Source organism: Microbacterium forte (assembly GCF_031885415.1).
Lineage (GTDB): Bacteria > Actinomycetota > Actinomycetes > Actinomycetales > Microbacteriaceae > Microbacterium > Microbacterium forte.
On the sequence record NZ_CP116871.1, the window covers coordinates 3410715 to 3753259 of the forward strand.

Sequence of the window (342545 nt, forward strand, 5' to 3'; positions counted from 1 at the left end):
TCGCGCTCGCCGGCGTCGTGCTTCTCAGCAAGGCCCTTCGTCGTGTGCTGCGGTCGGGTGTCGCGCGGCTCCGTTTCTGTTTCGTCGTCACCGCACTGGTCGCGGGCATCGTGATCGCCGGGGCCGTGATTCCCGTCCCGGTGACCGCCACGTTCGGATTCGTCGCACACGGCGACCGTGTGATCCTTCTGCATGCCGGCGACACAGCAGCGGCAGCCGAGACAGACGTGCCTGAGGGTGCGCGTGTGGTCCTGATGAGCAACGGCATCCTCGCGAACGAGCAGGTCGGTAGAGGAACTGTCATGTCGCGGGAGCCGGAGCCGACGCGTGTGCCGCTCGAGGCGCTGTTCCCGATCACGGCGGACGGTGCGACGGTCGCCGCAGTGATCATCGCCGGGGTGGACGTGATCGGAGAGAGCCGCTCCCTGCCTGCGACCGGGCAGGCGCGAGTCGAACTCGGTGTGAGAAGTCTGTGGCAGACGCTCTGGGTGACCGGTGTGGAGATGCCACTGTCATCTCTTCAGAGCGGAGAGGTGGGAAAGGAATGAGCATGAACGATCACGCGATCGAGGTTCGAGGACTCACGAAGAAGTACGGAGATCGGGCCGCAGTCGAAGAGCTGTCGTTCGCCGTGCCGTACGGGTCGATCGTGGGTCTTCTGGGGCCGAACGGCGCAGGCAAATCGACGACGCTGCGAACGATCGTCGGCCTGCTGAGGCCGACGATGGGCGACAGCCTCATCGACGGCAGGCCGTTCTCGGAGCTCGACAACCCCGCGTCTCACGTCGGCGTCCACATGGACGGCTTCGGATTCGAGGGCGGCATCACGGCCAGGCGGCATCTGGAGATCTGCCGGCTCGCGGCCGGGGCGCCTCGTGGCCGAGTCGACGAGGTGCTCGAGGAGGTCGGTCTCGCGGCAGATGCCCGTCGCCGCGTGAAGACCTTCTCGACCGGGATGACCCAGCGACTCGGGCTGGCTGCTGCCCTCATCGGCTCGCCACGGACACTCATCCTGGACGAGCCGGCCAACGGGCTCGATCCCGACGGCATCCGCTGGCTCCGCAGATTCCTGCGCGGCTATTCGGAACGCGGCGGCACCGTCCTGATCGCCAGCCACCAGCTCGCTGAGCTCGAGCAGGTCGTCGACGAGGTCGTCGTCATCAAGCGGCGCGCGCTCTTCGCCGGGAGGCTCGGCGACCTCGTGACGAGCGACGCCGACTCGCTCGAGAGCAAGTACTTCGATCTCGTTGAAGGAGCATCCGCATGAAGGACACCGTCCGAAGCGAAGCCCTGCGCTCGGTGAGCGGGTCGTCCATCCTGGCGGTCTACCTGGTGGCCGTCCTGATGCCCGTCTTCGTGCTGTTCTCGGACGGTTCGCGCTTCGACCTCGCCGGCCTCGATCCCGCGACGGCCACCGCCCGGCTTCTGGAGCCGCTCGCCTGGTCGGCCATCTCCGCGGCGTTCGTCGGCGCCTACGGCGTCACCCGCGAGTGCTACTACGGCTCGATGGACAGAACGCTCACCGGGGTCGGGTTCGCTCGTGCCTTCTCGGGGAAGATCGTCGCCGGTGCCGTCGTCGCGGTCGCGCTGTCGCTCTGCATCTTCGTGGTCTGGACGGTGGGCGTCTCCGTCTTCCTGGCTCGGAACGGATCGACGCTCGCGCTCACCGGCAGCGCGTGGCGCATCTACGCGGGTGCGCTCGTCGGGGTGGTTCTCGGCGCATTCATCGGTGGGGCCATCGGCTGGATCACCAGGAACTACTACGTGACCGCAGCGATCATCCTCGTCCTTCCCATGGTCGTGGAGTTCGCCCTGCTGCGCACTGCGCCGGAGCTGGCGAAGTTCTCGCCCGGGCTGGTTCTGGCCGCGCTGGGCGTTCCCGGATACCAGGACCGACTGCTCGAGTTCGGTCCCGCCCTCTGCCTCGCGCTCGCGTGGGCTGTCGTGCTGGTCGCCGCGGCATGGGGCATGGGGCGAAGGAAGGTCGCGTGATCGGCCGGGCCCTCCGAGCTCACGCCCGCGGCTTCGCGCGCGATGTCGTGCTGTTCTGGGTGACGGTGGCAGGGCTCGTGCTGTCGCTTTCGGTGGCGACGAACATCCCGCCGGAACTCGCGGATGCACCGCCTGACGTCCGAGCCGCTTTCGCGGCGCCGTACGAAGCGGTGCTCGCGACCTATGGAGCAGTTCTCGCGGCCGCCTACGGTTCTTTCCGATACACCGTCGACAGGAGAGACGGTGTCGTCGCTCAGCGTCTGATGCTGCAGCCTCGGTGGGCGACTCTTCTCGTCAGGATGCCTGCCTCCGCCGTCGGCGGAGCGATCGTCGCTCTCGCTGGAGCCGTCGGCGGACACGCAGCGCTGTCGGTGGCCATGGGCGGTCTCCCGCTGGAGTGGTCCTCGCTCGGATCGACCCTGTGTCTCGGCGCACTGGCCGGACTCTGGGGGCTGGGGGTGGGAATCGTCGTGCAGGCCCATCTCGTCGCGCTGTTCGTTGCTCCGATGTCCATGAGCGTCGCGGTTCTCGTGGTGATCTTCTGGAGATCCGGCGCTGTCTACCTCCCTCTCCTCGCGATGCTCGAAGCCTTGCGGTTCGATGTCTCCGCGCTCGGCATCCTGCCGGACGAGGGGATCGACAGCCCAACGGCCGGGCTGGTCACGGCCGCCTGGGTGCTGGGTGCGCTGGTCGCTGCGGGGCTGTCGTTCATGAACCGCGATGTGAAGTAGCAGTCTCGAGCCCCCGCGAGGGCGGGCGGTCAGGTGGCCGACGTAAGATCGCCGGGTGGCAACACCCAAGATCGTTCTCTTCTATGTCTTCACCCCGCTCGCCGATCCGGACGCGATCCGGGTGTGGCAGCGCGACCTCGGCGAAGCGCTCGGGCTGCGTGGCCGGCTCCTGATCTCGAAGGACGGAGTCAACGGCACTCTCGGCGGTGACCTGCCGGCGCTCAAGAAATGGGCGCGTTCGTTCCGGTCCTACGCTCCGTTCTCGGACGCGGACATCAAGTGGAGCGAGGGCACCGGCGTCGACGCCGATGGTCGCAGTCTCGACTTTCCCAAGCTGAGCGTCAAAGTGCGCGACGAGATCGTGTCGTTCGGAGCGCCGGGCGAGCTGCGCGTCGATGAGCAGGGCGTCGTCGGCGGCGGCACCCGACTCACCCCCGAGGAACTGCACGACCTGGTGGGCGAGCGGGGCGACGACGTCGTCTTCTTCGACGGCCGCAACGCGCTCGAAGCGCAGATCGGCCGCTTCCGGGGAGCCGTCGTTCCCGACACGGAGACCACACGCGACTTCGTGCAGCTGCTCGACTCCGGCGCTTTCGACGACCTCAAGGGCAAGCCGGTCGTCACCTACTGCACAGGCGGCATCCGCTGTGAGGTGCTCTCCAGCCTGATGACCGCGCGCGGATTCGGCGAGGTGTACCAGCTCGAAGGCGGCATCGTCCGCTACGGCGAGCAGTACGGCGACGACGGCCTGTGGGAGGGCTCGCTCTACGTGTTCGACAAGCGCGGATCCGTCGACTTCACGGATCACGCGGCCGTCATCGGCGAGTGCGCCGGCTGCGGCACGGCGACCAAGCGCACGGCGAACTGCCCCGATCTCGCGTGCCGCACCCAGTTCGTGGTCTGCGAATCGTGCGACACCGTGCGCTGCGACCTGCACGCGGCCTGATCTCATCGCGTGCGCCCTCGTCGGGCCGCGACGCGCGAGCTCAGGTGAGCAGCGGCACGTCGGTGCGTCGGCTCGCGAAGAGCGATCGCGGAAGCAGGAACGCGTGCAGTCTCGTCCACCTGTCGACACTGCGGCGCAGCTGAGCCGTCACCTCGACGAGAGCCGCGTCGAGATCTCGCATCGCGCTCGCCGAGGGGCGCGCGTAGCTGGCGTGCTCGACCGCTTCGACGAGCACCCGCATGGCGTAGGCATCCACCCGGCTGTCCCTGATGAGATCGTCGCCGCGCATGCGCGGCGTCTCGGCATCCGACAGCGGCAGGCGGAGATCCTGCATGGTCGCCCGGAGTTCGGTCCAGGCCGTCCCTGCGTCACCGCCTCGTGCGCGTCCGCGCCGGGCGATGCGCAGTGCGAGACGAGCGAATGCGGGCAGCAGCAGCACCACCAGCACGCCGAGCGTCGTCAGCACGACAGGGGTCGGGTCCAGTCGCCGGAGCTCTCCGGTCGCGCCGGCGTTGTCGCCCGCGTCTTCACGCTCGAGCTCGGGCCCCGACGTCTGCTCGGTGCTGGGGGCGGCGGTCGGAGCCGGTGTGGCAGCACCGCCCGAACCGCCGCCTGCGGTCGCCGCGGCGGAGAAGGACGTGGGCACCCCGAGAGAGGCGGTCGGCTCGAAGGGCACCCATCCGACGCCGGGGAAGAGAACCTCGGGCCACGAGTGCAGCTGGTCGCTGGAGACCGAGTACACGGCTTCGTCGCCGCGCGTGGTCTCGGTCAGGGCGCCGGGCAGGTAGCCGACGACGATGCGCACCTCCATGTCGAGGCTCTCCGCCATGAGCGCGAACGCGCCGGCGAAGTGGATGCAGTACCCCGACTTCACATCGAGGAACCGCGCGACCGCGTCCGCGCCGGTGCCGTCGAAACCCTCATCGACCGGCGTCTCCAGGGAGTAGGAGAACTGACTGCGGAACCACGACTGCAGCGCGATCAGCCGGTCGTAGTCGTTCGTGGCGTCAGCGGTGACGCCTGCCGCCGTCTCGCCGATGACCTCAGGCAGCTCGACGGGCTCCGTGCCGGGATCGACGATCGGTGCAGCGGCGGGCAGCGCGCGAATCTGCTCGAGGGTCGGCGACACCTCGAGCGACCGCACCGTGTAGTCGTTGCCGACGGCATCCGCGCTGCGAGATGCCAGAGTGCGGTTCTCCGGGCTCACCCTCCAGGTCGAGGGGAGACCCTGCACGCTCGTGGCGGGGTAGGGCACCGGAAGCCAGGAACTCGACATCCGGATCACCCTGATGGAGGTGTTCTGGTCGGTGGTCGCGATGTCGTCCGTCCACTCGGCGGGGCCGAATCCCTCGCTCTGCGCCTGCAGGTCGCCGCGATCCGGCTCCCACACACGTCCGTTGAACGTCGACAGCGTCGTGAGTCGCAGGTAGGGCGCCGTATCGGCCGTCGTCGCCAACGTGAGCACCTCGACCGGGTTCGGCTGGCGCAGGTCATCGCTGAGCCGCAGTGACGCATCGACCGTGACGCCCGTGCCTGTGCCCGCGAGGCTCGCCGACACCGGCAGGACCGGTGCGACGATCACGGTCGCCGCGAGCGCCGCGACGCCGACGCCCGCAGCCACCGCCACCGATGTGCGTCGGGGCGATTCGGGGTTCTGAGCCGCCGTGTACCCCAGCAGGGCGAGGATCAGGATGCCGAGAATCACGAACCAGACGACGTTGACTCCGCCGAGGGTGACGATCATCGGCACGGATCCGACGACGGCCGTGAGAAGGCTGGCGAGGATCGCTCCGCGCTGCGCGACCAGCTGGTCGAGCAGGATGGCGACGATGCCGAAGCCCACGCCCATCACGGCTTCGAGTCCGGGGGAGGCGGCGATCGGCGCAGAGCCGAACGTGATCTCCTCCCACGCCGCGGCCGCGAGCGCCTGGAATGTGAACAAGGTCGCGTCGGTGGGGAAGAGGCCGAACACCGCGGTGTCGCCGGCGACGAGCAGGGTCACGGTGCCCATCACCGCCACGATCTGCACGGCGATGGTGACGAGGTCGCGCGCCCAGGTCGGACGGCCGCGCATCAGAGTGCGCGACGCCATGCCGGTGAGCGCGGTGACGACGACCACCGCCAGGACCGCGAACGACCACGTGCCCGGCTCGATGACCGACGTGAACGGCCACATCGCGACGAGCCCGGCGGCCGCGGCCAGCACCGACGGCACGACCGTGCCGGCTGGCAGCTCGTGTTCGCGGTGCCACGACAGGCGGGATCCGCGCTCGGCTTCTCGCTCAGCTCGCGACATCGGTCGCTCCCCGCTGCTCGGCGGGGCCGCCGATGCGGTCGGGCAGCACGTCTTCCCACGCCTCTGCGACATCGTCGCCCAGTCGCGCGAAACGCCAGCCGTGCTGCTCGGCTGCCGCTGCGGCACCGCGCTGCGGCGCGGTCGCGAACAGCATCGGGGCCGCGGCGCCGGAGGGACGCAGCAGGGCGGCATCCTCTTCGTCGATCTCGCCGGTGATGTAGACGAGCGGGCCGGGAGGGGTGCCGCCGACCAGGGTCATGATGTCGCGTGCGTCCCCGCGCGGGCCGACCAGCGCGAGGGCGACGAGCAGACCGTCGCGGTCGTCTTCGTGACCGCGCAGGGTGCCCAGGAGCGTGCCGCTGCTGTCGATCACGTCGACGCCGTATCCCTCCTGCACGAGGTGCACGGCGACGGAGGCGCACATCGACACGGCGGTCTCGAACGCTCGATCCTCGTCGTCACCCGGGCGCGCCCAGCGCGCCGCGCTTCGGTCGAGGATCACGAGCGCGTCGGGGCTCGACTCCTCCTCTTCCTGGCGCACCATCAGCTGCCCGCGGTGCGCGGTCGCCCTCCAATGGATGCGACGCATCGAGTCGCCGGGAATGTAGCGCCGCGGCGACAGATTGTCGCTGCCCTGCCCGAGTCGGCTCGACGAGGTGTGCGCTGTGCCGCCGGCGGCGCCGACCTTTACGGTCAGCGGCGCGAGTGTGAACACCTCGGGCACGACCGTCACGGAGCGGGTCTCGCCGAACGCCTGCTCGCGCTGGGCGAGGCCGAACGGGTCGACCGTTCGCAGCACCAGTGGACCGATCGGCCATACACCGCGCCGCACACCGGTGATCAGGTAGCTCAGCTGGCCGGTCTCCGACGGGTACTCGCCGGCCGAATCGCCGGTGACCGCGGGCGGGAGCACATCGCGCCAGAGACCTCGCGGCACGCGCAGGGCGCGCAGAGTGAAGCGCAGCGTGACGCGAGAGGTCTCCGAGACCGTCAACAGGTCGGTCGAGATCTGACGAGTGACCGTGCCCGCACGGCGCGGCACCCGCACGACGAGCACCGAGAAGGCGGTGAGCGCGAGCAGGAGGACGCCGATGTAGAGCAGGATCGGCGCGCCGACCATGTTCGCCGCTATCAGGCAGCCGAGACCGGAGAGGAGCGCACCCGTGCCCCGAAGGGTGAGGGTTCGACGGTGTGGCATGGCGAGCTGAGGGTCAGGAGCGCGCCGTCACGGGCACCCGCACGCGCTCGACGATCTGTCGCAGGGCCGCTTCTACGGGCTGGGCGCCCGCACGGTGCGCCCCACGGGCCGGAAGAAGACGGTGCGCGAGAACAGGGACGATCAGCGCCGTCACGTCGTCGGGGATCACGAAGTCGCGTCCATCGAGCGCCGCCCAGACCTTCGCGGCCCGGATCAGCTGCAGGGTCGCCCTCGGACTCGCGCCGAGGTGCAGGTTGGGGTCGGCGCGGGTCGCCTGGGCGAGAGCGACCGTGTACTCCTCGAGCGCCGGGGCGACGTGCACCGAGCGAGCCCAGGCGATCAGCCCCGAGACCGACCCCGCGTTCGCGACGGCTCGCACCGCGGCGAGCGGGTTCACCGTGTCGCGCTGGCGGAGCATGAGGGCTTCGGCCGCCGCGTCGGGGTAGCCCATCGAGATGCGCATCATGAAGCGGTCGCGCTGAGCTTCGGGCAGGGCGTAGGTGCCCTCCATCTCGAGAGGATTCTGGGTCGCCACGACCAGGAAGGGGTTGGGAAGCATGTGCGTCGATCCGTCGACGGTCACCTGCCCCTCTTCCATGGCTTCGAGCAGCGCGGATTGCGTCTTCGGAGAAGAGCGGTTGATCTCGTCGGCGATCACGATGTGCGCGAACACCGCGCCGCGCTTGAACTCGAACTCCCGGTCGACGGGGTTGTAGACGCTCACGCCCGTCACATCACCGGGGAGGAGGTCGGGGGTGAACTGGATGCGGCGCACAGTGGCATCCACGCTCGCGGCCAGCGCGCGCGCCAGCACCGTCTTGCCGACTCCCGGTACGTCTTCGATCAGCAGGTGGCCCTCGGCGAGCAGGCACACGAGAGCGCTCCGCACGGCATCCGGCTTTCCGTCGATGACCCGTCCGACAGACTCGACGATGGCAGACGTCTGCGCGGCGAACTGCTCGGCATCGACGACGGCCGGGGTCAGGGGCGGATTCTCTGGCATGCGTTCCCTCTCGCGTGAGCGCTGCGGTGCGCGTGATCTGATCGTAACCCGGCTGTCTACGGATGGGGTGGGAACCGTGCTCCGGGTCCGGGGCGCGGTGCGGTCGCGACGCGACCGTCAGCCCCAGACACGGGCGCGGGGCTCCGCGGCGTCGAGTCGATCGTCGGCGCTGCGGGCGATCCGCAGCAGCGCGAGCCCCTGCACTCCGGTGAGCTCGTGCAGCGTGCAGGTGCCGATCAGCGCCTGCCAGTGCTCGCGGAAGCGTTCGGCGTCACCGCGACGGCGAGCGATCAGCCGAGGCACCGCCAGCAGAGTGCGTCCGGGCGAGAGGCGATCGGCGAGCCGCTCGAGCAGTCGCAGACGTGTCAGGCCGGCGGCGTCGATGCGCAGCAGGAAACGCGGAGTGCGTACCGGCGCGAACAGCTCCTCCACGGCGTCTGCGATCACGCGCGCGTCGTGGGCTGAGCCTCCCAGTTCGATGCGGATCCGGGTCGGATCCGCATCGTCCGGTCGTGCCACGATCATGGCGTCGTCGACGGGGCCGATCCGGTTCGCGTCGCGCAGGGTGCGGGCGACGGCGATCGCTGCCGCCCGGTAGATCCCGGCGGGCCGCCGACGGTCGCGCAGCAGCCGGGCGAGCATCCGCAGCGATGAGACGGCGGCAGCGGCGGCGCCACCGCCGAGCGCGAGCGCGGTCCACAGCAGCGGGGCGACATCGGCTCCCGACGCGATGAGCACGCCGACGAGCCCGCCGACTCCGGCCGTTCCGGCGACGAAGGCTCCCACAGCGCCGGCACCCGCTGCCTGCCCAGTGCGCAGCAGCGGTGCGCGCGGGGCACGACGCACCGCCACGACCTCACGTTCGCGCGGTTCATATCGCTCGCCGATCCGCCACTCGCTCCTGGTGCTGCTCCGGGTCGGCCACCGTTCGCGCAGCAGCGCGTCGAGATCGCCGATCGAGGTGGACATGTCCTTGTCGAGCACTCGCTCCCATGCCTCGGCGGCCGCGGTGGGGAGCGCGTGGCCGAGTCCGCTCACGATCCGACCGTCGCCGTCGGCGCTCAGACCCCACAGGTGCGAATGACGGCGGCGCAGTCGAGCCGGTTCAGACGAGTCGTCGAGGTCGACATCCGAGGGGATCAGGCAGACGACCGACCAGTTGTGCGCGACCTTCTCCGGCCAGTCCGGATCCAGCCGCAGGGTGCGGCCCCGAAGCTGCTGTGTGCCCGATGAGGTGGCCACGGTCGTGAGGTCGATCAGGGTGTTGACGGCCGGGCAGTCCCAGCCTTCGCCCAGAAGTCCGCGGGTGCCGACGAGCAGCCGCACGTCGCCTCGGCGGATCAGTTCCGACACCGCGCCGACGAGACGTCCGCTTCCGACGCCCCGCACCTCGAGATCGCGCACGGGCCCGATGCCCGCGGCGACCTCGACGGGTTCGCCGATCAGCTCGGCCAGCGCCCGGGCGAGGTCGACCGCATCGTCGGCGCGGACGCGCAGGTGCCCGGAGGTGAGCAGCACGGGCCGGAGCGCCGCGGTGGCGTCGTCGACGGCGAGCAGATCGAACGTGCGCAGTGCCCCGGCCGGAGCGTCGCCGGACAGCCCTCGGTTGTTACCGTGCTCGACGAAGTCGGTGACGACGACGGCGCGGATGCGGTCGCCGTCGTCGCCGTCGAGCTCTCGGCGGATGATCTCGACGGCCGCATGATCCTTCGCCGCCGAGAATGCCAGGGTGCTCTCGACCGGGTTGCGGCCGCGACGGATGCCGCGGTCGGTGAGGGAATAGCCGAAGTCGGCCAGAGAGCGTCGGACGTACTCCCACTGTCGCGCGGCGGCGGGGTCCGACAGCAGTCGCACCTGGGCGAAGCGCGAGAGCACCGTGAGCAGGTCGTCGGTGGTGCAGCGCTCGAGCAGCACCGGCGGGATCGCAGCGACGAGCGGATGCCGCGGCGCGACCTCGCGCAGCACGACAGCGCAGGATCGTGTGAGGGGGAAGTCTGCAGAGAACGCACGGTCGAGGCGTGTGAGCGGCGTTCCCTCGCCGTCGGAGTCCCCTGCCGGTTGCAGCTGATGCTCGAGGTACGTCACCGCGTCGGGCGTCGACAGCACCCGGGTGATCATCTCGTGCAGCAGGGCCTCGTGACGACGGATGAATCCGGCCTCTGCGGGCGTGGGCTCGGTGAACATCACGTGGTCGCGATAGGGGGCCAGATGGCCCTCCTTCACCACGGCGGGGGTCGGCACCTCGTAGTCGACCTCGCCGAGCAGCTGGCTGTAGTTCTCGAACTCGGTCTCGTCGTCGGGAGAGGGAAGGGTCGCGGTCAGGCCGATCAGCAGCGGTTCGACGCCGCTCTCGCGGATGCGACCGGCGAGGTACGCGACCACGATGGCCCAGTGATCGAGAAGGTGATGGCATTCGTCGAGCACGACCGTGCGCACACCCGCGGCCACGAGACGATCGATCAGGGCGACGGCGTTCGGATGCAGCACGCGGGCGAGGTCGGCGGGCCGTCGCCTCGCGAAGTGCGAGCGCAGGCGCCGGGAGCGGGTGCGGATGCCGGAGCGGTACCTCCCCGGATTGTCGATCGCCAGTTCGGCGAGCCACGTCGCCGCGTCCGCCTCCACGCGCCCGCTCGCCGTGAGCTCCTCCACCCACACCGAGCGCGCGAGGTCGTCGAACGGCGAGCCGTCTCCGGTCACGCTGAGCAGCTGATAGGTCAGTGCCGTCAGATCGCCGATCCGCGCGGGGTCGTCCGAGACGGCCGCGGCGTGCGGTGCCAGCGCCCCAGCGGTGCGCACCCACTGCTGGCGGATCGTCACCGTCGGCGAGAGCACGAGGGTGCGATGGCCTTCGCGTGCGGCGAGCAGCAGGCCGAGCAGGGTCTTCCCGGAGCCGGGCGGGGCGACGATGTGCAGCGGACCCGCTCCTCCCGGTGCGAGACGCTCGAGGACCTCGGCCTGGTAGGTGCGAAGTGTGCCCGGAAAGCGCCACGTCGACAGGGGAGTGGCGGTGACGGGATCCATGACCTGCCCAGTCTGTCAAAGAGCGGGTGCCGACATCGGCTAGACTTGTCGACGGCTCTCCGCGTGGCGGCATCCAGGCCAATTCCCCCAGGGCGGAAACGCAGCAAGGGTAACCGGGCTCTGCTGGGTGCGCGGAGGGTCACTTTCTTTTTGTCAGCGTCCTCCGGGCCAGTCCTGACAGGATCGTGACGTGACAAGGCCAGATGTGATCAGCACCGCCGATTCCCCGCGCTCCAGTGCTCTCGGTCGTTTCGCAGCGCCTCTTCTGCTCGTCGCCCTGATGTGGGCTGTGCAGCTCGTCGACGCGGTCCTCCCCGGCTCTTTCACGGGCTTCGGGCTCCGGTCGTGGGATCTCTCGGGCCTCGGCGGCATCGTCGTCGGTCCTCTTCTGCATGCGGATTGGGCGCACCTGATCGGCAACACCGTGCCGCTTCTCGTGCTCGGCTGCCTCGTCGCCGTCGAGGGCGTACGCCGGTTCTGGACCGTCACCGCGTTCGCCGCCGTGATCGGCGGCCTCGGCACGTGGCTCGTGAACTCCCCGGGGGCGTTGACGGTCGGGGCGTCGGGCCTCGTCTTCGGATACTTCGGATACACCGTGATGCGGGTCTTCGCGCCGGGAAGAGTGGCACACCGCGTTCTCTACGCGATCGTCGCGCTCATCGTCATCGGCCTCTACGGCGGATCCATGCTCGCGGGCGTCGTCGGCGTGCGCGAGGGCATCTCGTGGCAGGCGCATCTGTTCGGCGCGATCGGCGGCGGCCTCGCCGCGTTCGTCGGCAGAGGCAGCACCATGACCCGAGGCTCATGAGCACGACCCGGAGCACCCGAGGAGCCGCGACTCGCAAGAAACCGGCCGGAAAGAAGCCGACCGGAAAGAAGCCGGCCGGCAGAAAGCCGACAGCCAGGAAGTCGGCGAGAGGGAAGGCGCCGACCCGTCTGAGCTCGCGCACGCGTCGTGCGTCGCCGCGTCGTCGAGCGCAGCAGCGGATGCGCCGAGGGAAGCTGCTGCGTCGCATCGCGGTGTCCGTCGCGGCCGTGATCGTCGTCGCGCTCGCCGCGGTGCTGATCCCGCTGGGGCTCGCTCACGAGAAACCGCTGGCGATCTGCATCACCGATCCGACCACGTTCCCCGAGTCGGGCGTGGCGGGGTGGCAGGGCGAGCAGCTCGAGAATGCCGCGACCATCATGCAGACGGCGACCGCGCTCGGCTTCGGTCGCGACGGTCAGATCCTCGGGGTGATGACGGCGATGGGGGAGAGCAGCCTGAACAACATCGACTACGGAGACTGGGAGACGATCGGGTTCACCAACCCCGACGGCAGCCGAACGACGAGCATCGGACTCTTCCAGCAGCAGCACTGGTGGGGGTCGGCAGAGCAGCGCATGGACCCGGCGACCGCCGCAACGCTGTTCTACGAACGTCTCGCGAGGGTGCCCGACTGGCAGTCGATGGATCCGTCCCTCGCGATCCACCGGGTGCAGATCAACGTCGACCCCACCTACTACACGCGCTACGCGTCGGATGCCACGGCTGTGGTCGACGCTCTCTCCACGCCCTGCTGAGCGTTTTCGCACGGCTGTCAACCCAGCGAGATCATGAGGTCGTGCACCTAGGGTGGAGCTGTGGCGCAGAGCATATACATCACCTCGGCCGAAGGCCATACAGGCAAGTCGACCATCGCCCTCGGTGTGCTCGATGCGCTCATGCGCGTCACGCCGCGGGTCGGCGTCTTCCGTCCGATAGCGCGGTCGGTCGCCGACCGCGACGACGTGCTCGAGCTGCTGCTCGCGCACGACGGAGTGCACCTCGACTACGAGGACTGCATCGGCGTGACCTACGACGATGTGCGTGACGATCCCGACCGGGCGCTCTCGACGATCGTCGCTCGGTTCAAGGCCGTCGAGGCGCAGTGCGACGCCGTGGTCATCATCGGCAGCGACTACACCGATGTCGCCAGCCCCGCAGAGCTCGGGTACAACGCCCGGATCGCCGCGAACCTGGCTGCGCCCGTGCTGCTCGTGCTGAGCGGTCGCGATCAGCAGCGTCAGGCCGAGCAGCTGGGAACCACCACCGCCCGCACTCCCGCCGCGGTCGGGCAGATCGGGGCGCTCGCGCTCTCCGAACTCGAGGTCGAGCGCGCCGAGCTGTTCGCGGTGATCGTGAATCGAGCCGACCCCGAGCAGCTCGACGGGATCGAGGAGGCGGTCGCAGCGGTGCGTCCGCAGAAGACCACGCCCGTCTGGGCGATCCCCGAGGACCGCACGCTGGTGGCGCCGTCGATCGACGGCATCCTCGCGGCCGTCGACGGCCGGCTCATCAAGGGCGACCCTGATCGTCTCGGCCGCGAGGCCCTGACGATCGTGGTCGCGGGCATGTCGATGGTCAACGTGCTTCCCCGGCTCACGGAGGAGTCGGTGGTGGTGATCCCCGCCGACCGCACCGAGGTGCTGCTGGCGACGCTGCTCGCCGATGCCTCCGGCACGTTCCCGCGGGTCGCGGGCATCATCCTCAACGGCCCTTTCCCTCTTCCCGAGCCGATCGTGCAGCTGCTCGACGGCTTCACCTCGACCGTGCCGATCATCGCGACGGACCTGGGCACCTACGACACCGCGGTGCGCGTGATGGGAGCGCGGGGTCGCATCTCTCCCGAGTCCCGCGGCCGCTACGATCGCGCGCTGGGGCTCTTCCAGACCCATGTCGACATCGCCGAGCTCACCACCCAGCTGGGGCTCGCCGAGTCGCGCGTCGTGACTCCGCTGATGTTCGAGTACGGACTCATCGAGCGCGCACGCTCCGACCGTCGGCGCATCGTGCTGCCGGAGGGCGATGACGATCGCATCCTCCGCGCGGCCGCCACTCTGCTGGCGCGCGAGGTCGCGGACCTCACGATCCTCGGCGACGAGTCGGCGATCCGGGCGCGCGCCGTCGAGCTCGGCGTCGACATCTCGGCGGCACAGGTGATCAGCCCGACCGATCCCGAGATGGTCGAGCGCTTCGCGACGGAGTATGCGCGGCTGCGCGCGCACAAGGGCATCACACTGGCACAGGCGGCCGACACCGTCACCGACGTCTCGTACTTCGGAACGATGATGGTGCACCTCGGGCTCGCCGACGGCATGGTCTCGGGCGCCGCCCACACGACAGCACACACCATCCGTCCGTCGTTCGAGATCATCAAGACGAAGCCGGGAGTCACCGTCGTGTCGAGCGTCTTCCTCATGGCGCTCGCCGACCGCGTGCTCGTGTACGGCGACTGCGCGGTGATCCCGGATCCGACCAGCGAGCAGCTGGCCGACATCGCGATCTCGTCTGCGGCGACCGCGCAGCAGTTCGGCATCGAGCCCCGCATCGCGATGCTGTCGTACTCGACCGGCGAATCGGGATCGGGGGCCGACGTCGACAAGGTCCGCGCGGCCACCGCCCTCGTGCACGAGCGCGCCCCGGAGCTGCTCGTCGAGGGACCGATCCAGTACGACGCCGCCGCAGACGCCGCGGTGGCGAAGGCGAAGCTCCCCGACTCCGCGGTGGCCGGCCGCGCGACCGTCTTCGTCTTCCCCGACCTCAACACCGGCAACAACACCTACAAGGCCGTGCAGCGCTCGGCGGGCGCCGTCGCGATCGGCCCGGTGCTGCAGGGGCTCAACAAGCCGATCAACGACCTTTCGCGCGGTGCGCTGGTCGACGACATCGTCAACACCGTGGCGATCACCGCCATCCAGGCGCAGTCCGAAGGAGCGACGGCGTGAGCGCGATCCTCGTCATCAACAGCGGGTCCTCGTCGCTCAAGTACAGCCTGATCGACATCGAGAACGAGAACGAGCTCGCCGCAGGGCTCATCGAGCGGATAGGTCAGGACCTCAGCGCGGTCCGGCACACGGTCCGTCCGGACACCACTGCGGATGCGGTCGTGGCGATGCTCGACGCCTCGTACGACTCCGAGCGCCCCGTCGCCGATCACGGCGCGGCCTTCACGGTGATGCTCGAGCAGTTCGCCGAGCATGGTCCGCTGCTCGACGAGCATCCTCCGGTCGCGGTCGGTCACCGTGTGGTGCACGGAGGGGCGCGGTTCTATGCGCCGACGCTCGTGACTCAGAACGTCGAGGAGCAGATCGAGGAGCTCTCGGTGCTCGCCCCGCTGCACAACCCGGCGAACCTGGCCGGGATCGTCGCGGCGAAGGCGGTGTTCTCCGGCGTGCCGCACGTCGCCGTGTTCGACACGGCCTTCCACCAGACCCTCCCTCCGGCCGCCTACACGTACGCGATCGACGCCGAGCTCGCCGCCGAGCACCGGGTGCGTCGATACGGATTCCACGGCACGAGCCACCAGTTCGTGAGCGAATCGGCCGCCGCGTTCCTCGAACGCGACCTCGGCACACTGCGGCAGATCGTCTTCCACCTCGGCAACGGCGCATCGGTGACCGCGATCGACGGTGGACGATCGGTCGAGACGTCGATGGGGCTGACGCCGCTCGAAGGGCTCGTGATGGGAACCCGCTCGGGAGACCTCGACCCCGCGGCGCTGGTGCATCTGTCGCGGAGAGCCGGATATTCGATCGACGATCTCGACGTGCTCCTGAACTCGCGCAGCGGCCTGAAGGGACTCGCGGGGCACAGCGACATGCGCGACATCCTCGCGGGCAGGGATGCCGGAGACGCGGCGTCGACGCTCGCGTTCGACGTCTACATCCACCGCCTGCGCGCCTACGCGGGGTCGTACATCGCCCAGCTCGGCGGGGTCGACGTGATCTCCTTCACCGCGGGGGTCGGCGAGAACGCGGCCGTCGTGCGCGCAGAGGCGATGGCCACGCTCGGATTCGCCGGGGTCGAGATCGATCAGGGGCGCAACACCGCGCGGCAGCGCGGCATCCGACGGATCTCCACCGACGACTCGCGGGTCACCGTGCTCGTCGTGCCCACCGACGAGGAGCTCGAGATCGCGAGACAGACCTCTCGCATGCTCTGATCGACACGCCTCGGGGGTTACCGCCCGGCGCCGGGCCGCACTACGCTTGCACAGTGGCACGGAGAGGTGCCGGAACAACCCCTCGTCCTTCTCCTGGAGGCTCCTGTGCCCGAAGCTCTGCCCGATCCGCTCCGCGCCGAAGGCGTCCTGTTCGACCTCGACGGGGTGCTGACGCCGACCGCCGAGGTGCACATGCGCGCGTGGAAGGTCGTGTTCGACGACGCGTTCGAACGCTGGGGGATCACGCCGGCGTACTCGGACGCTGACTACTTCGACTACGTCGACGGCAAGAAGCGCTATGACGGCGTGGCGAGCCTGCTGCGCAGCCGCAACGTCGAGATCCCCTGGGGAGCGGTCGACGACCCGCCCGAGGCCGAGACGATCTGCGGCATAGGCAATCGCAAGAACGCCGCATTCGCCGAGTCCCTGCGGGGCGAGGGCATCGCACCGTTCCCCGGCTCGCTGGCGCTCGTCGAGAAGCTGCACGCGGCCGGCATCCCGATCGGCGTCGTCTCCAGCTCCAAGAACGCCGAAGAGGTGCTCGCCGCCGCCGGCCTCCGCTCGTTCTTCCGGGTCGTGGTCGACGGCGTCGTCGCAGAACGCGACAACCTCGCCTCGAAGCCCGCCGCCGACATGTTCAGCGCCGGTGCCGCCGCGCTGGGCGTCGATCCCGCCCGCAGCATCGCCGTCGAGGATGCCACCTCGGGAGCGGCCTCCGCGGCCGCCGCCGGGTTCGGGGTCGTCGTCGGCGTCGACCGCGGCACCGGAGCCGACGCGCTGCGCGCCGCCGGTGCCACCGTCGTGGTCAGCGATCTCGACGTGTTCGTCGACGCCGCCGCCGACGAGGGTGCGCGCTCCGATTCAGACTCCGCCGACCAGGACACCCGCTCCGACAACGAGGACCCCGCATGATCGACCGCGACCGCTTCCCCGTCGACCCCTGGCGACTCATCGAGACGCGATACTCCGAAGACGGAGTGGCCGAGACCCTGTTCGCCGTCGGCAACGGCTACCTCGGGCTCAGGGGCAACCACATCGAGGGTCGTGCTGCCCACGAGCACGGCACCTTCATCAACGGTCTGCACGAGACCTGGCCGATCCGGCACGCCGAGCAGGCATACGGCTTCGCCGAGGTCGGGCAGACGATCGTCAACGCACCGGATGCCAAGGTCATGCGCGTGTACGTCGACGACGAGCCGATCTCGTTCGACGAGGCCGACGTGCGCGAATACCGCCGCACGCTCGACATGCGCACCGGCGTGCTCGAGCGCGTCGTGGTGTGGGAGACGCCGTCGGGCAAGCGCGTGCGCATGCGCGACGAGCGCATCGTCAGCTTCGAGGAGCGACACCTCGCCGTGCTCCGTCTCGAGGTCGTCGTCGAGAACGCCGACGCCCCCGTCACCGTCAGCTGCCAGATGATCAACCGCCAGGACGGCGCCGGCGTCTACGCGGGCACCCCCAACCAGGCGAAGGGCGGATTCGATCCGCGCAAGGCCGAGAAGATCGCCGAGCGCGTGCTCGAGCCCGGCGAGTACTGGCAGGACGGATTGCGCTCGGCGCTGTCGTACAGCGTCGCCGACTCCGGAATGACGGTCGCCGTCGTCGCCGATCACATCATCGAGACCGAGAACGACTACACGTCGCGCACGCTGATCGAGGCCGACATCTCGAAGAACGTGTTCCGCGTGCAGGCGAAGGCCGGAGTGCCCATCACGGTCACCAAGCTCGTCAGCTACCACACCTCCCGGGGCGTGCCGGCTCGCGAGCTCGTCGATCGCTGCCGTCGGTCGCTCGACCGCGTCGCCTTCGAGGGCGTCCAGGCGCAGTTCGACCGGCAGGCCGAGTGGCTCGCCGCCTTCTGGGGTCGCAGCGACGTGCAGATCGGCGGGCACGACGACATCCAGCAGGCGACCCGCTGGTGCCTCCTGCAGCTCGCTCAGGCGTCGGCGCGCGCCGACGGAACGGGTGTGCCGGCGAAGGGCGTCTCGGGATCCGGATACAGCGGCCACTACTTCTGGGACACCGAGATCTATGTGCTCCCGTTCCTCACCTACACGTCGCCGCAGTGGGCGCGCAACGCGCTTCGGGCGCGAGTGCTCATGCTGCCTGCAGCCCGCCGAAGGGCCGCGCAGCTCAATGAAGCGGGCGCGCTGTTCCCCTGGCGCACGATCAACGGCGAAGAGGCGTCGGCCTACTACGCGGCCGGCACCGCTCAGTACCACATCAACGCCGACGTCAGCTTCGCGCTCGGCAAGTACGTGCGTGCGACCGGCGACGAGGACTTCCTGCGCCGTGAGGGCATCGACATCGCCATCGAGACGGCTCGCCTGTGGGCCACGCTCGGCTTCTGGCGCACCTCGCGGCTCGTCGCCGACACGAAGGACGACGACGGCATCGAGACCTTCCACATCCACGGTGTGACGGGGCCCGACGAGTACACGACGGTGGTCAACGACAACCTCTACACGAACGTCATGGCGCGCTATAACCTGCGCTACGCGGCGAGGGTCGTGCGAGAGGCGCAGGAGGCCGACGGCGAGGAGTTCGCCAGGGTCATCGAGCGCACCGGGCTCGCCGAGGGCGAGGCGGAGGGATGGGAGCGCGCCGCCGACGCGATGTTCATCCCGTTCAGCGAGCGCCTCGGCATCCACCCGCAGGACTCGCTGTTCCTCGAGCGCGAGGTATGGGATCTGGCCCACACGCCGAAGGAGCAGCGCCCGCTGCTGCTGCACTTCCACCCGCTCGTCATCTACCGGTTCCAGGTGCTCAAGCAGGCGGATGTCGTGCTCGCACTGTTCCTGCAGGGCAATCACTTCACGCCGGAGGAGAAGAAGGCGGACTTCGACTACTACGACCCGCTGACCACCGGTGACTCGACGCTGTCGGCGGTCGTGCAGTCGATCCTCGCCGCCGAGGTCGGCTACCAGGATCTCGCTCTGCAGTACTTCCGCCAGTCGCTGTTCGTCGACCTGCACGACCTGCACCACAACGCGGCAGACGGCGTGCACGTCGCCTCCGCCGGTGGCGTGTGGACGGCTCTCGTGTGCGGCTTCGGCGGCATGCGCGACTACGCCGGCGAGCTCAGCTTCGACCCGCGGCTGCCCGCCGACTGGCCGTCGCTGTCGTACCCGCTGCAGTGGCAGGGGTCCGCATTGCAGATCACGCTCACGACGGACGAGCTGCGCGTCCGCGTGGACAGCGGAGACCCGGTGCCGTTCACGGTGCGCGACGTCGCGTACATCGCCACGACCGATCGCGAGGTCGTTGTGCCGCTCGCGGACCAGGGACCGCTGATCCCCGGCCGCCCGTCGCTGCGGCAGTTCGCGGACGCTCTTCGTGAAGACGGCACGCGCCTGTCGGCATCCGTCCCGGTGATCACGACCGCGATCCCCATCATCGAATCGATCGACTGAGGGTGCTGATCACTGCAGTGCTGTTCGGGCTGGCGCCCGCGCTGCTCCTGCTGGTGCTCGCCGTGGTCGAGCGTGCGCGCTCCGCGCAGCGCGTGGCGTCGCCCGGGGCGCGGTTCACGCCCGCAGAGGGCGCGACCGTGCTGTACGACGCACTGCTGCTGAATGCGGATCGGAAGGCGGTCGCCGCCGCTCTGATCGACCTGGCCGTGCGCCGCAAGGTGCGGCTGCTGGTCGATGCAGATGCGGCGGAGTCGGGCGGGTCGCGAAAGCGTGCGCCTGTCGGCATGGAGATCGTCGACGGCGCGACGTTCACGCCCGAGGAGCTCAGCGTCCTCGAGGCGCTGTTCGGTCCGGATCACACTCCGGGGCGAGTGCGACGGTTCAGCTCGGATGCTCGGGCGCTGCACCGCCGAGTGCGCGGAGTCCTCGACGAGACGGAGAAGCGACTCGCGTCCGCGGGGCTCATCGCCCGGGGACGACGCGGGTGGGCCACGTTCCTGATCCGCGTCGCTGCCGTGCTGGTGATCGGGGTCTGCCTGCTCCTGCTCGCCGCCGCCTGGGCGGTGAGCGAACCGGGCGCCGCGCTCTACGTGATGCTGATCGCCGGTCTGGTCGTCGCGATCGCCGCCATCGCGGTCGCACCGCGGCCGTGGCGCCGATTCCGCCCGGCCGCGCAGCCGATGCGCGCGCATCTCGCCGGGATGCGCGAGTACATCGCCCTCGCCGAGGCGGAGCCGCTGCGGTTCTCGCAATCCACCGGGGGAGCAGAGCTGAGGGCGGATGTCTCTGCTGAGGCCTCGAGCGCACGACTCCAGAGGTTCCTGCTCAACGAGCGACTGCTGCCCTATGCGGTGCTCTTCGGCCTCGAACGCTCGTGGACGGCTGTGCTGCAGACCGAGTCGCGGGAGCTGCGCGTCGCCGAGGGGATCGATGGCGCCATGGAGGTGGCGGGGGCCGTGATCGACGTGATCGAGCTGGTGGGCGGCGTCGTGCATCTCGTGAGCGCGGTCGGCGAGCTCGTCGACGCGACAGGTGGGGTCGTCGAAGTCGTCGGCGGCGTCTTCGAGGCCGTGTCTTCCTGATTCCTCGCCGCTCGTCGACGGCCTGAGCGGCGCGTCGGGGATCACCCGCACGATCGTCGGCGCCCGGCTGCCGGAACGTCCGTGGCACGCCGTAGGCTGTTCTGGTGACCACAGCCCTCTACCGCCGCTACCGCCCCGAGTCGTTCGGCGAGATGATCGGGCAGTCCCAGGTGACCGAACCTCTGATGACCGCCCTCCGCGGCGACCGTGTCGGCCACGCCTACCTGTTCTCCGGACCCCGTGGATGCGGAAAGACGACGTCTGCGCGCATCCTCGCCCGCTGCCTCAACTGCGCGGAGGGGCCGACCGATGTGCCCTGCGGCACCTGCCCGAGCTGCGTCGAGCTGTCGCGCGCCGGCGGCGGATCACTCGACGTCGTCGAGATCGATGCGGCCAGCCACAACGGCGTCGACGATGCCCGCGACCTGCGCGAGCGGGCGACGTTCGCTCCCAGCCGCGACCGTTACAAGATCTTCATCCTCGACGAGGCGCACATGGTGACGCCGCAGGGGTTCAACGCTCTCCTGAAGCTCGTCGAAGAGCCGCCGGAGCACGTCAAGTTCATCTTCGCGACGACCGAGCCCGAGAAGGTTCTCGGCACCATCCGCTCGCGCACGCACCACTACCCGTTCCGTCTGGTGCCGCCGGCCGCGATGCTCGAGTACGTCGAGAAGCTGTGCGGTGAAGAGGGCGTGGTCGCTGAGCGCGGCGTGCTGCCCCTGGTGGTTCGGGCAGGCGGCGGCTCGCCGCGAGACACGCTCTCGCTGCTCGACCAGCTGATCGCCGGGTCCGATTCGCCCGCGGGCTCCGAGACGGTGACCGTCGCCTACGAGCGCGCGGTCGCTCTCCTGGGCTACACGCACGCGGCGCTGCTCGACGAGATCGTCGACGCGCTCGCCGCCGCCGACGCGGCCGCGGCGTTCCCCGCCATCGACCGTGTGGTGCAGACCGGCCAGGACCCCCGTCGTTTCGTCGACGACCTGCTCGAACGCCTGCGTGACCTCATCGTGATCGCCGCGGTCGGTGCCGGGGCATCCTCCGTGCTTCGCGGCATCGCCGACGACGAGCTCGCTCGCATGCGCACCCAGGCGGACTCCTTCGGATCGGCGCGGCTGTCGCGCACGGCCGACATCGTCAGCGCCGCGCTCGACGACATGTCGGGCGCCACGTCGCCCCGACTGCACCTCGAGCTGATGGTCGCTCGTGTCCTCGCCTCAGGAGGGGGAGCGGAGACGGCCGCCGCCGTCCCGTCCGCGCAGAGTGCCTCCGCGGCACCGGCACGCGCGACGGTTCCTCCTGCTGCGGGGACTCAGCCCGCTGCCGCTCCCCGTGCTGCGGCTGTCCAGCCCGCTGCGGCCGGTGCGCCCGCTGCCGGGACCCAGCGCGTCGCCGAGTCGGCCGACGTCGGGTCTGCTGACGTCGGGTCGGACGCCGTGGCTGAGACCGCGGTGGTCGAGAACGCGGTGGTCGAGAACGCGGACGCCGAGCCCGCGGCATCGGGTGACGCGACATCGACGCCGCCGGCCGCACCGACCGCCGAGACCGCCCCGCCGTCGGGGCCTGTCGCGTTCGAGCAGATCACCGCCGCCTGGCCGGCCGTGCTCAAGCGACTCGAGAGCGTCAGCCGCACGTCGTGGCTGCTGGCCACCGCCGTGCAGCCACTCGCGTTCGTCACAGAGACCGAGGTGCTCACCCTCGGCTTCGCCAGCCAGCACGACGTGGCGAAGTTCAAGGGGACGACGCCGGGTTCCGGTCCGTCCGACCATCTGCGCGGAGCCATCGAGCAGGAACTCGGTGTGCGCGTCAAGTACCTGCCTGCGCCGATGCCCGCGGGTGGTGCGCCTCGCCAGCCCTCGTCGCCCTCGGCGGCGCGCCCGACAGATGACGCGCCCGCATCGGAGCCTGCGTCAGCGGGTTCACAGCGCGCTCAGCCCTCGCCTCCGCAGACTTCTTCTGCTGACGTACAGCGCGCTGAGACGCCCGCTGCTCGGACGTCGCCACCTCAGGCACACGGTGCGTCCGCCGCTCCGGTGACCGAATGGGCGGTCGCGTCGATCCCGGCATCCGAGGTCGCAGTGCCCGCGCCGGTGGCAGTTCCGGCACCCGCCGCGGCGACGACCGTGCAGGCCGCTCCTGCCTCGGCGCCGATGGCGACGCCCACGACCCCCGGCGACGATCGGCCCTCCGGAGGAGACGAGCCGCCGCCTCCCCTCGACGACGAGCCGCCCTATTTCGACGACGAGCCGCCCTACGATCCGTCTTACGAGCCTGCGCCCACATCGCAGGCCGCACCGGTGGCCGCCCGCGCGCAGTCGGCGTCTCCCTCCGCATCCGCGGGGCAGACGCCCGTGCAGGCAGCCCCGGCGCGCAGAGTGGCTTCGGCCGCAGCAGCCCCGGTGATCACCGAGCGCACCCCCGCCGGGGGAGTCCAGCGCTACGGCGAGGCCGTGATCCGCCAGGTGCTCGGCGCGACGTTCGTTCGCGAAGAGCCCTACGAGCCCCCGACGAGGTTCTCCTGATGTATGACGGAATCGTCCAGGAGCTGATCGACGAGTTCGGCCGGCTCCCCGGAATCGGCCCCAAGTCCGCGCAGCGCATCGCATTCCACATCCTGCAGACGCCGACGTTCGACGTCGCGCGGCTCGCCGAGCTTCTCGTCGAGGTGCGGGTGCGGGTGCGTTTCTGCGAGATCTGCGGCAACGTCTCAGAGCAGGATCGCTGTGCGATCTGCCGCGATCCCCGACGCAATACCGCCCTCATCTGCGTGGTCGAAGACGCGAAGGACGTCGCCGCGATCGAACGCACCCGTGAGTTCCGTGGCCTCTACCACGTGCTCGGTGGTGCGATCAGCCCGATCGCCGGCATCGGGCCGGACGACCTGCGCATCGCGCAGCTGATGACTCGTCTCGCCGATGCCACGGTGCAAGAGGTCATCCTCGCGACCAACCCCAACCTCGAGGGTGAGGCGACGGCCAGCTATCTCAGCCGCCTGCTCACCACCATGCAGATCACGGTGTCCCGCCTCGCCTCCGGCCTTCCGGTCGGCGGCGACCTCGAGTACGCCGACGAGGTCACCCTCGGCCGCGCATTCGAGGGCCGGCGCGTGCTGTGAGCACCCAGGGCGGCTTCACACGGCGCGGCTGGCTGCTCTTCGGTGCCATGGCGCTGCTGTGGGGTGTGCCCTACCTGTTCATCAGCATCGCGGTCGAGTCGCTCTCGCCTCCCGCCATCGTCGCTGGGCGCACTCTCATCGCGGCCCTGCTGCTGCTGCCGTTCGCTCTCCGAGGCGGTGCGCTGAGAGCGGCATGGAAGCACTGGCCCTGGGTCCTCGCCTTCGGGCTCGTCGAGATGGCCGGCCCGTTCGTGCTGCTCGGTCACGCCGAGATGACCCTGCCCTCCGGCATGACCGGTCTGCTCGTCGCCACCGTGCCGCTGTTCGCCGCCCTCATCGCCCTGGGCGGAGGAGACCGGGGCGTGCTGCGCCCGGCACGCGGGATCGGTCTTCTCGTGGGCTTCATCGGCGTCGCGATCGTCGTCGCCGGCCCAGGACTCTTCGGCGGCGAGGTCAGTCTGCTCGCGGCCGGCGAGGTGCTGCTGGTCGCCATCCTCTATGCGATCGCGCCCTTCATCGTCGCGCGCAAGCTGAACGACGTCCCCTCGCTCGGCACCATCACGCTGTCCCTGCTCATGATCGGCGTGATCTATCTGCCCATCGGTCTGCTCACGCAGCACGAGGTGCCCACGGTTCCCTCGATCTTCGCGCTCCTGGCGCTGGCCGTCATCTGCACCGCTGTCGCCTTCCTGGCGTTCTTCGCGCTCATTCGTGAGGTCGGCCCTGTTCGTGCGCCGCTGTTCACCTACGTCAACCCGGTCGTGGCGATCGTCCTCGGTGCGATCGTCCTCGCCGAGCCCCTGACCCCGGGACTGCTCCTCGGATTCCCGCTCATCATCGTGGGCTGCTGGTTCGCCGCCACGGGCGGACGCCTCCGCCCGCAGGCATCCGCCGGCCCCGCTCTGGCCGTCACACCACTTCCGCCGGCTCCCTGACCTCTTCGCCGCCGAGCACGCCTTCGGATGCCGTGGCCGACGCGCCGCGGCGTGACTCCGGAGACCGACCTCTACGTCACGAGGTCCGAAGCTGTGCCGGCCCACCCCTGACTTCGCCCGCAGCGTCACATGCGACGAAGCGCATATGCGCCGATCGTAGAATGAGGGTGGGCGGATCCGCCCGACATCCCAGGGAGTGAACGTGGCCCTCATCGTGCAGAAGTACGGCGGCTCCTCAGTCGCCGACGCAGAGAGCATCAAGCGCGTCGCCAAGCGCATCGTGGACACGCGACGAGCGGGGCACGACGTCGTCGTCGCCGTGAGCGCGATGGGCGACACGACCGACGAGCTGCTCGATCTCGCCAACGAGGTCGCGCCGATCCCCGCCCCGCGTGAGCTCGACATGCTGCTCTCAAGCGGTGAGCGCATCTCGATGGCGCTGCTCGCCATGGCCATCCACTCGATGGGCTTCGAGGCGCGTTCGTTCACCGGCAGCCAGGCCGGAATGATCACCGACTCGCAGCATGGCGCGGCGCGCATCGTCGACGTCACGCCCGTCCGCCTGCGCGAAGCCCTCGACGAGGGGGCGATCGTCATCGTCGCCGGGTTCCAGGGCTTCAACCGCGACACCCGCGACATCACCACGCTCGGTCGTGGCGGCTCCGACACGACGGCCGTCGCTCTGGCCGCGGCCCTCGATGCGGATGTCTGCGAGATCTACAGCGACGTCGACGGAATCTTCACGGCTGACCCCCGCGTCATCCCGAAGGCGCAGAAGCTCGACCACATCGGCAGCGAGGAGATGCTCGAACTCGCCGCCAACGGCGCCAAGGTGCTCTACATCCGCGCCGTCGAGTACGCACGCCGTCACGGCGTCCTGATTCACGCCCGTTCGACGTTCTCGTCGTCCGAGGGCACATACGTTCTGGGCGAGGGCATGAAGAACCCTCGCGAAGCCGAGGGAGCAGCAGCCATGGAAGAACCGATCGTCGCCGGTGTCGCCACCGATTTCGGCCAGGCCAAGATCACTGTCGCGGGCGTCCCCGACGTTCCGGGCAAGGCCGCGGAGATCTTCAAGATCGTCGCCAGATCGGGCGCGAACGTCGACATGATCGTGCAGAACGTGTCGGCCACCGGCCGCACCGACATCTCGTTCACGGTTCCCAAGGCTGACTCGGCCGCGGCGCTCAAGGCGCTCGCGGGAGAGCAGACCGAGGTCGGCTTCCAGAACCTCGTGCACGACGACCAGATCGGCAAGCTGTCGGTCGTGGGCGCCGGCATGCGCACGCACTCCGGTGTCTCGGCGGTGCTGTTCGAAGCGCTGTCGGCCGGTGGCATCAACATCGAGATGATCTCGACCTCCGAGATCCGCATCTCGGTCGTGCTCCGAGACACAGACCTGGCCGAGGCCGCCCGCACCGTGCACACCGCGTACGGACTCGACGGCGACGCCGAGGCGACCGTCCACGCCGGCACCGGCCGCTGATCGAGCACGGACGGCGCGGATATCCCCGCTGGGCGGACGCTCCGCCCGGGTACTGACCGCCGGGCGGGAATCGTCCAGCCGGTCGTGCCGCGCCAGCCAGCCGGTCGTACGGCCGCCGGCCAGCGGGTCGGCGGCCTCGACGGTCCTCGACCGGCGCACGGCACGATAGACTCACCGAAACCCTGACATCGGCGCCAGGCGCGGCATCCGCACCCCGACGTCGCGCCCGAAGCCTCGCATGCAGCACTGCACGACGCCAAGGAACATCATGACCCGCATCTCCGACTCAGGACTCTCCGTCGCCATCGTGGGCGCCACCGGCCAGGTGGGCACCGTGATGCGCGAGATTCTCATCGAGCGATCCTTCCCGATTCGCGAGCTGCGCCTGTTCTCGTCGTCGCGCTCCGCGGGCACGGCCATCGAGTTCGGCGGAGCGACGGTCATCGTCGAAGACGTCGAGACCGCGGATGCCGGGGGCATCGACATCGCCCTCTTCTCGGCCGGCGCGACCGCCAGCCGTGCGTACGCTCCGCGATTCGCCGAGGCCGGAGCCGTCGTCGTCGACAACTCCAGCGCCTGGCGCAACGACCCCGAGGTTCCGCTCGTCGTCAGCGAGGTCAACCCGCATGCGATCGACGACCGCCCTCGCGGCATCATCGCGAACCCGAACTGCACCACGATGGCCGCGATGCCGGCGCTGAAGGCCTTGGATGCCGAAGCCGGCCTCGAGCGGCTCATCGTCTCGACCTACCAGGCCGTCTCCGGCTCCGGTCTCGCCGGTGCGCAGGAACTCCTCGGCCAGGTCGAGGGCGTGCTCGCCCAGGGCGACACACTGCGTCTCGTGCATGACGGCTCGTCCATCGACTTCCCCGAGCCCGAGAAGTACATCGCCCCGATCGCCTTCGACGTCATCCCGTTCGCGGGCAACCTCGTCGACGACGGCCAGAACGAGACCGACGAAGAGAAGAAGCTGCGCAACGAGAGCCGCAAGATCCTCGAGCTTCCCGATCTGCGCGTCGCCGGCACCTGCGTGCGTGTGCCGGTCTTCACGGGCCACTCCCTCTCGATCAACGTCGAGTTCGCGAGAGACATCACCCCCGAGCGCGCCACCGAGGTGCTGTCCGCAGCGCCCGGCGTCGTCCTCGAAGAGGTGCCCACCCCGCTGCAGGCCGCGGGCAAGGACCCGAGCTTCGTGGGCCGCATCCGCGCCGACCAGTCCGCACCCGAGAACAAGGGTCTCGTGCTGTTCATCAGCAACGACAACCTGCGCAAGGGCGCGGCGCTGAACGCCGTGCAGATCGCCGAGATCCTCGCCGAGCGCCTGGCCGTCATAGCCTGACCGCATCTCCGTCATGCGGAACCGGTCTGGTCAGGTCGGCCCGCGTGGTCAGCAGTGCCGTGACCTCGAACTAGACTGTTCCGGTGACCGAAACCGTCGATGTCGTCTTGATCGGTGGTGGCATCATGAGCGCCACCCTGGGTACCCTGCTGCACGAATTGCAGCCGGATTGGAAGATCGTCGCCTTCGAGCGACTCTCCGATGTGGCTCAGGAGTCGTCCAACCCCTGGAACAACGCGGGCACGGGCCACGCGGCCCTCTGCGAGCTGAACTACATGCCGCAGCAGAAGGGTGCTCCGCTCGACCCGGCCAAGGCCGTCTCGATCAACGAGCAGTTCCAGCAGAGCCGCCAGTTCTGGTCGTCGCTGGTCGACAGGGGAGTGCTCGACGCGCCGTCGACCTTCATCAACGCGACCCCGCACATGACGTTCGTCCGCGGTGAGAAGGACGTCAAGTACCTCAGGGACCGCTACGAGGTCCTCAAGAAGCAGCCGCTGTTCGACGGCATCGAGTACAGCGAGGATTCGCGCGTCATCAACAAGTGGGCACCGCTGCTGATGCAGCAGCGCCGCAAGGGCGAGCCGTTCGCCGCCACGCGGGTGCCCGCGGGAACCGACGTCGACTTCGGTGCACTGACGCACCAGCTGTTCGATCACCTCACCGAATCGGGTGTGACGCTGCGCACCAACCACGAGGTCAAGAGCCTGAAGAAGCAGAAGGACGGCACCTGGCTCATCAACTACCGCACGACCATCGGGCGCACGCCGAACCAGATCAAGGCGCGCTTCGTGTTCGTCGGCGCGGGCGGCTGGGCTCTCAAGCTGCTGCAGCGGTCGGGCATCCCCGAGATCAAGGGGTACGGCGTGTTCCCGATCGGCGGGCAGTTCCTCAAGACCTCGAACCCGAAGATCGTCGCCCAGCACAAGGCCAAGGTCTACTCGCAGGCGTCCGTCGGAGCACCGCCCATGTCGGTGCCGCACCTCGACACGCGCGTGGTCGACGGCGAGGCCTCGCTGATGTTCGGGCCGTTCGCGACGTTCAGCCCCAAGTTCCTCAAGAACGGCTCGATGCTCGACATCGTGTCGCAGGTGCGCACGCACAACCTGTGGCCGATGCTGCGGGTCGCCTTCGCGAACCCCGACCTCATCACCTACCTGGTCGGCGAGCTGCTCAAGAACCATGCGAAGAAGGTCGACAGCCTGCGCACGTTCATGCCGACCGCGAAGGACGAGGACTGGACCCTCATCGACGCAGGTCAGCGCGCCCAGGTCATGAAGAAGGATCCCAAGAAGGGCGGCATCCTGCAGTTCGGCACCGAGGTCGTCTCGGCTGCCGACGGCTCGATCGCCGGTCTGCTCGGTGCGTCGCCCGGTGCCTCCACTGCCGTGCCGATCATGCTCGATCTGCTCAAGAAGTGCTTCCCCAACGAGTACCCCGGGTGGGAGTCCGAGCTGCGTGAGCTCATCCCCACGTTCGGCGAGCAGCTGAACAAGGATCCAGAGCTGGCGGCGAAGTCCACCGCGGCGACAGCGGCCACTCTCGGCATCAACGAGTAGCTCCCCGGTGGCGAAGCTCTACTTCCGCTACGGGGCGATGAACTCGGGCAAGTCCACCTCGCTGCTCCAGGCCGCGTACAACTACGAGGAACGCGGTCAGCACGTGCTGCTCGCCAAGCCCGCGATCGACACCAAGGGCGCATCCGAGATCGCGAGCCGTCTGGGCGTCACCCGAGAGGTCGACTTCCTCATCGCCCCCGATGTCGACGCCCGTGCGCTGTTCGCCGAGCATCGGACGGCGGTGCGCAGCGCGGCTGAAGGTGAGCACCTCACAGGTGGAGCGCTCGACGTCGCGTGCCTTCTGATCGATGAGGCGCAGTTCCTCACCTCTGAGCAGGTCGATGATCTCTTCCGCATCGCGATCGAAGACGGCATCCCGGTGATCGCCTACGGGATCCGCAACGACTTCCTCACCCACGCGTTCCCCGGCTCCGCGCGGCTGCTCGCCATCGCGCACTCTCTCGAAGAGCTGAAGACCATCTGCCGCTGCGGGCGCAAGGCCGTCTTCAACGGCCGGGTGGTCGGCGGGCGCTTCGTCTTCGACGGCGATCAGGTCGCCATCGACGAGGGCGCCGACGGGTCGGCGGCGCCGGAGATCACCACGTACGAGTCGCTGTGCGGTGCGTGCTACCTCGAGGAGTCCGGCGGGCGCCTGGGCTGAGAGCCCGCTCGACAACCCGGCGCAGCGCGTCCGGTGGATGCTGTGCGCTGGTTCTGTGTGCCGTGACGACGGGCTGCCGTCCACAGTTCAGCATGAGCTCTCGCGGAATCACGCGCCGCGGCCCGATGCGGCCCCGATCGCGGTGTTCCTGCTGAATTGTGGACGGCGATTGCGTGGTCTGACCACACGCGCTACTGTGGTCAGACCACACAGGGCGCCTTGCTGACGCCACCGAACGCGAACGACGAGGAGAGTGGATGCCGGAGCAGCCTGCTCGCGCCTGGCGCCTCGTGCTCGAGCACGTCGAGCGAGATCTCCTCGACGGGCGAATCGGCCCCGGCGATCGACTCGCCTCCGAACGCGACCTCGCCGCCGACCTCGGGGTCGGCCGCTCCAGCGTTCGCGAGGCTCTGCGCGTGCTCGAGGTGATGGGCCTGATCCGCACGTCCACCGGCTCAGGGCCGCAGTCCGGTGCGATCGTGATCGCCACGCCGACCGGCGGCATGTCGACGCTGCTGCGTCTCCAGGTCGCCGCACAGGGATTCCCGCTCGCGGATGTGGTGCAGACCCGTCTGCTGCTCGAAGACGCCGTGGCCGCCGCGCTGGCAGGTCAGGATGCCCCCGATCTCGTCGGCGCGCACCGAGTGCTCGAGGCGATGGACGCCCACGCGCTCACGCCCGCCGAGTTCCTCGCGCTCGACGCACAGCTGCACCTCGCACTCGCCGAGTCCAGCGGCAACACCGTGGTCGCGGCGATCATGGCGGGGCTGCGCACGGCGATCGAGTCGTATGTGCAGCAGGGCGCCGCCGCGATCGACGACTGGGGCGCCATGGCTGACGTCCTCCGCGCCGAGCACCGGGCCATCATCGACGCCATCGAAGCGGGCGACGCCACGACGGCCCGGTCCCTCGTGCGCGCACACATCACCGGCTACTACACCGCGGCGGGGCTGACCCGCAGCACCCGACCCACTGACTGAGAGGAAAGCCATGGTCCAGCGCCAGGTTCCCAACCCCGCAGAGCTTCTCGACCTGATGAAGTTCAAGAAGCCCGAGTTCAACGGCAAGAAGCGCCGTCTCGACTCGGCGCTCACGATCGAAGACCTGCGCACGATCGCGAAGCGTCGCACCCCGAAGGCGGCGTTCGACTACACCGACGGCGCGGCCGAGGGCGAGCTGTCGCTCACGCGTGCTCGGCAGGCGTTCCAGGACGTGGAGTTCCACCCCGGCATCCTTCGTCCGGCTCCGTCGGTGGATACCTCGGTCGACATCCTCGGCGGCCCGTCGGCTCTGCCGTTCGGCATCGCCCCGACCGGGTTCACGCGTCTCATGCAGACCGAGGGCGAGGTCGCCGGTGCGGGGGCCGCAGCGGCGGCCGGCATCCCGTTCACGCTGTCGACGCTCGGCACGACGTCGATCGAGGGCGTGAAGGCCGCCAACCCGCACGGCCGCAACTGGTTCCAGCTCTACGTCATGCGCGATCGTGAGATCTCTTACGAGCTCACCCGTCGTGCAGCGGCAGCGGGCTTCGACACCCTGCAGTTCACGGTAGACACGCCTGTCGCCGGCGCGCGGCTGCGTGACAAGCGCAACGGCTTCAGCATCCCGCCGCAGCTGACTCTCGGCACGATCATCAACGCGATCCCTCGGCCATGGTGGTGGTACGACTTCCTCACGACGCCCAAGCTCGAGTTCGCCTCGCTAAGCACCACCGGCGGCACGGTCGGTGAGCTGCTCGACGCCGCCATGGACCCGACCATCAGCTACGACGACCTCGCCGTGATCCGCGACATCTGGCCCGGCAAGATCGTGATCAAGGGAGTGCAGAACGTCGAGGACTCGATGCGGCTGCGTGACGCCGGCGTCGACGGCATCGTGCTCTCCAACCACGGCGGGCGCCAGCTCGACCGCGCGCCCATCCCGTTCCACCTCCTTCCCGAGGTCCGCAGGGCGGTGGGCGACGACTTCACCGTCATGGTCGACACCGGGATCATGAACGGCGCGGACATCGTGGCGGCGGTGGCGCTCGGCGCGGACTTCACCCTGATCGGTCGCGCCTATCTCTACGGCCTCATGGCGGGTGGGCGTGCGGGTGTCGATCGGACGATCGAGATCCTGCGCACCGAGATCGAGCGCACCATGCGGCTTCTGGGCGTCGCCTCGCTCGCCGAGCTCGAGCCCTCGCACGTCACGCAGCTCACCCGCCTCGTGCCGGTGACGCGCACGGCCTCCGACGCGGTGGTGCGCTGACGTCCTTCGGAGTCAGGCCGCGGGCTCGGTGACCGGCCGCGCCCGCGGCGGCCAGGGGATGAGCATCGACGTGCTGCGGCGATAGTCGGCGTACGCCGGGTACTTTCCTGCAGTGATGGACTCGGTGAAGATCGTCGACCCGACGAACAGGACGCTGAGCAGGATCGGGCCGATGATCGTCCAGTTGATCGCGCCGCCGAGAAAGCCTGCACCCGATGCCACGGCGGCGCTCGCCCCGATCGCGTAGAGCACCCACCACTGGCTCTGCTCGAAGAAGAAGTTGGGGTGGCGGCTGTAGCGGAACAGTCCCTCCGTGGCGAAGCCAGGGGCCAGTGTGCCACCGGCCTGCTTCTTTCGCCGGTGGAACTCCCACTGCTCGCGGTCGGCGAGCGTCTCGCCGACCAGCAGCGCGAGGAAGAGGGCGCCGAAGACGAGGTCCCACGCGTTCAGCGGGGCGGGGTTCCGCAGCGCGATCTCGGCGGGAAGAGTGATCAGCACGAGCAGCGTCATCTGGTAGACGACGATGAACAGCAGATTGAAGATCTGGAACTGCCAGGGCTTCATCCGGCGCCGCAGGATCGCCCATCGGTAGTCCTCCATGCCGGTGTACCCGCCCTTGCGGGCGAAGTTGAACGTCAGCCGCACACCCCACGCGGTCACGAGGGATGCCATCAGCACCAGGCGACCGGCATCCTCGCCGCTCGCGATGGCCGATCCCGCGAAGATCCAGAGGTAGACCACGGGCACGATCGACCACGCGCGGTCCACCCAGGAGGTGTCACGGGTGACGAGCGAGAGCAGCCAGCACGCCGCGCTCGCGACGGCTGCGGTCCAGACGACGATCAGCAGCGGTTCCATACCGACATGCTAGAACTCCTCCGCGCGGGGTGCGCGGATGCTGACGTCGAGGGTCAGAGAGTCCGCAGAAGCTCGTCGAGCTTGTCGGCGGTGTCCTCCCAGCCCTCCACGGCCACGGAGGGCACTCCGATCGCCAGCACGGGGTAGTCGTTGCCGCCCTCGTCGAGCCGGTCGCCGTAGAAGAGCATCGAGCCGAGCGGGATGCTCGTGTGCTCGGCGAGCTGCTTCATGCCGAACGCCTTGTCGATGCCGGCGAGGGTGATGTCGATCGAGGTCGAGCCGCCGGATCGCACCTCGAGGTCGGGGAGTCGCGCGGCCACGGCGTCTCGAAGCGCCTCACGTTTCGCACCCGATGGGTCCCAGTCGTGCTTCGCCTCGCGGGGAGCCTTCTGCCCGAGCGCCGAGAAGGTGATCTGCGATCCGCGGTCTTCGACGATCTCGCCCCAGGGCTGCGCCTCCCAGAGTCCGAGGCGCTCCGCCTCTTCGCGCAGAGCGGTGAAGGCGTCGGACTTCTGCTCGGCGGTGAGGTCGTGGGCGTAGAGAGGCGAGAAGTCCGAGCCGTCGTGCCGCAGGTATCGGGTGCCGCAGGTCGGCAGCAGATGCAGACGTGCGGCGGACTCGTCATCGATGGCTCCGAGCCGAGCGACCACCTGTGCGCGGAACTGCGCCTCGTTGCCGCCCGAGATGATCGCGACATCGACCTTCTGCAGCAGCGCGAGCAGCAGCGAGACCATCCTCGCGTCGATGGGCTCTTTCGACGGGGCGAGGGTGTCGTCGAGGTCGAAGGCGACGAGTGCAGGCGAGGTCATGATGCCTCCAGCGTAGACGGGCGATGCTGAGAGAGACGCGGTGCGAAGAGCAGCGTGCCGACGATCGCGATGGCGACCCCGATCAGGGCGCCGCCGGAGTTCGCGACCACATCGGTGAGAGTGGCTGCACGATTAGGCAGAACGAGGCGCTGGAGAACTTCGATCGAGAGCGACAGCGCGGGGCCGAGCACGATCGCCAGAGGCCACAAGCGGCGCGGCACGAGGAGGAAGGCGAGGATGCCGATGGGCACGAACACCAGCACGTTGGCGATGATCTCCAGGCGCGTGAAATCGAGAGACTCCCACCCGAGGCGGTGCGCGGCCGACAGCACGAGATCGAGCAGGTTCGGCATCGACTTCTCGACGCGCTCGGGCGTGAGTGTGAGCAGCGCCAGACCGACGAAGAACGGGATGCCGAGAGCGAGCGCGATACCGCGGGTGAGCCGGCGCGGGGGAGGGAGCAGACGACTCACACGGTGCCTTTCACCTCGGGACGGATACAGAGAAGGCCGCCCGTGAGGACGGCCTTCCGGTGTTACTGGTCGGGGTGACAGGATTTGAACCTGCGACCTCTTCGTCCCGAACGAAGCGCGCTACCAAGCTGCGCCACACCCCGTTTTGCAACCCTCCGAGTCTACAGCGAAAAGCTCTCAGCACCGAATCGAGGCGTCAACCGCGCGCCGTCAGCGTGAGCAGCGTCGCCTCCGGGCGGCATGCGAATCGCACCGGTGCGTAGATCGAGTGCCCGCAGCCGGCGCTGACGTTGAGCGGAACCGTGCGGTCGCCCTGCGTCCACGTGCTGAGGCCCTTCGCCTGCTTCAGAGGGATGTCGCAGTTTGCGACGAGAGCACCGAATCCCGGCAGACAGACCTGGCCGCCGTGCGTGTGACCGCCGAAGACCGCGTCGGCGCCGAGGTCGACGAAGCCGTTCAGTACGCGCTGATACGGCGCGTGGGTGACCCCGAGCACGGTCGTGTCGGAGGGTCGCGGTCCGAGGGAGTCGATCGCCCCCGGCAGATCTTCGAGGCGATCCCAGTCGCAGTGCGCGTCGCTCACGCCGAAGAGGTCGAGCGGGTTGCCGGCGACCGTGAGGCGCGCAGCGGCGTTGTTCAGACTGGTCCATCCGAGCTCGTCGGTGAAGTAGGCGTCCATCGCATCGGTGTCGAGGAAGTTCAGCTCTCGCGGTCGCTCCGACGGGCCCGCGAAGTACCGGATCGGATTGCGCGGCGACGGGCCGATCACGTCGTTCGAGCCGTGCACGAAGACGCCGGGGATGCCGGCGAGGGGCTCGAAGGCTCGGCGAATCCCCGTGAGGCCATCGCGATGCCCCAGGTTGTCGCCCGTGTTGATGATGAGATCGGGCTTCAGCTGCGCGAGCGAGGCGAGCCAGTCCTGCTTGCGATGCTGCCACGGAGCCATGTGTGCATCCGAGATGTGCAGCACGCGCAGCGGGGCTGAGCCGGGCGCGAGAGCGGATGCCGTCGCCTCGCGCACCGTGAACAGGTAGCGCTCGATGCCGATGCCCCAGACGGCGGCCGCAGCACCAGCGGCCCCCACCGCGCCGAGCGCGATGAGGGCCGGGTGTGCCGCATGGCGTGACGTCACTTGCAGCTGACCTTGATGGAGGTGCTCTTGGTGGTCGCGGTGTTCGCTGCCGGGTCGGTCGAGGTCACGGAGGCGTTCTGTCCGTTGCACGATCCGTCGAAATCGATCGACGAGAACCCTGCGCCGAACAGCGCGCTCTGCGCTTCGGACTTCGACTGCCCGGTGATGTCCGGCACGGTCGCACCCTGGCCATTGCTGGGCGAGATCGTGATGGTCGCGCCGCTCGGGGCCTGTCCGGACGGGTCCTGAGCCATGATCACGTCACCTGCGGGGCCGTCGACGGCCGGGCCGACGGCTGCGGTGAAGCCCGCTGCCTCGATGAGCGAGCTCGCCTCGCCGACCGACTTGCCCACGACATCGGGAACGTCCGTCAGCACCTGACGAACGAGCTTGTCGTCGGGCCGGGGGAACTGGTCAGCGGGGTAGACGGCATTCGCGGCTCCCTGGATCGCCCTGGCGAGACCGTAGCGGATGTCGCCGAGTCGGGTGCCATCGCCGTTGCGGAAGTCGTTCAGCGGCACGCGGCCGTCGATGTTTCCCACCCACACCGCAGTGGTGACCTTGGTGCTCGACTCGACGAGCATCGTGTGCTCCTTCTCGGCGGTACCGGTCTTGCCGATCAGCTGGGTGCCGTCGAACGGGTTCGCCCGCGTTCCCGTGCCGTTCCCCTCCATCACGCCGCGCAGCGCGAACGCCGCGGTGGCTGCCACCTCGGGAGTGAGCTGCTGGGAGCAGTTCTGCGCAGGAGGCGTGATCTCCGCTCCGTTCTCACCGATGACCCGGTCGATCACGCGCGGCTCGCAGTAGACGCCGTTGTTGGCGACAGTCGCGTAGGCGCCTGCCATCTGCAGCGGGGCCACGCTCTTCGAGCCGAGGACCGTCGGGAACGGATCGTTCGGGGCGGTGTTGGAGGTGGTTCCACCGACCGTGATGTCATCGCCGTTGCCGTAGTGGACGCCGAGCCTCTTGGCGACCTCGTTGATGTCGCAGAGGTCGAGCTGCTGCGCCATCGCGAGGAAGCCGGTGTTCAGCGACTGCGCAGTGAACTGCCGAACGCTGCCCACCGACCCGCCTGAGTTCCCGAAGTTGTTGATCTTGGCGCTGTTCGTGACCCTGTCGCCGCACTTCGTGAAGGGGCTGAAGGTCTTGAGGCGGCCGTCGAGCACCTGGTTCACCGAGTGTCCTGACTCGAGCCAGCTCAGAAGGGTGAAGAGCTTGTACGTCGATCCGGTCTCGAACCCGTAGGTCGAGCCGCCGTGCGCCTTGTCGGCGGCGAAGACCTGTGAGGTCTCGCCGGCGGCGAGGTTGGCTTCGGTCGTCTCGTTGAAGACGGTGTTCTGGGCCATCGCGAGGATGCGACCGGTGGATGCTTCGACCGACACTCCGGTGCCGCCGACCAGGATCCCGGGCATCGCCTGCGGGACCTGCGACCTCACCGCGTCGATCGCGGTCTGCTGCACGCGCATGTCGAGCGAGGTGTAGATCTCCATGCCTCCGCGACGCAGGTTCGCGCGACGCTCCTCCGCGGTGGCGCCGAAGGCCTCGTCGTTCTCGATGACGGCCTTCACGTACTGGCAGAAGTAGGCGTTGTCGCCTGCGGCCCCGCAACCCTGCTGGGGCTCGCTGAGCACCGGGGTGATCGGCGTGGCCACAGCCTCGTCATGCGCGGCCTGCGTGATCTTGGCGTCGAGCAGCATCCGGTCGAGGACGTAGTCCCTGCGGTCCTTCGTGTCCTTGTAGCCGTCGGCATCTCCGTTGTGCGCCACTCCGGCGTCATCGGTCCAGATCCCGCCCGGGCGGTCGATGCGGAACCTGTTGGGCTCCTGGACCATGCCGGCGATCGTGGCCGCCTGAGCGAGGGTGAGGTTCGCCGCCGTGGTCGAGAAGTAGCGGTTCGCTGCGGCTTCGATGCCGTAGATGGTGCCGCCGAAGTTGGCGATGTTGAGGTAGCCGAGAAGGATCTCGTTCTTCGAGTACTCCTTCTCGATCTTCAACGCGTAGCGCATCTCCTGCAGCTTGCGCTCGACGCCCTCGCCGCCCTTCGCGACTGCCGCATCGAGGAAGCACTGCTCGATCTGCGTCGAGTAGTCCTCGGCTCCGGGGTCGACGTCCTGTTCGCACTCCTGAACCTGGACGTTCTTCACGTACTGCTGCGTGATCGTGGAGGCGCCTCGATCGGTCGTGCCCGCGACGTTCCCGACTGCGGCCTTGATCGTCGCGCCGAGGTTGATCCCGCCGTGCGTGTAGAAGTTCTTGTCCTCGCTCGAGAGGATCGCGTCGTACATCACGGGTGCCACCTGGTCGTAGGCGACCGGGATGCGCTTCTGCTCGTAGAACGACGCCAGAGCGACGGGGTTGCCGTCGAGACCGGTCGCGTAGATGGTGGACTGCTGCATCGGAGCGCCGACCTGGAGGTTCTCGGGGAGGTCCTCGAAGATGGTGAGGGCCTGCGACCCGGCGATACCGGTCATGGCGAGCACAGGGGTGACGCTGGCCGCGACGAGGAGACCGGCGACGGTGCTCAGCCCGACGAGTCCGAGGACTCCGCCGAGCGCACCTTTCACCGTGCGATTCTTTTGAGGCATACGCTAGATCGTAGGGGAGTTCCCTGAATACCGCCTTTGACGCAGCCGCCATCGCGGATGCCGCCAGACAGGAGAGCCATGACCACGTGGGAGTACCTCACCACCCCGCTGCTGATCCACAACACCGCTGCGATCCTCAACAACTGGGGCAAGCAGGGCTGGGAGCTCGTGCAGGTCATCCAGGGGCCCGAGGGCGGGCTCGTGGCCTACTTCAAGCGTCCTGTGTCGGCGGATGCCGCTGGCAACGCCGGTCTCGCAGCCGCCGCCGAGGCGTCGCGCCAGTTCGAAGGGGGCGCCGCGTGAGCCTCTCTCAGCGTCTGACCGAGCTCGGCATCGAGCTTCCGGCGGTGGCGGCACCCGTCGCCGCCTACGTTCCGGCGGTCGTCCACGCCGGGCTCGTCTACACCTCCGGTCAGCTGCCGTTCACCGCAGGTCAGCTTCCTGCGACGGGCAAGGTCGGCGCCGAGGTCAGCGCTGAAGACGCGAACGACTACGCCCGCACCTGCGCGCTGAACGCCCTCGCTGCGGCCGCCGACGCCGCCGGCGGGGTCGACAGGATCGGCGGAGTGCTGCGGCTCGGCGGGTTCGTGGCGTCCACGCCCGACTTCACCGGCCAGCCCGGCGTCGTCAACGGTGCGAGCCTCGTGCTCGGCGAGATCTTCGGCGACGCCGGTCGCCATGCGCGCGCGGCTGTCGGCGTGCCGGTGCTGCCGCTCGACAGCCCGGTCGAGGTCGAGGTCACGTTCATCCTCGCCTGACCCGAACATGAAGAACGCCCCCTCCCGGATCGGGAGGGGGCGTTTCTGCATCCGCCCTATTTGACCTGAGCCGAGATGATGCTCATCACGGCGGTGTCTGCGAGGGTCGTGGTGTCGCCGACCTCGCGGCCCTCAGCGACGTCGCGCAGCAGGCGCCGCATGATCTTGCCCGAGCGGGTCTTCGGCAGCTCGCCGACGATGTACACGTCGCGGGGGCGTGCGATCGCACCGATCTGCTCGCCGACCCAGAGGCGCAGCTGCTGAGCGAGACCGGCAGGGTCATGGGCCGAGAGGTAGCTCTCCTTGATGATCACGAATGCGACGACCGCCTGGCCCGTGGTCTCGTCGGCGGCGCCCACGACGGCGGCCTCTGCCGTCGCCTCGTGAGCGACGAGCGACGACTCGATCTCGGCGGTCGAGAGGCGGTGGCCCGAGACGTTCATCACGTCGTCCACCCGCCCGAGCAGCCACAGGTCGCCGTCATCGTCGAGGCGAGCGCCGTCGCCCGCGAAGTAGTAGCCCTGCTCCTCGAACTTCTCCCAATACGTCTCCTTGTAGCGCTCCGGGTCGCCCCAGATGCCGCGCAGCATGCTCGGCCACGGCTCGGTGACCACCAGGAGGCCGCCGTTGCCGTTGCCCACCTCGGCGCCGGTCTCATCGACGACGTCGATCGAGATGCCGGGCAGCGGAACCTGCGCGGAGCCCGGCTTGGTCGCGGTGACGCCGGGGAGCGCCGAGACCATGATCGCGCCCGTCTCGGTCTGCCACCAGGTGTCGACGATGGGGGTCGTGCCCGCACCGATCACGTCGCGATACCAGATCCAGGCCTCGGGGTTGATGGGCTCGCCGACCGAGCCGAGCAGACGCAGCGACGACAGGTCGAACTTCGCGGGGACGCTGCGGCCGATCTTCATGAACGAGCGGATCGCGGTCGGCGCCGTGTAGAAGATCGAGACCTTGTACTTCTCGATGATCTCCCACCAGCGGCCGGGGTGCGGGGCGTCGGGCGTGCCCTCGTAGATCACCTGGGTCGCGCCGTTCGCGAGCGGGCCGTAGGTGACGTAGCTGTGCCCGGTGATCCATCCGATGTCGGCCGTGCACCAGTAGACGTCGGTCTCGGGGTGCAGGTCGAACACGTATTTGTGCGAGTACGCGGCCTGGGTGAGGTACCCGCCCGAGGTGTGCAGGATGCCCTTGGGCTTTCCCGTCGTACCCGAGGTGTAGAGGATGAACAGCGGGTTCTCGGCGGGGAAGGCCTCGGCGGTGTGCTCGGGCGACACGGCAGGAACAACCTCGTGCCACCAGAGGTCGCGGCCGTCCTGCCAGTCGACCTCGTTCTCGCCGCGCTTGACGACGAGCACGTGCTCGACGGTCTGCTGCTCGCCGTCACCGCGGTCCGCGAGGGCCTGGTCGACGGCCGGCTTCAGCGCCGAGACGCGGCCCTTGCGGTATCCGCCGTCGGCGGTGATGACGAGCTTGGCGCCTGCGTCGTCGATACGCGACCGCAGGCTGTCGGCGCTGAAGCCGCCGAACACGACCGAGTGGATGGCTCCGACGCGAGCGACGGCGAGCATCGACGCGACCGCCTCGGGGATCATCGGCAGGTAGATCGCGACGCGGTCTCCGTGGCCGACGCCGAGGCCCTCGAGCACGTTGGCGACGCGCTTGACCTCGTCCGTGAGCTCCGCGTAGGTGATGGTGCGTGAGTCGCCCGGTTCGCCTTCCCAGTGCAGGGCGACGCGATCGCCGTTGCCCGCTTCGACATGGCGGTCGAGGCAGTTGTAGGCCACGTTCAGCTCGCCGTCGTCGAACCACTTCGCGAACGGAGGGGTCGACCAGTCGAGCACACGGGTGAACGGCTTGTGCCATTCGAGCAGTTCGGCGGACTGCGCGGCCCAGAAGGCCTCGCGGTCTGCAGCAGCGCTCTCGTACAGCGCGGGGGACGAGACCGACTGCGCGACGAACTCCTCGGAGGGCGGGAACTGGCGGGTCTCATCGAGAAGATGATCGATCTGGCTGCTCATCGGCAGGCGCTCCTTTGCGGCGTGGCAGGTCGTGCGGGCATGAACGCGTCTGCACGCGATCAGGTCAGGGCGAATCTAGCCTCGGGCAGGGACATCGCATACTGCCGAAAGTAGGTAGTCCGGCCGGTTTTGTCAGGACGGTCGCCTTGCGTACACTCGACGACAGCCGAATTATCATTCTGGCCTTGGCGTGCCCGATTCCCCCATGAGGGACGCCGTGGGCGGCATCTCATTCCCCCCGTGAGATGCCGCCCTCTCTTTTTCGGGAGCGCTCCCACGTCGGGCTCACTCCTCATGTCCGTCTTCGCGACCTGCTCTGCACGCTGAACGCCCGGGCGGGGTTGCCCACAGACGCCGTCCGAGCCGCTCGACGCGGGGGTCGCGCGCTGAGCGCGGCGCCTAGCTTCGGGGGATGCCCGATCCCTTCGTCATCCAGCCGCGCGGCACGTCGCCTCTCGTCGACGGCGCCGAACGGGGTGGTCGCACGCCGCTGCAGGTCGATCCCGTCTTCGGTCCGCTCGCAGAGCACTGCGCTGACGACGAGGTCACCGACATCTTCGTCAACGGCGCCTCAGGGCTGTTCATCGACCGGGGGCGCGGCGCCGAGGCGGTGCACGGGTGGAGCGCGTCCGAGCGGGAGGTTCGCGATCTCGCGGTCGCGCTCGTCGGTCTCGGCGGTCGCCATCTCGACGATCAGGCACCGTGCGTCGACGTGAGGCTCGAGTCCGGCATCCGGGTGCATGCCATCCTCGCGCCCATCTCGACCTCGGGGACGGCTCTATCGATCCGTGTGCCCAGAGTGCGCGCCGCGGATCTCGATGCGTTGGCGGAGCTCGGCGCCTTCGACGCCAGGCAGCACAGCTGGCTCCTCGGTCTGGTGGCTGAGCGCGCCAACATCCTCATCACCGGCGGCACCGGCACAGGCAAGACGACTCTGCTGTCGGCGCTGCTGTCGGCCGCGCCGACCTCCGAGCGCATCGTCACGATCGAGGACGTCGCCGAGCTGCGCCCGCAGCACCCCCACCATGTCGCTCTCGAGGCGCGACAGTCGAACCTCGAGGGCGCCGGCGGCATCAGCCTCGCACGACTGGTCCGCGAGTCGCTGCGCATGCGCCCCGACCGTCTCGTGGTCGGTGAGTGCCGAGGCGAGGAGGTGAGGGAGCTGCTGACAGCTCTGAACACCGGACACGATGGCGGCGCCGGAACCCTCCACGCGAGCGGTCTGAGCGATGTGCCGGCCCGGCTCGAGGCACTCGGCGCGCTCGCATCCATGGACGCCACGGCGCTCGCGCGCCAGGCGGTGAGCGCGTTCACGATCGTTCTGCACCTCGACAGGGCGCCCGGAGGGCGGCGACGCATCGCGCAGGCGGGGGTGCTCGCGCTCACCGGAGACCGGCTGGGCATCGAGGAGGTGCGACCGTGGTGAGCGCTCGACGGAGAAGCGCCCCCGACGCCGGAACAGACGCGGCGACCTCGGTGCAGACGCTCGCCGTGCTGCTGCAGGCCGGAGCGGTGCCGTTGGTCGCCTGGAGGCACCTCGCCTCGATCGGCGACGCGCACGCCGCATCGGTGGTGGAGCGAGTCGACGGCGGCGTCTCGCTCATCGCCGCGATCGAGGCCGAGGGCGGCCCGTGGCGAGACCTCGCTGCGGCGTGGGAGGTGGCGACCACCGTCGGGGCGCCTCTGGCCGATGTGCTGCGCATGATCGCGGAGACGCTTCGCGACGCCGCGTCCGCCGCCGATGATGTGCGCATCGCTCTCGCTGAACCGGCGGGAACCGCGCGGCTGCTCCTGTGGATGCCGTTCGCCGGTCTGCTGCTCGGTTTCGCCCTCGGCTTCGACACTCTCGGCGTCATCTTCGGGACGCCCGCGGGAGCGGCCTGCGTCGTGGCCGGGCTCCTCCTCGTGCTCGCTGCCCGAGGCTGGACGAACCGACTGCTTCGGAACGCGCGACCCGAGCCGGGCACTCCGGGGATGCAGGCGGAGCTCATCGCCGTCGCTCTCTCCGGCGGCGCCTCCATCGATCGGGCCCTGCGCCTCGTCGCGGAGAGTCCCGCGTCTCATCGCGGAGATGACGCGCGCGTCCGCGCGGTGCTCGAGCTGTCGCACGCCGCGGGGGTGCCGGCCGGCGAACTCCTCCGCGCCTCCGCCGGGCAAGAGCGGCACGCATCCCGCATCGACGGCCGCCTCCGCGCGGCGAAGCTCTCGACGACGCTGCTGATCCCGCTCGGAGTCTGCACGCTGCCGGCATTTCTTCTGCTGGGAGTCGCCCCGCTGCTGCTGAGCGTGCTCCTCTCGACCCCGCTGCCGCTCTGACGGCCGCCGACCACAGGATGCACGCGCATCCGCACACGGAAAGAAGGAACCCATGAACACACTCCCTCCGCTCACTCGGCGCCGTTCCGCGACGCTGTTCGGAGACGACAGCGGCGCCGCCACCGCCGAGTACGCGATCACGACGATGGCCGCTGTGGCCTTCGCCGGGCTGCTCGTCGTCATCATGAGGTCGGATGAGGTGCGCGGCATCCTCACCGACCTGGTGCGTCGGGCTCTCACGGTGTCGTGATGAGCGCCGATCGTGACGGCGAGCGGGGGTCGGTGGTCGCCGAGCTCGCACTCGCGCTGCCCGCGGTGGTCCTCACTCTTCTGCTCGGGGCCGGTGCGCTGGGCGCGGCCGCTCGTCAGGTCGCACTCCAGGACGCGTCGGCCGACGCCGCGCGCCTCCTCGGCCGAGGGGAGGACGCGGGCCGGGCCTCACATGCGGTGTCGACCGCGGTTCCTGGCGCCGGAATGTCGAGCAGCTCATCCGGAGACCTCGTCTGCGTGAAGGCGCACGCCGACGTCGCGATCGGCGGCTTCGTCCGGATCCCGCTGCAGGCGTCCAGCTGTGCACTCTCCGGAGGACTCTGATGTCGACCATCGCAGCGGAGGGCGGCTGATGGCGGGCTCTGCTCTCGCGGCCGGTGTTCTCTCGGTCGCAGCGGTGCTCTCGCTGGGGCTCGCCGCGGTCGGGGGAGCCGCCGTCACGGCGCAGCGGGCTGCGGGGGCCGCCGACGCCGCGGCGCTCGCCGCGGCCGACGCGGCCAGCGGTGCGATCGTCACGGCCGACGACCCGTGCGCCCTCGCCGCGCGGGTCGCGGCTGCCTCAGGCGCGGCCCTCACCGAGTGTGCCGTCGAGGGCTTCGTGGCGACTGTGCAGGTGAACGCGGCGTACGCTGGACTCGCTGCCGTCTCCCGAGCCCGTGCTGGGCCACCCGAGGGATCCTGACGGCGGCACGAGCACTTTCCGGCGAAAATGCAGGCGACCACTGTGACCAACCCATCACGGCGGTGTGTATGGTGTGCTTCGAAGAAAGGACGCTCCCTTGGCTGAAGGCAAGAAGCTCGTCATTGTCGAGTCCCCGACGAAGATGCGGTCGATTCAGGGATACCTCGGCGATGGCTACGAGGTGCTCAGCTCCGTCGGCCACATCCGCGACCTCGCAGACAAGAAGGACATCCCCGCCGCCGACAAGCAGGCGTACGGGAAGTACTCGATCGACGTCGACAACGACTTCGATCCCTACTACGTGGTCTCCGATCGCAAGACGAAGACCGTCGCTGAACTCAAGCGTGCGCTCAAGACCGCCGACGAGCTCCTGCTCGCCACTGATGAGGACCGCGAAGGCGAGGCCATCGCCTGGCACCTGCTCGAGACTCTGAAGCCGAAGGTCCCCGTCAAGCGCATGGTCTTCCACGAGATCACGAAGGACGCGATCCAGGCGGCCATCGGCAACACCCGTGAGCTCGACACCGACCTCGTCGACGCGCAGGAGACCCGCCGCATCCTCGACCGGCTGTACGGCTGGGACGTCTCGCCCGTGCTCTGGTACAAGGTCAAGACGGGGCTGTCTGCCGGACGCGTGCAGTCCGCCGCCACCCGCATGATCGTCGAACGAGAGCGCGAGCGCATGGCGTTCGTCTCCGCCGAGTACTGGGACGTCGAGGCGCTCGCGTCGTCGTCGTCAGCATTCAAGGTTCGTCTTGTGCGTGTCGACGGCGGCCAGCTCGCCCGAGGCACCGACTTCGACGACAACGGAAAGCTCAAGAAGGCCGTCGTCATCCTCGACGAGAAGCAGGCCGCTGAGCTCGCACTCGCCGTCGACGCCGCCGGCACAGGCTCGGTCACGAAGGTCGAGGCGAAGCCGGGAACCCGCAGCCCCTACGCGCCGTTCACCACCTCCACCATGCAGCAGGAGGCGGGCCGCAAGCTCTCGATGAGCGCCAAGCAGGCGATGAGCGTCGCGCAGCGGCTGTACGAAAAGGGTTACATCACCTATATGCGAACCGACTCCGTCGCGCTGAGCACCCAGGCCGTGCAAGCCGCGCGCAGCCAGGCCGTCGCGCTCTACGGCGACACCGCGGTGCCGCTGAAGCCGCGCGCCTACAAGTCGAAGAGCAAGAACGCGCAGGAGGCGCACGAGGCGATCCGTCCCTCGGGCGAGAACTTCCGCACCCCGAAGTCCGTCTCCTCGGAACTGGACCGCGAGGAGCACCGTCTCTACGACCTGATCTGGAAGCGCACCGTCGCCAGTCAGATGGCCGATGCGAAGTACGAGACAACGACCGTCACCATCGCGGTCGACGCCGCGGGGCGCAACGCCGAGTTCACCGCGTCGGGCACCGTGTACACCTTCAAGGGCTTCCTCGAGGCCTATGAAGAAGGACGCGACGAGAAGCGCAACGACAGGGACACCGACGAGAACCAGTCGCTCCCGGTCGTCGCCGTCGGCGACGAACTGCGCATGTCGGAGTCCGAGGCCAAGGGGCACCGCACGACCCCCAAGCCGCGCTACACCGAGGCATCGCTGGTCAAGGCGCTCGAGGAGCACGGCATCGGCCGCCCCTCGACGTTCGCCAGCATCATCGGCACAGTGATCGACCGAGGCTACGCGACCAAACGCGGCCAGGCGCTCGTGCCGACCTGGCTGGCGTTCAGCGTGGTCCGTCTGCTCGAAGAGCATTTCGCCGACCTGATCGACTACGACTTCACCGCGGCGCTCGAAGACGACCTCGACGCGATCGCGCGAGGCGAGCAGAAGCGCGTCGAGTGGCTGCGTTCCTTCTATTACGGCTCCGATTCGCACGTCGGTCTGCGTCAGACCGTCGACAACCTCGGCGAGATCGATGCGCGGGCGCTCAACTCCACGCCCATCACCGACACCGCCACGCTGCGCTTCGGCAAATACGGTCCCTACCTCGAGGTCGCGAACCCCGAGGCGCCCGACGAGAAGCCGCGCATCGTGAACGTGCCCGAGGATCTCGCCCCCGACGAGCTGACCGCTGCGAAGGCGCAGGAGCTCATCGACGCGCCGGTCGCCGGCGACCGGGTGCTGGGCACCAACCCCGACAACGGCAAGATCGTCGTCGTCAAGGACGGACGCTTCGGTCCCTATGTGCAGGAGAACGACCCGGTGTCCGAAGATGCCGCCGTCGACGAGGCGACCGGTGAGGTCGTCGACGCCCCCAAGCCGAAGCGGGGAGCCAAGAAGGCCGCCGCGCCCAAGCAGCGCACCGCCTCACTCTTCCGCTCGATGTCGGTCGACACGATCGACCTCGACACCGCCCTGCAGCTGCTCAGCCTGCCGCGGGTCGTCGGCGCCGACCCCGAGAGCGGCGAGGAGATCACCGCACAGAACGGCCGATTCGGTCCGTACCTGAAGAAGGGCACGGACTCCCGATCGCTCGAGAGCGAGTCGGAGATCTTCGACGTGACGCTCGAGAAGGCGCTCGAGATCTACGCGCAGCCGAAATACGGCGCAGGGTCCCGCCGTGCGTCCAGCGCGCTCGCCGAGTTCGAGGCCGACCCCGTCAGCAACAAGCCGATCCGCATCCGCGACGGTCGCTTCGGTGCCTACGTCACAGACGGAGAGACGAACGTGACGATCCCTCGCGGTCAGAAGGTCGAAGACATCACGTTCGAGATCGCCGTGCAGATGCTCGCCGACAAGCGCGCCAAGGGTCCGGCCCCGAAGCGCGGTGCAGCCGCGAAGAAGGCGCCGGCCAAGAAGCCGGCCGCGAAGAAGCCTGCGGCCAAGAAGCCTGCCGCGAAGAAGCCCGCGGCGAAGAAGGCGCCGGCCAAGTCGACCGGGACGGATGCCGAGAAGGCCGCCGCACGGTCTGCAGCAGCCAAGAAGGCCGCGGCGACGCGTGCCGCGAACGCCGCGAAGAAGGCCGGTTCGTGACATCAGGTCCCGGAATCTGGATCACCCTCGAGGGCGGAGACGGATCGGGGAAGACCACGCAGTCGAACCTCCTCGCCCAGTGGATGACGGATGAAGGGCGAACCGTCGTGCGCACCCGCGAGCCCGGCGGTTCGGAGGTCGGCCAGCTGATCCGAGACATCGTGCTGCACCATCGTGGGGACATCGCGCCGCGTGCCGAGGCTCTTCTCTACGCCGCCGACCGCGCGCATCACGTCGCGACGGTCGTCCGGCCTGCTCTCGCCCGCGGTGAGGTCGTGCTGCAGGATCGCTATCTCGACTCATCCGTCGCCTACCAGGGCGCAGGGCGAGTGCTCGACGGCGACGAGATCCGCGGCCTGTCGCTGTGGGCCGCCGAGGGCGCGCTGCCCGACCTCACCGTGCTGCTCGACCTCGATCCCGAATCGGCGCGTGTGCGACTCGACTCGGCTGACAAGCCCTTCGACAGACTCGAAGCCGAGAAGAACGAGTTCCACGCGCGAGTCCGCGACGCGTACCTCGCTCTAGCGCAGGCCGAGCCGGATCGTTTCCTGGTTCTCGACGCCGCAGCGACGCCCGAGGTCATCGCCGAGCAGATCCGCGAGCGGGTCGCCACGCTGATCGGCTGAGCCTTCCGCACAGCACGCCGTCCGCCTGTCCGCCCCTCGCAGACGGGGACGGTTGCCGCGCACGTCGGTGCTCCCGATTAGGCTGAGGGCATGCCCCAGACTGTCGCCGCACCTTTCCCGTGGGACGATGTGTGGGGACAGGATGCCGCGGTCGACACGCTTCGCAACGCCGCATCCGATCCCTCCGCGCTGTCGCACGCCTGGCTCATCACGGGTCCGCCCGGGTCGGGGCGCTCCACGCTCGCGCACGCCTTCGCCGCAGCGCTCGTGGCGGACCACCCCGATGACGAGGCGTCGATGCGTCAGGTTCTCGCGGGAACGCATCCGGATGTGACGGCATTGCGCACCGACAAGGTCATCATCACGATCGCGGAGGCTCGTGCGCTCGTCGAGCGCTCGTACTTCGCCCCGTCTGCCGGCCGCTATCGCGTGATCGTGGTCGAAGACGCCGACCGCATGGTCGAGCGCACCTCCAACGTGCTGCTGAAGGCTCTCGAAGAGCCGCCAGAGCAGACGGTCTGGATACTCTGCGCCCCGAGCGAAGCCGACCTGCTGCCGACCATCCGTTCGCGCGTGCGCTCACTGCGACTGCGCGAGCCCGATGTCGCAGACGTGGCACGTCTGATCACGCTGCGCACAGGGGTCGATGAGGGCATCGCCGAGCAGGCCGCTCGTCATGCGCAACGGCACATCGGCATGGCCCAGCGACTCGCCACCGATGAGGCTGCCCGCCGCCGCCGTGACGAGACCCTGCGGTCTGTGCTGGGGGTTCGCGGTGTCAGCGACGCCGTCGAGGTCGCCGGCCGCATCATCCAGGCGGCCACTGATGACGCCAAGGCGCTCACCGCCGAGCGCGACGCGGCCGAGCGCGCATCCCTGCTGCGTATGGTCGGGATCGCCGAGGGGCAGGCCGTTCCGCCGGCCCTGCGCACGCAGATCTCCGCGCTGGAGGACGACCAGAAGAAGCGTGCGACCCGAAGTCTGCGTGACGGGATCGACAGAGTCCTCACCGATCTGCAGTCTCTCTTCCGTGATGTCGTAATGCTGCAGTTCGGCCGAGACGACGAGCTGATCAATCGCGAGCTTCGCGAAGACCTGGCCGCGCTGGCTGCGGCCTGGCCGGAGACCCGTACTCTTGTCGTACTCGACCACCTTGCCGACACACGCCAGTCGCTGGAGCGCAACGTCGCACCGCTGCTCGCCCTCGAGAGCTTGCTCGTGACTGTCACGAGCGGGAGGACACCGTGAACAATCGACCGACTTCCCGCATCCGACGTGCCGTCGCCGTGATCGCCGGCCTCGCCGCGGCCTCGGTCGCCCTCTCCGGGTGCCTGTACTCGATGATCCCCGAGCAGGCCGAGCCGAAGCCGTCCACCACGAACGCGCCAGACACCGAAGGCGTGGCAGAAGACCTGCTGCCGTTCTACGGCCAGACGCTCACCTGGAGCGAGTGCGGCACGGGGTTCGACTGCACCGAGGTGACCGCTCCGCTCGACTGGGAGAACCCGGGCGAGGGCGAGATCACCCTCTCCGTCGTGCGCCACCAGGCGACGGGAACGGCTCAGGGCTCACTGCTGACGAACCCCGGTGGTCCTGGCGCCAGCGGCGTCGAGCTCATCCGCGACAGTCTCGACTTCGCGGTCGGTGCCGATCTCATCGAGAACTACGACGTGATCGGATTCGACCCCCGCGGCGTCGGAGAATCGACCGCAGTGACGTGCTTCGACGCTGCAGGCATGGACGACTACCTCTACACGATCCCCGCAGGCAAGCGGGGGAGTGCGGAGTGGGAGGCCGAGCTGCTCGAGGCCCACAAGGAGTTCGCCGACGCGTGCGAGGCGAACAGCGGCGGCATCCTGCCCTACGTCACCACGATCAACGCTGCACGCGACATGGATCTGATCCGCGCGGTGCTCGGCGACAAGCAGCTGAACTACCTCGGCTACTCCTACGGAACTTTCCTCGGTGCGACCTACGCCGACCTGTACCCCGAGAAAGCGGGCCGACTCGTGCTCGACGGTGCGATCGACCCGGCCGTCTCGGGGCTCGATGTCGGTGCCACCCAGGCGCTCGGATTCGAATCGGCCCTCCGCGCGTACATGCAGAACTGCCTCGACTCGGGCGAGTGCCCGTTCAACGGCACGGTCGACGAGGCCATGGCCGATCTCGGTGCACTGCTCGCGAGCGTCGACGCGTCTCCGCTCGAGAACGGCGACGGGCGCATGCTCGGCGCGGACTCGCTGATGACCGCGATCATCGCCGCCCTGTATTCGGCAGACAGCTGGCAGTACCTCACGCAGGCGCTCGACGAGGCTCTGCAGGGCGATCCGACGACGGCGTTCTTCCTCGCCGACTTCTACAACGGACGTGAGAACGGCACCTATCTCGACAACTCGAGCGAAGCCTTCCGCGCCTACAACTGCATGGACTATCCCGTCGAGGACGACCCGGCGGCCGAGGCGGCGACCGAGAAGAGGATCGCCGACGGCGCACCGACCATCGCTCCGTACTGGAACGGCCCCGACTCCTGCTCGGTGTGGCCCTACCCGCCGACCGGGACGCGAGGCGAGATCAACGCCGAGGGTGCCGGCCCGATCCTCGTGGTCGGCACGACCAACGATCCGGCGACCCCGTACGAGTGGTCCGAGTCGCTCGCCGAGCAGCTCGACGAGGGCGTGCTGATCACCCGCGTGGGCGAAGGCCACACCGGATACAACAAGGGCAACACGTGCGTCGACAGCGCCGTCGAGGCGTTCCTCCTCGACAATGTCGTGCCCGAGAGCGACGTCCGCTGCGAGTGATCGCGGCTCGATTCGCGGTGCGGCTCCGGAACGGGTAATATCGATGATCGCGCCGCTTTAGCTCAGTCGGCAGAGCATTTCACTCGTAATGAAAAGGTCGTCAGTTCGATTCTGACAAGCGGCTCCAGCAGGCCCCGTGATGTGAACAACATCTCGGGGCCTTTTGGTTTCCTGCCTTGGGGAGACCCGCGAGGGCGGCGTACGCTCAGACCATGAGCAGAGCGCTTCTGATCGTCGATGTGCAGAACGACTTCACCGAGGGCGGCGCTTTGGCCGTCGACGGCGGGGACGCCGTGGCATCCGCTGTCTCAGCGTTCCTCGCCGCACATGCGACGGAGTACGACGTCATCATCGCCTCGCGCGACTGGCACGACGCCGAAGGCGACAACGCCGGCCACTTCGGAGAGGCGCCGGACTACGTCGACACGTGGCCCGTGCACTGCGTCGCAGGCACGCCCGGCGCCGACTACGACCCGCTGCTGGTGACCGATGCCGTCACGCACCATGTGCACAAGGGGCAGGGTCGCCCCGCCTACTCGATGTTCGAGGGCGCGACCGAAACGGGAGACACCGTCGGCGCGATCCTCACCGCCGCGGGTGTCCTCGAGGCCGACGTCGTCGGCATCGCCACGGACCACTGCGTGCGGGCCTCTGCGCTCGACGCGGTGGCGCACGGAGTCCGAGTGCGCATCCTCACCGACCTGATCGCGGGTGTCGCACCGGGGCCGAGTGCGGCGGCTCTCGCAGAACTCGCCCATGCGGGTGCCGTGCTCGTCGAGAGCGACTCTGCGTGACACGCAGCGTCCTGCTGCTGCGAGCGGTCAACGTCTCGGGCCGCAATCGAGTGCCGATGGCACAGCTGCGCGAGGTGCTCGCTCCGGTGCTGGGTGAGGTCTCGACCTACATCGCGAGTGGGAACATCGTGTGCGAGCATCCGGATGATCCGACGTCGGTGAGCGCTCGGGTCCGGGAGCTGATCGCCGACGAGTTCGACGTCGACACCCCGGTCATCCTGAGGACTCACGACGACCTCGTGCACGCCCTGGATGCGCACCCGTTCGGCGGAGCGTCGGAGAAGCTGCTGCACGCGATGTTCCTCGAGGGGCCGGCCGCGCCCGGGGCCGTCGAGGCACTGCAGGAGCGGCTCGTGCCGGGGGAGCGGATCGCACTGGTCGGCGACGATCTGTGGATCGACTACGCCGAGGGCGGTGTGCACAGCACGAGGCTCACCAAGGCCGTCCTCGATCGTGCGCTCGGCGTCGCAGGCACGGCGCGCAACCTCCGCACGATCCGGAAGCTCGCCGAGCTGACCGCATGAGCGAGAGGGAGCCGTTCACGCTGGCTCTGCCCTTCACGGGGCGGTGGATCGTGCAGAACAGCCCGGCGTCGCGCGTCCCCAGCCACGGCACAGAGCTGTTCGGCAGCTCGCACGCGATCGAGCAGGACGGCCGGGGGATCCCGCTCGCCTTTCTCCGCGAAGGAGAGCAGGACTGGGTGCCGCGGAACGGCGAGATCGTCGCTGTCTGATCAGTGGTTCAGTCCGAGGTCTCGCGGCTGATCGCCGAGGGAGGCATCAGCGGGTGCGCCTGCAGGTCGACGCGATGCGTGCCGCAGTCGGCGCAGCGGACGTACACGACGACGCCTTCGCTGGTCGGATGCCGCGAGCCGGCGACCCAGGCGTGCTCGTGTGCGGTGGCGGTCTGGCGAGGGATCGGCAGAGTGTGCAACGTGGTCATGCATCCAGCGTGATGTAATGGCCTTATGCATCTCAACCCTTACGGCGAATATGCGGTTCTCCTGGCCGCATCCCTCGCCGACGACTTTCCCGTCGATCGAGCGGGAATCGAGGAGCGCACCCTCGAGATGGGGATGACGATGACGTTCCCTCCCGCCGCCGACGACCATGAACGGGTCCGAGAGGTGGTCGACGACTGGCTGCGGATCGTAGACGCGGCGGACCCGGACTCTCGCGCGGAGATCCTCAACGCGCAGATGGCGGAAGCTGCGGCATACCCGCGCCTGACGAACCACGACGGCGAAGGCTGGCACCTGCACTACCGCGACGATGTGCGATCTCTGCCGTATGTGCTCCGGGCCGTCTTCGCGGTCGGCACGTCGCTGCACCTCGTCACCCGCGGCATGGACCGACTGGGTCGCTGCGAGGCCTCACCCTGCACGAACGTGGTCGTCGACGTGACCCGCAACGGGCGGCAGCGATTCTGCTCGGTGCGCTGTGCGAACAGAGCGGCGGTCCGGCGTCACAGGGCGCGCGCTGGCGCCTGACACCGGACCGCCGGGAATTCAGATCACGCGGTCTGGCCTGCGTGCTTCCCCTCGGCGACCTCTTCGATCAGCTTCGCGTTGAAAGCAGGGAGGTCGTCGGGAGTGCGGCTGGACACGAGACCTTCGTCGACCACCACTTCCTCGTCGACCCAGGTGGCTCCGGCGTTGCGGAGGTCGGTCGCGAGGCTCGGGTAGCTGGTCAGCGTGCGTCCGTCGACCACGCCGGCTTCGATCAGGATCCACGCGCCGTGGCAGATGACCGCGACCGGCTTGTGCTGCTCGAAGAACGAGCGGGCGAGGTCGATCGATGCCTTGTCGAGCCGCAGGTGGTCGGCGTTCACGACGCCGCCCGGGAGCACGAGAGCGTCGAACTCGTCGGCCTTCGCCGTCTCGGACGTGAGGTCGACGTGCTGCACGTGACCGTTCTTGCCGGTGATCTGCTGTCCGTCCGGTGCGATGAGCGTGGCGCTCGCGCCTTCGCCCTGCACCGCTTCCCACGGACTGGTCAGCTCGCTGTCCTCGAATCCGTCTGTCGCGAGGAATGCCACTCGGCTGTCGGTGAGAGTCGCCATGATGCGTCCTTTCGTGGGGTGAATGTCCCGGATGGGGACGCCACGACTCTCTCGCAGGGTGCCGACGGAGTGAAGGGGGTGGCCGGATCCGGCCGGTGGTGATAAACGGTGGGCCCCGTGGGGCTCGAACCCACGACCCGCGGATTAAAAGTCCGATGCTCTGCCAACTGAGCTAGAGGCCCGCCCCTCCAGTCTAGGGCGCAAAGAAGGAGCCGCTGACGACGTGTCGTCAGCGGCTCCTTCTCCATCCCACCGACCTCCCCCGAGAGGTGGGACGGCTTACCGAGTGTCCGCCTCGGCGTTCCCGGGCCTTACTCGGCCGGGGGCATCAGGACCGTGTCGATGAGGTACACGGTCGCGTTGGCGGTCTGGACTCCACCGCAGATGACGGTGGCGTCGTTGACCATCAGGTCGTCGCCGCTGCCGGTGACCTCGAGGTCAGCACCCTGGACGGTGGTGTGCATGCCGGCGATCTCGTCAGGTGCGACCTGGCCGGGGACCACGTGGTAGGTCAGGATCGAGCTCAGCGTGGCGCTGTCGGTCTTGAGTGCCTCGATGGTGGCCGGGTCGATCTTCGCGAAAGCGTCATCGACGGGTGCGAAGACGGTGAACTCGTCGCCGTTCAGCGTGTCGACGAGGTTGACGTCGGGGTTCAGCTGTCCGCTGACTGCGGCCACGAGCGTGGTGAGCAGCGGGTTGTTGGATGCTGCGGTGGCGACCGGGTCGAGCGACATGCCCTCGACGGATCCTGCGCCGTCCGGAACAGCCTCTGCGTATGCGGCGCAGCCGGGGCCGACCAGGTTCGCGGCCGGGTCCATCGTCTCGGTCTCGGGAGCCATCGTCTCGGACGACTCGGGGGCCGTCGACTCTGCCGGCTCTTCGGTGGTGCCGCCCATGGAACATGCGGAGAGCAGGAATGCGCTCGCAAGGCCGAGGGTGATGGCTGCGGTGACCTTCTTCTTGGTGCTGAACATCTCAAGCTCCTTCAGAACACTGCCACGGCCTCTCCGTGGCGTTGACAGTCGTTCGGAGCCCCACCGGGATCGGATGGGAGAAACGTCAAAGTTTTTTCCGAGCCGCCGAATCCAATCCGTTTCGAGGGTCTGCCGCGAACAGGTTTCGACGAGGAGCACTTAAGAGGACTCGTTTCCGTCACTTTCAGGTGGCGGCTGCACGGGAAAGCGGGGTGAATGCGGCATGCTGTTAGAGATGGTCATCGATGGAATGGACGTACCCGAAGACGGTACGGCTCGGGATGCTGTCGCTGACCTGCTCCTTCGCATCGGCGACGGTGATCAGCGCGCATTCGCGGAGCTCTACGACACTCTGTCGTCACGCGTCTTCGGCCTCATCCTCAGGGTCCTCGTGAATCGCTCGCAGAGCGAAGAGGTGCTCCAAGAGGTCTTCTTGGAGATCTGGCAATCCGCTACGAAGTTCGCTCCGAACAAGGGTCAGGGAAGAACCTGGGTGATGACGATCGCGCACCGTCGTGCGGTCGACCGGGTTCGGGCGTCCCAGTCCAGCGCGGACCGAGACGTACGAGCCGGGTTCAGGGACATCGGGGTCGCGCACGACAGTGTGGCGGAGACGGTGGAGCTGGGCATCGAGGGCGAGAAGGTGGTTCACGCGCTCTCAGGCCTTCCCGAGGTGCAGCGCGAAGCTCTCGTCCTGGCCTATTACGGCGGTTACAGTCAGAACGAAGTGGCAGCTCTCGTCGGGGCGCCGCTGGGGACGATCAAGACACGGATGCGAGATGGGCTCTCGCGACTGAGGACAGCTATGGGGGTGACGGCATGAACGAGAAGGACTTCGCAGAACTCGCGGCAGGAGCAGCGCTCGACGCGCTGTCGCCCGATGACCAGCAGCGGTATCACGCCGCACTCGCAGCGCACCCGGAATGGCAGAGCATCGTGGATGCCGATGCCGACAGTGCCGGCTTCCTCGCCGACGGAGTGGCGCAGGCCGTTCCTTCGCCCGACATTCGTGCCGCTCTGCTCGCACGTATCGCCGTCACGCCGCAGAGCGGCGATGTCGTTCTCTCGGACTCGGCGCCCGACTCGATGCCCGACCCGGCGCCCGGCGAGACGGCAGATGCCGCGCCCGTGGCGGACTCAGCGACCGCCGCACGCGATGGCGACGACGCCCCGAAGGCTCCGGCACACCGCCTCCGCTTCCTCTTCGCGCTCGCGGCATGCCTCGCGCTGCTCGTCGGTGTGGGGGCAGGCGCCGTCGCGATCAACACCTACATCAACCGACCGGCGAGTGTCGTCGCACTCGAGGACATCCAGGCGGCCGGTGACGCTCAGCAGGCCAGCGTGTCGCTCGAGAGCGGCGGCACTGCGACCGCGCACTGGTCGGCGTCGCTCGGCAAGTCCGTGCTCGTGACCGACGGCATCCCGTCGCTCGCCGAGGGCAAGACCTACGAGCTCTGGTATGTGCGCGGTGACACTCCGGTGTCGGCAGGCGTGTTCGCGGCCGACGACGGCGAAGCGACAGCGGTGCTCGCGGGCGAGATGCACGCGGGTGATGTGATCGCCGTCACGGTGGAGCAGGACGGAGGCTCGCCCTCGGGCCTGCCGACATCCGATCCCGTCGTCGTGATCCCGACGGCCTGATGTCTCGGATCGCGCGTACCCTGGACTGATGCCTGAGCAGTTCTCCCGTCCGGTGCGCCGGCCCACCAGTGCCTTCGACAACATCGTGGGCAGTCACGATCCCGCCGAGGAGACGCGCGTCGCGCATGCGACCGCATCCGCTCTGCTGACCCGCGTGCGCGCCGATGAGAGCGGCGTGAGCGCCGACCGGCTCGTCGCCTTCACCGACGAGCACGGCATCGACGAGATCGCCGAGCTCTGGTCGAAGGCTCCGTCTCGCACTCTGCCGGGCGCGCTGTGGCGGCTGTACCTCCTGCAGCTGGCCATCCACGGCGACCCGCACACCGCGGCCCTGCTGTACGAGCGGGGCAGAGTGGAGCTCGCATCCGTGGATGCCGTGATCGCCGGAGCACCGGTGCCGGCGAACCCCGACGAGCTCGTCGCCCTGATCGACACGATCCTCCGCGGGGCGTTCCGCGGGGACTTCGCGGTCGCCCTCGATCGGGCCGCGGCGTTCTGCCGGGTCCAGGCCTCTGGCGCGACCCACGCGGCGGACGACTACGAGCCGACCGAACCGTCGCGCGCGAGCGAGCTCACCACCCGCGCCCTGCGGCTGAGCAGCTATGCGCAGGACCTGTCTGCCGCTGCCGTGCTGTGGCGCTCGGGCGCATTGGCCTGAATCGACGCGGCGGCCGGGTTCTCATCGGGCGCCGTGCCCGGGCATGAAAAGACCGGGCCGCAAAAACGCCTCTCGGCGGAAGGCCGCTCGCAGCGGCAAAAATTGGAGCCCGGGGTTATGCGGCCCGGCCACTCCAGTGTAACAAGTTCGCGCTGAAGCTATTCCCGGGGCTCTAGGCTCGGATCATGACACGGCGCTTTGCTCTGATGATCGATCCTGCGGCGGCCGACGTCGCCCGCTCCGACTTCGCAGACACGTTCACCCTCGTGGATGCGGCCGCACCGGCGCTGAGCGTGGGGGAGCTGAGCACGCAGCGCGGCGACGGGGTGTTCGAGTCGATCGGCGTGATCGACGGGCATGCGCAGGAGGTCGTGCCGCACCTCGAGAGGCTCGCGCACTCGGCGCAGCTGTGCGACCTGCCGCTCCCCAATCAGGCGCAGTGGCACCAGGCCATCGAGCGAGCGGCCGCCCACTGCGAACAGGGCGAATACGTCATCAAGCTCATCCTCAGCCGTGGGGTCGAGCACGGCCCCACACCGACCGCCTGGGTCACGGCCGCACCGGCATCCGACTTCTCGGCGGTGCGCGAGCAGGGGATCCGCGTGGTCACCCTCGACCGCGGGTACGACCTCGACGTGGCTGAGAAGGCACCGTGGCTGCTGCTCGGGGCCAAGACCCTCTCGTATGCGGTGAACATGGCGGCGCTTCGCGAAGCGCACCGACGTGGAGCTGACGACGCGATCTTCCTCTCGCGTGACGGCTTCGTGCTCGAGGCACCGACCGCGTCGCTGATCCTGCGCTTCGGCGAGCGTTTCGTGACGCCGGCGCCCAACGGCGGCATCCTGCACGGTACGACGCAGCTCAGCGTCTACGAGCACCTCACCGCGCGCGGATTCGTCGCCGAGTATGCGCAGGTGCCGGCATCCGATCTGTCGCGTGCTGACGCCGCCTGGCTCGTCTCCAGCGTCCGCCTCGCCGCCCCGATCACCGCCGTAGACGGAGTCGAGTTGCCCGTCGATCGCGCGCTCACGGCCGAGCTCAACGAGTACCTCCTCTCGCCCCGAGACTGAGGAGCGCCCGGTCGCAGGAACGAGAGAGGGCCCGACGCCGAAGCGCCGGGCCCTCTCTCGGTCTGAGACCGGATGCTTATCCGAAGCGTCCCGAGACGTAGTCCTCGGTCGCCTGCACCGACGGGGTGGTGAACATCGTGCGGGTGTCGTCGTACTCGATGAGCTTTCCGGGCTTGCCGGTGCCGGCGATGTTGAAGAAGGCGGTCCGGTCGGACACGCGGCTCGCCTGCTGCATGTTGTGCGTCACGATGACGACGGTGTACTCCGACTTGATCTCGGCGATGAGCTCCTCGATCGCGAAGGTCGAGATCGGGTCGAGCGCCGAGCAGGGCTCGTCCATCAGGATCACGTCGGGGGAGACGGCGATGGCACGCGCGATGCACAGACGCTGCTGCTGGCCGCCCGAGAGACCCGAACCGGGGCGGTCGAGGCGGTCCTTGACCTCGTTCCAGAGGTTCGCGCCACGCAGGGACTTCTCGACGAGAGCATCCTGATCGCTCTTCGCCATGCGCGTGTTGTTGAGCTTGACGCCCGCGAGCACGTTCTCCTTGATCGACATGGTGGGGAACGGGTTGGGACGCTGGAAGACCATGCCGACCTGACGGCGCACCAGCACGGGGTCGACGCCGGCGCCGTAGAGGTTCTTGCCGTCGATCAGCACTTCTCCCTCGACACGAGCGCCGGGGATGACCTCGTGCATGCGGTTGAGGGTGCGCAGGAACGTGGACTTGCCGCAGCCGGACGGGCCGATGAACGCCGTGACGGTGTTGGGCTTGATCTCGATGCTGACGCCTTCGACGGCGAGGAAGTCGCTGTAGTAGACGTTGAGGTCGTTGACTTCGATGCTCTTGGACACGTGTGATCCTTCTTCTTCAGTCGGGAAAGACGGCTCAGCGGCCGTTGATCTTGGGGGCGAACACCTTGGCGATGATCCTGGCCAGCAGGTTCAGCACCATCACGATGACGATCAGGGTGAGGGCGGCGGCCCAGGCCCTGTCGAGATAGGCATCGACGGGGATGCCGGGGTACTTGGCCTGCATGTACGAGAACACGGGCAGCGTCGCCATCTGCCCGCTGAACATGTTCAGGTTCATGCCCTGCACGATGCCGACCGTGAGCAGCAGCGGCGCGGTCTCACCGATCACGCGTGAGATGGCGAGCATGATGCTGGTCAGGATTCCGGCGATGGCGGTCGGCAGGACGACCTTGATGATCGTCAGCCACTTCGGCACACCGAGCGCGTAGGCGGCCTCCCGGAGCTCGTTCGGGACGATCCGCAGGAGTTCCTCGGAACCGCGCACGACCACGGGGATCATCAGCACCGAGAGGGCGAGCGAGCCCATGATGCCCATGCGGGTGCCGGGACCGACGATCAGCGAGAACACGGAGTAGATGAACAGACCGGCGACGATCGACGGGATGCCTGTCATGACGTCGACGAGGAACGTGATGCCGCGGGCGAGCTTGCGTCCCTCTCCGTACTCGACGAGGTAGATCGAGGTCATCAGACCGATCGGCACCGAGATGATCGTGGCGCCCAGGGTGATGAGGAGCGTGCCCCAGATGGCGTGCACCGCGCCGCCGCCTTCGCCGACGATGTTGCGCATCGAGAAGCTGAAGAACTCGCCGTCGAACCGCATGAGGCCGTTGACGACCACGGTGTACAGCAGCGAGATGAGCGGGAGGAGCGCGACGACGAAGGCGCCGGACACCAGCGCCGTCATGAGGCGGTCGATCGCGTGGCGACGGCTCTCGACCACGGTGGAGATCACGAAGATCAGAACCATGTAGAAGATGAGGCCGACGACGAGGGTGAGTGCGATGTTGAAGTCGGCGGGGTCGTTGCCCGCGTTGACGAAGGCGAAGATCGTGGCCGACACCACGAAGGCGGCCAGCAGCAGCGCCCAGGGCGCCCACCGGGGAAGATGACCTGCCGACGTGCTGTGCACCGGAGCGGCGACGGATGACGGCGAGGGCGTGAGGGTGGCGGTCATGTCAGTTGGCTCCCGAGAACTCAGCACGGCGCGAGACGATCCAGCGGGCCACGAAGTTGACCGCGAAGGTGACGATGAAGAGGATCAGACCCGCCGCGATGAGCGTGTTGACGCCCTCGTCGTGGGCCTCGGGGAACCGCAGCGCGATGATCGCGGGGATCGTCGTGGGGTTCTCCGGGTTGATCAGGTTGAACGTGACGATGCCGAGAGGCGAGAGCACGAGGGTCACGGCCATGGTCTCGCCGAGCGCGCGTCCGAGGCCGAGCATGGCGCCCGACACCATTCCGCTGCGTGCGAAGGGCAGGACGGCCATGCGGACCATCTCCCAGCGGGTGGCCCCGAGCGCGAGCGCCGCCTCCTCGTGGAGCTTCGGCGTCTGCAGGAACACCTCGCGGCAGATCGCGGTCATGATCGGCAGGATCATGACGGCGAGCACGAGGGATGCGGTGAGGATCGTCTTTCCCGTGCCCGAGGGCGTGCCGCTGAAGATCGGGATCCAGCCGAGGTTCTCGTTGAGCCACTTGTAGAAGGGCACGAGCATCGGGGCGAAGGTGAGGGCTCCCCAGAGGCCGAAGACGACCGACGGGACCGCCGCGAGCAGGTCGATGATGTAGCCGAGGAACCCGGCGAGGCGCCGCGGCGCGTAGTGCGAGATGAACAGCGCGATGCCGATCGCGATGGGAGCGGCGATCACGAGGGCGATGAAGCTCGACCACAGCGTTCCGAAGACGAACGGCCAGACCCAGGACAGGAACGACTGACCCTCGAGGATGTGGTTGCCGCTCGTGTCTCCCGAGAGCGCGGGGATCGACTGCACGATGAGGAACAGGGCCACGGCGGCGAGCGTGACGAGGATGATGATTCCCGCGGCCAGCGCGGTGCCCGAGAAGACGAGGTCTCCCCGTCGACGCAGCTTGGGGGGTGTCCCGGCTGAACGGGTGGTATCGGGACCCGTTGTGGTTGTGGACATCGGAGCGACTCCAGGCTCTGAGGGACTTTCGGGGGTTTTCATGCGGGTGCCCCCGGGTGTCGGTCGAGTCCTCTCGACCGACACCCGGGGGCGTCGGACCGGGGCTCAGCGGTGGGCTGAGCCTTCGGTCACTCCGTGACGATCGCGTCGATCGCGGTGCTGATCTGGTCGCGCAGGCTGTCCGAGATCGGCGCGCTGCCCGCGGCCTCGGCTGCGGCATCCTGACCCTCGGCCGATGCGACGTACTGGAAGTACGCCTTCACGAGGCCGGCGGTCTCGGCGTCGTCGTACTCGACGCAGCCGATGAGGTAGGACACGAGTGCGATCGGGTACGAGCCGGCGGGTGCTGCGGCCGGGTCGACGGCGAACGCGAGGTCGTGGTCCGAGCGGCCCTCCTCGAGCGGCGACGCCTCGACGAGCGCGGCTGCGGCGTCTGCCGAGTAGGGGACGTACTCGCCCTCGACCTCGACGGCGACCTGTCCGAGCTCGGAGGTGCGCGACGCGTCGGCGAAGCCGATGTAGCCGGAGCCGTTGGTGATCGCGTCGACGACGCCCGAGGTGCCGTCGCCGGCCTCGCCGGTCTGCAGGGGCCACTCGTCGCTGGGCTCGTAGGTCCACACGTCGGGGGCGACGGCGCTGAGGTACTTGGTGAACGTCTCCTGCGTGCCCGAGGGGTCGGAGCGGTGCACGGTCACGATGGCCTGGTCGGGCAGTTCGACGCCCTCGTTCTGCGAGGCGATCGCGTCGTCGTTCCACTTCGTGATGGTGCCCGCGAAGATCTTGGCGATGGTCTCGCCGTCGAGGTTCAGCTCGTCGACGCCCTCGAGGTTGAACGCGACGGCGACGGGGGAGATGTAGACGGGGATCTCGACGATCTCGTCGGAGGCGCACGAGCCGAAGCCGCCCGCGGCGAGCTCGTCGGCGTTGAACGCGCGGTCGGAGCCGATGAAGTTCGACGAACCGGCGATGAAGTTCTCGCGGCCGGTGCCCGAACCCGTCGCGGTGTAGTTCACCGTGGTGTCGGGGTTGGCGGTCTGGAATGCGGCGACCCAGGACTGCTGGGCTGCTTCCTGCGAGGAGGCTCCGGTGGCCTCGATGGTGCCGGAGAGAGTGGATTCGCTCGGCGCGTCGGTGGTTCCGCCGGTTCCGCCTTCGTTCGCGGCACAGCCGGCGAGGGCGAGAGCGGCCACGGCGCCGACGGCGCCGATACGTGCGATTCGGGAGATCTTCACTGTGGATCCTTCGATCTTTGATGTGGTGGGGCCCGGTGCAGGGCACACAGTGACGCTATGTGCGGCGGTTAACGAGACTCTCCCGCGCAGGTGAACGGCAGGTGAACGGCGCGCGTCTCTCTGGGGCATGCGAAAGGCCGCATCCGTTGACGGATGCGGCCTTTCGTCGTCTTTCGCAGCGCGCTAGACCTTGGGGATGTGCGTCTCGATCGCGATGATCCCCGACCCCGGGTTGGAGGCCGAGAGGTGCGCGACCGAGAAGGCGGCCGGTTCGAGGTCGGCCGCGCTGCTGACATAGGAGCCGCGGACGGTTCCGGTGGCCAGGGCGATCTCGGTCAGGATTCCCGGGAGCACAGGGCCATGGCTGCACAGCACTGCCGGCTTGCCCGACCGCACGCGGCGACCGACGATCGAACGCAGATCGTCTTCGCCGTCCTCCCACGCGTCCTGACTGATCTTCGGCGTGGTGACGGTCTTCCGATCGAGGGCCTTCGCGAGCGGGGTCACGGTCTGCATGCAGCGCACGGCATCACTCGTGATGATCTTGCGCACGCCGAAGGCCCGCAGCGGGCCGACGATCGACTTCGCCTGATGCAGGCCTCGATCGGTCAGAGGACGTTCGGCATCCGGGCCGTCCCAGTCGCCGCGCGAGAGCGCCTTCGCGTGGCGCAGGGCGATGATCGGGAACGTGCGCAGCACGCCGTCATCGACGAGCTGAGCGAAGAAGTCGAGGATCTCGATGTCGACCGGGTAGCTCAGCCGGTCGCGCGCCTTCTTGACGCTGACCCATTCGAGCGCGGCGATCTCGCGATTCGGCACGAACGTCGAGGCGCGGATCGCGTCGGACGTGGCCTCGGCCGCCCAGTAGTGCACGACCTTCTGCTTGCTGGAGGGCAGATGGTAGCGGCTCACGCCGACGGGGACTCCGAGCGAGACGCGGATGCCGGTCTCTTCGTGCACCTCCCGCACAGCCGTCTCGGCGAGCATCTCACCGGGGTCGACCTTGCCCTTGGGAAGCGTGACGTCGCGGTACTTGGTGCGATGGATCAGAAGGATCCGCAGCTTGCCGTCGATGAGTCGCCAGACGACCGCGCCGGCCGCGTACACGGCCTTGTCCGTCCACTTCGACCGTGCTGCCCTGGTGCTCGAATCGTCGTTCATCGAACCGCCCGTGCGCGACGGCGTCGCTGGACCAACCCCATGGTCTTGTCCTGCAGGTCGATGAGGGGCTTGCCTGCGGCATCCGTGGCGTGCCGGGTCCAGACGCCGTCGGCGCCGAGGTGCCACGAGGTGGTTCCTGGGTCCATGGCGAGGTCGAAGAAGTCGAGCAGGTCCTTCATGTGACCGGGGTCGGTGACGCGCACCAGCGCCTCGACGCGGCGGTCGAGGTTGCGGTGCATCATGTCGGCGCTGCCGATGTACACCTGCGCGTCGCCGTCGTTGTGGAACGCGAAGATGCGCGAGTGCTCGAGGTAACGACCGAGGATGCTGCGGACGGTGATGTTGTCGCTGATCCCCTCGAGGTCGGTGCGCAGACTGCAGATGCCTCGCACCCACACGTCGACCTTCACGCCGGCGGCGCTCGCGCGGTACAGGGCGTCGATGACCTCTTCGTCGACCATCGAGTTCACCTTGATGCGGATGCTCGCCGGCTTGCCGTTCTCGGCATTGCGGCGCTCGTGGTCGATCTGGCGCACGAGGCCCTTCCGCAGGTGGAGCGGCGCGACGAGCAAGCGCTTGAACTTCTTCTCGATCGCGTATCCGCTGAGCTCGTTGAACAGGCGCGTGAGATCCTTGCCGACCTGGGCGTCGGTGGTGAACAGCCCGAAGTCCTCATAGATGCGGCTGGTCTTCGGGTTGTAGTTGCCCGTGCCGATGTGCGAGTAGTGACGCAGCACCCCGTCTTCCTCACGGATGACGAGCGCGAGCTTGCAGTGGGTCTTGAGTCCGACCAGGCCGTAGACGACGTGGACGCCCGCCTTCTCGAGCTTGCGCGCCCAGACGATGTTGTTCGCCTCGTCGAAGCGGGCCTTGACCTCGACCAGCGCCAGCACCTGCTTTCCCGCTTCGGCGGCGTCGATCAGCGCCTCGACGATCGGGCTGTCGCCCGAGGTGCGGTAGAGAGTCTGCTTGATCGCGAGCACGTGCGGGTCGCGCGCCGCCTGCTCGAGGAACGAGACGACGCTCGTGGTGAACGACTCGTACGGGTGGTGCACGAGCACGTCCGACTTGCGGATCGCCTTGAAGATGTCGGCTCGGGTGTTGCTCCCGGTCGGCTGGAAGGCGACTGCCGTGGTCGGAAGATGCGGCGGGTAGCGGAGATCCGGGCGATCGATGCGCGACAGGTCGAAGAGACCTCGGAGGTCGAGCGGTCCGGGGAGTCGATAGATCTCCTGGTCGGTGATCTCGAGCTCGCGCACGAGGAGGTCCATCGTGACCTCGTCCATGTCGTCGGTGATCTCGAGGCGGATCGGCGGACCGAAGCGGCGGCGGAGCAGCTCGGCCTCGAGCGCCTGGATGAGGTTCTCGCTCTCGTCCTCCTCGATCTCCACATCCTCGTTGCGGGTGAGGCGGAAGGCGTGGTGGTCGAGGACCTCCATGCCCGGGAAGAGATCGCCGAGGTGGTTCGCGATGAGCTCTTCGAGCGTGAGGAAGCGCTTGATCTCGCCGGAGCCCGGAACCTCGACGAATCGGGGAAGCATGGGCGGCACCTTGAGGCGCGCGAACTCCTGACGCCCGGTGCGGGCGTTGCGGATGCGGATGGCGAGGTTCAGCGACAGCCCGGAGATGTACGGGAACGGGTGCGCCGGGTCGACCGCGAGCGGCATCAGCACGGGGAACACCTGGGCGCCGAAGTACTCGGAGAGCTTGGCTCGCTCCTCGTCGGTGAGCTCGGCCCACTCGGTGATCTCGATGCCGGACTCGGCCAGCGCCGGACGCACGAGCGACTTCCAGGCGTCGGCGTGACGCAGCTGCAGCGCGTGCGCCTCACGGGCGATGTCGGCGAGGGCGTCGGCGGGGGAGCGGCCGATGTTGGTGGGCACCGCCAGACCGGTCAGGATGCGGCGCTTGAGTCCGGCGACGCGCACCATGAAGAACTCGTCGAGGTTGCTCGCGAAGATGGCGAGGAAGTTCGCGCGCTCGAGTTCGGGGAGCGACGGATCCTCCGCGAGTTCGAGCACGCGCTGGTTGAAAGCGAGCCAGCTCAGCTCGCGATCGTGGTAGCGGTGGTCGGGGAGGAGCGAGTCGGGGGACTCGACGGCATCGAAGTCGTCATCTTCAGCGTCACCGAGACCTGCGTCGGCGAGTGCGGGATCGATCATGGGGTACATCTAAGCACCGTGAGGTGACGCGCGTGTGAACTGACGGTGCGTGCGTCACCGCGATGCGGCGACCGTCTCCTCGTCGTACACGTTGAATCGGTAGCCGACATTGCGGACCGTGCCGATGATCTGCTCCTGGTCGCCCAGCTTCGCCCGCAGGCGTCGCACGTGCACATCGACGGTTCTTGTGCCGCCGAAGTAGTCGTAGCCCCACACCTCGCTGAGCAGCTGCTCGCGCGTGAACACCCGCGACGGGTGCGTGGCGAGGAAGTGCAGGAGCTGGAACTCCTTGTAGGTGAGGTCCAGCGGGCGCCCTCTGAGCTTCGCCGAATACGACTGCTCGTCGATCGTGACGCCGGAGGCCTGCACGCGCGTCGGCTCTGCGACCTCGTCCCGGCGGGCGAGGGCGAGTCGCACGCGGGCATCGGTCTCGGCCGGGCCGGCGGTGGCGAGGAGCACGTCGTCGATGCCCCAGTCCCCGGACAGTGCGCTCATCCCGCCCTCCGTCACGACGAGCAGCAGCGGCGCATCCTGACCGGTGGCTCGCAGCAGGCGGCAGAGCGACTTCGCGCCGACGAGGTCGAGACGCCCGTCGACGATCACGATGTCGTATTCGGGGGCGCTCACGAGTTGGGCGGGCTCGGCCGGGATCTGGCGCACTCGATGGCTGAGGAGCTCGAGTGCGGGCAGGACCTGCTCCGAGACCGGAGCATTGGTCAACACCAGGACCTGGGCCACACGCACTCCTTCCGGACGGCGGGGTACGCCGTGCCGCAATGATACCGGGCGCCGATGGGTCACAATGGAGTCATGACGGATCCAGCGCTCGCACCGCGTAATGCTTTCGTCGGCGTGCTCATCGTCTGGGCGGTCGCCTTCGTCGCCTCGATCGGCGTGGGCATCTTCGTCGCCGAGGAGTGGCGAGTGCCGTGGCTGCTCGTGGTCTTCGGCGCGATCGTGCTCCTCTCCTTCGCCGTGCAGCTGCAGTACGGGCGCACGCAGGGCTTCATCTTCCGCGTGGGCGCCAGCACCATCGGCGCACTGCTGCTGATGGGCGTGATCTCGGTCGGCTTCGGCCTCGCCGCTCTCGTCACCTGATCAGCGGACGAGACACCCGGCCTGCTGGAGGGTAAAGTGGAGGCCATGGACCTCATGGCGCTCGAACTCTTCTTCATCGGCCTTCTGGGCCTGGCGAGCCTCGCAATCGCCTTCGTCTCGGTCGTCGTGCTGCGGAACCTCTTCCGCGGCCAGCGCTGAGCATCGTGCTCGAGCTGCCCACCGATCTCCCGGCCGACCTCGCCCCGCTCTCGTGGCTGATCGGCGTCTGGGAGGGCACCGGGGTCATCGACTATCCGGTCGGCGACGACCGTCTGCAGGGCGAGTTCACCCATCGGGTGAGCTTCAGCCATGACGGCGGCCCCTTCCTGAACTACTCCGCGACGGCGATCCTGGCGGGCGAAGACGGCGCCGTCTCGATCCCGCTCGTCGCCGAAAGCGGCTACTGGCGTCTGTCCCGGCCGGCCTCCGACTCCGACGCCGGCCCCGCACTGCTGCCGCCGCGCGCGGAGCAGGTCGTGCGCAGCGTCGACGACGTGGAGGAACTGCGCGCTCCCTCAGGCGGCTTCCCGATCGAGGTCTCGATCGCCCACGCCGACGGGACGCTCGAGCTCTACCTCGGCGAGATCAACGGTCCGCGTATCGACATCGCCTCCGACGCCATCGTGCGCGGAGCCGGGGCCAAGGAGTACGGCGCAGCCACGCGGATGTACGGCCTGGTCGACAACCACCTTCTCTGGGCCTGGGACATCGCGGCTCTCGGCACGCCGATGCGGTCTCACGCCTCCGCTCGACTCGCGAAGGTCTGACATGACCGGATTCACCGACTTCCCGGGCGCTGTGATCGCCGAGCACGGGATCGCGCACTTCGGCGACGCCTTCCGCGAGCAGCGTCGTCTCGCAGACGGCGCGGCCCTGGTTCCGCTCGACGACCGGACGGTCATCGAAGTCGCCGGTCCCGAACGTCTGGGGTGGCTGGACTCGATCACCTCTCAGTCCGTGGGGCGACTCGCTGCCGGCGAGAGCACGGAACTGCTGGTGCTCGACCCTCAGGGGCGCGTCGAGCACGCGGCAGGGGTCGTCGACGACGGCTCGTCGACCTGGCTGATCGCCGACACCGACGACGCGGAGGCGCTCGCGACCTGGCTGACGCGCATGAAGTTCCGCACCCAGGCGACCGTGGCTGTGCGCCCCGATCTGGCGTTGCTCGGCTTCGTCGACGGTGGCGCGGCGGCTGAGCGTGCGACTGCTGCCGCATCCGCTCCGTCCGGCGCTCCGCTGATCTGGGCCGACCCCTGGCAGCGCGTGAGCGCGGGTGGTCATCAGTACGCCGAGGTCACCGATCACCCGGGCGCGGAGCTCGCGTGGAGGGTGGCGATCGCGACGACCGACGCCGCCAACGCGCTCGCCGCGACCCTGTCGTCCGAAGAGGTGGCAGGGCTCCTCGCCGCCGAGGCACTGCGCGTCGCCGCCTGGCGTCCGCGGTGGTCGGCCGAGGTCGACGAGCGCTCGCTGCCCCACGAATCCGACTGGATCCGCACCGCGGTGCACCTGAACAAGGGGTGCTACCGCGGCCAGGAGACGGTGGCCAAGGTGCACAACCTCGGACACCCGCCTCGCAGGCTCGCGGCGCTGCACCTCGACGGCAGCGAGGCGGTGCTGCCGGCAGTCGGCGATGCGGTCTTCGCCGGCGACGACGAGGTGGGGCACATCACCTCCGTCGCCAGACACCATGAAGACGGCCCGATCGCGCTCGCGATCCTGTCTCGTCGCACACCGGTGGGCGATCTCGTCGTCCGAGCCGAGGGCGCAGACATCGCCGCGACCCAGCAGGTCATCGTGCCGGCGGATGCGGGTGCCATGGCCGACATCCCGCGCCTCACCCGGCTGTCCCGTCGCCCCAGCGCTCCGGATCCCCGTCAGGCGGGCTGAGCGAGGCGTGCAGGGCCCACCCGTCAGGGGAGCACCCGTCAGGGGAGCGGAGCCACCGCATCCCAGGGGAGCGTGAGCTCGCCCAGTCGCCACCTGGTCTTGCCGCCCAGCACCGGCCACCCCTGATCCCGGAGCGCCGCGACCGCGGCCAGGAACCGCTGCGTCGCGCCGAAAGTCGACAGCGGTGCTGCACGGTCCCATTCGCGGTCGAGGTCGACGAGCAGGGAGTGGATCCGCTCGCCAGGCACGTTGCGGTGGATGAGAGCCTTCGGCAGCCGCTCTGCGACGATGCTCGGATGTTCGAGGTCGGCGAGTCGGAGCGAGATCGTGAATCGCAGCGGCGCTCCCGTCGGGCCCACGTCGACCCAGCTCGACACGCGCCCGATCTCATCGCAGGTGCCCTCGACGAGAAGCCCGTCACGAGACAGCCGAGTCGACATCGTGCGCCAGGCGCTCGCGACGTCGCCCTCGTCGTACTGCCGCAGCACGTTCATGGCCCGGATCACTGCGGGTCGGCGTCCGGCCGGCAGCGGCACCTCGAACCCTCCACGGGCGAACGAGACTCGGAGGTCGGGGGAGAAGGGCGTGCGCGCAGCCTGCACCTCGACGAGCTGGCGGTTCGCGGTGGCCACTCGCTCCGGATCGATCTCGAGGCCACGCACCTCGGCATCCGCGCGGACGCGCCGCAGACGGGTCGCGAGCTCGAACGCCGTCACGCCGCTGGCGCCGTAGCCGAGGTCGATCACCAGCGGGTCTTCGGCTCGGCGGAACGCGGGGCTCGCCGCGATCCATCGATCGTTGCGGCGCAGCCGGTTCGTCCCGGTTGTGCCGCGGGTCGGCCGACCGAGAGGAGATGACGCCATGCGTCAATCCTCGCAGGGCACGGGCGTGGACGCGTCGAGCTGCGCCGATAAACTGACGTCATGACTTCGAAGCGCACCCTGATCCTGCTCCGTCACGGCCGGAGCGAGTGGAACGAACTGAACCTGTTCACCGGCTGGGTGGACGTCCGCCTCAACGAGCAGGGCAAGAAGGAGGCTCAGCGCGGCGGCGAGCTGCTGGCCGAGGCCGGCATCCTGCCCGACGTGCTGCACACCTCTCTGCTCAGCCGTGCGATCCAGACCGCGAACATCGCGCTCGACGCAGCCGACCGCCTGTGGATTCCCGTGACCCGTTCGTGGCGCCTCAACGAGCGTCACTACGGCGCCCTGCAGGGCAAGGACAAGGCGCAGACCCTCGAGGAGTTCGGCCCCGAGCAGTTCCAGCTGTGGCGTCGCTCGTTCGACGTGCCGCCGCCCCTGCTCGACGATGAGAGCGAGTTCAGCCAGGTCGGCGATGTGCGATACGCCGACATCGACGGCGACGTGCCCCGCACCGAGTCGCTGAAGCTCGTGATCGACCGCCTGCTGCCGTACTGGAACGACGCGATCGTCCCCGACCTCGAGGCCGGCAAGACGGTTCTCGTCACCGCCCACGGCAACTCGCTGCGCGGCCTGGTGAAGCACCTCGAGGGCATCAGCGACGACGACATCGCCGAACTCAACATCCCCACCGGCATTCCGCTGGTCTACGAGCTCGACGAGAACAACGTCCCGACCGGCCCCGGTCGTTACCTCGACCCCGAGGCCGCTGCCGCAGGCGCCGCCGCCGTGGCTGCACAGGGCAAGAAGTAGCACCGGACGACGAAGGGGGCGGATGCTGTCAGCATCCGCCCCCTTCTTCTCTGTCGTGACGCCTCAGGCGTGCCCGAACTCGCGCTGCTGCTCGGCCGCGAGGGGGATGTCCTCCTCTTCGACGCGCCAGTCACCGGTCGCGAGGTACACGACCTTCTTGGCGACGGCGACGGCGTGGTCGGCGAAGCGCTCGTGGTAGCGGCTGGCGAGCGTGGCGTCGACCGTCGCGGTCGCCTCGCCCTTCCAGTTGTCGCTGAGCACCTTCTCGAACACGCTGGCGTGCAGCTCGTCGATGTCATCGTCGGTGTTGCGGATGGTGTCGGCCAGGCGCAGGTCCTGGGTGCGCAGCAGCTCCGAGAGAGTGCGCGAGATCTCGACGTCGAGCTCGCCCATCTTGGTGAAGGTGCCCTTGAGACCCTTCGGGATCGCGCGCTCCGGGAAGCGGAGGCGAGCGAGCTGGGCGATGTGCTCTGACATGTCGCCCATGCGCTCGAGCGAGGCGCTGACACGCAGTGCGATCACCACGATGCGCAGGTCGCGGGCGACGGGTTGCTGACGGGCGAGGATCTCGATGGCCTGCTCGTCGAGCTTGACCGCCAGCTCGTCGATCTTCGCGTCGTCGGCGATGACCTCTTCGGCGAGCTCGACGTCGCTGGTGGCGAACGCACGCGTCGCCTTGTCGATCGAGACCGTGACGAGGTCGGCGATCTCCACGAGACGGGACTGCAGGTCCTCGAGGGACTGGTGGAAGACTTCGCGCATGTGGGCGCAACCTTTCATTCGGGTCTCGACTGTGGTGACAGCGCGAGACGGCTGGGTCGTCCGCGCGGGAGGAGAGGTCCGCGCTCCCGCACAGGCCCGAAAGCGATTGTCTGCTTCGAAGGTTAACGAACGGTGCCCAGCACGTGAATAGTACTTCTCGCGTTGTTGCCAGCACAGGAGAACCCGCCGATCCGGCGGTGAACGCACTCTACGCTGTGGTTATGACCTTGCCGCAGATCGCGCTGCTCGCGTTGGCCGTCGGCCTCGTGATCGGCATCGGCCTTTCGCTTCTCATCGCCTGGGCGTACCGCGCCAGGGCACGGGTCGCCGACGAGACGTCACTCGCCGTTCCGGCGGGCGTCACCGCGGTGCTGGGCAGCATGGACGACGCAGCCTGCGTGGTCGATTCCTCGGGGCTCGTGCTCGCCGTCTCCAAAGCAGCCACGCGATTCGGCATAGAGGTGGGAGCACCGCTGGAGAATCCCGAGCTGCGTCAGCTCGTGCGCGGCGGCCGCAACGACGGCGGCTCGGCGACCGAATCTCTGCGCATCACACGGGGCGGGCTCAGCCTCGATCCCCGACTCGTCTCGGCACGCGCGAGTGTGATCAGCCCCCGCATGACCCTGCTGATCATCCGCGATGTCACCGAGCAGGAGCGCCTGGATCAGATGCGCCGCGATTTCGTCGCCAACACCAGCCACGAGCTCAAGACCCCGGTCGGGGCGGTGACCCTGCTGGCCGAGGCCATCGAGTCCGCGGCGGACGATCCTGCGCAGGTGCGCCATTTCGCCACCCGGATCTCGGCCGAGGCCGCTCGTCTCGGTCAGCTGACCGGCCGCATCATGAGTCTGTCGAGGCTCCAGACCGACGACGCGCTGTCGGACGTGCGCCCCGTCTCGATCGACGAGGTGCTGGCGACCGCCCTCGAGGCGCATGTCGTGCAGGCCGACTCGGCCGGGGTCGAGCTCGCTCGCGGCGGCGACCGGGGAGTCTGGGTGCGCGGTGACTCGCAGATCCTGATCGAGGCGTTCGGCAACCTGATCGCCAACGCGATCGTGTACTCCCCGAGAGGGTCCCGCGTCGGCATCGGAGTGAAGGCCGACGACGGTGTCGTCGAGATCGCGGTGTCCGACCAGGGCATCGGCATCGCGGAGGCGGATCGAGAGCGGATCTTCGAGCGCTTCTACCGTGCAGACGAGGCGAGGTCGCGCCGCACCGGCGGAACCGGACTCGGACTCTCGATCGTCAAGCACGCCACACAGCGCCACGGTGGCGAGGTGCGCCTCTGGTCGCGCCCCGGACGAGGCTCGACCTTCACCATCAGGCTTCCCACGATCGATGCTCCCCCGAGCATCGACAGGGACAAGAAGAACAAGAAGAAGCGCGAGCGCAAGGCGGCGAAGGCCGCAGCTCGCGTCCGAAACGGAGAGAACGCATGACCCGCATCCTTCTCGTCGAAGACGAGCCCGACCTCGCCGACCCGCTCGCCTATCTGCTGCGCCGAGAGGGGTACGAGGTCGAGATCGCCGAGGACGGCCCGGGGGCGCTGACCGCGTTCCGCGAGCGCGGCGCCGATGTGGTGCTCCTCGACCTGATGCTGCCCGGCATGCCGGGCACCGAGGTGTGCCGGCAGATCCGCTCGACCTCTGCCGTGCCGATCATCATGGTCACGGCCAAGGACTCGGAGGTGGACATCGTCGTCGGGCTCGAGCTCGGCGCCGACGACTACGTCACCAAGCCGTACTCGTCGCGTGAGCTGCTGGCTCGGATGCGTGCTGTGCTGCGCCGCGTGATCCAGGCCGACAGCGAGCTCGACGAGCGCGTGCTCGACGGCGGCCGCGTCTCACTCGACATCGACCGCCACACGGTGACGGTCGCCGGTCAGCAGATCAACATGCCGCTGAAGGAGTTCGAACTTCTCGAGGTGCTCATGCGCAATTCGGGTCGCGTGCTCACGCGCGGCCAGCTGATCGACCGGGTGTGGGGCAGCGACTACTTCGGCGACACCAAGACCCTCGACGTGCACATCAAGCGCATCCGCTCGCGGATCGAGGAGAACCCGGGCGAGCCGGTCATGCTCGTCACCGTCCGGGGCCTCGGCTACCGCTTCGAGGGCTGAGCGAGGGCTGAGCCCCAGCGCCGTACAGAAGAGGCCGTCACCCCGGGGGTGACGGCCTCTTCTTCAGCGTGTGCGCCGGATCACTCCGAGGGAGCGGGGGCGGCCGTGTCGGACGGGACCGGCTCGGGCGTGGGGGTCGACTTCGTGGCGCTGGGCACCAGGTCGGCGTAGTACGGCAGCGCGCCGTCGAGAACCGGGACCTCGGTCTTGGTGCCGGCGCCGTCACCCGACTGGAAGTGGATCTCGATCGTCGCACCGGGCATCGTGTCGAGGTCTTCGATGCGCAGCGGCTCCTCGTCGGCGCCGAAACTGACGGTCTTGCCTGCGGGCACCGACACGGTGAACGGGTCGAGCCCGTCGATCGTCATCGTGAGCGTGGCCTTCTCGGTGGTCGGGTTCACGACGGCGGCGACGAAGTTGCCGACGGAGCCGTCTTCGTTCGCGACGATGAACGCGTTGCGCACGTCGATCGGGCCGTCCGAGTCCGAGACGTTGACGCCGTCCGAGGCCGAGTACTGGACCTCCGTCGACTGCGGCGTAATGAACGTGCAGCCGGTCGCGCCGAGAAGAACGAGGGCGCTGATGGCGGCAGACGCAACAAGGCGCGATTTCACGGGTCCTCCTGAGGTCCGACGGGATATCCGCATCCATTCTATGCGCATGCGCGGTGCCCCCTGAGGACGTGGAGGCGCGAACCTTAGCGCATTCCCCCTGTGGTATCCTTGAGGTTGCCGAAAGGACAAGTTTTTATGCTTTTTGAGGTTGGCGAAACTGTCGTCTATCCGCACCATGGCGCTGCGACCATCATCGAGGTCAAGGAGCGCATCATCAAGGGTGAGGCGAAGAAATACCTGAAGCTCAACGTCACCCAGGGGGACCTCATCATCGAGGTGCCCGCTGAGAACGTCGATCTCGTCGGGGTCCGCGATGTCATCGGCCGAGAGGGCCTCGACGCTGTGTTCGAGGTGCTTCGCGCGCCGTTCACCGAGGAGCCGACCAACTGGTCGCGTCGTTACAAGGCGAACCTCGAGAAGCTCGCCTCCGGCGATGTCATCAAGGTGAGCGAGGTCGTGCGCGACCTGTGGCGTCGTGACCAGGACCGCGGGCTGTCTGCGGGTGAGAAGCGGATGCTGGCCAAGGCGCGTCAGATCCTCATCTCCGAGCTCGCGCTCGCTGAGAAGACCGACGAGGACAAGGCGAGCGCACTGCTCGACGAGGTCCTCGCGTCCTGAGTGGACTGAGAGAAGGCGGGTGCTTCGGCATCCGCCTTTTTTCGTGCGCGCCGGTAACGTGAACCTGGTGAGCATGCTTCCCGTTCCTGACACCGCGATCATCGTCGTCGCCGCCGGTTCCGGCACCCGACTGGATGCCGGAGCGCCCAAGGCGTTCGTCGGCATCGACACGCATTCGATCCTCCGCCACGCGCTCGACGGCGTCTTCGCCGCCGCCCCCGCCCAGGTCATCGTCGTCGCGCCTGCCGGGTTCGAGGGCGACGCCGAGACCGAGGTCCGCGCAGCCGCCGGCGACCGCATCGATCTCGGCAGGGTCGTGACGGGCGGGGCTACGCGGCAGGAGTCCGTCTCCGCCGGTCTCGGAGCGCTGTGGGGCGATGTCACGCGAGTGCTCGTCCATGACGCGGCGCGCGCTCTGACGCCCCCCGAGATCATCGATGCGGTGGCGGCGGCCATCGACGGCGAGAGCGGGGTGATCCCGACGCTCCCGGTCGTCGACACGTTGAAGCGGGTCGAGGGGGATGCCGTCATCGCGCCGGTCGATCGCTCCGAGCTCGCCGCGGCGCAGACTCCTCAGGGGTTCCCGCGGGCTCTGCTCGAGGCCGCATACGAAGCGGCGGCCGCGTCGGGCATCGAGTACACCGACGATGCGGCGCTGTTCGCGGCGGCCGGGCATCTCGTGCGACAGATCGCCGGGTCGCCTCGCGGATTCAAGATCACCACGCCGGCCGACCTCGAGCGCGCCCGTCATCTGCTGGCGGACGTGCAGACGCCGACGTCCGTGCCGGACTCCGCACCGGACTCCACATGGACCGGACCCCGGGTCGGGCTCGGCACGGATGTGCACGCGTTCGGCGGAGACGGCAACCTGTGGCTGGCCGGCATCGAATGGCCGGGCGAGCGAGCGCTCTCGGGTCACTCCGACGGCGACGCCGTGGCCCATGCGATGGTCGATGCCCTGCTGGGCGCCGCAGGGCTCGGCGACATCGGCGAGCACTTCGGCACCGCGCACCCCGAGTACGCCGGCGCTCACGCAGAGGTCTTCCTCGCCCGCACCCGCGAGCTCCTCCACGAAGCGGGCTATGCGATCGGCAACGTGTCGGTGCAGTTCCAGGGCAATCGACCGCGCTTCAGCGGCCGCCGTGCCGAGGCTGAGCGGGTGCTCTCGGCGGCACTCGGCGGCGCGCCGGTCTCGGTCACGGCCACCACCACCGACGGCTTGGGGTTCCCCGGGCGCGGTGAGGGCATCGCGGTGACCGCGGTCGCCATGGTCCACCCGACCTGACGCTGCGGACGGCATCGGGGAATGCGTCGGCATCCGCCGTCGTTGTGGGGCATCGTCGTGCGGCAGTCGCATGCGGAGAAGGAGGCGTCATGAGGATTCTCGTCATCGGAGCCGGCGGTCAGGTCGGACGAACCGCCGTCCACGCCTTGGACGGTCATGAGATCATCGCCGCGTCGCGCAGCAGTGAGCCCTCGGTGGACGTCACGGATCCGGCTTCCGTCGAACGCCTGTTCGCGACAGTCGGCCAGGTCGATGCCGTGATCGTCGCGGTGGGGGAGGTGCCGTTCCGGCCCCTCGACGGGCTGACCCGTGGAGACTACGAATCCGCTTTCCGCGGCAAGGTGCTGTCGCAGCTCGACGTCGTGCGCATCGGCACGTCGTTCGTGCGCGACCGCGGGTCGTTCACCCTGACCTCCGGCATCCTCGCGCGTGAGCCCATCGCGGCGGGCGCCGCCGCGTCGTTCGCGAACGGGGCCGTCGAGTCCTTCGTGCTCGCGGCGGCCACCGAACTGCCCCGCGGCATCCGCATCAACGCCGTGAGCCCGTCGGTGCTCGAGGATGCGCCGTCGTATCACTCGTCGTTCCCCGGCTTCGTGCCCGTGTCGTCGCACCGCGTCGGACAGGCGTACGCGAAGAGCGTGCTCGGAGTGCAGACCGGGCAGGTGTTCCCGGTCGACTGAGGGTCGGCGAGGCGGTTCGAGGGCCCGGGGTCACACCCAGTCAACGGGATCGGCGGCCCGGTAAGCTTGTGCGGTGACTCTCCGCCTCTACGACACCCGCGCACAGCAGCTGCGCGACTTCGTGCCTCTCGATCCCGAGAACGTCACGATGTATGTCTGCGGACCCACGGTGCAGTCGGGCCCTCACATCGGGCACGTCCGCGCAGCTCTGAGCTTCGATCTGCTGCGACGCTGGCTGACGCACCGGTACGGCCGGGTCACGTTCGTGCGCAACGTCACGGACATCGACGACAAGGTGCTCGCGAACGCGACCGACACCGAGCCCTGGTGGGCGCTGGCGTACCGGATGGAGCAGGAGTTCACCGCGGCGTATGCCGGAGTCGGCATCCTTCCGCCGACCTACGAGCCCCGCGCGACGGCCTCCGTGCCCCAGATGCAGGAGATCATCGCGACCCTCATCGAGCGCGGTCACGCGTACCCTGCGCCGGACGGCTCGGGAGATGTCTATTTCGACGTGCGCTCGTGGTCGGACTACGGCTCACTGACGAATCAGTCGATCGACGCCATGGAGGCAGCGGAGGACGCCGACCCCCGAGGCAAGCGCACCCCTCAGGACTTCGCGCTCTGGAAGGGCGCGAAGGTCGATGAGCAGGCGGATGCCACGTGGCAGTCTCCCTGGGGCGCGGGCCGCCCTGGCTGGCACATCGAGTGCTCGGCGATGTCGAAGCGCTACCTCGGCCCCGAGTTCGACATCCACGGCGGCGGCCTCGATCTGCGCTTCCCGCACCACGAGAACGAGCTCGCGCAGTCGACCGCTGCCGGAGACCGCTTCGCGAGGTACTGGGTGCACAACGGCCTCGTGACGGTGGGCGGGCAGAAGATGTCGAAGTCCCTCGGCAACTTCACGCTCGCTCGCGATGTGCTCGCCGAACGCGACCCGCAGGTCGTGCGCTACGCGCTCGCCGCCGCGCACTACCGGTCGAGCCTCGACCTCTCGGAGTCGTCGTGGACCGAGGCCGAGGCGGCGCTGGGGCGGATCCGCACGTTCGTCGAACGCGCGGAGCGCATGCTCCCCCGGGCGATCGGCTGGGCGGAGCCCACCCCGATGCCCGACGCCTTCGCGACCGCGATGGATGACGACCTCGGCATTCCGCAGGCGCTCGGGGTGCTGCACGACACGGTGCGCGCAGGCAACGCGGCGCTCGACGCGGGCGACATCGACGGTGCGGCCTCGGCGAGGCACGAGGTCATCGCGATGCTCGACGTGCTCGGATTCGATCGTGTCGGTGAGGCGTCGGGAGGCGGCGACGCGCAGGCGTCCGCTCTCGACACGCTCGTGCAGACGATGATCACGCAGCGTGCGCAGGCGCGCGCTGACAAGGACTGGGCGGCGGCCGATCGCATTCGTGATGCGATCGCCGCCGCAGGAATCACGCTGGAGGACTCTCCGGCCGGAACTCATTGGAGTATCGATGGCTAAGCCAGGCAACCCCTCAGCGGGCAAGGGCAAGAAGAAGGGCCCGAGCAAGGGCACAGGCGGACTCGGGCGCAAGGCGCTCGAGGGCCGCGGACCGACCCCCAAGGCCGAGGACCGCGCATGGCACCCTGCCGGCAAGCGCAAGGCCGCGGCCGAGCGCTATGCGGCGTCCGGTGGAAAGGGCAAGCCGGGGCAGCGTCAGACCGCCGGCGGCAACCCCAACCGCTCGGCACGCGCGAAGGACAACACCACCGAGGTCGAGGTCGTCACCGGCCGCAACTCGGTGCTCGAGGCTCTGCGTGCGAAGATCCCCGCGTCGGCGTTCTACATCGCGCAGCGCGTCGAGATGGACGACCGCGTGAAGGAGATGCTGTCGCTCGCGACCAACCGCGGCATCCCGGTGCTCGAGGTCACGCGCCAGGAGCTCGACCGCATGGCCGGGTACGACGGAGTGCACCAGGGCGTCGCCGTCAAGGTTCCGCCCTACGAGTACGCCCACCCGCAGGATCTGCTCGAGGCAGTGATCGACAAGGGCGAGGTTCCGCTGTTCGTCGCCCTCGACGGCATCACCGACCCGCGCAACCTCGGCGCGATCATCCGCTCGACCGGTGCTTTCGGCGGCCACGGCATCATCCTGCCGCAGCGTCGCTCGGCCGGTGTGAACTCCGCGGCCTGGAAGACCAGCGCCGGCGCGGCAGCGCGTGTGCCGGTCGCTCTCGCGACGAACCTCACGACGCAGCTCAAGGAGTTCAAGAAGCAGGGTGTGTTCGTGCTCGGCCTCGACGGCGACGGCGACGTGATGCTGCCCGAGCTGCAGCTCGCAGACCGTCCTGTCGTGATCGTCACCGGTTCCGAGGGCAAGGGCCTGTCGCGCCTCGTCGCCGAGACCTGCGACCAGATCGTGTCGATCCCGATCTCTGCTGTGACCGAGTCGCTCAACGCCGGTATCGCGACCTCGGTCGCGCTGTACCAGGTGTCGACCATCCGCAACGCGAAGAAGTAGGGGAGAAGCTCATGGCTCGCATCGTCGTGCTCGGGGGGACCGGCTATGCCGGCCGCCACATCGTCTCGGAGGCGGTGAGCCGCGGGCACGAGGTCGTCTCGGTCTCTCGCTCCGCACCGTCGAACCCTGTCGAGGGTGCGCAGAACGTCCAGGGGTCCGTGCTCGACCTCGCGAGCCTGGGCGACGTCTTCGACGGTGCTGACGCCGTCGTGTCGGCATTGTCTCCTCGCGGCGACATGGAGAACTCGGTGCTCGATGCGCTCGGCGGCCTCGTCGAGAAGCTGAGCGGCACCGAGACGCGCGTCGGCGTGGTCGGCGGCGCGGGCGGAAGCCTGATCGCCCCCGGAGGGCCCCGACTCTTCGACCAGGGCTTCCCGGAGGAGTACAAGCACGAGGCGCAGGTCGGCATCGACTCGCTCGCGCTGCTGGAGGCGACCGACGACTCGCTCGACTGGTTCTTCATCCACCCCGCCGAGGTCTTCGGACCCTGGGCGGAGGGCGAGCGCACCGGTCACTACCGCGATGGCGGCGACGTCATCGTGCGCGACGCCGACGGCAAGTCGTTCATCTCCGGTGGCGACTTCGCCGTCGCCGTGGTCGACGAGATCGAGCAGGGCAACCACCACCGCGAGCGCTTCACGGTCGGTTACTGAGGCTGCACGGTCAGACCAGGTCGCGCCAGTCGACCTCGTCGTCGTCATCGGCGACCGGATTCGTGCCGGTGACGACGGGCAGGCTCATCGTCTCGGTGGGCGGGCCCATGATGGTCGCCTCGTCGCGGCGGTGCCGCAGCACCTCGTTGATGTAGCTCGTCAGCACCTCGGCGAGCGGAACGGAGCGTCCCTGGGCCTGTGACAGGTACCACCGATGCTCGAGGACCTGGTGGAACACCTCGGCGGGTTCGAGCTTGGCCCGCAGCTCCCAGGGGATCGCACGGACGACCGGTTCGAACACGCGGGTCAGCCATTCGTGCGCGTACATCTCCTCGTCGGCCCACTGCTTGGTCGAGCGCGCGCGGAACTCATCGAGGTCGTTGAGCAGGCGTCGAGCCTGGTTCTCTTCGACGTCGAGGCCGGTCAGACGGATCAGGCGACGCTGGTGGTGTCCCGCGTCCACGACCTTGGGTTGGATCTCGACGACGGTGCCGTCGGAGGTCGTCGACATCGACATCTCATCGATGTCGAACCCGAGGGCGTTGAGACGCTCGACACGTTCGGTGATGCGCCAGGTCTCGGCAGAGGCGAAAGACTCCTGCGCGGTCAACTCGGCCCACAGCGAGCGATACGACGAGACGATGCCGTCGGCGATCGCGACCGCATCGACGCCGTGCTCCAGGCGCCCGCCGGCGGCGAGATCCATGATCTCGCCGGCGATGTTGGTGCGGGCGAGATCGAGATCGTAGGCGCGCTGGCCGTCGGTCAGTCCCTCCTCGTGCAGCTCGCCGGTCTCGGCATCGACGAGGTAGGCCGCGTACGCACCGGCGTCGCGCCGAAAGAGCGTGTTCGACAGCGACACGTCGCCCCAGTAGAAGCCGACGTTGTGCAGGCGCACGAGCAGCACGGCCAGGGCGTCGACGAGACGCGTGGCGGTGTCGGGGCGCAGCACGCGGGTGAAGAGCGCACGGTAGGGCATGGAGAACCGCAGGTGCGATGTGACGAGGGCGGCGGCGAGCGGCTCGCCGTCGGCATCCGAGCGCCCGGCGATCACTGCGACGCGGTCGACGCAGGGCACGTCGAGCCTGGCGAGGTTGCCGAGCATCTCGTACTCGCGCCTCGCCATCTCATCGGTCGTCTCCTTGACGGCGACGACCTTGCCCGACAGATCGGCGAACCGCACGAGATGCCGCGAGAGCCCCTTCGGGAGCGACACGATCAACTCGGACGGCCACTTGGCGAGCGGTGTCGACCAGGGCAGCGCGAGCAGCCCCGGATCGATCGAGCTCGCGGTGATCCGCAGCGCATCCTGCATGTCTCTCCAGTCGGTGGGGGAAAAGAAGAAGCGGCGCGGGCGACCGAAGTCAGCCCGCGCCGCGTCCGTGGATCCGATCAGGCGGAGACGATCGGCTTGTCGTTCAGGCGCACACCCGACTCGATGTCGAACGCGTGCACGTGGCCTGCGTTCGCCGCGAGGGTGACGGTCTCGCCGGCGTTGGGGTGGCTGCGGCCGTCGACACGAGCGACCAGGTCGGCGCGCTTGCCGTTGATCTCGGTGTGACCGTAGAGGTAGCCGTCGGCGCCGAGCTCCTCGACGAGGTCGACGACGACCGAGAGGCCCTTCCCGTCGGCCGGGCCGACGGTGATGTCCTCGGGGCGCACACCGACCGTGACCTGCGAGCCGTTGGCGCGGCCGACCGTGTCGCGGTCGAGCGGGACGACCTCGGTGCCGAAGCGCACGCCGCCCTCAGCCAGGTCTGCGCTGAACAGGTTCATGGCAGGCGAGCCGATGAAGCCGGCGACGAACACGTTCTCGGGCTTCTCGTACAGGTCGCGCGGCGTTCCGACCTGCTGGAGCAGGCCGTCCTTGAGCACGGCGATGCGGTCGCCCATGGTGAGCGCCTCGGTCTGGTCGTGCGTGACGTAGACCGTGGTGACGCCGAGACGACGCTGCAGCGACGCGATCTGCGTACGGGTCTGGACGCGGAGCTTGGCGTCGAGGTTCGACAGCGGCTCGTCCATGAGGAAGACCTGGGGCTGACGGACGATCGCACGGCCCATGGCGACACGCTGACGCTGACCACCCGAGAGGGCCTTCGGCTTGCGGGTCAGGTACTCCTCGAGGTCGAGCAGCTTCGCGGCCTCCAGAACGCGGGTCGCACGCTCTTCCTTGCCGACGCCGGCGATCTTGAGCGCGAAGCCCATGTTCTCGGCGACGGTCATGTGCGGGTACAGCGCGTAGTTCTGGAACACCATCGCGATGTCGCGGTCCTTCGGCGGCACGTCGGTGACGTCGCGGTCACCGATCAGGATGCGCCCTGCGTTGACCTCTTCGAGGCCGGCGAGCATGCGAAGCGAGGTGGACTTTCCGCAGCCGGACGGGCCGACGAGGACGAGGAACTCGCCGTCGGCGACCTCGAGGTTGAGCTTGTCGACAGCCGGGCGGGTTCCGCCGGGGTAGAGGCGGGTGGCCTCGTCGAAAGTCACAGATGCCATTGTGTTTCTCCTTCACCGGCAGGTACGTGCCGGACGATCCGTAGTGATAGAGCGGCGGAGCGATCCACCGTGACCCCTCATCGGGTCGGAATCAGTATGGCAGAAGCTCGTCCATCTGGGTATTTCTCAGCCTGGCTGGTTAACATCGATCTCGGCCGCCTTTCGCGGCGTTCGCCGCCCGAGTGGCGTCCGGGGCCACCCTGCCCCCCTGAGACTGTCTAGAGGAACGATGTCGAGCGACGAGACGCCGAACGTCCCCAGCCCTCGCAACACGCGTGAGGCCGTGCGGGAGAAGGCCCAGAAGGTGCACGCCCAGCAGTCGAGGGCGCGCGTGATGCGACGGATCATCCTCGGCGCGATCGCCATCGTCGCCGTGGGCGCCATCGGCACCGCCATCACCCTCGCCGTCTCGGCGCAGGTGTCGAAGCCCCAGCTCACGCCGGGCGGCATGGACGACGACGGCATCCTCGTCTCGGACATCAGTGCGTCCGCGATGTCGGATTCGACCGTCGCACCCCCGAGCCCGGGAGAGACGGAAGCGGGTGGCGAGGCCACGCCGACCCCGGAGCCCACCACCTCGAGCACGGTCGACATCCACATCTACGTCGATTACCTGTCGCCGGATGCCGGCGAGTTCGAGCGCGCGAACGCGCGTCAGCTCGTCAACTGGATCTCCGAGGGAGCGGCCACCGTCACCTACCACCCGGTCGCCCTGCTCACCGCGAGCTCGAACGGCACCAAGTACTCGCTGCGTTCCGCGGCAGCCGCGGCCTGCGTCGCCACGCACTCGCCCGCGCAGTTCTACGCGTTCAACCACGACCTGCTCGACGATCAGCCAGAGGTGAACACCGACGGCTTCTCGGATGCGCAGCTGGCCGACATCGCCGGCGCAGTCGGCTCGGACAACGTGAAGAGCGTCCGATCGTGCATCGAGGACCAGGACTACGTCACGTGGGCGAAGGAAGCCACCTCGCGCGCTCTCGAGGGCCCGCTCGTCGGCTCGGACGATCTCGTGCTCACCGCCGCTCCCATGATCGTCGTGAACGGCGAGGCCTATGTGGGCGCGCTCGACGACCCGAGCGAGTTCTCGCAGTTCGTGCTCACCGTCGCCAGCGACGCCTACTACGCCACGGAGACCCCGACGCCGGCCCCGACGCCCACCGAGACCACGGAGCCCGCTCCCTCGGAGACTCCCGCGTCGTAGTTCGTCGGCCCCCGCCGCCCATCGCTAAGCTGGGAGGCGTCCGCCGACTTGGCGCAATTGGTAGCGCACCGTACTTGTAATACGGGGGTTGCAGGTTCGAGTCCTGTAGTCGGCACCAGACGCGAAGGCCCGCGTCCCCTTGACAGCACCGGGGACGCGGGCCTTCTTCGTGTCTGGGCGAGGAGCTTTGCCCATGCCTCCGCCTCGCGGCGAGAGGCTCACCGCAGGCCGTCTTCGCAATCGCTCCCCGGTCGTGCTCTCGACCACAGCTCGTACTCGCCACCGTCGTCCGTGTCGATCAACCATGGAGGGAACTCGACGTACCGGTCCATGGCCAGGCCCCACGACGCGTCCGCTCGCGTCGATTCGGGGTCGTCGGCGGGCAGTTCATCCTCTGTCGTCCAGTGCTCCGCCGGATGGTCCTTCGCCCATTCGTAGATGAGCTGACCTGTGTCGGACCAGTCACGTTCGTTCATGCTCTCGGCGATGTCGGCAGGCATCCGCACGCGTTCCGACGTGCTGTAGTCGTATGTGCAGGAGTAGGTTCGCCCGTCGTCGCCGACATAGCTCAAGGAGATCGTCACGTCGGTGGTGAGCCACGGCCTCTGGCCTATGACGATCACGGCGACGAGGGCCCCGATGACGACCACGGCGGTCGCAGTGAGCGCGATCAGCCATCGCACACCCCGTCGCCTTCGAACGAGTCCGGAAGGCGGCGGAACAGAACGAGTCACCGGCGGTTCCTTTCCCGTCGCAGGCGTCCAGCTGTGCGGCATGCGCAGCATCCGCAGGTTGCAGCGAGCTGACCCCGCGTGAAGTCACCAAGTTACCGCGCCTCACCGGCGAGCGGCGGGTGCACGCCGAGGACGCGCTGCGAGGCGGAGCCGGTGAAGGAGTGCTCCGGGGCGAGTGACACGCGACGTCACACACGAAATAGTGCGCGGGGGTGACGGGTTGTCCCGAGTATGACTCGTATCGGAAACAGTGATCTTGACGTCTTCCCGCTCTCGCTCGGCGGCAACGTATTCGGCTGGACGGCCGATCGCGAGGCATCGTTCGCGGTGCTCGACGCGTTCGTCGACGGGGGTGGCGACTTCATCGACACGGCAGACGGCTACAGCGCCTGGGTGCCCGGCAACTCAGGCGGCGAGAGCGAGACGATCATCGGCGAGTGGCTCGCGTCTCGCCAGCCGAAGGGCGTCGTCGTCGCGACCAAGGTGAGCCAGCACCCGGACTACAAGGGCCTCTCGGCGTCGAACGTCCGCCGGGCCGCCGAAGCATCGCTCGCTCGCCTGGGTGTCGACACGATCGACCTCTACTACGCGCACTTCGACGATGAGACGGTTCCGCTGGAGGAGACGGTCGCGGCCTTCGGCGAGCTCGTCTCCGACGGTCTCGTGCGCCACGTCGCGGTGTCGAACTACACGGCAGAGCGCATCCGCGAGTGGGTCGAGATCGCCCGCCGCACAGGAGTCGCGCTGCCGGTCGCCGTGCAGCCGCACTACAACCTCGTGCACCGGAACGACGTCGAGGAGACGATCATCCCGGTGGCCCAGGAGTTCGGCCTCAGCCTCGTGCCCTACTACTCGCTGGCGAGCGGCTTCCTCACCGGCAAGTACCGCTCGGTCGACGTCGAAGGGCAGACGTCTCCGCGTGCCTCCGGCGCGGCGAAGTACGCGACCGAGGCGGGACTGCGGATCATCGACACCCTCGAGGAGATCGGTGACGCGCACGGAGCCTCGATCGCTGCGACCTCGCTGGCCTGGCTGCGTGCCCAGCCGACGGTCGCCGCCCCCATCGCGAGCGCCCGCACGGTCGAGCAGGTTCCCGATCTCCTCGCCGGCGCGCGTCTCGAGCTGACCCCTGACGAGGTCGACGCTCTGAACCGCGTCTCGGAGTGGACCCCGGCGAAGGCCTGAGACCGCTCGCTCTGCCCTCCACCCCGACCTAGGGGCCGGAGGGCAGAGCGTCGTCGTCGACGAGACCGAGTCGGTGCGCCAGAATCACCAGGTGGATGCGGTCGCGGGATCCGAGTTTCGAGAGGATCCTGCCCACATGGGTCTTGACGGTGGACTCGCTGACGAACAGCGCCTGGGCGATCTCCGCGTTCGTGAGCCCGCGCGCGATCTCGACGAAGACGTCGCGCTCACGGTCGGTGAGCTGCGCCGTGAGATCGTCGGTCGCATGGACCTGTGGTGCGGGCGTCGCACCGAGCGTCGGCGTCACGTGCTCCAACAGCATCCGCGTGATCCGAGGCGAGAGCGCGGCATCGCCCCTGTGAATGGCACGGATCGCCGCGATCATCTCGTGCCGCTGTGCGTCCTTCAGGAGGAATCCACTCGCTCCGGCGCGGATCGCACCGAAGGCGTACTCGTCGAGATCGAACGTCGTCAGCACCAGGACGCGGGTCTGCGGGTGCTCGCGGACGATGGCCGCGGTCGCGGCGATCCCGTCGAGCCCCGGCATCCGGATGTCCATCAGCACCATGTCGGGGCGCAGCTCGGTCGCCTGGGCGATCGCGTCGTGGCCGTCCGCGGCCTCGCCGACCACGACCATGTCGTCCTCGGCGTCGAGCACCATCCGGAATCCGACGCGGATGAGGGCCTGGTCGTCGACGAGCAGCAGCCTGATCGGCTCGGTCATGGTCTGTCCTTCGGGTCGCGGTCTGGCAGATCAGGTGGCGTCGTGGGGAGCTCTGCGCGCAGCATCCACCGCCCGCCGTCGACGGGTTCGGAGACGATGGTTCCGCCCGAGTGCGCTGCGCGCTCGGCGAGACCGCGCAGGCCGAACCCCGATGAGCCGACAGGGCCGGTGACGCCGTCGTTCACGATCTCGATGGTCACCGCATCCGGGGCGTGCACGAGTCGGACCTCGATCGACGTCGCCGCGGGTGCGTGCCTCATGGCGTTCGTCACGCCCTCCTGCGCGATGCGCCCGACGGCGTGTGCCAGAGCGGGGGAGAGCGAGGCGGCCCCGGTGACCGAGAGCGACACCGGAAAGCCGGCTCGCTGTGCCGCAGCGACCGTCTCCTGCGGGGGCGTCGGCTCGAGCGGAGCGAGGGGCAGCGGCGAATCGTCGTCCCGGAGGACGCCGAGCATCGCACGCATCTCGGTGAGTGCGCTGCGAGCCGTCTCTGCGGCCGAGGACGCCGCCGCTCGTGCCTGGCCCGGATCCGGGGTGGCAGCCGCTCCCTCGGACAGTGCGACGATCACGGTGAGCGAGTGGGAGACGATGTCGTGCATCTCGCGGGCGATGCGGGCGCGCTCGCCGGCCGCGGCCAGCTGCGCCTGCTGATCGCGTTCGACGAGCAGCTGACGGGAGCGGTCGATCACGGCAGCGAGGTAGCGCTTGCGTCCACCCACGTTCACGCCGACGAGAGTGCCGATCAGCCCGAGGACGAGCGACATCACGACGGCGTTCGCGGCGACCTGCAGAGTGATGACGCCGGTGAGCGTGAGCAGTCCGCCGAGCGCGGCGAGCGACCCGAGGGCGATGCCGAATCCCGTCCATGCGGCCCGCGAGGATCGGTAGACCGCGAGCGAGTAACAGGTGACCAGCAGCAGCGGCGAGCCGATCGGCTGCAGTGCGAAGAGGAACCCGGCTTCGAGTGCGAAGGACGCGACGAACGGCACGAGCGGCCGTCGACGCCTCCACAGGAGCGTGGCGCAGGCTGCGACGACGGACGCGGGCACCAGGATCGCGACGCCGATGGCGAGGGGCATCGGAAGGTCGCGGGTGATGACACCGGCCGGCACGAGCGAGAGCAACAGGCACACGAGGGTGATCAGGACATCGGCGAACACCGGATGCCGCGCCCAGAAACGGCGCAGAACGCCCGGGGGACGCGGCAGCCGCAGCCCCTCGTCCTCGCGGACTGAGGTGCTGTGGCTGCGCGTGCGGGTCACCGGGCGACTCTACGCGGGTTCATCGATCTCGCGATCTCGCGGTCACGCATCGCGCGTGCGGAGCACGGCCCAGGCGCCGAGCATGCCCGCGGCGACCCAGGCTGCCAGCGTGAGGTAGGCGACCGGAGCCTCGAGCGCAGCGCCCTCGGGGAGGATCGCGCTCTGGGCTGCGGCCACCGGGAGGTAGCCCGCGGCGTCCATGACCCAGGCCCAGGCCTCGCCGGCGACGGCGAAGAAGCTCGCGACGATCGGCAGCACGAACAGCAGGCCGACCGTCGCGGCGATCGCTCCGGCGCCCGAGCGCAGGATGAACCCGAACGCCACCCCGATCAGGGCGAACACCGCCATGGCGAGCGACGAGACCACGATGGGCAGGAACGATGCTGCGGGGTCGCCCCGGTCGATGCCCTGATCCCGCGAGGCGACGACCGCGGAGACCGCCACGGCCGCCGCCAGGAAGATGACCAGCGACGACACGAACATGAACAGGCCGACCACGACCGCCTTGGCGCCCAGCACCGATCCGCGCTTCGGGTTGGCCGCGAGCGTCGAACGGATCATCCCGGTCGAGTACTCGCCCGTCACGGAGATCGCGCCGAGGATGCCGGCGAGCAGCATCGTGAACTGGATCGGCATGACGACGGCCTGGATGGGCTCGAAGCCCGGCATGTCGATCGCCTGCGCGATGAGCACGGCGATGCCGATCGTGAGAATCGCCGCGATGCCGATCGACCACCAGGTCGAACGGAGCGTGGCCAGCTTGATCCACTCGCCGCGCACAGCGCGGATGAACGTGAGCCGGCGATCGGTGTCGACATGCTGACGGCGGAGGGGAGGAGCCTGGACGGTCATGAGATCTCCTTCGTCCGGTACTCGACCGAGTCGCCGGTGAGGGCGAGGTAGGCGTCTTCGAGCGATCCGGTGGTCGGGGTGAGTTCGTGCAGGGGGATGCCGCGCTCTGCGGCGAGGTCGCCGATGCGCGACGCGGGGAGGCCGACGATGTCGATCAGATCGGGGGCGGAGCTCACGATCTCGACGGACGGGCCGCCCACTGCGGCAGCCAGGTCGGCGGCTCGAGGCGTGCGAACACGCACGGTGTTGGTCGTCCAGGCCCGCACGAGCTCCTCGAGCGGGGCGTCGGCGAGCACCTTTCCCCGGCCCATCACGATCACGTGATCGGCGGTCTGCGCCATCTCGCTCATCAGGTGGCTCGAGAGCAGCACGGTGCGTCCCTCGGACGCCGCGTGACGCACGAACTGGCGCACCCACCGCACGCCCTCGGGGTCGAGGCCGTTGACCGGCTCATCGAGGATCAGAGTGTGCGGGTCGCCGAGCAGGGCGGAGGCGATTCCGAGCCGCTGCCCCATGCCGAGCGAGAACTTGCCCGCGCGCTTGCGGGCCACGGGGCCGATGCCCGCGAGGTCGATGACCTCGTCGACGCGGGATGCGGGGATGCCGTGGGTCGCCGCCATCGCACGCAGGTGATTGCGCGCGGTGCGGCCGGTGCGCACGGCCTTGGCATCGAGCAGCACTCCCACCTCGGTGAGCGGGGCGCGGAGCTTGCGGTATTCCCGTCCGCCGACGGTGGCGATGCCCGAGGTCGGCCGGTCGAGGCCGACGATCATGCGCATCGTCGTGGACTTGCCCGCGCCGTTGGGCCCGAGAAACCCCGTGACCGTGCCCGGCTGCACCGTGAACGACACGTCCTGGACGGCTGTCTTGTCTCCGAATCTCTTCGTGAGGCCTTCTGCTGTGATCATGTGTACGACGCTATCGACCACCCCATCGCCCCCGCGTCCTCCCTGAGTACCGTTCCACGGATGTCCGGAGTCATTCTCTCGGCGGATGCCGTGGCCCGGCCGCCTCAGCCGGCAGGGCGCCCGAACAGGTCAGGGTCGATCGGCCGCTGCGCTCGGGGGAGCTTCTCGACCACCAGTCGGTACGACTCGGTGACGAGTTCGGTCACCAGCTCCTCGTCGAGCGATGCCCCTGGCATCAGGGTGATCCAGTGCTTCTTGTTCATGTGGTAGCCGGGCACGATGTCGGCGAACGTCTCTCGCAACGCGACGGAGTCCTCGGGGTGGGACTTGAGCGTCACGCGCCCGGTGCCGTCGAGAGGGATCAGCAGGAAGACACGCCCTCGCACCTTGTAGACGTCCCACTCGGGGCCGAACGGGTTGTCGCGCTCCGCACCGGGAAGCTCTTCGGCGCGCGCAGCGGCGGCGGCGCCCAATTGGGTCGAGTCCATGCTCAGAACAGCCGATCGGCGCCCTTGTCGTCGGCGCGGGGCGCGGCCTGAACGCGCTCGTCGATCGCGGCCGCGGCGAGCAGGGCCTCGTCGATGATCTCCTTCGTGGGCTCGGCGGTCAGCCAGTCGTCGCTCAGCCCCGCGGGGATCAGCAGCGGCATCCGATCGTGGATGCCGGCGAGGTGAGGGGGAGCCGGGCGCATCACGATCGAGTAGCAGGTGAAGGACTCGCCATCGGCGGTGCGCCCCCGCTGGGTGACGGCGGCCATTCCGAAGAGCGCACCGTCGTCGACGACGAACTCGTGCCAGACGCGCTCGGGCTTCTTCATCTCGTACCAGCTCGTCGCCGGCACGAGAGCACGGGTCTTCAATCCGCCGGGGCGCTCCTGCAGGCGCTCGGATCGGGTGTTGATCGACGGGAACTTCGAGGGCTCCCCGCCGATCAGGAACCCCCACCAGGCGGGTTCGAGCACGGGCTCGGCCTCGGGCTGCACCACGATCGGGTTGAGGTTGCGCAGATTCTTGCCTGTGGGGCGCACGGTCTCACGCGCGTTCTGCTCGGCCCAGCCACGCAGACCCTCGAGCACCGCCTCGTCGGCGGCGGCCAGGAGCTCGGTGTCGGTGAACCGGGGGTCAAGTCCGTAACTCGCGCACATGCCGTCAGGGTACGCCCGGCCGCCGACATCGTGCGCACGGCGAGATGGCGATCAGCTCTCGGTTAGGGTCGACAGGTGACCCAGGCCCGTCGACTGTCTCCGCCCCTCGCGCTCGGCGGAGCAGTGGCGATCGGCGTCATGACGGCCATCCAGGCGCGCATCAACGGCGTGCTGGGCGTCGAGGTCGGCAACGGCATCGTGGCCGGCCTCATCTCCTTCTCCGTAGGGCTCGCGGCCCTTGCGGTGGTGATCGTCTGCATTCCCTCCGCGCGTCGAGGCGTCGGACGTCTGCTCGGCGGCATCCGCGATCGGACGATCCCGTTCTGGATGCTGCTCGGCGGTGCCTGCGGTGCACTCACCGTCTCCACTCAGGGCATCACGGCCGGGGTGCTCGGCGTCTCGCTGTTCACGGTCGGAGTCGTCGCAGGACAGACCCTGCACGGGCTCGTGCTCGACCGCATCGGGTTCGGTCCCGCCGGGGTCGTCGCGATCACGCCGGGGCGCGTGCTGGGCGGAGCGCTCGCGCTCGCCGCGGTCGGCATCTCGCTGAGCGGCGATGTCCTGGCCACGGCACCGCTCTGGATGCTCCTCCTGCCGTTCGCGGCAGGCGTCGGCATCGCCTGGCAGGCTGCGACCAACGGCCGTCTGTCGCAGCGCGTGCGCTCGCCCCTCGCGGCGACGTTCATGAGCTTCATCGCCGGCACCATCGCGCTGCTGGTCGCCGCCGGCATCAGCATCGCGGTGCGGGGCGCACCAGACGCGCCGCCGACCGAGCCGTGGCTGTACCTCGGTGGATTCCTCGGCGCCGCGTACATCCTGCTCGGCGCTTTCATCGTCGCGCAGACAGGGGTGCTGCTGATGGGGCTCGGGTCGGTGCTGGGCCAGCTCGCGACCTCGGTGATCATCGACCTGATCTGGCCGGCCGCGGCGGGCCCCGCACCCTGGCAGATCATCGGGATGGTGGTCGTCGCCGTGGCATCCGTCGCCGTCGCGCTGCCCCGCAGCAGACGGAACTGACCTACTGCTTCTTCTGCTTCTTCGCCTTCTTCTTGGCTTTCGGCTCGGGCGTCGGCTGGGGCTTGGGCTTGGGCATCCGCGTCACGAGGCCCCGCGCATCGACGGGCTTGCGGCGACCGGGCCTGCGGCCCGAGGGCTTGCCGCCGACGTACAGCCATCCGAGCAGCTCCTCGTCCTTGCCGAGGCCATGGGCCTTCGCGACGGCCTTCGATCGCGTGTAGTGACCCGTGCGCCACAGCACGCCGAAGCCGGCCTCGTCGAGCAGCAGACTGAGCATGTGGGCCACACCCGAGGCGACGGCCTCCTGCTCCCAGCGGGGGACCTTCTCGCTCTTGTGGTAGCTGGCGACGACCGCGATCAGCAGCGGAGCGCGCAGCGGCTTCGTGGAGGGGGACTTGTCGCCCTCGGCCTTGGCGATCGCGGCCCCCAGCAGCTCTCGGTCGGATCCGCGCAGCTCGATCAGGCGCCACGGGCGCAGCGAAGAGTGGTCGGCGACGCGTCCGGCAGCTGCGACGAGCTTCAGCAGTTCGTCCCGCGACGGCGCTTCGTCGGTGACCTTCGAGGAGGACTGCCGTGCGCGAACGGCCTCGAGGGCGCTCACGACTCTTCAGGTGTGAAGTTCAGGGCGATGGAGTTCATGCAGTAGCGGTCGCCGGTGGGCGTGCCGAAGCCGTCGGGGAAGACGTGCCCGAGGTGCGATCCGCAGTTCGCGCAGCGCACCTCGGTGCGCACCATGCCCAGGGTCGTGTCCTCGATGAGCTGCACCGCGTCGGGGCGGATCGACTCGTAGAAGCTCGGCCACCCGCATCCGGAGTCGAACTTGGTGCCGCTCTTGAACAGCTCGGCGTTGCACGCGCCGCAGGTGTAGAGGCCGGCGCGGCCCTCGTCGAGCAGCTCGCCCGTCCAGGCGCGCTCGGTCGCGGCTTCGCGAAGCACCGCATACTGCTCCTCGCCGAGCTCTTCGCGCCACTCTTCTTCGGTCTTGTCCACGCTGTACGACATAGGTCCTCCTGGGGTCTGCTCCATTCTCTCGCGTTCAGAGGGGCTCGGCGTCACGAGACAATGGATGGATGACGGATGCCGTGCGGCTGCGCTATCGCCGCTTCGCCGATGAGGAGGCGCCGGGGCGCAGCGATCTCTATGTCGACTGGGCTTCCGGCGTGGCCGGTGACCCCGAGGTGCAGCGGGTGCTCGCTCGGATCCCTGAGAACCGCAGGCAGCCCCCGCTCGTGTTCGCCGTGACGCGGATGCTGGGCGTCGGCCTCGTCCGCTACGACGCGTGGCGCGCGTTCGTGCTCTCCCGTGCCGACGAGATCGTGGGCGAATGCAGCGGCCGGCGTCTGCAGACCAACGAGCCGCTCCGACTCGCACCGCTGCTTCCTGTGCTGTCCGAGATCGATGGACCGATCGCCCTGCTCGAGGTCGGCGCCTCCGCGGGCCTGTGCCTGTACCCCGATCGCTACTCGTACCGCTTCGTCGGCTCCGACGGTCAGGTGCGCGCGGCACTCGACCCGCACGACGGGCCGAGCCCGGTCGTGCTGCAGAGCAGAGTCGACGGGCGCCTCCCCGCCATGAGGATGCCGGACATCGTCTGGCGCGCCGGCATCGACCTCGCGCCTCTCGACGCCCGAGACGACCGAGACCGTCGCTGGCTGCAGGGGCTCGTCTGGCCGGGGGAGGAAGGGCGGGAACAGCGGGTGAGAGCGGCGCTCGACATCGCCGCAGCGGATCCGCCCCGCCTCATCGCCGGCGACGCGCTCGAGAGGATCGACGCGCTCGCAGCCGAGGCGCCACCGGGTGCCACTCTCGTGATCACGACGCCGGGCGTGCTCGTGCACATTCCGCGAGAGGCACGCACAGCACTCGTCGAGCGCATCAGGGGTCTCGATGCCCGCTGGGTGACGATCGATCCTCCGGCAGTGCTGGGCGACGTCTGGCAGCCGGCCGTGGTCGCCGAGGAGTGGACCGGGTTCGTCGTGGCGCTCGACGGCGACGTGCGCGCGGCAGCCGATCCGCTCGGCAGATGGTGGGAGTGGCGCACCGGAATCGCCGCTTCCTCGACCTAATCTGGTCACATGCTGGGAGATCTGAGCGAGCGGGATCGCACGATCCTCGCGCTCGAGACCGCCTGGCCGCGGCACGGCGGCGCGAAGGAAGAGGTCATCCGCGCCCAACTGGGCATGAGCGCCGCCCGCTACTACCAGCTCCTCGGCCGTCTGATCGAGTCGGAGGAAGCCCTGGAGTACGACCCGATGCTGGTGCGACGGCTGCGCCGCATCCGTGACGCCAGATCGTTCCAGCGCGCCGCACGCACTCCGGGCTTCGTGGGCTGACGAGGCTCGCGCCACGCAGCGGCGTCGTCGGAAGCGGATTCACGGGCCGGTGCCATTAGCATCGAGGAGTGTCAAAGCTCAGCCGAGATCGATTCGACGACGTCCCCCGATCGTCCGGACGCGTCGGAGCGCACCGCGCCGAAGCCCCGGGGATGAACGGCTGGGTGGTGCTCCTGTGGTCGTTCGTGGCCGCTCTGGTGCTCATCATCGGCGGCATCTTCGGCTCGCTCGTGGTGATGGGACGCATCACCCTCTTCCCGGAGGCCGTCCCCTCGTCGAGCCCGACGCCCGTCGAGACCGGTGTCGTCGACGTCACCTATTCGGTGATGATCCTCAACGCCTCACCCGACGAGGGTCTGGACGAGCAGATGCGCGACCTGCTCATCAACAACGGCTGGGCCGCCGACGTCGTGTTCGCGAGCGACAGCGCGAGCCAGGACTTCTCGACGACGACCGTCTACTACGTCGCCGAAGAGGATGAGCTCGCCGCCCTCGGCCTCGCGAACCTGATCGGCGGTGCCGCGGTCGAGCAGAGCGACTTCTACTCCGACCTGAACGACACGGGTGCGAAGCAGCTCACGGTCGTCATCGGACTCGATCGTGCGACGACCGCGCCGGAGACGCCCGCAGACGCTCCTGCCCCGTAGACCGCCGCGCGGTCCGTCCGCGCAGCTTGCACTCGATGGGGTCGAGTGCCAGAATGGCGTTAGCACTCTCTCACTCTGAGTGCTAAACCCAACGTCTACGTCCAGGAGGGACGAAAAAACTCATGGCAAAGATCATTGCTTTCGATGAGGAGGCCCGACGCGGCCTCGAGCGCGGCCTCAACATCCTCGCCGACGCTGTCAAGGTGACCCTCGGCCCGCGCGGTCGTAACGTCGTGCTGGAGAAGAAGTGGGGCGCCCCCACGATCACGAACGACGGTGTCTCCATCGCCAAGGAGATCGAGCTCGACGACCCGTACGAGAAGATCGGCGCTGAGCTCGTCAAGGAGGTCGCCAAGAAGACCGACGACGTCGCCGGCGACGGAACCACCACCGCCACGGTGCTCGCTCAGGCTCTGGTCCGCGAGGGCCTGCGCAACGTCGCAGCCGGCGCAGACCCGATCTCGCTGAAGCGCGGCATCGAGAAGGCCGTCGCGGCCATCACCGAAGAGCTCCTCGCCAGCGCGAAGGAGATCGACTCCAAGGAGCAGATCGCCGCCACCGCGTCGATCTCCGCTGCTGACCCCGCCATCGGCGAGCTCATCGCCGAGGCGATCGACAAGGTCGGCAAGGAGGGCGTCGTCACCGTCGAGGAGTCGCAGACCTTCGGCACCGAGCTCGAGCTCACCGAGGGCATGCGCTTCGACAAGGGCTACCTGAACCCGTACTTCGTGACGGACCCGGAGCGCCAGGAGGCTGTCTTCGAAGACGCCTACATCCTCATCGCGAACCAGAAGATCTCGAACATCAAGGACCTTCTGCCCATCGTCGACAAGGTGATCCAGGACGGCAAGGAGCTCGTCATCATCGCCGAGGACGTCGAGGGCGAGGCTCTCGCGACTCTCGTGCTCAACAAGCTCAAGGGCATCTTCAAGTCGGTCGCCGTCAAGGCTCCCGGCTTCGGCGACCGTCGCAAGGCGCAGCTGCAGGACATCGCGATCCTCACCGGTGGTCAGGTCATCACCGAAGAGGTCGGCCTGAAGCTCGAGAACGCCACGCTCGACCTGCTGGGTCGTGCTCGCAAGGTCATCGTCACCAAGGACGAGACCACGATCGTCGAGGGTGCCGGTGAGGCAGACCAGATCGAGGGTCGCGTCACGCAGATCCGTCGCGAGATCGAGAACACGGACAGCGACTACGACCGCGAGAAGCTGCAGGAGCGCCTCGCCAAGCTCGCAGGTGGCGTCGCCGTCATCAAGGCGGGCGCGGCAACCGAGGTCGAGCTCAAGGAGCGCAAGCACCGCATCGAGGACGCCGTTCGCAACGCGAAGGCAGCCGTCGAAGAGGGCATCGTCCCCGGTGGTGGCGTCGCGCTGATCCAGTCGGGCACCAAGGCTCTCGACGCTCTCTCGCTCACGGGCGACGAGGCGACCGGTGCGAACATCGTTCGCGTCGCGATCGAGGCTCCGCTGAAGCAGATCGCCCTCAACGCAGGCCTCGAGCCCGGCGTCGTCGCGAACAAGGTCTCCGAGCTCCCCTCGGGCCAGGGCCTCAACGCGGCAACGGGCGAGTACGTCGACATGTTCGCCGCCGGCATCATCGACCCGGCGAAGGTGACCCGCTCGGCTCTGCAGAACGCAGCGTCGATCGCGGCTCTCTTCCTCACCACCGAGGTCGTCGTCGCTGACAAGCCTGAGAAGGCTGCTGCTCCGATGGGTGACCCGTCGGGTGGCATGGACTTCTGATCCATCAGCACTGACAGAAACGCCCCGACCTCGGTCGGGGCGTTTCTGCGTTCGCGGGTGTTCGAACCGTGAATCAGCGGAACAGGCTCGCCGAGTACTGATCGGCGTCTGCATACTGCGTCGCCGCGCTGCCCAGCGAATGCCCGATCGATTCGAGCACCTGCTCGACGTGCAGCTGCGCTCCACGCCACTCCTCAGCACATGACTGGAACGCGGCCGACGCGGTGCCGACCCACGTCGCCTGCAGCTGCGTGAGCTGCGACATGAGCGTCGCGGACTCCGTCTGCAGGCGCGACATCGTGGCCAGCGCCGCGCCTTGGGCGGCACCTACGGCTTCGGTGTCGACGGTGATGACGGACATGGGAACTCCTCTCGATTGGTGCTCCGACGATAGGGGAGAGGAGATCTCCGGATGCGGGTGCGCGCGCACGTCCCGACGCCCGCTGTGGAGAACCCGCATGGGCGCGGCGCCGTGCAGGAGCGCCGATCAGGAGCGCCGTGCAGGAGCGCCGAGCAGGAGCACCCGCGCGAGAAGCGAGGTGCGGTCAGAGATCCAGTCGCTCGAGGGGCTGAGTGTCTTCGAGAAGGTGGGCGGGCGTCGCGCGTGAGGGGGCGAGGGGCAGCGTGACGGTGAAGGTCGCTCCGCCACCCGGCGTCTCCGACACCGCGACGCTTCCGTGCAGCGCTTTCACGATGGATGACACGATCGCGAGCCCGAGCCCGGACCCACCGGTCTCGCGTGCTCGTGAGGTGTCGGCGCGCCAGAAGCGCTCGAAGATCTGCTCGCGGATCTGGGGAGGGATTCCCTCGCCGTGGTCGACGATCGCGATGCTCGCCGTGCCCCGCACGCGGTCCGCGTCGACGACGATCTCGATCGGACTCTCCTCAGGCGAGAAGCGACGCGCGTTGCCGAGCAGATTCGTGACCACCTGACGCACCTTGTTCTCCTCGCCGAGCACGATCGGCGGGGTGCGCACGGGGATGTCCGCGGCTTCGGTGAAGTCGATCGCCGGCACGTTCGCCGCGGAGCTTCGCGAGCGACGCCGCAGACGGGCGAGCGTGCCGCGGGAGAGCCCACGCGGAGCGGGAGTCTCGGGTGCGGCGGGGACGACAGGCGTCGACCGAGTCGTGAGGTCGATCAGCGGGGCCTCGACCGTGCGGTCGACGACGGTCACGGTGCGTGCCGGAGCCGCAGCACGCAGATCGAGGGCGGCGTCGCGGGCGATGGGACGGAGGTCGAGTGCCTCGATCTCGGGTTCGCGCTCTTCGTCGAGACGCGCGAGCGCAAGCAGATCCTCGACGAGCACGCCCATGCGGATCGCCTCCTTCTCGATGCGCTCCATGGCACGGGCGGTGTCCTCCTCGCCCTTGATCGCACCCATCCGGTAGAGCTCCGCATACCCGCGCACGCTCACCAGAGGCGTGCGCAGCTCGTGGCTGGCGTCGCCGATGAAGCGACGCATGTGCTGCACGGTGCGGTCCCGCTGCGCGAGCGAACCGTCGACTCGATCGAGCATCGTGTTGATCGCGCTGTTCAGGCGGCCGACCTCGGTCGTCGGCTCGAGATCGGTGAGGCGCTGTGTGAAGTCGCCCGCGGCGATCGACATGGCCGTGGACTCGACCTGACCGAGCCGTCGGAAGGTCAGCGTCACAAGCCCTCGGGTCAGCAGCGCGGCCAGGAAGATGGTGACGAACGCGACGGTGATGTAGATGCCGAAGTACTGGCTGATGATGCGATCCGCGTACTCGAGCGGCATCGCGACGATCTGGATCCGCAGCGATCCGTCGCCCTCTCCTGGCACCCGTGCCACAGCCGCCCGGAAGCTCGATCCCTTGGTGCCCTCGATCGTGAACCGGGTGTCCTCGTTGGCCTGCACGTCGAGGGGCGAGTACGACGAGGGGAAGAGCGGTGCCCCGTTGTCGGAGTTGCCTGTGGTCGTCTGCAGCACGCCCTCAGCGTCGTAGATCGCGACGAAGAAGTCACGGGGCGAGTCCGTGGGGGTGTAGACGGTCTTGCCGTCTTCGACCGTCACCTCGAAATACCGGTTCGCGAGATCGGCAGACACCAGAGCAGGGAGCTGAGCGTCGATGTTGCTGACCAGCGAGTTGCGCAGGATCGGCACGGTGCCGAGGCCCGCCGCGAGCAGGCCCAACGCGAGCACGGCGACCGTGACGCCTGTCACCTTGGCGCGCAGGCTGATCGACCGCCACCACTTGGTGATCGCGTCAGGCTTGTGCGCCATGCGGACCTCCCTGGAGACGGATGCTGTGCGGCGTCAGCGTGCGGCGGTGAGCCGGACTACTTGCCGACCTTGAGCATGTATCCGAAGCCGCGCTTCGTCTGGATCACCGACTCCTCGGTGTGCGGATCGATCTTGCGACGGAGGTAGGAGATGTAGCTCTCCACGATGCCGGCATCCCCGTTGAAGTCGTACTCCCAGACGTGGTCGAGGATCTGCGCCTTCGACAGGACGCGGTTGGGGTTCAGCATCAGGTAGCGCAGCAGCTTGAACTCGGTCGGGCTCAGCTCGATCGATTCCTTGCCGACATGCACGTCGTGGGTGTCCTGGTCCATCGACAGCTCGCCGGCACGGATGATCGACTCCTCGTCGGCCTGCATGGTGCGGCGCAGGATCGCCTGGGCGCGGGCGACGATCTCGTCGAGGCTGAACGGCTTGGTGACGTAGTCGTCGCCGCCGGCGTTGAGCCCCTCGATCTTGTCGTCGGTGCCGTCCTTCGCGGTGAGGAACAGGATCGGAGCAGTGAAACCGGCGCCGCGAAGGCGCTTGGTCACGCTGAACCCGTTCATGTCCGGGAGCATGACGTCGAGGATGATGAGGTCCGGCTCTTCCTCGAGCACCGCCGAGATGGTGGCGGCGCCGTTGGCCACCGTCTTCACCTGGAACCCGGCGAAGCTGAGACCTGTCGAGAGCAGGTCGCGGATGTTGGGTTCGTCGTCGACGACCAGGATGCGCGCATCAGTCATGTCCCCATTATGGTGACTTCGGCCATGCGGATGCTGATTATCCGTCGGAGCGGCGCTTTCGCCCTCCGCGTAGCGATGCTGCAGGGAGGGCCCGCAGGCGGTCAGGCGGCGAGGGCGTCGGCGTCCATGATGGTGTAGCTGTAGCCCTGTTCGGCGAGGAACCGTTGGCGGTTCTGGGCGTAGTCCTGGTCGATCGTGTCGCGGGCGACCAGCGTGTAGAAGCTCGCCGTGCGGCCGGACTGCTTGGGACGCAGGAGCCTGCCCAGGCGCTGGGCCTCCTCCTGTCGCGAGCCGAACGAACCCGACACCTGGATGGCGACGGATGCCTCGGGGAGGTCGATCGAGAAGTTCGCGACCTTCGACACCACGAGCAGTGAGATCTCACCTTCGCGGAAGGCGCGATAGAGCTCCTCGCGCTCGTCGACGGGCGTGGCGCCGGTGATCTGCGGCGCGTTCAGCGACTGCGAGAGCGAGTCGAGCTGGTCGAGGTACTGACCGATCACGAGGATCCGCTCGTCCTTGTGCTTCTCGATGAGCTCTCGCACGGCCGCGATCTTCGCCGGTGCGGAAGCGGCGAGACGGTAGCGTTCGTCGTCTGTCGCGGCGGCGTACTCGAGCCGGTCGTCCGGCGGCAGGTCGACGCGCACCTCGTAGCAGACGGCGGGGGAGATGAACCCCTGGGCCTCGATCTGCTTCCACGGAGCATCGAAGCGCTTGGGGCCGATCAGGCTGAACACGTCGCCCTCGCGACCGTCCTCGCGGACGAGCGTGGCGGTGAGGCCGATCCGGCGCCGAGCCTGGAGATCGGCGGTCAGCTTGAACACGGGCGCGGGGAGCAGGTGCACCTCGTCGTAGACGATGAGACCCCAGTCGAGGGCATCCAGCAGGGCGAGGTGGGCGTACTCGCCTTTCCGCTTCGCCGTGAGGATCTGGTAGGTCGCGATGGTGACCGGCTTGACCTCCTTGGCCTGGCCGGAGTACTCGCCGATCTCCTCGGGTGTGAGGCTCGTGCGCTTGAGCAGCTCGTCGCGCCACTGCCGTGCCGAGACGGTGTTCGTCACGAGGATCAGGGTCGTCGTCTTGGTCGCCGCCATGGCCGCGGCACCGACGATGGTCTTGCCCGCGCCACAGGGCAGCACCACGACGCCCGAGCCGTCCTTCGCGAACGCGTCGACGGCATCCTGCTGGTAGGGGCGGATCTGCCAGCCGTCCTCGGCGAGCTCGATCTCGTGCGGTGTGCCGGGGGTGTACCCGGCGAGGTCCTCGGCCGGCCAGCCGATCTTCAGCAGCTCCTGTTTGATCTGCCCGCGCGCCCACGCGTCGACCACGAAGGTGTCCGGAGCCGGGTGCCCGATCAGCAGCGGCTGGATGCGCTTGTTGTTCGCGACCTGGGCGAGAACGGCCGGGTCGGTCGAGCGCAGGATCAGGGTGCCTTCGTCGTCTCGCTCGATCACGAGGCGGCCATACCGGTTCACGGTCTCGCGGAGGTCGACGGCGACCGACGGCGGCACGGGGAAGCGGGACCAGCGGTCGAGCGTCTCGAGCATGTCTTCGGCGGTGTGCCCGGCGGCACGCGCGTTCCACAGTCCGAGCCGCGTGATGCGGTAGGTGTGGATGTGCTCTGGCGCGCGCTCGAGCTCGGCGAAGATCGCCAGCTCGTGGCGGGCGCTCTCAGCGTCGGAGTGGGCGACTTCGAGCAGCACTGTGCGATCGCTCTGGACGATCAGGGGTCCATCAGACATAGCTGTCCAGTTTACTGCGCGATCACGACGGCGGCGCGGATGCTCGACACCGGCAGCGTGCGTTCGACATCTGCCGCGCGATCTCGGCCGCGGAGGCGTCCTCCGCCGAGCCCGGTGGCTTCGAGGATCAGTTCTCTCGTCGAGCCGTCGGGCATTCCGACGCTCACTCGCAGCACGGCCTTCGCTCGGACAGCGGCCTCGAGCTCGCGGTCGAGCCAGGCGGCGTCCGCGTCCGGCCCCTGATGCGAGCGCATCGCGGCGATGAGCGCGGAATAGTCGGGCGCGGGGTCGGGCGTCGCCTCGGTGATCGGATTCCGCTCGCGGGCGATCGCGCGTCCGTCGTCGTCGACGAGCGTCGCCGGGTACCGAGCGTCAGTCAATGCCCAATAGACGGTGTCGCGCCCGACGCGCGTCGTCAGAGAGGCGACGTGCTTCGTCAGGGCGAGCGGTCGCAGCCCCTGGTCGACGGCCATCGCCTCGATCAGGTGCTGGTCGCTGCTCTCGATGCGCGTCCGACCGGTCTCGGGGTCGATCGACACGCGAACCAGGCCGTGTCGTTGCGCGGTCTGGGTGACGAGATAGCGGAGCGGCTGAGGGATGCCGGTGAGCGAGAGCGATTCGAGGAACTCGAGGATCGACTGCTCGGTCTCGCCGGCGACGAGCGCGTGCGCGATCGACTCGGGGGTGAAGCGGTAGGTGGAAGCCTGGGCTGCGGACTCTCGCGCGGCGATCGTGCGCAGCCGCACGTCGAGCCCGGGAGCGAGAGGGCCGGGCGAGATCGCGCTCAGGTCGTTCTGGAGGAAGATGCGATCGACCTCGTTCGGAAGCAGCGCGACGAGCGCAGCGGCGTCGACGTTCTCGCCTCGGCGGATCGAAGCCGCCCATGCGGGTTCACTGCCGCCGTCGGTGATGAGCCCGAGCAGACGAGCGCGCTCGAGCAGCGCGTCACTGCGGTCGGCCCACGCGGGGTCCCACGGGTGCGCTTGCGCCCAGGCCGTCGTGGACGACCAGCCGCCGTCCGACGCCCGCACCCCTCGGGGGAGAGCATCGCGGAAGCCCTCCACGAGCGCGCTCCACCGATCGGCCACGGGCGATCGCAGCCATTCCTCGGTCCGCGGCGTGGTGCGCAGCCGGCGAGCATCGGGTGCGACGAGGCCCGAGTCGATCGCGATCTCGATCAGCCCGTCGATCGATTCAGCGGCGACGCCCGCTTCGCTGAGCTGCCGCTTCTCTCCGGCGCTGACGTTGCCGCCGGCGAGAAGTGCGAAGGGCTTCTCTCGCGCGAGCAGCAGCAGATCGGCGAGGGCGGAGACCGTCGTGAACGCCCGCTCGGCCGCATGGGCGCTCTCGGCATCGGTCGCGGGCGTCGGCGCCGAGAGGCTGAGCGGAGTCGGCTCCGGTCGATCGGCGATGGCGGCGACGACCGGCGGGAAGGGTGCGCCGTCGGGGCGCAGCAGTGCGAGACTCTCGAGCGTCGCCCGCTGGGGGGAGTGCTCTGTGACAGGGGTGGCCGCGGCCGCGAGAAGAGAAACGGCCTCGCCGTGCGTGAGGAGGGGCAGGATCCGCGCGATCGACGTGGGATCGAGGAGGGCCTCGGCGGCATCGAAGAAGTCCTGCCAGCCGGCATCCGCGCGCACGCGCCGGACCGAGAACAGAGTGGTGAGCTGCTCATCGCTCGCCTCGGAGAGCCATTCGGCCAGCGGTCGGGCGTGCGTGCTCATGACGGATTCCTCAGGGCCGCGATGCCGCGCGCCCCTTGCGGATGAAGCTCATGATGAGGAGCACCATGATCATGACGAACGCGGCCGGAAGCCCCCAGTAGGGGATCGCGGCGATGAACGGCCAGGCACCGGTGCCGAAGTCCTGCTGCTCCATGCCGACGGCAGTGCCGATGATGATCGCGAAGAAGCAGATGATGGATGCCGCGGCGAGTCCGAGTGCCGTGAACGCCAGGATGCGATCGATGCGGCGAACGGGAACCTCAGGTTCGGGACTCTTGGTGCTCATCCGTCTCAGCCTAGTCGTTGCAGGGGCTCACGGTTCCGCATCGTGACCTACGGATTCCCCGCCCCGCGACCGGTAGGCTGGAGGTGGTCGCACGCGTGCGTCCGATCCAGCTCCACACCGACTCAGCGAGGTTTCTCCCATGCCCACCGGCAAGGTCAGGTTCTACGACGAAGACAAGGGTTTCGGCTTCATCGCCAGCGATGACGGCCAAGACGTCTTCCTGCACGCTTCAGCCATGCCCACGGGCGCGGCGGTCAAGGCGGGCTCACGGGTGGAGTTCGGTGTCGCCGATGGCAAGCGCGGCCTCCAGGCGCTGTCCGTGCGGGTGCTCGAAGCCCCGCCGAGCCTCGCGAAGGCGAAGCGCAAGCCGGCAGACGACATGGCGATCATCGTCGAGGACCTCGTCAAGCTCCTCGACGGGATGGGCGGCGATCTGCGACGCGGCCGGTACCCCTCGTCGGCCCAAGGCCGCAAGATCGCGGCAGTTCTGCGCAAGGTAGCCGATGACCTCGAAGCCTGAGGTGGACCAGCGTCTGATCGACGCTCATGATCTCGCGCTCGCCGCACTGCACGAGATCACTCCGCCGTCGACCGTCGGACCCGCAGCCGATTACATCCCCGAAGAGGGCGGCTCTGTGTCGCTGCGCTTCGAGAACCGACTTCCCGGGTATCCGGGCTGGTTCTGGACGGTCACGGTCGCGCGCGTCGATGATGAGGAGCCCACGGTGCTCGAGCTCGAGCTGCTGCCGGGCGACGGAGCGCTCCTCGCACCCGAATGGGTGCCGTGGGCCGAGCGTCTCGCCGATTACCGCGCCCACCAGGTGGAGCTCGCGGCGCAGGCGGCCGCGGCCGCTGCGGAAGGCGAGGACGCGAGCTCGGTCGACGACGACGAATCCGACGACGATCTCGATGACATCGACGAGGACGACGACATCGACGAGGACGACGACGACGACATCGACGAAGACGAGCTCGCCGCCGAGCCGCGTGTGCTGCATGCGGGAGACCTCGACGGAGTCGACGTCGACGAACTCGACGACTCGGCTGCTGCGGACGAAGACGATGACTCGGACGACGACGATGACTCGGACGACGACGACGACTCGGACGACGAGGACGAGGACTCCGACGACGACGATGACGACGACGAGGACTCCGACGACGACGACTCCGACGACGAGGAATGACCGTCCACTGAGTCGAACGTGAAAAGGGGCCGCGTGTGAACGCGGCCCCTTTTCTCGTCGACTCCCTGGCGTCAGGCGCCCTGCTGCTCGAGCACGTAGTCGAGAGAGCGAGTGAGCTGTCGGACGTCGTCGGGTTCGATCGACACGAAGGTCGCGACCCGCAGCTGGTTGCGGCCGAGCTTGCGGTAGGGCTCGGTGTCGACGATGCCGTTGGCCCTCAGGGTCTTGGCTACGGCTGCGGCGTCGACGGTGTCGGCGAAGTCGATGGTCACGACGACGGGTGAGCGGTGTGCCGCATCCGTGACGAACGGGGTCGCCACGGATGATGCCGAGGCCCAGTCGTAGAGGACCGCCGAGGACTCCGCCGTGCGGGCGCCGGCCCACGACAGGCCGCCGTTCGAGAGGATCCAGCCGAGCTGGCTGTCGAGCAGGTGCAGGGTCGTCAGCGCCGGCGTGTTCAGCGTCTGGTTGAGTCGCGAGTTGTCGAGGGCGTTCTTCAGGCTGAGGAACTCCGGGATGTACCGGTCGGAGGCGGCGATGCGCTCGATCCGGTCGACCGCGGCAGGCGACACCGCGGCGAACCAGAGGCCCCCGTCGGAGCCGAGGTTCTTCTGCGGCGCGAAGTAGTAGACATCCGCCTGGGCGGCGGCGAAGTCGATGCCGCCGGCAGCGCTGGTCGCGTCGATGACGGTCAGAGCGCCGTCGGCGATCACGCGCTCGATGGGGGCCGCGACACCGGTGGACGTCTCGTTGTGCGGCCAGGCGTAGACGTCGATGCCCTCGACGACCTCTGCGGCCGTGCGCGAACCCGGCTCGGACTTGCGGACATCGGGCGCCTCGAGCCACGGAGCGGCGGCGGCCGCGGCGAACTTGCCGCCGAACTCGCCGAACACGAGGTTCTGGCTGCGTCGTTCGATCAGGCCGAAGGCCGCAGCATCCCAGAACGCCGTCGAACCGCCGTTGCCGACGATGATCTCGTATCCCTCGGGGAGCCGGAACAGAGCCGCCAGCTGCTCACGGACGCTGCCGACCAGGTTCTTGACCGGCGCCTGGCGGTGCGAGGTGCCCAGCAGGGTGGGCGCCGCGGCGAGCAGCGCGTCGAGCTGCGCAGTGCGCACCTTCGAGGGACCGCAGCCGAAGCGGCCGTCAGCGGGCAGGAGGTCACGGGGAATCTCGATCGCCATGCGTCGATTCTACGGCGTGAGGTCCGAGTGCCCTCACCGCATGACGCCCTGATGTCCGCGTGGGAATGTAGGCTTGCCTAAGAAGACCCGGAGGGCCACATGACGGACTTGATCGACACCACGGAGATGTATCTCCGCACCATCCTCGAACTCGAGGAGGAGAACATCGTGCCGCTGCGTGCACGAATCTCCGAGCGTCTCGGACACTCGGGTCCGACGGTCTCTCAGACGGTGGGGCGCATGGAGCGCGACGGTCTCGTCGTCGTCTCCGAGGACCGCACCCTCGAACTGACCGACGCTGGCCGTCGCAAGGCCGTCAACGTCATGCGCAAGCACCGCCTGGCCGAGCGTCTGCTCTCGGACGTCATCGGTCTCGACTGGGCGTACGTGCATGAAGAGGCGTGCCGCTGGGAGCACGTCATGAGCGAGCAGGTCGAGCGTCGACTCGTCGAGCTGCTGGGTCACCCGACCGAATCGCCGTACGGCAACCCGATCCCCGGGCTCGACCAGCTGGGCGACACCCCGGCACGCACCTTCGACGAGGGTGTCATCGGACTGGTGCAGAAGCTCAACGCCGCGGGCGCTCCGATCGACGGAACCGTGCGTCGTCTCGCCGAGCCCGCGCAGGTCGATCCTGAGCTGCTCGAGCAGCTCCGCGACGCGGGCGTCGTCCCCGGCGCGAAGGGGGACTATCGCTTCAACGAGGGATACGTCCTCATCCAGATGGAGGGCCAGGAAGACGGTCTGGAGCTCCCCGTCGAGCTCGCCTCCCACATCTTCCTGGTCGGCGAACCTGCCTGATCCACGAGGCCGATCGGCCCTCAGATCCGCGTGATTCCGCCTCTCCGAGGATTGCCAGGTTCGTGGGGTGACAGAATCGTTATCTTCCGGTAACCTCGGACAGGTCGTCGAAGAAGCCCGCTGATGACACCCGAGAGGACTCGCCTTCCAGGCTCGTCGACCTCCCGGTCAGACCGCACAACGTACCCGAGCTACATTCGTGCCACGAGAGCAGAGTGCCGACGAGCCAGCGCTACCCGAGCGCGCAGGCGCTGGAGGATCAAGTTTTGGCCAAAGACATCGAATCGCCCATGAAGACAACTGAAGATCGAGCAGTCGCTCGCAGCTCCCGCAGCCGCGTCGACGCCCGCAAGGTCGTCAAGCCCTTGCGTTCGATCGCCATCTTCGGGGCCGTCGGTGCTCTCGTCGCTGCTGTCGCTCTTCCCGCTTACGCTGCCACGAAGCCCGCGGAGGCGGCGACGACGGTGCAGCAGATGGCTGCCGTCGACGCCCAGTCTCTGGTCGTCGCCTCCGACGCCACGGCCGCACCACTCAGTCGCGGCACCTTCACCGCCACGACTCCGGGTGAGATCGAGAAGAAGAAGGCGGAGGAAGCCGCCGCGGCCCGTGCTGCGGCCGCCGCCAAGGCCGTCACCGCATCGTCCTCGTCGAGCTTCGACATCGGCAACTACGCGCTGGTCTCGCCGGGTTCCGGCGAGGTCCGCTATCCGCTTCCGCAGGGTTCGTACAACGTCAGCCGCACAGTCGGCGGTGCGCACCAGGGTGCCGACATGCTGGCTCCGGCCGGAACGCCGATCTACGCCGCCGCTGCCGGCGTCGTGCGCGCCTCGGCGGAGAGCATCGGCGGATACGGCGTCGCCGTCATGCTCGACAGCGTCGTGGGCGGCCAGCGCGTGCAGACCACGTACGGCCACATGATCTACGGCTCGCGTCAGGTCCAGGCCGGTCAGACCGTCGCCGCCGGTCAGCTGATCGGCTTCGTCGGCAGCACCGGGCGTTCGACGGCCAACCACCTGCACTTCGAGGTCTGGGTCAACGGTGGGCTCATGGAGCCCATCGCCTGGCTCGGCGCCAACGCGGGCTGATCGAGCCAGTCACCTCTCCTGCTCGCGGACACGCCTCCGGGAGTTCACCCGCAGTTTCGCCCTCGTGCTCTCCTGATGGGTTAGCCTGAACCCGTTGTCGCACAGGCGGGAGAAGCTGATGGAGCGAATATCGAGCATCCGAACCATGGATGACCTCGGTCGTCACGTCCTTCTGCATCGTCCGCAGGGACACCACGGCGTTGCCGTGCGAATGAGGCGCTGTCTGTAGACAGCGCCTTTTTTCATCCCTGCGAACGCCTCCGCTCCGTGCGGCTTCGTGTGAGTCGAGAGTGCCGGGAAGCCGTCCCGGCGGATCGAGAGGATGACGATGCGCACACTTGTACTGAACGCAGGATACGAACCGCTCGCGATCGTGTCGTTCAAGAGAGCCCTGGTCCTGGTCATGAATGACAAGGCCACCGTGATCGAACGCGTCGAAGACGACCCCGTCTGGGGCAGCCATGGCGTCTACGACCGCCCCGCCGTCATCGTCCTCTCGCGTTACGTGCGCATTCCCGCCAGCAGACGGGTGCCGGTGACGAGGCGGGGCGTCCTACGCCGCGACAATCACCGCTGCGGCTACTGCGGCAAGGCGGCGTCGACCATCGACCACGTCATGCCGCGCTCGCGGGGCGGAGCCGACTCATGGGAGAACCTCGTCGCCTGCTGCCTGCGCTGCAACAACACCAAGAGCGACCGCACTCCGCAGGAGATGCGCTGGGAGCTGCGCTTCGCGCCGCGTCCTCCTCACGGCACCGCGTGGACGGTGCGTGGCACCGAGCGGAGCGACCCGAGGTGGGAGCCGTACCTCGCCCTGGCGGCGTGAGCGGAAGCCGGGGGCGAGGGTCCCTCTAGAATGGAATCGTCGCCCCCGTAGCTCAGCAGGATAGAGCAGCCCTCTCCTAAAGGGCAGGTCGCTGGTTCGAATCCAGTCGAGGGCACTCCTCAGTCGCGACCGCTCCGCCACAGCTTCGACGGCCACCAGATCACTCGCCCCAGGTCGTAGGCGAGCGCAGGCACGAGCAGCGAGCGCACCACGAACGTGTCGAGCAGCACGCCGAACGCCACGATGAACGCGAGCTGTGCCAGGAACAGGATCGGGATCACCGAGAGTGCGGCGAAGGTCGCAGCGAGCACGAGACCGGCGGAGGTGATCACGCCTCCCGTGATCGAGAGCCCGCGGAGGACTCCCTCGCGAGTGCCGTGCTCGAGAGACTCCTCGCGCACTCTGGTCATCAGGAAGATGTTGTAGTCGATCCCCAGTGCGACCAGGAACACGAACCCGTACAGCGGCACGGCAGGGTCGGCGCCGGGGAAGCCGAAGACGCCGTTGAACATCAGCGCCGAGACGCCCATGGCTGTGCCGAACGACAGCACGGTGGTGATGATCAGCAGCACCGGGGCGAGGATCGAGCGCAGCAGCAGCATGAGGATGAGCATGATGACGACGAGGACCACGGGGATGATCAGGTTGCGGTCATGGATCGACGCGTCGTTCGTGTCGATCGCCGTCGCCGTCACACCGCCCACGAGTGCGTCGAGCTCGTGCAACTCGACGCGCAGCTCGCGCACCGTGGCAGCAGCAGCATCGGAGTCCGCCGCGTCGGTCAAGGTGCCCTGCAGCAGCACCTCGCCATCCACCACCGTCGGCTCGGGCACGGGGGCACCTGGAGGGCCGACCGCGACGAGTCCGTCTTCGGTGACCGTCGCCGCACCGCTCGGCGAATCGGCCGCCGTCACCGAGACGCCGTCGATGCCGTCGTCGGCGAGCAGCACGTCGGCGGCATCCTGCAGCCTGTCCTCTGCGACGACCACGTAGACCGGGCTGCCGGAGCCGCCGGGGAAGTGCTCGCCGAGGGCCACCTGTCCGTCGCGGGCCTCCGAGGCGCCGAGCACGAGGTCGGATGCCGGCACGCCGACGGCGTTGAGCTGCAGCACGCCGGAGGCGCCGGCGAGCAGCACGAGAGTCGTGACGATCCAGATCGCGCGGGGGCTCTTGGTGATCATGCCGGCCAGGCGCGCCCACAGCCCGGTCTTGCGCATGCCGTGCTCTTCGGCGACGACCTCGGGCTCGAACTTCGGACGCCGGGGCCAGAACACCGCGCGGCCGAACAGCAGCAGCAGCGCAGGAAGCAGAGTGAGCGCTGCGAGCATCGCGAACACGATGCCGATCGCGGCCACCGGCCCGAGAGTGCTGTTGGACTTGAGGTCGCTGAGCAGCAGGCACAGAAGGCCGGCGATCACGGTGCCGCCGGAGGCGACGATCGGCTCGAAAGAGCCCTTCCACGCAGCCAGCACGGCTGTTCCCTTGTCCTGAACGACGCGGAGCTCTTCACGGAACCGCGCCACGAAGAGCAGGGCGTAGTCGGTCGCCGCTCCGATCACCAGGATGAACAGGATGCCCTGGGTCTGTCCGCTGAGCAGCAGCACCTCGAACTTGGCCAGCCACCAGACGACGAGCAATGCCACGCAGAGCGCGAACAGGCTGGTCGAGAGCACGACGATCGGCAGCAGGAACGAGCGGTAGACCAGCACCAGGATGACGAGCACCGCGAGAAGGGCGACGCCCAGCAGCAGTCCGTCGATTCCGGCGAACCCGGCGACGAGGTCTGCGCTGAAGCCCGCGGGACCCGTGATGTAGACGGTGACGCCGCCAGGAGCGGCTTCCCGCAGCTGAGCGCCGAGCGCGTCGATCGCATCGGCGAGCTCCGCGTCGCCCTCGATGGGGATGAACGCCTGCACCGCCTTGCCGTCTTCGGACGTCAGAGCGGGGGAGACATCCTCGCTCACACCCTCCACCGAGGGGGCCTCGGCGACGGCATCCGAGATGGTCTGCAGATCCGACTCCGAGAGCTCGTCTTCGGACACGAAGACGGCGATCGCAGGAATGGCGTCGCTGTCGTTGAATTCGCCGAGGAGCTTCTGCACCTGGGTGGCATCAGCGGACTCGGGCAGATAGCTCGTCTGATCGTTCGACGAGACCTCATCGACCTTGCCGAACAGCGGGCCGCCGAGCCCCGCCCCGACCAGCCACACCAGGATCAGGGCGACGGGGATGAGGATGCGCGCCCAGGAGTGTCGCCGCGTGCGCACTCGGGTCGGCGGGTTGGGCGCGTTCTCGGGGCGGGACATCGGGTTCCTCTCGGGAGGTGCAGGGCGGGGATCAGGGATGGGGCGTCAGGAGACCCAGGCCAGGATGAGGATCATCGTCGCGAGGAACCCGGCGAAGTAGTTGAGGAAGATGAAACGCCGCCAGGCGCGGTTGGTGCCCGCGGAGGTCTCGTCGGTGACGTTCCACCAGGGCGCGGCGTTCACGATGTACGGCAGCGCGAGCGCAGCGCCCAGCGGACCCGGCCACGAGGTGAACAGCATCGCGACGCCGGCCAGCGCCCAGAGCGCGATCGACAGCCGCACGGTCGCACGGGCTCCGATCACGGTCGCGATCGATCCGATCCCGCCTTCGCGGTCGGGTGCGATGTCCTGCACCGCGCCGAAGGCGTGTGCCGCCATGCCCCACAGGAAGAAGGCGATGAGCACGATGACCGCCGTCGGCGTGGCGGATGCTCCGGCCAGGGCGAGACCCACGATCGCCGGGGTCACGAAGTGCAGGCTCGAGGTCGTCGAATCGAGGAATGCCCGCTCCTTGAACCGGAGCCCCGGCGCGGAGTAGGCGATCACGGCGAACACGCTGATCGCCAGCCAGAACCAGGACGCGGGGTTTCCGACCACCACGAGGTAGACGAGGAACGGGATGTTCGTCACGACCGCCGCCCACAGTGTGGCCCGGTGGATGCGGGGGGAGAGCAGTGCACCTTCGATCCCGCCCTTGCGCGGGTTGGCGAGGTCGGACGCGTAGTCGAACACGTCGTTGATGCCGTACATCGCCAGGTTGTAGGGCACCAGGAAGTACAGCGTGCCGATGATCAGCGTGAGGTCGATCTCGCGGGTGCTGAGAAGGTATGCGGCCGCGAAGGGGAACGCCGTGTTGATCCAGCTGATCGGACGGGATGACAGAACGATCTGCGCGATGTCGCGACCGACGGATCCGCGGGCCGACGAGGTCATGAGGGATCCTCGTCGGCGGTTCTGACGTCGTCACGAGCGCGTCGACGGGCGCGCAGCGCCGCCCACAGAGTCGGCAGCAGCACCGCCCCGGCGAGCGGATAGGCGAAGTCCTCGAGAGGCGCGAGACCGATGTGCACGCCGAGCAGATGATCGGCGGAGTAGTGGAACAGGCCCGTCGCGATCATCACCGTGTCGAACACGGCGGTGAGGATGAAGAGCACGACGACGGTCACGGCCACGGCGCCGAGGTGGGCGCGATGCCGGCCCGAGACGATCGACAGAACGATGGCCGCCACCACCGCGGCGCCGACGAACCACGCGGAGAGCTCGAGGTAGGTCACTGTGCGACCTCGCTCGGGCGTCGGGTCAGTCTCGTCAGGATGCGCACGGCGCCGGTGTAGACGATCATCGTGCACACGACCAGGAAGAGAAGGAAGACCGGCTCCTCGATCGGGAGCTCGGGGGCGAGGACGATCCCCGTCGCGATGGCCGACTCGCCACGGAAGAAGATCCCTCCGGCGATGCCCGCGACGTCCCAGACGAGGAAGAACGCGAGCCCGACGGCCGTGACGACGGACGCGGAGACGGCGTCGCGCCAGAAGAAGAGCCGGAATCTCCGATCGAGCAGCAGCATGCATCCGAGGGTGGCGAGCAGCACCACCGGATATACGAAGCCCATCACGCGGTTCCGCTCGCAGACTCAGCGGTGGCCGAGACGTCGAGAGGTCCGCTGGAGTGGTCGCCGCGGATCCGCTTGAGAACGATCTCGGCGCTGATCAGGCACATCGGCACGCCGACCCCCGGTGCGGTCGTGGCGCCCGCGTAGTACAGCCCCGTCACCTGGCGCGACTCGTTCTGAGCGCGGAACATCGCGCTCTGGGAGAGGATGTGCGCCGGTCCCAGCATCCCGCCGCGCCACGAGTTGTAGTCCTCGAGGAAGTCTGCGGGACCTTTCGTCTCACGCACCACGATGCGCTCGCGCAGGTCGTCGATGCCTGCCCAGCGCGAGATCTGGTCGATCGCGGCATCCGCTGCCCGCTCTATCGCCGCAGATCCGCCGCCGTCGGAGCCGCCCGCGCCCAAAGCGGTGTCGGCAGGGATCGGCACCAGCACGAAGAGGTTCTCGTGCCCTTCGGGGGCGACGGTGCTGTCAGTGGCGCTCGGACGGCAGACGTACGTCGAGGCGGGGGAGGGGATCTCGGGCGCATCGCCGAAGATGGCGTCGAAGTTGGCATCCCAGTCTTCGGTGAAGAACAGCGAGTGGTGCGGCAGCTCGGGCAGAGAGCCTCGCACGCCGAGCATCACGAGCACGGCACCTGGTCCGCTGGTGCGCCGCTGCCACCACGAATCGGGGTACGTGCGAAGGTGCGGTGGGAGCAGCGCCGTCTCGGTGTGATGCAGATCGGCGCCGGACACGACGATGTCGGCGTCTGCCGTGTGCGCGACTCCGTCGGAGTCGCGCCACTCGACACCCGTCACAGTGGGTGCGCCCGACCGGATGCCTGTGCTGATCGCCGTGACGTCGGCATCCAGCACGATCCTGGCGCCCGCCGCCTCGGCCAGCTCCGCGATGCGCTCGACGACGCGCCAGAACCCGCCCTGCGGATAGCTGACGCCCTCGTCGAGATCGAGAGCGCTCATGAGGTGGTACATCGCCGGGGCGGTGCGGGGATCGGTGCCGAGGAACACCGCGGGGTATCCGAGCAGTTGACGGATCACCGGGTCTCGGAAGCGCCGAGCGGCGAACGACTGCAGGCGCGTGCCGAGCAGCGTGAAGAGACGAGGAAGGGCTCGCAGCACCTCCGGCGTCATCAGCGTGCGCAGTCGCGTGAACGGGTTGTAGAGGAAGTAGCGTTCGGCCATGACGCGCGCGTCGTGCGCCGAGTCGAGGTACGCGTCGAGCGCCTGCGCCGAGCCGGGCTCGCGGGACTCGAACAGACGAGATACCGCCGCGCGCCCGAAGGGCACGGTGACGGAGGGCGATGGGTGCCCGTCCGATTCCGGTGCCTGGAAGACGCGGTACCCGGGATCGAGGAGCGTCAGGTCGAGCTGATCCTGCGTCGAGGTGCCCATCATCTCGAAGAAGTGGTCGAACACCTCGGGCATGAGGTACCACGACGGCCCGGAGTCGAACCGGAAGCCGTCGCGCTCTATGGTGCCCGCGCGACCACCGACGCGGCTGTTCTTCTCATAGACGGTCACCTCGTGACCGTCGCGGGCGAGCAGTCCTGCGACAGCGAGACCGGCGACTCCCGCGCCGATCACCGCGACCCGGCTCATCGGTTCCGCTCCAGCGCCGTCACGAGCACTGACCGCGTGGCCAGCAGCGCCTTGATCGGATCCGGCACGCGCACCCGGCGCTCGTAGAGGCTCGAGGCCGGAGTCTTCGCGACGCGTCTCGTCAGGGCGGCGAACAGCGCGTGGGCGCTGCGCACGGCGGCGCGAGCGTCTTTGGGCAGCAAGGGGATCGAGCGTGCCGCATCGTCGAGCTGCGCCGTGATGGTGCGAACCCAGTCGTCGCGGTCGGCATCGGTGAGGCGGCCGCCGTCGCCGAGATAGCCGCGCTGGAGGCGCTCGGTGTCGTCGGCGAGGTCACGGAGGAAGTTGACGTTCTGGAACGCGGCGCCGAGCTGTCGTGCTCCGTGGGTCAGGGTCTCGAGTTCGCCGGTGGTGCGCGTGTCTTCTCGCAGGAACACCCGCAGGCACATCAGTCCGACCACCTCGGCCGAGCCGTAGACATAGCGCTCGTGCGCCGCCGCGTCGTAGGCGGTGAAGCCGGTGTCGCCCGCGATGTCTGCGGCCATCGAGTCGAAGAACGGCTGCGTGAGATCCTCGCCGATCCCGCACTCCCTCGCCGTGCGCGCGAAGGCGTGCAACACGAGGTCCGTGCTGTATCCGACATCCATCGCCCGGTGGGTCTCGGCCACATAAGACGCGAGCGCGCCGGTCTGCGCGGACTCGTCGAGTCCTGCCTGCGCGGCGACGCCGTCGACGATCTCGTCGGCGATGCGAACCATGGCGTAGATGTTGCGCACATGCTGGCGATGTCTCTCCCCGAGCAGTCGGGTCGCCAGCCCGAACGACGTCGAGTATGTGCGGATGACCTCGGTGGATGCTGTGTCGGCGGCGCGGTTGAACCGTCCCAGACTCGCACCCGACGCGTCGTGAGGGGTCGGGCTCATGCCTGTCGTCCTTCGAGGCGAGACGCGGAGACCAGAATCGACCGCGCGGCATCCGAGCTGATCTCGCCGGCGAGCTCCGCCTCTGACAACAGCGCGTAGACCGCGTCGAGCTGATCGCCGATGAGGCCGACGACGAATCGCTCGGCTCCGCATTCGCGCAGCAGGTCGCGCATCGCGGTGGCATCCTGGAGGCTCAGATCTGCGGAACCGAATCGGGGCGCGATGCGCTCCCAGGTGCCCGTCGATCGGGCGAAGGCGATGAGGGCCGTCTCCTTGCCCTCCCGCAGATCGGAGAACGCATCCTTGCCATGTGTGCGGTGGTCTCCGAAGACACAGAGCAGGTCGTCCTGCAGCTGATATGCGAGACCCAGGTGGCGGCCCACGGACTGCAGCGTCGCTTCGGCCGAATCGGAGGAGTCGGCGAGGAGCGCCGCTGCTCTCAGAGGCAGTGAGAACGAGTAGGTCGCCGTCTTGTAGACGCTCATGGTGAGGACGGTGTCGACGTCCGACGCGATGATCCCGTGGCTCAGCGCCACGTCGGTGTGCTCGCCGGCCACCGTCTCGAGGATGGTCTGCTCGACGAGATCGAGCAGGCGTCGTCGTGCGTGCGCCGAGACCTCTGCCCGGGCGAAACCCATGATCGCGGCCGAGAGCATCAGATCGCCCATCAGGATCGCGCTGGATCTTGCCCAGTGCAGCGAGTCCTCCTCGGAGGTGGCCGGCGTGCTCGCCGCGAGCTCTCCGATCAGGTTCGGTCGCTTGCGGCGGGTCAGATCTCCGTCGATGACGTCGTCGTGCAGCAGGAAGGCGTAGTGCAGCAGCTCGATGTGCGTCGCGATGTCGACGGCGGCCACCGTCGCGCTGTCGTCGGCGGACGGGACGAGTGCGCGATGGATGTCGAGCAGCAGCCTCGGGCGAACGAGCTTGCCGCCGAGCGCATGGTCTGCGGTCGCGCGCCAGAGCGCAGCGAACTCGGTTCCATACGCCTCTGCGTTCTCGCAGTGCAGGGCGAAGCGCTGGCGGAGCATCTCTTCGACTCGAGGGCTCAGGTCCTCTCGCGGCGCGGCCTGCGTCACGGTCACGGTCATGGTCACACCACCCCGAGGTCGCGGAGCTGGGGGAGCTGCTCGACGAGCCAGGGGCTGAAGGCGAAGGGAGCGCCGATCACGGAGTCGGCGAACTCCGCCGGGTCGACCCATGCCCACTCGGCGACCTCGTCGGGGTCAGGGGAGAGGGGGCCGTCTGCGATGGCCACATGGACGGGGCAGATCTCGTTCTCGACGATTCCGCTCGCGTCGACGGCCCGGTAGCGGTAGTCGGGCAGCACCAGGGAGACGTCGGTGAGGCGGAGCCCGAGTTCGTCCTGTGCGCGTCGATGCACGGCGTCGGTCATGTCTTCGCCGGGGCGTGGGTGACCGCAGAAGCTGTTGGTCCAGACGCCGGGCCATGTGCGCTTCGCGAGCGCTCGTCGCGTCACCAGAAGACGCCCCTCACGATCGAAGACGTGGCAGGAGAAGGCCAGGTGAAGAGGGGTATCGGTCGTGTGGACCGTGTCTTTCGCACTGGTGCCGATCGCGACTCCGTCTGCAGAAAGGAGGGTGACCTCATCCAACGGGGGAACCTCCTCGATTTTCGCTAGCTTAGCTAATAATCAACATAACATGAAACATTCGTGTGTAGCATGATGTCATGCACGACGGACCCGACGCCACCCCCCGCGGAAGCGGCGCGTCCGACGTCCTCTCTCGACAGGAGGCGGGCTCGCCGGACGGCGTCGCGCACGCGGCGATCTACGACGTCGAGTCCGCGGATCCGCGGAGCACCCTGATCGACCGGTCGGGAGTCGCACCGGAGGACCTGCGCCAGATCGCGCTGGTGATGGGAGCACTCGGCGAGCTCAGGGACGCCGAGCAGAAGCTGTCGCTCGCCTCGCGCCGCTACATGCGCCTCAACGACACGGACATGCGAGCGCTGCATTATCTGATCGTCTGCGCGAACCGCGGTGCGACGGCCACTCCTGGGGGCATCGCCACCCACCTCGGCATCTCGACGGCGTCGACGACCAAGCTGCTCGACCGCCTCGAGAAGGGCGGCCACATCCGGCGCGCACCGCATCCGACCGACCGGCGTGCTCTGGCGATCACCATCACTCCGGAGACGCGACAGGCGGCGATGGAGACGGTGGGTCGTCAGCAGGCCAAGCGCTTCTACTCAGCGGCGCGGTTGACGGCGGACGAGCGTGACGTCGTCATCCGATTCCTGTCGGACATGGCGAAGGAGATCACGCTCCGGGATGAGCCGTGGGCCCAACCCGGAGTCGCGACCTCCGAGTGAGTCAGTGCGCGGCGTTGTACGCCTCGACGACCGGAGCAGGAATTCGTCCCCGCTCTGAGAGCGTGTAGCCGTTGTCGTTGGCCCACGCCCTGATCGCGGCGACCTCCGGATTGCGGCCGGCACGCTTGCGAGGTGCCGCCGATCGCGCAGACACGGCGGAGCCGGCCCGACGCCCTGCCGAGATATACGGCTCGAGTGCCGCGCGCAATTCTTCTGCGTGAGCGGTATTCAGATCGATTTCGTACGAGGTTCCATTCAGCGAGAAATGCACGGTCTCGCCTTCACCGACATCCAGAACGCTTCCGTCGATGTCGTCTACCAGCTGGTGCACAATTCTTCTTGCCATGGAAATGACAATACTCCGAATTGACGAGCCTGAGGATATTACTCGTGACCGGGGTCGATCAATTTCAATCCGACGATGCATCCGACGAGTCCGAGAAGCAACAGGATGCGCACCCAGGAGACCTCGCTGTCACCCGTGACCATCGCCCAGACGACGGTGAGTGTCACACCGATTCCGACCCAGACGGCATATGCGGTTCCGGTCGCGATATCACGCATCGCGAATGCGAGTCCGATCATCGAGAGGATCAGACCACCCGCGAAGATGATGCTCGGCCAGAGCTTGGTGAGTCCCTCGGATTTGCCCAGGGCAGTCGCCCACACGGCCTCGAGAACACCGGAGACGATCAGCACGATCCACGACATGACGGTCCTTTCGGACCAGTCTTTTCGCTCACCGGGTACTGGTCTGCCTCGTCCGGGGCCGGGGTTCACCGACCGGTGTCCACGATAGCCGTCAGCGCTGGGCAGCGCCTGTGCAGCCCTGATGCCGCGCGTGCCGGCGGCTCAGGGGAGCAGCCCGGCGCGGCGCGCCTTGGCCACAGCAGCGTGGCGGGTCGACGCGTCGAGCTTCGACATGGCCGTGCCGAGGTAGGCCTTGACTGTGCCCTCGCGGAGGCCCAACTGACCGGCGATCTCCGCATTCGTCGCCCCGAGGGCCGCGCACGCGAGCACATCGGTCTCCCGACGGGAGAGATGAACGGTCGAGATCGGTCCGGTCCCCGGCGGGACAGCATCCTCGGCTAGCATCACGAGACGCTGTTCCACCTGCGCGATTCGCGCGCGCAGTTCGGCGTCATCGACGGACGCCGCGATGCTGCGAAGCTCGGCGAAGCTCTCGCGCAGCTCTTCGCGATGACGCGGCGCGACGGAATCGGATGCCGGTGCCACCGAACGAAGTCGTCGCTCCACCTCGTCGCGGACGCGGAGCTCCTCAGCCACGGACTGCGCGACCTGCATCGCCGGAGCGGTCGTCACGCCTCCGACGGGTGTCCTGTCCCAGGCTCCCGCATAGAGGATGCCTCGAGGGCGACCGCTCACGACGATGGGCAGAGCGAGCAGGGTCCGCAGTCCTTCGCCGAGCACGAACACGTCGTAGTCATGGGTGATCTGCTGGGAGGATCCGTAGTCGCTGGTCATGCGGGGGCGCAGTTCCATCATCGCCCGCCCTCCGAGGCCGCGCTCGGGTCTCACTCGCAGCCCGTCGAGACTGCGGGTGCGGTTTCCGACGATGCTGGTCACGCTGACGACACCCTCGTCGATGAGCCCACCGAAGGCGACCGGGAACCGGGTGCGCTGAGCGAGCTCGCGCACTGCTCTGGCGACGAGCTCGGTCTCTGATTCCATCCGGGTCGATGTGGTCACGACTACCTACTTTCGGGGGTGACGGCGCTGTTCCCCGTTTCGTAGCGTCGACCCTATCATTCGCCTGGGAAACCGGGGCGAGCCGCAGCACATGAGGCAAGGAGGCCCCATGACCGACCATCAGACGGCTGATTCGCCGGGAGCGATCGACTACATCGCTGTCGAGCAATCACCACGATTCCGCGAGTTGAAGAAGACGCAGCGATCGTTCATCTTCCCGCTCGCGGCGTTCTTCCTCATCTGGTATTTCGTCTACGTCCTGCTCGCCGCATTCGCGATCGACTTCATGTCGCAGAGGGTGTGGGGCGATATCACCGTCGGACTGCTCATGGGGCTCGGGCAATTCGTCACCACTTTCGCGATCACGATGGGCTACGTCGCGTTCGCCAACCGGCGGCTCGATCCGATCGCCACGGAGATCCGTGAAGAGCTCGAGAAGGCGCAGGGAGAAGCATGAACATCATTCACGCAGCCACCCAGCCGGTCACGGCCGAGAGCAATCCCGTCCTCAACATCTCGATCTTCCTGGCTTTCGTCGCGGTGACGCTTTTCATCGTGATTCGGGCGAGCAAGAACAACAAGACGGCGGCTGACTACTATGCCGCCGGCCGCTCGTTCACGGGGCCGCAGAACGGTTTCGCGATCGCCGGCGATTATCTGTCGGCGGCGTCGTTCCTCGGAATCTGCGGAGCGATCGCGATCAACGGTTATGACGGATTCCTGTATTCGATCGGATTCCTCGTCGCCTGGCTCGTCGCACTGCTTCTCGTCGCAGAGCTCATGCGCAACACCGGCAAGTTCACGATGGCCGACGTGCTGTCCTTCCGTCTGAAGCAGCGCCCGGTGCGCATGGCGGCCGCGATCACGACGCTCGCCGTGTGCTTCTTCTATCTGTTGGCGCAGATGGCGGGTGCTGGCGGCCTGGTCTCGCTGCTGCTCGGAATCGACGGCCGGATCGGGCAGTCGATCGTGATCGCCGTGGTCGGTCTGCTGATGATCGTCTACGTCCTCATCGGCGGCATGAAGGGCACGACCTGGGTGCAGATCGTCAAGGCGCTCCTGCTCATCGGCGGTGCCATCGCGATGACGATCTGGGTGCTGGCGATCAACGGGTTCAGTCTCAACACGCTGCTCGAGGGAGCGGTGGCGAATTCCGACAAGGGCGATGCCATCCTCGGACCGGGGCTGCAGTACGGGGCGAACCCCTGGGACTTCGTGTCTCTCGGCATGGCCCTCGTGCTCGGAACCGCCGGGCTCCCGCATGTGCTGATGCGCTTCTACACGGTGCCCACCGCCAAGGAGGCTCGTCGTTCAGTGGTGTGGGCCATCTGGCTCATCGGCGGCTTCTATCTGCTCACGCTGGTGCTCGGATATGGAGCGGGCGCGCTCGTCGGCGCGGATGTGATCGCGGCGGCACCCGGCGGACCGAACTCGGCCGCCCCGCTGCTCGCGCTCTATCTGGGCGGACCGGTGCTGCTCGGCTTCATCTCGGCGGTCGCCTTCGCGACCATCCTCGCCGTGGTGGCCGGACTCACGATCACGGCAGCCGCCTCGTTCGCGCATGACATCTATGCGAACGTGATCCAGAAGGGCAAGAAGGACTCCGCGGGCAACCCGGTCGAGCCCGACCCCGACGGCGAGGTGCGCGTCGCGCGGCGAACGGTGGTCGTGATCGGCATCCTCGCCATCATCGGCGGCATCGGCGCCCAGGGGCAGAACATCGCCTTCCTCGTGGCGCTCGCCTTCGCGGTCGCCGCCTCGGCGAATCTGCCGACGATCCTGTATTCGCTGTTCTGGAAGCGATTCAACACCCGTGGCGCGGTCTGGAGCATGTACGGCGGTCTTGCGGCGGCGATCATCCTCATCGTCCTGTCGCCGGTGTTCTCCGGTTCGCCGACGTCGATGATCCCCGGAATCGACATCGTCCTCTGGCCGATGAACAATCCGGGCATCGTATCGATCCCGCTCGGCTTCTTCCTCGGCTGGCTCGGAACCGTCACGAGCCGCACCAAGGAGTCGCCGCTCCTGGCCGCCGAGATGGAGGTGCGGTCGCTCACCGGGTTCGGAGCAGAGAAAGCCGTGGATCACTGATCCGGCGATGAAGCGATCGTGGACCCCGACGGCCTACTCGTCGGGGTCCACGTCGTGTGCGGTCAGCGGTGCGACTCGAGATCGAGAAGGAACCTCTTGCGCTCCGGATGCGCGCCGTACTGCCCCGCCGTTCCGTCGGACCGCACCACGCGGTGAACCGGGACGACGATCGAGAAGGGGGAGAGGCGGCACGCGGTGCCGACGGCGCGCGCGGCGCCGGGACGACCGGCCAGCACCGCGATCTCGCCGTAACTCATCGTCTCTCCCCACTCGATCGTGCTGATCGTCTGCAGAGCGGTGCGAGCGAACCCGTTGACGAGGCGCCAATCGAACTCGAGATGATCCTCGAATCGCACCGGCGCGCCGTCGAAGTAGGCGTCGAGGAGTTCGGTCACGTCGTCGGCTGCTCCGGGGTCGGGGTCGGGGACGGCGCCGAGCTGGCCCGAGACGTTCTCGAGAACCCAGGGAACCGAGGGATCGTCCGATTCCGAGAGGTCGAATCGGACGAGCCCCTCGTCGGAGAACACGGCGAGTGCGTCTCCGAAGGGGGTCGGTGCGAAGTCGTAGCGGAAGGTCATGCCTCCATACTGACGGCAGCGATCGAGCGCGGGCATCATCACGGGCGCGACCGGGGGAGACGCCGCTGATTCACGGCTGGCGTGCAGAAGCAGTCCGCATGCACCTGATCCAGCCCCCTGATGGGCGGAAATCCGGTGAAACCCGCCAGGGATACCGGCTGCGGGGCGAGGCGCGCTTAGTGTGTGAGGTGTGTGGCGACGTGAAGGCAAGGCTGCGGATGACGCGGCGACCGATGCCGCAGTGACCCTCGGCGAATTGCACGAGCCGGTCTCCGGTATCGGCATCGCGCATGCCGCTGAAGCGGAGCGCACCCGGCTGCGTGCGGAAGCCGCGGACCTCGGCGGCTCATCGCCGCTCGTCAACTTCCGCGACACGGTCGAGTCCGGCATCGACATCTCGAAGGCCCACCCCGGCAGCCTTCCCCAGTTCATCACCGGCAAGTCCACCCTGCTGTCGAACCTCTACCGCGACGAGGTCGGTCTGCGGACCGCGAGGCTCGCCGCCGAGCGGATCACCGCGAAGAACACCGAGCTGCGCACCGTCCGCGGCATCGAAGCCGTGCACCTCGCGGTCGGGGTCGCCGGATGGCGCATCGGCGGGGCTGAGTTCTCGGCACCCGTGCTCCTTCGCCCGCTGGCGATCCGACGGCACCATTCCGACTTCGAGCTCAAGCTGCAGGGTGCCTTCGAGGTGAACCCGGAGCTCGTGCGGATCGCGCGCGAGCACTTCGGCATCACGATCGACGCCGCAGCGCTCGCCGCCCTCGCCTACGACGGCGGGATCTTCAAGCCGCAGCCCGTGATCGACAGCCTGCGTGCCACGACGCGATCGATCGACACGTTCACCGTGCTGCCGAGGCTCGTGGTCTCGACCTTCGCCGACGTCGGCGGCGCGATGTCCCGCGACGGGGGCAGCCTCGACCACGTCGTGCTGAACGCTCTCGCCGGACACGTCGGCGACCGCGAACAGGTCTCCGCCCGCAGACCCGACCCGCACCACACCGGACCGGATGACCGCGCACCGGCATCCGACAATCTGCTGCTCGACGCGGATGCCGAGCAGGAGGCCCTTCTCGCGAAGATCGCGGCCGGCCATTCGCTGACCGTCGCGACTCTCCCCGGCACCGGCGGCACGCAGACCGTGATCAATGCGCTCGGCGAGCTCGTGCGCGCCGGCAAGCGCGTGCTCGTCGTCTCGGCTCGGCGCTCGACCCTCGACGGGGTGAGGCACCGCCTCGCGGGCATCGGTCTCGACAGCCTGGCGGTCTCACCCGCCAGCGTGCGCCGCGACCTCGTGCGCGCGATCGGCCGGAACGAGAAGGCGACCGCTCCGAAGGTCAGCGACGTCGATGACGCGCTGGTCCGTCTGCGCGCCGTGCTGCGGGACTACCGGCACGCGCTCACCGCTCCGGTCGCGGGAACGAACTCGTCGGTGCTCGACGCCACGCGTCACCTCACGAGACTCGCCTCCCTGCCCACTCCGCCGTCGACCACCGCGCGGCTCAGCGCCGAGACCCTCCGCCGTCTCGCCGACGATCGCTCATCGGCTGCCGCAGCGCTCGCGCACGCGGCGCGCCTGGGCGAGTTCCGCTTCGGCCCGAACGACTCACCCTGGTACGGCGTGACCTTCTCGAGCACGGAGGCTGCGAAGTCCGCGCATCAGCTGGCGGCGCGTCTGCACTCCGAGAGCGTGCCTGCCCTGCTCGAGCGGGGTTATGCGCTGATCGCCCAGACGCACATGCGTCCGTTCTCGACCATCGACGAGCTCGGCGAGTACCTGCGGCTCCTGCAGGGCATCCGTGATTCCCTCGACCGGTTCAGCCCCACCGTGTTCGAGCGCCCGCTGGGGGAGCTCATCCAGGCCCACGGTTCGCGACGCGATGCGCCGGCCATGTCCGGAGCCAACCGGCGCCGTCTGCGTCGACTCGCGAAGGAATACGTCCGCCCCGGAGTGCACGTCACCGAGATGCATGAGTCGCTGCTCCGCATCCAGGCGCAGCGCACCCAGTGGCAGCGATTCGTGGATGCCGGTGTCGCACCCGAGGTGCCGCTCGGCCTCGCCGACGTCTACGCCTCGTGGCAGCGCGTCACGGCCGAGCTCGCAGAGCTGGACGTCGCGCTCGGACGCAGGGAGCCGCTCTCGACGCTTCCCGTGGCCCGTCTCGTGCGCACTCTCGCGGGCCTCGCGGCCAAGTCCGATGTCTTCGACAACCTCGTCGAGCGTGCGCAGCTGCGCGATCGACTGGCCGAACTCGGTCTCGAGCCGCTGCTGGCGGAGTTGTCCGTTCGGCACGTGGCCGAGTCGCGCGTGGGGGACGAGCTGGAGTTCGCCTGGTGGCAGACGCTGCTCGAGCGTGCTCTGCAGGAGGACCGGGCGCTGCTCGGCGCGAACACGGCGGTGGTCGATCGGCTCGAGCGGGACTTCCGTCTCGTCGACGAGGCGCATGCCGCGATGGCAGGTCCGCTTCTCGCATGGCAGCTCGCGAACCAGTGGAAGATCGCGATCGTCGACGAGCCGCAGGAATCCCAGAATCTGAGGCGCGCACTGAAGCAGCCCGCGACGACGACGGCCGAGATCGTGAGCTCCGCGCCGACGCTCGTCGACGTGCTCGCGCCGGTCTGGATCTCGTCGCCCTACCTCGTGCCGCAGATACCCGACTCGGTCGAGTTCGACACGGTCCTCCTCGTCGACGCGGCCGCCATCAACCTGGCAGAAGCCGCCCCGGCGATCCGCCGTGCGCGTCAGGTCGTGGCGTTCGGAGACCCGGTCACGCAGCTGCCGACCGCGTTCCACGTCGCGGTCGACCCGGGTTCCGAGTGGGAGCACGAGGTTCCCTTCGACTCCGTGTCGGTGTTCGAGCGGCTGTCCGAGCTGCTGCCCGTGATGACCCTCACGCGCAGCTACCGCGCCGGCGGCGAAGATCTCGCCGAACTCATCAACGACGCGTTCTACGGCGGCGAGATCGTCTCCCTGCCCTGGGCGGGGTCGTATCTGGGTCGCGGCAGCCTCACCGTCGACTACGTCGAAGGCGGCACGGGAGCGCCCGACCCCGTATCGGGTGCGGTGGAGAGCCCCGAGGCCGAGGTCGCCCGCGTCGTCACTCTGGTCGTCGAGCACGCCGTGCATCGCCCGGACGAGTCGTTGATGGTCGTCACGGCGAGCAGGCGTCACGCCGAGCGCGTGCGCGCGGCGGTCACCTCCGCCTTCGCCGGACGATCGGATGTCGCCGACTTCGTCGGTCGCGACACCGCCGAGCCCTTCGCGGTGCTCACGCTCGAGGAGTCCGTCGCCGAGAGTCGCGACCGCGTGATCTTCTCGCTCGGCTACGGTCTCACCAAGCACGGCCGGGTGCTCAGCGACTTCGGTGACCTCTCGACGCCGGACGGCGAGCGGCTGCTCACCGTGGGAATGACCCGCGCCCGGCGGTCCATGGTCATCGTCTCGTCGATCCGACCCTCCTCGTTCGACGACGGTCGACTCGAGTTCGGCGCGGCCACGCTGATGTCGATCCTGGGCGGCCTCGCCACCCGTGCACGCGATGCGCGCCTCGAAGACCTCGCCGATCCGCTGACGCTCGCACTCGCACGCGAGCTGCGCCGCCTCGGCGCCTCCGTCGACGTCGACTATCGCGGCCTGCTGCCCCTCGTCGCCCAGCACAACGGCAAGGCGGTCGTGATCGAGTCCGACCCAGAGTCGCGTGGCGAGTCGTTGCGCGAGACGCTCCGACTGCGCCCGCATGTGCTGCGTCGCCTCGGTTGGCACTACGTGCGCGTGCATGCGTTCGACCTCTACAGCGACCCGGTCACCGCGGCCTCGCGCATCGCCGGTGTCCTGGGCATCTCGGCATCCGCGGCTCGCGCCGACAACGACACGCAGCCGATCGATCTCACCGATCCGCAGAATGACTGACGAGCGCGACCCTGACGCACCCCGGCAGAAGGTCGTGCGGGTCTCCGGATCGAGACGTGCCCGGCTGACTCCCGTGCCGGGAACCGACACCGACCCGGAACGGGTCGTGAAGGACCCCCAGCGGCCGAAGGGCCCGAAGGGGCCGAACGACGATCAGCTGATGCAGGACGTGCCCCCGCACTACTGAACACCTGCCCCTGCGCCTTCTGCAGGGGATACGACGAAGCGCACGGTCCGATCAGGACCGTGCGCTTCGTGGTAGGACGATGCCGCGTCAGCTGCGCGAGCTGTTCCTGGCCAGCAGGTCGCGGATCTCGACGAGCAGCTCGGCTTCGGTCGCGGCGGCCGGCTCCTCCTCCGGCTGCTCGGCGGGCGTGCCCTTGCGAGCCTCGACGTGCGCCTTGAACGTGTTCATCGGCAGGACGAAGACGAAGTAGACCACCAGGGCGACCGACAGGAAGCTGATGACCGCCGAGATCAGGTCGCCGATGGGGAACGTGACCGTGTCGCCGTAGATGCTCGTCAGCTGCGGCCCGAAGTTTCCGGTCGCGTCTGCCTTGAAGAACAGGGAGACGAGCGGGGTGATGATGCTGTTGACCACGGCGGTGACGATCGCCGTGAACGCGGTGCCGATGACCACGGCGACGGCCAGGTCGATCACGTTGCCGCGGAGGATGAAGTCCTTGAAGCCCTTGAGCATGATGAGTGCCTCCGAAGAGTCGATGTGGTCAGGATGAGGTGCTGGTCGAGGCGGGCGCCGGAGTGGTGCTCTTCGCCGGCTCCGACTTCGATGATGCCGGTGCGGACGTCGATGCGCCAGAACCCGCGCGCGAGTCGTTGCGGTAGAAGCCCGATCCGTTGAACGTCACGCCGATCGATCCGTACTGCTTGCGCAGCTCGCCGCCGCACTCGGGGCAGACGGTGAGAGCGTCGTCCGAGAAGCTCTGCACGGCGTCGAAGGCGTGGCCGCACGAACGGCAGGCGTAGGCATAGGTGGGCATGGCGATCCTCGCGGGTCAGCGTCGCGTCGGCGACAGGTGGAGGGTCTGCGTGGGAGTGACGACGCCGGACACCGGCTGATCGTGCACCTCCCTCGGCAGGAAGTCGAGTACCTCGGAATCATAGATGACTGCGTAGACAGGCGGGCACTTCTCCATCGATCCGATGGTCTTGTCGAAGTATCCGCGCCCCCAGCCCATGCGCATCCCGGTGCGGTCGACCGCGGCGGCAGGGATGATCATCAGGTCGACGTCGTTCACGGCGATCGGGCCGAGGACCTCGCCTGTCGGCTCGGGCAGTCCGAACAGCCCCTCGGCGACGTCGTCGTCATCGGTCGCGACCGCCCAGTCGAGCAGACCGTCTGCGCGGGTCACCGGAAGCAGGACCCGGATGCCGCGGCGCACTGCCCCGGTGACGAACTCCCTCGTGCCCGGCTCGGTCGTGGTCGAGAGGAAGCACGAGATCGACCGGGCGCCAAGCGATGCGACGAGCTCGTCGAGTCGCTGCGTGATGGCGGATGCCGCGATCTCCCGCTGCGCGTCGCTCAGCAGCTGGCGGCGTTCGCGGAGCTCGGCGCGAAGCGCGCGCTTCTCGTGCTCGACGTCATGAGGCATGCCTCCGAGTCTACGGCGGCATCCCCACTAGGCTGTGTGGATGGGTATTAGGAAGATGAAGGCTGTCATTCCCGCCGCAGGACTGGGAACACGGTTCCTGCCTGCGACGAAGGCGATGCCGAAGGAGATGCTGCCGGTCGTCGACAAGCCGGCCATCCAGTACGTCGTCGAAGAGGCCGCCTCAGCCGGGATCGACGACATCCTCGTCATCATCGGCCGCAACAAGAACGCGATCTCCAACCACTTCGACTCGGTTCCCGAGCTCGAGGTGAAGCTGATGGAGAAGGGCGACACGGGTCGTCTGGCTCGGGTCATCCACTCGAGTGATCTCGCTGACATCCACTTCGTCCGTCAGGGCGAGCCGAAGGGCCTCGGTCACGCGGTGCTGCGTGCCCGCACGCACGTCGGCGACAGCTCTTTCGCCGTGCTCCTGGGCGACGACCTCATCGACGAGCGCGACCAGCTGCTGACCGAGATGATCGCCGAGCACGAGCGCTCCGGCGCCGCCGTGATCGCCCTCATGGAGGTCGACCCCGCGAACATCCACATGTACGGCGCCGCAGCCGTGGAGGACATCGAAGGATCGGATGCCGTGCGCGTGACCGACCTCGTCGAGAAGCCGGCCGCCGAAGACGCTCCGTCGAACCTCGCGATCATCGGTCGCTACGTTCTTCCCGCGTCGATCTTCGAGGTGCTCGAGCACACCGAACCCGGCAAGGGCGGAGAGATCCAGCTGACCGACGCGCTGCAGGTGCTGGCGACCAGGCCCGAGGGCCCCGGCGTGGTCGGCGTGATCTTCCGCGGCCGCCGCTATGACACCGGTGACCGCGTCGACTACATCAAGGCGATCGTGCAGCTGGCCTCAGATCGCGACGACCTCGGCCCCGAGCTGCGCCCGTGGCTGAAGGAGTTCGCGGAACGCCTCTAGGCGTCATCGCGGGGCGCACGGATGGATCAGGCGACGGGGATGCGGCACGGTCTCATCGAGCTGCGCCTCGTGCGCTCACGCGACGCGAGGGCTCTGCAGCATGAGCTGTTGAGCAACCGCTCGTGGCTGCAGCCGTGGGAGGCCACCGTCCCCTACGGCTCGGTCTCGTTCGACATGCGGCTCAGCATCCGTCGATTGCTGCAGCAGTACCGGGACGGCGCTGGCTACCCGTTCGTCATGGAGTACGACGGCGAGATCGCCGGGCAGCTCAACGTCTGGGGAGTCGCCAGGGGGTCGCTGTGCTCGGCGACCATCGGCTACTGGGTGAGCGAGCGGTTCGCCGGCAAGGGCATCACGCCGACGGCCGTCGCGCTCGCGACCGACGCGTGCTTCACCGAGTATGCACTGCATCGCATGGAGATCTGCATCCGCCCCGAGAACGTCGCGAGCCTGAGGGTCGTGCAGAAGCTCGGTTTCCGCTATGAGGGGCTGCGTCGCCGGTACATCCACATCGATGGGGACTGGCGCGATCACTACGCATTCGCCCTGACGCGTGAGGATGTCCCGCAGGGCGTGCTGGCCCGCTGGTTGAACGGCGAAGTGCCCCCGGACGCCGCGACGATCCCTCCTTCCGACCGTTTCGCGCTCTGACACGCCGCTGAGTTCAGAACTCGTCGCGACACACGCTGCCACTGAGCGTCGTGACCATCGATGTTCCCGTACCGTTGTCGACATGGACGGGCCAGTGCTGAGCGGGGGAGTGATAGTCCTCGTCGCTGTGCTCCTGTGGATGCTCTATCTGCTGCCGTCATGGCGCGGACGCTTCCAGTACGACGCCGCCGAGCGCAACGCCGTCCGGCTGAACCAGGCCCTGCGGGTGCTCGCCGAGACCAGCGAGACCCCCGGCGAGGTGCGCCTCGAGCTCAATGCGCGGACGGCTCTCGCGCAGCAGAAGCTCGCGAAGCGCCTGCAGTCCGAGAAGGAGGCCGCCGAGCTCATGCTCCTCCGTGAAGAGCTCGCGGCCACGAGGGCTGATCCTGTCATGCGCCAGGCACGCGCTCGTCGCCGCGTGCGCATCGTCGCCACCTCGACTCTGCTTCTCGGTCTCGTCATCGCCGGGCTGGGCGTGTGGCAGCTGATCGCCGGTCAGGCCCAGCTGCTGCTGTGGATCGGCGGAGCGATGATCGTCGTGGCCGGCTACGCCCTGCAGCGCATGTCGTCGGTCGCCGCTCGTGCAGCCCGACGCTCCGTTCGGGAGGCCGAGCAGCCCGTGCAGAGAGTGGCGCCCGAACTGCACGACCAGGGTCGAGCGACATGGACTCCGCGTCCACTGCCCGAGCCGCTGGTGACCGTCGCAGGCTCTCGTGCGCAGGTCGCGCGAGCAGAGCTCGATGCGCAGGAGGAGCGCCGGACCGCGGCTCGCCTCGCCGAGCTGCGCGAGCGCGCCGAGCGCCTGGCGCCCGCGACGCCGGTGCAGATCCCCGCCGCCGCGCCGGCAGCATCTTCTCCCTTCGCGAAGATGGGATACGTCGACGATGCCGAGATCGAGGCGCATGTCCGCGACCTCCTTGCGAAGCGCGCAGCCGGCTGATCTTCGCGGCGCGAGCGGGTCTTCGAGCGTGATAGCGTAGAAGACGTCAGGGCCTATGGCGCAGTTGGTAGCGCGCCTCGTTCGCATCGAGGAGGTCAGGGGTTCGAATCCCCTTAGGTCCACAGACAGACGAGAGCCCCCCGAGCGAAGCACGGGGGGCTCTCGTCTGTCTATACGGCTGAGTGATTCGGGGAGCCACCGCAGCGCAGCGAGGATGGCGGAGTCCCCTTAGGTCCACAGACAGCAAGACCCCCCGAGCACCGCTCGGGGGGTCTTTCGCTGTCCGTCAGGCGTGTGCCCTGCGACGACGGCTGACCGCGACGTCGACGAGGGTCGCGACGCCAGCGCCCACCGCGTATGCAGCGAGGTCGCGCGCATCGAAGCCGATGCCCAAGACCAGTCGCACCGGCCAGAAGCTCTCCGCCCACAGCCCCGGCAGGCCGGTGAGCTGGAAGCACTCGATCAGCGTGCACAGGGTCAGCGCGGTCACGCCGACGACCCAGAAGGCGGCGCGAGGGAACGCGATGGCGATGAACAGGTAGATCATCGCCGCATAGAGCGCATCGCCGGCCAGGTCCGCTATCGGGCCGCTGCCGACGAAGTGCGTGACGAGCCCCGCCGCGACCACCAGTGCGGCGCCGACGAGCAGACCTCGTCGACGTGCACGCACGGGCGAATCGCGACCCGCGGGCGACGGCATCCGCGTCTCGTCCGCCTCCACCTACTTCCGATTCGCGCGGTAGTACGCGAGCAGCGCCTTCGTGGACGCATCCTGCGCCTCGATCGCCGACTCGTCGCCGCCGATCGCCGGTGCGATCTGCATGGCGAGCTGCTTGCCGAGCTCGACGCCCCACTGGTCGAACGAGTTGATGCCCCAGATCGTGCCCTGGGTGAACGTGATGTGCTCGTAGAGGGCGATGAGCTGGCCGAGGACCTGCGGCGTGAGAGCGGGCGCGAAGATCGAGGTGGTCGGGCGGTTGCCGGGGAAGGTGCGCGCGGCCACGAGTGCTCCCGTGGTTCCCTCGGCCTCGACTTCTTCGGCGGTCTTGCCGAAGGCCAGGGCCTTGGTCTGTGCGAGGAAGTTGGCCAGGAACAGCTCGTGCACGTCCTGACCGTCGTCGGTCAGCGGGTACGCCGGGTTGACGAAGGCGATGAAATCCGCCGGGATCAGCCGCGTGCCCTGATGGATGAGCTGGTAGAACGCGTGCTGGCCGTTGGTGCCCGGTTCTCCCCAGAACACCTCGCCGGTGTCGGTGGTGACGGGGGTGCCGTCCCACCGGACGGACTTGCCGTTGGACTCCATCGTCAACTGCTGCAGGTAGGCCGGGAACCGACTCAGCTGCTGCGCGTAGGGCAGCACCGCGTGCGACTGAGCACCGTGGAAGTTGACGTACCAGACGTTGAGCAGGCCCATCAGCACGGGGACGTTGCGCTCGAGCGGGGTCATGCGCACATGCTCGTCGACGGCGTGGAAACCGGCCAGCAGCTCACGGAACGCATCAGGACCGAGCGCGATGGCGAGCGACAGCCCGATTGCGGAGTCGACCGAGTAGCGACCGCCCACCCAGTCCCAGAACCCGAACGCGTTCGTCGGATCGATGCCGAACGCGGCGACCTTGTCGAGCGCGGTGGACACCGCCACGAAGTGGTGTGCGACGGCGTCGGTGCGGGCGTCGTCGTCGTCGGAGATGGCGCCGGAGGCCTGGAGCCCGGCCCACAGCCAATCGCGCGCCAGACGGGCGTTGGTGAGCGTCTCGAGAGTGGTGAAGGTCTTCGACGCGACGATGAAGAGCGTCGTCTCGGGGTCGAGGTCCGATGTCTTCTGCGCGAGGTCTGTCGGATCGATGTTCGACACGAACCGGGCCTCGATGCCGGCATCCGCGTAGGGCTTCAGAGCCTCGTAGACCATGACCGGCCCGAGGTCGGAGCCGCCGATGCCGATGTTGACGACGTGGGTGACGCGCTTGCCGGTGATGCCGAGCCACTCGCCGGCGCGAACCCGGGTGGCGAACGCGCTGAGCGCGTCGAGCACGGCATGCACATCGGCATCCACGTCCTGTCCGTCGACGACGAGCGCGGGGGAGGCCCCGGCCGGTCGGCGCAGTGCGGTGTGCAGCACGGCCCGGTCTTCGGACGTGTTGAGATGGCTCCCCTCGAGCATCGCGGCGTAGCGCTCGGCGACACCCGTCTGCTCGGCGAGGCGCAGCAGCGCGGCCAGAACCTCATCGGTGACGAGGTTCTTCGACAGATCGACATGGAGGTCCGCGAGCGGGAACGAGAGACGTTCAGCGCGGTCCGGATCGGCGGCGAACCAGCCCCGCAGATCGGCGGTGATCGACTCGCGCAGCGCGGCGAGCTCGGACCAGGCGGGAGTGTGTGTCGGATCAACAGGAGCGGTCATGGATCCACGGTACTGCCGCACGCCACCCGATGCGCCCGCGATGACGTCGGGTCTCGTCCTAGGATTGCTGCGATGACCGACACCGCGCCCGAGACGACCTCGGAGAGGCGGCTGAGGCGCGAGATCGGTCGCCGGTTCGTGCGTGCTCCGTTCGCATGGGGACTGCTGTTCCTGATCGCCGCGATGGTCTGGACCATCGCGGGCGACGACCTGAGCTTCTTCGCGTTCCTGCTCATGCTGCTCGGTGGCTGGAGCGTCGCGTTCTCGTTCGTCAACGCGACGATGGAGATGCGCCCGGTGCGCACCGGCGTCGCGGTGCATCTCGGTGTCGCGGCTGGCCTGACTGCCGGGATGATCCTCGTGATCGAGTCCGACGACGCGCTGCTGGCAGGGCTGCCAGACCCGGTGCGCGCGGTCGTCGTCGTGCTGCAGATCGCCGCCGGCCCCGCAGCCGGGTGGATCTGGCTCGGGCTCCTCTCGCGCCTCACCGATCTCATCGGGCGACGCGATGCGAAGCGACGACCTCCTCCCGCTGCGCCCGAGTGGGAGCGGGAGGAGGGCCGCGACGGCTCCGGCGTCGAGTTCACGGCCCTCGACCTGCGGATGCGGACGCTGACGCTCGCCATCGTGGGCGTGGTCCTGGCCGTCGGCCTCGCGGGAACGGCTCTGCTCATCGCCTTCGACGACGCGGTGATGCGCGTGGGGGCCCGTCTCGCGATCATCCTGGTGGGCGTCCTCGTCGGCCTGCCGGTCTATCTGCTGCTCAGAGGAGCGCTCCGCCGTCGTACGCTCTCGTGCGGCGTCGCATTCGGCAATGATGAGCTGCGCATCCGTGCGGGGACAGCGACGCACCGCATCCCGTTCCGTCACCTGCAGCACCTCGTCTGGCGAACCCGCTCGGACTACGCCCGCATCGAGGTGCGGGGTGCGGGCGTCGACCTCTCGCTGATCGCCGGGCTCGCCGCACCGTCGCCGGGCCGCACCGGCGAGCTGCCCGCGCTGCCGCGCCGGGTCTTCCGCCGGCTCGAACTCGCGGGAATGCGCGTCGAACGGTCTCGCCGTGATGAGGTCGTGACGTTCCGTCGCGTCTGATCACGCCTGCGTGTACACGATGACGCGTACCCCGGGGTACGGTTTCCTTCATGGGAAGACTGCGATATGACGGCACATCGGAGCCGATCCTCATCGACGACGAGACACTGGCTCATCTGAAGGTCGTCGTCGGCACGAAACTCCGCCGCCAGGAGAGCTTCATGATGACCTGGCTTCCTTCCGAGGGCGGCGATCCTGGGCGCGTCACGGTATGGATCCACCCGGCGATCCCCCTGCAGTTCCTCTTCACGTCAGCGGAACCCCAGGCCATCCAGAAGCCCCGCGTCGAGGAGATCATGCACGCGCTCAACGCGACCGGGGAACTCGTGATCGACGACTACGTGCAGGCGAAGATCGCCGACGGGAGCAAGGCGAAGTCCTGACCTACTCGGCCGGGTAGCCGTCCGCCTTGAGCAGGCCTGCCAGGCGCGCCGCGTTGCGCGCGGCTGTCGCCGTCGCCTGGGCGACCTTCTCGGGGGTCTCGTCGAGATCCTTGTAGTCGACGGTCTGCATCGCCTCCCCGTTCCAGTAGACCGATGCCTGGGCAGGCACGGAGTATCCGACGTCGTTCAGAGACTGGAACAGGATCGCGGCGATGTGGTGTGCGCCGTCCTCGTTGCCGACGATGCCGGCGAGCGCGACCTTGTCGAAGAGGATCGGTCGTCCTGCGTCGTCCGTCTCGCTCAGCTCCGCGTCGAGGCGTTCGAGCACCCGCTGGGCGACACTCGACTGCTGTCCCATCCAGGTGGGCGTCAGGAGAACCAGGATGTCGGCGGCATGAACCTTCTCGCGCAACGTGGGCCACTGGTCGTCTCCGCCCATGTCGGCCTCGACGCCGGGGCTGATGACGTGGTCGACGGCGCGCACGAGCTCGCCGGTCACTCCGTGCTCGGCGAGCGCTGAGAGGATCTGCGAACCGAGAAGGTCGGTGCTCGATTCCGCGGGGGAGGGCTTGAGAGTGCAGGAGATGGCGAGGGCAGTCAGTTGTGCGGTCATCCCTGCACGAAATCATCGACGACGCCGATAGCCCAGGGGGTTCCGTCGCTGGCAGGTGTGCGCTAGACGGTATCCTGGATGACGGCCGCTACGACAGGAGATCCCGTGATCCTCAGCTTCATCTTCTTCATGATCCTCTTCCTCGGAGGCATCTGGCTCATGGGGCTCGCGCAGTCGCTCGAGGACTTCCAGGCGATCGTCTTCGTCGGTGGACTTCTCATCACCAGCCTGTCGCTCGCATTCATGATGCGTGCAGGTGGTTCGGCCACTCGTCGCAAGGACAACTGGTCGGGCAACGCCACCGAGTGATCAGCGTCGTCTGGCCAGCCTCGCCTCGAGGTTGGCCCGCACTGCGGGCCATTCCGGTTCGATGATCGAGAACTCGACGCTGTCGCGCAGTGCGCCGTTGCGGTACCGGCTCATCGCGCGCATGACGCCGTCCTGCTTCGCTCCCAGGCGTTCGATCGCGGCGCGCGACTGGAAGTTGACCCACTGAGTGGTCAGGCCCACCCGGAAGACGCCGAGCTCTTCGAATGCGTGCCGGAGCAGCAGCAGCTTCGACTCGGCGTTGGTGCCGGTTCCGTGCGCCGACGGGCGGTTCCAGGTGTACCCGATGTGCAGCCGCGGGACGTCACCCTCGAGGTCGTAGTACGAGGTGAGGCCGAGGATGCGCCCCGAGGCGTCGAACGCCGTGAAGGGGATCATGTCGCCGCTCTCGATCAGACCGATGCGACGGTCGATCTCGGCGGCGAGTCCGTCGGGAGAGGGCACGGAGGTGTACCAGGCCTGCTTCCACAGATCGCCTTCGCGCAGCGCGTCGAGGAGTCCGTCGTGATGCGAGGTCTCCAGCGGGCGGAGCTCGACGAGGCGTCCGGTGAGCGTGATCGGGGCCGGAGTGGTGCGGAAGGTCATGCAGCCATTCAATCAGCGCGGCGCCCGGTGGCGGATCCCGCGATCAGGGTGCGGTGCTCCCACTGGCCTCGGCCCATCTTCGCGCCGACGTACGTGGCGTCGCCGACGCGGCGGAGCAGCCGCTGGTAGGCGGTCACGATCTCGATCGTCACCCCCAGCTCGAACGCGAGGCTGGCCGGGTGGGTGCCTCGCGCCTTCTCGGCCTCGGCATAGGCGTCGGCGCTGATCAGCAGGCGCGCAGCCCACTCGTCGGCGCGTCGCTCCTGTCGCGCACGGATCGACGGGTCTGCCGTGGGAGTGTGGCCGAGCACGGCGTGCGCCAGCTCGTGGGCGATCACGCTGCAGGTCGCTCTCCGGCTGAGTCCGGGGGAGACGCGGATGGTCGCCGTCTGCGGTTCGTAGCCGCCGTGGCACCGACCTCGGCGTTCGACGAGGTGCAGCCCGTTCTGTTCGAGCAGGCGGAGGAGGGCCTCCATGGTCCTCCTCGTCGCAGGTCGTCAGTCGTAGAGATCGTCGGTGTCGTCGGCGTGGGCGAGGGGAGACTCGAACGCGACTTCGGATCGATCCTCGCGTCGACCACGGACATCGGTGCGGGGGTGGAGCGGGGTGATGGTGGCGCCGCCGCGCTCGACCTCGGAGCGAAGCCGCTCTTCTGCACGGGTGATCATGATGTGGGGAGCGATGTCGAGCGACGCGCTGACCGCGTACACGATGGGGACCGGGATGGAACGCTTGCCCGTGACGTAATTGTCGAGCGCGCTCCTGGCGATGCCGATCTCGCGTGCCATCGCGGCGATGCTGCTGCCTGCGGCGCCGATCTCGGCACGGAGCTGGCGGCCGACTGCCGCGTTGAACTGCTCACCCGGTGTCTTCACGTGAGTCACGATAGCACCGAGATGAAGCCAGGATGCCGTCATACTGGCGCCATGGATGCTTGATGTGCTACGCCTGCGGCGATACTGTCTATGAATGACGACAGATGTGCGACGTGTGGTGGCTGATGCGGTCGAAGAGGAACTGCTGCGGGCTGGGCGAAGCAGCCAGTGGCTCTCGGCGCGCGTGGGCATCACCGGCACCGAGCTGCGCCGGAAGCTCGCGGGCGAGGTCGACTTCACCGTCACCGATCTGGCCGAGATCGCGCACGCGCTCGGCATCGCAGTCGCGCAGCTCACCCCTCGTCCGCACTAGCGTGGGGGTATGAAGACCATCCCGTTCGGATCCGCCACTGCCCCCGCCGTCGTCGCCGGAATGATGCGCATCGATGACAAGGATGACGCGCAGATCCGCGAACTCTACGACACGGCCCGCGGCGCGGGCATCGACTTCTTCGACCACGCCGACATCTACGGCGGAAGCATGCACTTCTGTGAGGGCCGCTTCGCCGAGGCGCTGGGGCTGAGCGCCGCCGAGCGCGACGAGATCGTGCTGCAGACCAAGTGCGGCATCAACCCCGCTGAGGGCACGTTCGACTTCTCGTACGATCACATCGTCCGCCAGGTCGAGGGGTCGCTCGCGGCGCTGCGCACCGAGCACATCGACGTGCTGCTGCTGCATCGCCCGGATGCGCTGGTCGAACCCGAAGAGGTGGCCAGGGCGTTCGACGAGCTCGAGGCCGCGGGCAAGGTCCGCGCGTTCGGCGTCTCGAACCACACCCCTCGACAGATCGATCTGCTCCGCACCGCCATCACCCAGCCTCTGGTCGCCAACCAGCTGCAGCTCTCGATCACGCACGCGCCGATCCTCGCGCAGCCGGTCGCCGCGAACATGGCCGGCGAAGACCAGAGCATCGTCCGCGACGGTGGTGGCATCGTCGAGTACTGCCGCATCAACGGCATCACGATCCAGGCCTGGTCGCCGTTCCAGGGTGGATTCTTCACGGGCGTCTTCCTCGGAAACCCCGAGTACGCGGAGCTCAACGGGGTGATCGATCGTCTGGCGGCGTCGTACGGAGTCGCACCGATCGCGATCGCGACGGCGTGGATCACGCGTCACCCCGCCAAGATGCAGGTCGTGCTCGGGACCACGACTCCGCAGCGCGTGCAGGACGCCGCAGCGGGTGCCGACATCGAGCTCACCCGGGCCGAGTGGTACGAGCTGTTCCGCGCGGCCGGTCACCTGCTGCCCTAGCAGCGGCAAGACGCGGCCCGGTCGTCTACCCTGAACGCATGCCGTTCCTGTTCTCGCTCCTCGTCATCGCGCTGATGGTCGGCGCGATGGTCGACATCATCCGGAGAGACGACGCGCAGGTGAGGTACCTGCCGAAGATGGCGTGGGTCATCATCGTGATCCTGCTGCCCCTCATCGGCAGTCTGCTGTGGTTCGCGATCGGCAGGGAGTACTCCGAGGCCGGCCTTCGGATCCCGCGGATCCCCCGCATGCGGCCGGCTGCTCGACCTGCGGCTGCTCGACCGGAACCGCGCCCGACACCGCCCGTCGACGCCCGCAGCACCGAGCAGCAGATCGCCGATCTCGATCGCGAGATCGAGGAGTGGCGGCTGCGTCAGGAGATCGAGAAGCGCAGGCGCGAAGGCGGCGGGGACTCGTCGAGCGGGACGACTGACGCGCCTCGCTAGCGGACGCGCTCGAGATCGAACGACTCCCGCAGGGCGTCTTCGAGGTCCGGGTACGCGAACTCGAAGCCGGCGACCGTGAGCTTCTCGGGGATCACCCATCGGCTCTTGAGGATCAGCTCGGTCTCGGTGCGGATGGCGATGGCGCCGAGCTCGAGCATCCACCGGGGCATCGGCGGTCCGATGCGCACTCCGAGCACCCGCCGGACGGTCGCCATGAAGTCGGCGTTGTCCGTCGGATTCGGGGAGGCGGCGTTCACAGGGCCATCGAGCGTCGGCGTGACCTCGAGGAAGTCGATGATGCGGGCGATGTCCTCGACGTGCACCCAGCTGAACCGCTGCCGACCGCGGCGAGCTCCCGGGCGGTGCGCGGTGCCGGCGGCCCGGCGCGCGCGACTGATCGGCCACCGGCCGTCGTGCTGCGCCCCGCCGAGGCCGAGTCGTGCCAGGTTCTTCAGCGGGCCGAGCACGCCTCCGTGGCCCAGTACGATCGCGCTGCGCAGGGCCACCCGACGCGTGTGCGGCAGATCGTCGGCGAACAGGGCGCGCTCCCATGCCTTCGCGACCTCGACGGAGAACCCTGTGCCGATCTCGCCCGACGACTCGGTCATCGGTCGCTCCTCCGCATGGCGGTAGATCGTCGCCGTCGACGAGTTGATCCACAGCGGGGGAGGACTCGCGGCTCTTGCGATCGCGGAGCTCAGCGACGAGGTGGTGTCGAGACGCGAACGGAAGATCGCCGCGCGGTTCTCGGGCGTGTAGCGGCAGTTCACGCTCTTGCCCGCCAGGCCGATCACGAGCGATGCGCCGTCGACGGCTCGATCGATCGCCGCCTGGTCGCCCCAGGAGATGTCGGCGCCCGAGCGCGAGATCGTGATGACCTCCCGCCCGGCTGACTGCAGGTGCGGGATCAGGTACTTCCCCATGAAACCGGTCGAGCCGCCGATCACGACGGGGCCTGAGGCGAGGGGTGTCGGATCTGTCACGGAGTCTCGCTCTCGATCGCGTACTCGAAGAATCCGGTGTACTCGTAGACGCGACCGAGCAGAGGGGCATCGATGGTCATGTTCACGTGGTGCCGTTCACGCTGCTCGTCCCAGCGCTCGACGAGGCCGATGCGCGGACGAAGGAAAGACGGGGCCGCGATGCGCAGCCGCCCGAAACGCATCCCGACGCGGCGGATGGTCAGCACGACCGCGCCGTCGCGCACGTCGATGTCGAAGGTCGTGACGACCGTGCGATGAGGACCGATCTCGTTGCGCAGGATGCGGTTCGCGCCGAGCGAGACGATGTCGGGCATGACCCACGTGCGCCCCGGAAGGTCGAAGTGCCTCACCGCCAGGGCCTCGCCCGCGACCGTGCGGTTCTCGATGCGGAACGGCACGTCGTGCTCCCACCCGGCGAACGCGACTCCGAGAGACTCCGCGATGCGGAACACGGGCCAGAGCCAGCGATGACGGGATCCCGCGGTCGTGAAGACCCCGGTGCCGACACCGACGTGGCCTTCGCGGATCGTGCGGAAGTACCAGGCGGTCTTCGGGTGGAGTTCCGAGATGCGGTCGCCGAGCGCGCGCTCGTAGGGCGAACGTCGATCCGTGCCTGGTGCTGTCACGCCTTCACCCTATCGAGCGGTCGGCCGCAGCAGCCGGTCGAGCAGCGCGAGCGCCTCGTGCTGCGGGGCGGTGTCATCGAGCAGCCACTGCGTCTGCAGGCCGTCGGAGGCGGCGACCACCAGGGCGGCGACGGCCTCGGCATCCACGTCCTCCCGCATGCGTCCGGTGCTCTGCTGCTCCCGCACGACCGCGGCCATGTCCGCTCGCAACCGCGCGAATCGGGTCGTCGCGAACTCGCGGGCGGCCGGGTGCCCTTCTTCGAGAGCGGCGGCGACCAGCATCGAATACAGCTGCACGAGACCGGGCACCTCGCGGTTGGTGCGCGCGGACTCGATCATCCGCTCGACGGGGGTCGCATCCGGCTGAAACGCGTCGGGATGCTGGCGCTCTGGCGCCGTGCTCTCCTGGTAGACCGCGACGAGCAGCTCTTCGAGCGACCCGAAGTAGTGCGTGAGGGCTGAGTGGGTGACGCCGACGGCGCTCGCGATGGAGCGCAGGCTCGTGCGGTCGGCCCCGCGCTCGGCGAAGACCTCGATGGCACGATCGAGGATCTCCTGGCGACGGGCGATGCCCTTCGCATACGCACCGCGTTGCCGTGGGCGATCCTGATCGTCGGTCATGGTGAGAGTGTAACGACATGAAAACTTCCGCGCGGAGGTATTTGGTGATAGCGTGCTCGGACAGACGGGCGAAGACGACCCGCACGTCACCGACGACCGAAGGAGACCCCGTGGCGATTCAGACTTCCATCCAGCTGTTCACGATCAAGGATCAGCTCGAGACCGACCTCGAGGGCTCACTGAAAGAGGTCGCCGCGCGAGGCTTCACGGCCGTCGAGCCCTATGACTTCGTGCGCCGTGCGCAGCCGCTCGCCGATGCGCTGGCCGACGCGGGTCTCACCGCGCCCTCGGGTCACGCGTTCCTCGCCTCCGAGTCGTTCGTGAACCCGGACGGCAGCGGCACCACGCTTCCCGTGCCCTCGCCCGCTGAGGTGTTCGCCGCCGCGAAGGTGCTCGGCATGGACACGGTCATCGACCCGTACACCGAGCCCGCGCGCTGGGAGACGGTCGAGCAGATCGAGGAGACCGCACGTCTGCTCAACGAGGCGGCCGCCGTGGGCGCCACCGTCGACGTGCGCGTCGGCTATCACAACCACGCCCACGAGCTCGAGGCCGTCTTCGACGGGGTCACCGGACTCGAGGTGCTCGCGGGCCTGCTCGACGAGCGCGTCGTGCTCGAGGTCGACCTGTACTGGGTCGCCCGCGGCGGCGTCGACCCGGTCGCACTTCTGCAGCGTCTGGGCGACCGGGTCATCGCCGTGCACGCCAAGGACGGCACGCTCGATCCCTCGCTGCTGAGCGCCTACCCGCCCGCCGACCAGGTCGCGGCAGGAGAGGGCGTGGTCCCGCTGGTCGAGGCCATCGCCGCAGCCCCGGCACTCGAGCTCGCGATCGTGGAGTTCGACCACTTCGACGGCGACCTCTGGGACGCCATCGAGCGCAGCCGCGTCTACCTCGACGAGAAGGTGGCCGGCTGATGGCGATCGGCAACGGGCCCGTCGGCGTCGGCATCATCGGCGCGGGCAACATCAGCGACCAGTACCTGTCGAACCTGACCACGTTCCCCGACGTGCGGGTGCTCGCCATCGGCGACCTGCTCGAGGAGCGCGCGAGGGCGCAGGCCGAGAAGTACGGCGTCCCGCGGGCGGGCGGCGTCGAGCTCGTGCTGAACGACCCCGAGATCGACATCGTGGTGAACCTGACGATCCCCGCGGTGCATGTCGAGGTGTCCGAGGCGATCCTCGCCGCAGGCAAGCACGTGTGGACCGAGAAGCCGATCGGCGTCAGCCGCGACGAGTCGCTGCGCCTGCTGCAGAAGGCGGATGCCGCGGGGCTCCGCGTCGGCGTCGCGCCCGACACGGTCCTCGGGCCGGGTGTGCAGACGGCGAAGCGCGCCATCGCCCGGGGTGACATCGGTCGTCCGCTGTTCGCCCAGACCACGTTCCAATGGCAGGGGCCGGAGATCTTCCACCCGAACCCCGCGTTCCTGTACGCCAAGGGCGCGGGGCCGCTGCTCGACATGGGGCCGTACTACGTCTCGGCTCTCGTGCACGTGTTCGGACCGGTCGCCGCCGTCGCCGCGCTCGGTCTCCAGGGCAGCCCGACCCGCACCGTGCAGGTCGGCGAGCTCGCCGGTCAGGAGTTCCCCGTCGAGATCCCGTCGACGCTGAGCGTGCTGATGGACTTCGAGCAGGGTGGACAGGCGCAGAGCCTGTACAGCACCGACTCGCCGCTGCTGCGCACGGGCATCGTCGAGATCACGGGCACCGAGGGGACGATCGTGATCCCCGACCCGAACACCTTCGGAGGCGAGATCACCATCACCCGGCCGCTGACGCAGGCCTTCGTGCCGCCGGCGCCCATGACGCAGGAGGTCGTCGACGTGGTCCAGGAGGGCGTGCTCTCGGGTCGCGGCGTCGGTCTGCTCGACATGGCGCGTTCGATCGCCGCCGACCGCCCGCATGTCGCGACCGGTGAGTTCGGCTACCACGTGCTCGACACCCTGCTGTCGATCGAAGAGGCCGCCGAATCGCGCAGCTTCGTGCAGGTCGCGAGCACGATCGACGAGGTCGGCTCACTCGACGCCGACTTCGACCCGTTCGAGGCGACGCTCTGATATCGGCCGATGTGGTGACGAGGGCGCGGTCAGCGCGCCTTCGTCACCACATAGCGGTCGACGCTCGCGGGTGAGAGCACCTCGCGGGCGACCATGATCGCGGCCCCGAGCACGGCGGCCCTGTCGCCCGCCTGCGACTGCACGATGGCCAGATGCTGGGTCGCCAGCGGGATGGACCGTCTGTAGACGACCTCGCGCACCCCGGCGAGCAGGTGCTCGCCGGCCCTGGCGATGCTGCCGCCGAGCACGATGATCGACGGATTGAGCAGATTGACCACCGTCGCCAGGACCTCGCCCACATCGCGTCCCGCCTGCCGTGTCGCCTCGATGGCTGCGGCATTGCCGGAGCGCACCAGCTCGATCACATCGCCCGGGCTGTGCGCCTCGTGCCCCGCGTCGCGCAGCGCCGTCGCCAGGGCCGACCCGCTCGCGAGCGCCTCGAGGTCGCGCTCGTCGCCGGGCTCCCTGGTGGACCCGAGCACTCTCGGCACCTGGACATGCCCCATGTCGCCGGCTGAGCCCTGCGCGCCCCGTTGCAGCTGCCCGCCGGCGATGATGCCGGCTCCGATGCCGGTCGAGACCTTCACGAAGATCAGGTCGTCGACGTGCGGCCACATCGTCGCGTGCTCGCCGAGGGCGAGGATGTTCACGTCGTTGTCGACCAGCACCGGCACGTCGAACGTGCGCTGCACGTAGCCGGGGACGTCGAAGCGGTCCCAGCCGGGCATGATCGGAGGGTTGGTCGGCCGACCCGTCGAGTGCTCGACGGGCCCGGGCACGCCGATCCCGATGCCGAGCAGCGGGATGCCCACGGCCGCCGGAGTCTCGAGCAGGGTCGCCCCGTCGGCGAGGATCACGTCGAGCAGATTGTCCGGTCCGTCGGCGATGTCGATCGTGCGTGTGCGCGAATCGAGGATCACGCCGGCGAGATCCGCGACGGCGATCGTGGCATGGGTGGCGCCGAGGTCGACGGCGAGCACGACTCCGGCGCGGGAATTGAAGGCCAGCCGCGCCGGCGGACGCCCGCCGGTCGAGACGGCCTCGCCCGCCGGACGAAGGAGGTCCGCGGCGAGCAGTGCGTCGACGCGCAGCGCGACGGTCGACCGGGCGAGGCCGGTGATGGCTGCGAGCTCGGCCTTGGTGCGAGCGGTGCCGTCGCGAAGGATCTGGAAGATCTCGCCGGCGCCGGGGTTCGCTGCCGCGGCGGTGCGGAGTGCGTCGACCATTGCGTCAGTAAACCACAGACTTGGAACAGGGCTCGATCGACTTCCGATTCGTTACAAAGAACTTTTGACAGAGGTCTAGCAAAAGTCGGAGAGCCTGTGTCAGACTCACCCGCATGACAACGGATGTCACTGACACCGGTCTCGGGACGATCCGAGCCGGCATCCTCGGCGGGGGATTCATGGCACGCGTGCATCGCACCGCGGCCAGGGACGCGGGCGGCGAGCTCCGCGCCGTCGCCACCCGCTCCGCCTCGGGCGGACGACTGGCCGCAGATGAACTGGGTGCCGCGCGCGCCGAGATCGATGCCGCCGCGCTCCTCGACGCCGACGACATCGACGTCGTGCACATCTGCACCCCCAACGCCACACACGCCGCACTGGCACTCCGAGCGCTCGAATCCGGCAAGCACGTCGTCTGCGAGAAGCCCCTGGCCACGAACGCCGCAGACGCCCGCAGGCTCGCCGAGACCGCGGCGTCGCGAGGGCGGGTCGGCGCGGTTCCCTTCGTCTACCGCTACCACCCGATGGTGCGCGAGGCGCGTGCCCGCGTCGCCAGGGGAGACATCGGCGAGCTCCTCACGCTCGACTGCTCGTATCTGCAGGACTGGATGCTGCATCCCACCGACGACGACTGGCGGGTGCGCTCGGCATCCGGTGGGTCGTCCCGGGCGTTCGCCGACATCGGTTCGCATCTGTGCGACCTCATCGAGTTCGTGATCGGCCAGCGCATCAGCGCGCTGAGCGCGCGCACCCGCAGGGTGTTCGACGAGCGAGCGGGCCAGGCGGTCGACACCGAGGACATCGTCGCGATCCTCGTCGAGACGGAGTCCGGTGCCCTCGGCACGCTGCTCATCTCGCAGATGGCGGCCGGACGCAAGAACGCTCTGACGCTCGAGCTGCACGGATCCAGGCAGACACTCCGCTTCGAGCAGGAGCGGCCCGAGGAACTGTGGATCGGCATGCGCGACGAGTCCCGACTGCTGCTGCGCGATCCCGCCACGGCCGCGCCCGACTCGGCCCGCCTGCAGCGGGTGCCCTCGGGGCACGCGATGGGCTACCAGGATGCCTTCAACGGCTTCATCGCCGACGTGTACGCGGCGATCGGCGGTGCGAACCCCGAGGGGCTGCCGACGTTCGAAGACGGGTTCCGCTCGGCCGTGTTGACCGAGGCGGTCCTCGCCTCCGCGGCCGCTGACGGACGATGGACGGAGGTGGCGGCATGACCGCGACGATCACCCAGCCGGTGCTCGAGGTGTCGGGCATCCGCAAGTCGTTCTTCGGCGTCGAGGTGCTGAAGGGCATCGACTTCGACGTGCGTCCGGGCGAGGTGCACGGCCTCGTCGGCGAGAACGGCGCAGGCAAGTCGACTCTCATGAAGATCATCGCCGGGGTGCAACCCGCCGACGACGGCGTCGTGCGGTACCGCGGCGGAGAGGTGCGGTACGCGCACCCTCGACAGGCGATGGACGACGGCATCGTGACCGTCTTCCAGGAGTTCACCCTGCTGCCCGAGCGCACGGTCGCGCAGAACGTCTACCTCGGACGCGAGCCGCGCCGTGCCGGGTTCGTGGATCAGAAGGCGATGGTCCGCCGCACCGGCGAGCTGCTCGCCGATCTCGGTGTCTCGTTCATCGACCCCCAGGCGCGGGTCGGGTCGCTGACGGTCGCGGAGCAGCAGATCGTCGAGATCGTCAAGGCGCTCTCGTTCGAGGCGCAGGTCATCTCGATGGATGAGCCGACCGCCGCACTCAGCGATCGCGAGGTCGAGCTGCTCTACGCCATCATCCGTCGGCTCACCTCGCGCGGCGTGGCGGTGATCTACGTCTCGCACCGGCTGAAGGAGATCTTCGACCTGTGCGACCGCATCACGATCCTCAAGGACGGCGCTCTCGTGTCGACCGACGAGACGGGCGCGCTGACGACCGACGAGCTCGTGCGCCGCATGGTCGGCCGCTCGATCCAGTCGTACTACCCGGATGCCGTGGCGGGCACGGTCGTGGGGGAGCCGCGTCTCGAGCTCGACGGCTGCGGCAACGCCTTCGTCGACGGGGTGTCGCTGACCCTGCGCGCGGGGGAGATCGTCGGACTCGCGGGACTCCAGGGCTCCGGGCGCACCGAACTGGTCGAAGGCGTCTTCGGGATCGACCCGTTCGTGCGGGGCTCGATGCGGGTCGACGGCTCACCCGCGCGCATCACGAGCGCCAGGGCGGCAGTGCGCGCCGGGTTCGCGCTCGTCTCGGAGGACCGCAAGGCCCAGGGGCTCGCGCTGGGGCAGTCGGTGCTCGACAACGCCCTGCTCGTGACCCGCAGCGTCTTCGCTGCTCGCACCGCCTCGTCCAGGCGGGAGGTGCCCGGAGTGCTCAGCTCCCTGGAGATCAGCTCGAGGGGCGTCGACCAGGAGGTGCGGTTCCTCTCCGGCGGCAACCAGCAGAAGGTCGTCCTCGCCAAGTGGCTGCTCACCCAGCCGCAGATCGTGCTCTTCGACGAGCCGACCCGCGGCATCGACGTCGGTGCGAAGTACGCCGTGTATCAGCTCATGCGCGAGCTGGCGGCTCAGGGCAAGGCGGTGCTGATGGTGTCGAGCGAGCTGCCCGAGGTGATCGGCATGAGCGATCGGATCCTCGTGATGCACGACGGCGAGCTCGTCGCCGAGCTGCCCGCAGGGTCGGCCGAGCATGAGATCCTCGGTGCGGCCACGGGCGCCACCATCGACGGAGGTGCACGATGAAGCGGCTTCGGATCGACTCGACGGTCATCGTCCTCGGCATCCTGATCCTGACCCTCATCGTCGGCGCCATCCTCGTCGGCACCGTGGGGCGCAACTTCTTCAGCCCCGGGAACATCCGCGACATCCTCACCGGCATGAGCGTGCTCGGACTCGTCGCGATCGGCCAGACCCTGGTGGTGCTCGGAGCATCGCTCGATCTGTCGGTGACCTACGTCGTGAGTCTCTCGAGCCTGCTGGCTGCGACGATCATGAACGGGAACCCCTCGAACGTGCCGGCGGCCGTCGCCCTCACCCTGATCGTCTGCGCAGGCATCGGCCTGGTCAACGGCCTGATCGTCACCGTGCTCAAGGTCAACGGCTTCATCGCCACCCTCGGCGTGGGGCTCATTCTGCAGGGCATCCTCAACACCAACTTCGAGGGCTCGGCAGGCAGCGTGCCCTGGGAGTTCCAGCTCATCGGCGCCACCGGCGTCGGGCCCGTTCCCGTCTCGACGATCATCATGATCGCGCTCGCCGTGCTCGTCTGGTTCCTGCTCAACCGCACCCGCACCGGCGCCCACCTCTACGCGGTCGGCGGCGACCCGGAGATCGCCCGCCTGTCCGGGGTGCGCACCAAGCCGCCGCTGATCGCCGCGCACGTGCTGTGCTCGGTGTTCGCAGGGCTCGCCGGTCTGCTGCTCGCCAGCCGTCTCGGCGTCGGCAGCCCCACCGTCGGCCAGCAGGGCGGCTACGCGCTGCTGTCGATCGCCGCGGTCGTGCTCGGCGGCACGCTGCTGCTGGGCGGACGCGGCTCGATCTGGGGTGCGATCGGCGGCGTCGCGATCCTCGCGGTCGTCGACAACGTCATGAGCGTCATGCAGGTCAACCCGTTCCTGAAGGACGTCGTCCGCGGCGTCGTGATCGTCGCCGCGGTGGCGGTCTACAGCCGGCGCTCGATCGTCAGCCGCCGCCCGCGCTTCGGAGCAGGCGGCACGAGAACCGGGGGAGACGACGCCGCGAAGGCGGCCGAGTCCGAGATGGCGGCCGCCGCATCGGAGCTCGCCGATACGAACCCCGTGGCGGAAGGAGGACGCGCATGAACGCGCTGCGCACACTCGTGAGCCCTCGGGGCGCGGTGTTCCTGCTGCTCGTGATCCTGCTCGTGGCGGTCATGATCCTCAACCCGAGCTTCGCCGAGCCGGGCCAGGTCATGAGGTTCATCCAGCGCGTCGCCCCGATCGCGATCGTCGCCATCGGTCAGTACTTCGTCATCATCGCGGGCGAGTTCGACCTGTCGCAGGGCTCGCTGATCACGGCCCAGGTGATCATCGCCGGCAACCTCGTCGGGCAGGACGACTCGCGCACGATTCCCGTGCTGCTGCTCATGATCGTCTTCGGAGTGGTCGTCGGACTCGTCAACGGGGTCATCACGACGCTGCTCAAGGTGCCCTCCTTCATCGTCACGCTCGGCATGATGCTCGCCCTTCTCGGCGGCGTCATGTGGTGGACGGGCGGAGCGGCCACGGGAAACCCGGCAGACAGCTTCCGCGAGATCGGCCGCGGCGGCATCCGCGATGTGCCGCTGCTCGAGTTCATCCCGTGGGCGGTGTTCATCCTCATCGGCTGGCTCGCCCTCGGCATCTGGATCACCAAGCGCCCGCTCGGCAAGCTGCTCATCGCGGTGGGCGACAACGCCACGGCGGTCGACTTCGCCGGTGCGCGCAGCGCCTGGGTCACCACCCGCGCCTTCGTGATCTCGTCACTGTCGGCGACGCTCTCGGCCGTGCTGCTCGTGGGATACGCCGGGGTGCACCCCTCGGTCGGCCGCGGCTACGAATTCGTCGCGATCACGGCCGTCGTCCTCGGTGGCGTCGTTCTGGGCGGCGGTCGAGGCTGGATCGTCGCGGCGGCTGCCGGTGCCTTCGCTCTCGAGGCCCTCTTCATGCTGCTGAACATCGCCGGTGTCCCGTCGACGCTGCGAGACGCCGTGCAGGGCATCATCATCATCGCCGCCGTCGCATACTCCGCCGTGGCCTTCCGCGCACGGCGCAAGCGAGGCCCGCAGACCTCTCTCGATCTCCCGACCGCAGAACCCGCACAGACCGCAGAACCCGCAACAACCAGCACCATCCACACAGAAACCAGAGGAGATTAGCAATGCGACGATCAATGAAGATCGCCACCGCAGGGGTGGCTCTCTTCGGCCTCATCGCGCTCGCCGGGTGTACGACAGACCCGTCCGTGGCGCCGGCGGAGTCGGAGAACCCGGAGGAGTCGGCGGAGACCACCGAGTGGTTCGACCAGGAGCTCTTCGACAAGCAGATGGAGGAGCGGGGCGTCGAGCCCCAGGGCCCGGCGGACGAGCCGTACCTCCAGCACATCAACGCCGAGATGGTCGACACCTCGGAGTTCGCGAGCGAAGGGGCCAAGAAGGCGTGCTTCGCGAACGCCTCGATCTCGAACCCGTGGCGGCAGACGGGCTGGATCACGATGAACGAGCAGCTGAAGTCTCTGCAGGAGGCCGGCGCGATCAGCGAGATGGAGACCCGCGACGCGCAGGACTCCGATGACACGCAGATCGCCGACATCGACTACTTCATCTCGGAGGGCGACTGCGACGTCTTCCTCATCTCGCCCAACAGCACCGCGGCGATGACCCCGGCCGTCGAGCGGGCATGCGAGACCGGCAAGCCGGTGATCGTGTTCGACCGCGGCGTCGACACCGACTGCCCCGTCACGTTCATCCACCCGATCGGCGGATTCGCGTGGGGCATCGACACCGCCGAGTTCCTCATCGACAACCTCGAAGAGGGCGACAAGGTCGTGGCGCTCCGCATCCTCCCCGGCGTCGACGTGCTCGAGCACCGGTGGGCCGCGGCGGAGAAGCTCTTCGACGAGGCGGGTATCGAGGCGGTGGACTACTTCACAGGCGCGGACCCGGCAGAGATCAAGAGCATCATCAGCGACGAGCTCGCCAAGGGCGATGTCCAGGGCGTCTGGATGGATGCCGGTGACGGCGCTGTCGCCGCGATCGAGGCCTTCGAGGACGCCGGCGCCGATTACCCGGTGATGACCGGTGAAGACGAGATGAGCTTCCTCCGCAAGTGGAAGGACACGGGTCTCACCGGTCTCGCACCGGTCTACTCGAACTTCCAGTGGCGCACGCCCCTGCTCGCCGCGCAGATGATCTTCGCGGGTGAAGAGGTGCCGAAGGAGTGGGTGCTGCCGCAGAAGCCGATCACCGAGGGAGAGCTCGACGACTACCTCGCAGCCAACGAGGGCATGCCTGACGGGCACTACGCGAAGTTCGGCGGGGAGAACCTCCCCGGCTACCCGACGGTGTGGCAGGAACGTCAGATCCCGTAACCCTCTGTGATGCTCCCGCCCTTCCCTCCGCGTCCCGCGGGTGGGAGGGTGGGAGCACTCGCGTCATCCCCGAAGGAGCAGGATGCCTCGCACGATCGCCGTCAACACGTGGGTGTGGACGTCTCCGCTCACCGACGCGACGCTCGGACCGCTCGCGCGCAAGGCCGCCGACATGGGGTATCAGGCGCTCGAACTGCCGCTCGAGAGCATCGGGGACTGGGATCCGGCGCGATCCCGCGACGTGCTCGACGATCTCGGCCTCGGCGCCATCGTCATCGGAGCCATGGGGCCGGGGCGCTCGCTGCTCGCGCAGGCGGGCGACGTCGGCGCGACCCAGGACTACCTGCGAGCGTGCATCGCCGCAGCGGCGACGCTCGGCTCCGCCGTGGTCGCCGGCCCCTTCTACGCCCCCACGGGCGCGACCTGGCGGATGTCGGCGGATGAACGCGCCCAGATGGTGCGGGAGCTGCGCGAGAACCTCGAACCGCTGGCGTCGGATGCCGCCGATGCCGGGGTCACCCTCGCCATCGAGCCGCTCAACCGCTATGAGACCAGCGTGCTCAACACCGTCGAGCAGAGCCTCGACGCGCTCGCGCCGCTGCTCGGTGCGGGCGTGGGGCTCGCTCTCGACACCTATCACCTGAACATCGAGGAGAAGAAGCCGACGCAGGCCATCCGTGCGGCGGGGTCGGCGATCGCCCACGTGCAGGTGTGCGGCAGCGATCGGGGAGCGGTCGGCGACGATCACACCGATTGGCCGGAGATCCTGCGAGCCCTCGACGACGCGGGGTATCGGGGTCCGCTCGGGCTCGAGAGCTTCACGGGTGAGAACGCGACGATCGCGGTCGCCGCGTCCGTGTGGCGACCACTCGCGGAGAGTCAGGACGAACTCGCCGCACGCAGCATCCAGGCGCTGAGAGTGCTCGGCGCCTGAACCGTCACGCGATACGAAGGAGTGTCCATGACCACGCACCCGGTCACCCTGTTCACCGGCCAATGGGCAGATCTGCCCTTCGAGGAGGTCGCGCGCCTCGCGGCGGAGTGGGGGTACGACGGCCTCGAGGTCGCCGCCTCCGGCGATCACCTCGACCTGCGGCGGGCCGATGAGGATGACGCGTACGTCGCCTCGCGCCTCGAGATCCTCGACCGACACGGACTGCAGATCTTCGCGATCTCGAATCATCTCGCGGGGCAGGCGGTGTGCGATGCGCCCATCGACTTCCGCCACCGGGCGATCCTGCGCGACTACGTGTGGGGAGACGGGGAGGCGGAGGGCGTGCGCGTCCGCGCGGCGGAGGACATGAGACGCGCGGCTCGAGTGGCGCGCAAGCTCGGCGTCGACACCGTCGTGGGGTTCACCGGCTCGTCGATCTGGCCGTATCTGGCGATGTTCCCGCCGGTGCCGGCATCCGTCATCGAGGCCGGTTTCGACGACTTCGCCACCCGCTGGAACCCGATCCTCGATGTGTTCGACGGCGAGGGCGTGCGCTTCGCGCACGAGGTGCATCCGGGCGAGATCGCCTATGACTACTGGTCGTCGGTGCGGGCGTTGGATGCGATCGACCACCGCGAGGCGTTCGGGTTCAACTGGGACCCGTCGCACATGATGTGGCAGAACATCGACCCGGTCGGGTTCATCGTCGACTTCGCCGACCGGATCTATCACGTCGACTGCAAGGACACCCGGATGCGGCCGCACAACGGGCGTGCGGGAGTGCTCGGCTCGCACCTGCCATGGGGGGATCCCCGACGCGGGTGGGACTTCGTCTCGACCGGTCACGGCGACGTGCCATGGGAGGACTCGTTCCGCGCGCTGGACGCGATCGGCTATGCGGGTCCCATCTCGATCGAGTGGGAGGATGCCGGAATGGACCGCCTGCACGGGGCTCCGCAGGCGCTCGCCTACGTGCGGTCGCTGCTGTGGCCCGTGCCCACCGCGTCCTTCGACGCCGCCTTCAGCAACCAGACGACCGGAGACACCGCATGACCATCCAGCACACCGTCGTCTTCCGCCTCGTGCACGAGGCGGGCAGCCCCGAGGAGCGCGAGTTCCTCGCCACCGCCAGAGCCGTGCTCACGTCGATCCCCGGGGTCGAGGACTTCACGATCCGTCGCCAGGTGAGCCCGAAGAGCGACCTGGAGCACCAGTTCTCGATGGTGTTCCACGACCGAGCGGCGTACCGCGCCTACGACGCGCACCCTGCGCACACCGCGTTCGTGTCGGAGCGCTGGGTGCCCGAGGTCGCCGCCTTCCAGGAATACGACTTCGAGGAGTGACTGTCCGGTGGCGTGACAGGCCGGTCGAGTCGTGCGGGGTCAGGCCGAGTCGCGCAGCTTCACGAGACGCTCGTGCCCGGTCTCCTCGAGCTCTGCGATGCTCTCGCGCGACTTGAGGAAGTCCGAGAACGACCGGTAGCCGAGGGCCTTCTCGCTGAAGGAGGGGTCCATGCGGCGCATGTGCGTCTTCACGGCCGAGCTGTGCAGCCATTCGTCGGCGTCGGCCTTGTCATGCCCCAGGCGCAGCGCGCGATGCAGCAGCTCTGTCGCCTCGCCCTGCTCAGTGCCCTCGGCGTGTTCGTCGACCTTGGCCGGAGTCGCGCTCGCAGCCGTGGTGGCGGCTGCCTGGGCCTTGGCCTTGGCGGTCTTGGCAGGCTGCCTCGTCCTCGTCTTCGCGGCAGGCTCTGCGGCCGGTTCGACGGCGGGTTCGACTGTGGCTTCCGGCACCGCGACGACGGTGGCCGGAGCGGTCTTGCTCGGGCGCATTACTCCGGGCAGCGAGTCGTATGCCTCGAACTCATCGCACGCCGCGGCGAGCGACTTGGCCGTGGACCCCGCGACGCCGACACCGATGACGTAGCGGCCGAGGCGCTTGCAGCGCTGCGCGAGGGGGACGTAGTCGCTGTCGCCGGCGACGATCACGACGTGCGTGAGGTCGGGCAGACGGAACATGTCCTCGACGGCGTCGACGGCGAGGCGGATGTCAGCGCCGTTCTTCGCATAGGCGGCGGCCGGGAAGAGCTGCACGAGATCGACGGCGCGGGCCACGAGCTGCGAGCGGTACACGGCGTTCACCGGCGACGACCAGTCGGCGTAGGCACGCGTGAGCACGAGTGTGCCGAAGGACGCCGCGTAGTCGATGATCGCCCCGACCTCGATCATGGCGCGGGAGAGCCGCTCGGTGACCTCGGGATCGGTCGGGTTCTCGGTGATCCGCTGACGGTCTTTGCCATAGGCGTTGCGTCCGTGCACGCGGTCGTACCAGGAGATGACGATGTTGTCGAAGTCGAGATAGACGGCGACACGGGCGTCGTTGGCTTCAGCCATGGTTGACTCCTTCGCGCGGGTAGCGCACCCCGATCTGGGCGCGGATGTCGTCGAGCGTTCCCATGATCGCGACACTCTCGGCGATCGGCAGGATGTCTCCCTCGAGCACGCCGTCGGCGACGAGGCGCTCGGCCGCATGCGCCTGATACTGCATGCCGCGGCCGGCCACCTCGGACACGTACTCCTCGACGACTGTGCCGTCGGGGAGCACGACGCGGAAGGTCGTCGGGGTGTACCAGACGCGATCGATGTCGATGCGGGCCTTGGTGCCGACGATGCTCGCGGCGTTCGGGCCGGCGGCTCGCGACGAGGAGAGAGTGGTCGAGATCGCGCCGCCCTCGTGGGTCATGACGGTGGCGACCTCGGCATCCGCTCCGGTCTCGATGAGCCGGGCCACGGCGTGGACGGCGGTCGGGGCGCCCAGGACGTCCCACACGAACGAGATCGGGTAGATCCCGAGGTCGAGCAGTGCACCGCCGCCGAGCTCGAGAGCGTTCAGGCGGTGGGTGGGGTCGTCCGGCAGGAGCTGGGTGTGGTCGGCGGTGACGGCGCGGATCTCTCCGAGCGTTCCGTCGGCGATGATCTCGCGGATGCGCACCATGTGCGGCAGATACCGCGTCCACATGGCCTCCATCGCCAGCAGCCCGCGTTCGGCGGCGAGGCGCTGCAGGTCTTCGGCCTCGCCCCGGTTGAGGGTGAAGGCCTTCTCGACCAGCACGTGCTTGCCGGCCTCGAGCGCGAGGCGGGCGTTCTCGTGGTGCAGCGGGTGCGGCGTGGAGACGTAGATGATGTCGACGTCCGGGTCGGCGACGAGGGCCTCGTACGTGGGGTGCGCGCGGGGGATGTCGAAGCGGGCCGCGAACGCGTCGGCCGACTCCTGCGAGCGCGAGCCGACAGCGACGAGGTCGAGCCCTGCCGTGCGCAGATCGGATGCGAACGCGCCGGCGATGCCGCCGGTCGCGAGGATTCCCCAACGAAGACCAGTCATGGTCTCAGCGTAGAGGGTCGCACCGACAGCTGGATCGCCGCGAGGATGTGTCGGCGTATTGCGCTGCGTGTCTCCGAGCTTCCCCGGCGATTGGCGGCCGCCCACGGCGCTCGTACTTTCGGGGGCATGACCGAACCCCTCATCATCGGCGCCATGGTGCGCACCCTCGGCGCCTATCCGTCGGGTTGGCGTCAGCCAGGAGCGCACCGGAACCCCTCGTCGGATGCCGACATCCTCCGTCACATCGCGCGCGAGGGCGAGGACGCCGGGCTCGACTACCTGTTCTTCGGCGACTGGCTGGCCACCGGGCCCGACCTCGAGTTCCGCGACCCGTATCTGCTGGCGCGCATAGACCCGGTGAGTGCGGTGCTGTTCCTCGCCGGCGTCACGTCGCGCATCGGCCTCATCGCCACCGTGAACACGACCTACGCCGACCCCTACGCGACCGCTCGCTCGCTCGCCTCCCTCGACGTGCTGACCCGTGGACGCGCCGGCATCAACCTCGTCACCGGCGCCGAGCCTCGCGCCGCGGGCAACCACGGCCGAGACGCGCACGCCGACAACGAGACCCGATACGACCGCGCCGAGGAGTTCGTCGCGGCGCTGCGACGCCTGTGGGACTCGTGGAGTGACGACGCCTGGATCGCGGATGCCGAGCGCGGCGTGCTGATCGACCCGGACGGCCTCCGTGGCGCCGACCTGGACGGGGAGCATCTGCGGGTCTCCGGTCCGCTGAACGTGGCCAGGCCGCCGCAGGGGCAGATCCCGATCGTGCACGCGGGGACGTCTGCTCGGTCGCGCGTGCTCGCGGCCACCGAGGCAGACCTGGCACTGATCGCGGCCCCGAACCTCGCGGATGCGATCGCCACCCGGCGTGACCTGCGCGACATCGCAGCCGCCGCCGGGCGCTCGCCCGAGGCGCTCGCGGTGATCGCTCCCGTGCTTCCCGTCGTCGCCGACTCGGATGCCGAGGCGCACCGCATCGTCGAACGGCTGCTCGCCCTCGTGCCCCTCGCCGAAGGGCATCAGCCGTCGCGCACGGCCTTCCCGACGAACCGATCGGTCGCGGCACTGGCCGACGCGCTCGGGGTGGCACCGGACGACCGGCTGCGCGCGGCCGGTTTCGACGACGAGGTATCAGCGGACGATGCGCGGCGACTGGGTGACGCCGGCGCCGCGCTGATCGACCGGCTCGCCCGCATCGCGGGACTGCACGTCGAGGGGCAGGGCAGCTCGCACGCGCTCACCTGGCGCCATCTGGTGGCGGCGCACGCCGTGCCCGCAGCCTTCGTGGTCGGCGATGCCTCCACGATCGCCGATCACTTCGAGACATGGCGCGACGAGGGTGCGGCGGACGGCTTCAACGTGCTGTCGGCCTTCCAGCCCGCGCAGTTCGAGGCGTTCACGCGCCTTGCGGGGCCAGAGCTGCGTCGCCGTGGCCTGCTCAGGCGCGCGGACGAGGGCAGCACCGGCACCTTGCGCGACCGTCTCGGTGTCGGCCGACGAGACGCAGCCTCGTCCGCGCTCGCCACCCGGTGACCCCCTGGATCATTACGCCGGATTGCGCCCGGTGACCTGTCATGACGCCTCATGACAGGTCACGTCCGCGCGTGACGACTCCATTCGCGGCGGGGCTCGGGGAGTCCCTAGCGTGACCATCACCCGCACACCACGAACCACAGCATCCCTTCCCAGGAGGACCGCATGACCCGCCGTCTCATCCGCGCAGCAGCAGTCGCGCTTCCGCTCGTCCTCGCCGCGAGCCTCGCGGCGTGCGCCTCGTCTCCGGCTCCCTCCGGCGAGTCGGACGCCGGCGGCGACCCCATCACCGGGGGCACGCTCACGTACCTCGAGCACCAGACGTTCACGAACCTGTATCCGCCGCAGGCGGGGTTCTATCCGAATGGCGGCGTGGTCAACAACATCACCGCCCGCCTCACCTGGCAGAACCCGGACTCGCTCGAGATCGAGCCGTGGATCGCGTCGGACTGGACCGTGAACGCCGACGCCACCGAGTACACGTTCAACCTGAAGCCGGATGTGACGTTCTCGGACGGCACCCCGGTGGATGCCGCAGCCGTGGCGAAGAACTTCGACACCTACGGCCTGGGCGATCCGGAGCGCGGACTCACCGTCTCGGAGGCGATCAACAACTACGCATCGAGCGAGGTCGTCGACGACGACACCGTCACGTTCCGCTTCTCGGCCCCGGCCCCGGGGTTCCTGCAGGCGACCTCCACCATCAACTCCGGACTCCTCTCCTCCGACACGCTCGACGGCACGATCGAGGACTTCGGTGCGGGCAACGCCGAGGCCATCGTCGGCGCAGGGCCCTTCACGGTCACCGACGAGAAGCTGGGCACCGAGTTCACTCTGACCGCTCGCGAGGACTACGCGTGGGCACCCGAGAGCGCCGAGAACCAGGGGCGGCCCTACGTCGACGCCGTGCATGTCCTCGTGACGCCCGAGGACTCGGTGCGCATCGGCTCGCTGCTCGCCGGTCAGGCGGACTACGTGCGCTACGTGCAGGCCTTCGACGAGGATCGCGTCGAGAGCGCGGGCTTCACGCTCTACGCGCCGCAGACCCGCGGAGTGAACAACTCCATCGCGCTGCGCCCCGAGAACCCGCTTCTGGCCGACATCAAGGTGCGTCAGGCCCTCGTCGCCGCCGTCGACGCTCAGGAGGTCGTCGACACCCTGTTCACCGAGAACTACCCGGTCGCGACGTCGGTGCTGTCGCAGGAGGCGCTCGGCTACAAGGACGAGTCCGAGCACTACGCCTACGACCCGGAGAAGGCCGAGGAGCTGCTCGACGAGGCCGGATGGACGGAGGGATCCGACGGCATCCGCGAGAAGGACGGAGAGCGTCTGTCGATCACCGTCTACGAGGCCGCTCCGCAGCCGCTCTCGAAGCAGACGCTCGAACTCGTCGCCCAGCAGCTCGCGAAGGTCGGTGTGGAGCTCACGGTGAAGCCGGCGGATGCGGGTTCGTATGCCGAGGACACGCGTGACCCGCTGAAGACGGGGTTCTACCACTCGATGGTCGGACGCGCGGACTTCGACGTGATCAAGAGCCAGTACCACACGAAGAACCGCGACGTGCTGATCTCGAACGACGCCGAGCTCGACGCTCTGCTGGAGGCGGTCGCCTCGGAGCCGGACACCGGGAAGCGCGCCGAGGCCTCGCAGGCCGTGCAGGACTACATCGCCGAGCAGGCATACGTCATCCCGCTGTTCGAGGAGCCGCAGGTCTACGGCACCGCGACCTATGTGCACGGCGTGGACTTCGAGTCGGTCGGTCGCCCCACCTTCTCGGGCGTCTGGCTCTCCGAGCACTGAGCCCGAGCGACACGGTGCATCGATGAACTTCGTCCTCCGACGGGCCGGGCAGGCCGCGATCGTCCTGATCGCGGCCTTCACGGCCACCTTCTTCCTGCTGCAGCTGCTGCCGGGCGACGCGATCCTGATCAAGTTCTCCGACCCCAGCCTCGGGCTGTCGCCGGAGCAGCTCGACGGGATCCGCGCCACGTACGGCACCGACCTGCCGTGGTGGCAGCAGTACCTGCATGCGGGGCTCGGGTTCCTCGGCGGCGATTTCGGCTTCTCGACGCAGTTCGGCACCCCGGTGCTGACGATGCTCGCCGAGGCGCTGCCGTCGACCCTGCTGCTCGCGTCGCTCGGACTCGTGGTGGCGCTGCTGATCGCGGTGCTCGTCGCAGGACTCTCCTCGCTCGCACCGTTCGCCTGGCTGCGCGACGGCATCCGCCAGGTGCCGGGTCTGTTCGTCGCCGTGCCGGTCTTCTGGCTCGGCATCCTGCTCATCCAGGTCTTCTCGTTCGGCCTCGGCTGGGTGCCGGTCGTCGGCGCCGACCCGGTCGCGGGGCTGATCCTGCCCGTGCTCACGCTCGCCGTGCCGATCTCGGCGCCACTCGCACAGGTGCTGGTGCGAGCGATCGACCAGGTGCAGGCGCAGCCCTTCATCACCGTTGTGCGCGCCAAGGGCGCACCGCCGTCGTGGGTCCTCACCCGTTCGGTGGCGCGCAACGCGGCGCTGCCGACGCTCACGATCGCCGGCGTGCTCTTCGGCGAACTGGTCGGGGGAGCGGTCGTCACCGAGACCGTGTTCGGCCGCACCGGCATCGGCAGGCTCACCGAGCAGGCGGTCTCCAACCAGGACATCCCCGTGCTGCAGGGCGTCGTGCTGCTGTCGGCGCTCGGCTTCGTTCTCATCAGCTTCGCCGTCGACCTCGTCACCCCGCTGATCGATCCCCGCCAGCGCGCCCTCTCGAAGACAGGAGTCTCGGCATGACCGTCGCAGCCATCGCCGCATCCGCCGACCCCGCCGTCGAGCCTCCGCAGCAGGGTGCCACGGCATCCGTCCCGAGCAGCCGACCTCGGCGACTCGGGGCACGACAGTGGGATCTGTACCTCGCTGTCGCCGTGATCGCTCTCGCAGTGCTCTGGGCGGTGATCCCCGGGGCGTTCGCCCCGGGTGACCCGCTCACCGGCACCCCTGCAGACAAGCTGCTGCCGCCGAGCGCGGCGCACTGGTTCGGCACCGACACCCTGGGACGCGACCTGTTCGGGCGCGTCGTGCACGGCGCCGTGCACTCGCTCTCCGGCGCCCTCATCGCCGTCACGCTCGGCCTCGCGCTGGGCACCATCCTCGGCGCGATCGCCGGAGCCGTCGGCGGCGTCGTCGACGACATCCTGATGCGCGTGGTCGACGTGCTGCTGGCGATCCCCGGCCTGCTGCTGTCGCTCTCGGTGATCATCCTGCTCGGCTTCGGCACGGTGAACGCGGCCATCGCCGTCGGTCTCGGCAGCGTCGCGGCGTTCGCCCGTCTGATGCGGTCGGAGGTCGCGCGGGTGCGTCGCAGCGAGTACGTCGAGGCGGCGTACGGCAGCGGTGGCACGTTCTTCACGGTGCTCCGCCGGCATGTGCTGCCGAACTCGCTCACCCCGATCGTGGCGCTCGCCGCATTGCAGTTCGGCACCGCGATCCTGGCGATCTCGACACTCGGCTTCCTCGGCTACGGGGCTCCGCCGCCCACGCCCGAATGGGGTCTGCTCATCGCAGAAGGTCGCAACTACACCGCCACCGCCTGGTGGCTGACCGCGCTGCCCGGTCTTGTCGTGGTCGCGGTCGTGCTCAGTGCCAACCGCATCTCGCACCGCATCGGAAGGAGATCACGATGACCGTTCTCGCCGTCGACGACCTCAGGGTCTCGTACGCCACCAGGGAGGGTCGGCGCGAGGTCGTGCACGGCGTCTCGTTCGAGATCGCCGAGGGGGAGGCGCTCGCGCTGGTGGGCGAGTCGGGGTCGGGCAAGTCCACCACCGCGCATGCCCTGCTCGGCCTGCTGCCGGCCGGCGGCAGGGTCGAGGGTGGTGCGGTGCGCCTCGGTGATCTCGACATCTCGGGCTGGTCGGATCGCGCGCTGCGCGGCATCCGCGGTCCTGAGATCGGTCTCGTCCCGCAGGACCCGGTGACCTCGCTCGATCCCGTGCGCACGATCGGCGCACAGGTCGAGGAGGTGCTGCGGCTGCACGGCCACCGCGACCGTCGCTCGCGCCGGGCGCGGGCGATCGAGCTGCTCGAGCGGGTCGGCATCGACGACCCTGATCTGCGCGTGCGCCAGTACCCGCACGAGCTCTCCGGGGGCATGCGCCAGCGCGTGCTCATCGCATCCGCGATCGCCCTGCGCCCCCGCCTGCTGATCGCCGACGAGCCGACCAGCGCACTGGATGCCACCGTGCAGCGCAAGGTGCTCGATCTGCTCGACGAGCTGCGCCGCGAGGAGGGCACGAGCATCCTGCTCGTCACCCACGATCTCGGAGTCGCCGCCGACCGCGCGCAGCGACTGGTGGTGCTCAAGGACGGGCGCATCGTCGAGCAGGGCGCGAGCGCGCAGGTGCTCGCAGCACCCTCAGACGGGTACACGAAGCAGCTGCTCGCCGACGCTCCGGCATTCACCACCGGTTTCCGTCGGCCGGAGGCACCGCCATTCTTGAGGGATGCTGCGGCGGTGGCCGCGGAGAACCCGTTCGCGATCACCGCCACAGGGCTCGTCAAGGAGTTCAGGGTCGCCGGGCGCGAGCGCTTCCGCGCGGTCGACGACGTATCGTTCCGCGTCCGCCGCGGCACCACGCATGCGCTGGTGGGGGAGTCCGGATCGGGCAAGACCACCACCGCTCGTCTGATCACGCGGTTCCACCAGCCGGATGCCGGTGGGATCGAGATCGACGGCGAAGACGTGACCGGGCTGTCGGGTCAGAGGCTGCGGGCGCTGCGTCGCCGCATCCAGCTCGTCTATCAGAACCCGTTCGCGTCGTTGGACCCGCGGCAGCAGATCGTCGACATCGTCGCCGAGCCGCTGCAGAACTTCGGCGGGGGCTCGCGCGCCGAACGCAGGGAGCGCTCGCTGGCGCTGCTCGACAGGGTGTCGCTGCCGAGCGACGTCGCCCGACGCACGCCGGGCGAGCTCTCGGGCGGTCAGCGGCAGCGGGTGGCGATCGCGAGGGCGCTCGCCATCGACCCAGAGATCGTCGTGCTCGACGAGGCGGTCTCGGCCCTCGACGTGACGGTCCAGGCGCGCATCCTCGAACTGCTCACCTCGCTGCAGTCGGAACTCGGCCTGACCTACCTGTTCATCTCGCACGATCTCGCCGTCGTGCGCCGGATCAGCCACACGGTCTCGGTCATGCGCCGCGGGCACATCGTCGAGGAGGGCAACACCGAGGACCTCTTCCACGACCCTCAGCACGAGTACACCAGGGAACTGCTCGCAGCCGTCCCCGGACGAACGGAGCAGCCCGCATGACCGGACCCACGATCGCCTTCTTCACACGTCTGCTCGATGACGCGTCTCCTACCGAGCGATACGCGCTCGCCACCGAGCAGATCCAGCACGCCGAGCGTCACGGCGTCGGACGTGCCTGGGTGGCGCAGCATCACTTCCGTGCGGCGGAGGGCGGGCTCCCTTCACCGCTCGTGTTCCTGGCGAACGTCGCCGCGCAGACGTCGCGCATCCGCCTGGGCACCGGCGTCGTCACGCTTCCGCTCGAAGATGCGGTGCGCGTCGCCGAGGATGCCGTCGTCGCCGATCTGCTCTCGGGCGGACGCATCGATCTGGGGCTGGGAAGCGGAGGGACGCCGGCGTCGTTCATCCCGTTCGGCGAGGACGTGCGCGACAAGGCGCCGACCTACGACCGCAAGCTCCGACTTCTCCTCGACGCGCTCTCGGGGCGCGACATCGGCGCGGACAACACTCTCTATCCGGATGCCGGCAGCCTCGCCGACCGCATCTGGCAGGCCACGTTCTCGTCGCCAGGCGGTCACCGCGCCGGCATCCACGGACACGGCCTGCTGCTGTCGCGCACCCAGCCGCGGTCGACGGACGCGCTGCACGCCCCGCTCTCGGCGCTGCAGGATCCGATCATCGACGCGTATCTCGAGGCTCTGCCCGACGGCACCGCTCCGCGCATCACCGCCTCGCGCACTGTGTTCGTGGCGGACGACCGCGCTGAGGCTCTGCGCTTCGCGGAGGTCGGCCTGCGGCGTGCCGCCGAGGGCTTCCGTCGTCAGGGGCAAACGATCCCCGGCGACGACCTCGACGAGCTGATCGTCGCGCTCGACACCCACCTCGGCACCCCCGAGCAGGTCGCCGAGTCGCTCGCCTCCGACTCGACCCTGGCGAGAGCCACCGAGGTGGTATTCCAGGTCCACTCGGTCGATGCGCCGCACGAGCACGTGCTGCGCTCGATCGAGCTGTTCGCAGAGCAGGTGTCCCCTGCTCTCGGCTACACCCGCACCGACACCATCAAGGAGAAGGCATGACCACTGACATCGTCGATCAGATCGCGGGGGTGACGCCCGAGCTCGATGCGCTGCGGCGCCGTCGCCCCGTCACCAGGGAGCAGCTGCAGGCGAGCTTCGATGCGCTCTTCGCGCCGGTTTCGACGACGGAGGTGTCGCAGGCCGAGCGCGAGCTGATCGCCGCGTTCGCCACGCGCCTCGCTGGAGACGACGACGCCACAGCGACGTTCTACGCAGACCGGGCGCTGACGGCGGACCCGCAGCGCGTGGCGGTCGTGATCGCCGAGGCGACGGATGCCGCGGTCGCCGGGCCGTTCGGCTCCTACACCGAGGCGGGGCTGCAGGCCGAGAACACCGACGGTGAGCGCTACGCCCCGACGGCCGAGGTCGCAGAAGTGCTCGGCGACCGTCTCGCCGCGGCCCTCGCGCACACGCACCTGCTCGTGTTCCGTCCGCGGGAGTCGTCGGCGGACGACATCCAGCGGCTGGTGGATGCGGGGTGGTCGGCCGACGGCATCGTGACGCTGTCGCAGCTGGTGTCGTTCCTCGCTTTCCAGCAGCGCGTGGTCACAGGACTGACCGCACTTCAGAAGGGAATCGCCGCATGACCGCTCTGCTGCATGACATCGCACCGCACCCCGAGGCGTTCACACGGGCCGAGGTCGGCTGGACTCCTCACCTCCCGCCACTCGCCGAGGAGGAGCTGACCGAGCGCCACTACGACGGACTCGTCGACGCCTCGCGCGCGAAGAACGACTACTTCCGTCTGCTCGCGCGCGACCCCGAGGTGCTCAAGGCGCGCACGCTCGTCGACAAGGACATCTTCTACAACGCCGCTGAAGGGCTGCCTCGCGCCGAGCGCGAGCTCTCGGCGACGGCCGCATCCCGACGCAACGGCTGCGTGTTCTGCGCCTCGGTGCACTCGCGCTTCGCGGCGCACCACAGCAAGCGCGTCGACGACGTCGATCGCCTGCTCGACGAGGGCGTGGATGCCGACCTCGGCGAGCGGTGGAACGCCGTGGTGGCGGCGTCCGTCGCGCTGACCGACACCCCGAATGCGTTCGGCGCCGACGAGATCGCCCGTCTGCGCGCGGCGGGCCTCGACGATCTCGAGATCGCCGACGTCATCCACGGGGCAGCGTTCTTCAACTGGGCGAACCGACTGATGCTCTCGCTCGGCCGTCCGGTCGCTGCCGTCTGAACCAGGCGAAAACTCAGAAACAGATCGCCGAAGCGACGCGCCGACTGATCACCGCGAACTCGATCTCGCTGGCCACAGCATCCACTGCGGCCGGCGCCTGGTCCTGAGGCTCTAAGGAATCAACACGATCTTGCCCGAGGCGGCGCCGGACTCCATGAGCTCATGGGCCTGCGCCGCCTCGGCGAGCGGCAGCTCGGGTCCGAGCTCGATGACGAAGTCGCCGGCCGCCAGCAGCTCGACGGTCGCGCCCAGCGCCTCGGCCCGCCACGCGAGCTCCTGCTCGGAGAGCGGGGTGGGGGAGCCGCCGGAGAAGGCGCGGATGCCGAACGACGCGGCATCCGGGCCGCGCACGATCGTCGCGATGCGGTCGCGGTCTGCGACGAGCTCGAGCGAGACGTCGATCGCCTCGTCGGTGCCTGCGCAGTCGAGGACGACGGTCACGCCGTCCGGAGCGGCCTCGCGCACTCGTTCGAGCAGCCCGTCCCCGTAGGCGACGGGTGTGGCGCCGAGTTCGCGCAGCTGATCGTGTCGAGCAGGGCTGGCGGTGGCGATCACGGTGGCGCCCCAGGCGACGGCGAACTGCACGGCCGCCTGGCCGACCGAGCCGGAGCCGCCGTGCACGAGCAGCACGTCGCCGTCCTGCACTCCCAGCGACTTCAGGGCCTGGTAGGCGGTGCCCGCCGGGATGCCGATTCCCGCGCCCTCGGCAGACGTGACCGAATCCGGCAGGAGCGCGAGGTGCTCAGCCGGCACCGCGAGCAGGCTCGCATAGGTCCCACGTGTGTCGCGGATGGCCACGCGGTCGCCCACGGCGAAGCCGTCGACGTCGTCGCCGAGTGACTCGATGACCCCGGCGCCGTCGAAGCCGACGGCGCGCGGCTCGGTGATCGGCGGCGATGGCCGCTTCGCGCTGCGCAGCTTGGCGTCGATCGGGTTGGCCCCTGCCGCTTCGATGCGCACCACGGCCTCGCCGTCGAGCGCGATCGGATCGGGGATCTCGATCAGGTGCAGCACATCAGGGGAACCGAACTCTGTGTAGACGATCGCGCGAGCCATGCCCTCAGGCTACCCCCGGGATGCCAGCACCTTCATGATGCGCTGCGGCGAGACGGGCTGGGCAGTGCCGAGCCGCTGCGCGAACACGCTCACGCGATACTCCTCGAGCAGCCAGCGGGTCTCGACGAGCGCAGCGGGGGCTCCGGGCTCGAGCGGGATCGTCCCACCGGCATCCTCGAACACCTTCGCCATGCGCTCGAACTCGCTCATGCGGGTGCGGTCCTTGCCCGGTTCGTTCGCCAGGGTCTTCAGCCGGTCGAGCATCCCGTCGAGGTACCGGGGGAAGTGCGCGAGGCGATCGACGCCCGCGGCAGAGACGAAGCCCGGGTGCAGGAGGCCGGAGAGCTGCGTGCGGATGTCGTTGAGCGGCCCGAGCAGAGCGAGCGAGTTCTGCGACCTGATGCCGCGCTCGACGTCACGCGCCTTCGTGAGGATGCGGGCGACGAGCGAGACGCAGGCGAACAGCTCGTCGACGAGGGAGGCCGAGACGGCGTCGCGCACGCGCTCGAAATCGACCTGGGTGCGCACGATCCCGCCGGGAGCCTCGCGGTCGATCAGCTTCTGCACCACGGCGGCACGGCAGTCCTCGATGAGGGCCGCCGCGGACTGATACGGCGACGCGGCGAGCGCGAGCTTCTCCTGGCTGGTGAGGTGCTGCTGCACATACGACGAGGGCGAGGGCACGCCGAGCAGCACCAGTCGCTGCACGCCCGCGCGAGTGGCCGTGATCGCAGCGTCGGCTGTCGATTCCACGCGCACCGAGACGGTCTTGCCCTGATCGACGATCGCCGGATAGCCGCGGACGACACCGCCGGCGACGCGGGTGTCGAGCACCTCGGGGAGCTCGCCGAACGTCCAGGCGGTGAGGCCTTCCTGCTCGATGGAAGCGGCGGCCGCCGCTGCCGGCTGCGGACCCTTAGAGGGCCCCGGTCGGCGGGGCGGGGCTGCGATCGACCGGGCAACGCTGCTGCGGGCCCGATCGGCGAGCTCCGCCTGCAGGGTGCTGAGGTCGCGGTTCGATCCTGCGACGCGTCCGCGCTCGTCGACGGCACGGAAGTTCATGCGCAGGTGCGCCGGCACCCGGTCGTCCTCGAAGTCCGCCGCGGACACGAGCTGATTCGCGAGGGGCTGGATGAGGCGTGCGAGCGCCTCTTTCAGCGTGCGGTTCGGGAGGCCGCCGTGCGACTCGGGCCCGTCTCCGGCGAGCTCGACCCCGAACTTGTCGGCCCAGTCGGCCGCGGGCACCACATGGCGGCGGATCGCCTTCGGCAGCGCGCGGAGCAGTCCGGTGACGAGTTCCGCTCGCAGGCCGGGTACCTGCCAGTCGAACCCGCGATCCTCGATCTGCGCGAGAAGGGGGAGCGGGATCACGACGCTGACGCCGTCGTCCGCGGCTCCCGGTTCGAAGCGGTAGGCGAGTCCGAGCACCTGATCGCCCTGGGTCCATCGGGTGGGGAACTCGCTCTGATCCGCTCTGCTCTCGTCGTCGAGCAGGTCCGCCTCGCGCATCACGAGCAGCTTCGGTGTGGCGGCCAGGGTCTCGCGCCACCACTTCTCGAACGAGCGCACGTCGAAGACGTCGGCCGGGATGCGCTCGTCGTAGAAGCGGAAGACCGCCTCGTCGCCGGCGAGGATGTCGCGGCGGCGTTCGCGCTCCTCGAGCTTCTCGAGGCGCTTGCGCAGCTCGGCGTTGCTGCGCCAGAACGCGCTGACCCGCTTGTCGATGCGGGTCGGGTCCCACTCGCCCTCGACGAGCGCATGCCGCACGAACATCTCGCGCGAGGCTGCGCGGTCGATGCGGGCGAACTGCACGCGACGGCGGGGGATGATCTCGACCCCGAACAGCGTCACCTTCTCGTAGGCGACAGCGGCCCCCGCATCCTTCGACCAGTGCGGCTCGGTGATCTGGCGCTTCGCGAGGTCGCCCGCGAGCGCCTCGGCCCAGGCGGGATCGATCGCGGCGACCGTGCGGGCGTAGGTGCGTGAGGTCTCGACGATCTCGGCGGCCATGACCGCCTGCGGGGCCTTCTTGCGCAGCGCGGAGCCGGGGAAGATCCAGAAGCGGATGCCGCGGGCGCCGCGGTACTCCGCCATCCTCTTCTTCTTGGGATCGATGCCCTTGCCGGTGTTGCGCTCGTCGAGGATGCCGATCTGCGACAGCAGACCCGCGAGCAGGGCGCGGTGGATCGCCTCCGGATCCGCGCTGCCCGAGCGCCCTGAGTCCTTGTCCTTCACCAGCGACCGCAACTGGCGATGCACGTCGAACCACTCGCGCACGCGGACGTAGTTGAGGTGCTCCGACCGGCAGAGTCGACGGAAGGCGCTCGAGCCGAGTTCGCGCTGCTGCTCTCTGAGGTGGTTCCAGAGGTTCAGGATCGAGAGGAAGTCGCTCGTCGGGTCGGCGAATCGCGCGTGCATCCGGTCGGCCTCGTCGCGCACGCTCTGGGGAGCCTCCTGCGACGGACGCTCGCGCACGTCCTGGATCGACATGCCGGCGACGATCGCGAGAACGTCGCGCGTGACATCCGCCCCGCCGGGCCGGCCGGCCTCGATGAGCATGCGGGCGAAGCGGGGGTCGATCGGGATGCGCGAGATGTCCCGGCCGATGCGGGTGAGGCGAGGGGTGTCGCCGCTCCCGGTCACGGCGCCGAGTTCGGTGAGCAGATCGACGGCGGCCTTCACGCCGCGGGAGTCCGGCGGAGTGAGGAACGGGAATGCCGTGATGTCGCCGAACCCGAGCGACAGCATCTGCAGGATGACCGAGGCGAGCGACGTGCGCAGGATCTCGGGCTCCGTGAACTCCGCCCGACTCTCGAAGTCCTCTTCGCTGTACAGGCGGATCGCGATGCCGTCGCTCGTGCGCCCGGCACGGCCGGAGCGCTGGTTCGCGGATGCCTGCGAGATCGCCTCGATCGGCAGCCGCTGGACCTTCGACCGGTTGCTGTAGCGCGAGATGCGCGCGGTGCCGGTGTCGATCACATCGCGGATGCCGGGAACCGTGAGGCTGGTCTCGGCGACGTTCGTGGCGAGCACGACGCGGCGCCGCACCCCGGCGACGCGGCTCTTCTCGAACACCCGGTGCTGCTCGGCGGCCGACAACCGGCCGTACAGCGGCAGCACCTCGGTGGGGGAGCGATCCTTCGAATAGGCGCCGCGCACGGCATCCGCCGCGTCCCTGATCTCGGCCTCGCCTGGCAGGAAAACGAGCACGTCGCCCGGTTCCTCGCGGTCGAGCTCGCGCAGCGCGGCGACGATCGCGGTGACCTCGTCGGCCTCCTCGGCGTTCTCCGTCTCGTCCGTCTGGGCCCGATAGCGGATCTCGACGGGGAAGGTGCGTCCCGACACCTCGATGACCGGCGCAGGCACGCCGTCGGGCGAGGCGAAGTGCCGGGCGAAGCTCTCGGGGTCGATCGTCGCCGAGGTGATGATCACCTTGAGATCGGGGCGCTCGGGGAGGATTCGCACGAGGTAGCCGAGCAGGAAGTCGACGTTGAGCGAGCGCTCGTGAGCCTCGTCGATGATGATCGTGTCGTAGCGACGCAGCAGCCTGTCGCGGTGGATCTCGTTGAGCAGGATGCCGTCGGTCATCAGCGCGATGCGCGTCTCGTCCGACACCTTGTCGGTGAAGCGCACCTTGTAACCGACGAGGGTGCCGAGCTCGACCTGCAGCTCCTCTGCGACGCGTTCGGCGATCGTGCGGGCGGCCAGTCGACGGGGCTGCGTGTGCGCGATGCGCTCGCGCCCGAGGTCGAGGCAGATCTTCGGAAGCTGAGTCGTCTTGCCCGACCCGGTGGCTCCGGCGACGATGACCACCTGGTTGTCGCGGATGGCGTCGGCGATCTCGTCCCGCGCAGCGCTGACGGGCAGCTCGGGAGGATAGAAGATCACGGGGGAAGGCATAGAACTCCCATCGTACGATTCATCCGTGAGCACTGTGTCGAAGCCCCTTCCTGCAACGCGGTGGTTTCGTGAGTTCGGGCGGGCCCCGCGCATCCTCGGCCTCGACGTCGCCCGAGGCCTCGCGATCCTCGGCATGGCCGGCGCGCACATCGGCGAGACCGAGGCGTTCGATCCGTTCGACCTGTCGACGTGGACCGACCTGGTGCACGGGCGCTCGTCGATCCTGTTCGCGGTGCTCGCCGGAATCTCGATCGCCTTGATGACCGGGCGCAGCGCTCTTCCGGACCCCGAGCGGATGCCGAGCATCCGCCTGCAGCTCGTCGGTCGCGGAGCGGTGATCTTCCTGATCGGTCTGGCGCTCGAGATGCTGAACACGCCGATCGCGGTGATCCTCACCCTCTACGGCCTTCTCTACGTGGCCGTCATCCCGTTCCTCCGGTGGCAGCCCTGGAAGCTGCTGATCGCCGCCGGCATCCTGGCGCTCGCGGCGCCGGCCGTGCTCGCGCTGCTGGCCGCCCTCACGCTGTACCCCACCGGAGCGGGCATCAGCCTCGTGCTCTACGGCTCCTATCCGATCACGGCGTGGCTCGCGTTCGTCTTCGCCGGCATGGCTCTCGGGCGCCTGCACGTCGAGAAGCTCGAGACCGCGGCGATCACGTTCGGCGTCGGCGTGGGGCTCATGCTCGTCGGCTATGGGCTCGGCCTCGTCGGGGGTGTCACCGGCATCAGATCCTCCTCGTGGATGACAGGCGGAGAGGGCGCCGCAGGGTGGAGCACCTACCCCGATGCGCTGGCCGCGGCGGACCCGGCTGGGGCCGTCGTCCGGGCGATCTTCGCCGTGGATCCGCACTCCGGCGGAACGGCCGAGATCCTGGGGTCCGGCGGGTTCGCCCTGTCGGTCATCGCGCTGTGCGTGCTGCTCAGCGGACCGCTGCGCGCGGTGCTGCTTCCGCTGGGGGCGTTGGGATCGATGCCGCTGTCGGCTTACAGCGTGCACGTCGCGTCGGTCGCGCTGATCGCAGGACCCGGCGGCTTCTTCTCGAGCAACGCGTTCTGGGCCGCCACCGCGATCGTGCTCCTTCTCTCCACGACGCTGTGGTCGATCCTGTTCGGGCGAGGGCCGCTCGAACGACTCGTCGGCTGGGCTGCGACGAGGATGGCCGCGGTTCCCCCTGGGCCACCTGTCATCACAGGTCGTAGGGTGGGACCATGACGATTCCTGCACTCGAACTGAACGACGGCCATTCCATCCCGCAGCTCGGCTACGGGGTGTTCAAGGTTCCGGCCGACGAGACCGAGCGCGCCGTGAGCGAGGCGCTCGAGATCGGCTACCGCCACATCGACACGGCCGCCATCTACGGCAACGAAGAGGGCGTCGGCGCGGCCATCGCCGCATCCGGCATCGCCCGCGACGAGCTGTTCATCACCACCAAGCTCTGGAACGACCGGCACCACGGCGAGGAGCCGCGTGCGGCGATCGGGGAGAGCCTCGAGAAGCTCGGTCTGGATGCGGTCGACCTCTACCTCGTGCACTGGCCCACCCCGGCCAAGGACGACTACGTGCACGCGTTCGCCAAGCTCATCGAGCTGCGCGACGCCGGCCTCACGCGCAGCATCGGCGTCTCGAACTTCCTGGTGCCGCACCTCGAGCGCGTCGTGGCCGAGACCGGCGTCACCCCGGCGGTCAACCAGATCGAACTGCACCCCGCCTACCAGCAGCGCGACGTCGTGGACTGGGCGACCGAGCACGGCATCCGCATCGAATCGTGGGGGCCGCTCGGCCAGGGCAAGTACGACCTGTTCGGCACGCCCGCGATCGCCGAGGCTGCAGCGGCGCACGGCGTCACCCCCGCCCAGGCCGTGCTGCGCTGGCACCTGCAGAAGGGCTTCATCGTCTTCCCGAAGTCGGTGCGGGCAGAGCGTCTGCGCGAGAACCTCGACGTCTTCGGCTTCGAGCTGACCGACGCCGAGATCGCGAAGATCGACGCGCTCGACCCGCTCGACGGCTCGGGCCGTGTCGGCTCGCACCCCGACGACGTCAACTGAGGCGTCCCGTTTCGACAGATGACGCCCCGTGTCGCTTCGCGCGACACGGGGCGTCGTCGTGAGTAGCGTCAACGGCATGACTGCTCCCTACCGCGTCGTCGCCGTCTCCGGTTCTCTGCACGAGCCCAGCAAGACCACGGCCCTCATCCGTGCGATCGCGGGGGCGATCGCCGAGCGCGCCGAGGTCGAGATCGAGGTCATCGAGCTCACCGACATCGGTCCGTCGCTCGCGGGGGCGCTTCGTCGCGACCAGCTGCCGGCGAGCGTCGAGGAGAAGCTCGTGGCCATCGAGGCGTCAGACCTGCTGATCGTGGGCAGCCCCGTCTACCGCGCGTCCTTCACCGGCCTGTTCAAGCATCTGTTCGACTTCGTCGGCCAGTACGAGCTCGTCGGCAAGCCGGTGCTGCTCGCGGCGACCGGAGGAGGAGAGCGCCACGCGCTGATCATCGAGCACCAGCTGCGGCCGCTGTTCGCCTTCTTCCAGGCGCTGACGCTGCCGCTCGGCGTCTACGCCAGCGACACCGACTTCGACGGCTACGTGATCGCATCCGACGTGCTCCGCGCACGGATCGAGCTCGCCGCAGACCGCGCGCTGCCTCTCGTCGGCTACGCCGCTTCCCGGCCCGTGGAGCTGCTCGTCTCCTGACCGTCTCGTCGAGGCCCGACCGGCGTAGCGTGGGCGTATGACGAACCGGCTCGCCGACACGCTCAGCCCCTACCTCCGTGCGCACGCGGACAACCCCGTCGAGTGGTATCCCTGGGGGCCGGAGGCCTTCGCCGAAGCGCAGCGGCGCGACGTGCCGCTGCTGATCTCCATCGGCTATTCGACATGCCATTGGTGCCACGTGATGGCGAGGGAGTCGTTCGCCGACCCGCACACGGCCGCCCTGATCAACCGCGACTTCGTGGCGATCAAGGTCGACCGCGAGGAGCACCCCGACGTCGACGGTGCCTACATGGCCGCAGCGTCGGCGTTCACGCAGAACCTGGGGTGGCCGCTGACGGTGTTCACGACTCCGCGGGGCCGCACGTTCTATGCAGGCACCTACTGGCCGCCCGAGGCGCGACAGCCCCTGCCCGCGTTCCGCGACGTCCTCGCGGCCGTGAACGAGGCCTGGACCCTGCGCCGGGTGCAGGCCGAGGAGTCGGCGGATGCCGTGACCGATGCGCTCGCCAGAGCGGGGGCCGCCGTGCCCTCGGATCTGCCTGACGCCGCGGCGCTCGCCGGGGCGGCCGAGGCCATCGCTGCACGCGAGGATCGGCAGTTCGGCGGGTTCGGCGGCGCCCCGAAGTTCCCCGTCGCGACGACCCTGGGCCTGCTGCAGACGCCGATGGTGCGGCGGGAGGCTCCGGATGCCGCGGCCGCGGCCGATCGGGCGCTCGCCGCGATGTCGGCATCCGATCTGCGCGATGCCGACGGCGGTTTCTTCCGCTACGCGACGCAACGCGACTGGACCGTGCCGCATTACGAGCGGATGCTGACCGACAACGCCCAGCTGCTGCTCGTGGCACTGGATGCGGGGGACGAGTCGACCGCGCGCGGTATCGCGGACTTCCTCGTGGGCACTCTGCGCCGCGAGGGCGGCGGTTTCGGTGCCGCTCAGGATTCGGAGTCGTGGATCGACGGTCAGCGCAGCGAGGGCGGGTACTACCTGCGACCGGTGACCGAACGGGCGGGACTCGAGCCCCCGGCTGTCGACGGCAAGGTCATCACGGGCTGGAACGGGCTCGCCATCGGGGCGCTGGCGCGCGCCGGGTCGAGGCTCGGCGAGCCCACCTGGGTCGCCGAGGCGGAGGATGCCGCGGCATACGTGCTGCAGGTGAACCGCGACACGGCGGGCGCTCTGGTGCGCGCGTCTCTCGACGGCGTCGCGTCGCAGGCCATCGCGACCGCCGCTGATGTCGCGCTGCTCGCCGACGGGCTGTTCTCGCTCGCCGCCGCGACCGGCGATCCTCGGTGGGCCGTCGAGGCTCGCGACCTGCTCGATGCGGTCCTCTCCGGCATCCAGGGCGATCCGCTGCTCGCTGAGCACGGCATCGCGGCCGCGCCCGATCAGACCGACGGAGACCTGCCTTCGGATGCGGCCGCGGTCGCCGCCGCATCGCTCACGGCCTGGCGGCTCGGTGCAGGGGACCGCTATCGCGGAGCCGCGGCAGCGCGAGTGCGCGAGCACGCCGGCTCGGCGATCGGTCAGCCGTTCGCGCACGGCAGTCTGCTGCGGGTCGCCGCGGGGCTCGTCGATGCCCCCAGGCAGGTCGTCGTCGTCACCGAGGCGCCGCAGGGTGCCCTCGCGTCCGCCGCTCGTCGGGCAGACGCCGATGTCGTCGCGATCGTCACCCCGGAGCAGGCGGGGGCATTCGCGGACGCCGGCTTCGAGCTGTTCGAGGGCAAGGGGAGTGCGGGCGAGCAGGCGTTCGACTGCCGATCGTTCGTGTGCCGGCTCCCCGTGAGCGATCCCGCAGAGCTTCCTCTCGCGCGGTGAGGACTCAGCGAGCGTTGCGCGGGTGTTCCCGCGCGGTGCGCTCGCCCCGCGCTTGACTGTGCAGTCTGCTCGCCGGTTCCGCGATTCCACCCCGCCAGTTGCGCGCGTTGCGCACCGGATGCTGCACCGATTGCCCACCTCTCATCATCCGGTCTAGTGTTGCGCGACAGCAGGCGCCGCCCGGACGCCACCGCATCTCAGCAAGGACGCTCAGACGATGACTCTTCCCACCCGTGCCGGACTCGACGCCGTGCCTGCCTACCGCCAGGGGCGTTCCGCCCCGGCCGGTGCCTCGAAGCTCTCCTCCAACGAGTCTCCGCACCCGCCGCTCCCGTCCGTCGTCGAGGCGGTGCAGCAGCGCCTCGCGACCATCCATCGCTATCCCGACATGAGCGCCGCCGCTCTGCGCGAGCGCCTGGCGGAGCGATACGGCGTCGAGCCGGCGGCCGTCACCGTGGGTGCCGGGTCCGTCGAGATCGCCTCTCAGCTCATCCACGCCGTGGCCGGTGAGGGAGACGAGGTCATGTTCGCGTGGCGGTCGTTCGAGGCCTACCCGTCACTCGTGCGCATCGCCGGAGCGACTCCTGTCGCGGTGCCGCTGAACGCCGAGCACGCCCACGATCTCGATGCCATGCTCGCCGCGATCACCCCGCGCACGAGGCTGATCTTCGTGTGCAACCCGAACAACCCGACCGGAACGGTCGTCGGAGCGGCAGAGCTGGAGGCATTCGTCGCGGCGGTGCCCCGCGACGTGCTCGTCGTGATCGACGAGGCCTACGTGCACTTCGACCGCACGGGGTCGCACGGGGCGGGCGTCGAGCTCTTCCACCGTCATCCGCACGTCGCGGTGCTGCACACCTTCTCGAAGGCGTACGGCCTCGCCGGTCTGCGCATCGGCTACGCACTCTCGCCGCTCTCGGTGGCCGACAGTCAGCGCAAGGTCGCCGTGCCGTTCGGGGTGACCGACCTCGCCCAGGCCGCGGCGCTCGCATCCCTCGATGCGGAGGACGAGCTCGCGGTGCGCATCGACGAGGTCGTCGCGCACCGCGATCGCCTGTGCGCGCTGCTCGTCGATGCCGGCTGGCCCGCCGTCACCTCGCAGGCGAACTTCGTCTGGGTCCCCGCGGGCGACCGCACCGACGAACTCGAGTCCCTGCTGAACGAGGGCGGGGTGATCACGCGGGTCTTCGCCGGTGAGGGGATCCGCATCTCATCGGGTTCAATGGAGGACATAGACCGGGTGCAGTCAGCGCTCCAGGCTGAGACCGCACTGCTGGAGGCACGCGCATGACCGAGGTTCCGACCACGACGACCACGACGAAAGGTCTGCACCCCGGACTGACCCGCCGGCAGATCTCGATGATGGGACTCGGCGGCGCGATCGGCGCCGGGCTGTTCGTCGGTTCGGGCCAGGCGATCAGCATCGCCGGCCCCGCTGTGCTGATCTCGTACCTCGTCGCGGGTGGCATCGTGGTGCTGATCATGGCGATGCTCGCCGAGATGGTCGCCGCCCGGCCGAGCTCCGGTGCCTTCAGCTCGTATGCGCAGAAGGCCATGGGACGCAGCGCCGGCAGCGCCGTCGGCTGGCTCTACTGGATCCAGCTCGTCGTGGTGATCGCGGCGGAGGCGACCGGAGCCGGAGGGATCATCTCTGCCTGGATCCCCGGCATCCCGGCGTGGGTGTGGGTGCTCGTCTTCGTGGTGGCACTGACCGCGGTGAACCTCTTCGGGGTGCGCAACTACGGCACGTTCGAGTTCTGGTTCGCCGCGATCAAGGTCGCCGCGATCATCGTGTTCCTCGTCGTCGGCGTGTGCGCCATCGTGGGCCTCATCCCCGGTGTTCCCGCGACGGGCATCGCCAACCTCGTCGACAACGGCGGCTTCGCACCGAACGGACTGACCGGCATCGCAGCCGCGCTGCTGATCGTGGTCTTCGCGTTCGGCGGCACCGAGGTCGTCGCGATCGCGGCTGCCGAGTCCGACGACCCCGCGCGCAACATCCGTCGGATCGTGCGCGAGGTGCTCGTGCGCATCCTGATCTTCTACGTCGGCTCGATCTTCGTCATCGTGTCGGTGCTGCCGTGGAACGACCCGGCCGTCAAGGACGGACCGTTCTCCGCCGTGCTCGATACCCTGCAGCTGCCCGGCGTCGGGCTCGTGATGGACCTCATCGTGGTGATCGCGCTGCTCTCGGCGATGAACGCGAACATCTACGGCGCATCGCGCATGGCCTACTCGCTCGGGGAGCGCGGTCTGGCTCCGCTCGCTGCGACCCGCACGACGTCGAAGGGCGTGCCGGTGGTCGCCGTGCTCGCCTCCGTCGCGTTCGGCTTCGTCACCGTGGGACTGAACTGGGCGTTCCCCGACGTGGTGCTCCCCGCGCTCCTCAACGTCGTCGGATCCACGCTGTTGGTCATCTGGACGGCGACCGCCGTGTCGCAGATCATCCTTCGCCGTCGTGCCGATCGGGCCGGGGCGGACATGCCGATGCGGATGTGGGGCTTCCCCTGGTTGTCGTGGCTGTGCCTGGCGCTCCTCGCCGGTGTCGTCGCGCTCACGATGATCGACGGCGCCGCGCGCGTGCAGCTGCTGCTCACCATCGGCCTGACCGTCGTGCTCCTGATCGTCGCGCGACTCACGCGGAACGCCTCCCGCCCCGGTGTCACCAGCGAGCGCGACAGCGCGGTGGTGGACTGACCGTGCACATCGACCGCCTCGACGCCGAGCTCATCCGCATGCTCACCGAGTCGCCGCAGCTGCCGATCCTCGAGTGCGCGCGACGACTGGGGGTCGCCAGGGGCACCGCGACCAGCCGTCTCGCGCGCCTGCATGAGGGCGGGGTGATCGAGGCGATCGTGCCACGCGTCGACCCCGCGGGCTTCGGCTACGGGGTCGTCGCGTTCTGCCTCGTCGAGATCGACCAGAAGGTGGGTCACGACGATGTCGCCACGGCGCTCGCCGATGCGGTGCCCGAGATCGTCGACATGCACACCGTGACCGGTGCGAGCGACATGCAGCTGCGACTCGTCGCTCGCGATGCGACCCAGCTGCAGGAGGTGCTCGATCGGGTGGCTCTCGTGCCGGGGGTCTCGCGCACGGCGTCATCGATCGCGATGCGCACCCACCTGTCGGGGCGCGTGCTGCCGCTGGTCGAGCACGTCGCCGGTGACGCCGGCTGACAGGTCAGATCCAGCCGGGCAGCCAGTTGTGGAGCAGCCAGAAGTCGTAGGGCACGCTCATGCCGGTCCACACCGGGTAGAAGAACACCGAGACGAGCAGCACCACGGCGAGGAAGATCATCACCGTGCGCTCGCCTGACTGGCGGCGATGCAGCGGATCGTCTCGTCGCCCCGCGATCTGACGCAGCGCGACGGCGAGCGCGATCACGAGGAACGGCGCCATGGCGACCGTATAGAACTGGAAGATCGTGCGCTCGGGGAAGAGCAGCCAGGGCACGTAGGTCGCCGCGAGTCCGACCAGCGGGAACGTGAACGCGGGGCCGACCGGCGTGCGTTCGATCCACCCGCGCACGAGTCGGTAGATCAAGTAGAGGGCGGCGGCGACACCGGCGTACCAGATGATCGGGTTGGGGATCGTCGAGATCACCGCGATGCAGTGGTCGACACCGCAGGGCCCCGGATCGCTGCCCACCCAGACCGCCGTGGGCCGCAGCAGGAGCGGCCACTCCCACGCAGGGCTCGCGTAGGGGTGCCCCTTGCTGAGGCCGACGTGGAAGTTCAGGATCGCCTCGTGGTAGTTCCACAGTGCGATCAGCGGGTTCGGGTCACTCTGACGGGCATAGCCGCCGGCTGTGACGAGCCACCCCGTCCAGCTGACGAGGTAGGTGGCGAGCGCCGGCAGGACCAGCAGCACGAAGGAGACCGGCCCCTGACGGAAAGCCGCCGCGGTCGGCCAGAGGACGACTCCGGCGCGGCGTCTCGCCAGAGCATCCGTCACCACCACGTACAGGCCGAACGCCGCCAGTGCGTAGAGCCCCGACCACTTCACGGCGCAGGCCGCGCCGAGCGCGACACCCGCGGCGATCAGCCAGGGGCGCCGCCAGCGCACGGGACCCCACATCGGCTCGGGGGAGTCGGGGGCGCTGCGTTCGAGCAGAGGTATCGACCGGTCGCGGTCGATCAGGATGAACAGTGCGCCGAGCATCAGGAAGAACGTCAGCGGGCCGTCGAGCAGTGCGGTGCGGCTCATCACGATGCTGAGGCCGTCGATGGCGAGCAGAGAGCCGGCGACGGTGGCCACGACGATCGAGCCGGTCAGTCTGCGGGCGACCAGGTAGGTCAGCAGCACGGTGGCCGCGCCGAGAAGAGCCGTCGCGATGCGCCAGCCCACCGTGTTGTCGGGGCCGCCGACGGCCATCCCCAGGGCGATGAGCCACTTGCCGAGGGGCGGATGCACGATGAACGCCCCTGCATCCGACAGCGGCAGCTGCTGCAGCGTGATGAACGCCTCGTTCGCGTCCTTGCCCCAGGTGCCCTCGTATCCCAGAGTCCAGAGCGACCAGGCGTCCTTGACGTAGTAGGTCTCGTCGAACGCGAGCTGGTGCGGGTGCCCGAGGTTGACCAGGCGCAGCACCGCAGCCAGGGCGGTCACCACGAGAGGTGCGAACCAGCGCATCATGCGCCCCCAGTCGGGGTCCTGCAGCACGCGGTCGCGCAGTCGCTCGTAGCGCGTCGGTCGCTGCTCGGGGGGAGGCAGCAGGGGCAGGGGCGCGGTCACCGCACCAGCCTAGACACTCCGCCGATGGGGCCCGCCTAAGCTGGGCGGGTGATCATCCTCGCCGCAACACCGATCGGAAACCTGGGGGATGTCTCGCGTCGCCTCGTCGAAGTGCTGGAGAACGCGGAGGTCATCGTCGCCGAGGACACCCGCACCACGCAGAAGCTGATGCAGGCTCTGCAGATCGCGAACCGTCCGCGGCTGATCGCGCTGCACGATCACAACGAGAAGCAGAAGGCGGCAGAGCTCGCGACCCTCGCCATCGAGACCGACGTCGTCGTGGTGAGCGACGCGGGGATGCCGGCCATCAGCGATCCCGGCTACGGTCTCGTCGCCGAAGCCGTCGCGCAGGGCGTGACGGTCACGGCCATCCCCGGACCCAGTGCGGTGCTGATGGCCCTCTCGATCTCCGGGTTGCCGACGGATCGCTTCACCTTCGAGGGGTTCCTGCCCCGCAAGCCGGGGGAGCGGCGGTCGACCCTGCGGGCGCTCGCCGCAGAGCCCCGCACCATGGTCTTCTTCGAATCCCCCGCCAGGCTGGCGTCGTCGCTCGCCGACATGGGCGCTGCGTTCGGTGCCGACCGCAGCATCGCCGTGTGTCGTGAGCTGACCAAGTTCTACGAGGAGGTGCGTCGAGGCACCTCGGCCGAGCTCGTCGAGTGGGCCACGGCGGGGGTCAAGGGTGAGATCGTCGTCGTCGTCGAGGGGGCGCCGCATCGTGAGGCGTCTGCCGAAGACGCGCTCGCTCAGGTGCAGAGCCTCGTCGCATCCGGGGTGCGCCTGAAAGAGGCGTGCGCCGAGGTCGCCGCCGCCACCGGTCTGTCGTCGCGCGACCTGTATCAGGCAGCGCTCGCCGCCCGCAGCTGATGGTGCAGGGCACTGACGCCGCGATCGGCTCCGCCTACGACGCGAGGGCCGCGGAGTACGTCGAGCTGGCCGGCGCGATCGAGCAGATGGATGCACGGGACGCGGCGGTCATCGCTGCCTGGCGTGACGCGACCCCTGGACGGCTGCTCGATGCCGGATGCGGACCCGGGCACTGGACCGAGTTCCTCGGCACGGGCGGGCGCGAGGCGCGGGGAGTCGACCTGTCGGCCGAGTTCATCGCGACCGCGCGGACACGGCACCCCGATGTCCCCTTCGATCTCGGGACGTTCCGCGACCTGCCGCTCGACGGCGGTTCCGTCGGCGGCATCCTCGCCTGGTATTCGCTGATCCACACGCCTCCGGCGGACCTGCCCGAGATCCTCGCCGAGTTCGGTCGCGTGCTGGCACCCGGCGGCAGCATCCTCATCGGATTCTTCGACGGCGAGCCGCGCGAGTCGTTCGCGCACGCCGTCGCTCCGGCATTCTTCTGGTCTGCCGACGCGCTCGCGGAGCTTCTCGCCGATGCAGGCTTCGCGGTCGTGTCCCGTGAGACCCGCGGCCGGGAGCAGGGCGAGATCAGCGCCAGGCCCCACGGCTCGCTCGTCGCGCGCCGACGGTGAGTCTCGCCCCGGGTACCCTGGTGCACACGCAACCGGAGGAGGACCGAGCGTGACCAAGAAGGCGACCGTCTACGACGTCGCAGAGCGTGCGGGCGTGTCGATCGCGACGGTCTCCCGTGTGCTGCGGCAGCCTGATGCGGTGCGTCCGGTCACCCGCGAGCGGGTGCTCGACTCGGTGGCTGCCCTCGGCTATGTGCCCAGCGGCAGCGCGCGCGGCTTGGCCGAACGCCGCACCGGCGTGCTGGGGCTGTACTTCCCGGGCTTCGATGCCTCGGAGGACGCTCCCCTGCTCGATGTGCTCGCCGGGGATCAGGCCGAGGTGCCGCCGTTCACGGTCGAGCAGGCCTCTGCCGACGCGGGGGCGCCGCATCCGACCATGCTCTTCCTCGACGAGGTGCTGCGCGGTGCCGAGCTGGAGGCCTGGAAGCAGGGGTTCGTGCTGATGATCGGCGTCGGGCGGGGAGACCCCGCCCGCGAGACGGTGCGCGACATCGCCGGCCGGGTCGACGGGCTGATGGTGCTGGCGCAGAGCGTGCCGGACGACGTGCTCGCTCGGCTCGCCCAGCGGATCCCCGTGGTCGTGCTCTCGGGTCCGGCGCGCGGCGACAGCTACGACCACGTGACCGTCAGCAACGCCGAGGCGATGTCGGAGCTCACGCGTCTGGTGCTCGCGCAGGCCGACCCGGGAGGCCTCGCTTTCCTCGCAGGCCCCGAGGACTCGCCCGACGGCGCGCAGCGCTGGGAGGGCTTCGCTGCCGCCATAGCCGAGGCGGGCATCGCGGCGGACGATGTGACGGTGCTGCGCGGTGACTTCACGCGCGCATCGGGACGCCGCGCCGCCGAGGAGCTGATCGCCCGCGGCGCACCGGCCGCGTTGGTCGCGGCGAACGACCAGATGGCACTCGGGGCGATCGATGCGTTCCGCTCGGCCGGCATCCGGGTTCCCGACGACGTGCGGGTCACCGGATTCGACGGCATCGAGGCTGCCGCGCTCTCGCGGCCGACACTGACCACGGTGCGTCAGCCGATGATCGACCTCGGCCGCGCCGCCGTGCAACTGCTCGCCAGACGACTGGAGCAGCCGGATGCCGAGCCGATGACGGTGCGCCTGCCGCTGCAGATCCTCGTCCGCGAGAGCTCGCAGCGCCCCGCCTGAGCGGTCTGACGACCCGCTCAGGCGCGATCGTGCAGCGTGATGCGGTAGCCGTCGGGGTCGGCGAACGTGAAGGTGCGGCCGAACGGGCCGTCGATCGGATCCGCGACGATCGTGTGCCCTGCGGCGGCGAGAGCGTCGTGGATCGCCTGCACGTCGCTGGCATGCAGCCAGATCGCGGCGCCGATCCCCGGCTGGTCGACGCCGTCGAGGTCTGTGCCGGGGGCGATATCGCGCAGTGCGAACGCGATGGGTGCGGTCTCGAAGACGACGGCATGCGGCGGCCCCGTCGGCGAGCGGACGAGGCCGAGGTACTGCTCGTAGAACGCCTGCGACGCGGCGAGGTCGCGAGTCTGGAGGGAGATGAAGTCGGGTCCGGTGACGGGCATGATGTGCTCTTTCCTGTGATGTCAGTTATCTGACACGGATCAATGTATGTCAGAATACTGACATGAGTCAAGACGGCGGCGGCATCGACCTCGACACATCGCTCGGATACCTCCTGAAGGAGGCCTCCAGTGCGCTGCGTTCGGCGATGGAGGAGGTGCTGCGTCCGCTCGGCATGACCATCACGCACTACTCGTGTCTCGAACTGCTCGCCCAGCGGCCCGGCCTCTCGAACTCCGAGCTGGCCCGCGGAGCGTTCGTGACGCGGCAGTCCATGAACGTGCTGCTGCAGGCGCTCGAGCGGGATGGATTCGTCACGAGACCGCCCGAGGCTCCGGTGGGCAAGGCGCTGCCGACGACGCTCACGCCGCGGGGGAGGAGCAGTCTGGCGCAGGCCACGGCCGCGGTGCGATCCGTCGAGGTGCGGATGCTCGCGGGCATGACCGACGACGAGCAGGCGGCTGCGCTCCGGGCGCTGCGGAGCATGGTGCGCTCGCTGCGCGATTCACCGCGATAAAGACAGGTTTGGCACCGCTCCCATCCTCGTCACGGTGGGGAAGTCGCCCTCGTTGTGCGGTGGTCGAGGGCTTGCGCTCGCAAAATGTATGCGCTTACAATCACTCATGCGGCTTCGGCCGCGGGGCGCCCCGACCCCCGGGACCCCCCTTCATGACACAGACGACATGAGGTGGCAGTGTGGCGAAGACGCACATGCTCCGGCGCTGGCGGAGAGCCGCGATCGTGGGACTGGCGGCAGCAGCCGTCGTGCTCAGCGGTTGCAGCATCCAGATCAGTTCGCAGCCCGATCCATCGATCGGCGACGACACGATGCTCATCAATGCGGACAAGGGGAACCCGTTCTTCACGCGGAACTTCAATCCGTACCTCACCAACACGCGCACGGCGTCGAGGTGGATCTACGAGCCTCTGATCCTGGTGAACCCGCTCGACGGAACCGAGAACCCGTGGCTCGCGAGCGAATGGTCGCAGCCCGACGCCCGCACGGTCGTGATGACGATCCGCGACGACGTCGAATGGAGCGACGGCGAGAAGCTGACGCCCGATGACGTGGCGTTCACCTTCCAGTTGCTGAAGGACAATCCCTCGCTCGACATCAAGGGCGCCTGGCAGCACCTCGAGACCGTCGAGGTCGACGGCGACGACGTCATCATGCACCTTCAGACAGACGACGCCCCGTCGCTGCCGATCCTCGGTCAGACCATGATCGTGCCAGAGCACCTCTGGGCCGACGTGAAGGATCCGGGTACCTACCGCAACGAGAACCCGGTCGGCACCGGACCGTTCGTGCTCGGCAACTACAACGACCAGCAGTACTCGGTCGACAAGAACCCCGACTACTGGCAGGCCGACAAGATCGAGATCGAGCACATCATCCTGCCGTCCACGAACTCGCAGCTCGACACCGTCACCCGCGGCTACGACTGGGCCTACTCGTTCATCTCCGACGTCGAGGGCACCTGGGGTGCGGCCAGCGAGCACAACGCCTGGTGGTTCCCGCCGGGTGGAGTCATCGCGCTCATGCCGAACCTCGAGGTCGCTCCGTTCGACGACGTGAACGTGCGCCGCGGCATCGCCCTCTCGCTCGATCGCGAGGAGATCGCCGAGACCGCATCCGAGGGGTACATGGAACCCGCCGGGCAGACCGGGCTCATCCTCCCCAACCAGGAGGAGTACCTCGATCCGAGCATCCCCGACCAGGGCATGATCACCCAGGACACGGATGCCGCACTCGCCGCGTTCGCCGAGGCGGGGTACACCCTCGACGGTGACCGGCTCGTGGGCGCCGACGGCACGCAGCTCGAGTTCGCGCTGACGACCGCCAACGGCTTCTCGGACTGGACCCGCGCGGCGCAGACCGTGCAGAGCCAGCTCGCAGACGTCGGCGTCAAGGTGACTCTCAAGCTCCCGCAGCCGGCGGGATATCAGAGCGCCATCAGCAACGGCGACTTCGAGATGGCCATCGGCGGCATGGGCAACGGCAACGTCTACCAGGCGTTCAACAACCTGCTCTCGAGCGAGTTCTACGTGCCGTCCGGCGAGGCGACCGCGAACAACTTCGAGCGGTACCGCTCGGACGAGGCCGACGCCCTGCTCAAGGAGTACCGCGAGACCGTCGACCCCGCCCGCCAGACCGAGATCGTCGAGGAGCTGCAGGGCATCGTCTACGACGACCTGCCCGTCATCGGCCTCTACTACGGCGGGATCTGGGGCCTCTTCAACGACTCCAAGTTCACCGGCTGGCCCACAGAGGACGACCCGTACATGATTCCGCAGAACTACGACTCGGCGCCGCTGGGCATCTTCACCCGGCTCGAGCGCGTCAAGGAGGATGACCGATGAAGTACGTCCTCCAGAAGGTCGGCCTGTTCGTGCTCACGCTGTGGGCAGCGATCACGCTGAACTTCTTCCTTCCGCGCCTCATGCCCGGTTCGCCGGCAGACGCCGCGATCGCGAAGCTCTCGCAGAACGGTCCGGTGTCGGATGCGACGCGGGCCGCGATCGAGGCCCAGCTCGGCGTGCCGACCGGATCGATCTGGGATCAGTACGTGGCGTACCTCGGTCAGGTCGCACGACTCGACTTCGGTGTCTCGTACACGTTCTATCCGCAGAGCGTCTCGAGCATGGTCTCGACCGCACTGCCCTACACGATCGGCCTCGTCGGCATCGTCACGATCCTCGCGTTCGTGATCGGCACCCTGATCGGCACCGCCGCGGCCTGGCGCCGCGGCACATGGCTCGACAGCCTGCCGACTCTGACGGGGTCGTTCCTCAGCACCTTCCCGTACTTCTGGACGGCGCTGCTGCTGCTGTTCTTCTTCGGCTACGTGCTGCACTGGTTCCCGACGACGGGAGCGTATGCGGCGACGACCACGCCCGGGTTCACCTGGGACTTCATCGTCGACCTCGCGCAGCATGCGGTTCTCCCCGCGCTGACCATCCTGCTGACCTCGCTCGGCGGGTGGATCATCGGCATGCGCAACGCGATGATCAACACGCTGGGTGAGGACTACGTGACCTTCGCCGAGGCGAACGGTCTGCACGGTCGCACGATCGCCCTCCGCTACGCCGCGCGCAACGCGATCCTGCCGAACCTCACCGGCTTCGGGCTCACGCTCGGCGGTGTGGTCGGCGGATCGATCCTCGTGGAGCAGGTGTTCGGATACCCGGGCATCGGCTATCTGCTCTTCAACGCCGTGATCGGGCAGGACTACCCGCTCATGCAGGCGCTCTTCCTGATGATCACCGTCAGCGTGCTCATCGCCAACTTCCTCGTCGACATCCTGTACGGCGTGCTGGATCCAAGGACCCGCCGATGACCTCCACCATGAATGTCAAGGTTCCCTCCGACCGGATCGCGGCTCCCAGCCCGTGGCGCTCGTTCGCCCGGATGGTGGGCACCCTCTGGTCCAACGGCAAGGCCCGACTGGGCCTCATCATCCTCGGGCTGTTCGTCGTGGTCGCGGTGTTCGCACCGCTGCTCGCCCCGTACGGCCCCAAGGTCAACACGTTCGAGCGCAACGCCGATGCATCGGCCGCGCACTGGCTCGGCACCACCGCTGCAGGCGAGGACGTGCTGAGCCAGCTGATCTACGGTTCGCAGGTCAGTCTGCTGGTCGGCATGGCCGCCGGCATCCTCTCGACGATCGTCGCCGTGCTGATCGGTCTCAGCTGGGGCTACATGCGCGGTTTCCTGGGGGAGGTGGTCGGCTTCATCGTCAACCTCTTCCTCGTGATCCCCGGTCTCCCGCTCATGATCGTGATCGCCGCGTACCTGCAGAACGGCGGCATCCTGATGATCATCGCGGTCATCGTCGTCACCGGGTGGGCGTGGGGCGCGCGCGTGCTGCGCAGCCAGACCCAGTCGCTGCGAGGCAACGACTTCGTCACCTCGGCGCAGTTCTCGGGTGACAGCCGGGCGCGCATCGTGTTCCGCGAGATCCTGCCGAACATGACGTCGATCATCGCCGGCACGCTCTTCGGAGCAGCGACCGCGGCGATCCTCGCCGAGGCCGGACTCGAGTTCCTCGGGCTCGGCGACTCCAGCATCGTCAGCTGGGGAACGATGCTCTACTGGGCGCAGAACTCCAACTCCCTGCTCACCGGGCAGTGGCTGCTGCTGTTCGCCCCCGGTCTCTGCATCGCCCTGCTCGCTCTGAGCCTGACACTGATCAACTTCGGCGTGGACGGCATCTCCAATCCGCGCCTGCGAGAGGGGAAGGGACGATGAGCGCCATGGAAGCGAACACCCCCGCGACCACGAACGACGTCCTGCTCGATGTCCAGGGCCTGTCCGTCGAGTACGCCTCGCCGGGTGCGACGCCGGTCACCGCCGTCGAGAACGTGTCGTTCACGCTGCGTCGGGGCGAGTTCGTCGGCCTCGTCGGCGAGTCGGGCTCGGGCAAGTCCACGCTCGGTTTCGCGCTGACACGGCTGCAGAAGCCGCCGGCTCGCATCAGCGACGGGCGGATCCTGTTCGACGGCCGCGACATCCGCGACCTCGACGCCGAGGAGCTGCGTCGACAGCGTCAGGGCGGGTTCGCGATGGTGCTGCAGTCGGGCATGAACGCGCTGAACCCCGTCCGCACGATCGGCAACCACTTCCGCGACATCTTCGCCGCGCACGGGCATGTGGCCCGAGACGCCCGGGATGCGAGGGCGAAGGAACTGGTCGGCAAGGTGGGTCTCGACCCTCTCGTGCTGTCGCGGTACCCGGGAGAGCTGTCGGGCGGAATGCGCCAGCGCGCGTCGATCGCCCTGGCTCTCTCGCTCGAGCCGCAGCTCATGGTGTTCGACGAGCCGACCACCGCGCTCGACGTGCTCGTGCAGCACGCGGTCATGGACACGATCCGCGACCTGCAGCGCTCCGAGCACTTCACCGCGATCCTCATCAGTCACGACCTCGGCATCGTGCTCGAGGCCACTGACCGCGTGATGGTCATGCACGAGGGGCGGATCGTCGAAGACGCGCCGAGCCTCGACATCCTGCACCGCCCGCAGGACGAGTACACGCGGATGCTGCTGAGCCACTACGCCGACCCGCGGGCCGAGTCGATCTCGATCCCCGGGTTCGTCGACCTCGGCACCCGGCGTCGCGAGGGGCACTCGCGCACCGATCTGACCGAGACCCTGCCCACGGTGTCGCAGCGCGACACCCGACGAGCCGATGCCGCGATCGTGGTCGAGGGCGTCTCCAAGCGCTACCCGGCCCCCCGTCGGGGGGAGAAGCCTGTGACGGCGGTCGACGACGTGTCTTTCCGTCTCGAGCCCGGTGAGGCGCTGGCGCTCGTGGGTGCGTCGGGGTCGGGCAAGTCGACGATCGCGAAGCTCATCACCGGGGTCGAGAAGCAGACCGAGGGCACCGTGCGCTTCGGTGACGTCGACGTCGCGATGCTGGGCCGCAAGGGCCTCCGCGATCTGCGCAAGGACGTGCAGATGGTGTTCCAGGATCCGTATGCCGCGCTGAATCCGCTGCACACGGTCGAGTACGCGCTCAGCCGACCGATCCGCAACTACACGCCGCTGCGAGGGCAGGAGGCGAGAGCCCGCGTGCTCGAGCTGCTCGAGACGGTGGGGCTGACGCCGGTCGAGCAGTTCGCAGCGAAGCTGCCGCACCAGCTCTCGGGCGGCCAGCGTCAGCGTGTCGTCATCGCCCGGGCTCTGGCCAGTGATCCGCAGGTGCTGATCGCCGACGAGCCCGTGTCGATGCTCGACGTGTCGCTCCGAGCCGGCGTGCTCGCGCTGCTCGAGGATCTGCGCGAACGGTGGGGCATCAGCATGCTCTACATCACGCACGACCTGCTCAGCGCGCGTCTCGTCACCGAGAACATCCTCGTGCTCAACAGCGGCCGCGTCGTCGAACGCGGCGAGACATCTCAGGTGCTTCAGCATCCGGAGGACCCGTACACGGTCCAGCTGCTGGATGCGGTGCCGAACCCGGCACGGGCCGAACGCTGACCGAAGACCATCGCAAGACGAAAGGAGCACTCGTGCTCACATTCCCTGACGGCTTTCTCTGGGGCGCTGCGACCGCAGCCCATCAGGTGGAGGGGAACAACACGACCAGCAACTGGTGGGCCATGGAGCATGCTCCCGGCTCGCCCATGGTGGAGCCCTCGGGCGACGCCGCCGATCACTTCCACCGGTACCCGGAGGACATGCGGCTGCTGGCGGACGCCGGTCTGAACTCGTACCGCTTCTCGATGGAGTGGGCCCGCATCGAGCCCGAGCGCGGGTTCGTCTCGCGGGCGATGCTCGATCACTATCGCCGCATGATCGACACGGCTCGCGAGAACGGGCTCGACCCCACGGTGACCCTGATGCACTTCACCGTGCCGCAGTGGTTCCAGAAGGACGGCTTCTGGCGTGCGGACGACGCGGTCGACCTGTTCTCGCGCTACGTCGAGACGGTGCTGCCGATCCTCGAGGGCGTGACCTACGTCTGCACGATCAACGAGCCGAACATCGCGGCGATGCTCGCCGGGGGTGAGGATGCGGCCAACCTCGTCGCGTTCGGACTGCCGAACCCCGACCTCGCTGTCGCCGACACGCTGCTCGACGCGCACCACCGTGCGACCGAGATCCTGCACTCCGTCCCGGGCGTGCAGGCCGGATGGACGATCGCCACGCAGGCCTTCCACTCCACCGGCGAGCCCGGCGCAGACGAGATGCTCGCCGAGTACGGCGACCCGCGCGATCACTGGTACCTCGACCAGTCGGCGGGCGACGACTTCGTCGGCGTGCAGGCCTACACGCGCACCTTCATCGGACCCGAGGGGCCGCGGCCGGTCGCCGACGATGTCGAGACGACGCTCACCGGGTGGGAGTTCTTCCCCGAGGCGCTCGAGATGGGCGTGCGCAGCGCCTGGGAGCGCAGCGGTGGAGTGCCGGTGCTCGTGACCGAGAACGGCATCGCGACCGCCGACGACACTCGTCGCATCGCCTACACGCAGGGCGCGCTCGAGGGTCTGCACCGGGCGATCTCCGACGGCATCGAGGTGAAGGCGTACCAGCACTGGAGTGCACTCGACAACTACGAGTGGGCGAGCGGATTCCGTCCGACCTTCGGCCTGATCGGCTTCGACCACGAGACGTTCGAGCGCTCGCCGAAGCCGTCGCTCGCCTGGCTCGGCGAGGTCGCGCGTCGTAACGGGCTCTGAGCCGGACGACCCCGGGGCTCTGCCCCGGGGTTACCCTCGGATCATGAGCCATGCAACCCGTACGACGCGCGGTGACAGGCTCCGATCGGCGGCCGCCGGGCTGAGTGCGGCGGTCGTCGCGGTCGGCCTGGCGGAGCTGGTGGCCGCCATCGTCGAACCGAGCGCGAGTCCGTTCGCCGTGATCGGCAGCGGGCTCATCGACCTCGCGCCCAGCTGGGCGAAGGACACCGCGATCGCGCTGTTCGGCACCGGCGACAAGGTCGCGCTCCTCACCGGGATCGCCATCGTGCTGGCAGGACTGGCGGCGCTCGCCGGCATCCTGGAATCCCGCCGGGCGGGAGTGGGGTCGACGATCCTCGCTGCTCTCGGCGTGCTCGCTCTGGTGGCCGCGATGATCCGTCCTGGTGCGGGACCGTTCGCCTGGCTCCCCGGCCTCGTCGCGGGAGTGACGGCGGTCGTCGCGCTGCGGCTGCTCATGCGCAAGGTGCACCCGGTGCCGTATCTCCGCGCCGAGCATGAGGAGCGCCGACAGTTCCTCCTGTGGACCGTCGGCGTCGCAGCCACCGGCATCGTGGCGCTCGCCATCGGCAACGCGGCCCGCGGCGTGACCCGGTCCATCGAGGCGGTGCGGTCCACACTGCGCCTGCCGAAGGCCGCCACGCCGGCCCCGGCAGTGCCGGTCGCCGCAGAACTCGACATCCAGGGGCTTGCGCCCGTCGTCACCCCGAATGCGCAGTTCTACCGCATCGACACCGCTCTGATCGTGCCGCGCATCGACCCGGCCGATTGGTCGATCCGCATCCATGGGATGGTCGACCGAGAGATCGTGGTCACGTGGGACGAACTGCTCGCCCTGCCGATGCAGGAGTCGCATGTGACGCTCGCGTGCGTGTCGAACGAGGTGGGCGGAGACCTGATCGGCAGCGCCCTGTGGCTCGGGCATCCGGTGCGCGAGCTCCTCGCGCGGGCGGGCGTCGACCCGGACGCCGACATGGTGCTGTCGACCTCGTCCGACGGATTCACGGCCTCGACACCCCTCGAGGCTCTCACCGACGACCGCGACGCCCTGCTCGCGGTCGGCATGAACGGTGATCCGCTGCCCATCGAGCACGGTTTTCCGGTGCGCATGGTGGTGCCGGGGCTCTACGGCTATGTCTCTGCGACCAAGTGGGTGACCGACCTCGAGGTCACGCGGTTCGACCGGGCGACCGCGTACTGGACCGACCGCGGGTGGTCGGAGCGCGGACCGATCAAGCTGCAGTCGCGCATCGACGTGCCCCGTCGCGGGACTCGGATCGAGGCGGGTGACGCCGTGATCGCCGGCATGGCATGGCAGCAGCATGTGGGAGTCGAGGGCGTCGAGGTGCGGATCGACGAGGGCGCATGGCGTCGGGCCGAGCTCGCCACCGCGATCTCCGACGACACCTGGGTGCAGTGGCGCCTCGACTGGTCGGCCGAGAGCGGAGCGCACACGATCGAGTGCCGGGCGATCAGCGCCGACGGCGAGACGCAGACCTCGGATCCGGCCGACGTCGTGCCCGACGGCGCTCAGGGGTGGCATCGCATCGAGGTCTCGGTCGCCTGAGCGTAACGACCCCCTGCATCCCACCTAGAATTGTCCCCATGCCCGCAGGCGAATCGTTCTACATCACCACGCCCATCTACTACCCCTCCGATGTGCCTCACATCGGTCACGGGTACACCTCGGTGGCGGTCGACGCGCTCGCGCGCTGGCACCGTCAGGGCGGCGATGACACGTGGATGCTCACGGGCACCGACGAGCACGGCCAGAAGATGCTCCGCGCGGCGGCGGCGAACAACGTCACCCCGCAGGAGTGGGTCGACAAACTCGTCACCGAGGCGTGGTTCCCGCTGCTGAAGACCCTCGATGTCGCGAACGACGACTTCATCCGCACCACGCAGGAGCGCCACGAGACCAATGTGCAGACGTTCTTCCAGCGTCTGTACGACCGCGGGTACATCTACGCGGGCGAGTACGAGGCGCTGTACTGCGTCGGCTGCGAGGAGTTCAAGCCCGAGTCCGAGATCGTCGACGGCACAGGTCCGTTCGAGGGTCTGAAGGTGTGCGTGATCCACTCGAAGCCCCTCGAACTCCTGCAGGAGAAGAACTACTTCTTCAAGCTCAGCGAGTTCCAGGACCGCCTGCTCGAGCTCTACAAGACGCAGCCCGACTTCGTGCGCCCCGACTCCGCGCGCAACGAGGTCGTCTCCTTCGTCAGCCAGGGGCTGAAGGACCTCTCGATCTCGCGCTCGACGTTCGACTGGGGCATCCCGCTGCCGTGGGACGAGTCGCACGTCATCTACGTGTGGGTCGACGCGCTGCTCAACTACGCCACCGCCGTCGGGTACGGCTCCGATCCGGAGACGTTCGACCGCCGCTGGCCCGCCTATCACGTGGTCGGAAAGGACATCCTGCGCTTCCACGCGGTGATCTGGCCCGCGCTGCTGATGGCCGCCGGGCTCGACGTGCCCAAGGGCGTGTTCGCGCACGGCTGGCTGCTGGTCGGCGGCGAGAAGATGTCGAAGTCGAAGCTCACCGGCATCGCACCGACCGAGATCACCGATGTCTTCGGCTCCGACGCGTACCGCTATTACTTCCTCTCCGCGATCGCGTTCGGTCAGGACGGGTCGTTCTCGTGGGAGGACCTCTCGGCCCGTTACCAGGCCGAGCTCGCGAACGGCTTCGGCAACCTTGCCTCGCGCACCACGGCGATGATCGAGAAGTACTTCGAGGGCATCGTGCCGCCCCCCGCCGACTACACCGAGAAGGATCTCGAGATCCAGAGGATCGTCGCGGATGCGGCGTCGAACGCGGATGCCGCGATCGAGCAGTTCCGCATCGACGAGGCCATCTCGTCGATCTGGACGATCGTCGATGCGCTGAACGGCTACATCACCGCGAACGAGCCGTGGGCGCTGGCCAAGCAGGCGAACAGCGGAGACGAGGCTCAGCGCGGCCGTCTGGGCACGGTGCTCTACACCTGCGCCGAGGGCCTGCGTGCGCTCGCGGTGCTGCTCTCGCCGGTGATGCCGCAGTCGACGGAGAAGCTCTGGGTCGCCCTCGGCGCTGCCGAGAGCCTCGGACGTCTGCAGGATCAGCCGATCCGTGAGGCCGGAGCCTGGGGAGCGCTGCGCCCCGGAACCAGCGTCAACGGCCTCAGCCCGCTGTTCCCGCGTGTGGAGTCCAACGCCTGAGCATGACGTACGTGCAGCAGCGAGACGGCGAGGGACGCAAGAACCTGCGGTATCCGGCGGCCCCCGAGCCGCTGTCCGTGCCCGTGTACGACAACCACGCGCATCTCGAGATCCTCGACGGCGATGAGCCGCTGTCGCTGACCGAGCAGCTGAATCGGGCCCAGGCCGTGGGCATCGCCGGGGTGGTGCAGGCGTCGGGTGACATCGAGTCTTCTCGGTGGGCGGTCGAGGCGGCGGAATCGGACTCCCGTGTGCTCGCGGCTGTCGCGATCCACCCGAACGACGCGCCTGCCTACGCCGAAGAGGGGCGCCTCGATGAGGCCATCGCGGTGATCGACGAGCTCGCCGCGCACCCCCGCACGCGGGCGATCGGCGAGACGGGGCTCGACTTCTTCCGCACCGAGCCCGAGCGCCGAGCACCGCAGTTCGAGTCCTTCGAGGCGCACATCGCGCTCGCCAAGAAGCATGGCATCGCGATGCAGATCCATGACCGCGACGCGCATGACGCGGTCCTCGAGACGCTGACGCGGGTGGGTGCCCCCGACCGGACCGTGTTCCACTGCTTCTCGGGTGACGACGAGATGGCCCGGATCTGTGCGGATGCCGGATATCACCTGTCGTTCGCGGGCAACGTCACGTTCAAGAACGCGCAGAATCTGCGCGACGCGCTGAAGGTGACACCGCTGGATCGCATCCTGGTCGAGACCGACGCGCCGTTCCTCACCCCGACGCCGCTGCGCGGCCGGCCGAACGCCCCGTATCTCGTGCCGATCACGGTGCGCTTCATGGCAGCCGAGCTCGGCATCGAGGTCGACGAGCTCTCTGCCCAGCTCGCCGCGAACACCCTGCGGGTCTACGGCTCGTTCGACTGAGTCTCGATCGCCTGCGTGTCGGAGACCGGCTTCGCCGACACGATCTGCGAGATCGGCTTCCACACGAACAGCAGTGTGAGCGCAGCGCCGACGAACGCGAACCACCACGGAGCGGTGAGACCCCAGAACTGCGCGATCACGCCGCCCAGTGCCTGTCCGATCACCATGCCGCCGAACACGCCGACCATATTGACCGAGGCGACCCGGCCCTGCAGCTCGGGCGGCACGAGGCGCTGACGGACGGTCGTCGAGATCGTGCCCCAGATGAACGCGTAGGCGCCGAAGACGAACATGATCACGAGCGCGACCCACCCGGTGCTGGTGAGCGCGAAGGCGAGGTGCATCAGCACTTCGAGAGAAAGCACGACGCGCATGAGCGTCGCGAACGACACGTGTCGTTCGAGCCACCCGAAGCACAGCGTGGCGAGGATGCCACCGGCGGCGGACGCCGTGGTCAGCGCTCCATAGCCGACGGCGCCCATGTTCAGGTGCTCGGTGGCGTAGAGCACGAGCACGCCCCAGGGGGCCGCCCAGGTCACGTTGAAGACCAGGATGATGAGCACGAGCATCCGCACCGGCGGGTTCTGCCAGAGCCACCGCAGGCCCTCGGCGATGTCGGTGTGCACGTGCGTCTTCTCGGCGTCGCCCGTCGCCCGGGGCGGCACCGGCGTGCGGGCCATGCGCGAGATCAGCACGACCGCGAGGAGCACGCAGAGGACCTCGAGCAGGAAGGGCCACGCCGTGCCCGCGGCGAAGAGGAAGGCTCCCAGCGGAGGACCCGCGAACTGGTTCGCGACGAGGTACCCGGCCTGCAGACGCGCGTTGCCGATGCCCAGATCGGCGGGCTTCACGAGCATCGGCAGCAGCGTGCTTCCCGCCGTGTCGACGAAGACCTCTGCCGTGCCGTAGAGGAAGGCCACAGCGAGCACGATCCAGATGTTCGCCGTGCCGGTGAGCAGGAACGCGCAGAGACCTGCGAGCACCACGGCCCGCGCCGCGTTGGCGAACATCACGAGGCGTCGGCGGTCGAACCGGTCGGCGATCGCACCGGCGTGCAGCCCGAACAGCAGCCACGGAAGGAACTGCATGATCGCGCCGGCGGCGACGAGGATCGGCGATGACGTCATCGAGGCGATGAGCAGGGGAGCGGCCGCCAGAGCGACGCCGTCTCCGACGTTGCTCGTCCACGACGATGCGAGCAGCCAGCGGAAATCCCTGCCCATCCGACGGGGCGCGATCAGTTCACCGAGGGAGGGCACCACAGAAGACTACTGGCGGGTTCGGACACCGGTGAGGGGTGGGGGACAATGGAGCAATGACAGTCACCCTGCTCGGCGCCACCGAGATCCGCCGCCTCGCCGCTGAGCTCGACGTCACCCCGACCAAGAAGCTCGGACAGAACTTCGTCGTCGACGCGAACACCGTGCGCAAGATCGTGCACGCCGCCCGCGTGCAGCCGGGGGAGCGGGTCGTCGAGGTCGGGCCGGGGCTCGGTTCGCTCACCCTCGCGATCCTCGAGACCGGGGCATCCGTCACCGCCGTCGAGATCGACCACCGGCTCGCAGCCCGACTCGCCCAGACCGCGGTCGAGCACGGCGTTCCCGCCGAGAGGCTCACGGTTGTCGATGCCGACGCGCTGCGCATCACCGAGCTGCCCGGCGAACCCACCGTGCTGGTCGCGAATCTCCCCTACAACGTCTCCGTCCCCGTGCTGCTGCACTTCCTCGAGAACTTCTCGTACCTGAAGCGCGGCGTCGTGATGGTGCAGGCCGAGGTCGCCGAGCGCATCGCGGCCAAGCCAGGGTCGAAGATCTACGGCACCCCGAGCGTCAAGGCGGCCTGGTACGGCGAATGGAGGCTCTCGGGCACCGTGTCCCGTCAGGTCTTCTGGCCGGTGCCCAACGTCGACAGCCTCCTCGTCGGCTTCGACCGGTCGGAGGGCGAGCGCGGCACGGAGGATGAGCGCCGACTCACCTTCACGATCGTGGATGCCGCCTTCAACCAGCGCCGCAAGATGCTGCGTCAGGCGCTGTCCGAGCTCTTCGGCAGCTCGGCCGCGGCATCCGAGATCCTGATCGCGGCAGGAGTCGCGCCGACCGCCCGCGGCGAGGATCTCACGGTCGACGACTATCACCGTATTGCGCGGCACGTCGCCCAGATCGAAGACACCGCCATCACCGGCTAACCTGGCACGGTGACCGAGTCTCCCCGCTTCCGTCCCAACGTCCCTGAGCTCCACCGGCCGTACGCTGCCGACGAGAGCCGCTACCAGCACTTCGAGTACCGCCAGGTCGGCTCCTCGGGGCTCTACCTGCCGCCGATCTCGCTGGGCCTGTGGTGGAACTTCGGCGACAACATCCCGCTCGACAACCAGCGCGCACTGTTGCGCCACGCGTTCGACCGGGGCATCACCCACTTCGACCTCGCGAACAACTACGGACCGCCCTACGGCTCCGCCGAGAAGAACTTCGGTCGCATCTTCGCCGAGGACTTCCGCCCCTATCGCGACGAGCTGATCATCTCGTCGAAGGCGGGCTGGGACATGTGGCCGGGGCCGTACGGCGACCTCGGGAGCCGCAAGTACATCCTCGCGAGTGCCGAGCAGTCGCTCACGCGCATGGGTCTCGACCACGTCGACATCTTCTACTCGCACCGCGCAGACCCGGTGACCCCGGTCGCCGAGACCATCGGAGCCCTGGACACGCTCGTGCGTCAGGGCAAGGCGCTCTACGTGGGCATCTCGTCGTACAGCGCCGAGCGCACGGCCGAGGCCGTCGCCGTCGCCACCGAGCTCGGCACCCCGCTCGTCATCCACCAGCCCGCCTATTCGATCCTCAACCGCTGGGTCGAAGACGGGCTCACCGAGAAGCTCGAGCAGTCCGGCGTCGGCGCGATCGCCTTCACCCCGCTGGCGCAGGGGCTCCTCACCGACAAGTACCTCGGTGACGGCACCGCAGCCCGGGCCCAGAAGCGCGGGTCACTGCCCGATGCTCCGCTGTCGGATGCCGCTGTCGAGACGCTCCGGTCGCTCAACGCCATCGCCGAGGGGCGGGGGCAGTCGCTGGCTCAGATGGCGATCCAGTGGACGCTGCGCAACCCGGTGGTCGCCTCCGCACTGGTCGGGGCATCGCGCCCCGAGCAGCTCGACGAGAACATCGCCGCCGTCAACGGACCGGCATTCACGGCCGACGAGCTCAGCCGCATCGATGAGGCGGCCGGCGCCATCGACGTCGACCTGTGGGCGTCGTCCACGGAGCTGTGACGGGAAGACCGAGATGAGCTTCGCCGCCCCCGTCGATTCCGTGCACGTGCGCGCGCCGGGCAAGATCAACGTCTACCTGGGCGTGGGCGGCCGTCACGACGACGGGTACCACGCGCTGGCTACCGTGTTCCAGGCGGTGTCGCTCTATGAGGACGTGATCGCCAGGCACGCCGACGACTTCTCGATCACGGTGTCGGGCGTGGACGATCCCGACACGGTGCCGCTGGACGATCGCAACCTCGCGATGCGGGCGGCGAAGCTGCTCGCGACCGCAGCCGAGTACGGCGGCGGGGTGGCGCTCGAGATCCGCAAGAGCGTGCCGGTCGCCGGAGGCATGGGAGGCGGGTCAGCGGATGCCGCTGCCGCCCTCGTGGCCTGCGATGCGCTGTGGGGCACCGGGTTCTCGACGGCGCGCCTGCACGAGCTCGCGGCACGCCTCGGTGCCGATGTGCCCTTCGCGCTGCACGGCGGCACCGCCGTCGGCACCGGTCGGGGAGACCAGTTGAACCCGGCATTGGCGAGGGGACGCTTCGACTGGGTGCTCGTCCCGAGTGACGAGGGCCTGTCGACGCCGGTCGTGTACGCGCGGCTCGATGCCCTGCGTGACGCCGAGGGCGCGCTCGCCGACGATCCGCCGCTGTCGCTCGAGGTTCCGGCGCCCGTGCTGCAGGCGCTGCGCTCGGGAGACCCGGACCTGCTGTCCGAGAGCATCTACAACGACCTGCAGGAAGCCGCCCTGCACGAGCGGCCGGAACTCGAGACGACGATCCTGCGTGGCATCCATGCCGGTGCGCTGCAGGGGATCGTGTCCGGTTCAGGGCCCACCGTCGCACTCCTCTGCGCGAGCCCCGAGGGTGCGCAGGAAGTGCAGTCGCTGCTGCGCGAGCACGGGCTCGAGTCGCTGCACGTGCATGGCCCGGTGCCGGGCGCGCGCATCCTCGCCTGACCCGCCCCGCCGCCCCCTCACGTCAGCGACGTGCGTTCGGCGCGCCTGGCGTACATAATGAAGGGACGATGTGACCGTGCACATACAAGGAGGTCTGTGATGTCGACTGCCTCCGAGCGTGCCCGGATGCCGAGCATCCGCGACGTCGCTCGACTCGCGGGGGTGTCGCACCAGACGGTCTCGAGGGTGCTGAACGATCACGCGAGCATCCGCCCCGAGACCAAGGCCAAGGTGCTCGACGCCATCGCGGTGCTCGACTATCGTCCCAATCTCGCAGCGCGGGCACTGGTGACCAGCAAGTCCAACATGCTGGGCATCCTCGCGGCGACCGTGGGGGAGTTCGGACCCACGTCCTCGATCGTCGGCATCGAGGATGCCGCGCGCGAGGAGGGGTACTCGGTCTCGACGCTCAACCTCTCGGCCACGACGCCGGAGGCGATCGGCAACGCCCTGCGCCAGTTGGCGCGCGAGCAGGTCGACGGCATCGTGGTGCTCGCCCCGCAGGTGCGGGCGTTCCACGTGCTCAAGGGCATGGCGGTCGAGATGCCGTTCGTATCGCTGCAGACCGCCTCGGGCTCCGACGGGGTGACGCTGTCGGCAGACCAGGTCGCCGGTGCCCGCGCCGCCACCGAGCATCTGATCGGGCTCGGACACAGCGACATCATCCACATCGCAGGGCCCCAGGACTGGATCGAGGCAGAGTCGCGCATGCGCGGGTACCTGGACGCGCTGCGCGAAGCCGATCTTCCGACCTTCCCGCCCATCCGCGGCGACTGGACGGCCGACTTCGGCTACTTCGCGGGCAAGGAACTGTCGCGCCGCCGCGATTTCACGGCCGTGTTCGTCGCGAACGACCAGATGGCCATCGGTCTGATGCACGGCTTCCGGGATGCCGGCGTCCGCGTGCCCGAGGATGTGAGCGTCGTCGGCTTCGACGACATCCCCGTCGCCGCGCATGTCGCGCCGACTCTGAGCACCGTGCATCAGGACTTCCCCGAGCTCGGGCGTCGGGCGGTGCGGATCCTGCTCGCGCAGATCCGGGGTGAGCAGGTGCCCGAGTTCGGGCCGCTCCAGACCACCCTGCGCACGAGGGAATCGTCCGCACCTCGATAGAGCCACAATTTGGCTCGTGGTCTTGACAGCGTCTCGGCGAGCGTAGACTATGTAATCCAATGTGAACGGTCACATCGAGGGTGACCGCCCGTCGCGAGGAAGATCTTGTGAGCACCACAGCAACGTTGCCGGTCGTGTCAGGCCCCATCCTGGAGATGCGCAGCATCACCAAGGAGTTCCCGGGTGTCAAGGCGCTGTCCGACGTGTCCATCACCGTCCGCGCAGGCGAGATCCATGCGATCTGCGGGGAGAACGGCGCCGGGAAGTCGACCTTGATGAAGGTCCTCTCCGGCGTGTACCCCTACGGCACGTACGAGGGGGACATCCTGCTCTACGGCGAGGAGCAGCGCTACCGCGACATCGCGGCGAGCGAGCAGGCCGGAATCGCGATCATCCACCAGGAGCTCGCGCTGATCCCCGAGCTCTCGATCACCGAGAACATCTTCCTCGGCAACGAGATCCGCAGCTTCGGCAAGATCGACTGGCGCGCACAGCGCCAGCGCACGGTCGAGCTGCTGGCTCGCGTCGGCCTGCGTGAAGACCCCGACGTGGCCATCAAGACGCTCGGTGTCGGCAAGCAGCAGCTGATCGAGATCGCCAAGGCCCTCAACAAGGACGTCAAGCTCCTCATCCTCGATGAGCCCACCGCGGCGCTGAACGAGAACGACTCGCAGCACCTGCTCGATCTGATCCTCGGCCTCAAGGCCAAGGGCATCGCGTCGATCATGATCAGCCACAAGCTCAACGAGATCGAGCAGATCGCCGACGAGATCACGATCATCCGCGACGGTCGCACGGTCGAGACGCTCGACATCTCGCGCGGTGAGATCAACGAGGACAGGATCATCCGCGGGATGGTCGGACGCTCGCTCGAGAGCCGATACCCAGACCGCACCCCCGAGATCGGGGAGGTGTTCTTCGAGGTCAAGGACTGGTGGGTGCAGCACCCGACCGTCTCCGAGCGCATGGTCGTCAAGGGATCGAACCTCAACGTCCGCCGCGGCGAGGTCGTCGGCATCGCCGGGCTGATGGGCGCGGGCCGCACCGAGTTCATGATGAGCATCTTCGGCCGCTCCTACGGCAACTTCCAGGGCGGACAGATCATCAAGGACGGCCGGGAGATCTCGATCCCCGACGTCTCGTCCGCCATCAAGCACGGACTGGCGTACGTGAGCGAGGACCGCAAGGTGCTCGGCCTCAACCTGCTCGACACCATCAAGCGGTCGGTCGTGGCGGCCAAGCTGTCGAAGATCTCGAAGCGCGGCGTCGTCGACGAGCGCGAGGAGTACTCGGTCGCCGAGCGCTACCGCAAGGCGCTGCGCATCAAGACGCCGAGCGTCGAAGAGGGCGTCGGCAAGCTCTCGGGAGGAAACCAGCAGAAGGTCGTGCTGGCGCGGTGGATGTTCACCGACCCCGACCTGCTGATCCTCGACGAGCCCACCCGCGGCATCGACGTGGGTGCGAAGTACGAGATCTACGCGATCATCAACGAGCTCGCCTCGCAGGGCAAGGGAGTCATCGTCATCTCCAGCGAGCTGCCCGAACTGCTCGGCATCTCCGACCGCATCTACACAGTCTTCGAAGGTCGGGTCACCGACTGCATCCCGGCCGACCAGGCGACACCCGAGGCCCTCATGCGCAGCATGACCTCCGCGACTCAGAAAGCATCAGCATGACCACCGACCTCACGACAACGAAGCGCGGCTTCCACTTCGGCGACATCCGCAAGATGTTCGGAAGCAACGGCACCTCGTCGCTGCGCCAGTTCGGCATCCTGGGCAGCCTCATCGTCATCATCGCCCTCTTCGAGATCCTGACGCTGCTCCGCAACGGGCCGAACGGCGCGACGCTGACCTCGGGCAACCTGATCAACGTCATCAACCAGTACTCGTTCATCCTGATCCTCGCGATCGGCATGGTGATGGTCATCATCATGGGGCACATCGACCTGTCGGTCGGCTCGGTGGCGGCATTCACCGGCATCATCGTCGCGAAGTCGATGGCTGACTGGAACCTCCCTTGGCCGGCGGCGATCCTCCTGGGCCTCGGTGTGGGTGCCCTCGTGGGTGCCTGGCAGGGATTCTGGGTGGCATATGTCGGGGTGCCCGCGTTCATCGTGACGCTCGCCGGCATGCTCTTCTTCCGCGGCGCGCAGCAGTGGATCGGTGACGCTCAGACGATTCCGGTGCCCAAGGGCTTCCAGGTGATCGGCACCGGCTATCTGCCCGAGGTCGGGCTTCCGCTCGACTTCAACGTGCCGACGATGCTCCTCGCCCTGGTCGCCGTGGCGTGGCTGGTCTTCTGGGAGATCCGCACCCGTCGCCAGCAGCACAAGATGGGCTCCGACAGTGCGCCTCTGTGGGTCAGCGTGGTCAAGGTCGTGCTGCTCTCGGTCGTCGTCCTCGCCGCGGCGTGGATGTTCGCGACCGGTCGCCCCGGCACGAGCTTCCCGGTTCCGGGTCTGATCCTGCTCGCCCTGGTCATCATCTACTCGTTCATCACTCGCAACACCGTGTTCGGCCGTCACATCTACGCCGTGGGTGGCAACCGTCAGGCCGCACGCCTCTCGGGTGTGAAGGACCGCTGGGTCGACTTCTTCGTCATGATGAACATGTCGATGATGGCCGCCCTCGCCGGCATGATCTTCGTCGCCCGTTCGCAGGCGTCCGGACCGAACGACGGCACCGGCTGGGAGCTCGACGCCATCGCATCCGTGTTCATCGGTGGCGCCGCCGTCGCCGGTGGCATCGGCACCGTGATCGGATCGATCATCGGTGGTCTTGTCATGGCGTTCCTCAACAACGGTCTCGCTCTGCTCGGCCAGGGTGCCGACGTCGTCTCGATGATCAAGGGCCTCGTGCTCCTGCTCGCGGTCGGCATCGACGTCTGGAACAAGCAGCAGGGCCGCCCGTCTCTCATCGGTTTCATGATGCGTCGCTCGAGCCGCCAGCAGGACCCGGCCACCGAGACGTTCGAACCCAACAGGACTTACCAAGCCCCTCCCGTCGACAAGACAAGGGCCGAGTAAGCGGAATCTCCGCGCAGTGCTCGCACGCAGAATCCGTCACATCACACAGAAAGAGATCACATGAAGAAGATCATCGTCACAGCGACAGCGCTCGTCGCGACGGCTGCCTTCGCACTCACGGGCTGCTCCGGTGAGCGCGGCGGCGGAACCGACACGGGATCCGGCGAAGAGGCCGAAGCAGGCTTCGAAGCAGGCTCCCCGATCGGTGTCGCGCTTCCCGACAAGACCAGTGAGAACTGGGTCCTCGCGGGTCAGCTCTTCACGGACGGCCTCGAAGAGGCCGGCTTCAAGGCCGACGTGCAGTACGCTCCGGCGAGCAACACGGTCGCCGAGCAGCAGAACCAGATCCAGGCCATGGTCACCAACGGTGCCAAGGTCATCATCATCGGCGCGAAGGATGGCAAGCAGCTCGCCACCCAGGTGCAGGCCGCCAAGGATGCCGGCGCGTACGTGATCGCGTACGACCGTCTGATCGAGAACACCGAGGCCGTCGACTACTACGTCGCGTTCGACAACTTCAAGGTCGGCCAGTTGCAGGGCCAGGCTCTGCTCGACGGACTCGCCGAGCGTGCGGGCCACGAGGCTCCGTACAACATCGAGCTCTTCTCGGGCTCGCCGGATGACGCCAACTCGAAGGTCTTCTTCGACGGCGCCATGGACGTGCTCCAGCCGGAGATCGACAACGGCAACCTCGTCGTCGTGTCCGGTCAGACCGAGATCGCGCAGACCGCGACCGAGGGCTGGCTTCCGGAGAACGCGCAGAACCGCATGGACACGCTGCTGACCTCGTCGTACAGCGGTGACACGGTGGTCGACGGTGTGCTGTCGCCGAACGACACCCTTGCTCGCGCCATCATCACGTCGGTGCAGCAGGCCGGCAAGCCGGTTCCGGTCGTCACGGGTCAGGACTCCGAGGTCGAGTCGGTGAAGTCGATCATGGAGGGCATCCAGTACTCCACGATCAACAAGGACACCGCGCTGCTCGTCGAGCAGTCGATCAAGATGGTCGGCCAGCTGCAGGCGGGCGAGACCGTCGATGTCAACGACGAAGAGTCGTACGACAACGGCGCGAAGATCGTTCCGGCATACCTGCTCGATCCGATCATCGTCACGAAGGAGAACGCCGCTGAGGCGTACGCCAACGTGCCGAGCCTCCTCGAGATCGTAAAGTCGTACCAGTAAGCGATTCCGCTCGAACAACGACGAGCCGTCCGGACCTTCGGGTCCGGGCGGCTCTTCGCCATGTCGGGTCGACTTTTCACACCTCGCGCGGGCGAGCCGCTGGCGGGAAGCGGACGTCCTGTCGGAGGACGTCCGCACACGGTGCGCTAGCCCCAGAGGGGGTCGTCGGGATCGGGAGAGTCTGTGCCGTCGGCATCTGTCATGATGCGCGCTTCATCGATCCACGACGTCAGAGCGCCATCGCGGAGGAGATGAGGTCGCGGTGTGTCGAGCAAAACGGAGGCGGTCACCTTGTCGAGCGGCTCATCGCTCGCGAAGATGACGACGTTGCCGAGTGGCCCTTCCGCATCTTCCGGCTCTGTGTCGAGCACGACAGCGACGTGATCGAACACGGTGCTCAGGGTCGCGGCCTGTCGTCGTGAGTATTCGAACGGATGCCCGTCGAGCAGGTTCACGGCGACCACGCCCGCTGCTGCGGAGCGCGCGGCGACCCGGCGGTAGAACTCCTGGCTGGCCACACGATGCCGGATGACGGCCGCATCCCAGAGATCGACGACGGTGAAGCACGCCTCCACCCAATCGGTGTCGATTGCGGTGCGATAACTCGCTGTGTCGTCAAGTCCGGGGGACGGAGATGACTGCACCGGCGATGTCTTCTCATTCGGAAAAGCGGCGTCCGCGACCGTCCGAGCGTCACCGAGGATGACTCGTATGTCAGACCCGGGAGGCAAGGGCAGCGCGTCGATGACGGCGGCGTAGAGCGCGGGTTCGAACTCCACCACCAGCTGAGGTGATCCGGCGCGCGTCGCCTGGACGTAGCGTGCCAGCGTGAGTGCTCCGGCCCCCAGATGCACGGTGAACAGCGGCGCATCCGGCTCGGCGGCGGCATCCATTGCGCGGGCGATGTGTTGGGTGTAGCTGTACTCGAGGGAGGTGGGTTCGGTGATCGAGACGACGGACTGCGCAATTCCATCCACGCTGAGCTCGAAGCGACCGGGTCGCCTTCTCGACTGCACCAGCTTTGCCTTGCGGTCGGCTAGTGAGAGCGAGAACACCCGGCGACTCCATGGCACCTGTCTAGTTTAGGCGGAGGGGATCGGTCGGCGGCTGCCTCTCGAGGAGCAGAGCGCCGTAGGCGAATTCGCTCTCGGAAGGCCGAACCTCCTCGAGATCGTCGAGTCGCACGAGAGAGCGATCAGTCATCTGGCAGAACAGGGCCGCTCGGACCTTCGGTGCTAGGGGTCTTTCTTATTGGCGTGCTGCTGTGGTGCGTCCTTCAGCAGCCGACGCCGGCCGGGTTCTCGTCGCAGGTGTGGGCGACGAGCGCGGTGCGGGCTTCGAGGATGCGGATCTCCTGCGTGGCGCCACTGGTGGTGAGCTGCCCGGGAACGTCGATCCATCCGCCGCCGAGGTCCACCTGCGCGGTGTATCGGATGTCCACCCGGGCCGGGTACGCGCCGGGTTCGCGGTAGACGTGGCTGGTCGGGGTCGGTGTGAACTGCGCTTGGGCGAGCGCCTCCCACGTCTGCCCCGGCGTTGTCAGTGTCGCCGAGCTTCCGTCGCCGTAGGTGTAGTCGTATGCAGCCGGGACGAATCGCACGCGCAGTGGCAGGCCGAACAGCTCGCCGCCTTGGATCTGCGGTGTCGCAGCACCGGTGAAGTTGGTCGGCATCCCAGCGATCCCGACGTTTCCGGGTTCGGCGGTGGCGAGGACGGATGCCGGAGCGAACCGCGCGAGGTCGGAGATGGTGATCGCCGGAGTGCCCTGTGCGGACGGGGTCGTCGCCGGGGCAGCGGGCCGGTTCGGGCGGGGTGCGCATCGCGTGGTGCCCGAGTCGTCCATGCACGCCGCGAGGTCGATCGCCTCATCGCTCGGCCCCGACGGCGTGCCGGGGCCGGATGGGCCGCCGTCGGTTCGGCGCGTGTCTGTGCTCGGGGCGGTTCCCTGCTGCTGTTGCGTGGCGGTGATGCTAAGCGACGAGCCGTCGACTAGTCCACACATACCAGCCGCGGCCCACTGGCCGTTGCAGTCGGAGGTTGTGGCTGGCTGACTGAGCGGAAGAAGAACAAGTCCCAAGCTGAGCAGGGTGACAACTAGCATGCGTCGCTTTCGATCAGATTCGAGCTTGAGATCAGCAACGCTCCATCTGAGCCTACAAAGGCAACGTTCAGAGGCAATCGTGTCGGACGACCTTGCGGGGTGACATCCCCGCCGTTCGCATCGACCACCTGAGTGTGGCTGACGTCCAGACACACATTGGCCGTGACCTCGACCTCGCCAGAGTTCAGTGCTGCTGCAGTACCGTCGAAACCCGCGACGGTACCCTCGCCGATAACTTCGAGGCCCTGTGCTTGAAGGTATCGCGTCGCTTCGAGGTCGCTTTCGAGAGCCGGGCCAGTTAGGTAGATTCGTGGATTCGGTGGTGTGTCCGTCGCGATTCTTGACTGGTTCAGCGCATCGTTGTACGCCCGGTACACCTCTTCCGCCGCCGCGAACGCCTCTTCCTCGCTGGAGAAGGCGGGCGTCGGCGTGGGAACCGGCGCCGGCCCCGGTGCGCACCCGAGCAGCTGCCCCAGAGCGGTCGCGATCATCGCGACAGTCACACTTCTTGCGCGGGTCGTCAGCGGTCGAGGAGGGGGCAAGGGTCGCGAGCGAGGAGAGGGCACTGCGCCACCGTAGCCAAAGGGCAATAGGTGCTGTCGCAGTTATCCACAGCGCGAGGCGGCGACCGGGTCTTCCTCAGAACGGCGCGGGCACAGCATCCTCCGTCACGGTGAACGTCACCGTGTTCGGTGCAGGAGGAGTGTCGACATATGTTCGGCCGGTGGGACTCGTCCACTCCACGACTCCGCCTGGCTTCTGCTCGACGTGCCAGGGGGAGTGGTGTTTCAGAACATGATGTCGGCGACAGAAGGACGCGAGGTTCGTCTCGCAGGTCGCGCCACCCGTCGAGGCGGCATGATTGTGGTCGAGATCGCACTTGCGAGCCACAATTCCGCAGGTGGGGAAGCGGCATCGCTGGTCACGCGCACGCAGATGCCTGCGCAGGTGACGGCTCGGTCGATACCGGTCGACCGCGAGGACTCGACCGCTGATCGGATGCGTCAGCACCCGGTCCCACCCCTTCGTCTGGCCCGCCATCTTGCGCGCCGTGTCGACATCGATCGGGGTCCGCCCATCGAGTTCGGCCGGCGGTGCCGCATCGGCATCAGGCTCGGCGTGCGCGTCATCATCCATCAGCGTCGTCACCGGAACGGTGATCTCGATCCGCGCACTGATGGCACCGAGCAGCCCGTCTTCGCTGTCGTGACCGGTCGGCTGTCCGCTGAGCACGAGATCGGCGAGCAGATCGGCACGGATCTCATCGACCGTCCGATCATCCGGCTCGAACTCGCTGCCGTCGCGAGCTGCCTGTCGCTTCGCGCGAAGGTTCTCGTCGCGCAGTGTGTGCGCCATCTGCGAGAGACGGTCGAACATGCCGTGCACGAGCGCGGCGGGCGCGTGCGCGTGCAGAGCCGCCATTCCGTCGTCGCCGTCCGTCACCCAGACGCGCCGCTGCGACCTCGCTCGACGGTGTCTCTCCGACACGGTCGTCGAAGCGAACCGCTCGGCTACTCGCCGGGCCAACGCACGCAGACGGTTGGGCGACTCCGCCTCGGCGATCGGGAGGATGACCGCGGAGTACTTCTCACGATCGCTGGGCGACTCGATGCCCGACCCCGCGTCGACGATCACCCGAGAATGAGCCGGGCTGATCCGCCCAGCCCCCTGCGCCGCCCAGACCGCCGGAAACTGGTCGACCAGCAGCTCTGCGGCCGCCATCCGCCGCTCGATCGTGCGATCGCTGACGCGCTGCACTGCACCGATCTCGGCAGCCACGGTGCGAAGAGAGTGGTCGCCTCTGTCGGGGTGATCGCCCTGCTTGGCGATGTCCACCGCCAGTCGTCCAGCGATGGCCAGCAGCCCGTCGCGTGCGGCGCTCATGCTGCTCAGCGTCGCCTCCGCGACCTGCAGCGCGTCGACGAGATCGGCGAGTGTCGCCATCTGTGCGTCCGTCGCGTCGAGCAGTGCTGTCATGTCACAAGTAGATCAGAGACCACCGACATTCGAAGATAAATACGAAACATTCCGATCTGGATATGATCACGGAAGAGTAACGGAAGCGTGCAACACTGACGGGATGCTCCTCCACGCGATCGACACCGGAACAGGCCCAGGCACGGTGCTCCTGCTGCACGGAATGATGGGGTCGTCCGAGAGCTGGTGGCGCCTGATCCCGCCGCTCACAGCCAACGGCCACCGCGTGATCGCTCTCGATCTGCCCGGTCACGGCCTGTCGGAGCGCGACCCGCAGCTCACGATCGAGCAGGCAGCGGCCTCCGTGGTCGAGACGGCCAGGCATCTCGGCGCGGGGCACCCGCTCGCAGCCATCGGCCACTCCTACGGAGCGACGGTCCTCGCCGCGGCGGCCGAGATGCTGCAGCCCGATCTGTCTGTCTATGTCGACGCGGCGCTCTCCCTGACCGGAGGTCACGACCGCGCGGCTCTCACGGCGCAGTATGCGCGCGACCGCAGAGCGCGCCTGTCTCCGGAGGATCTGCTCGCGTCCCGCCCCTTCTACTCCGCGCAGGATGCCGAGGTGGAGGCCCGCGCCGCCGCACGCTTCGACCCGGCGACGACAGCATCCATCTCCTGCGACTCGGATCATTCCTGGCTTCCCGAAGCCGGCTCGATCGTCGTGCGCGCAGAACCGAGCGCGTGGGTCAGTGACGACGATGCCCGCAGATTCGCGGCGAACGTTGCTGACGTCCGCAGGATCCCCGGGGCCGCGCACACCATCTGGTACAGCCACTTCGACGCATTCACCGCGTCCCTCCCCGAACTCTTCGGCCCACCGCCACCGCACCCGCTGTCATAGCCTCGGATCATGACGACCGCGATGCCACCCTCGAACGCGGTGCTCGCGGACTTCGGGATCCCCGCCGCGGATCACGAGGACCTCCGGAACCTCCCCGGAGGCCGCGGTCTCACCTGGCGCGCGGCCGACACAGTCCTGCGCCCCTCGGCCGGAGACGGCGAGACGCTGTGGAAGGCGAACGTCCTCGCGCATCTGCCGCACACCTCGGCATTCCGCACGCCGCGCCCGATCCCGTCGGCATCCGGAGCGTGGACGATCGCCGGCTGGGAGGCCTGGGAGTGGCTGCCCGGTCACACGGATGAGACCCGCGTGGCCGACGTGCTCGCCACCGCCGCCGCGTTCCATCGAGCCGTCGCAGACCTCGATCGTCCGGACTTCCTCGATGCCGCACGCGACCCCTGGGCGCGGTCGGACAGGATCGCCTGGCAAGAAGAGGACCTGCCGCCCGGCGACGCACTCCGGCGACTCGCTGACGCCTTCAGGCCTGTCGCCGCCCCGGCCCAGATCATCCACGGCGATCTTCTCGGCAACGTGATGTTCGAACGGGGGCAGCCCCCGGTGATCATCGACTGGGCTCCCTACTGGCGTCCGGTCGGCTTCGCCGACGCGATCGTGTTGGCCGATGCCGCGTGCTGGCATCGTCTCGCACCGGCGGACATGCTGAGGCTCGCAGACGAGAGAGCAGACGGGCGCCAGCACATCATCCGCGCCCTTGTGTTCCGCATCGCGACCTTCCAACTCCTGGGAGTGTGGGATGCCGAGATGGAGGCGCGCCATGCTCCCGCTGTCACCGCAGCGCTCAGCTGACCGGCTCACCCAGCGTGCCCGACTACCCTGGGGAGTGATATGGCACATCTTCTCGGGGCAGAAGCCCTTCATCTCGAATATCCGACGAGGGTCGTCTTCGACTCCGTGACCCTCGGCATCGAAGAAGGTGACCGCATCGGCATCGTCGGCCGCAACGGCGACGGCAAGTCGAGCCTCCTGGGGATGCTGGCAGGCCTCAAGGAGCCGAGCTCGGGCCGCGTCACGGTGCGCGGCGGAACGACCATCGGCGTCCTCGACCAGGCCGACACCCTCAGCGACGACCTCACGATCAGCGCCGCGGTCGTCGGAGACACCCCGGAATACGAGTGGGCGGGCGACCCCCGCATCCGTGACGTCATCGAGGGACTGCTGAAGGATCTGCCGTGGGATGCCGAGATCGGCTCTCTCAGCGGTGGTCAGCGTCGTCGCGTCTCGCTCGCCAAGCTGCTGACGGGCGACTGGGACGTGATCGCGCTCGATGAGCCCACCAACCATCTCGACGTCGAAGCCATCACCTGGTTGGCCGGGCACCTCAAGAAGAGGTGGAGCCCGAACTCCGGAGCGCTCATGGTCGTGACTCACGACCGATGGTTCCTCGACGAGATCTCGACCGAGACCTGGGAGGTGCACGACCGCATCGTCGAGCCCTTCGAGGGCGGGTACGCGGCATACATTCTGCAGCGCGTCGAACGCGACCGGATGTCGGCTGCCACCGAGGCCAAGCGACAGAACCTCGCGAAGAAGGAGCTCGCGTGGCTGCGCCGAGGCGCCCCTGCTCGCACCGCGAAGCCGAAGTTCCGCATCGACGCCGCCAACGAGCTCATCGCCGACGTGCCCGAGATCCGCGACAAGATCTCTCTGCAGTCGCTCGCGGTGTCGCGCCTGGGCAAGGACGTCGTCGACCTGCTCGACGTGGGAGTCACCTATCCGACCGTCGACGGCGGCACGCGAGAGGTGCTGCGTGACGTCGAATGGCGCATCGCGCCGGGGGAGCGCACCGGCATCCTCGGCGTCAACGGCGCCGGCAAGTCGACGCTGCTGGGCCTCATCGCCGGCACCGTCGAGCCGACCGTCGGCCGCGTGAAGCGCGGCTCGACCGTGAAGGTCAAGACGCTCACCCAGCGCCTCGACGAACTCGAAGATGTGCGGCGCGAGCCGGTGCGAGTCGTGATCTCGCGGCTGCGCACCTCGTACACGATGGGCTCGGGCTCGAAGGCGCAGGAGCTCACGCCCGGGCAGCTGCTCGAGCGGCTCGGCTTCGACTCCGCCCAGCTTTCTACCCCCGTGAAGGATCTCTCGGGAGGCCAGCAGCGGCGACTGCAGCTGCTGCTCGTGCTCCTCGACCAGCCCAACGTGCTGATCCTCGACGAGCCGACCAACGATCTCGACACCGACATGCTCGCGGCCATCGAGGATCTCCTGGACTCGTGGTCGGGAACCCTGCTGGTCGTCAGCCATGACCGGTATTTCCTCGAGCGCGTGACCGACCAGCAGTTCGCGATCCTCGACGGCCACCTTCGGCATCTGCCCGGCGGCGTCGACGAATACCTGCGGCTGCGTCAGCTGCAGACCTCGGCGCCCGGCAAGTCTCAGACTGCCGTCAACACCGAGAAGAAGGCCTCCAGCCTCGACGGCGCCGCCCTGCGTTCGGCGCAGAAAGAGGTCTCTTCGCTCGAGCGCCGCATCCAGAAGCTCACCCAGCAGGTCGACAAGGCGAAGTCCGCTCTCGCGGAACACGACCAGTCGGACTTCGCGGGCCTCGGCGACAAGATGAAGGCGATCAGCGATCAGCAGGCCGAGATCGAGCAGCTCGAACTCCGCTGGTTCGAGCTGACCGAGGAACTCGACTGATTCGGGGTCTCGCCATTCGGCCGTAGCGGGAATACGGTGGCAGTGCGATGCGCTGTGCTCTGGGCGGGGTTCGATGCCATCTGGGATCGCACAGCTTGATCCTGCGGTACCCGGGAGGTTCAGATGGAAGGACTCGAGGTCACCGTCCTGATCGGACTCACGATCCTCGTTGGCACGATGCTGGCGCCGCGTGTGCGGCTCGCACTGCCGCTCGTGCTCGTCATCCTGGGCCTGCTGCTCGGCTTCGTGCCGCAGCTGCGCGAGATCCAGCTGCCGCCCGAGACCGTGCTGCTGCTGTTCCTCCCGGTGATGCTGTTCTGGGAGAGCCTGACCACCTCGCTGCGGTCGATCCGCCGCGACTTCCGCTACATCCTGCCGATGAGCACGCTGCTCGTCGTGGCATCCGCCTTCGCCGTCGCCGGCATCGGACTGCTGTTCGGGATGCCGTGGGAGACCGCCCTGATTCTCGGCGCTGCCGTCGCCCCACCGGATGCCACGGCCGTCGCCGCCCTCGGACGCCTGCTGCCGACGCGCATGTTCATGAAGCTCAAGGCGGAGAGCCTGACGAACGACGGCACCGCCCTGGTGCTCTACGCGATCGCCATCTCGCTGGCCCTCGGCGGCAACGTGACGCCGCTGTCGGTGACCATGTCGGTGCTCACCTCGTACATCGGAGGCATCGCCGCCGGTGTCGTGGTCGCCGCGCTCGGATACCTGCTGCTGCGTCGCACCTCCTCGACGATCGTCATCAACGTCACACTTCTGCTGATCCCGTTCTCGGCGTTCCTGCTGGCCGAGATCGTGCACGCGTCCGGCGTCCTCGCCGTCGTGGTCGCCGGCCTGATCGTCGCCTATGTGTCGCCTCGGGTGACGACCGCCTCGTCTCGACGTCAGGTCGCGGCGGCCTGGCCCTTCGGGGTCTTCCTGCTCAACGGCGCGCTCTTCGTCCTGATCGGGCTCGAGGTGCAGTTCGTCGCGCACGAGATCTCGGCCGCGGCGATCGGCCGTCTGGTGCTGATCACGCTGGCCGTGTGGATGACGCTGCTCGTCGTGCGCTATCTCTTCCAGGTGATGAACGCCCCGTTCCAGCGACGCAACCCCGCGCGCCCGTCGCGCGGTGCGCGGGCGCGTTCGATGGCGGTGTCGACCGTCGCAGGCATGCGAGGTGCGGTCTCGCTCGCGATCGCGCTGTCCGTGCCTGCCGCCAGTGCGACCGAAGGCGAGATCGCGGGGCGTGACGAGATCGTCTTCGTCACCGCCGGGGTGATCCTGCTCAGCCTGCTCGTGCAGGGGCCGCTCCTTCCGGCCATCGTGCGCTGGGCCCGATTCCCGGTCGACCACGCCGAAGACGAGGAGTACGAGCTGGCCGAGCGCACCATCTCGGGCGCGGCACTCGCAGCCCTCGATGACCTCGCCGTCGAGCACGGCGTCGGACAGGAGATCCGCGACAAGGTGCGGGCCGAGGGCTATCAGATGCTCGAGTTCTCGAACGCGCGCGCCCTGGCCCGCGAACAGGCCATCGTCGACGCCGAGGCGCAGGCGCTCGATGTGATGCTCGACGAGCCGGATCCCCTCGGCCGCGGCTCGATACCCGAGACGGGGGACTCAGGAGCGGATGCTGCGCCGACGACGGTGCGGATGCCCGATGCAACGCGCATCGCCGACGATGACGACGGCACAGAGGGCGAGGTGAGGACCCTGCAGATGCTCGCGACGTCGGTCGACGTCGACGTCATGCAGCGCTCGCCGCTGCTGCGCCATGAGGAGCACACGCGTCTCAAGCTCGCCCTCCTCGACCGCAAGCGGGAGGTGCTGCTCGGACTGCGCAGGGACGGCACCGTGGACGACCTCGTCGTGCGTCGCATCTCGGCGCGACTCGACCTGGAGCAGGTCAGGCTGCAGGGCATCGAGGACTACGACTGAGAGCTGTGACGCTCTGTGACGCTCGATTGTCGCGCACTGCGTCGCCCTGCCTAACGTATTCGAGTCCCCCAAGAGAGGAACCCGAACACTCATGTCCATCACAGCATCCCGTCGGACCACATCCGTCATCGCCGCGCTCGCCGCGGTCCCGCTCTTCGTCGCACTCGCAGGCTGCGCCACCGCATCATCCGACGCCGGCGCAGGCGGCGGTGACTCCGAGAACGAGACCGTCAAGATCGGGGTCGTCGGCAAGGGAGACGCGCAGTGGGCTCCTTTCGTCGAGGCAGCCGCTGACGAGGGCATCACGGTCGAGCTCGTCGACTTCGGCTCGTACGAGCAGCCGAACCCCGCACTGACCGAGGGAGAGATCGACCTCAACCAGTTCCAGCACATCGTGTACCTGGCCGAGTACAACAGCGCCTCGGGCTCCGACCTGACGCCGATCGGCTCGACCGCGATCTACCCGCTGGGCCTGTACTCGAAGAAGTACGACGACGTCGACAGCATCCCCGAGGGCGAGACCGTCGCCGTTCCGGATGATGCCTCGAACCAGGCGCGCGCACTCCTCGTGCTGCAGTCGGCCGGTCTCATCGAGCTCAAGAGCGGCGGAACGATCTTCTCCGACCTCGCCGATGTCGACACCGACAAGTCCAAGGTGAAGGTCACCGCCCTCGAGGCCGCCCTGATCCCGACGTCGCTGCCGGATGTCGCCGCGGCAATCATCAACAACGACTTCGTGGAGGACTCCGGCCTGACCTTCGACGACGCGATCGCGCAGGACGACCCGGAGGACCCGAACGCGCTGCCGTACGTGAACATCTTCGCGTCGCGCGCCGAGGACGCCGACAACGAGACGTACCTCAAGCTCGTCGAGATCTTCCAGACGAACGAAGACGTGCAGGCAGGTCTGATCGAGTCCTCGGGTGACACTGCGGTGCCGCTGCAGACCCCCGCCAAGGATCTCGTCGCCTCGCTGAAGAAGGTCCAGGAGGACACCGAGGCCAAGAAGTAGGACGACCGGGTGCAGAACACCCCCGTCCGATGAGGGAGAATCGGGTGGCGCTTCGTGCGTCACCCGATTCTTCGTTCCCGAAGCAGACCGGAGCACCACATGCCGATCGTCACCCTGACGAACGTCTCGAAGACCTACCCCTCCCGCACCCGTGAAGACGCCGAGGTCGTGGCCGTCGACGACGTCACCCTCTCGATCGAGAAGGGCGATGTCTTCGGCATCATCGGATACTCCGGTGCGGGCAAGTCGACTCTTGTGCGGCTGATCAACGCCCTCGAACCGGCGACCAGCGGCACCATCACGGTCGACGACGTGGACATCACCTCTCTCCGGGAGAGCGAGCTGCGCAAGGTCCGCGGGGGGATCGGCATGATCTTCCAGCAGTTCAACCTGTTCGCCTCGCGCAGCGTCAAGGCGAACATCGCATACCCGCTCAAGCTCGCCGGCTGGTCGAAGGCCGACATCGAGACGCGGGTCTCCGAGCTCCTCACCTTCGTCGGCCTCGCCGACAAGGCCAAGGCGTATCCCGAGCAGCTCTCCGGCGGTCAGAAGCAGCGCGTCGGCATCGCCCGCGCCCTGGCCACGGGCCCCGCCATCCTGCTCGCCGACGAGGCCACCAGCGCCCTCGACCCGCAGACCACGCACGAGGTGCTGGATCTGCTCAAACGGGTCAATCGGGAGCAGGGCGTCACGATCGTCGTGATCACACACGAGATGGACGTCATCCAGACGATCGCCACCAAGGTCGCGGTCATGGAGAACGGTCGCGTGATCGAGCAGGGCGATGTCTTCGACGTCTTCTCCGCTCCGCAGAACCCCGCGTCGCAGCGCTTCGTCGGCACGGTCGTGAAGGGCATCCCCTCGCCGTCCGAGCTCGGTGTGCTGCGCGAGCGCCACCGAGGCCGCCTCGTCACGTTCTCGTTCCGCGACGGCGACTCGTCGCAGGCGCAGGTGTTCCTCGACCTCGCCGGGGCGGGGCTCGACTTCGAGCTCGTGTACGGCGGGATCAACGACATCCGCGGGCGGGCCTTCGGCCACCTCACGCTCGCGATCCGCGGCGAGAGCGCCGTGATCGACCGCACCCTCGGGGAGATCTCGCAGCGCGTCGAAGTCACCGAGATCGCCGGAGAGGAGGCGCGCTGATGGACCGTCTGAACGAACTGTGGCCCGAATTCTGGAAGGCCGCGCTCGAGACCCTCTACATGACGTCGTTCGCGCTCGTGCTCGGCGGCATCCTCGGTCTCGCGATCGGTGTCATCCTCTACGTCACCCGCCCCGGCGGGCTCGCCCAGAACCGACCTGTCTCCGTGGTCGCGAACCTCGCGGTGAACTTCTTCCGCCCGATCCCGTTCGTGATCTTCATGGCGGTCGCGCAGCCGTTCGCCCGCGTCGTCGTCGGCACCGGGATCGGCACCACTGCCGGAGCGTTCATCATCGGTCTCGCCGCGGCCTTCGCGATCGGCCGCATCGTCGAGCAGCACCTCGTCTCGGTCTCGCCCGGGGTCATCGAGGCCGCCCGCGCGATGGGCGCCGGCCCCTGGCGCATCCTGTTCACCGTGGCGATCCCCGAATCCCTCGGACCGCTCATCCTCGGTTACACATTCATCGTCGTCGCGCTCATCGACATGACGGCGATGGCCGGTCTCATCGGCGGCGGCGGTCTCGGAGCGTTCGCGCAGATCTACGGCTTCCGTCAGTTCGAGCCGCTCGTGATGTGGGCGGCGATCGTTCTGATCGTGGTGTTCGTGCACCTCGTGCAGATGCTCGGCACGCGGCTAGCGCGCAAGATCATGCGCCGCTGACCGGAGCCTCCTGCAGCGTGCGCGTCGTGGAGAACACCCTCGGCGCGCCGCTCAGCGGATCGATGAAGTGCAGTTCGCGCGCGAGCAGCTGCATGGGGTGATCGAAGTCATCCGGCCGCTCGCCGCGCAGCTCGGGATAGAACGGGTCATTCAGGATGCCGAGGCCGAGAGCGGCGAGGTGCACCCGCAGCTGATGCATCTTGCCGCTGTGCGGGCGAAGCAGCGTGTGCACGACGCGCTCGTCGGCACCGAGCACCTCGATCAGCGTCTCGGCGTTGGGCTCGCGTTCGTCGTCGACCTGGACCTTCAGCTCGTTGCGCAGCTTCACGATGTGATTGCGGTAGACGAGGGGGAATCGCGCCGCCTCCCAGTCGGCCGGACGGGCGGAGACCGCCTCATAGACCTTCTGCACCTGTCGGGTCTCGAACAGCAGCTGGTACGGGCCTCTCGTGGCCGGACGCGCCGAGAACATCAGCACCCCGGCGGTCGCCCGATCGAGTCGGTGGATCGGTGCGAGCTCGTCGTTGCCGAGCAGGTTGCGGAGGCGGATCAGCGCGGAGTTCTGCAGGAACTTCCCGCCGGGGATCGTCGGGAGGAAGTGCGGCTTGTCGATGACCACCAGGTCGTCGTCCTGATGGATGACCTCGATCTCGACCGGCAGGCGCGTCTCGACGGGAGGATCGCGGTAGTACCAGATGAACTCCTCGACGCCCAGCGGCGTGTCCCGCGCCAGGGGAGTGCCGTCGCGGGCCACGATCTCGCCGCGGTCGAAGCGGCTGAGCAGACCTTCGGGGTCGAGGTGGAAGAAGCGGTCGATCATGTAGGCGCCCACCGTCGGCCAGTCGCCGCTCATCGGAACGTGCAGGCGCGTGGCGCCGACGCCGTCGCGCACGGGAAGAGGGGAGAGCATCGCCATGTCGTCAGTTCCTCACGCGTCGAAACTGAGGCTCAGCTTGCGCAGCAGCGCAGCCAGGCGATCGCGGTCACCGCGCGACAGGGCCCGCAGCAGGTCGTCCTCGACGTCGACCAGACGCGTGATCGCGGCATCCACCCGGATCCGCCCATCATCCGTGAGCGTCACGAGCACGCTGCGGCCGTCAGCAGGGTCGCCCTCGCGCCGCACGAAACGACGCCCGACGAGACGATCGATGCGATTGGTCATGGTGCCGCTCGACACCAGCGTCTGCTGGAGGAGCTGCTTGGGGGAGAGCTGGAAGGGCGCCCCGGCGCGGCGCAGCGCCGACAGCACGTCCCACTCCCAGGCCTCCAGATCGCTCCGGCGGAACACGTCGCGACGAGCGCGGTCGAGCAGCCGGGTCAGGCGATCCATCCGCGACAGCACCTCGAGGGGTGAGAAGTCGAGGTCGGGTCGTTGGGTGTTCCAGGCGCCGACGATCCGATCAACCTCATCCGCCTCAGTCATCCGTCCATTATCGCCGGTAGCACGCAGGCGGACGTGGCAGACTTGACCCGCGGCTCCCTCGGGAGCAGCGGTCCGCCGTGGTGTAATGGCAGCACGACAGCCTTTGGAGCTGTTAGGTCTAGGTTCGAGTCCTGGCGGCGGAGCATGACTGGGAACAATCTCGCGATCATCATCCTCGCCGCAGGCCAGGGAACCCGCATGCGCTCGCGCCTGCCGAAGGTGCTGCACCCGATCGGCGGGCGCCCACTGGTGGGGCACGTCCTGACGACGGCCGGTCGCCTCGAGGCCGACCACGTCGAGGTCGTCGTGCGGCACGAGCGCGACCAGGTGGTCGCCGCCCTCGCCGAGGACTACCCGGATGCCGTCTTCATCGACCAGGACGAGGTTCCCGGCACGGGCCGAGCGGTGCAGGTCGCGGTCGATGCGCTCCCCGCGGACTTCGACGGCGACGTCCTCGTACTCTCTGGAGACTGCCCGCTCGCGGATGCCGACACGCTGCGCTCGTTCCTCGATGCGCACCGCGAGGCGGACGCCGAAGCGACACTCATGACCGCCGTCGTCGACGACCCGACCGGCTACGGCCGCGTCATCCGCGACGCAGACGGCGGTGTCGACCGAGTGGTCGAGCAGAAGGACGCCACGGCAGAAGAGGCCTCCGTCAGCGAGATCAACGCGGGCATGTACGTGTTCCGGGTCGCGACGCTGCGCAAGTACCTGCCGTCCGTCGGCGTGGACAACGCACAGGGCGAGATGTACCTGACCGACGTTCCGGGGCTGCTCCGCCGCGACGGCAGCCGTGTGGCGGCATCCGTCGTCTCCGACGTCACGGTCACCTACGGCGTCAACGATCGCGCTCAGCTCGCCGAGGTCGGTCGTCTGCTCAACCGCCGGATCGTGCGGCGCTGGCAGCTCGAGGGCGTCACCGTGATCGACCCGGCGACGACCTGGATCGACGACGACGCCACCCTGGCGCCCGACGTCACGATCCTCCCGAACACCCATATCCTGCGCGCCACGACGATCGCCGAAGGTGCCATCATCGGCCCCGACACGACCCTCGTCGACTGCGAGGTCGGTGAAGACGCGATCGTCCGCCGCACCGATGCCACGCTCGCGGTCATCGGCGCCGAGGCCACCGTCGGCCCCTTCTCGTTCCTGCGCCCCGGCACCGTCCTCGGGGCCCGCGGCAAGATCGGCGCTTACGTCGAGACGAAGAACGCCGAGATCGGCGAAGGCAGCAAGGTCCCGCACCTGTCGTACGTCGGCGATGCGACCATCGGTCGAGGCGTCAACCTCGGCGCCAGCACGATCACGGCGAACTACGACGACGTGAACAAGCACCGAACGATCGTCGAAGACGAGGTGCACACCGGGTCGCACACGACCCTCGTCGCGCCCGTTAGGCTGGGAGCCGGCGCCAAGACAGGTGCCGGCGCTGTCGTCCGCAAGGATGTCCCTGCCGGCTCCCTTGCCATGAGCGTCGCCCCTCAGCGCAACATCGAGGGTTGGGTCGAGAAGAACAGGGCAGGCACGGGCGCGGCAGACGCCGCAGCCCGATCCCGAGTGGCGGAGTAGGCAGAACGATGGCGCGCAAGAAGAAGACGGTCGATCTGGACAGGGACAACGGCATCGCTCCGGGTCTCGTAGCCAAGACCAAGAAGCGACTCGTGGTCGCCGGTGGTCGATCGCACCCCGCGCTGACCGCAGCGGTGGCCGCATCGCTCGGAACAGAGGTCGTGCCGACCGAGCACCGCACCTTCGCATCCGGTGAGATCTACGCCCGGTTCGAGGTGTCGATCCGAGGCTGCGACCTGTTCCTGATCCAGACCTTCGGCGAGCCGGTCAACGAGTGGCTCATGGAGACGCTCATCATGATCGACGCCGCGAAGCGCGCCTCCGCCAAGCGCATCACGGTCGTCGCCCCCTACTACCCGTACTCGCGTCAGGACAAGAAGGGCCGCGGCCGTGAGCCGATCAGTGCCCGCCTCGTCGCCGATCTGCTGAAGACGGCCGGTGCAGACCGCGTCATGAGCGTCGACCTGCACGCCGCCCAGATCCAGGGATTCTTCGACGGCCCCGTCGACCACCTCTTCGCCAAGCCCGTGCTCATGGAGTACTTCAAGAGCACGCTGAGCGCCGAGGACCGAAAGATCCTCACCGTCGTCTCGCCCGACATGGGGCGCGTCCGCGTCGCAGACACCTGGTCGGACAGCCTCGGGGCACCGCTCGCCATCATCCACAAGCGTCGCGACCCGAAGGTCGCCAACCAGGTCTCCGTGCACGAGATCGTCGGCACCGTCGAGGGGCGCACCTGCCTCCTCGTCGACGACATGATCGACACCGGCGGCACGATCGTGAAGGCGGCGCAGGCGCTGAAGGCGAGCGGTGCGCATCGCGTGATCGTCGCCGCGACGCACGCGATCTTCAGCGACCCGGCATCCGAGCGTCTGCAGGACGCGTCGATCGACGAGGTCGTGATCACCGACACGATCCCCCTGACCGAGTCGCGCCAGTGGGACAAGCTCACGATCCTCCCGATCGCCCCGCTGCTCGCCCGCGCGATCCACGAGGTCTTCGAAGACGGATCCGTCACGAGCATGTTCGGCGGCGACGCTTAGGCGACCCATACTTCGGACACAGCCCGCGCATAGATGCTGTCCCTACGGTCGAATCACACACAGCGATCAAGGCCGGGAGGACCATCATGATCCGCACGACTGTACCGACTTCTGTTCGCAAGGGCGCAGCCCTGGCCGGCGTCGCAGGACTGCTCGTCCTCGCGGGGTGCTCCGGCACGGCTGACGCCGAAGACCAGTCGACCGACACCGGAACCGACACGAGCACCGAATCGACCGATTCCGGAGCAGCGGCCGGCGGCGACTACACCGACGGCACCTACACCGCCGACGGCTCGTACCAGACCCCCGAGACGGTCGAGACGATCAGCGTGACCCTCACGGTCGCCGACGGTCTGGTCACGGATGTCGAGGTGACCGGCGACCCGCAGGCCCGCGAGAGCGAGCAGTACCAGGGCGAGTTCATCGGCGGCATCGCGGATGAGGTCGTGGGCAAGTCCCTCGACGACATCGAGGTCAGCCGTGTGGCGGGCTCGTCGCTCACCAGCGGCGGGTTCAACGAGGCCGTCGAGTCGATCAAGGAGCAGGCCGCCGCCTGAGGCGCCTGACCACGGCATGACGATCTGGCGTTTCGACGCGATCGGGACACTCTGGGAGATCGAGACGTCGCACGGGCTCGGCGCGGACGACCGTGAACGCGTCGGGGCCGAGATCGAGCGATTCGACCGGGAGTGGTCGCGGTTCCGAGAGGACTCATCGGTCACCCGTGTCGGCCGAGACGGCGGCTCGATCTCGTCTCCCGATGCGGGCGCGATGCTCGATGCCTACCGCGACCTGTCGAGGGCGAGCTCCGGGGCGGTGAACCCGCTCGTCGCGGAGAGCTTGGATGCCCTCGGCTACGACGCGTCGTACTCGCTCGTCGCGAGCTCCCCGATCGCCGCCCCGGCAGACTGGACCGATCGGGTGCGCTGGACGGCGGGGGAGGCCACGGCATCCGCGCCGGCTCTTCTCGACGTCGGGGCACTCGGCAAAGGGCGTCTGGTCGATCTCGTGGCCGGGGTGCTCGCCGACGTGCCCGGTGACCTCGTGGTCGATGCCGGAGGTGACATGAGAGTCCGCGGAGACGTGGTGCGGGTCGGACTCGAGCATCCGTACGATCCGACGAAGGCGATCGGCGTGATCGAACTGCAGGATGCCGCGCTCTGTGCCTCGGCGATCAATCGCCGGGCGTGGGGTGATGGACTCCACCACGTGCTCGACGCTCGCACCGGGGTGCCGGTCCGCACCTGGGCGGCCACGTGGGCGATCGCCCCTGAGGCGATGCGAGCGGATGCCGTCGCGACCGCCCTGTTCTTCGACGGCGGCCCCGAGCTCGCCGCATCGTGGGGCGTCGAGTGGGTGCGCATGACGACCGACGGACGCGCCGAGCGTTCGCCGGGCTGCCCCGCACAGCTGTTCACCACCCGCCGATGAGGCATCGAAGTAGGGAAGAGTAGACCTGTGATCACTTCCATCACCGCGCTGCGGCAGCGGGTTCTCGCCTTGCTCGGCGGCATCTCCATGTACCGTCTGGTGCTGTTCGCCCTGCTCGCGCTGGGGCTCATCGCCGTGGTGCTGTCGGCTCTCGGCGTGATCGTCTCGCCGACACCGCTCGAGATCATCGCGTCCTTCGTCGTGCTTGCGCTGGTCATATCGCTGGTGGATGCGGCGGCCCAGCGCATCCTGCGGCTGCCGTGGCGCATCGAGTCTTCGCTGGTGACGGCACTGATCCTGCTCTTCGTGCTCCGCCCCGGCATCGAGCCGAACGCCCTGCTCGGGCTGGCCATCGCCGGAGTCGTGGCGAGCCTGTCGAAGTATCTGATCGTGTGGCGGGGTCGGCACGTCCTCAATCCCGCCGCCTTCGGTGCGGCCGTCGTGTCGATCCTCGGATCCTTCGGTGCCTTCGAGTGGCTCGGGACGTCCTCGTCGTGGTGGGTCGGCACACCGTCGCTCTTCGTCCCCGTCCTGATTCTCGGACTCGTCGTCCTCTGGCGCACCGAGAAGGTGCGCGTCGTCGTCGTCTTCCTCATCGTCGCGATCGCTGTCGCGATGCTGCGGCAGGCCGTGCAAGCTCAGGAGTTCTCGATCGCCTTCGATCCCGGTGCCGCTCTCTCGTTCGCGATCTTGCAGTCCCCGTTCCTGTTCCTCGGAGCGTTCATGCTCTCCGAGCCCCTGACTCTGCCGCCGCGCCGGTGGCAGCAGTTCTCGGTGGCGGTTCTCGTCGGAGCACTCGCCGGGTGGCCGATCGCGATCGGCGGCCTCTTCACCCTCGGGCAGGAGCGGGCGCTGCTCATCGGGAACCTGCTCGCGTTCGCCTTCGCGCTGCGAGGGTCGGTGCGGCTCGTGCTCGAGAAGCGGCAGTTCATCACGCCGACCGCTCAGGAGCTGACGTTCCGCGCACAGGGAAAGCTGAGATTCCTTTCGGGGCAGTACCTCGAACTGGATGTGCCGCACGCCCGACCGGATGCCCGCGGAACCCGCCGTGAGTTCAGCATCGTCTCGGCGCCGGCAGACCTCCCGACGCTCCGCATCGCCTATAAGGACGGCGATCAGAAGCATCCGTCGAGCTACAAGCGCGCACTGGCTGCAGCGGAACCGGGCTCAGCTCTCGCCGTGACAGGCACGTGGGGCGACTTCCTCCTCCCGCGTTCGGAGACGCCCGTCCTGATGGTCGCCGCAGGCATCGGCGTGACGCCGTTCGTGTCGCAGCTGCGGCAACTCCAGCTCACGGAGCAGCAGCGTGACATCGTGCTGGTCTATGTGGCCTCGGACAGCTCGGAGCTGGCCTTCCGAGACGAGCTGGCCGCGACCGGCGCGCGCGTCATCGTCTTCACGCGCGATGAGCCTGCGAACCTTCCGACGCACTGGACCTGGGCGCAGGGCGCGCGCCTCGACGCCGCAGGCCTCGAGCGTCACGTTCCCGACATCGGCGAGCGGCACTCGTACATCTCGGGTCCTCCGCGGCTCATCGCCGACCTCGCTCCCGCGCTGCAGAAGGCCCGCTCCCTCACGACAGACGCCTTCGCCGGGTACTGAGCCGGGGTTCCGCTCGGCGTGCGTCTACTCCGAGGCATGTCCTGCGGGGTCAAAAACGCACCGGGATCGCCTGTTTCCGATGTTCTTTTGACCCCGCAGCCTTGGGGACGGGACGTCAGCCGGTGGATGGGGTGGCCGGGCTCAGGGGGAGTCGCACCGTGAACGTCGTGTCGCCGGGTTGGCTGGCGACGGTGAGGTGGCCGCCGTGGCCCTCGACGATCGCTTTCGCGATGGCCAGCCCGAGGCCGGTGCCGCCGGTCTGACGAGCGCGGGAGCTGTCGCCACGCGCGAACCGGGCGAAGAGCTCATCTCGCACGCCGGGGTCGATACCGGGCCCGTCGTCGTGCACCCGCAACACGGCCTCATCACCTTCGCGACTCACGCTGAGCGTGATCGAGGTGCCCGCGGGGGTGTGCGTCCGCGCGTTGGCGAGAAGGTTCGCGACGACCTGATGCATCCGTCCGGCGTCGCCGACGATGACGATGGGCTCATCAGGAGCCTCGATGTTCCAGTGATGGTCTGCCGCAGTCGGGCGTGCGTCGGAGAGGCCCTCGAGCGCGAGCTGGGTCAGGTCGACGGTGCCGTAGACCAGCTCCCGTCCCTCGTCGAGACGGGCGAGCAGCAGCAGGTCCTCGACGAGGCGCGTCATGCGCAGCGACTGAGCCTGAATGCGCTCGAGCGACGTGGTGGTGCTCTCGACGGCGGCCTCGCCGCCCTGTTGCTTCAACGCGCGCAGCGAGAGCTCGGAGTATCCGCGGATCGACGACAGCGGAGTGCGCAGCTCGTGGCTCGCGTCGGCGACGAAGCGTCGCATCCGCTCCTCGTTCTTCTGACGCGAGGCGAGGGAGTCGTTGACGTGGTCGAGAAGTTTGTTCAGAGACGAGCCGACCAGGCCGGTCTCCGTGCGCGGATCGGCCTCCGATGCGGGAACGCGCTCGGTGATCTGCACTTCACCTCGGTCCAGGGGCTGATTCGCCACCCGGGTTGCCGTCGCCGCGACCGCACGCAATGGTCTCAGCCCCACGCGGATGGTGATCGCCGTGGTGAGCGCCAACAGGATGAGGCCTCCGATCGTCGCCAGGGCGATCACTGTGAGCAGCGTCGTCAGCTGATTCTGGATCTCGGTCCGGGGGAGTCCGGTGACGACGTTGACGCCGTTGGGCGCCTGCTTCGCGAAGACCATGTACGAGCCGAAGTCGTCGATGGTGACTGTCGCACTGGGCTGGCCGCCGAGTGCCGCGTCGATACGATCGAGATCTGCGCTGGTCAGCTTCTGCGGAACGCCGCCCCATTCGTCTTTGGTGTCGGGGAAGAGCACTCCGCTGGTTCCGCCCTCCGTGCTGGACACCGCCAGCAGGAGTCCTGGGACGCGGGCGTCGTTGATCTCGAGGATGTTGTCCATGTTCGCGAACTGCGCGGGCACCCGGCTGACCCACTGTGTCACCGTATTCGAGTAACTGTGCAGGCGATCCTCGAGCTGTCTCTCCAGTGTGCTGCCGAGCAGAGCGCTGGTGATCACGGCGACGATCACGAGGATGAGCGAGACGAACCCGATCACGGCTGTCATCAGCCGTGTCTGCAGACTCATCGGTCGCCGAGCCATCCCCGTCAGGCTCACTGGGGTGCCTTGATCATGTAGCCGACACCTCGCACCGTGTGCAGCAGCGGGGTGCGCCCGGCGTCGATCTTCTTGCGAAGGTACGAGATGTACAGCTCGACGACCGACGACTTGCCGCCGAAGTCGTAGCTCCACACCCGGTCGAGGATCTGGGCCTTCGACAGCACTCGTCGCTCGTTGCGCATCAGATAGCGGAGCAGCTCGAACTCGGTCGCGGTCAGCTCGATCTCGGTGCCGTCGCGGAGGACCTCGTGGCTGTCCTCGTTGAGGGTGAGGTCGGCGACGCGGAGGATCGACTGGCCATCGTCGGCCGTCGCGTGTCCGGTGCGGCGGATGATCGCGCGCAGTCGGGCGATCACCTCTTCCAGGCTGAACGGCTTCGTGACGTAGTCGTCACCACCGGCGGTGAGGCCGGCGACCCGGTCGCCGACGGCATCCTTCGCAGTGAGGAAGAGCACCGGCACGAGGCTGCCGGATTCGCGAAGGCGCCGCAGCACGGCCATGCCGTCGAGGTCGGGCATCATGATGTCGAGCACGAGCGCGTCGGGTTCGAATTCGCGCGCGGCCTGCAGCGCCTCCAGGCCGGATGATGCGGTGCGCACCTCCCAGCCCTCCATCCGCAGGGCCATCGCGAGGAGATCGGTGAGCATCTGCTCGTCGTCGACGGCGAGGATGCGCAGGGGGGAGCCGTCGGGGCGGCGCAGTTCGGGGAGATCGGAGCTCATGAGTACATTCTGCGGAATCACCTATGGGGTTTCTATGGAGAGCGCTATGCGTGGGCTGTGAGATCCGCCGACCATAGTCTTCTCATCACTCCTCCCTCGATCTCGCAAAAGTCCGCTCCCTAGCGTCATCATCGGCCCGCGAACGGCGCGGCGGAAGGAGACACATGTACGGGACATATCTGCGGCGCGAGTTGGCAGGCCGCAAGAGACAGACGATGATCGTCGCGATCGGGCTCGCCATCGCAATCGCCCTGGTCATCGTCGTCAACGCCCTCACCGCGGGAGTGCGCGATGCGCAGGCCCAGGCACTGGAGTCGGTCTACGGCGTCGGAACCGACCTCACGGTCACCGGGGCCGCGGCTGAGCCGGGGGAGGGCGGTGGTCAGCGCTTCGACTTCGGATCGGAGGACGGAGCCACCGAAGGCGACACGACGACGTTGAGTCAGTCGACCCTGATGACGGACTTCATGCGCGGAACTCTCGACGCGACCGTGCTCGACACGGTGACGGCGACGGACGGCGTGACGGCGGCATCCGCTGCGCTCAGCCTCACGAACTCGACCTTCTCGGGTGAGCTGCCCAGCGGCGGCTTCGGAGCGCAGGACGGAACCGCTGAAGGCACCGCTCCCACCGAGGGCGACGCACCGCCCCAGGGCGGCGCCGGTGGCGGCTCCTTCGGCGTCGAGTCGTTCACGGTGCTCGGCATCGATCCGGCCGTGACGTCGGTGGGTCCGCTCGCCTCGGTCGAGATCAGCGACGGCCGCGCTCTCGACAGCGATGATGCGGGTGCGCTCGTCGCACTCGTCGACGCCACCTACGCGAGCACGAACGAGATCGCCGTCGGTGACACGATCGACGTCGCCGGTTCCGATGTCGAGATCGTCGGCATCGTGGCATCCACCTCCGACTCCGCCGACACCGCGGCCAATGTCTACCTGCCCCTCGACACGGCCCAGGAGCTCTCGGGCGCCGGAGACGTCGTCTCGACCGTCTACGTGCAGGCCGAGTCGGCGGCGTCCATCGACGCTGTGCAGACGGCACTCGCCGACGAGCTTCCCGATGCCACCATCACGTCGCAGTCCGAGCTCGCATCGACCGTCTCAGGGTCGCTGTCGAGCGCGACCTCGCTGATCACGAACCTCGGCACCTGGCTGTCGATCATCCTGCTCGCGGTCGCCGTGCTGCTCTCGGTGCTGCTGACGCTGTCGGGCGTCTCACGTCGCACGAGAGAGTTCGGCACCCTCAAAGCGATCGGCTGGTCCAACGGCCGTGTCGTGCGCCAGGTCGCGGGCGAGTCGATGGTGCAGGGACTCATCGGCGGCGCTGTAGGTCTGGTGCTCGGCATCACCGGGATCATCGTCATCAACCTCGTGAAGCCGACGGTCGCCGCTGCTGCCGCGGGCACTGCCGAAGGCGGCCCCGGGGGAACGGGTGGCAGACCCACCGGAGGTGGCGGCATGTTCCAGACGCAACAGGCGGCCGACATCGTGTTGCAGGCCCCCTTCACCCCCTGGGTGCTGGTCGCGGCCGTCGGTCTCGCCGTGCTCGGTGGCCTCGTGGCCGGAGCGTTCGGCGGATGGCGGGCGGCACGACTGAGCCCTGCCGAGGCACTGCGTTCCGTCGCCTGACGGTTCACGAGACATCACAGACAGAGGAGAGACATCATGACCATCGCAGACATCGCCCCCACGGCGAACGGGACGGATGCCGCGGCGCCGATATACCGCGCGCAGGGCGTCACTCGCACCTACCGGCAGAAGGCAAGGACGGTGAAGGCGCTGACCGGTGTCGATCTCACCATCGACCCCGGCGAGTTCGTCACGATCCAGGGGCCCACTGGAGGAGGCAAATCGACGCTGCTGCAGCTGCTGGGAGCGCTCGACAAGCCGTCTTCGGGGTCGCTGAAGCTGGGCGACATCGAGCTCGCCTCCGCATCCGCTCGTGAGCTCACTCGCATCCGGGCCCAGGAGATCGGCTTCGTCTTCCAGGGGTTCAACCTCATCCCGACCCTCACGGCTGCCGAGAACGTGAACATGGCGCTCGAGCCGACCTCGCTCAGTCGCGCCGAGCGATCAGCGCGCGTGGCGCAGGCGCTCGCTCACGTCGGCCTCGACGACCGTGGCGACCACCTGCCGACCGAGCTCTCGGGCGGTCAGCAGCAGCGCGTGGCGATCGCCAGGGCGATCGTGAAGCGGCCTCGGGTGCTGCTGGCCGATGAACCGACCGGCAACCTCGACGAGAGCATGCGAGACGAGATCCTCACGCTGCTCGAGGGGCTGTGCGCCGAGGGGATCACCATGATCGTCGTCACGCACGACTCGGCGGTGGCTCGTCGAGCGACGAGGCGGCTGCGGCTCGCGAAGGGGACGGTGCAGGACATCACCAGGTGAGACAAGACGAAGGCCCCGGCGACACTCGCCGGGGCCTTCGTCATGCGTCAGAGAGCGCTCAGTGCGTGTCTTCGGCTTCGATCTCGGTGCGGTCGCCCGACCACTGCGTGTGGAACGTGCCCGGCTTGTCGATGCGCTTGTAGGTGTGCGCACCGAAGAAGTCGCGCTGTCCCTGCACGAGGGCGGCCGGGAGGCGGTCGGCGCGGATGCCGTCGTAGTACGACAGCGACGACGAGAACGCCGGAGCGGGGATGCCGGCCTGAGCCGCCGCGATCACGACGCGACGCCACGGCGCCTGCGCGCGGGTGATCGCCTCGGTGAAGTAGGGAGCCGTCAGCAGCACGGGCAGGCCGGGCTCTGCGGCGTAGGCGTCGGCGATGCGGTTGAGGAACTGCGCACGGATGATGCAGCCGCCGCGCCAGATCTTGCTGATCGCGCCGAGGTCGATGTTCCAGCCGTACTCTGCCGCGCCCGCGCGGATCTCGTCGAAGCCCTGCGAGTAGGCGACGATCTTCGAGGCGTAGAGCGCGAGACGCACGTCCTCGATGAACGCGGCCTCGTCGGCGACGGTGAACGCGTCGTCAGGGCCGGGAAGAGAGCCTGCGACCTCGCGCTGCTCGGGGTGCGAGGACAGCGATCGGGCGAAGGTGGCCTCGGCGATACCCGACACCGGCACGCCGAGCGAGAGGGCGGTCTGCACGGTCCATGCACCGGTGCCCTTGGCCCCGGCCTGGTCGAGGATCACGTCGACGAGCGGCTTGCCGGTCTCGGCATCCACCTGGCGCAGCACCTCTGCGGTGATCTCGATCAGGTACGACTCGAGCTCGCCCTTGTTCCACTCGGCGAAGATCTCGGCGATCTCGGCGGGGGACTTGCCCGTGCCGCGACGGATGAGGTCGTAGGCCTCGGCGATCAGCTGCATGTCGGCGTACTCGATGCCGTTGTGCACCATCTTGACGAAGTGGCCCGCGCCGTCGTGGCCGACGTGCGTGACGCACGGCTCGCCCTCGGCGATCGCGGCGATCGACTTGAGGATCGGGCCGAGGGTGATCCAGGACTCGTCCGAGCCGCCGGGCATGATCGACGGGCCCGTGAGCGCGCCCTCTTCGCCGCCCGAGATGCCGGCGCCGACGAAGTTGATGCCCGTCTCGCGGACGGCCTTCTCGCGGCGGATCGTGTCGGGGAAGTACGCGTTGCCGCCGTCGACGATGATGTCGCCCGGCTCGAAGACCTCGACGAGCGAGTCGATCACGGCGTCGGTCGGGCCGCCGGCCTTGACCATGATGATCGCCGTGCGCGGCTTCTGCAGCGAGTCGGCGAACTCCTGGTACGTCTTGGCCGGGATGAAGCCGGCCTCAGGGTGCTCGGAGACGAGCGTCTCGGTCTTCTCGTAGCTCCGGTTGAAGATCGCCACCGTGTTGCCCTCGCGGCTGGCGAGGTTGCGGGCGAGGTTCGAACCCATGACGGCGAGTCCGACGACTCCGATGTTCGCTGATGCTTCGGGCACAGATGGCTCCTAGATCGAGAAGAAGGGGATGCTCCCAGATTATCGCGGCGTCCGGGGTGGTGTTCCCGTGTGACGGGTGGTGTCGGACGCGAAGAGGTCAGTCCTTGCGGTACCCCGAGCGCCCGAGCGAGAACAGAGCCGCGAAGGTGAAGCCTGCGGCGCACACGGTCATCGCGCCGATGAGCCAGGCGATCGCGTGGGAGAAGAAGACGCCGTCGAGCATGTGGGAACTCCATGTTCTGCAGAGAGGGGATCGGTGTTCTCAGCCTATCGGCTCATCCGGTACCATGAGAGGAGTACCTCGGCGAGGGATGCTTCTGCGCGTGCGCTGGCATCCGTTATCGACGCGGCGAAGCAAGCCGGTGGCTTTCCTCACGTGTCTGCGTTCGAGAACAATTCCAAGACCACCGCGTAGCTGTCGCTGCGTGCCCCGAAGGAGAACCCCATGTCTGAAGACACCAAGGTCAAGGCCGAGCTCCGCGAGAGCTTCGGCAAGGGCTTCGCCCGTCGTCTGCGCGCCGCAGGCAAGATCCCCGCCGTCATCTACGGTCACGGCACCGACCCCGTGCACGTCGCACTGCCCGGCCACCAGGTCTCGCTGATCATCCGCCGCGCGAACGCGCTGCTCGAGCTCGACATCGACGGCAAGGACCAGCTCGCCCTCGTCAAGGATGTCCAGCGCGACCCGGTGCACCAGATCATCGAGCACATCGACCTGCTGGTCGTTCGCAAGGGCGAGAAGGTCACGATCGACGTTCCCGTCATCGTCACCGGAGAGCCGGCTCCCGGCACGATCGTCAACCAGGACGCGAACACGATCTCGATCGAGGCCGAGGCCACGCACCTGCCGCAGAACGTCGAGGTCTCGGTCGAGGGTCTCGAAGAGGGCGCGCACATCACCGCCGCCGACGTCATGCTCCCCAAGGGCTCGACGCTGCTGACCGACCCCGAGGTGCTCGTCGTCGCGATCGCGATCCCGGCCGAGGAGTCGCTCGGTGAGGACGAGGCCGGAGCCGACGAGGCTTCCGCCGAGGAGGCTCCCGCCGCGGAGTGATCTCCGCAGGCGCAGCGCACAGCTGACTGCATCACAGAGGGGGCGCGAGCAGATCGCGCCCCCTCTGTCGTATCCTGACCCGGGCACCGCGAAGGGCCCGCATGCGAGAGGACGATCACATGGCATCCACCTGGCTCGTGGTGGGGCTCGGCAACCCCGGCCCGCGATACGAGGCCACGCGCCACAACATCGGCCAGATGGTCGTCGACGAGCTCGCCTCGCGCCGTGGCGAGAGCTTTCGCGAGCACAAGGGCGGGGCGCGTGTCGTCGAGACCTGGGTGCGTCCGGGCGGTGACAAGCTCGTGCTCGCCAAGCCCAACACGTTCATGAACGTCTCCGGCACTCCGGTGGCGGCTCTCGCTCGCTTCTACTCGGTGCCGCCGGAGCAGGTCATCGTCGTCCACGACGAACTCGACATCCCCTTCGACACCGTCAAGCTCAAGATCGGCGGAGGCCACGGCGGACACAACGGGGTGCGCGACATCGCCCGCGCCCTCACCACGCCGGAGTTCCCGCGGGTGCGCGTCGGCATCGGTCGCCCGGTGGGCCGACAGGACCCCGCCGATTGGGTGCTCTCGCCGTTCAGCAAAGACGAGCGCGCGAATCTGCCGATTCTCGTGTCAGACGGGGCGGACGCGGTCGAGCTGCTCGTCGAGGAGGGCCTGCTCTCCGCGCAGCAGAAGCACCACGCGCCACGCTGATCCGAACGAGGTGCGGTCGTCGCACCGCTTCGTTACGGCAGGAAGCCGGTCGCGGTGCCGGTCGACAGGGTGACCAGCAGGACGACCCAGAAGATGATCGGGCCGAGCACCGCGACGACGAGTGCAGTGATGCCCGCGCCGCGCGCCTGCTTCTTGCGAATCGCGATGATGCCGATGACGATGGCGGCGATGCCGAGGATCGTCCCGGTCCAGAACGAGATCTCCGCCCACAGCACCTGGTCACGCGCGGGCGAGAGGACCGACAGGAAGTCGGGATCGGTCGTGTCGAGACCGCCCGGGAGACGACGACCGATATCGAAGCCTGCGACTCCGGCGACGATCGGCGTGACGACAGCGGCCACGATCGCCAGGATCAGCGCCAGGATGCCCATCAGCCCGGACTTCTTCTCCCCGGTGATCGGCGCCTGATACGCGCCTGCGGGCGCCGTGTAGCCACCGACCGGAACCTGGTAGGCGCCGGGAGGAGCCGCCGGGTAGGTCGGTGCGCCGGGCTGCTGACCCGCGGGATGCGGGTACACGGGGGCGCCCGTCGGTGCCGGGTATGCGGGTGCGGGCAGACCGGCGGAGAACGGCTGGGTCGGGGCGGCGGGAGCGGGGAAGGCCTGTTCGCTGTGTGCGGCGGGAGCCGCGGGGGGTGCGCCCTGGTAGACGGGAGGCGCGCCCTGGTGCGCGGGCGGAGCCGGAGGCGTCGAGTACGAAGGCGGTGCGGGCGGCGCCGGCGTCGAGATCTGCGGCGCCGGTGACGAGACGGGCGATGCGAACTGCGGCTGCTCCTCGTCCGACCGGGGCACGGGAGGCACAGGGGGGACGGCACCGGACGGGGGCTGCTGCGGATCAGTCACGCCCCCATCCTATGGCTGTCGAGGTCAGACGCGACGAAGCAGTCCGACCCGGTCGTAGACCGCTCCGAGGGTCGCGTCGGCGACGGCATCCGCGCGCGCGGCGTTCTGCGCGAGGATCCGATCGAGCTCGGCCGGGTCATCGAGAAGTTCGAGTGCACGAGCACGCACGGGTTCGAACTCGTTCACGACCACTTCGGCGAGCCCCTTCTTGAAGTCGCCGTAGCCGCGGCCCGCATACTCGTCTTCGATCGAGGGAACCTGTCGTCCTGAGAGCGCCGCGTAGATGGTCAGCAGATTCGATACGCCGGGCTTGCTCTCGCGATCGAAGCGGACCGAGCCTTCGTTGTCGGTCACCGCGCGCATGATCTTCTTCGCCGACTTCGCCGGGTCGTCGAGCATCCACAGCACGCCTGCGTCGCTCTCTGCCGACTTCGACATCTTCGACGTCGGGTTCTGGAGGTCGTAGATGCGCGCCGTGTCCTTCTGGATCACGGGTCGCGGCACGACGAACGTCTCTCCGAACCGCGAATTGAAGCGCTCGGCCAGGTCTCGCGTGAGCTCGACGTGCTGCTTCTGGTCATCGCCGACAGGCACGACGTCGGTCTGGTAGAGCAGGATGTCGGCGGCCATCAGCACCGGGTAGGTGAACAGGCCGACGCTCGTCGCGTCGGCGCCGTAGCGCGCGGACTTGTCTTTGAACTGGGTCATGCGGCCGGCTTCACCGAAACCCGTGATCGTCGAGAGGATCCAGGCGAGCTCCGCGTGCGCGCGGACGTGCGACTGCACATACAGCGTCGACAGCGAGGGCTCGATGCCCGCGGCGATGTACTGGGCGGCGGTCCGGCGGGTCTTCTCACGCAGCTCCGCGGGGTCCTGTGCGACCGTGAGCGCGTGCAGGTCGACCACCGAGAAATACGCGTCGTACGAGCTCTGCAGGTCCCGCCACTGCAGGAGCGCTCCGATGTAGTTGCCGATCTGCAGAGAGTCGGCGGAGGGCTGCATTCCTGAGTAGAGGCGAGGTTTCGTCACGGTATCAATCCTATGGGGGTGGTGGTGGTCCGCGAGCCGGCGGGGGAGACTCGCTCCATGACGACTGCTCCGGATGCCGCCGGCGCCGACGAGGAACGCGGCGATGGCGTCTCTCGCATCATCGGAGTCGTGCTCACGGTGCTGTTCGGCGCACCGTTCGTCCTGCTCGCGTGGGTGGCGCTGAGCAGCCGGTTCGGATGGACGAGAGGCGACCCGCATGGCTATGGGATCATCTTCGGCACGTTCCTCGCGCTCATCGCCGGCATCCTCGTCGCGATCGCGGTGCCGCTCGTGTTCCCTCGCGCACTCCGGGGCACGGCCTACCTGTGGAGCATGCTCGGATACCTCGCGGTCGCGGCCGCACTGGTCGTCGCTCTTGTCACGGCCTGATCGCACCCAGATCCAGACCGAGACCGCGACCCGGACAGCAGGCAGTCGGTGCGCGAGAGGTCAGTAGCTGTAGTCGACCACGACCGGAGCGTGGTCGCTCCAGCGCTGGTCGTACGCGGCTGCGCGGACGACGTGATAGGCCGTGACCCGCTCGGCGAGCGCGGGAGTCGCGAGGTGGTAGTCGATGCGCCACCCCGAATCGTTGTCGAATGCCTGACCGCGCATCGACCACCACGTGTACGGCCCGTCGACCTCACCGTGGAACACGCGCCCGACGTCGACCCAGCCGAGACCGGTGCCGGTCGAGCCGTCTGCGGACTCGACCGTCTCGCCCGCCGCTCCGAGGAACCGGTCGAAGTACGCGCGCTCGCGGGGGAGGAAACCGGCCTTCTTGCGGTTGCCCCGCCAGTTCTTGATGTCGAGTTCGCGATGGCCGACGTTCAGGTCACCGGTCACGAGAGCGAGCGCGCCGTCATCATCGCCGAGGTCCGCGAGACGCACACCGAACGCATCGAGGAACTTCCACTTCTCCTCCTGCTTCGGAGTGTCGGCCTCGCCGCTGTGCACGTAGGCGCTGACCACCGTGAGCGGGCGGTCTCCGATGAGGAAATCAGCTTCGATCCAGCGTCCCTTCGAATCGAAGTCGTCGTCGCCGAACTCGGTGCGGGAGGCGATGGCCGGCACGCGGCTCGCGATCGCCACGCCGGCGCGTCCCTTGGCCGTGGCCTCGTCGTGCACGAACGTCCATCCGGGAAGCGCGGCCTCGAGGTGCTCGTCCTGCCCGCGGACCTCCTGCAGCGTCAGGATGTCGACGTCGGCCGCATCGAGCCAGCTGCTCATACCGTTGCGAGCCGCCGCTCGGATTCCGTTGACATTGACCGAGGCGATACGCAGATGAGGCATGCTCACCAGCCTAACGAGGGCCGCCGACATCCTTGGACGGACGCTGCAGATCGGCCAGCAGACGCTGGGCGAAGGCGGAGCTCGCATCGACGGGCGGGGGAGCGGAGGCCTCCAGGTCGGCGAGCTCCTGCTCCGTCGCATGCACGGCCCTGGCGGCGGCCCAGGCGCGGTACCACGGAGCCGTCTCGCGAGCCTCGTGCGCCTCGCGCACGCGGATGCGGGCTGCTGCCACCAGGGTCTGGTGTTCAGCCGCCCGCCGCTCCGCGTCGGACTGAGCCAGCAGCGGCAGGTCACGATCCTTCGCCGCGACGGCGATCCACGAGGAGGCGACCAGCATCACCACGCCGTTCACCCTGAACCACAGCAGCAGACCGATGAAGATCGCGAACGTGGCGAGCAGCGGATTCGTCGGCGTGTAGCTCAGCAGGAATCCCGCGCCGAACTGGAGGATCGTCATCGCCCCGCCGCCGAGGAGCGCGCCCGGCCAGATCGTGCTCCAGTGCAGGGATGTGCCGGTGAGGAAGCGCACCATCGCCGCGAGTGCGCCCGACAGCAGCGCGAAGGACACGAGCACGGTGCCGATCCGGATGCTGGTGAGGCCGTCGAGGGCGGATCCCCATCCCAGCAGGCTCAGGATCCAGCTCATCGCGACCGCGCTGGCGGAGCTGAGCAGTGAACCGGCGATCAGCGACGCTCCGAAGATCAGCGCGGCGAGCAGATCCCTCGCCTTCAGGATGACGTAGCTGCGACGGTCGGGCGGCAGGCCGAAGATGTCGCGCGTCGCGCGTCGCGAGAACGTCACCCAGCCGATGGCCGTCCAGATCACGGTTCCGAGCGCGATCAGACCGGTGATGCTGAGCAGCCCGGTCGTGCTCGCAGCGATCTCCTGCACCTGCTGCGGGGTGAACACCCCGCCCTCGTCCTGGATCAGGTTGGGGATGTAGCTGTTGATGATGTCGATCATGCCGTCGACCGCTTCGGTGCTGCCTCCGAGCCAGAGACCGGCGATGGCGAAGGCGAGATAGATCGCCGCGAAGATCGCGAACAGCGCCTGGTAGCTCACGCCCGCTGCGAGGAGGAACCCGTTGTGCTGCAGGAAGTGACGCCACACGCGCACGGGGAACAGCCCGAGCGTGCGCTGGGTCAGTGCGGTGGCCCGTTCGACGGCCGCGTCGAGGCGGCGGGGCTCGCTCTCGGCGCCAGCAGGATCAGACACATCCTCACCCTATCCACACAGAGAGAACGGGCGGACTCCGTGAAGGAGCCCGCCCGTCGTCGTCAGCGCGCGAGAGTCAGGGACGACCGCGAAGCACTGCCTGCTTGACCTCGGCGATGGCCTTGGTGACCTCGATGCCGCGGGGGCAGGCCTCGGAGCAGTTGAAGGTCGTGCGGCAGCGCCAGACGCCTTCCTTGTCGTTGAGGATGTCGAGACGGACCGCAGCGTTGTCGTCGCGGGAGTCGAAGATGAAGCGGTGCGCGTTCACGATCGCCGCGGGTCCGAAGTACTGACCGTCGGTCCAGAAGACGGGGCACGACGAGGTGCACGCGGCGCAGAGGATGCACTTGGTCGTGTCGTCGAAGATCTCGCGATCCGCGATCGACTGGACCCGCTCCTTGCCCTTCTCCGGCACGGAGTTCGCGACGAGGAACGGCTGCACCTCGCGGTACGACGCGAAGAACGGCTCCATGTCGACGACGAGGTCCTTCTCGAGCGGCAGGCCCTTGATCGCCTCGACGTAGATCGGCTTCGAGATGTCGAGGTCCTTGATCAGCGTCTTGCACGCCAGGCGGTTGCGACCGTTGATGCGCATCGCGTCAGAGCCGCAGATGCCGTGGGCGCACGAGCGGCGGAACGTGAGCGAGCCGTCGACCTCCCACTTGATCTTGTGCAGGGCGTCGAGGACGCGGTCGGTCGAGTACAGCTCCACGTCGTAGTCGACCCAGTGCGGCTCGGAGTCGATCTCGGGGTCGAATCGACGGATGTTGAACGTGACGATGAACGACTGGATGCCCGTGTCCTGCGTCGTGTCTGCGGGAGCTTCGGCGATGGCGTTCGACATGCTCAGTACTTCCTCTCCATCGGCGGGTAGTTCAACTCGCCCTGCTCGTTCTTCGTGAACACGACCGGCTTCCAGTCGAGCTTGATGTGATCGCTCGGAGTGGAGGAGTGCGGATCGCCCGTGAGATAGGCCATCGTGTGCTGCATGTACTTCTCGTCGTTGCGGGTGGGGAAGTCGTCGCGCATGTGGCCGCCCCGGCTCTCCTCACGGTTCTGCGCGGCATAGACGACGACCTCGGCGATGTCGAGCAGGAAACCCAGCTCGACGGCCTCGAGCAGGTCGGTGTTGAACCGCTTGCCCTTGTCGTCGACGTGCACGTTCATGTAGCGGTCGCGCAGTTCCTTGATGACGCCGAGCACGTGCTCGAGCGACTCGTGCGTGCGGAAGACCTGCGCGCCCTTGTCCATCTCGTCCTGCAGCGCCTTGCGGAGCACGGCGATGCGCTCGGTGCCCTGGTTGTTGCGCAGGCCCTCGAGCATCCCGGAGACGAACCCGGCGGGGTTCTCCGGAAGCGGCACGAATTCGGCGGTCTTGACGTACTCCACCGCATTGCGGCCTGCGCGCTTGCCGAACACGTTGATGTCGAGCAGCGAGTTGGTGCCGAGACGGTTGGCGCCGTGCACCGAGACGCAGGCGCACTCGCCCGCGGCGTAGAGACCCGGGACGACGGTGGTGTTGTCGGCGAGAACCTCTGCGTCGTTGTTCGTGGGGATGCCGCCCATCGCGTAGTGGGCCGTCGGCATCACCGGCACGGGCTCGACGACCGGGTCGACACCCAGGTACGTGCGGGCGAACTCGGTGATGTCGGGCAGCTTGGTCTCGAGAACCTCGGCACCCAGGTGAGTGCAGTCCAGCAGCACGTAGTCCTTGTGAGGACCGGCGCCGCGGCCTTCGGCCACCTCCTGCACCATGCAGCGGGCGACGATGTCGCGAGGTGCGAGGTCCTTGATCGTCGGGGCATAGCGCTCCATGAAGCGCTCGCCCGAGGCGTTGCGCAGAATGGCTCCCTCGCCGCGGGCGCCCTCGGTGAGGAGGATGCCGAGTCCGGCCAGTCCGGTCGGGTGGAACTGGAAGAACTCGAGGTCCTCGAGGGGGAGGCCCTTTCGCCAGACGATGCCGACACCGTCACCCGTGAGGGTGTGCGCGTTCGAGGTCGTCTTGAAGATCTTGCCGAAGCCGCCGGTCGCGAAGATCACGGCCTTGGCCTGGAACACGTGCAGCTCACCGGTCGAGAGGTCGTATGCGACGACGCCCGAGATCTGGGTCTTGCCGTCGGCGTCCTTCACCGTGAGCAGGTCGAGGACGTAGAACTCGTTGAAGAAGTTGATGCCGAGCTTGACGCAGTTCTGGAACAGCGTCTGCAGGATCATGTGACCGGTGCGGTCGGCGGCGTAGCATGCGCGGCGCACCGGGGTCTTGCCGTGCTCGGCGGTGTGGCCGCCGAATCGACGCTGGTCGATCTTGCCCTCGGGCGTGCGGTTGAAGGGGAGACCCATGTTCTCGAGGTCGATGACCGCGTCGATGGCCTCTTTGGCGAGGATCTCCGCAGCATCCTGGTCGACCAGGTAGTCGCCGCCCTTGACGGTGTCGAAGGTGTGCCACTCCCAGCTGTCCTCTTCGACGTTCGCGAGCGCAGCCGCCATGCCGCCCTGCGCCGCACCGGTGTGCGACCGCGTCGGGTAGAGCTTGGAGATGACCGCGGTCTTCGCGCCGGAGCCTGCCTCGATGGCCGCTCGCATGCCGGCGCCGCCGGCGCCCACGATCACGATGTCGAACTGGTGGTAGTGCACGCCGTCGCGCACGACGGAATCCTGGGTCTCGGTAGTCACTTCTCGTATGCCTTCTCTTCTACTTGCCCAGCGTCTGGCACTGTTCCCACAGTGTGCTCGACTCGGTCACGCCGAGGCACGGGTCGAACGTGAAGACGACCAGGGTGCCGAGGATGATGAGCAGGGCTGCGGCCAGGCCGAGGGCCCAGATCAGCGCCTTGCGAGCGGTGTTGTTCGTCACGTAGTCGTTGACGATCGTGCGCATGCCGTTGGCGCCGTGGATCAGCGCGAGCCAGAGCATGAGGACGTCCCACCACTGCCAGAACGGCGTGGCGAACTTTCCGGCGATGAACGCGAAGTCCAGGGCGTGGATGCCCTCGCCGACCATCAGGTTGATGAACAGGTGCCCGAAGATGAGCACGACGAGCACGAGGCCGGAGGCGCGCATGAAGAGCCAGCCCCACTTCTCGAGGTTGAATCCGCGCTGACGGCGGACAGGGGCTGCGACGGTCTGAGCGGTCATCAGTGTCCTCCTCCGAAGCCGGCGAACGCGAGCATCAGGTGACGAGGCACGAAGCCCGCCATGATGATGCCCCACACAAGAAGCACGCCCCAGAACAGCTGGCGCTGGTACTTGGCACCCTTGGACCAGAAGTCGACGGCGATGATGCGGAGGCCGTTCATCGCGTGGAACACGATGCCTGCCACCAGCACGACCTCGCCGAGCGCCATGATCGGGTTCTTGTACGTGCCGATGACGGCGTTGTACGCCTCGGGGGAGACCCTGATGAGTGCAGTGTCGAGCACATGCACCAACAGGAAGAAGAAGATGGCGACTCCGGTGATGCGGTGAAGCACCCACGACCACATGCCTTCGCGACCCCGGTAGAGGGTGCCGCGTGGCGTCTTGGAAGTGGTTTCCGAAATCGACGGTGTCAAGCGAGCGCTTGTGGACACGGTCGTCCTCCCTGGATCGAAGTGACTCGGTCGCGTGCAGTGCGTCTTCCAAGCGTGAGCCTGCTGTCATCAGGCACGGCCGATCGGACACCATCCTATTCCCGTGAGACGACTGCGGGCGACGAAGGGGAGCCTAAGTGTCTCGATGTCGAGACTTTCCGTGGGGATACCCTGGCAAGGTGAGCCAACCCATCGAGAACTTCTACGCCGTGATCCCTGCCGGCGGAATCGGCAGCCGACTCTGGCCTCTCTCCCGAGCGGACGCGCCGAAGTTCCTGCACGATCTCACGGGTTCCGGGCACTCCCTGCTGCGCGATACGTGGGACAGGCTGGAGCCCTTGGCCGGGGCCGACCGGATCGCCGTGGTCACCGGCCGGGCCCACCGCGCGGCGGTGGAGGCGGAGCTGCCCGGAATACCGGATCTGAATGTGTTCCTGGAGTCGGAGCCGCGCGAGTCCGCGGCGGCGATCGGGTTGGCGGCCGCAGTCCTGCATCGGAGAGACCCCGACGTGATCATCGGCTCGTTCAGCGCCGACCACGTCATCCGCAGCACGCGTGTGTTCGAGTTCGCCGTCCGCGACGCCGTCGAGGTCGCGCGCGAGGGATACATCTGCACGATCGGCATCTCTCCGACCGAGCCCGCGATCGGCTTCGGCTACATCAAGAGGGGCGCGGAGCTCCTCGTCGAAGGGGCGCGCGAGGCCGCCCTGGTCGAGAGCTTCGTCGAGAAGCCCGACCTCGAGACCGCCAAGGCCTACTTCGCCGACCGCGGCTACCTCTGGAACGCCGGAATGTTCATCGCCAAGGCGAGCGTGCTGCTCGATGAGCTCGCCGCGAACGAGCCGGCCCTGCACGCCGGGCTGCTCGAGCTCGCCGAGGCATGGGACGACCGTGAGCGCCGCGGCCCCGCCGTGGATCGGATCTGGCCCGGGCTGAAGAAGATCGCGATCGACTACGCGGTGGCTGAGCCGGCTGCGCGACGCGGACGCCTCGCGGTCGTGCCCGGGCACTTCGACTGGGACGACGTGGGGGACTTCGCCTCCCTCACCAAGCTCATCAACAACGGGCGGAAGAACGACCTCGCCGTGCTCGGGCCGAAAGCCCGGGTGCTGTCGGATGCTGCCAGCGGGATCCTGGTCAGTCAGACCTCTCGCGTGATCAGCCTGATCGGCGTGAAGGACATCGTGGTGGTCGACACGCCAGACGCTCTGCTCGTCACGACGATAGAACATGCGCAGCGGGTGAAGGGTGTCGTCGAGTCCCTGAAGCTGACGGGGCGGAGCGACGTGCTCTGATGAGCACGCACCGTCGCTCATCGGCTGTCTTGGTTTCAGGTTTGTAACCATTCGCCAGCGCTTCGCCCTCGTGCATGCACAAAAGTCGAAACACTAGGTAACTTTGAGCGATCCGCGAGGGCCGCGGCACCGTTCAGGAGGCATGAGTTGACCATCTCCACCACCAAGAAGCTGCTCGGCGCGACCATCGCCGCTGGCGTCGTCTTCGCACTTGCCGGCTGCGGCCAGGCTCCCACCGAATCGGGCGGCACCGGCGGCGGCGAGGCTGACTCCGACTTCATCCCCTGCCTCGTCTCGGACGCGGGCGGCTGGAACGACAAGTCGTTCAACCAGTCCGCCAAGGAGGGCATGGACCGCGCAGCGGAGACTCTCGGCGTCAAGCCGATCGAGTTCGAGTCCGCCAACGACAACGACTACGCGCCCAACCTCGAGACCGCTGTCTCGGAGGGCTGCTCGCTCATCGTCGCAGTCGGCTTCAAGCTCTCCGCCGCGACCGTCGAGTCCGCTCTCGCCAACCCCGAGATCGACTACGCGATCATCGACGACTATGCCGACAACGACTTCGACGGCACCACCGATGCTCCCAACATCAAGCCCCTCGTCTTCGACACGGCTCAGGCCGCCTACCTCGGTGGCTACGCCGCCGCCGGCTGGTCTGCTGCATCGGGCGTGAACAAGGTCGGCACCTTCGGCGGAATGCAGATCCCGTCGGTCGCCGTGTTCATGGACGGCTTCCAGCTCGGCGTCGAGAAGTACAACGAGGACAAGTCGGGCGCCGTCGAGGTCTTCGGCTGGGACGCCGCCACGCAGAAGGGCTCCTTCACCGGCGGCTTCGACGCGAACGACACCGCCAAGCAGACCGCTCAGGGCGTGCTCGACCAGGGCGTCGACGTGATCCTCCCGGTCGGTGGACCGATCTACCAGAGCGCTGCGGCGGCCATCGCCGACAGCGGCAAGGACACGCTGCTGGTCGGCGTCGACAGCGACCTCGCGGTGGCCGATGAGAGCGTGGCCGATGTCACCCTCTTCTCGATCATGAAGGCCATCGACGTCGCCGTCGAGGACGCGACCGTCGCCGCATCCGAGGGTGACTTCGACCCGGCTCCCTACATCGGCACGCTCGAGAACGAGGGCGTCAAGCTCTCGGGCTTCGGTGCCTTCGAGGGCGACCTGCCCGACGGGCTGCTCGATGAGATCTCGGCTCTGCAGGAGCAGATCATCTCGGGTGACATCACGGTGGAGTCGGAGAACTCCCCGTAAGCAGTTCACATCCATGGCGGGGCGAGTGGTGCAAGCGGCCACTCGCCCCGCGCCGTGGACGGACGATGACGACTGTTCGCGGCGCATCCGGGCGATCCCCGTGCGATGCGCCGGAGATTCTTCGGACTCTTCTGGATGACACTTCTGGATAAGGTGCAGATATGAAGCTCGAACTTCGCGGTATCACCAAGCGGTTCGGAACCCTGGTGGCCAACGACCACATCGACCTGGTCGTCGAGCCGGGGCAGATCCATGCGCTGCTCGGCGAGAACGGTGCAGGCAAGTCCACTCTGATGAACGTCCTCTACGGGCTGTATCAGGCCGACGAGGGCGAGATCCTCCTGGACGACGTCGTCCAGCGGTTCCGCGGCCCCGGCGACGCGATGAACGCCGGCATCGGAATGGTGCATCAGCACTTCATGCTCGTCCCCGTGTTCACGGTGGCGGAGAACGTCATGCTCGGCCACGAGCAGACCAAGGGCCTGGGCACCCTCGACATCACGAAGGCGCGTGAGCACGTCCGCTCCGTCGCCGCCCGCTTCGGCTTCGACATCGACCCTGACGCCATCGTCGGCGACCTCCCCGTCGGCGTGCAGCAGCGGGTCGAGATCATCAAGGCGCTCTCGCGCGATGCCAAGGTCCTGGTCTTCGACGAGCCCACCGCTGTGCTCACGCCGCAGGAGACCGACGAGCTGATGGGCATCATGCGCCAGCTGCGGGACGAAGGCACCGCGATCGTCTTCATCACCCACAAGCTGCGTGAGGTGCGCGAGGTCGCGGACACGATCACGATCGTCCGCCTCGGCCGCATCGTCGGCGAGGCATCGCCCACGGCGACCAACGCCGAGCTGGCCTCTCTGATGGTCGGACGTGCGGTCGAGCTCACCGTGCACAAGGACCCGCCGCGCCTCGGCGAGGGCGGCCTCGAGGTCAAGGGACTGCGCGTGCTCACCTCCGCGGGGGCGATCGTCGTCGACGGCATCGACTTCTCCGTGCGCCCTGGCGAAGTGCTCGCCGTGGCCGGAGTGCAGGGCAACGGGCAGACCGAGCTGGTCGAGGCCATCGTCGGCCTCGCGGCCAGGGTCGAAGGATCGATCACCCTCGGAGGCACCGAACTGGTCGGCAAGAGCGTGCGAGCGATCCTCGACGCGGGTGTCGGCTTCGTGCCCGAGGACCGCACCGAGGATGGACTCGTCGCAGGCTTCTCTGTCGCGGAGAACTTGATCCTCGACCGCACCGGCGACGAAGAGTTCAGCCGGGGCGGGACCATCCGGCGATCGGCGCTCGAGGACTTCGCCCGCGCACGGATCAGCGAGTACGACATCCGCACGCAGGGCCCGCACACCGCGGCAGGCACCCTCTCAGGAGGAAACCAGCAGAAGGTCGTGATCGCCCGCGAGATGAGCCGCGAGCTCAAACTGCTCGTCGCCGCGCAGCCGACCCGTGGAGTCGACGTCGGCTCCATCGAGTTCATCCACAAGCGGATCATCGAGACCAGAGACGCGGGCATCCCCGTCGTGGTCGTCTCGACCGAGCTCGACGAGGTGGCGGCTCTCGCCGACCGCATCGCCGTCATGTACAGAGGCACGATCGTCGGGATCGTTCCCGGCGACACCCCGCGCGAGACGCTGGGACTGATGATGGCGGGCGCCGCCGAGGGAGAGGTGGCCGCATGAGCGGTACGACGCCACACGGGAGCGACTCGGTGGGACGGGGTTCCGCCGATCAGCTCTCGGTGAACACGACCACGACGCCGCGCGATACGGGCGAGGTTCCGCCGCCCCCGCGCGGCAACGTGATCCTGAAGGAGATGCTCCGCGGCAGCGCCGTCACGACGATCCTCGCGATCTTCCTGGCTCTGGTCGTCGGCGGCATCCTGATCGCCTTCACCAACGAGGACGTGCTGGAGGCATCCGGCTACTTCTTCCAGCGTCCGAGCGACACCTTCGCCGCGATCTGGAACGCGGTCTACAACGGCTACGAGGCGCTCTTCCGCGGAGCGATCTTCAACGCACGCGGTGCGGACTTCGCGGCGCAGATCCGCCCGTTGACCAACACGCTGGGCTTCGCGGCGCCCCTGATCGCCGCCGGTCTCGGCGTCGCCCTCGCCTTCCGCGTCGGCCTGTTCAACATCGGTGCGCGCGGTCAGATGCTCATCGGCGTGGCGGCCGCTGGTCTCCTCACCTTCCAGCTCGACCTGCCGTTCTGGCTGCACATCCCGGTCACCCTGATCGCCGGCATCGCCGGCGGAGCGCTGTGGGGCGCGATCGCCGGTCTGCTCAAGGCGCGCACGGGCGCCCACGAGGTCATCCTCACGATCATGCTCAACTACGTGGCGTACTACCTGCTGCTGTGGATGATCCGCACACCCGGTCTGCTGCAGAAGCCCGGCACGAACCAGGCCCTCGGCTACGCCACCCCTGAGAGCGCGCAGTTCCCCGAGCTCCTCGGGCCGCAGTTCCCGCTGCTCGACCTCGGGTTCGTGATCGTGATCATCGCGACCCTCTTCGTCTGGTGGCTGATCGAGCGCTCGTCGCTCGGAATGCGGATGCGCGCCGTGGGTGAGAACCCGCACGCCGCGCGCGCGGCCGGAATCAGCGTGCAGCGCGTCTACGTCTACGCGATGCTCCTGGCCGGTGCTCTCGCCGGTCTGGCCGGCATGAACCAGGTGCAGGGTGCGGTCACGACCGGTATCACCGAGACGATCGACGCCGGGATCGGCTTCGACGCGATCACCGTCGCCCTGCTCGGCCGCAGCCGTGCATGGGGCACCTTCGCGGCGGGCATCCTGTTCGGTGCCCTGAAGGCGGGCTCGTTCTCGATGCAGGCGCAGGACATCCCGGTCGACATCGTGCTCGTCGTGCAGTCGCTCGTCGTGCTGTTCATCGCCGCGCCGCCTCTGCTGCGCGCAGTGTTCTTCCTGCCGAAGTCCGACCTCGAGAAGGCGGCCAAGGCGAGAGCCAAAGCCACGAAGAAGGCGGTGACCGCATGACCTCCCTCGTCCAGAGCGAAGCCGCCGACGGAACCGTGCAGCTCGCCACCGTGCGCGAGCGGCACCTGAAAGCGCCGATCGTCCTCGCCGCAGCCACCGTGCTGCTGGCGCTCCTCTTCCTGCTCGTGCCACGCAGCGGCACCAGCAGCTTCCGCCTCAACGACCCGTCGTCGCCGTTCGCGCTGCCCGACGTGGCGCTTCCGACCGGGCCGACCAGCTGGGTCGTCATCGTGATCCTCGCGCTGCTGTCGGTGCTCGCGTTCCTGCGGGCGTGGACGTACCGCAAGCCGTCGATCTGGCTGGTGATCGCCTTCAGCGTGATCGCCGTCTTCGGGTTCCTCGTGTGGGCGGGCGCCGGTGGCCTCGTTCCCGTCAGCAGCCTGCTCTTCGGAGCCGTCTCCCTCTCCGTTCCCCTCGTGTTCGGCGCCCTCGGCGGCGTCATCGGCGAGCGGGCGGGCGTGGTCAACGTCGCGATCGAAGGCCAGCTGCTCCTCGGCGCGTTCTCGGCCGCGCTGCTCTCGAGCGTCACCGGCAGTCCGTTCATCGGACTGCTGGGTGCGATGCTCGGCGGCGTGCTCGTCGCCGCCGTGCTGGCCGCGTTCGCGATCAAGTACCTCGTCGAGCAGGTCATCGTCGGCGTGGTGCTCAACGTGCTCGTCAGCGGTCTCACCGGATTCCTCTACGGCGCGCTGCTCGCACCGAACGAGGCCGAGCTCAACACCCCGGTGCGCTTCAGCCGCATCGAGATCCCGCTGCTCAGCGACATCCCCATCATCGGTCCGGTGCTCTTCAACCAGACGTTCATCGTCTATCTCATGTTCATCACCGTCGCCATCGTCGCCTGGGGCCTGTACCGCACGAAGTGGGGGCTCCGGGTCCGCGCCGTCGGCGAGCACCCGCAGGCGGCGGACACGGTCGGCATCAAGGTCAATTCGACGCGGTTCTGGAACGTCCTGCTCGCGGGAGCGATCGCCGGCATCGGCGGCGCGTACTTCACGCTCGTCTCGGTGCCGCAGTTCGGCAAGGACATGACGGCCGGTCTCGGCTTCATCGCCCTCGCCGCCGTGATCTTCGGACGCTGGGATCCGATCCGCGCGACGCTCGCGGCCCTGCTGTTCGGCTTCGCGACGAACCTGCAGAACCTGCTGTCGATCCTCAAGACACCGATCCCCGGCGAGTTCATGCTGATGCTCCCGTATGTCGTGACGCTTCTCGCGGTCGCCGGTTTCGCCGGTCAGATCCGCGGGCCGGCGGCCAGCGGCAAGCCGTACATAAAGTCCTAGGAGAGACATGACCGACATCGACTGGGACGAGCTTCGCCAGGTTGCGACAGACGCTATGACGAAGGCCTATGCGCCGTACTCGCGGTACCGCGTGGGAGCTGCCGCCCTCGTCGGCGACGGTCGCATCGTCGCCGGCTGCAACGTCGAGAACGCGTCGTACGGGGTGACCCTGTGCGCCGAGTGCGCGCTGGTGGGTGACCTGCACATGTCCGGTGGCGGCCAGCTCGTCGCCTTCGTATGCGTGAACAACGACGGACAGACGATCATGCCGTGCGGCCGCTGCCGCCAACTGCTCTACGAGCACGCGATGCCCGGGATGCTGCTGGAGACCGTCTCCGGCATCCGGACCATCGATGAAGTACTGCCGGATGCGTTCGGCCCCCGAGACCTGGAGGACGCCCGATGAGCGTTGAACCCTTCGACGCCGTCGATGTGATCCGTGCCAAGCGTGACGGAGGTGCCGTGCCCGAGAAGGCGCTGCGCTGGATGGTCGACGCCTATACGCGCGGCTACGTGTCGGACGCGCAGATGGCCTCGTTCGCGATGGCCGTCTTCCAGCGCGGCATGGAGCGCGACGAGATCCGCGTGCTCACCGATGCCATGATCGCCTCGGGGGAGCGGATGAGCTTCGCGACCCTCGGCAAGAAGACCGTCGACAAGCACTCGACCGGAGGAGTGGGCGACAAGATCACCCTGCCGCTCGCACCGTTGGTCGCGGTGTTCGGCGTGGCGGTGCCGCAGCTCTCCGGCCGAGGACTCGGCCACACCGGCGGCACGCTCGACAAGCTCGAGTCGATCCCCGGCTGGCGTGCCGCGCTCAGCAATGAAGAGATCTTCGCGCAGATGCAGGGCGATGTGGGCGCGGTGATCTGCGCCGCAGGTTCGGGTCTCGCTCCCGCAGACAAGAAGCTCTATGCGCTGCGCGATGTCACCGGCACGGTCGAGGCGATCCCGCTGATCGCGTCGAGCATCATGTCGAAGAAGATCGCCGAAGGCACGGACGCGCTGGTGCTCGACGTGAAGTTCGGCTCGGGCGCGTTCATGCAGGACATCGATCGGGCACGCGAACTCGCGCGCACGATGGTCGCCCTCGGAACCGACTCCGGCGTCGCCACGACGGCACTGCTCACCGACATGAACGTGCCCCTCGGGCGAGCGATCGGCAACGCCAACGAGGTTCGCGAGTCCGTCGAGGTGCTGGCAGGCGGAGGCCCCTCCGACGTCCGCGAACTGACGATCGCCCTGGCGCGCGAGATGCTCGCGCTCGCAGGACAGCCGGATGCCGATGTCGAGGCCGCTCTCGACGACGGACGTGCGATGGACGGCTGGAAGGCCATGATCCGCGCGCAGGACGGCGACCCCGACGCACCGCTGCCGACGGCACGCGAGACGCACGTGGTCACCGCTCCCGCCGACGGCGTGGTGTCTCAGATGGACGCGCTGCCGTTCGGCATCGCGGCGTGGCGTCTCGGTGCAGGACGCGCGCGGGCCGAGGACCCGGTCATCTTTGAAGCCGGCATCGATCTGCACGCCAAGCCCGGCGACCGCGTCGTGGCCGGCCAGCCGCTGTTCACCCTCTCCGCCGCTGATGAGGCCAGGTTCCCTCGCGCGCTCGAGGCCCTCGAGGGCGCATGGGCGATCGGCGACGAGGCTCCGGCCGCCGGTCCGATCGTGCGCGAGCGCATCACGGCCTGATCCGCGGACCGCTAGCCTGAACACAGCGAATCCGCGACCGAGAGGAATCCCCATGTCGATCGACGCGAACGGCGATGTCACCATCCAGGGAGCGTCTCTGCGCAGCCTGCCCAAGGTGTCGCTGCACGACCACCTCGACGGCGCAGTGCGCCCGTCGACCATCGTCGAACTGGCGGATGCGATCGGCGTCGATGTGCCGGAGTCGAACCCTGCCGCTCTCGGCAAGTGGATCGCGAAGAAGAGCGACTCGGGTTCTCTGGTCGAGTACCTCAAGACGTTCGATCTGACGACCGCGGTCATGCAGACGACGGAGGGGCTGACCCGCGTCGCACGCGAGTTCGTGCAGGACCTCGCGACCGACGGAGTGATCTACGGCGAGGTGCGCTGGGCGCCCGAACAGCACCTCACCCGCGGTCTCTCGCTCGAGCAGGCCGTCGAGGCCGTGCAGCAGGGCATCGAGGAGGGCGAGGACGCCGCTGACCGCGACGGGCACAGCATCCGCGTCGGCCAGCTGATCACAGCGATGCGTCACACCGACCGCTCTCGTGAGATCGCAGAGCTCGCGGTCGGGTTCCGCGGACGCGGGGCCGTCGGATTCGACATCGCCGGCCCGGAGGACGGATTCCCCGCCTCGAACCATCGAGCCGCCTTCGACTACCTGGCCGAAAACTTCTTCCCCGTCACGGTGCACGCGGGAGAAGCCGCCGGTTCGGCCTCGATCCGTTCGGCGCTCATCGACGGGCGAGCTCTGCGCCTCGGCCACGGCGTGCGCATCGCCGAGGACCTGCAGGTGATCACCCAGGAGGGCGACGAGGTGCAGGTGCAGTTCGGCGACCTCGCCCGCTGGGTGCGCGACCGCGAGATCCCGCTCGAGCTCTCGCCGTCATCGAACCTGCAGACCGGGGCGATCGCTGCGTGGGGCGACACCCTCGCCGATCATCCCTTCGACCTGCTCTACCAGCTCGGTTTCGCCGTCACGGTGAACGTCGACAACCGCACGATGAGCGCCACGTCTCTCACGCGCGAGCTCGCCAACCTCGTCGAGACGTTCGAGTACGACCTCGACGATCTCGAGACCTTCCAGTTCAACGCCGCGGCCGCAGCCTTCCTGCCCGTCGAGGAGCGCGAAGAGCTCGTGGAGATGATCGCCGACGGATTCGACATCTAGATCATGGCTTCCGGGGGGAAGCGACGCCGCATCGGGGTCGCACTGATCATCAGCGCCGTCGTCGTGCTCGCGGCAGGCGCGACAGCAGCATACGCCTGGTCGACGCGAGCGCCGGAGGAGAGCGTTCCGCGCGCCGGTGCGGACGTCATCGAGCGTCCGCTGACACCCGCTCAGCAACTGCTCGCCGATGCCGACGATACGCTGGCGTGCGCGGTGAGCTTCTTCGGCGAGGGGGCCCCGGCCGAGCCCATGCTGCAGAGGCAGGACGCCCTCTACGCGGCGCTTCCGATCCCCGTGCAGGATGGGCGGGTGTTCGCGGGGTGGTACACCAACGAGGCGGATGCCGCCGCATACACCGTCGCCGCGCGGGTGAACGGCGCCGATCCCGTCGCCTGCGTCGATCAGCAGACCGAACTGTTCGCCGGGTGGACGACCCCCGAGGCGAACGCCGCTGCCGATGTGCAGGTGCCGATCCTGATGTACCACCAGTTCACGACGAACCCGGACGGCGAGACGGGGTGGCTGCGCGGCAACTACGCGTACATCGGCGACTTCGATGCGCAGATGACTCACATCGCGACGACGGGGTTCTATCTTCCGACCTGGGACGAGCTCAGCGCGTTCATCGACGGGCGCCTCTCGCTGCCCGCCCGCTCGGTGATCATCACCGACGACGACGCCGACCAGACCTGGTTCGATCTGGCGGTTCCGGTGATCGAGCGGAACAAGCTCCTGTCGACGTCGTTCATGATCACGGCCTACCGGCAGGATCCGCCGCCGTCGATCTACGTGCTGCGCCGTTCGCACACCCACGACATGCATCAGGCCGGCGAGAACGGCAAGGGCCGGATGACGAACTGGACGGCCGACGAGATCGCGGCCGACCTGAATCTGTCAGGGGATGTGCTCGGGGTGCGCGAGGTGATCGCGTATCCGTTCGGGCACTATAACGACACCGCGAAGCAGGGTGTCGCACAGGCCGGCTTCGAGATGGCCCGCACCATCGAACCCGGGTACGTCGAGATCGGGACCGACAAGCTCGCGCTGCCGGTCGTTCGCATCGACTACGGAATGGGTCTGGACTCGCTGATCAAGCGGATCGGCTGATCAGGCGGCCGCACGGGGCAGGATGGAGCCATGACCGCATCCGTCTTCATCGCAGGCCCCGTCTCGTGGAACTCGATCGTCGTGCTCGATCGCCTGCCGGAGCCCGTGCCCCACATGCAGTTCGCCGAGGACTCGTGGGAGACGACAGGCGGCACGAGTGCCGGAAAGGCGCTCAGCCTCACCGCGCTCGGACGCCCCACGCTGCTGTACGCGGTGAGTGCGGCGGACGAGCCGGGTCAGCGCGTGCGGGGTGCTCTCGATCGGGCAGGTGTGCGCACCCTGTGGGGTGAGGGAGACGTCACGGAGCGCCATCTCAACCTCATGACCCGTCGCGGCGAGCGCGTGTCGCTCTATCTCGCGTCGCCCTCGGCGACCGGCGGTGCCGATGACGCTGCTCTGGTCTCTGCGATGCGAGAGGCCGATGCGATCGTGCTCGACCTCGCGGCGGAGCCCCTGAGGCTCCTTCCCGCGGCCAGCGCCACCGGGCGCCCGATCTGGGTCGACGTGCACGACTACGACGGCGAGGCCGACTTCCACACACCGTTCCTCGATGCGGCGGACGTCGTGTTCTGCAACGCCGACCGCCTCGCCGATCCGGTGGCGTTTCTCCGTTCGCGCATCTCGGCGGGAGCGTCGCTCGCAGTGTGCACGCTCGGCGCGGAGGGCGCTGTGGCGATCGATGCAGACGGCGTGGAGCACCGCGTCGCGGCCGTGCCCGTCGACGTCGTCGACACGAACGGCGCCGGCGACGCCTTCCTCGCCGGTGTGCTCGACGCCCGGCTCTCCGGCGCCGACGTGCCGTCGGCTCTCCGCGCGGGCGCGCGGACGGCGTCGGGGGTGCTGGGCACCAGGCACCTGCATCCGCTGCTCGATCCCGCGGTCGTCTGACACCGGGGGCCTCGGACGCGGGCGGAGAGCCGATCAGCCCTGGGAGAGCTCAGCCATGAAGGGGTTCAGGCGATCGGCGACCTCGGCATGCATCTCGTCGTCCGCGATGGTCGGCGTCCCGTCGCCGGCCTGAGGGCCGTAGTCGCCGAATGACGCGTGGGATGCGCCCTCGATCTCGACCATCTCGGCGTCGGCGGGGAGCAGGTCGCGGGCCGCGTCGATCTTCTCGGGCGTCGAGAGCCCGTCTTCGCTGCCCGAGATGCTCAGCACTGCGAGGTCGGTGTCGGAGACATCGTTCGAGCAGTACGACCCGAACAGCACGAGCGCATCGGCGTCTGCGGCGAGCTGGCACGCGCGCACGCCGCCCAGCGAGTGACCTCCGACCGCCCACTCGTCGATGTCGGGAGCCGCCGACGTGAAGGAATCCAGGCCGCGCAGGTCGAAGAACGCGAGGTTCAGCCACGGGCGGGTGATCACGACCGTCGCGCCCTCCTCGGCGAGGCTCTGCAGGATCGCGGCGTACGCCCACGGGTCCACCTTCGCCCCGGGGATGAAAACCAGACCCGTCTCGGACTCGCCGTCGGCGGGGGTGAGGACGATTCCCTGCTCGGCGTCTTCGACGTGGATCGCCGGGTTCTCCCGGACGCTAGCCAGCGGTGCCTTCTCGGCGGGCATCACCCCGATCTGGCTCCAGGCGACGATGCCGCCGATTCCGAGCACGAGGACGGCGACGAGTCCCCAGACGATCACTTTCAGGACACGACGGCCACGCTTCTTCTGCACGGATCAAGGCTAGAGCCTGCGCATGTGAACGGCCTCTGCCGGCGAGGGTCAGGGCCGCCGCCCCGTCTGGTCTTCCAGCGCGTGCTTCTCGCGGCGGACGGCACCGCGGTAGGCGTCCTTGTTGACGTAGTAGGCCATGCGGTCGAGTCCGAGGTAGCGATAGCCACCGGTGAGATCGGGCCACGGCTGCGAGGTCACCCGGTCTCGGAACCGGGTCGCGGTGTCCGGGTCGTGCTCGAGGGCGTCGAGATAGGTCGCCAGCAGGTCGGCCTGCTCGTATCGTCCCTGCCAGCCGATGCCGGATGCCTCGATCATTCCCATGACGTACAGGCCGTTGAACGAGGCGGGGAAGATGTTCAGGAACAGCCGAGGGGCCGCGCCGCGCCAGTGCAGGTGCGCGCGGTCGACGAACGGATAGTCGAGCGTGTAGCCGGTCGCGAGGAGCACGAGGTCGTAGTCGTCGGCCGTGCCGTCGCGGAACCGCACGGTCGAGCCGTCGAACCGGTCGATGTCCGGGCGGATGCGCAGGTCGCCCTGGCCGAGGTGGTTGAGGATCATGGTGTTGACGATCGGATGCGATTCGTAGATGCGATAGTCGGGCTTCGGGAAGCCGAAGCGCACCGGGTCGCCGGTGAATGCCCGCAGCACGCGGCTGTCGACGGCCTGCTTGATGCGTGCGGGCAGCGGACGACCCTGGTTGAGGGTGTCGCTCGGGCGACCGAAGAGATACCGCGGGACGAAGTAGTAGCCGCGACGCACACTCATGTCGACGGACGCGGCGTGATGCACGGCATCCACCGCGATGTCGCAGCCCGAGTTGCCCGCGCCGATCAGGAGCACGCGCCTGCCCGCGAGCTGGGCGGGGGACCGGTAGGCGCTGGTGTGCATCAGCTCACCGGTGAAGGTGCCCGGGAAGGCGGGGATGTTCGGTTCGGCCAGAGTGCCGTTCGCGAGCACGACGCCGGCGTACCACCTGGTGTGCTCGCCCTCGGGGCCGTCGCTGGTGAGGTCCCAGCCGCCGCCCTGCGGTTCGAGACGGGTGACCCTCGTCTCGAACCGGAAGCGGTCGGTGAGCCCGAAGTGGTCGGCATAGTCGCGGAAGTACTGCCGCAGCACGCGGTGGCCCGGGTAGTCGACCGTCGATCGCAGGGGGAACTCGGTGAATTCGGTGGTGGTACGTGAGGAGATCAGGTGCGCCGACTCGTACATGGTGCTGCGCGGGTTGTCGATGTCCCAGAGTCCACCGACCCCTGCCGCGGCCTCGTATCCGTCGACGCCGATCCCACGTCTCGTGAGCGCGCGGGCGGCAGCGAGTCCTGACGGCCCCGCGCCGATGACGGCGTATCTGTTCATGCTGCTCCCGCACCTCGCTGTGCGCGCACCTGCGCCCTCCGCCGATCGTATCGGCAGAGGGCGCAGGCGATGCGTGCAGCGGCGCTCAGGAGGCGTTCAGAGCCGTCTGACGCGAGACGACGGCGTCGCGAACCGCAGGGAACAGCGGATGCTCGGGATCCAGTCCCGTCGTGCGCGAGGTGAAGGCGAGAGCGTCTTCGGTGCGGAGGGCCTCCTGCATCTCGACCGCCTGTTCGTCGTCGGGCGATTCGAACTCGAGCGCGGCGGTGACGGCGCCGACCAGTGCGATGGTGGAGAGTCCTCGCTCGGCGGCCATCGCCGCGGGGCCGATGAACCGCTCGTGCCGCGAGATCTTGCGCAGCGGCTGTCGTCCGACGCGCTGCACGGTGTCGACGAGCGCGGGATTGCGGAACCGCTCGAGGATCGTCGCGCGGTACTGGGCGAGCTCGGCGGGGTCGAGGCCGTGCTCGGCGACCAGGACCGCGGAGGTCTCTTCGAGCGCAGCCGACACGCGAGCGGCGATGTCGGGATCCGCCAGCGCGTCCGAGATGCGCTCGATGCCGGCACGAGCGCCGAAGTACGCCGTCGCGGCGTGCCCGGTGTTCACCGTGAAGAGCTTGCGCTCGATGTAGGGCGCGAGGTTCTCGACGAAATGCGCTCCGGGGATCTTCGGCAACGCGCCGCCGAAGGCCTCCGACTCGATCGCCCACTCGAAGTACGGCTCGACCGTGACGTCTACTCCGCCGTCCGCGGGCTGTCCTGGCACGATGCGGTCGACTGCGGTGTTCGCGAACACCGCGCGGGAGAGCAGCTCTTCGGCATCCACTCCCGCCGCCTTCTCGATCTCGGCGCGAAGGGTGTCGGTCGCGCCGATCGCGTTCTCGCACGCCATCACCTGCAGCGGTGCGGCGCCGGCCGAGCGGCGGGCGAGCCCTGCCACGATCGTCGGAGCGACGAAACGGAGGACCGTCGGCCCGACGGCCGTCGTGACGACATCGGCGGTCGCGACCTCGTCGGCGACCGTCTCCGGGCCGGTCTTGCTGTTCACGGCGCGGAAGCCCGTGACCACGTGGTCGGTGCCGCCGGGACCGGCTTCGTGCACGGTGTACGAGTCGACAGCGTTGATCGCATCGACCAGGGCGTCGGCGACGTCCGAGAAGACGACCTCGTAGCCGCCCTCGTGCAGCAGCAGGCCGACGAAACCGCGGCCGATGTTGCCCGCTCCGAAGTGGACGGCCTTCATCAGTCGTTCACCGCCGAGAGGAGTGCGTACAGCTCGTCCGGGGTCTGCGCCGCATTCAGCTTGGCGACGTCGTCCTCGTCGGAGAAGAGGATCGCGATCTGCGAGAGGATCTCGAGGTGCTCGTCGCCGCGTCCGGCGATGCCGATCACGAAGGTCGCGGGCTCACCGGCCCAGTCGACGCCGCCGTCGTAGCGCACGACCGAGAGAGCCGAGGCGAGGATCGCATCCTTGGTGTCGTTCGTGCCGTGCGGAATCGCCAGACCGTTGCCCATGTAGGTCGAGACGGTCTCTTCGCGCTGACGCATCGCGTCGACGTAGGCGGGAGTGACGGCACCGACGGATACGAGGATGTCGGTCGCCTCCTGCAGCGCCTCCTGCTGAGTGCTGGAGCCTGCGTGGATGCGGACCTGGTCGAGGGTGAGAACGCTCATGGTGATTCCTTCTTTCTGAGAATGTGGGGGCGGGGCGGATGCCGTGGCACCCGCCCCGCCCGGTCTGTCACGCGCCGGAGTCGCGCTGCTCGCGCACCATCTCGACGACCTCTTCGTACTTCGGAGAGTTCATGAAGTTGTCGACCGACACGTGGATCGAGTTCGGCGACTGCGCCTGCGCCCGGTCGGTCAGCTGCTGCTGCGTGATGACCAGGTCGGCGGTGCCGTCGAGGTTCGCGATGGCCTGGTTCGTGACGGTGACGCCCTCGACCCCTGCCTTCTTGAACTTGTTGCGCAGCACGCTCGCGCCCATGGCCGACGAGCCCATGCCGGCGTCGCAGGCGAACACGATGTTCTCGATGCGGCGGTCGGTGGCGACACCCGCGCCCGCACCGGCGGCTGCGCCGGCAGCACCCGCGCCGGATGACGCGCGGAGAGCGTCCATCGCGGCGGAGGACTTGCCCTTGTTCGCCTCGGTCTGTGCGATCGCGTCGCCGAAGCTGTCTCCCTCGGCCTCGAGGTCGCGCTTGCGCGATGCGCGCAGGATGACGCCGGTGATGAGGAACGTCACGACGGCGGCGATGACCACCGAGAGGTACACGACCAGCAGGTTGCCGACACCGCCTCCGACGGCCGCCGCCGTGACGGCGATGATGCTGCCGGGTGCTGCCGGGAAGGCCAGTCCGCCACCCAGGACCATGTTCGTCGTGACACCGGCCGCGCCACCTGCGATCAGCGCGAGGATGGTGGTCGGCTTGCTCAGCGCGTACGGGAAGTAGATCTCGTGGATGCCTCCGAAGAACTGGATGATCGCCGCACCCGGGGCAGAGGCCTTCGCCGCACCGACGCCGAAGAACGTGAAGGCGAGCAGCAGGCCGAGGCCGGGACCGGGGTTCGCCTCGATGAGGAACAGGATCGACTTTCCGGTCTCAGCCGCCTGCTCGATGCCGAGCGGCGTGAACACACCGTGGTTGATGGCGTTGTTGAGGAACAGCACCTTGGCGGGCTCCACGATGATCGAGACCAGCGGGAGCAGGTTCAGGGAGACGAGCCAGTCGACGGCGCCGCCGAGCACCGCACTGATGCCGAGCATGACCGGGCCGAAGGCGAAGAAGCCGAGGATCGCCAGGACCATGCCCAGGATGCCGGCGGAGAAGTTGTTCACCAGCATCTCGAAGCCGGGGCGGATCTTGCCGTCCCACAGCCGGTCCATGCGCTTGGTGATCCAGGCCGCGATCGGTCCCATGATCATCGCGCCGAGGAACATCGGGATGTTCGTGCCGACGATGACACCCATGGTGGCGATCGTCGCCACGACACCGCCGCGCTCGCCGTAGACCATGCGGCCTGCGGTGTTGGCGATGAGGAGCGGGAGCAGGTAGGTGACCATGGGGCCTACCAGGCCGACATACGCGAGGACGTTGCCGTCGGCGCCCTCGGCGACCGCGGTCATCGCACCCTGCCAGCCCAAGACGGCGGAATCGCCACCGCCTCCGACGATCTCGGCGACGCCGGCCCAGTGCCAGCCGAAGGGACTCTCCGCTCCGAAGAAGCCCTTCGGGATGAACAGCATGGTGATGAATCCCCACGCGATGAACGCGGCGATGTTGGGCATGATCATTCCGGACAGGAACGTGCCGAAGCGCTGCACGCCCGTTCGGAGGCCGCCTGCCTTCGTGGCGGCCGGTGACGTCGTCGTCATGATGTCGTCTCTTTCTGGTGAGGGGGGAGGGATGCCGCGGCGTCAGCCACGGCGAGGCGAGCACCGGCGGCGTCGTCGGCCGCCAGTGCGAGTTCGGCGAAGTTGCGGGCTTCGTCGAGAGTGTGCTGCGACAGGGTGTGCCGCACGTCTGCGAGGGCTGACGGCGCCATGGAGAGACTCGTGGCGCCGAGCCCCACGAGCACGACGGCCAGCATCGGGTCGGCGGCAGCCTCACCGCAGATCCCGACGGGTTTGCCGAGGCGGGCTCCTGCTGTGCCGACCTCGCGCACGAGCCTGAGCACGGCGGGGTGCCACGGGTCCTGGAATCCGGCGACGGAACCCAGCATGCGGTCGGCGGCCATCGTGTACTGCGTGAGGTCGTTCGTGCCGATCGATGCGAAGTCCGCATGCGCGAGGATCCGGTCGGCGAGCAGGGCGCTGGACGGGATCTCGACCATGACGCCGGCGGTCTTGAGGCCGTACTCGCGGGCGAGCGCGGTGAAGTACTCGGTCTCCTCGACCGTCGCGACCATGGGCGCCATGACCCACAGGTCGGCCTCGGTGGCGGCATCCGCCTCTGCCAGCGCGGTCAGCTGCTCGCGCAGGATGTCCTCGCTCGCTCGGAGCGCGCGCAGTCCGCGCAGACCGAGCGCGGGGTTCTCCTCATGCGCATCGTTGAGGAAGGCCAGCGGCTTGTCGGCACCGGCATCCAGCATCCGCACGACGACCTTCTGGCCGGGGAAGGCCGCGAGCAGTTCGCGGTACGACTCGCGCTGCTGCTCGACGGTCGGCGCCTGGGCCGATGAGAGGAACAGGAACTCGGTGCGGAACAGCCCGACGCCCTCGGCCCCGCGTTCGACGGCATCGGATGCGTCTGCAGGTTTCCCCAGATTCGCCAGCAGCGGGATCAGCGTGCCGTCGGCGAGGGCGCCGGGGGTAAGCGGTGCGGCGTCCGCCGAGCGGCGGGCGGCTGCGCGCTGTTCAGCGCGCGTCTTCTCGTCGTCGGAAGGATCGACGGTCACGATCCCGGCGGCGGCATCGACGATGACATGGCTGCCGGTGACGAGGTCGGATGCGGATGCCGCGCCGACGATCGCGACGATGCCCTTCTCGCGGGCGAGGATCGCCGTGTGCGAGGTGGGTCCGCCGTCGAACGTGACCAGAGCCAGCACCTGATCGAGGTTCAGCAGCGCGGTGTCCGCCGGGGCGAGGTCGCGGGCGACCAGGACGAACGGATGCCCCGGGTCGGGGACCCCTGGCGCATCGACGCCGCGAAGGCGGGCGAGCACGCGCTGGGCGATGTCATCGAGGTCGGCTGCACGCTCTCCGAGGTAGCCCCCGACGGCTTCGAGCGTCGCGCGGAAGCCCGCGAACGCGTCGTGCACGGCCCATTCGGCGGTCGCGCCGTCGTCGATGCGCGTGTCGACCTCGTCCTGCAGCGTCGGGTCCTCGGCGATCATCGCCTGCGCTTCGAGCACCTCCTGCGCCGAGCCGCCGGCCGCCTCACCGCGTGCGGTGAGCTCCTGGGCGACTGCGGCGACGGCCTCGCGCACCCGTGCGCGCTCAGCATCGATGCCCTGGGTGCTGGGGGTGTTCTCGGGAGCGGGCAGCGCCTCGGTCATCCGCACGACGACGCCCTGGGCGACCCCGAGACCGATCCCGACTCCTCTGAGCTCGCTCACGCTCCGGCGTCCTGGTCATGGTCGGTCGTGAGCAGCTCGGTGAGCGTGTCGAGCACGCCTTCGGCGCTGTCGCCCTCGGCGGTCAGCGTGACGTAGTCGCCGTGCTCGATCGCGAGCGCGATCACCCCGAGGATGCTGGCCGCGTTGACCGCCTTGCCCGAGTCCTTCGCGATGGTCACGGGAATCCCCGAGTCCTTGGCGGCCTGCGCGAACAGCTTCGCCGGACGGGCGTGGAGTCCATGGGATGAGCCGATGCGGACGGTGCGGGAGACGGTCATGATGTTCCTTTCGGGGTGTTCCTGGCGTCGGCGACGATCGACCGCGCCAGCGCGAGCGTGCGGGTGCCGTCCCGGTCGGCGAAGACGTCGTCGGGGAGCACTGCCACCCGAGCGGGTGCGGCACGGCGGATCGCTTCGAGGCGATCGGCGAGATGAGGACCGATGAGGATGAGGTCGTGGTCGCTGCCGGCGACGGACTGCTCCATGCCGGCGGCTGCGTCCCAGTCGAGGCCCGCTTCCGAGGCCGCACGGCGGAGTCGTTGCGCGACGAACGTGCTCGACGCACCGGCGCCGCACACCACGAGGATCTTCATCGATGCTCACCTTTCCTGAGAACAGTCTGGGAAGAGTCGGGGTGCGGTCGCCAACAGGTTCCTTTCCGCCCCTGCGGAACATCGGTTTCGGAGCGGGCCCCCCGCCTTCCTGACATCATGGAAGTCACGTCAGGACAGTGCAGTCGGCACGGAGGAGGGAGCATCATGTCGCGACAGCGCCAGGACCAGCTCCTGTCGTCTCTGCTCCGACAGGAGAAGTGGGTGACGGCAGCGAACCTCGCGGATCAGCTCGGCGTCACCCCGCGCAGCATCCGCTCGTACGTCGCCGCCCTGAATGCGAGGACCGGAGCGGCGGATGCCGTCGAATCGGGCCCGGCCGGGTACCGCGCCGGGTCAGGGGCGCGGAACGCGTTGCGCGCCCGTCAGAGCGGTGAGTCCGCTCCGCGCGACCGCCTGCACGGTCTCGTGCGCACGCTGCTGGATGTGCCGGACGGCGTCGACGTCTTCACCACGGCCGAGGCGCTGCACGTGAGTGAGGCCACTCTCGAAGCCGACCTCGCCCGCGTGCGCGCTCTGATCGACGGCACCGATCTCACCCTCGAGAGAGACCGGGAGATCGTGCGCCTGCGCGGCAACGAGGCGGCACAGCGGCGCCTGCTGTCTCGGCTGGCGCACGACGAGATGGACGCCGCGTCGTTCCACCCCGAGACGTTCCGGCGAGCGCTCGCCGGAGGGGTCATCGCCGCCGATGCCGTCGCGCCCTTCAAATCCGAGCTGGTGCGCGAGCTCGGCGAGCAGGGCTACTACGTCAACGAGCTCGCGATCTCCGACGTCCTGCTGCACATCGCCATCGCCGCCGAGAGGGTCGCCGCAGGGCACGCGCTAGAGTCGGGGCCCGCCGGCGCACGCGAGGAGATCCCGCGGGTCGGCGCCGTGATCGCCCGCCTCGCTCAGCAGCACTTCTCTGTCACGCTCGGAGACGGCGACAGCGGCCATCTCGCGTCCCTTGTGCTCACCCGCATCGTGGCACCGGGAGAGGACGCTGCGGGCGATGTCGCCCGCAGCGGCGTCGACCCGCGGGTCGAGGCCGCCGTCCGAGCCGAGATCGCGAGAGCGGCGGAGGACTTCCAGGTCGATCTGGTCGACGAGACGTTCGTGCTGCGCCTCGCCCTGCACGTGCAGAATCTGATGCGGCGAGCCGAGGAGAGCGCGCTGACGCGCAATCCGCTGACCCGTTCGCTCAAGACCTCGTATCCGATGATCTTCGAGGTGGCCGTCTCGATAGCCAGTGGCCTGCACGACCGACTCGGCACGCCGATCCACGACGACGAGATCGCATACATCGCCATGCACGTCGGCGGCCGCCTCGAGCGCAGCCGCAAAGCGGAGTCGATCCTCACGGCGACCATCGTGTGTCCCGGCTATTACGAGCTCCACGAGCTGCTGCGCTCAAGTGTCGACCGCTCCCTGGGCTCGGCGATCGAGGTGACCAGCGTCATCACCAAGGTCGACCCGGACTGGGCATCGTTCGACACCGATCTGGTGCTCAGCACGATCGAACCGGGCGCGTCGGGAGATCGCTTCGTACGCATCCAGCCGTTCCTCACGGATGCCGATGTCGATCGGATCCAGCAGGCCGCAGCGCGCGTCAGGCGTGCGCGGCGCCTGACGAGGCTTCGCGCCGAGCTCGCGCGCTACTTCGTCGCCGATGCTTTCGTCTACCCGCTGCCCGATGAGGGCGAGGAGGCGATCATCCGGCGGCTGGGCGGACTGCTCGTCGATGCCGGTCTCATCGGCGACGACTACGTCGACAACACGATCCTCCGCGAACGCATGTCATCGACGGCGTTCACCGATGCCCTCGCGGTGCCGCACGCGCTGCAGATGACCGCGACGCGCACCGCGATCGCGATCGGCGTCGCCGACGGATCGGCGGCCTGGGGGGAGGGGCGCGTGCAGGTGGTCGCCCTCGCCGCCTTCAGCGAGAGCGACCGCGCCGCATTCCAGACGGTGTTCGAGCAGCTCGTCGAGGTGTTCAGCGAACGAGACAGCGTGCAGCGGATCCTCCGCCGAGGCACGACCTTCGAGGCATTCCTCGACGAGCTCGTCGCCGTCATCGACGGCTGACGACCGCGTCAGGCCCGAGGATCCAGCACGCCGGCCAGGGTGTCGAGGACCGATTCGGCATCCGCCGACTCCGCCGTCTCGAGCACCACCGCGTCGCCGGGCGCGAGTGCGAGGTCCATCAGCGCGAGAACGCTGCTGAGGTCCACGACTGCGCCCGACGACGTGCGCAGAGTCACGACGTGCGGGTGCGCCTGCACGAGCCTGACGAGCTCGGCGACGGGGCGCGCGTGCACCCCGTTGTGCGCGCTGATCACGACATGTCTTCTCGGCATGCGGCCTACGAGCGTTCTTCCAGGAGCACGCGCACTGCGGCCTCGAGCTCCGCGACCGTCGCACTCGCCCGGTCCGCAGAGTCGGCGGTGGCGTCGATGTAGACCTTGAGCTTCGGCTCGGTGCCGCTCGGACGCACGATGATGCGCGAGCCGTCTGCGAGCCTGTACCGCAGCACATCGCCGGACGGCTGTCCCTCGTCGGCGTGCAGCAGATCCTCCGCAGAGGCGATGGCGTGGCCACCGAGCTGCCGCGGCGGGATCGTGCGCAGGGACAGCATCACACTGCCGATGACCGAGAGATCCTGCACGCGCACCGACACCTGTCCGCTGGCGAAATGGCCGTAGGTGTCGCCCAGCTCCGACAGCAGGTCGGCGAGCGACTTCCCGCGCTCGTGAGCCTCGGCCGCGAGACCGAGGACCGCGACGGCGGCCGAGATGCCGTCCTTGTCGCGCACGGTCTCGGGGTTCACGAGGTACCCGAGGGCCTCCTCGAACCCGAACACGATGCCGGGGGCGCGGGAGATCCATTTGAAGCCCGTGAGCGTCTCGTGGAAGTCGAGGCCGTGGTGCGCGGCGACGGCGCCGAGGCCGGGGGAGGAGACGAGCGAGCAGGCCAGGGAGGCCCCGGGAGTGCCCGCAGCCGCCCGAGCTGCGCGCGCACCGAGCAGGAGTCCGACCTCGTTGCCGGTGAGGCGACGCCATCCGCTCTCGGAGGACGCATCGGGGATGGCCACCGCGAGGCGGTCGGCATCCGGATCGTTCGCGATGATGAAGTCCGCCTGCACTCGGCGCGCCCGAGCGAACGACAGGTCCATCGCCCCCGGCTCCTCGGGGTTGGGGAACGACACGGTGCGGAACGTCGCGTCGGGCGTCAGCTGCTCCGCGACGACCATCGGCTGTGGGTATCCGGCGGCCGACACGATCTTCGACAGCGTCTCCCAGCCGACCCCGTGCATCGCGGTGTAGACCCAGCGGAGGTCCGATGCGCCCGCAGGCGCGGGCGAGATCGCGGCTGTCGCTGCCACGTACGCCTCGACGACGTCCTCACCCGCCGTCTCGTAGTCGGTGGAGCGAGGCAGGGCCGAGACGTCATCCGCGTCGGCGACCCGCTGGATGTGCGCGGCGATCTCGGCGTCGGCGGGTGCGACGATCTGCGAACCCTGGTCGGCGCCGCCCAGATAGACCTTGTAGCCGTTGTCGTTCGGCGGGTTGTGCGATGCCGTCACCATGACGCCGGCGTCCGCCCCCAGGTGGCGCACCGCGAAGGCGAGCACGGGTGTCGGCAGCAGCCTCGGGAGGAGGATCGCTCGCAGACCTGCCCCTGCGAACAGCTCGGCGGAGTCGGTCGCGAACACCCGGGAGTTGCGGCGGCCGTCATAGCCGATGACGACCGTCGGCGTGCGGCCGTGCGACTTCTCTCGCAGGTAGGCGGCGAAACCCGCGGCCGCCTGCGCGACGAGCACGCGGTTCATGCGGTTGCTGCCGGCGCCGAGCGCCCCGCGGAGCCCTGCCGTGCCGAACGCGAGTCTGGCGCCGAAGCGGTCGTCGAGGTCGGCGGCCGCCGCCTCGTCGCCGGAGGCCGCGCGGGTGATGACCGCGGCGAGCTCGTCGCGGGTCTCGTGATCCGGGTCCTGTCTCATCCAGGCGCGCGCCTGCGCCAGGCGCTCGTCGTTCACAGCGCCTCGACCACTCGGGCCAGCAGCGCCGAGATCACCGGCTCGGCCTCGCGGCCGGCTTCGATGACCTCCGCGTGGCTGAGAGGCGTCTTCTGGATGCCGGCTGCGAGGTTCGTGATGAGCGAGAACCCGAGGATCTCCATGCCTGCCTCGCGTGCGGCGATCGCTTCGAGGGCGGTCGACATGCCGACGATGTGGCCGCCGATGTGCTTCGCCATCTGCACCTCGGCCGGCGTCTCGTAGTGCGGGCCGCGGAACTGCGTGTAGACGCCCTCATCGAGCGAGGGATCGACACTGCGGGCGATGTCACGCAGGCGCGGGGAGTAGAGGTCGGTGAGGTCGATGAAGGTCGCCCCTTCGAGAGGCGAGTCGGCGGTGAGGTTGATGTGGTCGCTGATCAGCACCGGCTGGCCGGGGGTCCACGTCTCGCGGACGCCGCCTGCACCGTTGGTGAGCACCATGATCTTCGCCCCCGTGGCTGCGGCTGTGCGCACCGAGTGCACGACCCGGCGCACACCGTGGCCCTCGTAGTAGTGGGTGCGGGCGCCGATGACGAGCACGTTCTTGCCGTCGGGGGTGCGGATGCTGCGCAGAGTGCCCACGTGCCCTTCGAGAGCGGGCTTCGAGAATCCGGTGACCTCGGTGGCGGGGATGGTCGCTGTGGTCTCGCCGATGATGTCGGCGGCCTTGCCCCAGCCGCTGCCGAGGGTCAAGGCGATGTCGTGCTTCTCGACTCCGGTCAGGCGCGCGATGTCGGCGGCTGCGTCGGCTGCGACCCCGAACGGGTTCGCATTCGGGTCGTCGAGGGGGTTGCTGTGTGTTTCGGACATGGATCCACTCTAGGAAGGTGCAGACTCGGGGGCCAGGATTGCGGAAGAATGGAGATCATGTCTTCCACCCCTTTTGAGCGCACTCAGCGCGTCGCCGTGCTCGGCGGCGGTCCCGGCGGCTACGAGGCGGCGCTCGCCGCCGCCCAGCTCGGAGCCGAGGTGACCCTGGTCGAGCGCGTGGGCGTCGGCGGCGCGGCGGTCCTCACCGACGTCGTCCCCTCGAAGAGCCTGATCGCCACGGCCGATGCGGCCATCGCGATCTCGGAGGCATCCGACCTGGGTGTGCAGTTCTACGCGAAGGGCGAGCACGGCAAGCCGCTGAAGCCCGAGATCGCGATCAACCTCGCCGCCGTCAACAAGCGACTCATCGCCCTCGCCGGACAGCAGTCCGAGGACATGCGCTCTGCGCTGCTCGAAGCCGGCGTGCGCATCCTGTCCGGACACGGACGCCTCGAGGGGCCGAACGCGATCATCGTCTCGACCGGTCACGGCGGCACGGACTTCGACCGCATCGAGGCCGACACGATCATCGTCGCCGTCGGCGCGTCGCCGCGCGAGCTGGACTCGGCGAAGCCCGACGGCAAACGCATCCTCACCTGGACGCAGCTGTACGACATGAAGGCTCTGCCCGAGCACCTCATCGTCGTCGGATCCGGTGTGACCGGTGCCGAGTTCGCCTCCGCCTACATGAACCTCGGCGCCAAGGTCACCCTGGTGTCCAGCCGCGACCAGGTGCTTCCGGGCGAGGATCAGGATGCCGCGCGCGTGCTCGAGAAGGTCTTCAAGCGCGGTGGCATGACGGTGCTCTCGAAGGCTCGCGCCGAGAAGGTCGAGGTCACGAAGGACGGCGTGACGGCGACGCTGTCGGACGGCCGCACGGTCGACGGCAGCCACTGCCTCATGGCCGTCGGATCGATCCCCAACACCGCGGGCATCGGCCTCGAGGATGCGGGAGTCGAACTCGACGAGAGCGGACACGTCCGCGTCAACCGCGTGGCTCGCACCTCGGTTCCCAACGTCTACGCCGTCGGCGACTGCACGAACTTCTTCCCGTTGGCATCCGTCGCGTCGATGCAGGGCCGCACGGCCGTCTTCCACGCGCTGGGCGACATCGTGATCCCGCTCGAGCTGATCAAGATCACGTCGAACATCTTCACCGCGCCCGAGATCGCGACGGTCGGATACTCCGAGAAGGACGTCGAGGACGGCGTGGCTGACGGGCTCGTCTACAAGCTGCCTCTCGCCGCGAACCCACGGGCCAAGATGATGGGCATCAAGGACGGCTTCGTGAAGCTCATCGCCCGCAAGGGCTCCGGCACCGTGATCGGCGGCGTGATCGTCGGACCGAAGGCATCCGAGCTGATCTACCCGATCGCCGTCGCAGTCGAACGCCGTCTGACGGTCGACCAGGTCTCGCGTGTGTTCGCGGCGTACCCGTCGCTGTCGAGCAGCATCACCGACGCGAGCCGGGCGATGCACCTCGTCAACGCGAAGATCTCGTAGCTCGTCGAGACGGTCGGACCGCGGCCGGTACCGTCGTCTGCGACGACGGTACCGGCGCGAGTCCGACGGCTCGCCTCAGCGTGCCCAGACGGCCGCGTCGCGGCGATCCTGCGCACGGAAGCTGTTGTTGCCCCGATGGGCGATCGCGGACAGCGCATGTGCGATCGCCGTCATCTCGCGCATCGACTGGTGCCATTCGCGCTGCGCCACACGATAGGCGACCTGTGCCTCTCCTGACCACTGCCAGGACAGCGCGTCCGCCGCAGCCTCGAGTCGATCGAGCTCGGCGTCGATCTGCCTCACATGCTCCGAGATCTCGGTGCACGCGGCGTCCAGCTGGTCGTGCTCGATCGAGATGATTCGACTGTCCATCTCACTCCCCTCAGAAGTCCTTCTGCGATGTGCAGGTCAGTGTGCCGTCGAGTGTCGCCGACGTCTCGAGTTCGGCCGGATACCCCTCGGCGGACGTGCCGATTCGGGCTTCGGCGTTGTCGAACGTCACCGCGCCGTCATGCTCGAACGCGTCCGTCGTCAGCAGCCACCGGTCGTCTCCGAGGCTGATCCAGGTGGTAGCGTCCGAGGCACCGGTGATGGACGCGGTGAATGCCGAGAGCTCGCCGACGCGGTCCTGCGCGCTGGATGCGGTGAATCGATCGCCTGAGGTGACGCACTGCAGATCTGAAACCGAGACGGTCTGTCCTTCGCCCTCTTCGAACTGCACGGTCAGCGTGGATTCCGCGGAAGACGAGCAGCTGCTGAGCAGGATCGCGGCGAGTGCCGTGCCGACGACCGCGAGCGCGCGCTCACCGCGCACGGTCGTCACCCGAACCGGTCGTGTCGGAGCGGTCGCCCGGTCCGTACAGGAAGGCCGTTCGCACGGCTTCTCGCTGCTCGTCGTCCATATCGGCGAGGGCGGCCTTGAGCAGGCGGCCCGCCTCTTCCATCCGTGCGGCGAATGCCGGGGTCTGGGCGACGTCGCGGAGCGTCGCGCGTCCGGCGAGCGCCGCCTGAGCGCGATTGCGCACCGATTCGTCCATCTGCGGATCGCGGCTCAGGCGTGCGAGCAGTTCGCGGGCGCGGAGGTCGAGGGGACTTCCGGCCTGAGCGGTGCCGAGCACGCGGGGCTGGCCGGGGACTTCTCCTTCGGGAGAGATCGAGGGGTCGTCCATCATCAGTTCACCTGCGCATTGTCGTATCCGACGGGGAGGGGGAGGTCGGTGCCGCCCGCGAGCAGCGAGCTCAGCACTCCCACCGAGGCGTTCAGCGCGTCGAAGAAGGTCAGGACGGACTGCACGGTGTCGTAGGCGGACTTGGCGAGCCACAGGGCGTATCCGATCTCGATGCCACCGCAGAGGTAGCCGAGGATTCCACCGACGACCGTCTCGATCGTCACTGTGCCCGCCGCGATGCACACGGCGGCCACGAGTGCGGCGTCGAGGATCTTCGAGAAGATGCCGCTCACCAGTGCAGCCGTGCTGATCATGCCCCGCGCCACCATCTCGAACTCCGGTCCGAGCTCGGCGATCTTGGTGCCCGCCTCACGGAGGAGCTCCGCGAGGTCGGTGAAGAACGCGTTCGCGGCTGTCGCCGCTTCCCCGGTCCAGGATCCGGCGGTCACGGCCATCTCGTAGGCCACGTTGTCGCCCTGGGTGCCGGTGTAGGCGCCGAGCTTGCGGAGCGAGTCCGAGACTTCATACAGCTTGTTCCAATCGCCGCTGAAGTTCTTGGAGATGACGTCGAGGTAGTTCCAGTCGAAGATCCAGTCCAGCACCTGGGCCAGCACCGACGACGGGCTCAGCCAGTCGGTCGTGAGGATGGTGGAGACCAGATCCTCCGGAGTCTCGGTGGCCGGAGGGGACAGCTCGTCCACTGCGTTGTGGGGCGAACCGGACGACGCATCGTCCGCCGATGTCGTGGCACCGCTGCCGCTCCCGCCGGGATAGTTCCGGTCGAGGTCGGCTTCGATCGCGTCGTCGAGTTCGAGTGATCGGGTCGCCGTGCCCTGCAGCTCGGTCGCGGATGCCGTCAGCGCGGTGTTCAGTGCGCCGAAGTAGCTGTTGAGCGCCTCCACCGTCTCATTGGCCGCGAACAGAGCCTTCGAATAGACGAAAGAGGTGTCGAGGTACTCGAGCGTGATGTGGTCGGAGGCGTAGGTCGTGGCTGTGGCCGTCGATCCGGAATCGTCGGTCAGTGCGCCGGCGTGCGCCGTGAGTCGCGCGGGGTCGATCCGATACATGCGATCCTTCCTCGGTGGTGGTCCGGCGATCAGCCTACTTCGAATGCGCTGCGATAATGGTGGCCATGCGAACTGCCCTCGTCGAACCGCCGCTCCTCGTCGCGGAGGGGCAGCGGTGACGGATTCGTTCGCATCGCCGCGGTTGCAGGGATGGCCGGCGAAGTGGGGTGAACGTCGCCCTCGACGCAACACCGGCATGCTCTGGCTCGGCGTGGTCCTCTTCGCCGCCGCGGCCGCCATGGTCGGATTCTCCGGCGGCGCCGCGGGGCCGCTGTGGTCGGGGGCGTTCGTCGCGCTGTTCGGTCTCACGGCCCTCGCCGTCGCTGCCCGCAGGCCTTTCGCCGCAGGGAGCGCGCGTCTGGTCGACGCGGCGACGCTGACGCGCGGGCAGATAGGAAGCCCTGATGCACGCGTGCACTTCGTGCCGGAGCGGCGCCCGGGCGTCGTCACCCTGATGCTGTGCGTCGTGTGGGCCATCGTGCTCACGGCCGCGACGATCGTGGCGGTCGGGATCGGGCTGACCGGCCGACCGGAGGCCTTCCTCGGCGTGGCGGTGCTCGCGGCGACCGCCGCGCTGTTCGTCTACACGGCGGTGCGCGCGGCCATCACGCAATACCGCTCCGATTCCTTCGGCCGTCGACCGATGGGGCTGGGCATCGGCCATGACGGGGTGCTCCTGATGCGTGCCACCGAGACCCTCTACGTGCCGTGGAGCGCGATCCGGCGCGTGGAGCCGGACACGACCGAACCCCGTCGAGGAATGGATGAGCTCCCGCTGATCCGACTCCGCGTGGACCCCGGTCGCGTGACCGCGTCCGACGGTATGCGTGTTCCCGCCACGGTCACCGTGGCCCCGGCGATGCTGAAGACGCACCCGCAGGTCGTCTGGTCCGCGCTGCGTGAGTTCCACGATTCGCCGGCGGCACGCGCCGCCCTCGGCACACCGACGGGGCAGGGGCTGTTCGACGAGTGGTGCGCGACTGCCCCTGCGGACTGAGGGAACGACGAAGGCCCCCGCCTCGAGGCGGGGGCCTTCGTCGTGATGCGTGTGGTCAGCTGATCGTGAGCAGCTGGTGCCCGGCCGAGACCGTCGCACCGGCGACCGCGCTGATGTTCGCGATCGTGCCGTCCTTGTGGGCCTGCAGCGGCTGCTCCATCTTCATCGCCTCGAGCACGACGACGAGGTCGCCCTTGACGACCTGCTGCCCCTCCTCGACGGCGATCTTGACGACGGTGGCCTGCATGGGCGACTTCACGGCGTCGCCGGAAGCACCGGCGCTGACGGAGGTGGCGTGGCTGCGACGAGACGGCGGCACGGCGGCCGGTCGTCCGGCGGTGCCTGCGGCTACAGCGACGCGGTCCGGAAGGCTGACCTCGAGGCGCTTGCCTGCGACCTCGACCACCACCGTGTGGCGGTTCTCGGCGGCCGCGGGAGACTCGAGCTCGCCGTCCCACGCCGGGATGTCGTTCTCGAACTCGGTCTCGATCCAGCGTGTGAAGATGCCGAACTCGCCGTTCTCCGCGGTGAAGGCGGGGTCGCGGACGACCTTGCGGTGGAACGGGATCACGGTCGGGAGGCCGGCGACCTCGAATTCGTCGAGCGCCCGGCGCGACCGCTCCAGAGCCTCGGCGCGGTCCTTGCCCGTGACGATGATCTTCGCGAGCAGCGAGTCGAATGCTCCCGAGACCGAGTCGCCCGCGGTGACGCCGGAGTCGAGCCGGATGCCGGGGCCGCCGAAGGTCTTGAAGACGTGGATCGGACCCGGCTGGGGGAGGAACCCGCGACCGGGGTCTTCGCCGTTGATCCGGAACTCGATCGAGTGGCCGGTCGGCTTCGGGTCGTCGTAGTCGATGGTGCCGCCGGCGGCGATGCGGAACTGCTCCCGCACCAGGTCGATGCCGGTGACCTCTTCGGAGACGGGGTGCTCGACCTGCAGGCGGGTGTTGACCTCGAGGAACGACACGGTGCCGTCGGCGCCGATCAGGAACTCGCAGGTTCCTGCGCCGACGTAGCCGACCTCCTTGAGGATGGCTTTGGAGGCCGAGTAGAGCAGGTCGTTCTGCTCGTCCGTGAGGAACGGAGCCGGTGCCTCCTCGACGAGCTTCTGGTGGCGCCGCTGCAGCGAGCAGTCACGCGTCGAGATCACGACGACGTTGCCCTCCGCGTCAGCCAGGCACTGGGTCTCGACGTGGCGGGGCTTGTCGAGGTACTTCTCGACGAAGCACTCTCCACGACCGAACGCCGCGACGGCCTCACGGGTGGCCGACTCGAACAGCTCGGCGACCTCGTCGAGCTCACGGGCGACCTTGAGGCCTCGGCCTCCACCGCCGTACGCGGCCTTGATCGCGATCGGCAGACCGAACTCCTGGGCGAACGCGATGACCTCGTCCGCTCCGGCGACCGGGCCCGGCGTGCCGGGGGCGAGGGGAGCGCCCACCTTCTCGGCGACATGACGGGCGGTGACCTTGTCGCCGAGCGCCTCGATGGCCTCGGGGGAGGGGCCGATCCAGGTCATGCCTGCACCGATGATGGCGCGGGCGAAGTCGGCGTTCTCGGCGAGGAAGCCGTACCCGGGGTGCACGGCGTCTGCGCCGGCACGGCGGGCGATCGAGAGGATCTTCTCGATCTGCAGGTAGGTCTCGGCGCTCGTGGCACCGCCGAGGGCGTAGGCCTCGTCGGCGAGGCGGGTGTGCAGAGCGTCCCGGTCCTGGTCGGCGTACACGGCGACCGAGGCGATCCCCGAGTCGCGAGCGGCACGGATGATGCGGACGGCGATCTCGCCGCGGTTGGCGATGAGCACCTTGGCGATATCAGGCATGCTTGCCAGCCTAGCGAGAAGGGTGGCGTTCGCTTTGACGACTCTCCACAAGAAAGAGGGAGAAACGTCGACGAGACTCTACGACCAGAGGTCGGTCCACGTCACGCCGAGATCCGCAGCGAGGCGGCGGACGGTCGACAGCGACATCCCGACCACCGTCGACGGGTCTCCGTCGACGCGCGTGATGAAGGCTCCGCCCAGGCTGTCGACCGTGAATGCGCCGGCGACGAGCAGAGGCTCGCCGGAGGCGACGTAGGCCGCGATCTCGGCATCCGTGATGTCCTCGGCGAAGGTCACCGAAGCCTCCGCCGTCGCGGTGGCCTCGACCGGAGCGGAGCCGGGGGAGACCCGGAAGACCGAGTGGCCCGAGTGCAGGATCCCGGTGGCGCCGCGCATCTCCTGCCAGCGCCTCGTCGCCTCCTCCGCCGTGTAGGGCTTGCCGTAGACACGACCGCCGATCTCGAACATCGAGTCCCCGCCGATCACGATGCCGTCGAACGACCCGTCCTCCGCGAGCCGCTGGGCGACATCCGCGGCCTTCGCACGGGCGAGCAGCAGCACGAGGTCGGCCGGCGCGAGCTCGGCGCCGCGTTCGGCAGCGGCAGCGGCGGCGACCGCATCCTCATCCACGCCGGGCGACTGGGTCAGCGGTTCGATGCCGGCCTGTCGCAGCAGCATGAGACGGGCGGGAGAGGTGGAGGCGAGGCAGACGCGCATGTTCACCACCGTATCCTCGAAGGATGACTTCCTCCCCAGCCCTGCTCGATCTGGACATCACCGGCATCGCGCACGGCGGCACGTTCATCGCCCGACACGAAGGTCGCGTCGTCTTCGTCTCCGACGCCATCCCCGGTGAGCGGGTCCGCGCGCGCCTGACCGAGGATTCGACCGGAGAGTCGAAGAGCTTCTGGCGCGCCGAGACGGTCGAGGTCCTCGAGGCTTCGCCGCACCGCCGACCGCACGTCTGGGCGGAGGCCGACGTCTCTCGCGCCCCGGAGGATCGGCCGGGTGGTGCCGACCTCGGGCACATCGACCTCGCGCAGCAGCGCGTGCTGAAGCGTCAGGTGCTGACTGAGGCGCTCGATCGCTTCGCCGGTCCCGGACTCGAGGCCCCCGAGATCGAAGCCGTCGACTCCACCGACGGCACCGGGTGGCGCACGAGGGTCACCCTGCACGTCGACGACGAGGGCCGGGTCGGGCCCTATGCCGCGCGCAGCCACCGCGTGATCCCGGTCAGCTCCCACCCGCTCGCCCGCCCGGCGGTCGCGAAGGCGGCCCTGCGCCTCGCCGGCGGCGACGCGGGAAGCGTCGACCTCGTCGAACCCGGCGACGGCGAGGTGCGGGTCATCCGCCGAGACCGCCTCGACGAGCGCCCGGCGCGGGGCCAGCATCGTCGGCCCGCCCCCGAGGTCGTCTACGAGCAGGTGGGCGACCGTCGGTTCCAGGTCGACGCCGGTGGATTCTGGCAGGTGCACCCCCGTGCCGCCTCGGTGCTCGACGGCGCCGTCTACGGAATCCTCGACGGCCATGTCGACCCCGAGAAGAAGCACTTCGATCTCTACGGGGGAGTCGGGCTCTTCGCCGCGTCGCTCGCCGATCTCGGCGGCACCGACATCGTCACGGTCGAGTCGAGCCGACGAGCGACCCTTCACGCGCAGCAGAACCTCGCGCCCCTCGCAGTGGATGCCGTGACGGCGAGAGTCGACCGCTATCTCGCCGGTGTCCCCGCGGGTACGCGCGCAGGAGCCGTCGTCCTCGATCCGCCGCGTGCGGGCGCCGGCCGCGCCGTGGTCGACGCTCTCGACACGCTCGCCCCCGAAGCCATCGCCTACGTCGCGTGCGACCCCGTCGCGCTCGCCCGTGACCTCGGCACCTTCCGTGCGCATGGGTGGAACGTGGGGACTCTGCGAGGGTTCGATCTGTTCCCGCACTCGCACCACTTCGAGGTCGTCGCGCTGCTCACTCGGTGACCGGTGATCTGCGGACGCTGACTACTCAGTAGGCTGGGCGGATGAGCAGGGTCGCACTCATCGACGATCACGAATCCGTCCGTCTCGGTCTCGAGGCGGCGTGCGCTCGTGACGGAGCGCAGACCGTCGTCTTCTCCGGCAGCACGGTCGTGTCGTATCTCGAGTGGAGGTCGGCGACGTCATCGCAGCCGGCCGACGTGGTGGTGCTCGACCTGACGCTCGGCGACGGCACCACGGTGACGGAGAACGTCCGCTCACTCGTCGCAGACGGCGCGAGCGTCGTGATCCACAGCGTCGCCGATCGACCGGCGGCCGTGCGCGAGGCGCTCGCCGCCGGTGCGGCGGGCGTCGTGAGCAAGTCCTCGGCGCTCGACGACGTGCTCGACGCCATCCGCACCGTCGCCCAGGGCGAGGCGCTCAACAACGTCGAGTGGGCGAGCGCCGTCGACGGGGATCGCGACTTCGCCGATGCCCAGCTGTCGACCCGAGAGCGAGAGGTCTTGCGGCTCTATGCGGCCGGCCTGCCGCTGAAGGCTGTGGCCGAGCGACTCGGCGTGGCCTACTCGACCGCGAAGGAGAACATCACTCGCATCCGGGTCAAGTACGTGGAGGTCGGCCGACCGGCACCGACGAAGGTCGACCTTCTGCGCCGCGCGATGGAGGATGGGATCGTCGCCGCAGACGGGGCGCCGAGTGGCCGCTGATCCCCTCAGCATCCGCGAGGCCTGGAGCAAGATCCCTTCTCCCGGCAGTGTGGAGACCGAGTTCGAGCGCTTCACCGGCAAGCGCATGGAGCGCATCCTCGCCACTGTCGTCGCGATCGGATCGGGCGTTCTCGGAGCGCAGGCGCTGATCGCGGGCATCACCACCACATCGGGGTCGGATGCTGCGCGCATCACGATCCTGCTCGTCGTCTTCATTCCGCTGATCGTGATGCTCATCGCGTGCGTCATCGGCCGTGGTGTCAGGACGGCGTCGGGGGCGTTCGCGATCGTCTACACGGTCGCGCTCGGTGCATGGCCGAGTTTCGTCGACCCGGTGGGAGAGGCGGCCGACCAGCCATGGATCTTCTTCCTCGTCAACGTGGGCGTCGTGGCCGCCATGCTCGCATTCCCGCTCTGGCTCCAGTTCGCCTGGGCATTGTGTCTGCCGTTCGTCTACGGCTACGTCCGTCTCGTCGAGGGCGACTTCTCTCGTGACTTCTGGGTGACGACGGCCTTCGACGTGTCGTTCACGCTGATTCTCGGTTTCGTCATCATCGCGCTCGGGTGGATGTTCCGTTCGGTCGCCGCGGGCGTCGACGAGGCTCGCGCGCGGGCGGTCGCGTCGTATGCGGGGGCAGCGGCCGCGGCCGCGGCAGAAGAGGAGCGCGCGGCCATGTCGGCCCTCATGCATGACAGCGTTCTCGCGGCACTGATCGCCGCCGAGCGAGCGGAGGGAGAGCGCGCGCAGGACCTCGCCGTGGGTATGGCGCGCGAGGCTCTCACCCGGCTGGCGAACACGGAGGCCGCAGTCGCTCAGGAGGGGAGCGATGAACCTGTGGGTGCGGCACAGATCGTGGTCGAGCTCCGCAGAGCGCTCTCGGAGCTCGGGGCGGATGCGATCGTCGAGGAACGAGGCGGGATCGGCCTGATCCCCGGACGCGCCGCGAGAGCGCTCGTGCTCGCTGCCAGGCAGGCGCTCGGCAACGCCGTCACCCACGCGGGCGGGCGCGGCCTCCACATCCTCGTGGAGGGCCGAGGTGACGAGGGCATCACCGTGACGATCTCGGACACGGGGCCGGGGTTCGATCTTCGGGCGATCGGTGCCGACCGCCTCGGAATCAGAGCATCGATCTTCGCGCGCATGGCCGGAGTGGCCGGCACCGCAGAGATCGACTCGAGCGAGTGCGGCACCACTGTCACTCTCGGCTGGGAGCGTCCATGAACCGCACGGTGCGCAGCGTCGCGACCTCACTCGCTGTCGGCTTCGCGATGTACTTCGCCGCCAGAGGCGTCTGGTGGATCGAGCAGCCCTCCGCACCGCTGCTGATGGTCGCGGCGATCGCCCTCTACCTCGTCGTCGTCAACGTCGCGATCCTCTGGGACTCCGCGATCTCGGTGCGCATGCCTCTCTGGGCGGCGCTGGCGACCCTGGTCTCGAGCATCCTGATCCCGGTGCTCGTGACGCTGTCTCTCGATCCGCTGACGCGCACGGCGCCGTTCGCGACCTGGTACATCGGTGCCCTCGGTCTGATGGGCGTCGTGTGCATCGTGCGGCGTCGCTTCGTCATCGGCTGGCTGGTGGTGGCCGTCCTCGTCGCCACCTCGTCGGCGTATCTGGGCTTCTTCGTCGCACTGTCGCTCGGTCTCGTCGGCTCGCTCATGTGGGTCGTGATCGCTCACCTGCTCGTGATCTTCTGGGACAGAGCCGTCCGCGACACCGAGCGTCTCGCGGGAATCCAGCAGGCGGTGTCTGCGTGGCACGCGACCCAGCAGGTGCGCCAGAAGGAACGTCGCCTGCGCACGCAGTTCGCGCTCGCGGTCGCCGGGCCCGTGCTCAGCCGCACGGTCGCCTCTCGCGGCTCGCTGAACGACGAGGAACGTCTGCAGGCGCGCCTGGCCGAGGGACGGCTCCGCGACGAGCTGCGCGGCGCGGATCTGCTCAACGACGCGGTACGTGATGCGATCGAGGACGCGCGTCGCCGGGGTGCCGTGGTCACGGTCTTCGATGAGGGCGGCTTGGCAGACGTCGACGAGGAGAGGCGCGCGACGATCCGCGACGAGCTCGCGCGAGTGCTGCGCGATGCCGATGCGGAGCGGTGGATCATCCGGGCGGCTCAGGATCCTCTCACCGCCGTGACGATCGTCGGTCGGGCAGGTGCAGGCGGACAGAGCGACGACGATGCCGTCGACGTGTGGCACGAGATCCCCCGAGACGCGCCGGAGGGCTGACGCCTGGCCCTGCCCTCGGCTCTGGCCGGGGGAGGGAGGTCAGAGTCGAGGTCAGACAGAGTGGGCGAGGGGCGGCGAATCCGCCTGCCCCTCGCCAAGCGGACAAGTTACCCGAAAACCGTCCGCTGGTGGCCGGTCTGCGTCTATCTACCCTGGGACAGAGAGACCAGCCGAACGCTGAGCGTCTAAATCAGTTTCGCGGTTAGTCAAGTCGTTGTCTGTAGGTATTTTGGGGGACACGGATGCGGCCCCGGTGCGAGAAGATGGGGCATGGGAATGCGTCGAGGAACAAACCTCCCCCGTATGGGCGACTTCAATCAGTCGGTCATCCTCGAGGCCATCCGCCGGTCGGGTGAAGGACTCAGCCGGATCGAACTCGTCGAGGCGACCGGTCTCTCCGCGCAGACGATCACCAACATCACCCGGCGTCTTCTCGACGAGGGGCTCATCGCCGAAGCCGGGCGGACCATCAACGGGCCGGGCAAACCGCGCGTCACGCTGCGCCTGGTGGCGGAGAGTCGCTTCTCGGTCGGCGTGCATCTCGATCCGGCCGTGATCACGTTCGTGCTGCTGAACATGACCGGCGAGGCGGTCGGTCGGAGGGTCGTGCGCACTCAGGACCGAGATCCGAGCCGTATCGTCGAGACGATGGCGAAGACGATCGAGATCCTGATCGACGAAGCGGGCATCGATCGGGATCTGGTCGCGGGAGTCGGAGTCGCTGCTCCCGGCCCGCTCGACGCCGCGAAGGGCACCGTGATCGACCCTCCGAAGCTCGACGGGTGGCACCGTGTTCCGCTGCGCTCGGTGCTCGCGGAGGCGACGGGTTTCGAGGTCACGCTCGAGAAGGACACCACCGCTGCCGCGGTGGGGGAGCTGTGGACGGGAGATGCGACGTCCGAGGGGTCTTTTCTCTTCGTGTACCTCGGCACGGGGCTGGGAGCAGCCGCCGCGCGCGACGGCGGCGTGGTTGCCGGCAGCACCCACAACTTCGGTGAGATCGGCCACATCATTGTCGACCCGGAGGGGCCGCCGTGCGCGTGCGGCTCGCGCGGCTGCGTAGAGGTGGTGTGCACTCCGCAGGCGATCGTCGAGCAGGCCGAGGCGGCGGGGGTGTTCGACGATGAGCCTCAGGGCGGAGGCGCGAACGAGGTCGACGAGCGGTTCCTGCGCCTGTGCGAGCGGGCCTCGGCAGGGGAGCTGCCGGCGCTCGGCGTGCTGCGTCGTTCTGCCGGCCATCTCGCGGTGCTGATCTCGGTGCTCACGAACGTGCTCGACGTCGATCGCGTCGTCCTCGGGGGCCCGTTCTGGGGGCCGCTCTCCGATGTCTACCTTCGTGAGATCCCCGAGCCGTTGCACCGGAGGAGCGCGACTCGCGCAGTGCGCACACTGACCGTCGACGGTGCCGTCGTCGGAGACGACGTCGGTGCGGTGGGCGCGGCCTGTGTCGTGCTCGACGCCGTTCTCACACCCCGGGCCTCGGATCTCTACCTGGAGGACTGAACGCCGTCCCGCGATTCACATACCGGTATATCGGTTACGCCCCCAGGGCTATAACTCCATTCGATGTACTATCGAAGAGATGCGCCATCTGGGGTTACAAGGTGCCAGGGGCGACGGCCCCGCATCATCGGAGGGTCGTCTGCGTGGCCCGGTAGCCGGGGGGCTCCGGGCCTCGCAGGCACTCCGTGCCCGTTGCGGTCACCCCGCGAAGCGGCCCCACGGGATGTCGCGTCGCAGCGGACGTCGCAGCGGTCGCTGCGTGCGGGCCCATGCCGACACGCGAGGCTCGTCTGCCACGGCCTCGGAAGCCTCCTGCGCGTAGGCGTCGCTCACCACCGCGATGAGAGCGGCGAGCTCCTCCTCGGTGGCGGCACCCCGAGTGATCTGCATCGTCGGCGGCTGGTGTTCCTCCGACGTCGCGTCCCGCGTTGCCCCGATGGTCACAGCGGAATGTTCCCATGCTTCTTGGGCGGCAGCTCGGCGCGCTTCCCACGGAGGGCGCGCAGCGCCTTGGCGATCGAGACCCGGGTGTTCGCGGGCTCGATGATGCCGTCGATCTCGCCGCGCTCCGCGGCGAGGAAAGGCGAGGTCACACTGTAGGTGTACTCGTTGGCGAGGCGCGTGCGCACGGCGGCGACGTCCTCGCCGGCTTCCTCGGCACGCTTGATCTCGCCGCGGTAGAGGATGTTGACCGCACCCTGACCGCCCATCACGGCGATCTCCGCCGTGGGCCAGGCGAGGTTGACATCCGCACCGAGCTGCTTCGAGCCCATCACGATGTAGGCCCCGCCGTAGGCCTTGCGGAGGATGACCGTGACCAGAGGAACCGTCGCCTCGGCGTACGCGTAGATGAGCTTCGCGCCGCGGCGGATGACGCCGGTCCACTCCTGGTCGGTGCCCGGCAGGTACCCGGGCACGTCGACGAGCGTGACGATCGGGATCGAGAACGCGTCGCAGAATCGCACGAACCGGCTGGCCTTCTCGCCCGCCTCGATGTTCAGTGTTCCGGCCATCTGCGACGGCTGGTTGGCGATGATGCCGACGGAGCGGCCCTCGACACGTCCGAAGCCGATCACGATGTTCGGTGCGAAGAGCGGCTGGACCTCGATGAAGTCGCCCGCGTCGACGACGTGCTCGATCACGGTGTGGATGTCGTACGGCTGGTTGGCGGAGTCGGGGATGATCGTGTTCAGCGAGCGATCGGCATCCGTCGTCTCCCACTCGAAGCCGCTCTCGTAAGCCGGGATCTCCGCCATGTTGTTGTCGGGGAGGAACCCGAGCAGCGTGCGAGCGTAGTCGATCGCGTCGTCCTCGTCTTCGGCGAGGTAGTGGGCGACACCCGAGCGGGTGTTGTGCGTGAGGGCTCCTCCGAGCTCTTCCATGCCGACGTCCTCGCCGGTCACGGTCTTGATGACGTCGGGGCCGGTGACGAACATCTGGCTGGTCTTGTCGACCATGATCACGAAGTCCGTCAGCGCCGGGCCGTACACGGCGCCGCCGGCTGCGGGGCCCATGATGAGTGAGATCTGCGGGATGACGCCCGACGAACGGGTGTTCAGACGGAAGATCTCACCGTACTTGCTGAGCGCGAGCACGCCCTCCTGGATGCGGGCTCCGCCCGAATCGAGGATGCCGATGATCGGCATGCCGCCGGACAGCGCGAACTCCATGATCTTGATGATCTTGTCGCCCGAGACCTCGCCCAGAGAGCCGCCGAACGTGGTGAAGTCCTGCGAGTACACGGCCACGGTGCGTCCGTGGATCGTGCCGACACCCGTGACGACCGAGTCGCCGTACGGGCGATTGCGATCCATGCCGAACGAGGTCGTGCGGTGTCGGACGTACTCGTCGAACTCGACGAAGCTCCCTGGATCGACGAGCAGTTCGATGCGCTCGCGGGCGGTCATCTTGCCCTTGGCGTGCTGCTTCTCCTGCGCGACCTTCTCAGCGTCGACAACGGCTTCGTTGTAGCGAGCGCGGAGGTCTGCGATCCTGCCGGCGGTGGTCGAGAGTTCGGGCTTGTCCGTCACGGATTCCACCCTATCGTCGGGTCGGCCTCGTCCGTTGGATGCTCGCCACAACGGGTCGCCGGATCCTTTGGCTGCTGTCGTGCAGTCGGCGCAGGCTGCGGCGGATGCCGAATCGCGTCAGTCCTGGACGACGTCCGACCTGCCGGATCCGAGCTCGCCCGGAAGATCGTGAGTTCCCGACGGGCCGATCTCGTCGGCGCCGCTCTTGCGGCCACGACCGACGGATGCGATCTTCCGTCCTGCCCAGCCCACACCGCGTGCCGCCGATCCGGCCGCACCCGCGACGGCGCCGCCGACGAACTGCGCGCCGTGCAGCATCCGCAGTTCGAGCTTCTCCGCCCCGTCGACCGGCTCGAGCTCGAGGGGCAGGTCCATCGGGGCGACGCCGAAGGCATGATGCGATGTCGTGAGGACGCGGCGTCCGAGGATGTGGTTGCCCGCGCCACCCACCGCGGCACCGACTCCGAACGGCAGCGCCTTGCCGATGAAGGATGCTCCGCCCTTCGCGGCGAACTGCTTCACGAACCGGGTCTTGAGCTGGTCGACCAGCGGTCCGACGGCGGCCCGAGGAAGCGACTTGGTCACCGTCTCACCCCAGTACGACGATCGCGTGCCGCCGCGACCCGTCGCCTGTCCTGCCAGCTGTCCGACCAGCGCCACGCCCTCTTTGCCGAGCATCAGGGTCATCACCAGGGCCCTGGCCCTGTCGGGGTTGGAGACCGCGATCCCATGGACCTCGGCGACCGACTGCGCGAACAGTGCGGTCGATTCGACGAACCCCACGGTCTCGACCCCTGAGAGGGCGAGGGTGATGCCTGTGCCGATCCCGGGAACGACGGCGGTCGCGCCGACGGCGGCACCGCCGGTCGTGACAGCCGCGAGGTAGCGACGCTCGAGGATGCGGATGATCTGCTCGGGCGACGCGTGCGGGTTCCTCAGGCGGATGCTGCGGATATGCGCGAGCACGAGAGGGCGCTGGATGGCGAGAACGCGATCGAGTCCTCGGACCATCAGCGGGTGCTCCGCGGAGCCCACCGGCGGCACCCCCTTGTCCCACGCGGCGTCGTCGGGGAGGGAGTGGATCTTGTGCACCTTGGGGGCCATGGAACGATCCTAGGAACCCAGACCGCGAAAACGCCGAAAGCCCGGCTCCCCTTGACGGAGCCGGGCTTTCGTGGAAGCGATCAGACGAACAGGTTCGCCCGCTCGAGGTCTTCGGCGAAGTCGACCTCGACCGCGTACAGGTCGGAGACGTCCATCGGCTCGAGAAGGAGTCCGTCCTCCGCGATCGACAGCTCGAGGCCGCGTTCGAAGTAGTCCTGATCCTCGACCCGCTGCAGCTGACGCATGAACGCCTTCTTGTTCGCGGACGAGATGTAGTTGATGCCCACAGCCTCGCCGAGGCCGCCCTTGACGGTCTTGGAGAGTTCGTTGATGAAGCCCTCGGCGGTGACCGTGTACTTCACCTCTTCGTCGCTGACCTTGGAGGTGTTGACGGTGACGAACGACTGGTCGCGCTCGATGTAGGCGGCCGCCCGACCCAGGATCATCGGGTCGAAGACCACGTCGCCGTTCATCCAGAGCACGCCGGACTTGCCCGTGGCGCTGAGGGCGCGCAGCAGGCTCTTCGAGGTGTTGGTCTCGTCGTAGCGCTCGTTGTGCACGTAGTTGACGTTCGGGAATGCTTCGATGATGGTCTCGGCGCGGTATCCGACGACGGCGGTGATGCGGGCGTCCGATCCGAAGGCGGCGCGGATGTTGTCGTGCTGCTGGCCCATGATCGTGCGGCCGTCGCTCAGCTCCGTGAGCGGCTTCGGCAGAGCACGGCCCAGGCGTGAGCCCATGCCTGCTGCGAGGATGACGGTCTGAAGAGTCACGAGTGCTCCTAAAGGAAGTATGTGTTCACGGTCGGTTCACCGACCAGACACTTCGTCGTGCCGAGAGTCATGCTAGCGATCAAGCCTGGGAAGCCCCGGGGGTTGAGGTCGCTGTTGCCAATTCGTGATCCAGTACACACCCAACACTCAGATTCGTCCAGATCAGGGCGACGAGAGGTCGGTCTGACGATCCGAAGGGCGATTTGTTGCGGTGACCCGAAGAAAGTCGGCACCCGTTGATACCGTAGGACGGTGACTGCTTCTTCCTCCGACGACCGCACCGATCAGGTGGCTGACGCCGCGCCCGCCGCCCCGAAGAAGACTCCCGCCCGCAAGGCCCCCGCGAAGAAGACGACCGGCACACGTGCTCCGTCGAAGGCCGCAGCCGACAAGGCCGCGGCGACCGTCGAGGTGGTCGCCGAGCCGGCGTTGAAGATCGACCGGAGCTCCGCAAGCTCCGGTCCGCGATCCGCAGGATCCAAGAAGACGACGACCGCTGCGGCGCGCGCGGCCGCAGCCAAGAACTCGACGCGCGACACGACGGCTCGTGCGGCTGCGGCGAAGTCCGCTTCGGCACGTTCCGCAGCGAGCACGGCGACGGCAGCCAAGACCGTGGCGGCCAAGGGGGCCGCTGCGAAGGCCGCCGCTGCGAAGGCCCCCGCTGCGAAGACGGCTGCCTCGAAGACTGCTGCCTCAGGGGCGTCGAACACGTCGGCCGCGAAGACCGCCGCCACGAAGACCGCCGCGGCCAAGGCGGCCTCAGAGAAGAGCGCTGCGGCGAAGTCGGCGGCGCGCACCTCCGCCGCGAGAACAGCAGCGGCGAAGACTGCGGCAGCGAAGGCGGCCGCAGCGAAGGCGGCCGCTGCCAAGGCGGCTGCGGCGAAGGAGTCGGCAGTCGAGGCTGAGAACACTGTGGCGATCGAGGCCGTCGCTGTGGACACAACGGGAGCTGATGTGACCACGGCCGACGCGGATCCACGCGAGCTCGGCGTCACTGAGTCAGACACGACGGGCGAGGTTCTCGAAGAGAATGCCGCTGTCGAGACGCGCATCGAGACCCCCATCGAGACCCCGTCGCTGCCGCTGACGACCGAGGCGGCGGCATCCTCCGACGCGGTCGCCGTCGAGAGCGAAGACGATGCGACGTCCGCGCCCGTCGAGTCGACTCCGAGCACGCGATCCGCAGACGAAGCGTCGGCCGATCCTGCCCTCGACACGTCACCGGTCGAAGGCGCCACGGCGGAAGCCGAGCCGGTCATCGAGTCCGCTGAGGAGCCGACCGTCGACGAGGACGCGACATCCGAGTTCGTCGACGCCGTGTCCGATACGGATGAGACGGATGAGGCCGTCGGCGGAATCGAGGAGGCATCCGGCTCCGAAGCCATCCGCATCCGCGGCCTCGTGAAGAGCTTCGGCGACCACACCGCGGTCAACGGCATAGATCTCACTGTGCCCGCAGGGTCGTTCTACGGCATCGTCGGTCCCAACGGTGCGGGCAAGACGACGACGCTCTCGATCGTGGCGGGCCTTCTGCGTGCCGACGCGGGCGACATCGCGATCTGCGGCATCGATCAGTCGGCGAAGCCGCTCGCTGCGAAGCGCATGATGGGCGTGCTGCCCGATCGCCTCCGCACGTTCGACCGGCTCACCGGGCGGCAGCTCCTCTATTACTACGGGCTGCTGCGGGGGCTCGCATCGGCGGTGATCGAGAAGCGCGTCGCCGACCTCGCACGAGCCTTCGACCTCGGAGAGGCGCTGAACCGCGTCGTCTCCGACTACTCGGCCGGCATGACGAAGAAGATCATGCTCGCGGGTGCGATGATCCACTCGCCGCGCGTCCTGGTGCTCGACGAGCCCTTCGAGGCCGTCGACCCGGTGTCCTCCGCGGTGATCCTGGACATCCTGCGGGCCTATGTCTCGCACGGTGGAACGGTGGTCCTCTCGAGCCACGGCATGGACCTCGTCGAGCGCGTCTGCTCGCGCGTGGCGATCATCGTCGGGGGAGAGGTGCTCGCCGAAGGCACGATCGATGAGGTCCGCGCAGGGCAGACGCTCGAAGCGCGGTTCGTCGAACTCTCCGGTGGCATCGGAGAGGTGGAGGGGCTCGAGTGGCTGCACACGTTCTCCGACTGAGGGCGGCGCTCCTGATCGGATCGCTTCGCGGCGAACGTCGGGTCCGCACCCTGGTCATGCTCGCTGTCGTGGTGGTTCTGACGGCTGTGGTCTGCGCTGCGGTCCTCAGCCTCGACGACGCCCCTGTCGCTGTCGCGCGCACGGTCATCGTGCTCGGCAGCGCCGCTCTGCTCCTCGGGTTCCTGGTCGGGCCGATCCTCGTGGGTGCCGTCGACCAGCTCGATCCCCGGCGTTTCGCGGTGTTCGGGGTCGATGAGCGGCAGATGCCCTGGATCCTCACCCTCGCCTCGTTCGTCAGCGTCCCGAGCCTTGCCCTGATCGCAGTGAACATCAGCGTGTGCATCGTGGCGATCAGGCTCGGCGCACCCTGGTTCGTCGCGGTGCTGATGAGCGTCGTCAGCCTGTTGTCGACGATCCTCTCGGCGCGCATCGGCATGGCGGTCAACGCGCTGCTGCTGCCGGAGCGTCGGTCGCGCGAGCTCACCGCGCTCTTCGCACTGGCCGTGATCGTGATCGCGTTCCCCGTCGCCGTGTTCCTCGCCTCGCTCAAGTGGGACGGGCAGGTTCCTGCGGCGGTCGCGTCGCTGACGGCGACGATCGGGTTCACCCCGTTGGCGGCGTCGTCGCGGTTCCTCTTCTCCTTCGCGACAAACGATGTCGCCGGAAACTGGATCAGCGGCATCGTGGCCCTCGTCACCATCCTGGTGCTCTGCGTGGCGTGGTCGTGGCTGGTGCGCAGACTGCTCACCACCACAGAGCGGCCCGTGACCCTGCGGGAGCGCTCGGGCCTCGGCTGGTTCGGCCTGCTCCCGTCGAACGCCTTCGGTGCGATCGCCTCGCGCAGCCTGGTCTACTGGCTGCGCGACCGCAGGTACATCATGAACCTCATCGTCGTCCCCGTCGCGGGCGTGCTCACCGTGCTGCCTCTCCTCGTCGCCGGAGTGCCGCTCGAGATCGCTGCGCTCGTTCCGGTCCCGGTGATGGCCCTGTTCTTCGGGTGGCTCCCGCACAACGACGTCGCCTACGATTCCACGGCGTTGTGGACGCACGTGGCCAGCGGCGTCCGCGGCATCCCCGATCGTCTCGGACGACTCGTCCCGGTCATACTCGTGGCTGTTCCCGTGCTCGCCATCGCCGTTCCCCTCACGCTGCTGTGGATCGACGACTGGCGTCTGCTCCTTCCGCTCACCGGCCTCGGGGCCAGCCTCCTGCTGTCGGCACTCGGATTCTCGAGCATCGTCTCGGTGATCGCTCCCTACGCCGTGTCGCGTCCGGGCGACAGCCCGTTCCAGCAGCCGCAGCGGCCGACGTCGCGCGGTGCATACGGCCCCGCCGCGGCGTTCCTCGGCGCGATCGTGGTGAGCGTGCCGACCATCTGGCTGCTCGTGCTCACGATGCTCGAGGGGTCGCAGTTCGCTCCCGCGACGTTCTGGGCGGGACTCGCGACCGGCATCGCGGTCTTCGCGATCGGCGTCGGTGTGGGCGGGCGCATCTTCGAGCATGAGGGCGAGCGGCTGATGGAGTTCGTCGAGACCGCGTGACAGCCGCCCCACGGGGCGCGTGCGCGGCTAGACTCTCGGCATGAGTACTCCGCTGGACAGCCCCGATCAGGGCGGCGTGGCAACGCTTGATCGCGAACTGGAAGAACTCCTCCGCGAGGAGAACCTCGAGCCGGGCGATCACGAGCGCTTCTCGCACTACGTCAAGAAGGACAAGATCCTCGAATCGGCGATCACCGGCAAGCCGGTGCGCGCACTGTGCGGCAAGAAGTGGACGCCGGGTCGCGACCCCGAGAAGTTCCCGATCTGCCCCACGTGCAAGGAGATCTACGAGACGATGGTCGGCTGAGTCTGCGCCGACTCGCCGGCAGTCAGCTCGCGTCGACGAAGACGGTGGGGATCGCCGGGTCGGACTTGCTGAGCGCGAGCGCCCGCACAGGAAGCTCCTCCCGCACCCGAAGGTGATGTGCCCGAGCGGAAGCGGTGCCTTCGGCACCTTCGAACGCCGTGTCGATCTCTCCGCCCTCGACGAAGGTCGTCTGCAGCGCCCGCCCGTCCGCATGCTCCGCCGGGGTGTCGAGCTCTTCGAAGCCGGCTGAGACGACGACCGTCTCAGCCTCGGCGACGCCGTCGACGAGAGTGCGGAATGCGGCCTTGCGCCCGCCGTGGGATGCCTTGTCGGTCGAGGCCTTGGCCACTCCGATCCACGCTCCGCTCGGATCCTGGCGAGCCACGAGCTTGTAGACCATGCTCGCCGTGGGGTATCCGGAGCCCGTGACCACTGAGGTGCCCACACCGTACGCGTCGACCGGTGACGCCGCCAGCGCGGCGATCGCATACTCGTCGAGATCGCTCGTGACCGTGATGCGCGTGCCCGTCGCACCGAGCTCGTCGAGCTGTGCCCGCACCTCTGCGGCGACGATCGGCAGGTCGCCCGAGTCGATCCGCACACCGCCGAGGCCGGTGCCGGCCACGCGGATGGCCGTCTCGACGCCCGTGCGGATGTCGTAGGTGTCGACGAGCAGGGTCGTATCGGTGCCGAGGCTGTCGATCTGCGAGCGGAAGGCCTCTTCCTCGGTCTCGTGCAGCAGGGTCCACGAGTGCGCGGCGGTGCCCATCGTCGGGATTCCCCAGCGACGTCCGGCCTCGAGGTTGCTCGTCGCGCGGAAGCCGGCGATGTATGCGGCGCGGGCCGCCGCGACCGCCGACTGCTCTGCCGCGCGGCGTGATCCCATCTCGGCGAGTGGTCGCTCGCCGGCGGCGATGCTCATGCGTGATGCTGCAGTGGCGACGGCCGAATCGTGGTTGAGGACGCTGAGAGCCAGCGTCTCGAGCACGACGGCGTCGGCGAAGCTGCCCTCGACCGTCAGGATCGGAGACCCGGGGAAGTACAGCTCGCCCTCGCGGTAGCCCCGGATCGAGCCGGTGAAGCGGTAGTTCTCGAGATAGGTGAGCGACTCGGCATCCACGACGTCGTTGTCGCGCAGGAAGCGCAGCTCGTCGTCTCCGAAGCGGAACTCGCGCAGCAGCGTGAGCAGGCGGCCGGTGCCGGCCACGACGCCGAAGCGGCGGCCTCCGGACAATCGCCGGGAGAACAGTTCGAACACACTGGGTCGTGATGCCGTGCCGTCGCGAAGCGCGGCGGCGAGCATGGTGAGTTCGTAACGATCGGTCAGAAGCGCCGTGGACGTCGTCATCCGCTCAGCTTAGTGACGACACCCGCACGGGTTGCTGAGCATGACGCGCTCGCGCGCAGGTAGGCTGGGTAGTCATGAACGACGCCCCGATCGGAATCTTCGACTCCGGTGTCGGCGGACTCACGGTGGCACGTGCCATCCGAGCCCAGCTGCCCCGGGAATCGTTCGTCTACATCGGCGACACGGCACACTCCCCGTACGGTCCGAAGCCCATCGCGGACGTGCGGCGGTACGGCCTCGAAGTCCTCGACACACTGGTCGAGCAGGGCGTCAAGATGCTCGTGATCGCGTGCAACACCGCGTCCTCAGCCATGCTCCGCGATGCCAGGGAGCGGTATGACATCCCTGTCGTCGAGGTGATCGGTCCGGCGGTGCGCCGAGCCGTCTCGACGACGCGCAACGGCCGCGTCGGTGTCATCGGCACTGTCGGCACGATCGGGTCGCGTGCCTACCAGGACATGCTCGAGGTGAACGAGCGCCTCGAGGTGTTCACCGCCGCGTGCCCTCGTTTCGTGGAGTTCGTCGAAGGGGGCATCACCGGAACGCCGGAGGTGCTCGCGACCGCCGAGGAGTACCTCGCACCGCTTCGGGATGCCGACGTCGACACGCTGGTGCTCGGGTGCACGCACTACCCGTTCCTCCGCGGTGCGATCAGCTACGTGATGGGGGAGGGGGTCACGCTCGTGTCCAGTGACGACGAGACCGCCGGTGATGTGTACCGTCAGCTCGTGCGGGGCGACCTTCTCGCCTCTCCCGACGCCACGGCGTCGTACGTCTACGAGGCGACCGGCGACTCGACGACCGAGTTCACCGCCCTCGCCAACCGTCTGATGGGCCGGGAGGTGCGCGACGTCCAGCTCGTGCAGACCGGCGTCATCACCCTCCCCGCGACGGCCTCCGGGTCGTAGCTCTCCCGCAGCACCCGCTTCATCCACCTCCACCCGAAGGAAACCCATGACCAGCATCGTCCGCGCCGACGGCCGTTCCACCGACCAGCTCCGCGAGATCACGATCGAGCGCGGATGGAGCAGCCACGCCGAGGGATCGGCCCTGATCAGCTTCGGCGGAACCAAGGTGCTGTGCACGGCGTCGTTCACGAACGGCGTTCCTCGCTGGCTCACCGGCAAGGGCAAGGGGTGGGTCACGGCCGAGTACTCGATGCTTCCTCGCGCGACGAACAGCCGCAACGACCGTGAGAGCGTCAAGGGCCGCATCGGCGGACGCACGCACGAGATCTCCCGACTGATCGGTCGCGCGCTTCGCGCCGTTGTCGACACCAAGGCTCTCGGCGAGAACACGATCGTCATCGACTGCGACGTGCTGCAGGCTGACGGAGGGACGCGCACGGCCGCGATCACCGGAGCATACGTCGCGCTGGCAGACGCGATCGAGTGGGGCCGGGAGAAGAAGTTCATCGGCAAGAACGCGACGCCGCTGCTCGATTCAGTGGCGGCGATCTCGGTCGGCATCATCGACGGCGAGCCCATGCTCGATCTCGCATACGTCGAGGACGTCCGCGCCGAGACCGACATGAACATCGTCGTCACCGGTCGTGGGCTCTTCGTCGAGGTGCAAGGCACGGCAGAGGGGGCGCCGTTCGACAAGCGCGAGCTCGACGCCCTGCTCGATCTGGGCGTCGCGGGCTGCGCCGACCTGAAGGACCACCAGCTGAAGGCTCTCGCGGGCTGATGAGGGTCGTCCTGGCCACTCACAATCCGCACAAGGTCGCGGAGTTCCAGCAGATCGTGGCGTCTGCGCGCCCTGATCTCGAGATCATCGCGTATGACGGTCCGGAGCCGGTCGAGGACGGCGTCACGTTCGCCGAGAACGCGCTCATCAAGGCGCGCGCCGCTGCGCGGCACACGGGTCTCGCGGCCCTCGCGGACGACTCGGGCATCTGCGTCGATGTGCTCGGTGGATCGCCCGGGGTGTTCTCGGCCTATTGGGCGGGGCAGAAGAAGGACGCCGCGGCCAACCTCGAACTGCTACTCGACCAGCTGCATGACATCGCCGACCCGCATCGCGTCGCTCACTTCAACTCGACGATCGCACTCGTCACGCCGGATGGGCGCGAGCACGTGGTCGTGGGCAACTGGCCTGGTCGTCTCGCGACCGAGGCATCGGGCGGGGGCGGCTTCGGATACGACCCGATCTTCATCCCCGACGGCCAGGCCGCGGGGGCCGAGCGCACGGTCGGGGATCTCAGCGCGGAGGAGAAGCAGGCGCAGTCGCACCGCGCCCGCGCTTTCGTCGAGCTGCTGCCTCTGCTCGCTGATCTCTGAGCCGAACGTAACCACTACGCTTGACGTACTTCACGCGTAGTGGTTATGGTGGTCGGCATGAGAGATCTCACCTACTACATCGGAGTGACCCTCGACGGGTTCATCGCAGGCCCCGACGATGAGGTCGATTTCTACCCGGTGACCCCTGCCTTCGCCGAAGTCCTGGGCACGGAGTTCGCCGACATCCAGCCGGCTCACGTCCGCGCGGCCGGCGGAGGCGAAGACGAACCGCTGACCCGGTTCGACACGGTCGTCATGGGACGACGCACCTACGAGCCCGCGCAGGAGGTCGGCATCACCGATCCCTATGCGCACCTGCGCACGGTCGTGTTCAGCCGCTCGCTCGACGATCCGGGCGAAGCCAATGTCGAGGTCGTGAGCACCGATCCCGTCGCGCGGGTTCGGCAGCTCAAGGCGGAGGACGGGCTCGGCATCTATCTCGCGGGCGGTGCGTCGCTCGCGGGGGTCCTCCTCGATGAGATCGACCGGCTGATCGTCAAGAAGTACCCGGTGATCGCCGGCACCGGCATCCCGATGGCGCGCCACCCGTTCTCCCCGACGCGGTTCGCACTCGATCAGGTGCGCTCGTTCGACAACGGCTGCGTCGTGCTCGAGTACTCCCGGTCCCGCTGACGAATCGACTACTGAGAATCATCACCATTCCCGACTGGGTGGATCCCCGCCGACGCGCGTGAGAGCCGGTCTAGCCTGGAGACATGCACGATCATGCGCCCGCCGCCGGCGGCATCCGCTCGGCCAGCCATCGCCGCCTGCTGGCGATCTCGCTGACCCTGACCGCGACCATCATGGTCGTGCAGGTCGTGGGTGCGATCTTCACCGGTTCGCTCGCGCTGCTGGCCGACGCCGCCCACATGTTCACGGATGCGTCGGCTCTCGTGATCGCGCTCATCGCCGCCGCCGTCGCCGCGCGTCCGGCGGATGACCGACGCACTTTCGGATATCAGCGAGCCGAGGTGTTCGGAGCGCTGATCAACGCGATCATCCTGATCCTGCTTGCAGGCTGGGTCGCATTCGAAGCGGTGGGACGGCTGCTGAACCCGGGCGAGACCGAGGTCGTGGGCGGGCTGATGCTGGTCGTCGCGGTCGTGGGCCTCGTCGCGAACGCGATCTCGATGTGGCTGCTCAGCCGAGCACAGCGCACCAGCATCAATGTCCGCGGAGCCTACCTCGAGGTGATGGGCGACCTGATCGGGTCGGCGATGGTGATCATCGCCGCGATCGTGATCGTGACCACCGGATGGATGCCCGCGGATGCGATCGCCTCACTGATGATCGCGGTGCTGATCATCCCCCGGGCGATCTCGCTTCTTCGCGAGGTGTTCTCGGTGCTCTCCGAATCGGCCCCGAAGGGCACCGCGGTCAGCGAGATCCGCCAGCATCTGCTCGACTACGACGGCGTGATCGGAGTGCACGACGTGCATGTCTGGCAGCTCACGCGCGGGGCGCCCGTGTTCAGCGCACATGTCAGCGTGGACCCCGCGCTGCTGGCCGACGGACGCTCGACGAAGCTGCTCAGTGATCTGCAGTCGTGCCTGGCGCACCACTTCGATGTCGCGCATTCGACCTTCCAGATCGAGCCGGCCGAGCAGTCGGATTGCGAGCCGCATCACGCCTGAGGCGTCAGGCCTCGACGACGACCTCTGCGGGTGTCTTGTCGGGGCGCAGCCCTCGCCAACGCGAATGCCGGAGCACTCCGTCGGGCGTCCAGTTCGCGAACTCGACTTCGCCCACGAGCTCCGGCTCGACCCACAGAGCGTCCGAGGCATCGAGAGCCGGGACGCCGTCGAGCGGCGCCGACTCGACGCGCAGTGTCGCGAGGCGAGCGAGCAGGTCGCGCAGCATCCGGTCGGTGAAGCCCGTGCCCACGCGACCGACGTACCTCAGCCGACCTTCGTCGGGTACCGCGAGCAGCAGTGAGCCGAACGTCCCCTCGCGGTCGCCCTTGCCCGGACGGATGCCGACGATCACGACCTCCTGCATCCGCGTGTGCTTGAGCTTGAGCCACGAAGGCGAGCGCTGACCAGGACGATAGCGGGACGCCGGATCCTTGACGACGACACCTTCGAGGCCGAACTCGTCGCTCGCAGCGAGAGCCGCATCGAGGTCGTCGAACACGGGCGGCACCTGCACGGGCGCGTCGAGGTCGGAGATGACGTCCTCGAGCAGGGTGCGTCGCTGCGAGAGCGGCATCGAGCTGAGGTCGTGGCCGTCGAGGTGCAGCAGATCGAAGACCATGTAGACGATCGGGGTGCGCACGACCTCGCGCTCGATCTCGCGCGGTCGAGTCAGGTGCATGCGGTTCTGCAGCATCGAGAAGCTCGGCCTGCCGTGCGCGTCGAACGCCACGATCTCGCCGTCGATGATCGCGTCGGCCACCGGCAGGAAGGGCGCGCCGTCGGCCGTCAGCTCGGGGTACCGGGCTGTGATGTCTGTGCCGCTGCGGGCGTGCAGCAGCATCCGGCCGTCGGCCCAGGTGCCGATCGCGCGGATGCCGTCCCATTTGACCTCGACCCACGAGGGCGAGCTGAGGCCGCGCGCGATGGCCGGTGTGCCGTTCTCGGCGAGCATGGGGGAGACGGATGCAGGGGACCCTGGTGCGGACGCGCTCGCTGCCCCGGTTATTCGCGGTCGGTGACGCGGGAAAGCCGGTCGTGTGGCTGTCGTATCTGCGGGCACCTGCTCTGACTTCGCCTCGACCCGGCGCGGGCGCTCGGGGGGATGCTCGGTGCGAAGAGGTGCGAGTGGATCCAGCCCCGATTCCGCCCGCTCGAGCACGCTCGCGAAGTCGAGCTGCGCCAGATCGGGATCGTCGAGCTCCTCCCAGGTGCGAGGCGCTGCCACCCACGGCTGCGCTCGTCCTCGCAGGGAGTACGGCGAGATCGTGGTCTTCTTGCCGTTGTTCTGGCTCCAGTCGAGGAAGACCTTGCCCCCGCGTGCGGCCTTGGCCATGGTGCTCGTGGCGAGATCCGGATGCTCGGTCTCGATGAGCCGGGCGATCTCCTTGACGACCGACGAGATCTCGTCGCTGGTCTGCTGACCCGGCAGCGCCGCGTACAGGTGGATGCCCTTGCTGCCGCTCGTGACGGGCACCGGCACGAGACCGATGTCAGTCAGCAGGGCGCGGGCGATGCGGGCGACCTCGGCGCACTGCGCGAGCCCGACTCCGGGGCCAGGGTCGAGGTCGAGCACGAGACGATCGGGTGTGCCGGGCAGGCCATCCGTGTCGAAGCGCCACTGAGGAACATGGAGCTCGATCGCCGCGACCTGAGCGAGCCAGACCAGGGTCGGCACGTCCTCGACGAGGGGGTAGGCCTTGGGGCCGTCGGAGTGCTGGATCTCCTGTCGGGGTATCCAGCTCGGAGCGCCGGGTTCGAGCTGCTTCGTGAAGAACGCGTCGGCGGGAGCATCGGCGGTTCCGACTCCCTCGACCCAGCGCTTGCGGGTGACCGGGCGTCCGTCGAGCAGCGGCAGGATGTGGGGCGCGATCGCCGTGTAGTAGGCGATGATCTCGCCCTTCGTGGTGCCGGTCTCGGGGTAGACGACCTTGTCGAGGTTCGTGATGCGCAGTCGACGACCGTCGATCTGCACGTTCTGCGCCTCCGGAGCCATAGCGCCAGCGTAGTCAAGGTACTGGCCCCCACCGGGGCGGCTGGTGTTCACTGGGGGCATGAGAACGATCTGGAAGGGCGCGCTGACCTTCGGCCTCGTGAACGTGCCGGTCAAGGTGTATTCCGCGACTGAAGACCACGACGTGCCGCTGCATCAGGTGCACGAGAAGGACGGCGGACGCATCCGGTATCAGCGCACGTGCGAGGTGTGCGGCGAGACCGTGGCCTACGCCGACATCGATCGCGCCTACGTCGACGAGGGGCAGACGGTGGTTCTCACCAAGGAAGACCTGGCGGCGCTCCCGGCCGAGAAGAGCCGAGAGATCGACGTCGTCGAGTTCGTGCCCTCCGACCAGGTCGACCTGCTCACCCTCGACAAGCCGTATTACCTCGAGCCCGACTCGAAGTCGCCCAAGGCCTACGTGCTTCTGCGCAGGACGCTCGAGCAGACCGACCGCACCGCGATCGTGCGGTTCACGCTCCGTCAGAAGACCCGCCTCGCTGCGCTCCGCGTGCGGGGCAAGGTGCTGGTGCTGCAGACGCTGCTGTGGGCCGATGAGGTGCGCGAGGCGGCGTTCCCGGCTCTGGATGAGGATGTGCGGATCTCTAAGAAGGAACTCGAGCTCTCGGCTTCACTCGTCGACAGCTACTCGGCCGACTTCGACCCCGAGTCGTTCGTCGACGAGTATCAGAAGGAGCTGCGCGCTCTGATCGACGCGAAGATCGAGGCGGGCGACACGTTCGACGTCTCGGAGACCTTCGGCGAGGCCGAGGACGACTCGAAGAGCGGCGAGGTCATCGACCTGATGGAGGCGCTGCGCGCCAGCGTCGCTCGCACGAAGGCCGCGCGCTCGGAGTCGTCAGATAAGAAGGAAAGCACCAAGAAGAGCCCGACCAAGAAGAAGGCGGGCTGAGTCCTCAGCCCGCCTCTCTCAGTCGTTCGGGATCAGTGCTTGCCGTCGCCGTCGAAGTCGGGAGCGCGGTCGAAGACCTCGGGGTCGAGCGCGAGCTCTTCGGCCTCGGCGGCGTCGGTCTCACCCTCGCCGGCCGCAGCCTCCTTCTTGGCCTTGTGGCGCTCCGAGAAGTAGTGCCAGACGGTGATCAGCGCGGTGCCACCGACGGCAGCGAGGAGGATCAGGTCGATGTAGCTCTCGACGAAGTGCGCGACCGGCGGGATGAACCCGATGGCGTAGCCGAACATCGTCAGACCGAAGCCCCAGAGGATGGCGCCGATCAGGTTGTACAGCGTGTAGCGGCGCCACGGCATGTGGCCCACACCGGCCGCGACCGGGGCGAAGGTGCGCACGATCGGCACGAAACGGGCGAGGATGACCGTGATGCCGCCGAAGCGCTCGAAGAAGGCGTTCGTCCGCTCGACGTTCTTCTTGCTGAAGAGCCCTGATTCCTTGCGTTCGAAGACTGCCGGTCCGCCCTTGTGGCCGATCAGATAGCCGACCTCACCGCCGACGAACGCCGACAGGCCGATGAGCAGTGCGACGATCCACACGTTGATGCCGAAGACTCCGTGCTCCGAACCCGCGAGCGGGTGCGACAGCAGGCCCGAGATCACGAGCAGCGTGTCGCCCGGAAGCAGGAACCCGACCAGCAGGCCCGTCTCGGCGAAGACGATGAAGCACACCACGAGAAGCGCCCACGGCCCGGCCGATCCGATGATGGTGGCGGGGTCGAGCCAAGGGATGAGAGCGGCGTGATGCATGGATTTCCCGTCGTAGTGATGTGTGCGGCGGTACAGACACCTGTCGCGGGGAACACGACAGATCGGTGCGGAAGGTGGGACTTGAACCCACACGCCCTAGGGCACAGGAACCTAAATCCTGCGTGTCTGCCAATTCCACCACTCCCGCGCGGTGAGATAAGTCTACTGATCGGGGGATCCGTCGATGCTGGGGATCCGCCCGCAGCCCGAGCGCTGTCGCTGTGGATAACTCCGACGGGCGGCGCTCGATCCTTGCGAGGATGCTCGGGTGATCCCGCCTCCCGTCCTCGTCGCCGAGCGCGTGCGGCAGCGACTCCGCTCTGAGGGCACGGATCCGACATCCGATCCCGCGGCGGCGCGCGCCATCGCGCTGGCGGAGGTCCGCAGGTTCAACGATCTGGCGCTCGCACGGGGCGCGGCGATGATCGACGACGAAGCCGCGTGCGTGCGCGACGTGCTCGCCTCGGTGAGCGGGTTCGGAGCGCTGCAGCCCTTTCTCGACGACCCGGAGATCGAGGAGATCTGGCTCAACGGTCCCGAGAGCATCCACATCGCCCGCGGCGGAATCGCCGAACGCATCGAGCTGCGTCTCACCGACGCGGCCCTGCGCGAGCTCGTCGAACGGATGCTGCAGTCGACCGGGCGCCGCGTCGACATCAGCCAGCCGTTCGTGGATGCGTCTCTTCCCGACGGATCCCGTCTGCATGTCGCGATCGCAGATGTCGTCCGCGGATCGTGGTCGGTCAACATCCGCAAGTTCCTGCCGCGCTTTCGCACCCTCGACGCGCTGGTCGAGAACGAGGCTCTGACCGCAGAGCTCGGCGACCTGCTGCGCGAGGCGATGCGTGCGGGCAAGAGTGTCATCGTGTCGGGCGCCACCCATGCGGGCAAGACCACGTTCCTCGGTGCGCTGCTCGCCTCGTGCTCCGACCATCAGCGGATCATCACCGTCGAGGAGACATTCGAGCTCGCCGTGCAGGGGCCCGATGTCGTCTCCTTGCAGGGCCGTCAGGCGAGCCTCGAGGGAACGGGCGAGATCACGCTGCGCAGACTTGTGAAAGAGGCGCTGAGGATGCGGCCCGACCGCCTGGTGGTGGGCGAGGTCAGGGACGCGGAGGCGCTCGACCTCGTCCTCGCACTGAACACCGGTGTGCCAGGAGCAGCGACCGTGCACGCGAACTCCGCCGCCGAGGCGCTCGACAAGCTCACACTGCTGCCGCTCCTCGCCGGACGGAACATCGACCGATCGTTCATCGTGCCTGCACTCGCGGGAGCCGTCGATCTGGTCGTGCACTGCGTACGCGGCGACGACGGGGTCCGACGGGTGGAGGAGGTCATCGCGCCCACCGGCGAGGTGATCGACGGTCGGATCGTCGCGAGAGAGGTTTACACCCGTGGCGGGCCCGCCGTCGCTGCCGGGACGGCATGGCGACGCGGCAAGCTGATGAGGGTCGGAGGCACCCCATGACGGTGCTGCTCGGAGCGATGCTCGCCGCCGGCGTGCTGTTGTGCACGTCGCCATGGCTGTGGCCTCCACGTCCGGAGGAAGAGAAGGTCAGACGCCGCGGCCATCTCTCTCGGTTGCTCGAAGAGGGTGGTCTCGCCGCCGTCAGCCCGCGCACACTTCTGTCGGTGATGGCGACGGTCGCGCTCGCCGCAGCGTCCCTCGTCTGGCTTCTCACGGCGATTCCCCTCCTGGCCGGGTTGGCAGGCGCGGCTGCAGCGGTGGCACCGATCGTGTTCGCACGATCGCGGCGGATGCGGCTGCGCAAACAGCGGCGACAACTCTGGCCCGACGTCTGCGATCTCCTGATCGCCTCCATCCGCGTGGGGCTGTCGCTGCCTGATGCCGTCGCGAGCCTGGCCGAGTCGTCGCCGTCGATGATCCGGCCCGCCTTCATCGTGTTCGCCAGGGATCTGCGCGCCACCGGTCGATTCGAGACGAGCCTCGATCGACTGAAGTCCGCGCTGGCCGATCCCATCGCCGACCGGATCATCGAGACGCTGCGCATGGCAAGACAGGTCGGGGGAACCGAGCTCACCGGCGTGCTGCGCGCGCTGTCGTCGTCGGTTCGCGCAGACGCTGTGCTGCGCGGCGAGGTCGAGGCCCGGCAGTCATGGATCCGCGGCGCGGCCGTGCTCGGCGCCGTGGCGCCCTGGGTGATCCTCTGTCTGCTCGTGCTGCGCCCCGAGGGTGCTGCCGCCTACGGCACCGCGGAGGGGATGCTGGTGATCTTCCTCGGTGCTGCCGTGTCGGTGACCGCGTACCGCATCATGATCCACATCGGTCGTCTGCCCGAGCCGGGGAGGTGGTTCGGGTGAAACCGGTCTCCGCGGTCGCGATCGCGATTCTCGGCGGCGTCGCGCTCGGGTCGGGCGTGCTCTGCCTCCTCGCCGCCATGCCGCACTGGTCAGCATCGCCCCTCTCACAGCGGATCGCCTCGTACGTGCGAGACGTGGTCTCTGATGACGACCTGCCTGACGGCGCACTCCCGCGAGTCGGAGTGCTCTCGGCGGGCGACCGGACGGTGTGGCTGCGATCGCGGGCGATCTTCGAGCGCCTTCTCGGCGGTGGAGAAACTCTGCGTCGCAGGATCGAGCAGGCCGGGCTCCCCCTGGAACAGGGCGCCTTCCGCGGGCGTCAGCTCGGCTGGGTGCTGGCAGGCGTCGTGACCGGTGCGATCGCCGTCATCGGCCTCGCCCTCGCGGGCCGCATGAGTCCGCCGATCGCGCTGCTGCCCGGCATTCTGGGAGCCGCCGGGGGATTCGGGTACGACATGCAGCTCACGGCGCGAGTCTCGTCTCGTCGAGCTCGACTGACCGACGAACTGCCGACGACCCTCGAGTTCCTCGCACTGTGTCTGTCGGCAGGGGAGGGGTTCCTCGACTCCCTGCGCCGGGTGGCCGCGGTCGGATCCGGAGAGCTCACCGGCGAGTTCCGCCGTGTGGTTCTCGCCGTGGGCACAGGTTCGCCGCTCGCCGACGCCCTCACCGAGATGGCCGTGCGGCTGCAGCTTCCAGGGCTCTCACGCGCCATCGACCAGGTGATCGCCGCTCTCGAGCACGGTGCCCCGCTCTCGGCCGTCCTGCACGCGCAGGCCGGCGACGCACGCGAGGATGCCAAGCGTGTCCTCATCGAACAGGCCGGACGCAAGGAGATCCTGATGCTCCTCCCGCTCGTGTTCCTGATCCTTCCGCTCTCCGTTCTCTTCGCCATCTATCCGGGCCTCTTCATTCTGCGTCTCGGCATCGGCTGAGCGATCAAGAAAGGACGACATGAACACTCCTCGACCTCACAGGGCGCGCTTCGCGACCTGCCTCTCTCATGCTCCCGCCAAGAATCTCCTCGACGACGAATCCGGAGACGTGCCTGGCTGGGTGCTGGTGACACTGATGACGGCAGGCCTCGTGGTGCTGATCTGGGCGGTGGCCGGACCTGCGCTCAGTGCGCTGTTCGAGCAGGCCATCCAGCGTGTGTCGGGACTCTGAGGGGCTATCTCGATGCCGGTCACATCATCACGGCCCTCTTTCACGGACGACCGCGGATCGAGCCCGGTCGAGTTCGTGCTCGCGGGAACGCTGCTCACCCTGCTCACCCTTGCCGTGATGCAACTCGCGCTCGCCGTCTACGTCCGCAACGTCGTGCACGACGCGGCGGTCGACGGGGCCTATCACGCCGCTCTGGCGGACACGAGCACAGAGCAGGGAGCCGAGCGTGCACGGGAGGTCATCACCCGCGCGGTCGGCGAAACCTACGCCGAGGATGTGACTGTCGTCCGTTCGATGTCACTCGCTCAGCCGACGATCGAGGTTCGCATCCGCACCACACTTCCCGTGATCGGTCTCCTCGGTGTGCCGCTCGCACTGGAGGTGCAGGCGCATGCACCGGAGGAGTCGTTCGATGACGGATGACGACGGCTCGGCCGCCCTCGAGTTCATCGCCGTCGGCGTCATTCTGCTCGTGCCGCTCGTGTATCTGATCATCGCGCTGGGGGCTGTCCAGGAGCAGACGCTGGGTGTCGAGGCCGCCGCACGGCACACGGCACGGGCGATCGCCCTCGCGCCTGATGCCGGGACGGCAGCCATGCGGAGCGAGCAGGTGATCGCGAGCATCTCCGATCAGTACGGCCTCGATGCGGAATCCATCGAGGTGTCGGTGACCTGCGCACCCATCGAGGTGGCATGTCCGTCGGCGGGCGCGACCGTGACCGTGACGGTCGCGACGTCGGTGTCCCTGCCCCTCGTGCCGACGATCTTCGGAGTGGACGAGGCTGCATCGATCGATGTCGAGGGGGCGGCGGTGCAGAAGATGTCCCGTCTGTGGGGGGACGGGTGAAGCAGGCGGGCGACGACGGAAGCGTGCTGCTCCTGACCCTCGGCTATGCGCTGCTCGCAGTCGCCCTCATCTTCGTGAGCGTGTGCGCGACGGACCTGTACATCTCGCAGAAGAGACTCGATGCGATCGCCGACGCGGCAGCGCTCGCCGGAGCGGACGGATTCACCCTGGCGCTCGACGGCGAGGCTGCACACGCGGATCTCACCGATCAGGGCGTCAGAGATCAGGTCGAGGCGCTGCTCGCAGCACTCCCGGCGGCGGTGACTCTGGAATCGGCGTCGAGCCCCGACGGCCGCTCCTCGCGGGTGACCGTCGCCACCATGTGGAGTCCGCCGCTCGCGTCGCTGTTCGTTCCGGACGGAGTGCGACTGGAGGCGACGGCGACGAGCCGCACGGCTCTGCGTTGATCGGGACGGACCGGCCCGTCGCGACATCGGCCCTTCGCGACACCGGCCCATCGCGACACCGTTCCTTCACGACACCGCTCCTTCAGGACACCGGTCCTTCGCGAGGTCGTCAGTTCATCAGACGATCCCGCAGTCGACGCACCCGCCGTGGGAATCCATCCGGTACCTGCACGGGCAGCGCGTCGATCGGCCACCAGCGCACGTCCTCCGACTCGTCGCTCACGATCAGTGCCGTGTCATCTGAGACGACGACGGCGACCCCGATATCGAGGTGCGAGGCGCAGCGTCCGAAGGCCGAGGAGAGCGCGTGGTGGTCGAGGTCGTACACGAGAGGCTCGGCGAGGCCCGAGACGACCACTCCGGTCTCTTCACGCAGCTCACGGAGCGCGGCATCCGCAATCGACAGGTCGCCCGCCTCGAGATGTCCTCCAGGTTGCACCCAGAACTGCCCCTTGGCGTGGAACACGAGCAGGGTTCGAGTGAGTGTCGGATCGAACACGAGCGCGGATGCCGTGGCGTGGCGTGGACCGTCGTCACGGGAGACGGGGCCGTGGTCGTCGGGAAAGAAGCTCGCGAAGTCGACCTGGGCAGCGCGCTCGCGCTCGGAGGACACCGCGGCGCCCAGAACCAGGAGACGCACATCGGCGCCGAGGCCACCGGTCATGAAGGCTCCTCTCTCGTGCGGGGCACGAACCGGGGGATCCAGCGGATGAACCCGCCCGCGCCGACCAGACCGATCACGCCCATGGCCGCCGCCGCGATCGGCAGGGACGCGATCGCGACGATCGCCGAGACCAGCAGGGGAGCGACGGCTCCTCCGGCATCCGTCAGCGTGCGCCACGAGCCGAGGAACGCGGCAGGCTCGCTCTTCGGGGCGACGTCGGCGCCCAGCGTCAGCAGAATGCCGCTCGAGAGCCCGTTGCCGACCCCGAGCACGGCGGCGAACATGCCGAACCACAGCACGGCCGCATCCAGATCATGTGTGAACGAGAGCGCGAGGAATCCCGCTCCCATCAGCACCATCGCCGGCATCGCCGCCCAGAGCCGTCCGAAACGGTCCATCACCTGGCCGCTCGCATAGAACAGCGCGAAGTCGATCGCACCCGAGATTCCGACCACCAGCGCGATCGTCGAGGCGTCGAGGCCGAGCGACAACCCCCACAGCGGCAGCACGACCTGCCGTGCAGACCGCACGGCCGACAGCGACGCGGCGGCGAGTCCCAGTCGGCCGAGTACGCTGCGCTGCTGCCACATGGTGCGGAAGATGCCCGCGCGCGCCGCCGTGGGAATCGAACCCGTGACAGGCTCGCCCGAATCATCCGCAAGCGCAGCGGTGCGCACCGCAGTCGTCGGCGCGATCGTCTTCTCAGGATCGGGGCCGAGAAGCACGAGCAGCACCATCACGACGAGGCAGCCCAGGAAGAACCAGATCGCTGCCGTCTCCGAACCGAACAGCTGCAGCAGACCCGCAGCGACGAACGGTCCGATGAAGATCCCGAGGCGGAAGCTGCCGCCGAGCAGCGAGAGGGCCCGCGCGCGGAAGGCGATCGGCACCCTCGTCGTCATGAAGGCATGACGTGCCAGACCGAAGGCGGCCGCGCAGAAGCCCAGGAGGAAGACGGATGCCGCGAGCACGCCGAGCGTGGGGGCGAAGACCATGCCCACGCCGGCACTGATCGCGATCACGCCCGCGATCACCATCGTGAAGCGTTCGCCGATGCGGCCCACAGCCCAGCCTGCGGGGAGGTTTCCGCAGAGCTGGCCGACCACGAGAGCGGAGGCCACGAGCGCGGCGAACGCGATGTCGGCGCCCATCCGCGCCGCGATCACCGGGATGAGCGGGATCACCGCGCCTTCCCCGAGCGAGAAGAGGACGGTCGGGAGGTACACCATCGGCCCGAACCGCCTCAGGACCGTGGATGCGCTGCTCACCCGTTTCACGCTACTCCCGTTCGAACGCCGTCCCCGCCCGCGCAGGCGGCACGTTAGGCTGGACGCGACATGCTCGAACTCGATCTCTCCGCCGACATCCAGGCCCTGCGACTCACCTACGGTGACATCCGCGAGGTCATCGATGTCGAGACCCTCCGCTCCGACATCGCGCGCCTCAGCGAGGAAGCCGGCGTGCCGGACCTCTGGGACGACCCCGAACGCGCCCAGAAGGTGACCAGCGCGCTGAGCCACCGGCAGTCGGCGCTCGCCAGGGTCGAGGGCATCGGTCGTCGACTCGACGACCTCGAAGTGCTGGTCGGGCTCGCGAACGAGATGGGCGATGAGGAATCCGCCGTCGAGGCTCGCGCCGAGCTCACCGCGCTCACCGAGATCATCAACCAGCTCGAGGTCCAGACGCTGATGGACGGCGAGTACGACGAGCGTTCCGCCATCGTCACGATCCGCTCGGGTGCCGGCGGCGACGATGCCACCGACTTCGCCGAGATGCTGATGCGCATGTACCTGCGCTGGGCCGAGCGTCACAAGTACCCCGTGAAGGTGCTCGACACCTCGTACGCCGAGGGGGCCGGCATCAAGTCGGCGACGTTCGAGATCGACGCGCCCTATGCGTTCGGCACGGTGTCCGTCGAGGCCGGAACGCACCGCCTCGCGCGCATCAGCCCGTTCGGCTCTGCCGACAAGCGTCAGACGTCGTTCGCCGCGGTCGAGGTCATCCCTCTCATGGAGGAGGCGACCGAGGTCGACATCCCCGAGAACGACATCCGTGTCGACGTCTTCCGTTCGTCGGGCCCTGGCGGACAGTCGGTCAACACCACCGACTCCGCGGTGCGCCTGACCCACCTGCCGACCGGCATCGTGGTGTCGATGCAGAACGAGAAGTCGCAGATCCAGAACCGCGCCGCGGCCATGCGAGTGCTGCAGACCCGACTCCTGCTCCTGCAGAAGGAGGAGGAGGCCGCGAAGAAGAAGGAACTCGCCGGCAACATCACGGCGAGCTGGGGCGATCAGATGCGCTCCTACTTCCTCTACGGCCAACAGCTCGTGAAGGACCTCCGCACCGGACACGAGTCGGGCAACCCGGCTGCCGTGTTCGACGGCGATCTCGACGGGTTCATCTCGGCCGGCATCCGCTGGCGCAAGCGCAAAGACGAGGACTGAGCGAAGGCTCACTCTCAGCGGGCGGCCTCTTCGAGGCGGCCCGCTTTTGTCGTCCCCCCTCGCGGTTCGTGTCCATGTCGGAGGCCGAACCCCGACGAGTGCGCGTGGCGACGGGCGGACATGGCCGGAGCTGAAGCGGGCCGGAGCCGAGATGGGCCCGTGCAGAAGTGGGCCGGGACGGAAGTGGGCCCGTGCCGGATGCCGAAGCATCGTGCACGGGCCCACCTGCGACGCGAACCGCCGGCGACCGCCGGACGGGTTCGCCTTGCGCTGTGTTCTAGCCTGCTGACGGGGTGACGGTGATGCGCGTGACCTCCTGCAGGACCTCGTCGGTGAAGATCACGTCGTAGGACTCGCTCTGCGCGACGTCGAAGGTGATCTTGCCGTCGACCGTGTCGCCGGGCTCGAGTTCTTCAGCCACGATCCCGTCGACGTAGTAGTCGTAGGTCCCTTCGACGCCTTCAGCGGTCTCGATGCCGAAGTTGAATGCGCTCAGGTAGCTCGTGCCCGAGACGCCGGTGAAGGTGACGTCGAGGATCACGTACCCGCCGTTGGTCGAGGGAATGCTCGAGCCGTCGCTCGTCGCCCACGTGGCCGAGTGGATCGTGACCTCGCTCGTGGCGGCCATCTGGTTGATCGGCACGGGGGAGCCCATCTCGCCCTCGACGACCTCGGGAGCTCCCGTGCCCTCTTCGTCGGTCCCGGGATCCTGTTCCGTTCCGGTGCCCGTGTCCGAATCGCTCGACGGCGGGGCCGTCGGCAGGTCGCGGACGGCCTCGGACACCGTCGCGAAGACGATGACGAAGAACATGACGACCGCGATGATCGCGCCGATCACCGACAGGATGAGGCCGGAGATGCCCGGCCACTTCTTGCCCTTGAGGAACAGCGAGATCAGCGAGACGATGAATCCGACGCCCAGCAAGAGCCATCCGAGCCAGAAGATCACGGGGATGCACGACAGGATGGTGCCGAGCGCTGCGAGCCCGAGCCCGACGAGGCCGAGGATCGAGGGCCCCGACGGAGCTGCCGGGGCCGTCGCTCCGTACGCGGGCGGGTAGCCCGTGGGAGCACCGTACTGCTGTCCTGCGGACGCATAGGGTGCGGCGCCGGGGTAGCTCGGCGCTGCGGCCCCCGGGTAGCCGGCGGTGACGGGGTACTCCTGGGGCTGCGCAGGAGCAGCGGCACCGGGGTACGAGGGCGCGCCCCCGCCATACGGCTGCACGGTGCCGTCGGCCGGCGCAGCGGCGCCCGGAGCGGTGAAGTCGGGTGCCTGCGCGCTGCCGGGTTCTTCAACGGGAGTCTCGGAGGCGGACCAGGAGGACTCGGACTCGGGAGCTGCGACCTCGTCCGCAGGCGCCTGCGCACCGGCATCGGAGTCGGAGGGTGCAGGGGCATTCCACGACTGGGTCTCGACCGCAGCGACGGATTCGATCGACGCGGCGGTCTCTGCGTCGGCCGCGGTCTCCGGGGAGCCTGCGGAGGAGGCGTCATGCGCGCTCTGGGCGGAACCGGAGTTCGTCGCCTCGTCGTCGGTCGAACCGGCGGTCGACGCATCCGCTGCGGGCTCCGTGGAGTCGACGATCGGAGCGAAGTGCTCGGTCCACTGGGTGCCGTCCCACCAGCGCTGGCGCCCGGATCCGTCGTCATACCAGCCTGCAGGCGTCGTCATGGTTCCCCCTCGGAGTATCGTCCACCCTGATGGCGTGGATCGCACCTCCATGTATAGCAGTGCGGTGTGACACGCAGGGGGCTCCCGCGGGGTGTCGCTCGCGAACAGATGAACGGGCGCGCTTAGGCTCGAACCGCCATGATTCGGTTCGAGAACGTCACGAAACGCTACCGCGGGACCTCACGGCCCGCTCTGTCCGATGTCGACTTCGAAGTGCAGCGAGGCGAGTTCGTCTTCCTCGTGGGCGCTTCAGGGTCGGGCAAGTCGTCCTGTCTGCGGCTGATCCTCCGAGAGGACGTGCCGACCACCGGTCGCGTCGCCGTGCTCGGACGCGACCTGCGTTCGCTGGCGAACCGCAAGGTGCCGTACTTCCGCCGCCACATCGGATCCGTGTTTCAGGACTTCCGACTGCTTCCGTCGAAGACCGTCTATCAGAACGTCGCCTTCACCCTGCAGGTGACGGGCTCGTCGCGCGGTTTCATCCAGCAGGCCGTCCCCGAGGCGCTCGCGCTGGTCGGGCTCGACGGCAAGCAGAAGAGAATGCCGCACGAGCTCTCCGGTGGAGAACAGCAGCGCGTCGCGATCGCTCGAGCGCTCGTCAACCGCCCCCAGGTGCTGCTCGCGGACGAGCCGACCGGAAACCTCGACCCGGCGACGTCGGTCGACATCATGCAGCTTCTCGCGAGGATCAACGCGGGCGGTACGACCGTGCTCATGGCGACGCACGAGGCGGGCTTCGTCGACCAGATGCAGCGCAGAGTGATCGAGCTCCGCGACGGCGAGATGGTGCGAGACGAAGTGCACGGCGGGTATGGCGACACATCCAACATCCCGCGCCTCGTCCCGGAGGAGGTGCGCGGTGCGGCAGCGGCAGCCGCCCTCACCGCGGTGCAGGAGGTGCAGCGCCAGACCGCCGACCTCTCGCTCGTCCGCGCTGCGCTCGCTGAGGAGCTCACCGCTCAGCGCAGGGCCGAGGGAGCATCCGCGGATGCCGTACCGACCGCATCCGAGACGCCGGAGGCGCAGGCCGCACCGATCGAGCCGCCCGTCGTCGAGGAGCAGCCCATGGCCGTCCAGGCCCCTGTCGCGCCTCGGACGCATCCCATCGTGATGCCGCAGGTCGACGTCGCCGAGCTCGGCGTGGCCGATCGCCTCGGCCTGTCTGATGACGGTTCCGAAGAAGTGGGGCCGACGTCATGAGAATCGGACTCATCCTCACCGAGGCCCTCGGCGGCCTCCGACGGAACATCTCGATGGTCATCTCCGTCGTTCTCGTCACCTTCGTGTCGCTGACGTTCGTCGGCGCTGCGATCCTCATGCAGGCGCAGATCGGCACCATGCGCGGGTACTGGACCGAGCGGGCCCAGGTCGCCGTGTACATGTGCTCCGACATCTCCGAGCAGGACACCTGTGTCGACGGTGGTGCCTCGGAGGAGCAGGTGAACGCCGTGCGGGCCCAGCTCGAGGGCGAGGCGCTCGCCCCCCTCATCAGCGAGGTCACCTTCGACTCCAAGGAGGACACCTACGCCAAGCTCGTCGAGCAGCTCGGCGAGGACCAGGCGAGCGTCATCACCCCGGAGCAGGCGTTCGAGGTCTTCTTCGTCACCATGAAGGACCCCGGCCAGTCTCAGGTGATCTCCGAGGCGTTCAACGGCGTCGCCGGCGTCGAGCAGGTGCAGGACCAGTTGCAGTACCTCGAGCCGCTCTTCTCCGCGTTGACGGTCGCGACATACATCGCGGTGGGGATCGCCACGCTGATGCTGATCGCCGCCATCCTGCTGATCGGCACGACGATCAGACTCTCCGCCTACGCCAGGCGCAAGGAGATCGGGATCATGCGTCTGGTGGGTGCATCCAACCGCTTCATCCAGACGCCGTTCGTGCTGGAGGGCGTGTTCGCCGCGTTCCTCGGCTCGGCCCTCGCGAGCGCGGCGGTCGTCGCCGGGGTGCATTTCGGTGTCGACGGCTACCTTCGAGGACGCGTGCCTTTCATCACGACGTGGGTGTCGATGCAGGATGCCGTCGTCGTCGTCCCCGTGCTGATCGGGATCGGTGTCGTGCTGGCCGCACTCTCGGCGGGCTTCGCGATCCGACGCTGGCTTCGCACCTGAGCGGCTCGCCGGTATAGACTGACAGGCTGTCGTGCGCCCGACTCGGGCTCTGGAACACTTCGCGACACGGATCAGGAGAGAATCATGCCCAGGGAACGCGGGGAGAAGGTCATCGCGACCAATCGTCGCGCACGTCACGACTACAACATCGAGAAGTCGTACGAGGCGGGGATGGTGCTCACCGGCACCGAGGTCAAGTCGTTGCGTCAGGGACGCGCGAACCTCAGCGACGGGTATGCGTTCGTCAAGGGGAACGAGGTCTTCCTCGATTCCGTGCACATTCCGGAGTACTCGCAGGGGCACTGGACCAACCACTCCGCCAAGCGCGTCCGCAAGCTGCTGCTGCACCGCGAGGAGATCGCGAAGCTGCAGCATGCGGTGTCCGCCGGCGGCTACACGCTGATCCCGCTGAAGCTGTACTTCTCGGACGGTCGGGCCAAGGTCGAGATCGCCCTCGCCAAGGGCAAGAAGGAATACGACAAGCGTCAGACGCTGCGTGAGCGTCAGGACACCCGCGAGGCCGACCGCGCGATGCGCCTGCGCAACCGCGTCGGGGAGTGATCAGCGCGCGGGCGTGAAGCCGAACACGCGTCCGAGAAAGCCGAGCTCCCTCTCGAGTGCGTCGATGATGGTCTCGCTCGCACGGAAGCCGTGGCCCTCACCCGGGTAGAGCACGTACTCGTGCTCGACGCCTTGCTGCGCCAGAGCGTCGCGGATCGCTTCGGACTGCGACGGCGGCACGACACGGTCCTCCGCTCCCTGCATGAGCAGCACGGGCACGCCGATCCGATCGGCGTGCGTCAGGGGAGAACGATCGACGTAGAGCGCCTCGGCCTCGGGCAGCGGTCCCACCAGGCCCTCGACGTAGTGCGCCTCGAAGTCGTGCGAGTGCTCGGTCAGCATCCGCAGATCGGCCACGCCGTATCGGCTGATGCCCGCGGCGAACGTGCCGCCCCGCACCAGCGACGAGAGCACCGTCCAGCCGCCGGCCGAGCCCCCGCGGATCGCGATGCGATCGGGGTCGGCGAGCCCGGCGTCGGCGAGGCCGCGCGCCGCGGCGATCACATCGTCGACATCGACCACGCCCCATCCGCCGTCGAGTCGTTCTCGGTAGGCGCGCCCGTATCCCGTCGATCCGCCGTAGTTGACGTCGAGCACGCCGATGCCGCGGCTGGTCCAGAACGCGATGGCCGCGGACGAGGCGCCCGTCACATGGGCGGTCGGGCCGCCGTGCACGAGCACGAGGTAGGGCGGGAGCTCGTCGTCCGCGGCTGAAGCCGACGGGTTCACGGGCTCGTAGACGAAAGCATGGACAGGGCCGTGAGCGCCATCGACCAGGATCTCGGATGCTGCGGGCATCCACGTCGGGTCGGCCGGCGTCGCTCCCGCGACCACCTCTATGTCGCCGGAGTCGACGTCGACGCACCAGACACCTGGCGCGGTCGTCGAGCTGTTGCCGGAGAGGAGCACTCGGGTGCCTGCGACATCGTCGATGCTGACATGGCCGTCGGCGGCAACGGGGATGCGGTGGGCACCGCCGTCCCGCTCGATGACGTCCACCTCGTCGCGTCCGTTCGTGCGCACCGCCACGATGCGACCGTCGGCGAGCGGTCGATACCAGCGATTGCCGAGTACCCAGAGTCCGTACCCCGTGTCGGCGTCCGTGTCGGCGATCCGCTCTGCGGGACCGACCGCTTCGCGGCCGTCGACGCGCTGTCGGTGCAGCGCCCAGCGGCCGGTCGGGTCATCCGAGTACAGGATCTCGCCGTCGTCCGTCCACTCCGGCTGGAGGGCGGCTCGCGTGGGCAGCTCCATCCGGCCGGTGCCGTCGGAGAGCACCAGCGACGCGTCCTGCCACGGCATGCGTTCGCCCGACCATTCGACCCACGCGGCGCGAGTCCCGTCGGGAGACAGCGCAGGATGCGCGTAGAACGACTCTCCCTCCACGAGCACCTTCAGCAGCGTCGGATCGTCGGAGGCGGACCCGTCTGTCGGGATCTCGACGATGCCGCGCTGGTGCGGGTCGACCGAGAGGTCCTCCCGCACCGCGAACAGTCGCCCGTTCTGCAGGCGCAGGCCGCCATGTGCCGGCCCCGCGGGAGTCAGGGGCATCGGGGCGCCACCGCGGGGCATCCGATGCACACGCTGATCCTTGGCCTCGACGAAGAACAGTGTCCCCTCGGCATCCGCCGTCCACGCCCCTCCGCCGTACTCGTGCACGCGCGACCGTGCACTCCAGGGCGCGGGGAGGATCTCGGCGCCGCTGGAACTTCGTACCGTCAGGCGACCGCCCTCGGCAGGCACCGACTCGCCCCACCAGATGTCATCGCCGACGAAGGCGGCGCCGTCGATCCTCGGAGACGACGCGGCGATCCGGTCGGGAGTGAACGGAGAGGGCCAGGTACCGAACGGCGACGACATGGTTCGAGCCTATGGCGCACCGGCTCACGGCGTCACACAGGGTGGGTTTCGGGCCAGGCGACGAGGTCTCCGAGAATGCACGATTCCGGAGGCTCGTGTGCGGAGAGGGTCAGACGGAGCGGAGCACCGCGACGATCTTGCCGAGCACGACGGCCTCGTCGCCGAGGATCGGCTCGAAAGCGGAGTTCCGAGGCAGCAGCCACGTGTGGCCGTCTCGTCGCCGGAGTACCTTGACGGTGGCCTCGCCGTCGAGCATGGCGGCCACGATCTCACCGTTCTCTGCGCTGTTCTGCGAACGGACGACGACCCAGTCGCCATCGCAGATCGCGGCGTCGATCATCGACTCGCCCGACACCTTGAGCATGAACAGGTCGCCCTTGCCGACGAGCTGACGGGGGAGCGGGAAGATCTCCTCGACCTGCTGGTCGGCGGTGATCGGAACGCCGGCGGCGATGCGCCCGACGAGGGGAACCAGTGCGGCGTCTCCGACGGGCGTCGCCACATCGGCAGGGTTCTCACCGCTCGCGCCGGGGAGGTCGATGAGCACCTCCATCGCGCGGGTCTTTCCCGGATCGCGGCGCAGATATCCGCTGAGCTCGAGCTGACCCAGCTGATGAGTCACGCTGGACAGCGACTTGAGTCCGACGGCGTCGCCGATTTCGCGCATGCTCGGCGGGTAGCCGTAGTGACTGATCGACGTCTGGATGACCTCGAGGATCGCCATCTGCTTCGGGCTCAGGCTCTTCCGGCGACGAGTGCGCGGGGCGTCGGCCTCGGGGGCGGAGTTGTCGCTCATGGTGCTCCTCAGGTGTGCGATCCGGCGTCTCAGTTCGAATGTCGGAGGCCCGTGATGGGGTGTTCCTATCGAAACCGTATCCGAGAAACGCGACGATGTGGAAGATCTGTTCGAGCGTGTCGGCCGATTCTCGCACTTCTGTTTCGAAGAACGCTTGACAGATGTTCGAATTCGAAGATAACTTCGGTACGTAGCTTCGCATCCCCGGCTCCCGGCCGAGGCGTGGATGCGAACGCTACGCCAACTTCACCGCCCACGCGGTAGATGCAGAGGAGCACGACATGAGCACCATCACCTTCAGCAGTGCAGCAGTCCTTCCGGCTCGTCCGGCGACGCGGCTCCGGCTGACGGCGCGTGGTCGACGCGTCGTGCTCGCCGTCGCAGCGGTGCCCCTCGCCGTCGGAATCGCCTTCGCGGCGATCAGCGGCGGCAGCGCGATGGCCTCGGGTGAGCAGACGGCGACGGCGACGTTCGCGACCGTGACCGTGATGCCGGGCGACACTCTCTGGTCGATCGCAGAGGGCATCGCGCCCGAGGCCGATCCGCGCGACGTGATCGGCGACATCACACGGCTGAACCTGCTGCGCGGCGGGGAGCTGCAGATCGGTCAGGAGCTGGCGATTCCGGCGCAGTATTCGGAGTGAGCCCGACTTCGCCCGATTCGTGGAGCGAGGCGGGGGAGTTCCCGTTCACACTCGGTCTCGACGGGCATTCATGGGGCGAACGCGGCCTACCATGGGAAGGGTGACTGCATCACTCGACGACCTGCCACTTCGCGACGACCTCCGGGGGCTCACGCCGTACGGAGCGCCTCAAGCGCCTCTCCCGATCGCACTGAACGTCAACGAGAACACGCATCCGGTTCCGGACGCCGTGGCCAGCGACATCCTCGATGACATCGCGGTCGCGCTCCGAGACGTCAACCGCTACCCGGATCGCGAGTTCACCACGCTGCGCGAGGGGTTCGCCGAGTACCTCGGCCACGGTCTCGAGGCGGATCAGATCTGGGCGGGCAACGGGTCGAATGAGGTCCTTCAGCACATCCTGCAGGCATTCGGGGGGCCGGGTCGTACGGCGTTCAGCTTCAGCCCGACCTACTCGATGTACCCGCTGATCTCGAAGGGGACCGGGGCGCGGTGGGTCGCCGGCGCCAGGCAGCCCGACTATACGATCACGCCCGAAGAGGCGGCGGCCCAGGTCAGGGATGTCGACCCCGATGTCATCCTCCTGTGCTCCCCGAACAACCCGACGGGCACACCGCTCGGTCTTGACGTGGTCGAAGCGGTCTACGAGGCATCGACGGGGATCGTGGTCGTCGACGAGGCCTACCAGGAGTTCGCGCCGCGCGAGGCGGCCTCCGCCCTGACACTGCTCGACGGACGCCCTCGGCTCGCCGTGTCTCGCACCATGAGCAAGGCCTTCGCGTTCGCGGGTGCTCGCGTGGGCTACCTCGCCGCCGATCCCGCCTTCATCGACGCCCTGAGGCTCGTGCGTCTGCCGTACCACCTCAGCGCTCTCACTCAGGCGGCGGCGGTGGCCGCACTGCGCAACTCCGACGTGATGCTGGGCATGGTCGAGGAGATCGTCGAGCAGCGGGATCGCATCTCGGCGACGCTCGAGGCCCTCGGCTACACGCCGCACGAGTCGTGGTCGAACTTCGTCCTCTTCGGGGGCGTGGCAGAGCCTCAGAAGATCTGGCAGCAGCTGTACGACCGGGGAGTGCTGATACGCGACGTCGGGATCCCCGGACACCTCCGCGTCACCGCCGGCACCGAGGCGGAGACCACCGCGTTCCTCGATGCCCTCGCCTCGATAGGATCGGCTTCATGAGCACCCCCGCCCAGACCTCCCGCACCGCCACGCGTGTGCGCAGCACGTCGGAGTCCACCGTCGAGCTCGAGCTGAACCTCGACGGCACCGGTGCGAGCCGCATCGACACGTCGGTGCCGTTCTTCGACCACATGCTGACGGCGTTCGCGAAGCACTCTCTCACCGACCTCACCGTGCGCGCATCCGGAGACACGCAGATCGACGCCCACCACACCGTCGAAGACATCTCCATCGTGCTCGGTCAGGCGATCCGCGAGGCGCTGGGCGACAAGTCCGGGATCTCGCGCTACGGCGACGCGCTGGTCCCGCTCGACGAGGCGCTCGCCCAGGCCGTCGTCGACATCTCGGGGCGCCCGTACCTCGTTCACACGGGAGAGCCCGCCGGTTTCGAGCACCACCTCATCGGGGGCCACTTCACCGGGTCGCTGGTGCGCCACTCCTTCGAGGCGATCACGTTCAACGCCGGGCTGACGGTGCACGTGCGCGTCCTCGGTGGCCGTGACCCCCACCACATCGCTGAGGCCGAGTTCAAGGCGTTCGCTCGAGCATTCCGCCAGGCCAAAGCGCTCGACCCCCTGGTCGACGGCATCCCGTCGACGAAGGGTGCGCTGTGAGCTCGGCACCCAGGGTCGCCGTCTTCGACTACGAATCGGGCAACGTCCACTCGGCGGTGAAGGCTCTCGTCGCGGCGGGTGCGGACGCCGTGCTGACGCGCGATCGCAAAGAGGCGCTCGAGGCCGACGGTCTCGTGGTGCCCGGCGTCGGCGCGTTCCAAGCCGTCCGAGACGCGCTCTACGCGCACGGCGGCGACGAGATCATCGACCGTCGCCTCGCAGGCGGACGCCCCGTCCTCGGCATCTGCGTCGGGATGCAGGTTCTCTTCGCACACGGCGTCGAACGCGGGCATGATGCCGAGGGCCTCGGCGAGTGGCCCGGAGCGGTCACCGAACTCAACGCGCCCGTGCTTCCGCACATGGGGTGGAACACCGTCGAGCCGGGCGCCGACTCCGTGCTGTTCAAAGGCATCGAGAACGAGCGCTTCTACTTCGTGCACTCGTACGCCGCGCAGTCGTGGGAGCTCGATGTCATCCCGCCGTTCCCACAGCCCGTGCTCACCTGGTCGACCTACGGAGACCCGTTCCTCGCCGCCGTCGAGAACGGACCGCTCTCGGCGACGCAGTTCCACCCGGAGAAGTCGGGAGAGGCAGGAATCCAGCTGCTCCGCAACTGGGTCGACAGCCTCCGGTCCTGACGAGCAATACCGGGCGCCCCGGATCGAGAGCCCGTCGCACAGCTGCGCGTCGGTGACCGCCCGCGGGGCTGCTCAGAAACCGCGCGCGACCGCGGCTGCGGCCGAGAGCCAGGATCGCTGCGTCGGTGCCGCGAGTGCCCGAAGGCGCAGGTGGCCGTCGACCATCTCGCGGTCGAAGGGAATGCCGACGACCTCGCGCGCGAGAGGCTGGTAACCCGCGATCACGTCCGTCACCTCGGCCGGTGACGCCTTCGGATCGGCCTGGCTGACGATGACCACCGATTCCCGCGCGAGCCGCGCCGAGCGCTCGTCGCGGTCCTCGAGCGCCTCGAGCAGCAGGGCCCCGGCTTCGGCATGGTCATCGCGTGTCGTCGTCGCGACGACGATCTGGTCGGCGAGGTCGATCATCCGCAGCCACATGGGATCGGATTCGTCGTTGCCCGAGTCGATGATGATCAGGCGATAGAACTTGGCCGCGATCGCGTGGATGGAGTCGACGTCGGTGGGCCGGAGCCGGTTCTCGTGCGCGAGTCGGATCGGCTTCGACCGCAGGACATCGTATTTCTCCTGAGGCTGGTGGTGCACGAAGTGCGCGAGGTCCGCAGACTGTCCCTGGGCTCCGAGCAGACGCTGCGTCTGCGGAAGCAGTTCAAGCAGTGTGCGGTCGTGAGCCCCGGTCTCGGTGCGCCAGCCGAGCGTGCCGCGGGTCTGGTTGTTGTCCCATGCGAGTACGCCGGCTCCGCCGTACTGGGCGAAGACCGCTGACAGCAGCACGGTGGCCGGTGTCTTTCCCGCCCCGCCCTTTCCGTTGACGACCGCGACGGTGCGGGGTCCCGGCCAGTGACGGCTTACAGCGTGCTCGTCGTCGCGCACGGCTCGCTCGCGGGCGTTGGGTCCGAGGGAGAATCCGACGCGATTGAGCAGCCCGCGCCCGCCCTGTCGCGCGGGCTCCTCGCGGCGCTCCTCCTGCAGGAACGAGCGTCGTTCTACACCCTGCTCACGCTGCTGACGGCGCGATGATGCCGAAGACGCCGACTCGGCCGCAGCGGCGTTCGGTGCCGGCGGGGGCGCGGTGGTCGGCGCCGGCAGCGGCGGGGTGGGCGGGACGCCGGGGGTCTGGTGCTGCGGCACGCCATTCGCCGGGGTCGGCGTCGACGTCGGCGGGATGTTCGGGGCAGGGGCAGGGGCAGGGGCAGGGATCGGCGCCGCAGGGCTCGCCGCGGAACGGGCGTCAGCACCGGGAGCGGCAGGGCTCTGCGGCCCCGCCCACGCAGCGGGAGGCGGTCCGGGAACCGAGGGGGCTGCAGGCGGTCGGGAGATTGGGTCGGAGGGGCTGACCGCTCGGGGAGTGCCGGCCGGCGGAGTCTCGGCAGATGCTGCCGCCCACGCCGCCGCCGCGGCTGCGCGCGTCCCGGGCAGGGGCGGGATCGACGGCGCGTCGCCGTTCAGCGGTCGCTGGCGTGCATGGTCGGGATTCCCTTCCGGTGCGACCGGCCGCTGTGCGCCGTCATCCGGAGTCTCGGGAGGCAGCGCATTCCCGCGCCGCAGGGGTCCGCCTCCTCGCGGTTCCGCATCGCGCACCATGCAACATCTCCTCACCGACCGAACAGGGGCGTCATCGAGGCTACCGCGTGGCACACGATGTTCTCAGCCGTCATCGTTTTGGAGCGGGCGGATGCGCGGGCTAGTGTCGATTCTCGTGCCGGTGAATCGGCTCTCCATCTCACCTGAGGACGTCATGAACGACTTCGCGCAGTCTCCCTCTCTCACTCTGCTCCCCGCCGTCGATGTCGCCGGCGGCAAGGCAGTCCGTCTCACCCAGGGTGAAGCCGGCACCGAGACCAGTTACGGCGACCCGCTCGACGCCGCGGGGGAGTGGGTCGCGCAGGGCGCGCAGTGGATCCACCTCGTCGACCTCGATGCCGCCTTCGGTCGCGGCAGCAACGCCCCGATCCTCCGCAAGGTCATCAAGCAGTTCAAGAACGTCAACGTCGAGCTGTCCGGCGGCATCCGTGACGATGCGACGCTCGAAGCGGCTCTCGAGAGCGGCGCGACACGGATCAACCTCGGCACGGCCGCGCTCGAGAACCCGGAGTGGGCTGCCGACGTGATCGGCCGCTTCGGCGAGGCGATCGCCGTGGGACTCGACGTCCGCGGCACGACGCTGGCCGCACGCGGCTGGACGAAGGAAGGCGGCGACCTCTGGGAGGTGCTCGAGCGCCTCGAGGATGCCGGTTGCAGCCGCTACGTCGTGACCGACGTCACGAAGGACGGAACGCTCAAGGGCCCGAACCTCGAGCTGCTCCGCGAGGTCACCGCCCGCACGCCGAAGCCTGTCGTGGCCTCCGGGGGCATCTCGAGCCTCGACGACATCGCCGCGCTTCGCGAGCTGGTGCCGCTGGGTGTCGAAGGTGCGATCGTCGGCAAGGCGCTCTACGCCGGCGCCTTCACGTTGGCTGAGGCTCTGGATGTCGCAGGGGACTGACGACGCCTGCAGCCCCGGCTCACAGGGCCACGGCTCACAGGATCATGCCTCGCCGAAGCAGGGAGACTCCGCAGGTGTGCCCTGGGAGGGGCGCAGCTTCGAGTCGAATCCGCATGCGGGGGATGACGGCTCCGCGGACCCGGCGCTTCTCGACGCCCTCCTGCGATTCCGTGCAGGTGAGGGCGCTCAGAGCGAGGTCGTCGACGCGTTCCGCACGGCACGGGTGCTGATACCTCTGGTCGCCGAGAAGGGCGAAGAGGGCGTCGCCCCCAGCGGTCTCGCGGTCGACAAGACGCAGGAGCTCTCCATCGTGACGGTGGCTGCGCCGGACGGTCGCCGGGTGCAGCCGGTGTTCTCCTCGGTCGAGGCGATGCAGCGCTGGGACGCCACGGCGCGACCGATTCCGGTCGACGCAACGCGCGCCGCACTCGCGGCGTCCGCGGACGACACCGACCTCATCGTGCTCGATCCGACCTCCGACACCGAGTTCGTCATCCGTCGCCCGGCAGTGTGGGCGATCGCGCAGGGGCACGGCTGGGAGCCGAGCTTCCTGTCCCCCGAGGTGTTCGGCGCCCTCCAGGCGAGCGTCGCGCACGAACTCGCGGTGATCGATGTCGCAGTCGCCGCCGGCGACCCGGATGCGCGCCTGCGCGGGCCAGAGCTCATCGTCATCCTCGAGCTGGTCGACGGCCTCGAACGCGAAGTGCTCGACGCCGTGCTCGCCCGCCTCGCACAACGCTGGGCGGCGGACGACCGCATCGCCGTGCTCGCCGACTCGCTGACCGTCAAGCTCCGTCGTTCGGCCTGACCGGAGCAGCGCACCCCATCGCTAGGGTTGCTGCATGCCCGTCGCCGTCCTCCTGCACTTCCATCCGGATTGGCCCTTTCGAGACGGCACGGTCATGGATGCGATGGCGAGGGACGGCCGGTATCGTTCACAGTTCGAGACGGGGACGTCGAACGGCGGGCTCACTGCGCATCGGCAAGGCGATCGGTGGCGTTGGGAGAGCCGTCTGTTCGACGGGAGATACGACGCCGGCGCGCCCCACGCGAGACCCGTGTACGGCGCGCTCGACCTCGGCGACGCGCACGGAGCATCCCCACGATTCGGGTCGTCGTTCGTCCGGCTCCGCCCCGAGGCGGCTGCGCGTGCCACGTTCTGCTACCCGGACTCGGTCTTCGAGCCCGACGGCGTCGTCGACCTCCATGGCGTCGACGCTCTGGTCGAGCAGATGCGATCGGGTGACCTCGACCCGCTGGACCGCTACGTCGAGGCGCACGTTCACGGGGGAGTCGACTTCGCGGTGGATGTCGAGGAGATCGTCCTCGACCCCTGCTTTCGCGACTCCGACGCACATGCCGCCGCCGCTCGGCTCGCAGCGGTCGACTTCCATCCCGGTTTCAGGGCTGACACGGCCGCCCTCGATCCGAGGTATCGCGGAGCCGAGTACGTCGAACTGGCGAGGAGTCTGTCGGACGAACTGACGCCCGACGTGGTCGGAGCGGCAGCGCGCTCCGGCATCCATGAGCCGCAGGCGCTGAAGCGGGTCTGGCATCTGCTGGCGCGTTTCGGACGCAGTCCGTCGCATGCGCCCCACTGACTCGTGTGTCGTCGTGGTGCGCGCCGCCGACCGGACCATCTGGGAACCCTGCGACGGAGCCCGCGATGCTCCTGGAACACGGACCGCAGCATTCTGACGCTCAGGTCAGCCGCGTCCCACGGGATCCAGGAGCCCGCCACACGCGGTGACTAGTTGACCGGCCCGGTCCACTTCTCGCCCGGACCCTTGCCGATCGGGTCGGGGATCGTCGATGCCTCGCGGAACGCGAGCTGCAGTGAGCGCAGCCCGTCACGCAGGGAGCGTGCGTGCATGTCGCTGATCTCGGGCGCGCCGGCGGTGATGAGACCGGCCAGAGAGTTGATGAGCTTGCGAGCTTCGTCGAGATCGAGCTGCTCTGCCGCGTGCGGGTCGTCGGCGAGGCCGAGCTTGACGGCTGCCGCGCTCATGAGATGCACGGCTGCGGTGGTGATGACCTCCACCGCCGGAACGTCTGCGATGTCCCGGGTGGCGGAAGATGCCGCCTCCTCCTGCCGTGCCCAGCGCTCTTCGCGCTCGCGTGCAGCCTCGTCCGATGCCTGGTTCGTCACTTCGCCTTGCCTTCTGTTAGACTGTGTCGGGCTCCGGAGCGTCATGCTCCGGTACGAAAGAGGATTCACTTCCCACCCGCGCTTGCCGTTCCAGGCTACCGGGTCTTGCACTCCACCGGATCGCGTCGTGAGGCTGATCCGGCAGGCAGGGTGCATAGCCGGCGTCTGACTGCCGGTGGGTGGGGGACGATTCTGATTTCGCCCGGGATGCTGACTGCGTCCTGGTGGCTGAATCCCATCGTCTAAGGAGTTACGCATCAGCGATCCCCGCACCAATGAGCGCATCCGCGTCCCCGAGGTCCGCCTCGTCGGCCCCGCGGGTGAGCAGATCGGCGTCGTCCGCATCGAGGCGGCGCTGCGCCTTGCGCAGGAAGCCGACCTCGACCTCGTCGAGGTCGCACCGAACTCGAAGCCGCCCGTGGTCAAGATCATGGACTACGGCAAGTTCAAGTACGAAGCCGCCCAGAAGGAGAAGGAAGCTCGCCGCAACCAGGCGAACACCATTCTCAAGGAGGTCCGCTTCCGACTGAAGATCGAGGCGCACGACTACACGACCAAGCTCAAGCGCGCCGAGGGCTTCCTGAAGGCCGGCGACAAGGTCAAGGCCATGATCCTGTTCCGCGGCCGCGAGCAGTCGCGTCCCGAGCAGGGTGTCCGTCTTCTCCGCAAGTTCGCCGAGGACGTCGCCGAGCTCGGAACCGTCGAGTCGAACCCGACCATCGACGGTCGCAACATGGTGATGATCGTGGCTCCGCTCAAGAGCAAGTCCGAGGCCAAGCAGGAGCAGAACGCGGTTCGCGACGCCCAGCGCGCAGCGAACAAGCAGGCCGCCCGCGAAGCCAAGAGCGACACCGATGCCCCGGCCGAGGCCGCAGCGGAGTAACTCCCGCCCCCAGACTCCCGCACCGCGGGTTGACACCGTCGCCTGAGAAGGCGCCATACGAAGGAAGAGAAGATGCCGAAGCAGAAGACCCACTCGGGTGCTAAGAAGCGCTTCAAGATCACCGGCAGCGGCAAGCTGAAGAAGCAGCAGGCCGGTATGCGCCACAACCTCGAGCACAAGTCGAGCCGGCGCACCCGTCGTCTGAACCAGGACCAGGTGCTCTCGAAGGCTGACACCAAGACGGCCAAGAAGCTTCTCGGCCGCTGACGCGCCCGACGCACGAATAGGAACACAGGAAAATGGCAAGAGTCAAGCGGGCGGTAAACGCCCACAAGAAGCGTCGGGTCATCCTCGAGCGCGCAAAGGGTTACCGCGGTCAGCGTTCGCGCCTGTACCGCAAGGCCAAAGAGCAGGTCATCCACTCGCTGGTCTACTCGTACCGTGACCGTCGCAAGCGCAAGGGCGACTTCCGTCGTCTCTGGATCCAGCGCATCAACGCTGCTGCACGCCAGAACGGCATCACGTACAACCGCTTCATCCAGGGCCTCGGTCTTGCGGGTGTCACTGTCGACCGTCGTATGCTCGCCGACCTCGCGGTCAACGACGCAGCGACCTTCACGACGCTGGTCGAGACGGCGAAGAAGGCTCTGCCCTCTGACGTCAACGCTCCGAAGTCCGCTGCGTAAGCAGCTCTTCACCACAGAGGACGCTCTCCTTCGGGAGGGCGTCCTCTGTCGTTCCCCCGGCGTTTGCGCAGGAACACCTCTGCCGTTCTCTAGACTGTGAACGTGCTGGAGAACCCCCGTTCGCCCCGAGTCCGTGCCGTCGCCAAGCTGACCAAGCGCAGCGCGCGAGCAGAGACAGGTCTGTACCTCCTCGAAGGACCTCAGGCGGTTCGAGAGGCGCTGACCTACAGCCCCGAGGCGATCGTCGAGTTGTTCGCGACACCGACCGGCTGGGAGAAGCATCCGGACATCCGCGCGAAGGCATCGGATGCCGGCATCGACGTCGAGCACGTCACCGAGTACGTGCTGAACGCGATGGCGGACACGGTCACGCCGCAAGGACTGGTCGCGGTCGTCCGGCAGGCACCGACCTCCGTCCGCGACATCTTCGCGGACTCCCCGCGTCTCGTCGCGATCTGCGAGGAGATCAGGGACCCGGGAAACCTCGGCACGATCATCAGGGCCGCCGACGCGGCGGGGGCGGATGCCGTCGTGCTCACCGGACGTACGGTCGACCCGTACAACCCGAAGGTCGTCCGTGCCACGACGGGGTCACTGTTCCACCTGCCCGTGGCGGTGGGAGCCGAGCTCGCCGATGTGGTCGAGAAGGCGCACGCCGCCGGTCTTCAGATCCTCGCGGCGGATGTGAAGGGCGACGATCTGCTTCGGGCACGCGCGGACGGAGTCCTCGCCGAGCCGACGGCCTGGCTGTTCGGCAACGAGGCGCGGGGTCTCGAGGACGACGCGCTCGACCAGGCCGATCAGGTGCTGAAGCTGCCGATCTTCGGTCGGGCCGAGTCGTTGAATCTGGCCACGGCCGCGAGCGTCTGCCTCTATGAGAGCGCTTTCGCGCAGCGGGCGGCATCCTCCGCCTGATCGCAGGCGGCGAGGCGCTCTCTCGCTCTGCTGGTAGGTTTGTCCCTGCTCGAGCGGAGAAGGGGACCCAGGGTCGATGCAGATTCTGATCGTGGAGGACGACGAGCGCGTCGCCGCCGCACTCGAGGCATTCCTCGCCCGATCGGGCTATGCGTCCGTCCGAGCGGCAGACGGTGCGTCCGCCCTGCAGCTGCTGGGTGCCGACACCGAGGTCGTGCTCCTCGATCTCGGTCTGCCCGACGTCGACGGCATCGATCTCTGCCGCCGGATCCGCGGTCGCTCCGAGGTTCCGATCGTCATCGTGACAGCGCGCAACCAGGTCACCGAGCGCATCAGAGGGTTGCGGGCCGGAGCCGACGACTTCGTCGTCAAGCCCTACGACGTGCACGAGCTCCTGGCTCGCATCGAGGCCGTCACCCGACGTTCGAGACCGGTGCGGCCAGAGTCCGAGGCGCGTGTGCTCCTGCAGGATGGCGAGGTGGAGATCGACCTCGTCGCTCGTCAGTTGCTCATCGACCGGGCACCGATCGAGCTCACTCGCAAGGAGTTCGACATCGTGTCGGTGCTCGCCCGGTACCCCGGTGTGGCCGTGCCGAAGGAGAGACTCATCCGCGAGGTCTGGAACACCGACTGGCGCGGGTTCGGCCACTCTCTCGAGGTGCATGTCGGCGCCATCCGCAAGAAGACGGGCCAGCGTCGTCTGATCGAGACCGTGCGCGGTGTCGGCTATCGGCTGGCCGGGTAGCCGTCGATGCGCAGACGTCTGGTCGTCGTGTTCCTCGTGCCGCTCGTCGCGATCCTCCTGTCGCTGGGCGGCGCGACGGCCTGGAGCGCGACCCGCAGCATCCAGCAGGCGTTCTACACCGAGCAGCTCGGCGACCTGGGATACTTCGTGACGAGTGCACGACAGGCGCTGCGGTCGGGGAGCGCGACCGTGATCGACGCCGAGGTCGAGCGATTCCACGCGGTGTACGGGATCGACGTCGTCGTGTTCGATCTCGCCGGCGGCGTGTGGGCCTCGGGAGTGGACGCGGCCGAGGTGCTGCCCGACGACGATGCCGCACGCGTCGGCCTCGCGCTCTCGGGGCGGCGGGCCGAAGCTCCTGAGCCGGTGTTCCCCTGGATCGCGGCCGAGTCCTCGCTCGTCGAGCCGGTGTTCGATGACGGCGACGTCATCGGCGCCGTCATGCTCTCCGCCGACGTCGAGGCGCCGAGGACGGAGATCCTGCGGCAGATCCTCGTGCTGTCGGCGGTGTCGGCGGTGTCGATCGGACTGGGCGTCTTGCTCGTGTTCCAGCTCGCCAGGTGGGTGCTCTCTCCGGTGCGTCGTCTCGACGAGGCGATGATCGCGATCGAGCGGGGGGAGATGGACGCCAGGGTCGCGGAGGACACCGGACCACCCGAGCTGCGCCGGATGACCCGCGTCTTCAACGGCATGGCGGATGAGATCGAGCGCGTCATGACGCGCCAGCAGGAGTTCGCGCTGAACGCCTCGCACGAGCTCCGCAACCCCCTCAACGCTCTGCTTCTGCGCGTCGAGCACCTCTCGACCGGCCTCGATGACGACTGGAAGGACGACGTCGAGGAGACGAGGGAGGAGGGACGCCGCATGGCTCGCATCCTCGAGACGCTCCTCGGGCTCGCGCGGGGCGGACGCTCTGACACCACGATCTCGGCCGTCGATCTGACGACTCTCGCGGCCAGGCGCGCCGAGGCCTGGAGCGAGGTGGCCTCTCACCGGGGGATCCGCACGCTCTCGACGGGGGACGCCCCGGTGATGAGCGTCACCGATCGCACGATCGTCGAGAGCGCGCTCGACGCGGTCATCGACAACGCGGTGAAGTTCTCTCCATCCGACACCGTCGTCGAGATCGGATCGCACCGCAGTGAGGGACTCTGCGTGCTGACCGTCCGCGATCACGGCCCTGGTCTGACTCGCGAGCAGGCCGAGAACGCCGCCGACCGGTTCTGGCGGAGCGACGACAGCGGCGGGGTGCCCGGTTCAGGGCTCGGCCTCGCGATCGCCACCGACCTCCTGGCGACGATCGGTGGCGAGCTGAGGGTCGACACGCCGCAGGACGGCGGACTGCTGGTCTCGCTGCTGCTGCCGGACGGAGCTGCGGAATGAGCCGGCGCGGCAACCGCCACGCCCGCTGGCGCAGGATCGCGGCTGCGGTGGCCGTGCTGGTGATCGCAGGCGCGAGCAGTGCCTGCAGCACCCGGTCGGACGAATGGGGTGACTCTCAGTACGCGATCGCCGGAGGGGGATCGAACGGGGTGTACTACGCCTACGGTGCGGAGGTCGCTCGCGAGCTGTCCGGCTCGCTGGGCGTCCGCGTGGAGGTGGCAGAGACCGCCGGGTCGGTCGACAACCTTCTTCGGGTGAGTTCGGGGGAGGCTCTCCTCGGCTTCGCACAGGGGGATGCCGCGGCGGACGCGGTCGCGGGTGCCGGGGCATTCGACGAGGCGCTGCCGGTGCGGGCCGTCGCCCGCCTGTACGACGAGTACCTCCACGTGGTCGTGCGCGCCGACTCGGACATCGTCGACCTCGGAGACCTGGCGGGAAAGACCGTGTCGCTCGGCGCGGAGAACTCGGGCGTCAACGTCATCGCCGCACGAGCCCTGGATGCCGCAGAGGTCGACATCGCGTCGATCGCGGATCCGCAGCTCGACCTCAGCGCGTCGATCAGCGCACTCGAGGGGTCGGGCATCGACGGATTCTTCTGGGTGGGTGGCATCCCGACCCCCGGCATCGCCGAACTGGCGAAGACCACCCCCGTGCGGCTGGTGCCGGTGCAGCAGACCTGGGTCACCGCGATCAACACGCGCTACTCCGACGCATACCGTCCGTCGGACTTCCCCGTGGGCCTCTACGGGCTCGACGAGTCGGTGCCGACGATGGCGGTCCCGAACTATCTGGTCACCTCGTCCGACACCCCCGACGGCATCGTGCGAGACGTTCTGACGAGCCTCTTCGACGGCCGCACGGATATCGCGCAGCGGGTGCCGGTCGCCTCTCTGCTCGACCGGAGACAGGCGATCTTCACAGGGCCGGTCGACCTCCACCCCGGTGCGATCGAGTACTACCGAGACCAGCGGGACTGAGGCCTCAAGAAATCCTCAAGAAGTCTCATGCCGGCATGCTGCTCTGCCAATGTGGTGGTCGATCGCGCTCGATTCGACGGAGAATTCAGATGCCACAGAGCCCACGCCCTTCACTCGGGCGCGCTCTCGGTCGTTTCCGGGGATCGTCGTGCGAGCGGATCCGGTCGGAGGCTTGCTGCAACGTTCTACTCGGGGGAGGAACCGCGCAGCAGGGACGCCCCCACGGTTCGCGGGGGCGGACCGTGGGGCACTCCGGCATCCGGACGGGATTCGCCTCTTCGCGTGGTTACGAACGTGTAAATGTCGACGGATCAATGTGGAGCCACGTGATCGACCTGGCTAGTTTGGAGAAATGATGACCTCTGGTAAGCCTCTCGTCGTGGTCGACAACGTCCAGAAGCACTATGGCGACTTCCAGGCGCTCACGGATATCGACCTCACCGTGAACGCCGGCGAGGTGGTCGTGGTGATCGGCCCCTCCGGCTCGGGCAAATCGACCCTGTGTCGCACCATCAATCGACTCGAGACGATCACGAGCGGCACGATCAGCATCGACGGCAAGGCGCTGCCGGCGGAGGGCAAGGGACTCGCGAACCTGCGAGCCGACGTCGGCATGGTGTTCCAGTCGTTCAACCTCTTCGCGCACCTCACGATCCTCGAGAACGTCACGCTGGGCCCGATCAAGGTCCGCGGCATGAAGAAGGCCGATGCCGACAAGGAGGCGATGATGCTGCTCGAGCGCGTCGGCGTCGCCCAGCAGGCGTCGAAGCTCCCCGCTCAGCTCTCGGGCGGACAGCAGCAGCGCGTCGCGATCGCCCGTGCCCTCGCCATGCAGCCCAAGGTCATGCTCTTCGACGAGCCGACCAGTGCGCTCGATCCCGAGATGATCAACGAGGTCCTCGACGTCATGGTCGAACTCGCCCGTGACGGCATGACCATGATCGTCGTCACCCACGAGATGGGCTTCGCGCGCAAGGCTGCCAACCGCGTCGTGTTCATGGCGGACGGGAAGATCGTCGAAGAGGCGACACCCGAGGAGTTCTTCACCAACCCGAAGAGCGACCGCGCCAAGGACTTCCTCTCCAAGCTCCTCACGCACTGACGAGCTTCACAGACCTTTGCACACACAGCACACGAAGGAGACGCACATGCGACGCACACGCACACTGGCAGGAATCGGGATCGCGACGGTGGCACTGTTCGCGCTGACCGCCTGCAACAGCGGCAGCCCGTCCGACCCCGGCGCCGGAACCGGCGGCGACGAGGGCGAGGACTCCACCTGGTTCGAGGTCGCCGAGGACGTGCAGCTCGAGGGCAGCCCGACGTTCGACGCCATCCAGGAGCGCGACAAGGTCGTCGTCGGCGTCAAGGAGGACCAGCCAGGACTCGGCTACCTCGACGTGACGACGGGGGAGCGCACCGGCTTCGACGTCGACATCGCTCGGTGGATCGCCGCATCGCTCGGCTACGACGAGGACAAGATCGAGTTCAAGCCGATCGCCTCGGCGAACCGCGAGCAGGCGATCACGAACGGTGACATCGACTACTACGTCGGCACCTACTCGATCAACGACAAGCGCAAGGAGCTCATCGACTTCGCCGGCCCGTACTTCATCACCGGCCAGGGACTCCTGGTCGCCGCTGATGCTGACGACGCCGAGGCGCTCGAGGACTTCAACGGCAAGACCGTCTGCTCTGCGACCGGCTCGACGCCGATCCAGAACATCAAGGCGAACTTCCCCGAGATCAAGACGCAGGAGTACGACCTGTACTCCGCCTGCGTGCAGGATCTCATCGACGGCAAGGTCGACGCTGTGACCACTGACCAGGCGATCCTGATCGGCTACGCAGCGCAGTACCCGGACGACGTGAAGGTCACCGGCGGCCTCTTCACCGAGGAGCGCTACGGTGTCGGCCTCACGAAGGGCGATGACGCGCTGCGCACGCACATCAACGAGCTCTTCACCGACAACGGCGACATCTGGCAGGCGATCTTCGACGCGAACCTCGGTTCCAGCGGCATCGAGGTCGAGCAGCCCGAGGTCGACGCGTACTGATCGACATGGGCGGCCTCCTCAGGGAGGCCGCCCACTCATTCTGAAGAAGGGAGGGTGGCGTGGACGTCATCTTCGGCAACCTCGACCTGTGGGGACAGGCGATCAGCAACACGCTGATCGTGTTCTTCGCCGGCGGGATCATCGCGCTGATCCTCGGCCTCATCGTCGGGGCGATGCGCGTGTCTCCGGTGCCCATCGCGCGAGGCGTCGGCACCGTGTACGTGAACACCGTGCGCAACACCCCACTCACCCTCGTCTTCTTCTTCTTCATCTTCGGGTACCCGCAGCTCGGGCTTCCCGATCTGTCGAACCTCGTGCTCGGCATCCTCGCCATCGGCATCTACACGGCGACCTATGTCGCCGAGGTGCTGCGGGCCGGAATCAACACGGTCCCGGTCGGCCAGGCTGAGGCGGCGCGCGCGATCGGGCTTCCCTTCGGCCAGGTGATGGGCCTCGTGATCCTCCCGCAGGCGTTCCGCTCGGTGGTGCCTCCGATGATGAGCGTCTTCATCGCCCTGCTCAAGAACACGACCGTGGCGGCCGGATTCTCGGTCGCCGAACTGGCGGCACTGCGTTCGACCATCAACGACTCGGCCGATCGCCCCGGCAACCCGATGGAGGTCCTCCTCTGGGTCGCGGTGGTGTTCGTCGCCCTGGTGCTGCTGTTGAGCTGGCTGCAGCGATATCTCGAGAACCGATGGAGGATCGCGCGATGAGCTCTGTACTGTACGACGTCCCGGGGCCCCGGGCGATCGCCCGCAACCGCGTCATCGCGGTCGCCACCGTCATCCTCGTCCTCGCCGCTCTCGGCTTCATCGTCCTGCGGATGGTGGAGACGGGCCAGTTCTCGGCGGAGAAGTGGTTCGTCTTCACGTTCTCCAACGTGTGGATGGGCATCTTCAAGGCGCTCGGCAACACCCTCGCCGCGTTCGCGCTCGCCGCGGTGCTCAGCATCGTGCTGGGATTCGTGCTCGCGATCGGTCGGCTCTCCGACCACGCCTGGGTGCGGATCCCGGTGACCGCGATCACCGAGCTCTTCCGCGCGGTCCCGGTGCTGGTCTTCATGATGCTGCTGTACTACGGACTGCCCGTGGTCGGCGTCAAGATGGACCCGTACTGGGCGGTCGTCATCGCGCTGATGGCGTACAACGGCTCCGTGCTCGCAGAGGTGCTGCGGGCCGGTATCGAGTCCCTGCCCCGCGGGCAGAAAGAGGCCGGCTACGCGATCGGACTCCGCAAGAGCGGCGTCATGCGTCTCATCCTGCTGCCGCAGGCGATCCGGGCGATGCTCCCGGTGATCGTCGCCCAGCTGGTCGTGACTATGAAGGACACCGCTCTCGGGTTCATCATCACCTACCCGGAGCTGCTGTACTACGCGAAGCAGCTGACGTCGCAGCAGGGTCGTCCGATCCTGCAGTCGGCGTTCGTCATCGGCGGCATCTACATCGTCATGTGCCTCATTCTCTCCGGCATCGCGAAGTGGGTGGAGATCAGCACCCGTCGTTCGCCGAAGGTCAAGGCGATCCAGGCAGCCGGGGACCCGCGCCAGCACGGCGACGGCACCAACACCGAGCTCATCACCCTGCAGCGCGGGGGCGGGGTCGCGGGCGGGGACGGCCCCGGCCCGGTCTGAGCGTCCGTCGTGATGCGCGTCGAGCCGGTCTCCGCCTATCCGCCTGCGACGAGCCGCACGCTCGCGGAGTGGATGGATGCTGACCTGGCCGCGCTGCATGGCGCGGACTCCCGGTCTCGGCTGCGTGAGGTCGCCGATGCCCGCGCGATGCGCCGTGGGATGTGGGCCTCGTTCCTCGCGCTCGGCTCGTCGTCCGTCGTCGTCGGGCTCGTCCTGCTGGCGGTCGGTATGCCGCCGTCGGCATACGTGCCGTCGATGATCGTCGGTGGCATCGTCGCCGTCGTCTCCGGCGTGTTCCTCGCACGGGTGAGAGGCTGGATCCCGAAACCCGGCACGTCGCACACGACCCGGGGTGCCGGCTCGCTCGGAGGCGGCCTCATCGCCGCAGCCAGCATCTTCGGGGCGCTCAACGTCTTCCTGATCCCCGGAATCGTCTCCTCGGTCGACCCGGTGCCGCTCCTCGTCCTCGACGCAGGATTCGCACTCCTGCTCGTCTCGGTGTTCGTGATCCCGGCCGCGGTCATCGGCAGGGGGCGTCAGACGCTGCGTCGCGAAGCGGCGCGGGACCAGCGACTCGTGGCCGCGCTCGAGCGCGATCGGGTCACGTGGGTGCCCCTGGTCGCAGTGCCGATGTTCGGCCCGCTCTGAGCCCGGCCCCGGGAAGGAGCAGCCCGCCGTCCCGGTAGACTCCTGTCTCGTGTCTGAGTCTCCCGAAATCACCCCGGAAGCGGTCGAAGCCGCCGTCGCGGCCGCACTCGAAGCGATCACTGCGGCCGCCGATACCACCGAGCTGAAGGCGGCGAGAGCCGCTCATGTCGCGGACGGCTCGCCTCTCGCCGTCCTGAACGCCTCGATGCGGCAGGTGGCTCCCGAGAACAAGGCGGCCTTCGGCAAGCTCGTCGGGCAGGGGCGCGGTCAGGTCACGAAGGCCCTCGCCGCCAAGGAGGAGGAGCTGGCAGCCGCCGAGGTCGCCGCCCGTCTCGAATCCGAGCGCCTCGACATCACCGCCGTTCCTTCCCGGACCCGCGTCGGTGCGCGGCATCCGCTCACTCTGCTCAGCGAGCAGATCTCCGACATCTTCGTCGGCATGGGCTGGGAGATCGCGGAAGGGCCCGAGCTCGAGCACGAGTGGTTCAACTTCGACGCGCTCAACTTCGACGTCGACCACCCCGCTCGCCAGGAGCAGGACACCTTCTACGTCGACCCGCCCTCGCGCCACCTCGTGATGCGCACGCACACGAGCCCGGTGCAGGTGCGCTCGATGCTCGACCGCGACGTGCCGATCTACGTGCTGTGCCCCGGTCGCGTGTACCGCACCGACGAGTTCGATGCGACGCACCTCCCCGTCTTCACGCAGTTCGAGGGGCTGGTCGTCGACAAGGGCATCTCGATGGCCCACCTCAAGGGCACGCTCGACCACGTCGCGCGTCAGCTTTTCGGACCGGAGGCGAAGACGCGCTTCCGCACGAACTTCTTCCCCTTCACCGAGCCGTCGGCCGAGCTCGACCTGTGGCACCCGACCTTCAAGGGCGGCGCCCGCTGGATCGAGTGGGGCGGCTGCGGCATGATCAACCCGAACGTGCTGCGTGCGGCGGGGATCGACCCCGACGTGTACAGCGGCTTCGCCTTCGGTATGGGCGTCGAACGCGGACTCATGTTCCGCAGCGATGTGCAGGACATGCGGGACATGGCAGAGGGCGATGTCCGTTTCAGCGAGCAGTACGGGATGGTGGTGTGATGCGCGTCCCGCTTTCGTGGCTGCGTGAGTACGTCGATCTGGCAGCGGATGCGACGCCCGAAGACGTTCTGGCGGCGATGGTCACCGTCGGCTTCGAGGAGGAGGATATCCACCGCTTCGAGATCTCGGGTCCCGTCGTGGTCGGACAGGTCGTCTCCCTCGAGGGGGAGCCGCAGTCCAACGGCAAGACGATCAACTGGTGCCAGGTCGACGTCGGCGAGGCGAACGGCGGCATCCGCGGGATCGTCTGCGGAGCGCACAACTTCGTCGCCGGCGACAAGGTCGTGGTGACCCTGCCGGGCGCTGTGCTGCCTGGGCCGTTCCCGATCGCCGCCCGCAAGACCTACGGTCATGTGTCCGACGGCATGATCGCCTCGGCGCGGGAGCTCGGTCTGGGTGACGAGCACAACGGCATCCTCGTTCTCGCCGACCTCGGAATCGACGCTCCCGTCGGCACCGACGCGATCAGCCTGCTCGGTCTCGACGATGTCGCGGTCGAGATCAACGTGACGCCCGACCGCGGGTACGCGTTCTCGCTCCGAGGTGTCGCACGCGAGTACTCGCACGCCACCGGAGCGACGTTCCGCGACCCGGCCGAACGCGACTTCGCCGAACTCCAGCCCGGAACCGGTCACACGGCGATCGTCGACGACGCCGCCCCCGTGCGCGGCCGCGTCGGGGCGAGTGAGTTCGTCACCCGTGTCGTCCGCGACGTCGACCCGTCGCGCCCGACCCCGCCGTGGATGATCGCTCGCCTGTCGCTCGCCGGCATGCGCTCGCTCGGCATCCTGATCGACATCACCAACTACGTGATGCTCGAGCTGGGGCAGCCGCTGCACGGATACGACCTCGACAAGCTTTCGGGCGGCATCACGGTGCGCCGTGCGACCCCCGGTGAGAAGATGACGACTCTCGACGGCCAGGAGCGAAAGCTCCACGTCGAGGATCTTCTGATCACCGATGGATCCGGGCCCATCGGCCTGGCCGGTGTCATGGGTGGTGGCACGACCGAGATGAGCGACACGACGCGCAACGTCCTCATCGAGGCAGCGACGTTCGACCCGGTGACGATCGCGCGCACGGCGCGTCGTCACAAGCTCCCCAGCGAGGCGTCCAAGCGCTTCGAGCGCGGCGTCGACCCTCTGGTGCCGTTCGTCGCGGCTCGTCGAGCCGCCGACCTGATGGTCGAGTTCGCCGGCGGCACGCTCACCGAAGAGGGTGGCGCGCTGTTCGCCGAGGTCTTCGTCGCCGAGATCGAGCTGCCGCGAGGATTCGTACAGGGACTCATCGGGGTCGACTACTCCGACGACGAGATCGTGGGCGCGCTCACGACGATCGGTGGCGAGGTCACCGAGACGGATGCCGGCTGGGTCGTCATCCCGCCGACCTGGCGCCCGGACCTCACCGACAAGTGGTCTCTTGCTGAAGAGGTCGCGCGCATCCACGGTCTCGACCGCATCCCCTCGGTGCTGCCGACGCCTCCGTCCGGCCGCGGCCTGACGCCGCACCAGCAGGGGCGACGTCGCGTGGCTGACGCGCTCGCAGCAGCCGGTCTCGTCGAGACGCCCTCCTTCCCCTTCACCACCGACGCCGAGAACGACCTGCACGGTTCGGCGTCGGGAGAGCACCTGCCCAGCATCCGGCTCGCGAACCCGCTCGACGGCTCTGCTCCGTTCCTGCGTCGGTCGCTCATCCCGGGACTGCTGCAGACCGCGCATCGCAACATCTCGCGCGGCCTCACGGATCTCGCGCTGTTCGAGACCGGCGTCGTGTTCCTGCCCGAGCCCGGTGTCGAGTACGGCACCGATGATGTTCCGCCGCTCGGCGTGCGTCCGTCGGACGAGACCCTCGCCGCGCTGAACGCGTCGATCCCGCCGCAGCACCGCCACGTCGCGGCGCTGTTCACGGGCAATGTCGTGGCACGCCAGCCCGGCCGTGCGGCTGAAGCGGCCGGTCTGTCGGAAGCGCTGGACGCGGCTCGCGTCATCGCCGCAGCTGCCGGCGTGGACATCGAGGTGGCCCAGGGCGAGCGCGCGGCACTGCACCCCGGGCGCACCGGCGTGCTGTCGGTCGGCGGCGTCGAGGTCGGCTATGTCGGAGAACTCCACCCCGACGTCGCAGCGGGAGCAGACCTGCCGGGTCGCGCGACCGTGCTCGAGCTCGATCTCGACGGAATCCTCACGCTGGCGAACGCGCGTGCGGTCGCCGCCTCGCTGTCGACGTTCCCGGCCGCCACGCAGGACGTGTCGCTCGTGCTCGGGGCTGACGTCCCCGCCGGCGACGTCAAGGCTGCGCTGGCCGACGGCGCAGGAGAGCTCCTAGAGGCGATCCGACTCGTCGACGACTACCGCGGAGACGGCGTCGCGGAAGGGCAGAAGAGTCTCACCTTCGCTCTGCGGTTCCGCGCGGACGATCGCACGCTCACCGCGGCCGAGGCGACCGAGGCGAAGCTCGCGGGCGTCGCTGTCACGGCCGAGCGCTTCGGCGCGACGCTGCGCGACTGACTCAGCGCTGCGCGGACTGCATTCCGGTACGGGATGCGGTCCGCCACGCAGCGGTCGTGGCGTCGGATGTGGAAGTGATCGCCACCGCCGAGCCGACCTGAACCTGGCTTTCCCGCGAGGTAGCGTGTCGTGATGAGCATCCTTCCCCACAGCACGCCTGCGGCGGTTCCCGATGGCGTCCGACCGATGGGCGAGGCGCCCTTCCTCGACCCGGGCGATCAGATCTCCTGGCACTACCGGAAGCCGGGGTGGCAGCCCGGAGACGCGTCGACGATCACACCCATGCGAGTGGTCCGCGACGACGAGCGGGGCCTCGTCGCCTGGCTCGCTCCGGGCACGCTGCAGGAGGGGCAGGGCACTCCGGCAGGCGAGCGCATCCGAACGGTTCCGCTCGAGCGGCGATGGCTGGACCCGCGGACGCGGATCGTGGAGGAGTGGTGGGGCAACGGCATCCTGCGGATCGCCCCCGCAGGCGCCGCGTGGTCGGTGTGGCTCTTCTGGAGCGATGTGAGCGGGGCGGAGTGGCAGTTCGCCGGCTGGTACGTGAACCTCGAGAACGCGCACCTGCGCACCGACCGCGACACCTACTCGTCGGACCACATCCTCGACGTCGAGATCGAGCCGGACGGCCGGGTGCATCTGAAGGATGAGGACGAGCTGATCGCGGCCGTCGAGCAGGGCCGTCTCACATCCGAGCAGGCGGCGCAGATCGAGCGGCACGCCGACGCGGCGATCGCGTCGTACCGCGACGGTGACTGGCCGTTCGCCGCGGAATGGCGCGACTGGCGGCCGGATCCCTCCTGGACCGTCCCGGAGCTCACGGGGCTGTCAGACCTCCGTCCGCGGTGAACCCGGCATCCGCCGTGAGCGGAAGACACTTCCCCTCGCACGGCGGAGATGGTGGCATGGGTCCATGACTGACGTTCTGATCCTCGGCGGGACCGGCTGGCTGTCCGGTCGGATCGCCGGACGCCTGCTGGTGAACGGGGCGGCGGTGATGTGCCTCGCGCGAGGAGGTCGACCGTCCCCGGAGGGTGCGAGCCTGGTTCTGGCCGATCGTGACGACGCCGACGCCTATGACGCCGTCCGCGGTCGCGATTGGGACCACGTGATCGACGTCTCCTCGAATGCGGCGCACGTGGCGGCGGCGGTCGAGGCGCTCGGGGATCGAGCCGCCCGCTGGACGTACGTCTCGTCGGTGTCGGCATACTCCGATGACGAGACGGTCGGGGCGGACGAGTCCGCGCCGTTGCATCAGCCGGCCGGCGCCGGGGATGAGTACGAGTACGGCGCGCAGAAGGTCGCCGCCGAGAACGCGGTTCGCACGCTCGGCGACCGAACGCTGATCGTGCGCCCGGGGCTGATCGTCGGGAAGGGCGACCCGAGCGACCGCTTCGGATACTGGGCTGCGGCGTTCCTGCGCGCTCACGACGAACCCGTGCTGCTGCCCCGTGCAGACGGGCGAGACGTGCAGGTGATCGACGTCGATGACCTGTCGGAGTTCATCAGCACGACGACTGCGACCGGAGTGATCAACACGACCGGCGACCGGCACCCGATGGCCGAGGTCATCGAGGCGGTGCGCAGGCATGCGGATCACCGAGGAGAAACCGTCACGGCCACCGACGACTGGCTCGTGGCGAATGAGGTGGAGTACTGGGCGGGCAAGCGATCGCTGCCGCTCTGGCTCCCGAGCGACGTGACCGGATTCATGACGAGGTCGAACGCGCGCTACCGTGCGGCCGGGGGAGAGCTGCGTCCGCTCGACGAGACCATCGCCGTGGTGATCGAGGACGAGCGGGATCGCGGTGTCGATCGCGAGCGGCGCGCAGGTCTGACCCGGACAGACGAACTCGCGCTGATCCAGCTTCTGCGCTGACGGCGCGCGTCGCTAGACTGCGAGCAGTGACACGGGGTGCCGCATCCGCGGCTGAGAACAGACCCGTCGAACCTGATCTAGTTCGTACTAGCGAAGGGATGTCGCAATGAGCGATCGTCTGCGTCCTGAATCCGAATCGACCCTGGCTGCCGCGGCCGGAGAGCTCCTGTCCGAGCTGCGCGAGAGTGCACCTCTGACCCACTGCATCACCAACAGCGTCGTCACGGGGTTCACCGCCAACGTGCTGCTCGCCCTCGGCGCGGCACCGGCGATGGTCGACATCGTCGACGAAGCAGGAATGTTCGCCGGGGTGGCGTCCGGCGTCCTGATCAACCTCGGAACGCCGACCCCCGAGCAGCGGGCGGCGAGCCTCGAAGCCGCGGCCGGTGCCGTCGCCGCGGGCACTCCGTGGGTGCTGGATCCCGTCGCGATCGGCGCACTCCCGGTGCGCACGGCCCTCGCCCACGAGCTGGTCGCCTCGCGCCCCACGGCGATCAGGGGGAACGCATCCGAGATCCTCGCGCTCGCCGGACTCAGCGCAGGCGGCCGGGGTGTGGACGCGACAGACACGACAGACGATGCGGCAGAGGCAGTGCTCTCACTCGCCGCGCGTCATGGCTCTGTGGTCGCGGTGTCTGGACCGGTCGACCTGGTGACCGATGGCGTCCGTCTGCTGCGCATCGCGAACGGTCACGAGCTGCTCACCCGGGTCACCGGCGGTGGGTGCGCGCTGGGCGCGGTCATGGCCGCGTTCCTCGGCGCGGCGCGCTCGACCTCTGCCGATCCGCTCACGGCGGTGGCGTCGGCGAGCCTCGTCTACACGATCGCCGCCGAGAGGGCCGCGGTGCACGCCTCGGGCCCCGGCACCTTCGCTGTCGCTCTGCTCGACGCGCTCGCCGCCGTGCAGCCGGCTGACCTGGTGGCCTCCGCGCGCGTTCGGGAGAGCGCGCTGTGATCGCCGACCTCTCGCTCTACCTCGTCACGGATCCGGGCCTCTGCAGTGAGCGGGGTGTCGTCGAGACCGTGCGCCTCGCTGTCGACGGGGGAGTGCGCATCGTGCAGCTGCGCGACAAGATCGCGACGGATGCCGAGACCGCCGATCAGCTGGTCGAACTGTCGCGCGTGATCGCCGGCCGTGCGATCCTCCTGGTGAACGACCGGGTCGATGCGGCGCTCGCCGCTCGCGCTCGGGGAGCTCGCGTCGACGGCGTGCATCTCGGTCAGGGCGATGCGTCGGTACTGCGGGCGCGCGAGCGACTGGGTGCCGAGGCGATCATCGGGTTGACGGCGAACACACCCGACCACTTCGACGCGGTGGCGGCTCTGCCTGCGGGCGTGGTCGACTACCTCGGCGTCGGTGTGATCCGCCCCACCGACACGAAGCCCGACCATCCGCCGGTTCTGGGCATCGACGGCTTCCGGTCGCTCATCGAGACGTGCGCCGTGCCCTGCGTGGCCATCGGCGGCGTGGACATCGATGACACTGAGCGACTCCGCGACGCGGGCGCGGCCGGCCTCGCGGTGGTCTCGGCCATCTGCGCCGCGGTCGATCCGAAGCAGACGGCGCAGAGCTTCCTCCGGCGGTGGCGGGCGTCAGGCACGCCGCGGGTGCTCAGCATCGCCGGCAGCGATCCATCGGGCGGTGCGGGGATCCAAGCCGACCTCAAGTCCATCGCCGCGAACGGCGGGTACGGCATGGCGGCTCTGACCGCACTCACCGCTCAGAACACCGTCGGCGTGCGGGCGGTGCATGTGCCGCCCGCGGAGTTCCTGCGGGAGCAGCTCGATGCGATCTCAGACGACATCGTCATCGATGCGGTGAAGATCGGGATGCTGGCGAATGCCGACGTGATCCGTGCGGTCTCCGACTGGCTCGATGCCATGCGGCCGCCGATCGTCGTGCTCGACCCGGTCATGGTCGCGACCAGTGGCGACCGGCTTCTCGACCGGGAGGCCGAGGTCGCGCTGCGCGGACTCCTCGAGCGCGCGCATGTCGTGACGCCCAACCTCGCCGAGCTCGCCGCGCTGGCCGACCATCCGATCGACGGGTGGGATGACGCGCTCGCGGCGGCAGCTGCGCTCTCCGACCGTGTGGGCGCGGCGGTGCTCGTGAAGGGAGGGCATCTCGACGGCGACGACGTGCCCGACGCGGTGATAGACGCTGCCGACGGAGTGAGTCGGGGGTATCCGGGCGCGCGCATCGCGACCCGCAACACGCATGGCACCGGGTGCTCGCTCTCGTCCGCCCTCGCCACCCGCCTCGCCAGGGGCGAGTCCCTCACCGACGCGGTCGCCTCGGCCCGTTCGTGGCTGCGTGAGTCTCTGACGGAGAGCGATGCGCTCCACGTCGGACGAGGACACGGGCCGATCAACCACTTCGGCGGCCTCTGGCGACGTGGCGGACTCGAGACCACCCCCGACCGGGCGCACATCCGCGATCAGTGGTGGGAGCGGATCGCGCACCTGCGGGCAGATATCGACGAGCTGCCCTTCGTCGGCGCTCTCGCCGACGGGACACTCGACCGCGAGTGGTTCCTGTTCTACCTTCGCCAGGATGCGCTGTACCTCCGGGAGTACGCGAGGGTCCTCGCCGAGGCCTCTCGGCTCGCACCGACACCGCACGAGCAGGCGTTCTGGGCGGAGTCCGCGCACGGGGCGATCGCCGGAGAGCTCGAACTCCACGCGTCGTGGCTGACCCCCGGTGCGGGCGTGGAGGCGGAGACTTTCGCCGCTGATCCGGCCCCCGCGACCGTCGCGTACCTCGACCATCTGCGATCGGTCGCCTTCGGCGCAGACTACGCCGAGCTCATCGCCGCCGTGCTGCCGTGCTTCTGGCTCTACACCGATCTCGGGACGCGTCTGCACTCGGGGGCGTTCGGCGAGTACGCCCGCGATCCGCAGCATCCCTATGCATCGTGGCTCGCGACCTACGCCGATCCGGCCTTCGAGGCGGCGACAGAGCAGGCGGTCGGCTACGTGATGGACGCGGCGGCGCAGTCGGATGCCCCGCGGCGTCGACGGATGCTCCGAGCGTTCGAGGTCTCGAGCGCCCACGAGCTCGCGTTCTTCGCGGCGCCGGCGCTCCCCGTGCCTGCCGGATGACGGACCGGATTTGCGCATGCCGCGACGAGCGCGCTATCGTCGCGGCATGCCTTCGGCCGCCACCGCAACTCTGACGCTCGCTCCGAGCGCCATCGCCGTGCGCCGACGCCGCAGCGGCCGCCGACTCTAGGCGACCCTGCGCTTCTGCCTGCGTACGCACGGCGGTCGAGTGCCGGTGTCGCCGCCCCGGTTCCCGACACTGCACCCCGCGTTCGCCGAGGGGTCCGACCGTTAAGGTAGAAGCATGACGTACTCCGTCGCCGTCTCCGGCGCATCCGGCTACGCGGGCGGCGAGATCCTGCGCCTCCTCGCGTCTCATCCCGACATCGAGATCCGCACCGTGACGGCTCACTCGAACGCCGGTCAGCCGCTCGTGCAGCATCAGCCGCACCTGCGGTCTCTCGCTCACCTCACTCTGCAGGACACCACACCTGAGACGCTCGCAGGTCACGACATCGTGTTCCTCGCTCTGCCGCACGGTCAGTCGGGTCAGTACACGGATGCGCTCGGCGACACCCCGCTGGTGATCGACGCCGGGGCCGACCATCGCCTCACCTCGCAGGCGTCCTGGGATGCGTTCTACGGCGGCGACTTCCACGACCCCTGGGCCTACGGGGTCCCCGAGCTGCTCGTCGACGGCATCAAGCAGCGCGAGACGCTGCGCGAGGCGAAGCGGATCGCCGCCCCCGGATGCAATGCATCCACGGTGAGTCTGAGTCTCGCTCCCGGCGTCGCAGCGGGAGTGATCGACGCGGGAGACATCGTCTCGGTGCTCGCCGTCGGCCCCTCGGGTGCGGGGAAGAGCCTCAAGACCAATCTGCTCGCCAGTGAGATCCTCGGCAGCGCCAATCCCTATGCGGTCGGCGGCACCCACCGGCACATCCCCGAGATCCGCCAGGCACTCGCCGCGGCATCCGGTGCTGCCGCCGACGGCATCCGCATCTCCTTCACCCCTGTGCTCGTTCCGATGTCGCGGGGAATCCTCGCCACCTCGACCGCGCCGATCGCCGGTGACGTCAGTGACGCGGAGATCCGCGCCGCCTGGGAGGACGCCTACGGTGACGAGACATTCGTGCAGCTGCTGCCCGAGGGACAGTTCCCGCGCACGGCCGATGTCCTCGGCGCGAACACCGCACTCATCGGCCTCGCGATCGACCGTGCGGCGAACCGCGTGACGGTGGTCGCCGCGGTCGACAATCTCGTCAAGGGCACCGCAGGCGCTGCCATCCAGTCCATGAACCTCGCGTTGGGACTTCCCGAGTCCCGCGCCCTCTCAGTGAACGGAGTCGCACCGTGAGCGTCACCGCCCCCGCAGGATTCGAGGCGGCCGGAGTCGCCGCCGGCCTCAAGTCGACCGGCAAGCCCGATGTCGCCGTGGTCGTCAACCGCGGCCCGCGCAAGGTCGGTGCCGCCGTGTTCACGAGCAACCGCGCCAAGGCCAACCCGATCATCTGGTCGCAGCAGGCCGTCGCCGATCGCGTGGTCGAGGCCGTCGTGCTCAACTCCGGCGGAGCGAACTGTTTCACCGGCAGCTTCGGCTTCCAGACGACGCACCAGACCGCCGAGAAGGCGGCAGAGCTGCTCGGCGTCAGCGCCGGCGACGTCCTCGTCTGCTCGACGGGGCTCATCGGGGTCGGAGACGAGGTCTTCCGCGGCAAGGTGCTCGCGGGCACCGCACAGGCGATCGCCGAGCTGTCGGCCGACGGCGGCGACGTCGCGGCGGAGGCCATCATGACGACCGACAGCGTCTCGAAGACCGCTGTCGTGAGCCGGGACGGCTGGACGATCGGCGGCATGGCGAAGGGCGCGGGCATGCTCGCCCCGGGCCTCGCGACGATGCTCGTCGTCATCACGACGGATGCCGTGCTCGAACCTCTCGAGGCCGACGCGGCGCTGCGATTCGCGACCGGCACGACGTTCGACCGCCTCGACTCCGACGGCTGCATGTCGACCAACGACCAGGTCACGCTGCTCGCCAACGGCGCCTCCGGGGTGGCCCCCGACCTCAAGCACTTCTCTGCTGCCCTCGCCGAGCTCTGCCTGGAACTCGCGGTCAAGCTGCAGAGTGATGCCGAGGGCGCGAGTCATGACATCACCATCGAGGTGCGGCACGCCGCCAGCGAGGGGGAGGCCGTCGAGGTCGGCCGCTCGGTCGCCCGCAACAACCTCTTCAAGGCCGCGATCTTCGGAAACGACCCCAACTGGGGTCGGGTGCTCGCCGCGATCGGCACGACCAACGCGCAGTTCGACCCGTACGACGTCGACGTCTGGATGAACGGCGTCCGCGTGTGCAGCGAGGGCGGCCCCGACCGTCCGCGCGAAGAGGTCGACCTCACCCCTCGCGCCACGCACCTCGTGATCGACCTCAAAGTCGGCGAGGCCACTGCGACGATCCTCACCAACGACCTGACCCACGACTACGTGCACGAGAACAGCGCCTACGCCTCATGACCGACATCCAGGACACCACGCCTGACGTCGCCGCCGTCAAGGCCGCGACGCTCATCGAGTCGCTCCCGTGGCTGAAGAAGTTCCGCGACCAGATCGTCGTCGTGAAGTACGGCGGCAACGCGATGGTCTCGGACGAGCTGCAGGAGGCGTTCGCGCAGGACATCGCGTATCTGAGGTACGTCGGCGTGCTGCCGGTGGTCGTGCATGGCGGTGGGCCCCAGATCTCCGACATGCTGCAGCGCCTCGAGATCCCGAGCGAGTTCAAGGGCGGCTACCGCGTCACCAACACCGAGGCGATCAGCGTGGTGCGCATGGTGCTCACCGGCCAGGTGAACCCGCAGCTGGTCTCGAAGATCAACTCTCATGGTCCGATCGCGACCGGACTCAGCGGCGAGGATGCCGGGCTGTTCGGCGGGCGTCGCCGCGGCGTCGTGATCGACGGCGAGGAGATCGATCTCGGTCGCGTGGGCGACGTCGTCGAGGTGGACCCGACGCCCGTGCTCGACCACCTCGCGGCCGGACGCGTTCCCGTGGTCTCGAGCATCGCCCCCGACCTCGATCACCCGGGCCAGTCGCTGAACGTGAACGCGGATGCCGCGGCTGCCGCGCTCGCCGTGGCTCTCAAGGCGCGCAAGCTCGTCATTCTCACGGATGTCCCCGGGCTGTACGCCGACTGGCCCAACCGCGACTCTCTCGTGTCGCATCTCACCTCGGAGGCTCTCATCGAGATGCTGCCGACCCTCGAATCAGGCATGATCCCGAAGATGAAGGCGTGCCTGGACGCGATCGAGGGCGGCGTCGACGCCGCCGCGATCATCGACGGACGCGTGCCGCACTCGGTGCTCGTCGAACTCTTCACCAGCAAGGGAATCGGAACAGAAGTGGTCATGGGAAGCGCAGGAGTGAAGGCATGAGCAACTGGCAGGATGACGCAGCGAGCGATCTGGTCCTCAACGCAGGTCCCCGGTTGGCGATGCTGACTCGCGGCGAGGGATCGTACCTCTGGGACTCCGAGGGCAAGCGCCACCTCGACTTCCTCGCCGGCATCGCGGTGACCTCGCTCGGTCACGCGCATCCGGTGTTCGTCGAGGCCGTGTCGACGCAGGCCGCGACCCTTGCGCATGTGTCGAACTACTTCGCGACACCGTCGCAGCTCGCGCTCGCCGCACGGTTGAAGCGTCTCGCCGGTGCCGGGATCGATGGGCGCGTGTTCTTCTCGAACTCCGGCGCCGAGGCGAACGAGGCCGCGTTCAAGCTCGCCCGCCTGCACGGCGGGACGGAGAAGCCCCGCATCCTCGCGCTCGAGAACGGATTCCACGGCCGGACCATGGGATCTCTCGCGCTCACGGCGAAGGCGGCCATGCGCGCGCCCTTCGAGCCGATGCCCGGGGGAGTCGAGCACATCCCGGCGACCATCGAGGCACTCGAGGCGGCGATCGACGACCGCGTCGCCGCCGTGATCGTCGAGCCGATCCAAGGTGAGGCAGGCGTCGTCGAGCTTCCTGAGGGATACCTGCAGGCCGCTCGCTCGCTCACTCTCAAGCACGGGGCCCTGCTCATCGTCGATGAGATCCAGACCGGGGCAGGGCGCACGGGCGCCTGGTTCGGCTTCAGCCACGAAGGCATCACGCCTGACGCCATCACGCTCGCGAAGGGCATCGGCGGTGGCTTCCCGATCGGTGCTCTCGTGACCTACGGTGCGGCGAGCTCGCTCTTCACTCCCGGTTCGCACGGCTCCACGTTCGGCGGAAACCCGCTCGCGACGGCCGTCGCAGACGCGGTGCTCACCGAGATCGAGCGCGCAGGCCTCGTCGACAACGCCGCGCGTCGTGGGGAAGAGATCTTCGAGATCATCGCCGATATCGACTCGCCTCTGGTCACGGGAGTGCGTGGCCGCGGGCTCCTGATCGGGGTGGCGCTGGGCGCCCCCGTCGCGAATGAGGTGGTCGCCGCCGCTCAGGAGCGCGGCCTCATCGTGAACGCCGCCAACCCCGAGACCGTGCGCATCGCGCCGGCTCTCACGATCGGAGACGCCGAACTCGCCGAGTTCCGCGAGCTGTTCGCCGCGTCGCTCTCCGACGTCCAGACCTCCCTCGCCGAATCCGGAAAGGCCCTCGCATGACCCGCCACCTGCTGCGTGACGACGATCTGACCCCCGCTGAGCAGGCGGAGATCCTCGATCTCGCCATCGAGCTGAAGAAGGACCGCTGGGCGAACAAGGCCCTCGAAGGCCCCCAGACGGTCGCGGTGATCTTCGACAAGTCCTCCACCCGCACCCGTGTCTCGTTCGCCGTCGGCATCGCCGACCTCGGCGGGTCGCCGTTGATCATCTCGACCGCGAGCAGTCAGCTGGGCGGCAAGGAGACTCCGTCGGACACCGCCCGGGTGCTCGAGCGTCAGGTCGCGGCGATCGTCTGGCGCACGTACGCGCAGGCAGGGCTCGAAGAGATGGCCGCAGGCACCACGGTGCCCGTCGTCAACGCACTCTCGGACGACTTCCACCCGTGTCAGCTGCTCGCCGACCTGCTCACGATCCGCGAGCACAAGGGCGACCTGAAAGGGCTGACCCTGACGTTCTTCGGCGACGGGCAGAGCAACATGGCGCATTCCTACGCGCTGGCCGGGGTCACCGCGGGTATGCACGTGCGCATCGCCTCGCCCGCCGACTACGCGCCGCGTGCGGACATCGTCGAGGCGGCCGACCGCCGTGCGGCGGAGACCGGCGGCTCGATCACCCTGTTCACCGATGCGGTCGAGGCTGCGGCCGGTGCCGACGTCGTGGTCACCGACACCTGGGTGTCGATGGGCAAGGAAGAGGAGAAGCTCGCGCGCATCCGCGATCTCGGTGGCTACAAGGTGACGCCGGAGACGATGGAGATCGCCGACTCGGAGGCCATCTTCATCCACTGCCTTCCCGCCGACCGAGGCTACGAGGTCGACTCCGAGGTCATCGACGGACCGCAGAGCGTCGTCTGGGACGAGGCCGAGAACCGCCTCCACGCCCAGAAGGCCCTGCTCGTCTGGCTGCTCGACAAGAAGGACGCATGATGGTCGACGCGAAGAACGAGGGCACGAACGAAGGCGCGCTGTGGGGAGCCCGCTTCGCGAGCGGCCCGTCGCCCGAGCTCGTCGAGCTCAGCCGGTCGACGCATTTCGACTGGATCCTCGCACCGTATGACATCGCCGGGTCGCACGCGCACGCGACGGCTCTCGCGGCTGCCGGTTACCTCGACCCCGACGAGGCAGCCAAGATGCACGAAGGGCTCGATGCCGTGGCGCGCAAGGTCGCCGACGGCACCCTGCGGCCCGTCCCCTCGGATGAAGACGTGCACGGGGCTCTCGAGCAGGCCCTGATCGCCGAGCTCGGCCCGGAGCTGGGTGGACGTCTTCGTGCGGGACGCAGTCGCAACGACCAGATCGCCACCCTGGTGCGCATGTACCTGATCGACCACGCCCGCGTGATCGCGCGAGACCTGCTGCGGGTCATCGACGCCCTCGTCGCGCAGGCGGAGGCTCATCCTGACGCGATCCTCCCCGGACGAACGCATCTGCAGCACGCACAGCCGGTGCTCCTCGCGCATCACCTGCAGGCCCACGGGTGGCCGCTCGTGCGCGAGCTCGAGCGTCTGGTCGACTGGCGTCGCCGTGCCGGTGTCTCGCCGTACGGCGGCGGAGCCCTCGCGGGCTCGACGCTCGGACTCGACCCCGCGCTGGTCGCATCCGAACTCGGACTCGACCGCCCGGCCGAGAACTCGCTCGACGGAACCGCGGCGCGTGATGTCGTCGCGGAGTTCGCCTTCATCACGGCCATGACCGGGGTCGACATCTCGCGTCTGAGTGAGGAGATCATCCTCTGGAACACTCGCGAGTTCGGCTTCGTCACTCTGCACGACGGGTATTCGACCGGCTCGAGCATCATGCCGCAGAAGAAGAACCCCGACATCGCCGAGCTCGCTCGCGGCAAGTCGGGGCGCCTGATCGGCAACCTGTCTGGGCTGATGGCCACGCTCAAGGGGCTTCCGCTGGCCTACAACCGCGACCTTCAGGAAGACAAGGAGCCGGTCTTCGACTCGGTGCAGACCCTCGAGGTCGTGCTGCCGGCCTTCGCCGGGATGATCGCGACGCTGCGCTTCGACACCGAGCGCATGGCAGCCCTCGCACCTCAGGGGTTCTCGCTCGCGACCGACGTCGCCGAGTGGCTCGTGAAGCGCCGTGTGCCGTTCCGCGATGCGCACGAGATCTCCGGCGCGCTGGTGCGTGCCTGCGAAGAGCGGGGGATCGGTCTCGAAGACGCATCCGACGAGCTGCTGATCTCGGTGTCGCCCCACCTCGTGCCCGAGGTGCGAGAGGTGCTCACGATCGAGGGTTCCGTGGCTTCCCGCACGGGCGTCGGCGGAACGGCTCCCGTCCGGGTAGCCGAGCAGCGTGCCGAGCTGGTCGCCAGAGCACAGGCGGCTGCACACGCGCTGGGGCTCTAGCCGACGAACAGGTGGAGCGCAGCGACCTGCACGACCCCAGACGGCCCGCGGAACTCTCGGCGAGAGTTCCGCGGGCCGTTCGGCGCTCCGCAGAGCGTTCCGTGGGCGTTCGCGCGGTGGGGTCAGTGCAGTGCGACGTCTGCCGCCGAGCGCGTCCAGCGGGTGAAGCGGACGACGAGTCCGGAGCGCGTGGGGCCCGCGAGGAACGGGCCGGCGGATGCCGTGGCCTCACCGTCGAACGGCGCCACGCGCACCAGGCGCCATTCGCCGTCGTCGGCGCGTGCACGCACGATCACGGCATCCGGCCAGCGGCTCACACGAACCGTGATCTCGCTGCCGTGCCAGTCGTCGACATAGCCGACCGACCAGTCCGAGCGGATGTCGGTGACGACGGCGCCGAGACCGAGATGGCCGTCGGCGTACTCGACTCCCGCTTTGATCCAGTGCTCGTCGTCGGTGCGCACGAAGACTCCGGCCTGGTCGAACTGGCCGTCCCAGGGGGCGCGGAACGACACGTCCATCGCCTCGCCCACTTCCAGGGGTGCGAGCAGCGCGTGCTCGGTGTCGTGCACGAACCCGTAGGCGGTGTGCCGCCAGGCGTCGCTCCCTTCTACGGCGGTCGCGTCCAGGTGGTCGCCGTCGGAGGCGAGATGAGCGGGAGCGTGGGTCCACGACCCTTCGGACCAGGGGATGATGTCTGATTCAGGCATGTTCTTAGACTATAGCCAAATAAGGCATAAATGGAAGTTATTCGTGATACGGTTATCACATGGTCATCGCCGTACTCGCCGACATCGTGGGCTCTCGCAAGCTCGACGATCGTTCGGCAGCGCAGCGCATCCTCGATGACGCGATCGCTCGCGTCGAGGAGCATCTGCCCCTCGCGCACCACGCGCTGACGCCCACGGTGGGGGATGAGCAGCAGGGCGTGTACCTCGAACTCGAGGACGCGATGGTGTCGCTGCTGATGATCCAGCTCGCGCTTCCCGACGGCATCGCCTTCCGATTCGGGATCGGCGTCGGCGATGTGCGTTCGGTCGACTCCGTGCACGGCGAACTCGCCGATGGGCCGGGGTGGTACGCGGCACGCGCCGCGATCGAGACCGTGCACGCGAGGGAGAACCGCACCGTGCCGCGCACGCGGACGTGGATTGTCGGAGCCCCGGGGCAGGATGAGGTCATGGAGAGCACCATCGCCGCGTCGAACGCCTACCTCCTCGTCCGCGACGAGCTGGTCGGGGCGATGAACGAGCGTGAACGGCGTCTGACCTATGGGCGCCTGGTCGGCAGGTCGCAGCACGACCTCGCGGCTGAGGAGGGCATCTCGCAGCCCAGCGTCTCGAAGTCGCTGCGCAGCGCCGGCAGCGCCGCCCTCATCGAAGGGGTGGCCGCGCTGAGGGGGTCGAGCGCATGATCGTCGCCGGATTCATCCTGCTGGCCGTGGGCTCAGCCGATCTCGTGCGCCAGTTCGCCCCACGCCGATGGGTCGGCTACCTCACTGTCGCAGTGATGCTCCTTCTGCTCGGCAGCGTGAGCGACGCGCTGCTGCCCATGGTCCTCGGGCTCGTGGTCGGCGCGCTCTGGGTGTGGTGCATGCCGGCGGAGAGGCGCGCGCCACTCGGTTTCTGGCCCGCCGTGCTGCTCGGTGGGCTGAGCATCGGATCGGTCGTGTGGCTGGGGGCTCGCACGGATGCCGGCCTGATCGGGTCTGTGTGGAGTGTGCGCTCCCCGTTCGGAGAGATCCCGTTCGATCTCGCGCTCCTCACCGTGGGCACAGGGGTGTTCCTGTTGGAGTCCGCGAATCTCGTGGTCCGGGCAGCGCTCGACGGCGAGCACACGTGGCGGCCTGCCGAGTTGAGGCGAGCCGCGGTGCTCGACTCTCCAGACGGGCAGCCGACTGCGTCCGACACCCCGGTCGCGCATCCGGTGGTCCCTGGCGCCCAGGCTGACGACGGCGTGATCGGAGTCATCGGTGAGGCCGGCGTGGGTGCGGCAGACACGGTGGCCGCAGCGCAGTCCGAGCCGGCGGGCGAAGCCGACGCCGTGCCCGCACGCGATCCCCGGGCGGGTTTCAAGGGCGGGCGACTGATCGGCCCGCTCGAACGCATCCTCGTGATGCTTCTCACCCTGGCCGCCGCGTATCCGATTCTCGCCGCGATGCTGGCAGCCAAGGGAATCGTCCGCTTCCCCGAGATCTCTCGAGACGGGGAGACCGGAGCCCGCGCAGAGTACTTCCTCGTCGGCAGCCTCGTGAGCTGGGTCATCGGGTTGGGGGCCGCATTCCTGGTGTGGTGGGCGGCGCACAGCTGATCGGACGCGGTCACGGCGATTCGCCTGCCCCGACCGCTGATAGCCTGGGGCGCGTGTCGAATTCCGCTCTGACGACGGCCCCGCCGGCGATCGACCCCACGTTCGAGAACGTGTGGGACGAACTGCTGTGGCGCGGCCTCGTCCACGTGTCCACTGACCAGGAGGCGCTGCGCGCCCTTCTCGCCGGGGACCCGATCACGTATTACTGCGGTTTCGACCCCACTGCTCCCAGCCTGCACCTCGGAAACCTGGTGCAGCTGCTGACGCTGCGTCGCATTCAGCTCGCCGGCCACAAGCCGCTCGGCCTCGTCGGCGGCTCCACCGGTCTGATCGGCGACCCTCGGCCGACGGCGGAGCGCACACTCAACACCCGTGAGACGGTCGAGGAGTGGGTGGGGCGCCTGCGGACGCAGGTCGAGCGCTACCTGAGCTTCGAGGGCGAGAACGCGGCGCGAATCGTCAACAACCTCGACTGGACCGCGCCGCTGTCGGCGATCGACTTCCTGCGCGAGATCGGCAAGTACTACCGTGTCGGCACGATGCTCAAGAAGGATGCTGTCGCCGCGCGTCTGAACTCGGACGAGGGCATCAGCTACACCGAGTTCAGCTACCAGATCCTGCAGGGGATGGACTTCCTCGAGCTCTACCGGCAGTACGACTGCGTTCTGCAGACGGGCGGCTCCGACCAGTGGGGCAACCTGACCAGCGGCACCGACCTCATCCGTCGCGCCGAAGGGGCCTCGGCGCACGCCATCGGCACACCGCTGATCACGAACAGCGACGGGACCAAGTTCGGCAAGAGCGAGGGCAACGCCGTCTGGCTCGACCCCGAGATGTGCAGCCCGTACCGGATGTACCAGTTCTGGCTGAGCACCGCGGATGCCGACGTGATCGAGCGGCTCAAGGTGTTCACTTTCCTGACCCGTGCAGAGATCGAGGAGTACGAGGCTCTCGTCGAGTCCGAGCCGTTCCGGCGTGCAGCGCAGAAGCGCCTCGCGCTCGAGGTCGTGGCGACCGTCCACGGGATCGATGCGACGGCCGCCGTGATCGCGGCATCCGAAGCGCTGTTCGGTCAGGGCGACCTGACCGCTCTCGACGCGTCGACGCTGCGCACCGCCCTCGAGGAGCTCCCGCACGCGACAGTCGACGCCGGTTCACCGGTCGTGGATGCGCTCGTCGCCACGGGGCTGGTATCCAGCCTGTCCGAAGCGCGCCGCGCGATCAGTCAGGGCGGGGTGTCGCTCGACGGCGCACGCGTCGAGGACGACTCGGCCACAGTCCAGGGGACTCTTCCGGGCGGGGTCTCCGTGCTGCGCCGCGGCAAGAAGACTCTCGCGGGAGTCTTCCTCGGCTGAAGATCTGTTGCTGATCGTGTGACGGCGGTCGTCTGAGGATTCTCGGGCGACCGCCGTCGCGCTTCCCCCCCACCCAGCTCGTCAGGAGAGCCGATGCCGTTCACGCCGAGTCACGCGCTGGTCGCCCTGCCCTTCATCCGCACCCCGCTCGTGCCCGCCGCGATCGCGATCGGAGCCATGACGCCGGACCTTCCCCTGTTCCTCAGGGGGGTCGGCCTCCCGTATTCGTTCACCCACACGTTCGGCAACGTGCTCTGGACAGCGCTGGTCGCGTTCGTCCTGTTTCTGCTGTGGCGCGTGGTGCTGCGCCCGGCGGTCGGCGAACTGTCGCCGCTCTGGCTGGCTCGGCGACTGCCCGTCGAGTGGGCGCAGTCCGGTATCGAGGCGGCCAGAGCGGCCGTCGGCGTCGGGGCGCAGAATCGGCTGTATCCCCTCATGCTCGCGGCGTCGCTGGTGCTGGGCGTCCTGACGCACATCGTCTGGGATCTGTTCACGCACGAGGGGCGATGGGGAGTGGATGCGCTTCCCGCGCTGGACGACATGTGGGGGCCGCTCACCGGGTACAAATGGCTGCAGCACGGATCGAGCGTGATCGGGTTGCTCATCATCGGCATCTGGGCGATCCGACGGCTGCAGAGCGCCGACCCTCGCGAAGACGTCGAGCGCGCGATGCCGGCAGCCGTCAGGCTCGCCTGGTGGCTGTCGCTTCCCGCAGTGCTGGTCACCGCGTGGATCCTGGGATACGCGGCATACGGACCCTTCACCGCGGGGTTCACGTATCAGCATCTGGCCTATCGGATGCTGCCGCCGGCCTGTGCGCTGTGGGGTGTCCTGACACTCGCATTGTGCCTCTCACTGCCGTTGTTCCGCCGTCTTCACCAGCGCGGCTGATCCGACCCCCAGCGGTGGGGAGCCGCGAACTCGAGGCCGGGGAGCACTGACGCGGCGGTGGTGACCGTCTGCCCGGCGACATCGAACACGGAGGTGTGGGCGGTGAGGTCCAGCTCCTGCCCCGCTTCCGGCTGGGAGCACCGCGGCATGCCGAGAAGCTCGGCTGCGACGCGACGCAGTGAGGTCCGCACCACCCAGCCGCCGCCCTCACGCCGCCGTCGTTCGAGCAGCGAGACGACCGCGGCCGCGAGAAGATACCCCGTGCTGTGGTCGAGGGCCTGCGCGGGCAGAACCCCGGGGCGATCACCGTCGGGGCTCTCGATCATGGATATCCCGGACTCCGCCTGCACCAGGCTGTCGAACCCGGCTCTCGACGGCTCGTCGATTCCCCACGCGCTGAGCTGGGCGACCACCAGCGCAGGATGCCGTTCGAGGAGTGCAGATGCAGAGAGACCGAGGCGGTCGAGGGATTCCGGCCGATACCCCAGGACGACGACGTCGGCCGCAGCGAGCAGCTCCTCGAACCGATCTGTGCGGGCCTCGAGCAATGTCGACCTCTTGCCGTGGCCGGTATCGAGGTGCTGCCATTCGGGTTCGACCAGGTCCGGTGGGTCGACGCGAAGCACGTCGGCGCCCAGAAGTGCGAGAGTGCGGGTGCAGACAGGGCCGGCGATCACTCGTGTCAGGTCGAGTACTCGCACGCCGGTGAGAGGCGCGAGACTGTGCCGTTCATCGGTCCCGTGTCGCCCGGGGCGAGGTGCGAGGTCGATCCGCTCGACCTGGAGCAGGGGAGTGGCGCGCAGTCTCGCGTCGCGCTCTGGGTTCTCCTGCAGCACCGGCACTGCCAGCCCGCGTGCGAGCGTGATCCGCTCGACCGCCTCGGTGACACTCAGCGGCAGGATGGCAGTGCGCACATCGTCGGCGTCGGCGTCGGCGGTCAGTCCGAGCCCGGCCTGCAGGCGCGTCGCGTGGTGCGGATAGTTTCCGTGCGTGCGGACCCACCGGTCGGATGCTCGGAAGAACCCCGAGTACGGCGACCAGACATCGGGGGAGAGACCATCGATCGTCAGAGCCCGATCGCTCCGATATGCGGCGGCGATGCGATCGGGGTCGGGAGAAGGGCCTATGCCGGACGCCAGACAGACGGCGCGCACGCTCGCCCATGCCAGATCACCCGTTGCCAGGCGCGATGGGAGGGGCACGGCATGAGGGGGCGGCGCAGCGCTGGCGGCGGGGTGCGGCTCGACACCGAGCTCTGCCCACACCCGGTCCAACAGCCCGAGAGCGGGGTCGAGATTCGTCGGCTCGTTCACGCTGCGATCGTACTCGTGGCGGCGATGTGAGACGAATACCGGCGCTGGACTGGGAAAAGATCCATCGAACGATGCGGCGACACGCCCGGGGGTGGTGGCCCGATTTGCCA

Annotated in this window: 336 protein-coding genes, 8 tRNA genes, 1 other RNA gene, 1 pseudogene and 2 riboswitches (1 of these 348 only partly in view); of the genes and pseudogenes, 218 read left to right on the forward strand and 128 right to left on the reverse strand. The window is 68.5% G+C overall.

Annotation, left to right across the window (positions count from 1 at the left end; all coding sequences use genetic code 11):
* The 5 genes in view from mpaP to trhO are tightly spaced (at most 55 nt apart) and all read left to right on the forward strand, a layout consistent with a single transcriptional unit that may run on beyond the window.
* Window positions 1-548 carry the final stretch of a daptide biosynthesis intramembrane metalloprotease gene (gene mpaP, locus OB895_RS16500; RefSeq protein WP_079113342.1) on the forward strand. It extends 1108 nt beyond the left edge of the window, so only the last 548 of its 1656 coding nucleotides appear in the window; its start codon lies beyond the left edge, outside the window; the stop codon is at window positions 546-548.
* Window positions 549-550: 2 nt separating this feature from the next.
* Window positions 551-1267, forward strand: a complete 717-nt coding sequence (locus OB895_RS16505; RefSeq protein WP_079113341.1) for an ATP-binding cassette domain-containing protein — start codon at window positions 551-553, stop codon at window positions 1265-1267.
* The gene (locus OB895_RS16510; RefSeq protein ID WP_079113340.1) at window positions 1264-1992 is read left to right on the forward strand and encodes an ABC transporter permease; all 729 of its coding nucleotides are present in this window, start codon (window positions 1264-1266) and stop codon (window positions 1990-1992) included. The genes OB895_RS16505 and OB895_RS16510 overlap by 4 nt, the downstream gene beginning before the upstream one ends.
* A complete protein-coding gene (locus OB895_RS16515) occupies window positions 1989-2723 on the forward strand; it encodes a hypothetical protein (protein ID WP_079113339.1) in 735 nt (244 codons plus the stop codon). Before OB895_RS16510 ends, OB895_RS16515 begins: the two co-directional genes overlap by 4 nt.
* A gap of 55 nt (window positions 2724-2778) precedes the next feature.
* On the forward strand, window positions 2779-3669 hold the full coding sequence (trhO, locus tag OB895_RS16520; RefSeq protein ID WP_042539616.1) for an oxygen-dependent tRNA uridine(34) hydroxylase TrhO: 891 nt from the start codon (window positions 2779-2781) through the stop codon (window positions 3667-3669).
* Window positions 3670-3709: 40 nt separating this feature from the next.
* Here trhO and OB895_RS16525 read toward each other — a convergent pair whose 3' ends face one another.
* From OB895_RS16525 to OB895_RS16540, 4 genes are all read right to left on the reverse strand, one after another.
* On the reverse strand, window positions 3710-5965 hold the full coding sequence (locus OB895_RS16525) for a transglutaminase TgpA family protein (protein ID WP_311878303.1): 2256 nt from the start codon (window positions 5963-5965) through the stop codon (window positions 3710-3712).
* A complete protein-coding gene (locus OB895_RS16530) occupies window positions 5952-7163 on the reverse strand; it encodes a DUF58 domain-containing protein (protein WP_079113337.1) in 1212 nt (403 codons plus the stop codon). The genes OB895_RS16525 and OB895_RS16530 overlap by 14 nt, the downstream gene beginning before the upstream one ends.
* Window positions 7164-7176: 13 nt before the next feature.
* Entirely contained in the window at window positions 7177-8166 is a 990-nt protein-coding gene (locus OB895_RS16535) for an AAA family ATPase (protein ID WP_042539622.1), read from the reverse strand.
* A gap of 117 nt (window positions 8167-8283) precedes the next feature.
* Window positions 8284-11187 carry a hypothetical protein gene (locus tag OB895_RS16540; protein WP_311878306.1) on the reverse strand — a complete coding sequence of 968 codons (2904 nt, stop codon included), beginning with the start codon at window positions 11185-11187 and terminating at the stop codon, window positions 8284-8286.
* A 50-nt stretch (window positions 11188-11237) separates the two neighbouring features.
* On the opposite strand from OB895_RS16540, the gene ffs reads away from it, so the two are divergent.
* From ffs to OB895_RS16625, 17 genes are all read left to right on the forward strand, one after another.
* An RNA gene (ffs, locus tag OB895_RS16545) (signal recognition particle sRNA small type) lies at window positions 11238-11334 on the forward strand.
* Window positions 11335-11377: 43 nt separating this feature from the next.
* Entirely contained in the window at window positions 11378-11995 is a 618-nt protein-coding gene (locus tag OB895_RS16550) for a rhomboid family intramembrane serine protease (protein WP_228385553.1), read from the forward strand.
* Window positions 11992-12750 (forward strand): hypothetical protein, encoded by a 759-nt coding sequence (locus tag OB895_RS16555; RefSeq protein WP_228385552.1) that lies wholly within the window; start codon window positions 11992-11994, stop codon window positions 12748-12750. The genes OB895_RS16550 and OB895_RS16555 overlap by 4 nt, the downstream gene beginning before the upstream one ends.
* Window positions 12751-12810: 60 nt before the next feature.
* On the forward strand, window positions 12811-14934 hold the full coding sequence (gene pta / locus OB895_RS16560; RefSeq protein ID WP_079113334.1) for a phosphate acetyltransferase: 2124 nt from the start codon (window positions 12811-12813) through the stop codon (window positions 14932-14934).
* The gene (locus OB895_RS16565; protein ID WP_042539632.1) at window positions 14931-16151 is read left to right on the forward strand and encodes an acetate/propionate family kinase; all 1221 of its coding nucleotides are present in this window, start codon (window positions 14931-14933) and stop codon (window positions 16149-16151) included. The genes pta and OB895_RS16565 overlap by 4 nt, the downstream gene beginning before the upstream one ends.
* A 105-nt stretch (window positions 16152-16256) precedes the next feature.
* Window positions 16257-17063 carry an HAD family hydrolase gene (locus OB895_RS16570; protein ID WP_079113333.1) on the forward strand — a complete coding sequence of 269 codons (807 nt, stop codon included), beginning with the start codon at window positions 16257-16259 and terminating at the stop codon, window positions 17061-17063.
* Window positions 17060-19564, forward strand: a complete 2505-nt coding sequence (locus tag OB895_RS16575; protein ID WP_079113332.1) for a glycoside hydrolase family 65 protein — start codon at window positions 17060-17062, stop codon at window positions 19562-19564. The genes OB895_RS16570 and OB895_RS16575 overlap by 4 nt, the downstream gene beginning before the upstream one ends.
* A gap of 2 nt (window positions 19565-19566) precedes the next feature.
* Complete coding sequence (locus OB895_RS16580; RefSeq protein ID WP_153302236.1) at window positions 19567-20646, forward strand: DUF2207 family protein; 1080 nt, start codon at window positions 19567-19569, stop codon at window positions 20644-20646.
* Between the two features lie 104 nt (window positions 20647-20750).
* Window positions 20751-23165, forward strand: a complete 2415-nt coding sequence (locus OB895_RS16585) for a DNA polymerase III subunit gamma and tau (RefSeq protein ID WP_194285954.1) — start codon at window positions 20751-20753, stop codon at window positions 23163-23165.
* Window positions 23165-23758 (forward strand): recombination mediator RecR, encoded by a 594-nt coding sequence (gene recR, locus OB895_RS16590; protein WP_056373698.1) that lies wholly within the window; start codon window positions 23165-23167, stop codon window positions 23756-23758. Before OB895_RS16585 ends, recR begins: the two co-directional genes overlap by 1 nt.
* Entirely contained in the window at window positions 23755-24693 is a 939-nt protein-coding gene (locus OB895_RS16595; protein ID WP_079113329.1) for a DMT family transporter, read from the forward strand. Before recR ends, OB895_RS16595 begins: the two co-directional genes overlap by 4 nt.
* A gap of 202 nt (window positions 24694-24895) precedes the next feature.
* Window positions 24896-26179, forward strand: a complete 1284-nt coding sequence (locus OB895_RS16600) for an aspartate kinase (protein ID WP_042539694.1) — start codon at window positions 24896-24898, stop codon at window positions 26177-26179.
* A gap of 268 nt (window positions 26180-26447) precedes the next feature.
* Window positions 26448-27518, forward strand: coding sequence for an aspartate-semialdehyde dehydrogenase (locus OB895_RS16605; RefSeq protein WP_042539645.1), 1071 nt, complete (start codon window positions 26448-26450; stop codon window positions 27516-27518).
* A gap of 83 nt (window positions 27519-27601) precedes the next feature.
* Window positions 27602-29074 (forward strand): malate:quinone oxidoreductase, encoded by a 1473-nt coding sequence (locus tag OB895_RS16610; protein WP_079113328.1) that lies wholly within the window; start codon window positions 27602-27604, stop codon window positions 29072-29074.
* 7 nt (window positions 29075-29081) lie between these two features.
* Window positions 29082-29735: a thymidine kinase gene (locus OB895_RS16615; RefSeq protein ID WP_079113327.1), complete on the forward strand. Its 654-nt coding sequence runs from the start codon at window positions 29082-29084 to the stop codon at window positions 29733-29735.
* 257 nt (window positions 29736-29992) lie between these two features.
* Window positions 29993-30715 (forward strand): FadR/GntR family transcriptional regulator, encoded by a 723-nt coding sequence (locus OB895_RS16620; protein WP_042539652.1) that lies wholly within the window; start codon window positions 29993-29995, stop codon window positions 30713-30715.
* A 10-nt stretch (window positions 30716-30725) separates the two neighbouring features.
* A complete protein-coding gene (locus OB895_RS16625; protein ID WP_079113326.1) occupies window positions 30726-31985 on the forward strand; it encodes an alpha-hydroxy acid oxidase in 1260 nt (419 codons plus the stop codon).
* Between the two features lie 12 nt (window positions 31986-31997).
* Here OB895_RS16625 and OB895_RS16630 read toward each other — a convergent pair whose 3' ends face one another.
* From OB895_RS16630 to OB895_RS16655, 6 genes are all read right to left on the reverse strand, one after another.
* On the reverse strand, window positions 31998-32843 hold the full coding sequence (locus tag OB895_RS16630) for a DUF1295 domain-containing protein (protein ID WP_042539656.1): 846 nt from the start codon (window positions 32841-32843) through the stop codon (window positions 31998-32000).
* 53 nt (window positions 32844-32896) lie between these two features.
* Window positions 32897-33652: an HAD-IIB family hydrolase gene (locus tag OB895_RS16635; protein WP_042539658.1), complete on the reverse strand. Its 756-nt coding sequence runs from the start codon at window positions 33650-33652 to the stop codon at window positions 32897-32899.
* Complete coding sequence (locus tag OB895_RS16640) at window positions 33649-34125, reverse strand: VanZ family protein (RefSeq protein ID WP_052492912.1); 477 nt, start codon at window positions 34123-34125, stop codon at window positions 33649-33651. Before OB895_RS16640 ends, OB895_RS16635 begins: the two co-directional genes overlap by 4 nt.
* Window positions 34126-34191: 66 nt before the next feature.
* Window positions 34192-34268: transfer RNA gene (locus tag OB895_RS16645), tRNA-Pro, on the reverse strand.
* 53 nt (window positions 34269-34321) lie between these two features.
* Window positions 34322-35257, reverse strand: a complete 936-nt coding sequence (locus tag OB895_RS16650) for a metallophosphoesterase (RefSeq protein WP_042539660.1) — start codon at window positions 35255-35257, stop codon at window positions 34322-34324.
* Window positions 35254-37842, reverse strand: a complete 2589-nt coding sequence (locus OB895_RS16655) for a transglycosylase domain-containing protein (RefSeq protein ID WP_042539662.1) — start codon at window positions 37840-37842, stop codon at window positions 35254-35256. Before OB895_RS16655 ends, OB895_RS16650 begins: the two co-directional genes overlap by 4 nt.
* A 78-nt stretch (window positions 37843-37920) precedes the next feature.
* Between OB895_RS16655 and sp36 the strand changes: the two genes are divergently transcribed.
* Window positions 37921-38145 carry a Sp36 family protein gene (sp36, locus tag OB895_RS16660; RefSeq protein WP_042539664.1) on the forward strand — a complete coding sequence of 75 codons (225 nt, stop codon included), beginning with the start codon at window positions 37921-37923 and terminating at the stop codon, window positions 38143-38145.
* Window positions 38142-38600, forward strand: coding sequence for a RidA family protein (locus tag OB895_RS16665; protein WP_079113325.1), 459 nt, complete (start codon window positions 38142-38144; stop codon window positions 38598-38600). The genes sp36 and OB895_RS16665 overlap by 4 nt, the downstream gene beginning before the upstream one ends.
* Before the next feature lie 56 nt (window positions 38601-38656).
* Here the strand turns inward: OB895_RS16665 and acs are convergent, their stop codons facing one another.
* Window positions 38657-40624 carry an acetate--CoA ligase gene (acs, locus tag OB895_RS16670; RefSeq protein ID WP_079113324.1) on the reverse strand — a complete coding sequence of 656 codons (1968 nt, stop codon included), beginning with the start codon at window positions 40622-40624 and terminating at the stop codon, window positions 38657-38659.
* Between the two features lie 412 nt (window positions 40625-41036).
* Between acs and OB895_RS16675 the strand changes: the two genes are divergently transcribed.
* The 13 genes from OB895_RS16675 to OB895_RS16735 all read left to right on the forward strand — a co-directional run bounded on the left by OB895_RS16675 (window position 41037) and on the right by OB895_RS16735 (window position 51802).
* Window positions 41037-42050, forward strand: coding sequence for a TadA family conjugal transfer-associated ATPase (locus tag OB895_RS16675; RefSeq protein WP_311878313.1), 1014 nt, complete (start codon window positions 41037-41039; stop codon window positions 42048-42050).
* Complete coding sequence (locus tag OB895_RS16680) at window positions 42047-42940, forward strand: type II secretion system F family protein (protein ID WP_079114026.1); 894 nt, start codon at window positions 42047-42049, stop codon at window positions 42938-42940. The genes OB895_RS16675 and OB895_RS16680 overlap by 4 nt, the downstream gene beginning before the upstream one ends.
* Before the next feature lie 52 nt (window positions 42941-42992).
* Window positions 42993-43190 carry a DUF4244 domain-containing protein gene (locus OB895_RS16685; RefSeq protein ID WP_042539672.1) on the forward strand — a complete coding sequence of 66 codons (198 nt, stop codon included), beginning with the start codon at window positions 42993-42995 and terminating at the stop codon, window positions 43188-43190.
* Complete coding sequence (locus OB895_RS16690; RefSeq protein ID WP_079113299.1) at window positions 43190-43534, forward strand: TadE family type IV pilus minor pilin; 345 nt, start codon at window positions 43190-43192, stop codon at window positions 43532-43534. Before OB895_RS16685 ends, OB895_RS16690 begins: the two co-directional genes overlap by 1 nt.
* Before the next feature lie 28 nt (window positions 43535-43562).
* Window positions 43563-43892, forward strand: a complete 330-nt coding sequence (locus OB895_RS16695) for a hypothetical protein (protein ID WP_056373669.1) — start codon at window positions 43563-43565, stop codon at window positions 43890-43892.
* Between the two features lie 97 nt (window positions 43893-43989).
* The gene (gene topA, locus OB895_RS16700; protein ID WP_042539705.1) at window positions 43990-46848 is read left to right on the forward strand and encodes a type I DNA topoisomerase; all 2859 of its coding nucleotides are present in this window, start codon (window positions 43990-43992) and stop codon (window positions 46846-46848) included.
* Window positions 46845-47474 (forward strand): dTMP kinase, encoded by a 630-nt coding sequence (tmk, locus tag OB895_RS16705; protein ID WP_079113298.1) that lies wholly within the window; start codon window positions 46845-46847, stop codon window positions 47472-47474. Before topA ends, tmk begins: the two co-directional genes overlap by 4 nt.
* Window positions 47475-47564: 90 nt before the next feature.
* The gene (locus OB895_RS16710; RefSeq protein WP_079113297.1) at window positions 47565-48722 is read left to right on the forward strand and encodes a DNA polymerase III subunit delta'; all 1158 of its coding nucleotides are present in this window, start codon (window positions 47565-47567) and stop codon (window positions 48720-48722) included.
* Window positions 48719-50275, forward strand: coding sequence for an alpha/beta hydrolase (locus tag OB895_RS16715; RefSeq protein ID WP_079113296.1), 1557 nt, complete (start codon window positions 48719-48721; stop codon window positions 50273-50275). The genes OB895_RS16710 and OB895_RS16715 overlap by 4 nt, the downstream gene beginning before the upstream one ends.
* A gap of 51 nt (window positions 50276-50326) precedes the next feature.
* Window positions 50327-50402: transfer RNA gene (locus OB895_RS16720), tRNA-Thr, on the forward strand.
* A gap of 85 nt (window positions 50403-50487) precedes the next feature.
* The gene (locus OB895_RS16725; protein WP_079113295.1) at window positions 50488-51069 is read left to right on the forward strand and encodes an isochorismatase family protein; all 582 of its coding nucleotides are present in this window, start codon (window positions 50488-50490) and stop codon (window positions 51067-51069) included.
* Entirely contained in the window at window positions 51066-51593 is a 528-nt protein-coding gene (locus tag OB895_RS16730; RefSeq protein ID WP_079113294.1) for a DUF1697 domain-containing protein, read from the forward strand. The genes OB895_RS16725 and OB895_RS16730 overlap by 4 nt, the downstream gene beginning before the upstream one ends.
* Complete coding sequence (locus tag OB895_RS16735) at window positions 51590-51802, forward strand: hypothetical protein (protein ID WP_311878321.1); 213 nt, start codon at window positions 51590-51592, stop codon at window positions 51800-51802. Before OB895_RS16730 ends, OB895_RS16735 begins: the two co-directional genes overlap by 4 nt.
* Before the next feature lie 8 nt (window positions 51803-51810).
* On the opposite strand, the gene OB895_RS16740 is transcribed toward OB895_RS16735, so the two are convergent.
* Window positions 51811-52011: a hypothetical protein gene (locus OB895_RS16740; RefSeq protein ID WP_079113293.1), complete on the reverse strand. Its 201-nt coding sequence runs from the start codon at window positions 52009-52011 to the stop codon at window positions 51811-51813.
* A gap of 25 nt (window positions 52012-52036) precedes the next feature.
* Here OB895_RS16740 and OB895_RS16745 point away from each other — a divergent pair, with 25 nt between their 5' ends.
* The gene (locus tag OB895_RS16745) at window positions 52037-52558 is read left to right on the forward strand and encodes a CGNR zinc finger domain-containing protein (RefSeq protein WP_042539721.1); all 522 of its coding nucleotides are present in this window, start codon (window positions 52037-52039) and stop codon (window positions 52556-52558) included.
* 23 nt (window positions 52559-52581) lie between these two features.
* Here OB895_RS16745 and OB895_RS16750 read toward each other — a convergent pair whose 3' ends face one another.
* The 3 genes from OB895_RS16750 to OB895_RS16760 form a co-directional block, all read right to left on the reverse strand.
* Window positions 52582-53130 (reverse strand): type 1 glutamine amidotransferase domain-containing protein, encoded by a 549-nt coding sequence (locus tag OB895_RS16750; RefSeq protein ID WP_042539723.1) that lies wholly within the window; start codon window positions 53128-53130, stop codon window positions 52582-52584.
* A 109-nt stretch (window positions 53131-53239) separates the two neighbouring features.
* Window positions 53240-53312: transfer RNA gene (locus OB895_RS16755), tRNA-Lys, on the reverse strand.
* 129 nt (window positions 53313-53441) lie between these two features.
* Entirely contained in the window at window positions 53442-54104 is a 663-nt protein-coding gene (locus OB895_RS16760; protein ID WP_042539725.1) for a fasciclin domain-containing protein, read from the reverse strand.
* Window positions 54105-54327: 223 nt separating this feature from the next.
* Here OB895_RS16760 and sigK point away from each other — a divergent pair, with 223 nt between their 5' ends.
* The 4 genes from sigK (at window position 54328) to OB895_RS16780 (ending at window position 57473) form a co-directional block, all read left to right on the forward strand.
* Window positions 54328-54927 (forward strand): ECF RNA polymerase sigma factor SigK, encoded by a 600-nt coding sequence (gene sigK / locus OB895_RS16765; protein WP_194285951.1) that lies wholly within the window; start codon window positions 54328-54330, stop codon window positions 54925-54927.
* Window positions 54924-55745: an anti-sigma factor gene (locus tag OB895_RS16770; RefSeq protein ID WP_079113292.1), complete on the forward strand. Its 822-nt coding sequence runs from the start codon at window positions 54924-54926 to the stop codon at window positions 55743-55745. The genes sigK and OB895_RS16770 overlap by 4 nt, the downstream gene beginning before the upstream one ends.
* A 28-nt stretch (window positions 55746-55773) precedes the next feature.
* The gene (locus OB895_RS16775; RefSeq protein ID WP_042539728.1) at window positions 55774-56403 is read left to right on the forward strand and encodes a hypothetical protein; all 630 of its coding nucleotides are present in this window, start codon (window positions 55774-55776) and stop codon (window positions 56401-56403) included.
* A gap of 185 nt (window positions 56404-56588) precedes the next feature.
* Entirely contained in the window at window positions 56589-57473 is an 885-nt protein-coding gene (locus OB895_RS16780; protein WP_079113291.1) for an aminodeoxychorismate lyase, read from the forward strand.
* A gap of 76 nt (window positions 57474-57549) precedes the next feature.
* Here the strand turns inward: OB895_RS16780 and pstB are convergent, their stop codons facing one another.
* The 7 genes from pstB to OB895_RS16815 all read right to left on the reverse strand — a co-directional run bounded on the left by pstB (window position 57550) and on the right by OB895_RS16815 (window position 65730).
* Window positions 57550-58329: a phosphate ABC transporter ATP-binding protein PstB gene (pstB, locus tag OB895_RS16785; RefSeq protein ID WP_042539732.1), complete on the reverse strand. Its 780-nt coding sequence runs from the start codon at window positions 58327-58329 to the stop codon at window positions 57550-57552.
* A gap of 34 nt (window positions 58330-58363) precedes the next feature.
* Window positions 58364-59467 (reverse strand): phosphate ABC transporter permease PstA, encoded by a 1104-nt coding sequence (gene pstA / locus OB895_RS16790; protein WP_042539734.1) that lies wholly within the window; start codon window positions 59465-59467, stop codon window positions 58364-58366.
* Between the two features lies 1 nt (window position 59468).
* Window positions 59469-60437 (reverse strand): phosphate ABC transporter permease subunit PstC, encoded by a 969-nt coding sequence (gene pstC, locus OB895_RS16795; RefSeq protein ID WP_042539737.1) that lies wholly within the window; start codon window positions 60435-60437, stop codon window positions 59469-59471.
* Window positions 60438-60565: 128 nt separating this feature from the next.
* Complete coding sequence (pstS, locus tag OB895_RS16800) at window positions 60566-61669, reverse strand: phosphate ABC transporter substrate-binding protein PstS (protein WP_042539739.1); 1104 nt, start codon at window positions 61667-61669, stop codon at window positions 60566-60568.
* 183 nt (window positions 61670-61852) lie between these two features.
* Complete coding sequence (locus tag OB895_RS16805) at window positions 61853-62830, reverse strand: NUDIX hydrolase (RefSeq protein WP_079113290.1); 978 nt, start codon at window positions 62828-62830, stop codon at window positions 61853-61855.
* A complete protein-coding gene (locus OB895_RS16810; protein WP_042539743.1) occupies window positions 62827-64992 on the reverse strand; it encodes an RNA degradosome polyphosphate kinase in 2166 nt (721 codons plus the stop codon). Before OB895_RS16810 ends, OB895_RS16805 begins: the two co-directional genes overlap by 4 nt.
* Before the next feature lie 54 nt (window positions 64993-65046).
* Complete coding sequence (locus OB895_RS16815) at window positions 65047-65730, reverse strand: winged helix-turn-helix transcriptional regulator (protein ID WP_042539745.1); 684 nt, start codon at window positions 65728-65730, stop codon at window positions 65047-65049.
* A 72-nt stretch (window positions 65731-65802) separates the two neighbouring features.
* Between OB895_RS16815 and OB895_RS16820 the strand changes: the two genes are divergently transcribed.
* The 3 genes from OB895_RS16820 to ygfZ all read left to right on the forward strand — a co-directional run bounded on the left by OB895_RS16820 (window position 65803) and on the right by ygfZ (window position 67980).
* The gene (locus OB895_RS16820; protein ID WP_042539747.1) at window positions 65803-66090 is read left to right on the forward strand and encodes a hypothetical protein; all 288 of its coding nucleotides are present in this window, start codon (window positions 65803-65805) and stop codon (window positions 66088-66090) included.
* A 164-nt stretch (window positions 66091-66254) separates the two neighbouring features.
* Window positions 66255-66857 carry a heme-binding beta-barrel domain-containing protein gene (locus tag OB895_RS16825; RefSeq protein ID WP_079113289.1) on the forward strand — a complete coding sequence of 201 codons (603 nt, stop codon included), beginning with the start codon at window positions 66255-66257 and terminating at the stop codon, window positions 66855-66857.
* A gap of 1 nt (window position 66858) precedes the next feature.
* Complete coding sequence (ygfZ, locus tag OB895_RS16830; protein WP_079113288.1) at window positions 66859-67980, forward strand: CAF17-like 4Fe-4S cluster assembly/insertion protein YgfZ; 1122 nt, start codon at window positions 66859-66861, stop codon at window positions 67978-67980.
* A 38-nt stretch (window positions 67981-68018) separates the two neighbouring features.
* Here ygfZ and OB895_RS16835 read toward each other — a convergent pair whose 3' ends face one another.
* Complete coding sequence (locus OB895_RS16835) at window positions 68019-68843, reverse strand: class I SAM-dependent methyltransferase (RefSeq protein WP_079113287.1); 825 nt, start codon at window positions 68841-68843, stop codon at window positions 68019-68021.
* A gap of 60 nt (window positions 68844-68903) precedes the next feature.
* Here OB895_RS16835 and OB895_RS16840 point away from each other — a divergent pair, with 60 nt between their 5' ends.
* Window positions 68904-69653 (forward strand): phosphoglyceromutase, encoded by a 750-nt coding sequence (locus tag OB895_RS16840; RefSeq protein WP_079113286.1) that lies wholly within the window; start codon window positions 68904-68906, stop codon window positions 69651-69653.
* A gap of 63 nt (window positions 69654-69716) precedes the next feature.
* On the opposite strand, the gene phoU is transcribed toward OB895_RS16840, so the two are convergent.
* On the reverse strand, window positions 69717-70415 hold the full coding sequence (phoU, locus tag OB895_RS16845; RefSeq protein WP_042539758.1) for a phosphate signaling complex protein PhoU: 699 nt from the start codon (window positions 70413-70415) through the stop codon (window positions 69717-69719).
* A gap of 221 nt (window positions 70416-70636) precedes the next feature.
* On the opposite strand from phoU, the gene OB895_RS16850 reads away from it, so the two are divergent.
* A complete protein-coding gene (locus OB895_RS16850; protein WP_056373621.1) occupies window positions 70637-71854 on the forward strand; it encodes a sensor histidine kinase in 1218 nt (405 codons plus the stop codon).
* The gene (locus tag OB895_RS16855; protein ID WP_079113285.1) at window positions 71851-72534 is read left to right on the forward strand and encodes a response regulator; all 684 of its coding nucleotides are present in this window, start codon (window positions 71851-71853) and stop codon (window positions 72532-72534) included. The genes OB895_RS16850 and OB895_RS16855 overlap by 4 nt, the downstream gene beginning before the upstream one ends.
* A gap of 80 nt (window positions 72535-72614) precedes the next feature.
* Here the strand turns inward: OB895_RS16855 and OB895_RS16860 are convergent, their stop codons facing one another.
* Entirely contained in the window at window positions 72615-73148 is a 534-nt protein-coding gene (locus tag OB895_RS16860; protein WP_056373619.1) for a hypothetical protein, read from the reverse strand.
* 135 nt (window positions 73149-73283) lie between these two features.
* Here OB895_RS16860 and OB895_RS16865 point away from each other — a divergent pair, with 135 nt between their 5' ends.
* From OB895_RS16865 to OB895_RS16890, 6 genes are all read left to right on the forward strand, one after another.
* Window positions 73284-73766 (forward strand): CarD family transcriptional regulator, encoded by a 483-nt coding sequence (locus OB895_RS16865; RefSeq protein WP_042539766.1) that lies wholly within the window; start codon window positions 73284-73286, stop codon window positions 73764-73766.
* Window positions 73767-73839: 73 nt separating this feature from the next.
* The gene (gene ispD / locus OB895_RS16870; RefSeq protein WP_376708842.1) at window positions 73840-75051 is read left to right on the forward strand and encodes a 2-C-methyl-D-erythritol 4-phosphate cytidylyltransferase; all 1212 of its coding nucleotides are present in this window, start codon (window positions 73840-73842) and stop codon (window positions 75049-75051) included.
* 89 nt (window positions 75052-75140) lie between these two features.
* Window positions 75141-75731 (forward strand): short chain dehydrogenase, encoded by a 591-nt coding sequence (locus tag OB895_RS16875; protein WP_042539768.1) that lies wholly within the window; start codon window positions 75141-75143, stop codon window positions 75729-75731.
* A gap of 73 nt (window positions 75732-75804) precedes the next feature.
* A complete protein-coding gene (cysS, locus tag OB895_RS16880; RefSeq protein WP_042539770.1) occupies window positions 75805-77211 on the forward strand; it encodes a cysteine--tRNA ligase in 1407 nt (468 codons plus the stop codon).
* Complete coding sequence (gene rlmB / locus OB895_RS16885; protein ID WP_079113284.1) at window positions 77204-78211, forward strand: 23S rRNA (guanosine(2251)-2'-O)-methyltransferase RlmB; 1008 nt, start codon at window positions 77204-77206, stop codon at window positions 78209-78211. The genes cysS and rlmB overlap by 8 nt, the downstream gene beginning before the upstream one ends.
* Window positions 78212-78222: 11 nt before the next feature.
* The gene (locus OB895_RS16890; protein ID WP_079113283.1) at window positions 78223-78864 is read left to right on the forward strand and encodes an NAD(P)-dependent oxidoreductase; all 642 of its coding nucleotides are present in this window, start codon (window positions 78223-78225) and stop codon (window positions 78862-78864) included.
* A 10-nt stretch (window positions 78865-78874) separates the two neighbouring features.
* On the opposite strand, the gene OB895_RS16895 is transcribed toward OB895_RS16890, so the two are convergent.
* Both OB895_RS16895 and OB895_RS16900 read right to left on the reverse strand, forming a co-directional pair.
* Window positions 78875-80179 carry a DUF4032 domain-containing protein gene (locus OB895_RS16895; RefSeq protein WP_042539777.1) on the reverse strand — a complete coding sequence of 435 codons (1305 nt, stop codon included), beginning with the start codon at window positions 80177-80179 and terminating at the stop codon, window positions 78875-78877.
* Between the two features lie 77 nt (window positions 80180-80256).
* Window positions 80257-81360: an ABC transporter ATP-binding protein gene (locus OB895_RS16900; RefSeq protein ID WP_042539779.1), complete on the reverse strand. Its 1104-nt coding sequence runs from the start codon at window positions 81358-81360 to the stop codon at window positions 80257-80259.
* 229 nt (window positions 81361-81589) lie between these two features.
* On the opposite strand from OB895_RS16900, the gene OB895_RS16905 reads away from it, so the two are divergent.
* Window positions 81590-82564, forward strand: a complete 975-nt coding sequence (locus OB895_RS16905) for a DsbA family protein (protein ID WP_042539781.1) — start codon at window positions 81590-81592, stop codon at window positions 82562-82564.
* Window positions 82565-82606: 42 nt separating this feature from the next.
* A tRNA-Thr gene (locus OB895_RS16910) sits at window positions 82607-82682 on the forward strand.
* A 100-nt stretch (window positions 82683-82782) separates the two neighbouring features.
* On the opposite strand, the gene OB895_RS16915 is transcribed toward OB895_RS16910, so the two are convergent.
* Window positions 82783-83247 (reverse strand): hypothetical protein, encoded by a 465-nt coding sequence (locus OB895_RS16915; protein WP_311878333.1) that lies wholly within the window; start codon window positions 83245-83247, stop codon window positions 82783-82785.
* A gap of 282 nt (window positions 83248-83529) precedes the next feature.
* On the opposite strand from OB895_RS16915, the gene OB895_RS16920 reads away from it, so the two are divergent.
* Window positions 83530-84483 carry an aldo/keto reductase gene (locus OB895_RS16920; RefSeq protein WP_079113280.1) on the forward strand — a complete coding sequence of 318 codons (954 nt, stop codon included), beginning with the start codon at window positions 83530-83532 and terminating at the stop codon, window positions 84481-84483.
* A gap of 28 nt (window positions 84484-84511) precedes the next feature.
* On the opposite strand, the gene OB895_RS16925 is transcribed toward OB895_RS16920, so the two are convergent.
* The 6 genes from OB895_RS16925 to OB895_RS16950 all read right to left on the reverse strand — a co-directional run bounded on the left by OB895_RS16925 (window position 84512) and on the right by OB895_RS16950 (window position 89373).
* Window positions 84512-85207: a response regulator gene (locus OB895_RS16925; protein ID WP_311878335.1), complete on the reverse strand. Its 696-nt coding sequence runs from the start codon at window positions 85205-85207 to the stop codon at window positions 84512-84514.
* The gene (locus tag OB895_RS16930; RefSeq protein WP_311878338.1) at window positions 85204-86469 is read right to left on the reverse strand and encodes a sensor histidine kinase; all 1266 of its coding nucleotides are present in this window, start codon (window positions 86467-86469) and stop codon (window positions 85204-85206) included. Before OB895_RS16930 ends, OB895_RS16925 begins: the two co-directional genes overlap by 4 nt.
* A gap of 42 nt (window positions 86470-86511) precedes the next feature.
* On the reverse strand, window positions 86512-87321 hold the full coding sequence (locus OB895_RS16935; protein WP_311878339.1) for an ABC-2 transporter permease: 810 nt from the start codon (window positions 87319-87321) through the stop codon (window positions 86512-86514).
* Window positions 87318-88229 (reverse strand): ABC transporter ATP-binding protein, encoded by a 912-nt coding sequence (locus OB895_RS16940; RefSeq protein WP_311878341.1) that lies wholly within the window; start codon window positions 88227-88229, stop codon window positions 87318-87320. The genes OB895_RS16935 and OB895_RS16940 overlap by 4 nt, the downstream gene beginning before the upstream one ends.
* Before the next feature lie 104 nt (window positions 88230-88333).
* Entirely contained in the window at window positions 88334-88717 is a 384-nt protein-coding gene (locus OB895_RS16945) for an MmcQ/YjbR family DNA-binding protein (RefSeq protein WP_311878343.1), read from the reverse strand.
* A gap of 2 nt (window positions 88718-88719) precedes the next feature.
* Entirely contained in the window at window positions 88720-89373 is a 654-nt protein-coding gene (locus OB895_RS16950; protein ID WP_079113276.1) for an SOS response-associated peptidase family protein, read from the reverse strand.
* Window positions 89374-89448: 75 nt separating this feature from the next.
* Here OB895_RS16950 and OB895_RS16955 point away from each other — a divergent pair, with 75 nt between their 5' ends.
* Window positions 89449-90390, forward strand: a complete 942-nt coding sequence (locus tag OB895_RS16955) for a DMT family transporter (RefSeq protein WP_309690253.1) — start codon at window positions 89449-89451, stop codon at window positions 90388-90390.
* Between the two features lies 1 nt (window position 90391).
* On the opposite strand, the gene OB895_RS16960 is transcribed toward OB895_RS16955, so the two are convergent.
* Window positions 90392-90991: a nitroreductase family protein gene (locus OB895_RS16960; RefSeq protein WP_311878347.1), complete on the reverse strand. Its 600-nt coding sequence runs from the start codon at window positions 90989-90991 to the stop codon at window positions 90392-90394.
* Window positions 90988-91392, reverse strand: a complete 405-nt coding sequence (msrB, locus tag OB895_RS16965; RefSeq protein WP_042539800.1) for a peptide-methionine (R)-S-oxide reductase MsrB — start codon at window positions 91390-91392, stop codon at window positions 90988-90990. Before msrB ends, OB895_RS16960 begins: the two co-directional genes overlap by 4 nt.
* A 68-nt stretch (window positions 91393-91460) precedes the next feature.
* Between msrB and OB895_RS16970 the strand changes: the two genes are divergently transcribed.
* From OB895_RS16970 to groL, 4 genes are all read left to right on the forward strand, one after another.
* The gene (locus OB895_RS16970) at window positions 91461-92456 is read left to right on the forward strand and encodes a DUF2332 family protein (protein WP_311878350.1); all 996 of its coding nucleotides are present in this window, start codon (window positions 91461-91463) and stop codon (window positions 92454-92456) included.
* A 9-nt stretch (window positions 92457-92465) separates the two neighbouring features.
* Window positions 92466-92723 (forward strand): DUF3263 domain-containing protein, encoded by a 258-nt coding sequence (locus tag OB895_RS16975; protein WP_042539804.1) that lies wholly within the window; start codon window positions 92466-92468, stop codon window positions 92721-92723.
* 68 nt (window positions 92724-92791) lie between these two features.
* On the forward strand, window positions 92792-93370 hold the full coding sequence (locus tag OB895_RS16980; protein WP_311878353.1) for a LytR C-terminal domain-containing protein: 579 nt from the start codon (window positions 92792-92794) through the stop codon (window positions 93368-93370).
* 122 nt (window positions 93371-93492) lie between these two features.
* A complete protein-coding gene (gene groL, locus OB895_RS16985) occupies window positions 93493-95112 on the forward strand; it encodes a chaperonin GroEL (protein ID WP_042539806.1) in 1620 nt (539 codons plus the stop codon).
* Between the two features lie 73 nt (window positions 95113-95185).
* Here the strand turns inward: groL and OB895_RS16990 are convergent, their stop codons facing one another.
* The 6 genes from OB895_RS16990 to OB895_RS17015 all read right to left on the reverse strand — a co-directional run bounded on the left by OB895_RS16990 (window position 95186) and on the right by OB895_RS17015 (window position 101847).
* Entirely contained in the window at window positions 95186-95473 is a 288-nt protein-coding gene (locus tag OB895_RS16990) for a WXG100 family type VII secretion target (protein WP_311878356.1), read from the reverse strand.
* A 184-nt stretch (window positions 95474-95657) separates the two neighbouring features.
* Entirely contained in the window at window positions 95658-97355 is a 1698-nt protein-coding gene (locus tag OB895_RS16995; RefSeq protein ID WP_042539810.1) for a sensor histidine kinase, read from the reverse strand.
* 56 nt (window positions 97356-97411) lie between these two features.
* Window positions 97412-98098 (reverse strand): response regulator transcription factor, encoded by a 687-nt coding sequence (locus OB895_RS17000; protein ID WP_042539813.1) that lies wholly within the window; start codon window positions 98096-98098, stop codon window positions 97412-97414.
* Window positions 98099-98199: 101 nt separating this feature from the next.
* Window positions 98200-99840 (reverse strand): DNA repair helicase XPB, encoded by a 1641-nt coding sequence (locus OB895_RS17005; protein WP_042539815.1) that lies wholly within the window; start codon window positions 99838-99840, stop codon window positions 98200-98202.
* A gap of 11 nt (window positions 99841-99851) precedes the next feature.
* Window positions 99852-101561 (reverse strand): helicase-associated domain-containing protein, encoded by a 1710-nt coding sequence (locus OB895_RS17010; protein ID WP_311878358.1) that lies wholly within the window; start codon window positions 101559-101561, stop codon window positions 99852-99854.
* A 10-nt stretch (window positions 101562-101571) separates the two neighbouring features.
* The gene (locus tag OB895_RS17015) at window positions 101572-101847 is read right to left on the reverse strand and encodes a multidrug ABC transporter ATPase (RefSeq protein WP_311878360.1); all 276 of its coding nucleotides are present in this window, start codon (window positions 101845-101847) and stop codon (window positions 101572-101574) included.
* Between the two features lie 139 nt (window positions 101848-101986).
* Between OB895_RS17015 and OB895_RS17020 the strand changes: the two genes are divergently transcribed.
* Both OB895_RS17020 and OB895_RS17025 read left to right on the forward strand, forming a co-directional pair.
* Window positions 101987-102367 carry a cold-shock protein gene (locus OB895_RS17020; protein ID WP_042539821.1) on the forward strand — a complete coding sequence of 127 codons (381 nt, stop codon included), beginning with the start codon at window positions 101987-101989 and terminating at the stop codon, window positions 102365-102367.
* Window positions 102351-103034: a DUF3027 domain-containing protein gene (locus OB895_RS17025; protein ID WP_311878363.1), complete on the forward strand. Its 684-nt coding sequence runs from the start codon at window positions 102351-102353 to the stop codon at window positions 103032-103034. Before OB895_RS17020 ends, OB895_RS17025 begins: the two co-directional genes overlap by 17 nt.
* Window positions 103035-103105: 71 nt before the next feature.
* Here the strand turns inward: OB895_RS17025 and serC are convergent, their stop codons facing one another.
* Complete coding sequence (gene serC / locus OB895_RS17030; protein WP_311878365.1) at window positions 103106-104218, reverse strand: phosphoserine transaminase; 1113 nt, start codon at window positions 104216-104218, stop codon at window positions 103106-103108.
* A 99-nt stretch (window positions 104219-104317) separates the two neighbouring features.
* On the opposite strand from serC, the gene OB895_RS17035 reads away from it, so the two are divergent.
* From OB895_RS17035 to OB895_RS17050, 4 genes are all read left to right on the forward strand, one after another.
* A complete protein-coding gene (locus tag OB895_RS17035; RefSeq protein ID WP_042539828.1) occupies window positions 104318-105019 on the forward strand; it encodes an iron-dependent transcriptional repressor DtxR in 702 nt (233 codons plus the stop codon).
* Window positions 105020-105309: 290 nt separating this feature from the next.
* Window positions 105310-106104 carry a M23 family metallopeptidase gene (locus OB895_RS17040; protein ID WP_042539830.1) on the forward strand — a complete coding sequence of 265 codons (795 nt, stop codon included), beginning with the start codon at window positions 105310-105312 and terminating at the stop codon, window positions 106102-106104.
* 328 nt (window positions 106105-106432) lie between these two features.
* On the forward strand, window positions 106433-106930 hold the full coding sequence (locus tag OB895_RS17045; protein WP_042539885.1) for an HNH endonuclease: 498 nt from the start codon (window positions 106433-106435) through the stop codon (window positions 106928-106930).
* A gap of 41 nt (window positions 106931-106971) precedes the next feature.
* Window positions 106972-107045: transfer RNA gene (locus OB895_RS17050), tRNA-Arg, on the forward strand.
* Window positions 107046-107049: 4 nt separating this feature from the next.
* Here OB895_RS17050 and OB895_RS17055 read toward each other — a convergent pair.
* Genes OB895_RS17055 through idi form a run of 8 tightly spaced genes read right to left on the reverse strand, consistent with a single transcriptional unit; the run spans window position 107050 to window position 114963 of the window.
* On the reverse strand, window positions 107050-109236 hold the full coding sequence (locus tag OB895_RS17055; RefSeq protein WP_311878368.1) for an MMPL family transporter: 2187 nt from the start codon (window positions 109234-109236) through the stop codon (window positions 107050-107052).
* A 45-nt stretch (window positions 109237-109281) separates the two neighbouring features.
* Window positions 109282-110169, reverse strand: coding sequence for a prenyltransferase (locus tag OB895_RS17060; protein WP_311878369.1), 888 nt, complete (start codon window positions 110167-110169; stop codon window positions 109282-109284).
* Complete coding sequence (locus OB895_RS17065; protein WP_079113267.1) at window positions 110166-110510, reverse strand: lycopene cyclase domain-containing protein; 345 nt, start codon at window positions 110508-110510, stop codon at window positions 110166-110168. Before OB895_RS17065 ends, OB895_RS17060 begins: the two co-directional genes overlap by 4 nt.
* A complete protein-coding gene (locus OB895_RS17070; protein WP_042539838.1) occupies window positions 110507-110848 on the reverse strand; it encodes a lycopene cyclase domain-containing protein in 342 nt (113 codons plus the stop codon). Before OB895_RS17070 ends, OB895_RS17065 begins: the two co-directional genes overlap by 4 nt.
* On the reverse strand, window positions 110848-112449 hold the full coding sequence (gene crtI / locus OB895_RS17075) for a phytoene desaturase family protein (RefSeq protein WP_042539841.1): 1602 nt from the start codon (window positions 112447-112449) through the stop codon (window positions 110848-110850). Before crtI ends, OB895_RS17070 begins: the two co-directional genes overlap by 1 nt.
* On the reverse strand, window positions 112446-113351 hold the full coding sequence (locus OB895_RS17080; protein ID WP_042539842.1) for a phytoene/squalene synthase family protein: 906 nt from the start codon (window positions 113349-113351) through the stop codon (window positions 112446-112448). Before OB895_RS17080 ends, crtI begins: the two co-directional genes overlap by 4 nt.
* A complete protein-coding gene (locus OB895_RS17085; RefSeq protein WP_052492919.1) occupies window positions 113348-114439 on the reverse strand; it encodes a polyprenyl synthetase family protein in 1092 nt (363 codons plus the stop codon). The genes OB895_RS17080 and OB895_RS17085 overlap by 4 nt, the downstream gene beginning before the upstream one ends.
* Window positions 114440-114441: 2 nt before the next feature.
* Complete coding sequence (idi, locus tag OB895_RS17090; RefSeq protein ID WP_079113265.1) at window positions 114442-114963, reverse strand: isopentenyl-diphosphate Delta-isomerase; 522 nt, start codon at window positions 114961-114963, stop codon at window positions 114442-114444.
* A gap of 77 nt (window positions 114964-115040) precedes the next feature.
* Here idi and OB895_RS17095 point away from each other — a divergent pair, with 77 nt between their 5' ends.
* Window positions 115041-115685 carry a MarR family winged helix-turn-helix transcriptional regulator gene (locus OB895_RS17095; protein ID WP_079113264.1) on the forward strand — a complete coding sequence of 215 codons (645 nt, stop codon included), beginning with the start codon at window positions 115041-115043 and terminating at the stop codon, window positions 115683-115685.
* A 1-nt stretch (window position 115686) separates the two neighbouring features.
* On the opposite strand, the gene OB895_RS18255 is transcribed toward OB895_RS17095, so the two are convergent.
* The 4 genes and pseudogenes from OB895_RS18255 to OB895_RS17110 form a co-directional block, all read right to left on the reverse strand.
* Window positions 115687-115839 carry an Lsr2 family DNA-binding protein gene (locus tag OB895_RS18255; protein ID WP_446499970.1) on the reverse strand — a complete coding sequence of 51 codons (153 nt, stop codon included), beginning with the start codon at window positions 115837-115839 and terminating at the stop codon, window positions 115687-115689.
* 66 nt (window positions 115840-115905) lie between these two features.
* Window positions 115906-116112 (reverse strand): annotated as a pseudogene (locus tag OB895_RS18260) (Lsr2 dimerization domain-containing protein); the annotation flags it as partial.
* Entirely contained in the window at window positions 116070-116396 is a 327-nt protein-coding gene (locus tag OB895_RS17105) for a DMT family transporter (protein WP_042539849.1), read from the reverse strand. The pseudogene OB895_RS18260 and the gene OB895_RS17105, both read right to left, overlap by 43 nt.
* 10 nt (window positions 116397-116406) lie before the next feature.
* Window positions 116407-116473, reverse strand: a riboswitch (guanidine-III (ykkC-III) riboswitch).
* Between the two features lie 64 nt (window positions 116474-116537).
* Window positions 116538-117395, reverse strand: coding sequence for a LuxR C-terminal-related transcriptional regulator (locus OB895_RS17110; protein WP_042539851.1), 858 nt, complete (start codon window positions 117393-117395; stop codon window positions 116538-116540).
* 109 nt (window positions 117396-117504) lie between these two features.
* Here OB895_RS17110 and OB895_RS17115 point away from each other — a divergent pair, with 109 nt between their 5' ends.
* Entirely contained in the window at window positions 117505-117852 is a 348-nt protein-coding gene (locus OB895_RS17115; protein WP_042539853.1) for a DUF485 domain-containing protein, read from the forward strand.
* Window positions 117849-119486, forward strand: coding sequence for a monocarboxylic acid transporter (locus OB895_RS17120; protein ID WP_311878379.1), 1638 nt, complete (start codon window positions 117849-117851; stop codon window positions 119484-119486). Before OB895_RS17115 ends, OB895_RS17120 begins: the two co-directional genes overlap by 4 nt.
* A 62-nt stretch (window positions 119487-119548) precedes the next feature.
* On the opposite strand, the gene OB895_RS17125 is transcribed toward OB895_RS17120, so the two are convergent.
* Entirely contained in the window at window positions 119549-120064 is a 516-nt protein-coding gene (locus OB895_RS17125) for a methylated-DNA--[protein]-cysteine S-methyltransferase (RefSeq protein WP_311878380.1), read from the reverse strand.
* Between the two features lie 190 nt (window positions 120065-120254).
* On the opposite strand from OB895_RS17125, the gene OB895_RS17130 reads away from it, so the two are divergent.
* Window positions 120255-123974, forward strand: coding sequence for an ATP-binding protein (locus OB895_RS17130; RefSeq protein ID WP_042539857.1), 3720 nt, complete (start codon window positions 120255-120257; stop codon window positions 123972-123974).
* The gene (locus OB895_RS17135; RefSeq protein ID WP_056373557.1) at window positions 123967-124161 is read left to right on the forward strand and encodes a hypothetical protein; all 195 of its coding nucleotides are present in this window, start codon (window positions 123967-123969) and stop codon (window positions 124159-124161) included. Before OB895_RS17130 ends, OB895_RS17135 begins: the two co-directional genes overlap by 8 nt.
* An 87-nt stretch (window positions 124162-124248) precedes the next feature.
* Here the strand turns inward: OB895_RS17135 and mscL are convergent, their stop codons facing one another.
* The 3 genes from mscL to OB895_RS17150 are packed head-to-tail and all read right to left on the reverse strand — an operon-like array spanning window position 124249 to window position 125587.
* Window positions 124249-124674, reverse strand: coding sequence for a large conductance mechanosensitive channel protein MscL (gene mscL, locus OB895_RS17140; protein WP_042539861.1), 426 nt, complete (start codon window positions 124672-124674; stop codon window positions 124249-124251).
* Between the two features lie 28 nt (window positions 124675-124702).
* A complete protein-coding gene (locus OB895_RS17145) occupies window positions 124703-124975 on the reverse strand; it encodes an FmdB family zinc ribbon protein (protein ID WP_042539862.1) in 273 nt (90 codons plus the stop codon).
* Window positions 124976-124990: 15 nt separating this feature from the next.
* Window positions 124991-125587, reverse strand: coding sequence for a 5-formyltetrahydrofolate cyclo-ligase (locus OB895_RS17150; RefSeq protein WP_042539864.1), 597 nt, complete (start codon window positions 125585-125587; stop codon window positions 124991-124993).
* Between the two features lie 40 nt (window positions 125588-125627).
* Here OB895_RS17150 and galU point away from each other — a divergent pair, with 40 nt between their 5' ends.
* The 4 genes from galU (at window position 125628) to OB895_RS17170 (ending at window position 128228) form a co-directional block, all read left to right on the forward strand.
* Window positions 125628-126515 carry a UTP--glucose-1-phosphate uridylyltransferase GalU gene (galU, locus tag OB895_RS17155; protein ID WP_042539866.1) on the forward strand — a complete coding sequence of 296 codons (888 nt, stop codon included), beginning with the start codon at window positions 125628-125630 and terminating at the stop codon, window positions 126513-126515.
* Window positions 126516-126554: 39 nt separating this feature from the next.
* The gene (locus tag OB895_RS17160; protein WP_042539893.1) at window positions 126555-127166 is read left to right on the forward strand and encodes a GNAT family N-acetyltransferase; all 612 of its coding nucleotides are present in this window, start codon (window positions 126555-126557) and stop codon (window positions 127164-127166) included.
* An 82-nt stretch (window positions 127167-127248) separates the two neighbouring features.
* Window positions 127249-128106, forward strand: a complete 858-nt coding sequence (locus OB895_RS17165) for a hypothetical protein (RefSeq protein WP_042539868.1) — start codon at window positions 127249-127251, stop codon at window positions 128104-128106.
* A gap of 49 nt (window positions 128107-128155) precedes the next feature.
* Window positions 128156-128228 (forward strand) — tRNA-Ala (locus OB895_RS17170).
* Window positions 128229-128392: 164 nt separating this feature from the next.
* Here OB895_RS17170 and OB895_RS17175 read toward each other — a convergent pair.
* Window positions 128393-128806 carry a ribosomal maturation YjgA family protein gene (locus tag OB895_RS17175; protein ID WP_079114023.1) on the reverse strand — a complete coding sequence of 138 codons (414 nt, stop codon included), beginning with the start codon at window positions 128804-128806 and terminating at the stop codon, window positions 128393-128395.
* A gap of 21 nt (window positions 128807-128827) precedes the next feature.
* Window positions 128828-130507: a glucose-6-phosphate isomerase gene (gene pgi, locus OB895_RS17180; RefSeq protein WP_311878386.1), complete on the reverse strand. Its 1680-nt coding sequence runs from the start codon at window positions 130505-130507 to the stop codon at window positions 128828-128830.
* Between the two features lie 72 nt (window positions 130508-130579).
* Between pgi and OB895_RS17185 the strand changes: the two genes are divergently transcribed.
* Both OB895_RS17185 and OB895_RS17190 read left to right on the forward strand, forming a co-directional pair.
* Complete coding sequence (locus tag OB895_RS17185) at window positions 130580-131599, forward strand: hypothetical protein (protein WP_311878387.1); 1020 nt, start codon at window positions 130580-130582, stop codon at window positions 131597-131599.
* Between the two features lie 50 nt (window positions 131600-131649).
* A complete protein-coding gene (locus OB895_RS17190) occupies window positions 131650-131982 on the forward strand; it encodes a DUF7882 family protein (protein WP_042537301.1) in 333 nt (110 codons plus the stop codon).
* Window position 131983: 1 nt separating this feature from the next.
* Here the strand turns inward: OB895_RS17190 and OB895_RS17195 are convergent, their stop codons facing one another.
* Entirely contained in the window at window positions 131984-132595 is a 612-nt protein-coding gene (locus OB895_RS17195) for a flavodoxin family protein (protein WP_042537302.1), read from the reverse strand.
* Window positions 132596-132700: 105 nt separating this feature from the next.
* Here OB895_RS17195 and OB895_RS17200 point away from each other — a divergent pair, with 105 nt between their 5' ends.
* Window positions 132701-132904: a hypothetical protein gene (locus OB895_RS17200; RefSeq protein WP_042537303.1), complete on the forward strand. Its 204-nt coding sequence runs from the start codon at window positions 132701-132703 to the stop codon at window positions 132902-132904.
* On the opposite strand, the gene OB895_RS17205 is transcribed toward OB895_RS17200, so the two are convergent.
* From OB895_RS17205 to OB895_RS17215, 3 genes are read right to left on the reverse strand one after another with little or no spacing between them, the layout of a single operon-like run.
* Entirely contained in the window at window positions 132905-133507 is a 603-nt protein-coding gene (locus OB895_RS17205) for a GNAT family N-acetyltransferase (RefSeq protein ID WP_311878390.1), read from the reverse strand.
* Window positions 133508-133515: 8 nt separating this feature from the next.
* Window positions 133516-133983, reverse strand: a complete 468-nt coding sequence (locus OB895_RS17210; protein ID WP_079113259.1) for an ImmA/IrrE family metallo-endopeptidase — start codon at window positions 133981-133983, stop codon at window positions 133516-133518.
* Between the two features lie 21 nt (window positions 133984-134004).
* Window positions 134005-134382, reverse strand: coding sequence for a helix-turn-helix domain-containing protein (locus OB895_RS17215; protein WP_228385547.1), 378 nt, complete (start codon window positions 134380-134382; stop codon window positions 134005-134007).
* Between the two features lie 94 nt (window positions 134383-134476).
* Between OB895_RS17215 and OB895_RS17220 the strand changes: the two genes are divergently transcribed.
* Genes OB895_RS17220 through OB895_RS17230 form a run of 3 tightly spaced genes read left to right on the forward strand, consistent with a single transcriptional unit; the run spans window position 134477 to window position 136080 of the window.
* Window positions 134477-134695, forward strand: a complete 219-nt coding sequence (locus tag OB895_RS17220; RefSeq protein WP_311878393.1) for a helix-turn-helix domain-containing protein — start codon at window positions 134477-134479, stop codon at window positions 134693-134695.
* 9 nt (window positions 134696-134704) lie between these two features.
* Entirely contained in the window at window positions 134705-135634 is a 930-nt protein-coding gene (locus OB895_RS17225; protein WP_311878395.1) for an aldo/keto reductase, read from the forward strand.
* Between the two features lie 38 nt (window positions 135635-135672).
* Complete coding sequence (locus OB895_RS17230; protein WP_042537307.1) at window positions 135673-136080, forward strand: PLD nuclease N-terminal domain-containing protein; 408 nt, start codon at window positions 135673-135675, stop codon at window positions 136078-136080.
* Here the strand turns inward: OB895_RS17230 and OB895_RS17235 are convergent.
* The 3 genes from OB895_RS17235 to OB895_RS17245 are packed head-to-tail and all read right to left on the reverse strand — an operon-like array spanning window position 136077 to window position 138310.
* A complete protein-coding gene (locus OB895_RS17235) occupies window positions 136077-137063 on the reverse strand; it encodes an epimerase (protein WP_311878398.1) in 987 nt (328 codons plus the stop codon). The two genes, OB895_RS17230 and OB895_RS17235, sit on opposite strands and share 4 nt — an antisense overlap.
* Entirely contained in the window at window positions 137060-137689 is a 630-nt protein-coding gene (locus OB895_RS17240; protein WP_311878400.1) for a DUF4166 domain-containing protein, read from the reverse strand. Before OB895_RS17240 ends, OB895_RS17235 begins: the two co-directional genes overlap by 4 nt.
* A 9-nt stretch (window positions 137690-137698) precedes the next feature.
* Window positions 137699-138310 (reverse strand): TetR/AcrR family transcriptional regulator, encoded by a 612-nt coding sequence (locus OB895_RS17245; RefSeq protein ID WP_042537311.1) that lies wholly within the window; start codon window positions 138308-138310, stop codon window positions 137699-137701.
* A gap of 110 nt (window positions 138311-138420) precedes the next feature.
* On the opposite strand from OB895_RS17245, the gene OB895_RS17250 reads away from it, so the two are divergent.
* Entirely contained in the window at window positions 138421-139227 is an 807-nt protein-coding gene (locus tag OB895_RS17250; RefSeq protein ID WP_042537313.1) for a sugar phosphate isomerase/epimerase family protein, read from the forward strand.
* Window positions 139227-140366, forward strand: a complete 1140-nt coding sequence (locus OB895_RS17255; RefSeq protein WP_056373521.1) for a Gfo/Idh/MocA family protein — start codon at window positions 139227-139229, stop codon at window positions 140364-140366. The genes OB895_RS17250 and OB895_RS17255 overlap by 1 nt, the downstream gene beginning before the upstream one ends.
* A gap of 29 nt (window positions 140367-140395) precedes the next feature.
* Here the strand turns inward: OB895_RS17255 and OB895_RS17260 are convergent, their stop codons facing one another.
* The gene (locus OB895_RS17260; protein WP_311878406.1) at window positions 140396-141592 is read right to left on the reverse strand and encodes an ROK family transcriptional regulator; all 1197 of its coding nucleotides are present in this window, start codon (window positions 141590-141592) and stop codon (window positions 140396-140398) included.
* 113 nt (window positions 141593-141705) lie between these two features.
* Between OB895_RS17260 and OB895_RS17265 the strand changes: the two genes are divergently transcribed.
* The 8 genes from OB895_RS17265 to OB895_RS17300 all read left to right on the forward strand — a co-directional run bounded on the left by OB895_RS17265 (window position 141706) and on the right by OB895_RS17300 (window position 149942).
* Window positions 141706-142815 carry a Gfo/Idh/MocA family protein gene (locus OB895_RS17265; protein WP_311878407.1) on the forward strand — a complete coding sequence of 370 codons (1110 nt, stop codon included), beginning with the start codon at window positions 141706-141708 and terminating at the stop codon, window positions 142813-142815.
* A complete protein-coding gene (locus OB895_RS17270) occupies window positions 142812-144320 on the forward strand; it encodes a sugar ABC transporter ATP-binding protein (RefSeq protein WP_311878409.1) in 1509 nt (502 codons plus the stop codon). The genes OB895_RS17265 and OB895_RS17270 overlap by 4 nt, the downstream gene beginning before the upstream one ends.
* Entirely contained in the window at window positions 144317-145399 is a 1083-nt protein-coding gene (locus OB895_RS17275) for an ABC transporter permease (protein WP_311878411.1), read from the forward strand. Before OB895_RS17270 ends, OB895_RS17275 begins: the two co-directional genes overlap by 4 nt.
* Window positions 145396-146454, forward strand: coding sequence for an ABC transporter permease (locus OB895_RS17280; RefSeq protein ID WP_311878412.1), 1059 nt, complete (start codon window positions 145396-145398; stop codon window positions 146452-146454). Before OB895_RS17275 ends, OB895_RS17280 begins: the two co-directional genes overlap by 4 nt.
* A gap of 14 nt (window positions 146455-146468) precedes the next feature.
* On the forward strand, window positions 146469-147665 hold the full coding sequence (locus OB895_RS17285) for a substrate-binding domain-containing protein (RefSeq protein ID WP_376708820.1): 1197 nt from the start codon (window positions 146469-146471) through the stop codon (window positions 147663-147665).
* Between the two features lie 82 nt (window positions 147666-147747).
* Entirely contained in the window at window positions 147748-148599 is an 852-nt protein-coding gene (locus tag OB895_RS17290; protein ID WP_311878414.1) for a sugar phosphate isomerase/epimerase family protein, read from the forward strand.
* A 27-nt stretch (window positions 148600-148626) separates the two neighbouring features.
* Complete coding sequence (locus OB895_RS17295) at window positions 148627-149652, forward strand: sugar phosphate isomerase/epimerase family protein (RefSeq protein ID WP_311878415.1); 1026 nt, start codon at window positions 148627-148629, stop codon at window positions 149650-149652.
* Complete coding sequence (locus tag OB895_RS17300) at window positions 149649-149942, forward strand: Dabb family protein (protein WP_311878417.1); 294 nt, start codon at window positions 149649-149651, stop codon at window positions 149940-149942. The genes OB895_RS17295 and OB895_RS17300 overlap by 4 nt, the downstream gene beginning before the upstream one ends.
* A 39-nt stretch (window positions 149943-149981) precedes the next feature.
* On the opposite strand, the gene OB895_RS17305 is transcribed toward OB895_RS17300, so the two are convergent.
* Window positions 149982-150989 carry an NYN domain-containing protein gene (locus tag OB895_RS17305; protein ID WP_311878418.1) on the reverse strand — a complete coding sequence of 336 codons (1008 nt, stop codon included), beginning with the start codon at window positions 150987-150989 and terminating at the stop codon, window positions 149982-149984.
* Window positions 150982-151977 carry a Gfo/Idh/MocA family protein gene (locus OB895_RS17310; RefSeq protein WP_309690150.1) on the reverse strand — a complete coding sequence of 332 codons (996 nt, stop codon included), beginning with the start codon at window positions 151975-151977 and terminating at the stop codon, window positions 150982-150984. The genes OB895_RS17305 and OB895_RS17310 overlap by 8 nt, the downstream gene beginning before the upstream one ends.
* 126 nt (window positions 151978-152103) lie before the next feature.
* Here OB895_RS17310 and OB895_RS17315 point away from each other — a divergent pair, with 126 nt between their 5' ends.
* The 8 genes from OB895_RS17315 (at window position 152104) to OB895_RS17350 (ending at window position 160997) form a co-directional block, all read left to right on the forward strand.
* On the forward strand, window positions 152104-153516 hold the full coding sequence (locus OB895_RS17315) for an NtaA/DmoA family FMN-dependent monooxygenase (RefSeq protein WP_311878419.1): 1413 nt from the start codon (window positions 152104-152106) through the stop codon (window positions 153514-153516).
* Between the two features lie 165 nt (window positions 153517-153681).
* Window positions 153682-155316 (forward strand): TIGR04028 family ABC transporter substrate-binding protein, encoded by a 1635-nt coding sequence (locus OB895_RS17320; protein WP_311878421.1) that lies wholly within the window; start codon window positions 153682-153684, stop codon window positions 155314-155316.
* Window positions 155317-155338: 22 nt separating this feature from the next.
* Window positions 155339-156286 (forward strand): ABC transporter permease, encoded by a 948-nt coding sequence (locus tag OB895_RS17325; protein ID WP_042537339.1) that lies wholly within the window; start codon window positions 155339-155341, stop codon window positions 156284-156286.
* Complete coding sequence (locus tag OB895_RS17330) at window positions 156283-157176, forward strand: ABC transporter permease (RefSeq protein ID WP_311878422.1); 894 nt, start codon at window positions 156283-156285, stop codon at window positions 157174-157176. The genes OB895_RS17325 and OB895_RS17330 overlap by 4 nt, the downstream gene beginning before the upstream one ends.
* The gene (locus OB895_RS17335; protein WP_311878423.1) at window positions 157173-158801 is read left to right on the forward strand and encodes a dipeptide ABC transporter ATP-binding protein; all 1629 of its coding nucleotides are present in this window, start codon (window positions 157173-157175) and stop codon (window positions 158799-158801) included. The genes OB895_RS17330 and OB895_RS17335 overlap by 4 nt, the downstream gene beginning before the upstream one ends.
* A complete protein-coding gene (locus tag OB895_RS17340; protein WP_311878424.1) occupies window positions 158798-159817 on the forward strand; it encodes a putative FMN-dependent luciferase-like monooxygenase in 1020 nt (339 codons plus the stop codon). Before OB895_RS17335 ends, OB895_RS17340 begins: the two co-directional genes overlap by 4 nt.
* Complete coding sequence (locus tag OB895_RS17345) at window positions 159814-160404, forward strand: CMD domain protein (RefSeq protein WP_079113248.1); 591 nt, start codon at window positions 159814-159816, stop codon at window positions 160402-160404. Before OB895_RS17340 ends, OB895_RS17345 begins: the two co-directional genes overlap by 4 nt.
* Entirely contained in the window at window positions 160401-160997 is a 597-nt protein-coding gene (locus OB895_RS17350) for an alkylhydroperoxidase domain protein (protein ID WP_309690134.1), read from the forward strand. Before OB895_RS17345 ends, OB895_RS17350 begins: the two co-directional genes overlap by 4 nt.
* 111 nt (window positions 160998-161108) lie before the next feature.
* Here OB895_RS17350 and OB895_RS17355 read toward each other — a convergent pair whose 3' ends face one another.
* Both OB895_RS17355 and hrpA read right to left on the reverse strand, forming a co-directional pair.
* Window positions 161109-162053 carry a quinone oxidoreductase family protein gene (locus tag OB895_RS17355; RefSeq protein ID WP_311878425.1) on the reverse strand — a complete coding sequence of 315 codons (945 nt, stop codon included), beginning with the start codon at window positions 162051-162053 and terminating at the stop codon, window positions 161109-161111.
* Window positions 162054-162062: 9 nt separating this feature from the next.
* The gene (hrpA, locus tag OB895_RS17360) at window positions 162063-165953 is read right to left on the reverse strand and encodes an ATP-dependent RNA helicase HrpA (protein WP_311878426.1); all 3891 of its coding nucleotides are present in this window, start codon (window positions 165951-165953) and stop codon (window positions 162063-162065) included.
* A gap of 25 nt (window positions 165954-165978) precedes the next feature.
* Between hrpA and OB895_RS17365 the strand changes: the two genes are divergently transcribed.
* From OB895_RS17365 to OB895_RS17395, 7 genes are all read left to right on the forward strand, one after another.
* On the forward strand, window positions 165979-167166 hold the full coding sequence (locus OB895_RS17365; RefSeq protein ID WP_311878427.1) for a heparan-alpha-glucosaminide N-acetyltransferase domain-containing protein: 1188 nt from the start codon (window positions 165979-165981) through the stop codon (window positions 167164-167166).
* On the forward strand, window positions 167163-167999 hold the full coding sequence (locus OB895_RS17370) for an aldo/keto reductase (RefSeq protein WP_042537356.1): 837 nt from the start codon (window positions 167163-167165) through the stop codon (window positions 167997-167999). Before OB895_RS17365 ends, OB895_RS17370 begins: the two co-directional genes overlap by 4 nt.
* A 76-nt stretch (window positions 168000-168075) precedes the next feature.
* Window positions 168076-168645 (forward strand): FMN reductase, encoded by a 570-nt coding sequence (gene msuE, locus OB895_RS17375; protein ID WP_042537450.1) that lies wholly within the window; start codon window positions 168076-168078, stop codon window positions 168643-168645.
* Between the two features lie 37 nt (window positions 168646-168682).
* Window positions 168683-170482, forward strand: a complete 1800-nt coding sequence (locus OB895_RS17380; RefSeq protein ID WP_311878428.1) for a thioredoxin domain-containing protein — start codon at window positions 168683-168685, stop codon at window positions 170480-170482.
* Between the two features lie 217 nt (window positions 170483-170699).
* Entirely contained in the window at window positions 170700-171773 is a 1074-nt protein-coding gene (gene hisC / locus OB895_RS17385; protein WP_311878430.1) for a histidinol-phosphate transaminase, read from the forward strand.
* Complete coding sequence (locus OB895_RS17390) at window positions 171770-173179, forward strand: amino acid permease (RefSeq protein ID WP_311878433.1); 1410 nt, start codon at window positions 171770-171772, stop codon at window positions 173177-173179. Before hisC ends, OB895_RS17390 begins: the two co-directional genes overlap by 4 nt.
* A 2-nt stretch (window positions 173180-173181) precedes the next feature.
* Window positions 173182-173661, forward strand: a complete 480-nt coding sequence (locus tag OB895_RS17395; RefSeq protein WP_042537365.1) for an Lrp/AsnC family transcriptional regulator — start codon at window positions 173182-173184, stop codon at window positions 173659-173661.
* A 4-nt stretch (window positions 173662-173665) separates the two neighbouring features.
* Here OB895_RS17395 and OB895_RS17400 read toward each other — a convergent pair whose 3' ends face one another.
* Window positions 173666-175219 (reverse strand): dolichyl-phosphate-mannose--protein mannosyltransferase, encoded by a 1554-nt coding sequence (locus OB895_RS17400; protein ID WP_311878434.1) that lies wholly within the window; start codon window positions 175217-175219, stop codon window positions 173666-173668.
* 48 nt (window positions 175220-175267) lie between these two features.
* On the opposite strand from OB895_RS17400, the gene rsmI reads away from it, so the two are divergent.
* From rsmI to OB895_RS17415, 3 genes are read left to right on the forward strand one after another with little or no spacing between them, the layout of a single operon-like run.
* Entirely contained in the window at window positions 175268-176086 is an 819-nt protein-coding gene (rsmI, locus tag OB895_RS17405) for a 16S rRNA (cytidine(1402)-2'-O)-methyltransferase (RefSeq protein WP_311878436.1), read from the forward strand.
* Entirely contained in the window at window positions 176086-176706 is a 621-nt protein-coding gene (locus OB895_RS17410; RefSeq protein ID WP_311878438.1) for a class I SAM-dependent DNA methyltransferase, read from the forward strand. The genes rsmI and OB895_RS17410 overlap by 1 nt, the downstream gene beginning before the upstream one ends.
* A gap of 49 nt (window positions 176707-176755) precedes the next feature.
* Window positions 176756-177862, forward strand: a complete 1107-nt coding sequence (locus tag OB895_RS17415) for a LacI family DNA-binding transcriptional regulator (RefSeq protein WP_311878439.1) — start codon at window positions 176756-176758, stop codon at window positions 177860-177862.
* A 17-nt stretch (window positions 177863-177879) separates the two neighbouring features.
* Here OB895_RS17415 and OB895_RS17420 read toward each other — a convergent pair whose 3' ends face one another.
* Complete coding sequence (locus OB895_RS17420; RefSeq protein WP_309690113.1) at window positions 177880-178248, reverse strand: VOC family protein; 369 nt, start codon at window positions 178246-178248, stop codon at window positions 177880-177882.
* Window positions 178249-178310: 62 nt separating this feature from the next.
* On the opposite strand from OB895_RS17420, the gene OB895_RS17425 reads away from it, so the two are divergent.
* The 9 genes from OB895_RS17425 to OB895_RS17465 all read left to right on the forward strand — a co-directional run bounded on the left by OB895_RS17425 (window position 178311) and on the right by OB895_RS17465 (window position 189512).
* A complete protein-coding gene (locus OB895_RS17425) occupies window positions 178311-178763 on the forward strand; it encodes a MarR family winged helix-turn-helix transcriptional regulator (protein ID WP_309690110.1) in 453 nt (150 codons plus the stop codon).
* A gap of 179 nt (window positions 178764-178942) precedes the next feature.
* A complete protein-coding gene (locus OB895_RS17430; RefSeq protein ID WP_228385543.1) occupies window positions 178943-180607 on the forward strand; it encodes an ABC transporter substrate-binding protein in 1665 nt (554 codons plus the stop codon).
* Window positions 180604-181584: an ABC transporter permease gene (locus OB895_RS17435; RefSeq protein ID WP_042537382.1), complete on the forward strand. Its 981-nt coding sequence runs from the start codon at window positions 180604-180606 to the stop codon at window positions 181582-181584. The genes OB895_RS17430 and OB895_RS17435 overlap by 4 nt, the downstream gene beginning before the upstream one ends.
* The gene (locus OB895_RS17440) at window positions 181581-182495 is read left to right on the forward strand and encodes an ABC transporter permease (RefSeq protein ID WP_042537384.1); all 915 of its coding nucleotides are present in this window, start codon (window positions 181581-181583) and stop codon (window positions 182493-182495) included. Before OB895_RS17435 ends, OB895_RS17440 begins: the two co-directional genes overlap by 4 nt.
* A gap of 5 nt (window positions 182496-182500) precedes the next feature.
* On the forward strand, window positions 182501-184222 hold the full coding sequence (locus tag OB895_RS17445) for an ABC transporter ATP-binding protein (RefSeq protein ID WP_156145860.1): 1722 nt from the start codon (window positions 182501-182503) through the stop codon (window positions 184220-184222).
* Between the two features lie 32 nt (window positions 184223-184254).
* Window positions 184255-185424, forward strand: a complete 1170-nt coding sequence (locus OB895_RS17450) for a glycoside hydrolase family 1 protein (RefSeq protein ID WP_311878445.1) — start codon at window positions 184255-184257, stop codon at window positions 185422-185424.
* Between the two features lie 43 nt (window positions 185425-185467).
* On the forward strand, window positions 185468-187009 hold the full coding sequence (locus OB895_RS17455) for a molybdopterin-dependent oxidoreductase (protein ID WP_042537388.1): 1542 nt from the start codon (window positions 185468-185470) through the stop codon (window positions 187007-187009).
* A 38-nt stretch (window positions 187010-187047) separates the two neighbouring features.
* Window positions 187048-188640: a methionine--tRNA ligase gene (gene metG / locus OB895_RS17460; RefSeq protein ID WP_042537390.1), complete on the forward strand. Its 1593-nt coding sequence runs from the start codon at window positions 187048-187050 to the stop codon at window positions 188638-188640.
* A 2-nt stretch (window positions 188641-188642) separates the two neighbouring features.
* A complete protein-coding gene (locus OB895_RS17465) occupies window positions 188643-189512 on the forward strand; it encodes a TatD family hydrolase (protein ID WP_311878449.1) in 870 nt (289 codons plus the stop codon).
* On the opposite strand, the gene OB895_RS17470 is transcribed toward OB895_RS17465, so the two are convergent.
* Window positions 189494-190771 carry an MFS transporter gene (locus tag OB895_RS17470; RefSeq protein WP_228385542.1) on the reverse strand — a complete coding sequence of 426 codons (1278 nt, stop codon included), beginning with the start codon at window positions 190769-190771 and terminating at the stop codon, window positions 189494-189496. The genes OB895_RS17465 and OB895_RS17470 overlap by 19 nt on opposite strands.
* Window positions 190772-190827: 56 nt before the next feature.
* Between OB895_RS17470 and rsmA the strand changes: the two genes are divergently transcribed.
* The 7 genes from rsmA (at window position 190828) to OB895_RS17505 (ending at window position 199043) form a co-directional block, all read left to right on the forward strand.
* Window positions 190828-191697, forward strand: a complete 870-nt coding sequence (rsmA, locus tag OB895_RS17475) for a 16S rRNA (adenine(1518)-N(6)/adenine(1519)-N(6))-dimethyltransferase RsmA (protein WP_079113230.1) — start codon at window positions 190828-190830, stop codon at window positions 191695-191697.
* 9 nt (window positions 191698-191706) lie between these two features.
* Complete coding sequence (locus OB895_RS17480) at window positions 191707-192774, forward strand: aldo/keto reductase (protein ID WP_311878451.1); 1068 nt, start codon at window positions 191707-191709, stop codon at window positions 192772-192774.
* A 13-nt stretch (window positions 192775-192787) separates the two neighbouring features.
* Window positions 192788-193720 (forward strand): 4-(cytidine 5'-diphospho)-2-C-methyl-D-erythritol kinase, encoded by a 933-nt coding sequence (locus OB895_RS17485; RefSeq protein WP_042537400.1) that lies wholly within the window; start codon window positions 192788-192790, stop codon window positions 193718-193720.
* Window positions 193721-193819: 99 nt separating this feature from the next.
* The gene (locus OB895_RS17490; RefSeq protein ID WP_042537402.1) at window positions 193820-194833 is read left to right on the forward strand and encodes a LacI family DNA-binding transcriptional regulator; all 1014 of its coding nucleotides are present in this window, start codon (window positions 193820-193822) and stop codon (window positions 194831-194833) included.
* Window positions 194834-194988: 155 nt separating this feature from the next.
* The gene (gene mmsA / locus OB895_RS17495) at window positions 194989-196509 is read left to right on the forward strand and encodes a multiple monosaccharide ABC transporter ATP-binding protein (RefSeq protein WP_042537456.1); all 1521 of its coding nucleotides are present in this window, start codon (window positions 194989-194991) and stop codon (window positions 196507-196509) included.
* Window positions 196506-197861 carry a multiple monosaccharide ABC transporter permease gene (mmsB, locus tag OB895_RS17500; RefSeq protein WP_042537404.1) on the forward strand — a complete coding sequence of 452 codons (1356 nt, stop codon included), beginning with the start codon at window positions 196506-196508 and terminating at the stop codon, window positions 197859-197861. Before mmsA ends, mmsB begins: the two co-directional genes overlap by 4 nt.
* Window positions 197862-197921: 60 nt before the next feature.
* Window positions 197922-199043 (forward strand): substrate-binding domain-containing protein, encoded by a 1122-nt coding sequence (locus tag OB895_RS17505; protein WP_042537406.1) that lies wholly within the window; start codon window positions 197922-197924, stop codon window positions 199041-199043.
* Between the two features lie 146 nt (window positions 199044-199189).
* On the opposite strand, the gene OB895_RS17510 is transcribed toward OB895_RS17505, so the two are convergent.
* From OB895_RS17510 to OB895_RS17525, 4 genes are all read right to left on the reverse strand, one after another.
* Window positions 199190-200116, reverse strand: a complete 927-nt coding sequence (locus tag OB895_RS17510; protein ID WP_311878453.1) for a polyamine aminopropyltransferase — start codon at window positions 200114-200116, stop codon at window positions 199190-199192.
* Between the two features lie 203 nt (window positions 200117-200319).
* Complete coding sequence (locus tag OB895_RS17515; RefSeq protein ID WP_311878454.1) at window positions 200320-201045, reverse strand: hypothetical protein; 726 nt, start codon at window positions 201043-201045, stop codon at window positions 200320-200322.
* Window positions 201046-201137: 92 nt separating this feature from the next.
* On the reverse strand, window positions 201138-201635 hold the full coding sequence (locus tag OB895_RS17520) for a hypothetical protein (RefSeq protein ID WP_153302229.1): 498 nt from the start codon (window positions 201633-201635) through the stop codon (window positions 201138-201140).
* 148 nt (window positions 201636-201783) lie between these two features.
* Window positions 201784-203121, reverse strand: coding sequence for an HNH endonuclease signature motif containing protein (locus OB895_RS17525; protein ID WP_079113223.1), 1338 nt, complete (start codon window positions 203119-203121; stop codon window positions 201784-201786).
* Between the two features lie 103 nt (window positions 203122-203224).
* Here OB895_RS17525 and OB895_RS17530 point away from each other — a divergent pair, with 103 nt between their 5' ends.
* The 7 genes from OB895_RS17530 to OB895_RS17560 all read left to right on the forward strand — a co-directional run bounded on the left by OB895_RS17530 (window position 203225) and on the right by OB895_RS17560 (window position 211357).
* Window positions 203225-203962 (forward strand): alpha/beta fold hydrolase, encoded by a 738-nt coding sequence (locus OB895_RS17530; RefSeq protein WP_194285949.1) that lies wholly within the window; start codon window positions 203225-203227, stop codon window positions 203960-203962.
* 9 nt (window positions 203963-203971) lie between these two features.
* Window positions 203972-204769, forward strand: a complete 798-nt coding sequence (locus OB895_RS17535; protein ID WP_079113221.1) for a hypothetical protein — start codon at window positions 203972-203974, stop codon at window positions 204767-204769.
* A gap of 39 nt (window positions 204770-204808) precedes the next feature.
* Window positions 204809-206620, forward strand: a complete 1812-nt coding sequence (locus OB895_RS17540; RefSeq protein WP_042537418.1) for an ABC-F family ATP-binding cassette domain-containing protein — start codon at window positions 204809-204811, stop codon at window positions 206618-206620.
* Between the two features lie 123 nt (window positions 206621-206743).
* Window positions 206744-208543: a Na+/H+ antiporter gene (locus tag OB895_RS17545; protein WP_079113220.1), complete on the forward strand. Its 1800-nt coding sequence runs from the start codon at window positions 206744-206746 to the stop codon at window positions 208541-208543.
* 91 nt (window positions 208544-208634) lie between these two features.
* Window positions 208635-209555, forward strand: a complete 921-nt coding sequence (locus OB895_RS17550; RefSeq protein WP_042537421.1) for a MetQ/NlpA family ABC transporter substrate-binding protein — start codon at window positions 208635-208637, stop codon at window positions 209553-209555.
* Between the two features lie 99 nt (window positions 209556-209654).
* Window positions 209655-210698, forward strand: a complete 1044-nt coding sequence (locus OB895_RS17555) for a methionine ABC transporter ATP-binding protein (protein WP_042537423.1) — start codon at window positions 209655-209657, stop codon at window positions 210696-210698.
* On the forward strand, window positions 210698-211357 hold the full coding sequence (locus tag OB895_RS17560; protein ID WP_042537425.1) for a methionine ABC transporter permease: 660 nt from the start codon (window positions 210698-210700) through the stop codon (window positions 211355-211357). The genes OB895_RS17555 and OB895_RS17560 overlap by 1 nt, the downstream gene beginning before the upstream one ends.
* Here the strand turns inward: OB895_RS17560 and OB895_RS17565 are convergent.
* Both OB895_RS17565 and OB895_RS17570 read right to left on the reverse strand, forming a co-directional pair.
* Window positions 211344-212267 (reverse strand): pseudouridine synthase, encoded by a 924-nt coding sequence (locus OB895_RS17565; RefSeq protein WP_197065946.1) that lies wholly within the window; start codon window positions 212265-212267, stop codon window positions 211344-211346. The genes OB895_RS17560 and OB895_RS17565 overlap by 14 nt on opposite strands.
* Window positions 212268-212285: 18 nt before the next feature.
* Window positions 212286-212780, reverse strand: coding sequence for a MarR family winged helix-turn-helix transcriptional regulator (locus tag OB895_RS17570; RefSeq protein WP_042537429.1), 495 nt, complete (start codon window positions 212778-212780; stop codon window positions 212286-212288).
* A 71-nt stretch (window positions 212781-212851) separates the two neighbouring features.
* Between OB895_RS17570 and OB895_RS17575 the strand changes: the two genes are divergently transcribed.
* From OB895_RS17575 to OB895_RS17600, 6 genes are all read left to right on the forward strand, one after another.
* A tRNA-Gln gene (locus OB895_RS17575) sits at window positions 212852-212923 on the forward strand.
* Between the two features lies 1 nt (window position 212924).
* Window positions 212925-214355 carry a bifunctional UDP-N-acetylglucosamine diphosphorylase/glucosamine-1-phosphate N-acetyltransferase GlmU gene (gene glmU / locus OB895_RS17580; RefSeq protein ID WP_079113219.1) on the forward strand — a complete coding sequence of 477 codons (1431 nt, stop codon included), beginning with the start codon at window positions 212925-212927 and terminating at the stop codon, window positions 214353-214355.
* A gap of 8 nt (window positions 214356-214363) precedes the next feature.
* Window positions 214364-215398 carry a ribose-phosphate diphosphokinase gene (locus OB895_RS17585; protein ID WP_042537432.1) on the forward strand — a complete coding sequence of 345 codons (1035 nt, stop codon included), beginning with the start codon at window positions 214364-214366 and terminating at the stop codon, window positions 215396-215398.
* Between the two features lie 86 nt (window positions 215399-215484).
* A complete protein-coding gene (locus tag OB895_RS17590) occupies window positions 215485-215955 on the forward strand; it encodes an FMN-binding protein (protein WP_042537434.1) in 471 nt (156 codons plus the stop codon).
* 16 nt (window positions 215956-215971) lie between these two features.
* Window positions 215972-216829, forward strand: a complete 858-nt coding sequence (locus OB895_RS17595; protein ID WP_042537436.1) for an FAD:protein FMN transferase — start codon at window positions 215972-215974, stop codon at window positions 216827-216829.
* 27 nt (window positions 216830-216856) lie between these two features.
* Window positions 216857-218431: an FAD-dependent oxidoreductase gene (locus OB895_RS17600; RefSeq protein ID WP_079113218.1), complete on the forward strand. Its 1575-nt coding sequence runs from the start codon at window positions 216857-216859 to the stop codon at window positions 218429-218431.
* A gap of 115 nt (window positions 218432-218546) precedes the next feature.
* On the opposite strand, the gene OB895_RS17605 is transcribed toward OB895_RS17600, so the two are convergent.
* Both OB895_RS17605 and OB895_RS17610 read right to left on the reverse strand, forming a co-directional pair.
* Window positions 218547-220019 carry a sensor histidine kinase gene (locus OB895_RS17605; protein ID WP_376708821.1) on the reverse strand — a complete coding sequence of 491 codons (1473 nt, stop codon included), beginning with the start codon at window positions 220017-220019 and terminating at the stop codon, window positions 218547-218549.
* Between the two features lie 26 nt (window positions 220020-220045).
* Window positions 220046-220774 carry a response regulator transcription factor gene (locus tag OB895_RS17610; protein ID WP_311878459.1) on the reverse strand — a complete coding sequence of 243 codons (729 nt, stop codon included), beginning with the start codon at window positions 220772-220774 and terminating at the stop codon, window positions 220046-220048.
* Window positions 220775-220938: 164 nt separating this feature from the next.
* On the opposite strand from OB895_RS17610, the gene OB895_RS17615 reads away from it, so the two are divergent.
* Together OB895_RS17615 and OB895_RS17620 are read left to right on the forward strand one after the other, a co-directional pair.
* The gene (locus OB895_RS17615) at window positions 220939-222402 is read left to right on the forward strand and encodes an ABC transporter permease (RefSeq protein WP_311878461.1); all 1464 of its coding nucleotides are present in this window, start codon (window positions 220939-220941) and stop codon (window positions 222400-222402) included.
* A gap of 36 nt (window positions 222403-222438) precedes the next feature.
* Window positions 222439-223164 carry an ABC transporter ATP-binding protein gene (locus OB895_RS17620; protein WP_079113215.1) on the forward strand — a complete coding sequence of 242 codons (726 nt, stop codon included), beginning with the start codon at window positions 222439-222441 and terminating at the stop codon, window positions 223162-223164.
* A 58-nt stretch (window positions 223165-223222) separates the two neighbouring features.
* Here the strand turns inward: OB895_RS17620 and gnd are convergent, their stop codons facing one another.
* Both gnd and OB895_RS17630 read right to left on the reverse strand, forming a co-directional pair.
* Entirely contained in the window at window positions 223223-224671 is a 1449-nt protein-coding gene (gene gnd / locus OB895_RS17625) for an NADP-dependent phosphogluconate dehydrogenase (protein WP_056373413.1), read from the reverse strand.
* 97 nt (window positions 224672-224768) lie between these two features.
* A complete protein-coding gene (locus tag OB895_RS17630) occupies window positions 224769-224894 on the reverse strand; it encodes a hypothetical protein (protein ID WP_256381367.1) in 126 nt (41 codons plus the stop codon).
* Window positions 224895-225116: 222 nt separating this feature from the next.
* Here OB895_RS17630 and OB895_RS17635 point away from each other — a divergent pair, with 222 nt between their 5' ends.
* Both OB895_RS17635 and pth read left to right on the forward strand, forming a co-directional pair.
* Window positions 225117-225725, forward strand: coding sequence for a 50S ribosomal protein L25/general stress protein Ctc (locus tag OB895_RS17635; protein WP_311878465.1), 609 nt, complete (start codon window positions 225117-225119; stop codon window positions 225723-225725).
* A 119-nt stretch (window positions 225726-225844) separates the two neighbouring features.
* Complete coding sequence (gene pth / locus OB895_RS17640; protein WP_042540313.1) at window positions 225845-226426, forward strand: aminoacyl-tRNA hydrolase; 582 nt, start codon at window positions 225845-225847, stop codon at window positions 226424-226426.
* 32 nt (window positions 226427-226458) lie between these two features.
* Here pth and OB895_RS17645 read toward each other — a convergent pair whose 3' ends face one another.
* Together OB895_RS17645 and trpS are read right to left on the reverse strand one after the other, a co-directional pair.
* A complete protein-coding gene (locus OB895_RS17645; RefSeq protein WP_311878466.1) occupies window positions 226459-227289 on the reverse strand; it encodes a hypothetical protein in 831 nt (276 codons plus the stop codon).
* Window positions 227290-227313: 24 nt separating this feature from the next.
* Entirely contained in the window at window positions 227314-228318 is a 1005-nt protein-coding gene (gene trpS / locus OB895_RS17650; protein WP_079113214.1) for a tryptophan--tRNA ligase, read from the reverse strand.
* A 57-nt stretch (window positions 228319-228375) separates the two neighbouring features.
* Here trpS and OB895_RS17655 point away from each other — a divergent pair, with 57 nt between their 5' ends.
* Window positions 228376-228708 (forward strand): hypothetical protein, encoded by a 333-nt coding sequence (locus OB895_RS17655; protein ID WP_042540332.1) that lies wholly within the window; start codon window positions 228376-228378, stop codon window positions 228706-228708.
* A 60-nt stretch (window positions 228709-228768) separates the two neighbouring features.
* On the opposite strand, the gene OB895_RS17660 is transcribed toward OB895_RS17655, so the two are convergent.
* From OB895_RS17660 to sdhC, 6 genes are all read right to left on the reverse strand, one after another.
* Entirely contained in the window at window positions 228769-229611 is an 843-nt protein-coding gene (locus OB895_RS17660) for an exodeoxyribonuclease III (protein WP_194285948.1), read from the reverse strand.
* A 10-nt stretch (window positions 229612-229621) separates the two neighbouring features.
* Window positions 229622-230827, reverse strand: coding sequence for a YihY/virulence factor BrkB family protein (locus OB895_RS17665; RefSeq protein WP_042540319.1), 1206 nt, complete (start codon window positions 230825-230827; stop codon window positions 229622-229624).
* Between the two features lie 76 nt (window positions 230828-230903).
* Window positions 230904-231671 carry a succinate dehydrogenase iron-sulfur subunit gene (locus OB895_RS17670; protein WP_042540321.1) on the reverse strand — a complete coding sequence of 256 codons (768 nt, stop codon included), beginning with the start codon at window positions 231669-231671 and terminating at the stop codon, window positions 230904-230906.
* A gap of 2 nt (window positions 231672-231673) precedes the next feature.
* Window positions 231674-233500 carry a succinate dehydrogenase flavoprotein subunit gene (gene sdhA / locus OB895_RS17675; protein ID WP_042540323.1) on the reverse strand — a complete coding sequence of 609 codons (1827 nt, stop codon included), beginning with the start codon at window positions 233498-233500 and terminating at the stop codon, window positions 231674-231676.
* A 19-nt stretch (window positions 233501-233519) separates the two neighbouring features.
* On the reverse strand, window positions 233520-233963 hold the full coding sequence (locus OB895_RS17680) for a succinate dehydrogenase hydrophobic membrane anchor subunit (protein ID WP_042540324.1): 444 nt from the start codon (window positions 233961-233963) through the stop codon (window positions 233520-233522).
* The gene (sdhC, locus tag OB895_RS17685; protein ID WP_072591539.1) at window positions 233963-234397 is read right to left on the reverse strand and encodes a succinate dehydrogenase, cytochrome b556 subunit; all 435 of its coding nucleotides are present in this window, start codon (window positions 234395-234397) and stop codon (window positions 233963-233965) included. The genes OB895_RS17680 and sdhC overlap by 1 nt, the downstream gene beginning before the upstream one ends.
* A 179-nt stretch (window positions 234398-234576) precedes the next feature.
* Here sdhC and OB895_RS17690 point away from each other — a divergent pair, with 179 nt between their 5' ends.
* The 10 genes from OB895_RS17690 (at window position 234577) to OB895_RS17735 (ending at window position 246085) form a co-directional block, all read left to right on the forward strand.
* The gene (locus OB895_RS17690; RefSeq protein ID WP_042540325.1) at window positions 234577-235692 is read left to right on the forward strand and encodes a mannose-1-phosphate guanylyltransferase; all 1116 of its coding nucleotides are present in this window, start codon (window positions 234577-234579) and stop codon (window positions 235690-235692) included.
* A gap of 147 nt (window positions 235693-235839) precedes the next feature.
* Complete coding sequence (locus OB895_RS17695; protein WP_056373402.1) at window positions 235840-236952, forward strand: BMP family lipoprotein; 1113 nt, start codon at window positions 235840-235842, stop codon at window positions 236950-236952.
* 161 nt (window positions 236953-237113) lie between these two features.
* Window positions 237114-238628, forward strand: a complete 1515-nt coding sequence (locus tag OB895_RS17700) for an ABC transporter ATP-binding protein (protein WP_042536468.1) — start codon at window positions 237114-237116, stop codon at window positions 238626-238628.
* On the forward strand, window positions 238625-239944 hold the full coding sequence (locus OB895_RS17705) for an ABC transporter permease (protein WP_042536469.1): 1320 nt from the start codon (window positions 238625-238627) through the stop codon (window positions 239942-239944). The genes OB895_RS17700 and OB895_RS17705 overlap by 4 nt, the downstream gene beginning before the upstream one ends.
* Window positions 239941-241227, forward strand: a complete 1287-nt coding sequence (locus OB895_RS17710; protein WP_042536470.1) for an ABC transporter permease — start codon at window positions 239941-239943, stop codon at window positions 241225-241227. The genes OB895_RS17705 and OB895_RS17710 overlap by 4 nt, the downstream gene beginning before the upstream one ends.
* Before the next feature lie 7 nt (window positions 241228-241234).
* Window positions 241235-241633 carry a cytidine deaminase gene (locus OB895_RS17715; RefSeq protein WP_042536471.1) on the forward strand — a complete coding sequence of 133 codons (399 nt, stop codon included), beginning with the start codon at window positions 241235-241237 and terminating at the stop codon, window positions 241631-241633.
* The gene (locus OB895_RS17720) at window positions 241630-242922 is read left to right on the forward strand and encodes a thymidine phosphorylase (RefSeq protein WP_042536472.1); all 1293 of its coding nucleotides are present in this window, start codon (window positions 241630-241632) and stop codon (window positions 242920-242922) included. The genes OB895_RS17715 and OB895_RS17720 overlap by 4 nt, the downstream gene beginning before the upstream one ends.
* A 52-nt stretch (window positions 242923-242974) precedes the next feature.
* Complete coding sequence (locus OB895_RS17725) at window positions 242975-244090, forward strand: adenosine deaminase (RefSeq protein ID WP_309690014.1); 1116 nt, start codon at window positions 242975-242977, stop codon at window positions 244088-244090.
* 3 nt (window positions 244091-244093) lie between these two features.
* Entirely contained in the window at window positions 244094-245197 is a 1104-nt protein-coding gene (locus OB895_RS17730; RefSeq protein ID WP_311878475.1) for a polysaccharide deacetylase family protein, read from the forward strand.
* Between the two features lie 30 nt (window positions 245198-245227).
* The gene (locus tag OB895_RS17735) at window positions 245228-246085 is read left to right on the forward strand and encodes a carbohydrate kinase family protein (protein ID WP_311878476.1); all 858 of its coding nucleotides are present in this window, start codon (window positions 245228-245230) and stop codon (window positions 246083-246085) included.
* Between the two features lie 33 nt (window positions 246086-246118).
* Here OB895_RS17735 and OB895_RS17740 read toward each other — a convergent pair whose 3' ends face one another.
* From OB895_RS17740 to OB895_RS17775, 8 genes are all read right to left on the reverse strand, one after another.
* A complete protein-coding gene (locus tag OB895_RS17740; RefSeq protein WP_311878478.1) occupies window positions 246119-246868 on the reverse strand; it encodes an alpha/beta hydrolase in 750 nt (249 codons plus the stop codon).
* 48 nt (window positions 246869-246916) lie between these two features.
* Entirely contained in the window at window positions 246917-248221 is a 1305-nt protein-coding gene (locus OB895_RS17745; protein ID WP_311878480.1) for a flavin-containing monooxygenase, read from the reverse strand.
* A gap of 85 nt (window positions 248222-248306) precedes the next feature.
* Window positions 248307-249464: a mannitol-1-phosphate 5-dehydrogenase gene (locus tag OB895_RS17750; RefSeq protein ID WP_311878483.1), complete on the reverse strand. Its 1158-nt coding sequence runs from the start codon at window positions 249462-249464 to the stop codon at window positions 248307-248309.
* A complete protein-coding gene (locus OB895_RS17755; protein ID WP_042536479.1) occupies window positions 249464-249895 on the reverse strand; it encodes a PTS mannitol transporter subunit IIA in 432 nt (143 codons plus the stop codon). Before OB895_RS17755 ends, OB895_RS17750 begins: the two co-directional genes overlap by 1 nt.
* Window positions 249896-249962: 67 nt before the next feature.
* Window positions 249963-251597 carry a PTS mannitol transporter subunit IIBC gene (locus OB895_RS17760; RefSeq protein ID WP_309690003.1) on the reverse strand — a complete coding sequence of 545 codons (1635 nt, stop codon included), beginning with the start codon at window positions 251595-251597 and terminating at the stop codon, window positions 249963-249965.
* Window positions 251594-253219, reverse strand: coding sequence for a phosphoenolpyruvate--protein phosphotransferase (ptsP, locus tag OB895_RS17765; RefSeq protein ID WP_376708843.1), 1626 nt, complete (start codon window positions 253217-253219; stop codon window positions 251594-251596). The genes OB895_RS17760 and ptsP overlap by 4 nt, the downstream gene beginning before the upstream one ends.
* Window positions 253220-253275: 56 nt before the next feature.
* Complete coding sequence (locus tag OB895_RS17770; protein ID WP_042536481.1) at window positions 253276-253557, reverse strand: HPr family phosphocarrier protein; 282 nt, start codon at window positions 253555-253557, stop codon at window positions 253276-253278.
* Window positions 253554-253871 (reverse strand): PTS sugar transporter subunit IIB, encoded by a 318-nt coding sequence (locus tag OB895_RS17775; protein ID WP_042536482.1) that lies wholly within the window; start codon window positions 253869-253871, stop codon window positions 253554-253556. The genes OB895_RS17770 and OB895_RS17775 overlap by 4 nt, the downstream gene beginning before the upstream one ends.
* A gap of 165 nt (window positions 253872-254036) precedes the next feature.
* Here OB895_RS17775 and OB895_RS17780 point away from each other — a divergent pair, with 165 nt between their 5' ends.
* Window positions 254037-255959 carry a BglG family transcription antiterminator gene (locus tag OB895_RS17780; RefSeq protein ID WP_309689997.1) on the forward strand — a complete coding sequence of 641 codons (1923 nt, stop codon included), beginning with the start codon at window positions 254037-254039 and terminating at the stop codon, window positions 255957-255959.
* Between the two features lie 8 nt (window positions 255960-255967).
* Here the strand turns inward: OB895_RS17780 and OB895_RS17785 are convergent, their stop codons facing one another.
* From OB895_RS17785 to OB895_RS17795, 3 genes are read right to left on the reverse strand one after another with little or no spacing between them, the layout of a single operon-like run.
* On the reverse strand, window positions 255968-256213 hold the full coding sequence (locus OB895_RS17785; protein ID WP_052492792.1) for an HPr family phosphocarrier protein: 246 nt from the start codon (window positions 256211-256213) through the stop codon (window positions 255968-255970).
* A gap of 23 nt (window positions 256214-256236) precedes the next feature.
* Window positions 256237-257907: a phospho-sugar mutase gene (locus OB895_RS17790; RefSeq protein WP_311878490.1), complete on the reverse strand. Its 1671-nt coding sequence runs from the start codon at window positions 257905-257907 to the stop codon at window positions 256237-256239.
* Window positions 257904-258737 carry a purine-nucleoside phosphorylase gene (locus OB895_RS17795; RefSeq protein WP_311878491.1) on the reverse strand — a complete coding sequence of 278 codons (834 nt, stop codon included), beginning with the start codon at window positions 258735-258737 and terminating at the stop codon, window positions 257904-257906. Before OB895_RS17795 ends, OB895_RS17790 begins: the two co-directional genes overlap by 4 nt.
* Before the next feature lie 48 nt (window positions 258738-258785).
* Between OB895_RS17795 and OB895_RS17800 the strand changes: the two genes are divergently transcribed.
* A complete protein-coding gene (locus OB895_RS17800) occupies window positions 258786-260240 on the forward strand; it encodes an NAD(P)H-quinone dehydrogenase (protein ID WP_194285947.1) in 1455 nt (484 codons plus the stop codon).
* Between the two features lie 75 nt (window positions 260241-260315).
* Here OB895_RS17800 and OB895_RS17805 read toward each other — a convergent pair whose 3' ends face one another.
* The 4 genes from OB895_RS17805 to OB895_RS17820 are packed head-to-tail and all read right to left on the reverse strand — an operon-like array spanning window position 260316 to window position 262476.
* Complete coding sequence (locus tag OB895_RS17805) at window positions 260316-260612, reverse strand: WXG100 family type VII secretion target (protein ID WP_311878493.1); 297 nt, start codon at window positions 260610-260612, stop codon at window positions 260316-260318.
* Between the two features lie 10 nt (window positions 260613-260622).
* On the reverse strand, window positions 260623-261054 hold the full coding sequence (locus OB895_RS17810; protein ID WP_311878495.1) for a hypothetical protein: 432 nt from the start codon (window positions 261052-261054) through the stop codon (window positions 260623-260625).
* Complete coding sequence (locus OB895_RS17815) at window positions 261044-261412, reverse strand: hypothetical protein (RefSeq protein WP_153302227.1); 369 nt, start codon at window positions 261410-261412, stop codon at window positions 261044-261046. Before OB895_RS17815 ends, OB895_RS17810 begins: the two co-directional genes overlap by 11 nt.
* The gene (locus OB895_RS17820) at window positions 261412-262476 is read right to left on the reverse strand and encodes a hypothetical protein (protein ID WP_311878498.1); all 1065 of its coding nucleotides are present in this window, start codon (window positions 262474-262476) and stop codon (window positions 261412-261414) included. Before OB895_RS17820 ends, OB895_RS17815 begins: the two co-directional genes overlap by 1 nt.
* A 115-nt stretch (window positions 262477-262591) precedes the next feature.
* Between OB895_RS17820 and OB895_RS17825 the strand changes: the two genes are divergently transcribed.
* Window positions 262592-263473, forward strand: a complete 882-nt coding sequence (locus tag OB895_RS17825; RefSeq protein ID WP_311878500.1) for a hypothetical protein — start codon at window positions 262592-262594, stop codon at window positions 263471-263473.
* A gap of 55 nt (window positions 263474-263528) precedes the next feature.
* Here OB895_RS17825 and OB895_RS17830 read toward each other — a convergent pair whose 3' ends face one another.
* Complete coding sequence (locus OB895_RS17830; RefSeq protein ID WP_311878502.1) at window positions 263529-265295, reverse strand: acetyl/propionyl/methylcrotonyl-CoA carboxylase subunit alpha; 1767 nt, start codon at window positions 265293-265295, stop codon at window positions 263529-263531.
* Window positions 265296-265373: 78 nt separating this feature from the next.
* Window positions 265374-266012: a Maf family protein gene (locus OB895_RS17835; RefSeq protein WP_056376263.1), complete on the reverse strand. Its 639-nt coding sequence runs from the start codon at window positions 266010-266012 to the stop codon at window positions 265374-265376.
* A 23-nt stretch (window positions 266013-266035) separates the two neighbouring features.
* Between OB895_RS17835 and OB895_RS17840 the strand changes: the two genes are divergently transcribed.
* The 5 genes from OB895_RS17840 to OB895_RS17860 all read left to right on the forward strand — a co-directional run bounded on the left by OB895_RS17840 (window position 266036) and on the right by OB895_RS17860 (window position 271701).
* Complete coding sequence (locus OB895_RS17840) at window positions 266036-267265, forward strand: class I SAM-dependent RNA methyltransferase (RefSeq protein WP_311878505.1); 1230 nt, start codon at window positions 266036-266038, stop codon at window positions 267263-267265.
* Window positions 267266-267306: 41 nt separating this feature from the next.
* Window positions 267307-267969, forward strand: coding sequence for a response regulator transcription factor (locus tag OB895_RS17845; RefSeq protein ID WP_042536493.1), 663 nt, complete (start codon window positions 267307-267309; stop codon window positions 267967-267969).
* Entirely contained in the window at window positions 267959-269191 is a 1233-nt protein-coding gene (locus tag OB895_RS17850; RefSeq protein WP_311878509.1) for a sensor histidine kinase, read from the forward strand. Before OB895_RS17845 ends, OB895_RS17850 begins: the two co-directional genes overlap by 11 nt.
* A complete protein-coding gene (locus tag OB895_RS17855; RefSeq protein ID WP_311878511.1) occupies window positions 269188-270198 on the forward strand; it encodes a hypothetical protein in 1011 nt (336 codons plus the stop codon). Before OB895_RS17850 ends, OB895_RS17855 begins: the two co-directional genes overlap by 4 nt.
* A 303-nt stretch (window positions 270199-270501) precedes the next feature.
* Complete coding sequence (locus OB895_RS17860) at window positions 270502-271701, forward strand: ROK family transcriptional regulator (protein ID WP_311878513.1); 1200 nt, start codon at window positions 270502-270504, stop codon at window positions 271699-271701.
* Between the two features lie 198 nt (window positions 271702-271899).
* Here OB895_RS17860 and OB895_RS17865 read toward each other — a convergent pair whose 3' ends face one another.
* From OB895_RS17865 to OB895_RS17880, 4 genes are all read right to left on the reverse strand, one after another.
* A complete protein-coding gene (locus tag OB895_RS17865) occupies window positions 271900-272145 on the reverse strand; it encodes an acyl-CoA carboxylase subunit epsilon (RefSeq protein WP_376708822.1) in 246 nt (81 codons plus the stop codon).
* A complete protein-coding gene (locus OB895_RS17870) occupies window positions 272142-273731 on the reverse strand; it encodes an acyl-CoA carboxylase subunit beta (RefSeq protein ID WP_375137374.1) in 1590 nt (529 codons plus the stop codon). Before OB895_RS17870 ends, OB895_RS17865 begins: the two co-directional genes overlap by 4 nt.
* A 117-nt stretch (window positions 273732-273848) precedes the next feature.
* Window positions 273849-274835: a hypothetical protein gene (locus OB895_RS17875; protein WP_228385539.1), complete on the reverse strand. Its 987-nt coding sequence runs from the start codon at window positions 274833-274835 to the stop codon at window positions 273849-273851.
* Window positions 274836-274915: 80 nt separating this feature from the next.
* Window positions 274916-275608 carry a phosphocholine cytidylyltransferase family protein gene (locus OB895_RS17880; protein WP_042536498.1) on the reverse strand — a complete coding sequence of 231 codons (693 nt, stop codon included), beginning with the start codon at window positions 275606-275608 and terminating at the stop codon, window positions 274916-274918.
* 252 nt (window positions 275609-275860) lie between these two features.
* Here OB895_RS17880 and OB895_RS17885 point away from each other — a divergent pair, with 252 nt between their 5' ends.
* Genes OB895_RS17885 through OB895_RS17895 form a run of 3 tightly spaced genes read left to right on the forward strand, consistent with a single transcriptional unit; the run spans window position 275861 to window position 279589 of the window.
* Entirely contained in the window at window positions 275861-277741 is a 1881-nt protein-coding gene (locus OB895_RS17885) for an ATP-binding cassette domain-containing protein (protein WP_311878519.1), read from the forward strand.
* Complete coding sequence (locus OB895_RS17890; RefSeq protein WP_056373359.1) at window positions 277717-279282, forward strand: hypothetical protein; 1566 nt, start codon at window positions 277717-277719, stop codon at window positions 279280-279282. The genes OB895_RS17885 and OB895_RS17890 overlap by 25 nt, the downstream gene beginning before the upstream one ends.
* Before the next feature lie 40 nt (window positions 279283-279322).
* Window positions 279323-279589: a DUF3039 domain-containing protein gene (locus tag OB895_RS17895; RefSeq protein WP_042536500.1), complete on the forward strand. Its 267-nt coding sequence runs from the start codon at window positions 279323-279325 to the stop codon at window positions 279587-279589.
* Between the two features lie 22 nt (window positions 279590-279611).
* On the opposite strand, the gene OB895_RS17900 is transcribed toward OB895_RS17895, so the two are convergent.
* Entirely contained in the window at window positions 279612-280937 is a 1326-nt protein-coding gene (locus OB895_RS17900) for a nicotinate phosphoribosyltransferase (RefSeq protein WP_311878526.1), read from the reverse strand.
* 74 nt (window positions 280938-281011) lie between these two features.
* On the opposite strand from OB895_RS17900, the gene murI reads away from it, so the two are divergent.
* From murI to OB895_RS17925, 5 genes are all read left to right on the forward strand, one after another.
* The gene (murI, locus tag OB895_RS17905) at window positions 281012-281845 is read left to right on the forward strand and encodes a glutamate racemase (protein WP_042536502.1); all 834 of its coding nucleotides are present in this window, start codon (window positions 281012-281014) and stop codon (window positions 281843-281845) included.
* A gap of 46 nt (window positions 281846-281891) precedes the next feature.
* On the forward strand, window positions 281892-282626 hold the full coding sequence (gene rph, locus OB895_RS17910; RefSeq protein ID WP_042536503.1) for a ribonuclease PH: 735 nt from the start codon (window positions 281892-281894) through the stop codon (window positions 282624-282626).
* Window positions 282626-283219 carry an RdgB/HAM1 family non-canonical purine NTP pyrophosphatase gene (rdgB, locus tag OB895_RS17915; RefSeq protein ID WP_042536504.1) on the forward strand — a complete coding sequence of 198 codons (594 nt, stop codon included), beginning with the start codon at window positions 282626-282628 and terminating at the stop codon, window positions 283217-283219. The genes rph and rdgB overlap by 1 nt, the downstream gene beginning before the upstream one ends.
* Before the next feature lie 57 nt (window positions 283220-283276).
* Window positions 283277-283852: a dihydrofolate reductase family protein gene (locus OB895_RS17920; protein ID WP_056376261.1), complete on the forward strand. Its 576-nt coding sequence runs from the start codon at window positions 283277-283279 to the stop codon at window positions 283850-283852.
* Window positions 283853-283935: 83 nt separating this feature from the next.
* Entirely contained in the window at window positions 283936-284856 is a 921-nt protein-coding gene (locus OB895_RS17925) for a cation diffusion facilitator family transporter (RefSeq protein ID WP_311878530.1), read from the forward strand.
* A gap of 4 nt (window positions 284857-284860) precedes the next feature.
* Here the strand turns inward: OB895_RS17925 and ligD are convergent, their stop codons facing one another.
* Window positions 284861-286849: a non-homologous end-joining DNA ligase gene (gene ligD, locus OB895_RS17930; RefSeq protein ID WP_311878532.1), complete on the reverse strand. Its 1989-nt coding sequence runs from the start codon at window positions 286847-286849 to the stop codon at window positions 284861-284863.
* A gap of 58 nt (window positions 286850-286907) precedes the next feature.
* Here ligD and ku point away from each other — a divergent pair, with 58 nt between their 5' ends.
* Window positions 286908-287762: a non-homologous end joining protein Ku gene (gene ku / locus OB895_RS17935; RefSeq protein ID WP_311878534.1), complete on the forward strand. Its 855-nt coding sequence runs from the start codon at window positions 286908-286910 to the stop codon at window positions 287760-287762.
* A gap of 32 nt (window positions 287763-287794) precedes the next feature.
* Here the strand turns inward: ku and OB895_RS17940 are convergent, their stop codons facing one another.
* Both OB895_RS17940 and OB895_RS17945 read right to left on the reverse strand, forming a co-directional pair.
* Window positions 287795-288565, reverse strand: coding sequence for a DedA family protein (locus OB895_RS17940; RefSeq protein WP_042536508.1), 771 nt, complete (start codon window positions 288563-288565; stop codon window positions 287795-287797).
* 66 nt (window positions 288566-288631) lie between these two features.
* Window positions 288632-288713: transfer RNA gene (locus OB895_RS17945), tRNA-Leu, on the reverse strand.
* 120 nt (window positions 288714-288833) lie between these two features.
* Here OB895_RS17945 and OB895_RS17950 point away from each other — a divergent pair.
* Genes OB895_RS17950 through OB895_RS17980 form a run of 7 tightly spaced genes read left to right on the forward strand, consistent with a single transcriptional unit; the run spans window position 288834 to window position 293308 of the window.
* Complete coding sequence (locus OB895_RS17950; RefSeq protein WP_311878536.1) at window positions 288834-290033, forward strand: TadA family conjugal transfer-associated ATPase; 1200 nt, start codon at window positions 288834-288836, stop codon at window positions 290031-290033.
* Window positions 290030-290887, forward strand: coding sequence for a type II secretion system F family protein (locus OB895_RS17955; RefSeq protein WP_056373355.1), 858 nt, complete (start codon window positions 290030-290032; stop codon window positions 290885-290887). The genes OB895_RS17950 and OB895_RS17955 overlap by 4 nt, the downstream gene beginning before the upstream one ends.
* Window positions 290884-291822 (forward strand): type II secretion system F family protein, encoded by a 939-nt coding sequence (locus OB895_RS17960; protein WP_311878537.1) that lies wholly within the window; start codon window positions 290884-290886, stop codon window positions 291820-291822. Before OB895_RS17955 ends, OB895_RS17960 begins: the two co-directional genes overlap by 4 nt.
* Before the next feature lie 19 nt (window positions 291823-291841).
* The gene (locus OB895_RS17965) at window positions 291842-292054 is read left to right on the forward strand and encodes a hypothetical protein (protein ID WP_056373351.1); all 213 of its coding nucleotides are present in this window, start codon (window positions 291842-291844) and stop codon (window positions 292052-292054) included.
* A 12-nt stretch (window positions 292055-292066) separates the two neighbouring features.
* The gene (locus OB895_RS17970) at window positions 292067-292477 is read left to right on the forward strand and encodes a TadE/TadG family type IV pilus assembly protein (protein WP_042536523.1); all 411 of its coding nucleotides are present in this window, start codon (window positions 292067-292069) and stop codon (window positions 292475-292477) included.
* On the forward strand, window positions 292467-292901 hold the full coding sequence (locus OB895_RS17975) for a TadE family protein (RefSeq protein ID WP_228385536.1): 435 nt from the start codon (window positions 292467-292469) through the stop codon (window positions 292899-292901). Before OB895_RS17970 ends, OB895_RS17975 begins: the two co-directional genes overlap by 11 nt.
* Window positions 292898-293308 (forward strand): hypothetical protein, encoded by a 411-nt coding sequence (locus tag OB895_RS17980; protein ID WP_056373344.1) that lies wholly within the window; start codon window positions 292898-292900, stop codon window positions 293306-293308. Before OB895_RS17975 ends, OB895_RS17980 begins: the two co-directional genes overlap by 4 nt.
* A gap of 109 nt (window positions 293309-293417) precedes the next feature.
* Here OB895_RS17980 and OB895_RS17985 read toward each other — a convergent pair whose 3' ends face one another.
* Window positions 293418-293972 (reverse strand): NUDIX hydrolase, encoded by a 555-nt coding sequence (locus OB895_RS17985; protein ID WP_056373342.1) that lies wholly within the window; start codon window positions 293970-293972, stop codon window positions 293418-293420.
* Window positions 293969-295201 carry an MFS transporter gene (locus OB895_RS17990; protein ID WP_042536527.1) on the reverse strand — a complete coding sequence of 411 codons (1233 nt, stop codon included), beginning with the start codon at window positions 295199-295201 and terminating at the stop codon, window positions 293969-293971. Before OB895_RS17990 ends, OB895_RS17985 begins: the two co-directional genes overlap by 4 nt.
* A 108-nt stretch (window positions 295202-295309) precedes the next feature.
* Here OB895_RS17990 and prfB point away from each other — a divergent pair, with 108 nt between their 5' ends.
* Entirely contained in the window at window positions 295310-296419 is a 1110-nt protein-coding gene (prfB, locus tag OB895_RS17995) for a peptide chain release factor 2 (RefSeq protein WP_042536528.1), read from the forward strand.
* A 277-nt stretch (window positions 296420-296696) separates the two neighbouring features.
* Here prfB and OB895_RS18000 read toward each other — a convergent pair whose 3' ends face one another.
* Window positions 296697-298091 carry a DUF2510 domain-containing protein gene (locus OB895_RS18000; protein WP_056373338.1) on the reverse strand — a complete coding sequence of 465 codons (1395 nt, stop codon included), beginning with the start codon at window positions 298089-298091 and terminating at the stop codon, window positions 296697-296699.
* 138 nt (window positions 298092-298229) lie between these two features.
* Here OB895_RS18000 and ftsE point away from each other — a divergent pair, with 138 nt between their 5' ends.
* The 3 genes from ftsE (at window position 298230) to smpB (ending at window position 300763) form a co-directional block, all read left to right on the forward strand.
* A complete protein-coding gene (gene ftsE, locus OB895_RS18005; protein ID WP_311878542.1) occupies window positions 298230-299291 on the forward strand; it encodes a cell division ATP-binding protein FtsE in 1062 nt (353 codons plus the stop codon).
* On the forward strand, window positions 299288-300202 hold the full coding sequence (gene ftsX, locus OB895_RS18010) for a permease-like cell division protein FtsX (protein ID WP_042536530.1): 915 nt from the start codon (window positions 299288-299290) through the stop codon (window positions 300200-300202). The genes ftsE and ftsX overlap by 4 nt, the downstream gene beginning before the upstream one ends.
* Before the next feature lie 84 nt (window positions 300203-300286).
* Window positions 300287-300763 carry an SsrA-binding protein SmpB gene (gene smpB / locus OB895_RS18015; protein ID WP_042536531.1) on the forward strand — a complete coding sequence of 159 codons (477 nt, stop codon included), beginning with the start codon at window positions 300287-300289 and terminating at the stop codon, window positions 300761-300763.
* Here smpB and OB895_RS18020 read toward each other — a convergent pair whose 3' ends face one another.
* Window positions 300764-302623: a S9 family peptidase gene (locus tag OB895_RS18020; RefSeq protein ID WP_311878544.1), complete on the reverse strand. Its 1860-nt coding sequence runs from the start codon at window positions 302621-302623 to the stop codon at window positions 300764-300766.
* 109 nt (window positions 302624-302732) lie between these two features.
* Window positions 302733-303419 carry a transcriptional repressor LexA gene (gene lexA, locus OB895_RS18025; protein ID WP_042536533.1) on the reverse strand — a complete coding sequence of 229 codons (687 nt, stop codon included), beginning with the start codon at window positions 303417-303419 and terminating at the stop codon, window positions 302733-302735.
* Window positions 303420-303700: 281 nt separating this feature from the next.
* Here lexA and OB895_RS18030 point away from each other — a divergent pair, with 281 nt between their 5' ends.
* The 4 genes from OB895_RS18030 to hisH all read left to right on the forward strand — a co-directional run bounded on the left by OB895_RS18030 (window position 303701) and on the right by hisH (window position 306501).
* Window positions 303701-304063 (forward strand): LysM peptidoglycan-binding domain-containing protein, encoded by a 363-nt coding sequence (locus OB895_RS18030; RefSeq protein ID WP_042536534.1) that lies wholly within the window; start codon window positions 303701-303703, stop codon window positions 304061-304063.
* 91 nt (window positions 304064-304154) lie between these two features.
* A complete protein-coding gene (locus tag OB895_RS18035; protein ID WP_194285945.1) occupies window positions 304155-305249 on the forward strand; it encodes a histidinol-phosphate transaminase in 1095 nt (364 codons plus the stop codon).
* Entirely contained in the window at window positions 305246-305863 is a 618-nt protein-coding gene (hisB, locus tag OB895_RS18040) for an imidazoleglycerol-phosphate dehydratase HisB (RefSeq protein WP_056373330.1), read from the forward strand. Before OB895_RS18035 ends, hisB begins: the two co-directional genes overlap by 4 nt.
* On the forward strand, window positions 305860-306501 hold the full coding sequence (hisH, locus tag OB895_RS18045) for an imidazole glycerol phosphate synthase subunit HisH (RefSeq protein ID WP_042536537.1): 642 nt from the start codon (window positions 305860-305862) through the stop codon (window positions 306499-306501). Before hisB ends, hisH begins: the two co-directional genes overlap by 4 nt.
* Before the next feature lie 72 nt (window positions 306502-306573).
* On the opposite strand, the gene OB895_RS18050 is transcribed toward hisH, so the two are convergent.
* On the reverse strand, window positions 306574-307632 hold the full coding sequence (locus tag OB895_RS18050) for a MinD/ParA family ATP-binding protein (RefSeq protein WP_311878548.1): 1059 nt from the start codon (window positions 307630-307632) through the stop codon (window positions 306574-306576).
* 607 nt (window positions 307633-308239) lie between these two features.
* Between OB895_RS18050 and priA the strand changes: the two genes are divergently transcribed.
* The 3 genes from priA to OB895_RS18065 are packed head-to-tail and all read left to right on the forward strand — an operon-like array spanning window position 308240 to window position 310587.
* Entirely contained in the window at window positions 308240-308986 is a 747-nt protein-coding gene (gene priA, locus OB895_RS18055) for a bifunctional 1-(5-phosphoribosyl)-5-((5-phosphoribosylamino)methylideneamino)imidazole-4-carboxamide isomerase/phosphoribosylanthranilate isomerase PriA (protein WP_079114015.1), read from the forward strand.
* Window positions 308970-309794 (forward strand): SseB family protein, encoded by an 825-nt coding sequence (locus tag OB895_RS18060; RefSeq protein ID WP_042536539.1) that lies wholly within the window; start codon window positions 308970-308972, stop codon window positions 309792-309794. The genes priA and OB895_RS18060 overlap by 17 nt, the downstream gene beginning before the upstream one ends.
* Before the next feature lie 34 nt (window positions 309795-309828).
* Window positions 309829-310587, forward strand: a complete 759-nt coding sequence (locus tag OB895_RS18065) for a DUF3626 domain-containing protein (RefSeq protein WP_079113186.1) — start codon at window positions 309829-309831, stop codon at window positions 310585-310587.
* Window positions 310588-310736: 149 nt separating this feature from the next.
* Here OB895_RS18065 and OB895_RS18070 read toward each other — a convergent pair whose 3' ends face one another.
* Window positions 310737-311135, reverse strand: a complete 399-nt coding sequence (locus tag OB895_RS18070; RefSeq protein WP_042536542.1) for a DUF1844 domain-containing protein — start codon at window positions 311133-311135, stop codon at window positions 310737-310739.
* Between the two features lie 232 nt (window positions 311136-311367).
* Here OB895_RS18070 and infC point away from each other — a divergent pair, with 232 nt between their 5' ends.
* From infC to argH, 24 genes are all read left to right on the forward strand, one after another.
* Window positions 311368-312018: a translation initiation factor IF-3 gene (gene infC / locus OB895_RS18075; RefSeq protein WP_079113185.1), complete on the forward strand. Its 651-nt coding sequence runs from the start codon at window positions 311368-311370 to the stop codon at window positions 312016-312018.
* A 72-nt stretch (window positions 312019-312090) separates the two neighbouring features.
* Window positions 312091-312285, forward strand: a complete 195-nt coding sequence (rpmI, locus tag OB895_RS18080) for a 50S ribosomal protein L35 (protein WP_036278714.1) — start codon at window positions 312091-312093, stop codon at window positions 312283-312285.
* A gap of 32 nt (window positions 312286-312317) precedes the next feature.
* Window positions 312318-312704, forward strand: coding sequence for a 50S ribosomal protein L20 (rplT, locus tag OB895_RS18085; RefSeq protein ID WP_029262486.1), 387 nt, complete (start codon window positions 312318-312320; stop codon window positions 312702-312704).
* A gap of 102 nt (window positions 312705-312806) precedes the next feature.
* Entirely contained in the window at window positions 312807-313619 is an 813-nt protein-coding gene (locus OB895_RS18090; RefSeq protein WP_079114014.1) for a TrmH family RNA methyltransferase, read from the forward strand.
* 76 nt (window positions 313620-313695) lie between these two features.
* Window positions 313696-314364, forward strand: a complete 669-nt coding sequence (locus tag OB895_RS18095; RefSeq protein WP_079113184.1) for a response regulator transcription factor — start codon at window positions 313696-313698, stop codon at window positions 314362-314364.
* 6 nt (window positions 314365-314370) lie between these two features.
* Window positions 314371-315747, forward strand: coding sequence for a sensor histidine kinase (locus OB895_RS18100; RefSeq protein ID WP_079113183.1), 1377 nt, complete (start codon window positions 314371-314373; stop codon window positions 315745-315747).
* On the forward strand, window positions 315744-316724 hold the full coding sequence (locus OB895_RS18105; RefSeq protein ID WP_079113182.1) for a TAXI family TRAP transporter solute-binding subunit: 981 nt from the start codon (window positions 315744-315746) through the stop codon (window positions 316722-316724). Before OB895_RS18100 ends, OB895_RS18105 begins: the two co-directional genes overlap by 4 nt.
* 352 nt (window positions 316725-317076) lie before the next feature.
* Entirely contained in the window at window positions 317077-317826 is a 750-nt protein-coding gene (locus OB895_RS18110; RefSeq protein WP_376708823.1) for an amino acid ABC transporter ATP-binding protein, read from the forward strand.
* Window positions 317827-317872: 46 nt separating this feature from the next.
* Window positions 317873-318781 (forward strand): glutamate ABC transporter substrate-binding protein, encoded by a 909-nt coding sequence (locus OB895_RS18115; protein ID WP_042536552.1) that lies wholly within the window; start codon window positions 317873-317875, stop codon window positions 318779-318781.
* Between the two features lie 59 nt (window positions 318782-318840).
* Window positions 318841-319497, forward strand: coding sequence for an amino acid ABC transporter permease (locus OB895_RS18120; RefSeq protein ID WP_042536554.1), 657 nt, complete (start codon window positions 318841-318843; stop codon window positions 319495-319497).
* Window positions 319494-320414: an amino acid ABC transporter permease gene (locus tag OB895_RS18125; RefSeq protein WP_042536606.1), complete on the forward strand. Its 921-nt coding sequence runs from the start codon at window positions 319494-319496 to the stop codon at window positions 320412-320414. Before OB895_RS18120 ends, OB895_RS18125 begins: the two co-directional genes overlap by 4 nt.
* 9 nt (window positions 320415-320423) lie before the next feature.
* A complete protein-coding gene (locus tag OB895_RS18130; RefSeq protein WP_153302225.1) occupies window positions 320424-321062 on the forward strand; it encodes a hypothetical protein in 639 nt (212 codons plus the stop codon).
* 49 nt (window positions 321063-321111) lie between these two features.
* Entirely contained in the window at window positions 321112-322152 is a 1041-nt protein-coding gene (pheS, locus tag OB895_RS18135; protein ID WP_079113181.1) for a phenylalanine--tRNA ligase subunit alpha, read from the forward strand.
* Window positions 322152-324656 (forward strand): phenylalanine--tRNA ligase subunit beta, encoded by a 2505-nt coding sequence (gene pheT / locus OB895_RS18140; protein WP_079113180.1) that lies wholly within the window; start codon window positions 322152-322154, stop codon window positions 324654-324656. The genes pheS and pheT overlap by 1 nt, the downstream gene beginning before the upstream one ends.
* A 132-nt stretch (window positions 324657-324788) precedes the next feature.
* Window positions 324789-325505: a ribonuclease FAU-1 family protein gene (locus OB895_RS18145; RefSeq protein WP_079113179.1), complete on the forward strand. Its 717-nt coding sequence runs from the start codon at window positions 324789-324791 to the stop codon at window positions 325503-325505.
* A 64-nt stretch (window positions 325506-325569) separates the two neighbouring features.
* A complete protein-coding gene (locus OB895_RS18150; protein ID WP_079113178.1) occupies window positions 325570-326535 on the forward strand; it encodes an NAD-dependent epimerase/dehydratase family protein in 966 nt (321 codons plus the stop codon).
* Between the two features lie 22 nt (window positions 326536-326557).
* Window positions 326558-326651: riboswitch (TPP riboswitch) on the forward strand.
* Entirely contained in the window at window positions 326642-327490 is an 849-nt protein-coding gene (gene thiM, locus OB895_RS18155) for a hydroxyethylthiazole kinase (RefSeq protein WP_079113177.1), read from the forward strand. (Overlaps the previous riboswitch by 10 nt.)
* Entirely contained in the window at window positions 327487-329637 is a 2151-nt protein-coding gene (locus tag OB895_RS18160) for a bifunctional hydroxymethylpyrimidine kinase/phosphomethylpyrimidine kinase (protein ID WP_311878557.1), read from the forward strand. The genes thiM and OB895_RS18160 overlap by 4 nt, the downstream gene beginning before the upstream one ends.
* 244 nt (window positions 329638-329881) lie before the next feature.
* Window positions 329882-330934 (forward strand): N-acetyl-gamma-glutamyl-phosphate reductase, encoded by a 1053-nt coding sequence (gene argC, locus OB895_RS18165; protein WP_079113175.1) that lies wholly within the window; start codon window positions 329882-329884, stop codon window positions 330932-330934.
* Window positions 330931-332088 (forward strand): bifunctional glutamate N-acetyltransferase/amino-acid acetyltransferase ArgJ, encoded by a 1158-nt coding sequence (argJ, locus tag OB895_RS18170; protein WP_079113174.1) that lies wholly within the window; start codon window positions 330931-330933, stop codon window positions 332086-332088. Before argC ends, argJ begins: the two co-directional genes overlap by 4 nt.
* Window positions 332085-333002: an acetylglutamate kinase gene (argB, locus tag OB895_RS18175; protein ID WP_042536571.1), complete on the forward strand. Its 918-nt coding sequence runs from the start codon at window positions 332085-332087 to the stop codon at window positions 333000-333002. The genes argJ and argB overlap by 4 nt, the downstream gene beginning before the upstream one ends.
* Window positions 332999-334210, forward strand: coding sequence for an acetylornithine transaminase (locus OB895_RS18180; RefSeq protein ID WP_079113173.1), 1212 nt, complete (start codon window positions 332999-333001; stop codon window positions 334208-334210). Before argB ends, OB895_RS18180 begins: the two co-directional genes overlap by 4 nt.
* Window positions 334207-335136 (forward strand): ornithine carbamoyltransferase, encoded by a 930-nt coding sequence (gene argF, locus OB895_RS18185; protein WP_042536574.1) that lies wholly within the window; start codon window positions 334207-334209, stop codon window positions 335134-335136. The genes OB895_RS18180 and argF overlap by 4 nt, the downstream gene beginning before the upstream one ends.
* A complete protein-coding gene (argH, locus tag OB895_RS18190) occupies window positions 335136-336566 on the forward strand; it encodes an argininosuccinate lyase (protein WP_079113172.1) in 1431 nt (476 codons plus the stop codon). The genes argF and argH overlap by 1 nt, the downstream gene beginning before the upstream one ends.
* Before the next feature lie 122 nt (window positions 336567-336688).
* Here the strand turns inward: argH and OB895_RS18195 are convergent, their stop codons facing one another.
* Window positions 336689-337276, reverse strand: a complete 588-nt coding sequence (locus OB895_RS18195) for a DUF1349 domain-containing protein (RefSeq protein WP_079113171.1) — start codon at window positions 337274-337276, stop codon at window positions 336689-336691.
* A gap of 59 nt (window positions 337277-337335) precedes the next feature.
* Between OB895_RS18195 and OB895_RS18200 the strand changes: the two genes are divergently transcribed.
* The 4 genes from OB895_RS18200 to OB895_RS18215 all read left to right on the forward strand — a co-directional run bounded on the left by OB895_RS18200 (window position 337336) and on the right by OB895_RS18215 (window position 341122).
* Entirely contained in the window at window positions 337336-337980 is a 645-nt protein-coding gene (locus OB895_RS18200) for a SatD family protein (protein ID WP_042536578.1), read from the forward strand.
* The gene (locus OB895_RS18205; protein ID WP_079113170.1) at window positions 337977-338876 is read left to right on the forward strand and encodes a hypothetical protein; all 900 of its coding nucleotides are present in this window, start codon (window positions 337977-337979) and stop codon (window positions 338874-338876) included. Before OB895_RS18200 ends, OB895_RS18205 begins: the two co-directional genes overlap by 4 nt.
* Window positions 338877-338929: 53 nt before the next feature.
* Complete coding sequence (gene tyrS / locus OB895_RS18210) at window positions 338930-340231, forward strand: tyrosine--tRNA ligase (protein WP_153302224.1); 1302 nt, start codon at window positions 338930-338932, stop codon at window positions 340229-340231.
* Window positions 340232-340324: 93 nt separating this feature from the next.
* Window positions 340325-341122 carry a DUF4184 family protein gene (locus OB895_RS18215; protein ID WP_079113169.1) on the forward strand — a complete coding sequence of 266 codons (798 nt, stop codon included), beginning with the start codon at window positions 340325-340327 and terminating at the stop codon, window positions 341120-341122.
* On the opposite strand, the gene OB895_RS18220 is transcribed toward OB895_RS18215, so the two are convergent.
* Window positions 341107-342435 carry a CoA transferase gene (locus OB895_RS18220; protein WP_311878564.1) on the reverse strand — a complete coding sequence of 443 codons (1329 nt, stop codon included), beginning with the start codon at window positions 342433-342435 and terminating at the stop codon, window positions 341107-341109. The two genes, OB895_RS18215 and OB895_RS18220, sit on opposite strands and share 16 nt — an antisense overlap.
* Window positions 342436-342545 lie beyond the last annotated feature (110 nt).

Coding starts and splice junctions, on each gene's coding strand:
- ptsP (WP_376708843.1), bottom strand. CDS start 253,219: ATGACCGAGGCGCTGCCCGCTCCCGAGAACACCCCCAGCACCCAGGGC.
- murI (WP_042536502.1), top strand. CDS start 281,012: ATGAACGACGCCCCGATCGGAATCTTCGACTCCGGTGTCGGCGGACTC.
- OB895_RS16865 (WP_042539766.1), top strand. CDS start 73,284: ATGCTTTTTGAGGTTGGCGAAACTGTCGTCTATCCGCACCATGGCGCT.
- OB895_RS17015 (WP_311878360.1), bottom strand. CDS start 101,847: ATGAGCACCAAGAGTCCCGAACCTGAGGTTCCCGTTCGCCGCATCGAT.
- OB895_RS17975 (WP_228385536.1), top strand. CDS start 292,467: ATGACGGATGACGACGGCTCGGCCGCCCTCGAGTTCATCGCCGTCGGC.
- hrpA (WP_311878426.1), bottom strand. CDS start 165,953: ATGCCTTCCCCCGTGATCTTCTATCCTCCCGAGCTGCCCGTCAGCGCT.
- OB895_RS17465 (WP_311878449.1), top strand. CDS start 188,643: ATGACGTACGTGCAGCAGCGAGACGGCGAGGGACGCAAGAACCTGCGG.
- OB895_RS17265 (WP_311878407.1), top strand. CDS start 141,706: ATGACAACGGATGTCACTGACACCGGTCTCGGGACGATCCGAGCCGGC.
- OB895_RS17245 (WP_042537311.1), bottom strand. CDS start 138,310: ATGACCGACGATCAGGATCGCCCACGGCAACGCGGTGCGTATGCGAAG.
- OB895_RS17325 (WP_042537339.1), top strand. CDS start 155,339: ATGAACTTCGTCCTCCGACGGGCCGGGCAGGCCGCGATCGTCCTGATC.
- OB895_RS17705 (WP_042536469.1), top strand. CDS start 238,625: ATGAGCGGTACGACGCCACACGGGAGCGACTCGGTGGGACGGGGTTCC.
- OB895_RS16625 (WP_079113326.1), top strand. CDS start 30,726: ATGGTCCAGCGCCAGGTTCCCAACCCCGCAGAGCTTCTCGACCTGATG.
- OB895_RS17565 (WP_197065946.1), bottom strand. CDS start 212,267: ATGCTCTCCCCTCTTCCCGTGCGCGACGGCGTCGGCGCCACGCGCCTG.
- OB895_RS17815 (WP_153302227.1), bottom strand. CDS start 261,412: ATGATGGACGACCCCTCGATCTCTCCCGAAGGAGAAGTCCCCGGCCAG.
- OB895_RS17305 (WP_311878418.1), bottom strand. CDS start 150,989: ATGGCTGAAGCCAACGACGCCCGTGTCGCCGTCTATCTCGACTTCGAC.
- OB895_RS16780 (WP_079113291.1), top strand. CDS start 56,589: ATGACACGGCGCTTTGCTCTGATGATCGATCCTGCGGCGGCCGACGTC.
- OB895_RS17750 (WP_311878483.1), bottom strand. CDS start 249,464: ATGAAGGCCGTCCACTTCGGAGCGGGCAACATCGGCCGCGGTTTCGTC.
- OB895_RS17185 (WP_311878387.1), top strand. CDS start 130,580: ATGACCGACACCGCGCCCGAGACGACCTCGGAGAGGCGGCTGAGGCGC.
- argC (WP_079113175.1), top strand. CDS start 329,882: ATGACGTACTCCGTCGCCGTCTCCGGCGCATCCGGCTACGCGGGCGGC.
- OB895_RS17570 (WP_042537429.1), bottom strand. CDS start 212,780: ATGACTGAGGCGGATGAGGTTGATCGGATCGTCGGCGCCTGGAACACC.
- mmsB (WP_042537404.1), top strand. CDS start 196,506: ATGACCACCGACCTCACGACAACGAAGCGCGGCTTCCACTTCGGCGAC.
- OB895_RS17595 (WP_042537436.1), top strand. CDS start 215,972: ATGACGATCTGGCGTTTCGACGCGATCGGGACACTCTGGGAGATCGAG.
- rdgB (WP_042536504.1), top strand. CDS start 282,626: ATGAGGGTCGTCCTGGCCACTCACAATCCGCACAAGGTCGCGGAGTTC.
- OB895_RS17530 (WP_194285949.1), top strand. CDS start 203,225: ATGCTCCTCCACGCGATCGACACCGGAACAGGCCCAGGCACGGTGCTC.
- OB895_RS17745 (WP_311878480.1), bottom strand. CDS start 248,221: ATGAACAGATACGCCGTCATCGGCGCGGGGCCGTCAGGACTCGCTGCC.
- OB895_RS18145 (WP_079113179.1), top strand. CDS start 324,789: ATGAGCATCCTTCCCCACAGCACGCCTGCGGCGGTTCCCGATGGCGTC.
- OB895_RS17300 (WP_311878417.1), top strand. CDS start 149,649: ATGACCATCCAGCACACCGTCGTCTTCCGCCTCGTGCACGAGGCGGGC.
- OB895_RS17680 (WP_042540324.1), bottom strand. CDS start 233,963: ATGACCGCTCAGACCGTCGCAGCCCCTGTCCGCCGTCAGCGCGGATTC.
- OB895_RS16760 (WP_042539725.1), bottom strand. CDS start 54,104: ATGTTCAGCACCAAGAAGAAGGTCACCGCAGCCATCACCCTCGGCCTT.
- OB895_RS17795 (WP_311878491.1), bottom strand. CDS start 258,737: ATGTCCGAAACACACAGCAACCCCCTCGACGACCCGAATGCGAACCCG.
- OB895_RS17195 (WP_042537302.1), bottom strand. CDS start 132,595: ATGACCGCACAACTGACTGCCCTCGCCATCTCCTGCACTCTCAAGCCC.
- OB895_RS17735 (WP_311878476.1), top strand. CDS start 245,228: ATGACCGCATCCGTCTTCATCGCAGGCCCCGTCTCGTGGAACTCGATC.
- OB895_RS17715 (WP_042536471.1), top strand. CDS start 241,235: ATGACCGACATCGACTGGGACGAGCTTCGCCAGGTTGCGACAGACGCT.
- OB895_RS17370 (WP_042537356.1), top strand. CDS start 167,163: ATGACGATTCCTGCACTCGAACTGAACGACGGCCATTCCATCCCGCAG.
- OB895_RS17515 (WP_311878454.1), bottom strand. CDS start 201,045: ATGTGTGGACTAGTCGACGGCTCGTCGCTTAGCATCACCGCCACGCAA.
- OB895_RS17555 (WP_042537423.1), top strand. CDS start 209,655: ATGCCGATCGTCACCCTGACGAACGTCTCGAAGACCTACCCCTCCCGC.
- OB895_RS17830 (WP_311878502.1), bottom strand. CDS start 265,295: ATGCCTGATATCGCCAAGGTGCTCATCGCCAACCGCGGCGAGATCGCC.
- OB895_RS18115 (WP_042536552.1), top strand. CDS start 317,873: ATGCGACGCACACGCACACTGGCAGGAATCGGGATCGCGACGGTGGCA.
- OB895_RS17150 (WP_042539864.1), bottom strand. CDS start 125,587: ATGCCTCATGACGTCGAGCACGAGAAGCGCGCGCTTCGCGCCGAGCTC.
- sigK (WP_194285951.1), top strand. CDS start 54,328: ATGCTGTTAGAGATGGTCATCGATGGAATGGACGTACCCGAAGACGGT.
- OB895_RS18095 (WP_079113184.1), top strand. CDS start 313,696: ATGCAGATTCTGATCGTGGAGGACGACGAGCGCGTCGCCGCCGCACTC.
- OB895_RS17940 (WP_042536508.1), bottom strand. CDS start 288,565: ATGCATCACGCCGCTCTCATCCCTTGGCTCGACCCCGCCACCATCATC.
- OB895_RS16695 (WP_056373669.1), top strand. CDS start 43,563: ATGGCGGGCTCTGCTCTCGCGGCCGGTGTTCTCTCGGTCGCAGCGGTG.
- OB895_RS17955 (WP_056373355.1), top strand. CDS start 290,030: ATGACGGTGCTGCTCGGAGCGATGCTCGCCGCCGGCGTGCTGTTGTGC.
- OB895_RS16555 (WP_228385552.1), top strand. CDS start 11,992: ATGAGCACGACCCGGAGCACCCGAGGAGCCGCGACTCGCAAGAAACCG.
- OB895_RS17655 (WP_042540332.1), top strand. CDS start 228,376: ATGACGACTGCTCCGGATGCCGCCGGCGCCGACGAGGAACGCGGCGAT.
- OB895_RS17455 (WP_042537388.1), top strand. CDS start 185,468: ATGAGCCATGCAACCCGTACGACGCGCGGTGACAGGCTCCGATCGGCG.
- OB895_RS16945 (WP_311878343.1), bottom strand. CDS start 88,717: ATGGACTCGACCCAATTGGGCGCCGCCGCCGCTGCGCGCGCCGAAGAG.
- OB895_RS16635 (WP_042539658.1), bottom strand. CDS start 33,652: ATGACCTCGCCTGCACTCGTCGCCTTCGACCTCGACGACACCCTCGCC.
- OB895_RS17435 (WP_042537382.1), top strand. CDS start 180,604: ATGAAGTACGTCCTCCAGAAGGTCGGCCTGTTCGTGCTCACGCTGTGG.
- OB895_RS17920 (WP_056376261.1), top strand. CDS start 283,277: ATGAGAGATCTCACCTACTACATCGGAGTGACCCTCGACGGGTTCATC.
- OB895_RS17965 (WP_056373351.1), top strand. CDS start 291,842: ATGAACACTCCTCGACCTCACAGGGCGCGCTTCGCGACCTGCCTCTCT.
- OB895_RS17725 (WP_309690014.1), top strand. CDS start 242,975: ATGTCGATCGACGCGAACGGCGATGTCACCATCCAGGGAGCGTCTCTG.
- OB895_RS16895 (WP_042539777.1), bottom strand. CDS start 80,179: ATGCAGGATGCGCTGCGGATCACCGCGAGCTCGATCGATCCGGGGCTG.
- OB895_RS17105 (WP_042539849.1), bottom strand. CDS start 116,396: ATGTCGTGGATCGTGCTGATCGTCTCCGGTGTTCTCGAGGCCGTGTGG.
- OB895_RS17900 (WP_311878526.1), bottom strand. CDS start 280,937: ATGACGACGTCCACGGCGCTTCTGACCGATCGTTACGAACTCACCATG.
- OB895_RS16925 (WP_311878335.1), bottom strand. CDS start 85,207: ATGACCGAGCCGATCAGGCTGCTGCTCGTCGACGACCAGGCCCTCATC.
- hisC (WP_311878430.1), top strand. CDS start 170,700: ATGACTCTTCCCACCCGTGCCGGACTCGACGCCGTGCCTGCCTACCGC.
- OB895_RS17210 (WP_079113259.1), bottom strand. CDS start 133,983: ATGGAGGCCCTCCTCCGCCTGCTCGAACAGAACGGGCTGCACCTCGTC.
- acs (WP_079113324.1), bottom strand. CDS start 40,624: ATGAGCAGCCAGATCGATCATCTTCTCGATGAGACCCGCCAGTTCCCG.
- OB895_RS17420 (WP_309690113.1), bottom strand. CDS start 178,248: ATGCCCGTCACCGGACCCGACTTCATCTCCCTCCAGACTCGCGACCTC.
- argF (WP_042536574.1), top strand. CDS start 334,207: ATGACCCGCCACCTGCTGCGTGACGACGATCTGACCCCCGCTGAGCAG.
- argB (WP_042536571.1), top strand. CDS start 332,085: ATGACCGACATCCAGGACACCACGCCTGACGTCGCCGCCGTCAAGGCC.
- OB895_RS18215 (WP_079113169.1), top strand. CDS start 340,325: ATGCCGTTCACGCCGAGTCACGCGCTGGTCGCCCTGCCCTTCATCCGC.
- pgi (WP_311878386.1), bottom strand. CDS start 130,507: ATGACCGCTCCTGTTGATCCGACACACACTCCCGCCTGGTCCGAGCTC.
- mscL (WP_042539861.1), bottom strand. CDS start 124,674: ATGCTCAAGGGCTTCAAGGACTTCATCCTCCGCGGCAACGTGATCGAC.
- OB895_RS17190 (WP_042537301.1), top strand. CDS start 131,650: ATGGGAAGACTGCGATATGACGGCACATCGGAGCCGATCCTCATCGAC.
- OB895_RS17545 (WP_079113220.1), top strand. CDS start 206,744: ATGGAAGGACTCGAGGTCACCGTCCTGATCGGACTCACGATCCTCGTT.
- OB895_RS17310 (WP_309690150.1), bottom strand. CDS start 151,977: ATGACTGGTCTTCGTTGGGGAATCCTCGCGACCGGCGGCATCGCCGGC.
- msrB (WP_042539800.1), bottom strand. CDS start 91,392: ATGTCGTACAGCGTGGACAAGACCGAAGAAGAGTGGCGCGAAGAGCTC.
- OB895_RS18100 (WP_079113183.1), top strand. CDS start 314,371: ATGCGCAGACGTCTGGTCGTCGTGTTCCTCGTGCCGCTCGTCGCGATC.
- OB895_RS16575 (WP_079113332.1), top strand. CDS start 17,060: ATGATCGACCGCGACCGCTTCCCCGTCGACCCCTGGCGACTCATCGAG.
- OB895_RS16525 (WP_311878303.1), bottom strand. CDS start 5,965: ATGTCGCGAGCTGAGCGAGAAGCCGAGCGCGGATCCCGCCTGTCGTGG.
- OB895_RS16535 (WP_042539622.1), bottom strand. CDS start 8,166: ATGCCAGAGAATCCGCCCCTGACCCCGGCCGTCGTCGATGCCGAGCAG.
- OB895_RS17125 (WP_311878380.1), bottom strand. CDS start 120,064: ATGACCTTCCGCTACGACTTCGCACCGACCCCCTTCGGAGACGCACTC.
- OB895_RS16725 (WP_079113295.1), top strand. CDS start 50,488: ATGAGCAGAGCGCTTCTGATCGTCGATGTGCAGAACGACTTCACCGAG.
- OB895_RS17635 (WP_311878465.1), top strand. CDS start 225,117: ATGTCTGAAGACACCAAGGTCAAGGCCGAGCTCCGCGAGAGCTTCGGC.
- rph (WP_042536503.1), top strand. CDS start 281,892: ATGACCAGCATCGTCCGCGCCGACGGCCGTTCCACCGACCAGCTCCGC.
- OB895_RS17175 (WP_079114023.1), bottom strand. CDS start 128,806: ATGCCGTCGCCCGCGGGTCGCGATTCGCCCGTGCGTGCACGTCGACGA.
- OB895_RS17225 (WP_311878395.1), top strand. CDS start 134,705: ATGAAGACCATCCCGTTCGGATCCGCCACTGCCCCCGCCGTCGTCGCC.
- OB895_RS17775 (WP_042536482.1), bottom strand. CDS start 253,871: ATGAAGATCCTCGTGGTGTGCGGCGCCGGTGCGTCGAGCACGTTCGTC.
- OB895_RS18205 (WP_079113170.1), top strand. CDS start 337,977: ATGATCGTCGCCGGATTCATCCTGCTGGCCGTGGGCTCAGCCGATCTC.
- rsmA (WP_079113230.1), top strand. CDS start 190,828: ATGACAGTCACCCTGCTCGGCGCCACCGAGATCCGCCGCCTCGCCGCT.
- OB895_RS17220 (WP_311878393.1), top strand. CDS start 134,477: ATGACGACAGATGTGCGACGTGTGGTGGCTGATGCGGTCGAAGAGGAA.
- OB895_RS17730 (WP_311878475.1), top strand. CDS start 244,094: ATGGCTTCCGGGGGGAAGCGACGCCGCATCGGGGTCGCACTGATCATC.
- OB895_RS16995 (WP_042539810.1), bottom strand. CDS start 97,355: ATGGCGCACAAGCCTGACGCGATCACCAAGTGGTGGCGGTCGATCAGC.
- OB895_RS17275 (WP_311878411.1), top strand. CDS start 144,317: ATGAAGCGGCTTCGGATCGACTCGACGGTCATCGTCCTCGGCATCCTG.
- OB895_RS17505 (WP_042537406.1), top strand. CDS start 197,922: ATGAAGAAGATCATCGTCACAGCGACAGCGCTCGTCGCGACGGCTGCC.
- OB895_RS17670 (WP_042540321.1), bottom strand. CDS start 231,671: ATGTCGAACGCCATCGCCGAAGCTCCCGCAGACACGACGCAGGACACG.
- OB895_RS16990 (WP_311878356.1), bottom strand. CDS start 95,473: ATGTCCGTCATCACCGTCGACACCGAAGCCGTAGGTGCCGCCCAAGGC.
- OB895_RS17620 (WP_079113215.1), top strand. CDS start 222,439: ATGACCATCGCAGACATCGCCCCCACGGCGAACGGGACGGATGCCGCG.
- OB895_RS17340 (WP_311878424.1), top strand. CDS start 158,798: ATGACCGGACCCACGATCGCCTTCTTCACACGTCTGCTCGATGACGCG.
- OB895_RS17165 (WP_042539868.1), top strand. CDS start 127,249: ATGGACGGGCCAGTGCTGAGCGGGGGAGTGATAGTCCTCGTCGCTGTG.
- ligD (WP_311878532.1), bottom strand. CDS start 286,849: ATGGCTCCGGAGGCGCAGAACGTGCAGATCGACGGTCGTCGACTGCGC.
- OB895_RS16620 (WP_042539652.1), top strand. CDS start 29,993: ATGCCGGAGCAGCCTGCTCGCGCCTGGCGCCTCGTGCTCGAGCACGTC.
- OB895_RS18195 (WP_079113171.1), bottom strand. CDS start 337,276: ATGCCTGAATCAGACATCATCCCCTGGTCCGAAGGGTCGTGGACCCAC.
- OB895_RS16745 (WP_042539721.1), top strand. CDS start 52,037: ATGCATCTCAACCCTTACGGCGAATATGCGGTTCTCCTGGCCGCATCC.
- OB895_RS17230 (WP_042537307.1), top strand. CDS start 135,673: ATGCCGTTCCTGTTCTCGCTCCTCGTCATCGCGCTGATGGTCGGCGCG.
- OB895_RS17550 (WP_042537421.1), top strand. CDS start 208,635: ATGTCCATCACAGCATCCCGTCGGACCACATCCGTCATCGCCGCGCTC.
- OB895_RS16900 (WP_042539779.1), bottom strand. CDS start 81,360: ATGGCATCTGTGACTTTCGACGAGGCCACCCGCCTCTACCCCGGCGGA.
- OB895_RS18000 (WP_056373338.1), bottom strand. CDS start 298,091: ATGACGACGCCTGCAGGCTGGTATGACGACGGATCCGGGCGCCAGCGC.
- pheT (WP_079113180.1), top strand. CDS start 322,152: ATGCGCGTCCCGCTTTCGTGGCTGCGTGAGTACGTCGATCTGGCAGCG.
- OB895_RS16855 (WP_079113285.1), top strand. CDS start 71,851: ATGACCCGCATCCTTCTCGTCGAAGACGAGCCCGACCTCGCCGACCCG.
- OB895_RS17990 (WP_042536527.1), bottom strand. CDS start 295,201: ATGGTGTACCTCCCGACCGTCCTCTTCTCGCTCGGGGAAGGCGCGGTG.
- OB895_RS17860 (WP_311878513.1), top strand. CDS start 270,502: ATGGGCGACTTCAATCAGTCGGTCATCCTCGAGGCCATCCGCCGGTCG.
- OB895_RS17535 (WP_079113221.1), top strand. CDS start 203,972: ATGACGACCGCGATGCCACCCTCGAACGCGGTGCTCGCGGACTTCGGG.
- argH (WP_079113172.1), top strand. CDS start 335,136: ATGGTCGACGCGAAGAACGAGGGCACGAACGAAGGCGCGCTGTGGGGA.
- OB895_RS18180 (WP_079113173.1), top strand. CDS start 332,999: ATGAGCAACTGGCAGGATGACGCAGCGAGCGATCTGGTCCTCAACGCA.
- pth (WP_042540313.1), top strand. CDS start 225,845: ATGGCATCCACCTGGCTCGTGGTGGGGCTCGGCAACCCCGGCCCGCGA.
- glmU (WP_079113219.1), top strand. CDS start 212,925: ATGACTGGGAACAATCTCGCGATCATCATCCTCGCCGCAGGCCAGGGA.
- OB895_RS17720 (WP_042536472.1), top strand. CDS start 241,630: ATGAGCGTTGAACCCTTCGACGCCGTCGATGTGATCCGTGCCAAGCGT.
- OB895_RS17135 (WP_056373557.1), top strand. CDS start 123,967: ATGACTGACGAGCGCGACCCTGACGCACCCCGGCAGAAGGTCGTGCGG.
- OB895_RS17970 (WP_042536523.1), top strand. CDS start 292,067: ATGCCGGTCACATCATCACGGCCCTCTTTCACGGACGACCGCGGATCG.
- OB895_RS17590 (WP_042537434.1), top strand. CDS start 215,485: ATGATCCGCACGACTGTACCGACTTCTGTTCGCAAGGGCGCAGCCCTG.
- OB895_RS16510 (WP_079113340.1), top strand. CDS start 1,264: ATGAAGGACACCGTCCGAAGCGAAGCCCTGCGCTCGGTGAGCGGGTCG.
- msuE (WP_042537450.1), top strand. CDS start 168,076: ATGACTGCTCCCTACCGCGTCGTCGCCGTCTCCGGTTCTCTGCACGAG.
- OB895_RS17615 (WP_311878461.1), top strand. CDS start 220,939: ATGTACGGGACATATCTGCGGCGCGAGTTGGCAGGCCGCAAGAGACAG.
- OB895_RS17895 (WP_042536500.1), top strand. CDS start 279,323: ATGAGTACTCCGCTGGACAGCCCCGATCAGGGCGGCGTGGCAACGCTT.
- OB895_RS17755 (WP_042536479.1), bottom strand. CDS start 249,895: ATGAGCGTTCTCACCCTCGACCAGGTCCGCATCCACGCAGGCTCCAGC.
- OB895_RS17320 (WP_311878421.1), top strand. CDS start 153,682: ATGACCCGCCGTCTCATCCGCGCAGCAGCAGTCGCGCTTCCGCTCGTC.
- mmsA (WP_042537456.1), top strand. CDS start 194,989: ATGCGCAGCATCACCAAGGAGTTCCCGGGTGTCAAGGCGCTGTCCGAC.
- OB895_RS18150 (WP_079113178.1), top strand. CDS start 325,570: ATGACTGACGTTCTGATCCTCGGCGGGACCGGCTGGCTGTCCGGTCGG.
- OB895_RS17485 (WP_042537400.1), top strand. CDS start 192,788: ATGAGCTTCGCCGCCCCCGTCGATTCCGTGCACGTGCGCGCGCCGGGC.
- OB895_RS16940 (WP_311878341.1), bottom strand. CDS start 88,229: ATGATCACAGCAGAAGGCCTCACGAAGAGATTCGGAGACAAGACAGCC.
- metG (WP_042537390.1), top strand. CDS start 187,048: ATGCCCGCAGGCGAATCGTTCTACATCACCACGCCCATCTACTACCCC.
- OB895_RS16750 (WP_042539723.1), bottom strand. CDS start 53,130: ATGGCGACTCTCACCGACAGCCGAGTGGCATTCCTCGCGACAGACGGA.
- rplT (WP_029262486.1), top strand. CDS start 312,318: ATGGCAAGAGTCAAGCGGGCGGTAAACGCCCACAAGAAGCGTCGGGTC.
- OB895_RS17985 (WP_056373342.1), bottom strand. CDS start 293,972: ATGACCGGTGGCCTCGGCGCCGATGTGCGTCTCCTGGTTCTGGGCGCC.
- pstC (WP_042539737.1), bottom strand. CDS start 60,437: ATGTCCACAACCACAACGGGTCCCGATACCACCCGTTCAGCCGGGACA.
- rpmI (WP_036278714.1), top strand. CDS start 312,091: ATGCCGAAGCAGAAGACCCACTCGGGTGCTAAGAAGCGCTTCAAGATC.
- OB895_RS17350 (WP_309690134.1), top strand. CDS start 160,401: ATGACCGCTCTGCTGCATGACATCGCACCGCACCCCGAGGCGTTCACA.
- OB895_RS17095 (WP_079113264.1), top strand. CDS start 115,041: ATGCACGACGGACCCGACGCCACCCCCCGCGGAAGCGGCGCGTCCGAC.
- OB895_RS17260 (WP_311878406.1), bottom strand. CDS start 141,592: ATGGTCGACGCACTCCGCACCGCCGCGGCAGCGAACCCCGGCGCCGGC.
- crtI (WP_042539841.1), bottom strand. CDS start 112,449: ATGAGCCGGGTCGCGGTGATCGGCGCGGGAGTCGCCGGTCTCGCTGTC.
- OB895_RS17780 (WP_309689997.1), top strand. CDS start 254,037: ATGTCGCGACAGCGCCAGGACCAGCTCCTGTCGTCTCTGCTCCGACAG.
- OB895_RS17700 (WP_042536468.1), top strand. CDS start 237,114: ATGAAGCTCGAACTTCGCGGTATCACCAAGCGGTTCGGAACCCTGGTG.
- OB895_RS16675 (WP_311878313.1), top strand. CDS start 41,037: ATGCCCGATCCCTTCGTCATCCAGCCGCGCGGCACGTCGCCTCTCGTC.
- OB895_RS17000 (WP_042539813.1), bottom strand. CDS start 98,098: ATGACTGATGCGCGCATCCTGGTCGTCGACGACGAACCCAACATCCGC.
- OB895_RS17925 (WP_311878530.1), top strand. CDS start 283,936: ATGCACGATCATGCGCCCGCCGCCGGCGGCATCCGCTCGGCCAGCCAT.
- OB895_RS17040 (WP_042539830.1), top strand. CDS start 105,310: ATGAAGACAACTGAAGATCGAGCAGTCGCTCGCAGCTCCCGCAGCCGC.
- OB895_RS17205 (WP_311878390.1), bottom strand. CDS start 133,507: ATGACCTTCCGCACCACTCCGGCCCCGATCACGCTCACCGGACGCCTC.
- OB895_RS17160 (WP_042539893.1), top strand. CDS start 126,555: ATGCGGCACGGTCTCATCGAGCTGCGCCTCGTGCGCTCACGCGACGCG.
- OB895_RS18035 (WP_194285945.1), top strand. CDS start 304,155: ATGGGAAGGGTGACTGCATCACTCGACGACCTGCCACTTCGCGACGAC.
- OB895_RS16740 (WP_079113293.1), bottom strand. CDS start 52,011: ATGACCACGTTGCACACTCTGCCGATCCCTCGCCAGACCGCCACCGCA.
- OB895_RS18200 (WP_042536578.1), top strand. CDS start 337,336: ATGGTCATCGCCGTACTCGCCGACATCGTGGGCTCTCGCAAGCTCGAC.
- OB895_RS18105 (WP_079113182.1), top strand. CDS start 315,744: ATGAGCCGGCGCGGCAACCGCCACGCCCGCTGGCGCAGGATCGCGGCT.
- OB895_RS16530 (WP_079113337.1), bottom strand. CDS start 7,163: ATGCCACACCGTCGAACCCTCACCCTTCGGGGCACGGGTGCGCTCCTC.
- OB895_RS16710 (WP_079113297.1), top strand. CDS start 47,565: ATGCCCCAGACTGTCGCCGCACCTTTCCCGTGGGACGATGTGTGGGGA.
- OB895_RS18065 (WP_079113186.1), top strand. CDS start 309,829: ATGCCCGTCGCCGTCCTCCTGCACTTCCATCCGGATTGGCCCTTTCGA.
- phoU (WP_042539758.1), bottom strand. CDS start 70,415: ATGCGCGAAGTCTTCCACCAGTCCCTCGAGGACCTGCAGTCCCGTCTC.
- OB895_RS17045 (WP_042539885.1), top strand. CDS start 106,433: ATGCGCACACTTGTACTGAACGCAGGATACGAACCGCTCGCGATCGTG.
- OB895_RS16935 (WP_311878339.1), bottom strand. CDS start 87,321: ATGACCGTCCAGGCTCCTCCCCTCCGCCGTCAGCATGTCGACACCGAT.
- OB895_RS17410 (WP_311878438.1), top strand. CDS start 176,086: ATGGTGCAGGGCACTGACGCCGCGATCGGCTCCGCCTACGACGCGAGG.
- ftsE (WP_311878542.1), top strand. CDS start 298,230: ATGATTCGGTTCGAGAACGTCACGAAACGCTACCGCGGGACCTCACGG.
- OB895_RS18030 (WP_042536534.1), top strand. CDS start 303,701: ATGAGCACCATCACCTTCAGCAGTGCAGCAGTCCTTCCGGCTCGTCCG.
- OB895_RS17020 (WP_042539821.1), top strand. CDS start 101,987: ATGCCCACCGGCAAGGTCAGGTTCTACGACGAAGACAAGGGTTTCGGC.
- OB895_RS16875 (WP_042539768.1), top strand. CDS start 75,141: ATGAGGATTCTCGTCATCGGAGCCGGCGGTCAGGTCGGACGAACCGCC.
- thiM (WP_079113177.1), top strand. CDS start 326,642: ATGAGCGATCGTCTGCGTCCTGAATCCGAATCGACCCTGGCTGCCGCG.
- OB895_RS17285 (WP_376708820.1), top strand. CDS start 146,469: ATGAAGATCGCCACCGCAGGGGTGGCTCTCTTCGGCCTCATCGCGCTC.
- galU (WP_042539866.1), top strand. CDS start 125,628: ATGGGTATTAGGAAGATGAAGGCTGTCATTCCCGCCGCAGGACTGGGA.
- OB895_RS16805 (WP_079113290.1), bottom strand. CDS start 62,830: ATGAACGACGATTCGAGCACCAGGGCAGCACGGTCGAAGTGGACGGAC.
- OB895_RS17280 (WP_311878412.1), top strand. CDS start 145,396: ATGAACGCGCTGCGCACACTCGTGAGCCCTCGGGGCGCGGTGTTCCTG.
- OB895_RS17060 (WP_311878369.1), bottom strand. CDS start 110,169: ATGACCTCGTCGGCCCGCGGATCCGTCGGTCGCGACATCGCGCAGATC.
- OB895_RS17520 (WP_153302229.1), bottom strand. CDS start 201,635: ATGATCGCGACCGCTCTGGGGCAGCTGCTCGGGTGCGCACCGGGGCCG.
- OB895_RS17035 (WP_042539828.1), top strand. CDS start 104,318: ATGACGGACTTGATCGACACCACGGAGATGTATCTCCGCACCATCCTC.
- OB895_RS16630 (WP_042539656.1), bottom strand. CDS start 32,843: ATGGAACCGCTGCTGATCGTCGTCTGGACCGCAGCCGTCGCGAGCGCG.
- OB895_RS17055 (WP_311878368.1), bottom strand. CDS start 109,236: ATGTCCCGCCCCGAGAACGCGCCCAACCCGCCGACCCGAGTGCGCACG.
- OB895_RS17290 (WP_311878414.1), top strand. CDS start 147,748: ATGCCTCGCACGATCGCCGTCAACACGTGGGTGTGGACGTCTCCGCTC.
- OB895_RS17270 (WP_311878409.1), top strand. CDS start 142,812: ATGACCGCGACGATCACCCAGCCGGTGCTCGAGGTGTCGGGCATCCGC.
- OB895_RS17710 (WP_042536470.1), top strand. CDS start 239,941: ATGACCTCCCTCGTCCAGAGCGAAGCCGCCGACGGAACCGTGCAGCTC.
- OB895_RS16905 (WP_042539781.1), top strand. CDS start 81,590: ATGTCGAGCGACGAGACGCCGAACGTCCCCAGCCCTCGCAACACGCGT.
- OB895_RS17800 (WP_194285947.1), top strand. CDS start 258,786: ATGGAGATCATGTCTTCCACCCCTTTTGAGCGCACTCAGCGCGTCGCC.
- OB895_RS16685 (WP_042539672.1), top strand. CDS start 42,993: ATGAACACACTCCCTCCGCTCACTCGGCGCCGTTCCGCGACGCTGTTC.
- OB895_RS17835 (WP_056376263.1), bottom strand. CDS start 266,012: ATGCGCGTCTGCCTCGCCTCCACCTCTCCCGCCCGTCTCATGCTGCTG.
- OB895_RS17770 (WP_042536481.1), bottom strand. CDS start 253,557: ATGACCGTCTCCCGCACCGTCCGCATCGGCTCATCCCATGGACTCCAC.
- OB895_RS17080 (WP_042539842.1), bottom strand. CDS start 113,351: ATGAGCCCGACCCCTCACGACGCGTCGGGTGCGAGTCTGGGACGGTTC.
- OB895_RS16890 (WP_079113283.1), top strand. CDS start 78,223: ATGGCTCGCATCGTCGTGCTCGGGGGGACCGGCTATGCCGGCCGCCAC.
- OB895_RS16810 (WP_042539743.1), bottom strand. CDS start 64,992: ATGATCGATCCCGCACTCGCCGACGCAGGTCTCGGTGACGCTGAAGAT.
- OB895_RS17490 (WP_042537402.1), top strand. CDS start 193,820: ATGTCGACTGCCTCCGAGCGTGCCCGGATGCCGAGCATCCGCGACGTC.
- OB895_RS17390 (WP_311878433.1), top strand. CDS start 171,770: ATGACCGAGGTTCCGACCACGACGACCACGACGAAAGGTCTGCACCCC.
- OB895_RS16540 (WP_311878306.1), bottom strand. CDS start 11,187: ATGGATCCCGTCACCGCCACTCCCCTGTCGACGTGGCGCTTTCCGGGC.
- recR (WP_056373698.1), top strand. CDS start 23,165: ATGTATGACGGAATCGTCCAGGAGCTGATCGACGAGTTCGGCCGGCTC.
- OB895_RS18110 (WP_376708823.1), top strand. CDS start 317,077: ATGATGACCTCTGGTAAGCCTCTCGTCGTGGTCGACAACGTCCAGAAG.
- OB895_RS17005 (WP_042539815.1), bottom strand. CDS start 99,840: ATGTCTGATGGACCCCTGATCGTCCAGAGCGATCGCACAGTGCTGCTC.
- ispD (WP_376708842.1), top strand. CDS start 73,840: ATGCTTCCCGTTCCTGACACCGCGATCATCGTCGTCGCCGCCGGTTCC.
- OB895_RS17330 (WP_311878422.1), top strand. CDS start 156,283: ATGACCGTCGCAGCCATCGCCGCATCCGCCGACCCCGCCGTCGAGCCT.
- prfB (WP_042536528.1), top strand. CDS start 295,310: ATGCTCGAACTCGATCTCTCCGCCGACATCCAGGCCCTGCGACTCACC.
- OB895_RS17840 (WP_311878505.1), top strand. CDS start 266,036: ATGACTTCCTCCCCAGCCCTGCTCGATCTGGACATCACCGGCATCGCG.
- OB895_RS17560 (WP_042537425.1), top strand. CDS start 210,698: ATGGACCGTCTGAACGAACTGTGGCCCGAATTCTGGAAGGCCGCGCTC.
- OB895_RS16505 (WP_079113341.1), top strand. CDS start 551: ATGAACGATCACGCGATCGAGGTTCGAGGACTCACGAAGAAGTACGGA.
- OB895_RS17070 (WP_042539838.1), bottom strand. CDS start 110,848: ATGGGCTTCGTATATCCGGTGGTGCTGCTCGCCACCCTCGGATGCATG.
- OB895_RS17120 (WP_311878379.1), top strand. CDS start 117,849: ATGAACATCATTCACGCAGCCACCCAGCCGGTCACGGCCGAGAGCAAT.
- OB895_RS17355 (WP_311878425.1), bottom strand. CDS start 162,053: ATGGCTCGCGCGATCGTCTACACAGAGTTCGGTTCCCCTGATGTGCTG.
- OB895_RS17845 (WP_042536493.1), top strand. CDS start 267,307: ATGAGCAGGGTCGCACTCATCGACGATCACGAATCCGTCCGTCTCGGT.
- OB895_RS17115 (WP_042539853.1), top strand. CDS start 117,505: ATGACCGACCATCAGACGGCTGATTCGCCGGGAGCGATCGACTACATC.
- ftsX (WP_042536530.1), top strand. CDS start 299,288: ATGAGAATCGGACTCATCCTCACCGAGGCCCTCGGCGGCCTCCGACGG.
- sp36 (WP_042539664.1), top strand. CDS start 37,921: ATGACCACGTGGGAGTACCTCACCACCCCGCTGCTGATCCACAACACC.
- OB895_RS17610 (WP_311878459.1), bottom strand. CDS start 220,774: ATGAGCTCCGATCTCCCCGAACTGCGCCGCCCCGACGGCTCCCCCCTG.
- OB895_RS17010 (WP_311878358.1), bottom strand. CDS start 101,561: ATGAGCACGCACGCCCGACCGCTGGCCGAATGGCTCTCCGAGGCGAGC.
- groL (WP_042539806.1), top strand. CDS start 93,493: ATGGCAAAGATCATTGCTTTCGATGAGGAGGCCCGACGCGGCCTCGAG.
- OB895_RS18125 (WP_042536606.1), top strand. CDS start 319,494: ATGAGCTCTGTACTGTACGACGTCCCGGGGCCCCGGGCGATCGCCCGC.
- lexA (WP_042536533.1), bottom strand. CDS start 303,419: ATGAGCGACAACTCCGCCCCCGAGGCCGACGCCCCGCGCACTCGTCGC.
- OB895_RS16820 (WP_042539747.1), top strand. CDS start 65,803: ATGACGGATCCAGCGCTCGCACCGCGTAATGCTTTCGTCGGCGTGCTC.
- smpB (WP_042536531.1), top strand. CDS start 300,287: ATGCCCAGGGAACGCGGGGAGAAGGTCATCGCGACCAATCGTCGCGCA.
- OB895_RS16770 (WP_079113292.1), top strand. CDS start 54,924: ATGAACGAGAAGGACTTCGCAGAACTCGCGGCAGGAGCAGCGCTCGAC.
- OB895_RS17255 (WP_056373521.1), top strand. CDS start 139,227: ATGGCGATCGGCAACGGGCCCGTCGGCGTCGGCATCATCGGCGCGGGC.
- OB895_RS17630 (WP_256381367.1), bottom strand. CDS start 224,894: ATGCTCGACGGCGTCTTCTTCTCCCACGCGATCGCCTGGCTCATCGGC.
- OB895_RS16690 (WP_079113299.1), top strand. CDS start 43,190: ATGAGCGCCGATCGTGACGGCGAGCGGGGGTCGGTGGTCGCCGAGCTC.
- OB895_RS17425 (WP_309690110.1), top strand. CDS start 178,311: ATGAGTCAAGACGGCGGCGGCATCGACCTCGACACATCGCTCGGATAC.
- OB895_RS17820 (WP_311878498.1), bottom strand. CDS start 262,476: ATGTATCGGATCGACCCCGCGCGACTCACGGCGCACGCCGGCGCACTG.
- OB895_RS17605 (WP_376708821.1), bottom strand. CDS start 220,019: ATGAGTCTGCAGACACGGCTGATGACAGCCGTGATCGGGTTCGTCTCG.
- pstA (WP_042539734.1), bottom strand. CDS start 59,467: ATGACCGCCACCCTCACGCCCTCGCCGTCATCCGTCGCCGCTCCGGTG.
- OB895_RS17145 (WP_042539862.1), bottom strand. CDS start 124,975: ATGCCCACCTATGCCTACGCCTGCCGTTCGTGCGGCCACGCCTTCGAC.
- OB895_RS16970 (WP_311878350.1), top strand. CDS start 91,461: ATGACGGATGCCGTGCGGCTGCGCTATCGCCGCTTCGCCGATGAGGAG.
- OB895_RS17760 (WP_309690003.1), bottom strand. CDS start 251,597: ATGACGACGACGTCACCGGCCGCCACGAAGGCAGGCGGCCTCCGAACG.
- OB895_RS16775 (WP_042539728.1), top strand. CDS start 55,774: ATGCCTGAGCAGTTCTCCCGTCCGGTGCGCCGGCCCACCAGTGCCTTC.
- OB895_RS17345 (WP_079113248.1), top strand. CDS start 159,814: ATGACCACTGACATCGTCGATCAGATCGCGGGGGTGACGCCCGAGCTC.
- OB895_RS16605 (WP_042539645.1), top strand. CDS start 26,448: ATGACCCGCATCTCCGACTCAGGACTCTCCGTCGCCATCGTGGGCGCC.
- hisB (WP_056373330.1), top strand. CDS start 305,246: ATGAGCACCCCCGCCCAGACCTCCCGCACCGCCACGCGTGTGCGCAGC.
- OB895_RS17660 (WP_194285948.1), bottom strand. CDS start 229,611: ATGCCTCATCTGCGTATCGCCTCGGTCAATGTCAACGGAATCCGAGCG.
- OB895_RS17445 (WP_156145860.1), top strand. CDS start 182,501: ATGGAAGCGAACACCCCCGCGACCACGAACGACGTCCTGCTCGATGTC.
- OB895_RS16840 (WP_079113286.1), top strand. CDS start 68,904: ATGACTTCGAAGCGCACCCTGATCCTGCTCCGTCACGGCCGGAGCGAG.
- rlmB (WP_079113284.1), top strand. CDS start 77,204: ATGGCTAAGCCAGGCAACCCCTCAGCGGGCAAGGGCAAGAAGAAGGGC.
- OB895_RS17525 (WP_079113223.1), bottom strand. CDS start 203,121: ATGACAGCACTGCTCGACGCGACGGACGCACAGATGGCGACACTCGCC.
- OB895_RS17440 (WP_042537384.1), top strand. CDS start 181,581: ATGACCTCCACCATGAATGTCAAGGTTCCCTCCGACCGGATCGCGGCT.
- priA (WP_079114015.1), top strand. CDS start 308,240: ATGAACGACTTCGCGCAGTCTCCCTCTCTCACTCTGCTCCCCGCCGTC.
- OB895_RS16655 (WP_042539662.1), bottom strand. CDS start 37,842: ATGCCTCAAAAGAATCGCACGGTGAAAGGTGCGCTCGGCGGAGTCCTC.
- OB895_RS17335 (WP_311878423.1), top strand. CDS start 157,173: ATGACCGTTCTCGCCGTCGACGACCTCAGGGTCTCGTACGCCACCAGG.
- serC (WP_311878365.1), bottom strand. CDS start 104,218: ATGGCGATCGAGATTCCCCGTGACCTCCTGCCCGCTGACGGCCGCTTC.
- OB895_RS16735 (WP_311878321.1), top strand. CDS start 51,590: ATGAGCGAGAGGGAGCCGTTCACGCTGGCTCTGCCCTTCACGGGGCGG.
- OB895_RS17025 (WP_311878363.1), top strand. CDS start 102,351: ATGACCTCGAAGCCTGAGGTGGACCAGCGTCTGATCGACGCTCATGAT.
- ygfZ (WP_079113288.1), top strand. CDS start 66,859: ATGACCGGATTCACCGACTTCCCGGGCGCTGTGATCGCCGAGCACGGG.
- OB895_RS16835 (WP_079113287.1), bottom strand. CDS start 68,843: ATGGCGTCATCTCCTCTCGGTCGGCCGACCCGCGGCACAACCGGGACG.
- OB895_RS17295 (WP_311878415.1), top strand. CDS start 148,627: ATGACCACGCACCCGGTCACCCTGTTCACCGGCCAATGGGCAGATCTG.
- OB895_RS16950 (WP_079113276.1), bottom strand. CDS start 89,373: ATGTGCGCGAGTTACGGACTTGACCCCCGGTTCACCGACACCGAGCTC.
- OB895_RS17315 (WP_311878419.1), top strand. CDS start 152,104: ATGACCGAACCCCTCATCATCGGCGCCATGGTGCGCACCCTCGGCGCC.
- OB895_RS18020 (WP_311878544.1), bottom strand. CDS start 302,623: ATGTCGTCGCCGTTCGGTACCTGGCCCTCTCCGTTCACTCCCGACCGG.
- OB895_RS17805 (WP_311878493.1), bottom strand. CDS start 260,612: ATGGACAGTCGAATCATCTCGATCGAGCACGACCAGCTGGACGCCGCG.
- OB895_RS17085 (WP_052492919.1), bottom strand. CDS start 114,439: ATGACCGTGACCGTGACGCAGGCCGCGCCGCGAGAGGACCTGAGCCCT.
- OB895_RS17585 (WP_042537432.1), top strand. CDS start 214,364: ATGGCGCGCAAGAAGAAGACGGTCGATCTGGACAGGGACAACGGCATC.
- OB895_RS16975 (WP_042539804.1), top strand. CDS start 92,466: ATGCTGGGAGATCTGAGCGAGCGGGATCGCACGATCCTCGCGCTCGAG.
- OB895_RS17855 (WP_311878511.1), top strand. CDS start 269,188: ATGAACCGCACGGTGCGCAGCGTCGCGACCTCACTCGCTGTCGGCTTC.
- OB895_RS17875 (WP_228385539.1), bottom strand. CDS start 274,835: ATGGCCCCCAAGGTGCACAAGATCCACTCCCTCCCCGACGACGCCGCG.
- OB895_RS16850 (WP_056373621.1), top strand. CDS start 70,637: ATGACCTTGCCGCAGATCGCGCTGCTCGCGTTGGCCGTCGGCCTCGTG.
- OB895_RS18060 (WP_042536539.1), top strand. CDS start 308,970: ATGTCGCAGGGGACTGACGACGCCTGCAGCCCCGGCTCACAGGGCCAC.
- OB895_RS17540 (WP_042537418.1), top strand. CDS start 204,809: ATGGCACATCTTCTCGGGGCAGAAGCCCTTCATCTCGAATATCCGACG.
- OB895_RS16920 (WP_079113280.1), top strand. CDS start 83,530: ATGACTCGTATCGGAAACAGTGATCTTGACGTCTTCCCGCTCTCGCTC.
- ku (WP_311878534.1), top strand. CDS start 286,908: ATGAGAACGATCTGGAAGGGCGCGCTGACCTTCGGCCTCGTGAACGTG.
- OB895_RS17380 (WP_311878428.1), top strand. CDS start 168,683: ATGACGAACCGGCTCGCCGACACGCTCAGCCCCTACCTCCGTGCGCAC.